The 461,373-nt window shown below is 63.8% G+C and carries 379 protein-coding genes, 6 tRNA genes, 1 other RNA gene, 5 pseudogenes and 2 riboswitches (2 of these 393 running past the window's edge); of the genes and pseudogenes, 153 read left to right on the top strand and 238 right to left on the bottom strand.

Annotated features, from left to right (window positions below; genetic code table 11):
• The 12 genes in view from BTO02_RS15905 to BTO02_RS15960 are tightly spaced (at most 3 nt apart) and all read right to left on the bottom strand, a layout consistent with a single transcriptional unit that may run on beyond the window.
• Positions 1–202: the beginning of a beta-ketoacyl-[acyl-carrier-protein] synthase family protein gene (locus BTO02_RS15905; RefSeq protein WP_232243375.1), read on the bottom strand. The gene continues 1,016 nt to the left of window position 1, outside the view; the window shows 202 of its 1,218 coding nt (coding positions 1–202); it begins with the start codon at positions 200–202; its stop codon lies off the left edge, out of view.
• A complete protein-coding gene (locus BTO02_RS15910; RefSeq protein WP_075157847.1) occupies positions 199–2,718 on the bottom strand; it encodes an MMPL family transporter in 2,520 nt (839 codons plus the stop codon). The genes BTO02_RS15905 and BTO02_RS15910 overlap by 4 nt, the downstream gene beginning before the upstream one ends.
• Positions 2,718–3,473 carry an outer membrane lipoprotein carrier protein LolA gene (locus BTO02_RS15915; RefSeq protein WP_075157848.1) on the bottom strand — a complete coding sequence of 252 codons (756 nt, stop codon included), beginning with the start codon at positions 3,471–3,473 and terminating at the stop codon, positions 2,718–2,720. Before BTO02_RS15915 ends, BTO02_RS15910 begins: the two co-directional genes overlap by 1 nt.
• Positions 3,461–3,907 (bottom strand): acyl-CoA thioesterase, encoded by a 447-nt coding sequence (locus BTO02_RS15920; protein WP_442953427.1) that lies wholly within the window; start codon positions 3,905–3,907, stop codon positions 3,461–3,463. The genes BTO02_RS15915 and BTO02_RS15920 overlap by 13 nt, the downstream gene beginning before the upstream one ends.
• A complete protein-coding gene (locus tag BTO02_RS15925; protein ID WP_075157849.1) occupies positions 3,885–5,531 on the bottom strand; it encodes an HAL/PAL/TAL family ammonia-lyase in 1,647 nt (548 codons plus the stop codon). Before BTO02_RS15925 ends, BTO02_RS15920 begins: the two co-directional genes overlap by 23 nt.
• Entirely contained in the window at positions 5,518–7,410 is a 1,893-nt protein-coding gene (locus tag BTO02_RS15930; protein WP_083615144.1) for a glycosyltransferase family 2 protein, read from the bottom strand. The genes BTO02_RS15925 and BTO02_RS15930 overlap by 14 nt, the downstream gene beginning before the upstream one ends.
• A complete protein-coding gene (locus tag BTO02_RS15935; protein ID WP_075157850.1) occupies positions 7,407–9,194 on the bottom strand; it encodes an AMP-binding protein in 1,788 nt (595 codons plus the stop codon). The genes BTO02_RS15930 and BTO02_RS15935 overlap by 4 nt, the downstream gene beginning before the upstream one ends.
• A complete protein-coding gene (locus BTO02_RS15940; RefSeq protein WP_075157851.1) occupies positions 9,191–9,847 on the bottom strand; it encodes a hypothetical protein in 657 nt (218 codons plus the stop codon). The genes BTO02_RS15935 and BTO02_RS15940 overlap by 4 nt, the downstream gene beginning before the upstream one ends.
• Positions 9,847–10,098, bottom strand: a complete 252-nt coding sequence (locus tag BTO02_RS15945; RefSeq protein WP_075157852.1) for an acyl carrier protein — start codon at positions 10,096–10,098, stop codon at positions 9,847–9,849. Before BTO02_RS15945 ends, BTO02_RS15940 begins: the two co-directional genes overlap by 1 nt.
• A gap of 3 nt (positions 10,099–10,101) precedes the next feature.
• A complete protein-coding gene (locus tag BTO02_RS15950; RefSeq protein WP_075157853.1) occupies positions 10,102–10,401 on the bottom strand; it encodes a phosphopantetheine-binding protein in 300 nt (99 codons plus the stop codon).
• The gene (locus BTO02_RS15955; protein ID WP_075157854.1) at positions 10,382–11,170 is read right to left on the bottom strand and encodes a lysophospholipid acyltransferase family protein; all 789 of its coding nucleotides are present in this window, start codon (positions 11,168–11,170) and stop codon (positions 10,382–10,384) included. The genes BTO02_RS15950 and BTO02_RS15955 overlap by 20 nt, the downstream gene beginning before the upstream one ends.
• Complete coding sequence (locus tag BTO02_RS15960; RefSeq protein WP_075158918.1) at positions 11,154–11,855, bottom strand: beta-ketoacyl synthase chain length factor; 702 nt, start codon at positions 11,853–11,855, stop codon at positions 11,154–11,156. The genes BTO02_RS15955 and BTO02_RS15960 overlap by 17 nt, the downstream gene beginning before the upstream one ends.
• A 577-nt stretch (positions 11,856–12,432) precedes the next feature.
• A riboswitch (yybP-ykoY riboswitch) is annotated at positions 12,433–12,663 on the top strand.
• A 12-nt stretch (positions 12,664–12,675) separates the two neighbouring features.
• On the opposite strand from BTO02_RS15960, the gene BTO02_RS15965 reads away from it, so the two are divergent.
• Positions 12,676–13,248 (top strand): TMEM165/GDT1 family protein, encoded by a 573-nt coding sequence (locus tag BTO02_RS15965; RefSeq protein ID WP_075157855.1) that lies wholly within the window; start codon positions 12,676–12,678, stop codon positions 13,246–13,248.
• A gap of 124 nt (positions 13,249–13,372) precedes the next feature.
• Here BTO02_RS15965 and BTO02_RS15970 read toward each other — a convergent pair whose 3' ends face one another.
• A complete protein-coding gene (locus BTO02_RS15970) occupies positions 13,373–14,104 on the bottom strand; it encodes a DUF4136 domain-containing protein (RefSeq protein WP_075157856.1) in 732 nt (243 codons plus the stop codon).
• Positions 14,105–14,417: 313 nt separating this feature from the next.
• Here BTO02_RS15970 and pepN point away from each other — a divergent pair, with 313 nt between their 5' ends.
• The 8 genes from pepN to BTO02_RS16000 all read left to right on the top strand — a co-directional run bounded on the left by pepN (position 14,418) and on the right by BTO02_RS16000 (position 21,819).
• Positions 14,418–17,135: an aminopeptidase N gene (gene pepN / locus BTO02_RS15975; protein WP_075157857.1), complete on the top strand. Its 2,718-nt coding sequence runs from the start codon at positions 14,418–14,420 to the stop codon at positions 17,133–17,135.
• Between the two features lie 170 nt (positions 17,136–17,305).
• Positions 17,306–17,587 carry a type II toxin-antitoxin system RelE/ParE family toxin gene (locus BTO02_RS15980; RefSeq protein WP_075158919.1) on the top strand — a complete coding sequence of 94 codons (282 nt, stop codon included), beginning with the start codon at positions 17,306–17,308 and terminating at the stop codon, positions 17,585–17,587.
• A 16-nt stretch (positions 17,588–17,603) separates the two neighbouring features.
• Complete coding sequence (locus BTO02_RS15985; protein WP_075157858.1) at positions 17,604–18,068, top strand: HigA family addiction module antitoxin; 465 nt, start codon at positions 17,604–17,606, stop codon at positions 18,066–18,068.
• A 189-nt stretch (positions 18,069–18,257) separates the two neighbouring features.
• Positions 18,258–19,274, top strand: coding sequence for a class 1 fructose-bisphosphatase (locus tag BTO02_RS15990; protein WP_075157859.1), 1,017 nt, complete (start codon positions 18,258–18,260; stop codon positions 19,272–19,274).
• 54 nt (positions 19,275–19,328) lie between these two features.
• Positions 19,329–19,404: transfer RNA gene (locus BTO02_RS15995), tRNA-Thr, on the top strand.
• A gap of 207 nt (positions 19,405–19,611) precedes the next feature.
• Positions 19,612–19,989 carry a hypothetical protein gene (locus tag BTO02_RS34330; RefSeq protein WP_156883838.1) on the top strand — a complete coding sequence of 126 codons (378 nt, stop codon included), beginning with the start codon at positions 19,612–19,614 and terminating at the stop codon, positions 19,987–19,989.
• Positions 19,990–20,929: 940 nt separating this feature from the next.
• Entirely contained in the window at positions 20,930–21,079 is a 150-nt protein-coding gene (locus BTO02_RS34810; RefSeq protein WP_198039152.1) for a hypothetical protein, read from the top strand.
• A 155-nt stretch (positions 21,080–21,234) separates the two neighbouring features.
• Entirely contained in the window at positions 21,235–21,819 is a 585-nt protein-coding gene (locus BTO02_RS16000; RefSeq protein WP_075158920.1) for a chorismate mutase, read from the top strand.
• Here the strand turns inward: BTO02_RS16000 and BTO02_RS16005 are convergent.
• Complete coding sequence (locus BTO02_RS16005; protein ID WP_083615145.1) at positions 21,816–23,126, bottom strand: exonuclease domain-containing protein; 1,311 nt, start codon at positions 23,124–23,126, stop codon at positions 21,816–21,818. The two genes, BTO02_RS16000 and BTO02_RS16005, sit on opposite strands and share 4 nt — an antisense overlap.
• Before the next feature lie 336 nt (positions 23,127–23,462).
• Positions 23,463–23,666, bottom strand: a complete 204-nt coding sequence (locus BTO02_RS16010; protein ID WP_075158921.1) for a cold-shock protein — start codon at positions 23,664–23,666, stop codon at positions 23,463–23,465.
• Positions 23,667–24,001: 335 nt separating this feature from the next.
• Here BTO02_RS16010 and BTO02_RS35140 point away from each other — a divergent pair, with 335 nt between their 5' ends.
• Together BTO02_RS35140 and BTO02_RS16020 are read left to right on the top strand one after the other, a co-directional pair.
• Positions 24,002–24,253 (top strand): hypothetical protein, encoded by a 252-nt coding sequence (locus BTO02_RS35140; protein WP_075158922.1) that lies wholly within the window; start codon positions 24,002–24,004, stop codon positions 24,251–24,253.
• Between the two features lie 545 nt (positions 24,254–24,798).
• On the top strand, positions 24,799–25,941 hold the full coding sequence (locus tag BTO02_RS16020) for a porin (protein WP_075157860.1): 1,143 nt from the start codon (positions 24,799–24,801) through the stop codon (positions 25,939–25,941).
• A gap of 123 nt (positions 25,942–26,064) precedes the next feature.
• Here BTO02_RS16020 and greB read toward each other — a convergent pair whose 3' ends face one another.
• Positions 26,065–26,637, bottom strand: coding sequence for a transcription elongation factor GreB (gene greB, locus BTO02_RS16025; protein ID WP_075157861.1), 573 nt, complete (start codon positions 26,635–26,637; stop codon positions 26,065–26,067).
• Positions 26,638–26,805: 168 nt separating this feature from the next.
• Between greB and BTO02_RS16030 the strand changes: the two genes are divergently transcribed.
• A tRNA-Arg gene (locus tag BTO02_RS16030) sits at positions 26,806–26,882 on the top strand.
• 102 nt (positions 26,883–26,984) lie between these two features.
• Positions 26,985–27,061: transfer RNA gene (locus BTO02_RS16035), tRNA-Arg, on the top strand.
• 94 nt (positions 27,062–27,155) lie between these two features.
• Here BTO02_RS16035 and BTO02_RS16040 read toward each other — a convergent pair.
• The 5 genes from BTO02_RS16040 to BTO02_RS16060 form a co-directional block, all read right to left on the bottom strand.
• Positions 27,156–27,671 carry a phage protein NinX family protein gene (locus BTO02_RS16040; RefSeq protein ID WP_075157862.1) on the bottom strand — a complete coding sequence of 172 codons (516 nt, stop codon included), beginning with the start codon at positions 27,669–27,671 and terminating at the stop codon, positions 27,156–27,158.
• A gap of 81 nt (positions 27,672–27,752) precedes the next feature.
• Positions 27,753–30,140: a RelA/SpoT family protein gene (locus tag BTO02_RS16045; RefSeq protein ID WP_075157863.1), complete on the bottom strand. Its 2,388-nt coding sequence runs from the start codon at positions 30,138–30,140 to the stop codon at positions 27,753–27,755.
• 117 nt (positions 30,141–30,257) lie between these two features.
• Positions 30,258–30,461, bottom strand: coding sequence for a DNA-directed RNA polymerase subunit omega (gene rpoZ / locus BTO02_RS16050; RefSeq protein WP_006025620.1), 204 nt, complete (start codon positions 30,459–30,461; stop codon positions 30,258–30,260).
• A gap of 61 nt (positions 30,462–30,522) precedes the next feature.
• Positions 30,523–31,206, bottom strand: coding sequence for a guanylate kinase (gene gmk, locus BTO02_RS16055; RefSeq protein ID WP_075157864.1), 684 nt, complete (start codon positions 31,204–31,206; stop codon positions 30,523–30,525).
• Positions 31,207–31,298: 92 nt separating this feature from the next.
• Positions 31,299–32,234 carry a YicC/YloC family endoribonuclease gene (locus BTO02_RS16060; protein ID WP_075157865.1) on the bottom strand — a complete coding sequence of 312 codons (936 nt, stop codon included), beginning with the start codon at positions 32,232–32,234 and terminating at the stop codon, positions 31,299–31,301.
• Positions 32,235–32,503: 269 nt separating this feature from the next.
• On the opposite strand from BTO02_RS16060, the gene rph reads away from it, so the two are divergent.
• The 4 genes from rph to BTO02_RS16080 all read left to right on the top strand — a co-directional run bounded on the left by rph (position 32,504) and on the right by BTO02_RS16080 (position 35,246).
• The gene (gene rph / locus BTO02_RS16065) at positions 32,504–33,244 is read left to right on the top strand and encodes a ribonuclease PH (RefSeq protein WP_075157866.1); all 741 of its coding nucleotides are present in this window, start codon (positions 32,504–32,506) and stop codon (positions 33,242–33,244) included.
• Positions 33,237–33,887: an RdgB/HAM1 family non-canonical purine NTP pyrophosphatase gene (gene rdgB, locus BTO02_RS16070; protein WP_075157867.1), complete on the top strand. Its 651-nt coding sequence runs from the start codon at positions 33,237–33,239 to the stop codon at positions 33,885–33,887. The genes rph and rdgB overlap by 8 nt, the downstream gene beginning before the upstream one ends.
• Positions 33,884–35,104, top strand: a complete 1,221-nt coding sequence (gene hemW / locus BTO02_RS16075; protein WP_075157868.1) for a radical SAM family heme chaperone HemW — start codon at positions 33,884–33,886, stop codon at positions 35,102–35,104. The genes rdgB and hemW overlap by 4 nt, the downstream gene beginning before the upstream one ends.
• Before the next feature lie 52 nt (positions 35,105–35,156).
• Positions 35,157–35,246 (top strand) — tRNA-Ser (locus tag BTO02_RS16080).
• 186 nt (positions 35,247–35,432) lie between these two features.
• On the opposite strand, the gene BTO02_RS16085 is transcribed toward BTO02_RS16080, so the two are convergent.
• The 3 genes from BTO02_RS16085 to BTO02_RS16095 form a co-directional block, all read right to left on the bottom strand.
• Positions 35,433–36,218 (bottom strand): DUF4365 domain-containing protein, encoded by a 786-nt coding sequence (locus tag BTO02_RS16085; protein ID WP_075157869.1) that lies wholly within the window; start codon positions 36,216–36,218, stop codon positions 35,433–35,435.
• A gap of 281 nt (positions 36,219–36,499) precedes the next feature.
• Positions 36,500–38,656: an SEC-C metal-binding domain-containing protein gene (locus tag BTO02_RS16090; RefSeq protein ID WP_075157870.1), complete on the bottom strand. Its 2,157-nt coding sequence runs from the start codon at positions 38,654–38,656 to the stop codon at positions 36,500–36,502.
• Between the two features lie 245 nt (positions 38,657–38,901).
• Positions 38,902–39,501, bottom strand: coding sequence for a recombinase family protein (locus BTO02_RS16095; RefSeq protein ID WP_075157871.1), 600 nt, complete (start codon positions 39,499–39,501; stop codon positions 38,902–38,904).
• A 368-nt stretch (positions 39,502–39,869) separates the two neighbouring features.
• Between BTO02_RS16095 and BTO02_RS16100 the strand changes: the two genes are divergently transcribed.
• From BTO02_RS16100 to BTO02_RS16135, 7 genes are all read left to right on the top strand, one after another.
• Positions 39,870–41,756 (top strand): endonuclease NucS domain-containing protein, encoded by a 1,887-nt coding sequence (locus tag BTO02_RS16100; RefSeq protein ID WP_075157872.1) that lies wholly within the window; start codon positions 39,870–39,872, stop codon positions 41,754–41,756.
• A 341-nt stretch (positions 41,757–42,097) separates the two neighbouring features.
• The gene (locus tag BTO02_RS16105; RefSeq protein ID WP_075157873.1) at positions 42,098–43,897 is read left to right on the top strand and encodes a DEAD/DEAH box helicase; all 1,800 of its coding nucleotides are present in this window, start codon (positions 42,098–42,100) and stop codon (positions 43,895–43,897) included.
• Positions 43,898–44,355: 458 nt separating this feature from the next.
• On the top strand, positions 44,356–46,041 hold the full coding sequence (locus BTO02_RS16115) for an FRG domain-containing protein (protein WP_198039153.1): 1,686 nt from the start codon (positions 44,356–44,358) through the stop codon (positions 46,039–46,041).
• A 231-nt stretch (positions 46,042–46,272) separates the two neighbouring features.
• Positions 46,273–46,896, top strand: coding sequence for a hypothetical protein (locus tag BTO02_RS16120; protein WP_156883839.1), 624 nt, complete (start codon positions 46,273–46,275; stop codon positions 46,894–46,896).
• Between the two features lie 3 nt (positions 46,897–46,899).
• Positions 46,900–47,619, top strand: a complete 720-nt coding sequence (locus tag BTO02_RS34335) for a hypothetical protein (RefSeq protein WP_156883840.1) — start codon at positions 46,900–46,902, stop codon at positions 47,617–47,619.
• A gap of 725 nt (positions 47,620–48,344) precedes the next feature.
• Positions 48,345–48,641, top strand: a complete 297-nt coding sequence (locus tag BTO02_RS16130) for a hypothetical protein (RefSeq protein ID WP_075157878.1) — start codon at positions 48,345–48,347, stop codon at positions 48,639–48,641.
• A 2-nt stretch (positions 48,642–48,643) separates the two neighbouring features.
• Positions 48,644–49,330, top strand: a complete 687-nt coding sequence (locus tag BTO02_RS16135; protein ID WP_075158923.1) for a hypothetical protein — start codon at positions 48,644–48,646, stop codon at positions 49,328–49,330.
• Here BTO02_RS16135 and BTO02_RS16140 read toward each other — a convergent pair.
• A complete protein-coding gene (locus BTO02_RS16140) occupies positions 49,308–49,628 on the bottom strand; it encodes a helix-turn-helix domain-containing protein (protein WP_075157879.1) in 321 nt (106 codons plus the stop codon). The two genes, BTO02_RS16135 and BTO02_RS16140, sit on opposite strands and share 23 nt — an antisense overlap.
• A 137-nt stretch (positions 49,629–49,765) precedes the next feature.
• Between BTO02_RS16140 and BTO02_RS16145 the strand changes: the two genes are divergently transcribed.
• The 4 genes from BTO02_RS16145 to BTO02_RS16160 all read left to right on the top strand — a co-directional run bounded on the left by BTO02_RS16145 (position 49,766) and on the right by BTO02_RS16160 (position 53,086).
• Positions 49,766–50,647 (top strand): hypothetical protein, encoded by an 882-nt coding sequence (locus tag BTO02_RS16145; protein WP_075157880.1) that lies wholly within the window; start codon positions 49,766–49,768, stop codon positions 50,645–50,647.
• Positions 50,648–50,721: 74 nt separating this feature from the next.
• On the top strand, positions 50,722–51,291 hold the full coding sequence (locus BTO02_RS16150) for a hypothetical protein (protein ID WP_075157881.1): 570 nt from the start codon (positions 50,722–50,724) through the stop codon (positions 51,289–51,291).
• Between the two features lie 39 nt (positions 51,292–51,330).
• Positions 51,331–52,116, top strand: a complete 786-nt coding sequence (locus tag BTO02_RS16155; protein ID WP_156883841.1) for an FkbM family methyltransferase — start codon at positions 51,331–51,333, stop codon at positions 52,114–52,116.
• Between the two features lie 70 nt (positions 52,117–52,186).
• A complete protein-coding gene (locus BTO02_RS16160; protein WP_075157883.1) occupies positions 52,187–53,086 on the top strand; it encodes a hypothetical protein in 900 nt (299 codons plus the stop codon).
• A gap of 289 nt (positions 53,087–53,375) precedes the next feature.
• Here the strand turns inward: BTO02_RS16160 and BTO02_RS16165 are convergent, their stop codons facing one another.
• The 4 genes from BTO02_RS16165 to BTO02_RS16180 all read right to left on the bottom strand — a co-directional run bounded on the left by BTO02_RS16165 (position 53,376) and on the right by BTO02_RS16180 (position 58,489).
• On the bottom strand, positions 53,376–54,473 hold the full coding sequence (locus tag BTO02_RS16165) for a phage/plasmid replication protein, II/X family (protein WP_075157884.1): 1,098 nt from the start codon (positions 54,471–54,473) through the stop codon (positions 53,376–53,378).
• Between the two features lie 257 nt (positions 54,474–54,730).
• Positions 54,731–56,638, bottom strand: a complete 1,908-nt coding sequence (locus BTO02_RS16170) for a DUF927 domain-containing protein (RefSeq protein WP_075157885.1) — start codon at positions 56,636–56,638, stop codon at positions 54,731–54,733.
• A complete protein-coding gene (locus BTO02_RS34815; protein ID WP_198039154.1) occupies positions 56,638–56,949 on the bottom strand; it encodes a helix-turn-helix transcriptional regulator in 312 nt (103 codons plus the stop codon). The genes BTO02_RS16170 and BTO02_RS34815 overlap by 1 nt, the downstream gene beginning before the upstream one ends.
• A gap of 373 nt (positions 56,950–57,322) precedes the next feature.
• On the bottom strand, positions 57,323–58,489 hold the full coding sequence (locus BTO02_RS16180; RefSeq protein WP_332262250.1) for a tyrosine-type recombinase/integrase: 1,167 nt from the start codon (positions 58,487–58,489) through the stop codon (positions 57,323–57,325).
• Between the two features lie 560 nt (positions 58,490–59,049).
• Here BTO02_RS16180 and BTO02_RS16185 point away from each other — a divergent pair.
• From BTO02_RS16185 to BTO02_RS16195, 3 genes are all read left to right on the top strand, one after another.
• Positions 59,050–59,442 (top strand): hypothetical protein, encoded by a 393-nt coding sequence (locus BTO02_RS16185; RefSeq protein ID WP_075157888.1) that lies wholly within the window; start codon positions 59,050–59,052, stop codon positions 59,440–59,442.
• A 149-nt stretch (positions 59,443–59,591) separates the two neighbouring features.
• Positions 59,592–60,122, top strand: coding sequence for an energy transducer TonB family protein (locus tag BTO02_RS16190; RefSeq protein WP_083615250.1), 531 nt, complete (start codon positions 59,592–59,594; stop codon positions 60,120–60,122).
• Positions 60,123–60,551: 429 nt separating this feature from the next.
• Entirely contained in the window at positions 60,552–61,859 is a 1,308-nt protein-coding gene (locus BTO02_RS16195) for an MFS transporter (protein WP_075157889.1), read from the top strand.
• A gap of 874 nt (positions 61,860–62,733) precedes the next feature.
• On the opposite strand, the gene waaC is transcribed toward BTO02_RS16195, so the two are convergent.
• Positions 62,734–63,753, bottom strand: a complete 1,020-nt coding sequence (gene waaC / locus BTO02_RS16200) for a lipopolysaccharide heptosyltransferase I (protein WP_075157890.1) — start codon at positions 63,751–63,753, stop codon at positions 62,734–62,736.
• A gap of 355 nt (positions 63,754–64,108) precedes the next feature.
• Here waaC and BTO02_RS16205 point away from each other — a divergent pair, with 355 nt between their 5' ends.
• On the top strand, positions 64,109–65,605 hold the full coding sequence (locus BTO02_RS16205; RefSeq protein ID WP_075157891.1) for a chloride channel protein: 1,497 nt from the start codon (positions 64,109–64,111) through the stop codon (positions 65,603–65,605).
• Positions 65,606–65,708: 103 nt separating this feature from the next.
• On the opposite strand, the gene BTO02_RS16210 is transcribed toward BTO02_RS16205, so the two are convergent.
• The 18 genes from BTO02_RS16210 to BTO02_RS16295 form a co-directional block, all read right to left on the bottom strand.
• Positions 65,709–66,005 carry a YXWGXW repeat-containing protein gene (locus BTO02_RS16210; protein WP_075158925.1) on the bottom strand — a complete coding sequence of 99 codons (297 nt, stop codon included), beginning with the start codon at positions 66,003–66,005 and terminating at the stop codon, positions 65,709–65,711.
• Positions 66,006–66,278: 273 nt separating this feature from the next.
• Positions 66,279–66,533 (bottom strand): cell division topological specificity factor MinE, encoded by a 255-nt coding sequence (minE, locus tag BTO02_RS16215; RefSeq protein WP_075157892.1) that lies wholly within the window; start codon positions 66,531–66,533, stop codon positions 66,279–66,281.
• 13 nt (positions 66,534–66,546) lie between these two features.
• Entirely contained in the window at positions 66,547–67,362 is an 816-nt protein-coding gene (minD, locus tag BTO02_RS16220; RefSeq protein ID WP_075157893.1) for a septum site-determining protein MinD, read from the bottom strand.
• A gap of 91 nt (positions 67,363–67,453) precedes the next feature.
• Entirely contained in the window at positions 67,454–68,275 is an 822-nt protein-coding gene (gene minC, locus BTO02_RS16225) for a septum site-determining protein MinC (RefSeq protein WP_075157894.1), read from the bottom strand.
• A gap of 297 nt (positions 68,276–68,572) precedes the next feature.
• Positions 68,573–69,118, bottom strand: coding sequence for a GNAT family N-acetyltransferase (locus BTO02_RS16230; protein WP_075157895.1), 546 nt, complete (start codon positions 69,116–69,118; stop codon positions 68,573–68,575).
• Between the two features lie 290 nt (positions 69,119–69,408).
• Positions 69,409–70,194, bottom strand: coding sequence for a type I methionyl aminopeptidase (map, locus tag BTO02_RS16235; RefSeq protein ID WP_075157896.1), 786 nt, complete (start codon positions 70,192–70,194; stop codon positions 69,409–69,411).
• A gap of 183 nt (positions 70,195–70,377) precedes the next feature.
• Positions 70,378–71,598 carry a monovalent cation:proton antiporter-2 (CPA2) family protein gene (locus BTO02_RS16240; RefSeq protein WP_075157897.1) on the bottom strand — a complete coding sequence of 407 codons (1,221 nt, stop codon included), beginning with the start codon at positions 71,596–71,598 and terminating at the stop codon, positions 70,378–70,380.
• Positions 71,599–71,762: 164 nt separating this feature from the next.
• Positions 71,763–72,389 (bottom strand): PqiC family protein, encoded by a 627-nt coding sequence (locus tag BTO02_RS16245; protein WP_083615251.1) that lies wholly within the window; start codon positions 72,387–72,389, stop codon positions 71,763–71,765.
• A 14-nt stretch (positions 72,390–72,403) separates the two neighbouring features.
• Entirely contained in the window at positions 72,404–74,023 is a 1,620-nt protein-coding gene (locus BTO02_RS16250) for a PqiB family protein (RefSeq protein WP_075157898.1), read from the bottom strand.
• Complete coding sequence (locus BTO02_RS16255; RefSeq protein ID WP_083615149.1) at positions 74,007–75,431, bottom strand: paraquat-inducible protein A; 1,425 nt, start codon at positions 75,429–75,431, stop codon at positions 74,007–74,009. Before BTO02_RS16255 ends, BTO02_RS16250 begins: the two co-directional genes overlap by 17 nt.
• Positions 75,428–76,909, bottom strand: a complete 1,482-nt coding sequence (locus BTO02_RS16260; protein WP_075157899.1) for an efflux transporter outer membrane subunit — start codon at positions 76,907–76,909, stop codon at positions 75,428–75,430. The genes BTO02_RS16255 and BTO02_RS16260 overlap by 4 nt, the downstream gene beginning before the upstream one ends.
• Before the next feature lies 1 nt (position 76,910).
• Positions 76,911–80,186: an efflux RND transporter permease subunit gene (locus tag BTO02_RS16265; protein ID WP_075157900.1), complete on the bottom strand. Its 3,276-nt coding sequence runs from the start codon at positions 80,184–80,186 to the stop codon at positions 76,911–76,913.
• A complete protein-coding gene (locus BTO02_RS16270; protein ID WP_083615150.1) occupies positions 80,186–81,493 on the bottom strand; it encodes an efflux RND transporter periplasmic adaptor subunit in 1,308 nt (435 codons plus the stop codon). Before BTO02_RS16270 ends, BTO02_RS16265 begins: the two co-directional genes overlap by 1 nt.
• Positions 81,494–81,542: 49 nt before the next feature.
• Positions 81,543–82,040, bottom strand: a complete 498-nt coding sequence (locus BTO02_RS16275; RefSeq protein ID WP_075157901.1) for a YMGG-like glycine zipper-containing protein — start codon at positions 82,038–82,040, stop codon at positions 81,543–81,545.
• 202 nt (positions 82,041–82,242) lie between these two features.
• On the bottom strand, positions 82,243–82,629 hold the full coding sequence (locus BTO02_RS16280) for a response regulator transcription factor (RefSeq protein WP_075157902.1): 387 nt from the start codon (positions 82,627–82,629) through the stop codon (positions 82,243–82,245).
• 192 nt (positions 82,630–82,821) lie between these two features.
• Positions 82,822–83,511 (bottom strand): response regulator transcription factor, encoded by a 690-nt coding sequence (locus tag BTO02_RS16285; protein ID WP_232243377.1) that lies wholly within the window; start codon positions 83,509–83,511, stop codon positions 82,822–82,824.
• Positions 83,508–84,908: a two-component system sensor histidine kinase NtrB gene (locus tag BTO02_RS16290; protein ID WP_083615151.1), complete on the bottom strand. Its 1,401-nt coding sequence runs from the start codon at positions 84,906–84,908 to the stop codon at positions 83,508–83,510. Before BTO02_RS16290 ends, BTO02_RS16285 begins: the two co-directional genes overlap by 4 nt.
• A gap of 489 nt (positions 84,909–85,397) precedes the next feature.
• A complete protein-coding gene (locus BTO02_RS16295; protein ID WP_232243378.1) occupies positions 85,398–87,674 on the bottom strand; it encodes a PAS domain-containing hybrid sensor histidine kinase/response regulator in 2,277 nt (758 codons plus the stop codon).
• A gap of 269 nt (positions 87,675–87,943) precedes the next feature.
• On the opposite strand from BTO02_RS16295, the gene BTO02_RS16305 reads away from it, so the two are divergent.
• Positions 87,944–88,792, top strand: coding sequence for an AraC family transcriptional regulator (locus tag BTO02_RS16305; protein WP_075157903.1), 849 nt, complete (start codon positions 87,944–87,946; stop codon positions 88,790–88,792).
• A gap of 19 nt (positions 88,793–88,811) precedes the next feature.
• Here BTO02_RS16305 and BTO02_RS16310 read toward each other — a convergent pair whose 3' ends face one another.
• The 6 genes from BTO02_RS16310 to BTO02_RS16335 are packed head-to-tail and all read right to left on the bottom strand — an operon-like array spanning position 88,812 to position 95,353.
• Positions 88,812–89,411, bottom strand: coding sequence for a LysE family translocator (locus BTO02_RS16310; protein ID WP_075157904.1), 600 nt, complete (start codon positions 89,409–89,411; stop codon positions 88,812–88,814).
• A 22-nt stretch (positions 89,412–89,433) separates the two neighbouring features.
• Positions 89,434–91,074: an ABC transporter substrate-binding protein gene (locus tag BTO02_RS16315; RefSeq protein WP_198039155.1), complete on the bottom strand. Its 1,641-nt coding sequence runs from the start codon at positions 91,072–91,074 to the stop codon at positions 89,434–89,436.
• Positions 91,071–91,853: a 2OG-Fe(II)-dependent halogenase WelO5 family protein gene (locus BTO02_RS16320; protein ID WP_075157905.1), complete on the bottom strand. Its 783-nt coding sequence runs from the start codon at positions 91,851–91,853 to the stop codon at positions 91,071–91,073. The genes BTO02_RS16315 and BTO02_RS16320 overlap by 4 nt, the downstream gene beginning before the upstream one ends.
• Positions 91,854–91,882: 29 nt before the next feature.
• Positions 91,883–93,121, bottom strand: coding sequence for an MFS transporter (locus BTO02_RS16325; protein ID WP_075157906.1), 1,239 nt, complete (start codon positions 93,119–93,121; stop codon positions 91,883–91,885).
• 11 nt (positions 93,122–93,132) lie between these two features.
• Positions 93,133–94,521 carry an ATP-grasp domain-containing protein gene (locus BTO02_RS16330; RefSeq protein WP_075157907.1) on the bottom strand — a complete coding sequence of 463 codons (1,389 nt, stop codon included), beginning with the start codon at positions 94,519–94,521 and terminating at the stop codon, positions 93,133–93,135.
• A 46-nt stretch (positions 94,522–94,567) separates the two neighbouring features.
• Positions 94,568–95,353, bottom strand: coding sequence for an iron-containing redox enzyme family protein (locus BTO02_RS16335; protein ID WP_075157908.1), 786 nt, complete (start codon positions 95,351–95,353; stop codon positions 94,568–94,570).
• A gap of 589 nt (positions 95,354–95,942) precedes the next feature.
• Between BTO02_RS16335 and BTO02_RS16340 the strand changes: the two genes are divergently transcribed.
• On the top strand, positions 95,943–96,626 hold the full coding sequence (locus BTO02_RS16340) for a DUF3800 domain-containing protein (protein WP_075157909.1): 684 nt from the start codon (positions 95,943–95,945) through the stop codon (positions 96,624–96,626).
• Between the two features lie 94 nt (positions 96,627–96,720).
• On the opposite strand, the gene BTO02_RS16345 is transcribed toward BTO02_RS16340, so the two are convergent.
• On the bottom strand, positions 96,721–97,092 hold the full coding sequence (locus tag BTO02_RS16345; protein WP_075157910.1) for a helix-turn-helix domain-containing protein: 372 nt from the start codon (positions 97,090–97,092) through the stop codon (positions 96,721–96,723).
• 428 nt (positions 97,093–97,520) lie between these two features.
• Here BTO02_RS16345 and BTO02_RS16350 point away from each other — a divergent pair, with 428 nt between their 5' ends.
• Genes BTO02_RS16350 through BTO02_RS34340 form a run of 4 tightly spaced genes read left to right on the top strand, consistent with a single transcriptional unit; the run spans position 97,521 to position 99,326 of the window.
• Complete coding sequence (locus BTO02_RS16350) at positions 97,521–98,441, top strand: replication initiation factor domain-containing protein (RefSeq protein WP_075157911.1); 921 nt, start codon at positions 97,521–97,523, stop codon at positions 98,439–98,441.
• Between the two features lie 5 nt (positions 98,442–98,446).
• Positions 98,447–98,758 (top strand): hypothetical protein, encoded by a 312-nt coding sequence (locus BTO02_RS16355; protein WP_075157912.1) that lies wholly within the window; start codon positions 98,447–98,449, stop codon positions 98,756–98,758.
• Between the two features lies 1 nt (position 98,759).
• Positions 98,760–98,996, top strand: a complete 237-nt coding sequence (locus tag BTO02_RS16360; RefSeq protein ID WP_075157913.1) for a hypothetical protein — start codon at positions 98,760–98,762, stop codon at positions 98,994–98,996.
• 33 nt (positions 98,997–99,029) lie between these two features.
• On the top strand, positions 99,030–99,326 hold the full coding sequence (locus BTO02_RS34340) for a hypothetical protein (protein WP_156883842.1): 297 nt from the start codon (positions 99,030–99,032) through the stop codon (positions 99,324–99,326).
• Between the two features lie 284 nt (positions 99,327–99,610).
• On the opposite strand, the gene BTO02_RS16370 is transcribed toward BTO02_RS34340, so the two are convergent.
• The 5 genes from BTO02_RS16370 to BTO02_RS16390 all read right to left on the bottom strand — a co-directional run bounded on the left by BTO02_RS16370 (position 99,611) and on the right by BTO02_RS16390 (position 104,763).
• Positions 99,611–100,852 carry a TIR domain-containing protein gene (locus BTO02_RS16370; RefSeq protein ID WP_075157915.1) on the bottom strand — a complete coding sequence of 414 codons (1,242 nt, stop codon included), beginning with the start codon at positions 100,850–100,852 and terminating at the stop codon, positions 99,611–99,613.
• A 207-nt stretch (positions 100,853–101,059) separates the two neighbouring features.
• Positions 101,060–101,644 carry a recombinase family protein gene (locus BTO02_RS16375; RefSeq protein WP_075157916.1) on the bottom strand — a complete coding sequence of 195 codons (585 nt, stop codon included), beginning with the start codon at positions 101,642–101,644 and terminating at the stop codon, positions 101,060–101,062.
• 94 nt (positions 101,645–101,738) lie between these two features.
• Positions 101,739–101,829 (bottom strand) — tRNA-Ser (locus BTO02_RS16380).
• Between the two features lie 199 nt (positions 101,830–102,028).
• On the bottom strand, positions 102,029–103,342 hold the full coding sequence (serS, locus tag BTO02_RS16385) for a serine--tRNA ligase (protein ID WP_075157917.1): 1,314 nt from the start codon (positions 103,340–103,342) through the stop codon (positions 102,029–102,031).
• Positions 103,343–103,449: 107 nt separating this feature from the next.
• Positions 103,450–104,763 carry a replication-associated recombination protein A gene (locus BTO02_RS16390; protein ID WP_075158933.1) on the bottom strand — a complete coding sequence of 438 codons (1,314 nt, stop codon included), beginning with the start codon at positions 104,761–104,763 and terminating at the stop codon, positions 103,450–103,452.
• Between the two features lie 254 nt (positions 104,764–105,017).
• On the opposite strand from BTO02_RS16390, the gene cytX reads away from it, so the two are divergent.
• On the top strand, positions 105,018–106,346 hold the full coding sequence (gene cytX, locus BTO02_RS16395; RefSeq protein WP_075157918.1) for a putative hydroxymethylpyrimidine transporter CytX: 1,329 nt from the start codon (positions 105,018–105,020) through the stop codon (positions 106,344–106,346).
• A gap of 101 nt (positions 106,347–106,447) precedes the next feature.
• Here the strand turns inward: cytX and BTO02_RS16400 are convergent, their stop codons facing one another.
• From BTO02_RS16400 to BTO02_RS16415, 4 genes are all read right to left on the bottom strand, one after another.
• Complete coding sequence (locus BTO02_RS16400; protein ID WP_083615152.1) at positions 106,448–107,635, bottom strand: acyltransferase family protein; 1,188 nt, start codon at positions 107,633–107,635, stop codon at positions 106,448–106,450.
• 352 nt (positions 107,636–107,987) lie between these two features.
• A complete protein-coding gene (speB, locus tag BTO02_RS16405; RefSeq protein WP_075157920.1) occupies positions 107,988–108,983 on the bottom strand; it encodes an agmatinase in 996 nt (331 codons plus the stop codon).
• 56 nt (positions 108,984–109,039) lie between these two features.
• Positions 109,040–109,804 (bottom strand): outer membrane lipoprotein chaperone LolA, encoded by a 765-nt coding sequence (lolA, locus tag BTO02_RS16410; RefSeq protein WP_075157921.1) that lies wholly within the window; start codon positions 109,802–109,804, stop codon positions 109,040–109,042.
• 129 nt (positions 109,805–109,933) lie between these two features.
• A complete protein-coding gene (locus BTO02_RS16415) occupies positions 109,934–112,249 on the bottom strand; it encodes a DNA translocase FtsK (protein ID WP_075157922.1) in 2,316 nt (771 codons plus the stop codon).
• A gap of 445 nt (positions 112,250–112,694) precedes the next feature.
• Between BTO02_RS16415 and trxB the strand changes: the two genes are divergently transcribed.
• Positions 112,695–113,696 (top strand): thioredoxin-disulfide reductase, encoded by a 1,002-nt coding sequence (trxB, locus tag BTO02_RS16420; protein ID WP_075158934.1) that lies wholly within the window; start codon positions 112,695–112,697, stop codon positions 113,694–113,696.
• Positions 113,697–113,764: 68 nt separating this feature from the next.
• On the opposite strand, the gene BTO02_RS16425 is transcribed toward trxB, so the two are convergent.
• On the bottom strand, positions 113,765–115,321 hold the full coding sequence (locus BTO02_RS16425) for a methyl-accepting chemotaxis protein (protein WP_075157923.1): 1,557 nt from the start codon (positions 115,319–115,321) through the stop codon (positions 113,765–113,767).
• Between the two features lie 400 nt (positions 115,322–115,721).
• Here BTO02_RS16425 and BTO02_RS16430 point away from each other — a divergent pair, with 400 nt between their 5' ends.
• Positions 115,722–115,988: a DUF4148 domain-containing protein gene (locus BTO02_RS16430; protein ID WP_075157924.1), complete on the top strand. Its 267-nt coding sequence runs from the start codon at positions 115,722–115,724 to the stop codon at positions 115,986–115,988.
• 117 nt (positions 115,989–116,105) lie between these two features.
• Here the strand turns inward: BTO02_RS16430 and BTO02_RS16435 are convergent, their stop codons facing one another.
• Entirely contained in the window at positions 116,106–116,666 is a 561-nt protein-coding gene (locus BTO02_RS16435; RefSeq protein WP_075157925.1) for a cytochrome b/b6 domain-containing protein, read from the bottom strand.
• Between the two features lie 45 nt (positions 116,667–116,711).
• Positions 116,712–116,975, bottom strand: coding sequence for a PepSY domain-containing protein (locus BTO02_RS16440; RefSeq protein WP_075157926.1), 264 nt, complete (start codon positions 116,973–116,975; stop codon positions 116,712–116,714).
• 259 nt (positions 116,976–117,234) lie between these two features.
• Between BTO02_RS16440 and mdtD the strand changes: the two genes are divergently transcribed.
• On the top strand, positions 117,235–118,635 hold the full coding sequence (gene mdtD, locus BTO02_RS16445; protein WP_075158935.1) for a multidrug transporter subunit MdtD: 1,401 nt from the start codon (positions 117,235–117,237) through the stop codon (positions 118,633–118,635).
• 15 nt (positions 118,636–118,650) lie between these two features.
• Here mdtD and BTO02_RS16450 read toward each other — a convergent pair whose 3' ends face one another.
• The 7 genes from BTO02_RS16450 to BTO02_RS34345 form a co-directional block, all read right to left on the bottom strand.
• A complete protein-coding gene (locus tag BTO02_RS16450; RefSeq protein WP_075158936.1) occupies positions 118,651–119,856 on the bottom strand; it encodes a hypothetical protein in 1,206 nt (401 codons plus the stop codon).
• A 12-nt stretch (positions 119,857–119,868) separates the two neighbouring features.
• Complete coding sequence (gene glmS, locus BTO02_RS16455; RefSeq protein WP_075157927.1) at positions 119,869–121,698, bottom strand: glutamine--fructose-6-phosphate transaminase (isomerizing); 1,830 nt, start codon at positions 121,696–121,698, stop codon at positions 119,869–119,871.
• 21 nt (positions 121,699–121,719) lie between these two features.
• Complete coding sequence (locus BTO02_RS16460) at positions 121,720–122,184, bottom strand: hypothetical protein (RefSeq protein WP_075157928.1); 465 nt, start codon at positions 122,182–122,184, stop codon at positions 121,720–121,722.
• Between the two features lie 21 nt (positions 122,185–122,205).
• Entirely contained in the window at positions 122,206–123,537 is a 1,332-nt protein-coding gene (pgaC, locus tag BTO02_RS16465) for a poly-beta-1,6-N-acetyl-D-glucosamine synthase (protein WP_075157929.1), read from the bottom strand.
• 69 nt (positions 123,538–123,606) lie between these two features.
• On the bottom strand, positions 123,607–125,673 hold the full coding sequence (gene pgaB / locus BTO02_RS16470) for a poly-beta-1,6-N-acetyl-D-glucosamine N-deacetylase PgaB (protein ID WP_075157930.1): 2,067 nt from the start codon (positions 125,671–125,673) through the stop codon (positions 123,607–123,609).
• 6 nt (positions 125,674–125,679) lie between these two features.
• Positions 125,680–127,710 (bottom strand): poly-beta-1,6 N-acetyl-D-glucosamine export porin PgaA, encoded by a 2,031-nt coding sequence (gene pgaA / locus BTO02_RS16475; RefSeq protein WP_075157931.1) that lies wholly within the window; start codon positions 127,708–127,710, stop codon positions 125,680–125,682.
• A 199-nt stretch (positions 127,711–127,909) separates the two neighbouring features.
• Positions 127,910–128,488 (bottom strand): hypothetical protein, encoded by a 579-nt coding sequence (locus BTO02_RS34345; RefSeq protein ID WP_156883843.1) that lies wholly within the window; start codon positions 128,486–128,488, stop codon positions 127,910–127,912.
• A 150-nt stretch (positions 128,489–128,638) separates the two neighbouring features.
• Between BTO02_RS34345 and BTO02_RS16485 the strand changes: the two genes are divergently transcribed.
• On the top strand, positions 128,639–129,136 hold the full coding sequence (locus BTO02_RS16485; protein ID WP_075157933.1) for a universal stress protein: 498 nt from the start codon (positions 128,639–128,641) through the stop codon (positions 129,134–129,136).
• Between the two features lie 57 nt (positions 129,137–129,193).
• Here the strand turns inward: BTO02_RS16485 and BTO02_RS16490 are convergent, their stop codons facing one another.
• From BTO02_RS16490 to BTO02_RS16520, 7 genes are all read right to left on the bottom strand, one after another.
• Positions 129,194–129,901, bottom strand: coding sequence for a DUF899 family protein (locus tag BTO02_RS16490; RefSeq protein WP_075157934.1), 708 nt, complete (start codon positions 129,899–129,901; stop codon positions 129,194–129,196).
• A 41-nt stretch (positions 129,902–129,942) separates the two neighbouring features.
• Positions 129,943–130,602 carry a glutathione S-transferase family protein gene (locus BTO02_RS16495; protein ID WP_075157935.1) on the bottom strand — a complete coding sequence of 220 codons (660 nt, stop codon included), beginning with the start codon at positions 130,600–130,602 and terminating at the stop codon, positions 129,943–129,945.
• 121 nt (positions 130,603–130,723) lie between these two features.
• A complete protein-coding gene (locus tag BTO02_RS16500; RefSeq protein WP_075158937.1) occupies positions 130,724–131,983 on the bottom strand; it encodes a Zn-dependent hydrolase in 1,260 nt (419 codons plus the stop codon).
• 72 nt (positions 131,984–132,055) lie between these two features.
• Positions 132,056–132,970, bottom strand: a complete 915-nt coding sequence (locus tag BTO02_RS16505; RefSeq protein ID WP_083615153.1) for an SDR family NAD(P)-dependent oxidoreductase — start codon at positions 132,968–132,970, stop codon at positions 132,056–132,058.
• Positions 132,971–133,109: 139 nt separating this feature from the next.
• Complete coding sequence (locus tag BTO02_RS16510; RefSeq protein WP_075157936.1) at positions 133,110–134,015, bottom strand: ketopantoate reductase family protein; 906 nt, start codon at positions 134,013–134,015, stop codon at positions 133,110–133,112.
• Between the two features lie 180 nt (positions 134,016–134,195).
• On the bottom strand, positions 134,196–135,158 hold the full coding sequence (locus BTO02_RS16515; RefSeq protein WP_075157937.1) for a YihY/virulence factor BrkB family protein: 963 nt from the start codon (positions 135,156–135,158) through the stop codon (positions 134,196–134,198).
• Between the two features lie 161 nt (positions 135,159–135,319).
• Entirely contained in the window at positions 135,320–135,577 is a 258-nt protein-coding gene (locus BTO02_RS16520) for a DUF2934 domain-containing protein (RefSeq protein ID WP_075157938.1), read from the bottom strand.
• A 342-nt stretch (positions 135,578–135,919) separates the two neighbouring features.
• Here BTO02_RS16520 and BTO02_RS16530 point away from each other — a divergent pair, with 342 nt between their 5' ends.
• A complete protein-coding gene (locus BTO02_RS16530; protein ID WP_075157940.1) occupies positions 135,920–136,432 on the top strand; it encodes a Dps family protein in 513 nt (170 codons plus the stop codon).
• 185 nt (positions 136,433–136,617) lie between these two features.
• Here BTO02_RS16530 and BTO02_RS16535 read toward each other — a convergent pair whose 3' ends face one another.
• From BTO02_RS16535 to BTO02_RS16545, 3 genes are read right to left on the bottom strand one after another with little or no spacing between them, the layout of a single operon-like run.
• Positions 136,618–138,108 carry an efflux transporter outer membrane subunit gene (locus tag BTO02_RS16535; RefSeq protein WP_083615154.1) on the bottom strand — a complete coding sequence of 497 codons (1,491 nt, stop codon included), beginning with the start codon at positions 138,106–138,108 and terminating at the stop codon, positions 136,618–136,620.
• A gap of 1 nt (position 138,109) precedes the next feature.
• Positions 138,110–139,309, bottom strand: coding sequence for an efflux RND transporter periplasmic adaptor subunit (locus BTO02_RS16540; protein ID WP_075157942.1), 1,200 nt, complete (start codon positions 139,307–139,309; stop codon positions 138,110–138,112).
• Positions 139,299–142,496, bottom strand: a complete 3,198-nt coding sequence (locus tag BTO02_RS16545; RefSeq protein WP_075157943.1) for an efflux RND transporter permease subunit — start codon at positions 142,494–142,496, stop codon at positions 139,299–139,301. The genes BTO02_RS16540 and BTO02_RS16545 overlap by 11 nt, the downstream gene beginning before the upstream one ends.
• A gap of 429 nt (positions 142,497–142,925) precedes the next feature.
• On the opposite strand from BTO02_RS16545, the gene BTO02_RS34350 reads away from it, so the two are divergent.
• The 3 genes from BTO02_RS34350 (at position 142,926) to BTO02_RS16555 (ending at position 146,855) form a co-directional block, all read left to right on the top strand.
• On the top strand, positions 142,926–143,312 hold the full coding sequence (locus BTO02_RS34350) for a hypothetical protein (protein ID WP_156883844.1): 387 nt from the start codon (positions 142,926–142,928) through the stop codon (positions 143,310–143,312).
• Positions 143,313–143,350: 38 nt separating this feature from the next.
• Positions 143,351–145,231: a phospholipase C gene (locus tag BTO02_RS16550; RefSeq protein ID WP_075157944.1), complete on the top strand. Its 1,881-nt coding sequence runs from the start codon at positions 143,351–143,353 to the stop codon at positions 145,229–145,231.
• A gap of 175 nt (positions 145,232–145,406) precedes the next feature.
• On the top strand, positions 145,407–146,855 hold the full coding sequence (locus tag BTO02_RS16555; protein WP_075157945.1) for a cytochrome-c peroxidase: 1,449 nt from the start codon (positions 145,407–145,409) through the stop codon (positions 146,853–146,855).
• 120 nt (positions 146,856–146,975) lie between these two features.
• Here the strand turns inward: BTO02_RS16555 and BTO02_RS16560 are convergent, their stop codons facing one another.
• From BTO02_RS16560 to BTO02_RS16570, 4 genes are all read right to left on the bottom strand, one after another.
• A complete protein-coding gene (locus BTO02_RS16560; protein WP_442953460.1) occupies positions 146,976–147,428 on the bottom strand; it encodes a DUF3331 domain-containing protein in 453 nt (150 codons plus the stop codon).
• Positions 147,429–147,496: 68 nt separating this feature from the next.
• Positions 147,497–147,700, bottom strand: coding sequence for a hypothetical protein (locus BTO02_RS34355; protein WP_156883845.1), 204 nt, complete (start codon positions 147,698–147,700; stop codon positions 147,497–147,499).
• 45 nt (positions 147,701–147,745) lie between these two features.
• Entirely contained in the window at positions 147,746–148,705 is a 960-nt protein-coding gene (locus tag BTO02_RS16565) for an AraC family transcriptional regulator (RefSeq protein WP_075158939.1), read from the bottom strand.
• Between the two features lie 269 nt (positions 148,706–148,974).
• Positions 148,975–149,238, bottom strand: coding sequence for an H-NS family nucleoid-associated regulatory protein (locus tag BTO02_RS16570; protein WP_075157947.1), 264 nt, complete (start codon positions 149,236–149,238; stop codon positions 148,975–148,977).
• A 948-nt stretch (positions 149,239–150,186) separates the two neighbouring features.
• On the opposite strand from BTO02_RS16570, the gene BTO02_RS16575 reads away from it, so the two are divergent.
• Both BTO02_RS16575 and BTO02_RS16580 read left to right on the top strand, forming a co-directional pair.
• Positions 150,187–152,397, top strand: coding sequence for a PAS domain-containing sensor histidine kinase (locus BTO02_RS16575; protein ID WP_232243379.1), 2,211 nt, complete (start codon positions 150,187–150,189; stop codon positions 152,395–152,397).
• Positions 152,387–153,082, top strand: coding sequence for a response regulator transcription factor (locus tag BTO02_RS16580; protein WP_075157949.1), 696 nt, complete (start codon positions 152,387–152,389; stop codon positions 153,080–153,082). Before BTO02_RS16575 ends, BTO02_RS16580 begins: the two co-directional genes overlap by 11 nt.
• Positions 153,083–153,118: 36 nt before the next feature.
• Here BTO02_RS16580 and ptsP read toward each other — a convergent pair whose 3' ends face one another.
• From ptsP to BTO02_RS16630, 10 genes are all read right to left on the bottom strand, one after another.
• Positions 153,119–155,149 carry a phosphoenolpyruvate--protein phosphotransferase gene (gene ptsP, locus BTO02_RS16585; RefSeq protein ID WP_198039156.1) on the bottom strand — a complete coding sequence of 677 codons (2,031 nt, stop codon included), beginning with the start codon at positions 155,147–155,149 and terminating at the stop codon, positions 153,119–153,121.
• 102 nt (positions 155,150–155,251) lie between these two features.
• Entirely contained in the window at positions 155,252–155,629 is a 378-nt protein-coding gene (locus BTO02_RS16590) for a PTS glucitol/sorbitol transporter subunit IIA (RefSeq protein WP_075157950.1), read from the bottom strand.
• 26 nt (positions 155,630–155,655) lie between these two features.
• Entirely contained in the window at positions 155,656–156,714 is a 1,059-nt protein-coding gene (gene srlE / locus BTO02_RS16595; protein WP_075157951.1) for a PTS glucitol/sorbitol transporter subunit IIB, read from the bottom strand.
• 39 nt (positions 156,715–156,753) lie between these two features.
• A complete protein-coding gene (srlA, locus tag BTO02_RS16600; protein WP_075157952.1) occupies positions 156,754–157,308 on the bottom strand; it encodes a PTS glucitol/sorbitol transporter subunit IIC in 555 nt (184 codons plus the stop codon).
• Positions 157,309–157,402: 94 nt separating this feature from the next.
• On the bottom strand, positions 157,403–157,816 hold the full coding sequence (locus tag BTO02_RS16605; RefSeq protein WP_083615157.1) for a transcriptional regulator GutM: 414 nt from the start codon (positions 157,814–157,816) through the stop codon (positions 157,403–157,405).
• A 357-nt stretch (positions 157,817–158,173) separates the two neighbouring features.
• Complete coding sequence (locus tag BTO02_RS16610) at positions 158,174–159,508, bottom strand: acetoin dehydrogenase dihydrolipoyllysine-residue acetyltransferase subunit (protein WP_075157954.1); 1,335 nt, start codon at positions 159,506–159,508, stop codon at positions 158,174–158,176.
• Position 159,509: 1 nt separating this feature from the next.
• Complete coding sequence (locus BTO02_RS16615; protein ID WP_075157955.1) at positions 159,510–160,556, bottom strand: alpha-ketoacid dehydrogenase subunit beta; 1,047 nt, start codon at positions 160,554–160,556, stop codon at positions 159,510–159,512.
• Complete coding sequence (locus BTO02_RS16620; protein WP_083615255.1) at positions 160,553–161,707, bottom strand: thiamine pyrophosphate-dependent dehydrogenase E1 component subunit alpha; 1,155 nt, start codon at positions 161,705–161,707, stop codon at positions 160,553–160,555. The genes BTO02_RS16615 and BTO02_RS16620 overlap by 4 nt, the downstream gene beginning before the upstream one ends.
• Positions 161,708–161,768: 61 nt before the next feature.
• A complete protein-coding gene (locus tag BTO02_RS16625; RefSeq protein ID WP_075158942.1) occupies positions 161,769–163,100 on the bottom strand; it encodes an NAD(P)H-dependent oxidoreductase in 1,332 nt (443 codons plus the stop codon).
• A gap of 238 nt (positions 163,101–163,338) precedes the next feature.
• A complete protein-coding gene (locus BTO02_RS16630; protein ID WP_075157956.1) occupies positions 163,339–164,328 on the bottom strand; it encodes a sugar-binding transcriptional regulator in 990 nt (329 codons plus the stop codon).
• Positions 164,329–164,500: 172 nt separating this feature from the next.
• On the opposite strand from BTO02_RS16630, the gene BTO02_RS16635 reads away from it, so the two are divergent.
• Together BTO02_RS16635 and BTO02_RS16640 are read left to right on the top strand one after the other, a co-directional pair.
• Positions 164,501–165,394, top strand: a complete 894-nt coding sequence (locus tag BTO02_RS16635) for a hypothetical protein (RefSeq protein WP_075157957.1) — start codon at positions 164,501–164,503, stop codon at positions 165,392–165,394.
• A 120-nt stretch (positions 165,395–165,514) separates the two neighbouring features.
• Entirely contained in the window at positions 165,515–166,159 is a 645-nt protein-coding gene (locus tag BTO02_RS16640; RefSeq protein WP_075157958.1) for a hypothetical protein, read from the top strand.
• A gap of 85 nt (positions 166,160–166,244) precedes the next feature.
• On the opposite strand, the gene BTO02_RS16645 is transcribed toward BTO02_RS16640, so the two are convergent.
• The 12 genes from BTO02_RS16645 to BTO02_RS16700 form a co-directional block, all read right to left on the bottom strand.
• A complete protein-coding gene (locus BTO02_RS16645) occupies positions 166,245–168,605 on the bottom strand; it encodes a xanthine dehydrogenase family protein molybdopterin-binding subunit (RefSeq protein ID WP_083615158.1) in 2,361 nt (786 codons plus the stop codon).
• Entirely contained in the window at positions 168,602–169,087 is a 486-nt protein-coding gene (locus BTO02_RS16650) for a (2Fe-2S)-binding protein (RefSeq protein WP_075157959.1), read from the bottom strand. The genes BTO02_RS16645 and BTO02_RS16650 overlap by 4 nt, the downstream gene beginning before the upstream one ends.
• The gene (locus BTO02_RS33885) at positions 169,084–170,616 is read right to left on the bottom strand and encodes a cytochrome c (RefSeq protein WP_075157960.1); all 1,533 of its coding nucleotides are present in this window, start codon (positions 170,614–170,616) and stop codon (positions 169,084–169,086) included. The genes BTO02_RS16650 and BTO02_RS33885 overlap by 4 nt, the downstream gene beginning before the upstream one ends.
• A gap of 257 nt (positions 170,617–170,873) precedes the next feature.
• Positions 170,874–172,091 carry an FUSC family protein gene (locus BTO02_RS16660; RefSeq protein WP_232243380.1) on the bottom strand — a complete coding sequence of 406 codons (1,218 nt, stop codon included), beginning with the start codon at positions 172,089–172,091 and terminating at the stop codon, positions 170,874–170,876.
• 133 nt (positions 172,092–172,224) lie between these two features.
• Positions 172,225–172,638: a hypothetical protein gene (locus BTO02_RS16665; protein ID WP_232243381.1), complete on the bottom strand. Its 414-nt coding sequence runs from the start codon at positions 172,636–172,638 to the stop codon at positions 172,225–172,227.
• Between the two features lie 5 nt (positions 172,639–172,643).
• Positions 172,644–173,297 carry a GNAT family N-acetyltransferase gene (locus BTO02_RS16670; protein ID WP_075157961.1) on the bottom strand — a complete coding sequence of 218 codons (654 nt, stop codon included), beginning with the start codon at positions 173,295–173,297 and terminating at the stop codon, positions 172,644–172,646.
• A 124-nt stretch (positions 173,298–173,421) separates the two neighbouring features.
• Positions 173,422–174,303 carry a 4-hydroxy-tetrahydrodipicolinate synthase family protein gene (locus tag BTO02_RS16675; protein WP_075157962.1) on the bottom strand — a complete coding sequence of 294 codons (882 nt, stop codon included), beginning with the start codon at positions 174,301–174,303 and terminating at the stop codon, positions 173,422–173,424.
• The gene (locus BTO02_RS16680) at positions 174,303–174,656 is read right to left on the bottom strand and encodes a hypothetical protein (RefSeq protein WP_075157963.1); all 354 of its coding nucleotides are present in this window, start codon (positions 174,654–174,656) and stop codon (positions 174,303–174,305) included. Before BTO02_RS16680 ends, BTO02_RS16675 begins: the two co-directional genes overlap by 1 nt.
• Positions 174,657–174,845: 189 nt before the next feature.
• A complete protein-coding gene (locus BTO02_RS16685; RefSeq protein ID WP_075157964.1) occupies positions 174,846–175,223 on the bottom strand; it encodes a DUF6697 family protein in 378 nt (125 codons plus the stop codon).
• A gap of 147 nt (positions 175,224–175,370) precedes the next feature.
• Positions 175,371–175,958, bottom strand: coding sequence for a chorismate mutase (locus BTO02_RS16690; protein ID WP_075157965.1), 588 nt, complete (start codon positions 175,956–175,958; stop codon positions 175,371–175,373).
• A gap of 210 nt (positions 175,959–176,168) precedes the next feature.
• Complete coding sequence (locus BTO02_RS16695; RefSeq protein WP_075157966.1) at positions 176,169–181,715, bottom strand: AIDA repeat-containing protein; 5,547 nt, start codon at positions 181,713–181,715, stop codon at positions 176,169–176,171.
• A 76-nt stretch (positions 181,716–181,791) separates the two neighbouring features.
• Complete coding sequence (locus BTO02_RS16700; RefSeq protein ID WP_232243382.1) at positions 181,792–183,156, bottom strand: autotransporter strand-loop-strand O-heptosyltransferase; 1,365 nt, start codon at positions 183,154–183,156, stop codon at positions 181,792–181,794.
• A 158-nt stretch (positions 183,157–183,314) separates the two neighbouring features.
• Between BTO02_RS16700 and BTO02_RS16705 the strand changes: the two genes are divergently transcribed.
• Positions 183,315–183,701, top strand: coding sequence for a DUF488 domain-containing protein (locus BTO02_RS16705; protein WP_075157967.1), 387 nt, complete (start codon positions 183,315–183,317; stop codon positions 183,699–183,701).
• 23 nt (positions 183,702–183,724) lie between these two features.
• On the opposite strand, the gene BTO02_RS16710 is transcribed toward BTO02_RS16705, so the two are convergent.
• The 6 genes from BTO02_RS16710 to xylA form a co-directional block, all read right to left on the bottom strand.
• On the bottom strand, positions 183,725–185,710 hold the full coding sequence (locus tag BTO02_RS16710) for a putative bifunctional diguanylate cyclase/phosphodiesterase (RefSeq protein ID WP_075157968.1): 1,986 nt from the start codon (positions 185,708–185,710) through the stop codon (positions 183,725–183,727).
• A gap of 252 nt (positions 185,711–185,962) precedes the next feature.
• On the bottom strand, positions 185,963–187,366 hold the full coding sequence (locus BTO02_RS16715) for an MFS transporter (RefSeq protein WP_075157969.1): 1,404 nt from the start codon (positions 187,364–187,366) through the stop codon (positions 185,963–185,965).
• 489 nt (positions 187,367–187,855) lie between these two features.
• Positions 187,856–189,052: a sugar ABC transporter permease gene (locus BTO02_RS16725; protein ID WP_075157971.1), complete on the bottom strand. Its 1,197-nt coding sequence runs from the start codon at positions 189,050–189,052 to the stop codon at positions 187,856–187,858.
• Positions 189,049–190,605 carry a D-xylose ABC transporter ATP-binding protein gene (gene xylG, locus BTO02_RS16730; protein ID WP_075158947.1) on the bottom strand — a complete coding sequence of 519 codons (1,557 nt, stop codon included), beginning with the start codon at positions 190,603–190,605 and terminating at the stop codon, positions 189,049–189,051. The genes BTO02_RS16725 and xylG overlap by 4 nt, the downstream gene beginning before the upstream one ends.
• Before the next feature lie 103 nt (positions 190,606–190,708).
• The gene (gene xylF / locus BTO02_RS16735; RefSeq protein ID WP_075157972.1) at positions 190,709–191,737 is read right to left on the bottom strand and encodes a D-xylose ABC transporter substrate-binding protein; all 1,029 of its coding nucleotides are present in this window, start codon (positions 191,735–191,737) and stop codon (positions 190,709–190,711) included.
• 227 nt (positions 191,738–191,964) lie between these two features.
• Positions 191,965–193,290 (bottom strand): xylose isomerase, encoded by a 1,326-nt coding sequence (xylA, locus tag BTO02_RS16740; protein WP_075158948.1) that lies wholly within the window; start codon positions 193,288–193,290, stop codon positions 191,965–191,967.
• 331 nt (positions 193,291–193,621) lie between these two features.
• Here xylA and BTO02_RS16745 point away from each other — a divergent pair, with 331 nt between their 5' ends.
• The 3 genes from BTO02_RS16745 to BTO02_RS16755 all read left to right on the top strand — a co-directional run bounded on the left by BTO02_RS16745 (position 193,622) and on the right by BTO02_RS16755 (position 197,122).
• On the top strand, positions 193,622–194,830 hold the full coding sequence (locus BTO02_RS16745) for a XylR family transcriptional regulator (RefSeq protein ID WP_075157973.1): 1,209 nt from the start codon (positions 193,622–193,624) through the stop codon (positions 194,828–194,830).
• A gap of 24 nt (positions 194,831–194,854) precedes the next feature.
• Complete coding sequence (locus tag BTO02_RS16750; protein WP_075157974.1) at positions 194,855–195,964, top strand: aldose epimerase family protein; 1,110 nt, start codon at positions 194,855–194,857, stop codon at positions 195,962–195,964.
• Positions 195,965–196,396: 432 nt separating this feature from the next.
• On the top strand, positions 196,397–197,122 hold the full coding sequence (locus BTO02_RS16755) for a PepSY-associated TM helix domain-containing protein (RefSeq protein WP_083615159.1): 726 nt from the start codon (positions 196,397–196,399) through the stop codon (positions 197,120–197,122).
• Positions 197,123–197,168: 46 nt separating this feature from the next.
• Here the strand turns inward: BTO02_RS16755 and BTO02_RS16760 are convergent, their stop codons facing one another.
• Positions 197,169–197,948 carry an SDR family NAD(P)-dependent oxidoreductase gene (locus BTO02_RS16760; RefSeq protein WP_075157975.1) on the bottom strand — a complete coding sequence of 260 codons (780 nt, stop codon included), beginning with the start codon at positions 197,946–197,948 and terminating at the stop codon, positions 197,169–197,171.
• A gap of 416 nt (positions 197,949–198,364) precedes the next feature.
• Here BTO02_RS16760 and BTO02_RS16765 point away from each other — a divergent pair, with 416 nt between their 5' ends.
• Positions 198,365–199,006: a TetR/AcrR family transcriptional regulator gene (locus BTO02_RS16765; RefSeq protein ID WP_075157976.1), complete on the top strand. Its 642-nt coding sequence runs from the start codon at positions 198,365–198,367 to the stop codon at positions 199,004–199,006.
• On the opposite strand, the gene BTO02_RS16770 is transcribed toward BTO02_RS16765, so the two are convergent.
• Positions 198,978–200,489 carry an HD domain-containing phosphohydrolase gene (locus tag BTO02_RS16770; protein WP_075157977.1) on the bottom strand — a complete coding sequence of 504 codons (1,512 nt, stop codon included), beginning with the start codon at positions 200,487–200,489 and terminating at the stop codon, positions 198,978–198,980. The two genes, BTO02_RS16765 and BTO02_RS16770, sit on opposite strands and share 29 nt — an antisense overlap.
• A 298-nt stretch (positions 200,490–200,787) precedes the next feature.
• Here BTO02_RS16770 and BTO02_RS16775 point away from each other — a divergent pair, with 298 nt between their 5' ends.
• Positions 200,788–201,126, top strand: a complete 339-nt coding sequence (locus BTO02_RS16775; protein ID WP_156883846.1) for a hypothetical protein — start codon at positions 200,788–200,790, stop codon at positions 201,124–201,126.
• Positions 201,127–201,301: 175 nt separating this feature from the next.
• On the opposite strand, the gene BTO02_RS16780 is transcribed toward BTO02_RS16775, so the two are convergent.
• From BTO02_RS16780 to BTO02_RS16790, 3 genes are read right to left on the bottom strand one after another with little or no spacing between them, the layout of a single operon-like run.
• Positions 201,302–202,576: an ABC transporter substrate-binding protein gene (locus tag BTO02_RS16780; protein WP_075157978.1), complete on the bottom strand. Its 1,275-nt coding sequence runs from the start codon at positions 202,574–202,576 to the stop codon at positions 201,302–201,304.
• Between the two features lie 56 nt (positions 202,577–202,632).
• Entirely contained in the window at positions 202,633–204,612 is a 1,980-nt protein-coding gene (locus BTO02_RS16785; RefSeq protein WP_075157979.1) for a beta-galactosidase, read from the bottom strand.
• An 11-nt stretch (positions 204,613–204,623) separates the two neighbouring features.
• Positions 204,624–205,805: an ABC transporter ATP-binding protein gene (locus tag BTO02_RS16790; RefSeq protein WP_075157980.1), complete on the bottom strand. Its 1,182-nt coding sequence runs from the start codon at positions 205,803–205,805 to the stop codon at positions 204,624–204,626.
• 211 nt (positions 205,806–206,016) lie between these two features.
• Here BTO02_RS16790 and BTO02_RS16795 point away from each other — a divergent pair, with 211 nt between their 5' ends.
• Positions 206,017–207,159, top strand: coding sequence for a LacI family DNA-binding transcriptional regulator (locus BTO02_RS16795; RefSeq protein ID WP_075157981.1), 1,143 nt, complete (start codon positions 206,017–206,019; stop codon positions 207,157–207,159).
• A 25-nt stretch (positions 207,160–207,184) separates the two neighbouring features.
• Here BTO02_RS16795 and BTO02_RS16800 read toward each other — a convergent pair whose 3' ends face one another.
• A complete protein-coding gene (locus BTO02_RS16800; RefSeq protein WP_075157982.1) occupies positions 207,185–208,783 on the bottom strand; it encodes a histidine kinase famiy protein in 1,599 nt (532 codons plus the stop codon).
• A 486-nt stretch (positions 208,784–209,269) separates the two neighbouring features.
• Here BTO02_RS16800 and BTO02_RS16805 point away from each other — a divergent pair, with 486 nt between their 5' ends.
• The 3 genes from BTO02_RS16805 to BTO02_RS16815 all read left to right on the top strand — a co-directional run bounded on the left by BTO02_RS16805 (position 209,270) and on the right by BTO02_RS16815 (position 211,491).
• A complete protein-coding gene (locus tag BTO02_RS16805) occupies positions 209,270–210,268 on the top strand; it encodes an aldo/keto reductase (protein WP_075157983.1) in 999 nt (332 codons plus the stop codon).
• Positions 210,269–210,553: 285 nt separating this feature from the next.
• Positions 210,554–210,820 (top strand): hypothetical protein, encoded by a 267-nt coding sequence (locus BTO02_RS16810; protein ID WP_075157984.1) that lies wholly within the window; start codon positions 210,554–210,556, stop codon positions 210,818–210,820.
• Entirely contained in the window at positions 210,817–211,491 is a 675-nt protein-coding gene (locus BTO02_RS16815) for a hypothetical protein (protein WP_075157985.1), read from the top strand. Before BTO02_RS16810 ends, BTO02_RS16815 begins: the two co-directional genes overlap by 4 nt.
• Before the next feature lie 140 nt (positions 211,492–211,631).
• Here BTO02_RS16815 and BTO02_RS16820 read toward each other — a convergent pair whose 3' ends face one another.
• The 7 genes from BTO02_RS16820 to BTO02_RS16850 form a co-directional block, all read right to left on the bottom strand.
• A complete protein-coding gene (locus tag BTO02_RS16820; RefSeq protein WP_075158951.1) occupies positions 211,632–212,387 on the bottom strand; it encodes an ROK family protein in 756 nt (251 codons plus the stop codon).
• A 331-nt stretch (positions 212,388–212,718) separates the two neighbouring features.
• Positions 212,719–214,338, bottom strand: coding sequence for a glucose-6-phosphate dehydrogenase (zwf, locus tag BTO02_RS16825; RefSeq protein WP_083615160.1), 1,620 nt, complete (start codon positions 214,336–214,338; stop codon positions 212,719–212,721).
• A 256-nt stretch (positions 214,339–214,594) separates the two neighbouring features.
• Positions 214,595–217,348: an MGH1-like glycoside hydrolase domain-containing protein gene (locus BTO02_RS16830; protein ID WP_075157986.1), complete on the bottom strand. Its 2,754-nt coding sequence runs from the start codon at positions 217,346–217,348 to the stop codon at positions 214,595–214,597.
• A gap of 82 nt (positions 217,349–217,430) precedes the next feature.
• The gene (locus BTO02_RS16835; RefSeq protein ID WP_075157987.1) at positions 217,431–219,461 is read right to left on the bottom strand and encodes an amylo-alpha-1,6-glucosidase; all 2,031 of its coding nucleotides are present in this window, start codon (positions 219,459–219,461) and stop codon (positions 217,431–217,433) included.
• 81 nt (positions 219,462–219,542) lie between these two features.
• Positions 219,543–220,901: an ATP-binding protein gene (locus tag BTO02_RS16840; RefSeq protein WP_075158953.1), complete on the bottom strand. Its 1,359-nt coding sequence runs from the start codon at positions 220,899–220,901 to the stop codon at positions 219,543–219,545.
• Between the two features lie 23 nt (positions 220,902–220,924).
• Positions 220,925–221,635, bottom strand: coding sequence for a response regulator (locus BTO02_RS16845; RefSeq protein ID WP_075157988.1), 711 nt, complete (start codon positions 221,633–221,635; stop codon positions 220,925–220,927).
• 22 nt (positions 221,636–221,657) lie between these two features.
• The gene (locus BTO02_RS16850; protein WP_075158954.1) at positions 221,658–221,975 is read right to left on the bottom strand and encodes a hypothetical protein; all 318 of its coding nucleotides are present in this window, start codon (positions 221,973–221,975) and stop codon (positions 221,658–221,660) included.
• Between the two features lie 551 nt (positions 221,976–222,526).
• On the opposite strand from BTO02_RS16850, the gene BTO02_RS16855 reads away from it, so the two are divergent.
• Positions 222,527–222,940: a hypothetical protein gene (locus tag BTO02_RS16855; protein WP_075157989.1), complete on the top strand. Its 414-nt coding sequence runs from the start codon at positions 222,527–222,529 to the stop codon at positions 222,938–222,940.
• Between the two features lie 37 nt (positions 222,941–222,977).
• On the opposite strand, the gene BTO02_RS16860 is transcribed toward BTO02_RS16855, so the two are convergent.
• The 4 genes and pseudogenes from BTO02_RS16860 to BTO02_RS16875 all read right to left on the bottom strand — a co-directional run bounded on the left by BTO02_RS16860 (position 222,978) and on the right by BTO02_RS16875 (position 234,430).
• Positions 222,978–224,705: a ShlB/FhaC/HecB family hemolysin secretion/activation protein gene (locus BTO02_RS16860; RefSeq protein WP_075157990.1), complete on the bottom strand. Its 1,728-nt coding sequence runs from the start codon at positions 224,703–224,705 to the stop codon at positions 222,978–222,980.
• Positions 224,706–225,320: 615 nt separating this feature from the next.
• On the bottom strand, positions 225,321–225,458 hold the full coding sequence (locus tag BTO02_RS34360; RefSeq protein ID WP_156883847.1) for a hypothetical protein: 138 nt from the start codon (positions 225,456–225,458) through the stop codon (positions 225,321–225,323).
• Positions 225,459–225,472: 14 nt separating this feature from the next.
• Positions 225,473–233,496: pseudogene (locus BTO02_RS16865) on the bottom strand (hemagglutinin repeat-containing protein).
• A 202-nt stretch (positions 233,497–233,698) separates the two neighbouring features.
• Positions 233,699–234,430 carry a DUF3313 family protein gene (locus BTO02_RS16875; RefSeq protein ID WP_075157993.1) on the bottom strand — a complete coding sequence of 244 codons (732 nt, stop codon included), beginning with the start codon at positions 234,428–234,430 and terminating at the stop codon, positions 233,699–233,701.
• A gap of 447 nt (positions 234,431–234,877) precedes the next feature.
• Between BTO02_RS16875 and BTO02_RS16880 the strand changes: the two genes are divergently transcribed.
• From BTO02_RS16880 to BTO02_RS16890, 3 genes are all read left to right on the top strand, one after another.
• A complete protein-coding gene (locus BTO02_RS16880; protein WP_232243546.1) occupies positions 234,878–236,299 on the top strand; it encodes an efflux transporter outer membrane subunit in 1,422 nt (473 codons plus the stop codon).
• Between the two features lie 155 nt (positions 236,300–236,454).
• Positions 236,455–237,600: an efflux RND transporter periplasmic adaptor subunit gene (locus tag BTO02_RS16885; protein ID WP_075158956.1), complete on the top strand. Its 1,146-nt coding sequence runs from the start codon at positions 236,455–236,457 to the stop codon at positions 237,598–237,600.
• Positions 237,601–237,610: 10 nt separating this feature from the next.
• Positions 237,611–240,676: an efflux RND transporter permease subunit gene (locus tag BTO02_RS16890; protein WP_075157994.1), complete on the top strand. Its 3,066-nt coding sequence runs from the start codon at positions 237,611–237,613 to the stop codon at positions 240,674–240,676.
• Positions 240,677–240,762: 86 nt separating this feature from the next.
• Here BTO02_RS16890 and BTO02_RS16895 read toward each other — a convergent pair whose 3' ends face one another.
• The 3 genes from BTO02_RS16895 to rarD form a co-directional block, all read right to left on the bottom strand.
• The gene (locus BTO02_RS16895) at positions 240,763–241,431 is read right to left on the bottom strand and encodes a class I SAM-dependent methyltransferase (protein WP_075157995.1); all 669 of its coding nucleotides are present in this window, start codon (positions 241,429–241,431) and stop codon (positions 240,763–240,765) included.
• A 233-nt stretch (positions 241,432–241,664) separates the two neighbouring features.
• Positions 241,665–243,263 (bottom strand): tetratricopeptide repeat protein, encoded by a 1,599-nt coding sequence (locus BTO02_RS16900; protein ID WP_075157996.1) that lies wholly within the window; start codon positions 243,261–243,263, stop codon positions 241,665–241,667.
• A gap of 133 nt (positions 243,264–243,396) precedes the next feature.
• On the bottom strand, positions 243,397–244,272 hold the full coding sequence (gene rarD, locus BTO02_RS16905) for an EamA family transporter RarD (RefSeq protein ID WP_075157997.1): 876 nt from the start codon (positions 244,270–244,272) through the stop codon (positions 243,397–243,399).
• A gap of 200 nt (positions 244,273–244,472) precedes the next feature.
• On the opposite strand from rarD, the gene BTO02_RS16910 reads away from it, so the two are divergent.
• Positions 244,473–245,261: a sulfite exporter TauE/SafE family protein gene (locus BTO02_RS16910; RefSeq protein ID WP_075157998.1), complete on the top strand. Its 789-nt coding sequence runs from the start codon at positions 244,473–244,475 to the stop codon at positions 245,259–245,261.
• 6 nt (positions 245,262–245,267) lie between these two features.
• On the opposite strand, the gene BTO02_RS16915 is transcribed toward BTO02_RS16910, so the two are convergent.
• The 3 genes from BTO02_RS16915 to BTO02_RS16925 all read right to left on the bottom strand — a co-directional run bounded on the left by BTO02_RS16915 (position 245,268) and on the right by BTO02_RS16925 (position 248,381).
• Complete coding sequence (locus BTO02_RS16915; RefSeq protein WP_075157999.1) at positions 245,268–245,522, bottom strand: hypothetical protein; 255 nt, start codon at positions 245,520–245,522, stop codon at positions 245,268–245,270.
• A 164-nt stretch (positions 245,523–245,686) separates the two neighbouring features.
• Positions 245,687–247,780, bottom strand: a complete 2,094-nt coding sequence (locus BTO02_RS16920) for a D-(-)-3-hydroxybutyrate oligomer hydrolase (protein WP_075158000.1) — start codon at positions 247,778–247,780, stop codon at positions 245,687–245,689.
• 256 nt (positions 247,781–248,036) lie between these two features.
• A complete protein-coding gene (locus BTO02_RS16925) occupies positions 248,037–248,381 on the bottom strand; it encodes a BON domain-containing protein (RefSeq protein ID WP_075158001.1) in 345 nt (114 codons plus the stop codon).
• Between the two features lie 640 nt (positions 248,382–249,021).
• Here BTO02_RS16925 and BTO02_RS16935 point away from each other — a divergent pair.
• From BTO02_RS16935 to BTO02_RS16945, 3 genes are all read left to right on the top strand, one after another.
• A complete protein-coding gene (locus tag BTO02_RS16935) occupies positions 249,022–250,635 on the top strand; it encodes a TAXI family TRAP transporter solute-binding subunit (RefSeq protein WP_083615163.1) in 1,614 nt (537 codons plus the stop codon).
• Between the two features lie 332 nt (positions 250,636–250,967).
• Positions 250,968–251,612 carry a 2-hydroxychromene-2-carboxylate isomerase gene (locus tag BTO02_RS16940; RefSeq protein ID WP_075158003.1) on the top strand — a complete coding sequence of 215 codons (645 nt, stop codon included), beginning with the start codon at positions 250,968–250,970 and terminating at the stop codon, positions 251,610–251,612.
• 134 nt (positions 251,613–251,746) lie between these two features.
• Positions 251,747–252,841: a LysR substrate-binding domain-containing protein gene (locus tag BTO02_RS16945; protein WP_083615164.1), complete on the top strand. Its 1,095-nt coding sequence runs from the start codon at positions 251,747–251,749 to the stop codon at positions 252,839–252,841.
• 34 nt (positions 252,842–252,875) lie between these two features.
• Here the strand turns inward: BTO02_RS16945 and xdhC are convergent, their stop codons facing one another.
• From xdhC to xdhA, 3 genes are all read right to left on the bottom strand, one after another.
• Positions 252,876–253,529: a xanthine dehydrogenase accessory protein XdhC gene (xdhC, locus tag BTO02_RS16950; protein ID WP_232243383.1), complete on the bottom strand. Its 654-nt coding sequence runs from the start codon at positions 253,527–253,529 to the stop codon at positions 252,876–252,878.
• Positions 253,526–255,910, bottom strand: coding sequence for a xanthine dehydrogenase molybdopterin binding subunit (xdhB, locus tag BTO02_RS16955; protein ID WP_075158004.1), 2,385 nt, complete (start codon positions 255,908–255,910; stop codon positions 253,526–253,528). Before xdhB ends, xdhC begins: the two co-directional genes overlap by 4 nt.
• A 104-nt stretch (positions 255,911–256,014) precedes the next feature.
• Positions 256,015–257,589: a xanthine dehydrogenase small subunit gene (gene xdhA / locus BTO02_RS16960; protein ID WP_075158005.1), complete on the bottom strand. Its 1,575-nt coding sequence runs from the start codon at positions 257,587–257,589 to the stop codon at positions 256,015–256,017.
• A gap of 390 nt (positions 257,590–257,979) precedes the next feature.
• Here xdhA and BTO02_RS16965 point away from each other — a divergent pair, with 390 nt between their 5' ends.
• Positions 257,980–259,194, top strand: coding sequence for an MFS transporter (locus BTO02_RS16965; protein WP_075158006.1), 1,215 nt, complete (start codon positions 257,980–257,982; stop codon positions 259,192–259,194).
• Positions 259,195–259,247: 53 nt separating this feature from the next.
• Here the strand turns inward: BTO02_RS16965 and BTO02_RS16970 are convergent, their stop codons facing one another.
• Together BTO02_RS16970 and BTO02_RS16975 are read right to left on the bottom strand one after the other, a co-directional pair.
• The gene (locus BTO02_RS16970; RefSeq protein WP_075158007.1) at positions 259,248–260,489 is read right to left on the bottom strand and encodes a pyridoxal-phosphate-dependent aminotransferase family protein; all 1,242 of its coding nucleotides are present in this window, start codon (positions 260,487–260,489) and stop codon (positions 259,248–259,250) included.
• A gap of 301 nt (positions 260,490–260,790) precedes the next feature.
• Positions 260,791–262,470, bottom strand: a complete 1,680-nt coding sequence (locus tag BTO02_RS16975; protein ID WP_075158008.1) for a bifunctional aspartate transaminase/aspartate 4-decarboxylase — start codon at positions 262,468–262,470, stop codon at positions 260,791–260,793.
• Positions 262,471–262,887: 417 nt separating this feature from the next.
• Here BTO02_RS16975 and BTO02_RS16985 point away from each other — a divergent pair, with 417 nt between their 5' ends.
• Complete coding sequence (locus BTO02_RS16985) at positions 262,888–263,895, top strand: 2-hydroxyacid dehydrogenase (RefSeq protein ID WP_075158010.1); 1,008 nt, start codon at positions 262,888–262,890, stop codon at positions 263,893–263,895.
• A 145-nt stretch (positions 263,896–264,040) separates the two neighbouring features.
• On the opposite strand, the pseudogene BTO02_RS16990 reads toward BTO02_RS16985, so the two are convergent.
• A pseudogene (locus tag BTO02_RS16990) lies at positions 264,041–264,550 on the bottom strand (plasmid fertility inhibition factor family protein); the annotation flags it as partial.
• 233 nt (positions 264,551–264,783) lie between these two features.
• Here BTO02_RS16990 and BTO02_RS16995 point away from each other — a divergent pair.
• The 3 genes from BTO02_RS16995 (at position 264,784) to BTO02_RS17005 (ending at position 268,209) form a co-directional block, all read left to right on the top strand.
• Complete coding sequence (locus tag BTO02_RS16995; RefSeq protein ID WP_075158959.1) at positions 264,784–265,641, top strand: crotonase/enoyl-CoA hydratase family protein; 858 nt, start codon at positions 264,784–264,786, stop codon at positions 265,639–265,641.
• A 191-nt stretch (positions 265,642–265,832) separates the two neighbouring features.
• Complete coding sequence (locus BTO02_RS17000; RefSeq protein WP_075158011.1) at positions 265,833–266,999, top strand: MFS transporter; 1,167 nt, start codon at positions 265,833–265,835, stop codon at positions 266,997–266,999.
• A gap of 52 nt (positions 267,000–267,051) precedes the next feature.
• On the top strand, positions 267,052–268,209 hold the full coding sequence (locus BTO02_RS17005) for an MFS transporter (RefSeq protein WP_075158012.1): 1,158 nt from the start codon (positions 267,052–267,054) through the stop codon (positions 268,207–268,209).
• A gap of 28 nt (positions 268,210–268,237) precedes the next feature.
• Here BTO02_RS17005 and fahA read toward each other — a convergent pair whose 3' ends face one another.
• On the bottom strand, positions 268,238–269,572 hold the full coding sequence (gene fahA / locus BTO02_RS17010) for a fumarylacetoacetase (protein WP_075158013.1): 1,335 nt from the start codon (positions 269,570–269,572) through the stop codon (positions 268,238–268,240).
• Positions 269,569–270,963, bottom strand: a complete 1,395-nt coding sequence (hmgA, locus tag BTO02_RS17015) for a homogentisate 1,2-dioxygenase (RefSeq protein WP_083615165.1) — start codon at positions 270,961–270,963, stop codon at positions 269,569–269,571. Before hmgA ends, fahA begins: the two co-directional genes overlap by 4 nt.
• 285 nt (positions 270,964–271,248) lie before the next feature.
• Between hmgA and BTO02_RS17020 the strand changes: the two genes are divergently transcribed.
• Entirely contained in the window at positions 271,249–272,079 is an 831-nt protein-coding gene (locus BTO02_RS17020) for an EAL domain-containing protein (RefSeq protein WP_075158014.1), read from the top strand.
• Between the two features lie 103 nt (positions 272,080–272,182).
• On the opposite strand, the gene BTO02_RS17025 is transcribed toward BTO02_RS17020, so the two are convergent.
• Positions 272,183–272,968, bottom strand: a complete 786-nt coding sequence (locus BTO02_RS17025) for an IclR family transcriptional regulator (protein WP_075158015.1) — start codon at positions 272,966–272,968, stop codon at positions 272,183–272,185.
• A 114-nt stretch (positions 272,969–273,082) separates the two neighbouring features.
• Between BTO02_RS17025 and BTO02_RS17030 the strand changes: the two genes are divergently transcribed.
• Both BTO02_RS17030 and BTO02_RS17035 read left to right on the top strand, forming a co-directional pair.
• Positions 273,083–274,270 carry an acyl-CoA dehydrogenase gene (locus tag BTO02_RS17030; RefSeq protein ID WP_075158016.1) on the top strand — a complete coding sequence of 396 codons (1,188 nt, stop codon included), beginning with the start codon at positions 273,083–273,085 and terminating at the stop codon, positions 274,268–274,270.
• Between the two features lie 165 nt (positions 274,271–274,435).
• The gene (locus BTO02_RS17035) at positions 274,436–275,671 is read left to right on the top strand and encodes an autotransporter strand-loop-strand O-heptosyltransferase (RefSeq protein WP_083615166.1); all 1,236 of its coding nucleotides are present in this window, start codon (positions 274,436–274,438) and stop codon (positions 275,669–275,671) included.
• Between the two features lie 130 nt (positions 275,672–275,801).
• Here BTO02_RS17035 and BTO02_RS17040 read toward each other — a convergent pair whose 3' ends face one another.
• Complete coding sequence (locus BTO02_RS17040) at positions 275,802–276,443, bottom strand: peroxiredoxin (protein ID WP_075158960.1); 642 nt, start codon at positions 276,441–276,443, stop codon at positions 275,802–275,804.
• A 465-nt stretch (positions 276,444–276,908) separates the two neighbouring features.
• Between BTO02_RS17040 and BTO02_RS17045 the strand changes: the two genes are divergently transcribed.
• From BTO02_RS17045 to BTO02_RS17055, 3 genes are all read left to right on the top strand, one after another.
• Positions 276,909–277,211, top strand: a complete 303-nt coding sequence (locus BTO02_RS17045) for a DUF883 family protein (RefSeq protein ID WP_075158017.1) — start codon at positions 276,909–276,911, stop codon at positions 277,209–277,211.
• Between the two features lie 320 nt (positions 277,212–277,531).
• The gene (locus tag BTO02_RS17050; RefSeq protein ID WP_075158018.1) at positions 277,532–277,924 is read left to right on the top strand and encodes a phage holin family protein; all 393 of its coding nucleotides are present in this window, start codon (positions 277,532–277,534) and stop codon (positions 277,922–277,924) included.
• A gap of 99 nt (positions 277,925–278,023) precedes the next feature.
• Positions 278,024–278,506 (top strand): DUF3318 domain-containing protein, encoded by a 483-nt coding sequence (locus BTO02_RS17055; RefSeq protein WP_075158019.1) that lies wholly within the window; start codon positions 278,024–278,026, stop codon positions 278,504–278,506.
• A gap of 97 nt (positions 278,507–278,603) precedes the next feature.
• Here BTO02_RS17055 and BTO02_RS17060 read toward each other — a convergent pair whose 3' ends face one another.
• The 7 genes from BTO02_RS17060 to glyA form a co-directional block, all read right to left on the bottom strand.
• Positions 278,604–279,074, bottom strand: a complete 471-nt coding sequence (locus BTO02_RS17060) for a type IV pilin protein (RefSeq protein WP_232243384.1) — start codon at positions 279,072–279,074, stop codon at positions 278,604–278,606.
• Positions 279,075–279,141: 67 nt separating this feature from the next.
• On the bottom strand, positions 279,142–279,723 hold the full coding sequence (locus BTO02_RS17065) for a pilus assembly PilX family protein (protein WP_232243385.1): 582 nt from the start codon (positions 279,721–279,723) through the stop codon (positions 279,142–279,144).
• Positions 279,720–280,532 carry a PilW family protein gene (locus BTO02_RS17070; protein WP_232243386.1) on the bottom strand — a complete coding sequence of 271 codons (813 nt, stop codon included), beginning with the start codon at positions 280,530–280,532 and terminating at the stop codon, positions 279,720–279,722. The genes BTO02_RS17065 and BTO02_RS17070 overlap by 4 nt, the downstream gene beginning before the upstream one ends.
• Positions 280,529–280,987 (bottom strand): type IV pilus modification PilV family protein, encoded by a 459-nt coding sequence (locus BTO02_RS17075; RefSeq protein ID WP_232243387.1) that lies wholly within the window; start codon positions 280,985–280,987, stop codon positions 280,529–280,531. The genes BTO02_RS17070 and BTO02_RS17075 overlap by 4 nt, the downstream gene beginning before the upstream one ends.
• Positions 280,984–281,544, bottom strand: coding sequence for a GspH/FimT family pseudopilin (locus BTO02_RS17080; protein ID WP_075158020.1), 561 nt, complete (start codon positions 281,542–281,544; stop codon positions 280,984–280,986). Before BTO02_RS17080 ends, BTO02_RS17075 begins: the two co-directional genes overlap by 4 nt.
• A gap of 313 nt (positions 281,545–281,857) precedes the next feature.
• Positions 281,858–282,349, bottom strand: a complete 492-nt coding sequence (nrdR, locus tag BTO02_RS17085; RefSeq protein ID WP_075158021.1) for a transcriptional regulator NrdR — start codon at positions 282,347–282,349, stop codon at positions 281,858–281,860.
• 6 nt (positions 282,350–282,355) lie between these two features.
• Positions 282,356–283,603, bottom strand: a complete 1,248-nt coding sequence (glyA, locus tag BTO02_RS17090; protein ID WP_075158965.1) for a serine hydroxymethyltransferase — start codon at positions 283,601–283,603, stop codon at positions 282,356–282,358.
• Positions 283,604–283,826: 223 nt separating this feature from the next.
• Positions 283,827–283,926, bottom strand: a riboswitch (ZMP/ZTP riboswitch).
• A gap of 214 nt (positions 283,927–284,140) precedes the next feature.
• Here glyA and ydfG point away from each other — a divergent pair.
• From ydfG to BTO02_RS17140, 10 genes are all read left to right on the top strand, one after another.
• Positions 284,141–284,887: a bifunctional NADP-dependent 3-hydroxy acid dehydrogenase/3-hydroxypropionate dehydrogenase YdfG gene (gene ydfG / locus BTO02_RS17095; protein WP_075158022.1), complete on the top strand. Its 747-nt coding sequence runs from the start codon at positions 284,141–284,143 to the stop codon at positions 284,885–284,887.
• Positions 284,888–284,958: 71 nt separating this feature from the next.
• Complete coding sequence (gene ybgC / locus BTO02_RS17100) at positions 284,959–285,465, top strand: tol-pal system-associated acyl-CoA thioesterase (RefSeq protein WP_075158023.1); 507 nt, start codon at positions 284,959–284,961, stop codon at positions 285,463–285,465.
• Positions 285,466–285,620: 155 nt separating this feature from the next.
• A complete protein-coding gene (tolQ, locus tag BTO02_RS17105; protein WP_075158024.1) occupies positions 285,621–286,298 on the top strand; it encodes a protein TolQ in 678 nt (225 codons plus the stop codon).
• Between the two features lie 10 nt (positions 286,299–286,308).
• A complete protein-coding gene (tolR, locus tag BTO02_RS17110) occupies positions 286,309–286,758 on the top strand; it encodes a protein TolR (RefSeq protein ID WP_075158025.1) in 450 nt (149 codons plus the stop codon).
• Positions 286,755–287,786 carry a cell envelope integrity protein TolA gene (gene tolA / locus BTO02_RS17115; RefSeq protein ID WP_075158026.1) on the top strand — a complete coding sequence of 344 codons (1,032 nt, stop codon included), beginning with the start codon at positions 286,755–286,757 and terminating at the stop codon, positions 287,784–287,786. The genes tolR and tolA overlap by 4 nt, the downstream gene beginning before the upstream one ends.
• A gap of 196 nt (positions 287,787–287,982) precedes the next feature.
• Positions 287,983–289,275 carry a Tol-Pal system beta propeller repeat protein TolB gene (gene tolB / locus BTO02_RS17120; RefSeq protein ID WP_075158027.1) on the top strand — a complete coding sequence of 431 codons (1,293 nt, stop codon included), beginning with the start codon at positions 287,983–287,985 and terminating at the stop codon, positions 289,273–289,275.
• 19 nt (positions 289,276–289,294) lie between these two features.
• Complete coding sequence (gene pal / locus BTO02_RS17125; protein ID WP_075158028.1) at positions 289,295–289,801, top strand: peptidoglycan-associated lipoprotein Pal; 507 nt, start codon at positions 289,295–289,297, stop codon at positions 289,799–289,801.
• Positions 289,802–289,816: 15 nt separating this feature from the next.
• The gene (gene ybgF / locus BTO02_RS17130) at positions 289,817–290,566 is read left to right on the top strand and encodes a tol-pal system protein YbgF (RefSeq protein WP_075158029.1); all 750 of its coding nucleotides are present in this window, start codon (positions 289,817–289,819) and stop codon (positions 290,564–290,566) included.
• A gap of 167 nt (positions 290,567–290,733) precedes the next feature.
• Positions 290,734–290,809 (top strand) — tRNA-Lys (locus BTO02_RS17135).
• A gap of 780 nt (positions 290,810–291,589) precedes the next feature.
• Complete coding sequence (locus BTO02_RS17140; RefSeq protein WP_232243388.1) at positions 291,590–292,138, top strand: lytic transglycosylase domain-containing protein; 549 nt, start codon at positions 291,590–291,592, stop codon at positions 292,136–292,138.
• A gap of 22 nt (positions 292,139–292,160) precedes the next feature.
• Here the strand turns inward: BTO02_RS17140 and BTO02_RS35405 are convergent, their stop codons facing one another.
• The 16 genes and pseudogenes from BTO02_RS35405 to BTO02_RS35525 all read right to left on the bottom strand — a co-directional run.
• On the bottom strand, positions 292,161–293,348 hold the full coding sequence (locus BTO02_RS35405) for a chitinase (RefSeq protein WP_269667969.1): 1,188 nt from the start codon (positions 293,346–293,348) through the stop codon (positions 292,161–292,163).
• 483 nt (positions 293,349–293,831) lie between these two features.
• Positions 293,832–294,359 (bottom strand): annotated as a pseudogene (locus tag BTO02_RS35520) (carbohydrate-binding protein); the annotation flags it as partial.
• A complete protein-coding gene (locus BTO02_RS17165) occupies positions 294,340–294,780 on the bottom strand; it encodes a hypothetical protein (protein ID WP_075158030.1) in 441 nt (146 codons plus the stop codon). The gene BTO02_RS17165 and the pseudogene BTO02_RS35520, both read right to left, overlap by 20 nt.
• 112 nt (positions 294,781–294,892) lie before the next feature.
• Positions 294,893–295,270 carry a type II secretion system protein gene (locus tag BTO02_RS17170; protein WP_075158967.1) on the bottom strand — a complete coding sequence of 126 codons (378 nt, stop codon included), beginning with the start codon at positions 295,268–295,270 and terminating at the stop codon, positions 294,893–294,895.
• A 5-nt stretch (positions 295,271–295,275) separates the two neighbouring features.
• The gene (locus tag BTO02_RS17175; protein WP_075158031.1) at positions 295,276–295,743 is read right to left on the bottom strand and encodes a type II secretion system protein; all 468 of its coding nucleotides are present in this window, start codon (positions 295,741–295,743) and stop codon (positions 295,276–295,278) included.
• 17 nt (positions 295,744–295,760) lie between these two features.
• Complete coding sequence (locus BTO02_RS17180; protein WP_083615168.1) at positions 295,761–297,608, bottom strand: secretin N-terminal domain-containing protein; 1,848 nt, start codon at positions 297,606–297,608, stop codon at positions 295,761–295,763.
• Complete coding sequence (locus tag BTO02_RS17185; protein ID WP_075158032.1) at positions 297,605–298,222, bottom strand: hypothetical protein; 618 nt, start codon at positions 298,220–298,222, stop codon at positions 297,605–297,607. Before BTO02_RS17185 ends, BTO02_RS17180 begins: the two co-directional genes overlap by 4 nt.
• Entirely contained in the window at positions 298,219–298,734 is a 516-nt protein-coding gene (locus BTO02_RS17190; protein ID WP_075158033.1) for a hypothetical protein, read from the bottom strand. Before BTO02_RS17190 ends, BTO02_RS17185 begins: the two co-directional genes overlap by 4 nt.
• On the bottom strand, positions 298,731–299,324 hold the full coding sequence (locus tag BTO02_RS17195; RefSeq protein WP_075158034.1) for a hypothetical protein: 594 nt from the start codon (positions 299,322–299,324) through the stop codon (positions 298,731–298,733). Before BTO02_RS17195 ends, BTO02_RS17190 begins: the two co-directional genes overlap by 4 nt.
• Complete coding sequence (locus tag BTO02_RS17200; protein ID WP_156883849.1) at positions 299,321–300,154, bottom strand: hypothetical protein; 834 nt, start codon at positions 300,152–300,154, stop codon at positions 299,321–299,323. Before BTO02_RS17200 ends, BTO02_RS17195 begins: the two co-directional genes overlap by 4 nt.
• 22 nt (positions 300,155–300,176) lie before the next feature.
• Entirely contained in the window at positions 300,177–301,850 is a 1,674-nt protein-coding gene (locus BTO02_RS17205) for a GspE/PulE family protein (protein WP_075158036.1), read from the bottom strand.
• Positions 301,851–301,854: 4 nt separating this feature from the next.
• The gene (locus BTO02_RS17210) at positions 301,855–303,039 is read right to left on the bottom strand and encodes a type II secretion system F family protein (RefSeq protein ID WP_075158037.1); all 1,185 of its coding nucleotides are present in this window, start codon (positions 303,037–303,039) and stop codon (positions 301,855–301,857) included.
• A 23-nt stretch (positions 303,040–303,062) separates the two neighbouring features.
• Positions 303,063–303,527, bottom strand: coding sequence for a type II secretion system major pseudopilin GspG (gspG, locus tag BTO02_RS17215; protein WP_075158968.1), 465 nt, complete (start codon positions 303,525–303,527; stop codon positions 303,063–303,065).
• Between the two features lie 25 nt (positions 303,528–303,552).
• On the bottom strand, positions 303,553–304,818 hold the full coding sequence (locus BTO02_RS34820) for a glycoside hydrolase family 18 protein (protein ID WP_232243389.1): 1,266 nt from the start codon (positions 304,816–304,818) through the stop codon (positions 303,553–303,555).
• A complete protein-coding gene (locus tag BTO02_RS35155) occupies positions 304,727–305,152 on the bottom strand; it encodes a hypothetical protein (protein WP_232243390.1) in 426 nt (141 codons plus the stop codon). The genes BTO02_RS34820 and BTO02_RS35155 overlap by 92 nt, the downstream gene beginning before the upstream one ends.
• A gap of 26 nt (positions 305,153–305,178) precedes the next feature.
• Positions 305,179–305,625 (bottom strand): annotated as a pseudogene (locus BTO02_RS35525) (carbohydrate-binding protein); the annotation flags it as partial.
• Between the two features lie 459 nt (positions 305,626–306,084).
• Between BTO02_RS35525 and BTO02_RS17225 the strand changes: the two are divergent.
• The gene (locus BTO02_RS17225; protein ID WP_075158039.1) at positions 306,085–306,945 is read left to right on the top strand and encodes a 2OG-Fe(II) oxygenase; all 861 of its coding nucleotides are present in this window, start codon (positions 306,085–306,087) and stop codon (positions 306,943–306,945) included.
• Positions 306,946–307,577: 632 nt separating this feature from the next.
• On the opposite strand, the gene BTO02_RS17230 is transcribed toward BTO02_RS17225, so the two are convergent.
• Entirely contained in the window at positions 307,578–311,795 is a 4,218-nt protein-coding gene (locus BTO02_RS17230; protein ID WP_156883850.1) for an autotransporter outer membrane beta-barrel domain-containing protein, read from the bottom strand.
• Positions 311,796–311,969: 174 nt separating this feature from the next.
• Positions 311,970–313,277: an EAL domain-containing protein gene (locus BTO02_RS33900; RefSeq protein ID WP_083615169.1), complete on the bottom strand. Its 1,308-nt coding sequence runs from the start codon at positions 313,275–313,277 to the stop codon at positions 311,970–311,972.
• Between the two features lie 306 nt (positions 313,278–313,583).
• Between BTO02_RS33900 and BTO02_RS17245 the strand changes: the two genes are divergently transcribed.
• Entirely contained in the window at positions 313,584–314,186 is a 603-nt protein-coding gene (locus BTO02_RS17245; protein WP_075158042.1) for a recombinase family protein, read from the top strand.
• 28 nt (positions 314,187–314,214) lie between these two features.
• Here BTO02_RS17245 and BTO02_RS17250 read toward each other — a convergent pair whose 3' ends face one another.
• Positions 314,215–314,778: a recombinase family protein gene (locus BTO02_RS17250; RefSeq protein WP_075158043.1), complete on the bottom strand. Its 564-nt coding sequence runs from the start codon at positions 314,776–314,778 to the stop codon at positions 314,215–314,217.
• A gap of 425 nt (positions 314,779–315,203) precedes the next feature.
• Here BTO02_RS17250 and BTO02_RS17255 point away from each other — a divergent pair, with 425 nt between their 5' ends.
• Positions 315,204–316,259 carry a helix-turn-helix domain-containing protein gene (locus BTO02_RS17255; RefSeq protein ID WP_075158044.1) on the top strand — a complete coding sequence of 352 codons (1,056 nt, stop codon included), beginning with the start codon at positions 315,204–315,206 and terminating at the stop codon, positions 316,257–316,259.
• Between the two features lie 13 nt (positions 316,260–316,272).
• Here BTO02_RS17255 and BTO02_RS17260 read toward each other — a convergent pair whose 3' ends face one another.
• The 3 genes from BTO02_RS17260 to BTO02_RS17270 form a co-directional block, all read right to left on the bottom strand.
• Positions 316,273–317,184: an NAD(P)-dependent oxidoreductase gene (locus BTO02_RS17260; protein WP_075158045.1), complete on the bottom strand. Its 912-nt coding sequence runs from the start codon at positions 317,182–317,184 to the stop codon at positions 316,273–316,275.
• A 39-nt stretch (positions 317,185–317,223) separates the two neighbouring features.
• Positions 317,224–318,003: an SDR family oxidoreductase gene (locus tag BTO02_RS17265; protein WP_075158046.1), complete on the bottom strand. Its 780-nt coding sequence runs from the start codon at positions 318,001–318,003 to the stop codon at positions 317,224–317,226.
• Positions 318,004–318,155: 152 nt separating this feature from the next.
• Positions 318,156–319,184, bottom strand: a complete 1,029-nt coding sequence (locus BTO02_RS17270) for a LacI family DNA-binding transcriptional regulator (RefSeq protein ID WP_232243391.1) — start codon at positions 319,182–319,184, stop codon at positions 318,156–318,158.
• Positions 319,185–319,380: 196 nt separating this feature from the next.
• Between BTO02_RS17270 and BTO02_RS17275 the strand changes: the two genes are divergently transcribed.
• Entirely contained in the window at positions 319,381–320,181 is an 801-nt protein-coding gene (locus tag BTO02_RS17275) for an N-acyl homoserine lactonase family protein (protein ID WP_075158048.1), read from the top strand.
• A 20-nt stretch (positions 320,182–320,201) separates the two neighbouring features.
• On the opposite strand, the gene BTO02_RS17280 is transcribed toward BTO02_RS17275, so the two are convergent.
• From BTO02_RS17280 to BTO02_RS17325, 10 genes are all read right to left on the bottom strand, one after another.
• A complete protein-coding gene (locus BTO02_RS17280) occupies positions 320,202–320,882 on the bottom strand; it encodes a GntR family transcriptional regulator (RefSeq protein ID WP_075158049.1) in 681 nt (226 codons plus the stop codon).
• Positions 320,883–321,034: 152 nt separating this feature from the next.
• Complete coding sequence (locus BTO02_RS17285; RefSeq protein ID WP_075158050.1) at positions 321,035–321,808, bottom strand: carboxymuconolactone decarboxylase family protein; 774 nt, start codon at positions 321,806–321,808, stop codon at positions 321,035–321,037.
• 17 nt (positions 321,809–321,825) lie between these two features.
• Positions 321,826–322,224 (bottom strand): cupin domain-containing protein, encoded by a 399-nt coding sequence (locus BTO02_RS17290; protein ID WP_075158051.1) that lies wholly within the window; start codon positions 322,222–322,224, stop codon positions 321,826–321,828.
• On the bottom strand, positions 322,221–323,138 hold the full coding sequence (locus BTO02_RS17295) for an NAD(P)-dependent oxidoreductase (protein WP_075158052.1): 918 nt from the start codon (positions 323,136–323,138) through the stop codon (positions 322,221–322,223). Before BTO02_RS17295 ends, BTO02_RS17290 begins: the two co-directional genes overlap by 4 nt.
• Before the next feature lie 24 nt (positions 323,139–323,162).
• Positions 323,163–324,512 carry an MFS transporter gene (locus tag BTO02_RS17300; RefSeq protein WP_075158053.1) on the bottom strand — a complete coding sequence of 450 codons (1,350 nt, stop codon included), beginning with the start codon at positions 324,510–324,512 and terminating at the stop codon, positions 323,163–323,165.
• 101 nt (positions 324,513–324,613) lie between these two features.
• Entirely contained in the window at positions 324,614–325,009 is a 396-nt protein-coding gene (locus BTO02_RS17305; RefSeq protein WP_075158970.1) for a carboxymuconolactone decarboxylase family protein, read from the bottom strand.
• Between the two features lie 232 nt (positions 325,010–325,241).
• Entirely contained in the window at positions 325,242–326,672 is a 1,431-nt protein-coding gene (locus BTO02_RS17310; RefSeq protein WP_075158054.1) for an aldehyde dehydrogenase family protein, read from the bottom strand.
• Between the two features lie 114 nt (positions 326,673–326,786).
• A complete protein-coding gene (locus BTO02_RS17315; RefSeq protein ID WP_075158055.1) occupies positions 326,787–327,113 on the bottom strand; it encodes an NIPSNAP family protein in 327 nt (108 codons plus the stop codon).
• A gap of 113 nt (positions 327,114–327,226) precedes the next feature.
• A complete protein-coding gene (locus tag BTO02_RS17320; protein WP_075158056.1) occupies positions 327,227–328,615 on the bottom strand; it encodes an MmgE/PrpD family protein in 1,389 nt (462 codons plus the stop codon).
• 35 nt (positions 328,616–328,650) lie between these two features.
• The gene (locus tag BTO02_RS17325) at positions 328,651–330,078 is read right to left on the bottom strand and encodes an MFS transporter (protein WP_075158057.1); all 1,428 of its coding nucleotides are present in this window, start codon (positions 330,076–330,078) and stop codon (positions 328,651–328,653) included.
• A gap of 251 nt (positions 330,079–330,329) precedes the next feature.
• Between BTO02_RS17325 and BTO02_RS17330 the strand changes: the two genes are divergently transcribed.
• The 8 genes from BTO02_RS17330 (at position 330,330) to BTO02_RS17365 (ending at position 339,724) form a co-directional block, all read left to right on the top strand.
• Positions 330,330–331,250: a LysR family transcriptional regulator gene (locus BTO02_RS17330; protein ID WP_075158971.1), complete on the top strand. Its 921-nt coding sequence runs from the start codon at positions 330,330–330,332 to the stop codon at positions 331,248–331,250.
• A gap of 177 nt (positions 331,251–331,427) precedes the next feature.
• Complete coding sequence (gene tcuA / locus BTO02_RS17335; RefSeq protein WP_075158058.1) at positions 331,428–332,879, top strand: FAD-dependent tricarballylate dehydrogenase TcuA; 1,452 nt, start codon at positions 331,428–331,430, stop codon at positions 332,877–332,879.
• Positions 332,866–334,104, top strand: a complete 1,239-nt coding sequence (gene tcuB / locus BTO02_RS17340; protein WP_075158059.1) for a tricarballylate utilization 4Fe-4S protein TcuB — start codon at positions 332,866–332,868, stop codon at positions 334,102–334,104. Before tcuA ends, tcuB begins: the two co-directional genes overlap by 14 nt.
• A 141-nt stretch (positions 334,105–334,245) precedes the next feature.
• A complete protein-coding gene (locus BTO02_RS17345; RefSeq protein ID WP_075158060.1) occupies positions 334,246–335,574 on the top strand; it encodes an MFS transporter in 1,329 nt (442 codons plus the stop codon).
• Between the two features lie 20 nt (positions 335,575–335,594).
• The gene (locus tag BTO02_RS17350; protein ID WP_075158061.1) at positions 335,595–336,386 is read left to right on the top strand and encodes a class I SAM-dependent methyltransferase; all 792 of its coding nucleotides are present in this window, start codon (positions 335,595–335,597) and stop codon (positions 336,384–336,386) included.
• Positions 336,387–336,521: 135 nt separating this feature from the next.
• Positions 336,522–338,030 (top strand): MFS transporter, encoded by a 1,509-nt coding sequence (locus BTO02_RS17355; RefSeq protein WP_075158062.1) that lies wholly within the window; start codon positions 336,522–336,524, stop codon positions 338,028–338,030.
• A gap of 252 nt (positions 338,031–338,282) precedes the next feature.
• A complete protein-coding gene (locus tag BTO02_RS17360) occupies positions 338,283–338,627 on the top strand; it encodes a hypothetical protein (RefSeq protein ID WP_075158063.1) in 345 nt (114 codons plus the stop codon).
• 281 nt (positions 338,628–338,908) lie between these two features.
• Positions 338,909–339,724: a mechanosensitive ion channel family protein gene (locus BTO02_RS17365; RefSeq protein ID WP_075158972.1), complete on the top strand. Its 816-nt coding sequence runs from the start codon at positions 338,909–338,911 to the stop codon at positions 339,722–339,724.
• A 206-nt stretch (positions 339,725–339,930) separates the two neighbouring features.
• On the opposite strand, the gene BTO02_RS17370 is transcribed toward BTO02_RS17365, so the two are convergent.
• Positions 339,931–340,617 carry a DedA family protein gene (locus tag BTO02_RS17370; protein ID WP_075158064.1) on the bottom strand — a complete coding sequence of 229 codons (687 nt, stop codon included), beginning with the start codon at positions 340,615–340,617 and terminating at the stop codon, positions 339,931–339,933.
• 328 nt (positions 340,618–340,945) lie between these two features.
• Here BTO02_RS17370 and mutL point away from each other — a divergent pair, with 328 nt between their 5' ends.
• Positions 340,946–343,078: a DNA mismatch repair endonuclease MutL gene (gene mutL / locus BTO02_RS17375; RefSeq protein ID WP_075158065.1), complete on the top strand. Its 2,133-nt coding sequence runs from the start codon at positions 340,946–340,948 to the stop codon at positions 343,076–343,078.
• A gap of 61 nt (positions 343,079–343,139) precedes the next feature.
• Positions 343,140–344,102: a tRNA (adenosine(37)-N6)-dimethylallyltransferase MiaA gene (gene miaA, locus BTO02_RS17380; protein WP_083615170.1), complete on the top strand. Its 963-nt coding sequence runs from the start codon at positions 343,140–343,142 to the stop codon at positions 344,100–344,102.
• Between the two features lie 25 nt (positions 344,103–344,127).
• On the opposite strand, the gene BTO02_RS17385 is transcribed toward miaA, so the two are convergent.
• From BTO02_RS17385 to BTO02_RS17400, 4 genes are read right to left on the bottom strand one after another with little or no spacing between them, the layout of a single operon-like run.
• Positions 344,128–345,759, bottom strand: coding sequence for an efflux transporter outer membrane subunit (locus tag BTO02_RS17385; RefSeq protein ID WP_075158067.1), 1,632 nt, complete (start codon positions 345,757–345,759; stop codon positions 344,128–344,130).
• The gene (locus tag BTO02_RS17390; protein WP_075158068.1) at positions 345,756–346,724 is read right to left on the bottom strand and encodes an efflux RND transporter periplasmic adaptor subunit; all 969 of its coding nucleotides are present in this window, start codon (positions 346,722–346,724) and stop codon (positions 345,756–345,758) included. The genes BTO02_RS17385 and BTO02_RS17390 overlap by 4 nt, the downstream gene beginning before the upstream one ends.
• On the bottom strand, positions 346,721–346,930 hold the full coding sequence (locus tag BTO02_RS17395; RefSeq protein WP_075158069.1) for a DUF1656 domain-containing protein: 210 nt from the start codon (positions 346,928–346,930) through the stop codon (positions 346,721–346,723). Before BTO02_RS17395 ends, BTO02_RS17390 begins: the two co-directional genes overlap by 4 nt.
• 41 nt (positions 346,931–346,971) lie before the next feature.
• Entirely contained in the window at positions 346,972–349,119 is a 2,148-nt protein-coding gene (locus BTO02_RS17400) for an FUSC family protein (RefSeq protein ID WP_075158070.1), read from the bottom strand.
• Positions 349,120–349,507: 388 nt separating this feature from the next.
• Between BTO02_RS17400 and BTO02_RS17405 the strand changes: the two genes are divergently transcribed.
• A complete protein-coding gene (locus BTO02_RS17405) occupies positions 349,508–349,894 on the top strand; it encodes a BON domain-containing protein (protein ID WP_075158973.1) in 387 nt (128 codons plus the stop codon).
• 195 nt (positions 349,895–350,089) lie between these two features.
• Here BTO02_RS17405 and purM read toward each other — a convergent pair whose 3' ends face one another.
• A complete protein-coding gene (purM, locus tag BTO02_RS17410; RefSeq protein WP_075158071.1) occupies positions 350,090–351,145 on the bottom strand; it encodes a phosphoribosylformylglycinamidine cyclo-ligase in 1,056 nt (351 codons plus the stop codon).
• A gap of 142 nt (positions 351,146–351,287) precedes the next feature.
• On the opposite strand from purM, the gene BTO02_RS17415 reads away from it, so the two are divergent.
• The 7 genes and pseudogenes from BTO02_RS17415 (at position 351,288) to panB (ending at position 358,072) form a co-directional block, all read left to right on the top strand.
• Positions 351,288–352,364, top strand: a complete 1,077-nt coding sequence (locus BTO02_RS17415) for an AI-2E family transporter (protein ID WP_075158072.1) — start codon at positions 351,288–351,290, stop codon at positions 352,362–352,364.
• 238 nt (positions 352,365–352,602) lie between these two features.
• Positions 352,603–353,289: pseudogene (hda, locus tag BTO02_RS17420) on the top strand (DnaA regulatory inactivator Hda); the annotation flags it as partial.
• A 202-nt stretch (positions 353,290–353,491) separates the two neighbouring features.
• Positions 353,492–354,178, top strand: coding sequence for an HAD family hydrolase (locus BTO02_RS17425; protein ID WP_075158073.1), 687 nt, complete (start codon positions 353,492–353,494; stop codon positions 354,176–354,178).
• A complete protein-coding gene (gene pcnB, locus BTO02_RS17430; protein WP_075158074.1) occupies positions 354,175–355,899 on the top strand; it encodes a polynucleotide adenylyltransferase PcnB in 1,725 nt (574 codons plus the stop codon). Before BTO02_RS17425 ends, pcnB begins: the two co-directional genes overlap by 4 nt.
• A gap of 48 nt (positions 355,900–355,947) precedes the next feature.
• Positions 355,948–356,514, top strand: coding sequence for a 2-amino-4-hydroxy-6-hydroxymethyldihydropteridine diphosphokinase (gene folK / locus BTO02_RS17435; protein WP_075158075.1), 567 nt, complete (start codon positions 355,948–355,950; stop codon positions 356,512–356,514).
• Complete coding sequence (locus tag BTO02_RS17440) at positions 356,511–357,206, top strand: deoxynucleoside kinase (RefSeq protein ID WP_075158076.1); 696 nt, start codon at positions 356,511–356,513, stop codon at positions 357,204–357,206. Before folK ends, BTO02_RS17440 begins: the two co-directional genes overlap by 4 nt.
• A gap of 50 nt (positions 357,207–357,256) precedes the next feature.
• Positions 357,257–358,072: a 3-methyl-2-oxobutanoate hydroxymethyltransferase gene (gene panB / locus BTO02_RS17445; protein WP_075158077.1), complete on the top strand. Its 816-nt coding sequence runs from the start codon at positions 357,257–357,259 to the stop codon at positions 358,070–358,072.
• A gap of 67 nt (positions 358,073–358,139) precedes the next feature.
• On the opposite strand, the gene pabB is transcribed toward panB, so the two are convergent.
• The 8 genes from pabB to hrcA form a co-directional block, all read right to left on the bottom strand.
• Positions 358,140–360,059: an aminodeoxychorismate synthase component I gene (pabB, locus tag BTO02_RS17450; RefSeq protein ID WP_075158974.1), complete on the bottom strand. Its 1,920-nt coding sequence runs from the start codon at positions 360,057–360,059 to the stop codon at positions 358,140–358,142.
• Between the two features lie 36 nt (positions 360,060–360,095).
• On the bottom strand, positions 360,096–361,232 hold the full coding sequence (gene dnaJ / locus BTO02_RS17455) for a molecular chaperone DnaJ (RefSeq protein WP_075158078.1): 1,137 nt from the start codon (positions 361,230–361,232) through the stop codon (positions 360,096–360,098).
• Between the two features lie 336 nt (positions 361,233–361,568).
• Positions 361,569–363,515, bottom strand: coding sequence for a molecular chaperone DnaK (gene dnaK, locus BTO02_RS17460; RefSeq protein WP_075158079.1), 1,947 nt, complete (start codon positions 363,513–363,515; stop codon positions 361,569–361,571).
• A gap of 132 nt (positions 363,516–363,647) precedes the next feature.
• Positions 363,648–364,094, bottom strand: coding sequence for a thioredoxin family protein (locus BTO02_RS17465; RefSeq protein WP_075158080.1), 447 nt, complete (start codon positions 364,092–364,094; stop codon positions 363,648–363,650).
• Between the two features lie 87 nt (positions 364,095–364,181).
• Positions 364,182–364,763: a nucleotide exchange factor GrpE gene (grpE, locus tag BTO02_RS17470; RefSeq protein WP_075158081.1), complete on the bottom strand. Its 582-nt coding sequence runs from the start codon at positions 364,761–364,763 to the stop codon at positions 364,182–364,184.
• A 531-nt stretch (positions 364,764–365,294) separates the two neighbouring features.
• Positions 365,295–365,702: an RNA-binding S4 domain-containing protein gene (locus BTO02_RS17475; RefSeq protein WP_075158082.1), complete on the bottom strand. Its 408-nt coding sequence runs from the start codon at positions 365,700–365,702 to the stop codon at positions 365,295–365,297.
• Positions 365,703–365,832: 130 nt separating this feature from the next.
• Positions 365,833–366,903 carry a ferrochelatase gene (gene hemH / locus BTO02_RS17480; RefSeq protein ID WP_075158083.1) on the bottom strand — a complete coding sequence of 357 codons (1,071 nt, stop codon included), beginning with the start codon at positions 366,901–366,903 and terminating at the stop codon, positions 365,833–365,835.
• A 192-nt stretch (positions 366,904–367,095) separates the two neighbouring features.
• Complete coding sequence (gene hrcA / locus BTO02_RS17485; protein ID WP_075158084.1) at positions 367,096–368,130, bottom strand: heat-inducible transcriptional repressor HrcA; 1,035 nt, start codon at positions 368,128–368,130, stop codon at positions 367,096–367,098.
• Between the two features lie 311 nt (positions 368,131–368,441).
• On the opposite strand from hrcA, the gene BTO02_RS17490 reads away from it, so the two are divergent.
• Complete coding sequence (locus BTO02_RS17490) at positions 368,442–369,344, top strand: NAD kinase (protein WP_075158085.1); 903 nt, start codon at positions 368,442–368,444, stop codon at positions 369,342–369,344.
• A gap of 117 nt (positions 369,345–369,461) precedes the next feature.
• The gene (recN, locus tag BTO02_RS17495) at positions 369,462–371,153 is read left to right on the top strand and encodes a DNA repair protein RecN (protein WP_075158086.1); all 1,692 of its coding nucleotides are present in this window, start codon (positions 369,462–369,464) and stop codon (positions 371,151–371,153) included.
• 30 nt (positions 371,154–371,183) lie between these two features.
• Here recN and glnE read toward each other — a convergent pair whose 3' ends face one another.
• Positions 371,184–373,985 carry a bifunctional [glutamate--ammonia ligase]-adenylyl-L-tyrosine phosphorylase/[glutamate--ammonia-ligase] adenylyltransferase gene (gene glnE / locus BTO02_RS17500; protein WP_075158087.1) on the bottom strand — a complete coding sequence of 934 codons (2,802 nt, stop codon included), beginning with the start codon at positions 373,983–373,985 and terminating at the stop codon, positions 371,184–371,186.
• Between the two features lie 234 nt (positions 373,986–374,219).
• Here glnE and BTO02_RS17505 point away from each other — a divergent pair, with 234 nt between their 5' ends.
• The 6 genes from BTO02_RS17505 to BTO02_RS17530 all read left to right on the top strand — a co-directional run bounded on the left by BTO02_RS17505 (position 374,220) and on the right by BTO02_RS17530 (position 383,479).
• A complete protein-coding gene (locus tag BTO02_RS17505; protein WP_075158088.1) occupies positions 374,220–378,524 on the top strand; it encodes a YhdP family phospholipid transporter in 4,305 nt (1,434 codons plus the stop codon).
• Positions 378,525–378,669: 145 nt separating this feature from the next.
• Positions 378,670–379,530 (top strand): carbon-nitrogen hydrolase family protein, encoded by an 861-nt coding sequence (locus BTO02_RS17510; RefSeq protein WP_075158089.1) that lies wholly within the window; start codon positions 378,670–378,672, stop codon positions 379,528–379,530.
• A 147-nt stretch (positions 379,531–379,677) separates the two neighbouring features.
• Complete coding sequence (gene tldD, locus BTO02_RS17515) at positions 379,678–381,144, top strand: metalloprotease TldD (RefSeq protein ID WP_075158090.1); 1,467 nt, start codon at positions 379,678–379,680, stop codon at positions 381,142–381,144.
• Positions 381,145–381,541: 397 nt separating this feature from the next.
• Positions 381,542–382,615: a 3-deoxy-7-phosphoheptulonate synthase AroG gene (gene aroG, locus BTO02_RS17520; RefSeq protein ID WP_075158091.1), complete on the top strand. Its 1,074-nt coding sequence runs from the start codon at positions 381,542–381,544 to the stop codon at positions 382,613–382,615.
• Between the two features lie 190 nt (positions 382,616–382,805).
• Positions 382,806–383,144 (top strand): type II toxin-antitoxin system RelE/ParE family toxin, encoded by a 339-nt coding sequence (locus tag BTO02_RS17525; protein ID WP_075158092.1) that lies wholly within the window; start codon positions 382,806–382,808, stop codon positions 383,142–383,144.
• A 2-nt stretch (positions 383,145–383,146) separates the two neighbouring features.
• Complete coding sequence (locus tag BTO02_RS17530; protein WP_075158093.1) at positions 383,147–383,479, top strand: helix-turn-helix domain-containing protein; 333 nt, start codon at positions 383,147–383,149, stop codon at positions 383,477–383,479.
• A 34-nt stretch (positions 383,480–383,513) separates the two neighbouring features.
• Here BTO02_RS17530 and BTO02_RS17535 read toward each other — a convergent pair whose 3' ends face one another.
• Positions 383,514–384,071, bottom strand: a complete 558-nt coding sequence (locus BTO02_RS17535) for a cob(I)yrinic acid a,c-diamide adenosyltransferase (RefSeq protein WP_075158094.1) — start codon at positions 384,069–384,071, stop codon at positions 383,514–383,516.
• A gap of 156 nt (positions 384,072–384,227) precedes the next feature.
• On the opposite strand from BTO02_RS17535, the gene BTO02_RS17540 reads away from it, so the two are divergent.
• The 6 genes from BTO02_RS17540 to proC all read left to right on the top strand — a co-directional run bounded on the left by BTO02_RS17540 (position 384,228) and on the right by proC (position 391,550).
• Positions 384,228–385,643, top strand: coding sequence for an FAD-binding oxidoreductase (locus tag BTO02_RS17540; RefSeq protein ID WP_075158095.1), 1,416 nt, complete (start codon positions 384,228–384,230; stop codon positions 385,641–385,643).
• 162 nt (positions 385,644–385,805) lie between these two features.
• Positions 385,806–387,299 carry an FAD-linked oxidase C-terminal domain-containing protein gene (locus BTO02_RS17545; RefSeq protein ID WP_075158975.1) on the top strand — a complete coding sequence of 498 codons (1,494 nt, stop codon included), beginning with the start codon at positions 385,806–385,808 and terminating at the stop codon, positions 387,297–387,299.
• 228 nt (positions 387,300–387,527) lie between these two features.
• Positions 387,528–388,616 (top strand): glycolate oxidase subunit GlcE, encoded by a 1,089-nt coding sequence (gene glcE, locus BTO02_RS17550; RefSeq protein ID WP_075158096.1) that lies wholly within the window; start codon positions 387,528–387,530, stop codon positions 388,614–388,616.
• Between the two features lie 7 nt (positions 388,617–388,623).
• Positions 388,624–389,850 (top strand): glycolate oxidase subunit GlcF, encoded by a 1,227-nt coding sequence (gene glcF, locus BTO02_RS17555; protein ID WP_075158097.1) that lies wholly within the window; start codon positions 388,624–388,626, stop codon positions 389,848–389,850.
• A gap of 164 nt (positions 389,851–390,014) precedes the next feature.
• Complete coding sequence (locus tag BTO02_RS17560) at positions 390,015–390,713, top strand: YggS family pyridoxal phosphate-dependent enzyme (protein ID WP_075158098.1); 699 nt, start codon at positions 390,015–390,017, stop codon at positions 390,711–390,713.
• Positions 390,714–390,734: 21 nt separating this feature from the next.
• Entirely contained in the window at positions 390,735–391,550 is an 816-nt protein-coding gene (proC, locus tag BTO02_RS17565; RefSeq protein WP_075158099.1) for a pyrroline-5-carboxylate reductase, read from the top strand.
• A 108-nt stretch (positions 391,551–391,658) separates the two neighbouring features.
• On the opposite strand, the gene ubiA is transcribed toward proC, so the two are convergent.
• From ubiA to recG, 7 genes are all read right to left on the bottom strand, one after another.
• Positions 391,659–392,522, bottom strand: coding sequence for a 4-hydroxybenzoate octaprenyltransferase (gene ubiA / locus BTO02_RS17570; RefSeq protein ID WP_075158100.1), 864 nt, complete (start codon positions 392,520–392,522; stop codon positions 391,659–391,661).
• A gap of 114 nt (positions 392,523–392,636) precedes the next feature.
• Positions 392,637–393,125, bottom strand: coding sequence for a Dps family protein (locus BTO02_RS17575; protein WP_075158101.1), 489 nt, complete (start codon positions 393,123–393,125; stop codon positions 392,637–392,639).
• A gap of 235 nt (positions 393,126–393,360) precedes the next feature.
• Positions 393,361–393,525, bottom strand: coding sequence for a hypothetical protein (locus BTO02_RS34365; protein ID WP_156883851.1), 165 nt, complete (start codon positions 393,523–393,525; stop codon positions 393,361–393,363).
• Positions 393,526–393,618: 93 nt separating this feature from the next.
• Complete coding sequence (locus tag BTO02_RS17580; RefSeq protein ID WP_075158102.1) at positions 393,619–395,079, bottom strand: catalase; 1,461 nt, start codon at positions 395,077–395,079, stop codon at positions 393,619–393,621.
• A gap of 64 nt (positions 395,080–395,143) precedes the next feature.
• Positions 395,144–395,305: a hypothetical protein gene (locus BTO02_RS34370; protein ID WP_156883852.1), complete on the bottom strand. Its 162-nt coding sequence runs from the start codon at positions 395,303–395,305 to the stop codon at positions 395,144–395,146.
• Positions 395,306–395,802: 497 nt separating this feature from the next.
• The gene (locus BTO02_RS17585) at positions 395,803–396,762 is read right to left on the bottom strand and encodes a LysR substrate-binding domain-containing protein (RefSeq protein ID WP_075158103.1); all 960 of its coding nucleotides are present in this window, start codon (positions 396,760–396,762) and stop codon (positions 395,803–395,805) included.
• 153 nt (positions 396,763–396,915) lie between these two features.
• Positions 396,916–399,264 carry an ATP-dependent DNA helicase RecG gene (gene recG, locus BTO02_RS17590; protein ID WP_075158976.1) on the bottom strand — a complete coding sequence of 783 codons (2,349 nt, stop codon included), beginning with the start codon at positions 399,262–399,264 and terminating at the stop codon, positions 396,916–396,918.
• 207 nt (positions 399,265–399,471) lie between these two features.
• Between recG and queA the strand changes: the two genes are divergently transcribed.
• The 5 genes from queA (at position 399,472) to secF (ending at position 405,678) form a co-directional block, all read left to right on the top strand.
• On the top strand, positions 399,472–400,521 hold the full coding sequence (gene queA / locus BTO02_RS17595; RefSeq protein ID WP_075158104.1) for a tRNA preQ1(34) S-adenosylmethionine ribosyltransferase-isomerase QueA: 1,050 nt from the start codon (positions 399,472–399,474) through the stop codon (positions 400,519–400,521).
• A gap of 153 nt (positions 400,522–400,674) precedes the next feature.
• On the top strand, positions 400,675–401,877 hold the full coding sequence (gene tgt / locus BTO02_RS17600; protein WP_075158105.1) for a tRNA guanosine(34) transglycosylase Tgt: 1,203 nt from the start codon (positions 400,675–400,677) through the stop codon (positions 401,875–401,877).
• A gap of 286 nt (positions 401,878–402,163) precedes the next feature.
• The gene (yajC, locus tag BTO02_RS17605; protein WP_232243547.1) at positions 402,164–402,430 is read left to right on the top strand and encodes a preprotein translocase subunit YajC; all 267 of its coding nucleotides are present in this window, start codon (positions 402,164–402,166) and stop codon (positions 402,428–402,430) included.
• 191 nt (positions 402,431–402,621) lie between these two features.
• On the top strand, positions 402,622–404,709 hold the full coding sequence (secD, locus tag BTO02_RS17610; protein WP_075158107.1) for a protein translocase subunit SecD: 2,088 nt from the start codon (positions 402,622–402,624) through the stop codon (positions 404,707–404,709).
• 18 nt (positions 404,710–404,727) lie between these two features.
• Entirely contained in the window at positions 404,728–405,678 is a 951-nt protein-coding gene (gene secF / locus BTO02_RS17615) for a protein translocase subunit SecF (RefSeq protein ID WP_075158108.1), read from the top strand.
• Positions 405,679–405,797: 119 nt separating this feature from the next.
• Here secF and BTO02_RS17620 read toward each other — a convergent pair whose 3' ends face one another.
• The 3 genes from BTO02_RS17620 to BTO02_RS17630 all read right to left on the bottom strand — a co-directional run bounded on the left by BTO02_RS17620 (position 405,798) and on the right by BTO02_RS17630 (position 407,657).
• The gene (locus BTO02_RS17620; protein ID WP_075158109.1) at positions 405,798–406,358 is read right to left on the bottom strand and encodes a YceI family protein; all 561 of its coding nucleotides are present in this window, start codon (positions 406,356–406,358) and stop codon (positions 405,798–405,800) included.
• Between the two features lie 120 nt (positions 406,359–406,478).
• Positions 406,479–407,078, bottom strand: coding sequence for a YceI family protein (locus BTO02_RS17625; protein WP_083615173.1), 600 nt, complete (start codon positions 407,076–407,078; stop codon positions 406,479–406,481).
• 9 nt (positions 407,079–407,087) lie between these two features.
• Positions 407,088–407,657: a cytochrome b gene (locus BTO02_RS17630; RefSeq protein ID WP_075158110.1), complete on the bottom strand. Its 570-nt coding sequence runs from the start codon at positions 407,655–407,657 to the stop codon at positions 407,088–407,090.
• Between the two features lie 469 nt (positions 407,658–408,126).
• Here BTO02_RS17630 and BTO02_RS17635 point away from each other — a divergent pair, with 469 nt between their 5' ends.
• The 5 genes from BTO02_RS17635 to BTO02_RS17655 all read left to right on the top strand — a co-directional run bounded on the left by BTO02_RS17635 (position 408,127) and on the right by BTO02_RS17655 (position 413,395).
• The gene (locus BTO02_RS17635) at positions 408,127–408,852 is read left to right on the top strand and encodes a paraquat-inducible protein A (RefSeq protein WP_075158111.1); all 726 of its coding nucleotides are present in this window, start codon (positions 408,127–408,129) and stop codon (positions 408,850–408,852) included.
• Between the two features lie 7 nt (positions 408,853–408,859).
• Complete coding sequence (locus BTO02_RS17640) at positions 408,860–409,585, top strand: paraquat-inducible protein A (RefSeq protein ID WP_075158112.1); 726 nt, start codon at positions 408,860–408,862, stop codon at positions 409,583–409,585.
• A complete protein-coding gene (locus BTO02_RS17645) occupies positions 409,578–411,218 on the top strand; it encodes a PqiB family protein (RefSeq protein ID WP_075158113.1) in 1,641 nt (546 codons plus the stop codon). The genes BTO02_RS17640 and BTO02_RS17645 overlap by 8 nt, the downstream gene beginning before the upstream one ends.
• Positions 411,215–411,970 (top strand): PqiC family protein, encoded by a 756-nt coding sequence (locus BTO02_RS17650; RefSeq protein ID WP_075158114.1) that lies wholly within the window; start codon positions 411,215–411,217, stop codon positions 411,968–411,970. The genes BTO02_RS17645 and BTO02_RS17650 overlap by 4 nt, the downstream gene beginning before the upstream one ends.
• Before the next feature lie 117 nt (positions 411,971–412,087).
• Positions 412,088–413,395, top strand: a complete 1,308-nt coding sequence (locus BTO02_RS17655; RefSeq protein ID WP_075158115.1) for a THUMP domain-containing class I SAM-dependent RNA methyltransferase — start codon at positions 412,088–412,090, stop codon at positions 413,393–413,395.
• Positions 413,396–413,453: 58 nt separating this feature from the next.
• Here BTO02_RS17655 and BTO02_RS17660 read toward each other — a convergent pair whose 3' ends face one another.
• The 3 genes from BTO02_RS17660 to BTO02_RS17670 all read right to left on the bottom strand — a co-directional run bounded on the left by BTO02_RS17660 (position 413,454) and on the right by BTO02_RS17670 (position 416,500).
• On the bottom strand, positions 413,454–414,908 hold the full coding sequence (locus tag BTO02_RS17660) for an NAD(P)(+) transhydrogenase (Re/Si-specific) subunit beta (RefSeq protein ID WP_075158116.1): 1,455 nt from the start codon (positions 414,906–414,908) through the stop codon (positions 413,454–413,456).
• Positions 414,909–415,232 carry a proton-translocating transhydrogenase family protein gene (locus BTO02_RS17665; protein WP_075158117.1) on the bottom strand — a complete coding sequence of 108 codons (324 nt, stop codon included), beginning with the start codon at positions 415,230–415,232 and terminating at the stop codon, positions 414,909–414,911. It abuts the gene before it with no gap.
• A 116-nt stretch (positions 415,233–415,348) separates the two neighbouring features.
• Complete coding sequence (locus tag BTO02_RS17670; protein WP_075158118.1) at positions 415,349–416,500, bottom strand: Re/Si-specific NAD(P)(+) transhydrogenase subunit alpha; 1,152 nt, start codon at positions 416,498–416,500, stop codon at positions 415,349–415,351.
• 264 nt (positions 416,501–416,764) lie between these two features.
• On the opposite strand from BTO02_RS17670, the gene BTO02_RS17675 reads away from it, so the two are divergent.
• From BTO02_RS17675 to BTO02_RS17685, 3 genes are all read left to right on the top strand, one after another.
• Positions 416,765–417,241 (top strand): NUDIX hydrolase, encoded by a 477-nt coding sequence (locus tag BTO02_RS17675; RefSeq protein WP_075158119.1) that lies wholly within the window; start codon positions 416,765–416,767, stop codon positions 417,239–417,241.
• A 21-nt stretch (positions 417,242–417,262) separates the two neighbouring features.
• Positions 417,263–418,474: a tRNA 2-thiouridine(34) synthase MnmA gene (mnmA, locus tag BTO02_RS17680; protein ID WP_075158120.1), complete on the top strand. Its 1,212-nt coding sequence runs from the start codon at positions 417,263–417,265 to the stop codon at positions 418,472–418,474.
• An 89-nt stretch (positions 418,475–418,563) separates the two neighbouring features.
• A complete protein-coding gene (locus tag BTO02_RS17685) occupies positions 418,564–420,174 on the top strand; it encodes an FMN-binding glutamate synthase family protein (protein WP_075158121.1) in 1,611 nt (536 codons plus the stop codon).
• A 69-nt stretch (positions 420,175–420,243) separates the two neighbouring features.
• Here the strand turns inward: BTO02_RS17685 and BTO02_RS17690 are convergent, their stop codons facing one another.
• Positions 420,244–420,855, bottom strand: a complete 612-nt coding sequence (locus BTO02_RS17690) for a glutathione S-transferase N-terminal domain-containing protein (protein ID WP_075158122.1) — start codon at positions 420,853–420,855, stop codon at positions 420,244–420,246.
• Positions 420,856–421,035: 180 nt separating this feature from the next.
• Here BTO02_RS17690 and BTO02_RS17695 point away from each other — a divergent pair, with 180 nt between their 5' ends.
• The 8 genes from BTO02_RS17695 to ruvB all read left to right on the top strand — a co-directional run bounded on the left by BTO02_RS17695 (position 421,036) and on the right by ruvB (position 429,617).
• A complete protein-coding gene (locus BTO02_RS17695; RefSeq protein ID WP_075158123.1) occupies positions 421,036–422,532 on the top strand; it encodes an aminopeptidase P N-terminal domain-containing protein in 1,497 nt (498 codons plus the stop codon).
• Positions 422,529–423,713, top strand: a complete 1,185-nt coding sequence (locus tag BTO02_RS17700) for a UbiH/UbiF/VisC/COQ6 family ubiquinone biosynthesis hydroxylase (RefSeq protein ID WP_075158124.1) — start codon at positions 422,529–422,531, stop codon at positions 423,711–423,713. The genes BTO02_RS17695 and BTO02_RS17700 overlap by 4 nt, the downstream gene beginning before the upstream one ends.
• Positions 423,714–424,066: 353 nt before the next feature.
• Positions 424,067–425,131, top strand: a complete 1,065-nt coding sequence (dusB, locus tag BTO02_RS17705) for a tRNA dihydrouridine synthase DusB (protein WP_075158125.1) — start codon at positions 424,067–424,069, stop codon at positions 425,129–425,131.
• Complete coding sequence (locus tag BTO02_RS17710; RefSeq protein ID WP_075158126.1) at positions 425,128–425,361, top strand: Fis family transcriptional regulator; 234 nt, start codon at positions 425,128–425,130, stop codon at positions 425,359–425,361. Before dusB ends, BTO02_RS17710 begins: the two co-directional genes overlap by 4 nt.
• A 45-nt stretch (positions 425,362–425,406) precedes the next feature.
• Positions 425,407–426,972 carry a bifunctional phosphoribosylaminoimidazolecarboxamide formyltransferase/IMP cyclohydrolase gene (gene purH / locus BTO02_RS17715; RefSeq protein WP_075158127.1) on the top strand — a complete coding sequence of 522 codons (1,566 nt, stop codon included), beginning with the start codon at positions 425,407–425,409 and terminating at the stop codon, positions 426,970–426,972.
• A gap of 141 nt (positions 426,973–427,113) precedes the next feature.
• The gene (gene ruvC / locus BTO02_RS17720) at positions 427,114–427,656 is read left to right on the top strand and encodes a crossover junction endodeoxyribonuclease RuvC (protein WP_075158128.1); all 543 of its coding nucleotides are present in this window, start codon (positions 427,114–427,116) and stop codon (positions 427,654–427,656) included.
• A gap of 184 nt (positions 427,657–427,840) precedes the next feature.
• Positions 427,841–428,422 (top strand): Holliday junction branch migration protein RuvA, encoded by a 582-nt coding sequence (ruvA, locus tag BTO02_RS17725; protein ID WP_075158129.1) that lies wholly within the window; start codon positions 427,841–427,843, stop codon positions 428,420–428,422.
• Between the two features lie 130 nt (positions 428,423–428,552).
• The gene (ruvB, locus tag BTO02_RS17730; RefSeq protein WP_075158978.1) at positions 428,553–429,617 is read left to right on the top strand and encodes a Holliday junction branch migration DNA helicase RuvB; all 1,065 of its coding nucleotides are present in this window, start codon (positions 428,553–428,555) and stop codon (positions 429,615–429,617) included.
• Positions 429,618–429,684: 67 nt separating this feature from the next.
• Here the strand turns inward: ruvB and BTO02_RS17735 are convergent, their stop codons facing one another.
• The 3 genes from BTO02_RS17735 to tyrS form a co-directional block, all read right to left on the bottom strand.
• Positions 429,685–430,356, bottom strand: coding sequence for a histidine phosphatase family protein (locus BTO02_RS17735; RefSeq protein ID WP_075158130.1), 672 nt, complete (start codon positions 430,354–430,356; stop codon positions 429,685–429,687).
• A 16-nt stretch (positions 430,357–430,372) separates the two neighbouring features.
• Complete coding sequence (gene dtd / locus BTO02_RS17740) at positions 430,373–430,831, bottom strand: D-aminoacyl-tRNA deacylase (RefSeq protein ID WP_075158979.1); 459 nt, start codon at positions 430,829–430,831, stop codon at positions 430,373–430,375.
• Positions 430,832–430,903: 72 nt separating this feature from the next.
• Positions 430,904–432,145: a tyrosine--tRNA ligase gene (gene tyrS, locus BTO02_RS17745; RefSeq protein ID WP_075158131.1), complete on the bottom strand. Its 1,242-nt coding sequence runs from the start codon at positions 432,143–432,145 to the stop codon at positions 430,904–430,906.
• A 249-nt stretch (positions 432,146–432,394) separates the two neighbouring features.
• On the opposite strand from tyrS, the gene BTO02_RS17750 reads away from it, so the two are divergent.
• Positions 432,395–433,531, top strand: coding sequence for an anhydro-N-acetylmuramic acid kinase (locus tag BTO02_RS17750; protein ID WP_075158132.1), 1,137 nt, complete (start codon positions 432,395–432,397; stop codon positions 433,529–433,531).
• Between the two features lie 148 nt (positions 433,532–433,679).
• Here the strand turns inward: BTO02_RS17750 and erpA are convergent, their stop codons facing one another.
• The 3 genes from erpA to rplM form a co-directional block, all read right to left on the bottom strand.
• Complete coding sequence (gene erpA / locus BTO02_RS17755; protein WP_075158133.1) at positions 433,680–434,045, bottom strand: iron-sulfur cluster insertion protein ErpA; 366 nt, start codon at positions 434,043–434,045, stop codon at positions 433,680–433,682.
• 241 nt (positions 434,046–434,286) lie between these two features.
• Positions 434,287–434,679, bottom strand: a complete 393-nt coding sequence (rpsI, locus tag BTO02_RS17760; RefSeq protein WP_075158134.1) for a 30S ribosomal protein S9 — start codon at positions 434,677–434,679, stop codon at positions 434,287–434,289.
• Positions 434,680–434,690: 11 nt separating this feature from the next.
• Positions 434,691–435,119 (bottom strand): 50S ribosomal protein L13, encoded by a 429-nt coding sequence (gene rplM / locus BTO02_RS17765; protein ID WP_075158980.1) that lies wholly within the window; start codon positions 435,117–435,119, stop codon positions 434,691–434,693.
• 653 nt (positions 435,120–435,772) lie between these two features.
• Here rplM and BTO02_RS17770 point away from each other — a divergent pair.
• Positions 435,773–436,195, top strand: coding sequence for an OsmC family protein (locus tag BTO02_RS17770; protein WP_075158135.1), 423 nt, complete (start codon positions 435,773–435,775; stop codon positions 436,193–436,195).
• Positions 436,196–436,305: 110 nt separating this feature from the next.
• On the opposite strand, the gene rnpB is transcribed toward BTO02_RS17770, so the two are convergent.
• From rnpB to pyrC, 3 genes are all read right to left on the bottom strand, one after another.
• An RNA gene (rnpB, locus tag BTO02_RS17775) (RNase P RNA component class A) lies at positions 436,306–436,718 on the bottom strand.
• Positions 436,719–436,771: 53 nt separating this feature from the next.
• A complete protein-coding gene (locus tag BTO02_RS17780; protein ID WP_232243392.1) occupies positions 436,772–437,611 on the bottom strand; it encodes a DUF3025 domain-containing protein in 840 nt (279 codons plus the stop codon).
• Positions 437,608–438,678, bottom strand: a complete 1,071-nt coding sequence (gene pyrC, locus BTO02_RS17785; RefSeq protein ID WP_075158136.1) for a dihydroorotase — start codon at positions 438,676–438,678, stop codon at positions 437,608–437,610. Before pyrC ends, BTO02_RS17780 begins: the two co-directional genes overlap by 4 nt.
• Here pyrC and BTO02_RS34375 point away from each other — a divergent pair.
• Entirely contained in the window at positions 438,677–438,871 is a 195-nt protein-coding gene (locus tag BTO02_RS34375) for a hypothetical protein (protein ID WP_156883853.1), read from the top strand. The genes pyrC and BTO02_RS34375 overlap by 2 nt on opposite strands.
• Before the next feature lie 146 nt (positions 438,872–439,017).
• A complete protein-coding gene (locus BTO02_RS17790) occupies positions 439,018–439,932 on the top strand; it encodes a class II glutamine amidotransferase (RefSeq protein WP_075158137.1) in 915 nt (304 codons plus the stop codon).
• 78 nt (positions 439,933–440,010) lie between these two features.
• Here BTO02_RS17790 and BTO02_RS17795 read toward each other — a convergent pair whose 3' ends face one another.
• The 6 genes from BTO02_RS17795 to BTO02_RS17820 all read right to left on the bottom strand — a co-directional run bounded on the left by BTO02_RS17795 (position 440,011) and on the right by BTO02_RS17820 (position 445,852).
• The gene (locus tag BTO02_RS17795; protein ID WP_075158138.1) at positions 440,011–440,736 is read right to left on the bottom strand and encodes an amino acid ABC transporter ATP-binding protein; all 726 of its coding nucleotides are present in this window, start codon (positions 440,734–440,736) and stop codon (positions 440,011–440,013) included.
• Entirely contained in the window at positions 440,733–441,410 is a 678-nt protein-coding gene (gene gltK, locus BTO02_RS17800) for a glutamate/aspartate ABC transporter permease GltK (RefSeq protein WP_075158139.1), read from the bottom strand. The genes BTO02_RS17795 and gltK overlap by 4 nt, the downstream gene beginning before the upstream one ends.
• A complete protein-coding gene (locus BTO02_RS17805; RefSeq protein WP_075158140.1) occupies positions 441,410–442,150 on the bottom strand; it encodes an amino acid ABC transporter permease in 741 nt (246 codons plus the stop codon). The genes gltK and BTO02_RS17805 overlap by 1 nt, the downstream gene beginning before the upstream one ends.
• Before the next feature lie 88 nt (positions 442,151–442,238).
• A complete protein-coding gene (locus BTO02_RS17810) occupies positions 442,239–443,144 on the bottom strand; it encodes a glutamate/aspartate ABC transporter substrate-binding protein (protein ID WP_075158141.1) in 906 nt (301 codons plus the stop codon).
• 272 nt (positions 443,145–443,416) lie between these two features.
• Positions 443,417–444,721: a Glu/Leu/Phe/Val family dehydrogenase gene (locus BTO02_RS17815; protein ID WP_075158142.1), complete on the bottom strand. Its 1,305-nt coding sequence runs from the start codon at positions 444,719–444,721 to the stop codon at positions 443,417–443,419.
• Between the two features lie 171 nt (positions 444,722–444,892).
• Entirely contained in the window at positions 444,893–445,852 is a 960-nt protein-coding gene (locus BTO02_RS17820) for a LysR family transcriptional regulator (protein WP_075158143.1), read from the bottom strand.
• A 160-nt stretch (positions 445,853–446,012) separates the two neighbouring features.
• Here BTO02_RS17820 and purB point away from each other — a divergent pair, with 160 nt between their 5' ends.
• On the top strand, positions 446,013–447,401 hold the full coding sequence (gene purB / locus BTO02_RS17825) for an adenylosuccinate lyase (RefSeq protein ID WP_075158982.1): 1,389 nt from the start codon (positions 446,013–446,015) through the stop codon (positions 447,399–447,401).
• 54 nt (positions 447,402–447,455) lie between these two features.
• Here purB and BTO02_RS17830 read toward each other — a convergent pair whose 3' ends face one another.
• The 4 genes from BTO02_RS17830 to edd all read right to left on the bottom strand — a co-directional run bounded on the left by BTO02_RS17830 (position 447,456) and on the right by edd (position 452,240).
• Positions 447,456–447,950, bottom strand: coding sequence for a gluconokinase (locus BTO02_RS17830; RefSeq protein WP_075158144.1), 495 nt, complete (start codon positions 447,948–447,950; stop codon positions 447,456–447,458).
• A gap of 10 nt (positions 447,951–447,960) precedes the next feature.
• The gene (locus tag BTO02_RS17835; RefSeq protein ID WP_075158145.1) at positions 447,961–449,334 is read right to left on the bottom strand and encodes a GntP family permease; all 1,374 of its coding nucleotides are present in this window, start codon (positions 449,332–449,334) and stop codon (positions 447,961–447,963) included.
• 294 nt (positions 449,335–449,628) lie between these two features.
• A complete protein-coding gene (gene eda, locus BTO02_RS17840; RefSeq protein ID WP_075158146.1) occupies positions 449,629–450,264 on the bottom strand; it encodes a bifunctional 4-hydroxy-2-oxoglutarate aldolase/2-dehydro-3-deoxy-phosphogluconate aldolase in 636 nt (211 codons plus the stop codon).
• A gap of 11 nt (positions 450,265–450,275) precedes the next feature.
• Positions 450,276–452,240, bottom strand: a complete 1,965-nt coding sequence (gene edd / locus BTO02_RS17845; protein ID WP_075158147.1) for a phosphogluconate dehydratase — start codon at positions 452,238–452,240, stop codon at positions 450,276–450,278.
• 315 nt (positions 452,241–452,555) lie between these two features.
• Between edd and BTO02_RS17850 the strand changes: the two genes are divergently transcribed.
• On the top strand, positions 452,556–453,401 hold the full coding sequence (locus tag BTO02_RS17850; protein ID WP_075158148.1) for a MurR/RpiR family transcriptional regulator: 846 nt from the start codon (positions 452,556–452,558) through the stop codon (positions 453,399–453,401).
• 139 nt (positions 453,402–453,540) lie between these two features.
• Here BTO02_RS17850 and BTO02_RS17855 read toward each other — a convergent pair whose 3' ends face one another.
• Positions 453,541–461,373: the 3' portion of a YadA-like family protein gene (locus tag BTO02_RS17855; RefSeq protein ID WP_232243393.1), read on the bottom strand. The gene runs 726 nt beyond the window's last position; 7,833 of the gene's 8,559 nt are visible here — the last part of the coding sequence; its start codon lies off the right edge, out of view; its stop codon occupies positions 453,541–453,543.

A 461,373-nucleotide genomic window follows, 5' to 3' on the forward strand; every position in this document is an offset into this window, starting at 1 on the left:
ACTCGAGCGCAGCGATCACGCGGCCGGCAAATGCGTTGCCGATCCCGGTCGCAAGCGTGGTCATGCCCGGCGCGTGCCCGGCGGCGAGTGCGGCCGCGATCGTGTCGGGATGATCGCCGAGCGCGTTGATCATGCCGAGCGCGTGCAGATAAACCGGTTGCTTCGATATGTGCATCTTTTGAGTGGACGGCAACGCGCTCATGCAGTCCTCCGCGAATCCGGCGGCATGCCGATCGGCGCGAGCACCACCGCGAGCGCGATACCGAGCGCGAGCGTCATGCCGAAGCTGTGCAGCGCCGGCATCGCGCTGGCGCCGAGCATGCCGAACGACAGCAGCGTGGTGGCAGCGGACAGCAGCACGCCGGTCCACACTGCGCCGAGATCGGCGCCTGCGCGCATGCACCCCTCGCGCAGAAACACCGCGTAGTTCGAGCCGACGCCGAGCACGAGCATCAACGCGAGGCAGTTGAACAGATTGAGCGGAACACGCGCGTAGCCGAAGGCGGCGAGCGTCAGCGCGATCGCGAGCAGCACCGGCATCGTCACGGCGATGCCGCCACGCGGACCGTACCGGAACATCGACAGCGCGAGCACGAGCACGAGCGCGCCGGCGAGCCACAACGCGCTATCGACGCGATACGCGCCGAACAGCTTCGATACGCTTGCCGCCTTGTCGACGAATACGACACCGGGCAGCGCATGCGCTACGGCGACGAGCGCAGGCAGATTGCCGGCGTTCACGCGTTGCGGGATCACAAGCGCCGCGTAGCCGCGCACACCGGTATCGGCCGCGTCGAGCCACAGATGACGGAAAGGCCGCGACCATGGCGCGCCAAGCCAGCGGTCGATCGTGAGCGGCACCGCGCTCGCCGGCTTTTGCCAGGCCGCCAGCCATGCGTCGGCGACATCGTCGCGAAAGCCGGCGCTCACGAGCGTCGTGCGCAACGCGGCGCGGTCGTCGAAGACGCGCTTCGCGAGCCGCGCATGATCGGCCGCCTGGCGCCTGGCGGACGGCACGAACGACGTCACCGACTGCCAGCCCTCCACCGACGATGCGCCGCTCAGCGCATCGAGCCGCGCGCCGAGCGCTTCCGCGCGCTGCAGCGCGACTTCGGGCGTTTCCCCTCGCACGACGAAGAACTGCGCGGTGTTGTCGATGCCGATCGCGGCGCGAATTGCATTTTCCTGTATCGCCAGCGACGGATCGCGATTGATCAGCAGATGGATGTCGTCGTCACTCGACAGCCGCAGCCAGCCCGGTACTGCGGCCAATAGGAGCAGCGCGGCGACGATCCACGCGCGGCGGCCATCGAGCAGCGCGTGCCAATGCGTCAGCAGCCGCCCCCCCGCGTCGAACAGTGCGCGCGAGTGCCGGTGCGGCTCATGCGACGCGTCGCCCGGGTGGCTTGCGTGGCTCGCGCGAATCGCGTGGCCCGATCGATCGGCGTACCGCTGCTGCATGCGCGGCATCAACTCGGGTAACAGCATCAGCACCGACGCGAACGCCGTGCAAATGCCGACGATCGCGAAACATGCGATCTGCCGCAGCGCCGGAAACGGCACGCACGCGAGAATCGCATAGCCGAGCAGACTCGTTGTCAGCGCAACGGTCAGCGCGGGACGTACCGCGCGCGCGGCGCGCTGCGCATCGGAGCGCGCGCGCTGCGTGGCCGCGCGACGGCCATCGCGATCGCGCGCGCCACCAAGCGCGACGACGAAGTACTGAATCGAATAGTCGACCGCCTCGCCGATCAGGCTCGCACCGAACACGAGCGTGACCAGATGCAGCTTGCCGAACACCAGCATCGTTGCAGCGAGCGCGCAGACGATGCCAAGCGCGGTCGACACGAAAGCGAGCACCAGAAAGCGCGGCGAACGGAACACCCATAGCATCAGCAACGCGATGCCGCACGCCGATGTCGCGCCGATCAGATGCACCTCGCGCTCGGCCGCGGCCCGCGCCGCCTGCGCATAGAACACGGCGCCGGTGCGGGCCAGCGTCACGTCGGGAAAGTGCGCCTTCAACAGCGTCTCGCCGCGCGAACTCGCGTGCAACACGGCCTGTTCGAGCGGCGCGTCGTAGGCCGAGCCCGGCAGTGTCGCGACGACGAGCACGCTCGTCGCGGCGCCGCGATGCGCAACCAGCAGCCCGTCTTCGATGCCGAGGTTCGACGTCGCGAGCGGCAAGGCGGCGAGCCAATGCTCGAGCCAGCCAAACGGGTCGTCTGCGAGCGGCGTCGCGAACGCGCCGTGCACCGGGTTGTACAGGCGCCGCAGCAACGCGTCGTGCAGCGACATCGAGGCATCGCCGAGTGCGGCGCGGTCCGCGGACGTCAGCAAGCCGAAGCGGTAAGGCAGATAGAGGCCGCTGATCTGCGAGAGGTCGAACGGCGGCAGTTGCGCGGTCACCGTGCGGAACGCGCCGCTCGCCGAGAGCGTCGCCGCGAGCGCTTTGGCCGCCGCTTTCGCGTGGTCGCCGTCGTTGCCGGTCACCACATATACGGTGCGGTCGCCGAGCGCGGCCGCGAGCGTATCGACCGCTTTCTCGGCGACCGGATCGGCTTCGGTCTGCGGCAGCAATTCGAGCAAATTCGTTTGCAAAGGCGACGGGCCCGTGAAACGCCACGCGCAATACAGCACCGCGATCAGCGCGAGCACGAGCCAGACGGCCCGGATGCTCCAGCGCTGCCGCGCAAGCCGTCGCTGCGTGAGTTCCATTACGACGACGCTCCAAAGAGCGCGCGCTCGGCCGGCGTCGGTGCATCGACGGCGCTGCTGCGCGTAAAGTCGAGTTGCGTCACGTCGCCGTTTGCGAGCGTGATGCGCACCTGCTGCAGGTATGCGCCGCCGCTCATCTGCAGGCTTCTGATCGCCTGCGCGAGCTGCGGCTGGTTCGGCTTGAGCAGCATGCGCCATTGCTGCGGCGTGCCGCGTGCGTCGACCTCGAACTGCGCATAAAGCGCCGAGAGATCGCCGCCGAACATCGCGCGCATCATCCGCGACACCTGGGCGACGCCCTGCGCGCCGCCACCCGTGCGCGGCATGCCCGCGGTCTTCACATGCTGACCATTCGCGTTCACTTCGCTGACGCCGGCATCGTCGATCACGTAGGTCGTTTTGTACGGTGTGTCGATATGCCAGATCACGCCGCGCGCGCGGAAAAACAGCAACGAGCCCGTGCTCACGAGCGGCTCGCGCATCGCGGCGAGCGTCTGCGTTTGCGTGAACTGCGCACGCACGCCGTTCATATGGCCGAGTCCGGAAGCAATCGACGCGACAAGCCCCGGATTGCCTGCGCTCGCGGCAGCCGCGCCTGATGCCCCATTTGCTGCCGGCGACGCCGCCACCGCATCCACGCAGCGCAGTAGAAGACCCGCAGCGCCTACCGACAAGGTCAGCGCCGCAACGACCGCCACAGTCCCGGTTGCCAGGGCGCACACGCGCCGAAATCGTTGTGCGTTCAAGCTTTCCATACGCGCTCCAGTTTCTCGAATACGACCGGCGGCGACTCGAACTGCAGTTCCTGCGATGCGGCGTCGACGGCGACCTGAATCGTGTAGCCCTTCGTCAGCCGCGTGCCGGACGCGCGATCGACGATCGTGTAGCCGATCTTCAGACGGTTCCGATACTCGAGCAGCTCGGCGCGCACTTCGAGCTGCTGCCCGTAGGTCGCCGGCCGCACATACTTCAGATGCGCCTCGACGATCGGCCACAGATAGCCGGATGCCTGCATCTCGCGGTAGTCGTAGTCGAACGCGCGCAACAGCGCCGCGCGGCCTATCTCGAAGTACTTCAGATAGTTGCCGTGCCAGCACACGTTCATGGCATCGACGTCGTGAAACGGCACTTCGACGAAACCGCTCGCCGCCAGTACCGGCACACTATTAGCGAGCTCGTGCATCTGCATCGCTGCTCTCCTCGCGAAACACGTCGGCGAACGCATCGACGAGTGCGCCCTGCGCGATCTGCGCGGTCAGCGCACGCAGATCCGATTCGAGCGCGCGGTCTTCGTCGACGAACGGCGATTGCGCGTTGACGCGCTGCGCGAAGCCGGCGAGCGGCGCGGGCACGAAGGTCCCGGCCGCCTCGCGTACGCGCAGCCGCAAGGCCTGCACGGCTGCGAGCGTATGCGCGGCCGCGACCTGCTCGGTCAGTTCGATCACGCGCAGGCAATCGCGCGCGGCAATCGTGCCCATGCTGACCTTGTCCTGATTGTGCGATTCGGTCGACCGCGAAAACACGCTTGCCGGCATCGTCAGCTTCAGCGCCTCGGCAGTCCACGCGGACGACGATATCTGCACGGCCTTGAAGCCGTGATTGATCGGCGCGCGCGCGGACGTCGCGCCGGACAGATTGCGCGGCAAACCATTGTTGAACTTCTCGTCGACGAGCAGCGCAAGCTGGCGGTCCATCAGGTCGGCGAGATTCGCGATCGCCGTCTTCAACGAATCCATCGCGAACGCGATATGGCCGCCGTAGAAGTTGCCGCCATGGAGCACACGCTCGCTGTCGGGATCGACGAGCGGATTGTCGTTTGCGCTGTTCAGTTCGTTCTCGACGTCGCGCCGCACCCAGGACAGCGCGTCGCGCGCCACGCCGATCACATGCGGCGCGCAGCGGATCGAGTAGCGGTCCTGCAGACGGTGGCCCGGCGTATCGTCGCGGCCCGCGAGGTCGGCACGAATCCACGCCGCCGCTTCGGCCTGCCCCGCATGCGGCTTCGCGTCGAAAATCAGCGCGTCGAAATGCGCGGCGCGGCCGTCGAGCGCGACCGTCGACAGCGCGGTCAGGCGCGTCGCAATACGCGTCAGATGATCGGCGCGCGCGAACGCGAGGCACGCGAGGCCTGTCATCACCGCCGTGCCGTTCATCAGCGCGAGCCCTTCCTTCGGCGCGAGGGCGAGCGGCGCGCGGTCGAGCTCGGCCCACACGCCGCGCGCCTCGCGCAGCGCGCCGTGGAACATGACCTCGCGTTCGCCGACGAGCGCGGCCGCGACATACGACAGCGGCGTCAGGTCGCCGCTCGCGCCGACCGAGCCCTCCGACGGAATGCGCGGCAGGATCCGGTGGTTGATCAGATCGGCGAGGCGCTCGAGCAGAACCGGCCGCACACCCGACAGGCCGTACGCGAGCGAATTGAGGCGCGCCGCGATCACCGCGAGCGTTTGCGCGTCGTCGAGATACGCGCCCATGCCGCAGCCGTGATAGCGCGTCAGTTGCAGCGGCAACGCGGCGACGAGATCCATCGGCACGTCGACGACACAGGCTTCGCCGTAACCGGTATTGACGCCGTAGACGGTCGCCCCTGCCGCCAGATGGCGGCGCAGGAATTCGGCGCCGCGTTCGATACGCGCGCGCCACGCCGGGTCCGCGCTCAACGCAACCGGCACGCGCCGCTGCGCGATCGCCACGACGTCTTCGATCGCGATGCGCCGGCCGCCGATCACAACCGGCTGTTGCGCGGCGCCCTCGTTGATGGTTGCGTGCGCATCGATTGTGCGCGCGTCGCCGCTCAGGTCATGCTCGGCCATTTGCTCCCCCATTGCTTCGCGTCGACGCGCGCACGAAGCGATCCTGTGCGGGCTGCGTCTTCACCGGACGCGCCCAGAAATCGTAGAAGTTGAACCACTGGTACGGCGCCTTGCGGCAGTAGTATTCGAGCCGCGCGGCATAGCGTTGCGCCCATGCGGCCAGATGCGCGAGCCGCTCGCCGCGCGGCAGTTCGATGCGTTCGGCGAACGGCTCGAAGTAGACGCGGTAACCCGCGCGTGCTTCTTTCAGGCAGAAGAACAGGTAGACCGGGCAGCCGAGCGCATGCGCGAGCACATACGGCCCTTGCGCGAACGGCGCGGTCGCGCCGAGGAACTGTGCGTCGATCGTGCGCCCCGATTCGCTCGCCGGCACGCGGTCGCCGACGATCACGAGCAGTTCGCCGGCATCGATGCGCTCCTGCATCATCATCGACGTCTGCGGCCCGAAGTCGCTGACTTCGACGAGACGCTGCGCGAACTGGCGGTTCGCGCCGGCCAGCACGTGGTTGAAGCGCCGCGCATGCTCGGTATAGACAATCGCGGTGATCTTCACGTAAGCGCCGCGTATCGCCAGCGCGCGCATCATTTCGAGGTTGCCGAGATGCGCGCCGATCACGAGCGCGCCGCGGCCGCTCGCGGCAAGCGCTTCAAATGCCGAAGGGTCGTCGAACGCAATTGCGTCGACGTTGACACGGCCAGACCATGCGGCAAGTTTATGCAGGCCCGCCAGCGCGAAAGCGTGCATTTGGCGGTAAGCGCTGAGCCAGCCGGGGCGCGGTATCCGCACTGTCCGAATGCGCTCGCGCTCACGCGTTGCCTCGCCGGCTTTGTCGGTATGCGTTGCATCGTCCGCGTCGCTTTGCGCCGCATTCGCAAGGCGCGCGAAGTAGACGCGCGATGCATTGCGCGCGGCGCGGCCGGTCAGCAGGAAGTACGCGACGATCGGGTGCAGCCACCAGCCCGTCACGCGCAACCCGAACAGCCGGCAACTGAGCGCGAGGGTCTGCATGCCGAGCCGGCTGCCGCGTTCCGCGATGCGCGACCAGTGATGCGGGTTCGCGGGCGGTGGCGAGGAGGCGGCGGCGTTCGCGGCCCCGTTTGGCGCTTCACCCTGCACGATCGGCGTGCCGGCTTCGCGCGGCATCAGCTTGTGCGCGAGCAGCATCGGCAGACGCCACAACATCCCGCATACGAGGCGCGTGTGGCTGCGCGAGATACGCACGTTGTCCCAGAACACGTCGAAATGCGACACACCGTCGTGCGCGTAGGTGACGCGCGTCGCAAGCGTGCGGAACGCGAGTCGCCGCCAATACAACCGCACGAGAATCTCGATGTCGAAGTCCATGCGTTCCGGCAACGCCACATCGTCGATGAGCGCGCACGCGGCCGCGAGCGGATAGAGCCGGAAGCCGCACATCGAATCCCCGATCGTCAGCGACAGCGTTTCGATCCACACCCACACATGCGTCAGATAGCGGCCATACAACCGCGCCTTCGGCACACTCGCATCGTAGACCGGCCGGCCGATCACGACGGCCGCCGGTGCAGCGCGCGCGGCTTCGATAAAGCGCGGCACGTCGGCTGCATCGTGCTGCCCGTCCGCGTCGATCTGCAACGCGTGCGTGTAGCCGGCGGCACGCGCGGCGCGCAAACCGTCCATCACGGCCGCGCCCTTGCCGCCGTTCTTCGGCCGGCGCAGCAGCGTCAGTTGCGGCGCATACCGATCATGCAGCGCGCCGAGCACCTCGCGCGTCGCGGCGTCGCTGCCGTCGTCGACGAGAAAAATCGGCAGCCCGTGCACCGCGAGCTTCGCGAGTGTCGCGCCGATCGCCTCCTTGTGGTTGTAGATCGGCACCACGATGCAGGCGGCGAAGGTCACGCGACCTCCCGATAGACGATCACGCCCGACGCGCAATCGCGATCGCCGAGCCGGTACGCGAACTGCACGCGGCGCCGCGGCGCGTCGTGCGAGAGCGTCAGCGCGAGCAGCGCGCCGGGCCGCACGGGCGCCATGAATTTGAGCCGGTCGACCGATGCAAGCCCCTGAATGCCGGGCACCTGTTCGGACGCGAGGCGGATTGCCCAGTCGATCTGCACGACGCCCGGCAAAATCGGCACGCCGGGAAAGTGGCCGTCGAAATGGATCAGCGACGGCGGGACACGCAGTTCGTAATGCAGATCATTACCGTCGCGTGCTTCCGCGAGCACTTCGACGCCTTCGGCGCGTGGCGCGAACGCCTGTGCGAGCGCCGCGGCCGGCAGTTTGCCGCGCGCGTCGTGGGGCAGCGCGATCCTGAAGCGCCAGCGGCGCGGCAACACGACCGCGTCGAAATACGTTGCGAGATGACGATGCAGCGTTCTGGCGAGCGCGATGCGCCCGCTCGCGCACAGCATCGCACTGCCCGCGTCGGTTAATGCCACCACGGCGCCGATGCGGTCGCGCGACGCGCCCGCGAGCGGCACCGCCGCGGCCTGCGCCACATACGGGTGCAGCGTGAGGCGCGCTTCGAGTTCTGGCAACGACACACGCTTGCCGTCGAGCTTCACGATGCGGTCGAGCCGGCCATGCAGCGTGAAACGCCCGTCCGTATCGAATGAGACCGCGTCGTCGGTACGGTGCCAGTCGTCGTGGCCAAGATGCGGCGAACGCAGTTCGAGCGCACCGTCGGCGCCGCGCCGCGTTTCGATGCCGATCAGCGGCTGCCACGCGGACGACGCGCTCTGGCAGCGCCACGCGATGCCGCCGGTCTCGGTACTGCCGTAGACTTCCACCGGCGATGCGCCGCCGGGTGCGCACGCGTAGTCGCGCGCAGCCTCCTGCGCGAGCGGGCCGCCCGACGAAAAGAACGCGCGCGGCACGGGGGCGAGCGCCGCGAAGCCCGGCAAGGCGGGCCAGCGCGACAACTGCGCGGGCGCGGAAACGACAACCGTCGCACCGTATGCATCGATGCGCGCCTGCAGTTGCTGCGGCTCGTTGACCGCGGTTCGATCGAACGCGCGGCCGGCCGCTAGCGGCCACAGCACGCGAAACAGCAAACCGTAGATATGCCGATGCGGTACGCTCGCGACGACCGTCGCATCGGCCGCGAGGTCGCCCCATTGGCTTTCGAGCGTGCGCACTTCGGCATCGAATTGCGCGAGCGTTTTACGGATCGGCTTTGGCGCGCCGCTACTGCCCGACGTGTAGAGCGTGAGCGGCGCGTGCGGGTCGATCGCGGTGAATCGGGTGGCGATTTCGGAAGAAGACGCAAGACCGGATGTCGGAGCCGGCGAAGCCTCGCGCGCGATCGCCCGTACATCGGCGTCGGTGAGCGTCGCCTCGTATGCATCGGCAAGCTCGGCCAGATAGGCCGGCGTCGCATTCGCGGGAATGATCGGCTCCTTGCCGCATGCAAGGATGGCAAAGAGCGCACAGGCAAAGTCGTAAGTATCGTCGATGCACAGCGCGCAGCGCGCGCCATGCTGTCTGTCGACGTGCGCTGCAATCGCGCCGACGCGCGCGCGAAAGGCGGCATCGTCGATCGTCGTGGCGCGTCGTGTTCCGTCTTGTGTGCCGTCTTGTGCGTCGCCTTGAACGGCACCCTGTCCGTCGCCTCGTACGTCGCGGCAAATGGGCGTGCGCGCCGCACGCAAGCCGCGCAGCAAGTCGTGCAGCGCGATCATGCGGCCTCCGAGCGTGCCGGCGACGCCGAACGCGCAACGCGCGGCAACACGACGAGGTAACGCCACACGATCTCGCCGACGAACAGCAAGCCGATCAATCCATACGCGATCGCGCCGTTATAGAGCGACCACGCATCGCGCGGCCAACAGAGCGCCGTATAGAGCGAAAACGCGCCATTGAGCACGAAGAATGCGCACCACACCTGAGTGACATGACGCGTATAGCGCACTGCCGGCTCGCTCAGATCGCGCTTGCGCAGCCGTGCGAATTTCTCGATCATCGACGGCCCGCGCACGAGCGTCATGCCGAATGCGATCAGCAAGCCGAGGTTCACGAGACTGGGATAGAGACGCAGCAGCAGTTCGCTGTTCGTCGCGACGATCACCGCGGAGCCGCAGCCCAGTAACGCAGCGACGCTCCATTCGACGGCCGAAATGCGCTTGAGCGTCGCCGTGAGCGCCCCGCGGCGTGCGATCTGCTGCACGCAAAGCAGGCCGAACAGCGCGCAGCCGACGTAACGCGGCGCACGCGAGTGCCACGCGAACAGAATTACGACCGGATAAGCGAGTTTCGCTGCGACGTTCACCACGCGCGCCGTCAAGCGGCGCGCGGCGCCCGTGGCAGCTGCGGCATGCGGCGGATCCTGCTGCATCAGCCCTGCGCCGCGAGCAGCGACTCGACGGCAACGATCACATCGCCCACTGTGCGCACCGACTTGAATTCTTCCGGCTTGATGCGGCGGCCAGTCATTTCCTGCAGCTTGATCGCGAGATCGACCGCGTCGATGCTGTCGAGATCGAGGTCCTCGAACAGATGCGCCTCGGGCGTCACGCGTTCGGGATCGATGGCGAAGTTCTCGTTGAAGATCGCGCGGATGCGCGCGAGGATTTCTGCGTCGGTCACGTCCTATTCCCCCTTCTTTATTGTGCTGTCGGCGGCATCCGCCGGTTCGCGCTGGCTTGCCACCAGCGCCGCGAGCGTGCTGATCGAACGGAAGTGCTCGCGTGTGCTTTCATCGTTGGCGGCAATCGTGAGCTGGTAATGCTTGCGCAGCACGATGCCGATCTCGAGTGCGTCGATCGAGTCGAGTCCGACGCCGTCGGTCGCGAACAGCGGTGCGTCGTCGTCGATGTCGGCCGGCGTCAGGTCTTCCAGATCGAGCGCCTCGATCAGAAGCTGTTTGATCTCAAGCTTTAAAGAATCCATAGTCGAACAGATGCTGGGTAATGTGGGCTTCGATTGCGCTCGTCATGCGGCGTGCAGCGAGCGCGGGCGGCATATCGGGCGCGGTGAAGACATCGATGCCGATCGGCGCGAGCACGTTCACGCGCATATGAAACGGACGCGGCGGCACGTTGTACCAGCGCATGCCTTTCGTGAATGCCGGCGGATCGCAATCCATCAGCACCGGCAGGATCGGTGCGCGCGTGCCCAGGGCCATGTGCGCGAAGCCGCGCGAGAACGCATGCAACCGGTTCGGCGCGGGGCTGCGCGTGCCCTCGGGAAAGATGATCATCGTGTAGCCATCGGCGAGCTGCCGCGCGCCCGCTTCGACGAGCTCGACCGGGTCCGCGTTGCTCACATACGAGGCCGCGCGCACGATGCCCCAGAAACACGGGTTGCCCCAATGCGTGCTCTTCACGACGCAGCATGCGCGCGGCGTGAGCGACAACAGCACCATCACGTCGAGCCAGGTCGGGTGATTCGCGACGACGATCGCCGGCCGGCGTGCGCGCAAGGCGTCGGCGCCGGCCACGTCGAGCCTCATGACGCCCACGATACGCAGCACGCGGACCAGCGCACGAAAGAACACGTGGATCAGCACGGCCACGGCGCGCTGGCGCGCCGCGCGATGCGGCCACAGCGACGCGAGCGGAAACAGGAGCAGCGAAAACGCGAGCCCGCAGATGCCGAACGCGACAAAGCTCATGCCAGTGGCAACGAGCCGCCAGTAGTAATCAAGCCTCGCCGTCATGCCAGTTCCATTCCCATCTCGCGGAGCCGCTTTGCCACCGCGATGCGGCGCGTCCCTCGAGACACTGCAAGAGGGCCTCGCTTTGTGTAGCGAACGCGACGGTGCCCGGGTCGCCTGCGCATCTGCTTTCGCCCGACGTCGAGCATTCGAGGCGTCCGATTGCCGTCGACGCATCGAGCAGCACAGCGAGCGCGCCGCCCTTCACTTCGTCCTCGACCTTGCCGTATACGGCATCCGCTGGCTCGTCCGCATAGACCATCAATACGGGCGCCGACGGATCCGCCGCGTATTGCGCGTGTGCTTCTAACAGTGCGTAGCCGAGCGTGGCGGCGCCCGCCGACACCGCGCCCGCCGCGCTCCGGTCGCCGCGCGCGATGCCGAACAGGCCCGTCATCGCATTCAGTACCGACAGGCTGAACGACGTCGGCGAAACGGGCTCGCCCGCTGTCATCGCGTGCAGAATGTCCGTAGTCCGTCGCAATTCGCCATGCCGCGACGCAAACAGCACGCGCACGGCTTCGCGATCCGCGGCGCAGTCGTGCGCAACTTTCAGCGCAACGCGCGACAGACCGCTCAGACGCCGCCGCACGATCGGCTCGATAAAGCCGAGGTCGGGTGCTTTGGCTGCATTGACAGGCCAGGAAGACCAGCGAGCGACCGGAACGGTCCACTGCAGATTGGGCATATCGGTGTACGCGCATACGGGGTGGCCGGTGGGTAGAAAGGAGGCTTCGCGCACTGCATGACGCGCAAGCGCACCCTTCTTCGAGGGCATTCGCTGATCAGGGGTCCAGTATTTTCCTGTTTAGCGAGTTATAACGGCACCGGCCGCTGTTTATTGAGTGCGGGGCGCAAAGCTCTTCGAACGTGCTCCCTGCCGCGGCGTCCGCGACCGCCGAATGATACGCAACATTTTTGGATAAATCAGCCCAAAACCGGGATCCACGCTTATCCGTCTCTCACACGCGACGCATGGAGCGCGCGGCACTTGCGCCGGCCGTGATTTTTTAGCAGTTTTTTGGCGCAATTTTTTGCGCGCAGTTTTTCGGTATGCCAGGTGGCGTTCGGGCAATTTTTTCAGCGGTAGAAAATTCAATACGCATCGAAGTCGCATGAACTTGCGCATTCAGGATTCCGATACGCTTGCCCGAACCCAAGACGCGTCAGAACCTTCCGTTTTGCAATGAAATAGGCGAATAGGCTCGATCGGCGAGAAATGTAACGACAAAACGAGCAGGACACGCAAGGACGCGTGATATAATCCGCCGCTCATTGGGGAGTAGCCGCCCTGCTCGATGTCATGCGCCATGCTTTCAATCAGGTTTCAGGAAAGCTCGCACCGCACATCGTTCGCGGGGGCGTCTGTCAACAAACTTGGCCTGTACGGCCATGGCAGACGCAGCCTTTGGCCTGGCGAGACCGATGATCCATAGCGTGCCGCGACAGGGCCCGGCGCGATATGGGTCGTCGCTCGCTCACATCCGGCCCGGGGAAATCAATAAAACGTGGATCAGGCTTTTCTCATCTCGACCGGTGCGGTCGCACTCGCCGAAATCGGCGACAAGACACAACTCCTCTCGCTCGTTCTCGCAGCGCGCTATCGCAAGCCGATGCCGATCATCCTCGGCGTGCTCGCTGCGACGCTGATCAATCACGCCGGCGCCGGCGCGCTCGGCGCATGGTTAGGCTCGCTTGTCACGCCAACCGTCATGCGCTGGGCGCTTGCGGCGTCGTTTATCGGCATGGGGTTGTGGATTCTCGTGCCGGACAAGCTCGACGAAGACGAAGCGAAAACGAACCGCACGCACCTTGGCGTATTCGGCGCGACAGTCGTCACGTTTTTTCTCGCGGAGATGGGCGACAAGACACAGCTCGCCACCGTTGCGCTCGCCGCGCGCTTTCATGATTTTTTCGGCGTCGTCGCGGGCACGACGCTCGGGATGATGATCGCGAACGTGCCGGCGATCCTGCTCGGCGACCGCTTCGCGCACAAACTGCCGACGAAACTCGTGCATGGCATTGCCGCGGTGATGTTCGTCGTACTCGGCGCGCTTGCGCTGTTCGGCGTGGGGATTTGAGCGGCAGCCGGTTTGCCCGGGGGTAGCCAACCCGCGCCGCGGCAGCCCTTGCCGCAGCCGATGCCCTGACTTCAAACTTCAACGAGCGTTGCTGCGAGCTTTCGCAGCAACGCCGCTTCGACATTTACTGCACCGCCTTTGCGCCCGAAGCCGGCACGGCGGGCGCCGCGGCGCCCGCCGCGACTTCGTTCGGCGCGCCGCCCTGCCCATTGACCGGCAGCTTCACGGTTCGCACCACGCCATTGCCGAGCGGGAAATCGGCCATCGCGCTGCGCGCGAGATACGGCATCGCATAGACGAGCGACGGTTCGTCGCCGGAACTGCGCGCGGTCACGTTATAGACTTCCTTGCCGCTCAGACGATCGGTGATACGAATGCCGAGCGTCTGCGTGAACACCGGATAGCTTTGCGTCACATAGCCGCCGCCATAAGGCCCCCACGGGCCCCACGGACCCCATGGCCCGCCGCCCCAGCCATACGGACGACCCCAGTAGTACGGACCCGGCCACGGATCGTAGTAATAAGCCGGCGCCGAAGACACCGCCATATCCGAACGTGTGCCGTACGCAATGGCAACGAGGTAATGTGCCTTGTCCAGATCGACCTGGCTGAACGCATGTGTCGCCAGTTCGTTCGCAACTACCTGTTCGTACGTCGAGTCTTCGATGCTGTTCGCTTGCGAAGCGGTGCGCTGGAATGCGTAGGTGCGCGTCGCGTCGCTGCCGCCGTCCCAGTTCGAAAACGCGGTGACCTGCGTCGTCACATAGGACGTGCAGCCCGCCAGCAGCATCGCCATTGCGGCGAACATCAGCCCGGCGTGGCGTACCCATGGATGGGTCCTTCGATCGAGCTTCATCGTATTTCCTTTGTTTCGCTGTCGTCGCCCGCGCACGCCGCGCAGGCGGCCCCGATAATACGCTGACCCTGCCATCGCACCAAAAGTTCGAGCGTCGCAGGCCACGCACATGGCCGGTTCGTGCGGTGCCGACCATCTTGCGCAAGCTTCCGCGCAAGCGAAACACGAGCCGCCCGCAACGGGTTGGAAAGCCCGCGCCGGACGGCGGGCGCCCCGGCTGTCCCCAGGGTCTTGCTTTGCTTTTAAAATGATCCGACCAGCCCGGCTCGCGCACAACGCGAGCCGGCTTCGAGACTCTCATTTTCTTCCGATCATGGCCGATACCGCTACGCCCCCCGTCATCCGCCGCGCCGACTACACGGCGCCTGCCTTCCTCATCGATACCGTCGCGCTCGAATTCGATCTCGTGCCCGAACGTACGACCGTCAGGAACACGATGCGTGTGCGCCGCAATCCGGACGCCACGCGTGACACGCACCTCGAACTGATGGGCGAACAGCTCGACTTCGTCAGTGCCGCCGTCGACGGCAAGCCGCACGCCGCGGTGCGCGTGCATGAACATGGCCTCACCGTCGAAAACGTGCCCGACGCATTCGAACTGACGCTCGTCGGCACCTGCAATCCGGCGGAAAACACGACGCTCTCGGGGCTCTATGTATCGAGCGGCAACTTCTTCACGCAGTGCGAGGCGGAAGGCTTTCGCCGCATCACGTGGTTTCTCGACCGCCCCGATGTCATGGCCACCTACACGGTCACGCTGCGAGCCGACAAGCAGGCGTACCCGGTGCTGCTGTCGAACGGCAATCTGCTCGAACAGGGCGATCTGCCGGACGGCCGGCACTTCGCGCGCTGGGAAGATCCGTTCAGGAAACCGAGTTATCTGTTCGCGCTCGTGGCCGGCAAGCTCGTCGCGCTCGAGGAGCGCGTCACGTCCGGTTCGGGCAAGGAAAAACTGCTGCAGGTCTGGGTCGAACCGCACGATCTCGACAAGACGCGGCACGCGATGGACTCGCTGATCCATTCGATTCGCTGGGACGAACGGCGCTTCGGGCTCGAACTCGATCTCGACCGCTTCATGATCGTCGCGGTCAGCGACTTCAACATGGGTGCGATGGAAAACAAAGGCCTCAACATCTTCAATACGAAGTATGTACTCGCGAACCCGGAAACGGCCACCGATACCGACTTCGCGAACATCGAAGCCGTGGTCGGCCATGAGTATTTCCACAACTGGACCGGCAACCGCGTAACCTGCCGCGACTGGTTCCAGCTCAGCCTCAAAGAAGGTCTGACCGTGTTTCGCGACCAGGAGTTTTCGGCCGATATGGCGGCCGGCGCTCACGGGCAAACGGCAGAAAACGGCGGCGACGAAGCTGCGCGCGCGACCAAGCGCATCGAAGACGTGCGCGTGCTGCGGCAGATGCAGTTCGCCGAAGACGCGGGCCCGATGGCGCATCCGGTGCGCCCCGAGAGCTACGTCGAAATCAACAATTTCTACACGATGACGGTCTATGAGAAAGGCTCGGAAGTCGTGCGGATGTATCAGACGCTATTCGGCCGCGACGGCTTCCGGCGCGGCATGGACCTGTACTTCGAGCGCCACGATGGTCATGCGGTTACGTGCGACGATTTCCGCATGGCGATGGCCGATGCGAATGGCCGCGACCTCGCGCAATTCGAGCGCTGGTACAGCCAGGCCGGCACGCCGCGCGTGACGGTCTCCACCGGCTACGATGCCGCGCAACGCCGTTATCGCGTCACCCTGAGACAGGGCTACGGCGAGAGTTCTCCGGCCGCGCGCGAAACGCAGAAAGGCCCGCTGCTGATTCCATTCGCGCTCGGTCTGATCGGCGCGGACGGCAAGGATCTGCCGCTGCGTCTCGAAGGCGACGCGCAGGCTCCCGCCGCAACCACGCGCGTGCTCGAATTCACCGAAAGCGAGCAGACCTTCACGTTCGTCGACGTCGCCGAAAAGCCGCTGCCGTCGTTGCTGCGCAATTTCTCGGCGCCGGTCATCGTCGAATACGACTACAGCGGCGACGAACTCGCCTTCCTGCTCGCGCACGACAGCGATCCGTTCAACCGCTGGGAAGCCGGACAACGGCTCGCGACGCGCGAGCTGCTGACGCTCGCCGAACAGGCGGCAAACGGCACGCCGCTGCGACTCGACGACGCGGTCGTCACGGCATTTGCGCGCGTGCTGAACGACGAAACGCTGTCGCCGGCGTTCCGCGAACTCGCGCTGATGCTGCCGTCCGAGGCGTACCTGGCCGAGCAGATGGGCGAATCGAACCCGGCGGCGGTGCACCGCGCGCGCCAGTTCGTCCGGCGGCGCCTCGCGAATACGCTCAGGGGCGACTGGCTCGCGATCTACGAACGGCATCGGACGCCGGGCGCCTATCAGGCCACGCCGGAAGATTCGGGCCACCGCGGCCTGAAAAATCTCGCGCTCGCGTATCTCGCCGAACTCGACGATCCGGACGACGCGGTGCGGCTTGCATCGGCGCAATATGCGTCGGCCAACAACATGACCGATCGCGCCGCCGCGCTCTCCGCACTGCTGACTACGGCGGCCACCTCGGGCAACGGCGAGGCGCAGCATGCGCTCGACGACTTCTATCGCCGCTTCGAAAAGGAGCCGCTCGTCATCGACAAGTGGTTCGCCCTGCAGGCGACGCAGCGCGGCACGCCGCAGCGGCCGGTCATCGATATCGTGCGCAAGCTCATGACGCATCCCGCGTTCAACCTGAAGAACCCGAATCGCGCGCGCTCGCTGATCTTCGGTTTCTGCGGCGCGAACCCCGCGCAATTCCATGCGGAAGACGGCTCCGGTTACGCGTTCTGGGCCGAGCAGGTGATCGCGCTCGACGCGCTCAATCCGCAAGTCGCGGCGCGCCTCGCGCGCACGCTCGAATTGTGGCGCCGTTTCACGCCCGCATTGCGCGAGCAGATGCGCGGCGCGCTCGAAAAGGTCGCCGCACAGGTCAAGTCGCGTGACGTGCGCGAGATTGTCGAGAAGGCGCTCGGCTAAGAGAGCCCGTTCCCGCTCTGTAGTACGAAGCCGGCACACGTTGCCGGCTTTTTTGTTTGCGCAGCGCGACCGTTGGCCGTTCGGACGACTGTTCAGCGTCGCGTGCGGCCGTCAAAGTAAACGCACTCGAACAATACTTTACATTTAACGCAGCGCGTTATACGATATCTATGATTTCATCAGTTGCCGACGAGGCAACGGCACTTGTTTTTTCGGGCGAGTTCACCAGTACGCTGCCCGTTCATATTCAGTCGATCGCGCATCGCAAACTGCAAATGCTCGACGCGGCAACCTCGCCTTCCGACCTGCTCGCACCGCCCGGCAACCGGCTCGAATTGTTGCACGGCGAACGCAGCGGTCAGTGGAGCATCCGCATCAACGAGCAATGGCGAATCTGCTTCTACTTCGCCGAAGGCGAAGCGCTGAACGTCGAAATCGTGGACTGCCACTGATTCAAAGGGAGGCTGTATGGTTATCAAACGTTCCGAGCTCGCAAACACGGATTTCTCGGATATCGCGACCGGCGAGCGGATCACCGCGGTCCATCCCGGTGAAGTCCTGCGCGCGGAGTTTCTCGACCCGCGCGGCATGTCGGTGAACGCACTCGCGCTCGCGCTGCGCGTACCGGCGCCGCGCATCAACGATGTCGTGCGCGGCAAGCGCGCGGTCTCACCGGAAACGGCCTTGCGTCTCGCGCGTTATTTCGGCACCAGCGCGCTCTTCTGGATGAACCTGCAGATCGCGTACGACCTGCGCGTCACCACCGCGCAGTCCGGCGCGCAAATCGAGCGCGAAATCGAGCCGCTGCCGCCACGCGAACGCCCGAAGCCGCCGAAAACGCAGTCCGCCAATGCGCGCGCCGCCACGCTCGCGGCGAGTGCGGCGCGACGCGTCGCCAATGGCGCCGCTGGCGCGGCTTCGCGTAAGGGCTGACTGCGCAAGCCCCCCCCTGCAAGCGCGCTCGCCATCGCATCGGCGACCGCATTTTTCGACCGCATCTGCAACCACACCTGCGACCGCATCTGCAACCTCAGCGCCACGGCTTTCACATTTTCTTTATGCGGAATCTGGCAGGCGAGCAGGTAAAATCGATGCATTCCTGAGCCTTCCCGGAGCACTGCAATGTCACTGCCACGCCGCACCACTCTCACGAAGTACCTGATCGAGCAACAGCGCGAATACAACAACCTTCCCGCGGATCTGCGTCTTTTGATCGAAGTCGTCGCACGCGCGTGCAAGGCCATCAGCTATCACGTCAGCAAAGGCGCGCTCGGCGAGGCGCTCGGCACCGCAGGCAGCGAAAACGTGCAAGGCGAAGTGCAGAAAAAGCTCGACATCCTGTCGAACGAAATTCTGCTCGAGGCAAACGAATGGGGCGGCAATCTCGCCGGCATGGCCTCCGAGGAAATGGAGCAGTTTTTCCCCATTCCGGCCAACTACCCGCGCGGGGAATACCTGCTCGTGTTCGATCCGCTCGACGGTTCGTCGAATATCGACGTGAACGTGTCGATCGGCACGATCTTCTCGGTGCTGCGCTGCCCCGACGGCCAGCAGCCCACCGAAGCGTCATTCCTGCAGCCGGGCACGCAGCAGGTCGCGGCCGGCTATGCCGTGTACGGTCCGCAAACGGTGCTCGTACTGACCACCGGCAATGGTGTGAACTGCTTTACGCTCGATCGCGAACTGGGGTCGTGGGTGCTCACGCAAAGCGACATGCGCATCCCCGTCGATACGCGCGAATATGCGATCAACGCATCGAATTCGCGTCACTGGCACGAGCCGGTACAGCAATATGTCAACGAATTGAACGCTGGCAAGGAAGGCCCGCGCCAGGCGGACTTCAATATGCGCTGGATCGCCTCGATGGTGGCAGACGTGCATCGCATTCTGAGCCGCGGGGGAATCTTCATGTATCCGGCCGACAAGCGCACGCCCGACCGGCCCGGCAAACTGCGGCTCATGTACGAGGCCAATCCGATGTCGTTCATCGTTGAACAGGCGGGCGGCGCGGCGACCAACGGCGAACAGCGCATCCTCGACATCACGCCGGGACATCTGCATGAGCGCGTCGCGGTGTTCCTTGGCTCGAAGAACGAAGTCGACCGCGTCACCCGTTACCACCTCGAAAGAAAAAAATAAGTGCGGGGCTTGCCAAGCCGATAAAGAAGTCCCTATAATCGCGGTTCTCCTGATGCCGGAATAGCTCAGACGGTAGAGCAGCGCATTCGTAATGCGAAGGTCGGGGGTTCGATTCCTCTTTCCGGCACCAACAAGAATCAAGTGCAGTTTCAAGCATTTAGCCCGGTCATTTGGCCGGGCTTTTTGCTTTCTAAGCGCACTTGCTTCTCGTGGTACTCCTGGTTTTGGCGGGTATTTGCGCCGCGAGGCGCCAGCAATCCGCCATGCGATTGTCGTGCGCCGCGCAAGTCGATCGGCACCGTGCGCTGCAACTCGGCACCCGAGCCTCGATTCCAGAGTGCAGCGCGACTTCTCCGGTATCGCCCGCGCATTCGCATATTGCGCGACCTGCGGCGGCAGCTGCGTCAGCCGCCAGCGCCTGCACGAGAGCGTCCGCATTGCCGGCCAAGTCAATCCATCGCAATCATCTTCACACGCACGTCACGATGCTTCTGTTGCCATCCATCATGATGCGCATCGTGTCGCGGCGAAATCTTTCCACGCGAGCCACAGTGCCCCGCTGTTTTCGAGCGGCGACGCGTACAACGCCTGCTCGTCTTTGCCTGTCACGCCGAACGCCGAACGCCGACGACGCGCCAAGCGTCTTGCCGTGTGCCGAAAGTCGGAAATAGCAGATGTCGGCGCGTCCATCGACGACGCTGAACCACGCCATTAAATCGGCTCTGGCATCGCGCTAGCAATCGTTGGTGCGCAAATCGTGTGACCGTGACCGTCCGAATGCGTGACGAACGCATGGTCGCCTTCGGCTCATGCGACCCGCAGCCGTCGCTTTGCATCGCCTGTAATTGCTGCCGTCCAACGTCACATAGCCGGTACAAACGGCGCGACCTGCGAATAACACGGTGAACGCGCATCGCGTGAACCGGGCAGATTCGACAGCAGCAGGGCTTCTGCGGAGACAGACCTGCGTGATTGCGGCACGTTGAAGCCTTGCGCCAAAAAAGCGGAATGGCGCTCTCCGGTGAAGCGTTTACGTATCAGGAGGCTCGGTGCGACCGCAGCGCCTTTTCAGTCGTGGCGACGTGATGTGCGCCGCTCCGACCGCAACCGGTCGCGCGACACCGCCGCGTACATTTGCATCAAGCGCGGGCGGAATCCGGTTGGCTCTCACTGTCTGTACCGCCGTCAACGAACTGTCCGAATTCGTCGTTATGGTGATAAGAGACGTTGCGCTGCGATGCGGGAAGCGACGGTCGCTTCAAACCAACGTTTGAAGCGGGGCGCGAGGCTGGCGTTGTGCGCGCATCACCGACGACCGGTGCTACAGCACATCGAGTACCACCGCGAGGCATACAACGCCGATCCGGCGAGTCGAATGTTTCATCGCTACCTGGCAGAAGTAAGCGCGCAGACAGCAAGAACATGAAATCGAGGATGTGAAGCGGACCTGACGTTGAACTGGACCTGAAGTGGTCTCGAAGTGGTCCCGAGGAAGTATTAAGGACAATCGACAAATTCTATTCACGCAACTTCAATCGCGGAGCCGGTGTGCCGTTAAAGCAACAACAAAGTACCGAAACCCTGGTTTTCCGATCACTCGCACTGGTAGCAAACGGGGACTGAGGCAGATAATCGATTTGTAAAGGAGAAAGTTCATGGACACGAAACCGCCGAAGATTCCGACCCCTGACAAGGTGTTGAGTCCGGATCCGGAACCCGCAGGCGTCGAATTTCTCGGGGCAGAATTGCCGGAGCACGTGCGGGCGTTTTTCGACGAACAACGCAAGTCGTGCGAACCGAAGTAACGACGAACGGGGACATCGCAACGGGTGATAGCGCGCCGAAGCTCCCGCGAGGAAAGCCGCGCGCCGTTGATATCGCTCGACTACTTGCACGCAGGCACTGGCAAGCGGCCGCGTGGCGCGTAGCCACGTCCGGCGCCGCGCGCGGCACAGTCCGCCTGCTATTCGTGATCGCATCCGCACTTGCGGTCGGATTCGCCCTTGCGCTCACGCCAGCCACGGCCCGCGCCGATTCCGACGACACTTCACTCACGAACCTGATCTCGCTCGTCTCGCAGCGGCTTGCACTGGCCGAACCCGTCGCCCACTGGAAGTGGATCAATCACCGGCCGATCGACGATGCGCGCCGCGAAGCCGCACTGCTCGCCGATGTCGCGAAGCGCGCACAGGCGGCAGGCGTCGACGCCGAATTCGCACACGAATTCTTCCAGGATCAGATCGATGCCAGCAAGGACATCCAGAACGCGCTCTTCGAGCAATGGCACAAGCTGCGGCCGCCCGAAGGTCCGGCGCCCGACCTGGCAACGCGCACGCGACCGCAACTGGACCGGCTCACGCAATCGATGATCGCCGCACTCGGACGTGTACAAGCGCTTCGCGCCGCGCCCGATTGCCCGACGCGGGTCGCGCAGGGTGTTGCCAACTGGAAGTCGCTTACGCGTTATGACGCAGCGCAGACGGAGGCGCTCAACCGGGCGCTCGGGCACGTCTGCGAGTCGGGCGGCGTCGGCGCGACGGGCTAGCTCGCGTTTGCGGCAGCGGACGCGGTCTCGCTGGCCGGCGTTTCGACCGACGGCTCGATTATCAGCGTCGCGCACCGATCGGGCGGCTGCACGGATGGCGGTGAAACGGGCGAATTCTGCGCCTCGGCCGAGGGCGACATCTGCAACGACGGCGGCAACTCGACCGGCATCACGCGCAAACCACGCGCAAGATGGGTCTGCAAGATCCGATACGTGGACAGTTCGAACCCGCGCGGCGCGCCTGCCTTGCGCTGCGCGAGCAGCGCATGCGCTTGCGTTGCCGATTGCACATGGCCCAGATAACACCAGCGGTCGACGACATGAAACGCGGGCTCCGCTTCCCCTGCGTGTTTGCCGCCCCCGCCGCGCTCTTCAAACACGATCGCGCCATCGAACGGCCACGGCGCATCGCCCGGATCGCTTCTCGACGTCCGCAGCGAACGATTGTGGCTCGGGCGCAGCGCGGCGATCCATTGCGCTTGCGCGAGCAGCGCCCCCAGCTCGCCGCCCGTCGCGCGCCAGTCGACGCGTCGCACGAGTTGCGCGAGCCGCATATCCTTCGACGAGCGCCGCTCACCCGTCAGATGCGCGCGGATCCGTTGACGGACCCGGACGCTTCGTCCCACGAACAGCGGGACGTCGTTTTCCCCATAGAACATATAGATGCCGCACCCCGCGGGCGCCGCATCGAGCGAATCCTCGGTGAGATCGCCGACGAGCCGGTAGCGCCGCATCGTGCGGTCGATCTGTGCACGCAGCGCGTCGAGCGGCACGAGGTCGTGCAGGCGCTGCCAGAACTGCCAGAGCAGATCCGCGTCGGCAAGCGCGCGGTGCCTGTCCGACGGCATGAGCGCGTGCCGCTCGACGAGCGCGTCGAGTCCGTGACGCTTTTCGGCCGGGAAGAGCGCGCGCGACAGACGTACCGTGCACAGCACATCGGGGTTGAATGCGAACCCGACGCGCTCGAATTCGCGATGCAGAAAACCGCGATCGAAGCTTGCGTTGTGCGCGACGAAGAGCTTGCCGTCGAGCCGCGCAAAGAGTTCGGATGCAATCGCATCGAAGGTCGGCGCGCCGCGCACCATTGCGTCGGTGATGCCGGTTAGCTGCTGGATGAACGGCGGAATGGGCTGCTGCGGATCGACCAGCGTGCTCCAGCGCGATGTGCCATGCGGCCCGACTTCGACGACGCCCACTTCGGTAATTCGATGCACGCCGGCCGAGCCGCCGGTCGTTTCGAGATCGACAAACGCGATCGGAACATCGAGCGCGGCCGGCGCCGGAGCCGCGAGGAACGCTTCAGACATGAATGGGAACAGGTTCGGGTGCGATAAATTCAGCCCAAGTATGCACCATCGGGTGCAAAGCCTGCTTGAAAGTTTCGTGTACGCAGACTCGCTAGCACGGCTGCTCAACACATGGCAATCGATCGCGCATACTTTGAGACAGATCGATTTATACGCGTTAATTCCAATCGCCGATTTATTGCTTTGAGATAAGTCTGATAATCATCGATGCATTTCGGGTCAATCGATCAAATGTTTTTCGTATTGGATATCATCAGATATTTTTCTGGCCACACAAACGAAAAGCCCTCGCCAGATGCGAGGGCTTGCGTCAGGCGTCGTGATTCTACGATGCCATTACAGCGGCTGGATGTTCGCAGCCTGCTTGCCCTTCGGGCCGGTCTTTACGTCGAAAGAGACACGCTGGTTCTCTTTGAGCGACTTGAACCCCTCCGCGCGGATTTCGGAGAAGTGAGCGAAGAGATCATCGCCACCCGCATCAGAAGTGATAAAGCCAAAGCCCTTAGCATCGTTGAACCATTTGACGACACCGGTTTCCATATCCATTTCCTCGAATTTGTTTTGAGACGACAGTCGACTTCACCGACTCGAACTGATTCGATATCGGCTTGGCATTTATACGTGCTAATGCAGTGAATCGTCAAGCAGTGGTTTACCAGCGTCCGATTATCGTTCGACGAATGCACGTTGCATTCGTGCTTTTCTATTAAATACAGAAATGCGTGGCAACCGACGTTTTTACCGCCATCAGATTAGGGCAGGGAATTTCTGCCGACATGTAACAAAACGTGAATATTCGTAAGTGTTTTTACGGGTTGTTAGGCCTTGGGGCGCATTACATGATGGTTCACAGCAGTGGATTCAGGGAGGTCGCCATGCTGCTATCCGTTATGCGCCGCTTCGCGGCCTGTTTCACCACACCGCTCACTGAGCCTTCCGGGAAATTCGCCACTGGTAGCCGACCTGCGGCGGCCCCCCCGGCGCTGCCATTCGATCCGGTCTGGCACGGCGACCACTGGCAGAACCTGCTGTCTTCCCCGATGGACGCGCGACATTACGTAATGGAAGATTGGAGCGTCGCATCCGGGCCCGAATGGGCGGCTTCCGCTATCACAAGACGTGCGTAGCCGAACAACTGGCTTCACGAAGGCGGGCGTGTAGAGGGCGAAAAAAAGCGCGACGGTAAAGTCGCGCCTGACAAAGTTTGGAGATCTTTTTCGTCAACGAAAAAGTCTGCTTTGGAAAGCAGCAAATTCAGTATAGCGCCCTCTTTTAATCGGGATTAGCGGCGCGGTCCGCAAACATTCATTTCCGATCAGGCAATAATCAGACCTTTGCTGGAATATTTGTTGTTTTTCCGCATCATCCGCCGTAGCAATTACACAACGCGATGTCGCGGGCACCCGCCCCAGGGTCATCCCGAATGCGTGTAAGCCCTTTGCCAGTAAGGCTGCGCAGGCCACCGCCGATCATTTCCCATCCCGTAATACATTATTGCAGAAACTGGAACGGTCACGCGGCGATGAGCGTCTCTACACTTTGGCTACCGGAAAACGAACGCGCCCTGGTCAGCGCGTTTTTGCGCGAACTCCGCCTCTCGCAGCGCCTCGCGTGAACCGTTTTCTCAAAAGCCTGGGTTTCCAAAGCCCATCCTGTTCTCGGAGTTACAAAGATGAAAAAGACACTCATGGTCGCCGCCCTGACGGGCGTGTTTGCTACTGCGGCTCACGCGCAGAGCAGCGTTACGCTGTACGGCTTGATCGACGCCGGCATCACCTACACCAACAACCAGCACGGTGCGAGCAACGTCCAGGAAACATCGGGCTCGATCAACGGCAGCCGCTGGGGCCTGCGCGGTGCTGAGGACCTCGGTGGCGGTCTGAAGGCAATCTTCACGTTGGAAAGCGGCTTCGGCATCAACGACGGCACCTCGAAGCAAGGTAACCGTCTGTTCGGTCGTCAAGCATTCGTCGGTCTCGCGAGCGACCAGTTCGGCGCTGTGACCCTCGGCCGTCAATATGACAGCATGGTCGACTTCGTCGCCCCGCTGGCTCTGACGGGCACGCAATACGGCGGCACGCAGTTCGCCCACCCGTACGATAACGACAACCTGAACAACTCGTTCCGCGTGAACAACTCGGTGAAGTACACGAGCGTGAACTATGCGGGCTTCAAGTTCGGCGCGTTGTATGGCTTCTCGAACCAGGCTGACGGCTTCGCGAACAACCGCGTGTACAGCGCGGGCGCATCGTATAGCTTCGCTGGCTTCAACGTCGGCGCCGGCTACTTGCAGGTCAACAATAACGCAGGCGCGATCAACACGGCGACGACCAACGCAAGCGGCGCAATCTCGGGCGACAACACGTTCTTCGCTAGCCGCCAGCAAACGTGGGGCGCAGGTGCCAACTACACGCTCGGACCGGCAACGTTCGGCCTCGTGTACACGCAAACGAACCTGCAAGACCTGGCCGGCTTCGGCTCGGGTGCCGGCGGCCAACCGTCGCTCGGCGCTCCGACCAGCGCTCACTTCCAGAACTTCGAAGCGAACGCACGTTACGCTCTGACGCCGGCTCTGAGCATCGCCGGTTCGTACACGTACACGAAGACGAGCCTCGCAGCGACGAACCCGCACTTCAACCAGGTCAACCTGCAAACGGACTACGCGCTGTCGAAGCGGACGGACGTGTACCTGCAGGCTGAATACGTGACCACGAACGACAACGCGATCGTTCACCCGGTCATCAACGGTATCGGCGCAGCTTCGGCGACGAACAACCAGGTTGCTGTGACCGGTGGTATCCGTCACCGCTTCTAAGACAAGCGATCAAGAAAAGAGCAGTATCCGCAGTATTGAAGGCGCCGCTTGCGGCGCCTTTTTTTATTGTCGCGTGCTCGATAGTTGCGTGCGAGCTTGTCCGCCTTTCCATTGGCGGGCGATTTACGCCGCCTCCTCTTCCGCAGATGGATAGCGCACGTCGAGCACATCGATCGACTCCGGGCCCGCCGGCGTATGCAACGTGACCTGGTCGCCGATTTTCGCCTTCAACAGAGCACGCGCAATCGGCGAAATCCAGCTGACGTGCCCGTGGTCCAGATCGACCTCGTCGATACCGACGATTTTCACCGTGTGCGACTCGCCGTCGCCAGTCGCATATTCGACGGTCGCTCCAAAGAACACCTGATCGGTATTCTCCTGCCTGCTGCTGTTGACCACCTCCGCAAGATCGAGGCGTTTGGTGAGGAAGCGGATGCGCCGGTCGATTTCCCGCAGGCGCCGCTTGCCGTAGATATAGTCGCCGTTTTCCGAGCGGTCCCCGTTCGACGCCGCCCACGACACGAGCTTTACGACTTCGGGCCGTTCTTCATCGATTAGATGCAGCAGCTCCGTGCGCAGCCTGCGATGGCCTGCCGGCGTGATGTAGTTCTTCGCTCCCGCGGGAACGTCCGGTTGTGCGACGTCGAGATCGTCGTCGTTGTCGTCGCTCGATTCTTTGACAAAAGCCTTGTTCATGATGATCTGCCAATACTGACTGGCTCTGCAGCCAAAACGAGAACATTGATTGATGCGAGGGCATCAGCGGATGCCCCGATACCAAGCCTACATGATGGCAGCAACCGGACAAATCGCGGAATGTCGCTTCCCTTTTCTGCCAGCTTTGCTATAATCCCGTTTCTGCGTGCGGCTGTAGCTCAGTTGGATAGAGTACTTGGCTACGAACCAAGGGGTCGTGGGTTCGAATCCTGCCAGCCGCGCCACCTATTCAAGGGCCTTCTTCCGGAAGGCCCTTTCATTTGATCCGGCAGCACGATAACCGGGTCAATGCATTGCTCAACAATGTAAGCAGTAACGTCTTGCGTGCGGCTGTAGCTCAGTTGGATAGAGTACTTGGCTACGAACCAAGGGGTCGTGGGTTCGAATCCTGCCAGCCGCGCCATTTTCGAAGGGCCTTCCGTTTGTTACGTCGGAAGGCCCTTTGCTTTGGCGGCATCGTTTCGCCGCGCGCGATACATGTGTCATCGTCACATGGTTCACATGCGCGGCACCGATCTGATATCGCCGATCCGCCCATCAGGCACCGGCGGATCCTCGACTGCACTCATCGCCGTCTGCTCGCCGACCGGCTCCGCTCGCGCGCCGACCAGCGCCTGCGACTGCCGCAGCACATCGTCGACGGTATCGCCGAAGCGGTTCGCGACAAACGCCCGCAGCAACGCAATGCGCAGCGACTCGCCGCGTCCCTCGGCAGCGCGCCCGCTGCTGCCGCCGACGCCATCGCGCGCTTCATCGAATTCGGCCACACAATGCACGGCGCCATTGCGCAGGCGTTCCCTCACATCTATGCGCCGTGAGCGCTCGAGCACCACTGAAGCAGCATCCCACGACGTCGATGGCGTGAAGCGGCCGTCCCACGGACGCCCGCGATCGTTACCTCGAATCGAAACGGTGCGGCCACTGTCGGTGAAGTGAATCTCGCGCACGAAGTCATGCAGACTGCGCGCAACCCAGTAGTCGAGCGCCACGCCGGTCAGGTCCGCTACCTTCATTGGTTCCCTCCCGATAACACACATGTCCATCGAGACGCAGCAAGGCGCGCGCCCGAGGCGCCGCATGCTTCTGTGTCCGGCTCAGTAATCGCCGCGCTCGCGATCGATCCGCATACCGCCATCGTGGCGATGGTGGCCGCCGTCTTCGCTCGGCCGCTCGCGTGCGATGCGCATCACGTCGAGGTTGGTCCGCACGCGTCGCATCACATTCGCGAGATGCACGCGGTCGCTCACCTGAATGACGAAGCGCAGCACCGTCGATTCCTGCGACTGATCTTCGTCCATCGCGATATGGACGATGTTCGCATCGGCCGACGTAATGTCCGCCGCGACGCGCGCGAACACGCCCTTGGTGTTCTTCACGAGCACCTTGATGGCGACGTCGAACAGGCGCCCCGGCTGCGGCGCCCACGCGACATCGATCCAGCGGCCCGGATCGCGCCGGTGGATGCGCTGGGCGACGCGGCAATCGGTCGTGTGAATCGCCATCCCGAGGCCGATGCCGATATAGCCCATGATGTTGTCGCCGGGAATCGGCCGGCAGCATGCGGAGAGCTGCACCGACATTCCTTCGGTACCCGTAATGACGACGGGCGGCGCATTCGGCGCCGTACCGTGCTCGCCACGCGAATGACCGTCTTCGTCGCCGTCGTGACCGCTCATCAGCACTTCGATGCGCTTGGCCATGACCGCGGCCACACGCCGGCCCAAGCCGATATCGGCGAAAATTTCCTGACGATTCTTGTTGCCGGTCCACTGCACGAGCTTTTCCCACGCATCGGGCGTAACGTCGGCAAGCGACAGCCCGTAGCCCTTCAGCGACTGATCGACGAGCCGCTCGCCCAGCTGCACGGACTCGTTCAGCCGCATCGTCTTCAGATAGTGACGAATCGCGGTGCGCGCCTTGCCGGTACGCACGAAACCGAGCCATGCGGGGTTCGGCTTCGAATACGGCGCAGTGATCACCTCGACGATGTCGCCGCTCTTCAACTCCGTACGCAGCGGCAGCAGTTCATTGTTGATCTTCACGGCGACGCACTGATTGCCGAGGTCGCTATGGATCGAATACGCGAAGTCGAGCGCGGTCGCACCGCGCGGAAGCGCCATGATCTTCGACTTCGGCGTGAACACATAGACCGCATCCGGGAACAGATCGATCTTCACATGCTCGAGGAATTCGCTCGAATCGCCGACTTCGCTCTGAATATCGAGCAGCGACTTCAACCACTGATGCGCGCGCTTCTGCACATCGTTGAGGTCCGCGCCGCCGTTCTTGTACAGCCAGTGCGCGGCGACGCCCGCTTCGGCGATCTCGTGCATCTTGCGCGTGCGCACCTGGAACTCGATCGGCGCACCGAACGGCCCGACGAGCGTGGTATGCAGCGACTGGTAGCCGTTGACCTTCGGAATCGCGATGTAGTCCTTGAACTTGCCCGGCACCGGCTTGTACAGCGCATGCAGCGCGCCGATGCACGTATAGCATTCGAGCGGGCTTTCGACGACCACGCGAAAACCGTACACGTCGAGCACTTGCGAAAACGACAGCTGCTTGTCGCGCATCTTCTTGTAGATGCTGAAGATGGTTTTCTCGCGGCCCGTCACTTCCGCGTCGAGCTTCGCATCGCAGAGCGCGCGCTGCACCGACTCGAGAATCTTGCCGACCACTTCGCGCCGGTTGCCGCGCGCGGCCTTCACCGCTTTTTCGAGCGTTGCGTAACGATGCGGATTGAAGTTCGCAAAGCTCAGGTCCTGCAGCTCGCGATACGTATTGTTCAAACCGAGCCGGTGTGCAATCGGCGCGTAGATATCGAGCGTTTCGCGTGCGACGCGCCGGCGTTTCTCGGGCGGCACCGCGCCGAGCGTGCGCATGTTGTGCAGCCGGTCCGCGAGCTTGACGAGGATCACGCGCACGTCGCGCGCCATCGCGAGCAGCATTTTGCGGAAGTTCTCCGCCTGCGCTTCCTCGCGATTGCGAAACTCCATCTTGTCCAGCTTCGACAACCCGTCGACGAGTTCCGCGACCTTCGCGCCGAACCGTTCGGCGAGTTCGGCCTTGGTCACGCCCTGGTCTTCCATCACGTCGTGCAGCAGCGCGGCCATGATGGACTGCGCGTCGAGCTTCCAGCCGGCGCAGATTTCCGCGACCGCGACCGGATGCGTGATATAGGGTTCGCCGCTCTGACGGTATTGCCCGAGGTGAGCTTCGTCGCTGAAGTGGAACGCGGCCTTGACCGCCTTGATGTCTTCCGGCGACAGATAAGCCGAAAGCGCGGCGGTCAGCTTCGCGATCGAGACGACGTCGTGCCGGCGCGGCTGCTCCGGCGTTGCGGTCGGCCCGAACAGATGGCGAAACGATTGTTCGAGGACCGCATCGATGTACTTGCGTGCGGACGAAGGCGCTTCGGTTTCGTGTCCATCATCCGCGTGGGATGCGACGTCCGACATGGAGGACGTGGGGTTCGAGCTCATGTCCGCCTCCTGACCGGGTTAATGGACGCCAATGGACGCCAGTCGAACTGGCGACGCGCCAATCCGCACGCGTGGGTTCAAGTTACATGACGTTCGACGGTGAATGAAGGTGCGCGCTTAAACCGGCACCTTCTTCAGCATTTCGACGCCGACCTGGCCGGCCGCGATTTCGCGCAGCGCGACGACGGTGGGCTTGTCGCGGCTTTCGATCTTCGGCGTGTGGCCTTGCGCGAGCTGACGCGCACGGTAGGTTGCGGCAAGCGCCAGCTCGAAACGATTCGGGATCTGTTTCAGACAGTCTTCGACGGTAATGCGGGCCATGGTGAAAATTCCTTCTCTGGTTGTTGCTTATTCTACCTTATGTGTTCGAACCGACGTCCGGTCAGCCCGCGTGCGGCAAGTGGATGCCGAGCTGCACGAACAGGTCCGTATGCCGTGCGTACTGCGATGCGAACCGCAGCCGCGTGGCGGCGACGAGGCACTGCAGTTCGGCCAGCGCGCGATCGAAATTCTCGTTGATCACGACATATTCCGCTTCGGCCGCATGCGCCATCTCGCCGCCTGCCGCGAGCAGCCGCCGCGTGATGACGTTCGGCTCGTCCTGACCGCGCTTCCTGAGACGCTCTTCGAGCGCTTCGAGCGACGGCGGCAGAATGAAAATCTCAACGGCGTTGTGAAACTGACGTTTCACCTGCTGCGCACCTTGCCAGTCGATTTCGAGCAGCACGTCGTGGCCGATCGTCATCTGCTCTTCGATCCAGAGCCGCGAGGTCGCGTAATAGTTGCCGTGCACTTCGGCGCTCTCGAGAAACTCGCCCGCGGCATGGCGCGCGAGGAAATCCTCGACGCTCGTGAAATGGTAGTGCTCGCCGTCCTGCTCTTTCGGACGCGGCGCGCGCGTCGTGTACGAAATCGACAGACGGATCGCCGGATCGCGCGCGAGCAGCGCATTGACGAGCGTCGATTTGCCCGCGCCGGACGGTGCGACAACCATGAACAGGTTGCCCGGATACGCTCGCGCATAGGGACTGCGCGGTGCGCTGCTTTCGCGTGTGTGGTCGGTCATGCCCGTAGCTCCTGCTGCGTTAAGCCCACTTCTTTACCCGCTCTTCAAGTGCTTGTTCGATGGGTTTTTCCGGTCGGTGCGAGACCGACTACCTATTCGAGATTCTGCACCTGCTCGCGCATCTGCTCGATCAGGAGCTTCAACGTCATCGACGAATCGGCGAGTTCCTTCGCCGCCGCCTTGGAACCGAGCGTATTCGCTTCGCGGTTCAGCTCCTGCATCATGAAGTCGAGCCGCTTGCCGACCTTGCCGCCTTTCTGGATCACATGCCGCGTCTCGTTCAGATGCGCGGTCAGGCGCGACAGCTCTTCGGCGATATCGATACGAATGCCGTACATCGTCACTTCCTGGCGAATCCGCTCGGCGATCTCCTCGCGCGACACGATCGTCGCCGCGGTATCGGGCGCCGCAACGCCGAGCGCTTCCTGCAGGCGCTCGACAATCTTCTGCTGATGCTTCGCGATCAGTTCCGGCACGAGCGGCGTGATCTTCGCCACGATCGCCTCCATTTCGGTGACGTTCGCGAGCAGCATCGTCGCAAGCTGCGCGCCTTCGCGTCCACGCACGTCGATGAGCTCGGTAATGGCCTGCTTGCCGCATGCGAGCACTGCGTCGCGCAGCACCTCGGGCGACACGCCGCTCTCGGCAAGCACGCCCGGCCAGCGCAGAATCTCACCGGTGCGCAGGCGGCCGGCTTGAGGAAATGCTTCGAGCACCGCGCGCTCCAGACCGGCCAGTTGATCGAGCGCATCGCGATTGAGTGCGCCCGCGTTCGCCGTCTGCTCGCTGCGCTGCAGATTGACGCGAATATCGACCTTGCCGCGCGAGAGCTTCGTCATCAGCATTTCGCGTAATGTCGGTTCGCAGACACGCACGTCTTCGGGCATCCGGAAGTTCAGATCGAGAAAGCGCGAGTTCACCGTGCGCAACTCGACGGACACGCTGAGGCCGCCGTTGCCGGCGCCGTTTCCGGAAACCGCGGCGAGTTCGCGCGTGGCGCTCGCATAGCCAGTCATGCTGTAGATCATCGTTCGTCTCGCGAAGGGGGCGTGCCGCCGTGTGCACTGCCCGGGATGCGGTCGCCCGGCGTGTACGAGACGCGGGGCAGGGAACGCGCATTATCCCATTTTTGGCGAAAGTGCCCGCTGGACGTGCCTCTGCGGCGAACCAGACGATCGGCGCTAAAATCGAAGCTTGCCGGGCGCCCTCCTTTCCCGGGCACGCTCAGGCGCGCCCGAACAGGCCCGCATACGCCCGATCGCCCCCAACCCTTCCCGACCACGACCACGCCACCACGATGAACGACACCACGACCCGCCCGAGCGGCCGCCGCGCCGATGAGCTACGCAAGGTGCGCATCACGCGCCACTACACGAAGCATGCCGAAGGCTCCGTCCTGATCGAATTCGGCGACACGAAGGTGATCTGCACCGCCAGCATCGCCGAACAGGTGCCGGCGTTTCTGCGCGACCGGGGTCAGGGATGGCTGACCGCGGAATACGGCATGCTGCCCCGTGCGACGCATACGCGCAGCGACCGCGAAGCGGCACGCGGCAAGCAAACGGGCCGCACGCAGGAAATCCAGCGCCTGATCGGCCGCGCGCTGCGCTCGGTATTCGATCTCGAACGGCTTGGCCCGCGCACGCTGCATATCGACTGCGACGTGATCCAGGCCGATGGCGGCACGCGCACGGCGAGCATCACGGGTGCGTTCGTCGCCGCCCACGATGCGGTGGCGAAGCTGCTCGCGACTGGCCGCATCGAGCAGTCGCCGATTACCGACTACGTCGCGGCGATCTCGGTCGGCGTGTTCGATGGCTTGCCCGTGCTCGATCTCGACTACGACGAAGACTCGCAGTGCGATACCGACATGAACGTCGTGATGACGGGCGACGGCGGCTTCGTCGAAATCCAGGGTACGGCGGAAGGCGAGCCGTTTTCGCGCGACGAGATGAACGCGCTGCTCGATCTCGCGCAAAGCGGTATCGAAGCGCTGATCGCGAAGCAAAAGGAAGTATTGGAGATTACCGGTGAATGATCGTCGGAAAGCCGAGGACGGTGACCATGCGGTGAAGCCGTCGCTCGGCAGGGTCGTGCTCGCATCGAACAATGCGGGCAAGCTGCGTGAATTCGCGGCGCTGCTCGATGCGGCCGGCATCGAACTGATCGCGCAGGGCACGCTCGATGTGCCCGAAGCGGAAGAACCGCATCAGACGTTCGTCGAAAACGCACTCGCGAAAGCGCGCCATGCGGCGAAGCTGACCGGCCTGCCGGCGCTCGCGGACGACTCGGGCTTGTGCGTGCGTGCATTGCGTGGCGCGCCCGGCGTTTATTCGGCGCGCTATGCGCAACTCGCCGGCGGCGAAAAGAGCGACGCGGCGAACAATGCGCGCCTCGTCGCGCAGCTCGCCCATGTGGCGGACCGCCGCGCGTATTACTTCTGCGTGCTCGTGCTCGTGCGCGATGCCGACGATCCCGAGCCGCTGATCGCCGAAGGTCGCTGGCAAGGGCAAATCATCGACGCACCGCGCGGCGCGCACGGCTTCGGCTACGATCCGCACTTCTTCATTCCGGCGCTGAATGCGACGGCTGCCGAACTTCAACCGTCGGTGAAAAACGCGACGAGCCATCGCGCGATTGCGTTGCAGCAGTTGCTTGCACGGCTCGAGGAGGACGCGTGAGCGCAAGTGCAATATCGGCCGGCGGCCGCGTGGTCCAGGCCTTCAACGCGCCGGGCAGCATCCGCCTGACGTCGCTGCCGCCGCTCGCGCTTTATGTGCACTTCCCGTGGTGCGTGCGCAAGTGTCCGTATTGCGACTTCAACTCGCACGAATGGAAAGGCGAGCGCTTTCCGGAGAGCGATTATCTCGACGCGCTGCGCGCCGACCTCGAACACGCGCTGCCGCTCGTCTGGGGCCGCCAGGTGCATACGGTGTTTATCGGCGGCGGCACGCCGAGCCTGCTGTCTGCGCCGGGGCTCGACCGGCTGCTGTCCGACGTGCGCGCGCTGCTGCCGCTCGACGCCGATGCGGAAATCACGCTCGAAGCAAACCCCGGCACGTTCGAAGCGGCGAAGTTCGCGCAGTTTCGCGCGAGCGGCGTGAATCGCCTGTCGGTCGGCATCCAGAGCTTCAACGAAACGCATCTGAAGGCGCTCGGCCGCATTCACGATGCGGCGCAGGCACGTCATGCCGTCGAGGTCGCCGCGCACACGTTCGAGAATTTCAATCTCGACCTGATGTTCGCGCTGCCGCAGCAAACGCTCGCCGAATGCGAGGCCGACATCGAAACGGCGCTGTCGTATGCGCCGCCGCATCTGTCGCTGTATCACCTGACGCTCGAACCGAACACGCTATTTGCGAAGTTTCCGCCACCGCTGCCCGACGACGATGCGTCCGCGGACATGCAGGACTGGATCCACGAACGCACGGCCGCCGCGGGCTACGAGCGCTACGAAGTATCGGCGTATGCGAAGCCGCACCGGCAGAGCAAGCACAACCTGAACTACTGGCGTTTTGGCGACTATCTCGGCATCGGCGCGGGCGCGCATACGAAGCTGTCGTTCCCGAACCGGATCCTGCGGCAGATGCGCTACAAGCACCCGGCGACGTTCATCGAAGAAGCGAAAGCCGGGCACGCGGTACAGGAAGAACACGAAGTCGGCGCGCGCGACCTGCCGTTCGAATTCATGCTCAACGCGCTGCGGCTCGTCGAAGGCTTTCCGGTGCATCGCTTTATCGAGCGCACCGGCTTGCCGATGACGTCGATCGAACCCGCGCTGCAGGAAGCCGAGCGTCGCAAGCTGATCACGCGCGACTATGAAAAGATCGCACCGACTCCGCTTGGTCAGGCGTTTCTGAATGATTTGCAAGCGTTGTTTCTCAAGGAATCGCAGTAGGCGGGCAATGTTCTGGGGCGGGCACGCCGTTTCAGGTTACAATTTCGGGTTCGGAGGGCTGGCAGAGCGGTTGAATGCACCGGTCTTGAAAACCGGCAAGGCTTTACGGCCTTCGTGGGTTCGAATCCCACGCCCTCCGCCAGAGGCCATCATAACCAGTTGAAAATAAACGTATTTTTTTGATTTCTGGCGGATTACTCACAAACCAACTATCAAAACGAAACGCGGGGTTGATTCCCGCGCAGTACATCAGGTATCGCGTCCTAAGCGCTGGGGCCAACGGTAATGCAGCCAGTGGCGGGCAAGATTCGCGGTACCGCGCGCCCCTCTAGTCCAGCGAAAGATGCGCGAAAGAGCGCTCACAGAACGTCCGCACCGCGTGCGTTTGCTCCTTCCAATCCATATCCCCGGACAGACATTCGCTTAAGTCATCGTACGCTTTCTTGAACTTGCCAACCGATGCCGAGTACCCGCAGTCATTGCCGGTTTTTTTGCGAAGCGAAGATGCAGAAAGACGCAGTTCAATCAATTTGCGTTCAAGCTCGTTAATCGTCTCGATCTCATCCAACGCAGCATCACTGTTCGGATTGTAGCCGGGACGGTCCTCGTCAAGCATATTGCGAATCCGTCTGCACTCCCAATCGATGGGCCGTAACCTTTGCCGAAGACGATTCGACGCATGGCGGTACGCAAGTTTCCGCAACTCGACCTTGCTGGCTGTGGACAACCGCTGAAAGTCTGACTCGGTCAAACTACCGGAAGCATGTCCATCGGAACTCAAATACTCGCGCAAGGGGTCAACATAATGAAAAAACAACTTTTTTGACGGAAAAAGCAAAACCACTATCAATACGGGGGTTCGGATGCTCTGCCAGTATTCGAAGTGCTTTCGAGACAGCGACATCGGTTGGATGCTCTCTTCTGTCTGCGCCTTTATTTGAACCGCGATGAAGTTCCCCGTTGTCTCTCCGTCGCTGTCGAGCGCCTCGACCTGTGCATCGATTCCGAGGTCAACGTCAAGCAGACGGCACGGCCACTGTAACTTGTGCGAGACCCAATACCCGAAGTAGTACTCCCCGGCATCCCCTGTCGCGTTTGAAGCATCGTATTTCATCGTAAATTAAGATTGAGAATCGAAGGTATTCGGTTCGCAAGCCGGCGTTTCATGTAGACAGCTGCGCTCGCAAGCTTAAAAGTAAGAAATTCCTTGTAGACAGATTGTTTTCATAGCATCCAAGCTACCTAGTTTGTTGACTAGGGCTGTCGCCGATGTCACGCACTTGCCTTGATAACCGCGTGACTAACGTTGACGACGCTCCAGACGTTGCCTTGGATCGCAAAGGTTGCACAATGGCATAAGGCGCACAGAGCAGCGCGCCGCCCCCGCACCCTCATCTAGTTCAAACAGCACTTCTTGTACTTGCGCCCACTGCCACAGTGGCACGGCTCGTTTCGCCCGAGTTTTATGCGCCTGGCCGCACCTTGTGTGTATTGAGGAAGCACATCGCGAACCCGAGCCGCCGGCTTCATATTCGCCGTTAACCGGTCCATTTCTTCCGAGGGCTCCCACGGAAAGTCCAACGTGACACCGAATTGGACATGCCCATCTGGGTTCACGGATACTCCAAACCACTGCGCCGCATGTTGCCGGTACTTGCGTTTGACGCAGTACGTCTCCAATACGTCAATCGCTTCGGGCGACAGCGTTGGATTGCAATGGAAACTAACCCCGCACGGTGGAGTGCTGCTCGACGCAAGCGTCACGTCGTGTCGCCCACCGTCGAGTTGCGTCTGCCGCGTGACGGCCTCAAGTACACGATGGACATTCATACACGAATCTTCGTCCATCGAAAGCAGGTGGAATCCGAGTTCTAGCGTTGCCGAGTCCGCCTTGGTTTCTATCTCCTTGATGAGTTGCTCGTAGCGCGTTCCGCGCATCTTCGTCAGGATGCCAACTGGTGTGTCGTCCCCCGGTTGGTTATCCCTGCGGACCAGCATCGCCATGTCCAAGTCTTGCGCGATAGAGTCCTCAAGTATGACGCTGTCGTAATTCTCGTCCAGCCAGAGATTCTGCTTCAGGTGGTAGCCGAGCACGGTCAGTTCATGCCCGCTCATCAGTTTGTCCGGGACGGCAGCACGCAGTTTCACATAGCTCAGGAGTCGCAGCGGCGTCGTTAGCATCTCCGTCAGCGTGTCGAGAAGGAACACGTCCATCACCAACGGAGGCCGGATGACATCGGTAGTCTGAAATTTCAGAAACTGGCTCGCCTGAAAGGCCAGTGCCGGATAGTGTTCTGACACGAGGCTGAACAGGAAGACCTCTTTGATGCTCGGCGGCAAATCGACTTCTTTTCCTTTGTCGTCCACTAAGCGACATCCACCAGCGAGAATTTCACTGGCGCAAGTCCAACCTTGGTCGTAGGAATCTTGTATGGCGGCAGCGAAGTCCGCCCTCAACTGATTGTCGTTTCCCTTTCGGGCTGCGATGGTCAGCTTCTTTGCCTTCGCTTGTACGATGATGAGTCGGTCTGCGTAAATGACGAGAACATCAGCCTCACCCACGATGTTCTTGCCACGATGCAGATTCACATTTGAATAGACGTGCTCCATGCCGAAGACCCCGGCCAGTCGGCGCACGGCGAACTGCTCGGTGAAGGCGCCGCGGTGCTTGGCCGCCGTCGGGCGGTAGGACTTGTCGTCCCACATCCAAAAGAACGGAGACTCGTATAGAGCCTCGTAGATGGAGTAATGCGAGAAAAGGAGCACCGTCCCGCGGTCGGTCGGAAGCAGCGGCCGTGCGGCGACCTCATTGAAGTCACCTATCCCCTTGAACGCCGCGTTGTCTCCCGTATAGAGGAAAGCACGGAAAAACGCTTCAACGACGTCCTGCGCAACTCCACTGCGAGACGCCACCTCATCGGACGAGAACTCGAACGCGGGCAGCCAGGTCTCGGGCTGGGTCTTGGCAATTCTGGCGTCCGCGAAGAGCCGAGTCCCCTTTTCGTCCATCAACGCGCACATCGTCTTGGCGATAGTCCTCGCTTGGCCGGAGGTGAAGCCTTTGGCTTTGAGCATCCAGTCGTCATCGGCCCCGTACTTCTCGGGCACAAAGTCCCTGTACTGAAAGGCGTAGGCCGACTCGGTCCCATAGAAAATGGGCTCTCGCATCCCCGCGCCGCGCCACGGGTCTGGCGGCTCGCGCCCTTCCTTCACCGCCTCGAACATGGCGGCAAACATCGGGTAGGACATTGCGTTGTGAAGCTCCCGCATGAGGACATCGGTGCGTTCAACGTAGCCTTCGACCACATCAAAGGGCTGCGGAGACAGGTCCAACGGCTTCTTCGCCATCAAGCCTATTAGCGTCGTCAACTCCGTCCGAATCAGCCGGTCCCTACTGAACAACCGGTCCATGTCGGCCGATTTCAGCTTGCCCTCAATGTAGATGACGTTATCGCGATGACAAATGTGTGCGACAGCGTGAACGTATCCAGGCGATGCAGCTAGCTCGCTCAAGTCCTCAAGAATCTGGGATTCTTCCCGCGGTTTCTCCATGGTCCCCTCCTGTCAAGTCCGAGGTCATTTTTTTACGAACCTCGTTCATGCCGAATATCCGCTTTGCCTCGAAACGGCCAAGTTCGACGGGTACGGGCACGACCAAATGAATCTATCTCCAGTACCCCAACACGGCCCTCCGAACGAACGGTTCTAAGCTTAAAGGAGTCAACCATCCCGCTGCATCGAAAGACGGCTCATGGCCGGACTCCGACGAATCGGAAACCACCTCCGCTGCGTTCCCGTCATGTTCGCTTGTCGTTTCCGCATGCTCTTTTCACCGTCGCGGTGCCGATCCCGAACTCTTCGGCGGTCTCCTTGATACTCGCGCCGTTTTCGGTACGCCATGCTTTGATAGCAGCGTAATCGTGGGATCGCGCGCGCCCTTTGTATTTTCCTTCGGCCTTCGCGATCGCCACGCCGCGACGCTGCATCTCTGCCCGATTGCGGTAGTCCGCTTCGCCTTGTGCCGCCATGAATGCCAGCACAGCATCCCGCGTTGCTTTCTCGATGGGGTCCTTGGCTTTTCCATCGAACGCCATCCCGTTGAGGGTGCATTCGACACGCACACCCAGTTCCATCAACCGGCGCATCGTGCGGTGTAGCTCGTCGTAGCGGCGGCTAATGCGGTCGAGCCAACGAACGATTAGAACACCGCCATGCCGCAAATCGTGCTCCGCTCTGCGCCACTGTTCCCGTTCGGAGGGAGCCACGTGATAGCCGCTCACGCCCTCGTCAATGAAAACGTCCTTGTCATGCACACCGTGTGATCTGGCGTCGTCGTACTGGCTCACGGACGACTGGCCGTCCGTCGTCGAAATCCGACCGTAATAGAGTTTGCGCATGGATTGGCTGGATCATTTGAGTCAATGGCTCAATAATAACATAGATCAAATATACGGTTGATTCTATTGATCCAATCTCCGGTCCGTGAGTGCATGGCTCTTTACGGTGTACCCCCATGAGCCATGCTCACGACGATACAGATTCGGTGCTAGTGAACTTTACGAAGACCGGTCATATTGCGTATCTATTATGCATTTCACTGGCTTCGGGCACATCACCGCGCCTAAACGGATTGCATGAAAGGGTACTGGCCGTAGGCCATCACGCGAATGGATCGATACAAATCGCCTCGATGGTTTGTCAAAACCGCGATACCATCGGTTGCATCAGACGTGACCTATATTAAAGTCAAAAAACACTCATCCCCATGACGACAAACCCGCCGAACGAAAATTCGATACGAGACTTTCTAGCCGAACGGCTCGATATGGTCGAACCGGGACTAACGCTCATCGACCGCGAACATTATCTAAAAAACTCTCAAGGTGCCGCGGGATTCTTAGATATTTTCGCGAAAGACACACATGATCGACTCGTCATAATCGAGATCAAACGCACCGACACAGCTGCTCGTGAGGCAATACACGAACTCTATAAATATTCAGCACTTTTACGTGAAAAATATCTCTTGCGAGACGTCGAATATCGCCTAATGCTGTTGTCAGTCGAGTGGCACGGGTTGCTCGTTCCCTACTCGGAGTTCGCAAAAACAGCGCCATTTGACCTCTTGGCGGGCCGGATCGCGCTCGATACCGACGGTTGGCCGACGCGAATCGACCCAGTTAGCACTGTTGCGACCGCAGCGCAGCGACGCTTCTCGCGACGGCACTTTCTGTGGCGCTTCGAGGCGGAGGCGAAGGCAACCGCTGCGATTCCATTGATCGCTGCGCATATGAAGGAAGCCGGTATCGACGATTTCGTTCTGATTCGGAGCCATTCAAACAATCCACTGATCAGTGAAAAGTGCTTTTTATATTTCGCACAGCAGGAGCTGACGCTCACCGAATATCGTCAGCGTATTCGCCTCCAACTCAGCGACGCCGAGTATGAAGAGTTTGAGGAAAACATGGCTGATCTGATCGAGGAGGAAGACCGGGTTAGCGAGGCAGCCGATGCAGTCTGGTATCCAGGCTACGACGATCTATTTGGCCGCATCCATTGCGACCACTCAGAAATCTCTCATCCGGAGAAGGCATCGCATTGGTTTGCTGAGGGCGCCCAACGCGACATTATGATCGAACGGTTCGGTCGATTTATCGATGCTCGGCTACTCGACAATACAATCTTGAGCGAACTCATCGGGCAGACCGGCGGATCAGATTATCACCTACGTCAGAGTGCCAGCACTATCTCACGGCCCCAGATGGAGGCGTTACGTACCAGCATTGCAAATGTTTTCTTTTTCAATTCTGAATGGCGGAATGCGGGCCTAGACTTGCTCAGCTATGCAGAACGAACCGGACCCGCAACCACCAGGATCACCGCCTTTAGCAACGAGGATGTGTTGCGTTCAGTTGCAGGCGCGGCGTTTGGCTACCCGGCCTATATTCCATCATTCCGGCTCGAAATTGAACGTGAAGGGCAGCCGGTCGAGACTTTCCTTGGGGTACCCGAATGGGACGGCACGTCATTCGATTTCGACGCCATAATGAAGGCGCATTTTGGTGCAGACCCGTTCGACTACTTCATCACGCATCATTTCGGAAGCACTCGAGGAATTAATGCCGACATCATGGCCGACCTCGGTCTGCGCTATATCATTTTCCGCATGGGCGAGGATGGCCCTGAGCGGGTACGAGTGGCGGGCTCTTCCATCGTAGGGTCTCCACGACCCACCAGAGGCTCGGTATTCAGTTTGATTGACGCTAACGTCGACGAGGTTCACAAGATCGTTGGCCTCTTTATGACGCACGATGAGGGTTTTCGCAAATCTATCGAGGTCTGGCTTAATAATGATTTCAATGTCGCGGAGCGCGTCGTCAGGGCGCGCATCGAGCAGCTGCATCCAGCCGATGGAGAATGCTACTGGATCGGAAAAATCGAACTGTGCGGCCTTTGTCACAGACATTTCAATACGGCACAATTCATGATTGACGCCCGGGTGGGCGGTGGCGGCGCCAATGTCTGTGCACAATGCTACCTAGAGGATGGGAATGGTGGCGGCGCGATATTCGCAGCGACGCGAAAGGGTTGGCTACTCCTAGGAACCGATCTACCATCGGCCGAGGTCCCGGGAACCGAGCAGCTAGTCTAATTAGAGCCAGCTGACACGTCTTAAATGAAAAGGCATCGATTTAGTCGGGCATTCGCGTCCTGTTCGATTGGTGATGCCGCCTATCTTGCTAACGCATAAACGACGGCTGCGCCGTTTATGCCCCAGAATATGTAATATTGGAATTCGACGACGCTAGCACGACGTTTATGTAGTGGCATGATGTGGCGGGACCAACTTAGCATTTCTCTCGGCCGGTCAAGTCCGCGAAACGACCAGTTGAATATGCTGATTGGATGAGATAACGATCAGACCAAACGAGACATACATAAGCGACGCAACCGTAGACTTCCAATATCGTTCAGCAAACCGCCATACACCATATGCCAAATCCTTTCCAAACTCGACAGCCCAATATTGGTGCCAACGGCAACGTTCGCGAACCGCAGCGCGGTGCGTACCAAGCCCTTGTGGATTTTGCGAGCGACCCGACCGATACCACACGCGAAGTTGGCGTAGTGCTCCCTGTGGGATGCGGCAAATCGGGGACGATTACCCTGGCCCCCTTCGCCTTTCGGTCGAACCGGACGTTAGTCATCGCGCCCGGCGTAAATATCGCAGGGCAACTTGCCGCTGATTTTGATCCCAGCAATCCACGCATGTTTTATCAAAAGTGCGGCGTGCTGGTCGGAGGGCCCTACCCCGAGCCGGTCGAGATTCGCGGCACCACTGCAAACCGGGGTGACCTAGACGAAGCGCATGTCGTTATTACGAATATTCAGCAACTCCAAGGGCAGGATAACCGTTGGCTTATGACGCTGCCGGCCGACTACTTCGATTTGATTCTGTTTGACGAAGGACACCACAGCGTCGCCCAGACGTGGGAAGCACTGAAGCAACATTTCCCAGCTGCGCGAATCGTAAACTTCAGTGCCACGCCCCAGCGTGCTGATGGCCAACTCATGGCTGGCCGCGTGCTGTACTCGTTCCCAATTTTCCGAGCGATCCAAGCGGGCTATGTGAAGCGCCTCAAAGCGGTCCAATTGAATCCTCGCACGCTGCGTTACGTGCGACGCGAGAACGGAGAGGAAATCGAGGTCGGACTGGCGGAAGTACGCCTGCTCGGCGAACAAGATGCCGACTTCAGACGTAGCATCGTCACATCCACTGAGACACTAAACACAATCGTCGACGCCTCAATTAGAGAGCTGAACCGTTTGCGTAACGAGACGAGCGAACGACGGCTGAAAATCATTGCTTCCGCGCTGAATTTTGAGCACTGCCGCCAAATCGTGGAGGCATACAACGCACGCGGACAGCGCGCTGGTTATGTCCACTCGCGAGAAAACAGCGCAGCCAACGCACGAGTGATGACGCAGCTAGATAACCACCAACTAGATGTCATTGTCCAGGTGCGCAAACTCGGTGAAGGCTTCGACCATCCGTTCCTCGCCGTAGCGGCCGTCTTCAGCATCTTTGCAAACCTATCGCCTTTTGTGCAATTTGTCGGCCGCATCATGCGCGTGATCGTTCAGAACGAACCCGGTAATCCCGTAAATCAAGGCGTGGTCGTGTTCCACGCCGGTGCCAATATCGCGCGGCAATGGGGAGACTTCCAGCAATACAGCGAAGCTGATCAGGCCTACTTCGACCAATTGCTACCGTTGGAAGGCATGGACCCCGCCGACCCTGGCGAGCGAGAAATCACGCCTGTACCCCGGCCTGGCGACGAAATGGAAGTGCGCGCCCAGTCGGAAGTGCAACTTGAAGAACTACCCTTGCTTGAGGAAGATGAGGCAGCTGCCATTAGACTCCTACAAGAGCGCGGCATCATTGACGCAAACTTCGATCCAGACCGGCAGACACTGCAAGCCGTGCCAGTAACGCGTGTGGCACAACGGCGCGCAATGCGCGGCGGACTGGATATGCGGGTGCGCACAGCCGCCGCCCGAATCCTTGCCCAACGGGGCATCAATCCAGAAGGGCGCGACCTTGATCGTCAGCGCCTTAATCGCAGCAATCTGATTGTGTTGAAGTCGGCCATCGACCGCCAAGTAAATGCCGTTGCGGGACGCGCAGCTGGTCAGCGAAGCGAGTTCGTACGCGAGGAACTTGATCGAGTTGATGCGGGCTTCGACGCTATCGTTGCCGCGGCAACGCACGAGGTGTTTGGTGGCAATTAAATCTCTCATTACTCAGGTCGGCGTTGACACGGCCGGCAAGTCTCACAACTGCCAGGCAAACAGCAAGCACCGTATCGCGATGGGCGATGTTCGCCTGAAGGTACGTAATGGGCGAAGTTGGGACCACTACTGTCGGGACTGCGCGCTTAATATCATCGCCCGCGATATTGCGAAGCTACAGGCTTTGCAAAGCCTGACGCCGACCGTAGAGAGGTAAACGGCGGCCGTTGTCACACAACAGTCGCCCTTCGTACGGCGAGTGAAGGACCGTATCAGTTGCCGCCGTAGTGCAGTTCCGCTCGCACATCCATCTACGCAATGCGCTTGAACATCGAGACGACTAGCACGCCTTGATACACTTCTGGCGAAGTTCTTCAAGGACAACCTGGCATCCTCTTGATCATATGCGCGCTCACATTCGTGATTCATGTGATCGCGAACCATCACAAAGAGATCAAATGAATCAAAATCCACCCAACGGTCCTTTTCTCCCTTCTATGACGTGGACTCAAAACCGCATCATGCTCCATGCTATGGATAAAGGCGGCCTTCCCACGTGGGAGAAACCTGAAACGTACGCCGAGCGGTCAGCAGAGTTGGACGAGTGTGTCGAACCAGCCTATCAGCAGCGCGCTAGGTACTTCAAGGCGTTCACGTCAGCGTTTGCACAAATTGGGACACTGCCCGACGAATTGCGCTTGTCGATCGAACCCCTGCATCCCTTGCCTACGCTGGACCTCAAGAAGCATGTTACCAAGCGCCTGGCGGCTTTCGGGGTCAAGGCGCCCGATGCGCACCAAGGGCTGGGACTTGTCTCTCGTGCATTACTTAACAGCTATTATCCGCAGGCGAGGCTATTTGACTTAGTTATACCGGCTCCGCCGACTTCGCATCCTGACCTCTTTCTCTTCGACCCCCTTATTGGCTTCGTTCTATGGGAGGAGGACGGCAAAATTCACAACGACTGGTTGGGAAATAAGCGCGACCTTGCCGACCTCATACGTCTTCCGACGGAAACTCGGCGTATGCTTTATCGGTCTCAAGGCGACCTTTTCCGGGTGGGGAGTTCGCTGATGAGACGCGTAATAATCCCCTTGCTCTCGACGCGGCGAGAATTCGCCAGCGATGACGCGGATATTCCGACCATCACGATTGACAGCCAGCGCGACCTCGACGCACTTGTGGATGATCTCCGTACTGCTTGCGCACGAGCGCCGTTCAATGTTTCGGCCGTGTTCCGTGGGCAAACGGAAGAACATCGCCTTCCCGACCGGAGCGAACTGGTAGCTACTCAGGTTACGCCGTACTCAGACGTGAAGGACCATAGCGTTATACCGTCTCTGTATCGACACTACGACCAATTTCTTGACGATCCATCGCAATTTCGTGGGTTCGTGTCGCATTTATCGGACTGGTGCTTCTATTCTGACTTAATCTTCGGAGATCCAGCTAGGTACCTGACACCGGACGGCCACGTGTATAAGCCGAAGGGCATAGGGTCCGATAGCACTCTCACGATTCAGTTTTTCCAAGATGCCCCAGTTCTCGGCCCACGATCACTTGACAACGGCAATCCGTACACACGCTGGACTGTGAGTAACGGAAACGGCGAGGTACAAGATGAGTACGTCAAACATTTTCGAATGGGGCACTACGACGTACGCCGGAACTTAGTTCTCCAACACTATGGCGCACCGACACCATATATCGACGTCACTCATGACATTCGAGTTGCAGAGTGGTTTGCTTTTAATAAGCTTAGCGTTACTGCTACTGGCCTTTCATCAAACACCGAACTCGCAGGGCCACTTACGAATTCTGCAATATTTGTATTCTTGGTTCCCGACGGCGCGGCACCCCTTGTCAACACCGAACAACTGACATCACCGGACGAGGCTCTACGCCCGCATCGACAAGCTTGTGCAGTGCTTGGAGGATCTGGCGCCCTGTATCGCAACGCCGCAAGCCGTTTTATCGGTCTGAAAATCAAGTTTGCAGATGGATTCCGTCCGTCGAACCTACCGAACGCACGACACCTGTTCCCTGGGCCAGATGAAGACCCGATGCTTAAGCGCCTACTCGCCATGTACGAAGTGCCGCATGGCCTGATGAAGACGTTCCCCGTGTACTGGTTTCCAAGCTAAAGCGATCTGGTGACGGGGATCGTAACTTTTATATCTGGAACGTCCGCTCCACTTTCCCCAGCGGACCGTTTCGAATGGAATATCAGTGTCGCTTTCGGGGTCGTCCGCGGAAGTTCGCCGTAAAGTCAAGGGTAGCGCAAATCGGTTGCTCTTTGTGACGCTCGAACATACGCAGTCTGTAAGTGCCAACCCGCTACAATTGCGAACACAACACAAAGCGTGAGGCGGCGGATGGACATTGATTGGCAGGTATACGCGAAGCTTTTTGCGGTGTCTGTGTTGTCCGCCTCGGTTGTTAGCACGTTGATAAACGTGTACTTCAATGCGCGAAAAGAAGCTCGCGATCACCGGCGCGAAGCTGCGGCTGCAGCGGCCAGTGCCGTGCAAGCGCTGGAAGCATACTATTGCGCAGCGGCGCGCATGATCGTGGACGCCGACATCGCCCAGGAGGAAGTCTTACGTGGCGAAGCCGGACGCAACGGGATCGGTCTACCGCAATTCGCATATCCCGAGGACATGGACTGGAAATGGTTAGCGCCAGGAACTGCATCTCGCCTTCGCTTTTTTCCGACAGCGAGAGAAGCTGCGCAGCGACATCTGGCCACGGAGTGGCAGTATTCCCTACCGCCCGATCATCTTTCGGATGTCGCCGTAGAGTGCGCAACGCTGGCGAACAAGGCTTGGGCGCTCGCGCAGTCTGTCCGCACTGAGCATCGATTGGGCGAAGCCGTGCTGGATGAGCACGACCGCTACATACCGGACCTCATAGCTCGGACGCTGCGCGAGCGTGAAGAGGCATTTGCACGGATGAAAGCCATGGCAGCGAGGACGCGTGAGCCGACGATAGGGGTCTAATGGATGTCATCCGATAGCGAACTTCACGCGTTGACTGCTGCCGCAAGGGAAGCAGCGATAAATCCACAGCAAATCGCTGCCAGATACGCTCTTGCGAAATTCACAGCTAAAACGTTCGAACAGGTAGGCGAAGAGTTGCAGTCCGTCGGGTATATCTTTGGCGGCGATCGAGTAAGTGGCAAATCGCCCTTCGGGCATGGCAGCGATGAAATCGTCGCCGTTTCGTTGCTGTTTCGTATCGCTGGGCAGCTCACGTCCTCCAGTGCTGATCTGTTTGCAGACGGAAGGCACTACGCTGCTGCTGCCCTGCTTCGCCAAATCGTGGAGATCGAATATCTCGCATGGGCCTTCGAGAGTCGCGATAACGACGCCGAACGTTGGCTCCGCAGTAGCGCCGATGAACGGCGAGATTTCTTCGCACCCGCCAAGCTTCGGCAAGCGGCTAATGGCAAGTTTCGCGGAAAGGATTATTGGTACCACTGCGAGCTTGGCGGACATCCCGTTCCAAATTCTTCCCTTTTACTCCGACGCAGCGAGGTAACTTGTCAGTTTCTTCTTTCTGACTTGTTAGGGCATACCGGCAGGATTTGGGATCACTTTCTTGATTGGTCTGCAGGCAACGAATGGGCGATTCCGGTTCATCGTCAGCGTCAAGGCATGTACGAGAAGTACGACGCATGGAAAAAGGTCGATGAACTTCTGCGATTACCACCGCCTCCGTAACACCTTTGACGGTCGTGTTGCCGGAGCCGCATGATCGCCTGCGGCATGGATTTGCTGACGCGGCGAAATCTAACGTCGGCCGTGTCCGGCGATTCGGTGGCACAGCTTCTTTCCTAAGCCGCCCCCAGACGCCGTTCTGACTCAAGCACGGAACGGGAACTCGACCAATTTATTACAATAATCCTTCACTTTGACGAACGTTCGTCACGCTCAGCCGGCTGTTTGCTCGCGCTTCCGGTTCTCCGGTATCTCCTATGCCCGCCAAGCCGTCCTAGGGCCATTTAAGGGCCGCCGGGACGGGATTTCTGCCGTCGAGCCGCTTTTTCCATAGACAATGGCATCTCGAATATTACATTTTTGCTACAGACCACCTTGATGCCCATTTTTTTGGGCAACTTCCCGGGGATAGTTTCGAAAAATTTATGCTACGATTGCTTAAAATTCGGCAATTTTTATTCATTTTTTAGCCGAATTGATAGTTTTTTGTCGAAAACAGGATCACCTGCATCGCGCCTTATTGTCGAAGCGAGGCGCCCGGAAAACAAACGGAAATCCCTCCGTGACCGGTCGGGGTTTGGCCCCGGACCTTGACGTTGTTCACTACCGCCAGCCGTTCGCTGGCAAGCCTGCAGAACCCGCTTTCCCCACTTCGTTTGTCCCGCGCCTAAAGCCGTTACGTCATCACGGCGGCCTTCGCACGTCCCAACTGATAAGGATACCTACATATGATATCTCGCGAGCATCGAACTCCTCTGTTCCGGCTAGGCGACATCGTTGCCACTCCGGGAGCCATCTCGCTTCTCGAGCGCACAGACACGCACCCGCTCGACCTGCTGCTGCGTCACATGCGCGGCGACTGGGGCACCGTGAGTGAAGCGGATGCGATCGCAAACCGGCTGGCCGTCGAACAAGGTTCTCGTCTCCTGTCGGTCTATCTGCTCGGTACCCCGTCCGAAGTGCTGTGGATCATCACTGAGGCCGGACGGCACGCAACGACATTGCTCCTTCCGACGGAATATTGATCGTGGAATTCATCGTGCAAAAACTTCACCCTGCACTGCGTCCCGATCAGCGACTTGAGGTCGCCAATACCCGCAAGGTCCTCCATTCGGCCCAAGGCCAATGGGATTCCGGCTGCACGCTACATTGCCTTGCGATGGCCGGTGCATTGCTCGGTCGTTTGCCCGATACGAGGCTTGTATCGTGGCGGCGGCGTGGGGCGGGTGCGGCCTTCTGGGATAGAGTCTGGCCGTTCTACCTGTCCGGTGCAACGATGGACGAGCTTGCGGAACTGGTGTTCGAGCTCGGATGGGGGCTTCGCCCAAAGGTCGTCGAGGGTACACACCGGAAAGTAGTGGCGTTCTGTGAAGAGCAATTGCAGGGCGGCCACCTTGTGATCCTGAGCTGGCGACCAGCGCGGAGTACACATTTGCATGCGGTGCTCGCCATCGGATTCGAAGGTCGTCAGTCTGGCCGCGCGTTTCGGCCTAGCACCTTACTGCTGCTTGATCCTGCCGAGTACGAACCGTGGCTGGCATCGAGCAATGCACGATTGACCTACCGCACAGAAACGTCAGGCAAGTACGCAATGCATGGCACTTACGTGACCGCCTACTCCAGACAATCTATTGTCGTTACCGGAGCACTGTCGATCCAGGTGCCTCGCGACAAGCGAGCGGCGCGCAAAGCTACCGCAGCCGCCGTTGTCTGACCGGGGCGGGTTCCCCAACGTTGGTGCGGCGCGTACCCGTGGGTTTCAGGTTGATATTCAACGGCTCGAACAGCTGCGCGAGCGTCAGGTTCATGCAGTACGCGAGATTCGCCAGCGTTTCGACGCTCGGATTCCCTTTGCCGCGCTCGATCGTTGAAATATAGGTGCGGTCGACCATCGCGTCATGCGCAAGTTCTTCCTGGGATTTCCCCGCCTCAATCCGGCATGCCTTAACCCGCTTCCCAACGGCGGTCGCGATCGGGCTGCGCTTATCTGAAGTTTTCGCTTTCGGGCTCATGCCTTAATGATCCAGACATGAATACAGAATCTCAACGGAATACACACATCATTTAACGACGTGTTAACACCTGCATTGTTTACGCTACAATTTTCGCTCCACACCGCTGCGGTTGATGGGGCACAACGGAAAAACCTATGGACAAACATGAAGAGGAGAAGCGCGTAATGCCCGATGGCATTGCGCTGACGACGCTTTTCGATCCTTTATCGGTCACGCCGACGTCAGACGGAGTTCCCACACCCGTGATCCGAATTGTTGGGGTGGGCGACACCGGCGCGCGCCTGCTTGGTCTGTTGCGTAATGCGGCGCTGCCGCGAGACGTTGAACAGATCGTGGTGAATACCCCTCAGGCTCCTGTCATAAACCGCATTCGCGATGCCGACCTCGTGCTGCTCCTGGTCAGCACCATCGAGCAGGACGCGCAGCGCGCGGTGAAAGTGATTGCGACGATGGCCCGCCTGTCCGGTGCACTGGTGGTTGGCATGTTGACCCCGGACGTAGGGGACCACGCCGACGCGGGGCCGCTTCTCGCCGCATACAGAGATAGCTTCGATTCGCTCATCGTGCTGCCTTCAGCGCCGCACGAGTCGGTGATCGCGAAGCTTCTCGGAGCATATGTCGTCGCCGCGACGGAGGGTCTAGCCTGCGGTTTCCAGATAACAGCGCCGGTGGGAGCCGATTACCTTGATGTCCGCGCGACGTTCACCGGTACGGAGAAGGCACATATCGGAATCGGCACGGCGCAAGGTGCGGACCGCCCCCGTCATGCAGTGGCCGGGGCTATCGAAGACCTCGGCTCGACATGCGTGCAGCAGGCGGATGGCGTTCTGGTCCTCGTCGCCGGATCACGCTCCCTGCGCCTGCGGGAGATTGGGGCCGTCGCAGACTGCATACAGGCATCGGTCGCGTCCACATGCCGGACATGTCTTGCCGTGCACTACGACGCACGACTGGGCGATGTTCTTCGCGTGACCCTGATCGTGGCAAGCGCGCTCGCCGACAGCACCGGTGCCTGACCGGACACGACGCATCCAATCACGAGCCTTCACCAGAAATCAATCATCTACCAGCCTAACCAAGGAATTTATAAATGAATGCACATAGCGGCTTGTGGAACCGTACGCCCTGGCATGCGCTCGCGCTGTCGCTTGCGCTTGTTATTCCACTCGGCGCATCCGCACATGAAGGCCCGCGTATAAAAGGACTCGCTCTCGGTGATCGGCCTGTCGCGGTGCGAAATGCGGTTACTGCACTGACGAAGAACGGGACCTCGTGCCATATCGACGAGAAGAAGGACACATCAAACCCGTATCTGAATCTGACGATTCAGACCTCCTACGGGATGGCGCTCAATTGCGGCGCGGTCGGGCAGCCTCAATACGTCGCCTTCTTCGAGTTTCGCGATAACCGGATGACGCGCTACACGGTCGGCGCGGAGTTCGCGACGGCGATCTTCAACGCGGGCAGCATGCCGCTGACCGATTTCGCGAAGGCAGTCGTGGACGCATACGACATCCCGCGGCTTGACCCTTCCAGCGATCAGCGCTTTCTGACCTACCACGATACCGAGGGTGGATGGGAGATCGATCTGTACCCGGATCACAGCTTCACCGTTCGAACGGTCGACACACCCCGGCAGCAGACGAAGAACTTCAACTGACATGGCCGCCAAGGCCCGGTGTCTGGCGGAAAGGTGCGCATGTCCGGCACACGTCCGCCGCGATCGCCGGGCCCGCCACCTACCAACATGACAAAAATACTCAGAAGGCTTGTCGGGCCAGCGGGGTACTACGTGTCGTTCTGTCGAACGATTCGTGCGGTCCCGTTCCCCATTCGACTTCCCGTTTTCGGCAGGATATCGACGATTGCCGAAGTCCTGAACATTCATGACAACTTTGCCAAAGGTGAGATCAGGCACGACGTCATCGAACATCAGCTGGAACACCCGGAACATCCTGTCGTCGTGGATTGCGGCGTGAACGTCGGCATCACGATCCGCTGGTGGCATTACCTGAATCACAACGCGACGGTTTTCGGCATTGACATGATGGACGAAGCCCACGCGTTCACCTGCGAACGCATTGGCGAGCCAAACGATTGGTACATCCCGATCACGTGCGCACTTTCAGCTTCTGACGGCAAGGTACTTAGCATCAGTTTCGATGACCCTCTGTCTGGTAAAAACAGTGTGGCACCAAGACAGCGCGCGCACACCAGGACAGTGGCGACAGCGACGCTGGACGCATCTCTTGCGGAGTACGGTCTCGAGCGCATCGACGTGTTGAAGATGGACATCGAAGGCAGCGGCGCGGAAGCCCTCAAAGGTGCGCCGCAAACGCTCCAGAAAACACGATTTGTCATCTTCGAAACTCACGGTCGCAAGGAGATGTCGGGTGCGTCTGACATCCTCCACACGGCCGGTTTCGAGCTTATCGGTCTGCGTAACCGCACGCTCATCTACGAAAAGCGAGCGCCCGTCGCGTGAAGCGCGTGCCCATCGATATCAACTACATTCACAGCGGCACACGTCGCCGCCTTCCATCCTGAACCTGGTCATGCTGACGAATTGCGTCTATCAGATTTTCTACGATGATGAGAGCCGGGGCGCGCTCGACCGCGGCTTCCTCCCGCTCGACAACACCGGGCAGCGTCCCGACTGGCGCGAATACTGGCCGATGAGGCAGTTCCTGCTCAGCAACACGCTCGACGAGAACGCGCGGTACGGCTTCCTGTCACCGAAATTCGCGACGAAAACGAAGCTAACGTCTGGTGACGTCTTTGCGTATCTCGCCGGGCAGCCTGACGACGTCGAAGTTGTGATCTTCTCGCCGTTCTTTGAGCAGAACGCGATCTTTCTAAACGTTTTCGAGCAGGCCGTGCATCATCACGCTGGAATTGCGCGGGCGCTCGAAATGGCGTGCAGGAGGATCGCGCCGACCTGCGATACGAGTCGCCTCGTGCAAAGCTCCGAGCAGGTGGTCTACTGCAACTACATCATCGCCACGCCGCGATTCTGGCGCGAATGGCTCGCCGCCTGCGAGATATTGTTCGACATTGCAGAGACGAACTCAGGCGCGCTCGGTCCCTTGCTGAACGCCGAGGTACCGTACGGCGACATCCGGCTTCCGGCGAAAATCTTCATCATCGAGCGGATTGCGTCTCTCCTTCTTTCGATCAGAGCATTCAGGTCGCGAACCATGGAGATCGAACGCACAACCCTGTCGACTCCGGACTGGGTGCCGCACACCAATCTTCTCATCATGCTCGACGCGTTGAAGTACGCCGCCCTCGGAACAGGCAGGGAGGAATACGTCAAGGTCTTTAACGTTGAACGAAATCTACTGGCCGGAACGGTTAAGCGCGAGCGCGAAGCTGGGAAAGGGCTTGTTCAAGCTCTGAATCATCCGAACCGCGCAGCGCGACGAAAAGCCGCGCTTGGAAAGCAGAGGAAATAGTTGTAGCGCAGATGCTAGCCTGTAGCTCGACATGTTCTAGCGTTGCTGCATGATAGAGCACGGTAGGCGAGCTTCGCGGTGCTTTTGGTATCCGCGTTGCAGTGCTGGCTGCAAGGCACGGACTGGATGTTGAGGAGGGGGAACTTGCGTCCATCATTCCTGTGGCCGTAGACGATGAATAGTGCCGCTCCCTATAGCCCATGTTCCGCTGGGCGGAAAAAGCCTCGCACCGATCGGTGCGAGGCTAAGGACAAAATGCGCTTGTGCGTTAACAACGCACGCATTCACACTAGGCCAAGCGACACCATGCGGCAAGGTTTGCGAACGCCGGAAGCGATCGGCCGTTCACAGCAGCGAGCCCGTGTCTACGCGACCAGCCGGGAAAGGTCGGCAACCGGTTTTCCCGAGAAAACACTTCCGACAGCGGAAGCGGTGTCACGTCGGGAACGTCGAGCACAATGTCGATGCCGGTCGCCTTGCGGATACTAGTTCGGTGCGTATGTAACGTCGACTCGGTGAACAATTCGCCTAAGTCGGCACCGCGAGCCCACAGCTCAAGCGTCCGTCGCAAATGGTCGCCTGTTATACCGGAGATGGAGCTTAGCAACTGATGCAGCGGCCTTACTGAGCCGAATCGGAGTCGCTGCATCTCGACATGATAGATTTCCTTCGCCCGCTCTATAGTCCACGCAGAACCACGGTCGAGGCCACGTGCAAGGAGATACTCTTTCGACAGCTTCAACTCTGCGCGGATGCTGCTTCTCGCCATCGAACGCAACCGTTCCCAGATTTCGTTAACGCGCTCATCTCCGACGACAGCATGAAGATGTGAGAACGCATGTCGGCGCTTGTCGTCCAGTTCACGCAGCTTGTCATAGAAAATCCATGCTGCGTTGCTGTGCGGAGCCTCCATACGCACGCCGTCGCCGACGCGTAACCATGCGGGCCTATACTTCGAGGCGGTGTTGCGTAGCATGTGCTCGAACAACTGCTTTGCAGCCACGTTTTCAGGCAGGCGAAAGCGATGCGTGACATCAATCGCGTTGACATTGAATTCCCCGGCTTCCCACGCTGCTTGTTGCTCCACCGTAAATGTGATCCGAAGCTTGTCGAGGACTGCACAAATCAGCATAGACCCGAGCAGGCATACGTCGTTCGTGCCAAACACGTTATGCCCCTGAAGAGGTTTGAGGGGACAGCAACGAATGCCGATTACCGAACCGTTCCTTAGTGAGGTGACGTTGACTGGCATGCCGTTCGTTAACAGGCGTACTTTCGAACTGAAGCGTTTCGAGGTTTGTCTTGATGCGTTTTCCAGCAGCTTGATACGTTCGTTGCCGAACGGCTCGTGCTGCAGTGGAATCTCAATATCGAGTAAATCAATCATGCAGGTTTCCTTCTCCGAATAGGTTGATTGAGAGGTGCGGTGTACCCCAGTGAGGTGCACCGCTCAGCCTTTACAGTTTCGGGAAAAACGCTGGATTCAAGGATAGGAAGAGGATATAGGAGGGTATAAGCTAGTATCGTCGCTGACGTAAACGCGGGGCATCCGGGAAAAAGAAAGGGGGGCGACCGATCCGTTCGCCCCCCTTTGTCTACTGTAGACCTGTAGACGCGTAGACCGGGATCACCGGCCGTTCGCGGTTAAAGCGAGTAGATAGCCGACTCGCGAATTGCGTACATCGCTACCTTCTTGTTTCCGTGCTTCGGGACCTTGTACTGCTTCGCCGGTCGTCCTCCCGAGCCCAGTATGAGCCAGCCAGCACTTTTCAGAGCGTCATCCATGGCCGTCTTGGTATACCTGTCGGCGATGGCTCGCAATGCACCCTGAAACACGAGAAGGACATTCTCTGCCCGGTCCGTGTGCGTAAAGCCGAACCGCGTGTCGCAACTAGCATCCGCGAACGCCGTGAACGGTGGCATGCGATTGCGCTTACTCAGCACGAGCTCGCGAATCTCCGCGAGAATCTCGCTCGTCGGCGCTTCACGATGGTCGAGGTAGCGTTGCAGCCATTTCCCGAAGCACTCACGAATCGCAGAGATGATGTCATTCGGTTCAAGGTCGATGACCTTGGCTCGGATCGCGACAATCCCGGCGAAACATGCGACGCTGAAGTGTCCGAGTGCACGGTTACACACGCCGTCTGAGGATGAAAAACGGTGTCCCTTGCTGACAAGAGCACGAAGTTGAGCCATATTTCTTCGAAATTCATCTTCCAGACCGCCACGATTTTCCGCTACGTGCCGTACGTACGCCGGCCATGCGACACCATAGGTTTCGCGCAGCATATTGCTAATGCGACGCGCAAACTGCTCGCCGTCCGGCGCGCCGTGCAACTCGCTGAAGATGCCGAACTCGCCATCGACAGGCAGAGTCAGGAAGCGTGCTAACTGTCCTCCCTTGGCTTGACGGCCGCCGCGCTTGAGCAGTTCGACCACGTCCACTTCGCCCGCAGACATGAAAGTCGACAGGACTCGCGAAGCGACAGCTTCTTCACCGTTCGAAGTTGCCCGAACCTTACCGCCTCCGTTCGCGAGACGATAGATAAGCTCGTCGAGCGCGGTGATGTCCGCTTGCCCCAGTTCGTCGCGCACGACCGGCCTGTCGGACAGTCGCGCCGCGGCGGCTTCATGTCCGTTCGCTGTGCCTTCCCAGGTTGGCAGAACTGCGGGTGAGCCCGTGAAAGCCTGCGCAATCCGCAGAGCGGTTGACTTGCCAGTGCCAGACTTGCCTACAAGGGACATAAAAAACGAGTCCCAGCCCAGCAGGCGCAGAAGCGGCGCAGCAAGCGCGACGCACATCATTAAGATGAGCAGCGGATTCCCACGGCACAGCGTCGTGATCGCGAGCCAGCCTTCGAGTCCGCCTTTGCGATCGAGTTGACGTGACTGCGGCCGCACTACCTGGATCGGCTCGCCGCCTTCCAGATACATCTGGTCGCCGAATACGTAGCCCTCGCCGTCAAGGTACTCCACCCAGCCATCGTTCACCGCACGGATTCGTCGCGGGGTCGCGGGACACATACGAAGCCATTCGACGATGCGCTTCGCCGCGCTCGTGTTCGGAAGCAATACACCGCTTTCGACAAGGTACTTCGCCAGTTCTCCGGATTGCAGAAGAAGAGTTTCAGGAATCTCAAGCGGACGCCACGTGTCGTTCAAAGCCCTGATCTCGACAAGATGACCGGGACGAGCGCCATTGATCTCCGAAACGCGTGCAAGCCAGCGGATATCCTCGCTGGGAACTTGACCATCACCAAATCGTTCGGCCGATGCGTCGTCGGTCGCAGTACGACGACGCGTCGGCTTCATCGGCGACTTGCCTACAGGCCGCGGGCTGCGACCAGGCGTAGCCTTGATCACAGCCCGCTTATCGCTAGAAGTGCGTTCGTCTGCGTCCCGTTCGAAGTTGCTCGCGTCCGCAGAGAAATCGTCGTCGATCGCCGACTTGTTCTTTCGGGCATTGGCACGTACCTCGTCCGCTTTGCGAAGGATTTGCTCCCTCGTAGTACCCGCAGGGAAACGAAGTTTCGGCATATTCATGGAGGCCATCAAGCTTCCTCCAAGGTAGCCAGGAACTGACAGACAGCGGACAATCTCCATCCGCGGATGCGGGGAGTAATGGCCAAAGGTGCAGGAAAACGACCTTCGCGCACCATAACCAAAAGAGTAGTCCGACCAATGCCGGTGATCTTTAGCACCTCGGGCAGGCGCACCATGCGCTCACCCGGAAGTGACGCGACGTCGGCAGCCGCGGGAAGCGGCCGGTGCGGGAGAAATGCGGTTTTGTCCGGCTGATTGCGACCGGCCGCATGTGCTTGCAAAACGACATCGGTCGCTTGCACTGAGAGAGGTTTTGCCATGTTTCCCGTCCATAGGCGAGCAGCCACCTCTCACGTGAGCGAGGTGGTCCGATCACCAAAAATGATTGGAACGCGGATAGCGGCAGGACGTCAGTAGGCCTGTTCTCGGTAATAAAAATGACTAGCTTGCGCGTGCGAGCTAATCTCCGAACAGTGTGACAGCCCTTCAGCTGGACGGCATGTTTTCGACCTTTTCGCGCGCAAGCTCTTTCATCGTCGTTGCGCGCGTCGCGCCCGCGTAGGACGCTATATCGACTATTCGAGTCGACTACGGCTATCGAGGTAGACCTAAGCCTTTCCCGAGCATCGGAACATACATTAGCATGGGCGCGGTTGTCAATAGAATCTCGCTGGCGGGATGTGTGTTCCGCGCTCAGGCTGTCGCGCCAATAAAATCGGCCCATTGCTGCATCAACGTGATGCGCTTCTCAAATAGATCACCGCGCGCATACGCGGCCTCGGCTTTATCTTTGAGACCATGTGCTAACGCAGCTTCGCAGACCTCACGTGGTGCATTCGTCGTTTCGCCTGCCCAGTCGCGAAATGTGGAGCGAAAGCCATGTACGGTGAAATGGTGGCTCCCCATCCGCTTGAGTAGCTCGAGCATCGCCATATTCGACAGGGATTTGCCATACTTCGCACCGGGGAAAAGGTAGTCGCCTTCTCTTAATGTTTCCTGCACCTTGATCAACTCGACGGCGCGAGCTGACAACGGCACGCGGTGCTCCTTGCGCATCTTCATCCGCTCTGCCGGAATGATCCAGACAGTGCGCTCCGCATCCAGTTCGTCCCACTTTGCGCCGATAACTTCATTGGTTCGCGTGGCGGTCAGAATAAGGAACTCAAGTGCGCGGGCGGCGACACCTTGCTCAGCACGCAGTATCTCCATAAATTCAGAAATATCTGCGTACGGCATTGCTGGATGATGCGTAACCTTCTGTACGCGCGACCGCTTCGGCAAAAGTTTGTCCAGATGGCCTTTCAGGCGAGCCGGGTTTTCTCCAGCCCGGTAGCGTTGAACAGTCGCCCAATCCAGTACCGACTCAATCCGGCCGCGGATTCGCGACGCCGTCTCCGTCTTCGCCGTCCAGATCGGCTCGAGCACCTTCATTACCAGCGGCGTATCAATCGCGGACACCGGCAGCGAGTCGAAGACAGGATAAGCGTACGTCTTTAAGGTGTTGGTCCACTGGTCTGCATGCTTCGCATTCTTCCATCCAGCACGATGTGCCTTGATGTATTTGCTGGCGCACTGCTCGAAAGTCATTTCGTCGGCTTGCGCAACTCTTTTGGACATACGCTCGGCGTTGCGCGCATCGATAGGGTCGACATCAGCTAGCAATTGTCGGCGGCAGTCGAGCGCGAACGCCCGCGCCTCGGCCAGCCCAATCGTGTGCAAAGGACCTAGCCCCATCCCACGAGCCTTTCCGTTTCGCATATATCGAAAAAGCCACGATTTCACTCCGGCCGCGGTGATCTGTAAGTAGAGCCCCCCGCCGTCGGCATACAAGCCCGGCTTGGTCGCGGTCTTAATCTTCAACTGGCTAAGCTTGTTGACAGCTCGCGGCATAATTGACCCACAAATCGACTATCAAATATATGTCGGATTATACCGCTTCCTAACGCATCGAGTTGAACACCGATTTGCGCCAATCACCGTACCAGCAAGGGTTTCGCGGACTCAAACGAATTCTAGCGAATTTGATTTAGACGGACACGCCCTCCGCCACTGCGCATGCAAGAGAAGAGCCCGTACAGTCATCGACTGACGGGCTTTGTCTTTTCCAGCACATCATCGGGCGCATCAAACGCAAGCAGGCGTCCCAGTCATTCGGATTACAGAATGAATCTCCAAGCCGGTTGCACCCACCGGAAATCCCTGCGCATTACTGCGTCTCGATACGACCTCTGGAGATAGCCGCGGTCACGCACGGCAAGACAGGCGATACTTGGCGCCCGCCGCGCGAATTCCTGACGCGGCGCTCGGCCCGCGCACGCGAGCGGCGCTGCGTGCGCCCAAGCAGCATCGGCGAAGCGCCGATACAATTGCGACAACCCTTCCTTGCATCGCCTTTCCCAATCTGAAGGAAGGAGGCTGCAATGCTCAAAACTGCTCTCGTTGCCGCAGCGGCGGCTGCGCTTCTCGCAGGCTGCGTCGCCGCTCCCGGCTATTACTACGGCTATCCGTACGGCCCGTACGACGCGTACGCCCCCGGTTACGCCTATGGTTACCCATATGCCTATCCCTACGCGTATGGCCCCGGTTACTACCCTTACGCGTACCCCTATTTCGGCAGCTTCAGTATCGGTTTCTGGGGCGGCGGGTGTTGCTACTACGGACACGGCTACTATCACCACGGCGGCTACTGGCACAGATATGGTGGAGGATGGCACGGTGGCGGCTGGCACGGCGGGGGCGGCGGATGGCATGGCGGGGGCGGCTGGCATGGTGGCGGGGGCAGTGGCTGGCACGGCGGGGGCGGACGTCACTAGCGCATCGCCTCGCAACAGCCTCGCAGCGCCCGCGCACGCGCGCAAGCAACCGTTCGTTGCCCCTCTCATCCGGACGAACGTCTATTGAATTGCGGTGCGCCTGAACTACGATCGCTGTGAGGGGCTTCACGCCGCAGCAGGAATCGAAGATGCCCGATCGCCATCTCCACCGTCGCGCCATTTTTACCGGTTACGGCTCTTGCGTTCCACGCGCGCTTTCGGCCGCGCGCGCGTCCGCCTTGCTGCTTTCGCTTTTCGCCTACGCGTGTACGTTCACACCGCCAGGACGGCCGGTCGCGACAGTACCGCTCGCGGCAATCAACAGCGCGACACTCGACCAGTATCGCAGTGCCGTCGCAAGACGCATCATGGAGCGCAATCCATCGTACGTGCTGCAAGGGGTACCGCAGGCCATGCTGCGCTCGCTCGTCGTCGTGACGTTCGTCGTCGACGGTCGCGGGCAGATCGTCGCGTCGTCCGTCTATCGCACGAACGGCGACGACGAAGCGGAAAGCACCGCGCTCGCGACGCTGCGCCGCTCCGCACCGCTGCCGCAGCCACCGGCAAAACTGCTCGATCGCGCAGGCCACCTCGAGTTGTTCGAAGACTGGCTTTTCAACGATAACGGCAAGTTCCAGTTGCGCACCTTTGCCGCGCCGCAAGCGCAAACCCTCGATTGACGCAGCAAAGGAACAACAGACGATTCGCAAACGAAGGAAAGCCAGACGAAACCCCGCTCTTTAATGTCGCAGCGCCTCGCTGTCGATATAATTTGGCCACTCCCTGCCGGAGCCCTCCGGTATCGCTTTCGCCGCACGGCCATCCGCCTGCGCCGGATAGCAAGGTCGCCGCGTGCCGCGTTATCCGCGCGTTCGCCCGCCCGCTTTTTTTGCATCGTCTGGCATGCTGCCTGAACCGGCAGTAGTCCGACCGGTGTGCCGCACAGGAATCGCGGCTACCTGTGGCAAGCCACACATCGCAATCCGCCTCAACCGGTATGCCAAATCAACAACGGTGCGCCGACACTACGGCCGGCAGCGCGCGTATCGTGCGATCCATACGTCGAACGCGCCTGCACGCGGTCGCACCATCGATACGGAGTTTTACGCATGTCCTCACCGCCGATTTCAAGCACCGGCCCGAACGTCGGGCAGCAACAAAGCACGGCGCGCATCATCTTCGCGAGCTTCATCGGCACCGCGATCGAGTTCTACGATTTCTACGTGTACGCGACTGCCGCGGCACTGGTGATCGGCCCGGTGTTCTTCCCGCATGGGTCGGCCACGGCGCAGGCGCTGTCGGCATTCGTCACGTTCGGCATCGCGTTCGTTGCGCGGCCGATCGGCTCGTTCCTGTTCGGTCACTTCGGCGACCGCATCGGCCGCAAGTCGACGCTCGTCGCGTCGCTGCTCGTCATGGGGCTGTCGACCACGCTGATCGGCTTCGTGCCCGGCTACGATACGATCGGCAGCCTCGCGCCGATCCTGCTGTGCGTGCTGCGCTTCGGCCAGGGCATCGGTCTCGGCGGCGAATGGGGCGGCGCGGCCCTGCTTGCGACGGAGAACGCGCCGGCCGGCAAGCGCGGCTGGTTCGGCATGTTCCCGCAACTGGGTCCGTCGGTTGGCTTTCTCGCATCCAACGGACTGTTCTTCGGCCTCGCACTGTCGCTTTCGGACGAGCAGTTCCGCAGCTGGGGCTGGCGCGTGCCGTTTATCGTGAGTGCAGTGCTCGTCGCGCTGGGTCTCTATGTCCGGCTGAAGATCGCGGAGACGCCCGCGTTTCGCGCGGCAATCGAACGGCACGAGCGCGTGCGCGTGCCGGTCGCGACGCTGATCTCGCGCTACTGGTGGCCGACGCTGCTGGGCTCGCTCGCGATGGTCGTCTGCTACACGCTGTTCTATATCTCGGCCGTGTTCTCGCTGTCGTATGGCGTGTCGGCACTGCACTTCACGCGTCAGGGCTTTCTCGGCATGCTGTGCGTCGCGGTCGTGTTCATGGCGCTCGCAACGCCGCTGTCCGCCTGGGCGAGCGATCGCCTTGGCCGCAAGCCCGTGCTGATCGCCGGTATTCTCGCTGCGGTCGCATCGGGTTTCGCGATGGAGCCGCTGCTCGGCAGCGGCTCGATGCCGCTCGTGCAGCTGTACCTCATCATCGAACTGTTCCTGATGGGCGTCACCTTCGCGCCGATGGGCGCGCTGCTGCCCGAACTGTTTCCCACCAACGTCCGCTACACGGGCGCAGGTGTGTCATATAACCTCGGCGGGATACTCGGTGCGTCGGTTGCACCGTATATCGCGCAACTGCTTGCCGCGCACGGCGGGCTCTCGTGGGTTGGCGGCTATGTGTCGGTGGCCGCGCTCGTCAGCCTGTTCGGCGTGATCTGCATGCGCGAGACGCGCGATGCGCGACTGATGTAAAGCGAAGAAAAAACCCGGGCGCACTGTCTTGCGCCCGGGACCAGCCATCGCGACAGCGGCCGGCATCATGCCGCCTCCCTGTCGATCATCACGCCGGCCACGCGATGGACTGCATCACCGGTAGTAATACCCGTGATGGTGATATCCGCCGCCGTCGTACGGCACGACGACGCACCCTCCCAATGCAGTGGCCAGCAATGCACCTGCAATCAACATCGCAGCCAGGCGTTTCACTTCTCGTTTCACAGCGCGTTCCACAGCGTTCTCCCATCGAGTCGATATCGTTATTCGAGTGCATCTCGAATGCTTCCGATTGAACACGAACGTCAGAATGGGGACCGTTGCAATTTGTAAGCAGCCTTGGAGTATCTGTTACACGGACGATGCCACGCGCAGCGCCTGATTCGGCAAGAATAGGCATCGAAGTCCGCCGTTGACGCACCAGCGCGCCTCGCGAGCGAACCATGCGACTCGGGAGCTTGCTGAAGCGTTGCTTCCGGAACAATCAAAAGCGACAGTTTTAACAAGCGTGTAATGCGCTTTGACACATCGATCGCGCATCGATCCCCGCGTCGATCGCGCATCGAGGGGCGTGCTCAAGTCAGATGGAACTCCGTGCACGCAGCACAGTCTCTATCAGTGCAGTGCCTGATTGTTTGTTCATTGCAGTGTTTCCTCTCCGCCCGCGTGAGCAGCGCGAGCGTTCTCGAGGCGTAGCGATTCAGGCGCCCATCGAATCGGGCGACTGCGCGCTACGCCTCTTTTTCTTTTCGTTGCCTGTTCTTCGTTGCCTGTTCTTCGTTGCCTGTTCTTCGTTGCGTGTCTTCGTTGCGTGCCGTTTCGGGCGTGCGCGATTCGCGAAGGCAGGAGAAGATCAGGGCTCGGCCACGGTGCGCGTCGCCATCCTGCTCGGCTCGCCTTGCGCAGGCGGACTGCCGTGCACGTAGTCGATCGCCTCGATCGCGCGTTCGATGGGCGGCACCGAATGGCCATCGCCGATCGACGTCGACCGATACGGCGCTTCGTTACCGAAGTGCGTCGGCGAAGTCGCAATGAAGATCATCACCGTGCGCTTGCCGAGCGCGTGCGCAAGATGCACGAAGCCGGTATCGACACCGATCACGAAAGCCGATGCATCGACGAGCTGCGCGATACCGGTCACGCTCAGTTGCGGCAGCACCCGCGCCTGCGGCACCTCGGCCACGATCTGCTCCGCTTCCTTGCGCTCGCTTTCGGAACCCCACGGCAACACGACACAAAAACCGCGCCGCACGAGATCGGCGGCCACGGCAACCCATGACGCGATCGGCCATTTCTTGTCGTCTTTCGATGTTGCGTGAAACAGCACCGCGATCGGCCTGCCGCCCGCGTCGACGACCGGCTGCGCGGCGGGCGGAATACGCAGGTTGTAGACAGCCGGGCCATCGGCCCGATAACCGAGCGCGTCCGCAACCGTATCGCGCATGCCCTGCCATGCATTCGCATCGCGCCGCGGCACGAAGCGGCGCGAGTAAGCGAACGCGGCGCCCTGCTCGCCGAGATTCTTCGAGTGATAGCCAAAACGCACTTTGGAGCGCGCGAGAAACGCGATGATCGCGCTCTTGTAGACGCCGTGGATATCGACCACCACGTCATAGCGATACGCGCGCAGTTCGGCAATCGATGCGGCAATCGCCTTGAAGTCGGCCCAGTGCCGCGCCTTCTTGAAGCGGCGCAGCGGCGCGCACAACACGCGGTCGACGCTCTGGTTCCAGCGCGCGACTTCCGCGTGCGCCTCGTCGCAGGCCCAGTCGACCGCTACGCCCGGAAACGCGCGTTTGAGGTCGGCCACGACCGCCTGCGCCTGGATGACGTCGCCCAGTGACGTGACTTTGACGACCAGAATTCGCTTCATTGATGACCCTCTTTCTCGCGGCGTTGCCGGCCTGCCGGCCATCGGATTGCAACGCGCATGCGCGGCGCGCGGCTTCCCGATCGAGAGCGTGTTCGCCCGCAACGCGTGCCCGATCAGGCTCGCGCCTAACCCGGGATTTTAGCCGACCCGTGCACGCGGGGCCGCCGCGTGCGAACAACCGGGCGCAAAAGCCACGGGCGCCGCGCTGATCAGCGCAAGCGTTGGTGCGTCGCACACAGGCGCAGGCAGCGCTGAACGCATTTCAACGCGCTTTCAGGAATACGCCGCGCATCATGCGCCGCTATAATTCACGCTTCGCCACCGCCCGCGTTGCTTGCGCATATTTGCCTACGCCATGCTGAGGACATCCATCCCGCTGTCGTCGAACATCGTCCGGCGTACGAAGCGACTCTGGCGCCAGTACGGCATCTTCTGGCTCGGCGCAATCGCCGTCGGCCTCGCAGCCGTTTACTACGCGCGGCTCATCGACTGGGGCTACAACACGTTTCTCGAGCAGCAGCATGAGCGCCCGTGGCTGCCGCTCTTCGTGACGCCCGCCGTTGCCGCGGCCGCCGCATGGCTGACGCGGCGCTTCTTCCGCGGCGCCGAAGGCAGCGGCATCCCGCAGGTAATCGCGACACTGCATACGCGGCCAGCCGAAACGGGCGCGCGGCTGCTCACGCTGCGTATCCTGTTTGGCAAGATACTCGTGTCGTTCCTCGGTATTCTCGGCGGCTTCACGATCGGCCGCGAGGGTCCGACCGTGCAGGTCGGCGCCGCGCTGATGTTCAACCTGCGGCGCTTTTACCCGCGCTCGACCGCGATGATCGAACGCCAGCTCGTGCTCGCAGGCGCGGCCGCGGGCCTGTCGGCCGCATTCAACACGCCGCTCGCCGGCATCGTGTTCGCGATCGAGGAACTCACGCGCAGTTTCGAGGCGCGCGCAAGCGGCGTGCTGATTACCGCGATCATCATCGCCGGCGTGATCGCGCTCGGGCTCAATGGCAACTACACGTACTTCGGCACGATCGATGTCGGCGCGCATTTTCCCGACACGCTCGCGCTCGCCGTGCTGCTCACCGCAGTGGTAACCGGTATCGCGGGCGGCATCTTCGGCTGGCTGCTGCTCAATACGTCGCGCTGGCTGCCCACGCCGCTCGTCAGGCTCAATGCCGAGCGTCCGGTGGTGTTCGCGGCGCTGTGCGGCCTCGTGATCGCCGTGGTGGGCCTCATCTCCGGCGGCACGACGTTCGGTAGCGGCTACGCGGAAGCGCGCGGCCTGCTCGACGGCCGCGAGCAATTGTCGATGTTCTATCCGCTGCTGAAGATGGTTTCGATGGTCGGCTCGTACCTGCCCGGCATTCCGGGCGGTATCTTCGCGCCGTCGCTGTCGATCGGCGCGGGCTTCGGCAACGTGCTGCATACGGTGTTTCACGGCATGCAGCTGCAGATGCTGATCGCGCTTGCGATGGTCGGCTATATGGCCGCCGTCACGCAGTCGCCGATCACGTCGTTCGTGATCGTCGTCGAAATGATCAACGGGCACGCGCTCGTCATCTCGCTGATGGCGACCGCGCTGGTCTCGAGCCGCGTGTCGGCGTTCTTCACACCGCCGCTCTACGAAACGCTCGCGCGGCGCTATATGACGCCGCCGTCGCCGTCCGCTGCCGCCGGGGGCGCGGCGGCCTCGCACGATGTGCCGGAGCCGCTCGCGCACGCGGCGCCTTCGGATCCGAACGATGACGAGACGACGGCGAACGGCAACGCAACGGCCGATGCGCGCGACGGCAGCAACGACGCGGGTCGCGCCGCGACGCAACAGGACGAGGACGCGGATACGCCGCGACGCTGAACAGCGACGGCCAAGGCCGGGAGCACGCTATGCCCCCAGGCCCGATCGCGCCGGGTCGCACCGTTCGCGCGTGTGCCCCGCCTTGTCGCTAGCCGCGAGTCGATCAACCCCAGTGCCCGGGCACCCATCGCCAGTTCGGACCGTGCGCGACCCAGTGTCCGGGAATCCATCGATAACCGGCTCGCGCGACCCGCCAGTGTCCAGGCACCCACACGTAGCTCCCGCGATACCAGCGCCAGTGTCCGTGGTCCCAGACATAGCCTGCACGCGGCGGCGGCACCCGTTCATAGCGCACGGGCGGCGGCGCGTTCGGCGCGACCACGACGACAGCCGCGGACGCGGCCGACGGCAATGCGAGGAAGACAGCCGACGCGCCCGCCACCGCGAGCGCCAACTGCATGAGCAATCGAGAAGACTTTTTCACTTTTTCACCTCTTCGATAAGCGCCGAATCGCGGCGTTATTGCTCTAATGCGCGAGGTGACAGGAACGCCGACAACGGGCGTGTTACCGCGTAGGCTGAAATGCAACCGATTATTTCGGCTGCCCGCGCATTTGCATGCGAACGAGGATACGAATGGCGGGCAATACGTAGGCAATACCGAGGCAATACGCAGGCAATAGCGACGCTTGCGGCGTGTCGAGCCGCAAGCGGGAGAAACAAAGGAGATGCGTCAGGCCTGCGGAATCTCGATCTTGACCTCGAGTACTTCGAGATCGTCGTGACGCTCGAGATTGACGCGGATATCGTCGTCGGAGATCTTGACGTACTTCGAAATCACGGCGACGAGTTCACGTTGCAACGCCGGCAGATAATCGGCGGGGGCACGGCCGCCGGCACGTTCGTGCGCGATGATCAACTGCAGGCGTTCCTTCGCTACCGACGCGGATTTTTTCTTCTCGCCCAGCAAAAACGAAAGAATCGACATACGTGCGCCTCCCTTACTTGGTGCCGAAGAGGCGCTGCAGCAGGCCTGGCTTCTGGTAATCGGTAAAGCGAAGCGACTTCTGTTCGCCGAGGAAGCGCGACACGACGTCCTTGTACGATTCGGCGACGTCCGTGCCGTCGAGGTGCACCGCGGGCAGGCCCTGGTTCGACGCGTGCAGGACCGCCTCGGACTCCGGAATCACGCCGATCAGATCGATACGCAGAATTTCCTGGATGTCCGACAGCGACAGCATCTCGCCTTCGCTGACGCGTTTGGGGTTGTAACGCGTGATCAGCAGATGCTCCTTGATCGGCTCCTTGCCTTCGATCGCGCGTTTGGTTTTCGACGACAGGATGCCGAGAATGCGGTCCGAGTCGCGCACCGACGACACTTCCGGATTCGTCACGATCAGCGCTTCGTCGGCGAAGTGCATCGCGAGCAGCGCGCCCGACTCGATGCCGGCCGGCGAGTCGCACACGATGTACTCGAAGTCCATCGCAACGAGGTCGTTGATCACCTTCTCCACGCCTTCCATGGTCAGCGCATCTTTGTCGCGCGTCTGCGAGGCCGGCAGGATGTAGAGGTTCTCGAGCTTCTTGTCCTTGATCAGCGCCTGGTTCAGGTTCGCTTCGCCCTGGATCACGTTGATCAGGTCGTACACCACGCGGCGCTCGCAGCCCATGATGAGGTCGAGATTGCGCAGGCCGACGTCGAAGTCGATCACGGCGGTCTTGTGGCCGCGCAACGCGAGGCCAGACGAGAAGCTCGCGCTCGTGGTCGTCTTGCCTACGCCACCCTTGCCCGAAGTCACCACAATGATTTTTGCCATTGGCCTTTACCTTGTATCCGTCGATTTCGTGAATTGATAGTCCGGTATCCGGTTGCGCATGCAATGCATGCGCGCTGCACACCGCGGCGCACTAGGTGAGCCGCAGCGGTTCGATCACCAGCTTTTCTTCGTCGAGCCAGATTTGCACCGCCTTGCCCTGCACGTCGGCAGGCAGCGGATTTTCGGTCGTACGGTAAATGCCCGCGATCGAGATCAGTTCCGGCTCGAGACAGGTGCAGAAAATGCGTGCATCGTGATTCCCGTGCACGCCGGCGAGCGCGCGGCCGCGCAGCGGTGCATAGATATGAATGTTGCCTTCCGCGATGATTTCCGCGCCGTGGCTCACGAGACCGAGCACGACGAGGTCGCCCTTCGCATAGATCCGTTGCCCCGAACGCAGCGGCTTGTCGACCACGAGGGTTTGCGACGACGCGCCGGCCGCGCCCGTCAATACCGGCTCGGCGGGCTGGCTTGCCGCGGCGGCCGCAGCCCGGCCTTCCGCCGCGGACGCCGCAGCGACGGCCGCGGACGCCGGCGCAGCCGTTTCATCGGCCGCCTGCGCTTCGACTTCGCCGGCCGCCTTCGTATTCGGCCGTCGGTCGCGCGCCTCGAGCAGCGGCAGATTGGCTTCGCTCACCCACGCGTGCTGCGCCGCATCGGCGACGACGCCGATTGGCCGCATGCGCACGCTATCGAGCAGCGCGGCGATCTCGGCGAGCGGCACGCGCTCGTCTTCGGCGAGACGGCGCACGTCGATCGCGACGACGTCATTGGCGAAGAATTCGGGGGTCGCCTCGAAGCGGCGCGTGAGTTCGGCGCGCATTTCGCCGAGGTCGGTGGTTTTGACCACGAACAGAAGCGTGTCCACCGCACCGCTGCGCAATTCGAAAAAAGGCGATTTCCTGGGCGACATAGCGTTCGGCAAAAAATTTTGCGTATTTTACAGGGGTCCTGGCGCGCGTCGAACTTTTTCGGCCGAACTTTTCGTCGACAGACGGCGCAAGCGGCGAAGCGATACAGGCAAAACGCGCAGACATACGCGACTCGCGCGACCGGCGCGAAGCACCGCAAGCGCCGGGAGCGCGCGCGATAACGAAAAAACGCTATGGATACGATGAATACGCGAAGCGCGCGGTCAACCGGCACCACCGCCCGTGCCGTCCGGGCGCCTGCGCCTCACGGCGCCGCGCGTCTTGCCCGCTGCGCCCGCTCACTGCGCCGGCGGCACAGGCACATGCACCGGCACAGGCGTCACATGGCGCACCAGTTGCGACTCCCACTGGTCTTGTGCGCGCGCGGTCGGCCGATGGTCGCCGGTGGGACCGAAGCCGAGGCGCTCATAGAAGCGCATCGCGTTGCGATTGCTATCGGCAATCCACGCATAGACTTCGGTCGCGCCGCCGCGCGCGAGCCATTCGCTCGCGGTATTGACGAGCAGTTCGCCGCCGCGCAGATGGCGCACGGCCGGCGCCACCCACAGCTCGCTCACGAACGCACGGCGCACGGGCGTATCGTCGAAGCACGCATCGATCACGCCGGCCGGATGGCCTTCGGTGTAAAGAATGAAAGTCGTGGACGTGATGGAGGCCGCATTGAGCGCGGCCTTGGCGTCGAACGTGGCGGCATCCGCGGACAACGCTTCCTCGAGCGTGTCGCCGAATGCGTAGGGCGCCTCCCGTAACGATGCAGTACGGAGCTCGCGGAACACATCGCCCTGATCGGCGGTAATGCGCGCAACGGTGAGTGACGGACTCATTGGAGAGGTAGACCCCGGATCTGATAGCGTAAAACCGGGCGTAGCACGCCTGAACCCGGCCTGAACCCCGGTCTGAATCGAGGCGCGCGAAACATACGCAGCCTTGAACCAGTATAAAACCCAAACTCCGCCGCATCCGCACACGGGAGCCGGCAACGCAGGCCGGCACGTGCGGATCGGCACGAAGCGATGAACCGGCTTCGACCTGACCCTTTCCGCTCGACGGTATAGCCTAACCGAACCGCCAGGCGAGTCAAATCCTTATTTTAATCATCGCAGACCCGCCGTCTTCACGGCGACTCGTAGCGTCCGGTGCCGTCGGGCCACGGCGTCAGCAGCTCGAAGCCGTCCTCGGTGACCGAGATCATGTGCTCCCATTGCGCGGACAACGATCTGTCCTTCGTGACCACCGTCCAGCCGTCGCGCATCACGACGGTGGCGGCGCGGCCCGCGTTGACCATCGGCTCGATCGTAAACACCATGCCCGGCTTCAGGCGCAGCCCCTGTCCCGGCTGGCCATAATGCAGCACTTGAGGGTCTTCGTGATAGACCTTGCCGATGCCGTGTCCGCAGTAGTCGCGCACGATCGAAAAGCCGTCGCGTTGCGCGACTTTCTGGATGGCGCTGCCGACATCGCCAAGCGTCGCGCCGGGCTTCACCTCGCGAATGCCCGCGAGCATGGCCTCATACGTGGTATCGATCAGCTGCTGCGCGGCGCCGCTCGGCTCGCCGACCGTGTACATGCGGCTCGTATCGCCGAAGTAGCCGTCCTTGATCACGGCAACGTCGATATTGATGATGTCGCCGTCCTTCAGAACCTCATTGCGGTTCGGAATGCCATGACAGACGACCGAGTTGACCGACGTGCAGATGGTTTTCGGAAAACCCATGTAGCCGATATTCGCGGCGATCGCGTGCTGCGTGTTGACGATGAATTCGCGGCACAGCGCGTCGAGCTCGTCGGTCGACACGCCAGGCTTCACGTGTTCGCCGATCATCGCGAGCACGTCGGCGGCCAGCCGGCCGGCGATACGCAGCGTCGCGATGTCATCAGGAGTCTTGTAGGTAATGGCCATGGGCGCAAAAACGATGCGGTGTGCGGCACGCGTCGCGCGGCGCATCACCTGGTTTAAGACCAGTCATTGTACCGAGTCTCCTGACGACGCATTTTTCAGCCCGGCGCGTCGTGGTTGCGGGCGGTCGATCCAGGCACCGTTCGATTGCCGTTTCGCTTGCTATTGCGCATGCCATTTCAGGCATCATTTCGCCTCCTGCGTCGCGTCCCGTCCGCGTGCCTGTTCGCCCTCTGCCGGAACAGCCGCAGACGCGCGCGCCGCCGCTCTCAGCCGTAACGGCAGCAACAGCAGCGGCGTCGTGATCATCGACAGCACGACCGCGAGCGTCACGATCGCCGATGCGCGCGGCTCGACAACGCGCACGGCCAGCGCCGACGACATCACGACGAACGCGAACTCGCCGCCCTGCGAGAGCAGCAACGCGAAGTACGCGCGCTGTTCGCGCGGCACGTTAAAGCGCGGCGCGAGCAGCCAGAGCGCCGCGGCCTTGATGCCGACCACGGCCGCGACGACGACGAGCACGCGCCGCGCGTCGTGCATGAGCACACCGAAGTCGATCGACATGCCGATCGCGATAAAGAACAGCCCGAGCAGCAGCCCCTTGAACGGCGCGATGTCGCGTTCGACCTGTTGCTGATAGCCCGAATCGGCGAGCAGCACGCCCGCGAGAAACGCGCCGAGCGAGGCCGACAGTTGCACGCTGCGAAACAGCAGCGCGACGCCGATGACCCACAGCAGCGCAAACGCGGTGAAGATTTCCGGCGCGCCGGTACGCGACACGATGTGCAAGCCGCGGCGCAACGCAATGCGGCCGACCAGCACGACCGCCACCAGCATCGCGAGCGCCTTGCCGACCGCGATCCAGTTCTCCGCCGCGCTCGCGCCCGTATCGATCGGACTCAGGAGCGGCAGCAATGCGACGAGCGGAATCGCGGCGAGGTCCTGAAACAGCAGAATGCCGAATGCGGCCTCGCCGGTAGGCGAATTCAACTGGCCGCGCTGCTCGAGCTCGGACACCGCCATGGCCGTCGACGACAGCGCGAGCGCGAGACCGGCCGTCAATGCGATCTGCCAGTGCGAGCCGAACACGAGAAAAATCGCGGTCAGCAGCCCCGCGCACAGCGCCATCTGCATGCCGCCATAGCCGAAGATCGTGCGGCGCAATGCCCAAAGCCGTCCGACATGCATCTCGAGGCCGATCACGAACATCATCAGCACGATGCCCAGTTCCGAAAAATGCAGGATCGCGTCCACGTTGGTCACGAGCTTCATCACGGACGGGCCGATCAGCACGCCGGCGAGCAGATAGCCGAGCACCGAGCCGAAGCCGAGCCGGATCGACATCGGCACGACGACGAGCGCCGCGCCGAGAAACACGACGACATGGAAAAGCAGGCTTTTCATGGGGACGATAATGGAACGACATGGAGATTGCGTCTGCAAGCGCGTTGCATCGCGCTCGAGGACTGCTCGCGAACAACGTAGGGACGGCGTGGAAACCGCTTCGTGAACCGCTGGCGACGACGGTGGGCGCGCGAACGCATGAGCCGCAGGCGCCCTCCCGCACATCAGGATGGCGATGCGCTGCGAATTGCCGCCGCGATGTCGCGGCTGACCGCCCCGAGCGCGCGGCTATAGGCGGCGACGGCCGCGTCGTTGCTGGCTGTCGGGACGGGCTCGCGCGCCACCGTGCGCCCTGTGATGGGCAGCGGTTTGCCCGGCACGCGCACGACCCATTGCGCGTCGACCGTGACCGCTTCGCCGGGCACCGAGTCGAAGCGTACGATGTCGACGCGCACACGCGACGCTTCGCGCACGAACGACGCCTGCGCGGCCACCGATACCTGGCCGGTGCCGAGCAACTGTTCGAGGTCGGCCGCGATCGTGCGCGCGATGCCGCTTTTCAACGGCTCGCCCCAGCGCGCGAATTCGTCGAGCGCGACTTCGTTGTCGGACACGCGCGTGACGATCTGCGGCCTGTCGATCAGCTCCGGAACCGTCACCGGCCCCACGACGACGGTGGTCTGCATGGGCGCGCCCGCTGTCTTGAGCGTGGCATCCGGACTCAACGTATAGAAAGACGAATTCGGCGATTTGCAGCCGGCGAGCGCGAACAGCACGACAGGCACGGCGAACGCCGCGCGCCAGAGCGGCGCCGCACGGGCGCGGGCCGCCGTTGCGGCATCACTACGCATGCGCATCGAGGGCATCACTTTTTGTCCTCCGTTTTGCCCCGGATCAATGCCTCCGGATGCCGTTCGAGATACTCGGCGAGCGAGCGCAGCGACGCAGCCGTGCGCGACAGCTCGCGAATCGCGTCAGCCGTGTCCTGCTGCAACGCGGAGTCGGGCTGCAGCGCGGAATTGGCCGAGTCGAGCGTCGTGCGCGCCGCCGTCAGCGTGTCGCGCGCCTGCGGCACCAGTTCGGTATCGAAGCTCTGCAGCAGCGCATCGGCACGCGCAAGCGTCTGCTTCGCGTTATTGCCGATCGCCTCGAACGGGATCTTGTTCATGCGCGCAATCAGGTTGGCGATCGATTCCTGCAGCGACTGCAGCCCGCTCGACACGGTCGGCAGCTCGGGCGGGGTCTGCTCCCAGTCGACCTGCGCCTTCGGTGCGTTCGGGAAGAAGTCGAGCGCGACATACAGCTGGCCGGTGATCAGGCTGCCCGTCTTCAGTTGACCGCGCAGGCCGCGCGACACGAGGAACTCGGCCATCTCCTGCGGGGAGCGCGATAACCTGCCGCCGCGCGGTTCATTCGCGAAACGCGACGTGAAGCGCTCCGGATAGAGCCGGATGGTCACCGGAATGCTGAACTGCTTCGTGACCGGATCGTAACGCGTGTTGATCGCGGCCACCTCGCCGATCGGAATGCCGCGGAATTCGACCGGCGCACCGACCACGAGCCCGCGCACCGACTCCTTGAAATTGAACACGTAGGTCTCGACGATGCGATCGTGCTGCTTCATCGCTTCGGCACGGTCGGTGAAGAGTTCGAAGGTCGTTCTGGCGGGCGCCTGCGGCTCGTCGTCAGGCGTGCCCGGTGGTGTCTGGAAGGCCAGGCCGCCAACCAGAATCGACACCAGCGACTGCGTGTTGACCTTCACGCCTTCGGTGCTCAGCGATACGTCTACGCCGCTTGCATGCCAGAAGCGCGTGTCCGCGACGACGAACCTGTCGTACGGCGCATTGATGAATACGCGCATCGTGATGCCTTTGCCGTTCGGATCCAGTTCATACGACGTCACCTGCCCGACCTGCAGCCGGCGGAAAAAGATCGGCGTGCCGGTGGCGACCGAGCCGAGGTCTTCGCTCTTCAGCACATACTCGCGGCCCGGCACGTCGCTGGCGATGACGGGCGGCGTTTCGAGACCGACATAGTCGTGCCGGACGCGCGCGGTGCTGCCGATATCCATCCCGATATACGCACCGGAGAGCAGCGTGCCGATACCCGATACCGTGCCGCCCGACACGCGCGGGCGCACGACCCAGAAGCGCGTGTCGTCGACCAGCATCTTCGATGCATCGCGCGCGAGCTCGGCCGTTGCGATCACGCGCGAATAGTCCTTCGAAAGCGCAACGCTCTTCACGACGCCGATGTCGACATCCTTGAACTTGATCTTGGTCTTGCCGGCCTCGAGCCCGTCGCCGGTCTTGAAGCTGATCGTGATGGTCGGCCCTTGCTGCAGGATCGCCTGCGCGGCGATCCAGACGCCGACCAGCACCGCGACCACGGGCACGAGCCAGATCCACTGGACGCGCCAGCGCGAACGCGTCACGGGGACCGCGTCGGGCAGATCGGGCGGCGCAGAATCAGGAGGACGTGCCATGAGTAATTTGCCTCGTATCCCAGGTGAGCCGCGGATCGAACGACATCGCGGCAAACATCGTCAATACGACGACCGCGCCGAACGCGATCGCCGCGGGACCCGCGGTGATCGTCGCGAGCGCATTGAACTGCACGAGTGCGGTGAGGATCGCGATCACGTAGATGTCGAGCATCGACCAGCGGCCGACCATTTCGACGGCCCGGTAGATTCGCGCACGCTGCACCGGCTGCCAGCGCGAACGCAGGTTCGCCGACGCGGCGAGAAATCCGATCGCGAGAATTTTCAGCATCGGCACCGCGATGCTCGCGATAAACACGAGCACCGCGAGCGGCCACGAACCGGACGTCCACAGGTAGACGACGCCGCTCATGATCGTGTCCTTCTGCGCGCCGAACAGCGAGCTGGTGTGCATGACGGGCAACAGGTTCGCCGGCAGATACAGCACGAGCGCGGCGAGCAGCAGCGCCCACGTGCGCGCGAGGCTGTTCGGTTTGCGCAGATGCAGGCGGCTGCCGCAGCGCGTGCAGCGCAAGGCGTGCCGATGGGCGCCGTCGTCCGCTTCGGTGAGCGGCGCGGACAACAGCCCGCAGTCGTGGCATACGCAGCGCAGGCAACCGGCGGCAGTCGGCGCCGAAAACGACGCGGACGCAGCCAGAGACGCGGGCCAAATCGCGGATGAATGCGCGGACGGCGCGGCCGCAGCTTCGGCGGCGGCATGCCGCGAGACATCGGGCGGCCCTTCGAGCCGCGCCCATAACTCGCGCGGATCGAAGGCGGCGGCCGCCGCGGCAAGCAATAGCATCAGCGCACCGAACGACCACAGCGCGATATCGGGAACCACGCTAGCGATATGCGCAAGCTTCACCAGCGCCACGAGCAAGCCGAGAATCAGCACCTCGGTCATGCCCCACGATTGCGCGACATGCAGCAGCCGGAACACCAGATCGGCACGATACGGACGGCGTCCGAGCCGCAACGGCAGCAGCAGCCAGACGATGCCCAACGCCTGCAGCAGCGGCATCAGCAGCGTCGTGACGAAGATCAGCGCGGCGAGCGGCCACATACCGTCGCGATACAGCACGCGAACCGAGCCGAACAGCGTGGTCTCGACGAGATCGCCGTTGACGGACAGCCCGACGATCGGAAATGCGTTCGCAAGGGCAAAGAGCGCAAGCGCCGCCAGCGCATAGGCAAGCGGGCGGTCGAGACCGCCCGTCTGGCGCCGGTAAAGCGCCGCGCGACAGCGGCAACAGCGCAGCACGCCATTGACCGGCACGGGCCGCTCGCGCTGCAGCAGATCGCACTCGTGGCAGGCGATCACGCGCTCGACGCCGCCTGCGTCGCCGCCTGCGTCGCCGGCATCGCGTGCGTAGTTCGCGTCATGAACGCCGCCGTACGCGGAACTCATTTGACGTTCTCCACGGGCGTATCGCCGGTGGCGGGCTGCGCATCGGTGCGCGACGACTGTTGCGTCGTCATCTGTTCCGCGTCGACGACCCAGCCGCCGCCCATCGCCTTGTACAGCGACACGTACGACGTCAGCACGGCCTGCTGCGTCTGCGTCTGGCTCAGTTCCGCGTTGAAGAGGCTGCGCTCCGCGTCGAGCACTTCGATGTAGCTCGTATAGCCGCCTTCGTATCGCAGCCGCGCCATGCGCGAGTACGTGCGCAGCGCGTCGACCTGGCGCCCTTGCGCGAGGTACTGCTCACGCAGCTTTTGCGACGCGATCAGCGCATCGTCGACTTCCTGGAACGCGGTCTGGATCGCCTTCTGATATGTGAATAGCGCTTGTTGCTGCTGCGCCTCGGCCTGCTTGACCTGGCCTTTGATGTTGCCGCCGGTGAAGATCGGCTGCGTGACGGTCCCGGCAAACGCCCATATTTTCGACGGCCCGGTGAACAGGTTCGAGAACTGGCTGCTCTCGGTGCCGAGCAGACCGGTCAGCGAGATCTGCGGGAAGTACAAGGCGCGCGCGGCGCCGATCAACGCGTTCGCGGCGACCAGATCCTGCTCGGCCTGGCGCAGATCCGGACGGCGCTGCAGCAGGTCGGACGGCAGGCCCGCCGGCACTGCCGGCGTGCCGAGCGCGGCGAGATTGCGGCCGCGCAGGATCGGCCCCGGGTTGTGGCCGAGCAGCACCGATAGCGCGTCCTCCTGCTGGGCGATCTGCGCTTCGAGCTGCGGAATGACCGCCGCCGACGCCTCGTATTCGGACTGGCTCTGCGCCAGCTCCATTTGCGACACCTCGCCGGCATCGAAGCGAAGCTGGAACACGTGCACCGATTCCGCGCGGCTTTCGGTGGTCGCCTTCGCGATCTCGAGCTGCCGGTCGAAGCTCAGCAGCGCGATGTACGACGACGCCACCGACGCCACCAGCGACAGGATCGTCGCGCGCCGCCCTTCCTCGGTCGACAGCAGACTGGCGCGCGCCGATTCCGTCAGGCGCCGGTTGCGCCCGAACAGATCGATTTCCCACGACGCGTTCAGTTGCGCCTGGAAGTCGTTGAAGATCGCGCCGTTCGAGAACACGGGCGTCGGGCCAACCTGCGTGACGCGCTCGCGCGCCGCGCTGAAGCCCGCGCCGACTTGCGGCAGCAGTGCCGAGCGCGTGCTCCAGAACTGCCCGAGAAACTGGTCGACACGTGCGGCGGCGACCTTCACGTCCTTGTTGTCGGCAAGGGCCGTAGCGATCAGGTCATCGAGCACCGGATCGTCGAACTGCTTCCACCATTCGGTGTTCGCGAGGTCCTGGGCTTCGCCTTCCTGGAAGCGGAACGTGGCCGGCGTGTCGATCGCCGGGCGTTGATAGTTCGGGCCGAGCAGACAGCCGGTCAGACCGAATGCGAGCATCGATGCCGTCGCGAGCGAGCGTAGCGAGCGTTGCATGTCATTCATCCTCGCGGCGGGCCGACGGCGTCACATGCGGGCCGCCCGATCCCGGCGCCGGTCCTGGGCGAGGTCCGGCATGAGGTCCGGCATCGGTCTCCGAACCGGGCTCCGGCGCGGGCGGCGGCGCATCGCCGGCCGAGCCCGGCTTCGTCTTTTTCCCTTTGCGCCTGTCGGACCACGTCTCCAGCACATAGAAGAACATCGGGATAAAGAACACCGCGATCGCCGTCGCGCCGAGCATCCCGCCGATCACGCCGGTGCCGATCGAATGCCGGCTGTTTGCCGATGCGCCGGTTGCGATCGCGAGCGGCACGCAGCCGAGAATGAACGCGAGCGAGGTCATCACGATCGGGCGCAGACGCTCCTCGGCCGCAAGCATCGTCGCATCGAACACCGACTTGCCGGACTGCCGGTTCAGCACGGCGAATTCGAAGATCAGAATGGCGTTCTTCGCGGCGAGCGCGACGAGCATCGTCAGGCCGATCTGGAAATAGACGTCGTTGTTCAGACCGCGCAGCAGGATCGCGAGCAGCGCGCCGAAAATCGCGAACGGCACCGCCATCAGCACGCCGAACGGCAGGTTCCACTTCTCGTACTGCGCGGCGAGAATCAGGAACACCATCACGAGACCGAATACGAACACGAGCCCCGACGTGCCGCCCGACTGCTTCGCTTCGTACGCCTCGCCGCTCCATGCAAGCGAATAGTCTTGCGGCATCTGCGCGCCGATTTCCTCGAGTGTCTGGATCACCTGCCCCGAGCTGTAGCCCGGCGCCGCATTCGTCGTGATCTTGACGGCCGGATAGTTGTTGAAACGGGTGACGAGGTCCGGACCGGTGACGTACTTGTACGTGACGACCGACTTCAACGGCACCATATCGCCGGAATTGCTGCGCACGAACACCTGCGTGAGGTCGTCCGGCTTCAGGCGATACTGCGGTTCGGCCTGCAGAATCACCTGCCACAGCCGGCTGTTGCGATTGAACTGCGAAACGTAGAGCGAGCCGAACATCGTCTGCATCGCGCTGTACACGGCTTCGACGGGCACGCCGAGCGTCGTGGCCTTGTCGCGGTCGACGTTGACGAGCAATTGCTGCGACGACGCGTTGAACGTCGATGTGACGCCGGACAGCTCGGGGCGCTTCTTCGCCTTTTCGACGAATTCCTCGACCACCGCCGCATACTGCGCGACGGATGCATCGCCCTTGCTCTGGATCCACACCTCCGTGCCGCCGGTCGTACCGAGACCCGGAATCGCAGGCGGATTGAGCGGCACGATGATGCCCTGCTTCACCTGCGACAGCGCCTTGTACGCATCGACGAGCACCGCGCGCGCGTTTTGCGTGCGAATGTTCGCCGACGTATACCGTTCGTCGAACGACTTGAAGCCGATGAAGAACGTCGACGCATTGTTCTTGTTCTGGCTATCGAGCAGGCTGAAGCCATCGACAGTGGTCACGCTGTCGACCGCCGGCTGCCTCATGAAGTATTCCGTCACATCGTCCGACACGAGCCCGGTGCGATCGAGGCTCGCTGCGTCGGGCATGATCACGGCGCCGAGCAGATAGCCCTGGTCTTCGGGCGGCAGAAACGCGCCCGGTATCGTGCGCATCATCCATACGGCAAGCGCGATCATGCCCGCGAAAATCAGCAGGCCGATCGCAAAGCGTTTGATCATCAGCCGCACGGCGCGCGTGTAGCCGGCCGTCATGCGCGCGAACTGCCTGTCGAACCAGCGGAAGAAGCCGCGCTTTTCGCCGTGGCCGGGCTTGAGCAGCAGCGCCGCGAGCGCCGGCGACAGCGTCAGCGCCACGAGGCCCGAGATCACCACCGAGATCGCGATCGTAATGGCGAACTGCTTGTACATCTGCCCGGTAATGCCGCCGATAAACGCAACCGGCACGAACACCGCGCACAGCACGAGCACGATCGCGACCACCGGACCCGCCACTTCGTCCATCGCGCGCTTCGCGGCGGTTTTCGGGTCGAGCTTGAGCACGCTCATATTTCGCTCGACGTTTTCGATCACGACGATCGCATCGTCGACCACGATACCGATCGCGAGCACCATGCCGAACAGCGTCAGCATGTTGATCGAGAAGCCCAGCGCGGCCATGCCCATGAACGTGCCGACGATCGACACCGGCACCGCGAGCACCGGAATCAGTGTCGCGCGCAGGCTCTGCAGGAACACGAACACGACGATCACGACCAGCACGACCGCCTCGAAGAACGTATGGACCACGTCGGTAATCGAGGCGCGCGTGAACTCGGTCGTGTCCATCGCGATCTTGTAGTCGATCCCTTCGGGGAACGACTTCTTCATGTCTTCGAGCGTCTTGCGCACCGCCTTCGATACGTCGAGCGCATTCGCGCCAGGCTGCTGGTAGACGGCAATCACGGTCGCGGGCTTGCCCTGGAAGCGGCTGCGGATCGAATAATCCTTCTGCCCGAGCTCGGCGCGGCCGATGTCCTTCAGCCGCACGATCGCGGCGCCGCCGCTTTGCGCGCGGATGATGATGTTCTCGAACTCGGACGGTTCGGTGAGCCGCCCGGTGGTCGTCACCGCGAACGACTGCTCGACCGCGTTGCCCGTCGGCGACTGGCCGAGGCGGCCAACCGCGTATTGCTGGTTCTGGTTCGCCACCGCGTGCTGCACATCGGCTGCCGTGATGCCCAGTTGCGCCATGCGGTCCGGCCTCAGCCAGATCCGCATCGCGTAGTCGGGCGTGCCGAAGATGCTCGACTGGTTCGCGCCCGGAATGCGCTTTAACGCATCGAGCACGTAGATGTTCGCGTAGTTGGCGATATAGGTCGAATCGTAGCGTTCGGTCGGCGAATAGATCGCGATCACCATCATGAACGCCTGCGACTTCTTCTGTACCGACACGCCCTGCGCCTGCACCGATTCCGGCAATTGCGGCAACGCGAGATTCACGCGGTTCTGCACGTCGACCTGCGCGAGTTCCGGGTTCGTGCCGATCTCGAAGTAGCAGTTGACCGTCAGATTGCCGGTCGACGAGCTCGACGAACTCATGTAGATCATGTTGTCCGCGCCGTTGACCTGCTGCTCGATCGGCGCCGCGACGTTATTCGCGACCACGTCCGCGCTCGCGCCCGGATAGGTCGCGGTAATGGTGATTTGCGGCGGCGTGATGTCCGGATATTGCGCGATCGGCAGCGAGAGCATCGTGAGCGCGCCGCCGAGCGTGATGATGATCGAAATGACCGACGCGAAGATCGGCCGGTCGATGCAGAAGTGGGAGATATTCATCAGCTCGCTCCAGCGCCCGACGCTGCCGACGCTGCCGATCCTGCCGATGCGGGCATGCCGGCCGCGGGTGCGCTGGCCGGCGGCTTGCCCGGCGTGACGCCTGCGGGCGTCGCCGGTGCCGGCAGATTGCTCGGCGGCGCGGTGCCGGTGACCTTGATCGTCGAGTCCGAGGTCACGCGAATCGCGCCGTCGACGACGACGCGCTCGCCGTTGCGCAGGCCATCGGTGATAAACCAGTCGTCGCCGTGCCAGTCGCCGACATCGACGATGCGCTGATGCGGCTTCGATTCGTTATCGAGCACCCAGACAAAGTGGCTCTTCGCACCCTGCAGCACCGCGCGCTGCGGCACGAGAATCGCATTCGGCCGCACCGCGCCGGACACCAGCGCGCGCACGAACTGGCCCGGACGCAACACGCCGTTCGGATTCGAAAATACCGCGCGCACGAGGAAGGTGCCGGTCTCCGAGCTGAACGCCGGGTTCGTGAAATCGATACGGCCGCGCTCGGGATACGTCGAACCGTCGGCCTGGATCACGGTCACGTCGAATCGGTTCTCCGGCGGAAAGCGCAGTTGCCCCTTCGCGATCTGCTCGCGATAGCGCAGCAGTTCGTTTTCGGAGATGCTGAAATTCACCCACATCGGATCGAGCTGATACACGTAGGTCAGCAGGCCGCCCTGGGTCGGCGTCACATAGCTGCCCTCCTGCTGGCGCGCGTAGCTCGACAGGCCGAGCAGCGGCGACTTGATGATCGTGTAGCTGAGGTTCAGCTCGGCGGTCTGCACCTGCCCTTTCGCGGCGATCACTGCCGCTTCCGCTTCCTTCTCGTTGCCGACCGCGTCGTCGAGATCCTTTTTGCTCAATGCGTTTTGCGCGGCGAGCGGCACGACGCGCGCGAGGTTGGCCTTCGTGACCGTGAGCCGCGCCTGCTGCTGCGCGAGCTCGCCTTTGGCGGTCTGCAACGCGGCCTCGAACGGCCTGCGGTCCATGATGAACATCGTCTGGCCCGCCTTCACGAGCGAACCTTCGGTGTACATGCGCTTGTCGAGGAAGCCATCGACACGCGCGCGGATCTCGACTTCGCGCGAACTTTCGGTCTGCGCGGTGAACTCGAAATCGACGGGCGTCGCCTTCTGTTCGACCGTGACGGTCGTCACGTCGACGGGCGGCCGTTGTGCCTCCGGGGGCGCCTTCCTGCAGGCGCCGAGCAACACGAGCGCCGCCGCGAACGGCAACCACCAGCAAGCGCGCCGGCCGCTCGACACGGCGCGCGACACCTGCTCATCGCGCTCAAACGATCGATTCATTATGTTTGCTCCGTCTGATCGTTACGCTCATTGATTGACACGCGAAACGTCACTGAATGGTGTAGCCGCGTCCCGACATGCATGCCGACAATGCCCGGTTGTAAGTGGCAAGCTGCTGCGATGCCTGTTGTTGCGTCGCCTGCTGTTGCTGCTGTTGAGACTGCGCCTGACGGCGCTGGCGGATGCCGCCGCCGACCGCGCCGCCCGCCGCGCCGATCGCGGCGCCCTTGCCCGCATCGCCTGCTATCGCACCGACCGCGGCGCCCACGGCGGCGCCGCCCGCCGCGCCGCGCACGCGCCCGCCACTCGGCTGCTGCGCCGGCGTCTGATTGGCCGCGTGTTGCGCCAAAGCGGCCGGGTCGACACCGGTGTTCTGTTTAGCCCACGCCTCGCACTGCCCCATGTCGCTTGCCTGCTGCTGCGCGCTTTGCCCCTTCGCGGGGTAGATGATCGGTTGCTGCGCCACTGCCGGGAATGCCGCCGCGATCGCGACGAACGCGAGCACGGAAGCGCTCAGCACAGGCGAGATCCGCACTGCTGGTTTCATGTCTGCCAATCCTCATTCGATGACCTGTTGGCGGCACCGCTGTGCGCGCTGCCAATACGCGGCGCGCGGGCACGCCTTGACGCTTGCCATTCCCAAAAGGGGCAAGTTCCGATGCTGTCAATATTGGAAGTCGCCCTCTTCGAAGACAATTGGACCTTGGTCCAATAGCTCGCGTGGCTTGTGCGGGAAGGCACGTGGCGCGTCAGCGCGGCACCTCGATATCGAGCGCCGAGCAGACGGTGCGGATGAACAGCGCGTCGTTGAACGGCTTGCGCAGATAGGCGACGGCGCCGGCTGCAAGCGCTTCGTCGCGCACGCCGGCGTCGTCGTGCGCGGTGATGAAAATAACGGGCACGGCAAGACCGGCCAGTCGCCGCTGGACCTCGAGTCCGTTCGAACCGGGCATCTGAACATCGAGAATCACGCAATCGGGACGATACGAGGGCATGGACGACAACGTGTCCAGAAATTCATCGCCGCTCGCGAACGTGTCGGCCACGATCCCGACAGAGCGCAACAATCGTTTGATCGCCCGGCCCACCGATGCATCGTCGTCAACCACCACAACGAATGGTTTGGCAGCGCCCATTTTGAATAGTCCGGTGACCGGCAACGCGCATGCGACGTCTGCAAATGCGTTCCCTGCAATAGACTATGAGACGGCGTGCGCGAGCGATATTGGACCTTGGTCCCGTACAGCGCCGCGGTTCTCCAATGAAGGCGCGACAGTTGGCTATGCGCGCGGTGCGGCGCGCGGGCAAGAATCGACAGGTGCAGGCGGTTAGCCCTGCGAAGACTGATCGAACGCCGCGCCGGCGCGCGCGACCTTGTCGGCCACGCGCACGAGTTCCGCGAGCGAGTTGACCTCCATTTTTTGCATCACGCGCGCGCGATGTGCCTTGACCGTCTTCTCGACGGTACCGAGCTCGCAGGCCACCTGCTTGTTGAGGCGCCCCAACACGACGAGCTCCATCACTTCGCGTTCGCGAGGCGTCAGGCGTTCGACGCGGCTCTGCAGTTCCCGCAACTCGCGCAGGCTTCGCAACGCATCGGTGGAGCGGACCAGCGCCTCGTCGATCGCACGCAGCAGGTCGACGTCGCTCACGGGCTTGGTCAGGAAATCCGCGGCGCCGGCCTTGAGCGCGCCGACCGTCATCGCGATGTCGCCGTGCCCGGTGAGAAAGACGATCGGCAGCGATGCGGGCAGTTGGCGCTGCAACTCGAGCCCGCTCAGGTCGGGCAGCTGTACGTCGAGCACCACACACGACGGAACGTCGGCGGCCGGACAGCGCTCTTCGCGCATGCACGACAGCGCCTGCCCGAGAAACTCGCGCGCCGACCCATAGGCGTCGACGCTGTAACCGGCCGAACCGATCAGCCGCGTGAGCGCGCGGCGCACACTCGCGTCGTCGTCGACGACGTAGACCATCGCGTCGTACGCGCCGATCTCGTTTCGCACGTTGAACATCATGATTGTCGCGCCGTCTCCGGCCCGCTCCATGGCGGCAGCACGACGTAGAACGTCATGCCCCTGTCGCTATTGTTTTCGGCCCACAAACGCCCGCGATGCATGTCGACGATCGAGCGGCTGATCGACAGGCCGAGACCGAGCCCCTGCGGTTTCGACGTGACGAACGGCTTGAAGATGCGTTCGAGCCGATCGGCGGCGATCCCTTCTCCGCGGTCGCGAATCGCGATGCGCACATTGCCGTCGCGATCGATCCCGGCGAAGGCGCTGACGGCACGCTCGAGCGCATCGCAACCGCGCATCGCGTCGAACGCGTTGATCATCAGGTTCAGCACGACCTGCTGCAGCTGGATCCGGTCGCCACGCACGGGCGGCAAGTCGTCGTCGATATCGACCGACAGACGCACGCCGCGCCCGATCGCGTCGCTGTGCACGAGTTGCGCGACATCGCGCAACACGTCGCCGGGATCGAGCCTCACGAATTGCAGCTCGTCCTTCTTCACGAATGCGCGGATGCGGCGAATCACTTCGCTCGCTCGGCAACTGTCGTCGACGATGTCCTTCAGGATCTCGCGCACTTCGATCAGCTCGGGCGGATCGAGATCGATGAAACGTTGCGCCGCCTGCACGTTGCTGAGGATCGCCGTCAGCGGCTGATTCAGTTCGTGCGCGAGCGAGCCGGCCAGCTCGCCGAGTGTCGACACGCGCGTCAGATGCGCGAGCTGCTGGCGATCGCGCCTCAGTTCGTAGCGTTCGGTGCGGTCGGTGACGAACGCAAGCATGGCGCTATGGCTGCCGTAACGCAGCGTGCCCGAAGCGACCTCCACTGGAAACTCGCTGCCGTCACGGCGTTTCGCGCGCATTTCGCGTGCGACTACGGCCGGTTGCGTGCACGCAGGCATTGCCGTATGCGGCGGGTCGGTTCGCGCGTGCGCGGCATCGAGCAGATGCGGAACAAGCAAATCGGCCGCGAGGCCCGCGAGATCGCTACGCCGGTACTGAAACAGCCGTTCGGCTTGCGCGTTCGCGCGCAGAATCCGGCCCTCGCCGTCGACGACGATCGCCGCAACCGGCGCTTGTTCGAGCGCGGCAAAGGAATCGCGCAGATCGGGCGCCGCGCTTCTCGAAGCGCGTTGGAAAACCGCACGCCACGCGCCCGCGAATCGCCGGGTCCGCTGCATGACGCGCCGTGCGCCGCTGCCGGCTCCCGCTCGCGGCTCCCTCTCCAGCCGCGTGATCGACGACAGATGAATGAACGATGCGGTCCTATCGAGCGCGATACCGGTGCGCGCAGGGGCCGACGGGTACAAGCTCCCGGCCCGCGTCGAGAACAGCAGCGAGCCGAGAAAACGGCTGAGGCGCGAGACCGCATTCGCGACGGCAAAGATAGCGATGTTCATGGCTTACGTACCTCGTCGACGCTCGCACAAGACAACCTGATTTGCCTGACTGATGACGCATAACGGCAGACGCATGTTGACGGCCGGAATCCGGACCCGCGCGATTGCCGCCGACAACCGCCCGATGCATCGATCGCTTGAAACACTGACGACTTGAACAACTTTTTCGGATTGCGCTTAACTGGGAACGGTGGAATTTCGACCGATGTGCGTGCAATGCAGCGCAATGTCGAGAATGTTCACTGTCGCACAGGCGACAGCGTAGGCATTTACTTCGCTATTCGAATTGTTCAGGGAAAAATTGCAACTTAATGCTAGGCACAAACCAGGCGTTAGTAAAGCGATTCTTATCCCTGATCGCTGACGATGACAAAGTTTCCCAAATAAATGCGCGGTAGCAGAAAGTGCTAACCGCACAGATTCGTATTTATTCTTAAATAGCCATGCAATTTAACGGAGGATTCTTAATTTGGTATCGAATATGTCCGATCATCGATTGGACGAGGGACGCGACACGCTCTCGAGCAATTCGTCGAGCACCGACATTTCGAGCGGTTTCACGAGATGCGCATCGAAGCCTGCCGCAAGTGACTGTTCGCGGTCGTTCGACTGGCCAAAACCGGACATCGCGACAATACGTGTTAACGACAGCATTGGATTTGAGCGCAACTCGCGCAGCAGGCCGAAACCGTCGACGTTCGGCATCGCCAGATCGGTCAGCACGAGCTGCGGCAGGAATATCTTCGCAGCGGCGAGCGCGCTTTCGCCGTCGTACGCGACGCGTGACACGTGCCCTTTCATTTCGACCAGCACCGCAAGACTGTCCGCGGAGTCGCGATTATCGTCGACGATCAGCACGCGCAGCGCGGCGCGCTGCGCACCCGCCGCCACGAGCGGCAACACGTCGTCCTCTTCGTGCCCGGCGCCGGCCGCGAGCGGCAGCCGCACGGTGAACGTGCTGCCTTGACCACGCCCCGCGCTGGCGGCCTGGATCGCACCGCCATGCAGTTCGACAAGCGAGCGGCATAGCGTAAGACCGATGCCGAGACCGGTGTCGGTCGGGTTCTGCGCATGGCCCTCCTGCATGAACAGATCGAAGATCGAACTGAGTGCGTTCTCGGGAATGCCGCGCCCCTGGTCTTTCACGCGCACGACGACCGCCCGCCGTTCGGTTCCGACATGAATCGAGATCTGTGTGCCATTCGGCGAAAACTTCGATGCGTTGTTCAACAGGTTCTGCAACACCTGCACGAGCCGCGTCAGATCGCCGCGGACCACGAGCGGCGTGGCCGGCATCACCACCCTGATGGTCTGCCCGCGCGCGTCGGTGAATGGCCGCGCGGCCTCGACACTGCGCGCGACGACCTCCTGCATCTCGACGGCCGCCGTGCGTAGCTCGATCTTGCCGGTCGTGATGCGCCCGATGTCGAGCAGATCGTCGACGAGCCGCGTCAGATGACCGATTTGCCGGTCGATCACGTCGCGGCATTGGCGCAGCAGCGGATCGGTGTTCGGCGCGAGCTGCATCGCGCTGACGGCGTTGCGCACCGGCGCGAGCGGATTGCGCAGTTCGTGCGCGAGCGTCGCCAGAAATTCGCTCATGCGGCGACTCGACACCTCGAGTTCCTCGAGGCGCTTGCGTTCGCTCATGTCGCGCGTCACCTTGGCGAAGCCAAGCAGCCGCCCGGCGCTGTCGCGCACCGCGGTAATCACGACATTGGCCCAGAACATCGAGCCGTCCTTGCGCACGCGCCAGCCTTCGTCTTCGATGCGGCCGAAGCGCGCCGCGATCTCGAGTTCGCGCTGCGGTTTCAGAGCGGCATTGTCGTCGGCGCTGTAGAACACCGAGATCGGGCGGCCGAGGATTTCCTCGCGCCGGTACCCCTTGATCTGCATCGCGCCCGCGTTCCACGTCGCGACGTTGCCGTCCGCGTCGAGCATGAAGATCGCATAATCCTTGACCGACTCGACCATCAGGCGAAAGCGCTCTTCGCTCTGGCGCAGCTTTTCTTCCTCTGCGCGCCGCGCGGTCAGGTCGCGCGTGACCTTCGCGAAGCCGCGCAGCCTTCCGTCCGCGCCGCGCAGCGCGGTAATCACGACATTGGCCCAGAACTTCGTGCCGTCCTTGCGGATGCGCCAGCCTTCGTCCTCGACGCGGCCGTACTGCTCGGCCAGCACGAGTTCGCGCTCGGGCTTGCCGGACGCCTTGTCTTCTGCTGGATAAAACGTCGAAAAGTGCCGTCCGACGATTTCATCGGGCCGGTAACCCTTGATATGCTGCGCGCCGGCATTCCAGCTCATCACGCGGCCGCCGCGGTCGAGCATGAAGATCGCATAGTCCTGGATGTCCTGGACGATCTGCGCGAAACGCTCGGAGCCTGCGTCGATCAGTTGCGCATCGTCGGAGGCGTCGGTCGTCGGGCGCGCGGTGAGCAGGCAGTTGAAGCCGACCAGCGCGCCGGCTTCGTCCGATACCGAACTGATCGACACGCCGGCATGAATCGGCGTCCCATCGTTGCAGCGCAACCGGCGCTCGCCTTCGATACGCCCCTGGTAGGCCGCGCCCTGCAGGTCGCGGCGCGCAAGCACGTCGGCGCAAAGGCCGTCGTCGGCCGCTGCGCCCGCGTACAGGTATGACAGATGACGCCCGGCCATGGCGGCGCGCGCATGGCCCGTCAACCGCCCGGCGGCGGCGTTCCAGCCGATCACGACGCCGTTGCGATCGAGCATCGCAAGCGCACAATGATCGTTCCCTTCGACAAGCATCCTGTACGTTCCGTCATCCGTTGGCTGCGGATCTGACGGCATCTGACGTTTGTCGCCGGCGACGACTAATGCGGGTTTCCTGTCGCGGGTTGCCATGGGAATATCTGGGGGATTGCCCCTGATCGGAAGAATGCAGTCGATCCCAATCTTATGCCTTATACAGCCATAGACGGCATAGCGAGATTCAACCATCATGCGACCGCGAGTAGCAGAATACATACCCGCCGGACTGCGACCGACGAACCGGCCGCCGAATTGATGGCATCGTCATGAAAGAGAATGTCGACACTTCAACGTTGCACGATGCGAAGATCCCACGCTTCTGGCGCGACGACGCGTTCCCGTTCATCGAAGCGCGCGCGGTGCACGACGGACGCAACGTCTGTTATGCGAAGCATACGCACGAGACATTTTCGATCGGGGTGATCACGCAAGGCACGTGCACCTACATCAACGAGCGGCTGCGCGAACGGATCGGTGTCGGCAGCGTGGTCGTCATCAATCCCGGCGACGTGCATGCGTGCAATCCGCTTGGCCGCGAGGCATGGTCATACCGGATGCTCTACGTGGACGTGCCGTGGCTCGCGGAACTGCAGCATGAACTCGGCGTCAGCAAGGCGGCCGACTTCCGCGTGTTCTCGACGGCCTTGTCCCTGTGCGGCGAGCTATATCGCGGACTGAACCAGCTTCATGCGCTGCTCACGAGCGAGGCCGCCGACCCGCTGCGCAAGCATTGCGCGCTACTCACCTATTTCGGCGAACTGCAGCGCCAGCTCGATCCGGCACCCGAATCCAGTTGCGAGCACAACTACAAGCTCGCACGCGCGGCCGAATACATTCGCGAAAATTGCACGCGCGCACTGAAGCTCGATGAAATCTGCGCGGCCGCGGAACTGTCGGCTTCCTATCTGATTCGCGCGTTCAAGCGCTGTTATGGAATGACGCCGCACGTGTATCTGATCAACCGCCGCGTCGACTACTGCCGCGCGCAATTACGGCGCGGAAGAACGATTGCCGAAGTGGCCATCGAAGCGGGATTCTCGGATCAGGCGCATTTGCAGCGTGTATTCCGGCAGTTCATGGCGGCGACGCCGGGACAGTATCGCCGGCGTACCTGAGACGCCGCGCGGATGCGGTTCACGTCATCTGCTGCGTGACCTGCGCGTACATCAGATAGCCCGCCGTTGCGATCAGCATTGCGCCCATCGTCAGGTTGAAGATGCGAATGCGCAAGCGGCTATGCAGCAACACCGCGACACGGTCCCCCAATACCGCCCAAGCCGCGAGCGACAGATAGCAGACGAGGAAATACACGCTTATGAACGCGAGCAGCGTGGCATGCGAGCTCGAGAACAGCGCGGCACCCGATGCGCAGGCGATCCACGCCTTCGGGTTCAGCCATTGCAGCAGAAAGCCCTCGACGAAGGTTGGCGTGCGTTGTCGCTCGATGCTGATTTCGGGCGGCGCCAACGCGATGCGGTAGCCGACGTACACGATAAACGCCGCGCCCACGAGTTCCAGGTACATCAGAAAGACCGGATACGCGCTCACGAACTTCATGAGCCAGAAGCCGACGACGATCAGCAGCAGCGTAAAGCCGATCGTTGCACCGGAGACGAACGGTATCGTGCGTCTGAAGCCGTGATTGGCGCCCGACGAAACGATCACCATGTTCACCGGCCCCGGAGAAATCGACATCGTCAGCGAAAACACGCACATGGCGATGAACAGCGTCATTCGGTTCTCTCCGTCATGTGGTTCAGAAGTCTTTTAGCGTCAGGCCGGCGAAGTAGTCGACATCGAACGGATTCATCACATAGCCCGCCACCCTCGTGCTCACCAGCCGGAACACCGTCGAGTGAACGAGCGGCACGACCGGTTCGTCGTCGGCAAGGATCGCCAGTGCTCGCGCATAGAGATCGCTGCGCGCCCTGACGTCGGACGTCGCGCGCGCGTCGGTGATCAGGCGGTTGAATTCGGCGTTGCAGTAGCGCGCATTGTTCGACCCGCGCGTTACCGCATCGCAACTGAAGAGCGCGTAGAGGAAGTTGTCGGGGTCGCCGTTGTCGCCGGACCAGCCCAGTTGCGCCATGTCGTGCTCGCCGCGTTTGACCCTGTTCAGATAGGTGGGCCAGTCGTAGGTGACCAGTTCGACCTTGATGCCGACGCGCGCGAGGTCCGCCTGCATCATCTCTCCCATCGTGCGGCCGTTCGGGTTGTACGGACGGCTGACCGGCAACGTCCACAACGTCGCGCTGAAACCGCCCTCGTAGCCCGCTTCGGCAAGCAGCGCGCGCGCCCTGGCCGGGTCGTAAGGATAGGTTCGCACGCGATCCGTGTGTGACCAGAGCGTCGGCGGATACGGGTTGATGGCCGGTTTCGCGTTGCCGAGAAAAATCGCGTCGATGTAGGCCTGCCGGTTCAGCGCATGCGCGACCGCGCGGCGCACGAGCACGTTGTTGAACGGCGGCTTCGCGGTGTTCATCGCGAGGTAGCCGACGTTCAGGCCCTCCTGCGCATGCAAGACCAGGCGGCTGTCCTTGCGAATGGCGGCCAGCGCCGCCGGCGGCGGCGCCACCGCGATCTGGCATTCGCCGCGCCGCACCTTCTGCACACGCACGCTGGCGTTGGGCGTGATCACGAACACCAGGTGCGCGATACCGGGCGCGCCTCGCCAGTACTGCGGATGCGCGTCGTAGCGGATCATGCTGTCTTTCACGTAACTGCGAAACGCGTACGGGCCCGTGCCGACAGGCTCGGTATCGATGTCTTCGGGACGACCCTGCTCGAGAAGCCTGGCGCCGTATTCGGCTGACAGGATCGACATGAAGGGCATCGCGAGGTCCGCAAGGAACGGCGCGTCGGGCCGCGACAGCACGATGCGCACCGTGTACGCATCGACGCGTTCGACCGACACGATGAGCTTATCCATGCCCATGCCCTGGAAGTACTGATAGTTGCCGCCGCCCATCCGGTGATACGGATGATCTGCCCGCCATTGCCGGTCGACGGAAAACAGGACGTCGTCCGCATTGAAGTCGCGCGTCGGCGTGAAGAACGCCGTTCGGTGAAACTTCACGCCACGCCGCAAGCGAAACAGATAGGTTTTCTGGTCCGCCGAGATCGACCAGCTTTCGGCCAGTGCGGGCACGATTTCCGTCGTGCCGGGCCGGAAGTCGACGAGCCGGTCGTAGATCGTCGTCGCCGTCGCGTTGCGGGCCGTGCCGGACAGCATCAGTTGCGGATTCAACGATTCGGGGCTGCCCTCCGAACAGTAAACGAGCGTATCGGCCGGTGTGGCATACGCGGCGCCGCAGGCACACGCCGCATAAAACACGCAGCCGGAAAACGCCGCGCGTCGCACGAGGTCGCGGCCGTGGGAGGCGACGAACGACATCATGACCATAGCCCCAGACTGCCATCCTTCCTGAGCCCGATAAACGACGTCTGCGAAATGCGCTCTCCATCGGGCGTGCCGAAAATCTCGTGGAAGTTCTGCGTGTTGAAAATGATCAGGTCGCCGACTGCCGGCATGACGCGCAAGCAGTCGTCGCGTTCGAGCACGTCATACGGAAAGTAATATTCGCCAGGCACTTTGAGGCGTTCGTTGTGCGGCGTATGAACCGTGTCGTAAATCACGAGTTCGCCGCCGTGGCCTTGCATGCAGTAGTAGATGTTCCAGGTCAGCTGACGCTGGATCTGCGTGACCGCCCACGGCTGACGGATATGGCTCGGCGCGTGATCGACATGCAGACGTCCGTGGCCGCGAAAGCGCCTGAACGCGCCGGCGAAATACGGGCCGAAGCCCGGCTCGTCGAATACATCGACTTGCCGGTTCGCGCGCGCCGCGATCGTGTCGGCCACCATGCGTACCGGGTCGATGCCGAGGCCGTCGTACACGCGTCCGATCGCTGACTGAGCATCCCGCGTCTTGCGAAAATACACGGACTTGTCGTCGTGCGCCCACTGGTTGTGACACACGCCGACGTGATGCACGGGAATATCGTTCAGATGCGCATAGTCGCCAAATTCCAGTTCGCGCAGGCGTGCGGCGACCCGCGAGCAGATGCCGGGCCGCACGAACCCCTCGACGATGATTCCCGGAATTCTGAAGTCGAGCAGCAAGTCGAGATTCGACTCGGTCAATTCGCATAGCTGACGGCGAATCCAGTTGCCCATATTGTTCTCCGTTGGTTACAGGATCGCGCTCAAACGGCGCGCGCCGTTTGCCGGTTGCCCGACGCGATAAAGATGATGACCGTCAGATAAAGCATCATTAGCAGACCGACTACTTCGACGAAGCGGCGATCGAAGCGATCGATCAGCGCGCCGACCAGCGCCGCCTGCACGCTCGCGACAAAACAGCCAAGCGCGAACGAGATACCGAATACCGAGCCGAGGCGGCCCTTCGGCGCGAGCGCGACCATGCCGCTGTAACCCATCATCCACAGGAACTCGAAAACGACCACCATCGCGAGAAAAAGCGCGCCGCTCGTGGCCGGACTCATGCCGCAGGCGGCGGCGACGTAGAGCAGCGCCGCGATCGCCGACAACACGACAGTCAGTCGACGCACCTTGACGAACGGCTGCTCGAAAAGCCGCGTTTTCCTGCAGAAGAACGAGAAGCTCGCCGAGCCCGCGACGATGCCGATGCTTGCGAGCACGTACGACATCGATACCGCGGCTGGACCGAGCCCGAAGCGCTGTATGGGAAAAATTGGCTGCAACACGCTATAGGTTCCCTGGAAGAAGGTGGCGGTCAGCGGCGGCAACAGCGCGCAAACGAGAAGACGCCGGTCGCCGGCAAGCACGTCACGGTATTCGGCAAGGCGAACCACGAGCGACGGACGCGCGTTGCGAGCCACTTCGGGGCTTGCCTCGATACAGCGCGTGAACCAGACGAGACCGGCTGCCGCCACGAAAGTCAGCGCATCGAGCAGCGCGACTGCGCGAACGTCGAGCCGATCGGCAACGACGACGCCGGCGACAGCGGCAAAACCGATCCCACAGTGATAGCCCGACTGGAGAAACGACGCGTAGTGTGTCGCTTTGGCATGCGGAAACAGCGAGCGCGCCGCGACGGTCTTGTTGATGCGGTTCACCTGGTCGACGAGTCCGCGCACGAGCAGCACCGCGATGACCGGCCAGTAACCGGCCGAATCGGGAATCAGCGCAACGGGCACGGTCAGCGCGGCCGAGACCAGTTCGAGCCGGAACCATCGCACGCGCGGGTTGACGCCGTCGTTCCAGTCGCTGCGAACGAGCACCACGAGCATCGCGGGCAGCCACTGCAACGAAACGAAGACCGACGTCATCAAGCCGGAACCGGTCTTCGCATAGATGGAGATGGCCAGTACGATATGCAGCAGCACGGACCCGGCCGATGACATGGTGAACGCCGCGGTGGCGAGCAACAGGTTGGCCCTGGCGCGATCGAGCTTGATCATCGGGGCCGCCTCTAGCCGATTGTCGCGTTTGGCGCGATTGGCGCGATCGTCGTACCTGCTGCAATGAAATCGACGGCTCGCGCGGCGTTAAGCTTTGCTTCATGCCGGTCGCGCCCGACACACATCACCTGCGCGATCCAGCTGAAGTTCGAATTCGCGTCGGCAACGGTGTCGCCAGGTTCGCGATGCAGCCAGACGTCGTGTACGCCCGGCTGCGACCGGATCGCATCGATCGACGGCATGGCGACGACCTTGCCGCGCGTCGGGCTGACAAAGCACTTCCATGCGGCCCCGCGGCGCGGTTGATACAGCGGTTGCTGCGGTTCGTCGGCGGTGCGGGTGCGGGTGGTCGCTTCAAGGCACGCATCACGGCCCGCTTCATGGCCCGCTTCATGGCCCGCTTCATGGCCCGCTGCGTCGACTACGCGAAAGTCCGAGGCAACGTCGAGCGTGCCGAGGCACAGTTCGATGCAGTCGCCGACAATCGAGCGCGACGTCGCGAGGTCCAGCATCACCGAATGGCCGCTGCCGCCGACGCGCGTGTTGACTTCGACCAGATGCGGTCCGTCACGCGTGACGATCATTTCGACGTGGCTCGCACCGAAGTCGAAGCCGATCGCGTCGAGCGCCGCGCACGCTTTTCGCTCGACGGCTTCACGGTGAGCATCGACGAGCGGAAACGATGCGCCGATTTCAACGGCGCCGTTCATGACATCGCGATCCGCAATACCGACGATCTGATGCCGTCCCGCACCCGTCGTCAGGATTTCGGCGCTGACGAGTGCGCCTTCCAGATAGTCTTCGACGACGAATGCGGGCGAGATCCAGTCCTCGTCGATCTGCCTCAGCGACTGCAGGACCGCGCTAATCGCGGCTCGATCGCGGCACACCATCGCGCCGATGCTCGAATGCCCCTGCACCGGCTTTACGAAGCAGGGAAAATCGGGCGCGCCCTCCGGCTCTGCCAGCAATACCGGTAGCAATTCGATGCTATCGATCTTCCTGCACCGAACGCTGTCCGCACCTTTCGCGAGCAGCGTGCGGCGAAAGCGGTACTTGTCCTGCGCGAGTGCGATCGCGTCGGGGTTCGCGCCTCGCAAGCCGAATTCGCGACACAGACGCGCGGCGATATGCGTACGGATTTCCGCGAATGTCAGCAATGCGTCGATCGAATCGAGTTCGCCCTCGAGCGCCTTCGAGACCTGTTCGAGATCGTTCGAATTCGGCACGCGTACAACCTTGTCGACGAGATCAAGCCTTGCGAGCGCTGACGCCGGAAACCACCTCCTGAAGCGCTCGAAATTATCGGTCACCAGCACGGACCGGTAGCCGCGCTGTCTGCAATATGCGATCGCATCGAGACCGCTGAAGTTCGTTTCGATAAATACAACTGTTTTCATGCACCTATCCTTTATGTTCTTGCTGATCAGGCGACGCGCGGATACGTCACACGCAGGTGCGGGAGTCCGACTCGAGATGGATCAGGTGCGCGCACTGATCCCAGAACCGACGCCAGTAGTCGATGCCCTGATCGAACGACTGTTTGAACGCTTCGCGCTCGGACTGCGTATTGCAGAACCGCAGGAAGTTGGCTACCGAATGCCGGATATGCTCGGTTTCGTCGGCGCGATGCACCCTGAAGAAAGCCGAGTCGGACAGCACTTCGCCGCAAGCTTCGCTGTAGCACAAGCCATCGAACAGCGTTTCGATGTTCTCTTCCGCGATGATTTCGAAGCTAAGGAGCAAGCCGATGATGCCGGCTTCGCTATCGGTGTGCGCAAGTGTCGCGTCGAGTATGCGAATGACGTCGCGGATCGAAGCGCCTGACTCACTGGCCTCGACTTTGAGGCCGATCGCGTCGATCGCCTTCAGGAACAGCCGCGAGTGGATGAACTCCTTGTTGCGGCCGCCCAGTTCGTCGTACGCGATCTGAATCAGATGATGCTGACGCTCGGGGTCACCGCTTTGGGCAACGGCGCGAGTGAGAAAGGTCGGGACATAGCGTGTGAACTCGTACCAGGCAGTCGCCAGCGTTTGCGCGGCGCCGTGCGACGGCCGATTCGACGAGGTGGCCTTGATTCTTGCAAAAACGTTGCGCTTTTCAGCTTCGCTCACAAAATGCCGGGTCCAGAAGATCACTTCGGGATGGTCGTATCCATATTCCGCTTCTGGGATCAGATAGCGCCGTCCTTCAACGGCATGCTGACTTGATCGAAATTCCTGTCGACTCATGCTGAGCTTCCCTTGTTTAGGTCCTGCACCGGCCAACCTGCATGCAAGGAGCCGGGACCTCGAACAGCCCGTGTTGCCTCACTGCCCGGTCCGTCAGGCTGCCGATGAAGACTGTTGTTGCCTTTGCGGCGGTCTCGTATGCGTCCGATCGGGACACGGGCGAGAGGTTATAGGGAGGCGGCAGGCGTGTATTGAAGAAAATTACCCTCGAGACAGTTGCGTCGCGGCGTTTAATAGCGGCTGTGAGCTTTCGGATTATTCAACGCAATCTAAGATATATCTAAGCAACTCTAATCAATTAATCGACCTATAGGATCAGAGGAGGTTTCGATACCGGTAGAGACGGATATTTCTGATTTACAAAGGATTGCGACGCTTCATCGATGACTTTTTTTGCACGGGACGATTGCAGTTCTTTGTGCCAGATGGCACACTGAATCTGTAGCGGCGTTGCGATTTAAATATGCCCGGGTAGCCTGCGAAAAATTGGCGCCTGCAACCGTGAGCGTACCTGTTCTGTACGTCAGGTCCGGGTATCGCACTATCCGATAGCCTCCCCTTGCGGGAGGCTATTTTTTCTTGGGACCCTATGGGCGTAACGATCTATCTCGATGAAAGTGGATGCCTGGGCTGGAAGCTGAATAAACCGTATCTACACGGCGGCTCGAGCCAATGCTTCACACTGGCTGCTGCCGTCATTCCGGACGGCAGGGAGCCTGTACTCAGTCGGGTTATTCGTGGCCTCTACAAGAAGCGCGGACGCGCAGCAAAAAACGAGTTGAAGTCCATCGCGCTTTCGAGCGGCGAACGTGAACGCTTCGCAATGGCGCTGTGCGATGCACGTAGAAAGCATCCTGACATTCACTTCCTTGCCATCACTGTCAGAAAGAAAAGCGTGAACGATGCGTTTCGTCGCAATCCTAATGGTTTATATAACTATCTGGTCAAGTGTCTGCTTCTCGACCTGATGTGCGAATACGAGTCCGTCAGTTTTATTCCGGATGCGCGATCGATGAAAGCTGAATACAGGAATGGGCTGCACGACTACCTCGCAACGGAACTCGCATCGATAGGCGACACCGTGCTGCAAACAACGCCGTGGGAAAGCAGGGACAGTCTGCCGCTGCAGTTCGTCGACATTCTGGCCAGCATCGTGTGGGCGCATCATGAGCATGGGACGGGTTCGGCGTATCAGATCGCGGCGCCCTGTCTGGCGGAGAGACGCCTGCTGTTCAACAACCCCACGCATGAACGCGCGGTTGAATTGTGCTGAGTGGATTCCCGTGATGGCCCAGATGAGGGGCTGGGAAAAGACAAAGCCCGCAAGTCACTGACTTACGGGCTTTTGCTTTGCTTTTGCTTTGCTTTTACTTCGATACCTGGCGGAAAGGGTGGCTATCGAACCCATCAGCGCGAGCGTCGCCGCTATAGCCCATCGTCAAAGAGGTCCCGAGTGCGAGGATCACGGTCGCGGCTACCCCAGCCGCGCGGAGCTTTCCCAAGGCGCGCTCCCACACCTTGCCGTGGTCACCGGCTAGAGACGCCTCGACCTGGGCGACGGTTTCGAATATCGGCAGCTCCGCCATCTCCGCAAGCTCAGCGATCTGCGTCGCATCAGGCTTGAAGCGGCCGCTGCGCCATTCCGACAGCCTCGTTTGGTTGAGTCCTAGCTCGGTAGCTACGGCACCGAGCGTGCGCTTTTTGCGCTTTGCGGCGTCCAGAAGTTCTCCGATGTCCATGGTTACCCTTGACTTAGATTTCGCGGAAATGTATAAATCCGAAAATTTCTACTTTTCCGCGAAATTTCGCGGTTAGTAGGCAAACGGAAGTCTAACAGCATCACGTCGGGGAGCGATAGCTGTATGCGCATGCCGGAGCTACTTTTCCTGCTGGTCACGTCTTGCCTGGCTGCACAGGCGGCGTTCTCTGCCTCACACCTCACCATCGACAGCTCGCTGCCTGTAGCGGGAAGTCCGACCTATCTGACGAGTACGCAATGAGCCGCCGTCGCCCTACTGCCACCCCGAAAGCAGATTGGAAGCTAGGCGGCTCAGAGCCCGCCGCACCGCGCGCAGCGGAAGCGCGCACGGAGCGCCGGGCGGCGGAGCCGCCTTCCCCCCGTCCGGTAATACGGGGGGAAAGTGGTCAAACGCAGGCGAAAGCCATCGTGGACTGGTTGCGGTTCACGTTCGAGCCGGTCGGGTCGGTGCCGGACGGCTTGGAACAGGTACGGCGCTATTTGAAGCTGTGGTCGGACATGCCGATGAACCTTGTTCCGGCGAACAAGGGGCTGCAGGGCTACGCCGACAGCATGGACGTGCTGACGTTTCTCGACGGCGAGTGGATTCGTGCCGGCATTGTGGCGTGGGGTGGGCGCAATGGCGGCGACCGTCGCGTGTGCGTGGACTTCTCGGGCCGGGGCTGCGCGATCGTGACGGATTGGAATGCCGTGTACGCGACCATGCAGGCCCTTGACGCTCGTGTCACGCGCTGCGACCTCGCAATGGATTTCCTGCAAGGCGAAGTGACTGTCGCGCAGCTCGACGCGATGTACGGGGCAGGCGAGTTTCAGTGCGGCGGACGAATACCGGAGTACAGGAAGATCGAGAGCGGGCACGCTTCGGCGCGCGGCTGTGGCGGCACCACACTTGAGATTGGGCTGCGTACGAGCGGCAAAATGGTGCGGGCCTACGAAAAGGGTCGTCAGCTCGGCAACGTCAACAGCGAGTGGGTACGCGTCGAGATCCAATTCGGTAACAAGGACCGTGTGATACCGCACGAGATCGTACTCAAGACCGATCACTACTTCGTCGGTGCGCACAAGGCACTGGAGCAGTTCATTGACGTGGCGGCGCTGCGATGCCGCACCGATCAGGTCGAGCGCGAAACAACGCTTGAAACTAGTAAGCGCGCGATCAGGACGCAATACGGAAAGGTGATCAACCAGGCGTTGATCGAAAACGGTGAAGACTTTGCCGCGTTGGTGGTGGACGTGCGCCAGATGGGCGTGCCGCCACGAATGCAAAAATCTGCACTGGCAATGCACGTGCACGGCGCGCACGAACCTGCGCCGAATCTACGGGAGTAATCGCGATGGAAATGCTGGCAAGAGTAACGATTCGTGGTGCGAAATATTTCGTCGGAAATATCGATGGAAAGGAACTGGATAGCGCGGCGATCTATGTCGACGTCGAGCTGCGCGGCGAAACGGCGAGCGGCGTGTGCACGAATGAAGTGAAGGTCGAGAAGTCGGATGTTGTGAAGAGCATCCTCCACAACCCGATGCCCTTCGTCGCTGAAGTAACGATGATCCAGACGACCAACGGGAAGGCAAACGGTGACCGGAACATCGTGACGGCGATCAGGCCGATAGCGCCGGAGTCAAAAGCCGCGAAGGGGGCGTGAGATGCTCAAGGTCGAGGTAGGCGGCTACTTTGTGGGCAAGGCGCGGAGTCTTGAGCAGGCCGAAGACCTTGTCGAGGCATACATGACGTGGCTGGATTCAACGGGCAAGCTCGACGTTCAGCTTGCGGTCGGCGGCGTCGTGCTCGTGCCGTTCGTGTTCAAGGAAGCCGGCAGGATCGTGTTCGAGGGCGAGGCGAAGGTTGAGACGCGTCGGCCGGTGCTACGGCTTGTCGGCTGATTTTTCGTTACGGGGTAAGTTATGGAAAGTATCATGTCTGCGCGTGAGAGTTTTGAGGAGGTATCAAGCCTGCTGTGCGGCTTGAAATCGATTGCTTCGGCAGCGGGTAATGGCGCATCGCATTCCGGTTCCAACGAGGGCCGGGCAGTCTCCGAGCTTAGCTTTGGTGTGGTGACGTGGTGCGAGGTCATCGAGGAGCGCATGGAGCGTCTGTGGCGGCTGCTGCCGGATGACTCGGTGTCCGAATCCGAAGTTTCGCATGCTGCGCTATCTGCGGTTTCGCATGCGAAAGGTGCCGAAGTTTCGCATGGGGAAGCGACTGCTGCATGATTTTTAGGTATGGCTGTTATCCTATGAAGCCGGTCCTAGTGACCGGCTTTTTCTTGGAGACCTCCAAAGTGACAACTACGTATTGCGTCGCCACTACCGAACGTGTCTTGCGCTTTTACGTATTTCCTCGCGTCTACGATGGCACGTTTCGCCTAGTAGAGCGACTAGACACGCATGAGGTGTCGATGTTCGGCAACAAAGAGTCTGCGCGCATGGCGGCTACTGCGGCTGGGCTTAAGACTTGGGCCTATGTGAGGTTATGATTGAATTTCGCGCGTTGACGATTAGGCTTCCTCTTGATCGTCGTTTGGCAATGAATGGTTCTTGATATCTTTGATTGCTTCAAGCAGTTTGATAGTTGCATTGGCATCAAGCGTATCGTTTGTGTATCGCACTTCATAGAGGCCTTGAAGGTTAGATGGGAGTTTGACTCCATCGCGAACCAACAGAATGAATCGACGCCCGTAGAAGGCCATTGCTGCGCCGATTTCAATAAGGACATTAGGGTTCAAGAGAACGTGTTCAACTCCCTCATGATCGGTGACTGTTCGATCTGCATCGACATGGATGATTGCCGCACCGCACGCGCGCATGTCGTCCATGACTTTTTCAGGAACGGGCTTTGATACCGTTTGACGCTCTACGGAGACAATCGGATGCAGTTCGCCGAATTCTAGTAGTCGCTTGATTGGATCTACTAACTCTCGGCTCTTACCGTGTGTGATGAAAACCTTCCGGCGACGTTCGTCGTCCGCTATTGCCGTTGCTAGCGCAGTAGACTTGGCTGGGGCGCTAGGAGCGGGAGGCAACGACGGGTTCGCAGGATGGGCCAACTCTGGCGCATCTGCTTCTGGCGCTTGCGTTGCGCGATCTTGAGTCGGCGTCGTGGGGTCGCGGTCTTCATGTTCATCCCGTGCGGAGTCACTACCTTTATTATCGGTAGATCCGCTTCCATTCAAGCTCACGTACAACTTACCCCGGATTTCCTCAAGTAGGCCGATTGAGCGCGCACTTGACTCGATGCGTTGCATCACCTCCGCTGTTTTCTCGCGTGGTACTCCTAATTCTTCCAGTACGTTCATAGCAATATCGTTTCGCGGAAACGTAGAGCCATCGTAGCGTCGGAGGAATTCGCCTATGACACGCGGTAGCAAGATGGATTCGCGTTTTGCCAAAAGGTCATCGCCTTCTTTCTTGGGTCGAAGAATGCGCCGCGCCAAGTCCGTTACTGTCATGCTCGCAGCTTGCGCACCTCCCTCGATTAGCCCGAACGCAATAGAAGCGCCCGACAGGACTTTGAGCTGCGATCCTCCAGGATCTACGTTGAGAGCCTTGGCGACATACAGCGGAGCCGTCGGACGTCCAGCGTAATGTTCAATGATCGCCTCGGGCACACGCAGAGCCTCCTCCAAGGAAGCGCTTGGCACGTCCGATTGTTTGAGGTACGTGCGCTTCTCTGTCAATGCAACTGGCATAGCCTTCTTGGGCGATGTTTTCTTGGCGGCGGTGGCTTTTGGTCTCGGCATTTGGGTGTCCCCGATTAGGATGTCAAATACTAAGCGACATCGTGCTGCACGAACAATATCGGGGTGGGGAACGTGACGGCTGAACTCCGTCAAGTCGCCGCGTAGCGGCCCCGAAGGGCTTGGACTTGACGGCCGCTAGGAAAGATACGCTCGGCACTGGGCAAGGGGCGAGCCTCACCCGGCCCTTGCCCATGCGAAACGCGTCGTTTAGTCGTTGAGCAGCCGCGGCTGCACCGCCTGGTCGGCGCGATAGACAGCTCGCTTGATACTCGAAAGGTGGACGCCGTACTGATGGGCGAGCGCGGTGAGCGTATAGCGGCCTGTACGCCACTGAGCGACCGCTTGACGCTCTTCCTCGGGCTGCAGGCTGCGAGGCCGTCCTAGGCGTATTCCGCGCCCCTTCGCGGCCTGCATGCCACTCCTCGTCCGCTCACGAATCATTTCACGCTCGAACTCTGCGAACGCGCCTAGCATCTGGAGCATTAGCCGCCCGGCCGGCGTATTGGTGTCAATGTGCTCGGTGAGGCTTTCGAAGTCGGCGCCGCGATCCTGCAGGCGCTCGATGATGCTGAGCAGGTGTTTAAGCGATCGCGCGATGCGATCGAGCTTGTAGACGACGAGCGTATCGCCGCGCTTTAGGTTTCTAAGGAGTTTGTCTAAGACTGGTCGTCGAAGCGTTGCGCCCGACCGTTTTTCTTCGTGGACCAACTCGACACCCGCTTTGGTGAGGGCGTCAAGCTGGGCACGTGTTTCTTGCTCTTGTGTTGATACGCGCGCGTAGCCGATTCTCATTTTTCGAAAAAACCGGAATGCTCTTACTCCCGGTTTACGAAAGAGCTATACAGCTACGAAGTTTTTGCGCGAATCGCGCAAGAAGCGTTTTCTCTGGCGGAAAGGGTGGGATTCGAACCCACGGTACGGTATAACCGTACACCGGATTTCGAGTCCGGCGCATTCGACCTCTCTGCCACCTTTCCTTGGATTCTGTGGAAGCCGGAAGCGGCCTTCGCAGCGCTTCAAGCCAATACCTGAGAGCTACCGGGACGCTTCACTAGCGCTTCGCCAAGCGGGTCGCTGCTTGGCGAAGCGAAGATTATAGAACAGGTAAATTCGGTTTCCAAGACCTTTTTACATCGCCTGCATGAGCGCGATGTCATGACGGAAAACGCTACGTAGTTAACCCGCCGCCGCCGCTGCTGACGGCGCCGCTTCCAGCCGTTCCACACCACCGAGATACGGCCGCAGTGCGGCCGGCACCGTCACCGAGCCATCGGCATTCTGGAAGTTCTCCAGCACGGCGACGAGCGTACGTCCAACCGCGAGGCCCGAGCCATTCAGGGTGTGCACGAGCTCGGGCTTGCCCTGCGCATTGCGGAAGCGCGCTTGCATCCGGCGCGCCTGGAATGCTTCGGTATTCGAGCAGCTCGAAATTTCGCGATAGGTATTCTGCGCAGGCAGCCACACTTCGAGGTCGTAGGTCTTCGTCGCCGAGAATCCCATGTCGCCCGTGCACAGCGTAATCACGCGATACGGCAGTTCGAGCTTCTGCAAAATCGTTTCGGCATGCACGACCATCTGCTCGAGCGCGTCATACGACGTCTGCGGCGCGACGATCTGCACCATTTCGACCTTGTCGAACTGATGCTGACGAATCATCCCCCGCGTGTCGCGGCCATACGAGCCCGCCTCCGAGCGGAAGCAGGGCGAATGCGCGGTCAGTCTGATCGGCAACGCGTTCGCGTCGACGATGCTCTCGCGCACCGTGTTGGTCAGCGAAATCTCGGACGTCGAAATCAGATATTGCGTGACCGTATTTTCGCCGCCGCCCTTTTCGACACGGAACATATCGTCTGCGAACTTCGGCAGTTGACCCGTGCCGAAGAGAATCTCCGGGTTCACGATGTAAGGCGTATAGATTTCCGTGTACCCGTGCTGCTGCGTGTGCGTGTCGATCATGAACTGAGCGAGCGCACGGTGCAGCCGCGCAATCTGGCCGCGCAGCATCGTGAAGCGTGCGCCCGCGAGCTTCGCACCGGTCTCGAAATCGAGGCCAAGCGGCGTGCCGACGTCGACATGATCCTTGACTTCGAAATCGAACTGGCGCGGCGCGCCCCAGCGGCGCACCTCGACATTGCCGGACTCGTCGTTGCCGACCGGCACGCTTTCGTGCGGCAGGTTCGGCACGCCGAGCAGCAGATCCGACAAGCGCGTCTGGATCACATCGAGCTGCACGGCGGACGCCTTCATCTCGTCGCCGAGCCCGCTCACTTCGGCCATCACCGCCGAGGTCTCCTCGCCGCGCCCTTTCATTGCGCCGATCTGCTTGGACAGACTGTTGCGGCGCGCCTGCAATTCTTCAGTGCGGGTCTGGATGGCGCGGCGTTCCGCTTCGAGCGCGGTGAACGCTGCGACGTCGAGGGTATAGCCGCGGTCGGCGAGACGTTTTGCAACGCCGTCGAGATCTTTGCGCAGCAACTGGATGTCGAGCATGACGAGGGGGGAAATTCGTTGTGTGAAGCTGCGATTCTAGCGCACCGGCGTCCGGATCCGGTGCGCGTCCGGTGCGCACGAGCAGCGCCAGCCGCCCCGTGCGGCGCTCAGCTCTTTTTCGGCTTGTGCTCGCTACGCCACGTGTCGTCGAGTTCCGCGAGGCGGGCGAGCTTCTCGCCGATCCGGCCTTCCAGGCCGCGCGGCGTCGGCCGGTACCAGCGCGGCTCGCGCATGCCGTCGGGAAGATACGTTTCGCCGGCCGCATACGCATCCGGCTCGTCGTGCGCATAGCGATACTCGTGACCGTAGCCGAGTTCCTTCATCAGCTTCGTCGGGGCATTGCGCAGGTGCACCGGCACCGCGCGCGACTGGTCCTTGCCGACGAACGCGCGCGCCTCGTTGTACGCCATATAGCCCGCATTCGACTTCGGCGCGACTGCCATGTAGATGATCGCCTGCGCGAGCGCGAGCTCGCCCTCGGGCGTGCCGAGGCGCTCGTAGGTCTCGGCCGCATCGAGCGCGATGCGCCCGGCGCGCGGGTCGGCGAGGCCGATGTCTTCCCACGCCATCCGCACGATGCGGCGCGCGAGATAACGCGGGTCGGCGCCGCCGTCGAGCATCCGGCAGAACCAGTACAGCGCGCCGTCCGGGTTGCTGCCGCGCACCGACTTGTGCAGCGCGCTGATCTGATCGTAGAACGCATCGCCGCCCTTATCGAAGCGGCGCAGGTTTTCTGCGAGCGCGCTGCCGAGCAATGCGCCGTCGATGTCCGCGGTCTTCTGCTGCGCCGCTGCGCGCGCGACGATCTCGAGGTTGTTCAGCAGCTTGCGCCCGTCGCCGTCCGCGGAACCGATCAACGCGTCGCGCGCTTCGTCCGTGAACGTGAGGCCGCCCAGTTCATGCTGTGCGCGCTCGAGCAGTTCGCGCAATTCGCCGGCATCGAGGCTCTTCAGCACGTACACCGCGGCGCGCGACAACAGCGCGCTGTTCACCTCGAACGACGGATTCTCGGTCGTCGCGCCGACGAACACGAAGAGGCCCGATTCGACATGCGGCAAGAACGCATCCTGCTGGCTCTTGTTGAAGCGATGCACTTCATCGACGAACACGAGCGTCTGCCGCCCGTGCGCGCGATGCACCTGCGCGGTCTCGACGGCCTCGCGAATATCCTTGACGCCCGACAGGACGGCGGACAGCGCAATGAATTCCGCGTCAAACGCGTCGGCCATCAGCCGCGCGAGCGTCGTCTTGCCGACGCCAGGCGGCCCCCAGAGAATCATCGAATGCGCTTCGCCGGACTCGAATGCGACGCGCAGCGGCTTGTTCGGTCCGAGCAGATGCTTCTGGCCGATCACTTCATCGATGGTGCGAGGCCGCAAGCGCTCGGCAAGCGGAACATTGGCACGGGTTTCTTCGAACATGATGTTTGGGATAATCTCGGCTGTTTCGGCGCAAACTGACGTGCAGGGCCGCAACGCACGCTTGCGGAACACCACGGGTTCGCCGACATGATCGAGCATTATGACAGCCGTCGCGTCACGGCGATGGCGCGACGGTTTGCATTGCGATTTCATCGCTGCAATATCGCGCGGCCGAATCTCAGCTGACTCGCGGCTGAATTCCAGCCAAGCGCAGAGCAAACTGATACAAACAAAGACAAGGAGGATCGACACCCATGGCTCAAGACCCGGCCCAGGACCCGCTCGCCGAGGACACCGGCTCCGCCTACGCCCCGCTTTCACCAGTGCCCGAGGCGCGCCGCGCGTTTCGCGCCGGCGACGCATTCGCACTGTGGTTCTCGCTCGGCATCGGCCTGCTCGTTGCGCAGGCGGGCGCCCTGCTCGTGCCCGGCCTTTCGTTGCCGCATGCGCTCGCGGTCATCGCGATCGGCACTGCGATCGGCGTCGTGCTGCTCGCGCTGGCCGGTGTCGTCGGTACCGATACGGGTCTCGCGGCGATGTCGTCGCTGCGGCCGACGCTCGGCGTGCGCGGCGCGTCGGTGCCCGCCGTGCTCAACGCGGTCCAGCTGGTCGGTTGGGGGTCGTTCGAAGTCATCGTGATGCGCGATTCCGCCGATGCGCTCGCAAAACAGGCGTTCGGCCTGTCGATGCCGCTCTTGTGGACCGTCATCTTCGGCGTGCTGGCCACGCTGCTCGCGATCAGCGGTCCGTTATCGTTCGTACGGCGTTTTCTGCGCAGCTGGGGCATCTGGCTGCTGCTCGCAGGCGCCGGCTGGCTCACATGGGCGGTGCTCGCGAAACACGATATCGGCGCGCTGCTGCATCGCGCCGGCACCGGCGACATGCCGGCGGGCGTCGCGCTCGATCTCGTCGTCGCGATGCCGCTGTCGTGGCTGCCGCTGATCGCCGACTACACGCGTTTCGGCCGGCGCGCCGGCGAGACGTTTCGCGGCACGCTGCTCGGCTACGGCATCGCGAACATCTGGTTCTATGCGTTGGGCGCCATCTACGGGCTCACGGCAGGCGGCGGCGATGCGCTGCTGACCACCGCGCTTGCGCAGGCTGGCGGCGGTCTCGCGTTGCTGCTCGTGCTCATCGACGAAATCGACAACGCATTCGCCGACATTCACTCGGCTGCGGTGTCGACCGGCACGTTCTGGACGCGCTCGAGCGTGCCGTGGCTGTCCGCGGCGTTCGGCGCGCTATGCACGCTGATCGCCCTGGCCGTGCCGATGGCGAAGTACCAGAATTTTCTGCTGCTGATCGGCTCGGTGTTCGCGCCGCTCTTCGGCGTCGTGCTCGTCGACCACTTCATCGTGCGCAAGCGCCGTGTCGACGCAGCCGCGCTCGCCGACCCGCAGGGCCGCTACGGTTACTCCGCAGGCTGGCACGTGAGCGCATTCGTCGCATGGGCGATCGGCATCGCCGCCTACCAGGCGATCAACCAGTGGCTGCCGAATCTCGGCGCGACGCTGCCTGCGCTTGCGATCGGTGCCTTGTGCTATCTCGCGTTCGTGTCGACGCGCCGGCAGGCCTTCGCATAGCTGGCAAGATGCGCCGGCAACCGGCTGCAATTTGCTGCTAACCGGCCGGCAGCCGCCCCTTTGTGGCCGCCTCGACAAGCCCGTTCCCCGGGGCGGGCCGATCAATAGGTCTGATTCGCGCTCGCCGCACCTGCACTTCTACGCGCGGTCAGGAACTGGCCGAGCATGATCGTGCGGCGCTCGATCAGCAGATACATGGCGGTGGCGACCGGAATCTCGAGCGCGGCCGCTATCAGGATGGAGCGCCACATCGTGCTCGCGGACGGCATCAGATGAATCACCGTCAGCAGCACGATCGTATGCGTGAGGTACAGGCTGTATGAAATCTGGCCCAGAAACGCGAACGGCCGCGCCTCGAGCAGCTTGGCAAAGCGCGCCGATACGAGCGACGTGCAGATCAGTCCAGCAGAACCCGCGGTAACGAGCCAGTCGTACAAATACTGTCCGGCCGGACCGAGCTTCATCGAGAGCGCCCCGCGCGACAGGAAATACAGCAACACCGAGATCACCAGCACCGGGCGCAAGCGGCCGTTCTTCATCAGCCACTGGCGCCACGCGGTGCGATGCACGGCCAGCACGGCGCCGACGACAAACATGCCCGCGTAGTGCAGCGTCATGGGCCAGTCGCCGCCGAAATTCGCGCCTTGCGGATCGTCGCCTTCGAGCAGGATCAGCATGAACGAGACGATCGAGACGCAGAGCGCGACCACGATCGACGTGCGCGCCGATACGCGGGCGACCCATGCGACCACGAATGGCATGACGATCGAAATCCGCAGTTCGTAGATCAGCGTCCAGATAACGGGAATCATCTGGCCAGCCCGATATTTCCCGATAAAGAGCAGATGGTCGGCGATCTCCGTGCCGGTAAACGGGCCGCTCCATACTTCGTTGCCCCATCCGCCGAGCCATTTGATTGGCTTCACGTCGAGCGCATTCACGATCGAGAAGGTCGCGACCAGCACGACCAGATACGGCAAATAAATCCGGCAAATCCGTTTGACCAGGAAATCTTTATACGAAATACTTCGACCCGAGCGCAATTGCAATGTCAAAACGAATCCGCTCAGTATAAAAAAGAGAATAACTGCCTGATGGCCCAGTGAGTTCACACGAAAAGGTGACTGGGAAGCCCACTCGAGCGGGCCGACCAGGGCAAAATGACTGATCACCACCGACAGCGCGGCGACGCCGCGTAGCGCATCGAGCTGATGGTAATGCTGTCGACTGGAAACACTCGGTTCTGTCATCCGTTGAATACCCGCGGCGAAGAACAGGCAAATAGGCATGCGAAAGGCGCGCTCGCGAGCGCGCCCATCGTCAAGGGGTTTTCAGTACCCGCCTGTTCAGGTGTTCATGATTGATATGTTTAATTCTGACAGCAGTCGGCGGGAAGGTTTGAATAACTTTCTAATACTTTTAGTTTTTTATATTTTTGTCGCGGATTATTACGTGCGAAAGGATCGGCCTTTGCGACGACTACCAGTCAGGCAGGATTTTATTATTTTTGCGTAATTTTTACCCTCCGGTTCAAAAGTTACCGGGAGGCCATCGTTAAACATTGCACGGCGTGATATTTGTATCGATTTCTGCGAGTTTCCGGCAATCAGCTTGCATTTCATGCCAATGTTGACTGGGCCGCTAACGCTCTCGCGTTGCTCGATACTCGACACCCGGCAGCACGCAAAGCAATTCGAAAGCGAGGTTTGCACCGAGCAGCGCGGTCGTGCCGAATGGATCGTAGGGCGGCGCGACTTCGACGAGATCCGCGCCGATCACATTGAGCCCGTGGGCGCCGCGAATGATCTCGAGCGCCTGAGGCACGGTGAGCCCCGCGATTTCCGGCGTGCCGGTACCGGGTGCAAAAGCCGGGTCGATCCCGTCGATATCGAACGTGATATACACGGGTGCAGTGCCGATCCGTTCGCGCACGCGCGCCATCAGCGGCGCAAGCGAACGATTCCAGCACGCTTGCGCCTGCACTACTTCGAAGCCCTGGTCGCAGCACCAGTCGAAGTCTTCGGCCGCGTAACCGGTGCCGCGCAGTCCGATCTGCACGACGCGCTCGCAGTCGAGCAGCCCCTCTTCGACCGCGCGCCTGAACGGCGTGCCGTGCGCGATCTTCTCGCCCATCATCGTGTCGTTGACGTCTGCATGCGCGTCGACGTGGATCAGCGCGACCTTGCCGTGCCGCCGGTGCATCGCGCGCAGGATCGGCAGCGCAATCGTATGGTCGCCGCCGAGCGTGATCGGCTTCGCGCCGTGCGCGAGGATCTCGTCATAGGCGGTTTCGATGCGTGCGATCGAATCGTGGAGGTTATACGGGTTGATCGCGACGTCGCCGATGTCGGCAACGCGCAGCGAATCGAACGGCGCGGCACGCGTGGCCATGTTGTACGGTCGCAGCAGCACCGATTCGCTGCGGATCTGGCGCGGCCCGAAACGCGCACCGGTGCGGTTCGACGTGCCGAGATCGAACGGCACGCCGACAAAGCATGCGTCGAGCCCTTCCGGAGAGCCCGCATTGGGCAAACGCATCATCGTCGCGATGCCGCCGCAACGCGGCATCACGTTGCCCGAGAGCGGCTGCGGGCGCTCGGACGACAGGTCCGGGCAGACAAAGGACGACTTGTTCATCGCGGTTCACCGGTCAGAGGTGGGGGCATGAAATCCGGTCGCCGCAGCCGGCAAGCCTAGCCGTTGATCACGTCCGCCCCTTTCGGCACCGTGAACTTGAACGCATCGGCAGGCAGCGATGGATTCTTCTGAATATTCGAGAACTTCAGCAGCGTCACATTTCCGAATACGTCATGCAGTTCCATCGCTTCGAGGTTGCCGTCGCGAAAACCGATGCCGATGCGCTGGAACTGCGTGTCTTTTGATTTTGGCACCAGTTCGAGCCAGTCGATACCCGCTTTCACCCCAGCATCCTTCAACGTGAAGTTCTGCTCGAGATCGTTGCTGCCGAACAGGATCGCCGCCGGACTTGCGCCGAGCGCGCCGCCGAGCGCGCGCACGGTGACCTGGTTCAGGTCCTTGTCGTAGACGTACAGCTTGTCGCCGTCGGCCTGCAGAAGCTGCTCGTACGGCTTCTGATACTGCCAGATGAACTTGCCGGGACGCGCGAACGAGAATGTGCCGCTCGACACCGTATTGCCCCTCATGCCCTGCGTCGACAGCGTGCCGCTAGCGCCCTTGGCGTTATTCGGCACGTGGATTTCGGTCTGCACGAAGTCGCCGCGCGCCGCATGGACCTGCGAGATGAATTGCTTCAACTGGTCCGTGCCGCTCGCGAACACGGGCGAGGCGACGAACAGCGTCGCGCAAGCCGCCATGCACGTCACGACGCGGGCGAGGTAGGCGATACGACCGACGCGCCGCGCAAGCGCACGTGCGACGCTGCCGCGAACGCGGGAATCACCGAAGCGGGCGTCAAGCCCGCCGACGTAATGCTGCATCGATTTCTCTCCGTGGAAAAAACAGGAAGCGCGACACGCGCTGCCGACGAGGCCGGCGAAACGACGACAACGACGACGACGACAACGGCCCGCCGCCGCGCAGACGAACGCGCGACGCTCAAGCCGCGTTCATTCGGCCTCGCGCGCCGGCACAAGAATTTCGCGGTTGCCGTTCGACGACATCGCCGATACGAGCCCCGATTGCTCCATCTGTTCGAGCAGCCGCGCCGCACGGTTATAGCCGATGCGCAGATGCCGCTGCACGAGCGAAATGGACGCGCGGCGATTCTTGATGACGATTTCGACCGCCTGGTCGTAAAGAGGATCCGCTTCACCGCCGCCCGCGCCGCCGCCGGCGCCTTCGACCGAGCCTTCATCGCCTTCGCCCGACACGCCGCCTTCGAGAATGCCCTCGATATAGTTCGGCTCGCCCTGCTCCTTGAGCTTGTCGACGACACGATGCACTTCGTCGTCGGACACGAATGCGCCGTGCACGCGAACCGGCAGGCCGGTGCCCGGCGGCAGATAAAGCATGTCGCCCATGCCGAGCAGCGATTCGGCGCCCTGCTGGTCGAGAATCGTGCGCGAGTCGATTTTCGACGACACCTGGAACGCCATCCGCGTCGGCACGTTGGCCTTGATCAGGCCCGTGATCACGTCGACCGACGGACGCTGCGTCGCGAGGATCAAATGGATGCCGGCGGCCCGCGCCTTCTGCGCGATACGCGCGATCAGCTCTTCGACCTTCTTGCCGACCACCATCATGAGGTCGGCGAGTTCGTCGATGACGACGACGATATTCGGCAGCCGCGACAGCGGTTCCGGCTCGTCGGGCGTCAGGCTGAACGGATTCGGAATCTTTTCCTCGCGCTTCGTCGCCTCGTCGATCTTGTTGTTGTAGCCCGCGAGGTTGCGCACGCCGAGCTTGCTCATCAGCTTGTAGCGGCGCTCCATTTCGGCGACGGTCCAGTTGAGCGCGTGCCCCGCCTGGCGCATGTCGGTGACGACCGGACACAGCAGATGCGGAATGCCTTCGTAGACGCTCATTTCGAGCATCTTCGGGTCGATCAGGATCATGCGGACCTGGTCGGCGCTCGCCTTGTACAGCAGCGAAAGAATCATCGCGTTGATACCGACCGACTTGCCCGAGCCGGTCGTGCCGGCGACGAGCAGGTGCGGCATCTTCGCGAGATCGGCGCAGACCGGGTTGCCGCCGATGTCTTTACCGAGGCCCATGGTGAGCGGCGAGGCCGCGTCCGCATAGACGGCCGAGCCGAGAATTTCGGACAGACGCACCGTTTGGCGGCGCTGGTTCGGCAACTCGAGCGCCATGAAGTTCTTGCCCGGGATCGTCTCGACCACGCGGATCGACACGAGCGAAAGCGAGCGCGCGAGGTCTTTCGCGAGATTGACGATCTGGCTGCCCTTCACGCCCGTGGCAGGCTCGATTTCATAGCGCGTGACGACCGGTCCCGGATACGCGGCGACCACGCTGACGTCGACGCCGAAATCCTTGAGCTTCTTCTCGATCAGGCGCGACGTGAACTCGAGCGTGTCGGCCGAAATGGTTTCCTGGGTGGCCGGCGCCGGGTCGAGCAGCGCGATCGGCGGCAGCGTCGAATCGCCGGGCAGGTCGGTGAAGAGCGGCACCTGCCGTTCCTTTTCGACACGCGCGGACTTCTCGGGCGTCACGACGGGCGGCACGATCGTGACCGGCTCGTGCTCCTCGATCTTCACGCGGCTCTGCTCGACCTTGCCCTCGCGCTTCACCGCCGCGGCCTCGCCGGCCTTGCGGTCGCGCACCGCCTCGCGGCGCAGCTTCGCGAGCGTGACCGCGGAAATGATCGATTCGCCGACGCGCTCGGCCACCGAAAGCCACGAAAAGCGGAAATACAGCGACAGCCCGATCGCAAGCACGAGCAGCAGCGCCAGCGTGCCGCCGGTGAAGCCGAGCGCATGCGACACCGCGCGCGCCACCGCTTCGCCGACCACGCCGCCCGGCGCACGCGGCAGTTGCACCTTCAGCGACCACATGCGCATTGCTTCGATGCCGTCGCACGCGAGCAGCACGAGCACGAATGCGCCCGCTTCGGCGAGCCACGTGTGATCGCGCGGCGCGTCTTCGTCGACCGATTCGTTGCGGGTGATGCGGCGGTAGTTCGCCGAAATGCGCCGTGCGAGCAGTACGACCCACCAGTACGCAGACAGGCCGAACAGCAGCAGCAGGATGTCGGAAGTCCAGGCGCCGACGCGGCCGGCCCAGTTCGCGATACGGTCGACCTGCGCCGCATGCGTCCAGCTCGGATCGTGCCGGCTGTAGCTGACGAGAGCCATCAGCAGGAAGACGCCGAGCGCGACCTGCAGAATCCAGCGGATTTCGGTGAAGAGGCGCGACATGCGGTGCGGCAATGCCTGCGCGTTCGCGGAATAGGTAGCTTTTGCCATTGATCCTTAGCGTGTGCGACCGGCGCCGGGTTGCCGCGCTCAGGGCGTGCGCTCAGGGGCATGCGCGCGAGTCCTCGCTCGTCGAGTTCCCGCTTTGCCCTGTCAGGCCGCGTACTCGTGCGGCTCGGGCCGCCGGTCGTTGATCGAGGGCTATTGTAAACGCACTGCCCGGCGCGAGGCTGTAAGTGACGGTAACGGACAACACCTTGTAGCCGGTTTGCGCTGTTTTTACCCGCTTTGTGCCCGCTTTGTGTCGTTGCGCATCGCATTGCCGCACAAAACAGCGCTTTCGCAGGCCCGCGGCGCTATCGTCGCGATTGCAAAGCGCGATGAGGCGGGCAGACCTGGCGACCTTTATAATGCCGGTTTGGTTCCTATCTACTGCGCAACAGTGCTGATACCGGCCTTGCACCCGCGGGCCGAACGCTTCTTACGGATTTCGATCATGCCAGCATCCACGACAAAACATGCAAAGGTCCTGATTCTCGGTTCCGGCCCGGCCGGCTACACGGCGGCGGTCTATGCGGCGCGGGCCAATCTGTCGCCGGTGCTCGTCACGGGGCTCGCGCAGGGTGGCCAGTTGATGACCACGACCGACGTCGAGAACTGGCCGGCCGATCCGAACGGCGTGCAGGGTCCGGAGCTCATGCAGCGCTTCCTCGAACACGCGGAGCGCTTCAACACCGAGATCATCTTCGATCACATCCACACCGCGAAGCTCAATGAAAAGCCGATCCGGCTGATCGGCGATTCGGGCGAATACACGTGCGATGCGCTGATCATCGCGACGGGCGCGTCGGCGCAGTATCTGGGTCTGCCGTCCGAGGAGCTGTTCATGGGCCGCGGCGTGTCCGCGTGCGCGACGTGCGACGGGTTCTTCTACAAGCAGCAGCACGTGGCCGTGGTCGGCGGCGGCAACACGGCGGTCGAGGAAGCGCTGTACCTCGCCGGCATCGCGAACAAGGTCACCGTCATTCACCGCCGCGACAAGTTCCGCGCCGAGCCGATCCTGATCGACCGCCTGCTCGAGAAAGAGAAGGAAGGCGTCGTCGAGATCAAATGGAACCATGTGCTCGACGAGGTGAAGGGCAACGAAGGCGGCGTCAACGCTGTCCGCATCAAGCACGCGCAAACGGGCGAAACGACCGATATCGAACTGCAGGGCCTCTTCGTGGCGATCGGCCACAAGCCGAACACCGACATCTTCGAAGGGCAGCTCGATATGAAGAACGGCTACATCATCACGAAGTGCGGGCTGCAGGGCAACGCCACCGCGACGAGTGTGCCGGGCGTGTTCGCTGCCGGCGACGTGCAGGACCACGTCTATCGTCAGGCGATCACGAGCGCGGGCACCGGCTGCATGGCCGCGCTCGATGCGCAACGCTACCTCGAGAGCATTCACGAGTCGATCGGCGAACGCGCCATGAGCGCGGAAGCGGAACGGTAAAACACCGCTAGCGCCGATAGCACCGATACGAAGGGCCGCTGCCTCACCATGGGCAGCGGCCCTTCTCGTTAAAACGCCTGCGCGCCGGTCCTGAACACACTGACGACGCCGTTCATGCGCTCCGCCTGCTCGCGCAACGACGCCGCCGCGGCCGCCGCCTGCTCGACGAGCGCCGCATTCTGTTGCGTGACCGAATCCATTTGCGTCACCGCCTGCGTGACCTGTTCGATGCCGTCGCTCTGTTCCTCCGATGCCGCGGAAATCTCGACGGTGATCTCGGTCACGCGCCGCACTGCCTCGTTGATCTCGTCCATCGTCCTGCCCGCGCGGCCCACCAGTTGCGTGCCGTTGCCGACGCGTTCGACCGATTTGTCGATCAACGCCTTGATCTCTTTCGCCGCGGCCCCGCTGCGCTGCGCGAGCGTGCGCACCTCGCCGGCCACGACCGCGAAGCCGCGCCCATCCTCGCCTGCGCGCGCCGCTTCGACTGCCGCGTTCAGCGCGAGAATATTCGTCTGGAACGCGATGCCTTCGATCACGCCGATGATGTCGGCGATCTGCTGCGAGCTGCCGTTGATCTCGCCCATCGTCGACACGACCTGTGAAATCACGTCGCTGCCCGTCTGGGCGACGCTCGTCGCCTCGCGCGCGAGGTTCGTCGCCTGGCGCGCGTTCTCGGTGTTCTGACGCACGGTCGACGTCAGTTCGGTCATGCTCGAAGCGGTTTCGCCGAGCGACGCGGCCTGCTCCTCGGTCCGCTGCGACAGATCGATATTGCCGGCCGAAATCTGTTTGGTCGCCGTGGCGATCGACTGCGCGCTGTCTCGCACCGCGGTAATCGTCTCGGTAAGCCGCGTCTGCATCGTCTGCAGCCCTTCCATCAGGCGGCCCATTTCATCGCGCGAACGCACTTCGATGCGATGGCTCAGGTCGCCGTCGGCGATACGGCGGAACTGCAGCAACGCTTCGCCGAGCGGCCCCGCGATCGATTTTTGCAGCGTGTACCAGGCGAACACCGCCAACGCGAGCCCGACGGCAAGGCCCGCCGCCGCGATCACGAGAATCGCGTCGAAACGCTTTTGCGCGGCCTCGTAGAGCGCGCGCGCCTGGTCAGCCTGCATCGACTCGAGTTGCATGGTGCGGTCGGTCACCTCGTTGAAAGGCGCGGTCATCTTGTGCGAGATCAGATCGCTCAATGCGGCCGTATCGTGCCGATCGATCGCCGCGTAGACCTGCGCGACCGGTCCGGACATCGCTTCGGCACGCTTCGCTTCGACCTCGTCGCTCAGGCGCATCTCGTCGGCGGCCGCGGGCCGCGCGCGGTAGGTTTGCCAAGCCTTGTCGGCAATGTCGAACTGCTCTTTCGCGCGCTGCCGCAGATTGGCGACGTCCGGGCTATCGGGCTGCGCGGCGATGCGATCGAGCACGAGGCGTCCGCGTGCAACGTAGAAATCGTATTTGCCGAGTGCGATCGCCGACGCGAGCTGATCCGTATACAGCTCCTTCTGATCGTTGTTGCTCATTGCGATGCCGACGACGCCGAGGATTGCGCCGACGATCATCAGCAAGCCGAGAAATCCCATCGCAAGCGCGAGACGGATACGGATCGTGATATTTCTGAACATGAAAACCCTCAGGAAGAGAAAGCGCAACGAAAGGTCGCGCGCTACGGAACGAATCCGTTCTCTTCGGGTTTACGGCAGCGCGTTCACGATGTGTAGAACGATGTGACGACGGGTCATCACAGAATCGGCGAGTTCTTTGCGCCAGATCAAATTTGCATGCACGAATGCGGGCACGCGACGTCGTGCCTTTCGCTTCGGTCAACGCGATTTCGCGCAATGCCGGCGCCCGATGCGTCCCATGAGGCGCGTGCGATTCGACGGGAAGCATTCGTTCCTTGAAGTGTTGTGAAAGAGGCCGCGCTATCGTCGACACGATGTCCGGTCGAGGGCATAGGCGACGACGACGGCTGGCCCCTCGTCGTCGTTGTACCTGCAACTGTTTTGAGGAAAGGAGAATCTGATGAAAAACATCCGTCTCGCTGCTGTCTGCGCATCGGCGCTCGTATTCGTTTCGTTCGGCGCGCATGCGCAATCGTCAAGAGTGACGCGCGCCCAGGTCAATGCGGAACTCGCGCAACTGTCGGCCGCCGGCTATAACGGCGAAAAGGTGACCTATCCGGACCGTCTGCAAGCCACTGAACGCCGCATCGAAGCATCGGGCGCGGCGCAAATGAACAACGCCGCCGGCGGTTATGGCGGCGTCGCACCGGGCACTTCGGCTCAGTAACCCGACAGTCACTCGAGCACGCATCAACGCAACGTATCAACTCAACGCGACCACGCCGAGCAGCACCCGGCCGCACATAACAAGGCAGCAAACGCAATGCGCGCCATGCTGCCTTCGTCAATCCCAGCGCTCCCTGTTTCGCCGCGCCTCGCTGCGCGGGTGCCTGCGCTTGTAGCCGGTCAGCATGGCGGCGAGCAGATTCTCGCGTGTCCAGACGCTCATCACGATCACCGCGGCAATATGGACACACACGCAGACTTCGAGTGCGACCGCGAGCAGCGTGTGAATTTCCTCGGGCCAGTCTTCGCCCCAGAACGCATCGAGGCGCATCAGCCAGCCCGTCAATGCGAGCGCGACGACCAGCGCCCACATCATCAGCGCCATCAATGCGCCAAGCGGATTGTGCGACAGATGATGCGCGGGCCGGCCTGATGCCAGCGAGCGCAGATACGCCAGCAGGCGCGAACGGGCGGGCCACCACGCGGAGAAGCGCGCGTAACGCGTGCCGACCACGCCCCACACGATACGCGCACCGACCAATGCAGCCGCCGCATAGCCAAGCTTGCGGTGCAGCGGATCGGTCGGGCCGAACAGATTCCAGATCACGATGCCCGCGACGACCCAGTGCGTGATGCGCACCCACCAGTCCCAGACGCGGATTCGAGCAGTGTCGGACATCGCGGGCAGTCAGGAAAAGTTATCGCACACTCGAATTCGCCGGCTTCAATCGATCTCCGACTTCACGACGTCGAGCGTTTTCGTATCGAAGTAAATTTCCACCTTCCTGCCCTCCTTGTCGGTGCCGTAGATCTCGTAGCAGTGGCCGTCCACCTTGAACTTGCGGATCTTGTAGCCCTGCCCTTCGAGTTGCGCGCGCGCGTCGGACTCTTTCATCCATTCGTCTTTCGGATGCGCGGTGCAGTCCGCCTTCGCGAACGCGGCCCCCGAAAAACCGAGCGCCACGATCATCGTCACCAGCTTAAGCATTTGAAACCTCATTGTTAGTTTACCGAAAGAAGACTGTGCCATAAATGAGAACGGCTCTCAATAAGACTATTCAATAGTGGGTGAGGGATCTTTCTGACCATTTGAATTGTGTTAAGCGGGTTTTCCATAAGCGCGATTCCCGCTAAAATGTCGACACTTCCGCCGAAGTTGCGTCGCCATCCGCCCCCTCCCGCCGGTCTCGAGCAATGCATCGTTCGGCTAGCCCACGGCGCGACGCATGCTCGCCCAATCGTTTCCCATGACCGAAGATTCCAGGCACACCGCGTTGCTATGGATCGTCGCTACCGGCTTCTTCATGCAAGCGCTGGACACGACGATCGTCAACACCGCTTTACCGTCCATTGCCCACAGCCTGGGCGTCCCCGCACTCGCGATGCAGCCGATCGTCGTCGCGTACACACTTACGATGGCGCTGCTGACCCCGGCATCGGGCTGGCTCGCCGACCGGTTCGGCACGCGGCGCGTTTATTTCGTCGCAATCCTGCTGTTCGTGATCGGTTCGTTGTGCTGCTCGAGCGCGCATACGCTCGGCCAACTGATTCTCGCGCGCGTGCTGCAAGGCGTCGGGGGATCGATGCTGCTGCCGATCGGGCGCCTCGCCGTGCTGCGCACGATCACCGGCGAGCAATACGTATCGGCGCTTGCGCTGATCTCGGTGGCGGGTCAGGTCGGTCCGATTCTCGGCCCGACGCTCGGCGGCTGGTTCGTCGAAGCGTTTTCGTGGCACTGGATCTTCCTGATCAACGTGCCGATCGGCGCGGTCGGCGTGATCGCCGTGAACCGATACCTGCCCGACGGCACATCGCGCGACGCGCCGCCGTTCGATCTGATCGGCGGCGCGCTGCTGTCGCTGTGCATGGTCGCGTGCTCGCTCGCCATCGACGTGCCGATGCAGACGCATCGCGCCGCATGGTCGGCAGGGCTTTTCGTGCTGGGTCTCGCAGCGGCGCTCGTCTATATTCCCTATGCGCGGCGCGCGAAGAATCCGCTGTTCCGCCTCGGGCTTTTTCGCGAGCCGAACTTCAGCGTCGGGCTGATCGGCAATCTCGTATGCCGGATCGGTTCGAGCGCCGTGCCGTTTCTCGTGCCGTTGCTGCTGCAGCTGCAACTCGGCTATACGCCGCTGCATTCCGGGCTCATGATGCTGCCGTCCGCGCTCGCGGGCACGATCGCGAAACGCTGGATCGCGCCGCTGATCCGGCGCTACGGCTACGAAGCGTTCCTGCTCGTGAACACGCTGATCGTCGGCAGTTCGATCGTTGCGTTCGCACTCTTTTCCCGCGGCACGCCGATCGCGATCGAGATTGCCGTGCTGGCGATCTTCGGCGCAGCGAACTCGATGCAGTTCGCCGCGATGAACAGCGTGACGTTGAAGGGGCTGACGATCGCCGACGCGGGCAGCGGCAATAGCCTCTTTTCGATGGTGCAGATGCTCGCGATCGGCCTGGGCGTGTCGATCGGCGGCGGCCTCGTCAACCTGTTTACCGATCAGTGGGGCTCGGCCGCGCTCGGCTTCAGGCTCAGCTTCGCGTGCGTCGGCGCGATCACACTCGTGTCGGCACTTGTGTTCCGGCGCATCGACAACGAAACGGGGCGTCCTGTGCCGATCGCCACGCGCGCCGCGCCTCGCCAGGGCTGACGCGATCGCGAACGCCTAGCGCCCGCAGCGGTCCGCCGCGGTCGCGGGCCGCATCGCCTTCAGATCGAACTCCGCTTCTTTCGGCCCCTGCTGCGTGAGCGTGACCCAATGCAGCGCGGTAGGCGAGCGGACCAGCCCGATGCTGCCTGTCTCGCCCCACCTGACCGGTGAACGTTGCGTGCCGGCCAGTTCGATCGACGAAGCGCCGAGCTTCAGATCGAGCAGACGCCCGTCCTGAGCCGGCACATACGCATGATCGCCGGCCACGTCGATGCTCGACTCGCGCACCGACGCGGGCATGCACGCGAGCGTCGCGGACGTTGCACCCGTTTCGTCGATCAACTGCGCGAAGCCCTTGCCGTCGAAGCCCGTCGCCACCACGAGAAATCGATCGAGCGCCGGCACGTACGTGGCCGCATACGTGTAATAGCGCAAGCTCGGCGCCAGCACGCGTGCTTCGGTGAGCGAGCCGTCTTCGGGATCGAACACGGCCGACTTCAACCGCGCGTACGTTGCGCCCGGCACGAACTGCTGCCAGATCAGCAGTGCGTGCGTGGGCGACCCGGCGATCATCGGCCACCATTCGCGCACGCGCGGCGCAACGTCGACCGACTTCAGCAGCGTGCCGTCCTCATCGTAGGTTTTCAGATAAACGCCGTTGCCGGTGCCGAGATTGTCGACCCCGCCGCCGTCGATCCAATCGTCGGAGTAAAACACGACGAAGCGCGACCCGACCGCCGCCACATGGCCCGAATGGCCGCCCACTTTGACATCGACCGGATAGGCCTTCACGGCCTCGAGCGCGGACGTATACACGCCGTAACGCTGGTTCACTTCATTCGCCGTATTCCATCCGTCTTCGAAGCTGACGATCACGCGGCCCGTATCGTTCTGCGCGATCGACACCGGCTCCTGCGCTTCAGGACGACTGATGAAAATGCGCGGCGTCTCCAGATTGCGCTGCAGCGGCGACCAGCGCGCGACGTATACGTCATGCGTCCAGTTGCGGTCGCGCCCCGGCCCACGCGGCGGCAAACCCGAACTGCTGAAAAAGACCCACATGTTGCCGTTCCCGTCGCTCGCCGTACCGATGCCATGCATATACGAACGCGGATCGACGGCCGCCGGCCGCCCGCGGCTCGCGCCTTTGTTGCCCGCCATTGCTAGGGGAACACACAGACAGACGCCGAGCAGCGCGGCGGCGATTAGCATCTTTCGCATGTTCAGGATCACTCACTCCACCGTGACGGACTTCGCGAGATTGCGGGGCTTGTCGACATCGGTACCGCGCACGCACGCCGTGTGATATGCAAGCAGTTGCAACGGCACGACATGCAATATAGGCGACAGCGGCCCGTAGTGCGCGGGCAGCCGGATCACGTTGACGCCTTCCTCGCGGTCGATCGGCGCGTCTTCGTCGGCGAACGCGTAGAGCAGGCCGCCGCGCGCGCGCACCTCCTGGATATTCGACTTCAGCTTCTCGACGAGCGCATCGTTCGGCACGATCGTCACGATCGGCATCTCGTTCGTGACGATCGCAAGCGGCCCGTGCTTCAGTTCGCCAGCCGGATAGGCCTCCGCATGCACGTACGAGATCTCCTTCAGCTTCAGCGCACCTTCGAGCGCGATCGGATAATGGAGCCCGCGCCCGAGGAACAGCGCATGATCGCGACGCGCAAACTCTTCGGCCCAGCGCTCGATCTGCGGTTCGAGCGCGAGCACGCTGTTGACCGCAGCCGGCAGATGATGCAGTTGCTCGAGCCAGCGCGTCTCGTGTTCGGCATCGGCGATACCGCGCTGTTTCGAAAACGTCGCGGCGAGCATGAACAACGCGACCAGTTGCGTCGTAAATGCCTTCGTCGACGCGACACCGATCTCGGGCCCGGCGCCGGTCAGATACTGCAGTTCGGTCAGGCGCATCATCGAGCTGTGCGCGACGTTGCAGATTGCCAGCGAATGCTTGTGGCCAAGCTGCTGTGCATGTTTGAGCGCGGCGAGCGTATCGGCGGTCTCGCCCGACTGCGACACGACGACCACGAGCGCGCGCGGATTCACGACGCTGTCGCGATAGCGGTATTCGCTTGCCACTTCGACCTGCGTCGGCAGGCCCGCCAGCGACTCGAACCAGTACTTCGCCGTCAGCGCCGAGTAGTAGCTCGTTCCGCACGCGAGAATCAGCAGCGAATCGACCTGCTCGAACACACGCTGCGCGTTGGCGCCGAATAGCGCCGGCGTCAATGCATTGACACGCTCGGTCGCATCGGCGAGCACCGACGGCTGCTCGAAAATCTCTTTCTGCATGTAGTGCCGGTATGGCCCGAGTTCGGTGGTGAAATGGCTCGCGCGCTGCGTCTGCACTTCGCGGCGCACCACTTCGCCGCCGCAGTCGACGATTTTCACCGCTTCGCACGTGAGCACCGCGACGTCGCCCTCCTCGAGATAGACGAAGCGGTCCGCGGTGCCGGCGAGCGCCATCGGGTCCGACGCGAGATAGTTGCCGCGGTCGGTCAGACCGACGACGAGCGGCGAGCCCACGCGCGCGCCGATCACGAGACCCGGGTCGCTCTTCGCGAACACGGCGATTGCATAGGCGCCGCGCAGCCTGCGCAGCGAGCGCCGCACGGCGACGAGCAGGTCGCGCGTCGGATCCTGCTTGCGCGTGTGATGAATCAGATGCGCGATCACCTCGGTATCGGTCTCCGAGTCGAACGCGTAGCCGAGCGTCTTCAGTTCCTTGCGCAGCGCGTCGTGGTTCTCGATGATGCCGTTATGCACGAGCACGATTTCGCCGCACGAGAAGATCGGATGCGCATTGTCGGTGACCGGCGCGCCATGCGTCGCCCAGCGCGTATGCGCCACGCCGATCGTGCCGGACAGGCCTGCGTAATCGATCTGCTCCGAAAGGTTCGCGACGCGCTCGACGCTGCGCACGCGGCGCGGCACGCCATGCTGCAACACGGCGACGCCGCACGAGTCGTAGCCCCGGTATTCGAGGCGCCGCAGCCCTTCGGTCAGCACCGGCACGACATCACGCCTCGCCACTGCTCCCACTATCCCGCACATAGTGTTTTCTCCCTCTTATGATCACGCGGTTTGCCGCGCGTATTCAGGCATCGAGACGACATGGGAAATCATCCCGTCGTCATCGTGATAGGCGACGAGGCAGCGGCCCGCCGCGAGCGTGACCGGCAACTCCGGTTGCAGCGGCGCCGCAGCCGCGTCCGCTGCGCGCGCGCCGTCGTGCATGCGGCGCAGACGCCCCGTATGAAACAGATCGATCTGGCGCGCGATGGTCCAGACGATCATCGTCGCGCTGACCGCCGCCACGCCGACGATGACCGGCACGAACGCTTCGAGCGACACTTCCTCGGGTGTCGCATGCTCGAGACACCAGCGGATATAGCGGACCGCGAGAAACCAGATGCCGAACACGAGCAGCGGACGCACCACGCGATACCACGCGACGAACTGCCACGCGCGGCTACGCGTGCACTGCGTTTCGAACTCTGCGACCGACTGCTTCGATACGTCGATAATCGGGAAAGTCATGATTGGCCTCCATGTGGGGGGTTAGCTGCTTTGATCGACTTCGAGCGCATTGCTGTACGACGTGTGTGCCGCGAGTTCCGGCGCGGCGCTGCCGGCGGCGAGCGCAGTGCCCGCACGAATTCCGCGATCGGGGCTGACCCAGCGCGCGCGCTTGCGCCGCTTCATCGCGACGCTCGGCAGGGCAATCACCGACGCGATCATGCTGATCGCCCAGAACGCGGCCGGATACCACACGGTGTCCGCGAAATAGCGCATGAGATTGCTGTCGTAGCGGCGATCGATGAGGCAGCCGATCAGAATCTGCAGACAGCAGGTGAGGAACAGCAAAATGCCGGTGCCGCGCGGCACGAAGCCGAAGCGCCACGCTTCAGGCATCGGCAGCAGCGCGTTGCAGGCCATGATCGCGAGCGTAAACAGCATGCAGTACGCCCACACGATACTGACCGCATACTCGGCGAAGATCGGCCACATCATCAGATTGCGGCGCGAAAGCACTTCACCTGCGTACTTGAACAGCACCTGAATGCCGCCCTTTGCCCAGCGCAGCCGCTGCCGGTATAGCCCGCGGAACGTCTCGGGCATCAGGATCCAGCTCAGCGCGCGCGACTCGAAGTGGATCAGCCAGCCGCTCACCTGCAGCTTCCAGCTGATATCGATGTCCTCGGTCAGCATGTCCGAGCTCCAGTAGCCGACTTCCTGCAGCGCGCGCTTGCGGAACATCGAGACGACGCCGGACACCGTCAGCAGGCGGCCGTACATGTGCTGCGTACGCTTGATGAGGCCGACGATCGACGAGAATTCGCCCACCTGCATGCGGCCGAGCAGCGACGAACGCGTGCGGATCCGCGGGTTGCCGGTCACGGCGCCCACCGATGCGTTATCGAGGAAATGGCGCAGCATCCAGCCGATCGCTTCCTCGTCGAGCAGCGAGTCGCCGTCGATACACATCAGATACTCTGCATCGCTGAGCATCGCCGCCGTGGTAAGACCGATCGCCTTGCCCTCGTTCTGATGCTGATGCACGACGACGAGCTTCGGATAGACGTTGACGAGCTCGTTCAGGATCGCACCGGTCTCGTCGCGGCTGCCGTCGTTGATCGCGATAATGTCGTAGTTCGGATAGTTGAGCCTGTCGAGGCTCGCGATCACCTCGCGCACGTTGTCGGCCTCGTTGTAGCAAGGCACGACCACCGACACCTTCGGATAGCTCGTGAGCGCCGGCGCGGCCAGCTTGCCGCCGTCCTTGCGTTCGACGAGCAGGTAATGCAGCAGGCCTCCGACCATCCACAGATACGCCATCAGCAGCGGATAGTAGAAGACGAAGTTCGAAATCAGGTCCATCGCGTTTTTCATTGTTTTCCCCTGTTTGCCGGGCCGGCCCGCGGGGCCGGTCGCGAAGACCGGCCCCGCGGACGCGTAGGGTCAGCCCAGCATCCCCTGGTTCGAGCGCAACGTGCTTTGCACCGACATCACATCGCGCAGCATCGTGGTATCCGGCTGGTTTGCGATGAAGTTGTCGGGCCCGTAACCGAGATGCACGACGCCCGCCGCATTGAGCCGTTTCATTTGCGCGCGCAGCAGGTTCGATGCAATCGGCTGCTGCGTCGCCGGGTCGACAGCCGGCAACTCGAACACCGTCTTGGTCCCGGCTTTCGGGTGCGCGAGCACCGTCTTCGTCAGCGAATCGAGCCAGCTGTTCGTCGCGCGCGCTTCGCGGCCGGCCACGGCGCCCGCTGCGCGGGTTGCAGCCTGATCGGGAAAGGCGGCCAGCGCGACGAAGTCGTAGTTCGTGACGAACACGTCGAGGTTCTGCGCGAAATGGCGTTCGGCATCGTCGTCGAATACGGCTTCGGCCGACAGCGCGCGCACGGTCAGCACGTTGCCGCCGCCCTGGTACGCGCGCACGCGCTGCGCAAGCTCCTGCGTGAAGGCGGTCAGATACATCGTCTTGGCGCTCGCCCAGTGACGCATGAGGCTGTCGGACGCATGAATGCGCGCGATATCGCGCGGCAGGCCCCACGTCGCATAGGTGTCGGTCGCAGCGAGGCTCACGTCTTCGTATTCGTTGAGCGTCGCGTCCTCGCCGAATACGACGCCGTTGAAGCTCGCATAGCGCGTGAGGTCGTCGTAGATGTCGACGATCGTCGCGCGCGCGGTTTCGTCGAACGGACTCAGGCGCTGCACGCGCGCATTGCCCATCGCGTTTTCAACGACGCGCCCGGCAGCCGGATGGCCCGCCGGCAACTGGAACGCGAGCAGCGGCATGCGTGCGTAGACCTGCACGCCCGCACGCGTGATCAGCTGCCACGCGACGCGATTGAACAGGTCCGCGCGCATCGGCATATGGCGGCTCGGGAAATACACGGCGCGTGCCACACCGGTGCCGTCCGGATCCGAATACGCTTTCAGATAGACCGATTTCGGTTCGAGATCCTTGATGCGGTCGAGCAGCCGGCCGAGCTTGTCCTCGCTCTTCGCCGGGTCCGGGTCGTACAGCTCGTCGAGCGACACGTTGACGACGCGCTCGACCGGATTCTTTTCGCCGCGATACGCGCGCGCCACGCGCATCTGGCCAATCAGCGTGCCGACGTCCCAATCGTACGAAACAAGCAGGCGGCGCACTTTCGTGAGCGGCACGTCCGGCGTATTCGGGCCGTCGTCGAGCGTGAAGTGCACGCCCATGCCGAGCGCCTGCGACGCTTCGATCAGCGTCTGGTTGTACATGCCGTACGGCCACACGGCGGAACGCACCTTGACGCCGGTCTTCGCCTGGATCAGCCCGACGCTGTGCTCGAGATCTCCGTGAATGCGCGCGCGATATTCGTCGTCGGTTTCGTAGCGCTGCAGTTCCGGGTAGTACAGGTGCGCGCTCGCCGCCGGCAGCTCATTGCCTTGCGGGTTCGCCAGCGCGCCGTGATGCATGTCGTGCGTGTGCGACGCCACTTCGACGAGACCCGAGTCGGCCATTTCGCGCAGGTTGTCCCAGCTCATGAAGTAGCCGGGCTCCATCACCGACTTGTGGCTGATGCGCACGGGTTCTCCCGCCGGCGTATCGGTCCAGCGCGTGACCACGCCGATCAGCGCCGGATAGTTGTACTGCTTGAGCAACGGGAACGCGCGCGTGTACTGGCTCCTGTACGCGTCGTCGAAGCTGAGCAATACGGCACGCGGCGGCAGACGCGGACCGCCGTTGCGCGACGCGAGAATCTGATCGACGCTCACGGGGTGGAAGTCATTGCCCTTGAGCCACGCGAACAGCATGTTCAGCGTGGCCGTGCTGATCGCGCAGGTATCGGCCACCGAGCCGATGTCGGCATGCAGGTCGTCGCGTATGTCATGAATCGCGAGCACGCGGAAGGTCAGACCGTCGTCGGCATCGGGCTGCGGCAACAGATCGAGGTTGAAGCGCGACTGCGCCGCCTGGGCGGCGGGCACGGCCGACAGCGCGGCGGCGAAAGCGAGAAAGCGTCTGCGATTGAGCTTGTCCATGATGGCTCACAAGGGAATGTTGAGGTTCAGGTAGATCAGCTTGCTGGTTTCGCGGGTACGGTCCATCCGCTGGCTTGCCACCCCGATTCCGTAGGCGAGCGTGGCTTGCGTGCCGAGCTGCCATGCCTGCTCGAGACGCACTTCCCATAACGCGCTGTCGCCGACGTTGCTCTGCCGGTATCCGCCGAAGGTCGCGTACACGCGTTGCGCAAACGACTTGTCCGCGTTGCGCCACGGCGTCCACTGGTACATCGCGGTGAGCTGAGCGGTGTAATCGCGCGGCGGACTGAAATAGACGGTGTTGGTCACCGTGTTGCTGCTCGTGTTGAACTCGACCCAGGTCGAAATCTGATGACTCGGCGTATTGAGGAACCGCTCGTACCAGATCGCCGCCCACTGCTGGTTCAGGTTCGTATCGCTGTAGCGGCCGACGCCATACGCGAGATCGAAGTAGCGGCGGTCGTCGACCGAATAGCGCGCGCTCGCGCCGAGCGTGCGGCCCGTGATGCCGGCCTGATACGCTTTCCACGGCAAACCGTTGCTGTTCGTATCGAAGCCCGCCTGGAAATGCCAGTGGTCGTCGAGCGCGTAACCGAACGTGCCCGCGGCGCCCGTGTACGAGTTGCCGCCCGTCGAGTGGTCGACCTCCGCTGCCGCATCGATGCCGTTCAGCCGAAAATCGGCGCCGATGCCGTTACGCACGCGGCTCACGCTGTCGCCGTCGCCGGTATCCGCGCGGCCGCTGAACTGATGCGCGAACACGCGCCAGTACTTCGCGATGGGCTGCGAATACAGTTGCGTGTCGACGCCCCAGTCGTTGTCGGCGATCACCGAGTTGCCCTTCTGCCCGTTCGCCGCGACGATCAGCTGAGGGCTCTTGTAGGCCTCGTAATCGCGCTGGAATTTCTTGACCGTGTTGTTGTCGGGGAACTGGTCGGCGAACGTCGCATTGACCTCGGCCGCGCGGTCGTACTGGTTCAGTTGCAACGCGGTCTCGCCGAGACCGGCGAGCGTCTCGATGTCGCCGGGGTGGTCGACGAGCGTGCCCGCATAAAGCCTTTCGGCTTCGCGCGGCCGCTGCTGAACGAGCGACGCGTCGGAACGCGCGCTGATCAGCGCGGGATCGAACGGCGCTTCGTGACGCAGCGTGTCGAGCGCCTCGACGCCTTCGCGCGTGCGGTCCGTATACAACAGGTACTGTGCCTGCAGCTTTTTCACGCGGCCATAGTCTTCGCTGATGTCTTCCGGGTGCTCGGAGAGATCGGCGCGAATCGGCGTGCTCGCGGAAATCTGCTTCAGCAGTTGCTGCGCGTTGTCGTAGCGGCCCGAATCGAGGTAGGCAAAGAAAAGCCCTTCCTGCACGTCGATGCGCTTCAACACATGCGGCTCGACCGATGGCGTGAGCGGGTCGACCGGCGTTTGCAGCGCGCGTTCGTAAGCGGGTGCCGCGCGCCGCGGTTTGTCGAGATACGTGTACGCGTCGCCGGCGGCCGCATAGGTGCGCGCGGGCAGCGGCTCCTTCGAGATCGTCAGCTGTTCGTAGAGCGCGGTGGCTTCCTTCATGCGGCCGCCCCCCTGCAATGCGCCAACGCGCTCGGCAAGCACTTCGCGGCGGACTTCGGCGTAGTCGTCGCCCTCGGGAATGCGCGCGAGCATGTCGTCGATATGAGCCAGGGCCGACTTCATCTGGGAAAGCCGGTCGGGGTCGTCGCTTGCGATTGCCTGCTGCCGGCCCCAATGCACTTCGGTCACCACGACAAGCGATTCGATCTGCAACAGGTCCTTCTGCGAAAACGCATCGGGACGCTTGCGCGCCTGTTCTAGCGCGACCTGCGGCGAGCCGCCGCCCGCCAGTTCGAATACCTGTCTGCGAATCTGGTCGCGTTCGGTCATGATCTGGCCTTCTGCGACATTCCCCGGTGAATCCGCTGCGGCACTGGGCTGCGCGGCGCAGTAGTCGCGCGCGAGCAGCGCCAGCAGCAAGGCAGTCGCCTTGACTGCGGCGCGCATGCGTCGGCTAGAGCGTCTGTTTTTCATGGTTCCTCGCTTGTCGGAGCCGCGCTCCAGACAAAAGAACCCCCCGTGCCATATTTGGCACGACTGAAAAACATCGGGGAATTCCTGGTCTCGCGTGCGGCGTTTATGTACAGCGCTACCCGGTGTCTCTTCGAACGCAATACCTCGGCTAGCGCGGCCACGCCATAAGCGAGGTCTGTGCCAGAGCAATGCAGACCTTTTACCGACAAGGGAAACGTTGCAGACCATCGACGTGCTTCGTGAGCATGCCGAAGAAATGTTTCATCGGTGAAAGTACGCCAGCGCACACAGCGCAATGACCGGCCCGGCCGCACGCGTTCCTGCAAGAGGATTTGCGCGGGGGAAACCGCGCACACATTGAACGTCGCTTGCGCGCACGACCGGCCGCAAAAAGCGTTTCATGAATGAACAGGCCGTTGAAAAGCGGGTCGGATTCGTCAGCGGATACGAAGCGGGTTGCACCGGCAAACCCGCACATTCGCGCATGAATGATTTGCTGAATTCGTTTCAGGTCAGGAAACAATGACCGGTGCCGCGCTAAAACGCAAATAAAACACTTTCGAGAACGGACTTTCGCGGTATGCAATACGCGTGGCCCCAATTTCCCCGCATGCAACGCCAAACGTTCGCTCGCGCACAGAACGGGCAGGCGTCGAAAGCTTAATGTCTCGCTCGCGAAGTCGAATTGTTGTGTTGCACCGCGCATGGCCAGCGCGATGCGACGCAGCCGGGTGCCTCTAATTTTTCGCTCATTCTCCGCGCCGATCATGCAGGTCATGGCTTCGGGTAACCGTTTCGGGTCACCCCGCGGTTAGCCCCGCGGTTAGCCCCGCGGTTAGCCCCTCGGTTAGCCCCTGGGTTAGTTCTTCGGGCAAGCCTGAGATATCGCCAGAAATCCTGCGGCACGACATGAAAGCGAGGCACCCAAATGTACAAGCACATTCTCGTAGCAGTCGGAACCCGTTCCGATTCGATCACGCTGGAAGCAGCAATCCGGCTCGCGCACGAAACCGGCGCGCGAGTCACCGCACTGCATGTCGTCGATCCGGTACCGCCGTATGCGGGCGCCGAGACCTGCGACTTCGGCGCGGTGTTCGAAGCATTGGACGCCTACGGGCATGCAGTCGAAGCGCGCTGCCTCGAGGCGATTCATCGGTCCGGCTGCGCAGGCGATGCGCGCTCGATCGTGCTGCCGATGAGCGGCGTCACGGTGGGCCGCGCGATTGCCGAACACGCGCGCGAGATCGGCGCGGATCTGCTTGTCGTCGGTAACCGGAGGGCGTCTTTGCTGAGCTTCTTGCGCGAGAACCTGTATAAGGAACTGCGGCGCCAGACGGATACGCCGGTGCTCGTCGCGACCGATGCGCTGCCGGCCGCAGCGGGCCGCGCGCTCGCGCTGCGGCCGCGTTATGCGCGCACGGTTTGATGTGTCCGAGGTTCGCCGCAGCGGCGCGCGGTAACGGCCGCGCCTGCCGGCTGGAGACTAGCGGTATTCGAGCTTGGGATACCAGTCGGTGCCGCGCCCCTCGGGCGTCAGGTCGAGAATGGTCCACAGCGGCATCGGGTCCGGCGCGCCGCGCGGGTCCTGACCCGGGTCGGCCGTCGCGAATCCCATCTCGCCGCCCCAGAAATGGCGGATCGTGCCGTCGCGACGTGTAAACACGTTGAGCGCGGGCTCGTCGCCGCCTTCCTGCGAGATCGCGTGATAGTCGCGGCTGAAGTTGCCGTTCAGGTCCGAGTACAACGGCAGGTCTCGCCAGCCGCGTGCCTTCGTGAACGCGAGTATTTTCTGAAGCGGCGAGCGCGCGACGACTGCCATCGCCACGCGCTGCTGCACATCGGCCGCTTCGCCTTCCCAGGCGCTTAACAACGACGTGCACATCGGGCACGGACGCTCGCGCTGCGGACCGAACATATAGCTGTAGACGACGAGCGTCTGCTTGTCGCCGAAGAGCCCCGCGAAATCGACCGCGCCCTGCTCGCCTTCGAAGCGATAGTCGCCGGTCACCGCGCCGCCGGGCGGCAAGGTGCGGCGTAATGCGGCCACGCGCTCGATGGACCGGCGCAGTTCGATCTCTTGCGCAAGCAGTGCGTTGCGGGCGCGCCGGTAATCGGCGCTTTCATTCGGGAACGTCACGGTGTTGCGTTGAGCGAGTTCGACGGCGGGAACGAGGGTGGGAGTGTTCGCCATATCAGTCTCCTGTGAAAGTGCTCGATGCGGGGCTGAACGATTCAATCGCGCTCTGGCGCGCCCAGCGGAAAAAGCGGCCGGTATGGCCGCGCTTCGTCGACCGCGCGGGCGAATGAAGGCCGCGCGAGCAGCCGCTGCCGGTATGCGATCACATTTGGAAATGCGGCGCCGATCCGATGCGTCCAATCCGCATAAAACAGGGAAGGCGCGGCCGCGCAGTCGGCAAGGCTGAAGTGCTCGCCCGCGGCCCACGTGCGATTCGCCATCGTGCGGTCGAGCCATCCGTAGGCCGTGTCGAGCATCGCGCGCGCATCGGCGACGCCGCGCATATCGCGCTCGGCTTCGGGCCGCAACGCATCGAAAACGATCTTCTGCTGCGGCGTCGAGACGTAATTGTCGAAAAAGCGGTCCATGCTCCGCACTTCGATCGCGGCATCGCGATCATCGGGCACGAGCTGTACCGGGCCCGGATAGTGCAAGCCCAGATATTCGATGATGACGGTCGATTCGATGACCGTGCGGCCCTCGTCGACGAGCAGCGGAAAGCGCCTGATCGGCCATAGCGCCGCGAATTCCTCGGTCAGCTGCCGATTGTCGGGAGAAAGCTCGCGCCATTCGAACGGCGTGCCGTTCTCATAGAGCGCGACCAGAACCTTCTGGCAGTACGAAGAGAAAGGGTGGGCGTAGAGCTTGAGCGTCATCGTGCGTCACCTCCGGCGAACGTGCGTGAGTCAGGGCCTTTCGACCAGACGACGAACGAAGCCGCAGGAAATCGACACGCCGGCGAAAAATTTCGCCCCTGCCCGACACCGCTACGCGTTTCTACCTGGCCGCGCGCCGGTCCACCGCCTCCTGCAAGATCGACGCCGCCGCAGCGGCCGCGACCTCGCAACCGAGCACGATATGCTCGTCGGCCGTGTTCTCGGTGAAATCGTGACTGATGCCGCCGATGCTCGGCACGAACATCATGCAGGCGGGCAGATGCGCCGCGAGTATCTGCGCATCGTGCGCGGCGCCGCTCGGCATGCGCACCGAACGGCCGAGCGCGAGCGCGTGCGCGGCATGGGCGATGTGCTCCTGTAACGCGGCGTCCATTGACACGGGCTCGATCGCTTTGTCGAGCGCGGCAAGCACGACGCCGACCGGCCCACGCGCGTCGAACTCGCGCACGAGGGCAGCAAGCGCCGCGTCCATTGCGGCGAGACGTTCGGCGCTGCCGTCGCGAAACTGCAAATAGAGGTCCGCCTGACCGGGCACGACGCTCAGCGATCCGGGTTCGAGATCGATGCGGCCGACGGTCCACACGGTATCGGCATCGGCGAGCGCGCGAAACGCGTCGTCCATGCGCGCGATAAACGCGACGAGCGCCGCGCCCGCATCGCGGCGAATCGACATCGGCGTCGTGCCTGCGTGATTGCGCTGGCCCGTGAAGCGCACGCGCAGCTCGCGCATGCCGACGATCGTCGTGACGACGCCGATCGCATGACCGCTCGCTTCGAGCCGCCCGCCCTGCTCGATATGCGGCTCGAAACAGGCGATATGGCGCGCGCGCTCGAGATGCGCGCGCGGCCGTCCGGCGAGTCCGGCCGCGTGCAGCGCGTCGTGCAGCAACTGCCCGTCACGGTTGCGCGCGCAACGGATTGCTTCGTCGACCGATGCGTCGTGCTCGTCACCCACGAAGCTGCGGCTGCCGAGAAACCCTGAAAACGTGCCCTCTTCGTCGATCCACGATGCGACGTCGAGCGCGAGATGCCGCGTCTCGTCGCTTTCGGCGAGCGCGCGCGCGATTTCCAGACCGTAGATCACGCCGAGCGCGCCATCGAGCCAGCCGCCGGTCGGCTGCGTATCGGTATGCGAACCGATCAGCAGCGCGGGGCCGGCCTGGCGAGAGCGGCCGAACACATTGCCGACGCCGTCGATCTGCGCGTCGAGCCCGGCCTCGCTCATGCGGCCGGCAAGCCAGCGGCGCGACTCGATATCGACGGGCGACAACGCGAGCCGCACGACGCCGGGTCCAGTCGCGCCGAAGCTGCGCAGCGTGCGCAGGTCGCCGAGCAGGCGCTCGGCATTGATGGTCGGCAAAAAACTTTTCTCCTTCAATGGATCGGTTTCGACCGGTCGGTGTGCCTCGCGATCGAGCAGCGACCCGGCCGCTCAGCGCTGCTTGATAAACGCTTCGAAAGCGGCCGCGTAATCGGGATGCCAGCGCGACAGCGGCGGCCGGTTTTCGACGATATCGCCGGCCGCCCACAGAATGCGCCGTTCGTCGAGCGAGCGCGGCACGTCGTTGTCGGGACACAGAATATAGAAATCGCCGGCCGCGAGGCGCGTCATCATGAAGTCGACGGTCTGCTCCGCGGTCCATGCGCCGGCCGGCTTCTCGGTGCGATCGCGCCGCGTGAGATCGGTGAACACGAAGCCGGGAATCAGCAGATGCGCGCTGATCCTGCCGTCCGCCGTATTGCGCAACTCATGCTGCAGCGCTTCGGTGAAAGCCTTCAGGCCGGCTTTCGCGACGTTGTATGCGGGGTCGCCCGGCGGCGTCGTGATGCCCTGCTTCGAGCCCGTGTTGATGACGAGGCCGGGACGGCCGCGTTCGATCATCGCGGGCACGAACGTCTGCGTGCCGTGAATCACGCCCCACAGATTGACGCCGAGAATGCGCTGCCAGTGGTCGCCGGGACCGAACATCGTGCTGCCGATCTGAATGCCCGCGTTGTTCATCAGCACGTCGGTGCCGCCGAAGCGCTCGCGCACCGCCGTCTGCAGCCGTTGCACGTCTTCGATGCGGCTCACGTCGGTCTGCTGCGCGAAGACGTCTTCCTTGCCGTGTGCGGCGACTGCGGCGATCTGATCGACTGCGTGGGCAAGACGCTCGGCGCCGAGATCGGCGATGCACACGCGCAGCCCCAGTTGCGCGAAACGCTTTGCGGCCGCGAGGCCGATACCGGCGGCGCCGCCGGTAACGACGGCAACAGCGCCCGGGTTGAGCGCAGGGTGAATTGCCGGATTGCCTGCGGGATGAGCGGCCGCGGAATGAGCGGCGGCTTGAGTGGTGGAATCAGTCATCGGGACCTCGTTGGCGCGGGGACCGCGACACCGGTGCCGCGGTCCCGGTTCAGAAAAAGCAATGTGGCCGACGATGCTAGCACGAAGCATCGCCATGCATCGCCGCGCATTGCAGCGAATGGCCGGGCATTACGGTCATTCATGCGGGCGCACCGCTCTGCCCGCTTTCAACGAGCTTCACAAGCGTATGCAGCACGCGATTGGCCGGCGTCGCGACGCCGAGCGCCGCGCCGCGCCGCACGACATAGCCGTTCAGGTGATCGATTTCGCTGCGCCGGCCGCGCGCGAGGTCCTGCGCCGTCGACGAATACTGGCCGGCCATCGTCTCGGCAATGCGGCGCACCGCGACGTCGATATCGCCGGGAATCACGACGCGATCGGCCTGCGCCACGGCAACGCATTCGTCGACGACGTCGCGCATCACGCCGGACACGCCCTCGCGCTGCACGAGCTGACCGTACGGCAATTGCGCGAGCGCCGACATCGCGTTATATGCGCAATTGAGAATCAGCTTCGCCCACAGCGCGCCGCGCACGTTATCGGAAATCTCGGTTGGCACGCCGGCATCGATCAGCGCGCGCGCCACGGCATCGCTCGCAGGCGACGGCTCGATCACGAGCTCGCCGCGGCCGTTGTGCCTGACGTGGCCGGGCCCGGCCATTCCGGCCGCGACATAGACGACGGCCGCCGCCACTTGCTGCGTGACGTGCTCGCGCACGCGCTGCGCATTGTCGACGCCGTTTTGCAGCGACAGGACCAGCGCGTCGGCCGCGAGATGCGCACGCAGCTGCTGCGCGGCAGCTTCGGTATCGGTGGACTTCACGCAGAACAGCACGAGTTGCGCGCCCTTCGCAGCGCTCGTTTCGGTGCTCGCTTCGGCACGCACGAATTCGTCGAAGCTTTGCGTGTCGAGCCGCAAACCGTGCGCGCGAATCGCATCGACATGCTGCGCGCGGCCGATCAGCACGACATCATGGCCCGCGCGCGCGAGCATGCCGCCGTAATAGCAGCCTACGGCGCCCGCGCCCATCACGGCGACTCTCATTCTGGTCTCCTTCCCGTCGAATCCCGAAGCCGGGGCGACACGCGCTTACGCTCGCACGCCGCCCGCGGCGAAAGCCGCAACGGTAGCATAGGATGTCGCGCCCGGAACAGCGCCGCCGGAACGCCGTGCAGATCGATCGGCGCCGAGCGCGGCGCCGTGCGTCGTGCGCCCTATGCCGCGTTACTGCGTATGCATCGGTGCGGGCGGTTCCGGCGGCTCCGGCGGTTCGGGCGAGCGCGGTGAAGAAATACGCGCAGGTGCGCCAAGCCGCTCGTATTCGGCAATCAGTTGCGCCCCGAACAGCAGCAACGTGGCGAGCGCTTCGAGGCTGAACAGCACGACGATCGCGGTCGCAAGCGACCCATAGACGACATTGACCTGCGACAGCGTCGCAAAGTACCAGACCAGCACGCGCCGCGTGATCTCCCATAGCAGCGCAGCGGTTACCGCGCCCATCAGCGCGTGACGCGGCGTCGGCCGCCCGACCGGAATCACGAGATAGATGGCGGTCAGCACGAACACCTCGCCGGCGACGCCTAGCAGATACAGCACCGCACGCACCGCGCCGGTCAGCGAGATCGCGTGTCCGAACAGCACGACACCATCGGTGGCCACGGCCTGCAGACTGCTCGTGACGAGCGTGACGATCAGCACGCCGATGCCGAGCGAAAGGCTGAAACAGTAAGGAACGATCGCCGAGACGAGAAAGTGCCGGCGCCGGATGGCCACACGATGCACGAAGATGATCGACAGCGCGTTCTCGAGCACCGTGAATGCAAGCGAACTGAAAAAGATCATCGTGACGAGCAGCAGCCAGCCGACTACATTGCGATGCGCAAGGAAATTCGCGAGTTCGCTCACGATCGCACGCGATTGCCCCGGTATCAGCCACTCGAGCAGGCGCGCAAGCGAATCGAGCAGCCTCGCTTCGCCGACGAAATGCGAGAACGCAATCGCGACGAGGATCAGCAGCGGCACGATCGACAGCAGCGCGTAATACGCCACCGCACCGGCGAGCAGCAAACCCTGATTCGCACGGAACGCCTTTAACGCAATCCACACGAAACGGGCCGGATGCATGGCGACGAAGCGCAGCGCATCGTTGCGCAGCGCGTTGTGGAACGTGTTCCTCAGCGTCGTCATGATGCGCTCCCACAGTGAAGAGCCCGCGCGGCCCGTGCGCCGCGCGGCGTTTGTAAGGCTTACGCATGCCGCGATGAATCATGTTGCACGCGTTAGCGCGCTTTTTTTGCCCGCGTTTTTTGCCCGCTGTTTACGCCCTTTTTGTCCGCCCCGTGCGTGGATTATCTGGCCCGCTTTGCGCGCGGCGACGCGGCCTGCCCCGCTGTGTCGTCCGGATCGTCCTGCGGCACCGCGTCTTCGAGCGTGCGCTTTTTCGATTGATCGGCGGAAACGGGCGCCGGCTCGTCGCCGCCTTCGGCGTCGATCTGCCTGCGCGCCTTCTCCCAGTATTCTTCGGCCCGGCCATCCGGCGCACCGTCCTGTTGCCACAAGTGATATGCGCGTTCGCGGATATGTTCGTCGCTGTGCTCGTTCGCCATGGTGCTGCTCTCCGATGAGTTTTCCGTGGCCGCGCCGTCGACGCGAGCGCAACAGTGCGATCGCGCGGCGCGGGCTTGTCCGACCGCTCAGCATCCGCTATACCCAAACATGCATGACGGCCGGCATCGGACGAATCGCGGTGGCACGCAATCTGCATCGTGCGCGCCGTCCAGATTCGTGCGAATCGGCAAAACGCCGTTCGTGCCGCAATACGCGGTCGCGCGCGTCGCGCGATGCTCGACAGTCGCACTGCCGCACCCTGGCTGTCGCACCCCGCTGTCGTACCCTGACATCGCGGCCGCGCTACCTTGTTCGAACCGACACTTCATCGAGGAAAAACCATGACTCAAAGCACAAGCAAGCAAGTCAAAGCCCCGCTGCATACGCCGTCCGGTCTCTCGCAGGAAGCCGTCGCCAATGTGTCCGGCGCGCTCAATCCGCTGCTCGCCGACACGTTCGCGCTCTATCTGAAGACGAAGAATTTTCACTGGCACATGTCCGGCCCGCATTTTCGCGACTATCACCTGCTGCTCGACGAGCAGGGCGAACAGATCTTCGCGATGACCGACGATATCGCCGAACGCGTGCGCAAGATCGGCGGCACCACGTTACGCTCGATCGGCCATATCGCGAAGCTGCAGCGCGTGCGCGACAACGATCAGACTTTCGTGCCGCCGCACGAAATGCTCGCGGAACTGCGCGACGACAATCTCGCGCTGGCCGCGCATATGCGCGAAGCGCACGAAGTGTGCGACGAAGCCGGCGACGTCGCGAGCGCGAGCGAGCTGGAAAACTGGATCGACGAAGCGGAGCGCCGCGCGTGGTTCCTGTTCGAGGCAACGCGTACCGAGTAGGCCGTCGGCAAGCGATGTGCGGGACGGTACACGTACAAAGGCCCGCGAAAAAACGGGTCGCGGGCCTTTGACGTTTGCGCAGCGATGCGATCGCTGCGATTACCTGATTGCGGCGCATTGAGGGCGGCACACCGAGCGTGCCGCATTGAGCGTGCACACTGAGCGTGCACACTGAGCGCGGCGCCTCACTTGCCGGCGTTTTGCGGCGCTTTCTGATCCGCCTCGGCGACGAGCGCGGGCGCCGTCGCCGCCTGTTCGAGCTGATCGGTCGACCAGCCGCCGCCGACCGCGCGAATCAGTTGCACGTTGGCGCTCAATTGCCGCGTCTGGATCTGGATCGCCGATATTTCGGCGTCGAGCGCGGCCGTCTGCGCGGTGACGACGTCGAGATAGCCGACCGCGCCCTGCTTGTACTGCGTCAGCGCAAGCGAAAGCGCGCGTTCGGCCGCCGCGGCCGCATCCTTCTGCTGCTGCAGCGCCGTGCCGAGATCCGACAGCAGCGACAGATTGTCTTCGACCTGCTGGAACGCCGTGAGCACGACGCCGCGATAACGCGCGCCCGCTTCGCTGGTGGCTGCCTTCGCCGCTTCGAGCTGGCCGCGCCGGAAACCGCCGTCGAAAATATACTGCGCGAGCTGCGGACCGACGGCCCAGAAAAAGTTCGGCGCACTGAAGAAGCTTGCGTACGCGGAACTCTGCAGGCCGCCCTGCGCAGTCAGTGTCAGCGACGGGAAATACGCCGCGCGCGCGACGCCGATCTTCGCGTTCGCTTCGGCCACGCGCCGTTCGGCGGCGGCGATGTCGGGCCGCCGCTGCAGCAGCACCGACGGCACCCCCACGGGAATGGCCGGCAGCGGCAGATTCGCCGTCGATTCGGGCAGCGTGAACTCGGAGGCCGATGCGCCGACCAGCACCGCAATCGCATGCTCGAACAGCGCGCGCTGCGCGAGCGTCTGCGACAGTTGCGATTGCGCGGACGACAGCTGCGTCTTCGCACGTTCGACGTCGAGCCCCGCGACGATGCCGCCGCCATGCAGCGCTTCGGTCAATTGCAGCGCCTTCGTGAACGCAACGACGGTCTGACGCAGCAACGCCGTCTGCTGATCGAGCCCGCGCAACTGCACGTAACTATCGGCCAGCTGCGCCTGCAAGCTCAGCTGCACCGACGCGAGATCGGCCTGCGTCGCCAGCGCTTCGTCCTTGCCGGCCTGCACGGTATCGCGCACCTGGCCCCACAGGTCGACGTCGTAGTTGACCGCGCCGCCCAGCGTAATCGCGTTGTAGTAGTCCGGACCGCCCGAGCGCAGCGGCCGCGTCGCCGATTGCCGCTCGCGAAACAGCGACGGGTTCAGCGTCACGCTCGGATACAGATCCGCGCTGACCTGCGTGACGAATGCCTGGGCCTGCTGATAGTGCGCGTACGCCGCTTCGAGATCGGTGTTGTGTTCGAGCAGGCGCTTCTCGAGATCGCCGAGCTGCGCGTCGTCGTACATGTTCCACCAGCCGTCGCGGTTGAGCCGGTCGCCGGGCTTCGCGCTGACCCACGGTCCGGTGGTCCGGTATTGCGCGGCGACCGGCGACGGCGGCACCTTGTAGTCGGGCGCGAGCGAGCAGCCGGCAACGAGCATCGCTGCCGCAGCCGCAAGCGGCGCGGTGCGCATCACGGCGTTGACCATGTTAGCCATGAGCCGCCTTCTTGCCGCTGGCTGCTATCGCCACCTTGTCGCCTTCGGCCAGACCGTCGGGCGGCGCATCGATCACGCGATCGGTCGGCAGCAGGCCAGAACCGATCTCGACCGCGTCGCCCAGGTCGCGCGCAATCGTCACGCGCTTGTACACGACGTGGTCGCCCTGTCCGACTGTCGCGATGCGCAAACCATGACTGTCGAACAGCAGCGCGCTGGCCGGCACGCGCAACGCGTCCGGCGCGACCGGCAACTTGAACTGCACGCTCGCGAAGCCGCCCGGCAACAGCTTGCCCGCGCTGTTGTCGACGAGCAGCTGCACGAGCGTCGAGCCCGACGCTGCATTGACCGAATCGGCCGACGCGACGACCCGCGCCGGGAACTGCTCGTTCGGATACGCGGGCACCGTGAGCATCGCGATCGTGCCTTCATGCACGATCGGCGCGTAGTTCTGCGGCACCTGCACGTACACGCGCAACTGCTTGACGTCGGACACCTGGAACAGCTCCTGGCCGACGCCGCCGCTGCCCGCGTTGATCAGCGCGCCGATATCGGTATCGCGCGCGGTCACGACGCCGTCGAACGGCGCGACGATGCGCGCGAACGACTTGGTCGCGACGAGCCGGTCGAGATTGGCCTGCGCGGCGTCGACGAGCGCCTTCTTCGCCGCATAGTCGCCGTTGCGCGTATCGACGTCCTGCTGCGCGACGGCGTCGGTGCCGAGCATCGCGCGCCAGCGCTTCGCGGTCGTCTCCGCGAGATCGGCATTGGCCTTCGCCGTTTGCAGGTCCGCTTTCGCCTGAATCAGTTGCTGGTCGATTTCAGGCGTTTCGATCACGGCAAGCAGTTGCCCCGCCTTCACGTGTCCGCCGATATCGACGGACCACGACTTCAGATAGCCGGACACGCGCGCGAAGATCGGCGCGCGCGAATACGCCTGCAATTGCGACGGCAGCGTCAGCGTCGGGCCATGCGCATCCTTGACGGGCGCGACGATGCTGACGGTTTGCACCGCCTGCGCGTCGGTCCAGCTCTTCAGCTTGCGCGAGTCCGACGCGCGCACCGTGAGGCCCGCCGCAACGACGGCGACGACCAGCACGACACCGACGATGCCGGCCGTGACGAGCCGGCGGCGCGGCGGCGCACCCGCATATCTGGATTCAAAACCGGGTTCAACGGATTCAGACGACATGAGCAGGACCTCCCGAGGCGGATGCCGGGCTTGCCGCGCGTTTGTCGCGCGCGTGAATAATGCTAAACAGGATAGGAACGAAGAACAGCGAAGCGGTGGTCGCGAACAGCAGGCCGCCGATCACCGCGCGGCCGAGCGGCGCATTCTGCTCGCCGCCTTCGCCGAGCGCGAGCGCCATCGGCAACATGCCGATGATCATCGCGAGCGCGGTCATCAGCACCGGGCGAAAACGCGTGAAGCCGGCTTCGATCGCGGCCTTGACCGGATCGCCGTGCTCCGCGAGCCGCTCGCGGCAAAAGCTCACCACCAGAATCGAGTTCGCGGTCGCGACGCCCATGCACATGATCGCGCCGGTCAGCGCCGGCACCGACAACGTGGTGTGCGTCGCGAACAGCATCCAGACAATGCCGGCCAATGCCGCCGGCAGCGCGGAGACGATCACGAACGGGTCGGACCACGACTGGAAGTTCACGACAATCAGCAGGTAGATCAGCACGACCGCACCGAGCAGGCCGAACAGCATGCCGCCGAACGCGGCGTTCATCGTTTGCACCTGGCCGAGCAGCGCGACGTTCGAGCCCTTCGGCAGCTCCTTCGCATGGCGCGCGACGATCTTCTGGATGTCGGAAGCGACCGCGCCGAGATCGCGATCCTGAGTCGCCGCGAAGATTTCGACCATCGGCACGATGTTGTACTGGCTCACGACCGAACTCGTCGCGGTGCGATCGAAGGTCGCGAGGCCGCCCAGCACCTGCGCGTTGAGCGGCGAACCGGCCGTGATCGGAATATTGCGCAGCGCGGACAGCGAATCGAGCGTGTACTGCGGCGTTTGCATCACGATCGGGTACGACACGCCGTTCGCGCTGTTGAGCCAGAACACCGGCGCGACCTGGCTCGAACCGGCGAGGTTCACCACGAGGCTGTTCGTCACGTCGCGCTCGGTGATGTTGAGCAGTTGCGCGCGCGTGCGGTCGACGTTCACGTTGAACGTCGGAATCTGCCGCGACTGCTGGATGCGCGCGTCGACGACGCCCGGCACCTCGCGGATATCGCGCAGCACCGCGTCCACATACGCAAAGTTGCCGTTCAGGTTATTGCCGCGCACCTGCAGATCGATCGGCGCCGGCGAGCCGAAGTTCAGGATCTGGCTGATGATGTCCGCCGGCGGGAACGAGAACGTCTCGCCCGGAAAGCGGCGCGGGAGCTCTTCGCGCATCCGGCGCACATAGTCGGCGGTCGGCGCGTGGCCTTCCTTCAGCTCGATCTGGATGTCGCCGTCCTGCGAACCGATCGTGCCCGTGTTGTTGTACGCCGTGTTGATACCGCTGACCGGCTGCCCGATATTGTCGACGACGGTGCCGAGCTCGTTCGGCGGCACGATCGTGCGTACCGCGTTCTCGATATTCGCGAAGATTTCCGAGGTCCGTTCGACACGCGTGCCGACCGGTGCGCGCACGTGCATCAGGATCTGCCCGGCATCGACAGCCGGGAAGAAGTTGCGGCCGAGAAACGGCACGAGCGCGAACGACACCAGCACGAAGCCGAGAAAGCCGGTCAGGAACACCTTGCGATGATCGAGGGCGAGCGTGAGCAGACCGCGATAGACCACCCGGGTGCGCTCGAAACGCGCTTCGAAGCCTTTCTGGAAGCGCACGAGCGGGTTGCGCGACGGCGGCTTGTGCGCGTCCCCTTCGTGGCCGGCGTCGTGCGGCTTCAGCAGGAAGTTCGCCATGGTCGGCACGAGCGTGCGCGACAGGATGAACGACGACACCATCGCGAAGATCACGGCCTCGGCCATCGGCACGAACAGGAAGCGCGCGACGCCGCTCAGGAAGAACATCGGCACGAACACGATGCAAATGCACAGCAGCGAGACGAACGCCGGCGTCACGATCTGCGCGGCGCCGTCGAGAATCGCGTCTTCGACGGGCTTGCCGTGCTCGAGGTGCCAGTTGATGTTCTCGATGGTCACGGTTGCGTCGTCGACCAGAATACCGACCGCGAGCGCAAGCCCGCCGAGCGTCATGATGTTGAGCGTCTCGCCGAGCGCCGACAGCGCGATGATCGAACCGAGAATGGCAAGCGGAATCGACGTCGCGATGATGACCGTCGAGCGCCAGCTGCCGAGGAACAGCAGAATCATCAGGCTCGTCAGCACGGCGGCGATCACCGCTTCGCGCGCCACGCCGCTCACGGCCGCGCGCACGAACAGCGACTGGTCGCCGATCGGGTCGATCTGCAGGTTGTCGGGCAGCGCCGCGCGCGCATCGGCGACGTGCTGCTTGATGCCGGAAATGATCGCGAGCGTCGACACCGAGCCGTTCTTCAGCACCGACATCAGCACCGAGCGGTGGCCGTTCACGTGCACGATGTTGGTTTGCGGGGGTGCGCCGTCGCGCACGTTCGCGACGTCGCGGATATACACGGTGGTGCCGTTTACCGCCTTGACCGGCAGGTCGCCGAGATCGTGAATCAGCGACGGCGCGTTGTTCAGCTGCAGCACGTATTCGTGGTCGCCCATCTTCGCGGTGCCGACCGGCGTGGTCAGGTTCTGCGTCGCGAGCGCGTTGGCGACGTCCTGCGCGGACAGTCCGCGCGCCTGCAGCTTCGCCGGATCGACGTCGATCTGCACCTGACGCGTCTTGCCGCCAAACGGATACGGAACCGCCGCGCCCGCCACCGTCACCAGTTGCGGCCGCAACTGGTTCAAACCGAGGTCGCCGAGATTCTGCTCGGACAGCCCCTTGCCCGATAGCGCAAGCTGGATGATCGGCACCGTCGACGCGTTGTAGTTCAGGATCAGCGGCGGCGTGGTCGCGGGCGGCAACTGCTTCAGCTGCGTCTGCGCGACGGCGGTGACCTGCGCGTTCGCCGTCGCGATGTTCACGCCGGGCTGGAAGAACACCTTGATCACCGCGAAGCCGTTGATCGACTGCGCCTCGATGTGCTCGACGTCGTTCACCGTCGTGGTAATCGTGCGTTCGAACGTCGACGTGATGCGGCCGGCCATCTGGTCCGGCGGCAGGCCCGTGTACTGCCACACGATACTGATCACCGGAATGCGGATGTCGGGAAAGATGTCGGTTGGCGTCTTCAGCGCGGACAGCGGCCCGATGATGAAGATGACGATCGCCAGCACGACGAAGGTGTATGGCCGTCGAAGGGCAATACGTACCAGGCCGAGCATGAGTATTCCTGGGTAGAACGGTTACAGGGAAAAGCACCTGATATTCGCCGCCGCGACACCGCAAAACATACAGCCGCGCCGCACGTTAACCGCTGCGGCGCGCATGAAATCGGTGTCGGCATGGCCATCGCCGCGTACGGCGGCGGCTGGTGGAGGCGCGGGGTGGTTCGCTTCACTTCTTCGAAAGGACCGCGAGCGAGGTCCGATCGCAGTCTCGCTACAGGTTAACAGACCGGCGATAAGTCCTTTCTGAATCCTTTCAAAAAACATAAACCAGGCATTACGAAGATCGTGCAACGCCAATATGCACTGCGTTCGCGACGCATATCGACCGACCAAGCGGGAATTTACACAAACGCTGAATAGTTTGCAGGCCCGCACGCGCCGCTTCTGCACTGCGAAAGATGCTACTGCAACCCTATTTCGCGCGTGCGCGATCTCGCCGCAATGCCGCTGCAACGGCCCGAATCGCCATTGAAACAGGCGTTTGCGGATGCTGCGCGCGCCTTGCATGGGCAGCCACTATGCGCATCCCGGGCAACACAGTTTTTTTTATTACCGTTTATTTTTTGCCCCCGTCAACGCCTGCCGCCACCCGCCAGGCGCCCGTCGCGCCTCGTCGTGAGTCTGTATGGCCTGATCCATATAAATGAAATAGAAAAATCAAGAAAGGATTTAGAAAAGTTTGCGCCTCACAACCTTAATAAGCCGGTGTTTCAATTCGCGCTGTTTCATCTGGAGCGGTCTGCAGGCCTGCGGCTGTACCAACCAGCAACCACAAAGAATCCCGGTTCACACCACGCGCGAGACGGGTGAACTGGAACAGCGACGTTGAAAATTGGAGCCCCCCTTCTATGTTTCGCAAAGCGATCCTACCCATGGCGTTAGCAGCAGCGCTGCTGACGCTTGCCGCGTGCGGCGACGACGACAACAACAATCCGTCGACGCCGGTCGCCTCGGTCAGCCCGCAGGACGCACTGCAGACGGCCACGCCGATCAAGCACCTCGTCGTGATCTACGGTGAGAACGTTTCGTTCGATCACTACTTCGCCACGTACCCGAACGATCTCGCAACCGGCAACAACGAGCCGACGTTCACGCCTGCCGCGAATACGCAGACCGATATCAACACGTTGCAGCACGCTGGCCTGCTCGCACCGAACAACCCGAACGGCGCTGCCACGTCGCCGAACGTCGCGAATGCGACGGTCAACGGGGTCGCGACCACGCCGCCGAACATCAACAGTGTCGCGCTGACCACCACGTCGTCGCAGCCGTTCCGCCTCGACCGCACGCAAGCGAACACGAAGAGCCAGAACCACAGCTACGGTCCGGAACAGCTCGCGGACGACGGCGACAAGATGGATGCATTCCCGCTCTTCACGTCGGCCAACAGCGTCGTCACGGGCAGCACGGGCGCATTCGGTTCGGCCGCGCAGGTGCTCGGCTACTTCGACGGCAACACGGTCACCGCTTACTGGAACTATGCGCAGAACTTCGCGATGAGCGATAACGCGTGGACCGACACGTTCGGTCCGTCGACGCCGGGCGCGGTCGAAGTCGTGTCCGGCCAGAACAACGGCGTGCAGATGTTCACGACCACGGCTCAGGCTACGTCGCCGACCTCGACGGTCCTCGGCACGGCGAACACCGCGGCCACCTCGCCGAGCGGCAACGCGATCCCCGATGGCCAGGGCGGCTTCACGCTGATCGGCGACCTCGACCCGGCGGGCGACGTCTGTACGAACCAGCTCGATAAGCCGGGCACGGTCGTGATGCAATACGCGCCGCAGGTCAAGAACATCGGCGACCTGCTGAACGCGAAGAACATCACGTGGGGCGGCTTCATGGGCGGCTTCGACCTGACGGCCACGAACCCGAACGGCACGACCGGCTGTAACCGCACGACGTTCTCGTCGGTGCTCAACTCCGCACCGAACGACTACGTGCAGCACCACGCATGGTTCCAGTACTTCCCGTCGACCGCGAACCTGACGCACCAGCGTCCGACGTCGACGGCGATGATCGGCCAGACCGAGCCGACGCTCGATAACACGGCAACGCCGGTTCACCATCAGTACGACGTCAACGACTTCTTCAACGCGGTCACGGCAGGCAACTTCCCGTCGGTCAGCTTCGTGAAGGCGCCGGCGATCGGCGACGGTCACCCGGGCAACTCCGATCCGCTCGACGAGCAGGCGTTCGTCACCAAGGTCGTGAACTTCCTCGAGCAGCAGCCGGACTGGAAGAGCACGGCGGTCGTCATCGCCTACGACGACTCGGACGGCTGGTATGACCACCAGGCGCCGACGATCGTGAACTCGTCGTTCGATACCACGCTGCAAATCACGGCAAGCAACAGCCCGTCGAAGCCGGTGTTCCAGGGCGCCGACCAGCTGACCGGTGCCGGCCGCTGCGACGGTCCGAACTCGAAGCAGCCGGCTGGCGTGAATGGCGGTGTCGTGAACGGCCGTTGCGGCCCGGGCACGCGCACGCCGTTCATCGTGATCTCGCCGTGGGCGAAGGCCAACTTCGTCGACCACACGCAGATCACGCAAGCGTCGGTCGTGAAGTTCATCGAAGACAACTGGCTCGGCGGCCAACGCCTTGGCGGCGGCTCGTTCGATGCGACCGCGGGCGACATCCGCAACATGCTGAACACGACGGGTACGACGCCGACGGTGTTCCTCGATCCGACCTTCGGCACGAAGCTCGCCGCGGCGCCGACGAACTGAGCGGCAGTGTGAATGACAGACGCATCATGTCCCGCGCGGTGCGCCGCGCCGCGAGCGGTCTCCCGCGAAGCGCGGCGTAGCGGGACACGCGTCAAGCCGTAACCGGTGTCGAGCCAGTGCGTAATCCGCGCTGGCTCGACATTTTTTTGCCTTATCCCTCGTTGCCCATATCGCCATGAGTCTTCCGAACACCCTGCCGCCCATCATGCCCGCCGGTAACGATTCGAACCGCGGCGCCGCGAAGCACCCGGTCAAGCGTATCGTCGGCTGGACGCTCGCCGTCGTCGTCGCGGGATGCGCCGCCTTCGCCGCATACGCCGCGATCTATCCCGAGCGGATGCCGCCTGCAATCGGCACGATCGTCGAAGACTTCACCGGCGCGAATCCGCAACCGGTCCATCTGATGCTGCCGCCGCAGCAACCGTTGAGCGCCGTCGCACAACTGGGCCGGCAGATTTTCTTCGACACGTCGTTGTCCGCATCGGGCAAGCAGTCGTGCGCGTCGTGCCATAGCCCCGAGCATGCTTACGGCCCGGCGAACGATCTCTCGGTGCAGCTCGGCGGCCCGCATATGACCGATGCCGGGTATCGTCCACCGCCTTCCCTGACCTACCTCTATCGCCAGGCGCCGTTCAGTATCGGCCCGGACCAGGGCGACATGGATGCGGCGCCGGTCAGCCTTCAGCAACTCGCGTCCGCGGCCTCCGGCGTGCAGCGCGCCGTCAAGACTGCGGGCGTCGCGCCCGCCGCGCCCGCGATGGTGCCGCAAGGCGGCCTCTTCTGGGACGGTCGCGCGAGCACGCTGCAGGATCAGGCGATCGGACCGATGCTGAACCCCGTCGAAATGGCCAATAGCAGCGTCGCCGACGTCGCTCGCAAGCTGACGGGCACGAAGTATCTCGACCAGTTCAGGAAGCTGTTCGGCGATTCGATCGCGAACCGCCCGGACCTGCTCGTCGAAGAAGCGATGTTCGCCGTGGGCCGCTATCAGTACGAAGACCCGTCGTTCCACGCGTTCACCAGCAAGTACGATTACTGGCTGCAGGGCAAGGCGCGCCTCACGCAAGCGGAACTGCACGGCATGCGTCTTTTCAACGATCCGGACAAGGCGAACTGCGCGGGCTGCCACCTGAGCAAGCCGACTCGCGACGGTCTGCCGCCGCTTTTCACCGATACGCAATACGAAGCGCTCGGCGTGCCGCGCAATCGCGATCTCGCGATCAACAAGGATCCGAAGTTCTACGACATGGGCGTGTGCGGCCCGTTCCGCGACGATGTGAAGGACCTCACGCAGTATTGCGGCATGTTCCTCACGCCGACGCTGCGCAATGTCGCGACGCGCCACGTGTTCTTCCACAATGGCGTCTATCACGACCTCCAGCACGTGATGGACTTCTATAACCTGCGCAACACGAGTCCGGACAGGATTTATCCGCACGACGCGTCGGGCAAGGTCGAGAAGTACGACGATCTGCCGGCGAAATATCAGGCGAATATCGACGTCGCCGACGCGCCGTTCGATCGCAAGCCCGGCGACAAGCCGCCGATGACCGACGGCGAGATCCGCGACATCATCGCGTTCCTGAATACGCTGACCGACGGTTACAAGCCTTCGGGCAACTGATCTGCCGATCGGTCGTCGCGCCGCAGACGCGTCGCGAGCACGCCGGCGCTCTCTTGCAGGGCGTCGGCGTCTGTTTTTTCCGCCGCGCGTTCGGGCGCTGTCAACGGCTCGCGCCGTGCCTCACGCCGCCGCCGGCGTAGCCGGAAAGCCCGCCTGCACGCCCACGGCAGCCGCTTCGTTGAGCACCGTGGCGAGAATCATGGCGCTCGCATTGAGCGGCGCGGGCCGGCCGCGGCGCGGCTTGAACACGGCGTCGCCGACGTGGATCGCCCGCCCGCTCATCGCGCACACGCCATTCACGCGCGCGCGCGCCGCATGCCATAGCTGATCGCCATACGAGCAGTGCGTCGCGTCGCGCCACGCGATCGTCGCGGTCGCCGAGGTCGGCCGCTCGATCAGCGCAACCTGCGCGTCGAAGCGCTCGCCCGCCATCGGCAACGGGCAGTTCCTGCGTTCGAATTGCACATGCAACGCCGCGAGCCTCGTGACCGCGGGGTCGGTACGACCCGACATCAAAGAGAGCAAACCGATGGTCTGTCGCCATGGGTCGCACGCATTCATCATCTTGGCCAGCATGAATCACCTCGTCGTCAAGGAAGTGCGGCTCGATCCGCCTGTTTCACCGGTTTCGCCCGATGCGCTCATTCGGGTTTGCGCCGTCCACTGACGACGCAGCAGTTCAGAATCCGCGTGTGGCGGCGCGCCGCGACGCCCGGCGGCAAGGTGTACGGCTGAGGAAGCTCGAGTGCAACCGGCTTGCTGTAAACGATTTGAGGGGCCGCCGCCATCTGCCGCGCCGCGGCGAGTAAAGCCTCGGCGCTGCGCGCGGGTACAGGTTTGCTCATTGTTTCGATCTCCGTGTTTCTTTTCGCGGCGGGACGCCCGCCGGTTCACTGATTGACGTTCGTCTTCACCTTCCAGCAATACGGCGTGTCGCCGACGAACCGTTTGAAAACCGCGGTGAAATGCGACTGCGAGCGAAACCCGCAGCTCAATGCAACATCAAGCATGCTGTGCTTCGAGCGCGTCAACAGTTGTTGCGCGTGCTCGATCCGGCGCCGCAACAGGTATTCGTGCGGACGCAAGCCCGTCGCGCGGCGGAATTGCGCGGCAAAGTGCATGCGCGTGAGTCCTGCGCTTTGCGCCATCTCGGCCAGACCGATCGAGTCGGACAAATGCGCCTCGATGAATTCGATCGTACGGCGCATGCGCCACTGCGGCAGCGCCGCCGCTTCGCGCGTCTGCCGCGCCGCCGCCGTGAAATAGCGCGACACGAGCCGCGACACGATCGCGAGGCACACGCTGTCGGTGAACAGCTTGCCCGAGGCGGCGTCGGTCGAATGCGAAACCGCCAGCGCCTGCGCGAGCCGCTCGAGCGTCGGGTCGCGCAGAATGCGCGGGTCGGCGAGCACGATGTCTCCGGCGTGCGCATGGCCGAACAGGTCCTCGAAGCATTCGGCGAGCGCCTGCTGCGATACGAACAGGTGCAGCACGTCGCCGGGCGAATCGAAGCGCACGCTGACGGGCACCGCCGGCGCGGTGACCTGCACGGCGCCGGCCGTCACACGGCCCGACACGATCGAGCGTCCCGCGTGCTCGAAGTTGAGCGTCGTGCACTTGAGGTTGAGCCCGATGCAGTGGTATCCAGCATGCCCCTGATGCGACGCCTCGAACGAACCGGCGTCGTTGCGCGTCCAGCGCGCGACCATCATTTCCCCATACGGAAGCGAATCGCGCGCCTCGTCGACGACGGGGTAGCGCCAGTGATGCTCGGAATGGATCGGGTTGCCGTTTTTTCTGCGCACGGCGTCCGTGGCGATTTCAGTTGAATGAGTCGACAAGGCAATCATGAGCGGCCTGCGCGAAGTGAGTGTCATGCGATGCGGGAATCACAGCTTCCCGCGCTCACTCAAAGGTATCCGAACAGACCCGGTCCAACTAGCCCTACAAAGGATTGGCATGAGCCACTGTTGGTTTGCTCAACTCATCTGCAGGTTTAATCGTCTAATCCGATTTGCGTACTGTGCGTACGCGCACTCATCGACAGCGGCAATCCCGTACGGGATTCGATGCCGGCCGCGCCGTCGGCGCGTTGCCGATACGACAGGGAGTCAAAACACTAAAGACGGCGTGTCTGGAAATGTTCGATGCTCTGCCCGGCGGCCACCGCGCGTCTGAGCCACGACGGCATATCGCCGGCTCCGGTCCATGTATTGCCATATGCATCGCGATAGCGGATCGCATCGCGCTCGCGCACTTCGTCGGCGAGCGCCTGCTCGAGCGCGTCGAACGCGATGCCGCATTCGTTCATGCGGCGCCGGATCCAGCGAATCAGGCGTTCGCGCGCCTCGCCTTCGAGAGGCAGGGGTGTTGCGCGGGTCATGCGGGCTCCTCGGAGATCCATTCTGAACCAATTCGGAAAGATTCAACCCCAAATATATCGAACGCGTCGTCATTGCCGCAGAGTACCGATGCTCGCGCGCCCCGCATTTGCCGAACAGCACGTGCCGATGCAAATATGCACGTCCTCTGCGGGCCGATGTGGTAACCGCGCACGCGCGGTTCGCGCGAAGCGGCTTCGCATGGACTGCCGACGGATCGCCCAAATGGTGGCATGCGTTTGCAGTCGCGAGCCGGTATCTCGAGCGAACGGGCACGACGTGTGCTCGAATCGTGCGATTTCGACAAATTGCGACTGCCGCTAAAAGACAGCCGATGCCTAGTGACTACACTCGATGCCGGTGGATATTCGTCGGAATGCACGTCGGCAGAGCGGCGAATCGCCGGCACTGTAGTGAACAAAAAAACGCGCATCGCTGAATCTCGCCCTTCAGCGTCAAGAGGAAACGGCAACTGGAAACAAGTCCGTCGGGCCGCGCATCGGATCGCCACCGCGCGCATCGCGCCGTGCGCGGCAAATGGCATGGCGGTTTGCCGCATCGGGGGCGCGATGGCGTGTCGCTATCGGTTCGCTTCGTGCCGCGGCTCGTGTCGAGCAGAGGTTGAGTGGCGGCCGATGCCGGTGCTCACATGCGGCCGCGCAGCGCGCGCGTGTCCGATACGATTGAAGTCGGGTTATCCGGCCACGCGGCATGCGCGCGTACTTTGCCGGCCAGACCGACGAACCGGAGCCCGCGCGCTTTGCGTACGGCGTGGCGATACGCGAGACACTGCGCGGCCTCCCGGCGCGTTCCCGGCCATGCTATATATCGCGCTTTTGGCGGAGCCCGCTGCCGGCCGTTGCGGCGGCGTGTCCGCTGCGAACAGACCGATCTTCTGTCACACCGTACCCGTGCTTCGCGCACAGGCGCGGTGCGCTCTCCCAGTTGCCGTGAAATTCCCCAGACGCACATTTGACCAGGTGCGCCGCCCCGACGCCCGCGCGCTGCGCATACTCGCTGCGGCGCTCGCGTCCGCTGTGTTTTACGCCGACACACTGACGACGCTTCACATCGCGGTTGCCGTTCTCTATGTCGTCGTGGTTCTGCTCGTCGCCATGAGCGGCTCGCGGCGCGCGACGATCGTCGCCGCATGGATCTGTTCCGCGCTGACGCTGATCGCGCTCGCCATCTCGCACACGGACTGCATCGCGGGCGACGCCGGCGGGCGCGGCGTGATGAGCCTGATCGCGATCGCCGTCACGTCGCTGATCGCCGTGCGTTATCAGACCGGCACCGCGCGTCTCGTCGAGCAGATCCATCTGCTGAACCTGACGCACGACGCGATCGTCGTCTACGACATGAAAGAGCGCATCGCGTTCTGGAATCAGGGCGCGGAAAAGCTTTACGGATGGCCCGCGCATCGCGCGCTGTCGCAGCCGATCCACGAACTCACGCAAACGCGCTTTCCCGATGCGGCCGACGTGCGCGCCGCGTTGCTGCGCGACGGCCGCTGGGACGGCGAGCTCGAACGCACGCGCCGCGACGGCCGCGTCGTGATCATCGCGAGCCGCCTCGCGCTGCTGCGCGACGAACGCGGCAAACCGCGCGCCGTGCTCGCGACCGATAACGACATCACGTGCCGCAAGCTTCTGCAGGCGGAACTGCAGCGCAAGCAGGACGAAATGAGCGCGATGCTCGAGGCGATTCCGGGGATGATCTGGGCGTCGACGCACGACGGCACGATCGAACCCGTCAATCGACGCTGGGATGCGTTCGACATCGCGCCCACGCATGCACCGCAGAACGATCAGAGTCTGTGGCGCAGGCTCGTTCATCCGAATGACCTGCCGGCGCTCGAAAATGACTGGCGCACCGCGGTCGCGACCGGCGCGTCGTTCGAAGGCACCGCCCGCTTGCGCCGCAAGGACGGGCTGTATCGCTGGATGCACATCTGCGCCGAGCCGCTCTTCGATACGGCCGGCCAGATCGTGCGCTGGTATGGCATCAATACCGATATCGAGGAGCGCAAACGCGCAGAGGAAGCGCTCGAGCGCAGCGAAGCGTTTCTCGCCGAGGGCCAGCGGCTCTCGCGAACGGGCAGCATCGCGATGAAACTTCCGGATGGTGAAATGCTCTGGTCGCATGAGGCGTATCGTATTTTCGGCTATGCTGCGAACGTCGTTCCAGGCATGGATCTGATCCTCGCGCGCACGCATCCCGAAGACGTCGCGCTCGTGCGCCAGAGCTACCGGCAAGTACTGGCCGAGGCGCCGTTCATCGATATCGAGTACCGGCTCGTCATGCCGGACAGGTCCGTCAAACACGTGCATTTTGTCGCTCATTTGAGCGCGCGCCAGTCCGGGCGGTTCGAGTACGTCGGAGCCTTGATGGATGTGACCGAAGCCAAACAGACCGAAGAGGCGCTCACGCGCTCGATGACCGAGCTCGCCCACGTGACGCGCGTCACGATGCTCGGCGAGCTGACCGCGTCGATCGCGCACGAGGTGAGCCAGCCGATCGCGGCGATCGTCACCTGCGGTCATGCGGCGCTGCGTTGGCTCGACCGGCCCGAGCCCGAACTGTCCGAGGCGCGCGACGCGATCGACAAGGCGATACGCAGCGCGAAGCGCGCGAGCGACATCGTCTGGCGGATCCGCTCGATGGCGCAAAAGCGCGGCCCCACGCATGCGGTGCTCGACCTGAACGCGCTCGTCGACGAATCGATCGAGCTCGTGCTGCACGAACTGCACGATCATCGCGTCGAACTCGAAATCGCCTACGTGACGCCATCGCCGCAGATCGACGGCGACCGGGTACAGTTGCAACAAGTTTTGATCAACCTCATCATGAACGGCGCGCAGGCGATGGCGTCGGTCACGGGCCGCGAAAAAAGGATGTGGGTCGCGACGCGCATGGCCGATGCGCAGCATGCGCATGTGATTGTCAGGGACTCGGGCACCGGCATCAGCGCCGAACACGCCGAGCAGCTCTTCGAAGCATTTTTCACGACCAAGTCCGAGGGCATGGGCATCGGACTGTCGATCTGCCGTTCTATCGTCGAAGCGCACGGCGGCCGCATCTGGGCCGAGTCGCCGCCCGAAGGCGGCGCCGTGCTGCAATTTACCTTGCCCGTAACGATGGGAGACAGCAATGAGCAGTGAAGCCGCCAACGAACCCGTCAACGTCGCGGACAACGCGATCGTCTACGTCGTCGACGACGACGAGTCGATGCGCGATGCCGTCAGCACGTTGCTGCGCTCGATCGGCCTCAAGGTGAAGACATTCTCGAGCGCGCAGGATTTCCTCGCCGCCGAGCGGCCCGACGCGCCCGCGTGCCTCATTCTCGACGTGCGCCTGAAGGGACAGAGTGGACTCGCAGTCCAGGAACAGATTGCCGCGCACCAGATCCGCATGCCGATCGTATTCATGACCGCGCACGGCGACATTGCGATGTCGGTGAAAGCGATGAAAGCCGGCGCCCACGATTTTCTCGCGAAGCCGTTTCGCGACCAGGACATGCTCGACGCGGTCTCCGAAGCGCTGGCCGCCGACCAGGAGCGGCGCCAGGCGGACCGTTCGTTCGCCGGCTTGCGGCGCTGCTACGACTCGCTGACGCCGCGCGAGCGCGAGGTGATGGCGCTCGTCGCAAGCGGCCTGCTGAACAAGCAGATCGCAGCTGAAATGAAGCTCAGCGAAATCACCGTGAAAATTTACCGCAGCCAGGCCATGAAGAAGATGGAAGCGCGCTCGCTCGCCGATTTCGTGCTGAAGGCGGAGGCGCTCGGCGTGAAGGCCGCGCTCGGCGCGCCGTCGTTTGTCAGCATAAGAACGGCGCCGCGGGTTTAGTTGCGCATTCAACCGCGGGGTAGCTTTCGGGCGGGCTCACAACTCGCTGACGATTTTCTTGGCACGCAGCACGCACGCGGGACTCATGCTCAGCTCGTCGACGCCGAGGCCGACCAGCAGCGGAATCATCGGCGGTTGCGCGGCCGCCTCGCCGCACACCGCGACCTCGATGCCGGCCTGCCGCGCCGCGTCGCAGACCATCGCGATCGCGCGCAGCACCGCCGGATGATCGCATCGATAGAGCGGCGCAAGCTTCGGATTCGCGCGGTCGGCGGCCATCACGTATTGCGTGAGGTCGTTCGTGCCGATCGAAAAAAAGTCGACTTCCGGCGCAAGCATATCGGCGGTCAGCGCGGCCGCCGGCGTTTCGATCATGATGCCAAGCTTCGGTGCGCCGAACGCAATGCCTTCGCCGGCGAGTTCGCGCGCGCACTCGGCCATCAGCGCCTTGACGCGCCGCACTTCGTCGACATCGGCGATCATCGGCAGCATCGCCTGCACGTTGCCCGCGCTCGCCGCGCGCAACAGCGCGCGCAACTGCGGCTTGAACACGTCGGGACGGTCGAGGCACATGCGCACGCCGCGCCAGCCGAGGAACGGGTTGTCTTCACGCGCGAACGCGATGCCGGGCACGGGCTTGTCGCCGCCGATGTCGAGCGTGCGGATCACGACCGGATGCGGTGCGAATGCTTCTGCAACGCGACGGTAAACGCTGTATTGCTCGTGCTCGCCGGGCAGCGAGCGGCGATTCATGAACAGCAGCTCGGTGCGAAAGAGGCCCACGCCCATTGCGCCCACCGCTTTGGCCGCGTCGATCTCGTCGGGCGAACCGAGGTTCGCCGCGATGCGAACCGGCCGGCCCGCGCGCGTGACGGGCCCGACGTCGCGATAGACGTCGAGCGCGGCGCGGTGCGCGCGCGCTTCGTCGATGCGCGCCGCGAACTGTTCCTGCAACGCACGCGTCGGTTCGAACCAGACATGACCGAGCGTGCCGTCGACGGCGACCTGCGCCACGCCGCGCAGATCGCTATCGGGAACGGCCAGACCGAACACCGCGGGAATACCGTGCGAGCGCGCGATGATGGCGAGATGCGACGTTGCGCTGCCGCGTGTGCAAACGAGCGCCGCGATGTTCGCGACATTCGCGCGCGCGAGATCGGGCGCCGTCAGATCCGAGGCGAGCACGACGCAAGGCTTCGCGATGCCGGCAAGGCTCACGTCCGGCTGACCGTTCAGACGCAGCGCGACCTGACGCGTGATGCCATGAATATCGTCGGCACGGCTGCGCAGATACTCGTCGTCGATCGACTCGAACGACGCGGCGAGCGTCGCGCCGACTTCGAGCGTGGCAGCGGTCGCGTCGCGGCCCGCTGCGATGCGCGTTCTGATTTCACCGGCGAATTCGTCGCTGCGCGCGACGCTCACGAGCGCTTCGGCAATACCGTCGTGATCGCCGATCCGGTCGAACTGGCTGTCGAGCGCGGCCAGTGCGTCGTCCAGTGCGCGCTCGAAGCGCATCGCTTCGGTTGCCGTTTCGTGCGGCGCGATGAACTGCCGCGCGGCTCGTAATGGCTCGGGAAGGTAGACGTAGGCGTCGCCGAATGCGACGCCTTCGCTTGCCGGTATGCCGATCAGCGGCGGCGTTTCGTCCGCGGGTGCGACAGACCGACCGCCGGCGTCTGCGCCATTGCCGTCGCCGGAACGCGACTGCGCAATGGGCGCGTCCGTCTCGCCCGCGCACGCCGCCGCATCGGCTGCTTGCGCGGCTCGCGCCGGCTGCACGCCCGCTTGCGGCGAAGACAGGAACTGCGCCATTCGCGCAACCGCATCGCTTTCGTCGGCGCCGTCCGCGCGCAGCACGATCTGGTCGTGTTCGCGGATGCCGAGCAGCATCAGTTTCACCGCGCTTTTCGCGTCGGCGCTCGTCGAACCGTGCAGGACCAGCAGCGAGCACGAGAACTCTTTCGCGAGTTTCGCGAACTGCGTTGCGGGCCGCGCATGCAGCCCTTCGGTCACTTTCACCACCACCGCTGTTTCGAGCATCGACTTCACCTTCCCGTCTGACATGCCGTGACCTCACGGCACGGACGATTGACGCAAGCGCGTGCGACGGGCGATAAGCGCCGGCCGCCCGTCTGCGAGGCTGCGCGCGCGGCATGCGCGTATCGCTCAGCGATCCGCGATCTCGATCACCGTGCCGCTTTTCATGCACGCGAGCAGTTCGCCCGCGTCGACCGGCTGTGCGCAGATCTCGCCGGGCCGCTGCGCTTCGTTCGCGCCATTGAAATTGATCACGACGTGACCGAGTTCGCTGACCTTGTTCCATGCGCTTGGGCCCACCGCGGTCACGAACGCGCAGATCGCGCCGATGCGCAGCGTCGAGCCCGCTTGCGGCGCCTGCTGCTGCGCAGCTTCGACACGATGCAGCACCGACACTTCGGCCAGCTCGGGTGGCGCGCCATCCGCGTACAGGATCAGCACGCCGCCTTCGAGCAGTTCCGGCACTTCCGGGCCCACTTCGGAGATCACCGTTTTGTAGTAGTGCATAGTCCGTTTCCCGAGAAGGTCATCGCTCACAGCGCGAAACTCGCTGCCCACGCAATCAGTACCGAAACCGGTCCCATGATCTGCCGGCTGATCAGCACTGCGGGCACGCCGACGCGGATCGTCTCCGGCTTCGCTTCGCCGAGCGCCATGCCGACCGGCACGAAATCGCAACCGACCTGCGTGTCGTAGGCGAACAGCGCCGGCAGCGCCATTTGCGGCGGAATCGTGCCGTTGCCGATCGCGGGCCCGATGATCGCCGCGCCGATCACCTGCGCGATCACCGCGCCCGGGCCTAGCACCGGCGACAGAAACGGCAGCCCGCAAATCGCCGACAGCACGACGAGGCCGACGATGTTGCCCGCGAGCGGCTCGAGCAGATGCGCGAGACCGTTGCCGATACCGGTTGCGTTGATGATGCCGATCAGCATCGTCACGAAGGCCATGAACGGCAGCACGTTGCGGATCACCGTGTCGATCGCCTTGCGGCCGCTGTTGAACAGCACATTGACGACACCGCCCATCACGCGCCCGATCGAGGTGATGAGCCCGACGATGCCGCGGTTTTCCGCACCGCCGGGCTGCCCTCCGATGCCCGGCGGCGCGACGACGGCCGCTCCCGCGCCGCCGGCCGCCGGCATCGCGAGCGCGACGCCTCGGCTGGCAGGGGCGCCCGCTTCGGCCGCCGGCTCAGGCTCGCCTGCTTCGCGTTCGACCACGGACAGGTTCTCGGGCAGCACGCCCGATACATACACGTCTTCGGTGATGAACTGCGCAAGCGGCCCCGACTGACCGACCGGCGTCAGGTTGATGGTGGGGATGCGTTTGCGCGGATAGACGCCGCAGCGCGCCGTGCCGCCGCAGTCGATCACGACGGCCGCCATTTCCGACTCGAGCGGCGGATTGCGAAACCCGTCGACGACGCTCGCGCCGGTCAGTTCGGCAAGACGCGTCGCGAGTTCGGGAATCTTGCCGCCCGTCACCGCGACGATCTTGTTGCGCTCCGGCGTCGGCTGAACGAAGATCGGGCCGCCCCAGCCGTTCGGCCCATGCACGACCTTGACGGTCCGATACGCTCTCGTGTCCATTGCGTTGTCCCCTTTCGTGTCCCGATGATCGGCGCGCAATCACAGCTTGATATTTTCGCGGCGCGCGATAAGCCGCGTGATGACCTCGGTGAGCATGCCCTTGAAGAGGTTCACGACAAGGCCCACGATCAGGTAGAACAGCGCAAGTTTGGGAATCGAAAACGGCAAGGGGTGCGTTTCGGCGAGCTTGGTCAGCCCTGCCGCCACGCCGAGCCAGACGAACAGTTCACCGGGATTGCAATGCGGAAAGAGCCCGGTAATCGGATGGCACAGCGAAACAGCCGAATCGTAGAACGCTGGCTTGTGCTTCTCTTCGAGAAACACGCCGAACGTGTAGGCCATCGGGTTCGTCAGAAAGAACATCGCAAGCAGCGGCAGCAGCGTATAGCGCGTGATCACGTTCTTCGAAAAGAAACGCGCAAGGCCCTGAACGCGGTGCTCGCCGATCAGCGCGATCAGCGTATAGACGGCGGTCAGCAGCACGATCAGTGTCGGCAGGATGCCGGTGACGAAGCCGATGAACACCTTGCCGCCTGCGTTGAACACGCCGATAAACGCTTCGGCGAAGTGCGTAAGCCAGTCGAGAACGATCACGGCGACTCTCCCAGTGGTCCAACTGATGCGCGAAAAGCTCCGTCGTCATGGTTGCGGACGGAACCGGACGATATGGCTGTGGACGGGCGAAACCTCAGGCGGGTTGCGCCGTGCGCTGCGCGCGCTCGAGCGCATCCGACGCAGCGATCACGATACTGCGGCGCAAACCGGAACCTGCGAGCCGCATACGGAATTCATCGATGGCGAGGCCGGAAAATCCGTCGTGCTGACGAAACCGGCTAAAGACGGTCATACCGGACATGCTCAGAAATTCGCGGACCGTGAGTGCGCTGTCGAGCACGACGATCGCGATCGCGCCACGCCCGAATCGGACCTTGCACGCGCCGACGCCGAGAAAACCGCTAGTCCAGCGGGCCGCCGTGCGACGCAATGCATCGCCGTAGCGGCGCATCTGAAACCACGACGCCACCACTTGCAATGCCCAGAACACGGCTAAAGCGAGCAACGCGCCACGCACATAGTCCATTGTCGTCTCCCGGCTCTTCATGCATGTGTTCCGCGCGACCGGTAATGACCGTAAGGCCGCGACGTATTCGCACGCCGCGCGACTCACACACAGACGCGGAGCATGAACATCATGCTCTCCTAATAATACAATTGTTCAGACCCAACTGAATTGGGGAAAACGCGAGTCGGTCTTTCAAGCGGCTTTATCCGCTTTACCAATCGCGCTTAGCCAGTAGCGCTTAGTAGCAGTTAGTAGCGGTTAGTAGCGATCAGCCAGTAGCGATTTCTATCGCGCTTTGCGTCAGTTAGCCTGTCTTTTATTGATCGGTTGCATTGTCACCCTAATCGCGCGTTGAGTACACGCGTTTCTTGATGCATTGTTTTGCGATTCGCTGCTTCAGCTTGCACTCGCGATGTTCTGCGCCACGATCGCGGCGACGTCGTCGCGCGCCTCGATGTGCGGCAGATGCCCGACGCGAGCGAATCGATGCACTGCAACGCGGCCCGGCAGACCCTGCGCGTGTCGCGCGGGCAGAATGCGATCCTGCAGGCCCCAGATCACGCGCACCGGTATCGACAGCGCGGCGAGCACGCCGCGCAGATCGAGGCTTTGCGCGCCGTCGGGAAAGAAAGTATCGGCCAGCGCGGCGAGGCGCGCGCGGACGTGCGCATCGCCCAACTGTTGTTCGGCAGTCGCGACAAACATCTCGTCCATCTGTGCGGGGTCCGCGAACAGTTCCTTCAACCATGCCGCAAAGCTCGCGCGCCGCGACGCCTGCGTGATGCCGCGCAAAAACGCGGCGTTGCTGTCGGGTCCGAGGCCCGCGGGCGCGATGAGCGTCAGCGAACGGATGCCTGTCTGCGCGAGCGGACCATAGGCCGCAGTCGCGAGCGAGATTGCACCGCCGAACGAATGACCGACCAGATGGCAACGCGTGATGTGCGCGGCGGCCAGCGTTGCGTCGACGGCGGCGACGATGTCGTCGAGTGTGCCGGCGCATTGCGCGGCCGACTTGCCGTGCGCGGGCAGATCGAGCGCGAGCACGCCCGGCCCCGCCGCAGCGGCACGCTCGAACGCATGGCAGAACGGGCGCCAGCTGTTGAGCTCGGCCGCAAAGCCATGCAATAGCACGAGCGGGTCGCCCGTGCCTTCGCGCAGCCAGACGCCGTGCAAAGGCGCAGCGCGCTCGCGTGGCACATCGCTTGCGCCGATGCGGCCGAGCGGCCCGGAGCCGGCGATGCCGTGCAGATCGAGGCCACGTTCGCGCGCAAGGCGCCGTGCCGCAGGCGTCGCGCGCAAGCGGCCCGCGACGGCGCGCATATCGACCGGCACCGCCGGCGCGGAAGACGGCGGCGACGCGGTATCCGCGCTCGCTGCATGCTCGACCGGCGCTGCGTCATGCGCCGCACCGCGCGCGTCGCCGGCACCATCCGCGTCTTGCGCAAGCGGCGCAGCGGGCGCCTGCGCCCCCGCGAGATCCGCCACCGCCTCGCCGTCCGCATAGATCCATGCGATCGGCGTGCCCACGGGCACCGTCTCGCCGACTGCCGTGCCGATATGGCGGATCGTGCCGCTTGCCGGTGCATCGACTTCCATCGTCGCCTTGCTCGTCTCGATCTCGAAGATCACCGCGCCCGCGCGCACCGCTTCGCCTTCGCGCACATGCCACGCGGCGATCATGCCTTCGGTCATGTCCATATCGACGCGCGGCAGGATCACTTCGGTCGGCATTTCAATGTCTCCCGCCGACGCTGCGGCGCGCGGCCGCGACGATATCGCCGACCTGCGGCACGGCGGCTTTTTCGAGTTCCGGGTTGTATGGCAGCGGGCAGTCGGCGCCGCCCAGGCGTATGACCGGCGCGTCGAGATAATCGAACGCCTCGCTCTCGCAGACGATCGACGCGATCTCCGCGCCGATGCCGAGCTGCTGCACGCCCTCGTACACGCAGATGAGGCGCGAGGTCTTCTTCACGCTGTCGACAATCGCATCGCGATCGATCGGCCGCACGCTGCGCAAATCGATCACTTCCGCGTCGATGCCCTCTTCTTCGAGCTGCGCGGCCGCTTCGAGCGAGCGGATCGCCATCACCGATGTCGCGACGATCGTCACGTCGCGCCCCGCGCGGCGCAGCGCCGCCTTGCCGATCGGCTCGGTGTAATAGCCCTCGGGCACCGGCCCTTTGCTTCTGTACAGCAGCTTGTGTTCGAAGATCATCACCGGGTCCGGGTCGTCGAGCGCGGCGAGCAGCAGCCCTTTCGCGTCGTGCGGCGTGCTCGGCTGAATCACCTTGAGGCCCGGCACATGCGCGAACCACGCTTCGAGGCTCTGGCTGTGCTGCGCGGCGGCGCCCGTACCGGAGCCGGCCGGAAAGCGCATCACGAGCGGCACCGATACCTCGCCGCCGAGCATGAAGCGCAGCTTCGCCGCCTGGTTGACGATCTGCTCCATCGCGAGCGTCGCGAAATCGGAGAACTGGAATTCGTAGATCGGCCGCGAGCCTGTCAGCGCGGCGCCGACCGCGATACCCGCGCCGCCCAGTTCGGAGATCGGCGTATCGATCACGCGCTCGGCGCCGAAACGCTGATAGAGGTCGCCGGTCACCTGAAACGCGCCGCCGTACACGCCGATGTCCTCGCCCATCACGAACACGCGCTCGTCGCGCGCGAGTGCGATCGCGATACCTTCCTGAATGGCTTGTGCATAGGTCAGCTCACGCACGTTCGGATCGGTGTTCAATCCGGCGTTCGCATCGGTGGTCGCATCGGTGTTCGCGTTCATCGCGCAGCTCCCGCGGTTTCCGGCGTGCGGGATTCGGCCTGCGTATAGACGTAGCGCGTGAGTTCGGCGCGCGACGGCGCCGGGCTCGCCTGCGCAAACGCGAGGCCTGCTTCGATCTGCGCTTCGACGTCCGCGCGCATCGCAGCGGCTTGTGCCGCATCGAGCAGGCCGTAGCGCATGAGCTCCTGCTCGAAGCGCGGAATCGGATCGCGCGCGCTCCACGCGTCGATTTCATCGCGTGTGCGGTAGCGGTTGCGGTCGCTCTTCGAATGGCCGCGCAGCCGATACGTCTCGCACTCGAGAAGACTCGGCCCTGCGCCGCCGCGCGCCCGCGCGACCGCCGCTTCGCTCGCGGCGAGCACGTCGGCAAACGCATTGCCGTCGACGGTCACGCCGGGCATATCGTACGCGGCCGCGCGCTGCGCGATATGCGCCACGGCCGTGGAGCGCTCGACCGGCATCGACATCCCGTACCGGTTGTTCTCGCAGACGAAAATCACCGGCAGCTTCCAGATCGACGCGAAATTCAGCGATTCATGAAACGCGCCTTCGTTGTTCGCGCCGTCGCCGAAAAAGCACATGACGACCGAGTCGCGACGCTGGCGGCGGATCGACAGCGCGGCACCGACGGCGATCGGCAGCCCGCCGCCGACAATGCCGTTCGCGCCGAGATTGCCGCGCTGCACGTCGGCGATATGCATCGAGCCGCCGCGCCCGCGGCAATAGCCGGTCTCCTTGCCGAAGAACTCGGCGAACATCCGCTTCGGATCGGCGCCCTTGCCGATGCAGTGGCCGTGGCCGCGATGCGTCGACGTGATGTAGTCGGCGTCGGTCAGCGGCAGCGTCGCCGCAATCGCGCTCGCTTCCTGCCCGATCGACAGATGCATCGTGCCGTGAATCAGGCCGCGCATATAAGCCTGCTCGGCGCTTTCCTCGAAACGGCGCACGAGAATCATCTTGCGCAACGCGTCGCGCAACGTTGCGGGATCGTGGCGGCAATAGATGGCCGGGGCCGCGCGCGCAAGCCCGGCGGCTCGCTCGTTTATTTGCGCGCCCCGCTGCTCGTCCTGTCGCTCTTCGTGTTGCCCGTGCTGGTGCTCGCCCTGTTGCACGTCGCGTTGTTCCACTGCTTGCCCGGCTACCTGCTGCATGAACGTCTCCTTCGCGTGCCGCGTGCCGCATGGCCCGCTCGTGCCTCGCGCTTCGCGTGCGTCAAGCGGCCACGGCCGAAGCGCCGTGCACCATTTCGTCCTGGCGGCGCCGCAGCGCGACGATCGCCGACGCGGCATCGACCGCGCAATTACGGTACGTCAGCAGTTCGCCGCGCCTGACCGGCTGCGTAACCGAGCCGTGTTCGATCAGACCGCACGGCACCGCCTGCTGTGCACGCGCATCGGCAGATGTCATCGCCCACGCGCGATACGTGTATTCGCCGATCGCATCGAGCGGTTCGCCCTGTCGCAAATCCTTCTTCGCCACCGCGCACACTTCGACGACAGGCACCGGCAGCGGCTCCATATCGGCGCGCCCGTACAGCACCGAGCGCGCGCACGTGAGCGGCACTTCGAGGCTCGTCAGGTGATACGGCCGATAGAACGTGTAGTACGGGCCCTTGCCGAGCTTCAGGTCTGCCATGCGCTCGCGCAGCCGCGGATGCGCGAGCTCCGCGACGACGAAGACGCCAGGCGCCACGCCCTTGCCGATCGTATAGTCGACCACGCCTTTGCCCGACAGAATCCCGCCGTCGGCCTTCGGACACAGCACGCGATGCAGTTCGTCGAGCGTCGCGCTCGGACCATGCATGCCTGGCACGTCGGGCACGAGGCCCGTTGCGTTGCCGATGGCGGCCATTTCCACGGCGGTTTTCGAGCCGTCGACAAACTCGACGAGCATGCGCGGGTTCATGTTGCGGCGCTGTGCTTCTTCGAAATACGCATCGGGTGTCGCGTCGATATTGAGCGGATTGTTCTTGCCCTTGCCCGCGGCGACGACCGGATAGCCGAGCGCGCTGACGAACTGGATCAGCTCGATCGTCGAGCTCGGCTCGTCTCCGGCGCCGAGCGAGTAGACGACGCCGAGGCGCTGCGCCTCGCGCCGCAAATACGCGCCGATCGTCACGTCGGCTTCGACGTTCATCATCACCAGATGCTTGCCGTGTTCCATCGCCAGGAGGCCGATCTGCGCGCCGACCGCGGGCTTGCCCGTCGCATCGATCACGACGTCGATCAGGCCGCTCGTGCAGACGAGCTGCGCATCCTGCGTGATTGCGATGTCGCCCGCTTCGATGGCCTGCGCGAGCGCACTCGCCGTTTCGACCACGCGATAGCCGCTGTCCGCGGCATTCGCGACGCGCACCGCCGCGCATGCGGCATCGATGCGCAGATCGGCGATCGCGCCGATCGCAAGGCCATGCATCTGCCGCACCTGCGTGACGATGTCCGTACCCATTTCGCCGCTGCCGATCAGGCCGATGCGAATCGGACGGCCGGTTGCCGCGCGCTGTTCGAGGTCGGCGGCAAGGCCGCTCGGCGTGATGTTGTGCATGAACATGTCTCCTTGCCACACGGTTTCGATTGCTCTTGCGATGGCACTTTTGTATTTTATGTTAGCAGTATGTTCACGAAAGGGACAAGGCCGCGCATTGCGAAAATCGCGGGCTAACGCTCGGGACTAACCCCTGGATGCGCGCAAAAGGCGCGCGCGAACCGTGCATGCGGCGAACGCGCGCGCATGCACGGTGCAGTGCAAAAAAGATCGGAAAGGACGACGAGGAAAACGCGCGTTACGCGCCGCCCGCGAGCTTGAGCACGTCTTTCGCGGTGTATTCGTCAGTGATCAGAACAGTTGGCTTGAGCAGCTTCAACGCACCGGCGAGCGCATGAACCTTGCCCGCGCCGCCCGCTGCGAGCACGCGCACCGGCACTTTCTTGATGATGTCGAGCGGCACCGACATCACGCGTTCGTTGATCGGATGATCGACGAGCCTGCCGTTCGCGTCGAAGAAATTGCACAGCACGTCGCCGATCGCGCCGGCCTTCACGACCGACGCACGATCCGCGTTCGTAATGAACTTCGATTGGTGCGAGGTCTGATCCGCGCCCGTGCCGGCCGCGCCGAGCACGACCGCGTCGAGCGATTTCGCGAGTTCGAAAATATCGGCGAGCCCGCAGCGCTCGATCAGCGTCTGACGCGTCGCCGCGCTATCGACGAACAGCGGCGCCGTCATCAGATAGCAGTCCGCCTGGAACAGCGTGGCAAGCCGCCACGCGAATTCGGCCGGATTGAACTTGCGCGCCTTCATGATGCCGCCGAGCAGCGAGACGATGGAGAGCCGGTCGACCGCGCGCTCCTCGATAAAGCCGAGCGAACTCACGAGCGTACGACCCCAGCCGACGCCGATGCGCATATCGGCACGCACGAGCGAGGACACATACGCGCCCGTCGCCGCGGCGATCGGCGCGGTCGCATCGGCGCCGCGCGCGGACAGCGGCACGACGATCGCCTCGCCAAGATTGAAGCGCGTTTCGAGTTGACGCTCGGCGTCGACGCATTCGGCAAGCCGGTCGCCGATCGTGATCTGTACCTCATTGCGTTCGCGCGCGGCAGCCAGCAGGCGCACGACCGTTACGCGTCCGACCCCGAGCTTCTGCGCGATTTCGCTCTGCGTCATTTCCTCGACGTAGTACATCCACGCAGCACGCAAACGCAGCCGCCGCGTCGGATTCTGCTCGTCGTTTTCCACGCTCGGCGCGGAACTATTCGCCTTCGGCAAGCTCGGCTCCTATCATTAAAAAACGGGCATCTGCACTGAACAGTTGTGCTATCTTAACTTCAAATGTTTCATCGCTGACGCTCAGTCATCGTGCTCGGCATCGAGCGTTTGCAGAGCGTTGCACCGCTGGGTCTCACACCGGGTTCGGCACGAGTTTTTCTTCGGGAAAGCCATGGAGACGAAATCGCTGTTGCCGCAGCAGCTCTCGCGAGACATCAATCAGCTCGGTATCGCGCTGAAGGATTGTGCGCGGCAGTTGCGCTATGCGGCCCGCAATGTGCCAGGCCCGCTGCGCGGCGACAACTCGAGCGAAGCGCAAACGGCGCAGACTACGGCCGGGCGCCCGCCGCTTACGTCACAGCGCTCGCCGCTCTCCTCGCTTCCCTCGCTGTCGCTTGAATCGGTGGCCCATCTCGCCGACGATCTGCTCGAAAGCGCCGAATCGTTCGCGGGCCATGCGGTGCCGCCGCTGCAGGACCACTGGAAGTCGCCGGTGCCGTTGGCATCGCTGACCACTTATCTCGGCGCATCGAGCAGCGACACGAAGGCGCAGCGCAAATTCTCGATGTCGTACTACGCGGCCGCGAAGCGCATGATCATGCAATGCGGCGCCACCGATGTGCTGATCTTCGAACACCGCGTGAGCCATGCGCTCGATCATGCGCGCGCGGCGCTGGCGAGTTCGCGCGAACGTTCGATCCAGTCGTCGTTTGCCGGCGGCACGGCGGCGCCGGGCGCGCTCGCGCGGCCCTGCGCGCAGCTCGCCGCATCGCTGATCGATCTGCAGCCGATCCGCAGCACGCGCTTCGATACACTGCCCGATGTCGGCGCGCCCTGGTGGCTCGTCACCGAGCCGAACGCGTACGTGTTTCTGATGCTGACGGTCGCGTCGCTGTGCAGGGAAACGTGCCCGAACGGCATCGTCACCGAGCCCGATGCGGTGCTGCGCTTTTTCGCCGATGTGATCGGCGCGCGCGAGACGGCGCTGCGCACTGCATTGAAAGAGCGCGACCGCGTCGGTGCGCTCGCCGATGAAATCGCCCATATCGTGACGCATCTGTGCTGATCGCCGCGCACGATCGTTTGCCTGGCCGTTTGCCTGGCCGTTTGCCTGGTCATTTACCTGACCGTTTGCCTCATTGCTGATCGCCGAACCCGGGCCAATCTGCCCGCAAAGGAGCCGCGCATGTTTCAGGCGCCGCGCAACAGCCACGTGCAGCCGCCCCGCACATGGGAGCACGTGCAGAAATTGACGCTATGCCGACAGCTGTTGCAGCAGTGCTGCGACGAATATGGCGCGCGTCACGGTATCCGCATCGAAATCGACAGCCGCCAGTTCACCGCGGCTTTCTTCGCATGGATCGATGCGCTCGCTCACAACGCCGATTATCGCCAGCGCAATCCGCGCGACTTTTTCCAGTTCGCATACGGCGTGCTGTTACGCGATCTGCTGCACGAAAAGGCCGTGCGGGTCGTAGAAAATCCGCTCGGGCACGTCGTCGATCAGGCCAGCGGCGACATGCGCTCCGCGCCGGCATCGTCGGACGATATCGCGCACTGGTGGCCGCCCGGCTACATGCTCACGTACTTCTGTATCGGCATGTTGAAGCGCACGCTGCGCGAGGAATGCGGCTTGCCGATCGAGCCGTCGGATGCACTGGCGCAGCCCGCGGTATGGCAGTCGTTCCGCGAGAATCTCGTCGAGGAACCGGCGCTTGCGATCGCGTACTTCGACAAGTTCATGGGCATCGAGCCGAACTGGCGCGAGCCGGGCTTCGTCGCGAACCGGCCGGCCGCCGCGCGGCCGCTGAAAAGCGTGCGGCCCGTCTGAGCCTTTCGCGCCCGGCGCCTACGCGCAACGGCGCCTTCCGCAACCGGCAACGGCGCTTTCCACCTACGGCAACGCCTCCTTCCGCCTACGCCAGCGCCGCCTTCAATCGCGCGCCGGCCAGCGGCAGGTCGCGAATACGTGCGCCAGTCGCATCGGCAATCGCATTTGCGAGCACGGCCGCTGCCGGACCCTGCGCCGCTTCGCCGACGCCGAGGAACGGCAATCCGGGCCGGTCGATCAGATGCACCTCGACGCGCTTCGGCACCGACGAAAAGCGCATGATCGGATACGTGCTCCAGTCGTAGCTCGTGATACCGCGCGTGTCGAAGGTCGTCTGTTCGTAAAGTGTCCAGCTCGTCGTTTGCAGGATGCCGCCCTCCACCTGATTGCGCACGCCGTCCGGATTCACGATCTGCCCGCAGTCGATCGCGGCGACCGCGCGTTCGATCGCGACGCCGCCCGTATCGCGGTCGACGGTAATCTCCATCGCGATCGCGCAATACGCCATCAGGTTCTTGTACTTGGCGAACGCGAAGCCGACGCCGCGACTTGCACCGCCTGCACCGTCGGCACCGGCGTGTGACGATCGCGCCGCTGCCGGCACGCGCCTCTGCCATCCGAAGCGTTGCGCGGCAAGTTGAATCACGTCGCGTGCGCGCGGATCGTCGAGATGCTTCAGACGGAATTCGACCGGATCCGCTTGCGCGACGAGCGCGAGTTCATCCATCAGGCTTTCGATCGCGAAGATGTTCATATGCGCGCCGAGCGAGCGCATCGCCGATACGCGTATCGGCATGTCCGGCAAGAAGTGATTCTGCACGTGCAGGTTCGGCACCCGATACAGCGGAATGCTGTTGCGGTCGCCGCCGCCTTCGGGCATCGGAATCGGCTTCGGCGGCGCCGGTGTGAACGGCTGCGCGAGCAGCTGCGCAGGCAGCAGGCGCCCCGCATTGTCGATCCGGTTGTTATGCGTGTTGCTCCACAGCTCGTAACGCCAGTCGACGATCGTGCCGTTCGCATCGAGCGATGCGCTCGCATGCGTCGTCATCGCGGGGCCGAACGGCTCCCACGTGTGCTCCTGCTCGCGCATCAGCTGCACGCGTACCGTGCGGCCCGGCATCGCGCGCGCGATCAGCGCGGCATCGGCGGCCACGTCGTCCGCGGCGTTGTGACCGTAGCATCCCGAACCTTCAACGTGGATGCAACGCACCTGCGCCTTCGGCAGCGACAGCATTTCCGCGAGCCCCGCGCGCAGCGGAAAAACGCCTTGCGTGTGCGACCACACGGTCAGCGATCCATCTTCGAAACGGGCGAGCGCGCATGACGGGCCGATCGAGCCGTGCGTCATATACGGCTTGCTGTAGCGTACATCGAGCGTATGCGCAGCCGGCGCCGCAGCGCCGTTCTGATCCGCAACCCTGATTTCCTGCGCGGGCAGCTTCATCAGCGTTTCGTGGATCGTCGACGGATCGGGCAGCGCCGGCCCTGCCTGCCACTGCGCGGCCGCCATCAACTCGCGCATCGCGACGATCGCCTGCCATTCGTCCACCGTGACGACGGCGAGATAGTTGCCGTCGCGCACCACCTTGAGCACGCCGGGCAAGCGCTCGACATGCGCCGCGTCGAGCGCGGCCAGCGTCGCGCCGTATGCGGGCGGGCGCACGACGCGCGCGTGCACCATCTGCGGCATGCGCATGTCCTGGATATAGCTCGGGCCGCCCGTCACCTTGCCCGGAATATCGACGCGCGGCAGCGTATGGCCGACCACATGGAACTGCGCGGGCGGCTTCAACGGCACGCCGGGCTGCGCATTCCGGTGCAGATTCGTGCCGCGCACCGCATCGCCATACGACAGCCGGCGGCCGTCTGCCGCGACGATCTGGCCGCCTTGCGTGGTCAGCATCGACGCCTCGACATGCAGCTGAGCGGCCGCCGTCTGCAGCAGCAGTGCCCGCACCTGCGCCGCCGCATTGAAGATGGCGGTGCCGCTGTCGGCGACCGAATGGCTGCCGGCCGTGTAACCTTCGTTCGGCGTTTCTCCGGTGTCGGCGGTAAGCAGCGCGATCGACTGCGGCTCGATGTCGAGCTGCTCGGCGGCAAGCTGCAAAAACGCAGTGCGAATGCCGGTGCCGAGTTCGGCCTTGCCCGTGCATACCGTGACCTTGCCCGCCGTGTCGATGCGAATCCATGCGTCGAGCTGCGGCGTCGTCTTCAGGCTGCCCGGCAGCTTCGGCGCGAGCGTGGTGAACGTGCCGGCTTCGGTCGTCGTGCTCTGCGCCCACGCATCGCGTGGCCGCGGCAGCAGCGTGAAGCCGACCAGCAATGCGCCGGCAGTCAGGAAGCGGCGGCGGCCGGCGTCGATGTCGGGCTCGCATGCCGTGTCTTGCGCGCCGTTCTGCGCAATATCGTGTTCCGTACCGATGCCGCCTGCTGCGTCATCGTTCATGACTGGCTCTCCACCCGATGCTGCCCGCTCATGTTCGATGCCGCTTGCCGGATCGCCGCGACGATCCGCATATGCGTGCCGCAGCGGCACAGATTCGGCTGCATATGCTCGCGAATCTGTTCGTCGGTTGGCGCATCGACGCGTTCGAGCAGCGCCTGCGCGCGCATCATCATCCCCGCGATGCAGTAGCCGCATTGCGCGGCCTGCTGATCGATAAACGCGCGCTGCAGCGGCCCCGGGTGCTCGATGCTGCCGAGCCCCTCGACCGTGCGCACGGCGCGCCCGTTGCATGCGGCGACCGGCAGCAGACACGAAAACACCGGCTCGTCGCCGACGATCACCGTGCACGCGCCGCATTGCCCGAGCCCGCACCCGTACTTCGCGCCATTCAGTTGCAACTGGTTGCGCAGCACGTAGAGCAGCGGTGTGGACGGGTCGACGTCGATGTCGTGACGGACGTTGTTGACGGTCAGCGTCATCATGGTTCAGCGGTCTCCTTTCTGATACGCGCGACCGCGGCGGCATCGAGGCCCGGCCACGGCGCGTGCGCGCTGAAACGCGCGCGCGTGTAGTTCGCGAGGTCGGCGATCTGCGCGTCGGTGAAGGTCTGCGCGAACGGCGGCATGAAATGCGCGGCGGCGCTGCCGTGCCAGCCGATGCCGTCGAGAATCATCCGCACCGCGTTGCGCGGGCTATCCGCATTGACCGCCGTGCCTTGCGCGAGCGATGGACGCTCGCCATGCGTCGTCATCGGCGCGACGGTGCTGTGGCACGACACGCACGCCGCATTGAACAGCGTCGCGCCGTTCGCGAGCGCCGCCGGCGGCGCGAGTGCCTCGAGGTCGACGGGTTGCCGATGCGCGGTCGTAGTTGCAGCGGTCGTAGCCGTGGCCGCAGCGGTCGTCGCGTTGCTCGCGCCCGCGCGCGTTTGCAGCGACATCACGTAGGTCGCGATCGCTTCGGCATCTTCGAGCGGCGCCTTCGCGAGCGACTGCGTGACAGGCAGCATCGGTCCGGCCGCCGCGCCGTGCTCGCTCGCAAATCCGGTGCGCAGATACGCGACGAGTTGCGTATGCGTCCACGGCGTCGGCGCTTGCCAAAGCTTCGTCAACGCGGGCGCGTCCCAGCCTTCGAGCGTGCCGCCCGCAAACGGCGCGTCGCGCTTTTCGGCGCCGAGCCGGTTGAGCGGCGTATGGCATGCGGCGCAATGCGCGACGCCGTCGACGAGATAACGGCCGAGTTGCCATTGCACCGCGTAGGCGCTATCGGTCTTGTCCGCGACGCCGGCATCGGCGGTGGCCGCGGCCGATGCGGCGGCGCCCGCCGCAGCCGGCACCGGCGCGGGTTCGGTGGCAGCTGCGGTGGCAGCTACGGTGGCAGCTGCGGCGGCAGCCCCCGAACCCGGCATCGACCGAGCCGCATCCGCACCGACCACTGCCGACGAAATAGCGGGCGCGACGGCCGGCGCCGCTTCGGCGCGCTCTGGCCCGCGCCGCAGATAAAGCATGTTCCAGCCCGCAACGAGCGGCCGGAAATTCAGCGGAAACACGAGCCGGTTCGGCGGTGCGGTCGCATGAACGGGCGCGCGCGACATCATGAACGCATAGAGGTCGGCGATATCCGCCGCGGTCATATGCGTGAAGTGCGGATACGGAAACGCCGGATACAGCAGATGCCCATCGCGCGATACGCCGTCGCGCATCGCGCGCGTGAACGCATCGAGCGTCCAGTCGCCGATGCCGGTTTGCGGGTCCGGCGTGATGTTGGTCGCGTAGATCGTGCCGAAAGGCGTCTGCAGCGGCCGTCCGCCCGCGTAAGGTTTGCCGTGCGCCGAGGTATGGCAGACGATGCAGTCGCCGAGCGCCGCGAGACGCGCGCCGCGCGCGATCTGCGCAATATCGGCCGCATGCGCAGGCGGCGCCGTGGCCGGATCGATCGCGGGCTCCCATGCGCGCGACAGCCCGGCGGCAACCGCAAGCACGACAGCGACGAAGACGATCTTTCCTCTCATTCGACCTCCAGACATGGCGCCATCGACGATACAGGCTCATCCTTTCAGCGAGCCTTATCGCAACGCCGTTGCGCGCTTGTCCCTCTGGTTGATTCCGGTTATGGGTATTGCGTTCCGGTCCACAGTCGAGTCGTATGATGCATCGGCCGGGCAAAAGCTGCCCGACGGACATCGCGCGCGGTCCACTGAAGCGATAGCGGCCTTGCGCGGAATCGACGCCGATATTCGCCGCGAATCTCGCACGAGCGCTCAATGTTCTACTTTGCCTCTTCGCGATTCGCTCGCAACGGAAAAATGAGCAGCGCGGCCAGCACACCGATCACGCCGCCGATCACGGTCTCCCACAAGCGCGCCAACAGATACGGCACCGAGTGAACCCCGTCCGCGGCCAGCGTGATCATGAGAATGAACGCGAAGGCGCCGCATGCGACGTCGTAGCGCTCGGGCAGGCTCATCGCGTAGACGATCATCGCGAGCGCCGCGAGCGCCCAGACCACGAGCGGCGCATGCTCGGCGAGCGGCAGGCACACGATGCCGAGCGGCACGCCGACCATCGTGCCGACAATGCGCTGTCGCGTACGCAGCACGGTGGCCGTCGCCGACGCGGCCACGACAAACGTGCAGCCGGTAATCGCCCACGCCGATTCCTCGAGCCCGATCAGCTGATTCAGCGCGACGACGATCAGCGCGCCTGTGGCTGCCTGCAGTCCCATCACGAATTCTGGCGGCCAGCGCCGTGCAAACCCGGGCGGCACCGGCGGCACGGCGGTAAACGCCGCGAGCAGCGCGGGATGCTCGGCCGGCCCGCTCAACAGACGCGGCACGATCGAGCCGAGCATCGCGATCAGCACTGCCACGGCGATCGCCGGCACATCGGGCGGTCCGAGCGTCATCGCCGATGCATAGAGCTGGCCGATATAGATCTGCGCACCAAGGCCCGCGCCGAGCACGCCGAAGCGCTTCATATAGCCGACGCAGAACGCGCCGCTGACGAGCACGATTTCGGGCCCGGCCCGGCCCGCGCCGGTCAAGGACGGAAGCAGCGCGGCATAGAGCGCGGCGCCGATGCCGGCCGCGATGCACAGCAGCGCGAGATCGCGGCTCGATTCGGCGCGCGTGGTCTTCGCTTCGAACACGCTTGCCCAGAGCGCGAAGCTCGCGGCGAGCGTCGTCAGCATCGCGCCCTGCTGTACTTCGCGCGTGACGTCGTGCAATGCGCCGAGCGCGGCGGCAATGCCGTACGCGGTAACGAGGCGCAGACCTTTTACGCGGCGATGCGTGCCCGGGTCGATGTGCTCGAACCAGGCCTCGAGCGCATGCAAGGGTTGCGCGAGGAACCGCCGCGTAGAGGCCCGGAGCGCGTCGCCCGCGGCGCCGGCGGCGCCGCGAGGCATGCGGCGGGCATGCGGCCGCCCGGCCTGCGCGCGGTCGTCGGGCCGCGGTTGCATTGCATCGACCTGCTCACGATCGTCCATGACCTCGACACTGCCCGTAATCGACACAGTGTCTTTATAGACGCTTTGCACACCGCACCGCAATGGCGGGAAGCACCGCACGCAATGCGCTGCCGCCAGCAGCGGCCGAAGCGGTGCCGGCCGCTCTCGACGATCATTCTTGCCGCGGCGGACGGCCGGAGTGCATGGCGAACGTGGCCGGATTCAGTTCGATATGCAGAATCACGAGCCAGCGCTTCGGGCAATCGGCGGCGATGCGCAGCGCACGCTCGTTGCCGTTGCGAATGGCCTCGTCGATCTTCACATAGCCCTGCTTGCGCGCGCATCCGAACGCGCGGCGTGCATCGGCCTGCAGCCACAGCGTCAGCAAACCGCAGGTCATGCAGCTGAAAAGCCACACGACCTCGTGCGGCAACGAACTGTCGAGCTGCTGCGCGACGTACGTAAAAGCGGTCGTCAGCACCTGATTGACCGCGAACGCGATCGCAATCACCTTGCACATGCCGCGCAGCATCATCGATGGCCGCGCGTACACGATCAGCGCACCGGCGCTACCGGTTCGATTCATGCGATTCATGCGGCACGCGGAAAAGTCGGGCACGGCAGTTCGAGGCGGCGCGACCAGTTCGCGAGCGTGCGCGCGGCGACCGGCGGCTTGCTCAGAATCGCGCTGTCGTAATCGCGATCGGCAAAGCGCATCACGTCGATAATGCGAAAGCCCTGACTGCGGTAGAACTCGAGCAGATGCGCGGCCGGATAAGGCGTATCGAGCGCCAGTTGCGCATAGCCGCGGATCGCGGCCCAGTGTTCGGCAAACGCGATCAGCGACTTGCCGATGCCGCGGCTTTGCCATGCCGGCTCGACGCCAAACTGGCGCAGCGTCGCGACCTGCTCGACGCGATAGTGCTCGCAGGTCGACTCCGCGTCGCGCGCACACAGCGTCATCGTGCCGACCACCTGGCCGCCGCAGACCGCGACGAAGCAGTCGCCGGCTCGCGCGCGCTGCTTCGTCGCCGACGGCGTCTGGGCGGCGCACAGGCAGTTCAGGCCCATCATGCCGAGCCGCGCGAACGCGCGATGCAGCATCGAGGTCAGTTGCCCGTACGAGTCGCGCGACGGGTCGAAGCGGCGCAGCACGACGCTTCCGGGGCCGCTGCCACGCTGAACGGTTGCGATGCGGGAAGCGTGTTCTGTCTGATTTTCAGCCGCTACGCGTTGCTTGTGCATGAATACCTCCAGACTTCGCTCGTTGCTCGAAGTCCTGACTTCATTGGAACATCGGTTGATCGACGGAAGGCGTAGCGGTCGGTGGGCGGTGCCGCCGCGTATCGCGCGCGCGCCCATCCCGGCATCAATGCGCGCCCGCCAGTTCGGCGCGCAGATCCTGCAGCGCGTTGCGGGCCTGCGCAAGCCGCTCGACCAGTTGCGCCGACGCCCGCGTGAGCGGCATACGCGTTTCGTCCGTGAGCGGATGGTCGAACGCGAGCATCGCCTTGATCGCGGCGGGGTTGGGCGCCGCAAAGAGCAGGCGCAGCAACGGCGCGAGATTGTCGAAAAGCCGCTTTGCGTGGTCGTCGCGGCCGTCGCGGTGCAGTTCGCCCACCTCGACGAGCAGGTCCGCGCAGACATGCGCGCTCGCGAGGATGCCGCCCGCGCCGCCCGCGTCGAGGCATTCGACAAACGCGTCGTCCGTGCCGCACAGCACGTTGAGCGGCAGACCGCGCAGCGCGGCGAACTGATCCTTCACGCATTCCTTGATCGCGACGACGTTGTCGAACTCGAGCAGCCGGTCGACGGTTTGCGTCGCGATCGCGACGCCCGTGCGATGCGGCACGTCGTACAGCACGATCGGGCGTTCGGTTGCGCACGCAACCTGTTCGAAGTGCCATTGCACGCCGGCCTGATCGGGACACACGTAGGCAGGCGCCGATACGAGATAACCGGCGCAATTCCAGCGCTCGTAGCGGCCGATCTCGCGCACCACGTCGCGCGTATCGAAGCCGCCCGCGCCGATCAGCACCGGCAGGCGGTCGCCGACCACGTCGAGCAGCGCCTGCAGCACGGTCACGCGTTCGCTTTCGGACAGCAGGGCCGCCTCGCCGGTCGTGCCGAGCGCGACAAAGCCGCTGATCTCCGTGCGCAGGTAATAGTCGGCAAGACGCTGCAAGCCTTCGGTATCGACGTCGCCGTTGCGAAACGGCGTGACGATCGGCAGCCAGATACCGGAGACCATCAGTGCGCCTCTTTCAGGGAGCCGATACGCTCGAGTGAGCCGATCAGCGCCTCGGGCACCGATGCGATCAGCGTATGCATCGTGAAAGCCAGGTCTTCGGGGGCGATCGAGAAGAGTACGCGCACGCCGTCACGGACGACTTGCGTGCCGACGACGTAGACGCCTAGCGGCGAGTGCAGCAGCGATCTGAGTTGCAGGCGCGCCTCGCTTTCGGATTGCCCGATCAGCGTAACGGGCAGCAGCACGCGCGACAGCGGAAAAGGGATGACATTGTTGCTGCGCTCGGCAGGCTTTACGGCGCGTGAAAGGGAGCGTACGGAATCGGGGACTTCGGACGGTTGAGAGAGAGCCATGATGAGCGGTCAATCCCGCAGTGGTGGGTCAAGACAGTGACGAGATTAGCCCTGCGGGTATAAATGCGGTGCAAAAAAGCGGCAGTCTCGCGAAAAAAACGCAGTGCACACACTGACAATTTCCGTACGGCCGCCGGCAATGCAAGCGCCCTTTGCCCATCCTGCCGGCGCCTGCCTGTCTGGCGCCTCTTAGCACCGTTTCAACTTGATGACACGCGAAATCTGCCCTGTCGTGAAGCTGCTGTTGCGCGCATATGGCGCGCATTCGAGCGGCGCCGTCAGCGACTGGTCGGTCGCATACTGGCCGACATAACGGAAACGATCGGTTTCCGAGCGGATAAACACGGGGATCGGGTTCGTCTGTTTGGCGAGCGTGCGGCCGGCGGCACGCGCGGCCGCCCCGCTGTTGCAAAGAACCACGTCAGGCGCCTGCGGATTGAGATCCATGCGCAGACATGCAGCCACCACTTTGCCGCGACGGGTCGGCAGAAACGCGTGCTTGCTGCCGCCGCACACGGTGTGAATGTATTCGCGAGAATAGTCTTTGCCGATTTCGAATTCGTCCATAAAGGCCTCCAGAGAAGCGCTCGAAGCGAAACCGCTTCAGCGCAGAGACCAGGACGATAGCGAAATCCGCCTAAAACACTTGTCAATTCGGCGCGAGACGCGATAAAGGACGCGTATTTTTTCGTCGCGTGTTCGCCTATCGCTGCGTCAGTCCTGTTCGCACACGCGCGCAAGCGCCCGATCCATCGCCACCGCATACAGCGGATCCAGTGCATGACCCGTAACGTAATCCTGCGTGGCGCGCGCCAGTTGCGTGCTGCAATCGGCCTGTGCACGCAAGGTCTTCGTATCGGCGAGCGCCTGGATAAAGCCTTGCTGCAAACGGTCCAGCTCCGGACGAATGTCCTTCTTCAGATCCACGCGTTTTTCGTCGGGCGCCTGTCCGGCGCGGTGCCATTGCGCGAGTAACCCGTATTGCACGAGTTTATTGGCTTCGATCTGGTCAGCGAAGAAATGCGTGGCGAGCTGCGTCGGCACACCGAGCGCGCGCGCCTCTTCGGCGGCGGCCTTGATCACGTCCGCCTCGCGCGGCAGGTCTTCGACGGGCTTATGCGAGTCCCACTTCGACAGTGCGACCTGCCGCGCGATATGGAGACGCGCAACGGTCATGTCGAGCAGCGGAAGAAACGGCTGGTTGTTCGTCGGCGCGCTTTCGGACGGCGGCGCGGCAAACAGCAGAACGGCGGCGAGCGGAGTAACCAGAAAACGCGATTTATGAAAACTGAACTTCAGCATCAGTCAGGTCCTTATGCAGAGGGATGCGGGCGCCGGCACAACGGCCCGCGAAGGCGCGGGCTGCGCCCGGAGCCCCAATAACGTCTGTCGCACAGGTCTTATTCCACAGCATCGAACTTTCATCGAGCCTGCGCGCAACGGCTCGAGCGCGGCGCATCTTCGACAAGTTTGTCCACCCTACGTTCAGACCGCGCGGCGCAAGATCAACTGTCAGAACCGGTAGTCAAGCTTCAGCGTTGCCGCCTGCGCCGATGCATGGCTGGTCGCGATCAATGCGTCGTAACCGATCGACACGGTCAACGCTTTGGTCGGCTGCAGGCCGACGCTGACGCCCGTGGTCAACTGGTCGCGCGGCAGGTTCGTGCCCGGCGCCGCGAACAGCGTGCCGTCCTGCGCACCGACCGTGACGACGCGCCCCGTGCTGAGCAGTTCGCGCGCGTAGCCGACCCGCAACTCCAGATTAACCGGCTTTAACTGGTTACCAAAACTTTTGTCAAAAGTGAGTTGCACATACGGCTGCAAACTGCGCACGTTGTCCGTGCCGACGTTCAGATCCTGGCCATTCGCGCCGCTCTCGCTAAAGCCGTTTGCATGCAGATACGAAAAGCGCATACCGATGCGCGGCGTGACTGTCACGCTGCCGATCGAAAGCGGCATCGCTGCCTGCGCAGCCGCTGTGGCTTCCTGCCCGATGTGATCGCCCTCGGCGGTGCCGAGCGGACCGAACGGCCGCTTCTGCGACAGAAAATCGACACCCGCGCCGACCACGCCGGACACATCGACGGGCCCGATCGTACGGCCGCCGTAGAACGCCGCGCGCACCGTATCGGTCGTACCGGAATCGCCGGTGCTGTCTTCGCTGATGTCGCTGTGGTTGTAGCTGCCCGAGAAGCCGACCGTATACGCGCCCACCTGATGATCGAGGCCCGCGATAAAGCCGTAATTGCGCGCCTCGAAGCCGGGCTGGCCACGCGTGCCGTGCACACTGGTTTGCGAACCGGTCGCGTCGATCCATACCGATGAACGCGACGAACGCGACGAGCGCGACATCGCCGCGCCGCCAAGCGGCAAGCGCTCGAGCAGCGCGGCGTTGGCCATCTGCGCCGACAACGCGAGGTTGGTGCCGAGCGCGGTGAAGATGCTCGTGTCGATCGGCGCGACGACTGTCGTGCCGCCGCCCGCCGAACCGCCGCCGGGCGCGCCGCCGTCGGCAGGCGGATCGCCGCCGGGTGGCTGCTGCGCATCGCCGGCCAGCACGAGATCGACTTCGTTCGCGCCGTATTGCACCGACTGCTGCAGCGCACCGAGTTGCGCGCCCGCCGCGACCGTGCTCGACACGCTGGAAAAGGTTCCGTTCACGCCTGCGCCTGCCGTGACGATTGCATAACGCTTCGGCTGATACGTGCCGGGGTCGTACAGAACCTGCAGCCCGCCGTTCAGCGCCGCGGTGCCGCCCACATGCAATTGCGAGCCGGACGTCGGGCTCACTTCGATCGCGAGCGACGCGCCGCTCGCCTGCGAATAGTTGCCGCCCACGGTCAATGTGCCGATCGAGCCGCCCGGCATCACGACGCCGTTATTGACCACGTTGCCGGTGATCGAGCCGTGACCGCGCAGCGTACCCGGCGCATCGACGATGACATCGCCGCCGAGTTGCGCGCCCAGATTATCGATATCGCCGACCGCGAGCGCGCCCGACATCACTTCCGTCACGCCGGAGAACAGATGACTGTCGCCGTTCAGCACGACGGAGCCCGTGCCTTGCTGCACGATTCGCCCCGCGCCCGTGACGTTTCCGGCATAGGTGATCGCATCGGGCCGGTTGAACACGAGCAGACCGTCGTTGACCGTGTTGCCGACCAGGTCGCCCGCGGCCGTGCCCTGTCCGATCGTCAGGATGCCGCCCGACGACACGACCGGATTCGTCAGCGATCCGAACAGATTTTGCGTGCCGCCGGAGAGCACCTGCGTGCCGCTCACGGACGCGCCGCTCGAGACGATCTGCAAGCCGCCGCTTGCGACGACCGAACCGTTGGCCGTGCCGCCCGATTGCACGTCCTGTGTGCCGCCCGACGAGACCATCGTGCCGGAAGTGACGCCGCCCGCGCCGACCGTTTGCGTGCCGCCGGAGGCGACCATCGTGCCCGACGCGACACCGCCCGAACCGACCGTTTGCGTGCCGCCCGACGAGACCATCGTGCCGGAGGCGGCGCCGCCCGAACCGACCGTTTGCGAGCCGCCCGCGGCAACCGTCGTTCCCGAGGCGGCGCCGCCTGCGCCGACGGTTTGCGACCCGCCCGACGCGATTGCCGTGCCGCTTGTCGTACCGCCGCTCGCAATCGTCTGCTGCGCACCGCTGCCGACCGATGTGCCGACGGTCTTCCCGCCCGACGACACGACTTCGCTGCCGCCGCTGCCGAGCACCGTGCCGCTCGCGGTGCCGCCGGCGACGATCGACGTGCCGCCGCTCGTGACGATGGTGCCGCTTGCCATGCCGCCCGAAGTGACGATGCTCGAGCCGCCGCTGCCGACCGAGGTGCTGCTTGCCGTGCCGCCGGCCGACACGAGCTGCGTGCCCCCGCTTAGCTGCGTGCCGCTCGTCTTGCCGCCCGACGAGACGGTCTGGGTGCCGCCGCTGTCCACCTGCGTGCCGTTCGCGACACCGCCCGACGCTACGGCCTGTGCGCCACCGCTGCTCACGTGCGCGCCGCTCGCGCTGCCGCCCGCCACGTTCTGCTGGCCGCCGGACGCCACTTGCGCGTTCTGCGACGAACCACCCGAAGCGACGATCTCGACACCGCCGCTGCCGACCTGCGTGCCGCTCGTCACGCCGCCGGACCCGACTGCGACGCTGCCGCCCTCCGACACCGTCGTGCCGCTTGCCGTGCCTGAAACGGTCTGCGAGCCGCCGCTCGCGACTTGCGTTCCGACCGTCGTGCCGCCACGCGATACGACTTCGGAACCGCCGTCGACCACCGAGCCGCTCGCCGTGCCGCCGCTCAGTACATTCTGCACGCCGCCTGAATGGACGGTCGTGCCGTTCGCCGTGCCGCTTGCGGAGATGAATACGGTGCCGCCGCTGCCGACCGACGTGCCGTTCGCGCGATCGCCCGCGAGCACGGTCAACTGGCCGCCGTTTTCGACGAGCACGTTTTCCGCGTCGCCAGCGGAGATCACGAACGCATTGCTCGAATTCGTCCCGGTGACCGTGGCCGACGTGTTGGTCATCAACGCAGCGCCGGCAAGCTGCAGCACATCCGTTGCGCTCGCACCGGCCGACACGGCGAGCGTGCCGCCTCCCGACACCGTGGTCGCGGATGCGCTGCCGCCCGTCAGCACGGTCTGTATGCCGCCGCTGTCGACAACCGCGCTCGACGTCGTGCCGCCCGCCGAGACGATCAGCCGGCCGCCACTGCCGGCCGTGGCGGAGATCGCCGAATCGCCATCGAGCACGGTGAGTTGACCGCCGTTCTCGACGATGACGTCCGACGCCACGCCATTGGAGATCGTGAACGAGCCGCTCGCGTTCGTGCCGTTCACGGTCGCCGACGTGTCGGTGATCAGTGCAGCGCCGGCGTTTTGCGCGACGTTCGTTGCGCTGCCGCCGCCGGACACGATCAGACGGCCGCCATTGTTCACCGTCGTGATGGTCGCGGCGGCGCCCGACGATACGAGCAATTGCCCGCCGTTGCTGACCGTCGTGCCGTTCGCGCTCGCCCCGTTCTCGATCGTCGCGCTGCCGCGCGTGCCGAGCTGGGTGCCGCTTGCGCTCGTTGCGCTCAGCACATCGAGCGAACCGCCGGCTTCGAGATACACGCCCTGCGCAACGCCGTTCGCGATCGAGAACGGGTTCGTCGTGCCGTTCGCGGCGTTGGTGCCGTCGATGGTCGCGGATGTATTCGTGATCAGCGCAGCGCCCGCCTGTTGCGTCACGTTCGTCGCGATGCCGCCCGCCGACACCGCAAGCGTGCCGCCGTTGCCGACCGTCGTCGAACTGGCCGAGCCGCCCGCCATCACGACCGCGGAACCTTGATTGACGATGTGCGTACTGGAGGCGCTCGTGCCGGACAGCACGGTCAACGTGCCGCCGTTTTCCAGCAGCACGTTGTTTGCCGTGCCGCCCGAAATCGCAAAGGTGCCACTGGCATTCGTGCCGCCGACGCTCGCCGAGGTGTCGGCGATCAGCGCTGCGCCGCTCGACTGTGTCACCCCCGTGGCGCTCGCGCCCGCGGACACCGCGATCGTGCCGCCGGAAAGCACCGTCGTACCGGTCGCCGAACCGCCCGCCGACACGGTCTGGCGGCCACCGGCGCTGACGGTCGCGCTCGTCGCCACGCCGCCGTTCGATACGTTCTGCGTGCCGCCGTTGCCGATGTGCGCGGAAGTGTCGGTGCCCTGCACGTTCGCGGTGCCGCCCGCCGACAGCGTGGCCGACAGCGACGCGCCGCCCGCGGATATCGCCAGGGTGCCGCCGCTGACAATCGCCCCGACCGCCGAGCCGGCGCTGCCGATGTTTTCCTGTCCGCCGTTGCCGACCGTCGTCGCGCTCGCGACGCCGCCCGACGAGACGTTCAGCGTGCCGCCCGCGCCGACGGTGGCCGACGTGTCGGTACCTGCGAGATTTTCGATGCTGCCGGCGTCGATCGTCGTGCGCGTTGCGCTGCCGCCTGCGGAAACGGTCAACGTGCCGGCGTTATTGAGCACCGCGCCGATTGCCGAACCGCCCGCGGCGACGTTCTCACTGCCGCCATTTATCGTGCTTGCGCTCGCCACACCGCCCGACGAGACGTTCAGCGTGCCGCCCGCGCCGACGGTGGCCGACAGATCCGTGCCGGCGACATTGTCGATGCCGCCCGCGCCAAGCGTCGTACGCGTCGCAGTGGCGCCGGCCGAAACCGTCAACGTGCCGCCGTCGACGTTCGCGCCGATCGCGGACCCGCCGCTATCGATCAAGCTCTGCGCGCCGCCGAGCAGCGTCGTCGCGCTCGCCGTACCGCCCGAGGACACGACCTGCGATGCGCCGCTCGACAACGTTGCCGAAATATCGGTTCCGGCGACCGAATCGACGCCGCCGGACAGCACCGTCGTGCGCGTCGCGCTGCCGCCGGCCGAGATATCGATGCGCCCGCCGCCGCTGACCGTGGTCCCGCTCGCGACGCCACCCGCCGAGACCGACACCGCGCCGGTGCTGTCGACCGTCGTACCGTTGGCGATGCCGCCGCCGGCGATCATTTGTGTCGACCCGTCGCTCACGACCGTGCCGCTTGCGATGCCGCCCGACACAATCTGCTCCGATGATCCGCCGAGCAAAGTGGTGCCGCTCGTCGTGCCACCCGCCGAAACGATGGCGGCGCCACCGCTGACCGTCGCACCCCGCGCCGCGCCGCCGGACGACACGACGAGCGAGCCGCCGATGCCGACGCTCGTGCTCTGCGCAACACCGCCCGCAAAAATGGCTTGCTCGCCGCCCGTGCCGACGCTCGTACTGTTCGCCACGCCACCCGACAGCACGTTCTGCACACCGCCCGCGGTGACGCTGTCGCCGATCGTCGTGCCGAGCACGCCTTCGGTGCCGCCGATCGTCGCGCCGGTCTCGGTGTCGCCCGCGGCCACCGTCGACTGCGCGAACGCACCGGGCGCAAACCAGGGCTGCACGGTCAGCGCCGCGAGCAGCATGCCGAGCAGGCGCGAGCACCGGCGATAGCGCCGGCCGAACGCACGACCGGCGTGCACGCGGCGCCAGGTGAATGGCTTCATGCTTTCTTCTTCCCCGAATTCCTTGCTGCTTTTCTTGTGCTTCTTCGTGTTCCTGCTTCGTCGTGTTCCTGCTGCTTCAATCCGCCGCCACGGCCGCCGGCTGCTCGCCGAACCCCGGAATCCGCCGGATCGTACCAATCACCTGCTCCGCCGTAATGAGCCGCGTGCATTCGAACTGGCGCGGCGTATTCGCATGGCGCGGACACCACAGGAAATCGTGGTGATCGAACTGCACGCGCACGTCGTTCCAGCAGCTATTGCACGTGTGGTAGTTGATCACGCGATATGGCGTGTCGAACTCGTTGGTCGGATGCGTGAAGCCGCTGATCATCACGACCGGTGTGTGCATCGTCCACGCGAGCCACGACAGACCGCTGCTCAAGCCGACGAAGAAGTCGGCATGCCTGAGCCAGCGCGCGCGCTCGGCGAGCGGCCGGTCGCCCGTGAAATCCTCGGAACCGTACGGTATGTGATTCCACACGACACCGCTGCCATGTGTCGCCTTCTGATCGATGCAGATTACGCGGTAACCGTGCTGTTTCAGAAACGCCACGATTTCGCGCCAGCCATTCGGGTTGTTCCAGTACTTGCACTGCGTCGTGCTTTGCGCGGCGATGCAGATGTATTTTTCGGCAATCGGCCGGCTGTCGTCGGGCAGGACGATGTGCGGGCGCTCTTCCTGCGGATCGACGCCGAGGATGTAGGCGGCCGTGCGGTGCAGGCCGACGAGGCGGAAGTCGCACGGCTGCCGCACGTTCGCGTCGTCGGTGAAGAACAGACCGATGTTGTAGGTCGCATAGAAATCGTTCGGGTCGATCGCTTCGGGCGTCGCGAACGTGATCGACGGGTACGCGCCCCTGAAAAGCGGGATCAGCGCGTCGGCCATCACGCAGGTCAGACGGCAGCGATGCTGCGCTTCGAATTTCGCAACATACGGAAACCAGCCGAGCGTGTCGCCAAGCGTGCCGACCGGCAGATGCACGAGCACGTTGCGGCCCGTCAGGTCGAGGCGATGGCGGAACACCTCTTTGCCTTGCGACGAGACTTCGATTTCGAACGGCACGAAATACTTCTTGCTGCTCGCGACCACGCCGGCCGACAACTGCGTTTCGAACAGCGGGTTCGCCGTGGCGGTGTCGCGCAACAGCACGCGCCACTCGGCGTCGCCAGGCGGCAGCGTGACGCGGCAGCCGTCGTTGAAGTCGAAGCGGATGCCGGCGGGGCCTTCCTGTGTCGGCACGGACGGCGGGTTTTGAATCGGCTGTCCGCCTTCGCCTTTTGCGGTGCCATTGGCCAATACAGCGCTATCGGCTCTATCGCCGCTGGTCGCGCTAGCGGCGCTACTAGCACCGACGGCGCTCGCGCCGACCGGCACTTCCCCCATGGCCACGCCGTCGGCGGACCCCACCGCCGCGCGCGACTGCGCGTCTGCTTGAGACATAATCGATCCGAATGGTGAACGACACGGAATGGCCTTCTACTTGTAATGGGCGTTTTTCCGGTCGCCGTTATGCGAAAAAAGCCGGCTATTTAACCATCGGCCGATATGACCCGCAACCGGAAAGCACGCGGGCCTTCGGCCGCGATCGAGGAGCGCCGATGAGTGTGAGCATCGTCCAACTGGGTAAGCCGCGTGCGGCCGGCGAAGGGCTTCGCATCGGCACGGTGCGGCGTCCGCCGCGCGGCGTGCCGAAAAGCGAGTTCGGCACGCGCGACTACTACGACGTATGGCTGCCGATCCTGTCGCCGACCCCGGAGCTCGTCAGCGAGGCACTCGCCGCGAAGACCGACCGCGAATGGTCCGCGTTCGCGCGCAAATTCCGCGCGCAGATGAATAACGGCGATGCGTCGAAGGTGCTCGACACACTCGCTGCATTATCGAAAACAGCCGAATTTTCAGTCGGCTGCTATTGCGACGACGAGAACCGCTGCCATCGCGGCATCCTGCGTCGGTTGCTCGAGGACCGCGGGGCCGCGGTGAAATAGGCCAGTGCGCCGAAGCGCGCGTCTCAGCGCGACGAGCTCGTGCGCGGCAACCGCGGCATCGGGTCCCTGACATAGGTGTCGAGCACCTGATTCGCCGGGACCGGCTTGCCGAACAGGTGCCCCTGCATCACGGTCGCGCCCAGTTCGCGCAGCGCGTCGGCCTGCGCCCGCGTCTCGACGCCTTCGATCACGCACGTCATGCCGAGGTTCTGGCAAAGGTCCACGATGCTCTTTACGATCGCGCGCGCCGTCGGCTCGCGATCGATACCGGCGACGAAGCTGCCGTCCACCTTCAGCTTGTCGATCGGCAGACGGTGCACGCTGTTGAGGCTCGAAAAGCCGGTGCCGAAGTCGTCGAGCGAAATGCGCGCGCCCAGTTGTTTCAGCGCATCGAGCGCCGTGCGCGCCTGGTCGAAATCCTGGATCAACGCGGTCTCGGTAATTTCGAAGTCGATTCGATGCGGTGCGACACCGCTTGCGAGCGTCGTGCGGATCACATGATCGAGCGCGCCCGGCGCGGTCAGATCGCGCGCCGACAGGTTGAACGAGATGCGCACGACCTCGGGCCAGTTGCGCGCGGCTTCGAGTGCCTTGCGCAGCAACACTTCGGTGAGCGCGTGAATCAGGTCGCAACGCTCGGCCACCGGGATGAACACCGACGGCGCAACCACGCCGAGTTCGGGACTCGTCCAGCGCGCGAGCGCTTCGAACGCCATGATTTCACGCAAAGCCGTATCGAAGATCGGCTGGAAATGCAGCGAGATTTCGCGTTCGTAGTCCGCGCGCCGCAGGCAGTCCTCGATCTTGCTCAGATGGCGGATCTGCGTTTCGTGCTCGGGCGAGAAAATCACCGTGCCGCCGCGCCGATGCGATTGTGCGAAATGCAACGCGTAGTACGCGCGTTCGACGAGCTGGGTCGTCGTTTCGCCGGCCTCGGGGAAGTTCGCGAAGCCGATCGAGGTCGATAACCGCGCCGAGCCCTCGGGCAGCACATACGGGCGCTCGATCTCGCCGCACAGCATGTCGCCGAGATCGAGCAGTTGCCGGTACGCGGTCGCACCGACCACGATCAGCCCGAACTCGTCGCCGCCGATGCGCGCGACGCTCAGTTGCGGCGTCACCTGCGCGGCAAAACGCCGGCCCGTTTCGACGAGCACGCGATCGCCGAATGTCTGGCCGTAGAGATCGTTGATGCGCCTGAAGCCGTCGAGATCGACCACGCCGATCGCAAGACTGCCCGGCGCACGCGCCTGGCCCAACAGCGGCGCGAGATGCCGGTCGAGATCCGCGAAGAAGCGCCGGCGGTTCGGCAGGCCCGTCAATGCATCGAGATTCGCAAGCCGGAAGTTTTCGTCGCTCAAACGTTGCGTTTCCGCGTGCTTCGCGCGCAGCTGGATCTGCGATTCGACGAGATTCGTGAAGTCGCGGTAATAGATGAGCAGGATCAGCACCATGACAACCGCGACCAGCAGCACGTTGACCGCGATCGCGACGAGCACCGGGTTGTGCGTCGATACGAAGAACAGCACGAACGGCACGATGACGATCGTGGTCAGCAGCAGCGCCGCGAAGCGCATATGCATGAGACAGAAGATGCAGCCGATCACCGTCATCGCCATGTAGAACGCGACATGGCTGCGCGCATACGCGTCGCCGTAACCGTACAGCGACAGCGCCCATGCGACGAATGCCACGCCCATCCCGGCAATCATCCACACCATCGTGCGTAGACGCCGCGCAAGCTCTTCATCCGAGAACTTGCCGTGCCTCGAACGCAACCACACCGCGACGCGCACGACGCAAAACAGACACAGCAGCGCAGGCGCGTACACCGATAGATAAATGGGCGCGACGCCGACGTGCGTGATCGCGACCGTCGCTGTATTGACGATCAGCACCGCGTAAAGCAAAGGCACTTGCTGCAGGAACGCACGATATTGCGAGCGCCGCAGTTCGAGGCGAACTGCCGGTGCGATGCGCGAACCCGTCAACCTTCTGAAATAAGACATGCGCGCCCCGCTGCTTTTCCGCTGAATGTTTTAGGCCTCGCTACTCCCAGCAAAATTCCCGCCACTCTGCGTTAAATGTTCTCCAATCCTTATGACGTGAAGCCGACCGTATTGATCATAGGCAGCGCATGTAACTGAAAACACGCGCGAAAAAAATCGCCGGCGCATAAACGCCGGCGATTTCATGCGGTGCCGCCCGTTGCGATCGCGAGCATACGGGCCGATACCAATCCTTAAGCACGACAGACCGTCTTACACGCCACTGTCCGCATGTACGCCTGCCGCGCGAATCGGCTCGGCGGCGGCCATGCGCGCTTCGGCCGGCAGCGCCCATTCGAGCCAGCGCGAGCGGTGCAGCACGACGAGCACGAACGCGAGGGCCGACAGGCCGCCGAACGTCGCGAACCCCATCTGGTAACTGCCCGTGCTTTCCTTCGTCATACCCATGATGACCGGCAGATAGAATCCGCCGATGCCGCCCGCCGCGCCGACGATGCCCGACATCAAACCGGTCTTGCCCTTCCAGCGTTGCGGCACGAGCTGGAACGTCGCGCCGTTGCCGAGCCCGAAGCACAGATACATCGCGACGAGCAGCGCGATGCCCGCGCCGAGCGGCGGCATCCATGCAGCGAACACGAAGTCGCAGACCGAGATCGCCGCAAGCAGCATCACGAGTGCGCGCACGCCGGAGATGCGGTCGGCCACGAGGCCGCCGACCGGCCGCACGAGCGCGCCGATAAACGCGAGCAGCGACATGAAGAGACCCGCCTCGAGCGCCGGCATCTGGTAGAGCGAGATCAGCAGCGTCGTGACGTACGAAGACATGCCGACGAAGCCGCCGAACGTGATGCTGTAGACGAGCATCACGACCCACGTATCGCCCTCGACCAGCACGCTGCGGTAATGGCGCGGCAGCACGAAGATCGCGAGCAGCGCGCCGAGCACCGGCAGCAGCAGTACGCCCGTCTTGCCGGGCCCGAACATACCTGCATGCACGGCCAGCACGAGCGCGACGAGACCCGCGAGCGTGATGAGGAAGCTGCCGAACGCCCGCGACGCGCTGCCCGATTTCGGTGCGAGATCGTGCGCCCAGAAAAACAGCGCGGTCGCGGCCAGCGCGAGCAGCGGCAATGCGGCGCCCGCGGCCGTGGTCCAGCCGAAATGCGCGGCAAGGCCGGGGAACATGAAGCCGTCGAGCACCGCGCCGATATTGCCGGCTGCCGCGAGACCGAGCACGAGCCCCTGCACCTTCGGCGGATAGTTGCTGCCCGCCATCGGCAACGCAACCGCGAAGCTCGCGCCGCCGACGCCGAGGAACACGCCGAGCACGAGCAGCAGCGTGTACGACGGCGCGCCCGGCATCAACAGCAGCACGACCGACGGAACTGCCGACAGCAGCACGCCCATCAAAGCGATGCGCCGGCCATTGCACGCCTGGTACAGATTGCCGAGCGTCACGCGCAGGATCGCCGCGGCGAGCACCGGCACCGCGACCAGAAAGCCCAGTTCGGCCGGCGACATCGCGATGTCTTTGTGAATGAACGGTGCGAGCGGCCCGAACATGACCCACACGGTGAAACCGGTATCGAAGTAGAAGAAGCACGCGAGCAGCGCGCGCCAGTTACCGCTCGCCAACGAACTGAACAGATTTTTCATCGGTCTCTCTGCGAGGGCGCGCACGAAAAAGTGTGCGCGCAAAAGAAAAGCGTCCCGAACCGCACGTGTGCGACGCGAATCGGTACGCCGATCGCGCTACGTGTGGTTCGGGACGCCGTTGCCCCAGGTGGTCCGCTCGACATCAGCGCACCGCTCTCGAACTGCAATCATCGAGGCCGCCATTGGCCTCGGCGGCGAATAACGCAATAGGTATGCCATCGCGTGTCGAAATGGCGCGCGACACCCGGCCGGCGGCGCCGGACGGATCCGGCCCGGCGCGCGCAATCGCTTGCCGCAAGGGGCTGTGCGCGCCATGCGACGCACGTCGGAAAAATGAAAGCGGCTGCAGGCAGGTTGCCAACAGCCGCTTTTTTGCCGCTCGGGAATCGGCTTGCGCCGCACCGGCCGATCGCCATCGCGCACGCTGGCGAAGCGAACTGGTGCCGCGCCGTGGTGCACCGCACCACGGCCGTGCGTCGCGCGGTCGCGTTACCGCTGGTTCGACCCCGAGATCACGTCGACCCACACCGCCAGCACGAGAATGCCGCCCTTCACGATCATCTGCCAGTAAGAGTCGACGTCGAGCATCGACATGCCGTTGTCGAGGCTCGCCATCACGAGCGCGCCAATCAGCGCGCCGTACACGGTGCCCGAGCCGCCGCGCATCGAGGTGCCGCCGATAAAACAGGCGGCGATCGCATCGAGTTCGCCGGTCGTGCCCGCCGACGGCGACCCCGCCGCGAGCCGCGCGGTTTCGACGAGTCCGCCGAACGCGCACATCAGACCCATGAGCGCGAAGATCGCGAGCTTCACGCGGTTCGTATTGACGCCCGACAGACGCGTCGCCTCGAGATTCGAGCCAACCGCATAGATGCGGCGGCCGAACACGGTCTGCGTCGCGATGTACGTGAAGATGCCGAGCAGCGCGAGCAGCACGAGCACCGGCACCGGAATGCCGCCGTAGCGGTTCAGCGTCGCAACGAACGCGAACACGACGAGCCCCGCGGCCACGATCTTCACGCCGTCCTGCCACAGCGGCACGACTGGCAGGTCGTAGTGCTGGCGGCTCTTGCGCTGCCGCACGGTCAGTACGGCGAGCAGCGCGAACAGCGCGATCGCGAGCACATTGCCGGCGACACGCGGCAGATAGCCTTGTCCGACGAATACGAGCGCGTCCGACGCGGGCGCGATGGTCGAGCCGCCCGTGATGCCGAGCAGCACGCCGCGATACGCGAGCATGCCGCCGAGACCGACGATAAACGACGGCACGCGCAAATAGGTGGACCACCAGCCATTGAAAATACCGACCGCGACGCCGGCGAGCATCACGACCGGCAGCGTCGCCGCGAGCGGCCAATGGAACCTGACGTCGAGAATCGCGGCAAGACCGCCGAGCAGGCCGAGCAGCGAGCCCACCGACAGATCGATCTCGCCGGCGATGATGACGAACACCATGCCGCAGGCGAGCATGCCCGTGATCGACATCTGCCGCAGCAGGTTCGACAGATTGCGCGGCGTGACGAACGCGCCGTCGGTCAGGAACGAAAAGAAAGTCCAGATCACCGCAACCGCGAGCAGCAGCGCGAGCAGTTTGTAGCGTGCAAACAGCTGCTTGACGCGCTGTCCCGATGCGACCGATGCGCGCTCGGGCGCGCGGTTTTCGACAGAACTGATTTCAGGTGTCATGCGACGCTCGCAAGTTGGGTAGGGTCATGGCGTTCGGCGCTGAGCGCAGCGGTCAGGATGTGCTCCTGCGTCAGGCCGTCGTTGACGAAGTCGCCACGCAGGCGCCCTTCGCCGATCACGAGCACGCGGTCGCTCACGCCGAGCACTTCGGGCAACTCCGACGACACGACGACGATCGACACGCCGCGCCGCGCGAGCGCGAACATGAGCTTGTAGATTTCGTATTTGGCGCCGACGTCGACGCCGCGCGTCGGCTCATCGAGAATCAGCACCTGCGGATCGGTGAGCAGCATGCGCGTGAGCACGGCCTTCTGCTGGTTGCCGCCCGAAAGACTCGCGATCGACAGCATCGGCGACGCGGCGCGCACCGACAGGCGCTTCATTTCGGTGTGGATCGCGTCGAGTTCCGATGCGCTGTCGATGCGTCCGCCTTTCGCAAAGCGCGACAGCACCGCAAGCGTGATGTTGTGGCCGACGCCGAGCTGCGGCACGATGCCGTGCCGCTTGCGGTCCTCGGGCACCATCGCGATGCCGGCGCGGATTGCATCGGCCGGTGCGCCGATCTTCAAACGCTTGCCGTGCAGCGAAACCTCGGCGTGGCTCGCGCCCGCATACGCGCCGAAAATCGCCTGCATCAGCTCGGTGCGGCCCGCGCCGACGAGACCCGCAACGCCGAGAATCTCGCCTTTGCGCAACGAAAACGACACATCGTCGACCCGTTTGCGGCTCGCGTTCGTCACGTCGAAACACGTCACGTTGCGCGCTTCGAAAATCACCTCGCCGATATCGTGCGGCTCGCGCGGAAACAGATTCGTGATCTCGCGCCCGACCATCATCGCAATGATGCGGTCGGTGTCGAGCTGCGCCATCGGCCGGGTCGCGACATGCTTGCCGTCGCGAATCACGGTGATCGTGTCGCATACGGCCTCGACCTCGTCGAGCTTGTGCGAGATATAGACGCACGCGACGCCGCGCTTCTTCAGGTCGCGCACGATATTGAGCAGGATCTTCGTTTCGGCTGCCGTCAGCGACGAAGACGGCTCATCGAGAATCAGCAGCTTCGCGCGCTTGTTCAGCGCCTTCGCGATTTCGATCAGCTGCTGGTGGCCGCCGCCGTAGTTCATCACGGGCTGCGCGACGTTGATGCCTTCGATGTTGAGCTCGCGCAGCAGCGCGTCGGCGCGCTGATACATCGCCGCATAATTCATGCGGCCGCCGGGCAGCGTGATTTCGTTGCCGAGGAAAATATTCTCGGCCACCGACAGCTGCGGCACGAGCATCAGTTCCTGGTGAATGATCACGATGCCGGCGCGCTCGGTGTCGCGAATGCTTTGCGCGTGCAGCGGCCTGCCTTCCCACAGCATCTCGCCGGACCAGTCGCCGTATGGATAGACGCCCGATACGATCTTCATCAGCGTCGATTTGCCCGCGCCGTTTTCGCCGCACAGGCCGACGCATTCGCCGGGTGCCACGGCCAGATCGATGCCGTCGAGCGCCCGTACGCCGGCAAACGATTTGGCGATGCCGCGCAGTTCGAGAAGCGCTGATGCCATGCGCGCTTGTTCCATGCGTTTCATCCTGGATGGATCGAGGGCGCGCGCGTGCCCCGGTCGTGCCGCAGGTCGTGCGGGGTGCCGGGCACGCGCGCGTGTTGCGTCAATTGCCGGCGAGCTGGGCCTGCGTATAGAAGCCGTCCTTGATCACGATGTCGGCATTGCTCTTCGTGAGCAGCGTCGGCTGCAACAGCACCGTGTCGACCTGCTCCTTGCCGTTGTCGTATTTCGCGTTGAACGCGGGTTTCGTGCCCTTCGCGAGGTCGACCGCCAGCTGCGCGGCCTGACTTGCGATCAGCTTGAGCGGCTTGTAGACGGTCATCGTCTGCGTGCCGGCGATCACGCGCTTCACGGCCGCGAGGTCCGCATCCTGACCCGACACCGGCACCTTGCCCGCGAGATGCTGCGCGGCAAGCGCCTGGATCGCACCGCCCGCGGTGCCGTCGTTCGAGGCGACGATCGCATCGATCTTGTTGTTGTTCGCGGTCAATGCGTCTTCGGTGATGCGCAGCGCCGTTGCGGCGCTCCACTCGGGCACCCACTGCTGGCCGACCACCTTGATGTCGCCGCGGTCGATGGCGGGCTTCAACACCTTCAACTGCCCTTCGCGCAGCATTTTCGCGTTGTTGTCGGTCGGTGCGCCGCCGAGCAGGAAGTAGTTGCCCTTCGGCTGCGCGTTGAAGACGCCTTGCGCCTGCAGTTCGCCGACTTTCTCGTTGTCGAACGAGATATAGCCGTCGACGTCGGCATCGAGAATCAGGCGGTCGTAGGACACGACCTTGATGCCGGCCTTGTGCGCTTCGGCGATCACATTGCCGAGCGTCTTCGAGTTGAACGGCACGATCACGATCACGTCGACGCCGCGCGAAATCAGGTTCTCGATTTGCGAAATCTGGCGCGATTCGCTCGCATCGGCCGACTGCACCGACACTTTCGCGCCCAGTTTCGTTGCGGCCTCAACGAAATAATCGCGATCGCGCGACCAGCGCTCGACGCGCAGATCGTCGATGCAGAAGCCGATTTCGGGTTTGTCCTTGCTTGCGTGCGCAAGCGGTGCAATCGATGTCAGGCCGGCAAACATCGCGGCGCAGACGAGCGAATTCAGGACGGTACGACGCATGGCAGATTTCATGTCTCACTCCTTTTTTCTGGTTGGCTACCGGCGCTTTCAAAGTGCGAGAGAGGTGAAGAGGCCGGCGAAATCGTACGGATGCGCCGCGAATTCGTGTTCGCGGTCGTCGATTGTGTTGATGCTGGATTTGTCCGCCCGACAGCGTGGGCTGCGCGGGCTCGCCGGGCAATTGCGAAATCGCCCGGCGCGCTTGACGTTTTTTAACGGCGCGCGACGCTTGCCTCGCGTTATTTCGCGGGGCTGTAAAGCGCTTGCGTCACGATGTTTTCGAGGTACTCCTGGCGGCCGCTCACATGGCGCGGCGCGATGCCGCGTGCGATCGCATCGTTGGCCAGCGCTTCGAGCGTGACCTCGCCCGACAGGATCTTGCGGCCCAATTCGCTGTCCCACGCTGCGTAGCGCTTTTCCTTGAACGCGGCGAGCTGGTCGTTTTCGACGAGGCGTGCCGCGCGTTCGAGCGCAATCGCAAGCGTATCGATCGCGCCGATATGACCGTAGAACAGGTCGTCGGGATCGATGCTTTGACGGCGCACCTTCGCATCGAAGTTCATGCCGCCCGTCGTGAAGCCGCCGTTGCGCAGAATCTCGTAGAAGGCGAGCGTCAGCTCTTCGACGCTGTTCGGGAACTGATCGGTATCCCAGCCGTTCTGCGGATCGCCGCGATTCGCGTCGATACTGCCGAACACGCCGAGCGCGAACGCATTTGCGATCTCGTGATGGAACGAGTGGCCCGCGAGCGTCGCGTGGTTCGCTTCGATATTCACGCGAATGTCATCCTGCAAACCGAATTGCGCGAGGAAGCCGTGCACGGTCGCGACATCGTAGTCGTACTGGTGCTTGGTCGGTTCCTGCGGCTTCGGTTCGATCAGCAACGTGCCCTTGAAGCCCTTCTTGTGCTTGTGCTCGACCACCATGCTCATAAAGCGGCCCAGTTGCTCGCGCTCGCGCTTGAGGTCGGTGTTGAGCAGCGTTTCGTAGCCTTCGCGGCCGCCCCACAGCACGTAGTTCGAACCGCCGAGGCGCTGCGTCGCTTCGAGCGCTTCGAACACCTGCGCCGCGGCGAATGCGAAGACCTCGGGGTTCGGGTTCGTTGCGGCGCCGGCCGCGTAACGCGGATGCGAGAACAGGTTCGCCGTGCCCCACAACAGCTTCACGCCCGTCTCTTCCTGCTTGCGCGCAAGGTAGTCGACGATCGACCGGAAGTTGCTCACGTACTGATGGATGCTGTCGCCTTCGGGCGCGACGTCGTTATCGTGAAACGTATAGAACGGCGCATTGAGCTTCGAGAACAGTTCGAATGCGCAATCGGCCTTCAGACGGGCGCGCGCCATCGGCTCGCCCGCGCCGTGCCACGGGCGCTCGAACGTGCCTGGGCCGAACATGTCGGTGCCGGCCCAGCCGAACGTATGCCAGTAGCAGACGGCGAGGCGCAGATGATCTTCCATGCGCTTGCCGAGCACGAGCCTGTCGCGATCGTAATAGCGGTACGCAAGCGGGTTGGTCGACTGCGGGCCTTCATAGCGCACGGCCGGCAGGTGTTCGAAATAGGACATGCGCGTCTCCTTGATTGATGTCGTGGGTGCGCGTTTCATCGCAAGGGCACAGACGACCCGCACCGCACGTTTGCATGAGTGACGCCATGCTGCCAGCTTGCGCTTCGAACCGGCAATTGCGAAATCCGCCAGCGCGGCTAGCGATTCTTGCCGCCCGTTAAAATCGTATGGCGGCAGCAAGCTTGCACCGCCTAGAATAAGCGGAACACTTAATACCGACAGCGTGCAAAACCGCTTGCCCACAGGGTGAATCGCGTTTGCCCTTAAGGGTTTTGCCGCATATGGAGACGACGGCATCGCATCCTTCGATGCGTGCTGCTTAACTGGAACGATGACACGCCAGCAACCCGCTCAACGTACGCATCGAATCGCGCTGCTCTTCAACGCGAACAAGGTCTATGACCGCGAGATCATCACCGGCATCGGCAAGTATCTGCTGTCGACGCGCGTGGCATGGGACCTGTTTCTCGAAGAAGACTTCCGCGCGCGTTTAAACGGCATCGAACACTTCGAGGGCGACGGCATCATTGCGGACTTCGACGATCCCGCCGTGTGCGAAGCGCTCTCCGATTGCCCGCTGCCCGTGGTCGCGGTCGGTTCATCGTACGAAGAGGCGTCGCGCTATCCGGAGAATCTGCCGTATATCGCCACCGATAACCGCAAGCTCGTCTCGCTTGCCTATACGCATCTGATCGGCGCGGGATTGCAGCGCTTCGCGCTATACAGCCTGCCCGAATCGCCGACGAACCGTTGGGCGCAGGAGCGCGAGCTCGCCTTCAACGCGCTGCTCGAAGCCGATGGCCTGAGCGGCGACGTGCACCGCGGTCTGCCGACGAGCGCGCCCGTATGGAATCAGGCAAGCGAACAATTGGCCGCATGGCTGCAAGCTTTGCCGAAGCCCGTGGGCATTATCGCGGTGACCGATGCGCGCGCGCGTCAGCTGTTGCAGGTGTGCCTGATCTCCGGCATCGCGGTGCCCGAGGAAGTCGCGATCATCGGCATCGACAACGACCCGTTGACGCGCTCGCTGACGCGCATTCCGTTGTCTTCGGTGATTCAGGGAACCGAGGAAATGGGCCGCACGGCCGCGCACCTGCTGCATCAGATGCTGGGCGGCGCGCGCTTCGCCGGGCGGCGCATTCTCGTGCCGCCGGTCGGCATCAACGTGCTCGAATCGACGCGGCATCAGCCGGTATCGAGCCCGTACGTGATGCGCGCGCGCCATTACATCCGGCAGTACGCCTGCCAGGGCATCAAGACCGAGCAGGTCGCCGATTATGTCGGGGTGTCGCGTTCGTCGCTCGAAGAACACTTTCGCCGCGAACTCGGCTGCACCGTGCATCAGGAGATTCTCAACCACAAGCTCGACGTCGCGAAGCGCTTGCTTGCGCAGTCCGACATTTCGAGTACCGAAGTCGCGATCCGTTGCGGCTTCACGTCGTTGCAGTACATGTACGCGGTGTTTCGCCGCGAACTCGGCTGTACCCCGCGCGAGTACCATGAGCGTCTGCACGCCACGCAGGCATCGCAACCCGGCTGAACACAGCACTTCGATTTTTCATCCATGAACCTTGCAGACTCGCGCAGCACCGATCGCGCTCCTCACACGCACGTCACCGTCGAACGCTGGGGCACGCTGCCCGGCGGCGATGCGGTCCGTCTCTTCACGCTGCGCAACGCGCACGGCATGCGCGTGGCGATCAGCGACCTCGGTGCGACGCTCGTGTCGTGGCATGCGGCCGACCGCGCGGGCCGCGTCGCCGACGTCGTGCTCGGCCACGACACGCCGGCCGAGTATCTCGCGAGCACGTCGTACTTCGGCGGCACGATCGGCCGCTGGGCGAACCGCATCGCGCAGGCGCGCTTCGCGCTCGATGGCGTCACGTATCAGCTCGACCGCAATCAGGGCGATAACCTGCTGCACGGCGGCGCAACCGGCTTCCATCGCGCGGTGTGGAACGCGCGCGAAGTGGACGGCACGCTCGTTTTCACGCACGAATCGCCGGAAGGTGACGCGGGCTTTCCGGGCACGCTCGAAGCAAGCGTGCGCTACGCACTCGACGACAACGGCGCGCTGACGATCGACTACGACGCCATTACCGATGCGCCGACGCCCGTCAATCTGACGAATCACGCCTATTTCAACCTGTCCGGCGGATCGGCCGACATCCGCGGCCATATGATCGAAATCGACGCGGACGAATTCTGGGAAGTCGACGACACGCTGATTCCGCTTGCGCGCGCAAGCGTTGCCGGCAATGCATTCGACTTCCGCACGAGCGCCCCGATCGGCGCGCGCCTCGACTGGCCGCATGCGCAACTCGTGCGCGGCAAAGGCTTCGACCATTGCTATCTGCTGCGCAGCGCGTCGGACGCCACGGGGGAAGCGAATGCGCCCGGCGCGGTGCGCCGCGTCGCGGTGCTGTACGACCCGGGCAGCGGCCGCGAACTCACCGTGGAAACCGACGCGAACGGCTTGCAGTTCTATTCCGGCAATTATCTGGAAGGCGTGGTCGGGCGCGGCAAGCAACCGTTGCGCAAGCACGCGGCGCTGTGCCTCGAAACCGGCGGCTACCCGAATCAGATCAATATGGACGAGGTCGCCGCGCAAACCGTATTGCGGCCCGGCGAACGGTATCGGCACACAACCGTCTACCAGCTCGGCGTTCGGTAAAGGTCCGGATTCGCCGATGTGCGGCGCGCGTACAGGCCGGCGCTTAAGCGCCGGCTCGCGTCGAAACCCGTCGGCTGCATGAAATCGTAACCACCGGAAACATTTCGGACAGGTACGGTTAGCTTGCGATTCTTGCAGCGTTCCCTTCGGCGTGAAATGATAGCGGTTCTCATCTGAACGCCAGCCAACCCTCCTGCTCCGCGGCCATCGTCGTACGACGTGCGGCCGCGTAGGCCGGACGGCCAGCCAGCCCGGAGCCCCCGGCCGCGCCGCTTTATCGTGGCCGCGACGGCGTCCCACCCCCTTTGCAGGTCGTGCAGCAAGCAAGCGTGCTCGTGGGCCCGCCGCCGGCGAAGGTCACGGCTGCGGCAGCGCGCCGACCCGGCATCACGACCCGTTACGACCCAACGCTATTCGATTTGTGGAGTGACCTTGAACACCACCGACACCCTCGACTCGGGCGCCGCCGATCTGACGTCGCTCGCGCCGAACGCGCCGGCCGCCGACGCCAGGGCTTCCGGCGTCTACGCCGAGCAACGGCGCCCGCGACGGATCACCTTCATCCGCTGGCTGCGCAAGATCCACGGCTGGATCGGCCTGTGGGGCGCGGCGCTCGGGCTGCTGTTCGGCACCACCGGTTTCTTTCTGAACCACCGCGCGGGTCCGCTGCGCATCTCGACAGGCGCGCCGCAGGTCGCCGAACTTCAGATGCCGCTGCCGCAGCCGGCGCCCGCGTCGCCACGCGAGCTGGGCGCGTGGCTCAAAGGCGAACTGAAGCTCGCGGGCAGGCTCGGCCGCGTGCAGAAGGAAGCCGCGCATGCGGTCGCCTGGGGCGATCGCAGCGCAGTCCAGCCCGAGCACTGGCAATTGACGTTCGCGTCGCCGCAACAGGTGACCTCCGCCGATTATTGGGTCGGCAGCGGCTACGTCACGGTCAAACGCACCGGCAACACGTTCCTCGCGACGCTGACCAATCTGCATAAAGGCGTCGGTTTGAGCGTCGGCTGGGTGCTGCTGATCGACACGCTCGCGGGCAGCATCATTCTGCTGTCGCTGACAGGCGTGCTGCTATGGACCCAGCTCAATACGCGGCGCACGCTCGGCGCGGTGCTCGTGATCGGGTCGATCGTGGCTGCGGTCTGTGTCGGGCTCGCGTAGCCCCGTTCAGCATCGATCAGCGTCTTTAGCGCCGTTCGCGGCAGTCTCAGTGCGGCGCGCGGAACACCGGCGCGCCGCTCGGTGCACCCGTGAGTCCGCCATCGACGACGATTTCCGTTGCCGTCATGCCCACTGCGTCGTCCGATGCGAGGAACAGCACCGCGCGCGCCGTTTCTTCGGGATCGGCGAGACGCCCGATCGGGATGCGCGGCGCGATGGCCTTTTCCGTATCGTCGAGCGTCTGGCCGGCGCGCGCGCCGCGCGTCCAGATCGGCGTACGCGTCGCGCCCGGAATGACCGTATTCACGCGAATCCCGCGCGGCGCCAGTTCCGAGGCGAAAACCTTCGCCATTCCCGTCACGCCCGCCTTCGATGCCGAGTAAGCGGCCGAGCCCGCGATGCCCTCGCTGCGCATCACCGAGCCGTTGAGCACGATCGCGCCGCCTTCGCGCATCAGCGGCAGCGCGGCCTGCACAGTAAGGAACACCGACGTCAGGTTGGTGCGCGTAATTGCCTCGAAAGCCTCGGCCGTGGTGCTGCCAAGCGGCGTCGCGCCGCCCACGCCGGCATTGGCGAACACGACATCGAGCGAGCCGAACTCGTCCTTCACGCGGTTGACGACGCGCTCGAGCGCACCCGCGTCGTTGAGGTCGGCGTCGATGCCGATCGCGTTCGGGCCAAGCTCCGTCAGCGCCTGATCGAGCTTCTTCGCGTCGCGCCCGGTGATCGCGACACGCGCGCCCTGCTCGATCAGCATCTTCGCCGTCGCGAAGCCGATACCGCTGTTGCCGCCTGTTACGAGGGCCGTTTTGTTCTGGAATCGCATGGTGTTCTCCTTGGAGACCGTTTGTCCGCGCCGAACCGGATGGCTCAGCTGCTATTCATTGCAACCGCAACTATAACTGCAATGATACTGATCGCAATGATTAAGATCAAACGACCCCGGAAGAACACTCTGTTCAGCGGGCAAGCACAAAAGGGAAATGAAAGGAAACGGAAGCGACGCGGCTACCTTCGTCCGGTTATACGTGGCCGTCATCGGTGTCGTCGCAAGCGAAACGATCGACAGTAAATTGACGATCACCCCGCGGCAGACGGTCGCGCGCGAAGGCAATGGAATTGTTGAGTGTTCGCAGGGATCGAAGCCCTTATAATTGCATGTGCAATTATAAAATTGCACGTCGTCTTGAGACCCGTCCCGGCCCCGCAGCGGTCGGGTCGAGGCAAGGTTGGGAGTTCGCCATGAAAGTCAGCAAGGAACAGGCGGCGCAGAATCGCGCCAAGCTTATCGAGACAGCCGCGCGGCTGATGCGCGAGCGCGGCATCGACGGCGTCGGCGTCGCCGAAATCGGCAAGGCCGCCGGTCTCACGCACGGCGCCTTGTACGCGCACTTTCCCTCGAAGGATGCACTCGCCGCCGAGGCGCTCGCGTTCGGGCTCGAGCGCGGGCATCGGCGCCTGACGGCGCCGCGCGACGGGCGCCTGCCCGAACTCGGCGAACTGCTCGATGGGTATCTGTCGGAGCAAAAGCGCGACGACATCGCGGACGGCTGCGCGATGGCCGCCTCGGTCAGTGAGATCGGACGACAGGACGTGTCGGTCAGCGAGCGGTTTGCCGAAGGCTTCGAGCAGATGGTTAGCGTGTTCGCATCGAAGCTTGGCGCGCAAGAGGCCGATGCGACCCGGCGCGAGCACGCGGTGACGATGACCGTCGCGATGATCGGGGCGATTTCGGCTTCGCGCGCGGTGATCAAGGCGCGGCCCGAACTCGCGGACGAAATTCTTCATGCGGTCCGCCATTCGATCGATACGATCGCAGCGCGCGACGCCACGCATCCGGACATGGCCGACGCGCCTACAACAGCCCCAGCGCCGACGCCTTGAGCGTAGCGGCCGCGCGCGTCGAACACTCGAGCTTGCGAAACACGCTTTCGACGTGCGTGCGCACGGTGCTCGGGCTCAGATCGAGTTCGCGCGCCACTTCCTTGTTGCTCGCGCCGCGGCTGATCGAGCGCAGCACATCGGTCTCGCGCGCGGACAGCCGCGCCGCCGCGGACGCTGCCCGGCGCTGTTGGGCGCTTGCCGCGGCGCGCGGCGCGTCCGGCCCGCACTCGCACGCAAGCAGCACTTCGACCACCTCCGGATCGAACCGGCCGCCTGCCGCATCTTCGCGCAGCAGCTTCGCCGCTTCGTCGACGCCATATGCCGCGCGCCACGGCCGCGCCGCGCGCAGCGCGACCCACGCGACCGACGCGGCGAGCACGCGCGCTTCGAGCGGCAGCGCATCGTGCGCGAGGCCGCGAAAATAACCGGAGCCGTCGCCGCGCTCGTATGCATACGAGGCGAGCTCCGCGGCGCCGGCCAGTGCGCCGGTCTGCCTGCCGGCGCGCGCGGTCCAGTACGGCACGAGACGCACGCGCTCCCATGCGGAGGCCGGCAACCTGCCCGGCGTATCCCACAGCGCATTCGGCACCGCCGCGCGGCCGATGCCGTGCAGCAGACCCGCGCGGTAGACGCGCTGCTGCGCAAGCGGATCCGCGATCAGTTGCGCGCAGCATTGGGCGGCGGTCTGCGCGACGGCGCGCGAGTAGCCGGTCATCCACGGCAACTTCAGATCGATGACGTCGGCGATCAGCTCGGCCGGCGTCATATCGGACATACGCGGCGTCGCGAGCGCGGCGTCGATTTGCGCGGGCTCGAGCGCGTCGAGCATGGCGAGCCATTGCCGGCCATGCGCGTCGCCAAGCGCCACAAGCGCGGCCGGATAGCGTGCATTTGCGCGCTGCGCGATCAGCTGCAGCGCCTGTTCGACGCCATAGACGCGCGCGAAGATTTCGAGGTCGCCGGCCAGCGCGATCAGATACACGGCCACCGGCACCGCGTCGCCCGCGAGCTTGTCGGGCAGGCCGCCGCCATCCCACGCTTCGAAGATGTGCCGCAACGCGGCCTGCGTGCCGGCCGCAAGGCCGAGCATGCGCGCGACTTCGCCCGAGACTTCGCAGTGAATCTGCGCGAGCGGCGTCAAGGCGGCGCTGACGCCGCCTTGCGCGGCGAGCGGCTGCGCCCAGTCGGGCCGGTTTTCGAGCATCGCTTCGCGGCCGCCGACGTCGTCGCCGAGCAGGTCGGCAAAACCCGACGCGTTCGCGGTGCAGCCCGACCAGCGCAACAGCGACGCTTCGATGACCGCGCCGTGCACGGCGTCGCCGGCGCCGGCCGCGCGCGCGAATTGGGCGGCGAGCCACGCGGTGCGCAGCGAGTGATCGGTGGGCTGGCCCATGCTGAGGTCGCCGATAAAGGCGAGCGCCTTGACCGCGTCGAAGACGCGCAGCGCGGCGCCCGGGTCCGGCGCCGTTGACGATGCATTCATAATCCGCCGGCGAATGGAAACAGAGGACGATTGACGATCTTGCGCACTATACCGTCATCGCGGCCGCGAACGAGGCCCGGTAAAAAGCGCGCCATTGCAATAAAAGACGGTGCGACGCGGTAATACGGACATCGCCAGGCAGCGCCCGGAACGCGAACGCCCCTGCAATTGCCCGACAAAGCTCATAACTGCAGCGCGCGCATTGCAGTCCTCGCCGCGATCGCCAATAGTAGAACGACGTGCGCGCCGCGCATTCGACGCGGCGCGCACCCGGTTTTCATCTGATGAGGAGCTGATCGTGCACAAGTCCACCGCTACGCTGCATCTTGCCGCCGCACTCGCCGCGCTCGCTTTGGCAGGCGCTGCCGGCTCTGCGAACGCACAAGGGCTGTCCGTCTACGACGACGTCCATGCGCCGCAAAACAGCACGAAGCTGATGCCGAACGCGCCGCTTGGCAGCGAGTATCCGACGCACGGCAACCGCCAGGCAGGCGAACTCGACCTGAACCCGACCGACCCGCGCGCCCAGCTCGCCAACGGCCTGCCGAACAATGCCGAAGCGGGCGGCTATGGCGCACCGCTTGCGGGCTGGCGCAACGATGTCGCGCCGCCGCCTGCCGGACAGAAGATGGAATGAGCGCGCCGCGAGCGGTCGAAATTACGGACGAAAAAAAGCCCGCGCAACGGCGCGGGCAACCTTCGCGGCCGAGAAACCGGGTAAAACCGCCGGCAACCGGCAAGCGGCAAGTGCGCGAGTCCGCAGCGATAAGCCGGTAACTACGCGCGCACGGCTCACCGAACGCCGAACCACCTCACTTCTTGTAGATGCGCTTACGCGCCTGTTCGAGCTGCGCCAGAATCGCATCGAGCTTGGTTGGATCGGACACGAACTGCTGCATGCCCTTCATTCCTTCATCGGCCATTTCCTTCGTCATATCGCGATCGTAGAACTGCGCGATACCGCCCTTCGTATTCGCGAGAATCTGAAAGCCGATCTTCGAGATCGGATCGTCGGGTTCCGGCGACTTGCTGTTCGCCGACAGCGACCCGAGTCCCTTCGCGAGCTGCGCGCCGATCTCCGGTGTTTCGACGAAGGCGAGGAACGCGTGCGCGTCGGCCTTGTTCTTCGCGCGCGACGGGATATGCAGCGATTCGACCGGCCCGTCCTCGGCAGTCGGCACGTTCGCATCGATGATCGGGAACTGGAAGAAGCCCATCGAGGGCTTCACATTCGCCGGGAAGCCGCCGGTGATGAACGTGCCCATCAGCATCATCGCGGCCTTGCCCTGGAACAGGAACGGCTGCGCGGCGTCGAGATCGTACGACAGCGAGTTGTCGATAAAGTCGTGATCGTCGAGCAGCTGCTTCCACGTCGTGTAGACCTTCTTCACGCGCGGGTCCGTGTACGGAACGTCGCCGGCCATCAGCTTCTGATGGAACGCATTGCCGTTGATGCGCAGGTCCAAATAATCGAACCAGCCGGCGAGCGTCCATGCATCGCGACCGCCGACCGCAAACGGCGTGATGCCGGCCGCCTTCAGCTTGCGGCATGCATCGAGCAACTGGTCCCACGTTTTCGGCTCGCTCGCGATGCCGGCCTTCTGGAACAGGTCCTTGCGATAGAACATGCCCCACGCGTAATAGACGGTCGGCGCCGCATACTGCTTGCCTTCGACAGTCGATGCTTCCTTCGTCGACGCGTACATGCCGTCCCAACCGTTCTTCTTCCAGTCGCCGCTCAGGTCTTCGAGCAGACCGCGCCGCGCGTAGTACGCCATGCGCTCGCCGTCGTGCCAGTTCACGACGTCCGGTGCGACCGTCGTCAGCCAGCCCGGCAGCTGCACCTTGTAGGCTTCCTCATCGATAAACGATGCCTTCACGTCGACGTTCGGATGCGCCTTTTTGAATTCGTCGAGAACCTGCTGCCAGACGGCTCGCTGGCTCGCGCCCTTGAACGCGATATTGATTGTCATCGTGTCGGCGTGCGCGGCGGCCGGGAAAGACAACACACCCGACGTCGCCGCGGCAGCAAGCGCGAGCGCAACGGCGATGCGCGTGCCGCGAGCCTTCAGTGCTTTTACGGTCATTCCTGTCTCCTTGGTTTTGCTTTATGTGGCACTGCAACTGGATCGATCGATGCGATTCAACGTGTGCGGTATGCGGCCACGCCTTGCGGTTCGACCTTGCGCGCGCCGATCACGAAGTCGGCCGCGGCGACGCCATCGATGTCGCCGATGTCGTGCGTACGCTCGCCGTAGTTGAATACATAGGTCAGCGCGCCGCGACGGCTCACGCGCACGCTGTCGTCGAGCGCGTGCGGCGCGAGACCCGCTTCGGCCGCAATGCGCGCAAATAGCTGTCCGGTAAGCCGCTCGTCGAAAATACCCGCGAAGTAGTGCGCGGCGCCGCGGCGCACGTACGCGGGATGGCCGTCCATAAAGCGCGCGCGAATCTCGAGCGTCGTGTCGTCGCCCGTGTCGATCAGATCGCGCCAATGGCGCGCCTCGCCCGCCGTCTGCGCGTCGACACTGACACGTTCGCCCGCATTCGGCCGCAGCGATTCGACGCGCCACACGCGCATCGGCAGCAACGACGCGAGCGGCCCCGGCGGCAAGTGCGCCGGAATCTGCAGGTCGCGCGTCTTCGACCCGCTGCGCGGACCGAACACGACATGCGCGCCGCTCGCTTCGATGCGCGCGGCGAAGTCGTCCGGCACGATGGGCAGCGGCGGCACGACGACCAGCGCATAGCCGTCGAGCGGCGCAGTAGCCGGAATCACGTCGACATCGAAACCGAGCGCGCGCAACGCCGAGTAATACTCGAACGCAAAACGCGGATAGGCGAAGTCGGCGCCCTGCGGATGAATCTCGAACAGCCACTTCGCTTCGTAGTCGTAGACGAGCGCAACCTTCGTGCGCACCGCGGCGTCGGCATCGGCCTGCGCCGCCGCGACCGCGCGAATTTCCCCGGCCACGCGCGCCGCTTCGTGGCCGCCGATATCGAGCCGGTTATCGGGCGTGTTGAGCCCCGCATGCATCTGTTCCTGCGCAAACGGCGCCTGCCGCCATCTGAAGTACGACACGCAGCCCGCGCCATGCGCGAATGCCTCCCAGCTCCACAGGCGCACCATGCCCGGCAGCGGCGCCGGATTCCACGGCGCCCAGTTGACCGGGCCCGGCTGCTGCTCCATGACCCAGAACGGCAGCTTCGACATGCCGCGATAGACGTCGTGATTGAACGACGCAAAATCCGGATGGCTCGTACGCAGCCATTTCGCCTTCAATTCCGGGGCGAACCATTGCTGCTCGAGCGCACCGAGCGGATAGCTGTCCCACGTCGCGACGTCGAGATCGGCCGCGACCTTGTAGTGATCGAACTCGGTGAACAGCTGCATGAAGTTGTGCGCGACGGGCCGGCCCGGCGAGTGCGCGCGGATGATGTCGACCTGCATGCGGTTGTAGCGCGCGACCTCATCCGATGCGAACCGCCGGTAATCGAGCCGGTGCGACGGATGCGCTTCGGTGACGGTGCCGACCGGCGCGTCGATTTCGTCGAAGCTGCGGTACTCCATGCTCCAGAACACCGTGCCCCATGCGCGGTTCAATGCATCGACGGTCTGGTAGCGTGCCTTGAGCCACTCACGAAAACGCATGATGGCTGCCGGCGAATAGCTGACCACGGTGTTGTGGCAGCCGTACTCGTTATCGGTCTGCCAGTACGCGACCGCCGGGTGCCGGCCGTAACGCTCGGCCACTGCCGTGCAGATCGTTCGCGAGGCTTCGAAAAACGACGGCGACGAAAAATCGTAGTGACGGCGCGAGCCGAACGCGCGCGGCCGCCCGTGCGCATCGACCGGCAGGATGTCCGGATGGCGGTCGATCAGCCACTTCGGCGGCGTCGCGGTCGGCGTGCACATCACAATCTTCAGGCCGGCCTTGCCGAGCACGTCGACCGCGCGGTCGAGCCACGCCCAGTCGTATTCGCCGGGCGCCGGTTCGATGCGACTCCACGCGAATTCGGCGATCCGCACCTGCTCGATGCCGAGCGCTTTCATCCGGCGCGCGTCGTCTTCCCACATCGACTCGGGCCAATGTTCTGGGTAGTAGCAAACTCCGAGGCGCATCGCTTCGTTCCTTATGCGTTGAGGGCGACGGCGGCGCCGCGCGCGGGCACCGCAAAGCCGTCTTCGGTAAACAGATGGCACGCGGCCGGGTTCGCGCGAAACGTCACGCGCTCGCCGAGCGAAACCTGCGCGCCGCCCGGTACTTTCGCGATCAGCGTGTCGCCGCCCGGTTGATCGAGATGGACGTAGCTGTGCTCGCCGAGATGCTCGACGAGCTGGACGCTGCGTGTCAGGGTGGTGTCGGTGTTGCTCGCGCGATGTGCGCCGCCGGCGTGGCGAGCATCCGCATCGATCAGCTCGAGATGCTCAGGACGCACGCCGAACGTAACCGGCTGCGCGTTCTGCAAGCTGCTGCCGTCGGCTTCGATGCGCATGCGTTCGCCCGTTTGCGCAAGCGTGACGCTCACGCCTTGCGCATCGGCGCAGACGACCGTCGCGGGCAGAAAATTCATGCGCGGCGAGCCGATAAAGCCGGCGACGAAACGGCTCGCCGGCCGGTGATACAGCTCGAGCGGCGCGCCGATCTGCGCAATGCTGCCGTGGCGTTCGGTATCCTTGCCTGCATGCAGCAGCACGATGCGGTCGGCCAGCGTCATCGCCTCGGTCTGATCGTGCGTCACGTACACGACGCTCGCCTTCGCGAATTGCCGATGCAGCTTCGCAATCTCGATACGCGTCTGGCCGCGCAAGGTCGCATCGAGATTCGACAGCGGCTCGTCGAACAGAAACACACCGGGCTCCCGCACGATCGCGCGGCCGATCGCCACGCGCTGCCGCTGGCCGCCCGACAAGGCGCGCGGACGCCGTTCGAGCAACGCTTCGAGCTGCAGAATCCGCGCGGCTTCGCGCACCTTGCGGTCGACCTCGCTCTTCGGCACTTTCGCAAGCTTGAGTCCGAACGCCATGTTCTCGTAGACGCTCATATGCGGAAATAGCGCGTAGCTCTGAAACACCATCGCCACGCCGCGCTCGGCCGAGGGAATATCGTTCACGATGCGCCCGCCGATCGACAGGTCGCCGTCGGTCACGTCTTCGAGGCCCGCGATCATGCGCAGCAGCGTCGACTTGCCGCAACCGGACGGACCGAGAAACACGCAGAACTCGTTTTCGCCGATCTCCAGATCGACGTTGCGAATCACCGGCGCGCTATCGCCGTACGCTTTCTGTACGCCGCGTAACGAAATGCTCGCCATTCGTCTCCACTCCATGTTTAAATCAGCGGGAGCCGGAGATTAAGCGCTTAATCAGCGGGGCTTCAAAAAACGATCGCAAGCGCGACCGTTCGCAGGAAGCTCGTCTCCGATCTCATTGTGTTTGTGCGGGAATGTTGCCGCGCGCCGGGCCGCAACGCAAATTCCGGGAAGACATCCCACATACTGGCGGCACCTTTCATTTATCCACTCCATGTCCACTTTGAGCGAAGTCGCGGCCCACGCCGGCGTTACCTCGGCAACTGTCTCGAACGTGCTGCGCAACCGCGGACGCGTCGGCGAAGTCACGCGCAAGCGCGTGCTCGAGGCGGTTGCCGCACTCGGCTATCGCCCGCATCTGGCCGCGCGCGCGCTCGCCGAAGGCCGCGCGCCGACCATCGCACTGATGGTGTCGAGCATCGCCAATCCGTTCTATCCGGAGTTCGCGCTTGCGGTCGAGCGTGCGGCGCGCGCAAGCGGGCATTTCGTGATCATCTGCAATACGAACCAGGACCCGCTTGTCGGCCGCAAATATCTCGAACAGATTGCCGGCACGCTGTCGGAGGGCGTGCTCGTGATGAACGCGAATCTCGATTTCGCCGACCTGCACAAAACCGAAGCGCGCGGCACGCCGGTCGTGCTGTGCATGTGGGAGCGGCCCCACGACCCGCCGGGGCTGCCGTGCGTCGCCGTCGATTTCCGCCGCGCGGGCGAACTCGCCGCGCAGCACCTGCTCGAACTCGGCCATCGGCATATCGTTGCGATTGTCGGCAGCAAGCGCGCCGGCATTCATGCGGCGCGCCATGAAGGCTTCGTCGACGCGTTGCGGGCGGCGGGCGTCAAGCTGCCGCGCACGTGCGTGCGGCATGCGCCCGACACGATCGAAGGCGGCTATGCGGCCGCGCGCGATCTGCTCGCGGCACATCCGCATGCCACGGCAATCTTCGCGACCAACGATCTGCCTGCGCTCGGTTCGATCAATGCCGCGTTCGATCTCGGGCGCGATGTGCCGACCGATCTGTCGGTGGTCGGTATCACCGATATTCAGCTCGCGCAGCAGTCGCGGCCGCCTTTGACAACGGTCGCAGTGCCTACTGTCGAAGCGGCGGAACTGGCGGTGTCGCTGCTGCGAGAGCTGGTCGAGCGGCCCGGCGACGCGCGTCACGCGGCGCGGCGCGACGCACGCAACGACGCACGCAACGATGCACGGCAACGCAACGACGCACCGCACGACGCACCGCACGACGCGAGTGCAGCGCGCGTCTGCGTCACGTCAGCGCCACGGCTGATGTTGCGTGGTTCGACTTGCGCGCCGCGTGGTGCGAGCGGCTTAAAGGGGAAACGGTCGCGCGCATGAAGGCCAGAGATGGACGGGCGCAATATCACACGCCCGTCGGCCCATTGAGCACGACGCGCACCTTGCGCGCAAGCTCCGCGCGCTGATACGGCTTGTGAATGATCGCGAATTCGGCGCCCGCCGCATCCTTGCGCTCGATCGATGCATCGGCATAGCCGGTCGTCAGCAGCACCTTGAGGTTCGGCCGCAGGCGCTGCGCCTCGCGCGCGAGCATCACGCCGTTCATATTGCCGGGCATGATCAGATCGGTGAACAGCAGGTCGAAATCCGCGCCATCCTGCAGCGCGACGAGCGCCTCTTTCGCATCGAGCACGACGCGCGTGCGGTAGCCGATCTGTTGCAGCATCGCCTGCGCGACCTCGGCCACTTCGACGCGATCGTCGACAATCAGAATCGTCTCGTTGCCCGCCTGTTCGATCGCCTTCGGCGCGACCGGTCGCGCCAGCTTCGCATCGTGCGCGGCGGGGAAATAAAGCCTCAGCGTCGTGCCTATGCCGACCTCCGAATACAGATTCACCGCGCCGCCCGACTGCTTCGCGAAGCCATAGACCATCGACAGTCCGAGTCCCGTGCCTTTGCCCTCTTCCTTCGTCGTGAAGAACGGGTCCATCACGCGATCGACGATTTCGGGGGGAATGCCGCTGCCGTTATCGGAGATGGAGATCGACACGTATCGGCCCGGGCGCAGGTCCGCGAAGCCGATCAACTGCGGCCGGTCGAGATCGAGGCTCTGCGTGCGCACGGTCACGACACCGTCGCGACGCTCGTGCAACGCATCGCGTGCATTGAGCAGCACATTGAGCAGCGCGACTTCGAGTTGCGACGAATCGACACGGCAATTCGCGAGATTTTCTTCGAACTCGGTGACGAGCGAGATTTCCTCGCCGAGCGTGCGCCGCGCCAGCTCGACCATGCCCTCGGCGAGCGTGTTCAGATTCACCGTGCGGCCGACCAGTCTTTGCTTGCGCGCAAACGCGAGCAGATGTTGAGTCAGCGTCGTGGCTTTGGAGACCGAGCCGCGCATCTTGTCGAGGCTGCGCAGCATGCCGTCGCGATCGGCATCGTGCTCGATGCCGAGCTGCAGCATATCGACGTAGCCGGACATCACCTGCAGCAGGTTGTTGAAGTCGTGCGCGATGCCGCCCGTCAACTGGCCGAGCGCTTCCATTTTCTGCGCCTGGTGCAGCGCGTCCTCGGCATCGCGCCGGCGGCTCACGTCGAGCTGCGAGCCGAAGAAATAAACGAGCTCGCCTGCCTCATCGAACACCGGCGACAGAAAGAGCGCATTCCAGAAGGTCGTGCCGTCCTTCCGGTAGTTCATGACTTCGATCGCAAGCTCGCGCCGTTCGGCCACCGCGCGGCGTACTTCGTCGATGGCCGCGCGATCGGTCTCGGGACCCTGCAGAAACCGGCAGTTCTGGCCGAGCACCTCGTGCGGTTCATAGCCCGTCATGCGCAGGAACGCATGGTTCGCGAAGATAATCGGGTTGTCGGGCTGATGCGGATCGGTGACGACCATCGGCATGCGCGTGGTCGATACGGCCGCGAAAAAGATATCGTCGCGGTGGTCCGAAATCTCGTGCGCACCGCTGCGAATCGTGGTTTGAATTCGAGTCGTGTCCATAGCTTCCGGCAGGCGCTGATGACGGGCCACACGACTCGCGGGTTTGCTCGCGGGTTCAATCACTCATGTGTGGGCGCGCCGCACTCCGCCAGGCAGTTGCAGTATGGGCCGAAGTGCGAAATTCATGCCCACGAGACGCGCCGCGCGGCCGATGCACGCGCCGCATACCAACGCGCGATGCGCGAAATCCCGGCCCGCCGGGCGTGACACGAGTGTGTTGCAATGTGTAAGTCCGCACGTCGGCCGTTTTTGCCGCAAGCCGGCAAGGCCATTGCAACGTGGAAACGCGGGACACGACGGGTCTGCAAAATTTTCAATGCGGCGGTCGTTGTGCACGCCGCCTCCGACGCGAAGTCGCGATACCCGCTATGCTTCGTGTTTTCGCATCGCGCTTCCGGCGCAAGGCCCGCGCGGGCCGCTCCCGCAGGCATTTCGCAGATGTCGTGCGCCTTTCTTTCCTTACGTCCTCATTGCGGAGACACGTCCATGCAATATTGCAAATTCGGCGGTACAGGCCTGACTGTTTCGCGTCTATGCCTCGGCACGATGACCTTCGGCCTTCAGACCGACGAATCCGTATCGCGCGCCATTCTCGACAAGGCGACCGATGCGGGCGTCACGTTTATCGACACCGCCGATGCCTATCCGCTCGGCGCGACCGTCGAGCAGACCGGCCGTACCGAGGAAATCATCGGGCAATGGCTCAAGGGCAAGCGCGAGCGCTTCATCGTCGCGACCAAGGCATTCAACAAGGTCGGCCCGTCTGAGTGGGATCAGGGTTCGTCGCGCAAGCATCTGCTCAATGCGATCGACAACTCGCTGCGGCGCCTGAACACCGACTACGTCGATCTCTATCAGTTGCATAACGACGATCACGACACGCCGCTCGAAGAAACGCTCGAGGCACTCGATACGATCGTGCGCTCGGGCAAGGCGCGCTATGTCGGCGTGTCGAACTTCCTCGCGTACCGGCTCGCACGCGCGCTGGGCCGCGCGGATGTGTTGCGCGTCGTGCGCTTCGTCTCGGTGCAGCCGCGCTACAACCTGCTGTTCCGTCAGATCGAACGCGAACTGCTGCCGCTCGCCGCCGAGGAGAAACTCGCGGTCATGCCTTATAACCCGCTCGCGGGCGGCCTGCTGACCGGCAAGCATCGGCACGATGCGAAGCCCGCCGAAGGGCGCTTCACATCGGCCACCGTCGGCAAGGCCGGCGCGATGTACCAGGAGCGCTACTGGCACGAGCGCGAGTTCCAGACGATCGACAAGCTGCGCGGCATCGTCGACAAAACCGGCGTGTCGCTGGCGAAAACGTCGCTGGCCTGGGTGCTCGCCAATCCGGTCGTGACATCGGCGATCATCGGTGCGAGCCGGCCCGAACAGCTCGACGAGACGCTCGCGGCAATCGATCTGAAACTCGATCCGGAAGTGAAGGCGCAGCTCGACGATGCGACCGTCGAATACCGTTGGGGTGACGCGGCTCGATAAAGTTCGGCTTGATCGGCCACGCGAAGACGGACCGGGGAGACGAACGGCGCGCTCCTCGGTCCACAGCGTCCTGCTTGTAGGACTGGTTCGGAATTTCCTTGTTTGTATATTGCAACGCGCGGGTCGTGTCTTATATCTGGCTATTAATAGAGAATAAGTTTAGATATATCGAGCGCCTTTAAGGCAGTGATGCATATTAAAATAAAAAGGATTACCAGGCAGATATCGAGGTGAGGTACGATTTGGTGGACGCTTATTCCACAGCAGGAAAGATCGAACCCAGCCATGGCTCTGTACTTCATCACAGCGCTGTCCAATCCGGACAGGGTCATCGCAGCAGCAAGACAGCTCGTTTCCGCACGTGATTTCCACGAAGTGGCCAGCGACAAGTTCTTTCTGTCCTTCAACGGCTCGACAGTCGAGCTCGGGGAAAAACTCGGCATCAACGAAGGCCGCACCGGAATGGGCATCTTATTGCGGGTAACGGCGTTTCACGGCCGTGCACCGAAGTCGATATGGGAATTCATAGGGCTGCAGCTGAGTAAAACATGATGCAAACTTCCTGGACACAAAGCGCCGTCGTCGACGCGCCCGACCTGCCGGTTCAGGCTCAGACAATGGGCAATGAGACCGGAAGCGACTTCGCTTTCGCGGTGTACGAACAACTCGCACGTATCCACCGCGAGCTTGGCGCTTTGACAACGTCTCAACTCCAGTTAGACGCGTACGTGAAGGACTCGGAGGTCCGCTTCACCGATCTCGCCCGCGAATCGGAATTGCGTTTGACCAAATTGAGCGAAGAGTCCGAGAAGCGTTTGACCAAGCTGGGTGAGGAGTCCGAGAAGCGCCTGACCAAGCTGGGCGAGGAAGCCGAAAAGCGTTGGGCCAAGTCGAGCGAAGAGGCCGAGAAGCGTTGGGCCAGGTCGAGCGAAGAGGCCGAAAAGCGTTGGGCTCAATCGGGCGCCGAGTCTGAGAAGCGATTGACTCAACTGAGCCGCGAATCCGAGGAGCGATTCGAGAGGCGCGTCGGAAAAGTCGAGCAGCGCGCCGACAAGCTGGAGACGAGCGCGCTCGAGCGGGTGAAGACAACCGAAGACAAACTCTCGTCGCTGAAGGACTTTGTCCACCGGTTGTTCTGGACGGGTACGGGAATTGTTGCAGTTCTCGGCGTCACGTTGGGATGGAAGCCCATCTGGCTTTGGGTCTCAACGCATAGCCTGTAACGCCCGGCATCGAAAAAGGAGCGCAGACCGCGCGCGCCCCGCCCCCGCTCCTTTCGCCAGCGCACGGTATGGCGCCGGCACTCTGCCTTAAGCTCCGCCCACTTCTACGCCTACCACTACGCCCACCTCTACGCGCACTACTAGCCAGACTGTCCGCCGTGCAAATCCGTATCCGGAAACTGCCGGGTTTCGCGTACCGAACGCGGATGCCAGAGCCGCGCACCGCCCTCGATGCCGGCCGCGTTCGACACGATCGCCACGTTCGCGGGAAGATCGAACTTCAGGTTCACCGCATTGCCGCCGCCGATCCACAACCGGTCATAGTTCACGAGCCGCTCGAGTATGCCGATGACCTTCTCGACGCGCTTGTTCCACCGTTTGTCGCCCGCCGACTCGCGCGCGTGTCCACCGATGTACTCATCGTACGTGCGATTCTTGCTGACGGGGTGATGCGCGAGTTCGAGATGCGGCATCAGTTCGCCATCGCGAAAGAGCGCCGTGCCCGCGCCGGTGCCAAGCGTCAGCACGAATTCGAGACCGTGCCCTTCGATCGCGGCGAGACCCTGCATCTCGGCGTCGTTGATCATCCGTACCGGCAAGCCGCCGACGCGCTTCGCGAGCATGTCGGCGAGCGGCACGCCATGCCAGCCCTCGTCGCCGATATTCGGCGCGGTCAGCACGCGGTTCTCGCGCACGACACCGGGAAAGCCCATCGACATCCGCGTCGGGTGATGTTGCTCGAGCAACGGCTCGACGAGCTTCGCAAGCGTGTCGGCCATCTGCTCGGGTGTACACGGATGCGGCGTGGCGATCCGCACGCGTTCGCTCAGCATCTTGCCGTTGCCGTCGATGACCGCGGCCTTGAGCCCGGTGCCGCCGATATCGATGGCAAGAATGCGCTCGCGCGCACCGAGCGCGCCGGCGGTGTGCTGTGACGACGGTGCGGACCGTGCCGACTTGCGCGACGCGGCGGCCTTCCTGCCCGCGGCTGCGGTCGGGCTCCCGGTTGCGGCAGCCTTCTTTGCAGCAGCCTTCTTCGCAGCACCCGTTCTCACCGCGCTTTTCTTCACTGCAACAGCCCCCTTCCGGGCCGCGGCCGACTTCACGGCCACACCTGCCGCAGCTTTCCTTGCAGTCTTCTTCGCACTCGTCTTCGTGCTTGCCACCGTCTTTTTTCGTGTTGGCATCGTCATCGTCCCTTTGAAGTTGTTCTATCCACTCGACCCATCAGCGCCGCTTCGGTTCATCGTCGAGCGGCCGCCAGGCGCGCCCGTCGCGCGCCAGCAGCGCATCGGCTTGCGCAGGCCCGCTGCCGCCCGCCGCGTAGCCATGCACGGGCATCGCCCCACCGGCGGTCGGATGCAGCACCGCGTCCACCGCCGCCCAGCTCCCTTCGATGCTGTCGGCCCGCTGGAACAGCGTCTCGTCGCCGAGCATGCAGTCGTACAGCAGCGTTTCGTAGCCGACGTTCGCCTGTTCCTTGAAGAAATCGTTGTAGTCGAATGTCGAGCGCACGCGGCCCATGCGCATCGTCGGGCCCGGCACCTTCACGTTGAAGTCGAAACGCGTGCCGTGCGTTGGATCGATACGCAGCGTCAGCACGTTCGGCATCAGCGAATCGACGGGCGTATCGCGAAACATCAGGAAGGGCACGCGCTTTAACTGCACTGCGATCTCGGTGCGGCGCACGGAGAGCCGCTTGCCCGTGCGCAGATAGAACGGCACGCCGCCCCAGCGCCAGTTGTCGATCTGAACCCGCGCGGCCGCGTAGGTTTCGGTCGTGCTGTCGGGCGCGACGTTCGGCTCCTTGCGATAGCCGACACCGGCGGGTCCGTCTTCGTACTGTCCGAATACGACGTCTTCGGCACGCAGCGGCTGGATCGCTTCGAACACTTCGGCCTTCTTGTCGCGCACCGTTTCGGCATCGAACGAGTTCGGCGGCTCCATCGCGATCATGGCCATCAGCTGGAACAGGTGATTGGGCACCATGTCGCGAAACGCGCCCGTATGTTCGTAGAATGCACCGCGCCCTTCGACGCCGAGCGTCTCGGACGCGGTGATCTGCACGCTGTCGATATACTCGCGCCGCCATACGGGCTCGAACAGCGCATTCGCAAAGCGCACCGCGAGAATGCTCTGCACCGTTTCCTTGCCGAGGAAGTGATCGATCCGGTAGATCTGCTCTTCTTTCGCGTAAGTGAGGATGTGCTCGTTCAGATCGCGCGCCGATGCGAGGTCGTTGCCGAACGGCTTTTCGATCACCACGCGCCTGAAGCCGCCCGCACTCTCTTCGTCGAGCAAGCCCGCTTTGCCGAGCTGTTCGACGACCGGCTTGAAGAAGCGCTCGCCGATCGCGAGATAAAAGATCGCATTGCCGCAGCCGGTCTTGCCGATGGCCTGCTTCACGTGCTCGAAGGTCTCGGGCGTCGAGAAGTCGCCGCCCATATAGTGCAGCCGCTGCGCGAGCCAGTTCCACGACGCTTCGTCGGCCTTGCCCGCGCTCGAGCGCTCCGCCGCGAACTGCTGCAGCGATGCATGCAGATCGTCGCGCCAATCGTCGGTGCCGCGCTCGCCGCGATTCACGCCGATCACCTGCAGGCCGTCATCGAGCAGCCCGTCGACGACGAGGTTGTACAACGCGGGCACGAGCAGCCGCTTGGTCAGATCGCCGCCCGCGCCGAAGATCACGAGCGTGCACGGCGGCGCCTTGCATTCGCCCGCGGGTCCGCAAGGACCCTCGCCTCGGGCGAGCGCGGCAGGCGGCGCAGCAGGCACTTTCGCCGTGGCAGTGGCCGAGGTTGCCCTGGACGCATTCACTTCGACGGTGGCATTCGTATCGGACGGCATGGCATTCCCTCGCAGATGGTGACCCACAGATGACTGGCATTACCAGGATGACCCGCCGCGCGGCCATACAGTTCCATCGGATCGCGCGGCGGCGCGCTTTCGCAAGACTTCCGTAAAGCCGCCGCGCCAGCATGGCATCGACGCGGCAAGAACTGCGCCCCGGTATGCGCAACGGCCAGCAAGTTGTGCCGCCCGATGCCAGTGCGAGTGCGTATCGGGCGGCCGTTGCTGCATGCGTGCGCGGTTTGCGTTTGTCTTATTTGACCGCCTCGGCCTGCTCGGCTTCGCTGGCCGCCGCGGGCACGAGGCCCGACGCCGCCGCTTCGCGCGGCTGCAGCAGCAGCGCAACGAGCCCGCTCCAGCCCGTCTGATGCGACGCGCCGACGCCGCGGCCCGTATCGCCATGGAAATACTCGTGAAACAGCACGAGGTCGTCCGAACGCGGGTCGGCCTGCAGTTGCGGATAGGCGGCCATCACCGGCCGCTTGCCGTTCGCGTCTTTCAGGAACAGCTTCGTGAGGCGGCGCGCGAGTTCGTCGCCGATCTCGCGCAGCGACAGCCGCTGGCCGGACCCGGTTGGATACTCGATAAGAAAATCGTCGCCGTAGTAGCGGTGAAATTCGTATAGCGATTCGATCAGCAGGAAATTGACCGGCATCCAGATCGGCCCGCGCCAGTTCGAGTTGCCGCCGAACACGCGCGAATCCGATTCGGCGGGCAGATACTTGACGGAAAATTCCTTGCCGTCGAACCGGAAGACGAAAGGCTCGTCGCAATGCACGCGCGACAGCGCCCGCACGCCGTAGTCGGATAGAAACTCGGTTTCGTCGAGCGCGCGGCGCAACAGCGCCTTCATCCGATGTCCGCGCAACAACGACAGTAGCAGCGTATTGCCCTTGCCCGGCTCGTTCCAGCGCGACACGAGCCGCGCGAGGTCGGGCCGATGCCGGAAGAACCACATGAGCCGCTCATGCAGGCCGGGCAGCGTGCCGTGCAGCCGGTGTTCGAGCGCGTGCACCGCGAACAGCGGAATCAGCCCGACGATCGAGCGCACGCGCATCGGCACGTTGCTGCCGTCGGGCAAGCGCAGCTTGTCGTAGAAGAAGCTGTCCTGCCCGTCCCACAAACCCGTTTCGCAACCGTCCTCGCAACTGACCGCTTCGGCGATATACAGGAAGTGCTCGAAGAACTTCACGCCGATATCGACGAACACATGGTTTTCGTATGCGAGCTCGAGTGCGATGCGCATGAGGTCGAGCGCGTAGGCGGCCATCCACGCGGTGCCGTCCGCCTGGTCGATATGGCCGCCCGTCGGCAGCGGCGACGAACGGTCGAAGATGCCGACGTTGTCGAGCCCGAGAAAGCCGCCCTGAAAAATATTGCGGCCGTCCGCGTCCTTGCGGTTGACCCACCACGAGAAATTCAGCAGCAGCTTGTGAAACACGAGCTCCAGAAAATCGCGGTCGCCCTTGCCGGTCAGCGCGCGATCGATCTCATAGACGCGCCACGCGGCCCATGCGTGCACGGGCGGATTCGCATCGCCGAAGGCCCACTCATAGGCGGGCAACTGGCCGTTCGGATGCTGATAGCGGTCTTTCACGAGCAGCAGCAACTGGCGCTTCGCGAACGCGGGATCGATGAGCGCGAAGGCCGCCGCATGAAACGCGAGATCCCACGACGCGTACCACGGGTACTCCCACTTGTCCGGCATCGACACGATGTCCGCATTGCACAGATGCCGCCAGTCCGCATTGCGGCCGCGCCGGCGGCCCGCGGGCGGCACCGGCTGTGCCGGGTCGCCGTCCATCCAGCGCTGCACGTCGAACTGGTAGAACTGCTTCGACCACAGCATGCCGGCCAGCGCCTGGCGCTGCACGAGACGTTCATCGGGGTTTTCGATTTCGCGTTGCAGCACGCCGTAGAATTCGTCCGCTTCGGCGATCCGGCGCGCGAACAGCGCCTCGCAATCGAGCGGCACTTCATCGGGCGACGACGCGACGCGCCAGCGCAAATAGACGACTGCCGTGCCGTGCGGCTCGAGTTCGAGCGGCACGTGCGCGCCCGCCTTCGAGCCGGAATCGCGGCGCACCGCGTCGCGCTCGCCGTGCACGAGGTAGTCGTTGAAGCCGTCCTTGAACGGGCCGATCGCATCTTCCATGCCGTACAGCCGCCGCGGATTGGTCTCGTTCTCGCAAAAGAGCCATTCGACGCCGGTTCCGTAACCGGTGTTCTCGCGCTCGACGTCCTTGCGCCATGCGGCGACGATAATCGATTCGTAGCCCGGATGGCGGCCGAACAGATAGGTGCGGTCGCGCATCCTCTCGAACATCAGCGAGGGCTTGTCTTCGAGCCCCTGCCACGACCATTTGTTGCGCGCCCAGATCTGCGGCAGCACGTCGAGCGACGCCGCTTCGTCGGCGCGGTTCTCGACGGTCACGCGCATCACGATGTCTTCGGGCGTGTGCTTCGCGTACTCGACGGTCACGTCGAAATAGCGCGAATGGTCGAATACGCCGGTGTCGAGCACTTCGTACTCGGGCATATCGGCGCCGCGGCGCGCGTTTTCTTCGACGAGGTCCGCGTAGGGATACGCCGCATGCGGATATTTGTACAGCATCCGCATGTACGAATGCGTCGGCGTGCCGTCGAGATAGAAATACAGTTCCTTGACGTCCTCGCCGTGATTGCCTTGCGAGTTCGTGAGACCGAACAGACGTTCCTTGATGATCGGGTCGCGCCGGTTCCACAGCGCAAGCGACACGCACCAGTTGAGCATGTCGTCGCCGAAGCCGGCAATGCCGTCTTCGCCCCAGCGGTACGCGCGGCTGCGCGCGTGATCGTGCGGGAAGTAATCCCATGCGGTGCCGTTCGGGCTATAGTCCTCGCGCACGGTGCCCCACTGGCGTTCGCTCAGATACGGACCCCAGCGTTGCCAGTGCGCACAGTCGGCGGAATGCAGACGGGCGCCCTCGACGGTGTCGAGCAGATTGCAGGCGCGAAGGCAGGGCATGACAGCGTCCTCCTTTTGACAAGGCAGCAGGAGTCACATCGTAGCGCGCTTTGCGCGGCGTTGCGCAATTAGCGGGGTATCGCTAGTCCCGCGCGGCCAGCAGCGCATCGATGCGCAGCCGCTCGCCGAGCGACCACGCCTGAAACGGCGCGCCCGCGGGCCGATGCGGCGCGTTTGCGTCGGCTATTTCACTGATGTGATCGAGGCCCGCGCAATCGAGATGGGCATCGAGCGGCGCGACAAAGCGCTCCCAGGCCGCCGCGCGCGCCGCCGCATCGGGCGCCTCGACGCGCAGCCACGCTTCGACGAACGGACCGAGCAGCCACGGCCACACCGTGCCTTGATGATAGGCGCCATCGCGCTCGCGCGGCCCTCCCGCATAGTAAGGGCGATACGCAGGGTCCGACGGCGCGAGCGTGCGCAGGCCCATCGGCGTGAGCAGATGGACACGAACCTGCTCGACGACGGCGCGCGCGATCGCGCCATCGACGATCTGGTACGGCAGCCCGCCGACCGCGAAAATCTGGTTCGGGCGAATCGCACGGTCGAACGTGCCGCTTACATGGTCGACGTCGATCACGTCGAACAATGCGCCGCTGGCCGGATCGACAAATCGTTCGACGAAAGCGCGCGCCGCGCGTCGGGCCGGTGCCTGCCACTGCGCATTCCAGTTTGACGCGATGCGCAATGCGTTGATCCACAGCGCCTGAATTTCAACGGGTTTGCCGATGCGCGGCGTCACGACCCAGTCGCCGATCTTCGCGTCCATCCACGTCAGTTGCACGCCGGGCACGCCCGCGCGCAGCAGGCCGTCCTGGTCGGCGCCGATGGCAAAGCGCGTGCCGCGCGAATAGCCCGCGAGTATTGCGTCGACGGCCTGCTGCAAGCACCGGCGCGTCGCATCCGACGCATGCTGCACAGCAAGATAGTCGTGCACGGCCACGACGAACCACAGCGATGCGTCGACCGAGTTGTACTCGGGCGTATCGCCGTAATCGGGAAAGCGGTTCGGCAGCATCCCTTCGGACAGCGTGGCCGACCATTGCAGCAGGATCGCTTGCGCTTCGTCGTAGCGTCCGCACGCGAGCAGCAGCCCGCGCATCGCGATAAACGTGTCGCGGCCCCAATCGGTGAACCACGGGAAGCCGGCGACGATCGTGCGGCCGCCTTCGCGCGCGACCACGTACGCATCGGCCGAGCGATGCAGGCGCGACGCGAATGCCGCGCGACGCGTGCGTTCCACATATTCGAGCCGCTGCGCATGCGCGAATGCATCGGACGTGTCGAACGCTTGCGCGCGCGATACGCCTTCGGCGCTCAGGATCATAACGGCATCGCACGCCGAAAGATCGAACGAAAAAATGCCCGGCGCCGCGAGATCTTCGGTGAATTCGAGCCCGCGTTCGCGTTCGACCGCGTAGCAGAAATTGCGGTACCAGTCGGGCGCATGCGCATAGCTGCCGTTCGATGCCGCGCGAATCGCCGGCAAGTCGCCGTACGGTCGCCAGCGCACGCAGGCACCGTCGAGGTCTGCGGTGAAATTGAAGGCACCGTTCTCATGGTGCAGTGCGTGATAGTCGCGGCCCGACAGCAGCGGACGCACGTGCAAGGTGACACCGCATGGAAGCTCCCGGTCGCTGCCGCCGTTCGTTCCGTTCGTTCCGTTCGTTGCGCTTGCCGCGCTCGCACTGCATTGCAGACGCCAGCGCAATACAGTTTCGCCGGTTGCTTTTGCGACGAACACTTCGGCGCTCACTTCGGCGTTCATGTCCGCGCTCATTCCCGCGAAAGCGCCGAGCGCGATGCGCCACGTCGGCCACGGCTCGGTCGTGAAGCCGAGCAGACGATCGGCGATATCGGGCACATTCAGGTCGGGCACATAGCATTGCGTCGTCAGCGCATAGCGCTTGCCATTCATGTCGACCCACGCCTCGATGCCGTTGACGAGCACGATGCGACCCGCAGGCGGCCGCGTCGCCGCGAGCAGCAGCGCGTGGTAGCGGCGCGTGCGCGGCATGCCGACCGTACCCGATGCAAAACCGCCGAAGCCGTCTGCTTCGAGCCATTCGTCCTGGAGATGCTCGCTGCCGATCGGCCCCGCGATGGTCGTCATCGATATGCCCTCTCGCTCCTTTACTGACTCGCGTCGTGCTCTGGATAGATGCGTGCGGCCCGCTTCGCGGCAAGCGCTGCGTCATTGCGGCAGCACGACCCACACTTCGAGCCCGCCGCCGTCGCGCGGATGGAACTGCAGCGTGCCGCCATGCAGGCGCGCGATCCGTTCGACGATCGCGAGGCCAAGGCCCGTGCCGCTCGTTCCGCTATGTGCGTTCTTGCCGCGCTGAAACGGCGCCTTCAGCGCTTCGAGTTCGCTGGCCGACAGGCCGGTGCCGCGATCGCCGACCGCGACATACACCGCGTGCGCATCGCGCCACGTGCGCACCGCAAACCCGCTGCGACCGTACTTGACCGCATTCTGCATCAGGTTCATGAGCAGCCGCATCATGCTGATCGGACGGAACGCGACCGGCGGCAGCTCCGCAAGCGACAGTTCGAAATCATGCCCGAGCCCCGCGAAATCCGCAGCGAGCTGCTCGACGAGCGCATTGAGATCGCCGGGCTGCGCGGCCTCGCGTTCGCCGCTGCCCGCATAGTCCATGAACTGCTGCAGGATCGTGTCGATCTGATCGAGGTATGACTCGGCGGCATCGGTGAACGGCGCGTCGCGCGGCGCGCCGGCCATCGCCATCGCGAGACGCAGCTTCGTGAGCGGCGTACGGATATCGTGCGAAATGCCGGCGAGCATCACCGCACGCGTGGCTTCGGCCTGCTGCAGCGCCTGCGTCATCTGGTTGAACGCCGTGCTGACCTGCGCGATTTCTGTCGGACCGTCGACGGGCAGCGGCGCGGGCGCGTCGCCGGCGCTGATGCGCCGCGCCGCATCGGCCAGATGCTGCAGCGGCCGGTTCAGATGCAACTGGAGCAGAAAGCCGGTCAGCGCGGCCAGCACGCCGAGCGACAGCGCCAGCAGCAGCGCGCTCAGGAGCCGGCCGCCTTGCGCCTCTTCGGGCAGCGTCAGCGCGATCCAGTAGGGCGTGTCGGCAATATGCACGCGCAGCCACATCGTCTGCGGCGCCCCGCGTATGGCTTCGGCCTCCCAGCGCACGTCGCTGCCCGCGGGCAGATAGCGGCGCAGCGTCTCGAGAAATATGCCGAGTTCGTGCGTGCGGTAAAACTCGAGCGGTCTCACCGGCGGCTGCGCGAGCGCATCGGGCGGCACATCGGCGCGCGCGCGGATACGCGCAGCCGTCACGTCGCGCGAGGCCGGCGGCGTCGCGGCAAGCACCGTGTCGAGCGTGGCGATGTATGCACCGAACACCGCGGCCGCGCGCTCGACGCGGGGTCGCTGCACATAGTGCAGCAGCACCGTCAGCGAGCACGCCTCGCTGACCACGACGAGCGCGAACAACAGAACGATATTGCGGGCAAGCAGCGAGCGCGGCAACAGACGTGGCAGCGAGCGTGGTATCGAGGTCGGCATCGGGCGTGGCATGAAGCTGCGCATCAGGCGCGCGATTATTCGACGTCCGCGATCAGCATATAGCCGACGCCCCAGACGGTCTTGATGAAGCGCGGCTTCGACGGATCGCTTTCGATGACCTGGCGCAGCCGCAGCACCTGCACGTCGATGCTGCGGTCGAGCGCGTCGTGGTCGCGGCCGCGGGCGCGCGCGATCAGATTGTCGCGGCTCACCGCGCGGTTCGGCGACGAGCCGAGCGCGGTCAGCAGCAGCATCTGGGCGGAATGGAGTTCGATCGGTTCGTCGCCGCGAAACAGCAGACTTTTACCGACGTCGAGCCGGAACTCGCCGAAGCGCAGCGTTTGCGTCGTGACGGTCGGATCGCCCGCCGCGATTTTCTGGCGGCGCAACAGCGCATTGATGCGCGCGGTCAATTCCTGCGGCAGGAACGGCTTGGCGAGATAGTCGTCGGCGCCGGTTTCGAGGCCGACCACGCGATCGAGCGGATCGCCCTTCGCGGTCAGCATCAGGATCGGCACGGTTTCGCCCTCGGCGCGCAGGCGCGCGCAGATATCGAGACCGTTTTCGTCGCCGATCATCAGATCGAGCACGAGCAGGTCGAACGGCTCGCGCTCGAGATAGCGCTTGAGGCGCATGCTGTTTTCCACCACCCGCACCGAGAAACCCTGCGACGTCAGAAAGCGCTGCAGCATATTGCGCAGCTCGGCTTCGTCGTCGAGCACGATGATGCGGGGCGACCGGTCCATGCAAGGCTCCTTCGGAAACACGCTATTCGCGCCGTTGTGTTGCGAGGAACTGCTCGATCTGCGGCAGTGTTACATATCCAACCTTCTGTGTGTCGATCTGGTCGAAATGCTGCGCGACGCGCGGCATGCCGAGTTCCGCCTGCTGCTTCGTGAGCTTGCCGTCGTGCGTCGTGTTGGCGGCGGTGAAGCGTTCTTCCAGCTTTTGCAGCATACGCTGCGTGCGGCCCGAGCCGCCCATTCCCATGCCCTGCATCGCCGGTGCGTTTTGCGTCGGCGCTTCCTGCGCAAACGCGCTCATCGATGCAAGGTACAGCGCCAGCATCGCAATCCACTTCTTCATCTCTTCCTCCGTCGAGGCGCTCACCTGCGTCGCTTGCGATGTGCCGCGAACCGTTCGGTGACGTGGAGCATTCTTGTCGTTCGCCGCACTCGACGCAACGGGAAAACTATGTCATTCAATGTCGCGAGCAACAACCGCGAAAACGTCGAATGAATCGTGTGACTCGTATGACATGCGCAAGATCTATCTATGTAAGCGCGGCTTTTCTGACATTCTTGAACATTAATTAGGAAAGGAAATTATCGTATCCTTGGCGAGCGCGAAAATAGCCTGTGTGGTTGGTCTTCGAGCGCATGCGGCGCTCTATACTTCGCATTCCATCAAAGTTTGATGGATCAGGCTTGGCAGCTTGAAACAAGTAATCCCACACGCCTGCTCCGGCAGGCCGTGTGCTGCCTCCGCACGTTTATAGTCAATGGGCGGGCCATGGCAGGGAGACCTTCGGGTCTGCCGGTTTATGGATTACTTGACCGGTCTGCCAACCCTGTCATGTGCCCGCTCACCTCTCTTCCGATCGGTCGCGGGCCTTCTCAGATAGCGGAGGAAGCAGAATGACCAATCACACCAAAACAGTTTCGAACGAACAACGGACGCTTCGCGACGAGACATTGCGAAACGCGGAACGGATCGCGCTCGGCACGGCCCAGGGTGACGCGTCGAACGACACGCGCCAATCCATTTCGCCCAAACAGCGCAAGAAGCGATACGCGCATCTGGAGCGCTTCAGCGTCGCGGCTGTCCATCAGGCGATCCGGGCGAGCCGGCAACTCGACCAGATCAGCGCCATGGCCGGCATGATCGCGCGCGATCAGGGATCGTCGCGAGAACGGAAGGCGCTTCTCGAGGGGCTCGAAAGCCTCGCGCGAAACTACGCGTCCGAGGCACGCATGGATATGGAGCATATGTCTATCGCGCAGTTGAAGCACACGCCTCGCTGGAAGCGGTTCAAGCAGCAGATCGGGTGAGTGCCGCCGGCACGGGCCGGTGACGTGGCTCGTGCGTTCAAAAGCTTGCGGCCAGCGAGACGCCAAGCGTCACGCGCGCAGTCGGGAATGCCGCTGGTTTGTACAGCGGGGTTCCCGCGAACAGATCGTAGGTGACGCCGGCATACTTCGCGGGTACGGCGCCGCGCAGGCCAACCGCCGCGCCTGCCAGTTGAGTCCCCGCCAGAAATGCCGTGTTCGGTCCGAATACGCGCCCGTAGTCGAGTCCCACGTATAGCGTTTGTCCGGTTGCGAGGACCGGCCATTGCAGTTCGTTGCGCCAGAAAAAACCTCGTTCTGCGGCAAGCATCGTTTCGCCGTCGAACCCGCGCACGGTGTAGCGGCTGCCGATGGTCAGGTCGTCGAGGTAGAACAGCGTGTCGCGCGTGTATTGACCATGTAGTGTCGTGACGTAGCGGAAATTCTGCGATGCAATCGCGAATGGCACGGACAGGTTCGCGTCGAGCGCGGCCATATGGAAGCGGTACGTCGGGCCGTCGATGTACGGGTCTGGCGTTGCGCCAAGGCCGCCAATGCCCTGGCGCCAGGCGAGCGTGCCGTCGAACTGGGCCGCGCCGAAGTAATGCCGGTCTGTTACGCCGAGTTCGAAAAACGTGTTGTTGCGGTCTTGTGTCGGTATCGTTGCGTCGTCGATGAAGCTGTCGCCGAAGCGCTTCGAGAGCTGCACATAACCGCCGAGCACGTCGTTCCGGCTGCGCGACAGCACGCGCGCGATGCGCACGGCGGCGGTCTGTGAATTGCCGCTCGAAACAAACGTGCGGTTCACACCGGCAATGTGCTGGTAGTAGGTGTTTGTGTTGCCTGACAGGGTCGCGGTCCAGTAGCCGAACGGAACGGCGTACGAACCACTGAAGCCGTGCGAACCGATCGACTTGTTGCCGAACGACAGGTCCTGATTCGCGCCTACATAAAATATGTCGTTGAGCCCGAGCGGGTTGTCGATGCCGAGGCTGACGTTGCCTTGCCATTTTCCGGTCGACGACGTACCCGAGTTGTCGACCGATGCAACGAACGTCCAGGGCTTCGCGCGTCTGACCGTCACGACGACATCGCTTTCGCCGGGCATGTCGGTCGGTTCGATCTTCATGTCCACGTCCTGACTCGCGACGCGCTTCATCTGCTCGAGACCCTGTTCAAGGTCGCGCATGTTCAGCAGACTGCCGCCCGTGACGGGGAACGCGGTCTTCCATGTGCCCCGCATGGAAGGGTCTGCGAGTCGAACCTGCCGCACGAGGCCGGGCACGAGCGCGAACGACAACGTGCCGGCCGTCAGGTCTTGCCGTACCACCAGTACGCGGGTGGTCACGTAGCCCCGACCGAGCACCGCCTGCTGCAGTGCTTTGGCGAGTATGTCGATGCCTTGCTTGCCGACGCATTGCCCCTTGTAGTGGTCGAGCCATTCGCGGGCGAATGCGAACGGGTCGAGCGGCAATGCCGAAGCGCCTTTTGCTTTCGCTGCGGCTGGCAGGCTGTCGGGTACGTCGAGCGCGAACCGGTCGATGCGGAAGCACGGCGTTTCGGAAGGCAAGGCAGGAAAGGCTTCGGGCTTCGTTAGCGTGGACCGCACGGTGGGTGCCGTTACTGCCGCTTCACGCTGCTGTGCGTCGCGCCGCTGCTGCTGGTTCTGTTCCGTTTCGAGGCCGCCGAGGCTTTGCCCCTGTACATTGGGCGCGAGCGCGACCAAAGCCGTGAGCGGCAAAGCCGCCAGGCTGTTTTTGATTTTCATGCGAGAAGTTTTTTAGAACTAGATTTCAGGTTGCCGCGATAAGGTTACTTGCCGGGCAGTCGCCTCGGGAGTTCGCTGGAATCTGAACTGACTTCATCGTTGCCATGAGTGACTTTGACGTGGCCGTCTTCGAGCAAAGCCGGAGACGAGGCAGGCAATGCCAGAAACGGAATCACCTCTGGCCACACTCACATCAACTATTCATACCCATCATTTTTTCTGCAGCCGGCAACGACTCTGGATGGGCAATCTGTAACTTATCAAGAACGTACGTCAGCAGCTCATAGGCCACGTCATAGTCGCCGAAGTCAATATATTCCGATACGTTATGGCGGTCACTTTCAGAGATTTCGCTCCAGGTCTGTTCAAGAGATTCGCGTATCAGTCACTCAATTTCGCCAAAGGCTCTTGCTGCATCGTCATTTAGGATTTCTCGGAACGTTTGTTGGGAATGCCGTGACGATTCCGCCACCCTTACTAGCCGCTTCGATTACGTCACGAATGTCAATGCCATCACGGGTACCGTTCTTAACGATTCTGCCGTTAGCTTGAACGGTTTCAGCAATGGTCGGGTGCTACAAACGACAAATCCGGTGCAAGGCCGGGTTTGTCGTTTTAATTAAAGAAGAATTTTTTAATCAGCAACCCACCTATCAAGGCGAACGCGGCTCCGACACAAACCCAATAAGCGAGTTTTTCTCCGCGCGTCATTTTCGCCCATTGCTCAGGGGTTGGACCTCCACCTGCAGCCATTTAAGCCTCCCTAGTTACTTTCCAGTGGTTTGAGTTGAATGCCCCCAAGGAAGCACGCCAAAGCTAAATGCGCCCGGTGTTCCAACGCCAACCTCCAATGCCGTCGAGCCGCCATAAGCATGTGTTACAGCACCAAAGACGTTGATACCTAAAGGTGTTGGTACAGAGATAAACGCTTGATTTCCGTCGCCCGCCAAGAAGTTTCGCGTATCTTCGGCGTTTTTCGCTCCAAAGATGTAACCGATTGAACTACTAAAACCAGCTTGATAGGAAACAGCCGATGGGTTTGTCATCGAAACCCCACCGGATACATAACTCGACCCATCATAAAGATTCAACGCTGCCGTACCGCTTCCAGATAGAACACTGACACTCGTTGTTGCATAGTCCGGCGCAAGTCCTCGGCCATGCTCCCCAAACCCCGCCGAATAATCCCCCGTATTGAATCCCGGCGAGAACGGCCCATTCGGATCAACCTTCGGTGTTGCGGCCTGAGTGCTTGGCGTGCCCCAACTATATGGCGAGTTTGTGCCGCCCGTGCTCTGCGTAATCAAGTCCTGCACGGCCTTCGATGGCGTGGTCAGCATTGACGGATCTTGCACCAGATAATTCCCGCTGCTGTCCGTCACCAGTTTCATGCCCGTCGTGTCATAGATCGCACTCTTCGGCGTATCTGCGTTCAACGGAACAGCCACGCTTGCCGACGCATACTCCCCGTACTGACTGTTATTCGCCGCACGCATCGCGTTTTCAACCTGTGCCGCTATGATCGGCGAGCCGTCGGCATTCTTCAGCCCCTGCGCCTTCGCTTGATCTGCAATCTGTTGTGCTTTCGATTTTTCCTGAGGATGCAACTGCCGATTGTAACGGTCGACGTTGTAGCCCGAGACCGCGCCTGCGTTACCGCCGGCAGCACCGCCCGCGCCAGTCGCGATTGCGTTCGCGACGATGTTCCCCAGCACGGTATTTACGTTACCGCTGCCGGTCGGATTCGCGCCGGCAATCGCGCCGCTCAGTTCGCTGAGTTTGCCCGCCGCGATGGACGCGATAGCTGCGCCCGCCGCACCGCCCACGGCGTTGCCGCCCGCGAGCCCGGTCACGATAGCTGCGCCCGCCGCCTGCATTTCCGCACGCGCAATGCCGCCTTCCTTCCATGCGACCATGCCGGCCTGGTCGCCGTTCGCCTTCGCCTCGTCATACTTCGATTGCGCGAAATCTCCGACGCGGCGCGAGACCGCTTCGCCGGCCGCGCTTGCCGCCGCCATCATGTCGGACTGCCTGTCGAGGAGATTGTTCACGTCCGGCAGTTTGGCGACCGTGCCGTTCGTGTTCGTCGTGTCGCGCGACAGGCTCGCAACGTCCTGCGTCTGGTGGGCCGCGTCCGTCACACTGATCGTGCCGGCGCTGATAGCGCTGCGCGTCGTCGCGCTATCACTGCCGCTGTCGTTCTGGCTCAACATCGGCGCGACGCCGCCCGTATTCGAACCTGACGTATTGCCGTGCGTTGCGTAGTTCGAGCCACCGTCACCCAATGTCACGCCGCCGCCAATTCCACCCGAATGCGCGTTGTAGCTGGAACTGTTCTGGATATCGCTGAACGTGAGCGTACCGGTCGAGAGGTTATTGTGCGCCGCGTCCGCCGCGCTCGCAATCGTCGCTCCCTTCAGGTCGGTATTGCCTTTCACGTTGACGTTGAATCCGCCGTCGCCCGCCTGAATGCCGGCCTGTTCGTTCACGCCTGCATAGTTACCGCTTGCGTCGCCATGCTGTGAACTGAAGCTGCCGCTTGCGCCGCCCTGGCTGACGGAGAAGCCACCGCCTGAACTTTCCTGATGCACAGCGCTGGTCATTGTGTCCTGCACGCTCGCGATGTTCAGATTGCCACCCACGTCTGCATTGACCTGACGCGCATTCACGTTCGCACCAATGATGTTCGTATCGCCGCCCGACAGAATCGTGGCCGAGTTACCCGCATTGATATGCGTGTTATTTGCGATGGCGGAATCGCTGTTCGCGTTGCCGTGCGCCTTCGACATCGAAGCGTCGACACCGAAGCCACTCGTACCATACGAAATTCCGACGCTTCCACTGCTGGACTCGTTTGTGCTTCGCGTCGAATCCGTGTCGGTCGTATTGACCAGATTGATCTTGTTGTTGGCGGCAAGAATCGCGTCAGTGGCATTCACGTTCGACCCGGCAATAGTCAGGTTGCCGCTTCCCGGCGTGCCATCGCCAGTGGCCACAAATGCTGCTGTGCCTCCCGCCGCGACGCGCGAACCGCGGTTCGCGGTGCTGTCTTCGGTGTGGGTGCTCTTGCTGTGGCTGCTGCCATAGCTAAGTTCAATCCTGGCTTCCGGCTTCCGTCCGTTTGCAAGATCGCCGAGCGGCGCGCCTGCCGCACCGAGCGAATCAATCGCGCCGCTTGCGGCTGCCATGCCGTGAAGCGCTGCCGCACGGTCGTCCTGGCTGCGGCTGGCTGCACGCGACTGGTCGACCGTGTTCGAAATCGAGTCGATGACAGGTGCCTTTATTGCGAGCGTGAAGCCGGACTGTTTGACTTCGTGGCTTTCGTCGTGATGCGCGGTATCGACGGCCGAATCTATCGTCACGTTCTGTCCGGTTCCCGTAACGTTCTGCGCTGCAATCAGGTTGCTTCCCGTAACGTGCAGGTCTTTGCCTGCCGAGATATTCACGCTGCCGTTGAGCGAGCCGACCGTGCTCGCATTATTCGTTACGGCTGTGTCGTTGGCCGTGTCTGATTGCGCCTTCGTGCCGTATGAAATGCCGATGCCGCCGCCCGCACCGAAGCCTGTGCTGCGCTCGCTATAAGACGACTGCGAGGTTTGAGTATCCTGCGATGTCGTGATCGTCACATTGCCTACAGCGGCAAGGTCCACATCGTTCGTGCCGACAATCGTGCTGCCCTTGACGTTGATGTCGTTGCCGCTTGCGATTGACACGGCGTTAGCCGACACGAGACTGCCTTGCGAGAGCGTAGTGGTCGTATTGCTCGAACTCGCCACTTCCTTGCCGCTTACGACGTTGCTGTGCTTGTGCTGCTCCTGCGAATTCTCGACGTTCGTTTCCGTAGCTGCGCCGATGTTCACGTTGCCCGACGCGGCGAGCGTCGCAGTACCCTTGTCGAGACTGATCGCGCTGCCCGTGACGTTGATATCCTTGCCCGATGCCACGGTCAACGAATTGCCCGCGTTGAGCGTGGTCGCCGTCAGCGTGTCGTCCGACCGGTGCAAAAACTCCGAATAGCTGCCGTGGCTGTCGCTGCCGGAACTGTTGCTATCCGTCGTTGAGGTTGCTTTCGCTGCCTGCAAGGTCACGTCGCCGTTTGCCGCAACGACGCCGCCGCCCCAAAGATTGATGTTCGCGCCGGTCGCCGTCAGGTCGCCGCCAACACCAATGATCGACACGCCGCCGATGTTTATGGAACTGCCCGTCGTCTGGTTAAAGTCGGTGTTCGACACGCCGTTAGCGCGCTCGACGATCTTGTGCTCGCCGGTTTGCGCCGCGCCGATATCGTAGTTGCCGCCCACGGCCATCCCGAGATTCCCGCCCACGTTCAGATTGGCTGCGTTCTGCTCGATGTTGCCGCCCGTCACGATGACCGCATTGCCGGCGACATTCAGGTTCGCAATAGGGCCGAGTGTGGTCGTGGTGCGTGTCGCGCCGGTCGCGCTCACCTGGTCAACGGTCTTGACCGCCGTGTTCAGCAGCAGGTCGCCGCCCGCATTGAGCGCGAGGCTGCCGGCGTTCACCGTGGCTGAAGTTAGGTCGATATTGCCCTTCGTGTTCAGCGACATCAGACCGCCGCTTTGCAGCGTGCCGAATGCGTTGTTGATCTGGTTGCCCTGGATCGACAGCGTATTGCCAGCCTGCACCGTGCCGCTATTCGTGAAGGTCTTCGCGTTCCGGATGTCGATGCCGGTTGCGGCAATCAGCGGGCCGCTCATGTTCTGCTGACTGGCCTTCGCAAGATAGACGACAGGCACGAGCACGGCCTGCCCGTCAATTACCTGGGTCTGCATGATGACGACGTTGCCCGTCAGCGCCGCCACCTGTTCCGGCGACAGGCTCATGCCGAGCGGCAGATCGAGTGACTTCGACAGCGACGCGCCCGCCTCGAGCAGCGACTCGTACATCGACTGGAGGTCGGTGTACGGGCCGGGCACCGCCTTGCCCGTGAGCGACGTCACCTGGTTGCGCACGAGCTGCTGCTCGTAGAACCCGTCGCCCAGGCGCTTCGCAGTCGTCTGCGGATCGAGGCCAAGCTGTTGCAGGTAGTAGTCGCTCGAAATGAACGTCTTCCGGTTCGTGAACGCCGGGTTCGTTTCGACGAGATACGTTGCGCCCGGCGCGGTTGCGGGACTGAAGAGGCCCCCTTGGGGTATCGACAGGTTCTGCAGCACGGTCTGCGCCGTCGCGCCGGCGATGACAGGATTGACCATGCCGCCGATATCGACGCCCGGCATCGCCTGACCCGGCGCGAGACCCGCCGGCGGAACGCCCGCATTGCCCGCCGTGTTGTCGATACGGATGCCGCTGCCCGAGAGCGTGCCGCCCGCTACGAAGCTCGACTCATACGACGGCAGCGCGTAATGGCGGACATCGGCCGGCGCGGCCTGCGCGTAACCGCCCGGCCGCGAGCCGATGAACGGCGCATCGCCGAACGGCAAGGTCCAGTCCGCAACGCTGTGGTCGTAGTTCGTGTAGTGGTAGTAGCCCGAATACGTAACCTGTACGCCCGGTGCTGTCTGAGCCTGCCAGCTGTCCTGGTCGAGCGCCATGGGCGCAGCGATGTCGCCGGCCGCCGCCACCGCGCTCCAGTGATTCCGGAACACGCCCACATTCGACGCATCGAGGTTGCCGCCCGCGATGACCTGCGCCTGCGGGCTGATGCCGGCAATCAGGTTCGCGACCGCCGCGCCCGTGTAGGTCGTGTACTGGTAGCCGCTGTTCCACTGGCCGCCGTGCGGCGGTTCGATGTATGCGCCGCCGATTGCGTTCGCGTCGCCCTGCGTGGTCCAGCCGACATACGGATGCTCCGCGGAACAGGCGTTCATGTGAATCGCCGTACAGCCCGACAGGCCGATGCCGAGCCCGGCAAGCAGGCCCGGGTCCACCGGCTGGTTCAGCCCGGTCGTCGTCATCGTCGTGCGGGTGTTCGTCACCTGACCGGCGCGCAGTTCCATATCGCCGGCCGATTCGATCAGCCCCGACTGGTTTCGGACCAGGCCCGCGTTCGTATAGTTGCCGTTCGCGTCCTTGCCGCCTGCGAGCACCACCTTGCCGGAACCGTAGATCGCCGTCGTCGCCTGGGTGTCGGTGGCCGTCGTGTCGTCGCGGTTTTCGATGTCGTTCGAGAGCAGTTCGAGCGTGCCGTCGCTGTCGGTCGCGCCGATCAGCGCGGTCGGCCCCACGTTCGACAGGCTGTGTGTCGCATTCAGCGAGACGCTGCCTCCGACCATCGCGCCTGTGTTTTCCAGCGTGTCCGAATGCGTCGCGAGTATGCCGCCCGCCATCATCGTGCCGCTGTTTCGCACGTCACCCGCGCGGATATTCAGGTTGTGCGCCGCCTCAACCAGCGCGCCATTGCTGAACGTACCCGGCAGCGTAAAGGACAGGTCATGCCCCGCGTTGAACCGGACATCGGGCGTCACCGCGAAATCGCTCTGAACGGTCACGGCAACGTCATGGGCTGCGCTATATGCGCCGCCGCCCGTGAGCGTCGCGGCATGGACGGCGAGGTCGTGCGTCGCGCCGATCCGGCCGTTCGCATTCGTGAGCGCGCCGCTTGTCGTGATTGCGACGTCGCCGTATGAGCCGGCGAGCGTGCCTATCTGACCGCCGCTGTTGTCGACGGTATCGCCGTGCGCCGTGACGCTTGCGCCGCTGATCTGGCCACCGCGTTGAGCGCTCTGCGTGTTCACGAGCGCCGACGTGTCGACGGCAACACGACCGTTGCCCGTTATCACGCCGCCGCGGTTGACGGTCTGGCTGCCGCCCTGCACCGCCGTGTTGCCCGTGCCGAGGTTGCTGACAAGACCGTCCGTGTTCTCGACAGTAGCGGCGTGAATCGCGAGCGTGCCCGCGTCGCCCGCTGTGCCCGTGCCGGACTGGATCTGGCCATCGGTGTTCGTCAGCGTGCCGCCGCTTGCGAGCGACAGCGACGAGAGCGAACGAACCGTGCCTTGCGCGTTGTTCAGGTCGCCTGCAATTGTGGCTGCGATGTTCCCTGTGCGGCAAGCACGCCGTGCACGTTGTTCAGACTTCCGGCCTGCATGTCGATCCGGCCCGCCGCGATGATCTGGCCGCCGGCGTTCGAGAACGTGCCGCTAACGTCGAATCCCATCGACGACAGGCCGTATTGCGTCATCGTGCCCGCGTGGTTCAGCAGGGTCGTCGCGTGCAGCGCGAGCGCGTTGGCGTCGATGTCGCCACCGCTGTTGTCGAGCGTGCCGCTCGCCGTCACCGTCAGATGCGGCGCGACCATCCGCCCGCCCCGGTTCGAAACCGCGTGCGCCGTGATCGTCTGCGCGCCGCCCGACGACATCGCACCGCTGTCGTTCGTGAGCGTGCCTGCCGCGCGCGCGTCGAGCGAACCGCCTGCGGTCGTGGTCGCGCCCGACAGGTTCAGGTCGCCGCCGATCGCCGCGAGCGCTATCGCGCGGTTGGCAGACGTGGTGCTGCCCGCGAGACTGACCGCCGCACCGCTTACGAGCGCATTGCCGCCCGCCGCATTGCGGCCCGTCGCCGTGACAGCGCCGGATGCGCTGACATTCAGGGCGCCAGACTGCGCGAGCGAGCCATCGGCGTTCAGGCCGGCCGCGAGCGTGCCGGTCGAACTCACCGAGCCGGCGCTGACGGTCGTGTTCTGCTGCGCGCCAGACAGACCGCTGTTCGTCAGCGCGCCGGCCGTGCTCAGCATCACGTTCTGCTTTGCGTACGTCGTGCCGATATTGTCGATGCCATCGCGCGCACTGACGATCAGATCGCCGCTCGCGTTCGTCTGGCCCGCCAGCACCAGCTTGCCCTCTGTCGTCAGCGTGAGGTCGCCGGCCTGCGCCGCGAGCACGCCTTTCGTCGACACGCCAACGCCGTGCTCCGTGCCGACCAGCCAGATACGGTTCGCGTACATGCCGCCGAGGCTCGCGACGTCGATCGACACAGCCGGCGCAGGACCGTCGCCGGCAATCGGCGTCGCGTTGAGCGTGTCATGCCCGACCGCGTTCGCGCCGGTCACGATGTTCAGGTTCTTCGCATGGATCGCTGCATTCGCCTGCACTGCTCGCGCAAGCAGATCGACCTGATCCACACTGGACGCATCGAGCCCCGCGCCCGCGATGCCGATGTTCCCGTGCGATACGTTGAAGCCGGACAACGAACCGTCGGCTGCAAGGTTCGGCGTTCCAGTGGTGAGCACCGCCCGCGACGTGTTGATGAATCCGCCGCCGTTGACCGAAATGCCGCTGCCGTTGGCAATGACCACTTCGGCGCGTCGGCCCGCTACCTCCAGATAGCCGTTGATCTGGCTAGCCGCACCGCTGTTGACCTGATTGACGATAACCCGCGCGGCCTCGCCGGCGCCGAGGTTTGGGTTGCCGTTAATCATGCCCGCCTGCTGCGTCTGCACGATCGCCGGCGAGTTGTTCAGAATCGCGCCGCGCGGCTGCACATCGAACTGGCCGTAGGTGTTCATCGACACGCCCGCGCCGGACGGCCGGTTGATATTCACCTGCGGCAGTCCGTTGTGCGTCTGAACGATTGCAGGCGCATTCGGACCCGACGGAACGATTCCACCCGGCGTCTGCACATCAGCCCATGAAGGCAAAGCGCCCGTTAGCACCGACGCGGCAATGGCGATCTGTTTCAGTTCGAACGGCAAGACAGCAGGAATTTTCCGCGCCTTGCTTTGGATCCTTCCAGTCCGCCCCGTTTCTTTTCCACTTGCCGCCGTCATTTCGCTGACTGCGACAGGCATTTCTCTGAGCCGGCTATCAACCAGCCGGTAGTTATTCCGGTTCATCCGCGTCGTTTGGATTGCTAACTTCTAACGGCGCGTAAACTAACGCGCGACCACGCCCCCCGTCTCGTCACACGCGACAGCAATGAGCCAGATACAACGCTTTTTACAAAATCGGAGTGTTCTGATCGAGCATGCGCCACGAAACCGCTAGCCCGCGTCGACGAATTCCCGATCCTCGATCATGGCGGCTACGATCCGCGAATCAATGCGCATCCCGTATCGCCTCGAACACCGCCCTCAGGTTCTGCGCTTTCGTCGCGAGCACTCTCGGTATCTCGTCGAGCCGCACCGATTCCTGCACGTCGCCGGGCCGCGGCGGATTGTCGATGGCGAACAGCAGCGTCTCGTTGTCGCCCGATGCGCCGATCGCCTGCACGGTCATCGTTTTGAATGAAATCTTGCTGACACCCGCGATGCGTTTTACGCCGTTGATCGCAATGCCGACCGGCGTCAGGTTGCGCAAGCGAAAGCCCTGCTTGTCGAGCCGCACGTCGGTCAGCGCGATCTGCAGGATCAGCGAATCGGGTTGCGGCGTATCGACGACGGTCATGTCCCTCATCACTTCCTGCGTCAGGATCTGCGCAAAAGTACGCGTGACCTGCGCCATTTCTTCGGGGTCGATGCCTTTGTATGGCGAATCCGGTGCGAGAAATACTTCGATCGGCACGAGATAGACGCTGTGAAGACGTGCGCGCTGCGCGCGGTAGTCGGGCGCCATATAGGCCTTCGTACCGGGAAATTGCACGACGGGCGTGAGTTGCACGCTATCCGGTATCAGGGAGTCGGCGCGCGCAGCGCCGCCGTGGAACATGAGCGACGCGACCAACAGAGCGGCGGCCATCCGCGATGCCTTGCGCATCATCGATCGCGCGCGCAGCGTTTGCATGATCGACATCGTCAGCACCTCGAACCGTGGATTCGTCGGCATTTTCATGATTCGTTTCCCGATGCGGCGGCCTGTATCGCCGCGTGGAACCAGCATAGGCGATTGGCGATGTGCGCCCGCCTGGTGGATTCCCGCTGCGATATATCCGAACAAAGCCCTGCGGCGCCCGTGCCCGATTGCCGGCACGCGCTCGACCCATGCTAGGCTATGCGCCAATTCGGCATGCCGCCGGGCATTCTGCATCCCGAAAAGACCAGATTAGTTGCATTGACTATCGGCATCCGTGCGCCTCACCTCAAATGGCGCGCGGCGAATTATGGTGGATTGATGACAAAGGACAATAACCTGCTCTACCTGTTACGAGACCGTTTATGCGCGGCGCTTCGCGGTTCCGCGTCGCCCGCGTCGACCGCACGGCTCGCCGCACCGCGGCTCGCGTCTGTTTTGCCCGCCGTAACGTCTGTCGCGCTGCTGCCAGTCCTCCTGACGGGCTGCATGGTCGGCCCCGATTACCGCACGCCGGCGCCGCCCGCAACCGACCGCTACACCACGGCGCCGCTGCCCGAGCAAACTGCGTCGGCACCCGGTGCATCGGGCGTGCCGCAGCGCTTTGCAGACGGCGAAGACATCCCCGCCGCGTGGTGGTCGCTCTACCATTGCGAGCCGCTCGACACGCTGATTCGCAAAGCGCTCGCGAACAGTCCGAACATCGCGTCGGCGCGCGCCGCGCTGCGTCAGTCGCGCGAGAACCTCAGCGCGCAGTTCGGCGGCACGCTGCTGCCGCGCGTCGACGCGCAACTGAACGCGACGCGCGAAAAATTCAACGGCATCACCTTCGGCCAGCCGCAGTTCGCCGAAGACCTGAACCTGTACAACGCGTCGGTCAGCGTGTCGTATGCGCTCGACCTGTGGGGCGGCGCGCGCCGCGGCGTCGAGGCGGCGCAATCGCAAGTCGACTATCAGCGTTACCAGTTGCAGGGCGCATGGCTCGCGCTGACTGCGAACATCGTCACCGCGGCAGTCAGGGAAGCATCGCTGCGCGCGCAGATCGCCGCGACCGAAGAAATCGCCACGGAAGAAGCGTCGCAACTCAAGGTGCTCAAACAGCAGTTCGAACTCGGCGGCATCGGCAAAACCGATGTGCTCACGCAGCAGACGCTGCTCGCGCAAACGCGCGCGACGCTGCCGCCGTTGCAGCAGCAACTCGACGAGACGCGCCATCAGCTCGCGGTGCTGTCGGGCAGCCCGCCGAACGATCCGACGCTGCCCGAGTTCCGGCTCGAGATGTTCTCGCTGCCGCAAACGCTGCCGGTCAGCGTGCCGTCTGCGCTCGTCAGACAGCGGCCCGACATTCTCGCGGCCGATGCGACGCTGCATCAGGCGAGCGCGCAGGTCGGCGTCGCGACCGCGAACCTGTACCCGCAGATCACGCTGTCGGCAAGCTACGGCACGCAGTCGCTGACGCCGGCCGAACTGTTCCGCGCGGAAAGCACGGTATGGGCCATCGGCGCCGGCGTGCTGCAGCCGCTGTTCCACGGCGGCCAGCTGCTCGCGCAAAAGCGCGCGGCCGTGGCCGCGTACGAACAGGCCGACGCGCAATACCGTCAAACGGTTTTGTTAGCGTTCCAGAACGTGGCCGATTCGCTGCGCGCGCTCGATCACGATGCAAACGGTCTGCGCGCGCAAACCGACGCGTGGCAATCGGCCAGCGACGCGCTCGAGATGGCGCGCGGCCAGTTCAAGCTCGGCGGCATCAGCTATCTGTCGCTGCTCGTCACGCAGCGCCAGTATCAGCAGACGGTGGTCGACCTCGCGCAGGCGCAGGCGGCGCGCTACGCCGATACGGCTGCGCTGTTCCAGGCGCTCGGCGGCGGCTGGTGGAACGATCCGCTGCCCGAGACCGCCGCGGCGCAATGACTACCCGATAAGGACGAAGCGCCGTTGGACCGGCCGAAGGCGAGCCCACGCCGGCGCTTCACGATGAGACGTGCAAGGACATAACGATGAGCACAAAAGGACCGACCGCCAATCAGATCGAAACGGTAGACACGCCTGCCCGTCACAGACGGCGCATGACGAAACGCATGATCATCATGTTGATCTGCGTCGCGCTGCTGCTCGGCGCGATTGTCGGCTTCAATCTGTTCAAGGCGCACATGATCGCGAAGTTCATGGCGAACAATGCGTTGCCGCCCGCCACGGTCACCGCGGCCGTGGCGAAGTACCAGACGTGGCAGCCGCAGCTCGCGGCAGTCGGCAGCCTGCGCGCGGTGCGCGGCGTCGACGTGACGACCGAAGTGCCGGGCCTCGTGCGCGAGATCGCCTTCTCGTCGGGGCAGGACGTGAAAGCGGGCCAGGTGCTCGTGCGTCTGAACGACGATTCCGACGTCGCACTGCTGCGTTCGCTGCAGGCCGCGGCCGAGCTCGCGCAAACGGTCTATAAGCGCGACAAGGCGCAATTCGATATCCAGGCGATCGCGAAAGCGCAGCTCGACGCGGACGCCGCCGATCTCAAGGCCAAGACCGCGCAGGTCGCGCAGCAGGCGGCGCTCGTCGAAAAGAAGACGATCCGCGCGCCGTTCGCGGGCCGCGTCGGCATCACGACGGTGAACCCGGGCCAGTATCTGAATCCGGGCGACGCGATCGTCACGCTGCAGGCCATCGATCCGATCTACGCCGACTTCTATCTGCCGCAGCAGCAGTTGGGCCAGCTTGCGGTCGGCCAGCAGATCGTGATCGATACGAATGCGTTCGGCGGGCGCACCTTCGCCGGCAAGATCCGCTCGATCAATCCGCGCGTCGACAACACGACGCGCAACGTGCAGGTCGAAGCGACCGTCGACAATCGCGAGCGCAAGCTGCTGCCCGGCATGTACGCGAACGTGAAGATCGACGCGGGCGGCGAACAGCGTTATCTGACGCTGCCGCAAACGGCGATCACGTACAACCCGTACGGCGCGACGGTATTCATCGTGAAGCCTGCCGCACAGGACAAGGCCGCATCGAACCCGCAGGGCAAGGCCATGCCGACCGCGCAGCAGGTGTTCGTCACGCCAGGGCCGACGCGCGGCGACCAGGTCGCGATCCTGAAGGGCATCGAGGCGGACATGCAGGTCGTGACGAGCGGCCAGCTGAAGCTGAAGAACGGCACGCCGCTCGTGATCGACAATCGCGTGCAGCCGGCCGACAGCCCGAATCCGCAGCCTCAGGAACAGTGAGAGGCCGCGCATGAACTTCACCGATATCTTTATCAAGCGGCCGGTACTCGCCGCCGTCGTGAGCATGCTGATCCTCGTGCTCGGCGTGCGCGCGCTGATCGCGCTCAAGGTGCGCGAATATCCGCAGACCGAAAACGCCGTGGTCACCGTCACCACCGCGTACTACGGCGCGAGCGCCGATACGATCGCCGGCTTCATCACGCAGCCGATGGAAGCGGCGATCGCGCAGGCGCAGGGCATCGACTATATGTCGTCGACGAGCACGACGGGCGTGTCGACGATCACCGTCACGCTGCGCCTGAATTACGACTCGAATCGCGCGCTCACCGAAATCAACACGCAGATCGCCTCGGTGCGCAACCAGTTGCCGCCGCAGGCGCAGCAGCCGGTGCTGACGGTGCAGACGGGCGAGACGACCGACGCGATGTATATGGGCTTCTACAGCAGCGTGCTGCCGAGCAATAACGTCACGGACTACCTGTTGCGTGTGGTCAAGCCGAAGCTCGATTCGATCGAAGGCGTGCAGACGGCCGAAGTGCTCGGCGGACGCCAGTTCGCGCTGCGCGCCTGGCTCGATTCGGCGCGCCTCGCCGCGCACAACGTGACGGCACAGGACGTCTATACCGCGCTCGGCAACAACAACTACCTGGCGACGCTCGGCACGACCAAAGGCCAGATGGTGTCGGTCGACCTCAACGCAGGCACCGATCTGCATACCGTCGACGACTTCAGGAAGCTCGTCGTCAAGCAGAAAGGCACCGCGATCGTGCGGCTCGAAGACGTCGCGAACGTCGTGCTCGGCGCCGACAACTACGACTTCAACGTCGCGTTCTCGGGCAAGCGCTCGGTGTTCATCGGCATCAAGGTGGCGCCCGACGCGAACATTCTCGATGTCGCGAAGCGCGTGCGCACCGCGTTCCCGGGCTTGCAGTCGCAGTTCCCGACCGGCATGACCGGCGACATCGTCTACGACGCAACCGACTTCGTGAACACGTCGATCGAGGAAGTGATCAAGACGCTCGTCGAGGCGCTGCTGATCGTGACGGTCGTGATCTTCCTGTTTATCGGCAGCCTGCGCGCGGTGATCATTCCGGTGGTCGCGATGCCGCTGTCGCTGGTCGGCACGTTCTTCGTCATGCAGGCGCTCGGCTACTCGGTCAACCTGCTGACGCTGCTTGCGCTCGTGCTCGCGATCGGCCTCGTGGTGGACGACGCGATCATCGTCGTCGAGAACGTCGACCGCCATATGAAGGAAGAAGGCCGGCCGCCGTTCGAGGCCGCGCTGATCGCGGCGCGCGAACTGGGCGGCCCGATTCTCGCGATGACGGTCGTGCTGATCGCCGTGTATGCACCGATCGGCTTCCAGGGCGGCCTCACGGGCGCGCTCTTTACCGAGTTCGCGTTCACGCTGGCAGGCGCCGTAACGGTATCGGGCATCATCGCCTTGAGCCTTTCGCCGATGATGTGCTCGCGCTTTTTCACGAGCGAACAGGAATCGAACCGCTTCGTACGGTTCGTCGACCGGCAGTTCGAGCGCGTGCACCGCGGTTATTCGCGCATCCTGCACGCGACGCTCGACACGTGGCCCGTGTTTATCGTAATGGGCGTGTTGCTGCTCGGCGGCACCGTGTACCTCTTCATGACGTCGCAATCGGAACTCGCGCCGCAGGAAGACCAGGGCATCGTGCTATCGCAGATCCAGGGGCCGCCGAACGCGACGATCCAGCAGATGCAGACGTACGCGGACCAGGTGTTCGAGATCTCGAAGCAGTTGCCCGAATACTCGCAGATGTTCCAGCTGACCGGCGCGCCGACGCTGAATCAGGGCATCGGCGGCGTGCTGTTCAAGACCTGGGACAAGCGCAAGAAAGGCGCGACGCAACTGCAGCAGGAACTGCAGCAGAAGTGGAACGGCATCGCGGGCGCGCGCGTGGCCGCCTTCCAGTTTCCGCCGCTGCCGGGTGCGCAAGGGCTGCCCGTGCAGTTCGTCATCACGACGACCGAGCCGTTCGAGAACCTCAACGAGGTCGCACAGTCGGTGCTCGCGAAGGCATACCGGAGCGGCATGTTCTTCTACGTCGACAGCGACCTGAAGCTCGACAAGCCCGAAAGCGTGCTGGTCGTCGATCGCGACAAGGTCGCCTCGCTCGGCATGACGCAGGCCGATGTCGGCGCGGCGCTCGGCGCGGCGCTGGGCGGCAACTACGTCAACTACTTCTCGATCGCGGGCCGCTCGTACAAGGTGATTCCGCAAGTGTTGCAGACCGACCGCCTGAATCCGTCGCAGGTGCTCGACTACTATCTGCGCACGCCCGACGGCAGCGTGATTCCGGCGTCGACCGTCACGCATCTGAAGCAGCAGGTCGTGCCGGAGTCGATCAACCACTTCCAGCAGCTGAATTCGGCGACGATCTCCGGCGTCGTCGTGCCCGGCGTCTCGCAAGGCGAAGTGCTCGATTTCCTGCGCAAGGCGACGGCCGAAGCGGCGCCGTCCGGCTATGCGGCCGACTATGCGGGGCTCTCGCGCCAGTTCGTGCAGGAGTCGGGCGGCTTCGTCGTCACGCTGCTGTTCGCGACGATCATCGTGTTTCTCGCGCTCGCCGCGCAGTTCGAGAGTTTCCGCGATCCGATCGTGATTCTCGTGTCGGTGCCGATGGCCCTGTTCGGCGCGCTGATCTTTATCAACGTCGGGCTGTCGACGCTCAACATCTACACGCAGGTCGGACTCGTCACGCTGATGGGGCTCGTGAGCAAGCACGGCATTCTGATCGTGCAGTTCGCGAACCAGTTGCAGCGCGCCGGCAAATCGAAGCGCGAGGCGCTCGAAGAGGCGGCTGCCGTGCGGCTGCGGCCGATTCTGATGACCACCGCCGCCATGGTGTTCGGCGTGCTGCCGCTCGTGATCGCCTCGGGCGCGGGCGCGGCAGGCCGCAATGCGATGGGCCTCGTGATTTTCACCGGACTGTCGATCGGCACGTTGTTTACGCTCTTCGTCGTGCCGGCGATGTATATGTTCATCGGCGCCGATCATCACAAGGACAACCGCGGCGACCGGCAGACGCCGGGCATCGCCTGACCGCCGGCCGGCGTCATGGTCGGCAGGCGGCGCGCTCAAGCAAAGCGCGCCGCCTGCCGTTTTTCATCGTCCTTTTGTTGCTGTGCTTACGCCGCCGATGAGTACGCGAGCCGCGACGCCGGAAAAGCGACCGGCGTTTGCGGCGCATTCCTGAAATGCAGCAGATGCCAGTAGCGGAACGCGTTGACGCGCTCCGAGCGGATCAACTGGAAGCCGGAAAAATTCAGCACCTCTTCGAGCGGAAAATCCGACTTGAAACCGATCACCGATTCGAGGCCCGCGAGCAGCCGCTCGAACGCACGGACCCAGCGGTTACTCGAGGCGAAGTGATTGACGACGATCACTTCGCCGCGCACCTTGCATACGCGCGAGATTTCGCTGAGGAAGGCGGCCGGATCGGGCACGACCGAAGCGACATACATCGCGACGACGAAGTCGAAACTGTTGTCTTCGAATTGCAGCGCGGTCGCATCCATGTTCACGATGCGAATCTCGTTGCCGAGACCTTTCGATTCGACGCGGCGCCGTGCGCGATCGAGCATTTTCTCGGAAATATCGACGCCCGTGATGCGCAGATCGGACCGGTAAAGCGGCAGCGAAAGGCCGGTGCCGAGCCCGACTTCGAGAATCTTCGCGCCCTCTTCGGCTCTCGCGTTGATGTGCCCGGTACTGCGCTCGCGGCCATGCTGGAACGCGCGCCCAAACAGGTAATCGTAAAAACCCGCCGCGAAATCGTAGATTTGTTCGACTCTCATCGCGCCCTCGCTTGAATGTACCGACTGTCGGGAAGATGCCTGGCCGCGGCGTGGTTCCCGGACTATCGCCATCGCGTTGTCATATCGGTCCGGTCGGCAATCGCGGTCCGCAAAGACCGCAATCGTCGCGGGCGTCGAATCGGGACAGTGTCCGATCGTCACGGCGCCAGATACAACAACCAGGGAATCGAACTATTCCGGAACGGGGTCACGACTGCGGGCGAAACGCGCTTTTAGCGCGCCGGCTTCGAGACCTGCGCATGCGGCGTACCCGCTTCGAGCCGTGCGCGAAGCGAAGCGATCACGCCGGTCCAGTCGCCCCGTGCCGGCTGCCGGAAGAGCCGCGCCGTTGCGTACCACGGGCTGTCGCTTCGCTCGAGTTGCCATCGCCAGTCCGGCATGAACGGCAGCGCAATCCACACGGGCTTGCCGAGCGCGCCCGCGAGATGCACGACCGCCGTGTCGACGCCGATCACGAGATCGAGCCGGGCGATCAGCGCCGCCGTATCGGCGAACGACGTGAGGCGCGGTGCGACGTCGCGCAGCACGCCGCGGGTTTCGATTTCGGCGAGAGACGCGCGGTCGCTGTCGCGCACGTCGTGCTGCAGCGAAACGAAGTCCGCCTGCGCATCGAATAGCGGTTGCAACTGCTCGAGCGGAATCGCGCGGTTGCGGTTGCGATCGTTGAGCAACATGCGGCTTCCGGACCACACGATGCCCACGCGCGGACGTCCGGAAGCCTGCGCGAACAGATCGTCCCATTGCGCGACGAGCGATTCGGGCGCGTGCAGATAAGGACCGGCCGTGTCGAAATCGGCTTCGCGCAGTTTCAGCGCGAGCGGCAAGCTCAGCATCGGAATGTGATAGTCGAACGCCGGCACCGGCGCGCGCTCGCCGATCACGTCGGCCGCGCCGCGATAGTGCTGCAACAGCGGCAGCAGCGCGTCCTGCACGCGCAGTACGACGCGTGCGCCCATCGCCGTGAGGCGCTCGACGAACCGCACGAACTGCAGCGTGTCGCCGAAGCCCTGCTCCTGATGCACGAAAACCGTCTTGCCGGCAATCGGCTGCGCACCGGTCCATTGCGTGCTTTCCGGCAAGCCGTGGCTCATCGTGCCGTCGCGCCAGCGCCATTCGTATTCGCGCCAGCCGTGCTCGAATTCGCCGCGCAGCAGATTCGTCTGCGCCCGGTTGGTCCGGGCGCCCGCGTCGTTTGGATCGATCGCCAGCGCCTTTTTGAACTGAAGCATCGCTTCGTCGAAGCGCCCCAGATCGCGCAACGCGACGCCGAGATTCGTATACGCGGGCACGAAGCGCGGCTTCAGTCTGATCGCTTGCTCGTAGGCAGTGCGTTCGTCGTCGAAGCGCTCCATCTGGCCGAGCAGCGTGCCGCGGTTGTAGTGCGCTTCGGCCGACTGCGGCTGGAGTTTGCACAGATGCTCGAGCTTTTCGAGCGCGCGCGGCAAGTCGCCGACCTGAACCAGCGACATCGCCGCGCCATGCAGCGACGCGATATGGTTCGGCAACTGCGCGAGACAACGCTCGAACAGCGCGATCGCGTCGTCGTGACGCTGCGCCGACTGACACACCTGTGCCGCGAAGTTCAGGTCGTCGACAGGCATCGGTATGCGCGTCGATGCCTCCAGGAGGTGGGCTGCCGCGCGCGCGTGGTCGCCCTGCCGCGCAGCGATGAAGCCGAGACCCGCATGCGCTTCGCCGTGATCGGGCGCACTCGCCAGCACGCTTTGCAGCAGGCGTGCGGCTTCGTCGAATCGACCGGCGGCGTAGTGCCGTTGCGCCTCGGCCAGCGTGGGTTCGAAATCGTGACTCATGCAAACCTGATGTAATGCGCTCGGATTCGCCGCTCGACGATCCGTATTGACCAGATAAGGCCTGGGTCGACCAGGCAAGGACCCGTAGTTTAACCACTTGATCACGCAACGCGCCGGCAGCTCGCGCAGCCCGCTATTGCCGCAACAGTCGTACGCGCGCGAGCCCTTCGAGCGAGTACACGGCAAGCGCGATCCAGATCGCGCCATAGCCGATCAGTTGCGTGCCGCTGAACGGCTCGCGATAGATCAGCACGCCGATCAGCAACTGCAATGTCGGCGTCACATATTGCAGCAGCCCGAGCATCGACAGCGGAATGCGCCGCGCACCCGACGCGAACAGCAGCAGCGGAATGGCCGTAATCGGCCCGGCGAGCGCGAGCAGCACCTTCAAACCGGCCGGCGCCGCGCCGAAGCTGCTATCGCCATGCAGCGACAAGGCCGCGAGATACAGCAACGCAACCGGCAGCAGCAGGATCGTTTCGAGCGTGAGCCCTTCGAGCGCGCCGAGCTTCGCCGTCTTGCGCAACAATCCATAGCCGCCGAACGTCAGCGCGAGCGCAATGCTGATCCAGGGCGGCCGGCCGTTTTCCCACGTGAGCCATAACACGCCCGACGTGGCGATCGCGACCGCGAGCCATTGCACGGGCCGCAACCGCTCGCCGAGAAACCCGAGGCCGAACAGCACGCTGACGAGCGGCGTAACGAAGTAACCGAGGCTCGCCTCGACGATATGACCGGAATTGACGGCCCAGATATAGGTGCCCCAGTTCGCCGACAGCAGCGCCGCGCTCGCCGCGAAGCGCGCAAGCAGGCGCTTGTCGCGCAGCACGGGGCCAAGCCAGCGCCACTGCAGCCGCGCGGTCAGCACGATAAACAGGAACACCATCGACCAGACCATGCGGTGCGCGAGAATCTCGAGCGGCGCGATCTGCTGCAGCGATTTGAAGTAAACGGGAAAGAGCCCCCAGATCGTGAAGGCGAGAAACGCGTAAGCAACGCCGTAGTTCATTGTGATTGACGAAGTGCAAGATCGGGCGAATTGTATTGTAAGCTTCGGTTCACACAATCCAATGCGCGCAAGATTGCCGGTTTTGCGACAATACGGGTCTTTCGGCATACGCGCTCGTCAATTTCCACAAAGAAATCGCCGATCCGGTGCAATCGGCCAATCTTAAGGACGGTCCGCCGTTCACCTGATGTCATTCCCCGATGTCTCTTCCGCACATAGATTTTTTATACTCCGCCTCCGGACTCTTCGTTGGTTTTCTTGTCGGCTTGACGGGCGTCGGCGGCGGCTCGCTGATGACGCCGATTCTCGTGCTGCTGTTCAACGTTCACCCGGCCACCGCGGTCGGCACCGATCTGCTCTATGCGTCGGTGACGAAAGCGACGGGCACGCTCGTGCATGGCGCCAAAGGTTCGGTCGACTGGGGCGTCACGCTGCGTCTTGCCGCGGGCAGCGTGCCGGCCGCGACGATCACGCTGATTCTGCTGCATCGTTACGGCATGGACACGCCGCGCGGCAGCTATCTGATCCAGGTCGTGCTCGGTGCGGCGCTGTTGATCACCGCGACTGCGCTCGTATTCCGGCCGCAGCTCGCGGCCTTCGCGTCGCGCCATCGGCCGGCACCCGCATACGGCAACACGCTTGCGCTGACGATGCTGACGGGCGCCGTGCTCGGCGCGCTCGTCACGCTGACGTCCGTCGGCGCGGGCGCAATCGGCGTGACGGTGCTGTTGCTGTTGTATCCGGCACTGCCGGTATCGCGCATCATCGGCTCCGACATTGCGCATGCGGTGCCGCTCACGTTGCTGGCGGGCGCGGGGCACTGGCTGCTCGGGTCGATCGACTGGTCGGTGCTGGTGTCGCTGCTCGTCGGGTCGTTGCCGGGCATCGTCGCGGGTAGCCTGCTGTCCGCCAAGGCGCCGGAGAAATTGCTGCGCCATATGCTCGCCGCCACGCTGACCGCGGTCGGCGTGAGGCTCGTGCTGGCTTGACCGAAACTACTTGAAGAACCGGCAGTTCAGATCCGTTTCGAACTCGCGAACCCAGATGCCGGCGCTGTCCTCGTGATACGACTGCGCCCAGCCGCCGCGCCGTACGGTCACGAGCCGCCGTTCCTGCGCGGTGTCGTGCGCATCGATCGTTGCGGTCACATCGAAATGCGCGGGCGCAAAACCGTGCCGCGCGCACACCAGTTCGAAAGCCGCCCGTTCGCCGATCGGCAAGTCGGTGTACCTCAAAAGTATCGTGTCCATTATGCGACTCCGATTCCCGATACCTCACAGTACGACACCGAGTCGGTAAATTATGTGTCGTCGCGCACAGGCAGCCCACGTATCCGAAGCGTTTATCGCGTCGATCGTGCGTAGCAGCGCACGGACATGTCCATCGATGCGCGATGAATCGGCTGACCGGCCGCCTAACGCGGCACATTGACGATACCGAAACTGACCCTGATCGCATTCGCCCCGGGGCTCGCGACGATCGGCGGCAGATTCGCCGTGTCGAGCGCGGGCGCGGAACCGGGCGTGCCGCCGCGCGGCACCGTGCGCACCACCTGCGACGGCGGCAGTGCCGCGCCGCTCTTCAGATGACTCCACATCAGGTTCAATGCCTGCAGGTTGTAGTAATGCAGCGGCACATAGCGCGTATCGAAACCCGCGACGCCGAGGAACGAATCGAAATGCTGGGCATTCGTGACTTCGTAAAACGACAACCGGCTGCTCGACCCTTCGGCAAGGCTGTTCATCGCGAGATACGGGCGCGAAGCGTGATTGACCGGCACGAGCGCGTCGCTTCTGCCCTGCACGATGATGGCCGGCTTGCCGCGCAGATTCGCGTTCACGCGAATCGCGTTGACGCTCGTTTGCATGCGCGGATCGCCGCCGGTCCATAGTCCGCGCAGGCACACCGCGCCGGAAAAGCTTGCATCGGCGGTCGCGAGCCGATGATCGAAACCGAACGGCGGAAGGTTGTACACGAGGTTGATGCCGTTGGTCGGCGGCACGCCGTTGCCGAGGCCGAAGATCGACGGCATCGGCAGGACGGGCGGCGGCACGCCGGCCGCGCCTTGCGCGTTCGTCGTGCCGAAACTGAAGCCGCAGAGGTTGTCGCCGACGCTCGACTTCGTATACGCGTTCATGTAAGTGACCGCGACTGCCGGCACCGCCTGCGAATCCCACATCGACGCCTGCAGCAGGTCGGAGTCGGTTTCGTAGCCGGCCGAATGGAGCCGGTTCAGCGCGTCGCTCGCTTGCGTCGCGAGATTGCCGCTGTTGACGAAACCGCTGCCCGCGAGCGATGCGCAGCGCGCGGCGCGGATGGCCTGTGTAGTGGCGAGCGGCAGCGTCGACAGATAGGGCGCGCCGAGCAGCGCGGGCGCCGCCGCGGCGCATGGCTGCAGCAGGTTCGCATAAGTGATGTAGTCGGCCAGCGGCGCGCCTGCCGACGCGATACGCAGGCCGCCTTCGAACACCTGGGCGTTCGGCGACATGTTGAGATTGATCTGCGGCTCGCCGACCACGACCGCGGTAATCCACCCTTGCGTGTCCTGCTCGGCGGCCGCGAGCGATGCGCCACCGCCGTTGCTGACCGACGCGGCGATCGTCGTGATGCTGCCCGTCCGATAGCGCACGCCGTGGTTCCTGTCGTCGACCATCGGGGCGAACTGCTGATTCAGCACCCAGTACGCAAACTGGATGGCCTCGAGCGTGTCCTTGCCCCAGTCCTGTTCCGGGTTCTGCTGCGAGTGCGCGTGCTTGTACGCGTAGCGGTTCGGGAATGTCTGATTGAAGATCGCGAGACTGGACAGCGGCAGGTTCGCGGTAAAGAGACTTTTCGTGCCGGCCGTGTTCGCGTTGGCAAGGCGGCCGTCGATCAGCGTAACGAGATTGGTCGTCAGTTCGTGGGCGCCGTTGCCGGTGCCCTTATCGGTGTACGCGACCGCGCAGCCACGCTTCAAACCCCACTCGCCCGCCGCCGAAATCGCGCCGTAGACGCCGCGCGAGCCCGACGACGTGGCCGTGACGATGCACGGATTCGCCGGATCGAAGCCGGCTGGCAGCTGGACGAGCAATGTGACGTTCTGCAGGCCGCTGCCGTCGTCCGCATAAGCGATGTATTCGGTGCCCGCGATCTTGCCTTCGCCTAGCGTGTCGTTTCCGTTCAGGTCGATATTCGGCCCCCAGAAGCGTCCGTATCCGCCGTTCGCGGTGATGTCGACGAGCGCGCGGTAGTTCGACCAGATCGCGAGCCGCCGCAGTTCGGCGCTGCTCGGCGCGGACGGGTTCGCAAAGCCGGGCGCGGCGCCGGCGAGGCCGGTCTTGCCGAGGCCTGCGGTCAGAAGATCGTCGCTGTTGCCGTCGTAGAAGGTCGTCGTCATGCTGCTCGAGACGACGAAGGCCGGCAGCACGTTGATCGACGAGCCGCTCGTGCCGCCGCCGTCACCGCAGCCGCAGACGAGCGCCGCGGCGCACGCAATGGTCGCGCAACGCAAGGACGTGGTTGCCGGCATGGTTGTTGTCTCCTGTGCGACGCAAGCAAGACAGACACACCGTGAGCGTAGTAGACGAAACGCCCGGCACAAAGGAATGTCGCAGCACATGAGCGCATGCGCGCAAACATGAAGCACGACGCATAAACGAGAAACGGGCCTCGGCGTTTTACCGAAGCCCGTTTCTCCGGTCGGTCCGGCTCGCGCGCAGGCGACCGGCGAGCAAGCCGCTGCCGGTCACGTACGGCGTGCGCGAAACGCCGATCGCGTGCAGCGCTTACTGTTGCTGCACGTTCAGCTTGTTCGAAACCGACGACACGCCGGCCACGCCCTTCGCCGTGGTGCCGGCGAGCTCGATCTGGCCCTGGTCGGGCACCGTGCCCGTCAGCGTCACCGCGCCGCCCTTCGCGCGCACGGCGATGCTCGACACGTCGAGGCCCTTGGCCTTCGCGAGTGCCGCACGGACCTTATGGCCAAGCTGGCGATTGGCCTTCTTTTCGGCCTTCACGCTCGTCTGCGCGGCCTGAGCGCCCGCTGCTGCGTCGCTTGCCTGCGCGTACACGTTGCATGCAACCATCACTGCCACCACACCACCCAACGCCTTCAGAACTGCCGATTTCATGATTTCTCCTTTTTCACTTCGGATTGGCGCGATCGGCCTGGGCCGCAGTAATGCACCCGGCCAGGCCAGACCGCATTGCGGCTTCGTTACGACTTCGTTTCAAACAGACCGACGCACGCGTCAAGCGCACCCCGCTCGCAGACAACGACACGCGAACACAGGCGCGCCCGACGCGAAGTCGGCCGGTTGACCGGCTGACGCGGCAGGCGAGAGACGAGAGGCGGGAGACTGAGTAAACGGAACGACAGCAAGGGAGCAGACCGGACCGGTGCCGCGCGGCTCCACGACGTGCCCGATTCTTGTGACCGGATTGCGCGTGCGAGCGCGGATGCGCGACAGCGACGCCAATTTAATCTAGCGCAGCAAAAATCGCAAAGCTTTTAACGACGAAATCGCCGCGGATCGGCTCAGATGTTGGGCCGCCGCCGACTCGCGCCCGCGCAATCCTGCGCGCGGCGCGCCGGCGCACGCGAGCCGCCCGGAGTCGTGCAGGCGCGCATGCGCACGCGCTTCGCACTCACGAATTGTTACGCGTTTGTGGCCGCGACGCGGCCGTTCGCGCGCCGCCGCGCCGGCAATCTCATGTACCATCGGCGCGAGCATCGTCGACAGCATGCCGCCCTAGCCGCCACGACCTCCAATGACAGCACCCAACGGCCCCGACATCGACCAGAGCGCCGACGCGAAGCGCGGCGCAAAGCCAGCCGGCAAGCGTCCGCGCCTCGTCGCGCGCTTCGTCGCCATCTCGTGGCGCGACCTCGCGGTCACGTTCTTGCCTATCCTGCTCGTGAGCGCTATCGCGATCTGGGCCGCCGTGCGCCTGATCCAGCCCGCGCCGCCCGATACGCTGACGATCAGCACCGGCCCGCGCGGCAGCACATTCTGGAATGCCGCCCAGCGCTACAAGGAAATCCTCGCGCGCAACCGCGTCAAGCTCATCGTGCTCGACTCCGAAGGTTCGGCCGAGAACCTGCGGCGGCTTCTCGACCCGAACGCAAAAGTCGACGTCGCGTTCGTGCAGGACGGCATCGCGAAGGGCAAAACCGACGGGCTCATGTCGCTCGGCAGCGTCGCGTACGTGCCGGTGGCGATCTTCTATCATGGGCCGAGCGTCGAATGGCTGTCCCAATTCAAGGGGCAGCGCATCGCGATCGGCGCCGAAGGCAGCGGCACGCGCGAACTCGCGCTCGCGCTGCTCGCGGCGAACGGCATCACGCCGGGCGGTCCGACGAAGCTTCTGCCGCTGTCGGGCGACGATGCGGCGAAGGCGCTCGTCGACGGCAAGATCGACGCGGCGTTCCTGACCGGCGACTCCGCGCAGCCGCCGGTCATGGTCAAGCTGTTCCGCACACCGAATATCCAGTTCTACGATTTCACGCAGGCGCACGCTTATGCGGGACGCTTTCCGTACCTGACGCGCATCGAGCTGCCGATGGGCTCGCTCGATCTCGGCAAGAACATCCCGTCGAAGACGCTGCAAATGGTCGCGCCGACCGCCGAGCTCGTCGCGCGCACGTCGCTGCATCCGGCACTATCTGACCTGCTGATCGAAGCCGCGCGCGAGGTGCACGGCAAGGCAACCGTGCTGCAGCGCGCGGGCGACTTCCCGGCGCCGCTCGCGCACGACTTCCCGATCAGCGACGATGCGGCGCGCTACTACAAGTCGGGCAAGAGCTTCCTGTACCGCACGCTGCCGTTCTGGATCGCGAGCCTCGCGGACCGGCTTCTGGTCGTGCTCGTGCCGATCATCGTCGTGCTGATTCCGGGCCTGCGGCTCGTGCCGTCGCTGTACGCATGGCGCGTGCGTTCGCGAATCTACCGCTGGTACGGCGCGCTGATCGCGATCGAGCGCGGCGCGCTGTCCGAGACGTCGCAAGCCGAACGCGACACGCTGATCGAGCGGCTCGATGCGATCGAGGAAGCGGTCAACGGGCTCAAGATGCCGCTTGCCTATGCGGACCAGTTCTATGTGCTGCGCGAACATATCGGCTTCGTGCGCGAGCGGCTCACGCGTCCGCGCGAAGCGCATGCGGAGGCGCAAGAGACGGCGCCGCCGGCCGCGGAGCCGCCCGCCGATGCGGGAGCGCCCGCGCAGGCGGCAGAGCAGGAAACGGCGCAGGCAGTCGAGGAAAAGGCGGAACACGAAGGGCAACACGAAGGGCAACCGCAGCAGGCCGCCGACGCCGACCGCGACGGGCAGATATCGAGCGACGCGCCGCGCGCGGGGCAGGCCGGCCCTACCCATATTGCGTGAGCGTCGCTCGCGGGTTGCCGCCCGAGCGGATCGACCGGGCTCATCGGATCGACCCGTCACCCCGGCGACGCGGAGGCCCGTCGACCCGGCAGCCCGGCAGCCCGGCCGTTTCCGGTCGGCCGGTTGCGCCGCCATCACGCAACCCGTCAGGCGAAACCCGCATTGCGCACACATTCGGCGCTTCGCCAGCCGCGCCGGTGCTGCGCGGCGGTTCGGCTTTGCGTAAGATCGAGGGCAACCGGCACGGCGCGCATCCCTCAGACGTTCTGAAGGTCAGACGTTCAGGCATTCGGCAGCGCCGCCGTGCCACACTGGAAATCCCGGGAGACATCATGACCGATGGCATCGACGCCACGCAGCCACTGTGGTTTTACGACTTTGTCTCGCCGTTTTCGTACCTGCTGCTCGAGCAGTACGATAAATGGCCGGGCCTTCCATTCGTGATGACGCCAACCTCGTTGAACGAGGTGTACGGCCACTGGCGGCAGCGCCTCGCGTACGACGTTCCCGCCAAGCGCGTCTTCACGTATCGCTATGCGCTGTTTCGCGCGGAACAGCTTGGCATTCCGTTCAGGATGCCGCCTGTGCATCCGTTCGATTCGACGAAGCCGATGCGTCTTGCAGCCGCGATTCGCGCGGACGCGAACACGGTACGCGAGATTTTCCGCTTCATCTGGCGCGAAGGCCGCGACCCGTCGACGCCCGACGGCTTCGCGCTGCTGTGCGAGCGTCTCGGCATCGCGGACGGCCCCGCACTCGTCGAAACCGAGGAGGCCAAGGCGCAACTGCAGCGCAATAACGCCGATGCGATCGCGCTCGGCGTATTCGGCGTGCCGACCTTCTGGATGAACAAGCAGCTGTTCTGGGGCGAAGACGCGTTGCCGATGGTGCTCTATTGCGCGCGCACGCCAAACTGGCTCGAGTCGAAAGAGGTCAAGCGGATTTCCTCGCTTCCCTCGGCATTCCCGAAGCCGTGATTGCCGGCGCCATGCTTTCGCGAGCATGACGGCGGGCGGCCGATGCTGATGCCCGCCATACCCCGCGCGCTATGCCTCATGCGTGCGTAAAGGCTTAAGGTTACGCAAGGAACGACCCGACCGACGCTCAAACCGTGGATGACACTACCGCTACCCTCGACATCTGGCTCGTGCGCGTGCTGCGCACGCTGCTCGTCGAGCGCAGCGTCACGCAGACCGCGCTGCGCCTGAACCAGACGCAGCCGGCCATCAGCACGGCGCTGCGCAAACTGCGCGAAACGCTGAACGATCCGATTCTCGTGCGCGGCAAGTCGGGGATGGTGCCGACCGAATACGGCGAGTCGCTGCTTGCGTCGGCGCAAAAGGTGCTGCGCGACGTCGACTTCGTCGCGACGCCGCATGGCGATTTCGACCCGGCGCGCTCGCGCCGCGCATTTCGCATCGCCGCGCCCGACTACCTGAACGACTTCTTCATGCCGACCGTGATCGCGCAATTCCGCGACGCGGCGCCGCATGCGCGGCTCGAGATCGAGTCGCTGGGTCCGCTGCTCGATCATGCGGCGGCGCTCGACAAGGGTGAACTCGATCTCGTGATCGGCAACTGGCCGAAGCCCGACGGGCGCTTCGAACGCAGCGACCTGTTTTCGGACAGCGTCGTCTGCATGATGCGCGCGGACCATCCGCTTGCGCAGGCGCCGCTCTCGCGCGAAGCGTATCTCGCGGCGCCGCATCTCGCGCCGACGCCGTATAGCGGCGCGCGCGCCGGCGCGATCGACGCGGGCTTCGAGCGCGCGGGCGCAACGCGCCGCATCGTCGCCATGCTGCCGTACTTCGGGCTCGTGCCGCACGTGCTGCTGCAGTCGGATCTGATCTTCACGACGACGCGCCGCTTCGCGATGCACTATGCGAACCTGCTGCCGCTCGCAGTCATCGATGCGCCGATTCCGTTCCCGCGCATCCGCTGCTATCAGATGTGGCATCCGCAAACGGACCGGCCAAGCGATCTTGGCTGGCTGCGCGGCCTGCTCGCGCAGGTATCGGCGAACCTCGTCGCGCACAAGACGCGGCGCACGCGCGACGGCAGCGACGAGGCCGCGCGGGCGCCTCGATCGGGCACGGCATCAGCCGCGCCGCCGGAACAGGCCGGTGCGAGCGACGATATCGACTTCGACGCCGGCCCGCACGCCGGATTCGATGCGAGCGAACCGCGCATCACGCGTTCGCGCTGAGGTCGCTTCAGTCGCTGCAGTCGCTTCAGTCGCCTCAATTCGCTCCGGCCGCTTCAATCGCTTGATCCACGACTGCCACGTCGGCCACTTCAACCGCTTCAGCCGCCGGACGCGCACCTCGCACTTGCAACAACTGCGCGCAGACAGCGAGCGCAATCGCGTGCGGCGCCTTGTCGGTGATGCCGCCGACACCGATCGGGCACGTCATCTCAGCCATCCGCGCGGGGTCGACGCCGCGCTCGAGCAGGCGCCGTTCGAATTTCACGCGCTTCGTCTTCGAACCGATCATCCCGAAGTACGCGAAGTCGCGCCGCCGCATGATCCGCGACGCGAGCGCGAAGTCGAGCGCGTGGTTGTGCGTCATCACGAGAAAATACGTACCGGCCGGTGCCTGATCGACGATCGCTTCTGGCGTGTCGGTCGCTTCGACCTGCACGTTCGCGGGCACGTCGTCGGGGAACAGTTCGTCGCGTTCGTCGACCCATTGCACGACGCACGGGAGGCTGCCGAGCAGCGTCACGAGCGCATGGCCGACATGGCCCGCGCCGAACAGCACGATATGCATCGGCGGCGGCAGGCTCGCGCGCCGGCCGCTGCAGCGGCAGCCCGCTTGCAGCGGTGGGACATCCGTCGGCGCTTGCGGCGAAGATCCGCGCGTCAATTCGGGCGCGAAGCACGAGTTCATCATCGCTGCCATCCTTGCGCCTGCGTATGCATGGCGCGCACGGCGCCGACCGCCTTGAGGATCGCTTCGCCCGTTGCCGGCGCGTTCAACGGCGGATTCACGCGATAATCGGCAACGCTGGCAACCGCGTCGCGAATCGCGAAGAACACCGAGAACGGCAACAACAGCGGCGGCTCGCCAACCGCCTTCGAGCGGTGAATGCTGTCTTCCGCGTTGCGATTTTTGAACAGGTTCACACGGAAATCGGGCGGCATGTCGTTGACGGTCGGAATCTTGTAGGTGGAAGGCGCATGCGTCATCAGCTTGCCGCCCTCGTTCCACCACAGCTCCTCGGTGGTGAGCCAGCCCATGCCCTGCACGAACGCGCCTTCCACCTGGCCGATATCGAGCGCCGGATTCAGCGACGCGCCCACATCGTGCAGCGCATCGGCGCGCAGCACGCGCATCTCGCCCGTCAGCGTATCGATCACCACTTCCGAAACGGCGGCACCGTACGAGTAGTAGAAGAACGGGCGGCCTTGCAGCTTCGCCTGATCCCAATAGAGCTTCGGCGTCGCATAGAAACCGTCGGACCACAACTGCACGCGCGCGAGATACGCTTTCGCGATCACTTCGTCGAACGGTACGACCGCTTCGCCCACGATCACGTTATCGTTCGCGAAGCGCACCGCGGCGGCGGTCGCCTGTCCCGCGCCGTAGCGTTCGGCCGCAAACGCGGCAAGCCGCTCGCGCAACTGGCGCGCGGCATCCTGCGCGGCCTTGCCGTTCAGATCCGTACCTGTCGATGCGGCCGTCGCCGACGTGTTCGCCACCTTGCTCGTATCGGTTGCCGTCACGCGTACGCGGCCAAAACCGATGCCGAGCTCGTGCGCGACGACCTGCGCGACCTTCGTGTTGAGCCCCTGCCCCATCTCCGTGCCGCCGTGATTCACGAGCACCGAGCCGTCCGTGTAGATATGGACGAGCGCGCCCGCCTGGTTGAAGTGCGTGACGTTGAACGCGATGCCGAATTTCACCGGCGTCAGCGCAATGCCCTTTTTCAGCACGGCGTTGTGTTCGTTGAAGTCGCGGATCGCCGCGCGCCGCGCGCGATAGTCGCTCGTGGTTTCGAGTTCGCCGATCAGTTCGTGCAGCACGTTGTCTTCGACGATCTGGCCGTACGGCGTCTGGTTGCGCTCTGTTTTGCCGTACAGATTGCGGCGCCGCACGTCGAGCGGATCGAGCCCGAGCGAGCGCGCGACATTGTCGATGATGTATTCGATCGCGAACGCGCCTTGCGGTCCGCCGAAGCCGCGAAACGCCGTGTTCGACTGCGTGTTGGTCTTGCCGCAGAAGCCCGCGATCGCGACATCGGGCAGCCAGTATGCGTTATCGAAGTGGCACACGGCGCGCGTCATCACCGGCCCCGACAGATCGGCGGAGAAGCCGCAGCGCGACGTCATGTCGACCGACACGCCTTCGAGCATGCCGTCGTCGTCGTAGCCGACTTCGAACGTGTAGTGGAAATCGTGGCGCTTGCCCGTGACCATCATGTCGTCGTCGCGGTCGGGGCGCAGCTTGACGGGGCACAGCAGTTTCCATGCGGCAAGCGCCGCGCAGCAGGCGAACAGGCCCGACTGCGATTCCTTGCCGCCGAAGCCGCCGCCCATGCGCCGGCATTCGACGAGCACGTTATGGGACGCGACGTTCAGCACATGCGCGACCAGATGCTGCATTTCGGCCGGATGCTGCGTCGAGCACCAGACGTGCATGCCGTCGTCGTCTTTAGGCACCGCGTACGCGATCTGCCCTTCGAGATAGAACTGCTCCTGGCCGCCCAGCAGCATCTCGCCGGCCTCGCGATGCGCGGCGCGCGCGATCTGCGCGCCGGCCTCGCCGCGCGCGAGCTTCATCGGCGCGACCACGCTCCGATTCGCCGCGCGCGCCTGTTGCGCAGTCAGCACGGCGGGCAGTTCCTCGTAAACCACTTGCGCGCGCCGCGCCGCGAGGCGCGCGGTGTCATGCGACGTCGCCACGACGATAAACATCGGCTGGCCGACGTACTGCACGACGCCGTCCGCGAGAACGGGATCGTCGCCTTTGACGATCGGCGCGCAGTCGTTGTGGCCGGGAATGTCGTCGGCGGTGAACACCGCGACCACGCCCGGCGTTGCGCGCACCTGGTCGAACGAAATCGAGACGATCTTCGCGTGCGCCTTCTGCGACAGGCCAAGCGCCGCGTGCAGCGTGCCGGCGACGAGCGCAATGTCGTCGGTGTAGGTCGCGCGGCCGGCCACGTGCAGATGCGCGGACTCGTGCGGGCGCGACACGTGCACCTGCGTGAACGTGTCGGGTTCGGCGAGTGCCTCGGCGCCTTTCAGGAACGGTTCGGCTTGCTGGTTCATGCGGATGATTCTCCGTGTCTCTTGTGTTGCGGCTTGTCTGGCGTGTTTCTGGCCTGTGTCTGTCTCGTGCCCGCCGGTCGCGCGTATCGCGCGTATGGTGCGTCTTACGCGGCCACGGCCGTCGCGGCCTGAACCGCACGCACATCGAGCGCCGACTTCGGCAGCGGATCGTGCGGACGCGTTTCGAGCCAGAACCGGTAAAGCGTATTTTTCGCGGTTTCAAGACGATAGTCGTCGGTGGCGCGCATGTCGGACAGCGGCGCGTAGTCGTTGGCCAGCGCCAGCATGGCGGCCTGCGCGGTCGCTTCATGCCACTGCGCGTCCCGCAGCACGCTTTCCGCGTGCGTGGCGCGCTTCGGCGTCGCTGCCATGCCGCCGAACGCGATGCGCGGCTCGCGAATCGCGTCGCCGTCCGCGATAAACGCGAAGGCCGCGCACACGGCCGAAATATCGGAATCGAAGCGCTTCGAGATCTTGTACGTGCGAAAACGCAGGTTCGCGCGCGCACCGGTACGCGTCGGCACCTTCACCGCGACCACGAACTCGTGCTCGGCCATGTCCTTCTTCTGGTACGCGAGATAGAGGTCTTCGAGCGGCATCTCGCGCTCGACATCGCCGCCGCGCAGCACGACATGCGCGCCGAGCGCGATAAGCCCCGGCATCGAATCGCCGATCGGCGAGCCGTTCGCGACATTGCCGCCGAGCGTGCCCGCGTTGCGGATCGGCAGGGACGCGAAGCGCTGCCACATCTCGGTGAGTTCCGGGTAAAGCTTCGCGAGCCCCGCGTACGCGGCTTCGACGGTCACGCCCGCGCCGATGCGCAGCCAGCCGCCGGCCGTTTCGATCTTCTGCAGTTCGGCAACCTGGCCCACGTAGACGATATCGCCGAGCGCGCGCATCTGCTTCGTGACCCACAGCCCGACGTCGGTGCTGCCGGCGAGGATGCGCGCCGCAGGTTGCGCTTCCTTGAGCCGCGCAAGCGCGTCGACGGTGCGCGGCGCGGCAAAACGCTGGCCCGCGTACTCGTATTCGAACGTCGCGTCGCGCTCGAGCGACTGCAGCGCGCGCGACAGCGCCGCGGTATCGACCGGCGCGGCCGGCGGCGGCAACCCGAACATCCGCATCGCCGCATCGACGATCGGCCGATAGCCCGTGCAGCGGCACAGATTGCCCGTCAGCGCGTTGGCGACCTCGTCGCGCGTCGGCACCGTGCCATTCGCGCCGCCGCAGGCGTGCGCGTGTTCGTGCGTCTCGCCATTCTCGTGGCCGGGCGGGCGGCCATATTCGTGGCCGTGCTTCTTGTACATCGCCCACATCGACATGACGAAGCCCGGCGTGCAGAACCCGCACTGCGAGCCGTGGCATTCGACGAGCGCCTGCTGCACCGGATGCAGCGAGCCATCGGGCTGGCGCAGGTCTTCGACGGTGAACAGCGCTTTGCCGTCGAGCGTCGGCAGAAACTGAATGCACGCGTTGACCGCCTTGAAGCTCACGCCGCCCAGTTCGTCGCGCTCGCCGACGACGACCGTGCACGCGCCGCAGTCGCCTTCCGCGCAGCCTTCCTTGGTGCCCGTGCAGCGCGCGTCTTCGCGCAGGTACTGCAGGACGGTGCGCGTGACCGGCGCGCCGCTGATTTCGCGGATCGCGTTGCGGTGATAGAAGCGGATCGGCTGGCTCATGTGTCGTGTCTCTCGTGTCTGATTCCGGCTTGCGGCGGATTTGGCGTTCGCGCGGGGGATGATGCAGCGGATGGTTCGAAAACTATCACCGCCGGTTCCGCCAACCCATAGCGTGAGGACCATGCAGCTCATATCGCCAGAAACATATTGAGATAGGCAAACGGACTGACGGTGCTTATACCGGCGCGTCCGTTGTGACGCGCTTCGGATTCGAATACGTCGTTTCGGCCAATTGCACCGAGTCGCGAGCTTCGGGATGTCGGAATGCGCCGAAAATCGGCCGCTATGGTCTGGCACCGTTTTGCCGACGATTTTTAAGCATCCGCTGCATGAAAGCCGGTTCCATGGGACAATCACGGACTTCCGCCGTTTTCAAGTCTCGTTTTCCCCATGTCCGCCGACTCCGCTTCGCCGCGCAGTGAATTTGCGACCACGTTGCAGATCATTCCGGTCGTCTTCTTTACGTTTGTTTGCTACCTGAATATCGGCATTCCGCTCGCGGTGCTGCCGGGCTATGTGCACGGCGGGCTCGGTTTCAGCACGGTGGTCGCCGGCCTCGCGATCAGCGTGCAATACCTCGCCACACTCGCGTCGCGCGCGCTCGCCGGCCGTTCGGCCGATACGCTCGGGCCGAAAAAGACCGTGTCGAACGGGTTGATTGCAAGCGGCGTCAGCGGCGTCGGGCTGCTGCTCGCCGCGCTGACGAGCCACTGGCCCGCGCTGAGCATCACGCTGCTCGTGGTCAGCCGCCTTGTGCTCGGCGTCGGCGAAAGCCTGTGCGGCACCGGCGCGATTCTCTGGGGCATCGGGCGCGTCGGTACCGCGAACAATGCGCGCGTGATCTCGTGGAACGGCATCGCCACTTACGGCGCGCTGGCGATCGGCGCGCCGTTCGGCGTCGTGATCGCGCGCGACATCGGCTTCGCTTCGCTCGGCATCGCGGTCATCGCGCTCGCCGCAGCCGGCTATGCACTCGCGCGGCTCGTGCCGTCGGTGCCGCTCGTGCACGGCGAACGGATGTCGTATCGCAGCGTCTTCGCGCGCGTGTTGCCGCACGGCCTCGGCCTCGCGCTCGGCTCGGTCGGCTTCGGCTCGATCGCAACGTTCATCACGCTGTTCTATGCGGCGCGGCACTGGCCGAATGCGGCGCTGTCGCTGACGCTGTTCGGCACGATGTTTATCGGCGCGCGCCTGCTGTTCGCGAACACGATCAAAACGTATGGCGGGTTTCGCGTCGCGATCGCGTCGTTTTCGCTCGAATGCGTCGGGCTGTTGATGTTGTGGCTCGCACCGGTGCCGCATGTCGCGCTGGCTGGCGCCGCGCTGACGGGCTTCGGCTTTGCGCTCGTGTTTCCGGCCCTCGGCGTCGAGGCGGTCGGTCTCGTGCCGCCCGCGAGCCGGGGCGCGGCGCTGTCCGCGTACTCGGTGTTTCTCGATCTGTCGCTGGGCGTGACCGGGCCGCTTGCCGGGTACATCGCGGGTCAGTTCGGTTATGCGTCCGTGTATCTGTTCGCGGCCGTTGCGGCCGCGGCGGCGATTGCGCTGACGATGGTGCTTTATCAGCGCTACGTGCGCGGTGTAACGGGGCCGACCGCGGCGGTTTGAACGGGTTCGTTGCGGGTTCGTTGCGGCGCCGCCAGGCGGCGCGCCGCTCCGGCTCAATGCGTGAGCAACTCGGCTTTCGCGCCCGCCTTCGTCCCATTCGACAACGACTTCTCGAGCGCCGCGACACCGGCCGGCAAATCGACGCCCACGCCAAGATCGACCATCGTCCGCCCGAACGCGTGCACGGTGCGAAACAGGTTGTGCTCGCGGCACTGTTCGCCCATCTGCCCGATCCGCACGATCGGCAAGCCGAACGACCCCGAGATCTCGACCTGGTGGTGACGCGAAATGTGCCCGCAGATATCGCCGGGACTCAACGTGCCCGGCACTTCGATGCCGATCACCGAATTGAGCCGGCATTCCCGCGGCGTATAAAGCTGCAGACCCATTGCCGTGATCGCCTCCTGCAACGCGAGCGAGCATTTCTGATGGCGGGCGAAGCGCTTCTCGAGTGTTTCCGCGCAAACGAGCCGCAATGCCTCGTGCAACGCGAGCACGCCCGACACCGGCGCCGTGTAGTGATATCCGGCGTTGTGCCAGAAATTTTCGGCAAGCGACGCATCGAGACACCAGTGCGGGCCCGGATCCTTGCGCGCCTTCACGCGCTCCCACGCGGCCTCGGAAAACGCGATCAGCGACACGCCGGGAATGGACGAGAGGCCCTTCTGCCCGCCTGTGATCACCGCATCGATGCCCCACGCGTCCATATCGAGCGGCATCGTACTCAGCGTGCACACCGCATCGACGACGACCAGCGCGCCGGCCGCCTTCGCCAGCGCGGCAATATCCTGCAGATGGTGATTCCACACGGTGTTCGAGGTCTCGCCCTGCACGATCGTGACGACTTCCGGACGCTCGCGGCCGATCGCCGCGGCAACCTCTTCGAGGCTCGCGACCGTGCGGTCCGGCACGTCGAGCAGCGACACCTTTGCGCCGACACGGCGGCCCATCTCGGCCATGCGCTCGCTGAAGAAGCCGTTCCTGATGCTGAGCATGCGCGTGCCCGGCCACGCGAGATTCGAGATCGCCATCTCCATCGCGGCCGAGCCGGGACCCGCGACGCCGAGCACCCACTTCGAATTCGTCTGGAACACGTAGCGCGCCATCGTCTTGACCTGCCCGACCACCTTCGACATCGTGCCGCCCAGGTGGTTGATGACGATCGCATTCGCCTTGGCCACCGCGGCGGGAATCGGCACCGGGCCGGCGCCCATCATCAGCAGCGGTTCTTCGGGGAGGATGGCGTCGAGCGATTCGACCTCGGGACAAGGAACGGTGGACGTTGTAGTGGACATAATCAGGTAAGCAGGCGAGCGAATGAAAATAGACAAAGCGCGTGGGCAACACGCGTAGACAAAGCGCGAGCAAAGCACGAGACAAACGCTTCAAAAACAAAACGCTTCAAAAACAGCCGTTCGAAACGGACCCGCCGGCAGGCTGCCGGCGGGCCGCTTTTTACCGCTGCGTCCGATCATTCACCGATCCGCACGAATGCGCAAGTTTTTTGACAGCGCGTACGATTCGTGTCCGCGCACTTCCGGTTCGATTCCGGCGCGCCCGTTCTGTCCTCGCGCCTCAAGGGCAGCCGCGACTGCGTCACTTCACCTTGTTCTTGTCGAGGCTTTTTCCGGTCGCGGCATTGAAACGCTCGACATATTCCTCGATGAGCTTGCGCACCGCGCGGCCGATCGCGCGATAGTCCGATTCGTTCAGATTCGCAAGCGACACGCGTCCCGACGGATGCGCGGTGCCGAAGCCGCGCCCCGGCAGCAGCACGACACGCGCTTCGCGCGCAAGGCGGAACAGCAGCTCGGACGGCTGCGTATTCTTCTTGATCCATTCGACGAACTCGCGGCCGTGAGCACGTTCGCCGAGGAATTCCATATCGAGGATCGTGTAGTAGTCGACCTGATTCGGATCGTCGTCTTCGAACGAGATGCCAACCTCTTCGTACAGCGCACGCTTGCGGTTGCGAATGAGCCGCTTCAATGCGCACTTGTACGCGTCGGGCGTGTCCATTAGAGAAAACAGCGAGAACAGCACCATCTGCACCTGCTGCGGCGTCGACAGGCCCGCGGTGTGATTGAGCGCGACCGTGCGGCTGTCCGCGACGAGCCGGTCGATAAACTTGAGCTTGTCGGGCTCGGTCGTGATCGACTCGTAGCGCGCATGCAGTTCCTTCTTCACGTCCTTCGGCAGTTGGGCGATCAGGCGATCGAGCACATTGTCGCGATGCGTTGCGATCGTGCCGAGGCGCCAGCCCGTCGCGCCGAAATACTTCGAATACGAATAGACCAGAATCGTATTCTTCGGCGCGAGTGCGAACAGCGACACGAAGTTGTCGGCAAACGTGCCGTACACGTCGTCGGTGAGCAGGATCAGGTCGGGCCGTTCCTTGACGATCTCGGCAATCTGCCGAAGACTTTCGTCGCTGATCTTCACCGACGGCGGGTTGCTCGGGTTCACGAGGAAGAACGCCTTCACCCTCGGGTCGCGCAGCTTGTCGAGTTCGGCCTCCGGGTATTGCCAGTTTTTTTCGACATCCGCGCTGAGGTTGATCACGTTCAGCTGGTAATCGTTCAGCCGGGGAATCTCGATGTACGGCGTGAAGATCGGCACGCCGAGCGCGATCGTGTCGCCGGCCTTGATCAGCCGGTTTTCGCGCATCGTGTTGAAGATATAGGTCATCGCCGCGGTGCCGCCTTCGACCGCGAAGATATCGAACTCGCCGACGAACGGATGCTTGCCGATCATCTCGCGCCGCAAATACTGGCCGACGATCAATTCCGACAGCTTCAGCATCCGGTCCGGCACGGGATAGTTCGACGCGAGAATGCCCTCGCACATCTCGTAGAGAAAGTCGCCATCCGGCAGCCCGAGCTGATCGCGCACATACGACACGGCGCCGCGCAGAAAGTCGATGCCTGGCACGCCTTTGTTTTCGCGCAGGAACAGCTCGAAGCGTTCGCTCAAGCCGTCGCGCTTCGGAAAGCCGCCGACACCCTCCGGCATATACGCAAACGAGCGCTCCGCTTCGCGCATCGCGAAGAGGCCCAGTTGCCAGAAGCCGTGGCGCGCAATGGTCGCGAGAAAGTTGGGATTGCCGCGGCCCGCATTGAGCATCGCGGTATTCGCGGGACGCTCGACCGCGCCGCCGCCGGCCGCCTTGATGAGCTCGTCCTTCAGCTCGAACGGGCTCAGCGCGGCGAGCTTCGCCTGCTCACCGCCGTCGCGCGTCGCACCGTCGGTCCCGTTAGCCGATTTGCCTTTTGCCATGGTCGTCTCCTCGTGGATGACATCCGTTTGACCGCGTCGCGAACACGAGCGGCAACGCGCACGACATTTCGGACAAGCCCGACAACGGGCAACGCGAGTTCCGTTCAAGACCCGAGCAATTCGGCGATCATTGATTTGCATCCCGAACCGACATGCGTTGCACACGTCGCGTGGAGCATCCCTGTCCAGCCAATCGATGCCGAATCGATTTGCATCAATGCGCAAGCACATCGCATTCGCGATGCGGATATCGCACATGCAGTTATCGCCGTGCCGCTTTAATAGATATGAAACCCAGGCTGGGCTGTCAATGTGATTTTGCAGCGGGCCGTCTCGTTACCGCGCTGCCGCAGACCGCCGCAGCGGCGCCGCATGGTGCGATACTGGACGACATGCACGCTCATTCCGGGAGCCGCAATGCGCATGATCCTGTTCAGCAGTCGTCAGTACGACCGCGACACGTTCAGCGAAGCCAACGCGTCGTTTCACTACGAACTGCACTTCCAGGAGTCGTATCTCGACAGCGAGACCGCGATCCTCGCCCACGGCTACGACGTCGTCTGTCCGTTCGTCAACGACACTGTCGATGCAGCCGTGCTCGAACAGCTGCACGCGGGCGGCACGCGGCTGATCGCGCTGCGCTCGGCGGGCTTCAATCACGTCGACCTCGCGGCAGCCGCGCGCCTCGATCTGCCGGTGCTGCATGTGCCCGCTTACTCGCCGCATGCGGTCGCGGAGCACGCGGTCGGGTTGATTCTCGCGCTGAACCGGCGTTTGCCGCGCGCGGTCGCACGCACGCGCGAAGGCGACTTTTCGCTGACGGGCCTGCTCGGTTTCGATTTGCACGGCAAGACCGTCGGCATCGTCGGAACCGGCGTCATCGGCCGCACGTTCGGCCGCATCATGGCCGGTTTCGGCATGCAGGTAATCGCATACGACCCGGGCCCGCCCGCCGCCGAGCTGCTCGCGCTCGGCGCGCAATACGTGCCGCTCGACACGCTGCTCGCCAGTGCGGATATCGTGAGCCTGCACTGCCCGCTCGTGCCGGCCACCTACCATATGATCGATGCGGCTGCGCTCGCGAAGATGAAGCGCGGCGCGATGCTGATCAACACGGGGCGCGGCGGGCTCGTCGAAAGCAATGCGCTCGTCGGCGCGCTGAAGAGCGGGCAGCTCGGCCATCTCGGACTCGACGTCTATGAAGAGGAAGGCGGCCTTTTCTTCGAGGATCACTCGGATACGCCGCTGCAGGACGATGTGCTCGCGCGGCTTCTGATGTTCCCGAATGTGATCGTCACCGCACACCAGGCGTTCTTTACGCGCGAAGCAATGAACGAGATCGCGCAAACCACGCTTGGCAACGTGAAAGCATGGTGCGACGGCGCGCCGGTCAATGTCGTGCGGCACGCGCCGGCGCGCGGCTGACGGCTGACGGCTGACGATGCGCGCCTCAGAGCCGCTTGCTCAGGCCGTTGTACCGCGCATGCCCGATGCGCCGGTCGAGCGGAAGGTCATGGTCGTCTGCGTGTTCGTCATGGTCCGCGAAGTCGTCGTTGGGGTCGCCGACGATGCCTGGCGCGATGCTCATCGTGGGCCGCAGCGCGGTGCGCGCATCGTCGGGCGCGCCGCAATACTGGCGCAACAGCGCGGCCTCGCGCTCATGCACTTCGACCGGAAACCAGCGCGCGCCGGCCGATGCGAGGTAACGCGCGCGGTGCTGTCCGTTGCGGAACGCGACCACGCCTTCGTGCTCGAGACCGAGCCATCCGATGAGACCCGGCGCGCGCCGTGCGGTCATCGTCACGTAAGGCATATCGGGAATGCGCGAATTGGCCGGATCGAGAAACTCGCGAATGCCGCGCAGCTTGCCGGGATGCCATTCGTGGACCGGGCGCAGCACATAGTCGGTGTCGTCGCGCTCGGCGCACAGCAGCAGCTTGCGCGCATCGACGAGCACGACTTCATGGCGGGTTCCGTCGATCGAGAACACGCGCTTGAGTCGCACATGGTCATACCATTCGTGGTCGTGCAGCTGGACGATCCAGACAGGTTCATTTGGCGGCATGGCGGAATTCGACATCGACGGCTTCAGATGAAAACGACCAGCGGGTCGCCTCCGACAGGCTGGCACGACCGGTGCGCAGTACGCGGGCAAGCCGATCGAACCGGCATATGAACGGTGCTTACGCTACGAGTCGATTGTGAAAAGGCCGTGTCACTTAGGCAAGCGATTTCGCTACGCACATGTGGTATTTCGAGCAAATCGAAGCACGTGTTGCGACGACTCCGATCGACTTGCATCGGGAGATGACGATGACCCTCGAAACATTCGGTGACCATGTCCGCATCGAAGCGATCGATGCGGTCGCAACGATCGTGCTCGATCGGCCCGCACGCCGCAATGCGGTCGATCGCCCGACGGCGAACGCCTTGTCCGCTGCGTTCGCGCGTGTCGAAAGCCATGCGGACTGGCGCGTTGCCGTGCTGTTCGGCGCGGGCGGCACGTTCTGCGCGGGCGCCGATCTCACCGCACTCGACGACGACACGCGCCGCAACGAGCTGCATGCCGACGGCAGCGGTCCGGGCCCGATGGGCCCGACGCGCACGCCGTTCGCAAAGCCCGTGATCGCCGCGATCTCGGGGTACGCGGTCGCGGGCGGGCTCGAGCTTGCGGCGATGTGCGATCTGCGCGTCGTCGAGCGTTCCGCCGTGCTCGGTGTGTTCTGCCGGCGCGTCGGTATTCCGCTCATCGACGGCGGCACGGTTCGCCTGCCGCGGCTCGTTGGTTTGTCGCGCGCGCTCGATCTGATTCTGACGGGCCGCGCGCTCGGCGCCGACGAGGCGTTTGCATTCGGGCTCGCGAATCGCATCGTCGAAGACGGCACGGCGCGCACTGCCGCGGAACAGCTCGCCGCGGAACTGGCCGCGCTGCCGCAGTCGGCATTGCTCGCGGACCGACGTTCGGCCTACGCAAACAGCATGCTCGACGATCTCGCCGACGCGTTGCGCCGCGAAGGCGCGGGCGGTTATGCGGCAGTGTTCGGCGAGGGCATGGCGCTCGCCGCACGCTTTGCCGACGGCGCCGGCAGGCATGGAAGCGCGCTCGATCCATCGAGTGGCTCATCGAGTGACCCATCGAGTGGCTCATCGGACCGCTCGACGCTCGACTGACACCCGCCTTCCTCGCCGCATCGACGTCGCATCGGCGTCGCGTTTTCGTCGCCTGCGGAAAAAACAACAGCGGCCGAGATTACGCTTTGCAAGGGTTTCGGCTTAGGTACAATCCCCTACCGACTTTCCCAATCCGCCCCGACGCGCTTCGTCCCGAACGCGCGCGAGCGCGGCGCGCCCACGCCCCGATCATGCCCCTGCCTCTTTTTGCCCTGGCCATTGCCGCATTCGGCATCGGCACGACTGAATTCGTCATCATGGGGCTGCTGCCCGACGTCGCGCGCGATCTCGCCGTGTCGATTCCGGCGGCCGGCATGCTCGTCTCGGCCTATGCGCTCGGCGTCACGATCGGCGCGCCGATCGTCGCGATCGCGGTCGCGAACATGCCGCGCAAGAAAGCGCTGATGAGCCTGATCGGCGTGTTTATCGTCGGCAACCTGCTATGCGCGATCGCGCCGAACTATGCGGTGCTGATGATTGCGCGCATCGTCACGGCGTTCTGCCACGGCGCATTCTTCGGCATCGGATCGGTGGTCGCCGCGGGCCTCGTCGCGCCGAATCGCCGCGCACAGGCGATCGCACTGATGTTCACGGGCCTCACGCTCGCGAATGTGCTCGGCGTGCCGCTCGGCACCGCGCTCGGCCAGGCAGTCGGCTGGCGCTCGACGTTCTGGGCGGTCACCGTGATCGGCGTGCTCGCCGCCGCGGCGCTCGCAGTCTGCCTGCCGTCGCGCATCGAGATGCAGAAGGCGAGCCTGCTGCATGAATTCAAGGTGCTGAAAAATCCGCAGGTACTGATGGTGCTCGGCACGAGCGTGCTCGCGTCGGCAAGCCTGTTCTCGACCTTCACCTACATCACGCCGATTCTCGAAGACGTGACCGGCTTTACGCCGCACGCGGTCACCCTCGTGCTGCTGCTGTTCGGCCTTGGGCTCACGGTCGGCAGCACGCTCGGCGGCAGGCTCGCCGACTGGCGGCCCGTGCAGTCGCTGCTCGCGTTCCTGCTCGCGATCGTCGCGATTCTCGTCGTGTTCGCGGCCGCGATGCATGCGCAGATTCCCGCGCTCCTCACCGTGTTCGCATGGGGCGTACTCGCCTTCGCGATCGTGCCGCCGTTGCAGATGCTGATTGTCGATCGCGCAAGCCATGCGCCGAATCTCGCATCGACGTTGAACCAGGGCGCGTTCAATCTCGGCAATGCCACGGGCGCATGGCTCGGCGGCATGGCGATCGGCGCGGGCGCGCCGCTCACGGCGCTGCCGTGGGTCGGCGTCGCGACGGCCGCCGGCGCCGTCGCGCTGACCTTGTGGTCGGTGTCGCTCGAACGGCGCGCGCAACGGATGGCGGTGCCGGGCTGAGGCGCGGCGTCGCTGGGCGCGGCAGCGCCCCTGCGTAGTAGCATCACGCCCGATGAAAGTCATCTTCTCGCGCGATTTTGTTGCGCTCATTCTGAGCGTCGCCGTGGTCGGGCTCGGCATGGGCGCCACGCTTCCGCTGACCGCGCTCGCCCTCACCGGCGCGGGCTACGGCACCGATATCGTCGGCCTGCTGACTGCGGCGCAAGCGGGCGGCGGGCTCGCCGCCGTGCCGCTGACCGGCTGGGTCGGCGCGCGCTTTTCGGGCCGTCAGGTGATCGTCGGCGCCGTGCTCGCGGTAGCGCTCGCCACTGCGTCGATGCAAGTCACGACGAATCTGTTGGTCTGGGCCGTGTTGCGCGTCGTCTGCGGCTTCGCGCTGATGCTGCTCTTCACGTTCGGCGAGGCCTGGGTCAACCAGCTCGCCGACGACGCGTCGCGCGCCCGCGTGATCGCGATCTACGCGACGAACTTCACGTTGTTCCAGATGGCCGGACCCGTGCTCGTCAGCCGCATCGCGCCGTTCGCCGCCTCGCGCTTTCTCGTATGCGGCGCGATTTTTCTGCTCGCGCTGCCGATGCTCGCGGCCATGCGCGCGACGCGGCGCGCCGCCGGCGAACCCGAACCGCACGGCAACTGGCGGCACGTGCTGCCGCAGATGCCCGCGCTCGTGATCGGCACCGGCTTTTTCGCCCTGTTCGATACGCTCGCGCTGTCGCTGATCCCGCTCTTTGCGATGACACACGGCTTCACCGCGAGCGTCGCCGTGCTGTTCGCATCGGCGATGCTGCTCGGCGACACGACGCTGCAATTGCCGATTGGCTGGCTCGCCGATCATCTGGGTCGCGAGCGCGTGCATATCGGCGCGGCCGTGGTCGTCGTGGTGTTGCTCGCGCTGTTGCGCTGGGCGGTCGCCGTGCCGTGGCTGTGCTGGCCGTTGCTTTACGTGCTGGGCGGCGCGGCCGGGGCGATCTATACGCTGTCGCTCGTCGCCTGCGGCGAGCGCTTTCGCGGCGCGGCGCTCGTGTCCGCGAGTTCGCTTGTCGGTGCGTCGTGGAGCGTCGCGAGCTTCGGCGGCCCGCTCATTGCCGGCGCGTTGATGCAACACGTCGGCAACGATGCGCTGATCGGCGTGCTGCTCGCAAGTGCGCTCGCGTTTCTCGGCGCCGCGGTATGGGAACGGCGCCGCGGCGCGGTGCGGGCGTTGCAGTAGCGCCAGCCCGTCGCGCGCTCGACGCTTTTCATACTCTTGCCGGCAAGACCTCGCCGACACACGTGCCGAAGCCCACGCGATACCCGTCGCCCTGACACCATCCGGCCAGCGTCAGCTCGTCGCCATCGTCGATAAACGTGCGCGTGCCGCCTTCTTCGAGCTCGAGCGGTTTTTTCCCGTTCCACGTCAACTCGAGCAGGCTGCCGTACGAATCGGCGGTCGGCCCGCTGATCGTCCCGGACCCCATCAGATCGCCGACCCGAGTATTGCAGCCCGACACCGTGTGATGCGCGAGCTGCTGCGCCATCGTCCAGTACATATGGCGGAAGTTCGTGCGGGCGATCGTCGTCGCACGACGCGCGTTGCGCGCGCGCATGCGCACCTCGAGTTCGATATCGAACCCATGCCTGCCGTCCGGACGATGCCGCAGATACTCGAGCGGCGCCGGCTCCTGCGTCGGCTGCGCGACACGAAACGGTTCGAGCGCGTCGAGCGTGACGATCCACGGCGAAATGGTCGTGGCAAACGTCTTCGAGTTGAACGGGCCGAGCGGCACGTATTCCCATTGCTGGATATCGCGTGCGCTCCAGTCGTTGAGCAGCACCATGCCGAAGATATGGTCTTGCGCCTCGGCGCACGCAATCGGCTCGCCGAGCGCATTGCCGCGCCCGACGATAAAGCCGGTTTCGAGCTCGATATCGAGCTTGCGGCACGCGCCGAATACCGGGCGCGGCGTATCGGGCAGTTTCAGCTGGCCATTGGGCCGCCGCACCGGCGTGCCGCTTACGACCACCGACGACGCGCGCCCGTTGTATCCGATCGGGATCTCGAGCCAGTTCGGCAGCAACGCGTTGGCCGGGTCGCGGAACATCGAGCCGACATTCGTCGCATGCTCCTTCGACGAATAGAAGTCCGTGTAGCCGGGAATCTCGACCGGAAGATGCAGCGTCGCCTCCGACATCGGGACGAATACGCGCGCTTTCAGCGCGTCGTCGTCGCGCAGGCGCGGGTTGCCGCGCTCGAGAAGCGCGCTCAGTTGCACGCGCACGCTGCGCCACGCGTCGCGGCCAAGCGCAATGAATGCGTTCAGCGAATCTCGCGCGAATACGCTTGCATCGTGGTGCGAGGCGCCATGCGCGCCCGGCGATGCGGCAGTCAGCAGACCTGCGCTTTCGAGCGCGGCGAGATCGACGATCAGGTTGCCGATCGCCACGCCCGCGCGCCGCGCATGACTGTTCCGGTCGCTGAACACGCCGAACGGCAGGTTCTGAATCGGGAAATCGCAGATCGGATCGTTGGCGGTCTCGACCCAGCTTCTGCGCGACGCATCGAGCGTAGCCTGAAGTTCGCCACCGATACTCATTGCTGCTCCGCGTTGAAATGTTTCCTGAGACCTTGCCAGCACGCGGCGTAACCGGTTTGCAGTTGCGTGCTTTCGAGCGCGAGGCGCGTCGGCCGGATCAGCGTGCGCGTTTCGAACATGAACGCCATCGTGTCGCTCACCTTGTGCGGTTTCGTCGTGTCGCTGTGCGACGCTTTTTCGAAGGTTTCGGCATCGGGTCCGTGCCCCGACATGCAGTTGTGCAGACTCGCGCCGCCGGGCACGAAGCCTTCGGCCTTCGCGTCATAAGCGCCGTGCACGAGACCCATGAATTCGCTGGCGACGTTGCGGTGGAACCACGGCGGGCGAAACGTATCTTCAGCCGCGAGCCAGCGCGGCGGAAAGATCACGAAGTCGATCGTATCGACGCCTGGCGTATCGCTCGGCGATTGCAGCACGAGGAAAATCGACGGATCGGGATGATCGAAACTGATCGAGCCGATCGTATTGAAATGCCGCAGGTCGTATTTGTACGGCGCGTAGTTGCCGTGCCACGCGACGACGTCGAGCGGCGAATGATCGATATCGGCACGCCAAAGCTGGCCATTGAGCCTGGCGACCAGCTCGAACGCGCCTTCTCGATCTTCATAGGCCGCATGCGGTGTCAGGAAGTCGCGCGGGTTGGCAAGACCGTTCGAGCCGATCGGCCCGAGGTCGGGCAGCCGCAACAGCGCCCCGAAGTTCTCGCAGATATAGCCGCGCGCTTCGCCGTCCGGCAACGCGACGCTAAAGCGCACGCCGCGCGGAATCACCGCGATTTCGAACGGCTCGACGTCGAGCTTGCCGAGTTCGGTGGCAATGGCGAGGCGCCCATGCTGCGGGACGATCAGCAGCTCGCCGTCGGCGCTGTAGAAAAAGCGCTCGTGCATCGAGCGGTTCGCCGCATACAGATGAATCGCGCAGCCGCTCATCGCTTCGGCAGCGCCGTTGCCGGCCCATGTCACCGTGCCGTCGACGAAGTCGGTCGGCTTCGACGGCATCGGCAGCGGATCCCAGCGCAACGGGTTCGGCGGCGTCGGCGGCACGCCCGTGAAGTTCGCGACGAGATGATCCGACGGCAACGGCGTGAACGGTCCATGCATCGCCGCCGGCCGGATGCGGTACAGCCACGAGCGCCGGTTCTGCCCGCGCGGTGCGGTGAACGCGGTGCCCGACAGCTGCTCGGCGTAGAGCCCGTACGGCGCGCGCTGCGGCGAGTTGCGGCCATGCGGCAGCGCGCCGGGCAGCGCTTCGGTTGCAAACTCGTTCGCGAAGCCGGATTGATAGTGCGCGTGAAGGTTCGGGTTGCCGCCCCGCTCGTCAGCCGGCTGCCGGGCGCCGCCGACGGCGCTTTGGCCCGCCGCGTCGCGCTCGGGCCGTGTCGATGTGGTCATGTGAGTCTCCGTCGATCCGATTCCGATCGTTCGATTCCGTTGATTTACGAATGGTAAAACGAATTACGATTAGTGAAAATCACGTAAACCCTGGGGATGCGTGCCCGCATCGATCGTTATGAGTAATTGGTCAGTCGCGATCCGGCGCCCGCTGCTACCATCGGAGAATGCGACGGCGCCGGTGCGGCAGCCGTCCTCTATTCGAATTCGAACGCGATTGATCGCTCCGCGAGGTCCCTGCGCGATCCCTGCGCGTCACATGCGTGCCACACCCTGCGCTCACCCATGATCCCGTTGAACATTCCCGAACTCGTTGACCGCGCATCGACTCTTCCGTTTCTGCGCGAGCATTTGCGCATGGGCACCGGCGCCCATCGCGACAGCGCGGTCGCGCATTACGCCGACTTCGAAATCGGCAGCGCCTACGAGCCGATCTTCGACATCAGCGTGCATGCGCTCGCGCAGTCGCTGTCGTCGGAGCCGCAAAGCGCCGACCGCTTCGGCGACGAACTCGGCTTCCAGGCAGTCACGCAGCACCTGAACGGAACGCACATCGACGCGTTCGACCCGTTCGATCACGTGTCCGACGATCAGGAACTGGTCGCGCTCGATCGCATGTCACGCGGCATGCATGCGATCAACTTCTTCGGCGCGCAGCGGCACGGGTTGCTGTTTCTGCGCGTGCACGAGCGTCTGCTGAAGAGCGTGCGCTACGACCACGGCCGGCACTTCTCGACGGTGCTGATCTCGTTCGGGATCAATCCGTCGCGCATCGTGATCGAGCTGCCGCCGGCCGCCGTCGCGCATCGCACGTTTCTCGGCTATCTGACGAAGAGCTATCAGCACTACGGGTTCAAGGTGGCGGGGAATCTGCCGAACGCCGGGCAGATTCTGTCGGTGTCCGATATGGCGCGGCTCGATTTCGTCAAGATGGATGCGGGCGCCGCGCTGCGCGATGCGATGGTGAAGCCGCTCGTCGGCTATGCGAACCGGCTGCGCATTCCGTTGATTTTCGATCGCGTCGCGACCGAAGCGCAGTTCGAGATGCTGCAGCAATACGATGTGCGGTTCGTGCAGGGGCCGTTGTTTGCGGGTAGCGAGAATCGGGTGGCATGAAGGGCGACGTGAAGCGTTCGCCTGAAGGGTTCGCCTGAAGGGTTCGCCTGAAGGGTTCACCTGAAGGCACGCTGAAAACGGCCTGCGCGCGGCCTCTCGCGCGCTATGCTCGTCGAACCGTGTCGCCGAGCCGCCGCGCGAGCGCTTCGAGGCGCGGCGCGACACGCTCGCGAAACACGTCCTCCCCCATCGACGAGGCCGGGCCGCTGCAACTGAGCACGAGCCATCGTCGATCGCGCGGATCGCGAAACGGCACGGCGACCGCGTTGACGTCTTCGTGCCACGCGCGAAACGAATAACAGCAGCCGGCTGCTTCGAATGCGTCGACTTCGACGCGCGCGTCTTCCACCTGCGCCGCGCCGGAATCGCCCGCCGCCCGCGCGAGCTCCGCGAACAGCGCCTCGCGCACATCGACCGGCTGTACCGCGAGATACGCGCGCCCCATCGAACTCGTCAGCATCGACAGCCTGGAACCCGAAGCGAGCCCGAGCGTGAGCGCGGTCTCGCTGCGGATCGTCTCCAGATAGACCATATCGAGCCCGTCGCGGCAGCCGAGCGAGACGGCCGCGCCGACCTCGCGCGCGAACGCGCGCAGATGCGGCCGCGCCAGTTCGAGCGTGTCGGTGCCCGACAACAATGCGAAGCCAAGCGACAGCACACCCGCATCGAGCGCATATTTGCCGAGCGCCTCGTCGAAACGCAGATAGCCGAGCACCGTCAGGGTATAAGCAAGACGGTTGACGGTCGCTTTGGGCAAACCCGTGCGTTCGACGAAGTCGCGATTGCCGAGCAGCGTCTCGCCGGGCCGGAAAGCGCGCAGCAGATCGAGCCCGCGCGCGAGTGCTACGACGAATTTACGCTCGTCGATCGAGGGTGCGGAGGCAGTCATCGGATGGTACACTCGAACGTCAATTGCAAAACATTGTTTCGCACAGCGGAACTCCAGTCAAGTCGTTCGTGTACCCGGCTTCAGGGCGACGATTCAGCATTCAGGAGATTCACCATGGCGCGCGCGCATTTCCACTGGGACGACCCGCTGCTTTTCAACCAGCAGCTCACCGACGAAGAACGCATGGTGCGCGATGCCGCCGCCGCGTACGCGCAGGACAAGCTGGCGCCGCGCGTGCTCGAAGCGTTTCGCCATGAAAAAACCGACGTCGCGATCTTTCGCGAGATGGGCGAACTGGGCCTGCTCGGCCCGACGATCCCCGAACAATACGGCGGCCCCGGGCTCAACTACGTGAGCTATGGGTTGATCGCGCGCGAAGTCGAGCGCATCGATTCCGGCTACCGGTCGATGATGTCCGTGCAATCGTCGCTCGTGATGGTGCCGATCTTCGAATTCGGCACGGACGCGCAGAAAGACAAATACCTGCCGAAGCTCGCAAGCGGCGAATGGATCGGCTGCTTCGGCCTGACCGAGCCGAACCATGGCTCGGACCCGGCCAATATGGTCACGCGCGCGAAGCAGGTCGACGGCGGCTATTCGCTGTCCGGCTCGAAGATGTGGATCACGAATTCGCCGATTGCCGATGTGTTCGTCGTATGGGCGCAACTCGAGGAAAACGGCGAGGACGAGATTCGCGGCTTTATCCTCGAGAAAGGCTGGAAGGGTCTCAGCGCGCCCGCCATTCACGGCAAGATCGGGCTGCGCGCGTCGATCACCGGCGAAGTGGTGCTCGACGACGTCTTCGTACCCGAAGAAAACCTGCTGCCGGGCGTCAAGGGCCTGCGCGGGCCATTCACGTGTCTGAACTCGGCGCGCTACGGCATCGCGTGGGGCGCGCTCGGCGCGGCCGAATCGTGCTGGCACACCGCGCGCCAGTACGTGCTCGACCGCAAGCAGTTCGGCCGGCCGCTCGCCGCGAACCAGTTGATCCAGAAAAAGCTCGCCGATATGCAGACCGAAATCACGCTCGGCCTGCAAAGCGTGCTGCGTCTTGGCCGCATGAAGGACGAAGGCACGGCGGCCGTCGAAATCACATCGATGATGAAGCGCAACTCATGCGGCAAGTCGCTCGAGATCGCGCGCACCGCGCGCGACATGCTCGGCGGCAACGGTATCTCGGACGAGTTCGGCGTCGCGCGGCATCTCGTGAATCTCGAAGTCGTGAACACATACGAAGGCACGCACGATATCCACGCGCTGATTCTCGGGCGCGCGCAGACCGGGATTCAGGCGTTCTTTTAAGTTTGTTAACGGATTCGGATCGCTGGCGCGGTTTTTTAAGATTTGTCCAATACGCGCGGATGAAGCATCCGCTTAAGGTGTCGGCAGCATTTTTGTGATGCGCCGATTCCGATCTTCGACGCGGGGTCGACAGACAGACTCGGCGCCGACTGACCCGGAGACACCATGAGCGAATCCGTCCGCCCCGCCGCGCAGCGTGGCCAGCGCGGCCTCACCGAATCGAGCTTTGCGCGGCCCGGTGCGCCCGCGCTGAGCGGGCCCGAGGGCATCCGCTTCGACTTCAACTACGGCTGCCGCGTGCGGGTGAGCGTCGACGGATGGCGCGTGCGGATGCTCGATCTCGACACGCACAACGTCGTGTTCGACGAAGCGGTTCGAGCCGGCGAGACGGTGACGAGCCGCCGCAAGTATTTCGTGCGCACGCTGCTGCAGGTGTTCGACGGCAACCGGCTCGTGTTCGAGCATGCCTTCGAGGCGCGCGCAAAGCCGGTGCTCGTGCGGCTCGCATCGGCCGCGCTCGGCGATTCGATCGCGTGGATGCCCGTGATCGACGCGTTTCGCGAGCAGCATCGTTGCGACTTGCATGTGGCGGTGCCGGCGCATCTGCAGCCGCTCTTTCGCGAAGGCTATCCGGCGCTGAAGCTCGTTGCCGATCGCGAGATTCAGTCGCTGGAAGCCGCCAGCGCGCCGTTCTACGCGACATACCATATCGGCCTGTTCTCCCCATACGACGAACGCGACCACCAGCCGACCGACCCGCGCGTGAGCAGCATGCAGGACGCCGCCGCGTATATGCTCGGCGTGCCGCCCGGCGAGCGGCGGCCGCGGATCGTCGTCGCCGATACCTCGCGCCGTATCGCCGAACCGTATGTCTGCATCGCGACGCAGGCGACCGCCCAATGCAAGTACTGGAACAACCCGCGCGGCTGGCCGACGCTGATCGCGCATCTGAAGCGGCTTGGCCTGCGCGTGCTGTGCATCGACCGCGATCGCGAGTACGGGCTGCCGGGCGCGCTGAACCGGATGCCCGAAGGCGCCGAGGACTTCACGGGCGAACGTCCGCTGCAGGAACGCGCGAACCTGCTGATGCATGCCGAGTTTTTCGTCGGGCTCGGCAGCGGTCTGTCGTGGCTGGCATGGGCGGCCGGCACGCCGGTCGTGATGATCAGCGGCTTTTCGCATCCGAAGACCGAGTTCCACACGCCATGGCGCGTGATCAACTTCCACGCGTGCAATAGCTGCTTCAACGACACCGCGCACGAATTCGATGCCGACAACTTCAACTGGTGCCCGCGCCGGGCAGACGGCCGCACACAGCGGTTCCAGTGCACGGCGGCGATCAGTCCGGAGTTCGTGATACGAACGGTGGACAGTCTGATCGATGCGCGTTGTGCCGCCTGACTTTCCAGACGGGCTTTGAAAGCTGAACAGGAAATGAAAAAGCCGGACTGCGGGAGCGGCTCACCCTCGGTCCGGCCTGGCTTGTGCGTCTGTTCCTGCTTGTGCGCCTGTTTCGGCCGAGGCTTGCGGCTTACTTCAGGTTCGGCTGCGGCGTCATGCGCAGGTACGGCCGCAGCGCCTTGTAGCCCTTCGGGAATTTCTGTTTGATCACGTCCTCGTCCTTCAACGACGGCACGATCACCACGTCGTCGCCATGATTCCAGTTGCCCGGCGTCGCGACCTGATAGTTGTCGGTTAGCTGTAGCGAGTCGATCACGCGCAGCACTTCGTCGAAATTGCGACCCGTGCTGGCCGGATACGTGATGATAAGGCGCACCTTCTTCTTCGGATCGATGATGAAGAGCGAACGCACCGTCAGCGTTTCGTTCGCGTTCGGGTGAATCATGTCGTAGAGTTCCGACACCTTGCGGTCGCCGTCGGCGAGGATCGGAAAACCGACGCTCGCGGCCTGCGTCTCGTTGATGTCCTTGATCCACTCGTTATGCGATTTCGCACTGTCGACCGACAACGCGATGGTCTTCACGTTGCGCTTCTCGAACTCGCTCGCGAGCTTCGCAGTCAGGCCGAGTTCGGTCGTGCAGACCGGCGTAAAGTCGGCCGGATGCGAGAAAAGCACGCCCCAGCTATCGCCGAGCCACTCGTGGAATTTGATCCGGCCGATGCTCGAATCCTGTTCGAAATCGGGCGCGGTGTCGCCAAGCCGTAGACTCATCATGCAACTCCTTTGAAGGTTCGCTCTGTCAATATCCGGATAAACCGAACCGGCCCGGCCGAGCGCAGCCGACGGTAACCGGAAAAAATTAAAGCATAACGGACGCCGGCTTGCGCGGCTAACGAACCGAGCGTCATACACATATGAGTTTTTTGTAATTTTCGTTGCGATGAGTGAAACTTAGCGGGACAGATCAGCTTCGCGGGCTAATAATGCAAGCGTGTCGATAAGGTGCGGCGCCATGCCGCTGCGGAAGGCCGGCGACGCGTGCTCGACGGGTTCGCGGTGTGCCCGCCGTGCGTTCTGGCAACGGCAATGTGTCGCTTGCTGTACGTTTATGGCGCGAACAGACGTCCGGGAACGGATTCTGCGTACCGCGGTGGTCCGCGTGTCGCCTGCCGCCCTCGCCAGCGGCGATTTCTTTGGTTACGATTTCACGCGTAGCGTGCACGAAGGGAGCAATCAATGTCGGAAGTTAACAAGGAGAGATTGATGTCGGATATCAAGACAGTCCTCGCAGACGCTGAAGATCTGCTGAAGCAGGCCGCGAGCGCAACCGGCGAACGCGCTTCCGAACTCCGCGAATCCGCGTTGTCGCGGCTCAAACAGGCGAAGGAAAAAGCGGCGGATGTGCAGGTGGTCGTGGTCGAGAAAGGCAAGAAGGCAGCACGCGCGACCGACGACTACGTCCACGAGCACCCCTGGACGTCGATTGGCATCGCGGTCGGCGCCGGCGTGCTGGTGGGCCTGCTGATCAATCGGAAGTAAAGCAGGCAGTGGTGCCGTGACTGACCGTGCGGTTTCTTTGCGCGAGCTTTTGCACGAGGTTGTGCGTGCCAGTGTACGAGGCGCTGCGGTAAGTCGTATTTCCATCGGGCAAGGCGGCCGGCTAGCGTCAGACTTCTGACGCCTCTGGCCGGACACGTTTCAGATACGGCTGGTGCCCGCCGGACTTCAGTCCGGCGCGCCCCGGCCGGCTTTGAGTTCCGCGTGTGGGTTGAATGTGGGTTCAATGCGCAGCCTGTGCCACTTCCGATGTCCTTCCAGTCTGTTTCCGGTGCACTTCTACGGGGTAACGCGCTCACGTCATGACCACCGATACCCAATCACAGCGCTCGGACCGAAGCCCGCTGCGCCGCATTTTCAGCTCCGTCTTTTCGATCCTGCAGACCCGGCTCGAACTGATCGGCATCGAGCTGGCAGAAGAAAAAGACCGTCTGCTCGCCGTGCTCTTTCTCGGCCTCGCGGCCATGATGCTCGCGATGATGTCGCTGATCGCACTAACCGCGCTCATTGCGATCGCGTTCTGGGACACGTACCGTTGGCAATCGCTCGCGGGTATTACGATTGTCTACGCAGTCGCCGCGCTGGTCTGCGGACTGCGCGCGCGCAGTAATTTGCATAACGCGCCGGCCGTGTTCGAAGCCACCATCCACGAGTTCGAAAAGGACCGCGAGATTTTCCGCAAACATTCGGAGTGAGCGGGCTGAGTGAGCGGGTGCTGCCGGCTGGATTGCCTCATTCCGTTGCCCGTTTCGAGCTGACGACTTCAACAATCTTTGACGCTTTATCGATACCTCATGAGCCACGTCCATTCAGATAGCGCATTTCGCCGTCAGCATAAGGCGACGAAGGATCTGAGCACGCCGCAGTTGCGGGCGCTGCGCAAGGAACTGCTGATCGTGCGTGCGGACGTCGAGCGCATGGAACTCGCGCAGTCGACGCTCGAACTGCGCCAGGCGGTCATCCATTTCAGCTGGCTCAAATTCGTGCTGCCCGGCTTTGCAAGCATGCGCTGGGGCGCGCGCGGCGCCACCACGAAGGGCATTGGCGCGCTGATGAAGCAATATCCGCTCGTCAGTTCGCTGATGTCGTTGCTGCTCGCGAAGCCGCTGCGCACGAGCGTGGTGGCGAGCGCCAAGCCGGTGCTGAAGTGGGGCAGCGTGGCGCTTGCCGCATGGGAGGCTTACCGGATCTGGCAGCAGGTGCGACGCGAGACCGGCGGTGGCGCCGGCGGTGCGGGGAAGGATGTCGGCGGCAGCGCGCGGGTGTCGGGGCAGTGAGTGGCGTAAGGGTTGCGGTTACAGTCGCTGTCGCTGTGGCTGCTGCAACGTTTTGCCCCTCTATGCCGGTTCGGCGGTGTGTGTCGATAAAATCCGGCTAACGCGTGTTCCAGCACTGCGCGATATCGACGCCTGATATGCTGCCCTTACCAGGCGCCGCTCGATTCGCGCGCAAACCGGTCGCATCGAGCGCGAAAGTACCGCATGGGTCATCTCGCATCGGCCCTGTATCGATGGGCGTCGCTTCCAGCGTATAGCCGCCGTTTGCGTCATCGGCTGACAACACCTGCAGCCGATAGACGGGCGTGCCGGACTGAGGCGCCTGATCGAAGCCTGGCGGCAATGCGACCGTGCTGCTGCCACGCAGCGCCGATTCAACATACTGCGCCGCGCGATAGAGTGCCGAGGTCGCATCCGTTCTGTGTCCGCGCGCGAGCTGCGCCCGGTACGACGGCAACGCGAATGCGGCGAGTACGGCGATGATCGCGAGCGCAATCACGAGTTCGAGTAGCGTGAAGGCGCCGGTGTGGTGCTTTGCGGCGTGGTGCTTCATGGAATAGCGCTTCATCCGGTCGATCCCGGCATCACAATGGTTCGAAAACAAATGGGGCGTCCGCTCAGTTTGCTCAGTCCGCTCAAAAGGGCCGAGCCACGATACGCCGCCAATGACGCTCGACGATGCCGTTGTCTACCACGAGCTGAAGCTGCAACCACGCCTGCGTATCGCGCGTGCGGCCGTAACCACGCGCGGTGAGCAGCCATGCGCTCGCGGCGGGACGCGTGGCGAGACGCCATGCCTCGACTGCGCATTGCGGAGGTTCGAACGAACCCGGCCACACGGCAATCGGAGCAAATGCGGCGGCGTTGAACGCGGCGGACACTTTCCACGCAGCGGGTTCGCCATTTACTGCAGCTTCGCGAGACAGCACTTCGCCCGCCGCAACACGTTGTGCGCACAACGTCAGCGCCGAATCCGCCGCATGAAACGCGACGAACTGGTCTTGCAAATTAGCCGCACCGCGGGCCGCCGCAACCGATGTCTCGAACCACGCGGCCGATGTAGCGAGCATCATCGACGACAGGATCAGGACGATCGGCAACGCCGCACCGCGATTGCGCGAGCGCCGGGGCGCATTGTCGCGTCGCGGAGCGCGCCCACCGCGCCGTACTGTGTAACGCTTCATCGCGAGCATCCGCTTCGGTCGGCCACGCATCATGTTGCACCTCCACTGTTATTCCGGATCGCGACGCGCCGCCAGAACGCCTCACGAGCGCGCTTGTCCGGGCCCAATAACGACACGCCGTCGCAATCGACATAGCGACTCGGCGCGGCGTCGCGGGCGCCACGCACGAGCACGCAAACGTCGACCGCAACCACACTGCGCCATTGGGCGAGCGTGAGCGCGGACGCATCGAGCGCCGCGGGCGCGCCGGCCAGCCAATAGCGAAACCGCAACCGTTCGACGCCTTCGACGAGCGGCTGCGACGAACCCGCGCTGCCACTGCCCTCGCAGTAAAGTTCGGGCTCCCCCGTCGAGCCGCTTGCTCTCGCGTAAAAGCGGTTGACGACCGGTGCACCCGGCGCGTCGGCAAGCGTGTGCGCGAGCCCCTGGCCGAGGCAATCGGTCGGCTGCGCGGCGGCTGACGGCCACGTCGATACGTTGTCGGCGACATATCGGATCGCGATGCCATCCGAGCGGCTCGCGAGCGCTTCGCACGTGAGGCGATCGTCCGTTCCGGCCGGACGCGCAGACGAGCAGCCGAAGAGAGCGCCGGAGGCGAACAGCAGGGTCGCCGACGGGGAATCAGCAGGCGTGAATCCGGCCATCTGCAATTGCAGCGCGATCATCGTGAGGGCCGTCACCCCGGCTTCGTGCATCTGCGCAGCATCGTTGGCGCGCACGAGAGCGAGCCGCTGCGACCGGTACAGCGATATCGCGCCCGCTGTCACGATCAGGCCGAGCGCCACCGCGATCGTCAGTTCGAGCAGCGTGTGCCCGCGGATGCGAAGAACCGATCGCATCATTCGGCAAACGCAAGAACGACGCAGGCCGTGCCAGCCGGCACCGCGACATCGCCGCATGGCGGCGGCATGTCGATCACTTCGCCCGAACGCGATGCACCGGCAAGCGTGTGCCACGTGACACGCGCCACCGATGTCCGATCGCCGCTGCCGCTCACCGACGCCTCGCCTTGCGGTAACAGATAGCCCGCTCGAGTACGCCATTGCACGAGCGCCGCGCTGCTGCGCGACGCACCGTGCATCGCTTCGACGAGCGCGTCTGCAACGAGCGCTGCGTGCTCACGCGCCGCCGCTGCTCGAGCATCGCGAATCATCCATAGTTGCGCGGCAATCAGACCGAGTGCGGTCACCGCGGTCAACACGACCGCAAGCATGACTTCGATCAGCGATTCGCCACGAGTAAAAGCGGTGTGTGAACCGGCCTTCGAGGTTCGCAAGCGCAAGCGTGAGATCTTCATGCCGACGCCCCGCAAGCGCCCTCGGCGATACGCGCCCGTCCGCCGGCCGCAATCCGGATGCAACGGCGCCACGCGTTGCCTTGTGTCGCCTTCGACGAAACGCGCGGCGCGAGATCGAAGCTGCGAAAGCTGCCGATCGTCTGTCCCGCGGGCGGCGTAAACGTGAGATTCGTCGACGCGCCGGCGATGCTGACCGCCGCGAATTCCGGCTGCGCTCGCAGCGCGAACATGGCGCCCGCCCGTTCGATCATCACGGCCCAACCGCATGACCAGTCCACCGCGCCGGAGCGGCAGGCCTGCCCCGCGGCGAGACAGTGTCTCGCCGCGTCGATGCGGCACACGGTAATGCGCACGCCCCGTCTGATCGCTTCGCTGCGTGCGTAAGCAAGGGTTGAGAGCAATGCATGGGCACGCGCCTCCACCTGATCGCGCATCTGCCATGCGACAAACGAAGGTGTCGCCATCGCTGCAAGCAGAGCCAGCAACGCGACCACCGCCAGCGTTTCGAGCAGCGTGAAGCCGCATCGTACGCATCTCGTCCAGCCATCGTTTCTCATCGTCAGCCTCCGTTGTCAGCAACGATGGCTGCGAATCTACCTTTGCTTCAGGGTGCTAACAATATGCCGAATGGCCAGGTAGCGCGCAAAGGCAAACGCACGCAACATTGCGTGTCTGTCGAACGCGGCACGACGGTAACGCATCGAAGAGACCCGACGCTCGGGAGGGGGAAGAATGCAGCAGATCGAACTGATAGCGGATGCGGTGGCGCACAGTGCCGGCGAGCATCCGGCCGCTTTCGCCTTGCCGCCGAAGCGGCCTGCCGGGCCGCGAACGGAAGGCCTGCGCGCTGCACCGTGGGTTGCAGCCCGATCAGCGCTTGCGCCGGGGTTTGGGCGGACCGGGCGGCGAAGCCATGCGGCGAAACTCCTCGATCACGTCCTCGAACTCGGACACATCTTCGAAACGCCGGTAAACGGATGCGAAGCGCACATAGGCGATCGTGTCGAGCGCGCGCAACTCGTTCATCACGAGTTCGCCGAGCCGTTCGCTGCGCACCTCGCGCTCCCCGCTGCCGAGCAACTGATATTCGATGCGTGCAACGGCGGCGTCGATTGCGTCGGCTGCAACGGGCCGCTTGCGCAGCGCGAGCTTCATGCTCGAGACGATCTTGCGGCGGTCGAACTCGACGCGGCTACCGTCCTTCTTCACGACCGACGGCAGTGCGAGCTCGACGCGCTCGTAAGTGGTAAAGCGCTTGTCGCAAGCCGGACAACGGCGCCGCCGCCGGATGGCGGCGCCGTCTTCGGATACGCGGGAGTCGACGACCTGCGTATCGTCGTGCCGGCAGAACGGGCAGCGCATGGTCGGCTAGCGATAGACCGGGAAGCGCTTCGTCAGCTCGGCGACTTGCGCACGCACGCGCTCGATGGTGGCGGCGTCTTCCGGATTGTCGAGCACGTCGGCAATCAGGTTACCCACCACTTCGGCTTCCTTGACGCCGAAGCCGCGCGTTGTCATGGCGGGCGAACCGAGGCGAATGCCGCTCGTCACGAATGGCTTTTCCGGGTCGTTCGGAATCGCGTTCTTGTTCACCGTGATATGCGCTGCGCCGAGCGCTGCTTCGGCCACCTTGCCGGTGATGTGCTTCGCACGCAGATCGACCAGCATCACGTGGCTCTCGGTGCGCCCCGAGACGATGCGCAGGCCGCGCTTCACAAGCGTTTCGGCAAGCACGCGGGCGTTCTCGACCACGCGCTGCTGATACTCCTTGAACTCCGGCGACAACGCTTCCTTGAACGCCACTGCCTTGGCGGCGATCACATGCATCAGCGGTCCGCCCTGGATGCCGGGGAAGATGGCCGAGTTGATCGGCTTCTCATATTCGGCCTTCATCAGGATCACGCCGCCGCGCGGGCCGCGCAGGCTCTTGTGCGTCGTGGTGGTGACGAAGTCGGCGTGCGGCACCGGGTTCGGATAGACGCCGGCGGCGACGAGACCTGCGTAATGCGCCATGTCGACCATCAGATACGCACCGACCGCCTTCGCGATTTTTGCGAGCCGCTCGAAGTCGATGCGCAGCGCGAACGCAGACGCGCCCGCGACGATAAGCTTCGGCTTGTGTTCGTGAGCAAGCTTCTCGGCCGCTTCGTAATCGATGTCTTCAGCCGCGTCGAGTCCGTAGCTCACGACGTTGAACCACTTGCCCGACATATTGACGGGCGAGCCGTGCGTCAGGTGGCCGCCATGCGCGAGGCTCATACCCATGATCGTGTCGCCGGGCTTGAGCATGGCGAAGAACACACCCTGATTCGCCTGCGAGCCCGAGTTCGGCTGCACGTTCGCCGCCTCGGCGCCGAACAGCTGTTTGACGCGGTCGATCGCGAGCTGCTCGACGATATCGACATACTCGCAACCGCCGTAATAGCGCTTGCCCGGATACCCTTCCGCGTACTTGTTCGTGAGCTGCGAGCCTTGCGCGGCCATCACGGCCGGGCTCGTATAGTTCTCCGACGCGATCAGCTCGATGTGTTCTTCCTGGCGATGGTTTTCCTGCTCGATCGCCTGCCAGACTTCCGGGTCGACGTTCGCAATGGTGCTTTGGGCTTTATCAAACATGTGCGTTCCGTTGAGAATGTTCGGTTGACCGTGATTCCGCACGTGCATATGCGTTCGATCTTGCGCATAACAGCATACAAAGCGGCACGCGAGAGGCGTGCGCAAAGCGCGCAAGCTCACGCGCGGTGCGGCAGGAAACTGGAAGCCTGGATATGCGGACTGCAGAGGCGCCGCACACGCGAGGCAGGCCAGCGACCGGCAGCACGAAGGATCGCGCGCGGATCACAGCTGCCCAGGCGAACGGCAAAACGGAGCCCCGCGCTTCACGGTGGGTTGTTCCACCTTGAACCCGTAGGGTTCTATCGCCAGTCACGCAGGGATGAGCGCGTTAGTTTATTGGAAGCGCATCGAATAGGCAACCAGCCCCACGGCGCCTGCAGTGATGCAAAAAAGCCTGACGAATTCGCTACTTGCGCCCACTTCGCGGCGCCCGGCACGAGATCCGGCGGCCCGCCCGATCCGGCCGCCGCGGCGCGGTTGATCGGGCGCCGCAATGGAAGTAGGCTTGTCGCCTTTCTCAACCCAACGGAAACTGGAATGATCGTCTTTGTCACCGGGGCGTCTGCCGGATTCGGCGCTGCCATCGCGCGTGCTTTTGTCAAAGGCGGCCATCGCGTCGTCGCGACCGCGCGCCGCAAGGACCGCCTCGACGCCCTCGCCCGCGAACTCGGCGAGAACCTGCTGCCGCTGCAGCTCGACGTGCGCGACCGCGCGGCTATTCAGGCGCTGTCGGCCGCGCTGCCCGACGGCTTCGCCGCGGTCGACGTGCTCGTCAACAACGCGGGACTCGCGCTCGGGCTCGCGCCGGCCCACAGGGCCGATCTGGACGACTGGGAAACGATGATCGATACGAACTGCAAAGGCCTCGTGCAAGTGACGCGCGCGCTGCTGCCGGGCATGGTCGCGCGCAACCGCGGCCACGTGATCAACCTGGGTTCGGTCGCAAGCAGCTGGCCGTATGCCGGCGGCAATGTGTACGGCGCGACCAAGGCGTTCGTTGCGCAATTCAGCCTGAATCTGCGCGCGGATCTGACCGGCACCGCGGTGCGCGTGACCGACATCCAGCCGGGCCTGTGCGGTGGCACCGAATTCTCGAACGTGCGCTTTCGCGGCGACGACGCGAAGGCCGCGGGCATCTACAAGGACATGCAGCCGCTCACGGCCGAAGACATCGCCGAATCGATCTTCTGGGTCGCCACGCGCCCGGCGCATGTGAACATCAATTCGATCGAATTGATGCCGGTTGCGCAGTCGTTCGCCGGCCTGTCGGTTCATCGCGGCTGAGCATGCCCGGAGCGGGAAAAGTGAATGAAACCAGTGCCAAAAAAGCAGGCAGCCCGTCAGGTTCCGGTAAAATGCGCGGCATGAAAACTCCTGGCAGTCAGCCCGGCGCCGAAATCGGCTTCACATGGCCGATTCGCGTGTACTACGAAGATACGGACGCCGGCGGCATCGTGTTCTACGTGAACTACCTGAAGTTTTTCGAACGCGCGCGCACCGAATGGCTGCGCGCCTGCGGAATCGAACAAGGCAGGCTCGCGAGCGAAACCGGCACGCTCTTCATCGTCCGCAGCACGGCACTCGACTACCGGTCGCCGGCGCGCCTCGACGACTCGCTCGCGATCGTCAGCCGGATCGAACGGCTCGGCCGCGCAACGGTCGATTTCGTGCAGGAAGCGTGGCGCCAGGATACGCTGCTCGCCACCGGCACGATCCGCATCGGCTGTGTCGACGCAGCGGCGCTGCGGCCCGCCGCGATTGCGCCGGCCGTCCTCGCCGCGTTGCGGCGCGGGCCGCCCGGTTCGGGCGCAAGCACCGGCTCGAGCAATACAACGACAGGCATGTCAACGGCTAACGAGTGAGCACCGTTGTTACCTGGCCAGTGAACTCGTAACGGTCAGAACAAGACCAAGCATGGTTCGGCGAAACGGTTCGCCGAAGCTTCCGGTTCTCCCACCGAACGCTTCGATCCGCCTTTCAGCCGGACGCCCCTAGCGGGACGTTACAGCGAACCTATATGAACACTACACAAGATCTGTCGATCATTTCCCTCGTTCTTAATGCGAGCCTGCTGGCCCAGGCGGTGATGGCGCTCCTGCTGCTGCTGTCTCTGATGTCCTGGACGTTCATCTTCCGCAAGTGGTTTGCAATTCGCCGCGCGCGCGGCCAGACCGAACGCTTCGAGCGCGATTTCTGGTCCGGCGGCGACCTGCAGGCGCTGTATCAGAGCGCCGCGAACAACCGTCATCGCATCGGTGCGCTCGAGCGTATTTTCGAAGCCGGCATGCGTGAATTCCTGAAGGCCAAGGAAAAGCGCCTGAACGATCCGGGTGCGATTCTCGACGGCGCGCGCCGCGCAATGCGGGCGGCTTTCCAGCGTGAAATGGACGTGCTCGAAGCGAATCTCGCGTTTCTCGCGTCGGTCGGCTCGGTGAGCCCTTACATTGGTCTTTTCGGCACCGTCTGGGGCATCATGAATGCGTTTCGCGGCCTCGCGAACGTGCAGCAGGCCACCCTCGCGAACGTCGCGCCGGGCATCGCCGAAGCGCTGACGGCCACCGCAATCGGCCTGTTCGCCGCGATTCCTGCCGTGGTCGCGTACAACCGCTACGCTCACGATATCGACCGCCTCGCGATCCGCTTCGAGACCTTCATCGAAGAGTTCTCGAATATCCTGCAGCGCCAGGCGCACTAAGGAGTCCACGATGGCCGGTTCATCGATCCGTTCCAGCATGCGCGGCGGCCGTTCGCGCCGCGCCATGTCCGACATCAACGTCGTGCCGTATATCGACGTGATGCTCGTCCTGCTCGTCATCTTCATGGTGACGGCGCCGCTCGTCGCGCCGTCGATCGTCAATCTGCCCACCGTCGGCGGCGCCGCGCCGCAGCAGCAGACGCCGCCCGTGGTCGTGAATATCCGCGCCGACGGCAACATGAGCGTGCGTTACAAGGACGACGCGGGCACCACGCAGCAGGAAACCATGACGCGGGCCGACCTGAACAGCTTCGTCACCGACCGCGAGCAATCGCATCCCGACCAGCCGGTCGTGATTGCCGCCGACAAGACCGTGAAGTACGAGGTCGTGATGAACGTGATGTCCGATCTGAAAGCGCGCGGCGTCAAGCGCGTTGGATTGCTCGTCAAATCGCAATGATTCGCCAGAAATCCGCTTATCCGTTGCAGCCGCCGCGTGAGCGCGGCACGTGGCGCGCGTTCGCGCTCGCGGCGTTGATGCATGTGCTGCTCGGTTTCTTCCTGTATCACGGCATCCAGTGGCAAAACAGCACGCCCGCAGGCGCGGAAGCCGAAATCTGGACGTCGGTGCCCGATCTGTCGACGCCTCGCGTCGCCCCGCCCCCGCCCGCCCCGGTCGCGCCCGCGCCGCCCGTGCAGGACGAGGAGGCGGACATCGCGCTCCAGGAGAAAAAACGCAAGCAGCAGGAGGCTGCGCGCGAAGCACAGCTGGCCGAGCAGCAACGGCAACAGCAGTTGCAGGCGCAACAGGAAGCCGACGCGAAGCGTCAGCAGCAGCTCGCCGCCGAACAGGCCGCGATGGCCGCGGCGTTGAAGAAGCAGCAGCAACAGCAGCAGGCGCAAAAGCTCAAGCAGCAACAGCTGGCCGAGCAACAGAAGCAGGATCAGCTGAAAAAACAACAGCAGGAAGAGCAGCAGAAAGCGCAGCAGCAGAAAGAGCAGCAGCAGAAGGAACAACAGGCGAAGGCCGACGAGCAGAAGAAGGCCGAAGCGGAAAAGGCAGCGAAGGCGAAGGCGGCGGCCCAGGCCGAAGCGGCGAAGAAGCTCGACGCGGAGCGCCGCCAGCGCCTCGCGGCACTGCAAGGCATGGCGGGCGGCGAGGGCTCCACCGGCAATGGCCTCGCGAAGAGCGGCACGGGCAGCGGCGCGGGCGGCAACGCCACGTCGCCCGGCTACGCGGAGAAGGTGCAACGGCGCGTGCGGCCGAATATCGTCTGGGCCGGCGACACGCAAGGGCTCGAGACCGTGGTCTCGGTGCGCTGTGCGCCGACGGGGACATTGCTGTCGGCAACCGTCACGCGCAGCAGCGGCAATTCGCAGTGGGATGACGCGGCGCTGCGCGCGGTCCAGCGTTCGGATCCGATGCCGCAAGATACAAATGGCAAGACACCGGCCAGTTTTACCATTACGCTGCGTCCGGCGGGTTGAGGTGGGGTAAGTGGCGCATGCACGTATCGTTGGACCGAACGCGGCGCGACTTGCGCGGACGCGCCCCGGCCCTTAAGGCATGCTGAAAGCTGTGAGCGAGGCCTGGCACGGCTGGCAAGCCTTCGGGAACGATTTCTGCGTGCTTGTGTCTGTTTGCAGTTGTGAAGGTTTTTGTACTTTGGGGAATCGATAAAGCATGAGTTTGATGACGAAGCTAGGCCTGCGAACACTGGTGGCGTCTTGCCTGATTACGGCAGGCGGTGCGGCACATGCACAGCTGAACGTCCTCGTGACGGGCGTCGGGTCCACGCAGTTTCCGATCGCGACCGCGAATTTTGCCAACGAAAGCAGTTCCCCACAGCAGATCAGCACGATCGTACGGCAGGATCTGCAACGCAGCGGCAAGTTCACGAATATCGACGCGGGGTCCACGCCGGTCTCGGAGAGCGATACAGTCGACCTCGGCAGCTGGAAGGCCAAGGGTGCCGACGCGTTCGTCGCCGGCAGTGTGACGAAACGCCCCGACGGCCAGTATGAAGTGCGCTTCAAGCTCTACGACACGGTCAAGGGCGAAAACCTCGGCGGTCTCGTACTCGTCAGCCCGGAGAGCGGTCTGCGCATGAGCGCGCACAAGGTAGCCGACTACATCTACGCGAAGCTGATGGGCACACGCGGCGTCTTCGCCACGCGCCTTTCATACGTGATCAAGGTCGGCAGCCGCTACCAGCTGCAAATCTCCGACTCGGACGGGCAGGACGCGCATATCGCGCTGTCGAGCCCCGAGCCGATCATCTCGCCGGCATGGTCGCCGGACGGCACGAAGGTCGCGTACGTGTCGTTCGAGAAGAAGAAGCCAATCGTTTATATCCACGACCTGCCGACCGGCCGGCGCATCATCGTGTCCGATCAGAAGGGTAACAACAGCGCGCCGGCGTGGTCGCCGGACGGCCGCACGCTCGCACTGGCCCTTTCGCGCACCGGCAACACGCAGATCTTCGCCGTCAATGCGGACGGCAGCGGTCTGCGCCGCCTGACGCAAGGCAGCTCGATCGATACTGAGCCCGATTTCTCTCCGGACGGCCAGACGATCTACTTCACGAGCGACCGCGGCGGCCAGCCGCAAATCTACAAAATGCCGGCCGCGGGCGAAAACGCGGGCGCTGCGCAGCGCGTGACCTTCACCGGCAGCTATAACACGAGCCCTCGCGTGAGCCCCGACGGCAAACAACTCGCGTATATTTCGCGCACCGGCGGCGGTTTCAAGCTGTACATCCAGGATCTGCAGTCGGGCGTCGCGACGGCGCTCACCGACACAACACATGACGAATCGCCGAGTTTTGCGGCGAATGGTCAGTACATCCTTTACGCCACTCAGGTGAACGGCCGTGGCGTGTTGGCCGCTGTATCGACCGATGGTCGGACGCGGCAGGTCCTGTCCGTTCAGGGTGGCAGCGTGCGCGAGCCGTCCTGGGGCCCGTTTATGCAATGACACACAAGGAGAGTAAAACATGAAGTCGAAATTGCGTCTTACACTGGCCGCGCTGACGGTTGTCGGCGTTCTCGCAGCTTGCTCGTCGACGCCGAAGCCCACGAGCACGACCGCGGGCAACATCAACGCCCAGCCGAATCCGAACGCGGTCGCTCCGGTCACCGTCGACGAACTGAACAACCCGAACAGCCCGCTCGCGAAGCGCAGCGTGTATTTCGATTTCGACAGCTACTCGGTGAAGGACGAATACCAGCCGCTGCTGCAGCAACACGCGCAGTATCTGAAGTCGCACCCGCAGCGTCACGTGCTGATCCAGGGCAACACCGACGAGCGCGGTACGAGCGAGTACAACCTCGCGCTGGGCCAGAAGCGTGCGGAAGCCGTGCGTCGCGCGATGTCGCTGATGGGCGTGCCCGATCAGCAAATGGAAGCCGTGAGCCTCGGCAAGGAAAAGCCGCTTGCAACCGGTCATGACGAAGCGTCGTGGGCGCAAAACCGCCGCGCCGATCTCGTCTACCAACAGTAACGGGTAACGCGCCGTATGACACACCGTTTCTCCCGGCTGCGGCTCGCCGCAGCAGCGTGCGCGGCAGGCGTGGCTTTCACGGCCATGCCGGCGCATGCAGGCCTGTTCGACGACGACCAGGCCCGCCAGGCGATTCTCGACCTGCGCACGAAGACCGACAGTCTGACGAACCAGTTGTCGGCCGCGCAACGTACGATCCTCGATCAGTCGAACCGTCTCGACCAGCTTAACCAGCAGGTCGCGACACTGCGCGGCCAGAACGAAGATCTGACGAACCAGCTGTCTATCTTGCAGAAGCAGCAGAAGGACTACTACTCCGACCTCGACGGCCGGCTGAAGAAGTTCGAGCCGCAGCAGCAAACGGTCGACGGCGTGCAGGGCATGGTGCAGCCGGGTGAAACGGACGCGTTCAACGCGGCGTCGCAGCAGTTTCGCAACGGCGACTTCAAGGGTGCCGCTGCATCGTTTCGCAGCTTCATCTCGAAGTATCCGCAAAGCCCGTATCAGCCGACCGCACAGTACTGGCTCGGCAACGCGATGTACGCACAGCGCGACTACAAAGGGTCGACCTCGATCTGGCAAGGGGTCGTGAAGAACTACCCGGACAGCCCGCGTGCGCCCGAAGCGCTGCTCGCCATTGCGAACAACCAGCTCGAGCAGGGGCAGAAGGCCGCCGCGAAGAAGACGCTCGAGCAGATCGTCGCGCAATACGGCAACTCCGATGTCGCGCAATCTGCGCAAAGCAAGCTTTCGCAGATCAAGTAGCATGATGGCCAAACCCGGCGTGCCGCCACGGCAAGTGGCGGCAGCGTCGATTTGCCGGGCTGCGCGCGGCCGCTCTCGCATTGCGCGATGGCATCGACAGGCGTGAAGGGGCTTCGATAGCCTTGACACTGCTGTAGGGCTATCGCTATAATCTCGCTTCTCTTTTGGGGTCGTTAGCTCAGCTGGTAGAGCAGCGGACTTTTAATCCGTTGGTCACTGGTTCGAATCCAGTACGGCCTACCAAAAACCGTATCAAGCAGAAAGCCCGGTCTTCTCGACCGGGCTTTTTGTTTTTGTACGCGTCTTTTGCAAGTACGAACTCATTGTGCGCGCCCTGCGCACCCCGGGCTCGCTCACTCGCTGCGCCTGGCGCGTGGAGCGAATTGATTAGCCACCCTTATTTTCTATAAAACTTCTCGCTTGTCGAAACGTATCGGCATCAATCGATACTGGCGATGCCTTTGAATCTGCACTAGATTCAATTCACCGCTCTTCGCACAAGCCGTCTTGCACGTTCGTTTGCCGCTAGCAAACCTGTTACGTGCACGCATGCACGAGACTTCGGATAGTCAACGCAAAGCACAAAGAGGCAGTATGTGCTGCTTACCCGCTGCCGAACAGAACAGGCTCGCCGGACACAAGCCGCTTCTGGCCTGGGCGATTTCGCTCGCACTACTCGGGACGCCGCCTTGCCATGCGATGCTGAAGTGCCATGGCAGCGACGATACCGTTAGTTACGCGACGGAACAGATAGCCGGGGCGACATGCGCTTCGATGAAAACCATCATCGATCGAACAAGCGCGGCCCGAGCGCCGCTCTACGGCAATGGCAAAACAGGCATCGCATTCAGCGGCAACGGTTTGCCACGCACCGTTAGCGCGACCACCGCTGCCGTGCCCCATTCAGCGCGTCGTTCGATACCGTCTTATGCAGTGCCGATGCATTTCCATATCGCGCCGTCCTCCAGCGCTCGCATCGCGTCTCCGGTAACCAGACCACTCCGCGCACCACCTCCGGCAACCATGTATTCCTACATCGAACAAGGCATCCGCTACTACTCGAGCAGCAAACCTTCCGCATTGCCGTCAAACGTGCCGCTGGTGCAACTGCATTTCTCGACGACATGCTTCCTCTGCGCGCCGGCGCGAGACATCGACATCGCATCGCTCGCGCTGAATACGCACGCTTATCAACGTGAAATCGAAGCCGCCGCGCTCGATTTCGGCGTTGATCAAGCGCTCGTGCGCGCGGTGATACACGCGGAATCCGGTTTCCAGCCTGAGGCGATTTCCGTGGCGGGCGCACGAGGTCTGATGCAATTGATGCCGGCCACCGCGGCCCGCTTCGGCGTGCACGACGCGTTCGATGCCTCGCAGAACATTCGAGGCGGCGTGCAGTATCTGGCGTGGCTGCTTGGACGCTTCAACGGCAATCTCGATGAAGCACTGGCCGGCTACAACGCAGGGGAAAACGCAGTGGGCCGATATCACGACGTGCCGCCGTATCCCGAGACGCGTGACTACGTCTCGCGCGTGAAGCTGCTCGCGAATCGCTACCGCAACACACGCTAGCGTCGGTATGCGCGCTTCGCGTTCATTTCGTGTTGTCGATCACCGTCTGCCCGTTGTATTCGACCTTGCCTCTGAAGAAGTAATCGGTGCATGCCTTATAGTCTCCCGGCGTGATCAGCGAAAAGGGCATCTGATAATCGACGAGCTTGCAGCCGGTCACCGGCTTGCCGTTCGCCCATGCGTAGTCCTTGTCCAGATACGCCTGGGTCGCGGCCGCCGATCCTTCGGTGAAGCCACGCATATTCGCGCAACCGAGCGGCTCGTCGGAGGGAATCGTCACATTGAGTTCGCGCGCCATCTCCTTATAGGCCGCTATGCGGTTCTGCACCTGCGATCGCTCGGCGCCTCCCCCACCACATTCGATACCGCCATTGATGATGTACACGGTCGCGCCGAAGCCCGGCTTCATGTTGTTGGCGAGGTCGACATTGTTGGGCTTCCACGTGCCGTCGATGACCCACGTCATCGGCGGCTTCGGCGTCTGCGGCGTGACGGCGAACCAGATCGCGGACGCGAAGTTGAGCCACGTGTCGGCGACACGCCCGGGATTATCGAGCAGCACGTTCGGATCTCCATACAGCGCCTGCGAAAAGGGACCGAAGTTATAGTTCCACGACAGTTGCTTCGCACCGCGCCCGAAGTAGTCGAGATATTGACCCTTGCTGTTCTTCGCGCACGCATAGAAGATCCAGTTCGTTGCATGCGACCCCGGCGCGCACTGCTGATACGCGCCCACCGCCGAGCCTTCCTCATATCCGGACTCGCGCAGATACCAGAGCGCCTGCCGCCATGTCGGGATCGCCGCATCCTGCGGCATCGTCGCGAGCACCGGATTGTTGTGATCGGGATAGCCGGATCTGGCCTGAGCCGGCGTTAGCGATGGCCAGTTCGCGCCGGTTTCCTGAACGAAGTGCGCAAACGATGTGGCGAGCAGCTTTCGACAGATTGCATTCGCATCGCGCCCGTCCTTGTAATCGCCGCAATACGCGGGGAACTTTGCGATGCCCCGCAGTAAGTTCACGTACGAGTAGGCGATGTTCCTTATCGGGAACAGCTCGTTGAACTTCTGCTCGCTGACGATCGACTCGACCCGCTTCACGTTCGACGGATTGGCGGCACGCCCGGGTACGACGGCGTCGACATCGCTATCGGGCAGCACGCGCAGCGCGTCGCGCAGGATCTCGATGCGCCCTTGCGATTGGGCGACCAACGCGCTTTCGGCTTTGCTGAAGTCCGCGGCGGTGGGATAGCTCGCAGTTTCCGCGATATAGGTGATCTTTGGCTTGTAGGCGGCGGGGGTTGGTGTTGGTGTCGGTGTCGGTGTCGGTGTCGGTGTCGGTGTCGGTGTCGGTGTCGGTGTCGGTGTCGGTGTCGGTGTCGGTGTCGGTGTCGGTGTCGGTGTCGGTGTCGGTGTCGGTGTCGGTGTCGGTGTCGGCGTCGGTGTCGGTGTCGGTGTCGGTGTCGGCGTTGGCGTTGGCGTTGGCGTTGGCGTTGGCGTTGGCGTTGGCGTTGGCGTTGGCGTTGGCGTCGGCGTCGGCGTCGGCGTCGGCGTCGGCGTCGGCGTCGGCGTCGGCGTCGGCGTTGGCGTTGGCGTGGGTGTCGAGCCGCCAGAGCACGCGCCCATATCCTCCCAAACGCCCCAAGCACCCGACTGTGCGGGATTGTCGCCTTGTGTCCACCACTTGTTTTTGTAGTTGTGTCCGTTGTAGGTCACTTTGGTCCCCGGCGTTGCGTATGCTTGCGTGGCTAACCAAGCTGGGTAGCACCCTCCGGGCGTCGGCGTCGGCGTCGGCGTCGGCGTCGGCGTCGGCGTCGGCGTCGGCGTCGGAGCAGGAGCCGGTGCCGGCGTCCCCCCAGCCGCTCCCAAATCTCTCCACAATGTCGGCGAACTCGACGGCGTCCACCCCGAGCCCGGATACGCCGTATGCGTTTGCAGCGCCTGATAGCTGCGCCCGTTATAAGTCACAGTCGTGCCGGCGGTGTAGGTCGCCCCTTCATGCCACGCCTGTTGCGCATACCCGGCGGCAGCATGGAGTACCGCCAACACCGGCAACAATGCGAACCCTTTATAAACACGCGACTTCATATCGCCTCCGCTCGATCGCAAACCATCCGCACGCCCCGACGTCGACACGCACGGACACAACGCCGGTCTAACGCCGATCCCGGCAGGCCAGGCCTTGCGCCTCGAACCACTCACCTCACCGCCTGACCATTCCATTGCTCGGGTAGATCACGAACTTCCATTCCTGATAACTCGTCTGCAGCGAAAAGCTCGCGTCCGCATCGGAAAAACCGTCACGCTTGAACGGCACACCATCGGCATTGCTGTAGACGCCATAAAGCTCGCCGTTAGGTCCCGTCACGAGCTTCCACTCGCCATGCGTGATCGGATCGCGATACATCGCGCGCAGATGCCGGCGCGGGTATGAAACGCGCGAGTCATGCAAAAGATCGTCGAAGCTCCGTGGAAAAGCGCCGTTGCTCTCCGCACGCACATAGCTGTCGATCGCGCCGCGAATCGCATCGCCCCTTCTCAGCAACTCATCTTCATTGGCCCGCTCGATGTTCGTTGCCCACATCTCGCCGACCTTCATCAGGTAGATCGATATCAGCGCGACGCACATCAGCGCCCACAACATGACGACCCCACGTTCATGCCGGCAACGAAGGACGCAACCGGGGACGCAACCGGGGACGCAACCGAAATCGCGCGGACGCGCACGCCCTCGCGACGACCGGCAAACAACCCGATCACCAGTTCGCGTAATCCGAGCCATCTTTCGCCTTGCCTTTCGCTCCGCTATGCACGTCATAGACGCCCGGCTTTCCATCAGGCGCCGGCGCCACCTGCCACGTGCTCCGGCTTTGGGTAATCGTGTCCATCGGCACTTCCCGCAGGTAGCGCCGCGTCACGAGTTCATCGAGCGTCTGCGGATACCGTCCCTGGTCGGCACGGAACCGGTCGATCGAATCGCGCATCATGCTGAGGTTTTCGCGCAGCACCGTCTCCCTCGCCTTGTCCGTTTGCCCGAAAAACTGCGGCACGACGATCGTCAGCAGCGTCGCGATGATGGCCAGCACGACCAACAGTTCTATCAGCGTAAAAGCGCGGAAAGCACGCCTGACCATATCGATCACCACTTCCGGTACGGAATCCCGTTGAACCCCTGCTCGTCCGACAACGAATACACGTCGTACACGTCCACGCCTTCGCTCGGCGAGTCGGGCGGGCTTGCGTAACTGCGCTTGCCCCACGTCTGCGCATCGGCCCTGCTCGGGCAATCGCACATCGGATCGCGAGGAATCCGGCGCAGAAAGTACAGCCGCGAGTGCGCCGGACTCGTCTTGTCCGGCACGCCGTCGACCAGCACGTTCAGCGTCGGCGGATATCCGCTATCGCCCACGGTCCGGTCGATCTTTCCCGCTTCCGCTGCCGCCTTGTATGCATCGATCGCATCGCGAATCCTCCACAAATCGCGTCTCAACTGCTCTTCCTTCTCGCGCTGCGCCGCAATCTGCGTGAGCGGCAGCGCAACCATTGCGAGCGCCGCCATGATCGCCAGCGTGACGAGCATCTCGATCAACGTGAAGCCGCGCTGCATGATCGCTTCCAGGCGGTCTACGGTTTTTTTCCGCCGGGCGCTTCGAGCGCCGGCGGCGGTGTGTTCATTCCCTTCGGCGGTACCTTGATCGCCGCACCGCCGGTCAGATCGTTGCCTTCGGTCGTGATCCGGGTCTCCGTTCCGGAATCGAACGCGACCGCATTGCCCGCGGGGATCGACTGATTGCGCACGATGCGCGGCGTCAGGAGCAGGATCAGCTCGGTTTGCTTGTCGTCGTCGACCTTCGTGCCGAAAATACGGTCGAGTATCGGAATCCGGCTCAGGCCCGGAATTCCCTGTCCGCCGCTTCGTTCGTTGCGCTGTAGCAGCCCGGCGAGAATCTGCGTTTCGTTGTTGTTGACGCTCATCACCGTCTCGGCCGTTCGCGTGCCGATCTGATATGCGACGAGGCCGCTGCTCGTCGTGATCGTATCGGTGACATTCGACACTTCGAGTTTCAGCTTGACCTGCACTTCGCGCGAATTGACGATCGACGGCTGCACGTCGAGCGTGAGACCGACGTCCTGATAGTTGATGCTCTCGGAGCTGAAATTGCTGGACAAGGTTGTCGTCACCACCGGCAAGCGGTCGCCGATCAGCACTTTCGCCTTCTCGCGGTTTCTCACGCGAATCCGCGGATTGGCCAATGTCTTCGTCTTGCCCATGCTTTGCAGCCAGTCGATGCCGACGGTTCCGAGTCGCACGATCACATCGCTGCTGTTCAGATGATGCAGTTCATCGAGCGTCACGAAGCCCGCGGGAAGCGTCGTCGTATCGGTCTGGTCCGGGGTCGGCCGGATGGCGAACTCGATCCGGTCCGGGTACCGTATGCCGAGTTGCAGGAGGTCGGTCGACGACACCTCGATGATCTGCGCCTCGATCACGACCTCGGCAGGCGTCACATCCATTGCCGCGATAAGGCGTTCGGCCACCGCGATCGTCTCCGGCGCATCGCGCATGATGATCGCGTTGGTGCGCTCGTCGACCACCGCATCGCGCGTCTTCACCATCTGTTTGAGCACCGCCAGCACCTGCGGCGCCTGCGCATTCTGCAAATAGAACGTACGCACCGCGAGATCGCGGTATTCGCTTTCCTTGTCCTGGCGCTTCGGATAGATCAGCAGCGACGTGCCGTTGACCACTTTGCTCGAAAGCTGATTGGCCTGAAGCACCATCGCCATCACCTGTTTGACAGGCGTGTTGGTTGCGAAGATCGTCGTCGGCGCCGTGGCTGCGACGTCGTGATCGAAGGTGAAGTTCAGGCCCGTGATATTCGAAACGAGCTCGAAAATGCTGATCAGCGGCTGGTCGCGAAACTGCACCGTGATCGGCTGACTGAGGTCGCGCGTCAGGGTGGGCGTCAACTCGCGGCCTCGCGGTGTGAGCAGATCGTCGCGCAGGCGCGCGGCGCGACCATTGCTCGGTTGCCGCCTGAGCACGTCATTGGCTATCGCAAGCGCTTCGTCCGGTCTTTCCGTACGGATCGATTCGGCGTACTGCACGGCCGAATCGATCGGCCCTTGCGTATCGATCCACTCGAGCATCTGCCCGGCACTGTCATCACCCGGTGCGGCCTGCTGCGCCTTCTGCACCCACGCGCGCGCTTGCGCGAGGTCGTTCGCATAGTAGGCAGTCGTCGCGCGCGTCAGGTAATCCTCCATCACGCGGCGGCGCATTTGCAGATACTCGCTGCGAATCTGCAAGTCATCGGGGTATTGGGCCGATTGCTGCGCCAACAACTCGAGCGCCTGATCCGGCGGCAATGCGCTCAGTTGAGTCTCGAGCTGCTGCCTGCGCATGTCTCCCGCACAGGCAGCGAGCATGATCAGCAACAGCGCCACGATCGACCGCACGAGCCGCATCATCGCCCTCCTCCAAACGTCAGCTTCTGCTTGCGCTTGAGAGGCAAATAGAGAAATCCGACCTCGCGGTCGCTGACGCTTTCTATCCGGTACTCGTTGAGCAACACATCGCCGGCGCGCAAAAATCCCTTCCTGTTGCATTGAGCGCACAACATGAAATCCTTGCCGGCCGCATTCAGCACGACATAGAGGGCGCCATGCTGATCGAGCCACAACGAGCGAACGACGAACGGCAGCGGCGGCGGTTCAGGCGGCGGTGGCGGCGCAGCGGATACGGGTGGTGCCGCAGGAGGCGGCGGCAACCAGTTCTGGCTCGGAAACACATCGACGGTCGGCGCCGCGGATGCGAGGGGCGCCGGCACTGCCGAGGCGGCAGCTCCTGAACTTCCAGCACTCGCAGCGTCCGAAGCAGCAGGCACGGCGGCCCCGCTTCGCGCAGCCGGCCGCGCGGGCCGCGTGGTTGAGGCCGTAATAGCGGGCGCGCTACGCTCGCGCGATGTCGAGATAGACGTTTCATGTCCCTTCCAGTATGCGAATGCGGCCAGTCCGGCGGCCACCACGAGCAGGCCTTGCACCGGTCTGGAGATATTCATCGACCTGACATCGACGCCCTTCATGACGCTCCTTCAACGAGAAACGCGCACTGAATGCGTACCTCGAGCTGTGTCGCGCCGATGTCCGGCCGCGTCACTGCAACGCGCTGGCACCGCGCGCCGGGCAGCCGTCGAAGGTCGCCAAAGAAGCCACGCAGTTGCAGATAGGTGCTCGTAAATGCCGCGGTTACCGCATAACGCCTGAGCGCTCCCTCTTCCCTCGCGGGCTCGTAGCTGACCTGCGGTATCGAAATGCCGTTCTTCAGCGCGATCGCATGGAAGCTATGGAGAAATACAAAGAAGCGCTGGTCCGCGCTCGCCGGACCGACTGCTTCATCCGGGGTCGGAGGCGGCGCATCGGTCAGCTTCGCCGCGCGCGCGTCGAGTTCAATTTCACGCGTGCCGATATCGCGCGCGGTCGGGACGATCTCGAACAACGCGATCGCGACGACCACGCCGATGAGAACGACCGCGAGCAAGCCCGGCGTTGCAAGACGCCACTGCATTCGCCTCGCTTCCCAAATCAGCCGGTTCATCGATGCGCCTCCACCGGTGCGCCGGCAGCGGCAGTGGAAGGGGCTTGGGTCGCGCTCGCCGACGACGCCTCGCCGGGATTCCCCCGCCAGGTGATCTGCAGCGTCGTTTCGACCGACTTGACCGGCGGCCCCGGTTTTTCCGTCTGCCGCACCACGTTCACACGTTCAGTCGCAGGCTGTGCCTCGACCCAGTCCGCGTACGACAGCGCTTCCTGCGCCGTACGCGTCTCGAAGGTCAGGTTGATCTGCCGCGAGGTCGTCACGACCTCGAGCGAGAGCAGCGCGATGTTCGGGCTCCATCCCCGTTCGATCAGGTCGCGCGCCGGCTCGGCCGCATAGCGCTGCTGCGCCATCAGTTGTTCGGCATGCGGATTGCCGGGATGCCGATGCGCCTTGCCGATCGCCTGATACTTCTGCTCCTGCCGCGCAATCGACGTCTCGCGTTCGTCGAGCGCCTCGCCATTGCTTTTCAGATGGTCCAGATACCTGATCGCGACGAGCAGCAGACCGACTGCAAGCAGCAGTGCGACGATGCCCTGCATTGCTTCAGGGCGATTCGATCGCGCCATGTCGAGCCGGATCGCCTTCATACCGGAACGCTCCATGGAACGGTCAGCCAATGCGTACGGGAAGCATCGGCTGCCTTGCGGTCCACGGTATCGGGCGCGATCACGTAGATCCGCTCGGGCAGCGGCGCATCGCACAAGCTCGCGGCATCGCGGAACACACGATCGAACGGCTCCAGTGCAGGCAACGTGACAAAGCCGCTCCAGTGCCCGTTGCTTCGAAATCCTATGTTTGCAACGTAGACCCCCTTCGATTCCATCTCTTCGAGTTCGACCACCGCAATTTCGCCGTCCGCGATATGCCGGCGGTGTTGCGACACCGCATACGTGTAGGCGGGTTCCACCGTATGCAGGCTGATCCTGCGCTGCTTGCACTGGCGCGCAAGATGCCCGCAAAGCAGTTCGGGCACTGCCGCGGCAAGCCGCGCGCGGCCCCATCCACGGTCCTGCACATTGAAGCGCCATGTTTCCGCGCCGCCGCCTGCGCCCTGTACGAATTGCATGCGCGCGAGCGGAAGCCAGTCGACGGGCCGCGGCAATGCGCGCCACGGCAATGCGTAGTAACAAACGAACGGTGCGCCGACGAGCAGGCGCAAACGATGCACGCCAAACGTCTGCGGTTCAGGAAGCAATGCATCGAGGGCGGGCAGCGCGGCTGACATTTCATACGGGCTCGCCAGCGAAAAGACCGCCTCGACCTGTCCCGACGCACCGAAGCGGCATGCGCGATAACCATCGAGCCATACCGTCGATTGACTCCACCATTTCACTTCGCGCCGTGGCCGCGCACACAACCATCGCGTCCAGTTCGCCGCCGATACGCGAGATGTGATGCGATTCCATGACAGGGCCATCGAGGTCTCCGTCGCTCATGTTCTATTCGATCATCGTCACGCGATTGACTTCCGCGAGCGTCGTACGCCCGTCCGCCACCGCACGCAGCGCGACCTGCCTGATCGGGATAAACCCGCTTTGCTGCGCAGCCTCTTTCAGCTCGACCATCGGCCGCCGTTCGACAAAGCATTGCTTGATCCGATCGTTGAGCCGCAGCACTTCCCCGATCGGCTGCCTGCCGAGATAGCCGGTGCGCCGGCAGGCGTCGCAACCCGCGCCCCTGCGGAAACGCCAATCGCGTATCTGTTCGCGCGTCAATGCGGATGCGTGCAGCAATGCGTCGTCCGGCGCCGCGTCGTCCTCGACGCAATGCGGGCAGTTCTTGCGCATGAGCCGCTGCGCCATCGCACCCAACAGCGCATCGACAAAGCTATGCATATCGACGCCCATATGCAGGAAGCGGTCGAGCACCGAAAAGACGTTATTGGCATGGACCGACGTGAGCACGAGGTGCCCCGTCAACGCGGCCTGCACGGCGATGCCCGCCGTTTCGCCGTCGCGTATTTCGCCCACGAGGATCTTGTCCGGGTCGTGCCGCAAGATCGAACGCAGCCCACGCGCGAACGTGAGGCCTTTCTTGTCGTTGATCGGAATCTGCAGCACGCCCGGCAACTCGTATTCGACCGGATCTTCGATCGTGATGATCTTCTCTTCGCCCGTGTTGATTTCAGTCAGCGTCGCGTACAGCGTCGTCGACTTTCCCGAACCCGTCGGCCCGGTCACGAGAATGAGGCCATAGGGTTCATGCGCGACCGCGCGAAGCGCTTCGACGATATCGGGCTCGTGGCCGATCGCGTCGAGCCGCAGCGACGTGCTGTTCGAGTCTCCGCGCTGCTTGTCGAGCACGCGCAACACTGCGTCTTCGCCGTGAATCGACGGCATGATCGACACGCGAAAATCGATCTCGCGCTGGCTGATGACGGCGCGAAAGCGCCCGTCCTGAGGAATTCGGCGCTCGCCGATATCGAGATCCGCCATCACCTTGAGGCGCGACAGCACCTGTTCGGCAACGTCGACGCCGGCCGTCGATGCCGTGGTCTGCAAGACGCCGTCGATGCGGTATTTGATGACGAGCCCGCTCGCCGTGCTCTCGATATGAATGTCGGACGCACGCGCTTTCAGCGCATCGTATAGCGACGAATTCACGAGGCGGATGACGGGATGCACGTCGGCTGCGAGCGTCGCGAGCGATATCTCCACGCCTGCGTCCGCTGTCGCACTCGCGGCGTCGCCGACGCTGATCTGCGTGAGCGCCTGATGCGCGGACTCATGCACAGCGAGATAGGCAAGCAGGTCTGCGGGCACGCAAAACGCGAATACGAAGCTTGCCTTCACGCGCTGCATCGCCCACGCGCGCAGATAGCGGTCGAACGGATCGGACAGCACGAAGAGCCGCTGTCCGTCGCGCTCGCGAGCCAGCAGGCAATTGCGCGAGATGGCTTCCGCAAACGGCAGCCGCTCGAAGCACGGCTCCATCGCTTCGAGGTCTCCTGCATCGAGGCCGCGTAGACCGGTCAGCCCCGCCACGCGCTGCAGATAAACCGTCGGATCGTGCTCGGCCTCATCCCATAAGCGGGCCTGCGTGGTGCGCGCATCCGGCGCTTCATCTCCAGCCTTGGGCGCGTTGGACGTTTGAGCATGGACTATCTGCGCCATGATTTCACCCCACGCTGCCCGCGAGCTGGAAGATCGGCATATACAGCAGAAAGATCACCGCCCCCACGATGCCGCCCACCACAAGCATCAGCACCGGCTCGACGACCCGCATCAACGTGTCGATCGCACGGTCGAGTTCTTCGTCGCAGAACTCCGCCGAGCGCGTGATCATGGCCGGCAACTCGCCGCTTTGCTCGCCGACGCGAATCAGCCGCTCCGCCACCGGCGTCGTCAGCTCCGCGGACGGCAACGCGGCCGACAGCGCCTGGCCCGCGCGAATCGCTTCTACGGCTTGCGCGAGCGCCGCCTGCATTTGACGCGGCAGCAACTGCGCCGCGAGTTCCATCGACGCCACGACCGACATGCCACCCGACAGCAGCAGCCCGAGCGTCCGGTAAAAGCGTGTCAGCGCAAAAAGCCGCTGATAGGCCGCAAGCCGCCGGAAGCGGAACAGCCCATTCATGATCTTCGCCCTGATCCTGCCGTTGCCAAGCGACCAGCCGAGCGCCGCGATGCCCAGCGCGAAGCAGACGAGCAATACGGCGCCGTGTGCGTGAACGAGGTCTCCCCACCACAGCATGACTTTCGCGGACAACGGAATGTCTTTCATCGACGCGAATACCTGGCTGAACTTCGGAATCACATAGAACGCCAGGAACACGATGATCAATGTCCCCGTTGCGATGACGATCGACGGATACACCATGGCGGACACAACCTTCTTGCGCACGACGTCGAGCCGCGCATCGTAGTGGTGATAGCGCTTGAGCGCCTCGGCAAGATGCCCGGTTCGCTCCGCGGATGCGACCGTCGCCACATACAAGGCGGGAAATTCGCCAGGCTGCCGTTCGAGCGCCTTCGAGAGCGGCAAGCCTTCGTACAGTGCACTGACGATGGTCTGCAGCACCGTGCGGTTAATGCCTTCCTTGCTCTTGTCGCGTAGGGTTTCGACCGTTTCCACGAGGCTCAGTCCCGCTTCCAGTAGTGCGATCAGTTCTTGCGTAAAAAGCGAGCGTTCGAACACCTGTTTGCGAAACGACCACGCGAACGCGCGCGTTTCCACCGGTGCGACGCCGACGATCGACATGCCCATCTGCGCAACGGTTCGGCGTATCTGGGCCTCGTCGTCGCCCGGCAATTCGAATTCCTGTTCGCCGCTCTCGCTCTTGACTATCACCCGGTAGCGCATGACGACCGCCGATCAGGACCGTTCTACTTCGCAAAGATGTCTGCGTCCTCGCCCGTGCCGCCCGGCTTGCCGTCCGCGCCGTAAGTAAAGAGGTCGTAGTCTTTTCCGTTTTCTCCGGGGACCCGGTAGTTGTACGGTTTTCCCCATGGATCGTTCGGAATCGCGCTGCTCATGTAGGGACCATCCCAGCCCGGCGTGTTGCCCTGGTTCGTCATCAATGCGGCCAGACCGGCATCGCCCGCCGGATAGTGGCCCGTATCGAGGCGGTAGCGATCGAGTGCGCTGCCGATTCCCTTCATTTGCGAGGCCGCGGTTTTGCTGCGCGCCTTGCCGACTTCCCCGAACAGCTTCGGGCCGACGTAGCCGGCGAGCAATGCAATGATGAGCAGCACCACGAGCAGTTCGAGCAACGTAAAGCCTTGCCGACGGCGCGCGCGTGGTTGCGCATGCAACGATTGCGCGCCGCGCGCCCGCGCAACGACGGCCATGCCTCTTTTCAAACGTTGGCGCATATCACTTGTTCACTTCACCGAGGATTTTCGTCAGCTCCGCATCGGACGTATCGCCGTCCAGCTCCCAGGAAAAGACGCCGCGCAGGTTCTGCTGCTTCGCGTAATTGACTTTCGTGCGGACCGTCGCCGGTGTGTCGTAAGACCAGAACGTCGTGCCGTCGAACTTCCACGATTGCCTGGCGACCGGATGCTCGTACACGGTGCCGGGCGCACTCTTCAATATGCGGTAATCCTGTATGCCTTCTTCGTACTTGCCGGGCGCCGGCTTGGTGGCCTTCTGGTAGAGCCCATCGCCTTTCGGCCCGCCGGTCACACCGGTCCAGCCGCGGCCGTAGAACGGAATGCCGACGACGATTTTCGACGGCGGCACGCCTTTTTCGAGCAGGCCTTTGACCGCGGCGTCGACGTTATAGGTCGCGCCGTTTTCGGTCTTCACATTCGGGCTCTCGGGGTCTATATAGAGATTCGATTGAAAATCCGTGGGGCCGGTCGACTCCCATCCGCCGTGGAAGTCGTAGGACATCACGTTGATCCAGTCGAGCGATTTGCTGTACTGGGCGGGATCTGTATTGGCGATCTTGTCTCCACCCGAGCCGATGGCAACGGTCAGCAGATATCGCTTGCCCTTTTGCGCGCCGATCGCATCGAGCTGCTTGCGGAACTCTGCTAGCAGCAGCGTGTAGTTTTGCTTATCGTTCTGGTCGACGATGTTATAGGGTTGGCCGCCCCCACCCGGAAACTCCCAGTCGATATCGATGCCGTCGAACACGCCGTCTGCCACACCGTCTCCGCCGGCATTGGAACCCGCATCGAACGGCAGATTGCCTTTGATATAAACGTCGATGCACGACGCTACCAGTTGCTTGCGACCCGCATCGGTCGATGCGGCACGACCAAACCACTTCGACCAGGTCCAGCCGCCGAGCGAAATCATGATCTTCAGGTTCGGGTACTTCGTTTTCAGCTGCTTCAACTGATTGAAGTTGCCTTTGAGCGGACCGGCCTTGCCGTTACGCGGATCGTCCCACGCGTATTGCCACGGGTCCGATGTTCCGCTTACCGCTTCGTTAGCCGAAAAGCCCTTCTGATAGTCGGCCCACGCATCGCCGCCGGTGCCCGCATCCGGCGCGTTCGGATTCGTCGCGCCGGGTTCCGCCTTGTTGACGATGCCGCATTCATAGCCGCCGTTCTTCGCATAGATGTTGCCGAACGCGTAGTTGATGAAGGTCAGCTGCTTCGCCTGACCGGACGTGTCGATGTCCTTCACCTTGAAGTTGCGGTCGTAGATGCCCCATTGCGCGAAGTAGCCGCCTATCTCGTGTGCGCTCGAGGATGGCGAGGGTGCCGGTGCTGGCGTCGGTGTCGGTGTCGGTGTCGGTGTCGGCGTCGGCGTCGGTGTCGGTGTCGGTGTCGGCGTCGGCGTCGGTGTCGGTGTCGGTGTCGGCGTCGGTGTCGGCGTTGGTGTCGGCGTTGGTGTCGGCGTTGGTGTCGGCGTTGGTGTCGGCGTTGGTGTCGGCGTTGGTGTCGGCGTTGGCGTTGGCGTTGGCGTTGGCGTCGGCGTCGGCGTCGGCGTTGGTGCCGGTGATGGGCCGCCGGCGCATGCGCCCAGATCCTGCCATACCCCCCAACTACCGGACTGCGCCGGATTGTCGCCTTGCGTCCACCACTTGTTCTTGTAGTTATGTCCGTTGTAAGTCACCCATGAGCCCGCATTTGCATACGCTTGAGTCGCAGACCATTCGGCATAACATCCCGCACCCGAGGGCGTTGGCGTTGGCGTTGGCGTTGGCGTTGGCGCAGGTGCAGGTGCCGGTGCCGGAGAAGGCGAAGGCGTACCGCCAGCCGTTCCGAGATCGCGCCACAGCGTCGGCGAACTGGGCGGCGTCCAGCCTGCGCCCGCGTACGCGGTGTGCGTTTGCAGCGCCTGATACGAGTGGCCGTTATACGTGACCGTGGTACCGGCGGTGTAGGTCGAGCCTTCTTTCCACTCGTCGGCCAGCGCGCCGATCGAATGAGCTGCGAGCAACCACGCAACGAGTGCTGACACACAAGCCCCATTCTTCTTGATCTTCATAAGATCTCCTGACGCATTTCGGCACTGCGACCGACAGCCACGATGCAAAACAAGACATGCGACGCAACTGCTGACCCAACCTGTTATTCACCACGACACGTCCTTGCTAATAGATAGGTCATTCAAATCGATCAATCAAGAGTTAACCAATAAATCTGAAAAGCCGCCTTCCATTTAATTCAAGTTTGGAAAGGTGAATAAAATTTCAAACATTCTCGACCAAGGTTGACTAGCCTCCGGCACCCCGCAAGGTCTTCTGCCGCATGACAAGGCGTCCTGTGAAGGCATTCGCCGGTTATCCAACCGACGGCACACGGATTTGCCAGAAATCACGCGCCGATCACGCGTTAATTAATGTTTAATAAAGTCGACTCGCATTTCCATGCTCTATTAAATCGAGTTGCGAATCGACTATCCTTTATTGCCAAAAGCCAGACTGACAACCAGACGGAGGCGCTAATGGAAGCGATCAATGGCCTATGGAACGAATGGCTGGCGACCAATCTGAACCGCGGATGCACGCACGAATCGATCGTCGAGGCGATGGCGCATGCAGGCATCGATGTTTCGATGGCTCGCGACCTCGTGCGAAGTGCCGCTACGGCGCGCAACGGTGAGCACACGGCGTTTGTCGACACTACTGTCAACGATGCCAGTCCGTACGAATACGATGCATGCCCCGTCGCAGAAGGCAATTGCATACGTGCGTACGACCGCGACGTATCGGTGCTGATGCGCATCGCGCGTCCGCAGATCATCGTGTTAGACGATGTGCTATCGGGCGACGAGTGCGAGGACCTGATCGTACGTTCAAGACACCGCCTCAAGCGCTCGACGACGGTCAATCCCGACAACGGTAGCGAAGACGTGATCGAGATGCGCACAAGCGAGGGCTGCTGGTTCCCGCGCTGCGAAGATGCGCTGATCGAGCGGCTCGACCGTCGTATCGCCGCGCTGATGAACTGGCCCATCGATCACGGCGAAGGTTTGCAGGTGCTGCATTACGCGCCGGGCGGCGAGTATCGGCCGCACTTCGACTACTTTCCACCCGATCAGGAAGGCAGCGCGGTCCACACGTCGCACGGAGGGCAACGCGTCGCGACGCTTATCGTGTACCTCAACGATGTCGAGGGCGGCGGCGCAACGATCTTTCCGCAAGCGTGCGCGGCTGTCACCGCGCGCCGCGGCGGCGCCGTGTACTTCCGGTATATGAATGGACGCGGGCAGCTCGATCCGATGACGCTGCACGGCGGCGCGCCCGTGACGAGCGGCGAGAAGTGGATCATGACGAAGTGGATGCGGGAGCGGGTGTGCGAGTAGGCTACCGCTACAGCGGTGCATCGCCGCGGCCACAATCAGGCTCGAGATGAATTCGCAGTCTCCGTCCGCATAGCGTGCCCGGCATCCATTCTGTAGATACCAACGGTCAGAACGAATGGATCGAACGAGTCGAGTCCAAGCCTCGTTATCGGGAAGTTAATACCCCACACAAACGTTAAGAGCAATGCCAGAGCGAGACGCTTTTTTTCCATATCGATTCGACGAAGGTCTTGTCCATTGATGTGTCTCCCGGGACCTATGGGACATGCTGATGCTACCGTGTGCCCTGGCGGATACGATTGCGAATTCAGGCGCTCTTGTGTCAGGATCAGGCCACATTCGCTGTTAAACGCTTGTACCGGGCTCACTTCATCTGGCTCAATTGCGCAGACGTCGCGCTCGATCTCGGATACAGCAGTACAAGTGCATTTTCCCTGGCGTTCCGGCAATTGCCTGGCGACTCTCCAGTGCGTTACTTGACGCGATACCTTGAAGCAACCATCGCATCATCCGGATAGAGACGCGTGCCGACGAGTCCTCTTTCGCCTTCCCAGCACCCCATAAAAAAAAGAGGCGCCCCGGCCTGACCCGTGCGCCCCTTCCCCTCCCTTCAACTACTCGCTACTGCCTGCTCAAAACCGATAATCGAGATTCGCGATAAACGAATGATCCCCGGTGCCCCCGCCCAACTGCCCCGAGTACGAAACGCCAAGGCTCAGCTTCGCCGTCAGCGCCGCGTTGATACCGACACCCACGAACGCCGCATCGCGCGCAATCGGCACACCGGCGACATCGAACGCCTGCCCGCCCGCGAACGCCACCGACGCCGTCGGCGTATGCGCACCGAACGCATGCTGCCAGCCGAGCGTGCCGTGCACGGTCATCGCGGCCGAACCGACCGCGAAGTCGGACGATGCGCGAATTCCCAGCGTCGAAAACGCGGTGTTCGTGGTATCGCCATCGCTGTGCAACGCCGCAGCGCCGCCGCTTTCGTTGAACGCATCGGTATGCAGGCTCACGTACGCGAGATTCGCAAACGGCTCGAGCGCCGCGCGGCCAACATCGAGCGTATAGGCGATTTCGCCAAACGCTTGCGCGGTGCCCGCGTCGTAGCTCGCATTCGTGTGATCGGTAAAATTCGCAAACGCGATCGAACGCGAACTGTCGATGTTTTGCCATGAATACGACGCACCGGCCCGCACGCCGACATGGCCGAACTGCGTACCGCCGTACAAACCAACGTGGTAGTTGTCGCTACCTGCCGACGACGAAAGGCCATCGACATCGAAATTCGAATGGCTGTATCCGAAGAGACCGCCCACGCGCCATTTATCGCCGACCAGTCCGTCCGCACCGACCAGCACGCCGCCCGTCGAATCCGACAGGCTAGACGAGCCTGCGCTGCCGCTCGTATGTCCCCACGCGCCAAAGCCCTTCGTCCAGACCGCAACGCGCTCGTTTGCCAGCGTCGATGCGACCGACTTGCCGTTCGCATCGAAGCTCAGCGCCTGCACGTCGGGCGCGGCAGCCGTCGAGAACGACGAACGCAATCGATCGATCGCTGCGTCGCGTACATAGCGGCTGTCCTCGATCAACGCTGTCTTCGTCGATGCATAGCTTTCGCCCGACACCTGGTCGAAGTTGCTGCCGTTCGTCGCGCTCGTGAACAACGCATCGACCATCGCGTTCGGCGTGGCAAGCGACAAGGCACCGAACAGCGCCGCGTTCTGGTTCTTCGTGAAGCCGCTCGCTGCCGCCGCGACCTTCTGCGGGTCGACTGCGAGACTGACCTTCACGTCGGTCGGATCGTATTGAACCGGGGCGAGCTCGACGAGCGTGTTGTCGAACGACGCATCGAGTGCCGCACTCGAAAAGCGGTTCTGCACGACGCCGCCATTCGTGGTTTGCAGCACGGTGTACGGCGTATTAAGTCTGAAGCCACCGTTGCCGTTCTCCTGCGACACGCGCAGCGCAAGACCCGACAGATCGGCATTGCTTTGCACGATGATGCGGTCAGACTGTCCTGCCGCGTTCACTTCGGAAACGTAGGTTCCCGAAAATCCGGCAAGACTGCCGTACGTCTGCGTGCCGACCGAATTGCCGGGCGCCAGCGTGCCGTTCGTGCCGCTCACGCTGCCCGCAATGACGAGGTTGCCGCCAAGCACGGAGCCGTTGTTCACGGCCGCATTGCCCGCGATCTGGACGGGATTGCCCATCGTGCCGCCGTGCGTGCTCGAACCGTCGTCGAGCGACAGGTTGCCGCCGATCTGCGTCGCCGCCGTCTTGCTGAACGTCACCGTCGCATTCGACGCACTCACATTGCTCGCAATCGTCGCGGCGCCGGCGAACGAAACCGACCCGCCCGCGTCGGCCTGAACGCTCTGGCCGATCGTCGCGTTGCCGGCAAACGTGAAGTGCGCGCCATTGCTGACGACGTCCTTGCCGATCGTCGCCGCGCTATTGAAGCTCACAGCCGAATTCGCGCCGGACTGCACGGAGCCGCCGACGGTCGCCGTATCGTTGAACGTGACCGTTGCGCTATTGCCCGCCGTGACGTCCCCCGCGATCGCACCGCCACCATTATGTGTAAACGTGCCGCCATCGCCGACGCTCGCGTTGTTGAGCCCCTCGGCCGTGCCCGACCACGCCGCGCCCTGCTCGACGATAAAGTTCGTGGTGCCGCCGCCCGTGCGCGTGCCGTCCGCATCGAGCCCGTCGCTATCGACGATCTGCCCGCTCGAAGTCGACCCCGCCTGCAGCGTCAGATTGACGACGCCGTCCATGCCGTCCGCAGTGCGGTTCACCTGCAGCAGCGTGCCGTTGTTCTGCGTGAGCACCGAGCCGTTGCCGACCGTGATGTTCTGCTGAACGGCCGCACTCTCGAGATTCGATACGAGCGAAGCACCGGCTGCATTGACCGTCGTCCCCGTCAGCGTAACGTTGCCGTTTCCGGTGACGACGATGCCATCCGAATGCGTGGAACTCAGCGTGCTCGCCTCGACATTCAAGGTGCCGCCGTCGATCACGGCCGCCGCGGGCGCGTTGGCACCAGTGGCCGTCACCGCCGTGTTGTGCAGGCTCACCGCGCCTGCATATTGCGCGGTGACGCCGGCCGATCCCGCCCCGCTCGTATTGATGCTGCCCGCGGTAAAGTCGATACTGCTTTGCTCGTGCCCGTCCTGCGCGCCCGCCGCGATACCCGATGAAGTCGCACCCGTCGTATTCACAAGCACGTTGTTCGCTACGATGCGAGGCAGCTGGCCGCTTTGGTCGGACGCGGACATCATGCCTTCGGCCGCGACTCCCGCCGTATTGATCGTGCCGCCGTTCACATTGACGATGCCGCCATCCCACGCATAGACGCCGCGGCCGACGTCGCCGGTCGTCGTCACCGCAACGTTATTGCCGTTGACAGTCGATCCGACATATTCGCCATAGAGCCCATACGAATTCGTGCCGCTCGTCGTCACACGGCCGCCGTTCACATCGATCGCGTTCGCCTGCGTCGGATCGTTCGACCAGGCGAGCACCGCGTGCGAATTGGAGCCGGTCGTCGAAATATCGGTGTTATTGGTTGTGATCGTCGAGCCCGGATTGCCGAGCAAGCCGATCGTGCGGTCGGTGCCCGCCATCGCGACCTGGCCGCCCGTCAATGCGATCGTACCGCCGCCTTTCGCTTCGACGCCGACCGTCGGCTCGCCGCCGCCGTTGCCGGTACCGACCACCGATACGTTCGTCCCGCTCGCGGTAATCGACGAACCCGCGCCCGATGCGAACAGACCGATGTTGTCGTGACCCGCATCGTTGACCGTCACGAACGTATCGGCCAGCGCGATCGTGCCGCCAAAGGTCGCCGACGCGCCATAGGCCTGCGCGCCGTTCGTCGTCACGCTGCCGCCCGCGAAGCTCAGCGTGCCCGATGCGCCGTCGGATGCGCCCGCCGCGACGCCTGCCGCACCGGCGCCGTTCGTGACGACGGTCGCACCGGTCGACACGATCTTCGACTGCTCGCCCGACGATGCATCGGTGCCGCTTGCCAGCATGCCTTGCGCGGCAGCGCCGTTCGTCGTCACCTGCGTCATGCCGTCCACGTTGACGGCGCCGCCGTTGACCGCATGCACGCCGCGCGAGCTGCTGCCCGCCGTGCTCACGGTTACGCCGTGCGCATCGACCTGCGCGCCCGCGTTTTGCGCGTACAGCGCGTACGAGTTTGAGCCAGCCGTGGTCACGGCGCCGCCCGTGATATCGATGTGCGCGAGTCCCGCCGACACATCGTCCGCAAAGGCCATGACCGCGTGCGAATTGGCGCCGGCCGTCGAGAGGGTTGTGCCGTCCACTATCGTCGTGCCGCCGGACATGCTGCGCACGGCGATGGTTCGATTCGTGCCGGTCATTTTCACGGAGCCGCCGTTCAGCGCGATCGTCGCGCCGCGTTCGGCGTCGGTGCCGAGCGGTGCATTGCCGCCGTTCGTGCCTGTGCCGTCCACCGTGATCGCGGCACCGGTCGCGGCAATCGACGAGTCCGCGCCCGTCGCATACAGGCCCCACGTCTTCTCGAACGGGGAGTTCACCTGCACCTGCGTGCCGTTCAGTTGAATCCGGCCGCCGTTGACCGCGCTCACCGCGCGCGCCGGTTGCCCTTCCGGTATCGAAGACGGCTCGTTGATCACGACGTCCGGACCGAACGTCTGCGGCTGGTCCGTCGACCCGTCGACGACGACGCCGGACAGCGGATCGGCATGCGACCAGACCGGCGCGAACGCCGCCGTCACGGCCAGCGACAACGCCGACAACTTGAGCTTACGGGACGCCTGTCTCCTCGTGATGGCGTAACGATGACTGATTTTCATCACATTCCTTTCTTGTGAGCGTGCGTTGGCGCGCCGTGGCGAGCGCGCACTACGGCACAGAGGCCTTACGTTGGAAATGAAGAGGTCTGTCGTTGCGCGGTCCCGGCATGCGGATCGCAACAACGGGCGTGGTGCCGGCAGCGCCGCGCGGCGCCAGGCGGTCGTCGAAGGCGCCTAGCCGGGAGGGCGCGGGCGCCGTTCGCAAGCGGGCGCCTCGAACAGCGACAGGCACGCGGCGGTGCCCGGATCCGGCCGGACAAACAGGTATCCCTGCAGACCGCTCGCGCCCGCGAGACGAGCGGCCGCCACGTCGGCGTCGCTCTCGATGCCTTCGATCACGACCGTCGCCGCGCAAGTCTTTGCAAATGCAACCAGTTGACGCAGGAAATCGGCGCCCTGCGCGTCGCGTGCCGCTCGAACCAGATTGCCGCGCGAGATCTTCGCGATGTCGGGCGCGAGTCCTGCGAGGCAACGCATACTGCTGTAGCCGTCGCCCACGTCATCGAGCGCGATCCGGCAGCCGAGCCGCTGCAGCCAGCCGACAAACTGCTGCGCCGCCTCGAGATCGAACAGCGGCGCCGTCTCGGTGATCTCGAGCACGAGCCTCGATGCGATGTCGGGCTCCTCGCTCAGCACATCGACCACGAACGACCACCACGGGTCGAGCCGCGCACTCTGCGCAGAGACGTTGCACGCGAGGCGAATACCGGGATTCATGCGTAACGCTTCGATCACCGATTCGACCACCCACTGATCGAGCCGCCGCGTCAGTCCAAGACGTTCGAGCGCTTGCACCGCAAAGCCCACATGCTCGAGTCCCGCGCCGGTGCGCTCGCACAACAGCGCTTCGTAATAGAGCACGGCACTGGTATCGCGCGCATCGCATATGGGCTGCCATTCGAAACACAACCGGCGCTCGGCAAGCGCGGAAAGAAGACGATCGGCGGTGCGCGTATCGGCATCGAACTGCTCGCGCCCGCGTCGTCCGCCGTCGCCCCATGGCAATGACAGCAGCGGCGCGGCGCCAAACGCTTCGATATCGAACGGCGCGTCGCTGAATTCGGGAACCGAAATCGACACGACCGGATACGCCTTCGTATCGAGACTCACGACCGGATCGTTCGCGAGTACCGCTTGAATGCGCTCGATCAGGAAACTCGCTTGCGGAGCAAAAAGACGCGTCGGCGGCCGATCGGCGACAACGGTGTCGAACACGAACAGAATGTGATTGCCGCTATGCCCGACAAAGCCTGGATATTCGCCGAACACGGTGCGCGCGCGTTCGTTGACGATATAGCGCACGAGGCGCGCGAATGCGGCGCCATGCGCATGCTCGATTTGCGCGAGATTCGCGATGGAGGCGACGATGCAAAGCGCGGGCGCTTCGTCGCTGCCGTTCGCAGTAGCCTTGGGATTCACGCCGAGTCGCCTGAAGAGCGCCTTCAGCTCGGGCGAAGGCGCAAACGAATTCGACGTGTTCATGCGCCGCACGCAGCGCGACACCGATCGAAACACGAACGGTCTGCACGGACAGGGTCCACGCGCGATTTCGTGCGCGGTGCAAAAAGGTTCGTTTGTGTCAGCATCGAGTCTAGTCGTCGGACCACTCAAAAACTACGGGGAAATCATGGCCTTCGTGCGCGCGCAAACAGAGAAAGACAATCGGACAAAAAGGAACCTATGTGTCAATCCGAAAAGCCACGTCGTCGGCAATTCGACACGCGACGCAAGTTAATCGCGTATCGGCCGGCGGCCAGGGTTACCCTATCCGGCCTAACGGTGACAGCAATGAGAAAGATCGGATATGCACGCGTTTCGACAGAAGACCAGAATCTCGATCTGCAGATTGCCGCTTTGCAGGCAGCACAATGCGAGGTTCTGTTTCAGGACCATGGCGTGTCGGGCGCAAGCATGACGCGGCCCGGGCTGGACCAGGCGTTCGGCTATCTCGAAGACGGCGATACGCTCGTCGTATGGCGCCTCGACCGCCTGGGGCGCTCGCTTAGCCATCTCGTGAATCTGATCGAAGAGCTCAAACGGCGCACGATTCATTTTCAGTCGCTTACTGAATCGATCGACACGACGACGTCGGGCGGCATGCTCGTGTTTCATATGATGGCCGCGCTCGCGCAATTCGAGCGATCGCTGATTGGCGAACGCACTAAAGCCGGAATGCAGGTTGCGCGGCTCAAGGGCAAGCGCATTGGACGCCGGCCCGCGCTCGCGCCCGAGCAGCGCGAAGAAGCGCTACGGCTGCTAAACGACTATTCGATCGAAGAAGTGGCCGCGCGCTTCGGCGTATCGCATCGGACGATCCGGCGAGCGCGCAAGGAGCGCGACGCGCTGTACGACACGCTCGACACGGTCGTGCATCCGATCCCGGTGATATGACGCGGTACGCGCGGTGGATACGCGCCGCTCAGCAGGCGGCGAGACCTTCCCGACGCAGACTTCGCCATAGCGTGCGCGGATGAATCCGGTAGCGTGCGGCGACGAGCGCGGCCGGCTGCTCGGCAAGCAATTGCAGCGCTTCGCGGCATTGCTCGCGATCGAGCGAGCGTTTGCGCCCAAGCGTCTGGCCGCGCGCACGCGCCGCGCTCATGCCGGCCCGTGTGCGCTCGGCAATCAGCTTGCGCTCGAATTCGGCGAGTGCGGCAAGCATATGGAACATCAACGCGCCACCCGAGGTCGTCGTATCGATGTGCTCGTTCAACGACGCGAAATGCATGCCCTTTCTGCCGAGCCGGTCGACGAGTTCGATCAGCTTCGGCAGCGAACGGCCCAGCCTGTCGAGGCGCCAGACCACGAGCGTATCGCCGGCTTTCATCGCGCGCATCGCACGCTCGAGCCCAGGCCGCTTGAACTGCGCGCCTGAAATGCCGTGATCGGAATAGATCCGGTCACATGCCGCTCTCTCCAGCGCGTTGATCTGCAAATCGAGGTTCTGGTCGTCGGTCGACACTCTTGCATATCCAATTTTCATTTTTAATTCCCGCATTTCCCTCGCTTGCTCTTTCGCTTTATGGCCAGTTCCCCGTTTGCGTGCTTCGCAGGTTCGAATCGCATTTCCTCCGTCCTTTGAAGGTTCAAATGGACGCAATGAGCCGATATCGCGTAAGCGCTTTAGCGCTGTAAGCGGCTTTCGTTATGAAAGCGCAGCGATGTTCGGACAAGCGCATCGGGCGAAGATAGACATCCGCTATGCCGCGCTGGACGCAGCCGCCGAATCGCTGCAATTCATTGCCGCGCGGTGAATGAGCGCCGCACGCGATGTACCGGTAGCGGGCCTTTCACAATTGACGTATTTGCCGTCGGGGATAGGTGGGACTATTCTAAGTCCACTTACATACCATTTGTTGTCTTGCCGTCGCAATTGGTATCTGCACGTCTCAGCGTCACAGCATTGACATGAAAGGGCTAAACGTGTCGACACACTCGCTTTCGCAATTGCCCTACGTGCGCTTCGATTCGCAGGACGTGACGCCGGCGGACCGCTACGACTACTGGCAAACGAGCCTGTCGAGCGTATGCCAGTTAAGTTTCCCGTACAACCATTCGGCGGAGTCGTTCGTCGCGCGCAACGAAATGTGGATTCTCGGCGACATGATGTTGAGCCGCCGCGAGTGCAGCGCGCATATCCTGCATCGATCGTCGCGTTCGATTCGCCTCGATCAGCTCGATCACTACAAGATTCATTTTCGCGTCGGCGGCTCGGCGGATGCCGATCTCGAGGCGGGCCGGCAAGCGGTGCATGTCGATGCCGGTGGTTGCGTGCTCACCGATATGGCGCGGCCCGAGCGCGTACAGGTCGACGGTGGAACCACAGTGACGGTGATCATTCCGCGCGACCGGCTCGATGCGCTGCTGCCGCATCCGGTCGATCTGCACGGCGTCGTGCTGCGCGGCGGCTGCACGGTCCTGCTCGCCGATCATTTGCGCTCGCTCACACGCTCGGTCGACCAACTGACGCTCGAACAGGCGCCCGATGTCGCGCTGGCGACGCTTCATCTGCTTGCCGCCAGCATCGCACCGTCGATGGACAAGCTCGCGCTCGCACGCCCCGCGATCGAAGCAACGCTATTGAGCCAGATTCGCCGTCATATCGAAGAACATATCGGAACGTCGGAACTGACCGTCGAACATATCTGCACGCGGTTCCGCATTTCGCGCGCAACGCTTTATCGCCTGTTCGAACCGATGGGCGGTGTCGCGAAATTTATCAAGGAGAGGCGGCTTTTCAGAATACATACGGCGCTCGCCACCGCGGAAGGCCGGCCGCACCTGAACCGCGTGGCGGAGCAATACGGATTCAAGACGTCCGCGCATTTCAGCCGCGCGTTTCGCGAGCAATTCGGCTATAGCCCGAGCGAGCTGACATCGGGCGCACGCCGTGAACTGCCGAGCGCGGCGTCAGCGACGGCGCGCTTTTCAATGGAACGCTGGTTGCATTCGTTGCGCGCGTGAAGCGCGCATCCGGTTATCTTGTTGTACCAGCGCCTGGATTCGAGTGACCGGACCAGTCTTCGATATACCGGACGAGTTCCGTCATGTCCCGCTTTGCGCCATCCTGCCGCGCCGCGAAATTCCATAGTTGCCGCACCGTGCTGCCCACCCACATCGGCACGCCAAGCGCCTCGCATTCATCGACCGCGAGACCGATGTCCTTGCACACGCTGCCGATCGGGAAACCGAAATCGAACGTGCGCGGCAGCACCTGCTTGGGAAACTTGTCCTGCGTCGCGCCGTTCTTTCCGCTGCCCGCATTGATAACGGCCATCATCGTTTCCGGATCGAGCCCGCCTTTGACACCGGCGACAAACGCTTCCGACGTGATCGCAAACGCAGTCGACGAAAGCATATTGTTGAGCAGCTTCATTAGCTGCCCTTGCCCCGGCTCGCTACCGACATTGAACGTTTTACCGAATACATCGAACAACTCGCGCACCTGAGAGACCACCTCGGGCTTGCCGGCAATCATCACCGCGAGCGTGCCCTTCTGCGCGCCGGCTGCGCCGCCGCTCACCGGTGCATCGATCGTCTCGATGCCTTTGTCATGCAGCGCGGCTGCGACTTCCTTTTCCGTGGTCGAGCCGACCGTCGACAGATCGATCAGTATTTTGACCGCCTTGCCATGCACGATGCCTTGCGCGCCAACCGCTACTTCGCGAAAGACTGCGGGCGTCGGCAAGCTCGTGAAGATCACGCCCGCGCTGTCCGCCACCTCGCCCACGCTGCCGGCCACTTGCGCGCCGAGCTTCTGCAGTTCGGCGAGGGCATTTGCATCCTTGTCGTAGATGACGAGCGAGTGCCCCTGCTCGATCAGACGTCGTGCCATCGGCCTGCCCATCACGCCGACACCGATAAAACCGATCAGCTTGTTCTCAAGCATCTGCTGCTCCTTCGATATGAATGGAAAGTGCGTCGCGGCTCATGTAGCAAGCCAACCGCCTTCGACAGGCAACATCGCACCCGTGATATCGCGTGCCGCATCGCTGCATAAAAAGACCACGAGTTGCGCGACGTGCGCCGCATCGACAAACTCGCCACCAGGCTGCTTGCCGCGCAGGAATTCGCGAACCGCAGGCTCGCGCGCGAGCCCGGTTTCGTTCATCAGCGCGACGATGCGCTTTTCGCTGGTGGGCGTATGGACCGCCCCCGGACAGATCGCATTGCACGTGATGCCGGCGCCGACCGTCTCGGCGGCCACCGCACGCGTGAAACCGAGCAGCGCCGATTTGGTCGTCACGTAATCGACCCGGTTTGCCGTGCCGCGCATGCCGTACACGGATGTCATGTTGAAAATGCGTCCCCAGCCGCGTTCGCGCATGCGCGGCAACGCAAGGCGCACTGCATGAAATGCCGCACTCAGATTCACCGCGAGTGCCTGATCCCACTTGTCGGCCGGGAATGCTTCGATCGGCGCGAAGTGCCGCACCACCGCATTATTGACAAGAATGTCGAGCGAACCGGTCCGCCCGATCGTTTCGTCGACAAGCCGTTCGACCGCTTCCGGTTGCGACAGATCCGCCTGAATGTAGTGCGGTGCAACGTGATGGCGCGCTTCGAAGGCGGCGCACGCGGGCTGCACGTCGGCCAGCGACTCGACCCCGTGCAGCAGCACGTTGCATCCCGCACCGGCCAGCGCATCCGCCATCGCGAGACCCAATCCATGCGACGAGCCCGTCACGAGCGCAGTTTTCCCTTTCATTCTGCAGTTCCTGTCGGCGATGCCCTCCGCAGCGTGGAAGGCGTATTTTTATGATAGCGCTAACTTAACGCGATGCCAAACATCGATGTGAAGCGATGGATGTGAAGCGGTGAACGAGAAGCCGGGAATGTGAGCGCCGGAACGCCGCCTTCTCAGGTGCTTTCGCGCTGAATGATTTCGAAGCCGAGATCGAGCCGCGTCGGTGCCGCGTCCGCGTCGCCGCGCAACCGCTGCAACAGACACTCGGCGCTGCGCCGGCCGATTTCGAGGCGCGGGAGATTCAGGCAGGTAAGCTTCGGCACCGTATGCCGCAGGATGTCGAGATCGTCGAAGCCCGCGATCGCGATCCGTTCGGGCACCTTCCAGCCGCGCCGCTGCGCTTCGAATAGCGCGCCGACGGCGAGCACGTCGCCGGCAAAGAATATCGCGTCGACTTCGGGCGCGCGCTGCATCATATCGATCATCGCATGCGCACCCGCGGTCAAACCGGGCTCCGCTTCCTGCACGAGCGCGGTATTGCGCTCGCGGCCAAGCGACGCAAGCGCCGCGTAATAACCTTTCAGACGCTCCTTCGAGCGCGGGTTATTGCGCATCGGCACGCTGACGAAGCCGATCGATTTATAGCCGCGCGCGGCGAGATACAACGTCATCTCTTTGGCCGCATTGAAATTCGAGTAGCTGATCACGACGTCGAGCGGATTGCGCACGAGGTCGCCCGTTTCGATGACCGGAATACCGGCCTGGCGCGCGAGCTGCGTCGCGCGCGGCGTATGCGCGGTGTTGTGCAGCAGCAGCCCGCATACGCGTTGCGCGACGAATGCACCGATCAACGCTTCTTCTTCGTCGAGCGAATAGCCGCTATCGGCAATCAGCAGATGCATGCCGGCCGCGCGCAGCACATCGGCGGCGCCTTTCATCGTGTGCGAATACAGCGAATTCTGGATGCTCGGTACGATCTGCCCGACTACGTTGGAACGGTTCGATGCGAGATTCGACGCAATCGAATTCGGCACATAGCCGATCTTGCGAATCGTATCGAGCACGTGCTTGCGCGTTTCTTCCGACAGTTTGGCCGGCTCGTTCAATGCGCGCGAAACGGTCATCAACGATACGTTCGCCGCCTTCGCGACGTCGGCCATGCGCACGGCGCCGCCGCCGCTGCGCGTTCTGTTCTCGCTCAACCGTGAGTTCCCGCCAGCAGCGGTGCCTGCGCGCTTTTTCACTATTCTGCATCCGGCCTTTCGAAACGATGGCGAATTGTATCCCACCGGTACGGCGTATCGGCGGGCAGCAGACTAGCCACGCGTTTGCTATGATAGCGCTATCAGTTCTCGTGAAATTTTCACGAGAAAGTTATTCGGGGAAAGGAGACGCTCGATGACTTCGCCGCTCGAAAACTACAAGATCTACGCGATCAAATACGCGCACCACGACCGCCCCGCAAGCGCCAACTTCATAGGCGGCGATCCGCATGACGTATCGATGCCGCTCGACTATTTCGTCTGGGCCGTGGTCGGCGAAGGCCGCACGTGGCTCGTCGATACCGGGTTCGACCCGGCAGTCGGCAATCGGCGCGGCCGCACGACCACGCATCGCGTCGAAGAGGGTTTGCAGGCGATCGGCATTCGCGCCGATTCCGTCGAGGATGTGATCGTCACGCATATGCATTACGACCACGCGGGAAACCGCGAACTGTTTCCGAAAGCGCGTTACCACATGCAGGACCGCGAAATGGCGTATTGCACGGGCCGCTGCATGTGCCATCGCGAGCTCAGGCATCCGTTCAATCCCGACGACGTGAAGACGATGGTCGGCCGCGTATTCGACGGCCGCGTGCAGTTTCACGACGGCACATCGCAGCTTGCGCCGGGACTGTCCGTGCATCTCGTGGGTGGCCATACGAACGGCCTGCAGGTCGCGCGCGTGCATACCGAACGCGGCTGGGTCGTGCTCGCGTCCGATGCGTCGCACCTGTACGCGAATATGGAGCAGGAGCGGCCGTTTCCGGCCGTGTACAACATCGGCGACATGCTCGAGGGATACCGGATCGTGCACGAACTGGCCGATTCGCCGCAGCATGTCGTGCCCGGGCACGATCCCGATGTACTGCGGCGTTATCCGTCGCCCGGCAAGGACACGCAGGACTGGATCGTGCGGCTCGATGCGGTGCCGCGATAGTCTGCGAGCGCGCCGTGCCGTTACGCCTCGTCGGGTTGCTGCTCGTCGAGCATCCGCATCGCGGCCTTCTCCGCGTTCTGCACGTGGATGCGCGCGGCCTGTTGCGCCGCTTCGCCGTCGCGCGCTTTCAATGCTTTATAAAGCTTGTCGATTTCACGCAGGCTCGCGGGCAGGCGCTCCGGATGCATGAGCGACGTCGCGCGCAGCAGATTGACGCGCGAATAAAGGCTCGTGAGAAATTCCTTGATCAGCGAATTGCCGCAATTGTCGAGCAGCACGTCGTACAGCGCCGTCTTCGCGCGCAGCACGCCGGCCTGGTTGCGCGCGGTTGCTTCGGCACGCAGTTCCCTGGCGACTTCGCCGAAGCGCGCGATCGCGCTATCGTCGGCAAGCCGTGCGAATTCGTGGGCGGCAAAGCCTTCGAGCAGCGCACGCAGCGCGTACAGTTCGCTCGCCTCCTGCTTCGTCATTACCGCGACCACCGGCCCCTTGTGCGGCACGCTGCGCACGAGCTTTTCGGCCTCGAGCTTGCGCAGCGCTTCGCGCACCGAGGTGCGGCTCACGCCGAGCGTTTCGCATAGTTCGCGTTCGACGAGACGCGCGCCCGGCGCGAAACGTCCCGTCATGATCGCCTGCCGCAGCACGTTTTCGACCTGATGGCGCAGCGTTTCCGGCCGTATCACCCCAATTTCTGCTGACATCGTTCATCCCGTCCGTTGTATGCCTGTCCGACAATAGATTTTGTGCACATCATACCGGATGCGAGACCGTGCACGGCCGCGGCGCACGATGCCTGCAGACTCCGTCGCGCGCCGCGCTGCGTGCCCGACGACGCTGCTGCGTCGTACCTCGCTCACATGGCCGCGTGAGCAGCAAGCGCCTCTTCGAGCATCGGCGCAGCGACCGCCGCGCCGTGGATGCCGATCACGCTGACAATCTCGAGCACCTCCATGATCTCGCCAGCGGTCGCACCGTAGCGAACCGCATTGCGCATATGCAGCTTGAGCCCCGGCTGATACAGATGCGTGGCCGACGCGTCGAACGCGCAATAGATCAGCTCCTTCACCTTCGGGCTCAGCACGCCGGTACGCCACGGCACCGACGAAAACTCGAGGTACGCTTCGAAGAGATCGGGATCGAGTTCGAGCAGTCCGTCCCACGACGGATGCCAGTACCCGCGATTCTTCTCGAAGCCGGCTTTAAGCGCCTGCTGCCGCGCGTCGAGCGGCGGCCGTCCTTCGCGCTGGCCCTCCTCCTCGAGCACTTCGAGCAACAGCGGCACACCGACGTTGCACGCATGAATGCCGATCGTGCTAATGAGCTCGAGCACCTCGACGAGCTCCTCGCGCGTCGCGCCGAACTTGAGCGCCATCTGTAGATGCTGCTGGATGCCGGGCGCATACAGATGCGTCGCCGCAGCATCGGCGGTGATGTAAATGAACTCCTTCACCTTGTCCTCGAGGTGATTCTTGCGCCACGGCACCGCGGAGAAATCGAGGTAAGCCTCGAGAAAACCGGCGTCGAGACGCAACAGGCTTTCCCACGACGGGCCCCATGTCTTTCGTACGCGTATGAATTCGTCCTTCACGCGCTGCTGCTTTTCGGTCAATGCTGCGGTCACTTGCATGGCAATCGATCCCGTTTTCAGCGCACGGCGGACGGCGGATAGTCGTGCTCGCTAACTGCTTCCTGCCAGTTCGACGTGCCGAGCGACGTCGCGATATGAACCATGAAGCTGTCCGCGCTGCCGCCGTGCCAATGCCGTTCGTTCGGTCCGATCCACACGACGTCGCCCTGACGGATTACTTCCGGCTTGCCGCCTTCGACGCAAATCCATCCCTGCCCCGCCGTGACCTGCAAGATCTGGCCGCGCTCGTGCGAATGCCAGTACGTGCGCGCGCCGGGCTCGAAACAGACGGTGTTGATCGTCACGCCGTCGGTGGACGGCATGACCGGATCAGCCCACACCACACCGGTAAACGTGTCGCCATTGCCGCGCCGCTCCGATGCAGCGCCTGTCTTTCTGCCGTGAAACACCTTCATCGCTTTGCTCCTTTGCGTTGTGCGTGGTCGTGAAGTCTGACGCCGCCCGATACGTCGCCGATCGCGTCGACCACCCGATTGCTGATCGCGTCGCCATAGCCGAGCGACGTCGCAAGGCCGAAGCTCGCGAGCGGTCCCGCTGCGTTGACCGACGCGACGCCGAGTTCGCGCGCGCGCTCGACGTACAGCACGATGTCTTTGGTCATCAGTTTCGACGTCAGGCCGCCTTCGAGATAATCGCCGTCGACGATCTTCGGAAAGCGGCTTTGCGTCGCGAAGTTGACGCCGGTGCTGCTGTTGAGCACGTCGAGCAGTTGATGCAGATCGAGCCCCGCCTTTTTGCCCGCGACCATGACTTCGGCGGTCGCGGCAAGGCTCACCGCATTGAGGAAATTGTTGAGCAGCTTCGTCGTGTGGCCGGCGCCGCTTTCGCCCATCACCTGCACCTTGCCGGCAACCGGTTTGAAGATCCATTGCGCGGCTTCGATCGCGGCGGCGTCGCCGCCGACCATCAACGTCAGCGTGCCTTTCTCGGCCGCGGCGGCGCCGCCCGAAATGCCCGCATCGATGTAATGCACGCCACGCGCTTTCAGCAGGCCGTTTAACCGCACCGTCGAACTCGCCGCAGCCGTGCTCAGATCGATCACGGTCTGGCCCGCGCGGCAGTGCGCGAGTATGCCGCCCTCGCCTTCGACGACCGCTTCGATCACCTTGCTATCGGGCAGCGATAACAGCACGAGGTCCGCGTATTCGACGACTTCGCGGATCGATGCGGCCGCTTGCGCGCCCGCGTCCTTCACGCGCTCGACCACAGTGTCGTAGCCAAGCACCGCGATACCGGCATCGACGATGCGGCGCGTCATGCGGCCGCCCATATTGCCGAGCCCGATAAATCCGATTCGTTCCTTGTTCATGATGTCCTGTGTCAGTGAAGCAGGCTAGAAATCGACGTCCTTCGTCTCCGGTCCCATCAGCGCGCCGGCCATGCCGATCAGGCCGCCGATACCGAGCAGCACGACCGGCGTCACCGAAAGCGGCATCCACGCGCCGAGCCAGTTCATATAGAACGCGTAGAACGACGGCACGATCACCGAGAGGCTGAAGCCGACGCCGAAGCCCGTTGCGCGCACCTCGGTCGCAAAGCGCTCGTTGATGTATGTGACGATCACGCCCCACGGCGACGTAACGAGCACCGCGAGCACGCAAACGGTCAGCATGATCGCGGGCAGCGACAGGCCGTGCACGTTGCCGAGCACATAGAGCAGCGCGGCGCCGACGGTCGCGATCAGCGGACCGACGATCGCGAAGAAACGCCGCCGGCCGATCTTCTGGCCCAGCATGCCCGCGCCGATATAGCTGAAAAACAGCACGAAATACGACAGCAGCAGCGTGGACGTAAGCTGGAAGCCGCTCAGATGCAGCGTGTGCACAAGCAGCCCGGTCGGCAGAAAAATCGTGATGATGTTTTGCGTGAGCCAGAAACCCGTCATGAGCAACAGCACTTGCACGAGGCTCTTCGCGCTTTTGCCGCTTATCAGTTCGGACAGCAGCGGCGTGTCGCTTCCGGCCTGCTTTTCGCCGGCCTCGCTTTTCCAGATTTCCGATTCCGCCACCTTATGCACGTAGTAGAGCGCGAGCACACCGGCAAGCACCGCACCGATCACGAACGGAATGCGCCAGCCCCACTGCGCATACGGCGAATTGGCGCCGTTCAGCGGAAAGACCGCGAACATCACCATCGCAACGAGATTGATCGTCACATAGGCTGCCGGAAAGCCCGCGATGATCAGTCCTCCGACGAAACCGCGCTGGTGCTTCCTCGAATACTCGATCGCAAGCGGCATCGCGCCCGTATAGCCGCCGCCGAGGAAAATACCGTCGACGAAGCGCAGCAGCACGAGCAGCCAGTACGATGCGATGCCGATGCTCTGGTAGCCGGGCAACAGCGCGATCAGCAACGTGACCACGCCGAAGCCCGAGACCGAATAGATCGACGCCTTGCGGCGTCCGACGCGGTCCGCCACCATGCCGAACAGCAACGCGCCGACCGGCCGGCCAAGCAGCGTCGTGATAAACACGAGCGATGCGAGGATCGTCTCCATACCGCTCGACAGATGCGGCGGCTGGAAGAAAAACAGCACCGGCGACAGCACGACCACCGGCAGATAAATATCGAACATGTCGATGAATTCGGAAAAGAATGCGCCTTTGATGGCGCTCCTTCTCCGCGCGTCGATCGACTGTTCGTCGGCAGTCGACGAGACGTGTTCAGCGGTCAGCGCTTTCATTCGTGTCTCCGGTCTGGTTGTCCGGCACCGTCCCAGTGCCGCTCGTCGCGGCGCAGTGCCGTCGTGCGGCTTACAGTGGCTCACGTCATCCGGCGGGCCGCCTACGACGCTTTCGCTTCAGCCTCGTAGGCCTTGATCGCTTCGGTCGCGACGCGAAACGCCGCGAGCGCGAGCGGCACGCCGCAATAGATTGCCGCCTGCATCAGCACCGAGCGGATTTCGTCTTTCGTCACGCCGTTCTTCAGCGCGCCTTTCACATGCACCGCAAGTTCATGGTGCTGGCTCATCGCGGTCAGCATGCCGATATTGAGCATGCTGCGCGTTTTGAACGGCAGCGTCGCGTCGCCCCAGATCTCGCCCCAGCAGTACTCGGTAACGAGCTTCTGCATCGGACGATTGAACTCGTCGGCGTTTTCCCACGATTTTTCGACATGCCCTGCGCCAAGCACTGTCTTGCGGTTCGCGAAACCCTTTTCAAACCAGTCGTTGCTTGCCATCTTCGTTTCCCTCGGTTGTTTGCGATGCCGCTGCGGCATCGGCGTCGGCATCATCATCGTCTGCTGCGTTTTCACTGATCGTCTTACCGACAGATTGTCATACAAACAGAACAGCGAAAAATTTTTTAGGTCGTTGGACTTGCGCTTGCGGGCGCGCGCTTCGCGTCGCAAGTGAGCAAGTCGTTGGCGCCGACACGTCCGATACGTCCGCCGATCGGCGCCCGACCAGGCCTCATGCTTCGCCGTAGCCCACCATTGCCTTCGTTTCCAGATACTCGCGCAGGCCGGCCTCGCCCCACTCGCGCCCGTTGCCCGAGCGTTTGTAGCCGCCGAACGGTGCGCTGAAATCGGGTGCCGGATAGTTCAGATGCACGCCGCCCGCACGCAATGCACGCGCGACCGTGCGCGCACGCTCGACGCTTGCCGACTGCACATACGCGGCAAGTCCGTAGACCGTGTTGTTCGCGATCTCGATCGCCTCTTCATCGTCGTCGTAAGGGATCATCGAAAGCACGGGGCCGAAGATCTCCTCACGCGCGATCGTCATATCGGGTTTGACGTCGGCGAACACCGTCGGCTTCACAAACCAGCCTTTCGACAAGCCCTCGGGCAAACCGGTGCCGCCGGCGACGAGCCGTGCGCCTTCGTCGATACCCGATTGAATCATCGACTGGATGCGCACGAACTGGCTGCGGTTCACGACCGGGCCCAGTTGCGTCGTCACCTTGTCGGTCGCGCCGACCCTGAACGCCTGCGCCGCGCGCGCCGCGATATGCGCGGCCTCATCCATCAGGCGCCGCGGCACGAGCATGCGCGTCGGGCTCGAGCACGACTGGCCCGAATTCGCGAAACACGTATTCACGCCGCGCGTCACGGCGTCGTTCAGATTCACGTCGTCGAGCAGGATATTGGCCGACTTGCCGCCGAGTTCCTGCGCGACGCGCTTCACGGTATCGGCCGCGAGCTTCGCGACCTGAATGCCCGCGCGCGTCGAGCCCGTGAACGACACCATGTCGATATCGGGATGCGCTGCGATCGCGGCACCGACACCCGGACCGTCGCCGTTGACGAGATTGAACACGCCCGCCGGCACACCGGCTTCGTCGAGCACTTCCGCAAACAGCAGCGCACTCAATGCCGAATATTCACTGGGCTTGAGCACCATCGTGCAGCCGGCCGCAAGCGCCGGTGCGATCTTCACGACGATCTGGTTGACCGGCCAGTTCCACGGCGTGATGAGGCCGCATACGCCGACCGCTTCATGCCGCAAGCGCGTCGTGCCGCGCTGCGTTTCAAAAGCGAAATGATCGAGCACGTCGATCAGCGCATTCAGATGCACGGGGCCGCGCACCGCCTGATTGTTGCGCGCGAAAGTAATCGGCACGCCCATTTCGGCGCGCATGGCTTCGGCGAATTCATCGATACGGCGCTCGTAAATTTGCACGATGCGCTTGAGCAGCGCGACGCGATCCGCGACGGTGCTCGTCGAATACGACGGAAAAGCGCGACGCGCGGCCGCAACCGCACGGTCCACATCGGCCGCGTTGCCGAGCGCAAGCTGATCGAAACGAACTTCGGTTGCCGGATCGATCAGATCGAACCAGACCGGCGCGAGCGGCGCGACCCATTTTCCATCGATATAAAACTGTCCAACACGAGACATTCCAGGCTCCAGAGTATGAAAAACGCCGGCTAAAGCTGCTCGTCAGCCTGCAAAGCCAGGGCCAGCCAGCCGGGCCGCGGCGCGACCGGCTAGCGGGCAGCGCTTCGTGCGGTTCTATCGAAGCGCCGAGAAAGCGGTCGGCGTCAGAAAGCAGTTCTCGATGCGCTCGACGATCGGCTTATCCGCTTCGGTCGCCGCGCGTTTCGCGATCCACTCCTGATCCGACTGAAACGCGTTCCATTTGGTTTCGCGCTCAGCCAGGCTTTCCCACTTGATCATGTACGTCAACGAGTGATTGCTCGAACCGACCAGCGTCGTAAAGAAGCCGATCTGCTCGATGCCGTATTTCTCGAAGAAACCGAGCGTGATGTTGACGAAGCGATCGAGCAGCGCCGGCAGGCGTGTCGGCGCACAGTGATAGACGCGCATCTCGACGATCATTAGAAATTCTCCGTATGGATGGTTAAGGGAAATGCGAAGCCGATGCTAACCCGGCGAAGCCGCCGGTTACGTAAAAGCGCAACAAAATCTGTCGGAACGGCTTCCTGTTTTTGCTAACCGGATTCGGTACGTGCGATATGCATCGGTAGCGTGGCGTCAGCCGCGGTATCGAGCGTCCACAAGGTGTCGAGCAAGCGTTGCGTGTCGACATGCGGCGCACCGTACGCGGCGAGTTCTTTCAGTTTGGTGTCGAGCTCGGCATCGGAAAGCGGCACGGCAAGGCTGCCGCGTGCGGCGCTCACCGTGCGCGATACGCTTTCGCCCGAGCGCAGCAGCACCGTCACGCGCGCGGCTTCGACGGGCAGGCGGCTATCGTCGACAAATGCGACACGGCCTGCGAACGCGCGCACGTCCGGATTCGCCGCGCTTTCATCGCTGAATTCCGCGAGACCCGCGCGGCCTGTCGAAAGCGTCACCGCCACACTATGCTGTGCGCTGACCTGCGCTTCGCGGCCGCTGCGAATGCCGGGCCGGTCGGTACGCTCGCGCAGCAGCGGATGGCCGAGCAGTTCGACACGCTCGATATCGGCCAGCGACCATTGCTTGCCGCGCGCAAGGTCGAGGCACGCTTCGATGACGGGGTTCAGCACGACGCCGCACGGATACGGCTTATACGTGTTGGCCTGCAAGGCCCAACGGCTGCCGAGCTGCGCGGTAAGCGCATCGAAATCGGGTTGATCGGAGCACACGCGCACGAAACCGCGTTCGCCTTCGATCGGCTGCGCCGGTCCGCTCAATCCCTCGCCCGCGAGCAACGCCGAGAGCACACCATTGCGCGCCGCATTGCCGACGCTCACGCTTTTCGCCATCGTGCCGAGCGTTTCGACCAGTCCGCCCGCCTGGGCGGACGCGTGGCCCAATGCATGGGCCGTCTGCCCGGCATCGAGGTTGAGTACCTTCGCTGCGGCTGCCGCCGCGCCGAATACGCCGCAAGTCGATGTAATGTGCCAGCCGCGCTGGTAATGCGACGGCGACACCGCATTGCCGATCCGGCATTCGATTTCGACGCCGAGCACGAAGGCAAGCAGCAGCGTCTCGCCGCTCATCGTCGTGCTCATCGACGTACTTTCGCCAAGCGCGAACAGCGGCGCGGCGACCGGCGCGCTCGGATGGATGATGGTCGGCAGATGCGTGTCGTCGAAATCGTGCACGTTCGCGGTCATCGCATTGAGCGTGGCCGCGTTCAGGCTGTCGGTGCGTTCGGCGCGGCCAATCAGGCTCGCGTCGCAACCGGCGCGATAACGGCGATAGACGCTCACGGCTTGTTCGATCGATGGATCGGCGCAGCCTGCGAACGCGACGGCGAAATAATTGACGAGCGAGCGCTTCGCCTCGTGCCGAACGGCGTCCGGAATATCGCTCCAGCGCGTGCGCTCGACGAATTGCGCGAGTTGCCGCGTCGGCGCAAGCGGTTCTTCAGCAGAAGTCGTGCGTGGCTGCATTGGCTATCGTTCCTTTACTGAACACGGGTTCTCGCTTACCGGCTGCTGATCGCGGCCGCCGCGCGCTCACCCGCGGCATGCGCGTCATCGCCGGTTTCAGCGGCGATCGCTTCGAGCGAACGGTTTTTCGTCTCCGCGCCAAGCACACCGACAATCAACGCCTGCAACAACAGCGTGCCGACGATCAATGCAATCACGCCGCTAATGCCGAAGCCCGCGAATGCGGCCGCGACACCATACGGCACGGCGATGCTGACCGCACGGCCGATCGTGTTGGCGAGACCCGAGCCGCGCAGGCGCAACTCGGTCGGAAACAGTTCGGGCACATAACTCGCGACGCTGAACGACGACAGCACATAGATGCATGCGGTGATGGCAAAGCCGAGCATCGTGATCGTCGTTGCGGTTTGCGCGAACGGATACGCGACGCCGAACCCCACGCAAACGAGCGAGAACACGACGATGCCCCATTTGCGCCCGACGCGCTCGGCCAGCGCAAATGCGATCAATGAGCCGACTGGACCGCCCGCGAACATGACGGCTGTCAGACCGAGCGAGTTCGACATGCTGTGCCCCTGTTTGACGAGGAAGGTCGGAATCCAGCTGACGAACGCGTAGTTCACGATAAACAGCGCGACGAGCACCGTGATGGCCGTGATCGTGCGCGTCAGTAGCCGCCGCGAGAACAGTCCGGACAGACGCGCTTCATTTCGCGTTGCGACGTTCGTTGCATCCTGCGCCGCTTGCCGCGCGGCCGCGCGCGCCGACTCACGCGACGCGGCGGGGTCCACGCCGCATGCGGTCTCGACGCGCGCGACGATCGCTTCGGCTTCGTCGGTTCTGCCACGCGCGGCGAGCCAGCGCGGCGACTCGAGCATCGACTTGCGCAGGAACCAGACGACGAGCGCACCGCAGCCGGCGATCGCGAACATCCAGCGCCAACCGTAATGCGGCACGATGAGCCAGCCGAGGAACGTCGACAGAAACAGCGACGTATTGATGATCAGATTCAGGATCGTGCCGAAGCGGCCGCGCCAGACGGCCGGAATGAATTCGGAAAGCGTCGCATAGCCGACGACGATTTCCGCACCCATTCCAAGGCCCATGACAAGCCGGAAGAAGATAAGCCAGTCAATCGACGGCGCGAGCGCGGCGGCAATCGACGCAAACCCGTAGATGCCGAGATTGATCTGATACGAGAAGCGACGCCCGTAGCGGTCGCCGAGCACGCCCGACAGCCACGCACCCGCCATCATCCCGATGAAGGTGACCGATACGAAGGTCGCGTTGAGCTTCAGCGTCGATTCGCCGCTGTGAATCAGCGCGGCGAGCACGGTGCCCGCAATATAGATATCGAAGGAGTCGAAGTACATGCCGGCCGCGATCAGGCCGAGCAGACGCCAATGAAAACCTGACAGCGGCAGGCCGTCGAGGCGCAAACCGATGGTCGATGAATCACGCATGCTGAGTGTCTCCGCTCTGCTCTGCTGTGGGAATTCCGCCGAAACCCGATGAACGACGTGTTCTTGTTTTGAGATGATTATATTCCTGTCATACAATCGGTCAAGAAGATTGACGCACGCGCTGCGTCCGCGTCATGGCTCTATCGTCGGCTTTGCGTGCGTTTGCCGCATTCGCCGCGCATTTGCAGCATTTGCCTTTTCCGACCCCACTCCGGACAATGCCGCTCAACGGCTACCCGAGCGGGGAACACATGGAATTGCGTCAGTTGCGGTATTTCGTCAGCGTCGTCGAGCATGGCAGCATGGGCAAGGCGGCACTCGAACTCGGCGTCGTCACGTCCGCGCTGAGCCAGCAGATCAGCCGCCTCGAAAGCGAGCTCGCAACGCGCCTCCTGCAGCGCACGTCCGGCGGCGTCGTGCCGACCGACGCGGGGCTCGCGTTCTGGCGCCAGGCGCAACTGGCACTGCGGCACGTGGACGACGCCGCACTCGCCGCGCGCCAGGCGCGGCTGTCGGGCCACGTGACGGTCGGCCTCGCAACGAGCACGAGCGGCGTGCTCGGTCTCGCGTTCATGCGTGCGATGCGCGAGCGCTACCCCGATGTGCGGCTGCGCATGGTCGAAACCCTGTCGGGCTATCTCGCCTCGATGCTCGGCGCGCGGCAGATCGACCTTGCAATTCTCTTTCACGAAGAACCGGCGCAACGCTGGAGCGTGATGCCGCTGCTCGACGAGCGGCTGTTCCTGATCGGCGCGCGCGATCTGCCCGGCATGCCGGCCGCGAGACGCGTCCGGCTCGCGAAGCTCGGCGCGCTGCCGCTGATCCTGCCGAGCGGCCCGCACGGCCTGCGCACGACGCTCGCCGAATCGTTCAAGCGTGCCAGATACGAGCCGCGCATCGTCGCCGAAGTGGACGGCCTCGCCATGCTCATGGATGCGGTGCGGGGCGGCCTCGGCGCAACGATCCAACCGGGCGCGGCCCTGGCACGGGCCGAATATGCGGGGCTCGCCAGCGTGGAAATTGCGGACGCCGATGCGGTACGGCCGAATCTGCTGGTCAGCGTCTCGGACGACGAACTGTCGCCGGCGGGGCTCGCCGCGCGCGTGGTGCTCGCGGATACGGCGCGCACGCTGGTGAGCGAAGGCCGCTGGCTGGGCGCGCGGCTGCGCTGACGGGAAACTACCGCCAATCGCCCGAAAGTCTTCACGAAACGTGAAGACCCGTTGCGCGCCGCCTTCTTGCGGCAATCGGCGGCGCCGACTACATTGCGGCCCTTGCAAGCATAGCCTGCATGGGACCGGAGCAAGCCGCCGAAGCGCCGGCTCCGATCGACACAGGAGACTCCCCACATGGTCGACGTATTAGTCATCGGGGGCGGCAATGCCGCGCTGTGCGCCGCGCTGATGGCGCGCGAAGCCGGCGCATCGGTGCTGCTCCTCGAATCCGCTCCGCGCGAATGGCGCGGCGGCAATTCCCGGCACACACGCAATCTGCGCTGCATGCACGACGCGCCGCAAGACGTGCTCGTCGAGGCATACCCGGAAGAAGAGTTCTGGCACGATCTGCTCAAGGTCACCGGCGGCATCACGGACGAACACCTGGCGCGCCTCGCGATTCGTGCGTCGTCGACGTGCCGGCCGTGGATGCGCAGGCACGGGGTGCGTTTTCAGCCGCCGCTGTCGGGCGCGCTGCACGTTGCGCGCACGAATGCGTTCTTTATGGGCGGCGGCAAGGCGCTCGTCAATGCGTACTATCGCAGCGCCGAAGCGCTCGGCGTGCAGATCCGCTATGAGACGCCGGTCGATTCGATCGAACTCGACAACGGCCGCTTCGTCGCCGCGAAAAGTGGCAAGCAGCGCTTCGAGGCACGCGCGTGCGTGCTTGCGGCCGGCGGCTTCGAATCGAACCGCAAGTGGTTGCGTGAAGCATGGGGGCAAAACGAGCGCGGCGAATGGCCAGCCGATAACTTCCTGATTCGCGGCACGCGCTTCAACATGGGCGTGCTGCTCAAGCACATGATCGAGGAAGCGCACGCTGACGCGATCGGCGATCCGTCGCAATCGCACTGCGTCGCGATCGACGCGCGCGCGCCGTTGTACGACGGCGGCATCTGTACGCGCATCGATTGCGTGTCGCTCGGCGTGGTCGTCAATCGCGACGCCGAGCGCTTCTATGACGAGGGCGAAGATTTCTGGCCGAAGCGCTACGCGATCTGGGGCCGGCTCGTCGCGCAACAGCCGGGGCAGATCGGCTATTCGATCATCGATTCGAAAGCGATCGGCCGTTTTATGCCGCCCGTGTTTCCGGGCGTCAAGGCCGATACGCTGCCTGAGCTCGCGAGCGCGCTCGGCCTGCCCGTCGACACGTTCATGAATACCGTCAACGCCTATAACGCGGCATGCCGGCCCGGCACGTTCGACCACACGAAACTCGACGATTGCCGCACCGAAGGCCTCACGCCGTCGAAGACGCACTGGGCGCTGCCACTCGATAAACCGCCGTTCTACGGTTACGCGCTGCGTCCGGGCATCACGTTCACGTACCTCGGCCTCAAGGTCAACGACCGCGCACAGGTGCATTTCGGCGGCAAGCCGAGCGGGAACCTGTTCGTCGCCGGCGAGATGATGGCCGGCAACGTGCTCGGCAAGGGCTATACGGCGGGCGTCGGCATGTCGATCGGCACCGCGTTCGGCCGCATTGCGGGCCGGCAAGCCGCCCACGCCGCAAAAGGACAGGCGCTGACCGACTGGACGGCCGATGCCGCAAGCGAATCAACCGGAGTAGAACGTGCAGAAGCTTGAAGCACTCGCGCACGATGCGCAGCAACTGGCCGCCGGCCGCGACAGCACCCGCCACGGCTGCGCGCCGGCGCAGCCGACACGCGATACGCGGCAGACCATCCGCGTGCTGCCGCTGACCGAACACGAAACCGAGGTCGCGCGGCAGCTGCAGATCTGCAATGCGTGCCGCTATTGCGAGGGTTTTTGCGCCGTGTTCCCCGCCATGACGCGCCGCCTCGAGTTCGGCAAGGCCGACGTCAATTACCTCGCGAATCTGTGCCATAACTGCGGCGCGTGCTATCACGCATGCCAGTACGCGCCGCCGCATGAATTCGCGGTCAATGTGCCGCAAGCGATGGCGAAGGTGCGTCTCGACACGTACAGCGAATACGCGGTGCCGTCGTTCATGGGCGCGCTGTATAAGCGCAATGGCCTCACGCTGTCGCTCGCGCTTGCAGTCGGCCTAGCGCTGTTTCTCGTGCTTGGCATCGCAATGAACGGGCCGCTGTTCGGCACGCCGCTCGCCGGCAACTTCTATGCGATCTTCCCGCACAACCTGCTTGCATTGCTGTTCGGCATCGTGTTCGTGCTCGCGATCGTGTCGCTCGGCATCGGTGTCACGCGTTTCTGGCGCGATGTGACGGCGGGAACCGCGTCGAGTCCGACGGCAGGAGGAGCCGTTGCGGAAGCAACGAAAAACGCGCTGACGCTCAGGTATCTCGACGGCGGCCACGGCGACGGCTGCAACGAAGCCGACGATCGCTTCACGCTCGCGCGGCGGCGCTTTCACCACTTCACGTTCTACGGCTTCATGCTGTGCTTCGCCGCGACGGTCGTCGCAACCTTCTATCACTATTTCCTCGATCTGCACGCGCCGTATCCGTTCGCCAGCGTCCCGGTGCTGCTCGGCACGCTCGGCGGCATCGGTCTGCTGGTCGGGCCGGCCGGCTTGCTGTGGCTCAATGCGAAGCGCGATCCGGCACGCGGCGACGCCGCGCAAAAACCGATGGATCGCGGCTTTATCGCGCTGCTGCTGCTGACGAGCGCAAGCGGCCTCGCGCTGCTCGCATGGCGCGATACCGCGGCGCTCGCATGGCTGCTCGCCGTGCACCTGGGCGTCGTGCTTGCGCTCTTCGCGACGCTGCCCTACGGCAAATTCGCGCACGGCATTTATCGCAGCGCCGCCCTGCTCAAGTCGTCGATCGAAAAAAGACAAGCGAATAGTTTGAAGCTCGGTTCGGAATGAGTTAGCGTACGGGGCGCGCTGATTCGAGGCCCTGAAAGGCTAGAAAAAAGCTACAAAAAGGCCTCATTCCGGCCACATTCCTTTCTAAATGAAAGGAATCTAGGGCAACCAAGGTTCAAACTACGCGTTACGGAATCACCCATGGAGACAAACATCGTGTCCTCTTCGACCACCACGCTCCTCGCGGCGCAGACAACCCGGTCGAAGGCGGCCGCCGTGCTGCGGGTCACGAGCGGCAATTTTCTCGAGCAGTTCGACTTCTTCCTGTTCGGCTTTTACGCCACCTATATCTCGAAGGTATTCTTCCCGACCGGCAGCGAGTTCGCATCGCTCATGCTGACTTTCGCCGTGTTCGGCGCCGGATTCCTGATGCGGCCGCTCGGCGCGATCGTGCTCGGCGCGTATATCGACGAAGTGGGCCGCCGCAAAGGTCTGATCGTCACGCTGTCGTTGATGGCGAGCGGCACGATCCTGATCGCGTGCGTGCCCGGCTATGAAACGATTGGCCTGCTCGCCCCGGCGCTCGTGCTGATCGGCCGCCTGCTGCAAGGCTTTTCGGCCGGCGCGGAACTGGGCGGCGTGTCGGTGTATCTGTCCGAGATGGCGACGCCGGGCCGCAAGGGCTTTTATACGAGCTGGCAGTCGGCCAGCCAGCAGGTCGCGATCATCGTCGCCGCGCTGCTCGGCTACGCGCTGAACGCATGGATGCCCACCGACACGCTGCATGCATGGGGCTGGCGCATTCCGTTCTTCATCGGCTGCCTCATCGTGCCGTTCCTGTTTCTGCTGCGCCGCTCGCTGCAGGAGACCGAAGCATTCGCCGCGCGCAAGCATCATCCGAGCGCGCGCGAAGTGTTCCGCTCGATGCTCGCGAACTGGACGACCGTGATCGCCGGCATGCTGCTGACCGCGATGACGACCACGACCTTCTACCTGATCACCGTCTATACGCCGACCTTCGGCAAGACCGTGCTGAAGCTGTCGACGGCCGATAGCCTGATCGTCACGCTGTGCGTCGGTATCGGCAACTTCGTCTGGCTGCCGATCGGCGGCGCGGTGTCGGACCGCATCGGCCGCAAGCCGCTGCTGCTGCTGATCACCGTGCTCGCCATCCTGACCGCGTATCCGGCGCTGTCGTGGCTCGCCGCTGCGCCGAGCTTCGGCCGCATGTTTATCGTGCTGATGTGGTTCTCGTTCTTCTTCGGTGCATACAACGGCGCGATGGTCGCCGCGCTGACCGAAGTGATGCCGGTCGAAGTACGCGTCGCGGGCTTCTCGCTCGCGTTCAGTCTTGCCACCGCGTTGTTCGGCGGCTTTACGCCGGCCGTGTCGACGTTCCTGATCCAGTCGCTGCACGACAAGGCCGCGCCGGGCTACTGGCTCAGCTTCGCGGCCGTGTGCGGACTGATCGCCACGCTGATCCTGTATCGCAAAGGCGGCGCCGCGCAGCGCCTGCAGGACGCCGCGTAATCGGCAGGCCGGGCACGCTCATGACCGATCCGATTCCGTTCGTCCCCGACCGTTTCAGGCATGCGGCCGCACACTATCTGACCGGCCGCGCGGCATACTCGCCGCGTTTGATCCGGCGCGTGGCGCTTGCCGCGGGACTCGACGGCACGCAGCGCCTGCTCGATCTCGGCTGCGGGCCCGGGCAGTTGTCGATTGCCTTCGCGTCGTGGGTCGCCTGGGGACTCGCGCTCGATCCTGAACCCGAGATGTTGCGCATCGCGTCGGAACTCGGCGCGGGCATCGCGCCGAATATCGCCTTTCGCAACGGCAGTTCATACGATCTCGGCGACGACATGGGGCAGTTCCGGCTCGCGGTGATCGGCCGCGCGTTTCACTGGATGGACCGCGCCGACACGCTGCGGCGCCTCGACACGCTGATCGTGCCAGGCGGCGCGGTCGCGCTATTCGGCACATCGCAGCCTGAAAGCGCGTCCGAGCCGTGGATGGCGGACTACCAGCGCCTGCTCGATCAGTATGCGCAGGCCGACCCTGCCCGCGCGCGCCGCAGATCCGACGACTGGGTCGGCCACGAAGCGATGCTCATGCAATCGGCGTTTGCGTCGATCGAACGTATATCGGTCGTCGAGCGGCGCCGCGTGCCGGTCGACGCGTTGATGATGCGGCCGCTTTCGATGTCGAGCTTATCGCGCAGTCATCTGGGCGAACGTCTCGATGAACTGATGAGCCGTCTAAAGCCAGTGCTCGACGCGCACGCGCGCGACGGCTGGCTCGACGAGTGGGTCGAGTCGACGGCGGTGATTGCGCGGCGCTGAGCGTCGCCATGAAGGCGGCTTCGCTGAGCGACGCCGCGCGGCAGCGCCGCATGAGCTAATAACGAAAATAACGTTGCCGGACATCGTAAGGCGCCCGTACCATCACGGCTTTGCGCGTTTTTGCGCGCCCGCCGCATGTCTACCTCCCTTGCCCCCGAACGCGCCGCGGCGCCGGCCCGACAGGCCGCTCCCGCCCGTGCGCTGATCCGCTGCGCCGCGGATGTCTCCACTCTCGTCAACCAGGGCGCCGCGGTCGGCAGCGACGCACGCATCGTCGTGGCGATCGCGCTCGGCGGCGTCTTTCTCGACGCCTACGATCTCGGCGCCCTCGCATTCGGCCTCAAGGACGTCGCGCGCGAATTCTCGCTGACGCCGGCCGGTACCGGTTTCGTGGCCTCGGCGATCACCTTCGGCGCCATCGTCGGCGCATGCCTCGGCGGCTTTCTGACCGACCGCATCGGCCGCTATCGCGTGTTTATGGCCGACATGTTCTTCTTCGTGGTTGCCGCGCTCGCGTGCGCGCTCGCACCGAATGCCTGGGTGCTCGGCGGCGCGCGTTTCGTCATGGGTCTCGGCGTCGGCATCGATCTGCCAGTCGCGATGGCGTTTCTCGCCGAGTTTTCGCGGCTGCGCGGACGCGGCAACAAGGCGGCGCGCGTCGCGATGTGGTGCCCCGTCTGGTATGCGGCGATCAGCGTCTCGTATCTGCTCGTGCTCGCCTTCTACGCGATGCTGCCGGCCAGCCACCAGCCGCTGCTCTGGCGACTGATACTCGGCTTCGGCGCCGTGCCCGCGCTGATCATCATCGCGATCCGCAGCCGCTATATCAGCGAGTCGCCGGTGTGGGCCGCGAACCAGGGCGACCTCGCGGGCGCCGCGAAAATCCTCAAGCGCTCGTACGGCATCGATGCAGCGGTCGCGCCCGATGCGCTGCAGGGAACGGCGGCTGCAAATAACTCGCCGCGGCGCGCCTCGTGGGCCAACTACGGCGCGCTGCTGCGCGGCGTCTACCTGAAGCGCACCGTGCTCGCGACGGTGATCGCCGTCGCGTCTTCGTTTGCCTATAACGCGGTGGCGTTCGGTCTGCCCGTGATTATCTCGAGCTTCCTCGCCCAATCGATGCTGACGACGATCCTCGCCTCGCTCGCGCTCAATCTCGCGTTTGCGTTCGTCGGCGGGTTGATCGCCGTGCGCACGGTGCCGAGAACAGGCGCGTGGAAGCCGACCGTGCTTGGCTATACATTCCAGCTCGCCGCGCTCGTCGGTCTCGCGATCGTCGGCAAACCGGCGGGCGGCGTACAGGTTGCGATCGCGGTCGCGCTGCTCGGCGCGTTCCTGCTCGGCCAGGGCTTTGGTCCCGGCTCGCACAGCATGACCTTCGCCTCGCTCAGCTATCCGACGTCGCTGCGCGGCGTGGGCGTCGGCTTCAACCAGACGCTGATGCGTGCAAGCTCGACCGTGTCGCTGTTCCTGTTCCCGGTGCTCGCTGCCGCACTCGGCACGCGCGTGTTCTGGATCATCGCGGCCGCGCCGCTCTGCGGTCTCATTGCGTTGCTCGCGATTCGCTGGGAACCGTCGGGTTATGACGTCGACGCCGAAGACTTCGCGACGGGATCGACGACGGCCGCAGCAAGAGCACGCTGACACGGCACGCTATCGGCAGATACAGGCTGCGACACAGAAGGCTCATCGGGTAACCGGTGAGCCTTTTTGCATTCCAAAGCTTTCGAGACCGAAGCGTGCAACCAGCTATTTATTGAGAGAGAAAGGCATGCAATGATCGCGCGCCGCCTCGCTGCGCGGTGTTGCAACAACTGTGCAACACACGCACCGCGAAGCGCCCGGCAACGCGCGGTCTTTTCGCGTTTTCCTTTGTGCTTTTCTGCTCCGATATCGATGCTCGAGCTTCTCCTGTTTCACCTGCTCTGGATGTTCGCGCTGCTTGTAGTCGTAGTGGCCGTTTGTTGCGTCGTCAACTGGCTATGGCCCGACGAGTCGCTCGACGGCTTGCGCATCTTCATGGCAGTCTCGCTCTTCGCGCTGGTCTTCGACGCGGCACTGACCTTTCTCGTGTTCGCCGATTCGCAACAACGTTACGGCAAGTTCAGCACTGCCGTTGCGTTTGCCGGGCGCGCATGCGCATATGGGCTCGCTGCAGCGGCCGGCTTCTGTTTCGCACGATTGCGCGACCAACGGCGGTCGCGCCGGTTTCAAGCATTGCGCATGAATGCGCTGCGATAAGCGAGCGTACCGCGGCGCCAACGATGCACGGCAATGCGGGAATACGGCTTGCTAACGCCCGCGCGCTCGACTATAACTCCCGAAAACCGCGGGAGGCACGAGCCCCGCCAGCCGTCACGCCAGGTGCGCCGTCTCACCTCTGCCCGGCACACGCATCCGCATTGGAACAACGCAGTGACAGAGCAACGGCGGCGCGGCGGCACGTCAGCGCCACGCAGCACCCTGCATCCGTCGCAGTCGATCGAACGAAGCGCACACCCACCGACTCGAGCGAGGACATCGTGGACCTTGAAACCGTACGCGTTTTCATGATGACCCGCGGCATCGACTTCGGAACCAAAGTACTTGCCGCCATTGTGCTGTGGATCATCGCGCGCTGGGTCATCGGACTCGTCACGCGCATGCTGCGCGCCGTTCTCGAACGCAATAGCCGTGTCGACCCGACACTCGCGCACTACCTCAGTTCGATTCTTGGCGCGCTGCTGAACCTGCTGCTGATTCTCGCGATTCTGCAGGTGTTCGGCGTGCAGACCACATCGTTCGCCGCGTTGCTCGCGGGTCTCGGTCTTGCCATCGGCACCGCATGGGGCGGCCTGCTCGCGCATTTCGCGGCCGGCGTGTTCATGCAGGTGCTGCGACCGTTCAAGGTCGGCGATTTCGTCACGGCCGGCGGCGTCACGGGCACGGTCCGCGAACTGGGGCTGTTCGGCACGACGCTCGTCACGCCGGACAACGTCACGACCATCGTCGGCAACAACAAGATCTTCTCCGACACGATCTCGAACTACAGCGCGCTGCCCGTACGCCGCGTCGAACTGACCGCGAAGATCGCCAACGGCGTCGATCCCGTCGACGCGGCGAACCGGCTGCGCGCGGCCGTGGTGCGCATTCCGAATGTCGCCGAGAACCCCGCGCCCGATATCGAAGTGCTGTCGTTCACGCCGGAAGGACCGATGCTGTGCGTGCGCCCTTACACGCATACCGACCACTACTGGCAGGTCTATTTCGACACGAATCGCGCGATTGTCGAGACGTTCAGGGAAGCCGGCTATCCGACGCCGGAAACGCCGTTCGTGCGCCGCACGGCGGCGGGTTGAGCTCGGCAGGCGGCATAAATACAAAGGGCATCGCAATCGAAGCGATGCCCTTGGTTCCTGCCAGATGCGGTCCTGCCGGATGATGCGGTCCTGCCGGATGATGCGGTCCTGCCGGATACGCGCTTCATTACACGCTTCACTCCCGCTTCACTGCGCGCTTCATTGCACGATGCCTGCCCGTCGGACCGACGAGGCGCTCACCGCCTTCACTGTCCGCCTGTCTTGCGCGCGGAAGTCGCCGGCGCCCGTCGTCGCGCCACTTTCCACAACGCCCCCAACGCAACCGGCACGATCGCCGCGCCGATTCCAACCAGCACGATCACGTTCAGATACTGACGGATAAACGGAATGTTGCCGAAGAAGTATCCGAGCAGCACGAGCAGCAACACCCAGAACAGCGCGCCGGTGATGTTGAACAGCTGGAAACGCCGCACCGACATCTGCGATGCGCCCGCGACAAACGGCGCGAAGGTCCGCACGACCGGGATGAAACGCGCCAGCACGATCGTCTTGCCGCCGTGTTTTTCGTAGAAGTTGTGCGTCTTGCGCAGCGCCTCGCGATCGAGAAACCGTTCGAGCACAGGAATATGCGAATCGAAAACCCGCGTGCCGATCGCGCGCCCGATCATGTAGTTGACCGTGTTGCCGGTGACGGCCGCGACGACGAGCAGCACGATCAGAAAACCGATATTCATCGCGCCGCTCGCCGCGAACGCGCCGCCGATAAAGAGCAGCGAATCGCCGGGCAGAAACGGCAGGACGACAAGACCCGTTTCGCAAAACACGATCAGGAAGAGGACCGCGTACACCCATGCGCCGTACTGGCGAATGAAGTCGCCGAGGAAGGCGTCGATATGCAGGACGAGGTTGACGAAATGCAGCAGCGTATCCAAAAAGACATCCTCTCAAGAACGTGGATGGTGAGGCGTGTCGGCGCGCGCCTGTGGCCCGACGAAAAGCACGCGCGAAGGGACGCACACATCGCGTACGCACCTTCTGGCGCAGCATCCGAAGTACCTGATGCAGCGAGGCGCCCAGCGGCGCATAACACAAAACGACACAACACGCCGGGTCCGGAAATGCGACCGCGCCATGATACCGAAAGTGCCCGCTTCAATATTAAGAAATTATGAGCAGCGCAGCGCCGCCACGGCGACGCTAGCGGCGCGCGCAACGTAAACGGCCGTCAGCCGTCACGCGGCGAATCGCTATAATTCCAGCATGTCCGAATTCCGCGAACCGTCAGACGGCACGGCCGCGGGCGCCTCCGCTGCGCCCGCACAAGCATCGATTGCCGCCGCCCCTTCCAGCGCATTGCGCGCGCCACGCTCGATCCAGCCCTTGCCCGATCAGCTGATCAGCCAGATCGCCGCCGGCGAAGTCGTCGAGCGGCCCGCGTCCGTCGTCAAGGAACTGCTCGAGAACGCGCTCGACGCCGGCGCGACCACGCTGCGCATTCTGCTCGACGAAGGCGGCGTCAAACGCATTTCGATCACCGACGACGGCTGCGGCATCCCCGAAGACGAACTTGCGCTCGCGCTGACGCGGCACGCGACGAGCAAGATCCGCTCGCTCGCGGAGCTCGAAGCGGTCGCCACGCTCGGGTTTCGCGGCGAAGCACTCGCGTCGATCGCATCGGTAGCGGAGATGGCCATTACGAGCCGCACCGGCAGCGCTGCGCACGCGACGCGCATCGACGCGAATACCGGCGCGCTGACTCCCGCGGCCGGCACGCAGGGCACGACGATCGAAGTGCGCGAGCTGTACTTCAATACGCCGGCGCGCCGCAAATTCCTGAAGAGCGAACAGACCGAACTCGGCCATTGCATCGAGATGGTCCGCCGCGTCGCACTCGCGCGGCCCGACGTCGCGATTTCGGTGTTGCATAACGGCCGCGCGGTCGAGCACTGGAACGCGAGCGATCCGGCGGCACGCGTCGCGAAGATACTCGGCGACGCGTTCGCCACCGCGCACCTGCCGCTCGACGAAGCGGCCGGCCCGCTTGCCGTGTACGGCTGCGCCGGCCTGCCGACCGCGAGCCGCGGCCGCGCCGACCAGCAGTACTTTTTCGTGAACGGCCGCTTCGTGCGCGACAAGCTGCTCACGCACGCGGTGCGCGCCGCTTATGAAGACGTGCTGCACGGCGACCGCTATCCGTCGTATGTGCTGTTTCTCGATCTGCCGCCCGAAGCGGTCGACGTGAACGTGCATCCGTCGAAGATCGAGGTGCGCTTTCGCGATTCGCGCTCGATCCACCAGTTCGTGTTCCATGCCGTGCAGCGCGCACTCGCGCGGCATGCGGGCGCCTCGCCGGAGACCACGGCGGGCGGCCATGCCGCGCATATCGAACCGCCTGGGCGGCCGGGGTCGTCTGGATCGACGCCGCCCGGCGGCGCGGCGGACATCGGCGGCAGTGGCCTCGGCCTCGGCGGCGGCGCATCGTCGTCGGGCGGCGGCAGCCGCTTCGGCAGCAACGCGCCACCGTCGGGCACGACATGGATGCGCGATGCGCGGATGCGCCAGGGCACGCTGCCGGTCGCGCAGCCGCTTGCACTCTACGACGCGTTGTTCGGCCGCAAGGATACGGGCGCCGCTTTTTCGTCCGCTTCTTCGTCCGGTTCGCCGCCCGGTTCGCCATACAACGCGACGGCATTCGACGCATCCACCGCGCCCGTCGCGCGCGATGCGAACGATGCGCCATCGCCGTTCGCAGCGCAGCCGTCCGGCGCTGCCGCCTTCGACACGTTCAACAGATTCGACGTCTCCGACGAGCAGCCGCTCGGCTTCGCGCTCGGCCAGATTCACGGCATCTACGTGCTCGCGCAGAATGCGCGCGGGCTCGTGATCGTCGATATGCACGCAGCGCACGAGCGCATCCTGTACGAGCAGTTCAAGCACGCGCTCGCCGACCGGACGATCGCCGTGCAGCCGCTGCTGATTCCACAGTCGATGCCGGCCGATCCGGTTGAAATCGGCATCGTCGAGGAAGAGCGCGAGACGCTCGACGCGCTCGGCTTCGACCTCGCCGTGCTGTCGCCGACCACGCTTGCGATTCGCGCGGTGCCCGCGCTGCTGAAAGACGCCGATCTGCCCGCACTCGCGCGCGCGGTGCTGTCCGATCTGCATGCGTTCGGCGGTTCGCGCGTGCTGACCGAGCGTCAGCATGAACTGCTCGGCACGCTGGCTTGCCATCACGCGGTACGTGCGAACCGGCGTCTGACACTCGACGAAATGAACGCGCTGCTGCGGCAGATGGAAGCGACCGAGCGCGCCGATCAATGCAATCACGGGCGTCCGACGTGGTACCAGCTGACGCTGTCCGACCTCGACCGGCTTTTCATGCGCGGACAATGAACGCATCGCGAATCGATGCGCGCGCAACGATTGCACGCACTGACGCCGTGAGCGCATCGTCATGACTCGCGTCGCCGCCCCGCTTCCCATCGCCTGCGTGCTCGGCCCCACCGCTTCGGGCAAAACCGCGGCGGCGCTCGCGTTCGCGGCACAGCGGCCCACCGAGATCGTCAGCGTCGATTCGGCGCTCGTCTATCGCGGCATGGATATCGGCACCGCGAAGCCGACTGCGCAGGAGCGCGCGCAGGTGCCGCATCATCTGATCGATATCGTCGATCCGGCCGACGCCTATTCGGCTTCCGACTTTCGCACCGACGCGTTGCGCGCCATCGATGCGATCGTCGAGCGCGGCCGCGTGCCGTTGCTGGTCGGCGGCACGATGCTGTACTACAAGGCGTTGACGCAAGGCCTTAACGACTTGCCCGCCGCCGACGCCGCGCTTCGCGCCGAACTCGAAGCCGATGCCGCGCGCGACGGCTGGCCCGCGCTGCATGCGCGCCTTGCCGCCGTCGATACGCAAACAGCCGCGCGGCTTGCGCCAAACGACGCGCAGCGCATCCAGCGCGCGCTCGAAGTCTTCATGCTGACGGGCCAGCCGATGTCGACGCTGCTCGCAGCGCCCCCGCGCGACGACCAAGCCACGGCGCGCTATCGCTTCGTGCCGGTCGCGCTCGAACCGTCGGACCGCGGCATGCTGCATGCGCGGATCGCGCAGCGCTTCGATGCGATGCTCGAGGCCGGCTTCGTCGATGAAGTGCAACGGTTGCGCGCGCGCGGCGACCTGCACGCCGGACTGCCGTCGATGCGCTGCGTCGGCTACCGGCAGGCGTGGGCGTATCTCGACGGCGAGATCGATTATGCGACGATGCGCGACAAGGGCGTGTTCGCGACGCGGCAGTTATGCAAGCGGCAGTTGACGTGGCTGCGCGCGATGCCGGAACGGATCGTGATCGACTGCTGCGCCTCCGATGCGACCGAACAGGCGCTGCACGCGCTGGAGCAGGTCGTCGACGCACGCGTGTAATGCTCGCGGCCCGTAAGCGGCTTTTCTATTCGCTCTTCTGCGAGCCCCGCTGAGCGCCGGCGCGTTCCTGCGCGGCCTGTTGCGTCGGGTCGCGGGACTCCGGCTGCGAGGCGCCGGGCTGCGCGGCCGGCTGCGAGGCGCCGGGCTGCGCGGCCGGCTGCTGCATAAGCTGCTGCGCGCCGCCTTGTGTCCCTTCCTTCGTCCCGCCCTGCGCCTCTTCTTCCCACCCGCCGCCGAGCGCAAGAAACAGATTGACCCGATCGACGGCGACCGTCGAGCGCGCCGCCGCGACCTGCGCATCGACCGAGGTCAGCGTGCGGGTCGCGTCGAGATCGGAGATGAACGACTCGCGGCCGCTCGTGTACAGCTGATGCGTCTGATCGGCCGATTTGCGCGCCGACTGCAACGCCGTTTCGAGAACCTGCGCGCGCTGCGTGTCGAGGCTGTACGTGGCAAGTGCGGACTCGGTCTCGCGCAGCGCGTTCAGCACGACGGAATCGAAACGCGCGAGCGACGCGGCTGTCGACGCCTCGGCCTCGTGCACCTTCGCGCGCTGCCCGTTCACCGGGAACACCCAGCTGATCATCGGCCCAACCGAGTAGTAGGCGGTCGGCGCGGTGCCGATGTCGGATGCGAGGCCGTTGAAGCCCGCACTCGCGCCGAGGCTGATGGTCGGATACAGCGCTGCCGTCGCGACGCCGATGCGCGCGGTCGATGCCGCAAGCTTGCGCTCCGCCTCGCGCACGTCCGGCCTGCGCTTGAGCAACGCGGCGCCGTCGCCGACCGGTAGCGGCTCGCCGATCTGCGGCAGCTTCGCGCAGTTTCTCGCGGCGGGCGGCAGGTCCTGCGGCGAGCGCGCGAGCAGCATCGCGAGCCGGAATTGCGCGACGCGCTGGCGCAACATGAAGCGCGGGATCTCAGCCGCAATCGTGTCGCGCTGCGTGATGCCGCGCGTGACATCGGGCTCGTTGCCGCGGCCCGCCTGCAGAAGCCGTTGCGATACATCGACGCGCTCGCGTTCGAGCGCGAGCGAATGCTGCGCGATCGCGAGTTCTTCCGCGGCCGCGCAGTTTTCCACGTACGAACGCACGACATCCGCGACCACCGTGATGCGCACGAGATCGCGCGCGGCTTCGACCGCATCGTCGTCGGCCTTCGCTGCTTCGATGCCGCGCCGCAGCTTGCCGAACAAATCGAGTTCGTACGACACGTTAAAGCCGATGCCTGCAAGCGTCTGCGGCGGAATCTTGTCGGTCAGAAACTGTTCGGGTGAAAGCTGCGAGTACTGCACCGCTCCCGATGCGTCGCCGCTGAAGCCGTACTGCTCGCGTGCGAACTGCACTTCGGCGCGCGACGCCGCGAGATTCGCGACCGCGACGCGCAAGTCGCGGTTTTCCGCCAGCGCTTCTTCGACAAGACTGTTCAACACCGGGTCGTCGTAGAGCCGCCACCAGTTCGGCGGGACCGGCTGCTGCGTGACGAGCGGATCGTTCGCGCCTGCGATCGGCGCGTTCGCGAAGTTCGAGTTGACGAGCGCGTCTTTCGGCAGCGAATAGTTCGGGCCGACCGTGCAGCCGGCGAGCAACGCGACGAAGGCGGACACGAGCACGCAATGGCGCACCGTCGCCCGCTCCGCCCAGCGCGCTTTGCCGTTCATCTGAGCGCTCCGAGCACCCGCTCGAACCACAGCGCGAAGCGCGATTGCGGCGCCGACGCGGCATCGGGCGACGACGCCGCGCCCTTGCCGATCGGCCGCAGTTCCGGACCGCGGACCAGCACGGTCGCGGTCCGCCCGGCGATCATCTGGAAGTCCTGCGGCACTTCGTCGAGCGCGACACGCACCGGAATACGCTGCGCCAGCCGCACCCAGCTGAACGCCGGGTCGACGTTCGGCAGCAGGTTCGGCGTGCTGTTCGTGCGGTCGCGGTCCTCGATCGCGGCGACGATGCTGACCACGTGGCCGCGCAACAGCTTCGGCTCGCCCATCACCGCGATATCGACTGCCTGCCCGATGCGGATATGCCGCATCTTCGTCTCTTCGAAGTAGCCGTCGACGCGAAACGAGTGCGCATCGACGATCGACAGCACGGGGTGGCCCGCGCTCGCGTACTCGTTCGGGCGCGGCGCGCGGTCGTTCACATAGCCGTCGACGGGGCTCACGATCGTCGTGCGCTGCAGGTTCAGGCGCGCGGTGTCGAGCGCGACCTGCGCGAGATCCATCTGCGCGCGCGCCTCGATCGCGCGCGCGTGGCTTTGCTGCAGCACCTCGGTCGCGACGAGGTTGCCCAGTTGCTGGTTGCGCACGTCCTCGCGGCGCGCCTCGTCGTAAGTGGCCTTGCGCTGCGCGAGCGTCGCGACCGCTTCGCGATACGCGAGCGCGTAGCGCGCCTCGTCGATCACGAACAGCACCTGGCCTTTCTTGACCGGCTGGTTATCGACGACGCGAATATCGGTGATCCAGCCGGAGATGTCGGGCGAGATCTGCACGATATCGGCGCGCACGCGGCCGTCGCGCGTCCACGGCGAGAACATGTAGTAGTCGATCACTTTCCATAGCACGAGCGCGGCCGCAACGGTCGCGATCAGCGTCAGAATGACGGAGAACACCGAGATCTGTTTCACGCGCCGAACCGCCTCGTTAGAGCCACGACCGCACCGAAAATGAATACGTAGATGCAAAAATCGAAAGCGGCCCGGTGCCAGACGAAGCGATAGAAGCCGGTCAGCGCGAGCAGCGCGACCACGCCGCGCTTGATCAGATACGCGACCAGCATCAGCACCAGCACGGTGGGCACGAACACGCCGACGATATTGATTTCCCCGATCATGGCTTTCTCTTTGGGTTCAGATTTGCGTTCGAGGGTGGCGCTTACGCGGTGGACGCCGGACCCGCCCCCGCAAGGCCGGGCGGCGCCGCCGGCGCACCCGCGGCGAGCGGCGCGAGCGACAGGCGCAGGCCGACGAGCGCGTGCACCGCATCGCGCAGCCGGATCTCGGTCGAGAACGAAGGCGGCGCGCCCGCAGTGGTCCCGGCGGTGGTGCCCGCCGTTGTTCCCGGGCCCCATTGCGAGATGCGCGACAGCGCGACATCGATCGCTTCGATGAGCCCGCGCGGCACGGGCTGGCGCTTGCGCTGCGCGATACACAGTTCGTAGTAGGTGCGCACGTTGACCAGCACGCGGTCGAGCTGTTCGCTCATGTCGGCGGCAACGCCTTCGCGGTAGTGGCGCAGATCGAGCGAATTCGACGCCACGCGCAAATCGCGAAACGTTTCGAGCGAAGGATGATGATGCGGGCCCGAAGTCGAGACGCGCGGCAGCACCTGCATCAGACGGTCGAGCATGCGCGAGAAGAACGTGCGCTCATCGGAGATCGGCTGCCCGGACGCCGAGCGCGCGACGTCGGCCCAGGTCGCGCGGATCAGCCGCTGCGCGAAGAACTCGACGCCGAACGGCCGCGTCACCTGGGTCCAGACGAACGCGAATACGATGCCCGCGAGCGACGCGGAGGTCGTATTGACGAACACGAGGAAGTCCGCGTCGTACGAGCCGGCGAGGCTGATGAACGTCGCGGTGAAGAGCGCGATCACCGCGGCGACCGCATTGAGTTTCGGATGCGCGATCAGCGTGCCGATCGCGAGGAACGGCACCGCGAACACGAGCACCAGTGTCTCGAAGTTATGGACCTCGGGCAGCACGACGAACAGATAGACGCCCGATAGAACCACCGACACGATGTTCGCAACGAAGAACCGGAAGATGGCCGGCGCGGGCTCGTCGAGGCCCGCGAAGAAACAGCACGCCACCGTCGCGATAAACACCGCGTTCGCGCCGTCGTGCCAGCCGGACGCAATCCACAGGCTGCAGGCGACGACCACGAAACCCGCGACGGTAACCGACGAAAACAGCATGAAGCCGTGATCGACCCAGATCTGCTCGCCGTTCACGCGCCAATGCCGGAAGCGCGGATGCCAGATGCCGTCGGAACGATCGAACAGCGCACGCAGTTCGCGGCAATCCTGCCAGATGTCGATGGCCATCTGCACGCGCCACAGCGCGTTCGACAGCAGCGCGCCGTCCCATGACCCAAGCATGCGGGGCACGCTCACGCGCAGCGCGGCAATGCGCGCGCGCAGGCTCGTCGCTTCGGCATCGCCGATTGGCGATACGCGCTGATCTCGACGCGAGGGCGCATTGATCCAATTGCCCACGTCGGCCAGCAACGGCTCGAATTCCGGCACGCGGGCCATCGCTGCCGAACGCCGGAACGCGGCGAGCGGATCGGCCACCGCCGCCAGCACGGGCAGAAACAGCTGCATGCGTTCGCGCAGCGCGTAGGCGCGCGACACGACCTCCGGGCTCGCGTGATCGTAAGTCAATTGCGAGAGCAGTACGTCGAGCGCCTTGACGGTCGAGGCCAGCTGTTGCTGCAACGGCAGTTGCACGACGTCGTGCGAGCGTGCCGATAGTGCGGCCCGTGCGAACTGCGCCGCATCGGCGAACCACGAGTCCGTGCGTGCGAGCAGCGTCGGCGCGAGCCGGCTCGGAAACAGGATCGAGCCGACGACGCTTGCGCAGATGATGCCGAGCAGAATCTCCTCGGTGCGCGCGATCGCGACATCGAAGATCGCCGTCGGGTTCGTCACCGTCGGAAACGCGACGAGCGGCAGCGTGAAGCCCGCGAGCACGAACACGTATGAACGCGCGCTGCGGTCCGACAGCGACAGGTAGAGCATCGTCGCGGTCCACAGCGCGACGAGCACGCTGAACAGATACGGCGACTCGACGAACGGCGGCACGAGCACCACCGACATCGCCGCGCCGATCATCGTGCCGATCGCGCGAAACATCGCCTTCGAGCGCGTTGCGCCGACAAACGGGTTCGACACGATATAGACCGACGCCAGCGCCCACGACGGCCGCGGCAGCGGCACGGCGAGCGCGATATATAACGCGAGCATCCCGGCCACGAAAGTCTTGACCGAAAACAGCCAGTCGCGAGCGGACGGGTTGGTCATGAGGATTGTGCGCGCGTGTCGTTCTTGATTTGTCGGAGTCGGGACGACGGGTGCGTGAGGCGCCGAGCCCGACGGGTGACGCAAGTCTGTCCTGTCGCGAAACAATGCGTTTCCCGCCACGCACTGCAATTTCAAATTCGCACGGTTTCTGGTGCCGGGCGGCGCAAGGGTTGCAGATGCCTTTCGGCCACAGCAATGCGCGTCTTTGACACTGCTGCCGCGGCGCGCGCGGCCGCGTTGGCGGCGCATCCGGTCTGCGTGCGAACTCGTCAATTTCCATTGCCCGGCACAAACCGCGATTTCGTTGCGGACGCACATTGTGTCATCGCCGTTTCTGCAATCGCATCCGAACTGCATTCATTACAGAAGGAGATTTGCCGTGAGTCAGATGAAGTCAAACCGAAAGCTCGTCCGCACCCGTGCAACGATCACATGTGCCGCCGCCATCGCGGCTGCATCGATATTCAGCCATGCCGCCTTCGCGCAAGATGCGCAGACATCGTCCGCCACGCAGACGACGCCCGCCTCGCACGCGACACGCGCGAGCCTGCGTCACGCCAATCACAAGCTCGAACGCGACGTCCGGGTCGCGCTGGCCCACGCGAAGATCGATACGACCGACATTCTGATCCGCGCGAAAGGCAGCAAGGTCGCGCTGATCGGCGCAGTGCCCGACCAGAACATGATTGCATCCGCGGCCGGGATCACAGGCAAGGTCGCCGGCGTCACTTCGGTGCAGAACCTTCTCATTGTGCGGCCTGAGTCCGACGATTGAAGTGGGAAGGTGAAATGGGAAGTGAAGCGGGAAAGTGAAGCGGGAAAGTGAAGCGGGGGTTGAAGCCAACGAATCGAAACGAAAAAGGGCACGCGCATCAATCCAGATTCGCGTGCCCTTTTTCGTTGAATGCGCTGCGTGAGCAGTTGCCCCGGTTGCCTTACTCAGTTGCCCCCGCTACCGCAGCGCTCGCCGTTAGATGACGACCGTCTGTGCCTCGCCTTCCCTGCTTTGCCGCACGGTGCCGATCTGCCATACCTGCTCGCCCGCGGCGGACAGCAGGCCGATCGCCTGCTTCGCGTCCTGCGCGGAAACGATGACGGCCATGCCGATGCCGCAGTTGAATACGCGATGCATCTCGGCGTCGGCGACGCCGCCGTGCTTCTGCAGCCACGCGAACAGCGGCGGCAGCGGCCATGCGCGATGATCGAGTTCGGCGGTGAGCCCTGCCTTGAGCACGCGCGGAATGTTTTCGACGAGCCCGCCGCCCGTGATGTGCGCCATGCCCTTCACCGGCATCTGTTCCATCAGCGCGAGCAACGGCTTCACGTAGATGCGCGTGGGCGCCATCAGCGCATCGGCGAGCGGGCGGCCGTCGAAGTCGGCGGTGAGATCGGGATTCGCGCGCTCGACGATCTTGCGCACGAGCGAGTAGCCGTTCGAGTGGATGCCGCTCGACGCGAGACCGAGCACGATATCGCCCGGGACGATCGTGCTGCCGTCGATAATCTTGCTCTTTTCGACCGCGCCGACCGCGAAGCCCGCGAGATCGTATTCGCCATCGGGATACATGCCCGGCATTTCGGCCGTTTCGCCGCCGATCAGCGCGCAGCCCGCGAGTTCGCAGCCGTACGCAATGCCTTTGACGACCGTCGCCGCGGTGCCCACTTCGAGCTTGCCGCACGCGAAATAGTCGAGGAAGAAGAGTGGCTCGGCGCCTTGCACGAGGATATCGTTGACGCTCATCGCGACGAGATCCTGGCCGACCGTGTCGTGTTTGTTCAGGTGGAAGGCGAGCTTCAGCTTCGTGCCGACGCCGTCGGTGCCCGACACGAGCACGGGCTCGCGATATTTCTTCGGCACCTCGAACAGTGCACCGAAACCGCCGATGCCGGCCAGCACGCCGTCGCGCAGCGTTTTCCTCGCAAAGGGCTTGATCGCATCGACGAGGGCATCGCCCGCTTCGATGTCCACGCCGGCGTCACGATACGACAACCCTTGAGCGTCAGGAGCGGATTTCGGTTGATTCATAAGGAAAGCGCGAGAAGGTCGGTAAAATGCGATTTTACCTGATGCCGGCCCGCGGGCTGGAATTCTTCCCCCGGTATTCGCGCCGTTTGCACCGCCGCACCGGCGGGGAAAGCCCACCCAGGAAGACGAGGAAAAGTTTATCTTGCAGCAGAACGCTCCGATTTTTACGCCGTATCAGCGGCGCGCGATGATCTGGTTCGCCATCGCGCTCGTCACCGGCATTCTTCTGTGGCTATTGAGCCCGGTGCTCACACCGTTTCTGCTCGGCGCGATCCTCGCTTACATCCTGCATCCGGGCGTCTCGTGGCTCAGACGCCGCCGCGTGCCGAAGGGCCTCGCCGCGTTGCTCATGATGCTGTTCTTCACGATGCTGGTGACGGGGCTCGGGCTGCTGATACTCGTCGTCGTGCAGAAGGAAGTGCCGCAGTTGCGCCAGCAGGTGCCCGTCATGATTTCGCACCTCCACCAGTGGCTGCAGCCGAAGCTCGAGTTCCTCGGCCTCGCCGATTCGCTCGACTTCGCGAGCATTCGCGATCTCGTCACGAACCAGCTCGAAGGCAGCGCGCAGACTGTCGTGATCTACGCATGGACGTCGATCCGCACGAGCAGCAACCTGATGCTCGACGTCGTCGGCAACCTCGTCATGGTGCCGCTCGTGCTGTTCTACCTGCTCTACGACTGGAACGCGATGACGCGCCGCATCACGCACTTCATTCCGCGCCGCTGGCTCGGCAAGACGCTGCAGCTGTCGCACGACATGGACCAGATGCTGTCGCAATACCTGCGCGGCCAGTTGCTCGTCATGGCCGTGCTCGCGGTTTATTATTCGGTCGCGCTATGGGCCGCCGGGTTCGAGATCGCGCTGCCGGTCGGCATATTTACCGGTCTCGCGGTATTTATTCCCTATATCGGTTTCGCGACGGGCCTGATCCTCGCGCTCGTCGCCGCGCTGCTGCAGTTCGGCAGCTGGTATGGAATCGGCGCGGTCGCCATCGTGTATGGCGTGGGCCAGATTCTCGAAAGTTTTATCCTGACACCGCGCCTCGTCGGCGAACGCATCGGCTTGCATCCGCTCGCCGTGATTTTCGCGTTGCTCGCGTTCGGTCAGTTGTTCGGCTTTTTCGGCGTGTTGCTCGCGCTGCCGGTCAGCGCGATCCTGTCCGTCGCGTGGCGCGAATTGCGGCAAAGCTATCTGTCGAGCACGCTTTACAAGAATTGATGCCGGCGATTAACGTGCGCCGCTGTATTGCCGTGGAGCCGTGCTTGTGGCGTGCCTGTAGCGTGCCTTTAGCGCGTTTTGCGTCGTGTTGCGCCGTGTTCGACCCGCGTGTTCGACGCACGCGTGACCCTCGCTTGACCCTCGCTTGACCCGCGTTTGCGTCGAGCTCGCGTACCGGTCGGGCATTGCGATGCGCGGGTTGCCGCGGGACTGACTGTCCTTCTTTCTATCGAATACTGTGCTGCGCCAACTTACGCTCGATCTCGGCACACCGCCGCCATCGACCTTCGACAACTTCTTCGCCGGCGCGAACGACGAGCTGGTCACGCGCCTGCGCGGACTCGACGCCGCGCTGGCGGCGGGCCCCGTCGCGGACCGCACGTTCTATGTGTGGGGTGAAACGGGCAGCGGCCGCACGCATCTGCTGCAGGCGCTCGCGCATGAAGCGGCGCCCGGCCACGTACGCTACGCGGGACCGCACAGCAGCCTCGACGCGTTCGCGTTCGATGCGCGCGTCACGCTCTATGCGGTCGACGATTGCGATGCGCTATCGGCCGCGCAGCAGATCGCGCTCTTCAATCTGTTCAACGAAGTGCGCGCGCACCCGGCCAGCGCGCTCGTCGCGACCGGCGCCGCGGCGCCGCTCGGCCTTGCGGTGCGCGAAGACCTGCGCACGCGCCTCGGCTGGGGTCTCGTGTTCCATCTCGCGCCGCTGTCCGACGAAGGCAAGGCCGCGGTGTTGAAGCACGCGGCGCACGAGCGCGGCATCGCGCTCGCCGACGACGTGCCCGCCTATCTGCTCACGCACTTTCGCCGCGATATGCCGAGCCTGATGGCGCTTCTCGATGCGCTCGACCGCTTCTCGCTCGAACAGAAGCGCGCGGTGACGCTGCCGCTGTTGCGCACCATGCTCGCCTCGCCCGACTCGAGGCTCGCGCCCGCTTCTGCTGCCGCCGGCGCCGTTGCCGTCGGCGGCAATCCGGCCGGCGGCAACGCGACGAGCGGCAGCCCGGCCGGCGAAAGCGGCGGCAAGGCCGGCGCCGCGAATACCGCCCCATCGGGCCCGCACGTTCCGGACGCGCCGTTTCAGCCATCCGATCAGGCCGCTTCAAGTAAAATAGGCCCCCATGGCTAATCTTGCACTTTTCGATCTCGATCACACGCTCATTCCCACCGATAGCGACCACGAGTGGGGACGCTTCATGGTGAAACTCGGCATCGTCGACGCCGAGAACTTCGCGCGCGAAAACGACCGCTTCTATGCCGACTACAAGGCCGGCAAGCTCGATATCCACGCGTATCTGGTCGCCATGCTCACGCCGCTTGCGAAATATTCGCGCGAACAGCTGAAGGCGTGGCACGACCAGTACATGCATGAGGTCATCAAGCCGGCCATCGTGCCGGCCGCGATCGAACTCGTGCGCGAGCATCGCGACGCGGGCGACCTGTGCTGCATGGTCACCGCCACGAACGAGTTCATCACCGCGCCGATCGCCGAAATGTTCGGCGTCCACAAGCTGATCGCGTGCGAAGTGGAAACTATCGACGGCCATCCGGCATCGGCCTATACGGGACGGCCGACCGGCACGCCGAGCTACCGCGAAGGCAAGATCGTGCGCACCGAGGCATGGCTCGCCTCGCTCGGCAAAACATGGTCGGATTTCGAGCGCAGCTACTTCTACAGCGATTCGCATAACGACATCCCGCTGCTCGAAAAGGTCACCGACCCGATCGCGACCAACCCGGACGACACGCTGCGCGAGTATGCGCAGACGCACGGCTGGCGCATCCTCGAACTATTCCAGACCACGTGATCAAAAAACTCATTCGCAAGCTGTTCGGACAAGACCGGGCAGACGCCGACAATCTCGCCGACGAAGACCCGTCCGCCCCTCTGCACGAAGAAGACACTGCGGCGGCGAAGCGCGTCGAAAATCCGCCGCCGCGCGGCGCGCCCGCTGCCGCTTCTGCCGCCGCTTCTGCCGCTTCGACCTCGTCTTCGACCCGTTCGCGCCGCAAACCCGCACGCGCGTCCAGCGCCGGCGCCGCCGTCAAGGACGACAGCGCGCGCGACCCGAACCTGCCCGTCATCATTGCGTCGGACGTCCACGGCATCGACCCCGCGCTGATTTCCCGAAATGCCATCCGCGTCACCGAAGGCCTGCAGCAGGCGGGCTTTCGCGCGTTTATCGTCGGGGGCGCGGTGCGCGACCTGCTGCTCGGCATCGCACCGAAAGACTTCGACGTCGCGACCGACGCGACGCCCGAACAGGTGCAGCGGCTGTTTCGCCGCGCCCGCATCATCGGGCGGCGTTTCCAGATCGTGCATGTGCAGTTCGGCCAGGAAATCATCGAGACATCGACGTTCCGTGCATTGGTCGATCCGCCGGCCGCCGCCGCGGCGCCTGAGTCTGCCGATGCGGCACAGTCCGCTGCAGGCGCGCCCGCCACGCCGCCGCGACGCCTGAGGCGCGACGAGCTCGATCGCCGCACGCATGCGGTCGATGCGAGCGGACGCGTGCTGCGCGACAATGTGTGGGGTGAGCAGCACGAAGACGCGACGCGCCGCGATTTCACGATCAACGCAATGTATTACGACCCCGCGACGCAGACGGTGCTCGATTACCACAACGGCATGGCCGACGTGCGCGCGCGCCTGCTGCGGATGATCGGCGACCCGGCGACGCGCTATCGCGAAGACCCGGTGCGAATGCTGCGCGTCGTGCGCTTCGCGGCCAAGCTCGGCTTCGAGATCGACGATGCGACGCGCGCGCCGATCACCTCGCTCGCGGATCTGGTCAACAATGTACCTGCGGCGCGTCTCTTCGACGAAATGCTGAAGCTGCTGCTGTCGGGACATGCGCTCGCATGCCTGCAGCGGCTGCGCAAGGAAGGGTTGCATCATGGTCTGCTGCCGCTGCTCGATGTCGTGCTCGAACAGCCGCACGGCGAGCGCTTCATCACGCTCGCGCTGAACAAGACCGATGCGCGCGTGATGGCGGGCAAGCCGGTGTCGCCGGGCTTCCTGTTCGCCACGCTGTTGTGGCACGACGTGCAGCAGCGCTGGCAGCAGTACGAAGCGAACGGCGAATTTCCCGTGCCGGCGCTGCATCGCGCGATGGACGACGTGCTCGACATGCAGACCGAAAAGCTTGCCATTCACAAGCGCTTCTCGGCCGATATGCGCGAGATCTGGGGCCTGCAGATGCGTCTCGAGCGGCGCTCCGGACGCAGTGCGCTGAAGCTGATCGAACACCAAAGATTTAGAGCGGGGTATGATTTCCTCCTGCTGCGCAGCGAATCCGGTGAACTGGACGAATCGGTTGCTGCGTGGTGGACTGAATTCATCAATGGAGACGCTGCCGCGCGCGAAGCATTGCTCACGCAAGGCGGGAAGGACCGGACGCCCAGAAAACGACGGCGGCGCGGAGGTGGCGCCAGAAACCGCAAGGCGGGCGACGGTATGGAGGGCGGCACGCCCGCAGGCAACGGCGAAGTCAAGGATGTGAGCCCGAACGGCACACACGAAGACTGACGCGGTTCCGGCGGAAGCCGTCGAACGAAAGTCGTAGGAAGTGATGCCATGACGGTTGCCTATCTCGGCCTTGGCGCAAACCTCGGGGATGCGCGCCAGACCCTGAAAGACGCGGTGGTGTGCCTCGCACAGCAGCACGCGATCACCGTGCTCGCGAAGTCCAGCCTGTATCGCACTGCCCCCATCGACGCGGGCGGCGATGACTATTTCAACCTCGCCGTGAAGCTCGAGACGGCGTTGCCGGTACGGCATCTGCTCGCGCTTTGTCACAAGATCGAAACCCACTTCGGCCGCGAACGGCCGTATCGCAACGCGCCGCGCACGCTCGATCTCGACATCCTGCTGTATGGCGAGCATTGCATCGACGAACCGGATCTGACCGTGCCGCATCCGCGGCTCACCGAGCGCGCGTTCGCGCTCGTGCCGCTCGTCGAAATCGAGCCGTCGCTGATCATTCCGCAACGCGGCCGCGCGCACGATTTCCTCGAAGCGGTCGCAGCGCAACGTATCGAGAAGGTGAAGGCCGCGTGTTTGTGCCCCTCGCTGGCCGCGCTGAGCGGTAACAAAGCGGCCGGCAAGGATGCGGGCGAACCGGGCAAGGGCGGCTGCTCATGACCGCATCGCCGCTCGCGCTCGCGCCGCTCACGGTGACCGCGCCGGCCATGCGGGCGCCCTATGCATACCTCGCGATCGAAGGGCCGATCGGTGTCGGCAAGACATCGCTCGCGACGCGCCTCGCCGAACGATGGTCGATGCAGACGCTGTTCGAACGGCCGCAGGACAACCCGTTTCTCGAACGCTTCTACCGCGATACGGCGCGCTATGCGCTGCCCGCGCAGTTGAGCTTTGCGCTGCAGCGCACGCAGCAGATCCAGGAAATTGCCGCGCTGCAGGCGGCCGGCACGCCGCTCATCACCGACTTCATCACGCAGAAGAACGGCATCTTTGCGCGCCTCACGCTGAAGGACGACGAATGGCAGCTGTATCGCGCGCTGGCCGCGCGGCTCGAAGCCGACGGGCCCGCACCCGATCTCGTCGTGTATTTGCAGGCGAGTCCCGAGGTGCTGTTTTCGCGCATCCAGAAACGCGCGGTGCCGATGGAACTGCAGATCTCGGACGCCTATCTGCGCGCACTGTGCGACGCGTACAACGAGTTCTTCTATCACTACGACCGCACGCCGGTGCTGACGGTCAACGCCGAACATCTGAACCCGATCGAATCGAATGCCGACCTTGCGCTGCTGGCCGAACGCATCGAGACGATGCGCGGCCGCAAGGAATTCTTCGTCAAGGGCACGTCGCTATAACGCGCCGGCCCCGGTTTGCCGCGTCCCCTCTTCAACGAACGGATTGCCCCATGAGCTATTTGCAGGAAACGAGCCGCAACGCGATCACGGTGCCGAAACTTCAGGCAATGCGCGAGGCCGGCGAAAAGATCGCGATGCTGACCTGCTATGACGCGAGCTTCGCATCGCTGCTCGATCATGCGGGTGTCGATTCGCTGCTGATCGGCGATTCGCTCGGCAACGTGCTGCAAGGCCAGACCACCACGCTACCCGTCGCGCTCGAAGACGTCGCTTACCACACGGCCTGCGTCGCGCGCGCGCGACCGTCCGCGCTGATCGTCGCGGACCTGCCGTTCGGCACTTACGGCACCGCCGCCGACGCGTTTGCGAACGCGGTCACGCTGATGCGCGCGGGCGCGCAGATGGTGAAGCTCGAAGGCGGCGAATGGGCGGCGGACATCGTGAGGTTTCTTGTCGATCGCGCGGTGCCCGTGTGTGCGCACATCGGGTTGACGCCGCAATCGGTGCACGCGTTCGGCGGCTTCAAGGTGCAAGGCAAAACCGAAGCAGCGGCAAGCCAGATGTTGCGCGATGCGCGCGCGCTGCAGGACGCCGGCGCGCAACTGATGGTGATCGAAGCGGTTCCCGCGCGGCTCGCCGCCGAAGTGACGAAGCAGCTGAAAATTCCGACGATCGGCATCGGCGCGGGCCTCGACTGTTCGGGTCAGGTGCTCGTGCTGCACGACATGCTCGGTATCTACCCCGGCAAGCGGCCGCGCTTCGTCAAGGATTTCATGCAAGGCAGTTCGAGCATTCTCGCTGCGATCGAAGCGTACGTGCGCGAAGTGAAGGATGGCTTGTTCCCGGCTGCGGAGCACACGTTCTGAACTAGCGCCCGCGGTTAGCGCGCGGGCTTTGTTGCGGGTCGATGTGCGGGTCGACGTGCATTCGCGGTCACGACCAGTCGTCTGCGCCGACGATCCGCGCCGGCAGTGCGCCCCGCAGCGCGTTGCAGATCAGAAGCGCCTCGGCGTTGATCACATCGTCGCGCGTCAGCACCCGCTCGGCGGCGGCGATGTCCGCGTCATCGAGCAACACCGCGCGCATCACGCCCGGCAGCACGCCGCAATCGAGCGGCGGCGTCCACCACTTCCCTTCGAGCTTCACGAATACGTTCGACCTTCCGCCTTCGGTCAATTCGCCGCGTTCGTTGAAGAAGAGCGTATCGAACGCGTCCCTCACTTCCGCCTCGCGCCAGCCGCGATCGTATTCGGCGCGGCGCGTGGTCTTGTGACGCAGCAGCGGATCGTCCGACTGCACATTCGCAAAACCATGCGCGGGGCCGAGCAGCACGCCAACGCTTTCGTCCGCGAGCGGCATCAGCGGCGCCACCGTCAGTTCGACCGCGCCGGCCTTCTCGAGCACGAGCCGCATCCGGTGCGGCTGGCCGGCCTGCAGCGCATCGCAGTGCGTGGCGATGCGCGCGCGGACAGCCGCTTCGTCGAACGCGAAGCCGAGCCACGCGGCGCTTGCGCCGATACGGGCGAGATGACGGTCGATATGGCGCACGCCCGCCTCGCGCGTTGCGTACATCGTTTCGAACAGCTGGAAGCCGGGATCGGCTTCAGTCAGGAAACGCGCTTTCAATCGACACTCCGCATATTCGTCGGCCGCGACGCTATCGAGCACGATACCCGCGCCGATGCCGAGCGTACCGTGGTAGGTGCTGACGCCGCGCGGCACCGGGTCGAGCGTCAGCGTGCGAATCGCGACCGACAGGCAAAAATCGCCGCAGCGCTGTGTGGCCGGCGCCATCGGCTGCGCGGGCGCATCGAGCCAGCCGATCGCGCCGGTGTACAGGCCGCGCGGCGTACTTTCGAGCACGTCGATCAGCTGCATGGTCTGGTGTTTCGGCGCACCGGTGATCGAGCCGCACGGAAAAAGTGCGCGCAGGATATCGGCGAACGACGTGCGAGGCCGCAGCAGCGCGGTCACCGTCGACGTCATCTGCCAGACCGATTCGTAGGGCTCGACCGAGAACAGCGCCGGCACCTTGACCGAGCCGGTCTCCGCGACGCGCGACAGATCGTTGCGCAGCAGGTCGACGATCATGACGTTCTCGGCGCGGTTCTTCGGATCGTGCGCGAGAAAATCGGCGGCCGCACGGTCCGCGTCCGGGTCGCGCGAGCGCGGCGCGGTGCCTTTCATCGGACGCGCACGTAACGCGCCGCTCTTCTTTTCGATGAAGAGCTCCGGCGAACATGAGAGCACCCAGCGGCGCTCCGGCAACGCGATGAGCGCGCCGTACTGCACCGTCTGCCGCGCGCGCAGTCGCCGGAACAGCGCGGCAGGCGGTCCGAACACGTCGAACGCGAGACGGTATGTGTAGTTGACCTGATAGGAATCGCCGGAGCGCAACGCGTCGTGAATTGCGCCGATCGCGCGCTCGAACTCGGGATAATCGACGCTCGCGCGCACGCCGCCCGTGCCCGCCACCGACGGCTCGACCGCGCCGCTGTCGCGCTGCACGAGCCACGCGTCGACTTCGTCGCGCGAGAGCTTCACGCACTGATCGAACAACAGGAAACGCAGCGCGCCGGTTGTCTTCGAATGCGGACCCGCGCGGGCCCCGACGCGCTGCGTCGTTTTGGTAAGGACGAGGTTGCGGCCGAATTCGTAGTCCGCGATCACGACCGCATGCAGACCGCGGCGGGCATCGTCGGCGGCCGCCTCGCAGACGGCGTCGAGTTGCGCGCTGTCGGTACATACGCGCTCATGGCGAAAGCCCGTGTACAGACGACTCGATCGGCGGACCGCAGTCGAGTTGCAATCATCGAGCAGCGCATATACGGCATGCGGGTCATCAACCGCCATGGGCACCGCCGACATCAAGTTGCACTAATTCGAAATTTAATCGAAAAAGCTCTTGACCCGATCAAACCAGCTCTTGCTTTGCGGACTATGTCGCGCTCCGCCTTCGACAAGCGACTTCTCGAACTGCTGCAACAGATCGCGCTGCGTGTCGGTAAGCTTGACCGGCGTCTCGACTTGTACGTGCACATACAGGTCGCCTGCGATGCTCGAGCGCAAGCCCTTGATACCCTTGCCGCGCAGACGGAAGGTTTTACCTGACTGCGTGCCCTCCGAAACCGTGAAGCTCGCACGGCCGGCCAGCGTCGGCACTTCGATCTCGCCGCCGAGCGCCGCCGTCGTGAACGGGATCGGCATCTGGCAATGCAGATCGTCGCCGTCGCGCTCGAAAACCGAGTGCGGCTTGATGTGGATCTCGACATACAGATCGCCCGACGGACCGCCATTGATGCCCGGCTCGCCATTGCCGGCCGAACGGATGCGCATGCCGTCGTCGATGCCGGCAGGGATCTTCACTTCGAGCGTCTTGGTTTCCTTCGTCTTGCCCGCGCCGTGGCAGTGCGTGCAAGGCTCGGGAATGTACGTGCCGGTGCCGTGGCACTTCGGACACGTCTGCTGGATGCTGAAGAAGCCTTGCGACATCCGCACGGTGCCCGAGCCGCTGCAGGTTGGGCACGTTTCCGGCTTCGTGCCGGGCTTCGCGCCCGATCCGTGGCAGACCTCGCACGATACCCAGCTCGGCACGCGAATTTGCGTGTCGTAGCCGTGCGCAGCCTGCTCGAGCGTGATTTCCATGCTGTAGCGCAGGTCCGCGCCGCGATACACCTGCGGACCGGCACGTCCGCCGCGGCCACCGCCGCCGGCCGCCTGGCCGAAGATGTCGCCGAAGATATCGCCGAACGCGTCGGCAAAACCGCCGAAGCCTTGTGCGCCCGCCGCACCCATGTTCGGATCGACGCCTGCGTGACCGTATTGGTCGTACGCACCGCGTTTCTGCGCGTCCGACAGCATTTCATAGGCCTCTTTGGCTTCCTTGAAATGCTCTTCCGCATCCTTGTTGCCCGGATTGCGGTCGGGGTGATACTTCATCGCGAGTTTGCGATAAGCCTTCTTGATTTCGTCGTCGCTTGCGTTCTTCGCGACGCCCAGAACCTCGTAGTAATCCCGTTTCGCCATATCGGTTCAACGCCCTCCGCGCACTGCAACGCGGCGGCTCCTCATGAATGCTGGAGTCTAGCGACTCGTCCGGCGCTGGCTTCGCGGCTGTCTACCGATGCGAAGCCATGCCTGCCATAAAACAAATGTGCCCGGAGAGCCAAAAAGGCTCGCCAGGCGCGTTTTCCGTGCGGCTTCCGTTCCAGGTTTTGACCCGAGGTTCTAATCCAGGGCCTGCGCCAAGGTTTAACCGGGCGTCTGACCCAAGGTTTCGATCCACAGGGTTGACCGCAGGTCTTCCAGCCGGGCCGCGCGTGGTCGAATCACGCGCGGTTCGGGTCGGACGGCACCCCCGGCTTAGTCCTTCTTCACTTCCTTGAAGTCCGCATCGACGACATCGTCGGCCTTCTCTGCGCCCGGCGCACTGTCGGAAGCCGCAGCTCCCGCTGCCGCGCCGGCCGCGCCCTGCGCCGCCTGCATGTCGGCATACATCTTTTCGCCGAGCTTCTGCGATGCGGTCGCAACGGTCTCGATCTTCGCGTCGATCTCCGCCTTGTCAGCCGAGCCGCTCTTCAGCGTGTCTTCGAGGTCCTTCAACGCCGCTTCGATCTTTTCCTTCTCACCGGCGTCGAGCTTGTCGCCGTACTCGGTGAGCGCCTTCTTCGTGCTGTGGACCAGCGCGTCGCCCTGGTTGCGGGCATCGGCCAGCTCACGCAGCTTGTGATCTTCCTCGGCGTTCGCTTCCGCGTCCTTCACCATCTTCTCGATCTCGGCTTCGGAGAGACCCGAGTTCGCCTTGATCGTGATGCGGTTTTCCTTGCCGGTCGCCTTGTCCTTCGCGCCGACGTGCAGAATGCCGTTCGCGTCGATATCGAAGCTCACCTCGATCTGCGGCACGCCGCGCGGTGCCGGCGGAATACCTTCCAGGTTGAACTCGCCGAGCAGCTTGTTGCCCGCCGCCATTTCGCGCTCGCCCTGGAACACCTTGATCGTCACCGCCGACTGGTTGTCGTCGGCCGTCGAATACACTTGCGCGTGCTTCGTCGGGATCGTGGTGTTCTTGTTGATCATCTTCGTCATCACGCCGCCGAGCGTTTCGATACCAAGCGACAGCGGGGTCACGTCGAGCAGCAGCACGTCCTTGCGGTCGCCCGACAGCACCTGGCCCTGAATCGCAGCGCCGACTGCCACTGCTTCGTCCGGGTTCACGTCGCGGCGCGGATCCTTGCCGAAGAACTCCTTCACCTTTTCCTGCACCTTCGGCATGCGCGTCATACCGCCGACGAGGATCACGTCGTCGATCTCGCCGACCTTCACGCCCGCATCCTTGATTGCCGTGCGGCACGGTTCGATCGTGCGATCGATCAGCTCTTCGACGAGCGCTTCGAGCTTTGCGCGCGTGAACTTGAGATTCAGGTGCTTCGGACCCGACGCGTCCGCCGTAATGTACGGCAGATTGATGTCGGTCTGCTGCGTCGACGACAGTTCGATCTTCGCTTTTTCAGCAGCTTCCTTCAGGCGCTGCAGCGCGAGCACGTCCTTCGACAGGTCGACGCCTTGCTCCTTCTTGAACTCGCCGATGATGTAATCGATGATGCGCTGGTCGAAGTCTTCACCGCCAAGGAACGTGTCGCCGTTCGTCGACAGCACTTCGAACTGCATTTCGCCGTCCACATCCGCAATTTCGATGATCGAAATATCGAACGTGCCGCCACCGAGGTCGAACACCGCGATCTTGCGGTCGCCCTTTTCGGCCTTGTCGAGACCAAACGCGAGCGCAGCAGCGGTCGGCTCGTTGATGATCCGCTTCACTTCGAGGCCGGCAATGCGGCCCGCGTCCTTGGTCGCCTGACGCTGGCTGTCGTTGAAGTAGGCCGGAACGGTGATCACCGCCTCGGTAACCGGTTCGCCGAGATAGTCTTCGGCGGTCTTCTTCATCTTGCGCAGCACTTCCGCCGAGATTTGCGGCGGCGCGAGCTTCTGGCCGTGCGCCTCGACCCATGCATCGCCGTTTTCAGCCTTGACGATCTTGTACGGCATCAGGCCGATGTCCTTCTGGACTTCCTTCTCTTCGAAGCGGCGACCGATCAGACGCTTGACCGCGAACAGCGTGTTCTTCGGGTTGGTAACCGACTGGCGTTTCGCAGGCGCGCCGACGAGCACTTCGTTGTCGTCCATGTACGCGATGATCGACGGCGTCGTACGAGCGCCTTCCGAGTTCTCGATCACCTTGACCTGATTGCCTTCCATCAGCGCCACGCACGAGTTCGTGGTGCCGAGGTCGATACCGATAATCTTGCCCATTTTTACTAATCTCCTGACTTTGATCGCTGCGGGAACGCCGTTCTCTACCGGTCGTCCCGCCCCTCAATTCATACCTGCACCCAACATAAGTGCGCTGGCGGCGTTTTCAAGACCCTGAATACGATGCGGTCTTTAATTTTTTCCAATCGCCGCGGCCGCGCCGTTGCCTCTGCTGTCGCCTTCGAGGTTGGCCTGTTCGGCGGCGCGGATTTTCTCACGAGCAGCCGCCACGGCGGCTTCGAACTGGGCGATGCCGTGCCAGCCGGTCGCCCGGCCCAGACGCTTGCCCCGATGGAAGAAAAACCACGTGGGCACCCCATGGAGCAGGAACCGGCGGCCCAACTCGCGATGCTCGTACACATTGCTGTGAAACCAGCGCAGCCCGAGCGCGCGGATCTCGTCAGGCTTCGCGAGCATCGCCTTCTTGGCGATCTCGCAGTTGAAGCAATCGAAGCCCCAGAAAAACACAACCGCCAGTTCGTCACCGGCCGACTGAAGGCCGGCGTCGAACGTATCGGCGGTCAGTTCCTGCATACCGAAAGCGGCGAAGGCGGATGGATCGACAGAGATACGGGCCATAAACCGAAATGCAAGAAACTTCGAATGCGTTACACACCAAACGCCGCGTCAAACCCCGCGCCGAATGCCGGACGGAATGCGCCGCGCTTATTTCGGCGCCGCGACCGTGACAAGCGCCGGGCGCAGCACCCGGTCGTTAATCACGTAGCCCTTCTGCAGCACGGCGACGACCGTATTCGCTTCCTGCTCGGCCGGCACCATCGAGATGGCCTGATGGCGATGCGGGTCGAACTTCTCGCCGATCGGATTGATTGCGACGACGCGTCCTTTTTCTAGCGCCCCGGTCAGCTGGCGCAACGTCAGTTCGACGCCTTCACGCACCTTCGCGAGGTCGTCCGACGAGTGTGCGACGGCAGCTTCGAGGCTATCGATGACCGGCAGCAGGTGCTCGGCGAAATTTTCGATCGCGAATTTGTGCGCCTTCGAGACGTCTTCCTGCGCACGGCGACGCACGTTTTCGGTCTCGGCCTTCGCGCGCAGGAAGCTTTCCTGCAACTCGGCAACCTTCGCCTGCGCTTCGGCGAGTGCGGCTTCCGCGCTCGAAGCCTGCGTATCGGCCGCACTGGCTGCGCCTGCGGGCTGCTGCCCCGCGGCATTGGCGGCCTGGCGCGCGACGTCGTCGGCGGGCGTGGGATTCTGGCTCGTCGGTTTCTCTTGCGTGTTTTCCATGTCGCTGAAAGTCGATAAAGAATTAAAACTATTAAAACGGCCTGCATGTCGCTCGCGCTTCGCGCGCGTGGTCCGCTTTGACCAGGCGGTTCCCATGCGCGCAAAGCGTTGCAAATTCACAACACACATAGCGGCTCGACAGCACCCAAGATGAGGTTGCACACGGCCGGTTTCAAGCGGCTCTGCAGCCCTTTTTGCACCGCAGCGGGGCAAAAAACGATCGCAGAAACTCGCCGTTACAACCGTGACTCGTCCGTCATCATATTGAGATTGAGCGCAATCCGCGAGTGACCTAAACTCGTTGAGAACGTCGGAAAAGGCATGTTTACCCTAATCTGACGTATCGCATACCACCGTGAACCGCCTGTTTCCCGTTTGGCATCTCCTGGGGGAGTACCGTGAAACTGACCTTCGCAATATCGGTGGTCGCCTTGGTGCTCATCGCGGGAACCACGACCATCTGCATGTCCGGCGCCGTCAACGACCACACCACAGAATACGGCGGTGTGCACGCAACGATGGAGTCGCTGTTCAATCCCCACCTGAAAATTTGTCGATAACGCGCCGGTCGCGCTTCGTCGGCCGGCCGTGCAACGCGGCCGTCGGCTCCCGAAAGTGCTTGCGCCGTTCGAGTTCCGCCTGCCGCTTCGTCCGGCCTTCGTCCGTTTCTGCGTAAAGCGACTGAGCGACCGGGGCCGGCCCGCGCACCTCGCACACGCCCAACACCTGCACCTGCCAGACGATCCGCTCGATTTCGATTTCAACGAGATCGCCCACGCGCACGTCCTTCGAGGGTTTGACGCTCGCACCGCCGATGCGCACCCGGCCCTTCTCGACCGCGTCCGCCGCGAGCGAACGCGTCTTGAAGAAGCGCGCCGCCCACAACCATTTATCGATGCGCAATCGCGCGCCGGGTTCAGTCGAAATCTTGTAGTTCATCTATCTGTCGTTCGAACGCCTCATGCGTTTTGACGTGTCGCGTGTGCCGGAGCAGAAGCACGTTACCCGATGACGGGCGCAGACAGCATGCCCGCTGCACGACGCCAGTGCCAGCGCCAGCAGACTTCGCTTACGACGCCACCGCTGCTTGCCGCGCACTCTCCTGCACCGGCCATCCCTGCAAATGCTGCGCGACAATTTCGCCAAGCGCGGCGATCCAGGCGGGCGAGGCATTCAGGCAGGCAATGCGGTGAAACTCCTTGCCGCCCGCATGCACGAATTCGTCGCGCACTTCCATGCCGATCTCCTCGATCGTCTCGAGGCAGTCGGCGGTAAATCCAGGGCAAAACACATCGATACGACGCACCCCGGCCGCACCGAGTTCTTTGGCCGTCGGAGCGGTATAAGGCTGAAGCCATTCAGCCTTGCCGAAGCGCGACTGAAACGTGACCCGGCACTCGACCGGCGTCAGTTCCAGCGCATGCATGAGCAGCGACGCCGTTTGCTGACATTGCTCGTGGTACGGGTCGCCAAGGTCCAGCGTACGTTTGGGCACGCCGTGAAAACTCAACACCAGCTTGTCCCCCGACGCGAAATCCGGACGTCCGTGCGCATGCCAGTAATGCTTCACTTGCGCGGCCAGCGCGGCGATATACGCGGGATGATCGGCGTAGTGGCGCACCGTGCGGATCTCGAGCTGATTGCGCATCCGTTTCAACGCGCCGAACGCGGCGTCGAACGCGGTGGCGGTAGTCGACGACGAGTACTGCGGATACATCGGCATCAGCAGCACCCGCTCGGCGCCAGCCAGCTTCAGCTGATTCAGCATGGCCGGGATGTCGGGCGTGCCGTAGCGCATCGCATAGTCGACGATCACCGCGTAGTCGTTCGCGTGCAGCAACTGGCGCAGGCCTTCCACCTGTTTCTCGGTGTAGACCCTGAGCGGCGACCCTTCGGGCATCCATACCGCTGCATACTTCTTCGCCGATGCCGGGCTGCGAAACGGCAGAATCACCGTGCGGAGAATGATTTGCCACAGCGCCGCCGGAATCTCGACCACGCGCGGATCGGACAGGAACTGAGCGAGATAGCGCCGCACCGCGCCCGTGGTCGGCGCATCGGGCGTGCCAAGGTTGATCAGCAGGACCGCGACGCGGTGTGCGACAGCAGACTGCAGAGGCCGCTCGAGATCGAAGTGCATAGATAACGGATTAAAGGCAAAGGGCTGCGGGGCGAACGGCAAGTGTTTCAGGTGAAGGCCATTATAGCGGCGCGTTTCATGACCGAAAGCTAGCCATTCGGCAGATTGGCAGGCACCGCACAACGCAGCATCATGAAGGCAGGCACATGCATGGAAATGTGCGGCACGCCGCACAGCCACGCGCCTGCTGCTCTACTGCTGGCTCAACGTCAACGAAAGCAGGCGCGCAGTGATATCGACAATCGGGATCACACGGTTATATGCCATGCGGGTCGGCCCGATTACGCCGAGCGTACCGACGATCGTGCCGTTCACTTCGTACGGCGCAGTCACGACGCTCATTTCCTCGATCGGCACGAGATTCGACTCTCCGCCGATGAAAATCTGCACGCCTTGCGCGTGGCTCGATACGTCGAGCAACTGAAGGAGGCTCGTTTTTTGGTCGAACACATCGAACAGCTTGCGCAGCCGCGCCATGTCCGACGAAAGGTCGGCCACTTCGAGCAGTTTGCGTTCACCCGAAATCAATACGGTTTCGCCCGTATCGGTTTCGTCGGTGCTCGCCGTGACGGCGGCATGCATCAGCGTCGTCATGTCGCCGCGCAGCTGGTCGATCTCTTCGCGCAGCCGGCGGCGCACTTCGTCGAACGACAGCCCGGCGAAATGCGCGTTGATGTAGTTCGAGGCTTCGATGAGTTCGGCCGGCGAATAGTCGCGCTGCGTCGCCATCATGCGGTTCTGCACGTCGCCTTCAGGCGTCACGATGATGAGCAGGATGCGCTTGTCGGACAAACGCATGAATTCGATCTGCTTGAATACATGGCTGCGCCGCGGCGTCAGCACGACGCCGGCGAACTGGGAAAGGTTGGACAGCACGCTCGCCGCGGCCGCGACGATTTTTTGCGGCTCGCCGGCCTGCAGCGTGTCGGGCTGCAGCGTCTTTTTGACAGCCCGTGTCACAGCCTCTTCGTCGGCAACCGACTCGACGGTCAGCATCGTGTCGACGAAAAGCCGGTAACCGCGCGGTGTCGGAATGCGTCCAGCCGACGTATGCGGGCTGATCACGAGACCGAGCTCCTCGAGGTCGGACATCACGTTGCGGATGGTGGCCGGGCTCAGCTCGAGCCCGGAGAACCGCGACAACGTGCGCGAGCCTACCGGCTGACCTTCGGCGATATACCGCTCGATCAGCGTTTTGAGGAGGGTTTGTGCGCGAGGATCTAACATGGCGAAAAATTTTAGCTCAATGACGACGCTGCCGCGAGCGTTAAGCGTACCTGCAACACGCACCCCGCAACGCATTGCGCCGCCGCGCCGTGCGTTGCGCACCGCGAAGGCCGCCGCTCGCGCGCCTGCGAGGACAAGCGCCGGCCGTTGTCATCAGCGCTTCACCATTCTAACGATAATCGGCTACACGCAAGACAGCGGCGCTGCCGCGCGCCGGCGCCAGCAACGACAACCCCCTCGGCCCGCCACGACGGCTCTTCCGGCGCGGGGCGACGGTTCTTTTCGGCCCGCAGCTATGGTGTAATGCCGGCATGCAAGTTACCAGCCAGTTCAAGACCGTTGCGCTCGTCGGGCGCCCCCAGACGCCCGGCATCGGCGAGCCGCTGATGCAACTCGCGTCCTGCATCGCCAGGCGCGGGTTCGACGTCGTATTCGAGGCGCAGACCGCAGAGGAGATCGGCATCACCGGCTATCCGGCGCTGCGGCCCGCGGAAATCGGCGCGCGTGCCGACGTCGCGGTCGTGCTGGGCGGCGACGGCACGATGCTCGGCATCGGCCGCCAGCTCGCACCGTACAAGACACCGTTGATCGGCATCAACCACGGCCGCCTCGGCTTCATTACCGACATCCCGATCTCGGACATGCAGAAGATCGTCGTGCAGATGCTCGGCGGCAGTTTCGAGCGCGAGGAGCGCACGCTGCTCGAGGCACGCATCATGCGCGCGGGAGAGCCGCTCTACCATGCGCTCGCGTTCAATGACGTGGTCGTGAACCGCAGCGGCGTATCGGGCATGGTGGAACTGCGCGTCTCGGTGGACGGCCGCTTCATGTACAACCAGCGCTCGGACGGCCTCATCGTCGCCACGCCGACCGGTTCGACCGCCTATGCGCTTTCGACGAACGGGCCGATCCTGCATCCGCAGCTCGACGGCATCGTACTCGTGCCGATCGCGCCGCATGCGCTGTCGAACCGCCCGATCGTGCTGCCGGACCATTCGAATGTCAGCATTCAGATCGTGTCGGGCCGCGACGTCAACGTGAATTTCGACATGCAGTCGTTCACATCGCTCGAACTGAGCGACACGATCGAGGTGCGGCGCTCGCGCCATATGGTGCCGTTTCTGCACCCGGTCGGATACAGCTATTACGCGACGCTGCGCAAGAAGCTGCACTGGAACGAATATCCGTCACATGAGAACGATGAAGAAGAGTAGCAATCCGGCCAGCATGCCGGACCACTGAAGCCGGCCACGCCGCACGAACCGAAGCCACCCGCCCGCATCCCCAAACCGAACCCGCACGCTGCCGGACACCACGAACAAGCCGACTCCATGCTTCGCCACCTCTCGATTCGCGATTTCGTCATCGTCGCCGCACTCGACCTCGAATTCGACAGCGGCTTTACGGTCTTCTCCGGTGAAACCGGCGCCGGCAAGTCGATTCTGATCGACGCGCTCGCGCTGGCGCTCGGCGCGCGCGCCGACGCGAGCGTCGTGCGCACCGGCGAGACACGCGCCGACATCACCGCGGAATTCGACACGCACGCGCTCGTCGACCAGTGGCTCGACGAGCAGGCATTCGCCGCTCAGGCCGAAGACGGCGGAACGCAGGACGGCACCGTCCTGCTGCGCCGCGTGATCGACGCGAACGGCCGCTCGCGCGCGTTCATCAACGGCACCGTGGCGACGCTCGCGCAGTTGCGCGAAGTCGGCGAAATGCTCGTCGACATCCACGGCCAGCATGCGCATCAATTGCTGATGCGCCCCGACGCGCAGCGCGAGCTGTTCGACACGCACGCGGGACTCGGCGACATGGCCGCTGCCGTATCGCGCAGCTGGCGCAGCTGGCGCGAAGCAGCGCAAGCGGTCGAGCACGCGCAGTCGCGCGACCGCGAACTGCAGCTCGAACGCGAACGGCTCGCCTGGCAGCTCGCCGAACTCGACAAGCTCGCACCGCAGCCCGGCGAATGGGAAGAAGTGAACAGCGAACACCGGCGCCTGTCGCATTCGGCCAACCTGATCGACGGCGTGCAGGGCGCACTCGGCGCATTGTCCGAATCGGACGACGCGATGATCACGCACCTCGGCGCGATCATCTCGAAGCTGCGCGATCTGGCCGACATCGACCCGGCGCTCAACGACGTTCTCGCCGCACTCGAACCGGCCGAGATCCAGTTGCAGGAAGCGTCGTACTCGCTGTCCCACTATGCGCAGCGGCTCGAACTCGACCCCGACCGGCTCGCGGAAGTCGAAAAGCGCCTCGACGCATTGCATTCGGCGGCGCGCAAATTCAGGCTGCAACCCGAATCGTTGCCCGAAGAACATCAGGCGCGCCGCGCGCAGCTCGACGCGCTCGACGCGGCCGCCGACCTCGACAGCCTGCGCGCCGCCGAGAGCAAGGCGAAAGACGCCTACCTCGCCGAAGCGAAGCAGTTGTCGAAAGCACGCGGAAAAGCGGCGAAAGCGCTCGGCTCGGCGGTGACCACCGGCATGCAGGAGCTATCGATGGCGGGCGGCAGCTTCGAAGTGGCGCTGGTCGCGTTGCCGGAAGGCGGCGCGCATGGCCTCGAGCAGATCGAGTTCCGCGTGGCCGGCCATGCGGGCGTGCCGCTGCGGCCGCTCGCGAAAGTCGCTTCCGGCGGCGAGCTTGCGCGTATCAGTCTCGCGCTCGCGGTGATCGCGAGCGCGGCGAGCCCGACGCCGACGCTGATCTTCGACGAAGTCGATACCGGCATCGGCGGCGGCGTCGCGGAAGTGGTCGGGCGGCTGCTGCATCAATTGGGCCGCGACCGACAGGTGTTGTGCGTGACGCACTTGCCGCAAGTCGCCGCGCGTGGCGACCATCACTTCCAGGTCGCGAAGAGCACAAACGGCAAAAACGGCAAGGGCAGCAGGAGTGCGACGCTCAGCACCGTCACGCCGCTCGACAAGGCAAGCCGGATCGAGGAGGTGGCGCGCATGCTCGGCGGCCTCGAGATCACCGCCACGACACGCAAGCATGCGAAGGAAATGCTGACCGCCTGAGCCCGATCGTCACAGGCGGGGGGAGCGGCGCTACCCGAATACGCGTTTCCAGAGCTGCAACACGGCATCGCGCTCCGCCCTCACCGTCTGCGGCTCGACGCGCGCCTTCTCCATCCCGTCGAGCCGCAACTGGTGCTGAAGCTTCCGATACCGGCGGTACGCCGCGCCGACCGTTTCCGCTTCGTCGCCGCTCATGAGCCCAAAGCGCGACACCTCGCGCAGCAGCGCGATATTGCCGGTATTGCGGATCAGCTCCGGATCGCGCGCCGCGTGCAGCAGCACCCAGTACTGAACCGTGAACTCGATATCGACCATCCCGCCGCGATCGTGCTTCAGGTCGAAAAGCGGCGTGCGATTCGGATGGCCGGCCTCGACGCGCTCGCGCATTTCGACGATTTCCTTCATCAGCGGCGCCGCTTCGCGCGGCATCGTCAGCACCTGTTCGCGGATCGCCTCGAAGCGCGCGCCGATCTGCGTGTCGCCCGCGCAATAACGCGCGCGCGTCAGCGCCTGATGCTCCCAGACCCATGCGGTATTCGCCGCATCGCCTTCGCGCAGCTGATAACGGCGAAACGCATCGAGATCGGTCACGAGCAGCCCCGACTCGCCGTTCGGCCGCAAGCGCAGATCGATGTCGAACAGCGTGCCGGCGCCGGTCGCGGTCGTAAGCCATGAGATCAACCGGCGCGCGAATGTCGCGTAGACGTCGGGCGCAACGTCGGCCGGATCGTCGTACAAAAAGATCAGGTCGAGATCCGACGCATAGCCAAGCTCTTTGCCGCCAAGCTTGCCGTACGCGATGATCGAAAAGCGCGGCACATCGCGATGGCGTTTCGCGAGCTGATTCCAGACCGCTTCGATGGTCACGTCGAGCACCGCGTCGGCGAGCTCGGACAGGCGGTCGCTCACATGCTCGACGCTGAGCTTGCCGGCCAGATCGATCAGCAGAATGCGGAACACCTCGGCCTGATGCGCGTGCCGCAGCAGATCCATCTGCTGCTCGACGCCGTCGGCCGCCGCAAGCCGCAAGCGCAGCGTGCGCTTGAATTCGGCCCAGTCGAATGGGCTCGCCATCGCTTCGTCGTCGAGCAGTTCATCGAGCAGCTGCGGATGGCGAATCAGATAGCCGGCCGCCCAGCGCGATGCACCGAGCACCGACAGCACACGATGCAAGGCCTGCGGATACTCGGTCAGGAGCGCGAGATACGCGCCGCGCCGGCTCACCGCTTCGAGCAGATCGAACACGCGCGCGACCGTGTCGCCGCGCCGCTGCGGCGGCTCGAGCTTGCGCGCCGCTTCGAGCGTGCGCTGCGCGACGCTGTCGAAGCGCTCGCGGCTTCGCTCGGGCAGTCCCGCATAACGCGACGACTGCCACACTGCACGCATTCGGGCCAGCAGTTCGGCGGGCTCCGCAATACCGAGTTCGACGAGCCCTGCGGTAAGCGTATCGCCAGCGCTTTCGTCGGCGAGCGCGCTGCTCCACACCCAGGCGGCCGCGCCGCCGTCGTCGGCGGTGCGGCCGCCTTCGCCGTTCGCCTTGTCGGCAAAGATCTGATCGAACTGCTGCTCGACGCGCTCGCGGTGCGAGTCGAGCGTCGCCATCAATGCGGCGTAGTCGGCGAAACCCATCGACTGCGCGAGACCCGCGCGTTCGTCGTCATCGACGGGCATCGCGTGCGTCTGCGCATCGTTGCGATACTGCAGGCGGTGTTCGAGCTTGCGCAGAAAGCGGTAAGCATCGCTCAGCGCTTCGCAGACCGGCGCCGCGATCAACCCGCGCGCCGTCGCGTGGCGCAGCACCGCGAGCGTCGGCCGGATCCGGAAGCCCGCGTCCTGGCCACCGCGGATCAGTTGAAACACCTGCGCGCTGAACTCGATCTCGCGTATGCCGCCGCGTCCGAGCTTGATGTCGTCGGCCTTGTCCGGCCGCATCGACGCGCGGCGCTGCGCCTCCTGACGGATCTGCAGATGCAACGCGCGAATCGCGCCGATCACGCCGAAATCCAGATAACGGCGATAGACAAACGGCATGACAATCGCCTCGAGCAGCTTCGACAGGCGCCGCGCCTCGGCGCTGCCCTGCTCGGACACGAGCCGCCCCTTGATCCATGCATAGCGTTCCCACTCGCGCCCCTGCACATAGAAATATTCCTCGAGCATGCCGAGGCTGCAGACGAGCGGCCCCGCATCGCCGTTCGGCCGCAACCGCATGTCGACGCGAAACACGTAGCCATCGCTCGTCACTTCGGCGAGCGCACCGATCAACCGCTTGCCGAGCCGTGTGAAATACTCCTGGGTCGTGATCGCGGCGCGCTGGCCGCCGGCGGTCTCGCCATCGTCTTCGCAGACGAAGATCAGATCGATGTCCGACGACACGTTCAGCTCGCGCCCGCCGAGCTTGCCCATGCCGACCACGCCGAGCGTGAGCCGCTCGCCGTCCGGACCGCGCGGCTCGCCGAACTGCGCTTCGAGTTCGGCCGACAAGACGGCGAGTGCGCGCTGGATCGTCGCTTCGGCGAGGTCGGTCATCGTGCCGGTGACTTCGGCGACGTCCGCGCGACCGGCCAGATCGCGCTCCATCGCCGCACAGAACACTTCGGTGCGCAATTGCCTCAGCACCTGTTTCAACGCTTCTTCGGCAAGCGTTGCATCATTGGCCGCGCGCCCTGCATCGCACGCTTCACACAGTTCATCGAGGCGTGCGTCGATCCGCTCGCGCGTGATGGGCGCCGCGGCCAGCGTCGCGACGCGCGCCGCCAGTTCAGGACGCGCGGCATACGCACGGCATGCGTAATTCGAATAGCTGGAACTCAACAACGTCGTATCGGTCATCGGTATCTGGCTCGCTCGTTGCTTCGGCTGACTTCCATGTGTTGCTCTGATTCCCGCTTGCCGCACCGCACCGTCTTCAGGCGGAAGCGGGTTTGCAAAGGCATTGAAAAAAGTTCGGCCGGCTGGCCGCGAGGCCCCACCGGCACAGGGTTTGCCGGAAGTACCTCGCGACGGTTCGTGTGATACATTTCATCGTTAGTCCGCAAAACTACCATACGCCCACCTGCCTTAAGCATGTCCGAGCGAAACCTACCCGCTGACCGGCCCGACGTAGGACGCGTCCGGCACGAAAGCGGAGGCGACCATCTGGTGCTGCGGCACACACTTCACTTCGTGCTGGGCGTCGCGCTCGTCGCGTACTTCCTCACGTTGCTGCTCGTGCTCGGGCTGCGCTATGTCGTGCTGCCGCAAGTGGAATCGTTTCGTCCACGCATTGAAGCGGCGATTTCGGAAAAGATCCATGCGCAGTTGTCGATCGGTAAGCTGACGCCGCACTGGATCAGCTTCCAGCCCGGTGTCGAAGTCTCCGATCTCACGATCCGCGATCGCAACGGCGATGTCGCCTTGTCAATTCCGCACGCTACCGCCACCGTGTCGTGGAGCACCTTGTGGAAGCTGAAGCCGATCCTCTCGAGCCTCGTCGTCGATCAACCGAATCTGCTCGTCGAGCGCAATGACGACGGCACGCTGTCGGTCGCCGGCGTACCGCTGCCGTCCGGCCATACGGGCAACGACACGTTTTCGACCTGGCTGCTGCGCCAGCAGGCCATGGTCCTGCGCGGCGGCACGCTGCGCTGGCGCGACGCGCAAAAGAAGAACGTGCCTGAAATCGCACTGCAGAACATCCGCCTCGCCATTCTTAACGATGGCGACGAACATCGCTTCGCGCTGCAGGCGCCCGCCGACGGCAAGGTGCTGTCCGGCCCGCTCGATTTCCGCGCGCATTTCAGAAATGCACGGGTCGGCGCGATGGGCAAGCCGATCAACTGGAGCGGCAGCGCCTACCTGTCGACCGGGCCCGTCGATCTGCCGACGCTCGCGCGTTACATCGACTTCCCGATCTCGACGTACGCGGGCCGCATCGATAACGCGATCTGGGTCGAGTTTGCCGAAGGGCGCATCCTGTCCGCGACCGGCGAACTGTCGGGCAGCGATATTGCGCTGCGTGTGCGTCCGACCCAGCCGAAGCTCGACGTGCCGGTCGCGCGCTTCTCGTGGACCTTCGCACACGAAGCCGACGAATACACGCTGCAGCTTCACAACCTGCGCGCGGAACTCGGCCAGCCGCCGCTGTCCGACGGTACGCCGGTGACGCGCGCGCTGGCCTTCAGCACGTTGAATGGGCGCTTTCGCAAGCAAAGCGTCCAGCATGGCCAGCTGATCAGCTTCTCGGGCGATCGCGTCGACCTCGGCATCCTCGCCGAATTCAGCCGTGCGCTGCCGCTGCCGCGGCGGCTTCTCAACAATCTCGTCCGCTTCAATCCGCGCGGCATCGTGTCGAACTATACGATCGAAGTCGAGCGCGACAAGCCCGATTCCGGCGAAGCGGCAAGCGAACGCGCCGAGACCGGCGCGGAACCGGTCATCCACTATACGTTCAAGGCCGATCTGCAAGGCATCAGCGTAGCCGCCCAGGAACCGCCGCCCGGACTGACCGCGCGCGGCCATCCGCGCGCCGGCATTCCGGGCTTCGAAAACCTGTGGGGATCGGTCGACGCGAATGAAAAGCAAGGCTCGCTCACACTCGATACGCAAAAGGCGGCCATCACCTTGCCGGGCGTCTTCGACGATCCGCGCCTGACCTTCGACCGCCTGCAAGGCAAAGGCACGTGGACGGTCGCGCAGAGCATCGCGCCCGGCGACAGGCACAAAGCGTTCAAGGTCGACGTGTCAGAGCTCACGGTCGCGAATGCGGACACCAGCGCGAAGGCAAGCGCGAGCTACTCGAACGTCGGGCACGGGCGCGGCTCGCTCGATCTCGATGCGACCTTCGAGCGTGCACAGGTGTCGCGCATCGTCCGCTATCTGCCGACCAGCATCAGCGAGCGGGTCAGGATGTATCTGAGCCACGGCTTGCAGGCGGGCATGTCGCGCGGCGCGACGATCCAGATTCACGGCAACCTCGAAAAATTCCCGTATTCGCGCGACCCGAGCGCCGGCGTGTTCCGGATCGTTGCGCCGTTTACGGGCGGCCGCTTCGATCCGACGCCGTATCCGCCGCGTACGCTGAAAAACGGCACACCGAGCGTATGGCCTGGCTTCGAGGGCATCGACGGCGTGTTCTCGCTGAAGGAAAACGTGCTGCGCTTCGACGTCGACCACGCGCATTACAAGGGCGTAAAGGTCAACAAGGTAACGGGCGAGATCAGCGATCTCGGCGACCGCTCGAAGGCCCTCGTCATCAACGGCACGGGGCGCGGGCCGCTATCGGACATGCTCGACTATGTCGACGACAGCTCGCTTGGCATCCTGACCAAGCACATCACGCGCAAAGTGAAGGCCGACGGTCCCGCCGCGCTCGCGCTGAAGCTGACCGTACCGCGCGCGCCGCTCGATCCGCGCGCGCCGCGGCCGCACGTCGGCGTCGCCGGCTCGATCACGTTCGAGAACAACCGGCTCGCGATGGAAAAAGTGCCGCCGCTGTCGCAGCTCAAGGGCAAGGTGCGCTTCACCGAACACACCGCTCAGGTCGATAACCTCTCGGGGCAATTTTTCGGCGGCGATATTCACGCGAACGGCGGCCTCCAGGAAAACGGCAGCTACGCGCTCGATCTGAACGGACACGTCGCGCTCGAGGCGGCGCGAGAGCTCGATCTGCACGGCCTTGCACCGCAGGTGCTGAGCCATATCCAGGGCGGCGCACCCTATGCGCTCAGCGTGCGCGGCGCCAAGGGACGGCTGCCCGAGATGTCCGGCCATTCGGACCTGACGGGCCTCGCACTCGACTTCCCGGCACCGTTCAACAAGCCCGCCGGTACGCCAATGCCGCTCAGCTTCTCGTTCAAGCCGCCGGCAAATGGGCAGAACGGCGTGGGGCAGAACGGCGTGGTCGGGACGAACGTCATCAGCCCGAACGGCGGCGGAGCTAGCGGCACAGATAGCGGCGCAAACAGCGACGCGGACAGCGGCCTCGAACGCGCCGATCTGAACTTCGGCCCGATCTCGGCGACCTACCTGTTGCGCGGCGAACCGCATCACATGCCGAAAGTCGTGCGCGGCGCGATCGGCGTGAACCGGCCCGCCGACCTGCCTTCCGAAGGCGTCGCCGCCACGATCGATCTCGACACGCTCGACGCCGACGCGTGGCGCGCACTCTTCATCCAGATGCGCAATGCGAACCAGGGCGTGGCGCCCGTGCCGCCGAGCGAAACGACCGCGCAGTTCATCCCGAACCGCTTCGCGCTGCACATCGGCACGCTGACGCTGCTCAAGCGCCATTGGGAAAGCGTCGTGGTCGGCGCGTCGCACTACGACCGCACGTGGCAGGCAAACATCGGATCGAATCAGGTGTCCGGCCACCTGTCGTGGGTGCCGGGCGCGACGCCCGGTTCGCCGGGCACGCTGCAGGCGCGGCTCGCGCGCCTCGTGATTCCGGCCGCAACCGACAACGATCTGCTCGGGCCGGCGATGCAGCAGCCCGCGCAGAACATGCCGAGCATCGACCTCGTCGTCAACGAACTGATCGTGCGCGGCCGCGATGTCGGCCGCCTCGAGGTCGACGCGCGCAATTTCGAGGAAGACGGCGTGCCGGTCTGGCAACTCGACAAGCTCGACATCAGCAACCCGGCGGCGACATTGACGGCCACCGCGAACTGGCGGACGCTGCGCGAGTACGGCGCGGTCACCGACCAGAGCACGCCGCGCCGCACGGCCGTCGATTTCAAGCTCGACGTGAAGAATGCCGGCGCACTGCTCGAACGCGCAGGCCTGCCGCGCACGCTGAAAGACGGTGAAGGCACGCTGGCAGGCAAGCTGGCATGGCTAGGCGGTCCGACGCGCATCGACTATACGACGCTGAACGGCAATCTTGCGGTCGATCTGCGCCACGGGCAGATTCTGAAGGTCGACCCCGGCGTCGCGAAGCTGCTGGGCGTCGTGAGCCTGCAAAGCCTCGCGCGCTTCGCGACGCTCGATTTCCGCGATGTGATCGGCGAAGGTTTGCCGTTCTCGAGCGCGACGGGCACCAGCGAAATCACCGATGGCATCGGCCGCACCAGCAACTTCAAGCTGATTACGGCGCCTGCGCGCGCCGAAATGAGCGGCAGCGTCGACCTTGCGCACGAAACGCAGGACCTGAACGTGCGCGTGTTTCCGACCGTCAGCGCCGGCGCGGGCGTCGTCGCCGCGACGATCATCAATCCGCTGATCGGGCTCGGCGCCCTCGTGGGCGACATCGTGCTGTCGCAATCGCTCGAGCATGCGTTCGTGCTCGACTACGCGATTACCGGATCGTGGGCGAAGCCTCACGTCGAGCGGGTGCACGGCGATCGCGGTAAGATGGGTGAGCTACCTGCGGCGCAGGCGGCAGTGGCCCGGTAGGCAGGCGAGTCGCAACAGCAACAGCAGCAGCACGCTCGCCGCACCGCACAACTTCCGTCGCGCAGTCTTGTGGCGCCGTTCCGTCCACGCCCGGCGTCGCCTTCAATGGCGCACGCGGCTCCGAAAGGAATCTTCCGATACGCTCATGAGCGATCAACACGCGCAATCCCCTGGCAGCCAGACCTCGTCCTCACAGCCGGCCGCCCCCTACCGCGTCGCGGCGCTGCAGATGGTCAGCACGCCCGATCGCGATCGCAACCTCGCCGACGCGGAAAAGCTCATCGCACAGGCCGCCGCCGCAGGCGCGCAACTCGTGCTGCTGCCCGAGTACTTCTGCTTCATGGGCTTCAAGGACACCGACAAGCTCGCCGTGCGCGAGCCGTACGGCGACGGTCCGATCCAGCGCTTTCTGTCCGATGCGGCACGCAGGCACGATGTGTGGATCATCGGCGGCACGCTGCCGCTGACTGCGCCGGAACCGTCGCGCGTGCTGAACACGACGCTCGTATTCGACCCCGCCGGCCGCGAAGTCGCGCGCTACGACAAGATCCACCTGTTCAACTTCGAAAAAGGTGACGAATCATTCGACGAAGCGCGCACGATCCGCCCCGGCGAAACCGTGCGCAGCTTCGACGCGCCGTTCGGGCGGGTCGGCCTGTCGGTCTGTTACGATTTGCGCTTTCCGGAGCTGTACCGGCGCCTCGGCGACTGCGCGATGATCGTCGTGCCGTCCGCGTTTACGTATACGACCGGCCGCGCCCACTGGGAAACGCTGCTGCGTGCGCGCGCCGTCGAGAACCAGTGCTACGTGCTCGCTGCGGCGCAAGGCGGCAAGCACGAAAATGGCCGCCGCACATGGGGACATAGCATGCTGATCGACCCTTGGGGCGAAATCCTCGACGTGCTCGACGAAGGCGCGGGCGTCGTCGCCGGCACAGTCGAACGGGCCCGCATCGACGAAGTGCGGCAAAGCCTGCCGGCATACCGGCATCGCGTGCTCGGCTAGCGCGGTGAGCGCCGCCCGGGGTCATCGCGCGCAATTGCATGTATCCAGAACGAGAACCGCCGCACATTGAAAGCGCATCGGCCGTCACCCATATGTCAAGCCGAGTGCACCGTCCGAATCCCTTGAATCGAGCTGAACCTACTGCGCATGAACATCATCGAACCCAGCATCCGTAATCTCGCGACGGCCAAGGACGTTCTTCTCACGCCCTACGGCCTCGACGAAGCCCTGCTGACCCGCACGCTCGCCGAGATCTTCACGCATCGCGTCGATTACGCGGACCTTTACTTCCAGGCTACGCGCAGCGAAGCGTGGAGTCTCGAGGAAGGCATCGTCAAATCCGGCAGCTTCAGCATCGACCAGGGTGTCGGCGTGCGCGCCGTGTCCGGCGACCGCACCGCATTTGCGTATTCGGACGATCTCTCGCCCGACGCGATCCGCCAGGCCGCGATCGCCACGCGCGCGATCGCGAAAAGCGGCGGCGGCAAGCAGAAGATCAAGGCAGCTTCGGCGCTGACGGGCGTGGCGGGCCGCGATCTGTATCTGCCATCCGATCCGCTGCATTCGCTCGACGCAACGGCCAAGGTCAAGCTGCTCGAGCGCATCGAACAGATGGCGCGCGGCCGCGACCCGCGCATCACGCAGGTGATGGCGGGCCTCGCCGGCGAATACGACGTCGTGCTCGTCGCACGCAGCGACGGCGCGCTCGCGGCGGACATCCGGCCGCTCGTGCGTGTGTCGGTAACGGTGATCGCGGAACAGAACGGCCGCCGCGAAATCGGCACGGGCGGCGGCGGCGGCCGCTTCGACTACGGCTACTTCACCGACGATGTCCTCTCGCGCTACGTCGACGACGCCGTGCATGCGGCGCTCGTGAACCTCGACGCGCGTCCGGCGCCGGCCGGCGCCATGACCGTCGTGCTCGGGCCGGGCTGGCCGGGCGTGCTGCTGCACGAGGCAATTGGCCACGGGCTCGAGGGCGACTTCAACCGCAAGGGTTCGTCGGCGTTCGCGGGCCGCATCGGCGAGCAGGTCGCAGCCAGGGGCGTGACGGTCGTGGACGACGGCACGCTGCCGAACCGCCGCGGCTCGCTCAATATCGACGACGAAGGCAATGCGACGCAGTGCACGACGCTGATCGAAGACGGCATTCTGAAGGGCTACATTCAGGACACGCTGAACGCGCGCCTGATGAAGATGCCGGTAACGGGCAATGCGCGCCGCGAATCGTACGCCGCGTTGCCGATGCCGCGCATGACCAACACTTACATGCTGAACGGCGACAAGGATCCGCAGGAAATCATCGCGTCAGTGAAGAACGGCCTCTATGCGGTGAACTTCGGCGGCGGCCAGGTCGACATCACGAACGGCAAGTTCGTGTTCTCGGCGTCCGAAGCGTACATGATCGAGAACGGCAAGATCAGCTATCCGGTGAAGGGCGCGACGCTGATCGGCAGCGGCCCCGAGTCGCTCAAATACGTGAGCATGATCGGCAACGACATGTCGCTCGATACCGGCGTCGGCGTGTGCGGCAAGGAAGGCCAGAGCGTGCCGGTCGGCGTCGGCCAGCCGACGCTGCGCATCGACCGGATGACGGTCGGCGGAACAGTCTGAACTCGGCGATTCGCACGCTTCCCGCAGAAATTGCTGAAGGCGTGCGGATTTTCCGCATTTTTTGACCGATCCGCTTGTCAAGCGCGCTTACGCACGGTATAAAGCCACTCAACCTTTTTTGCAGAACCCACTCTCTTTCATCATGTCCGCCCGGTTTTATTTTTATTTCTTTTGGCATCTCAGACCGCTGGCGGCTCGAGAGGGGTGTTAGTGCATAAACGGCAAGCCCGAAATTCCCGAAAAACCGCCAGCGAGTCTGGCGGTTTTTTTTTGCCGCGGGCTTTTCCACTTATCCGATGCGCGGAGCCGACGCTCCCGCTCACATGCAACGAATACGTAACAAACACGCAACAAACACACAACGTACCGACGCTACGAACTGCACCTGGAGAACGACATGCCCCCGCACAATACCGACGATGTCCGAATTCGCGAATTGAAGGAACTTACCCCGCCCGCGCACCTGATCCGCGAATTCCCGTGCAGCGAAAAGGAATCGGACCTGATCTTCAACACGCGGCAGGCATTGCATCGCATCCTGCACGGCATGGACGACCGGTTGATCGTCATCATCGGTCCGTGCTCGATTCATGACCCGAAAGCGGCACTCGAGTATGCCGGGCGTCTCATCGAACAGCGCAAACGCCTTGCGGGCGAACTCGAGATCGTGATGCGCGTGTATTTCGAGAAGCCGCGCACGACGGTCGGCTGGAAGGGTCTTATCAACGACCCGCATCTCGACAACAGTTTCAAGATCAACGACGGCCTGCGCGCCGCGCGCGAACTGCTGCTGCATATCAATGAGCTCGGTCTGCCGGCCGGCAGCGAGTTTCTCGACATGATCAGCCCGCAGTACATCGCCGACCTGGTCTCGTGGGGCGCGATCGGCGCGCGCACCACGGAATCGCAAGTGCATCGCGAACTCGCTTCGGGGCTCTCGTGTCCGGTGGGCTTCAAGAACGGCACGGACGGCAATGTGAAGATCGCCGTCGACGCGATCAAGGCGGCGTCGCAGCCGCACCACTTCCTTTCCGTGACGAAGGGCGGCCATTCGGCGATCGTGTCGACCGCGGGCAACGAAGATTGCCACATCATCCTGCGCGGCGGCAAAGCGCCGAACTACGATGCGCAAAGCGTCGATGTCGCGTGTGCGGACATCGGCAAGGCCGGTCTCGCCGCGCGACTGATGATCGACGCAAGCCATGCAAACAGCTCGAAGAAGCACGAGAACCAGATCCCGGTTTGCGCCGATATCGGTCGCCAGATCGCGGGCGGCGATGAGCGCATCGTCGGCGTGATGGTCGAGTCGCATCTGGTTGCCGGACGCCAGGATCTGCAGGAAGGCTGCGCGCTCACATACGGCCAGAGCATCACCGACGCGTGCATCGGCTGGGACGAAAGCATCGGCGTACTCGACGGACTCGCCGAGGCCGTCAGACAACGTCGTATTGCACGAGGCAGCGGCAACTGAATCATGCAATAGCGCGCTTCGCCGCATCCTGAAAAGCCCGGCCACCGTGCCGGGCTTTTTTATCGTTAGCCATCCGGACGAATGTTCATTCATGTACGACACCGGTACCGTAGGCGTTCTTCGCAGGCATGTTGAAAGGACTTGACCTGAAAGAAGAATTAGTACAAAATTTTGTACATGAAGGAAGTCTATGAATCGGGAAAAAGAGATTCGCTGGGTTGGCTCCAGCTATGACGACCTTCTGGCGTTTCCAGAGGAAGCACGGCGGCAAGCAGGTTTTCAGCTTTCCAAAGTACAAGCCGGACTTGACCCGGACAACTGGAAACCCTTTGATCGGGTCGGTGCAGGAACGCGCGAAATTCGCATTCACGAAGCAGAAGGCGTATTTCGCGTCATGTATGTCGCAAAGTTCGTCGAAGCCATCTATGTGCTGCATTGTTTCCAGAAGCAGACGCAGGCAACGAGCAAACAGGACAGAGAAATCGCCGAAGCGCGTTATCGTGCCTTGGCAAATGTTAGGAAGGCATAGCAATGACCATCGATACCAGAATCCGTCACGTTACGAAGCCCGGTGCGAACCTGTTCCTCGAACTCGGTTTCTCCGCGGCGGAAGCGAAGCGCCTGCACGCTGCTTCGCAGAAACAGATCAATGACACGCGCGTGCTGAAGGAACAACTCATGACCGAACTCTCGAGCTGGATCGAACAGCATCATCTGAAACAGGCGGAAGCGGCTGAAATCCTGATGGTGTCGCGGCCGCGTGTGTCCGACGTCGTGAACAAGAAGACGTCGAAGTTCACCATCGATACGCTGGTCGAAATGCTGAGCCGCATCGGCAAGCCGGTGACGCTGGCTGTCGGCTAGCGCCGCGTGTTCGCACATCCGCCGCCCTTAACCCCTAACGCTTCGCGGCGCGCTCATGCTGCCATAGCACATCGCTGCCACCATCCACTCCGTTGAGCACGCGCGCAAGCACAAATAACAGGTCCGACAAGCGGTTGACGTAACCGCGCAGCGCGGTACTCACGCCCTCCATCGTGCCGAGCGCAACGATCGCGCGCTCCGCGCGGCGGCACACGGTTCGACAAACGTGCGCCTGAGAAGCGGCCCGCGAACCTGCAGGCAGAATGAACTCCTTCAGCGGCGGCAGCGTCGCGTTGTAATCGGCAAGCCACATGTCCAGCCGGCGCAGATGCGCGTCGGCAATCATCGAGTGACCGGGCACGCTCAGTTCGCCGCCGAGATCGAACAGATCGTGCTGGATCGCTGTCAGCGCGGCGCTCACGTCGTCGGGCAAGCTTTCGCACAGCAGCACGCCAACATGGGAGTTCAGTTCGTCGACTTCACCGATGGCCACGATGCGCGCGTCGTCCTTGCGCACGCGGCGACCGTCGCCAAGGCCGGTCGTGCCGTCGTCGCCGGTGCGCGTTGCAATCTTGCTCAGGCGGTTACCCATGATGTTGTTCCTCCGTAGTGGTGCTGCGCATCGGTCGAAACCATTATAAGTTTTGTGGGCGAGTCGCCAGCCCACCGCAATCCTGTGTCTGCCGCCGAGGCATCGGCGTAGAATGGTTTGAATCGCTGCAACAAATATGCCTTACAGGAGACCAGCGTGAACCATCCCGCGCCGCCCGCCGCCATGCGCCGTCCCTTCCCCGCCGAGTTGCTCGGCGCGCTGCAATCCGCATTCGGCGAACGTGTCTCGACCGCCGAAGCGGTCCGCACCAATCACGGCCGCGACGAATCGCCGTTCGATCCGCAACTGCCGGATGCCGTCGTCTTCGCACGCAACGCCGAAGACGTGCAAACCATCGTCCGGCTCTGCGCTCGGTACGACGTACCGGTCATTCCTTACGGCAATGGCTCGTCGCTCGAAGGTCACCTGCTCGCGGTGCAAGGCGGCGTGTCGATCGACCTTGCCGAAATGAACCGCGTGCTGTCGATCAATGCGGAAGACCTGACGGTAACCGTCGAGCCCGGCATTTCGCGCAAGCAGCTCAATGAAGCGTTGCGCGGCACCGGCCTGTTCTTTCCGATCGATCCCGGCGCCGACGCAAGCATCGGCGGCATGACCGCGACGCGGGCATCGGGCACGAACGCGGTGCGCTACGGCACGATGCGCGAAAACGTGCTCGGCCTGTGCGCGGTGCTCGCCGACGGCCGCCTGATCCGCACGGGCACGCACGCGCGCAAGTCGTCGGCGGGCTACGATCTGACGCGTCTTTTCGTCGGCTCGGAAGGCACGCTCGGTGTCGTCACCGAAATCACATTGCGGCTCTATCCGCTACCGGAAGCCGTGTCCGCCGCGGTGTGCACGTTTGCGTCGATGGAAAGCGCCGTGCGCGCGGTCATCGAAACGATCCAGATGGGCGTGCCGATTGCGCGCGTCGAGTTTGTCGATGCGCTCGCGATCCGCGCCATCAACCGCCATTCGAATCTGACGCTGCGCGAAGCGTCGACGCTGTTCTTCGAGTTTCACGGCACGCAAGCGGGCGTGAAGGAACAGGCCGAACTCGTGCAGGAAATCGCCGCCCAGAATACAGGTGAAGGCTTCGAATGGGCGACGCGCCCCGAGGACCGCAGCCGCCTGTGGAACGCGAGGCATAACGCGTACTTCGCGATGTTGCAGTTGAAGCCTGGCTGCCGCGCGGTCACCACCGATGTATGCGTGCCGATTTCACGGCTCGCCGAATGCGTGGTCGAAACGGAGCAGGACCTGAAGGCGTCGACGCTGCCGTGCCCGATCGTCGGACACGTGGGCGACGGCAACTTCCACGTCGCGATGCTGATCGATCCGCAGCGGCCCGAGGAGTTCGCCGAAGCCGAGCGCCTGAACCATCGCATCGTCAAGCGCGCCTTGCGAATGAACGGCACCTGCACGGGCGAACATGGCGTGGGCCTGCACAAGATCGATTTTCTCGTCGAGGAAGCGGGCCCGGTTGCGATCGACACGATGCGTGCGATCAAGCACGCGCTCGACCCGCGCAATCTGATGAATCCGGGCAAGATATTTTCGTGGGCGGCATAGCATGAACTGACCGGCCGAGCCGAAGCGGACCCCGCACGCGCGCACAACAACGAAGACGAACCGTGCATGCCCGGCCGGCGCCGCCTTCACAGGCAAATGCGCAGGCAAATGCGCAGGCAAATGCGCACGCAAATGCGCACGCAAAATACGAGGAGACAGACCATGAACGCGCCCGCCGAACTGTCAGCCGAAGTGCTCGCGCAACGGCAACGCGAAGTCGTGCAGGCCTTGATGGCCGTGCTGCCGACTCACTGTCTGCTGTACCGCGAAGAAGATACGGTCGCTTACGAATGCGATGGCCTCGCCGCGTACCGGCGTCTGCCGCTCGCCGTCGTGCTGCCCGAGACCGAATCGCAAGTGCAGCGCATCGTGCAGATCTGCCATCGGCTCGATGTGCCGATCGTGCCGCGCGGCGCGGGTACGAGCCTGTCGGGCGGGGCGATGCCGATCCGGCACGGCGTGGTCGTATCGCTCGCGCGCTTTCGCAAGATCGTCGAAGTCGACCCGTATGCGCGCACCGCAACGGTACAACCGGGCGTGCGCAACCTGTCGATCTCCGAAGCCGCCGCACCTTACGGGCTCTACTACGCACCGGACCCATCGTCGCAGATCGCCTGCACGATCGGCGGTAATGTCGCTGAAAACTCGGGCGGCGTTCATTGCCTGAAATATGGCCTGACCGTGCACAACGTCATGCGCGTGCGCGCGATCGCGATGGAAGGAGAAGTCGTCGAGTTCGGCTCGCTAAGCCCCGATGCTCCGGGCCTCGATCTGCTCGCGGTAGTCGTCGGCAGCGAAGGCATGTTCGCGATTGTCACCGAGGTCACGGTCCGTCTGATTCCGAAGCCGCAGACCGCGCAGGTGATCATGGCGAGTTTCGATAACGTCGTGAAAGGCGGAGACGCGGTCGCCGGCATCATCGCCGCAGGCATCATTCCAGCGGGCCTCGAAATGATGGACAAGCCGGCCACGCGCGCGGTCGAAGAGTTCGTCCGCGCGGGCTACGACCTCGACGCAGCGGCGATTCTGCTTTGCGAATCCGACGGCACGCCCGAAGAAGTCAGCGAAGAAATCGTCAGGATGACCGCGGTGCTGCGCGAGCACGGCGCCACGCGCATCCAGATCTCGCGCTCGGAAAGCGAGCGCCTGCGCTTCTGGTCCGGCCGCAAGAACGCATTTCCGGCAGCGGGCCGCATCTCGCCCGACTACTACTGCATGGACGGCACGGTGCCGCGCCGCAGCATCGGTCCTCTGCTCGCCCGCATCGAAGCAATGGAACAGAAGTACAACCTGCGCTGCATCAACGTGTTCCATGCGGGCGACGGCAATATGCATCCGCTGATTCTTTTCAACGGCAACGACCTCGACGAGTGGCATCGCGCCGAAGCATTCGGTTCGGATATTCTCGAGAGTTGCGTCGAACTGGGCGGCACCGTCACGGGCGAGCACGGCGTGGGCATCGAGAAAATCAATTCGATGTGCGTGCAGTTTTCGGCCGAGGAACGCGATGCATTCCATGCGGTCAAGCGTGCGTTCGATCCACCCGGCCTGCTGAACCCCGACAAGGGCATCCCGACCCGCGCGCGCTGTGCCGAGTACGGCAAAATGCATATTCGCGCGGGCCTGCTGCCGCATCCGGAACTGCCGCGCTTCTAGCGGACGCTTTTGCGCGGTAACCGGAGTCTTTCGCCTGCGTGTGCGCAACGCGCAGACGCAGGTGTCCTTGCCTGCGACCCCGACGCACACCCCGGCCATTCGGGTTCTCACTGACTTCGCACAACGCCTCCGATAGCGGCCCTTGGAGCTTCCCGTACGGGTCCGTTCCGGGTTGCCAGCCAGGCGTCGCCCGGTACAATCGAATCAACTACAACGAAACACGACGCCATGGAAGAGGACGACATCGTCGCCGAATGGTCCGAACGAATCCGTTCAGCCACCGCCGAACGACGCCCAGTGCGAGTTCGCGGCGGCGGCACGAAAGACTGGTATGGCCAGTCGCTACAGGGAGAGGTCCTCGATACGCGTGCCCATCGCGGCATCATCGCGTACGATCCCGCGGAGCTGGTGATCACAGCGCGCGCAGGCACTCCGCTTGCGGAAATCGAAGCGACGCTCGCCGAGCACGACCAGATGCTCGCCTTCGAACCGCCGCATTTCGGCCCGCAAGCGACGCTCGGCGGCTGCATCGCCGCCGGTATCGCGGGCCCGCGCCGTCAATCGGCCGGGGCGCCGCGCGACTTCGTGCTCGGGGCGGTCGTGATGAATGGCCATGGCCAGGTGCTGCACTTCGGCGGACAGGTGGTCAAGAACGTCGCCGGCTACGATGTCTCGCGGCTCATGGCGGGCTCGCTCGGCACGCTCGCATTGATTCTGGAACTGTCGGTCAAGGTATTGCCGCGCCCGAAGGCGGAAATCACGCTGAAATTCGATATGAACGGTACCGACGCGGTCCGCAAGCTCAACGAATGGGGCGGCCGGCCACTGCCTGTCAGCGCGAGCGCGTGGCGCAACGGCACCCTCGTGCTGCGTCTGGGCGGCGCGGAAGCGGCGGTGAAGTCGGCGCGCTCGTCGCTTGGCGGCGAAGTCGTCGACGCGGTCGAAGCGGAACGCTTCTGGTCCGGCTTGCGTGAACAGACTGACCCGTTCTTTGCGGCGATCGCGCCAAAGGCTGCGCTGTGGCGGCTCGCACTGCCGACCATCACCGAGCCGCTTCAACTGCCCGGCGCGCAGATGATGGAATGGGGCGGCGCACAGCGCTGGTGGATCACCGACGCCGACGCGCAAACGGTGCGCATCAGCGCCAAGCAGGCCGGCGGTCACGCAACGATTTTCCGCACCGGCCACGGCTACGATCGCAGCGCGGGCGTGTTCACGCCGCTGCCCGCCCCGTTGATGAAGATTCACCGCGGTCTGAAGGCCGCTTTCGATCCGGCTCGCATCTTCAATCGCGGCCGGCTGTACCCCGACTTCTGAGCGCGCGATGCAAACGAACCTCGCGGACTTCATTCGCAATACGCCCGACGGAACGGAAGCCGACGCGATCCTGCGCAAATGCGTGCACTGCGGTTTCTGCACGGCGACGTGCCCGACCTACCAGTTGCTCGGCGACGAACTCGACGGCCCGCGCGGGCGCATCTATCTGATCAAGCAGATGGTCGAAGGCACGCCTGTCACGCGCAGCACGCAGACGCACCTCGATCGCTGTCTCACATGCCGCAACTGCGAATCGACTTGCCCGTCGGGCGTGCAATACGGCCGGCTCGTCGAGATCGGCCGCAAGCTGACCGAAGAGAAAGTGTCGCGGCCGCTCGGCCAGCGCGTGCTGCGCCGCATGCTGGCGAGCTTCGTGCCGAACGAAGCGCTGTTCACCCCCGCGATGCGCCTCGGCCAGCACGTACGTCCGCTACTGCCGAAGAAGCTGCGCGACAAGGTGCCGGCGCGCCAGCGCCAGCTCGAATGGCCCGCGTCGAAGCATGCGCGCAGGATGCTGATGCTCGCGGGCTGCGTGCAGCCTTCGATGATGCCGAACGTGAATACGGCCACCGCGCGTGTGCTCGACGCGCTCGGCATCGAGACGATCGTCGCGCCGGACGCCGGCTGCTGCGGCGCGATCCGCCTGCACCTCGGCTACAACGACGAAGCGCTCGACGACATGCGCGCAAACATCGATGCATGGTGGCCGTATGTCGAAGCAGGTGTCGAAGCGATCGTGATGAACGCGTCGGGGTGCGGTGCGACGATCAAGGAATACGCGCATCTGTTGCGCGACGACCCGGCGTATGCGGAGAAGGCGCGCCGCATCGTCGAACTGACCCGCGACATCGCGGAAATCCTGCCCGAGTTCGAGGAGCCGCTGGCGGCCCTCGCGCGTCCGCGCGCGGTGCACACGGTGGCGTTTCATCCGCCGTGCACGTTGCAGCATGGGCAGCAGATCCGCGGCAAGGTCGAGCACCTGCTCGGCGAGCTCGGCATCGACGTGCGGCTGCCCGCCGATAGTCACCTGTGCTGCGGCTCGGCCGGCACCTATTCGCTGACGCAGCCGGCGCTGTCGTACGCGCTGCGCAACCAGAAGCTCGAGCGCCTGCACGCGCAGGAGCCACAGATCATCGTATCGGCAAACGTCGGCTGCATTGCGCATCTGCAAAGCGGAACGTCGACGCCGGTGGTCCACTGGATCGAACTCGTCGAGCACATGCTGGCGGGGTGACAGGCCGTCGCGCGAACGCATTGGCGCACGTACGCAAGAGCGAATGGATCCGTCAAGCGAAGGCGCGGCGCCACGGCGGGCCGGCGCCGCGACGGCGGAGTCGCGCGGTAGCACGCCCTTCGCATCCGTATAATTGGACGCCACCGACCCTTGCAGACGTTGTCATGCCCGACCTGATCCACAATCTCGACGCGGTGCGCCAGCGCATCGCGGTCGCCGCGCAAGTCGCGGGCCGCGACCCGCGCTCGGTCGCGTTGCTCGCGGTATCGAAGACGTTTCCGGCCGAAGATGTCCGCGCCGCGCATGCCGCGGGGCAGCGCGCGTTCGGCGAAAACTACGTGCAGGAAGCGCTGACGAAGCTCGACGCACTCGCCGATCTGCGCGACACGATCGAGTGGCATTTCATCGGACCGCTGCAATCGAACAAGACGCGACCCGTCGCCGAGCGTTTCGACTGGGTTCATTCGATCGATCGTCTGAAGATCGCGCAACGGCTCGCTGAACAGCGGCCGGACGGCTTGCCGCCGCTCAACGTCTGCGTGCAGGTCAACGTGAGCGGCGAAGCGTCGAAATCCGGTGTGCCGCCCGGCGAAGCAGCCGACATCGCGCATGCGATCGCAGCGCTGCCGAAGCTGCGCCTGCGCGGCCTGATGGCCATTCCGGAACCCGTCGGCAGCATCGAACAGCAACGCGTGCCGCACCGCGCGCTGCGCGAACTGTTCGACAGGCTGCGCGCCGACGGGCTCGAACTCGATACCTTGTCGATGGGCATGTCGGGCGACCTCGAAGCAGCCGTACTCGAAGGCGCGACGATGGTGCGCATCGGCACGGCGATCTTCGGCGCGCGCGACTACTCCCACTAAACCTCCTTTTTCGGACACACCATGAAAATTGCGTTCATCGGCGGCGGCAACATGGCTGCCGCGCTGATCGGCGGTCTGATCAAGCGCGGCGTCGCGGCGTCCGATCTCTATGCGATCGACCCGAACGAAGACGCACGCAAGCGCAACGGGCAACAGTTCGGCATCGCCACCGGCGCGGCCGCCGATGCGGCGCTCGCCTCGTTCGACGCGGTCGTGCTGGCGGTCAAGCCGCAAGTGGCGAAGGACGTCGCCGGCGCGCTCGCGGCGCATCTGTCGGCGCGGCAGCTCGTGATCAGCATCGTCGCGGGCATTCGCGCCGCCGACCTGTCGCGCTGGCTGAACGGCCATGCGCGCATCGTGCGTACGATGCCGAATACGCCCGCGCTGATCGGCATGGGCGTGACTGGTCTCGTTGCGCTGGGCGGCGTCGACGAAGCAGGACGCGCGCTCGCATCGCAAGTGCTCGGCGCGGTCGGACAAACGGTCTGGTTCGACGACGAAGCGAAAATCGACGCGGTCACCGCCATCTCGGGCAGCGGCCCCGCGTACGTCTTCTATTTCATCGAGGCGCTGCAGGAAGCGGCCCGCCAGCTCGGCATGGATGAAGCGCAGGGCCGCGCGCTCGCGGTCGCCACGTTCACCGGCGCGGCGCAACTGGCGGCGCAATCGGATGAGCCGCCGTCGGTGTTGCGCGAGCGCGTGACCTCCAAAGGCGGAACGACCGCGGCGGCGCTCGCCGCATTCGACGCGCAGCATGTGAAGGATGCAATCGTGCGCGGCGCACTGGCAGCGGACGCGCGCGCGAAAGAGATGGGCGAGGAATTCGGCAAGCAGTAGCGCCCGCTGTTGGACCCGCTGGTTGTGCCTGCTGGTTGGGCTTGCTGCCCGCCCGCATCGGCCGATGCGCCAGCCGGGCCGCGCGACCTGGCGCGGCCCGTTTTTCGATCAAAGATTCTGCGCGGCGTAATGCGCCGCAATGCCGGCGAACAGCACGCCGCCCAGCCAGTTGTTATGGCGAAACGCGGCGAAGCACGGCATCCGTTCGCGGCCGCGGATCAGCGTGTAGTGATAGATCGCACAGCCCACCGCCGCCGCCAACCCGATCCAGTAAAGCACACCGTAATGCAGCACGACGCCGATGCCCGCGTATAGGCCAAGCGTCACCGCGTAGCAGAGCATGATCGCGAGAACGTCGTAGCGGCCAAACGTGAGCGCTGACGTGCGAATGCCGATCTTGATGTCGTCGTCGCGGTCGACCATTGCGTATTCGGTATCGTACGCGACGGACCAGAACACGTTCGCCGCAAGCATCACCCATGCAAGCACCGGCACGCGGTCCTGGACGGCGGCGAACGCCATTGGAATGCCAAAGCCGAACGCGATGCCGAGATAGGCTTGCGGAATCGCGAAAAAGCGCTTCGTGAACGGATACGTACCGGCGACGAACAGCGCGAACACCGACAGTTCCTTCGTCAGCGTATTGAGCGGCCAGATCAGCAGAAACGCGATCAGCGCGAGCGCCGCGGCGAGCGCAACGGCTTCCCACGCCTTGATCTTGCCCGACGTGATCGGCCGGTTTTCCGTGCGCTTCACGAAACGGTCGAAATCGCGGTCCGCGTAGTCGTTGATCGCACAGCCGGCCGAGCGCATGAGCAGCGTGCCGAGCACGAAAATCACGAGCAGCGACACCGAGGGCTGGCCGTCGGAGGCAATCCACAGCGCGTTGAGCGTGGGCCACAGCAGCAGCAGGCTGCCGATCGGCTTGTCCATGCGGACGAGCCGCAGATAGAGCGGGAGTCGGGCGAACATGGGAAGTGCGCGGAGAACGATTCCGCCATTTTAGTGCAGCATGAAAAAAGCCCGACAGGTTCTCGACCTGTCGGGCTTTCTCACGTTAGCCGCGACGTTTGCGCGTTCGCCTGCTCAGGCGAGCATCGAGCGCAGCATCCACGCGGTCTTTTCGTGCGTCTGCATGCGTTGCGTCAGCAGGTCGGCCGTCGGCTCGTCGTTAGCCGCTTCCGTGATCGGGAAAATTTCGCGCGCGGTGCGCACGACCGATTCCTGGCCTTCGACGAGCTGGCGAATCATGTCTTCGGCCGACGGCACGCCGTCCGCTTCAGCGATCGACGACAGCTTCGCGAAATCCTTGTAGCTGCCCGGTGCAAACACGCCCAGCGCGCGGATCCGCTCGGCGATCGAATCGACAGCGAGCGCGAGTTCGTTGTATTGGCCTTCGAACATCAGATGCAGCGTGTTGAACATCGGCCCCGTCACGTTCCAGTGGAAGTTGTGGGTCTTCAGATACAGCGTGTAGGTATCGGCGAGCAGGCGCGACAGACCTTCCGCGATCTTCTTGCGATCCTTGTCGCTGATACCGATATTGACGTGCGAAACGGCTTCTTTTTTGGCCATGATGACTCCTTTGAAGAGTGATTCGTACCGGTCGCTTTGCCCCGGATTGTCTGTTCGCAATCCTCGAACCTTCGAACGCCCGACAGTTTAGCGTAGAACGCCACGCCTCCGCGTGCGAGGCGGCGTGCTTTCCTGCCATCACTGCGGCCATCGCTGCATTGCGCACGCGGCGCCACATCGTTGCCTGTGTCGCCTCGCGCGTAACCGCCGGAATCGCTCGCGCTCCCCCGCCAAGTCACCCACCGAAAACGTGCGCGATACCGTGCGCGACGAGCACCGCGTAGCCGCTGCTGACGACCAGGAAGCCGAGCATCCTGCGCGCAAGCGCCGCATTGGCCATGCGCTGCGACTGCTGCGCGTGCGTCCGGCCGCCGATACTCATCAATACCATCTGGACCATGACCCTTCTCCTTTCACTTCAGGACGGCGGCGCGCGCTTCGCGCTGGGGTGCGGCTTCGTGTCGCGCCGCCGTCGAACTGCCTGACCGCCCGGTTACTTCACCGTTTCCGCGGTTCCGGCGAGCTTCGCGATCGCTGCGATCACGCCTTGTGCGTACGCCGGATCGATCCGGCGGAAATGCTCGATCTGGCGCGCGACGATGTCTTCCGGCACGCCATTGATGTGGCGCGCAATGTTGCCGAAGAAACGCTCGCGCTGCGCGGCGTCGAACAGGCGGAACAGCGCCGCGGGCTGGCTGTAGTAATCGTCGTCGTCGCGATGGTCGTAGCGATCGACCGCTCCGGCCGCGAGCGGCGGCTCCGCCGCGTTCGGATCCTGCGCGAAGTCGCCGAACCGGTTCGGCTCGTAGTTCGCCGTGCGGCCGAGATTGCCGTCGGCGCGCATCGCGCCGTCGCGATGGAACGAGCGCTGCGCGGGCGCGCGCGACGCGTTCACCGGAATCTGGTGATGATTGATCCCGAGGCGGTAGCGCTGCGTGTCGCCGTACGAGAACAGACGCCCTTGCAACAGACGGTCCGGCGAGACGCCGATGCCCGGCACCACGTTCGCCGGCGTGAACGCCGACTGCTCGACGTCCGCGAAATAGTTGTCCGCGTTGCGATTCAGTTCGATCACGCCGACGTCGATCAGCGGATAGTCCTTGTACGGCCACACCTTCGTAATGTCGAACGCGTTGTAGCGATAGTTCGCTGCATCGGCTTCAGGCATCACCTGGACGCAGAAGCGCCAGCGCGGGAAATTGCCCTTGTCGATGTTATCGACGAGGTCGCGCTGCGCGCTTTCGCGGTCTTGCGCGATCACTTGCGCCGCTTCGGCGTCGGTGTAGTTCGCGATACCCTGCATCGACTTGAAGTGGAACTTCACCCAGAAGCGCTCGTTGTTCGCGTTGATGAACGAGAACGTATGCGAGCCGAAGCCGTGCATCTGCCGATAGTTCTGCGGAATGCCGCGGTCGCTCATGAGAATCGTCACCTGATGCAGCGATTCCGGATGACGCGACCAGAAGTCCCACGCCGCAACGTTGCTGCGCAGATTCGTGTACGGATCGCGCTTTTGGGTGTGGATGAAATCGGGGAACTTGAGCGGGTCGCGGATAAAGAACACCGGCGTGTTATTGCCGACGACATCCCAGTTGCCCTCCTCGGTGTAGAACTTGATCGAGAAGCCCCGCACGTCGCGTTCGGCATCGGCCGCACCGCGCTCGCCCGCCACAGTCGAAAACCGCATGAAAAGCGGCGTTTCCTTGCCGACTTGCGCGAACACCTTCGCCTTCGTATAGCGCGAAATGTCGTGCGTGACTTTCAGCGTGCCGAACGCGCCCGAACCCTTCGCATGCACGCGGCGCTCGGGGATCACTTCGCGGTCGAAGTGCGCCAGCTTTTCGATGAGCCACATGTCCTGCAAGGCAACCGGGCCGCGCACGCCGGCTGTCATCGAGTTCTGGTTGTCGGCAACGGGCGCGCCGGCCGCGTTGGTGAGGGTACGTTCGGTCATTGCTCTGTTCCTTTGTTTGTCAGGGGCGATTCGTTCTTCGGGAGAGGCAGTCGATGCTCGGGCATCACGCGGACAGGGCGCGATCGACGAGCAGCGCAATGGCAACGGTGCGCAAAGTCAGCGCGGGCGCGGTGTTACCCGCCGCGAACGATGCGGCCGGTTGCTGGAACGACGCGGGAGCAGACTGGATGCGGGACTCGATGTCAAACGACGGCGCGCGCTGCATGGGTACCTCCGGGTTCTCGTTGTTGGGGATCAGCGATCCATGAGACGCACTATAACAAAGCTATCGATTTTTATAATTTAATTAAATTTATCTATTCAATAGACGCTCGCATCTGCCCGACGACGAAGTTGCAGCCGCCTACGACACGCTGAAGGCCGACCCGTCGCGCGCGATCAGCGCGAGCGACGTTCGCGCAGCGCTCGCCGCCAAACGAAAAACGGGAGAGTGATCTGCCTATGACGACATCCGCAGTCAGATTCGCTCCCGAAGCGCTGGAGCACCTGGCCAATCTCGGGCGATATCTCGCGGATGTCTCTACACCGCGCGTGGCTGCGCAGTATGTGGATGGGATCGTCCTATTGCGAAAGCTTGCGGACGTTCCCGCATCGCGGTCAAAAACGCGATGACATACGACCGGGCCCTTTGGCTGACATGACCCGGCCTTCGGCTGACGAACTACCGGGGCCGCACCGTCATCGCGCCGGGCTCGCCCCGCCTCAATTCACCGCCACCGGCAAATCGAGCTTCTTCACCCCTGGCAGATCACATGCGGCGACCGCGTCGCAGATCGCATCGATCGCCGGCATGCGCGTGAAGCTCTTGCGCCAGGCGAGCACGACGCGGCGATCGGGCACCGGCTCGTCGAAGGCCACGTAGCTGAGCAGCCCCGAATCGACGCCGCCCGCATGCGGCTTCACCTCATGCACCGACATGCGCGGCAGCACCGTAATGCCGACGCCGCTCGCCACCATATGACGGATCGTCTCGAGCGACGAACCTTCGAATGTCTTCTGAATGCCGTCCGCGTTCTGCGAGAAACGCATGAGCTCCGGACATACACCGAGCACGTGATCGCGGAAGCAGTGTCCGCTGCCGAGCAGCAGCATCGTTTCCTGCTTGAGGTCGCTCGCGTCGATCTTGTCGCGCGTCTCCCATGCATGGCCCGACGGCAGCGCGACGACGAACGGCTCGTCGTAGAGCGGCCGCAGCATCAGGCCCGTTTCGGGAAACGGCAGCGCCATGATCGCCACGTCGATTTCGCCCTGCTTGAGCAGTTCGATCAGCTTCAGCGTGTAGTTTTCCTGCAGCATCAGCGGCATCTGCGGGACGCGCTTGATCATCTGCTTGACGAGCGTCGGCAGCAGATACGGCCCGATCGTGTAAATCACGCCGAGACGCAGCGGCCCGACGAGCGGGTCTTTTCCCTGCTTTGCGATCTCCTTGATCGCGAGCGTCTGCTCGAGCACGCGCTGCGCCTGCGTGACGATCTGCTCGCCGATCGGCGTCACGCTGACTTCGCTCGTGCCGCGCTCGAAAATCTGCACGTTCAGTTCGTCTTCGAGCTTCTTGATCGCTACGGACAACGTCGGCTGGCTGACGAAACACGCCTCCGCCGCGCGGCCAAAATGCCGCTCGCGCGCCACCGCGACGATGTACTTCAGTTCTGTGAGCGTCATTGAGGGACCAATCAGTGCAATAAAATCAATAGGTTTCAGTTATACACCTATGGGGCCAATTCGCCAACCACCGCGCCAACCCCCCCCATGCCGCTGCAACACGACGCGTGCGCACCTCGAACGAAGTGCGCGAGTCAGCCTCCGCGCCATGACCTACGCCTTCAGATAGTGTTCGCGCGCGCCGAGCCAGCGCGCGAGGTGCTGCGTGACGACGTCCGGGTATTGCGCCAGCAACTGCGCCGCCGCTTCGCGCGCCGGCTCGATGAGCCAGCCGTCCTGCTGCAGATCGGCGAAGCGCAGCATTGCCGCGCCGGACTGGCGCGCGCCGAGAAATTCGCCGGGACCGCGAATTTCGAGGTCGCGCCGCGCGATTTCGAAGCCGTCGGTGGTTTCACGCATCGTCTGCAGGCGCGCACGGCCGGCGATCGACAACGGCCCCGAATACAGCAGCACGCACACCGACGCGACGCTGCCGCGCCCTACGCGGCCACGCAACTGATGCAACTGCGCGAGCCCGAAGCGCTCCGCGTGCTCGATCACCATGAGCGACGCGTTCGGCACGTCGACGCCGACTTCGATCACCGTCGTCGCCACGAGCAGCTGGACCTCGTTGCGCGTGAACGCGTCCATGACCGCCGCCTTCTCGGCAGGCGCGAGGCGGCCATGCACCAGCCCGACTTTCAGCTCCGGCAGCGCGGCCACCAGCGTTTCGTAGGTCTCGACGGCCGTCTGCAATTGCAGCGTCTCGCTCTCCTCGATCAGCGGGCACACCCAGTACACCTGGCGCCCCGTCAGCGCCGCTTCGCGCACGCGCCCGATCACCTCTTCGCGGCGCGCGTCCGAGATCAGTTTCGTCAGGATCGGCGTGCGGCCCGGCGGCAGTTCGTCGATCGTCGACACGTCGAGGTCCGCGTAGTACGTCATCGCGAGCGTGCGCGGAATCGGCGTCGCCGACATCATCAGTTGATGCGGCTGGAACGCGCGCGCGCCATCCGCGGCGTTTTTCGCCTTGGCGCGCAACGCAAGACGCTGTTCGACGCCGAACCGATGCTGCTCGTCGACGATCACGAGCCCGAGGCGCGCGAATTCGACGGTGTCCTGGATGATCGCGTGCGTGCCGACCACGAGCCGCGCGGTGCCGAGCGCGGCCGCTTCGAGCGCCGCGCGCTTTTCCTTCGCCTTGAGGCTGCCCGCGAGCCATGCGACCGTGACGCCGAGCGGTTCGAGCCAGCCGCGCAGCTTGCGTGCGTGCTGCTCGGCGAGGATTTCGGTCGGCGCCATCAGCGCGGCCTGATAACCGGCGTCGATCGCCTGCGCGGCGGCGAGCGCGGCGACGATCGTCTTGCCGCTGCCGACGTCGCCTTGCAAGAGACGCTGCATCGGGTGCGGCTGCGTCAGATCGTTCGCGATTTCGGCGCCGACGCGCTGTTGCGCGCCCGTCAGCGAAAACGGCAGCGCGGCGAGCAGACGCGCGACGAGCGCATCGGCGTCGCCGGACGCGCGGCGCGGCATCGCGGGCGCCGAGCGTGTGCGGCGCTCCTCGTGCGCGCGCTTGAGCGACATCTGCTGCGCGAGCAGCTCTTCGAACTTGATGCGCGACCACGCGGGATGCGTGCCGTCGATCAATGCCGTTTCGTCCGCGTCCGCATGCGGGTGATGCAGCGTGCGCACCGCCTGCATCAGCGGCGGCAGTTCGAGCGGCTGCAGATACGTGCGCGCGATCGGCTCCGGCAGCAGTTCCGGCAATGACGTGCGCGACAGCGCGTTGTCGATCGCCTTGCGCAGATACGCCTGCGTCACGCCCGCCGTGCTCGGATAGACCGGCGTGAGCGCCTGCGGCAGCGGCGTATCCTCGTCGACGACGCGCACCGCCGGATGCACCATTTCCATGCCGAAGAAACCGCCGCGCACGTCGCCACGCACGCGCAGCCGCACGCCGACCGACATCTGCTTGACCTGCGAGCCATAGAAATTGAGGAAGCGCAGAACGAGCTCGTCGCCCGCATCGTCGCGCAGCTTCACGAGCAACTGACGGCGCGGCCGGTACGCGATTTCGTTGTCGAACACGACGCCTTCGGTCTGCGCGATGCCGCCGGGCAGCAACTCGCCGATCGGCGTCAGCGACGTTTCGTCCTCGTAACGCATCGGCAGATGCAGCACGAGATCGATGTCGCGCGACAGGCCGAGCTTCGCGAGCTTGTCGCCGGTGCGCGATGGGGCGGCCTTTTGCGCGGGCCGGTCCGTCGACTCTTGCGGGACGGAACCGGCGGCTGGCTTTGCGGCGCGCTTTGCAGCCAGCTTCCCAGCCCGCTCCGCAGCCGGCTGCCTCAGCGATTTCGAGGTCGAACCTTCGGATGCAGGCACCGGATCGTGCGGCGCGTGCCCGGCTGCAGCAGCGTCGCTGATCCGCGCCTGCGCCGCCTTGCCGCGCGCGGCGCGGCGCCGCGGCGCGGTGTCGGCGTCATCGGGGTCTACAGGCGGACGGCGTTCGGACAAGGGCATGAGTCGCTTCGCAAGTACAATATCGGCTTTCCACGTTTTCGTGACTGTTCGGCGCGGCATCGGGACGGCCGGTGCCGGCTCGGCAATGTCCCGCAATCATAGCCGCTCGGCGCGCGGCGTCGATTCTGTCCGATTCAAAGTGCCCGCGCCATTGGCACGCCTTTATTGGCACGCCCCTTTTTAGCCGTTCCGTATCCACCCGTGCGCATGTTCACCCTTTCCGATTTCGATTTCGCGCTGCCGCCCGAACTGATTGCACAAGTCGCGTTGCCCGAGCGCAGCGCGAGCCGCCTGCTCGAAGTGGACAACCGGACCCGCCCGGCGACGCTCACCGACCGCCGCTTTGCCGAACTGCCCGATTGCGTCGCACCGGGCGACCTGCTCGTGTTCAACGACACGAAGGTGCTAAAGGCGCGCTTTCCCGGCTATAAGTCGAGCGGCGGCAAGATCGAAGTGCTGGTCGAGCGGCTCACCGGCGAACGGACCGCGCTGGCGCAGATCCGCGCAAGCAAGAGCCCTGCCGCGGGCACGCAGTTGCGCCTCGCCGATGCGTTCGACGTCACCGTCGGCGAGCGCGTCGAGCCGTTCTACACGCTGCATTTCCCGACCGATTGCCTCACGCTGATCGAGCAGTACGGGCGGCTGCCGTTGCCGCCGTACATCGAGCACGACCCCGATGCAACCGACGAGACGCGCTACCAGACCGTCTACGCGCAGAATCCGGGCGCGGTGGCCGCGCCGACCGCCGGCCTGCATTTCGACGAAGCGCTTTTTGCGCGGCTCGACGCGCGCGGCGTCGAGCGCGCGACGCTCACGCTGCATGTCGGCGCCGGCACGTTCCAGCCGGTGCGCGTCGAAAACATTGCGGAGCACAAGATGCACAGCGAGTGGTACCAGTTGCCGCAGTCGCTGGTCGATAAAATCGCCGCGACGCGGGCGCGCGGCGGCCGCGTGATCGCCGTCGGCACGACGTCGATGCGCGCGCTCGAAGCGGCCGCGCGCGATGCGGAGAACGCGGGCCGCGCGCTCGCGGCAACGAGCGCGGAAACGGATATTTTCATCACGCCGGGCTATCGTTTTCGCGTCGTCGACCGGCTCGTGACGAACTTCCATTTGCCGAAATCGACGCTTCTGATGCTCGTGTCGGCATTTGCAGGCATCGATACGATCCGTGCCGCGTATCGGCATGCAATCGACGAGCGCTATCGTTTCTTCAGCTACGGTGACGCAATGCTGCTGACGCGCAGCGACGCGTAACGCGCGTGCGCGTTCGACTGACAGCGGTTGAGTGACAGCAGGTGAGTGACATTCAGTGCCTTATCCAGTGACTTTATCGGCCGCCGGGCATCCTCCGGCAGGCTTCATTTTTTAAGCGCCGGACTGTGTTTCCGGTCGCTCAGGAGCTGCTCAATGACCGACGGTCATCATCACGACAATCACACCGAACATACCGATCGCACCAATCAGACGCCGCCCGCCGGCGGCCTCGAATTCGATCTGCTGAAAACCGACGGTCTCGCGCGCCGCGGCCGCCTCACGCTGAATCATGGCGTCGTCGAAACGCCGATCTTCATGCCGGTCGGCACCTACGGCACGGTCAAGGCGATCCAGCCGCGCGAACTCGAAGAAGTCCGCGCGCAGATCATCCTCGGCAACACGTTTCACCTGTGGCTGCGCCCGGGCCTCGAGACGGTCGCCGCGCACGGCGGTCTGCACGGCTTCATGGGCTGGAAGCGGCCGATCCTGACCGACTCGGGCGGCTTCCAGGTGTTCTCGCTCGGCGATCTGCGCAAGATCACCGAAGACGGGGTCACGTTCGCGTCGCCGATCAACGGCGACAAGCTGTTCCTGTCGCCGGAAGTGTCGATGCAGATCCAGAAGGTGCTGAATTCGGACATCGTCATGCAGTTCGACGAATGCACGCCTTACGCAACCAACGGCGTGCCGACGACGCGCGACGAAGCGGGCGCATCGATGCGCATGTCGATGCGCTGGGCGAAGCGTTCGATCGACGAATTCGGCCGCCTGTCGAATCCGAATGCGTTGTTCGGCATCGTCCAGGGCGGCATGTTCGAGGATCTGCGCGACGAATCGCTGGCCGGCCTCGCCGAAATGGACTTCCACGGCTTCGCGATCGGCGGCCTGTCGGTCGGCGAGCCGAAAGAGGACATGATGCGCGTGCTCGAGCACGTCGCGCCGCGTCTGCCCGCGAACAAGCCGCACTATCTGATGGGCGTCGGCACGCCCGAGGATCTCGTGGCCGGCGTCGCAGCCGGCGTCGACATGTTCGATTGCGTGATGCCCACGCGCAACGCGCGCAACGGCTGGCTCTTCACGCGCTTCGGCGACATCAAGATCCGCAACGCGACGCACAGGAACTCGCTGCGGCCGCTCGACGAGCAATGCGGCTGCTACACGTGCCGCCACTTCACGCGCGGCTATCTGCACCATCTGCATCGCGTCGGCGAGATACTCGGCGCACAGCTGAACACGATCCACAACCTGCACTACTACCTCGAGCTGATGCAGGAAATGCGCGACGCGATCGACGGCGGCAACTTCACCGCGTTTCGCAGGCTGTTCCACGAGAATCGCGCGCGCGGCATCGATTAGCGGCGCGTCCGCACATCGGCACATCGAACCGCGCGCGAAACATTACAATTCACTTTCGCAACGGCGTGCCGCTCGATCTGTCAAACCGCGGCGCCGGCACGGTGGTCGAAACCGTGCCGCAAGCGGGGTGCAGATGCCAATGCGGCGCGCCGACGCGCAAAGTGCCGGTGGTAGAATAATCGGCTGACTTTTTTTGACTGGTATAAACGGAGAGACCAACGTGCCGTCGTTCATTTCCAATGCATTCGCACAAGGCAGTGCCGCCGGGGGCGCCGAATCGAGCCTGATGAGCTTTCTGCCGCTCATCCTCATGTTCGCAGTGCTCTACTTCATCATGATTCGCCCGCAAATGAAGCGTCAGAAAGAGCATCGCAACATGCTCGCGGCGATGGCCAAAGGCGACGAAGTAGTGACGAACGGGGGTATTGTCGGCAAGATCACGAAAGTCGGCGAAGCGTATGTCGGCGTAGAAATCTCCGAGGGAACGGAAATCACCGTGCAAAAGGCTTCGGTCACGACGATTCTCCCGAAAGGCACGATCAAATCGCTGTAACGCGTTTTCCAGCGCGCTTTTAGCACGCTTTTAGCACGCTTCCTGCGCGTTTTTTTTGCGATCACGTGCGCAACTAGAGCAAGACCCGCAAGGCCCTGCCCCGAAGCCTCAGACGAAGCCGCTCCCGCTGAACGCGGCGCGGCCTTGCAAGCAACTGGCAACTTGCCGCCAACCGTCCGTTGGACCATCCCATGAATCGTTACCCCCTCTGGAAATATGCCGTGATGCTGGTGGCGCTTGCCATCGGCCTCCTGTACACGCTGCCCAACTTCTTCGGCGAAGCGCCGGCAGTGCAGGTGTCGAGCGGCAAGGCAACGGTCAAGCTCGATTCGGCCACGCTGTCGCAGGTCGAAGCGGCGCTGGCGGAGAGCCACATCAAAGCCGACGATGTCACGTTCGACAATTCGACGCTGAATGCGAACATCCGCGTGCGCGTGGCCGATACGGATACGCAATTGCGCGTCAAGGATCTGCTGCAGAAGTCGCTGAACAGCGACCCGTCGGATCCGACGTATGTCGTCGCGCTGAACCTGCAAAGCGCGTCGCCGCACTGGCTGACCGCGCTGCACGCGCTGCCGATGTACCTCGGTCTCGATCTGCGCGGCGGCGTGCACTTCCTGCTGCAGGTCGACATGGCAGGCGCGCTGAACAAGAAACTCGATTCCGATGCGTCCGATGCGCGCACGCTGCTGCGCGACAACCGCATTCGCGACGGCGGCGTGAACCGCGTCGGCCAGTCGGTCGTCGCGAGCTTCGCGGACCAGAGCGTCGCCGAGGCGGCGCGCAAGCAACTGACGACGGGCGTCAGCGAACTGCAGTGGGCCACGCAACCGGCGCCGACCGGCGGCTGGCAAGTGGTCGGCACGTTCACGCCGGCGGTGGAAAAGGCGGTGCAGGAAGCCGCGCTCAAGCAGAACATCACGACGCTGCATAACCGCGTCAACGAACTCGGCGTCGCGGAACCCGTCATCCAGCAGCAAGGCAACGACCGTATCGTCGTCGAACTGCCGGGCGTGCAGGACACGGCGAAGGCGAAGGACATCATCGGCCGCACGGCGACGCTCGAAGCGCGCCTCGCGGACCCGGTCAACACGCATCCGAATCCGAACGACCCGGTGCCGCCCGGCGACGAGCTCTTCACGCAGGGCAACCAGGTGCCGGTACTGCTGCGCAAGCAGGTGATCTTCACCGGCGATCGCATCATCGACGCGTCGGCGGGCTTCGACGAGCATCAGCGTCCTTCGGTCAATATCCGTCTGGACTCGGCCGGCGGCCGCGCGGTGCGCACCGTGTCGCGCGACAACATCGGCAAACCGATGGCGATGGTGCTGTTCGAAAAGGGCAAAGGCCAGGTGCTGACGGTCGCGACCATCCAGTCGGAACTCGGCGACCGCTTCCAGATTACCGGCCAGCCGACGCCGCAAGCCGCCGCCGACCTCGCCCTGCTGCTGCGCGCCGGCTCGCTCGCCGCGCCAATGGACATCATCGAGGAACGCACGATCGGCCCGAGCCTCGGCGCCGACAACATCAAGAAGGGCTTCGATTCGGTCGTCTACGGCTTTATCGCGATCGCCGCATTCATGATCGCGTACTACATGCTGTTCGGTCTGATCTCGATGATCGCGCTGTCGGTGAACCTGCTGCTGCTGGTCGCGATCCTGTCGATGCTGCAGGCCACGCTGACCCTGCCGGGCATCGCCGCTATCGCGCTCGCGCTCGGTATGGCGATCGACGCAAACGTGCTGATCAACGAGCGCGTGCGCGAAGAATTGCGCAACGGCGCGCCGCCGCAGCTTGCGATCCAGAACGGCTACGCGCATGCGTGGGCGACCATTCTCGATTCGAACGTCACGACGCTGATCGCCGGCCTCGCGCTGCTCGCATTCGGTTCCGGCCCGGTGCGCGGCTTCGCGGTCGTGCACTGTATCGGCATTCTGACGTCGATGTTCTCCGCGGTGTTCTTCTCGCGCGGCCTCGTGAACCTCTGGTACGGCGGCAAGAAGAAACTGAAATCGCTCGCGGTCGGCCAGGTGTGGCGACCCGCCACGGCCACGGCCGGCGGCGCGGCCGCTTACCTCGAAAACGATACGGCAAGCGACGACACAGTCACGACCCCTGCCCGCGCGAGCGCGCCCGCTCCCACGGCCAAACGTAAGGCGCCGGCGAATGCATCGGCCGGCGCGCGCGCCAACCCAGGCAAACCGACCGTGCGCCGGCGCAACGCGCCTGGCACGCCGAGCGGCGGCAACGCGCCGAAGAAACCGGGTTCAACCCGCTGATGCCCGGAGAACGAGACCATGGAATTTTTCCGCATCCGTAAAGACATTCCGTTCATGCAGCGCGCGTTGCTGTTCAACGCGATTTCGCTGATCACGTTTATTGCCGCCGTGTTTTTCCTCGTGCACCGCGGCCTGCACCTGTCGATCGAATTCACGGGCGGCACGGTGATCGAAGTGCAGTATCCGCAGGCCGCGCAGCTCGAACCGGTGCGCGACACGCTGACGAAGATCGGCTACGCCGACGCGCAGGTGCAGAATTTCGGCACGTCGCGCGACGTGCTGATCCGCCTGCCGCTGAAGCAGGGCCTCAGCTCGGCGCAGCAAAGCGACCAGGTGATGGGCGCGCTGAAGGCCGAAAACGCGCAAGTGCAGTTGCAGCGCGTCGAGTTCGTCGGGCCGCAGGTCGGCAAGGAGCTCGCCACCGACGGTCTGCTCGCGCTCGCGTGCGTGGTGGCCGGCATCGTGATCTATCTGTCGTTCCGCTTCGAGTGGAAGTACGCGATCGCCGGCGTAATCGCCAACCTGCACGACGTCGTGATCATTCTCGGCTTTTTCGCGTTCTTCCAGTGGGAGTTCTCGTTGTCGGTGCTCGCGGCCGTGCTTGCGGTGCTCGGCTACTCGGTCAACGAATCGGTCGTTATCTTCGACCGGATCCGCGAGACGTTCCGCCGCGAACGCAAGATGAGCGTGATCGAAGTGATCAACCACGCGATTACGAGCACGATGTCGCGAACCATCATCACGCACGGCTGTACGCAGATGATGGTGCTGTCGATGTTCCTGTTCGGCGGCCCGACGCTGCACTATTTCGCACTCGCGCTGACGGTCGGTATTCTGTTCGGTATCTACTCGTCGGTATTCGTCGCGGCGGCGCTCGCCATGTGGCTCGGCGTGAAGCGCGAAGACCTGCTGAAGGAAAAGAAGGAACGCCACGACCCGAACGACCCGAACGCGGGCGCCCAGGTCTGATTGCAGTCCTTTCGCGCTGCGTTTCGCTTCGGCAAGAAGGCCGGTTCATGTAGAACCGGCCTTTTTTCATGAAGCCCCGCTCGGGTCAGCCAGACCAGTGACCCTGCCGGCGCCGCTTTCTACTGCTTGATCCCCTCGGCCTGGATATGCAGCGTGGTGGCCATGCTGAATCCCTGCTTCTGCCCCAGATCGATGCCGTAGTCGGCGCGGTCGAACTTCGCGGTCGCATCGACGCCGCAAACCTCGCGCTTGAGCATCGGGTGCTGCATGCACTTGAACGTCACGACCTGCAGATTCAGCGGCTTCGTCACGCCGCGCAGCGTGAGGTTGCCGATCACTTCGACCGGTTTGTCGCCGTCGAAACGGATCCGCGTGCCCTTGTAGACCGCCGTCGGATACTTCGAGACGTCGAGCAGCTCGTCGGAGCGCGCATGCTCGTCCAGCTTCGGATTACCGGTCTGGATCGACGACGTATCGATCGTCACATCGACCGTCCCCGTTTTCGCTGCGCGATCGAGCGTCACGGTTCCGGTCGACTTCGTGAATTTGCCGCGCCATACCGATAAACCGCCCATATGGTCGGATTCGAAGCTCGGAAACGTGTGATTGGGATCGAGCTGATACGTATCGGCGGCCGCGGTTGCGTCGAGCGAAACAAAAGCCGCGACGAGCGACGCCATCGCACCGGCCAGGCGTGTCTTCCTCACAATGTGTTCTCCTTTTTAAGGCTCGATGCGCGAGCGAAAGCGCGCGCCGACGCCGATGGTCTCTGCTTACCCTTGCTGCCCTTCCTGCGTTTTCTACTTTCCAGCCCCCACAAAATGAAACTTGATGACGACATCGTCGGCCACCACCGACGTGTCCTTCCACTCGCCTAGCCCGACGTCGTATTGCGAGCGCCTGATCGTAAGCGCCCCGTCGAACACATGCGCCGCGCCCTGCGTCGTCACCGTTACCGGCACGACCACGGTCTGCGACTTGCCTTTGATCGTCAGCTTGCCCGTGACGTTGAACCGGTCCGCGCCGGCCGGCGCAATCGCGCTCGACACGAAGGTCGCACTCGGGAAAGTTTTCGCGTCGAACCAGTCCTTGCCGCGCACTTCGTCGTTATAGGTTTCGTCGCCGAGGTCGTAGCTCGTCATATCGACGTCGACCTGCGCGCTGCCTGCAGCCGGCTTCGCCGGATCGAAAGCGAGCTGCGCGGAAAACTTCGTGAACTTGCCTTCGACAGGCACATTCATCTGTTTCGACGTCGCCGTGATCGTGCTGTGCGCGGCATCGATCTGCGCATGCGCGTCGCGTGCCGTCAGCGCCAACGGCACGGCGAGCGCAATCGCGATCGCGGCGGCAGCGCGCCTGGCCGATACCGCGACCCTGACCGGGGTGAACGAGGTTTTCAATGGTTGTCCTTATTTGAGGAACGGGATCATCCGCGACAGCAACCCATCGCGATCGAGCCATTGATGCTTGAGCGCCGCCGCGACGTGCAGCACCACGAGCACGAGCAGCGTGTAATTGAGCGCGATATGCAAATTTTTGAGCACCGTCTTGAGCACCGGGTCGGGCGCGATCAGCCGCGGCAACGGCACGAGCCCAAGGTAGACGACCTGCACGTTGGCCGCCGAGCTGTACAGATATCCGGATACCGGAATCACCACCATCAACGCGTACAACGCGACATGCGTGGCCTGCGCGGCCTTGCGCTGCCAGGCGGGCATGCCCGCGGGCAGCGGCGGCGCCGCATGCGTCGCGCGCCATAGAATGCGCAGCACGACGAGCGCAAAGATCGTGACGCCGATCCACTTGTGCCACGAGAAGTAGCGCAGCTTCGTCGGCGTGAAGCCGGGTATATCGGTCATCACCCAGCCGAGCGAAAAGCCGCCGACAATCAGCACTGCGATCAGCCAGTGAAAGGCGATGGCCGTGCGCGTGTAACGCAGGCTCGGCGCACGCCCGGCAAACGACGAGAGATGTGCCACGACAAGCCTCCCGTACCGCGAATCGCGAGATTGAAATTAAACGATACGACAGCGCCCGTTATTCCCGCCGATGCATGTCGCATCGTGCGTAGTCATGCACCTTCTGTCATGCACCTTCTGTCACGCACCTTTTATCGTGGACGCGTATTCGCGCCATGCTACTCCACCCTACGCACTTCCATGCAAGCGTCCCGAGCGTATTGCCCGTGCGGTCCGGAACTTGCTACAACGGGTCGGGCTCGTCATGGATCGGCGCGCCTTCGTACCGTCGGGCCGGCACCGGTCGCAGCGGTAACCCGAGCCAGCGCTCGAACACGTAAGCTCCGGACCCGGCCACCCCTATGCGGTGACGGCGAAGCGCCTTTGATACTATGTCGCCAGGTTTTTGCTGCCCGCCCGCGCAGAGCGGTGCGCCTGCCAGGGCAAGCGCCGCCGACCGCCGAACACTTAACGCTCTGCTCTAGCACGCATGGAACAAGACCGCCTGATTGCATGCCACGACTGCGATGCGCTGTTTCAGAAGCCGCGGCTCGGCCGGCGGCGCCTCGCGCGCTGCCCGCGCTGCGGGGCCGTGCTGTACGGCAGTTCGACGGGACGTCTCGATCCGATCTGCGCGATGACGATGGCCGCGCTGATCACGTTCCTGATCGCGCAGACCTTCCCGATCATCGAGCTCGAGGCCAACGGCATCACGTCGCAGGCGAGCCTCTTCGGCGCAATCGAGGTGCTGTGGACCGAAAACATGCAGATCGTCGCCGTCATGGTGTTCTGTTCGACGATCCTCTTTCCTCTGACCGAACTGCTCGCGCTGCTGTACGTGCTGCTGTCGGTGCGTGCGGGCTTCGTGCCGCTCGCATTCCATCAGGTCATGCGCGCGATCCAGTTCGTGCGGCCGTGGGGCATGATCGAAGTGTTCATGCTCGGCACGCTCGTCACGATCGTCAAAATGACGAGTGTCGCGCGCGTAATACCCGAAGCGGCGCTGTTCGCTTTCGGCGCGCTGACGCTGATGTTCGCGGTAGTCGTGACGTTCGAGCCGCGCACGCTGTGGGACATCGCCGATACGCTGACGCGGCACAGAACACGGCAGACGCGGCGGCGCATGCGGCGCGCGAAGGAACTCGCCAGGCCCGCCGCGCAGCGGCCCGGCAGCAACCCGGCGGGCCCAGCGGGCACGTCGTCGCGCGGGGGATGAGCACCCGATGAAATACCTGACGGCCTCGCGCGCCGGTCTGATCTCGTGCCACGCATGCGGGCGCGTGCAGAAGCGCGTGCGCTTTGCGAGCCCGGACCACGCGCCGCAGTGCTGCGAGCGGTGCCGCGCGCCGATGCACAGGCGCAATCCGGACAGCCTGATGCGCACGTGGGCACTGCTGATCGCGGCCGCCGTGCTCTACATTCCCGCGAACCTGCTGCCCGTGCTGCACACCACCTCGCTGGTCGGCACCGAGAACGACACGATCATGAGCGGCGTCGTCTACTTCTGGACCTCGGGCGACTGGCCGCTTGCGATCATCGTGTTCGTCGCGAGCATTCTCGTGCCGATGATGAAGCTCACGGTGCTTGCGCTGCTCAGCATCACCACGCAGCGCCGTTCGAGCTGGCGGCCGCACGAGCGCACGACGCTGTATCGCGTCGTCGAGCGGATCGGGCGCTGGTCGATGCTCGATATCTTCGTCATCACGCTGACCGTCGCGCTCGTGCGCTTCAAGTCGCTTGCCGAGATTACCGCGGGGCCCGGCGCGATTGCGTTCGGCTCGGTCGTCATTCTGACGATGCTCGCGTCGATGCAATTCGATCCGCGCCTGATCTGGGACAACATCGAAACCGGACCGCCGCCGCGCCGCCGACCGGGCTCCATCGACAACGGCAGCACGCCCCCTTCCTCCAAAGATTCCCGGCAACCCCAGGACACGCCCCATGAATAGTCCACAAGACCCGACGCCCGACGCGCCGCGCCACGATCCGGCCGGACCCGACGTGCCCGAGCCCGATATCGACGCGCGCCGCCGCTGGCTGCCGTCGCTCGTGTGGGTGATTCCGCTGATCGCCGCGCTGATCGGCGTCGCGCTCGTGATCCAGTCGATCTATCAGAAAGGCCCGACCATCACGATCAGCTTCACCACCGCGGAAGGGCTCGAGCCGGGCAAGACCAAGGTCAAGTACAAGGACGTCGACATCGGCTACGTGAAGCAGATCAAGCTGTCGAACAATCATTCGCGCGTGCTCGTCTATGTGCAGCTGTCGAAGGAAGCCGACGACTTTGCGGTAAAAGACAGCCGCTTCTGGGTGGTCAGGCCGCGCATCGGCGCAAGCGGCGTGACGGGCCTGAGCACGTTGCTGTCGGGGTCGTATATCGGCGTCGACGGCGGCCGTTCGACCGAGACGCAGACCGAATTCGTCGGCCTCGAAGCGCCGCCGGCCGTTACCGTCGACCAGAAAGGGCGGCAGTTCACGCTGCGCGGCGAGTCGCTCGGCTCGATCGATATCGGCTCGCCCGTTTACTACCGGCGCGTACAGGTCGGCCAGGTCACGGGCTTCTCGCTCGACAAGGACGGCACCGGCGTGACGGTGCAGGTGTTCGTCAATGCGCCATTCGACCAGTACGTCGGCACGAACTCGCGCTGGTGGCATGCAAGCGGCGTCGACCTGCGGCTCGATTCGAGCGGCTTCAAGCTCAACACGCAGTCGCTTGCGACGGTGATCGTCGGCGGCCTTGCGTTCCAGTCGCCGCCGGGCCAGGCGGTCGGCGTGCAGGCGCCGAACAACATGACGTTCCGTCTCGGCGACGACGAAAGCGATGCGATGCGCGAACCCGACGGCGAACCGGTGCGCGTCGTGATGAACTTCAACCAGTCGCTGCGCGGGCTGTCGGTCGGCGCGCAGGTCGACTTCCGCGGCATCGTGCTCGGTCAGGTGACGAGCATCGGCGTCGAATACGATCCGAAGATCCGCAACTTCACGATGCCGGTCACGATGAACCTGTATCCGGACCGTTTGCGCCGGCGCACGCGCGAAGCGTTGCCGGCGCCGGGCTCGCCGTCGAGCAACGATCTGCTGCAGGCACTCGTCAGGCATGGGCTGCGTGGCCAGTTGCGCACCGGCAACCTGATCACCGGTCAGCTGTATATCGCGCTCGACATGTTCCCGAATGCGCCGAAGGCATCAGTCGACGCGTCGCACGATCCACTCGAGCTGCCGACCATGCCGAACTCGCTCGACGAACTGCAACTGCAGATCGCCGACATCGCGAAGAAGCTCGACAAGATCCCGTTCGACCAGATCGGCACGAACCTGAACACGGCGCTAGCGCATGCGGACAAGCTGTTCTCGCAAGTCGACTCGGAGCTGCTGCCGCAGGCGCGCGATACGCTCGCGGCCGCGAAGCAGACGTTCGGCTCGGCCGAGCAGACGCTGCAGCAGGATTCGCCGCTGCAATCCGACGTCCATCAGGCGCTGCAGGAATTGACGCGCACGCTGCAGTCGCTGAATGCGCTGTCTGATTATCTGGAGCGCCATCCCGAGTCGCTCGTCCGCGGAAAACCAGGAGATAACAAATGACGTTTGCGTGGCTCACCCGTTCGTTGCGAGCGCCGCGCGGCACGGCGGCGCGGTCCGGTTCCGGCGGCAAGGCCGCTGGTGCGCTCACGGCAGGCGTGCTGTGCGCGCTGGCGCTGGCGGCATGCTCGTCCCCGTCGAGCCGGTTCTACACGCTCTCCACCGGCGATTCTTCCGCACCGAGCGCCGCGACTTCCGCCGTCGCGAATCCGGCGTTTCTGATCGAAGTGACGCCCGTGGATGTGCCGCCGCAGGTCGCAAGAAACCAGTTCGTGGTGCAGACGAGCAACAACCAGGTCGACGTGCTCGAACAGGAGCGCTGGGCGTCGCTGCCGGGCGATGAAATCCGCCGCGCGTTGTCGAACGCGCTCACGCGTGAGCTCGGCACGATCGATGTGTTCGGCACGCCTTATCCGGACCGCGTGCCGGTCTATCGGGTCAAGGTGAACGTGCAGCGCTTCGAATCGTGGCCCGGTTCGCACGCGCTCATCGATGCCGTATGGAGCGTGCGCGCGGTGCGCACGCAGGCGCTGCTGACGTGCCGCACCGTGGCGAGCGTGCCGGTTGCGGGCGGCTACGATGCGCTCGCCGTCGGGCATCAGCGCGCGGTCCAGCAGATTTCGGGCGAGATCGCCGAGGCGGTACACGCCCTGTCCGCCAACCCCGCGCGCGGCGCGGCGCCGGCGTGTCCGAGCGCTTCGGTGCAGGCGACGCCAACGGCGGCCGCCATGCCCAAGGCCGGTGGCGGCAGCTAGGGAGATCGGTTCGCGCCGCCATCCCGGGGAAAAGCCGCCCGTGCGACCGCGTACAATGGCGGCTTACTCCACGCCCGACGCGTTCCGAACCGCGTCCAACGCCCTGCGGCCCGCTCCATGTCTTTCGATTTTTTCGTCCCCTGCCCGCGCGGCCTCGAAGCCGCGCTTGCCGCCGAACTCACCGCGATCGCCGCGACGCATCTGAACGGCGCGCCGTTTACCGCGGGCGCGCAGGTCCCCGGCGGTGTGCACTTTGGCGGCGGCTGGGCGGCCGGTATGGCCGCCAATCTGCATTCGCGCATCGCGAGCCGGGTGCTGCTGAAAATCGCGCAGCGCCCGTATCGCAACGAGCAGGACGTCTATGCGCTCGCGCTCGAGCAGCGCTGGGAACAATGGTTTTCGGCGAACGAAACGCTGCGCGTCGATGTGACCGCGATCAAGTCGCCGCTGCGCAGCCTCGAATTCGCGACGCTGCGTGTCAAAGATGCCATCTGCGATCGCCTGCGCGAGGTCAGCGGCGCGCGGCCGAGCATCGACACCGGCGCGCCCGACGTGCGCGTGTTCGCGTTTCTCACCGCGACCGAATGCATGCTGTATCTCGACACCTCGGGCGAGCCGCTTTTCAAGCGCGGCTGGCGCCTCGACAAAGGCGCGGCGCCGCTGCGCGAGAACCTCGCAGCCGGCATTCTGCGCCTGACGGGCTGGACGCCGGGCACGCCCCTTTACGATCCGATGTGCGGCAGCGGCACGTTCCTCGCCGAAGCGGCGCAGGTCGCGTTGAATATCGCGCCGGGTACCGACCGGCGCTTCGGCTTCGAGAAGCTCAAGCAATACGACGTCGGCGCGTGGCAGACGATGAAGGTTGCGGCGCAAGACGCGAAGCGCGCCGCACGCGCCAACGCAAACCGCGCTGACCTGCAGATTTTCGGCAGCGACATTTCCGGCGATATGCTCGACAAGGCGCGCGCGAACTTCGAACGCGCGGGCTTTCCGGGGCTGCCGCTCAAGCAGGTCGACGCACGCGGCATGACGCCGCCGACCGGCACAGCGGGCATTCTCGTCGCGAATCCGCCGTACGGCGAGCGTATCGAAGTGCGCGGCCGCGGGCCGCGCGGCGAAGTTCGCGCGCCGAGCCGCGAGCGCGAGCATCGCGACGAACGCGACGGTCGCGACGAACGGTTTCATCGCACGCATTCGGATACGCCCGACAGCGAATTTTTCCAGTCGCTCGGCGATGCGCTGAAGCAGCGCTTCACCGGCTGGCATGCGTTCGTTCTGACGTCCGATCGCAAGCTGCCCGGCCAGCTCCGGCTGCGCGAGTCGGCCAAGACGCCGCTTTACAACGGCGCGCTCGAATGCCGGCTGTTCCGTTTCGATCTCGTGGCCGGCAGCGTCAAACAGAAGCCCGCCGCGGCCTCGGAGTGATCGCGTAGGCCTGGGGTGCGCGGCAACCGCCCGGTTGCCGCGCACCGGCCCGTATCGCTCACTCGACCGACTTCACCATATCCTCGATCACCTTCTTCGCATCGCCGAAGACCATCATCGTCTTGTCCATGTAGAAGAGATCGTTGTCGAGGCCCGCGTAGCCGGCCGCCATCGACCGCTTGTTGACGATCACGGTGCGCGCCTTGTACGCCTCGATGATCGGCATGCCCGCGATCGGCGATTTCGGATCGTTCTTCGCCGCCGGATTCACGACATCGTTGGCGCCGAGCACGAGTACGACATCGGTCTGGCCGAACTCGTTGTTGATGTCGTCCATCTCGTAGACGAGGTCGTACGGCACTTCGGCTTCGGCGAGCAGCACGTTCATATGCCCCGGCATACGGCCCGCCACCGGATGGATCGCATAGCGCACGTCGATGCCTTTCTCCACGAGCTTGTCGGTCAGCTCCTTCAGCGCATGCTGCGCGCGCGCAACCGCAAGCCCATAACCGGGCACGATCACGACGGTTTCGGCATTGCCGAGCATGAACGAGGCGTCTTCCGCCGAACCCGATTTCACGGGCCGCTGCTCCTGCGCGCCGCCGGCGGCGGCCGCACCCGGCTCCGCGCCGAAGCCGCCCAGAATCACGTTGAAGAACGAGCGGTTCATCGCCTTGCACATGATGTACGACAGAATCGCACCGGACGAACCGACGAGCGAGCCCGCGATGATCAGCATCGCGTTGTTCAGCGAAAAGCCGATGCCCGCGGCCGCCCAGCCCGAGTACGAGTTCAGCATCGACACGACGACCGGCATATCGGCGCCGCCGATCGGAATGATGATCAGCACGCCGAGCACGAACGCGATCAGCGTCATGATGACGAACGGCAGCCACGACTGCGTCAGAAAGAAGATGATGCCGAAGCCGATCATCGCGAGCGCGAGCAGCAGGTTGATCGTGTGCTGGCCCGCGTAGACCACGGGCGCGCCCTGGAAGAGGCGGAACTTGTACTTGCCCGACAGCTTGCCGAAGGCGATGACCGAACCCGAGAACGTGATAGCGCCGACGAACGTGCCGATAAAGAGCTCGATGCGGTTACCGTACGGCAGGAAGTTCGGATACGGCGCACCTTCGGCCGCGAGACCGAACGCGGCCGGCTCCGACACCACCGCATAAGCGATGCACACCGCAGCCAGACCGATCAGCGAGTGCATTGCCGCGACGAGCTCGGGCATCTTCGTCATCTCGACGCGCGCGGCGATGAACGCGCCGATCGCGCCGCCCACCACGAGCCCGCCGAACAGCAGGCCGAGCCCAAGCGGCAGATCGGTGCCGAGCAGTGCCGCCTGCCTGACGATCAGCGCAATGGTCGTGACAATCGCGATCGCCATGCCGACCATGCCGAACACATTGCCCGCGCGTGCGCTCTTCGGATTCGACAGGCCCTTCAGCGCCTGGATGAAGCACACCGACGCAACGAGGTAGAGCAGCGTAACGACGTTCATGCTCATTTACGCGCCCTCCTTGCCCGGAGCGGCGAGCTTCTTCGGCTCCTTCTTCCTGAACATCTCGAGCATGCGCCTTGTCACGAGAAAGCCGCCGAACACGTTGACGGCCGCGAGCGCGACCGCGACCGTGCCGAAAAACTTGCCCGGCCCGACCGTGAGTCCCGCCGCGAGCATCGCGCCGACAATCACGATCGCCGAGATCGCATTGGTCACCGCCATCAGCGGCGTATGCAGCGCGGGCGTGACGTTCCAGACCACGTGATAGCCGACGTAGATCGCCAGCACGAAAATGATCAGGTTGATCACCGTGTGGTTGATGACTTCCATCGCCAATTCTCCTTGTGCGTCCTTGAGAGCGTACTGAAGCGTTGTTTTGCGGTGCTCGCGCAGTGCGCGTGCGGTGCTTGTGCGGTGCCTGCGCGCTTGCGACCGGCTCGTGACGATCAGGCTGCGCGCGCCACCGCGCCGTCGCGCACGAGCAGCGTGGCCGCGACGATATCGTCGGTCGGATCGATGTTGAGCGTGCCTTCCTTCGTGACGATCAGCTTCAGGAAGTCGAGCAGATTGCGCGCGTACAGCGACGACGCGTCGGCGGGCACCATCGCCGCGAGGTTCGTGTAACCGACGAGCGTCACGCCATGCCTGACGACAACCTTGTCCGCTTCGGTCAGCGGACAGTTGCCGCCGCGCCGTCCCGCCTCGCCTGCGATTTCCGCGCCGCGGCCGGCGGCCAGATCGACGAGTACGGAGCCGGGCTTCATCGACTGCACGGTGTCCGTCGAAATCAGCGTCGGCGCCGCGCGGCCCGGAATCAGCGCGGTGGTGATCACCACGTCGGCCTGCTTCGCGCGTTCGTGCACGAGCGCCGCCTGGCGCGCGAGCCACGACGGCGGCATGGGCCGCGCGTAGCCGCCGACACCTACGGCCGCTTCGCGTTCCTCGTCGGTTTCGTAGGGCACGTCGAGAAATTTCGCACCGAGCGATTCGATCTGTTCCTTGACCGCGGGCCGCACGTCGGACGCCTCGATCACGGCGCCTAGGCGCTTCGCGGTGGCTATGGCCTGCAGGCCCGCGACGCCCGCGCCGAGGATCAGCACGCGCGCGGCTTTCACGGTGCCGGCCGCGGTCATCAGCATCGGCATGAAGCGTGGATACAGATCCGCGGCGAGCAGCACTGCCTTGTAACCGGCAATATTGGCCTGCGAAGACAGCACGTCGAGACTTTGCGCACGCGTCGTGCGCGGCGCGGCTTCGAGCGCGAAGGCGGTGACGCCTGTTGCGGCGAGGCGCGCGGCGTTGTCTGCGTTGAACGGATCGAGCATGCCGACCAGCGTCGCGCCGCGCTTCATCGACGGCAATTCGGCTTCGGTGGGCGATTGGACCTTGAGAACGAGATCGGCGGCGAAGGCCGTTGCCGCATCGGTCATTTCCGCGCCGGCGGCGGAAAAGGCGTCGTCGGGAAAGCTGGCAGGCACCCCGGCGCCGCTTTGCACCGTCACGCGGTGGCCCTGCGACACGTACTTTTTAACCGTCTCGGGCGTCGCGGCGACGCGGGTTTCGTAGGCGCGCGTCTCGGCTGGCACTCCGATGTGCATCGTGAACTCCTCCTCGACCTTCTTGTTTGACGGACTTGCCGACGAGGGCTCGCCGGCTTGCTGACTGCAACGGCTACGGCGTCACTTTAACCGAAACCCCAGCGCGCGCATTAAATTTGTCGGCCGGCGCGTGGCACGGGAAAGCCTCAGGCGCGCGACGGCGCCTCGTTGCTTTTCGTTGACCCTTGCTGTCCCTCGTCGGCCCTTGCAGGCCCACACGCCCCGGCGGGCGGCGAAACCTCGGAGACGGTAAAATATCGGCCCATGAAACCGGAAACCTGGGCTCCGCATGTGACGGTCGCGGCCGTCGTCGAACGCGACGGGCGCTTTCTCGTCGTCGAGGAACACACGTCCGCCGGGCTGCGCCTCAATCAGCCGGCCGGGCACCTCGAAACAGGCGAAACTCTCGCCGAGGCGGTCGTTCGCGAGACACTCGAGGAAACCGCGCATCCGTTCACGCCCCACGCGCTGATCGGCGTCTATATGACGCATTACGCGCGCGACGGCAGCGACGGCACGACGTATCTGAGCTTCACGTTCTGCGGTGCCGCCGGCACGCCCGGCAACCGCGCGCTCGACCCGGATATCGTCCGCACCGTGTGGATGAGCGCCGACGAAATGCGCGCGTGCGCCGAACGGCATCGCTCGCCGCTCGTGATGCAGCGTATCGACGATTACCTCGCAGGCAAGCGTTTCCCGCTCGACTTCGTGCACACGCATTCGGTCGGGCCTCCCCGATAAAGAAGCAGCAGGCACAAAGAGATGAGCAAGCAGAAAGTCGTAGTGGGCATGTCGGGTGGCGTCGATTCGTCGGTCACCGCGTGGCTGCTGAAGGAACAGGGCTACGACGTGGTCGGCCTGTTCATGAAGAACTGGGAAGACGACGACGACGGCGAATACTGTTCGACGCGGCAGGACTGGATCGACGTCGTGTCGGTCGCGGACCTGATCGGCATCGACGTCGAAGCGGTCAACTTTGCCGCCGAATACAAGGATCGCGTGTTCGCCGAATTCCTGCGCGAATACTCGGCGGGCCGCACGCCGAATCCCGATGTGCTGTGCAACGCGGAAATCAAGTTCAAGGCGTTCCTCGATCACGCGATGTCGCTCGGCGCGGAAATCATCGCGACGGGCCACTACGCGCGCGTGCGAGAAGTGGACGGCGGCCGTTTCGAACTGCTGAAGGCGAAGGACCACACGAAGGACCAGTCGTACTTCCTGCATCGGCTGAACCAGGCGCAACTGTCCAGAACGCTGTTTCCGCTCGGCGACATGCCGAAAACGAAGGTACGCGAAATCGCTGAAAAGATCGGTCTGCCGAATGCGAAGAAGAAGGACTCGACCGGCATCTGCTTTATCGGCGAGCGGCCGTTCCGGGAATTCCTGAACCGCTACCTGCCGACGAAGCCGGGCCCGATGAAAACGGCCGACGGCACGCTGGTCGGCGAGCATATCGGCCTCGCGTTCTATACGTTCGGGCAACGCAAGGGCATCGGCCTCGGCGGCAGCAAGAACGGCAGCGGCGAACCGTGGTTCGTCGCGGGCAAGGATATGCGGACCAACACGCTCTATGTCGCGCAAGGGCACGACCATCCGTGGCTGCTCAGCGAAACGCTCGTCGCCGGCAATACGAGCTGGGTCGCGGGCGAACCGCCGGCCGAAGGCTTCGCGTGTGGTGCAAAAACGCGCTATCGGCAAGCCGATGCGGCGTGCACGTTCTCGCGCGTCGATATGCCGCAAGGCTCGCCGCGAAATGCGCATGAAAAACCGCAGCAAAACTCGCATCGAAATTCACATCAAGCGCACTTCTCGCTGCACTTCGACGATGCGCAATGGGCCGTCACACCGGGGCAGTCCGCCGTGCTCTACGATGGCGACATTTGTCTCGGCGGCGGCATCATCGAACACGCGGCAACCGCGCAGCCTCAGCCGGCCACGCAAGCACCGCACGACGCGGCGCTTGCCGCGCGCTGACCACGCTCCACGCCCTCACCCCGCGGCGGATTCCGTTCGCATGGCGACGAACGATCCCGCCGCGGCGCATTCATAGCAACGGAGTCCCCATGTTTTCTCGACGTTATCTGGCCATGTGGTGCGCGGTGCTCGCGAGCGCTGCCTGCGCGGCGCTCGCGAGCCGGTCGCTCATTTCGTGGTTCTGGCTGATCGTGCCCGCGCTCTTCGTCGCGCTCGGCGCGTGGGACCTCACGCAAAAGCGGCACGCCATCTTGCGCAACTATCCGCTGTGGGGGCACTTGCGCTTCCTGTTCGAGTTCATCCGGCCCGAGATCCGTCAGTATTTCGTCGAAGGCGATACCGATGAAAAGCCGTTTTCCCGTGTGCAACGCAGCATCGTCTATCAACGCGCGAAAAACGAAACCGACAGCCGTCCTTACGGCACCGAAGTCGATGTGAAAGCGGTCGGCCACGAATGGATCAGCCACTCGCTCGCGCCGACGCAGCTCGACGATCACGACTTCCGCATCACGGTCGGCGAGACGCGCGAGCAGCCGTATTCGATGTCGATCTTCAACGTCTCGGCGATGAGCTTCGGCTCGCTGTCGGCCAACGCGATCCGCGCGCTCAATCTCGGCGCGAAGAAAGGCGGCTTCGCGCACGACACCGGCGAAGGCTCGATGTCGAAATATCACCGCGAGCACGGCGGCGACATCATCTGGGAGATCGCCTCCGGCTACTTCGGCTGCCGCAACGACGACGGCACTTTCAACGCCGACAAGTTCGCGAAGCAGGCGCGCGACCCGCAGGTGAAGATGATCGAGATCAAGCTGTCGCAGGGCGCAAAGCCCGGCCACGGCGGCGTGCTGCCGGCCGCGAAGATCACGCCGGAAATCGCCGAGACGCGCGGTGTGCCGATGGGCCGCGATTGCGTGTCGCCGGCGTCGCACTCGGAGTTCTCGACGCCGCGCGAACTGCTCGAATTCGTCGAACGGCTCCGCAAGCTGTCGGGCGGCAAGCCGACCGGCTTCAAGCTGTGCATCGGGCATCCGTGGGAGTTCTTCGGCATTGCGAAGGCGATGCTGGAAACGGGCATCCTGCCGGACTTTATCGTCGTCGACGGCGCGGAAGGCGGCACCGGCGCGGCGCCGCTCGAGTTCACCGATCATATCGGCGTGCCGCTGCAGGAAGGGTTGCTGCTCGTGCGCAATACGCTCGTCGGCATCGGGCTGCGCCACAAGATCCGGATCGGCGCGAGCGGCAAGATGATCACCGCATTCGATATCGCGAAGACGCTCGCGATCGGCGCGGACTGGGTCAATGCCGCGCGCGGCTTCATGTTCGCGGTCGGCTGCATTCAGGCGCAAACGTGCCACACGGGCCGCTGCCCTACCGGCGTCGCGACGCAGGATCCGGTGCGCCAGCGCGCGCTGATCGTCTCCGACAAGTCCGATCGCGTGTTCAACTATCACCACAACACGCTGCACGCGCTAAAGGAAATCGTGCAGGCCGCCGGATTGCGGCACCCCGCGGATCTGCGGCCGCATCATATCGTGCGGCGCGTGTCGTCGTACGAGGTGCGGCTGATGTGCGATCTGCTCAAGTACCTCGAGCCGGACGACCTGCTCAACGGCACGTACCGCTATACGCTGTACGAGAAATGGTGGCCGGTCGCGACGAGCGATTCGTTCACGCCGGAAGTGACGAGTGTGGCGGCCTGAAGGCAAAAAGCCGCAAATAGCGGCGGACAGCGTCGGAAGGCGGCGTGCGTCGCCGACCCAGGGCGCCGCTTACTCGGTCAGCACCGTATCGATGAACGACTGCCGCTGCGACAGTTTCTGGTAATGCTTGTCCAGATTCGGATGCAGCTCGCGCCAGTTCAGCTCCGGCATTCTGAAATCGATGTAGCTGAGCGCGCAGCCGACTGAAATATCGGCCAGCGTGTAGTGGTTGCCGGTGCACCAGGTCTTGCTGCCGAGGCCTTGCGACATCGCGACGAGGCCTTCATCGACCTTGCGGCGCTGGCGCTCCACCCAGTTCTCGCTGCGCTGCTCCGGCGTGCGCAGCACGCCTTCGAGGCGCGCGAGCACGGCGGCATCCATGACGCCATCCGCGAGCGCCTCCCAGCAGCGCACCTCGATGCGCTCGCGCCCCGGTTGCGGAATCAGCTTGCCGACCGGCGACAGCGTGTCGACGTATTCGCAGATCACGCGCGAATCGAACACGGCCTCGCCGTCTTCCATGACGAGGCACGGCACCTTGCCGATCGGGTTGAACGTGTGAATGGTCGTCTCGTCGGACCACGGGTTCTCAAGCACCAGCTTGTAGTCGATCTTTTTTTCCGCGAGCACGATCCGCGCTTTGCGCACGAACGGGCTCGTCAGCGAACCGATGAGTTTCATCACTTCTTCTGCCTCTTCTCGTCTTCTTGATTGGCCGAAAGTATACGTGGAAAGGCGGCGTTTCAAGGGCTGCGGCCCGATCCTGCAAGCGGCGCCGCGGCTGCCTGTGGGCGGATTGCAACAATATGGCGCATAAGGCGCAGCACATTGCCATTTCTTATTGGGCGCTACAATCGCACGATGAACCTGCCGACCGAATCCTCCATCGATCCGAAAGCGGCCGTCGCCGTCTACCGCCAGCGGCGCGAGCGCGTGCTTGCCGCGCTGCGGGCGGCGGGCGGCGGCGTCGCGATCGTGCCGACCGCGCCCGAAGTGCTGCGCAACCGCGACGCCGACTACCCGTACCGGCACGACAGCTATTTCTACTATCTGACCGGCTTCACCGAACCCGAGGCGCTGCTCGTGCTCGACGCGAGCGCGGCGCCCGATGCGCCGGCGTCGATCCTGTTCTGCCGCGAGAAGAACGCCGAGCGCGAGACGTGGGAAGGCTTTCGCTACGGGCCGGAAGGCGCGCGCGATGCGTTCGGCTTCGACGCCGCGTTTGCGTTCGACGAACTCGGCACGCATGTGCCGCGCATCATCGCGGACAAGCCGGCGCTGCACTACGCCCTCGGCGTATCGCCCGAGCTCGACGCGCAGGTGCGTCAATGGCTCGATGCGGTGCGCGCGCAGTCGCGCAGCGGCGTCGTGGCGCCGACCGCGGTGCATGACCTGCTGCCGGTGCTCGACGAGATGCGTCTGTTCAAGGACAGTCACGAGCTTGCCGTGATGCGCCGCGCCGCGCAGATTTCGGCGCTCGCGCATCGCCGCACGATGGCCGCGTGCCGGCCGGGCATGCGCGAATACGAACTCGAAGCCGAATTGCTGTACACGTTTCGCAAGTACGGTGCACAAGCGCCAGCGTACGGGTCGATCGTCGCGGCGGGCGCAAACGCCTGCGTGCTGCACTATCCGGCCGGCAACGCGATCGCGCGCGACGGCGAGCTGATCCTGATCGATGCCGCATGCGAACTCGACGGCTACGCATCCGACATCACGCGCACCTTCCCGGCCAACGGCCGTTTCAGCGCAGCGCAGCGCGAGTTGTACGACATCGTGCTCGCCGCGCAGCAGGCGGCGATCGACGCGACGCGCGCCGGCGTCAGCTTCGATGCGCCGCATGAAGCCGCGGTGCGCGTGCTTGCGCAGGGTCTGCTCGATACCCGCATTCTCGGGCGCGATCGGTATGCGACGGTCGACGATGTGATCGAGCAGCGCGCGTATGCGCGGTTTTATATGCATCGGACCGGGCATTGGCTGGGCATGGATGTGCATGATTGCGGCGATTATCGGGAACGAAGCGGGGAAAAGAGCGGTGAAAGAAACGGGGAAAGAGATGCGAAAAAAAGCGGCGATGCGAGTGCAACGCCGGATGGCCGGAAGATGCCGCCGTGGCGCACGCTCGCGCCGTCGATGACGCTCACGATCGAACCCGGTCTCTATGTTCGCGCCGCCGAAGACGTGCCGGAAAAGTACTGGAACATCGGGATTCGCATCGAAGACGACGCCGTCGTCACCGCGACCGGCTGTGAGCTGCTCACGCGCGACGTGCCGGTCGACGCCGACGAAATCGAAGCGTTGATGCGCGACGCACAGGCGGCTCAGGACATTGCGCTTGCCGCGCCCGGTGCGGCATGAGCGCGGCGCCGTTCGACTTCGACGTGACGATTGTCGGCGCGGGCCCGGTCGGGCTTGCGCTCGCGGGCTGGCTCGCACGACGCAGCGCGACGCGCGCGCTGTCGATCGCGCTGATCGATGCGCGCGAGCCCGAGGATGCCGCATCCGACCCACGCTCGATCGCCGTATCGCAAGGCAGCCGGATGATCCTCGAGCCACTGCGCTGGCCCGCCGAGGCGACCGCGATTCATCGCATTCACGTCTCGCAGCGTGGACATTTCGGCCGGACACTGATCGACCATGCCGAGCACGGCCTGCCGGCGCTCGGTTACGTGCTGCGCTACGGCTCGATCGTGCACGCGCTCGCGCAGGTCGTGCAGACAACCTCCGTGCACTGGTTCAAATCGACGACCGCGCAGCCGCCCGTGCAGGAAGACGACGGCGTCACGCTGCACATCGAAAGCGCCGGCCCCGCCCACGTATCGCGCACGCTGCGCACGCGGCTGCTGGTCAATGCCGAAGGCGGACTGTTCCACGAACAGCAGGCGCCTCGCCGCGGCGGCACGCGCGACTACGGCCAGACGGCGCTTGTCGGCACGGTGACCGTATCGGCGCCGCAGCCGCACGTCGCGTGGGAGCGCTTCACATCGCAAGGGCCGATCGCGCTACTGCCGGTCGGCGGCGTGCGCGGTGCGGACTATGCGCTCGTCTGGTGCTGCGCGCCCGAAGAAGCGGCGCGCAGGGCGCAACTACCCGACGACGCGTTTCTGCGCGAGCTCGGCGCCGCATTCGGCGAGCGCATGGGCCGCTTTACGCAGATTCGCGGACGTGCAGCATTTCCACTCGGCCTCAATACCGTCGACGCGCTCGTGAACGGCCGAGTCGTCGCGATCGGCAACGCCGCACAAACGCTGCATCCGGTCGCCGGACAGGGGCTCAACCTCGGTCTGCGCGACGCGCACGCGCTTGCCGACGCACTGTCGCAACATGGCGCTTCGCCGCTCGCGCTGGCGGCGTTCGCGCGCAGCCGCGCCGTGGACCGGCGGCTCACGATCGGCGCCACCGATACGCTCGCGCGTCTCTTCACGTTCGACTTCCCGGCGCTTGGCGCGCTGCGCGGGCTTGCGCTGACCGCGCTCGAGTTCGTGCCTCCCGTGAAAACGGCGCTTGCGCGACAGATGATGTTCGGGCAGCGTCGCTAGCCTGTCATCCCGAGGCAGACGGGCATGGCGTTCGGCCGAGCATCGTTGCACGCCCGTGCCGATCGCACTGTCGTGCTTGTGCACGGATGTATTGATGTGCTGGCCCGCCGCGCCACGAACGACGCGTGTCGGTTCATCGCCGCGCGCATCCGCGTGTCCGTTCTATGACCGAACGCACTTTCATAGAAGATTTAACGGCTTATCACGCACTCAACTGTGACTGGTAGTGGGCCGTTAACGTTAAAATAGAAACTTTCCCCTCGCGATCTGCGGTACTCGCTCGTATGACGGCGCCGGCACTTGTGTGCAGCGCTGCCAGGCAAAGCGGCTCACCGCGGCTGGTTCTTTTGCTCATGCCCGTTCTCGGCACGCACAATTTACGCAACAACCTTTTCGTCGCTCCCATGGCGGGCGTGACGGACCGGCCTTTCCGCCAGCTTTGCAAGCGGCTCGGCGCGGGCTATGCCGTGTCGGAAATGGTTGCGTCGAACGCGCAGCTGTGGAAGAGCGAAAAGACCATGCGCCGCGCCAACCACGCGGGCGAAGTCGAACCGATTGCCGTGCAGATCGCCGGCGCCGACCCGCACATGATGGCCGAGGCCGCGCGCTACAACGTCGCAAACGGCGCGCAGATCATCGACATCAATATGGGCTGCCCCGCGAAAAAAGTTTGCAACGTTGCGGCCGGCTCCGCGCTGCTGCAGAACGAGCCGCTCGTGCAGCGCATCGTCGAGGCCGTCGTCAATGCGGTGGGCATCGGTCCCGACGCCGTGCCCGTCACGCTCAAGATTCGCACCGGCTGGAATCGCGAGAACAAAAACGCACTCACCGTCGCGCGTCTTGCCGAATCGGCAGGCATCTCGATGCTGACCGTGCATGGCCGCACGCGCGCGGATCTTTACCACGGCGAAGCGGAATACGAAACGATCGCCGCGGTAAAGGCGGCAGTGACCATTCCTGTCGTCGCGAACGGCGACATTTCATCGCCGCTCAAGGCGCGCGACGTGCTTGCCGCAACCGGCGCCGACGCCATCATGATCGGGCGCGCAGCGCAGGGTCGCCCGTGGCTGTTCCGCGAGATCGATCACTTCCTGCAGACGGGCAGCCTGCTGCCGGCGCCGCGTATCGACGAAATCCAGCAGGTCATGAACGAGCATCTCGAGGATCACTACGCTTTTTACGGGGAGTTCACTGGCGTCCGTACTGCGCGCAAGCATATCGGCTGGTACACTCGCGGCCTTTCCGGCGCCAACGTGTTCCGCCATCGGATGAATACGCTGGACACGACGCGCGAGCAACTGCTCGCCGTCAATGAATTCTTCGACGCGCAAAAGGCGATTTCCGATCGTCTCGTGTACGTCGAAGACGTCACGAATAACAACGGCGATCGGGACCAATCCGACTTATTAGCAGCATGAGCAAGCACAACATCGAACAATGCGTCCGCGACAGCCTGGATATGTACTTTCAGGATCTCGACGGCTCCAATCCGCACGACGTCTATGACATGGTCATCTCGTGCGTTGAAAAACCGCTGCTCGAGGTGGTACTCGAGCAGGCTGGCGGCAATCAGTCGCTGGCCGCCGAGTATCTCGGCATCAACCGCAATACGCTGCGCAAGAAGTTGCAACAGCACGGTCTGCTGTAGCGCACGCGCCCTGCCACGCCTTCATCGGTCTTTTCCGTTTTCATCATGATCAAGCAAGCGCTCATCTCCGTTTCCGACAAGTCAGGCATCGTCGATTTCGCGAAATCGCTGTCGGAACTCGGCGTCAAGATCCTGTCGACCGGCGGCACCGCGAAACTGCTCGCGGACGCGGGCCTCGCGGTTACCGAGGTGGCCGATTACACGGGCTTTCCGGAAATGCTCGACGGGCGCGTGAAGACGCTGCATCCGAAAGTGCACGGCGGCATTCTCGCCCGCCGCGATCTGCCCGAGCACGTGGCCGCACTCGAGCAGCACGGCATTCCGACCATCGATCTGCTCGTCGTGAATCTGTATCCGTTCGTGCAAACCGTGGCCAAGGAAGACTGCTCGCTCGAAGACGCGATCGAGAACATCGATATCGGCGGCCCGACCATGCTGCGCTCCGCGGCAAAAAACCATCGCGACGTCACCGTGATCGTCGATCCCGCCGATTACGTGGCAGTGCTCGATGAAATGCGCGAGAACCGCAACACGGTCAGCTACAAGACGAACTTCCGTCTCGCGACCAAGGTGTTCGCGCACACGGCACAGTACGACGGCGCGATCACGAATTACCTGACGAGCCTCACGGAAGAGCTGCAGCACCGCTCGCGCAACACGTACCCGGCTACGCTGAACCTCGCGTTCGACAAGGTTCAGGACCTGCGCTACGGCGAGAATCCGCATCAGAGCGCAGCGTTCTACCGCGATCTGTCGGTGCCGGCCGGCACGCTCGCGAATTACACGCAATTGCAGGGCAAGGAACTGTCGTATAACAACATCGCCGACTCGGACGCTGCCTGGGAATGCGTAAAAACATTCGATGTGCCAGCCTGCGTGATCATCAAGCACGCGAATCCGTGCGGCGTGGCAGTGGGTGAGGATACGGGCGAAGCATACGCGAAGGCATTTCAGACCGATCCGACGTCGGCGTTCGGCGGCATCATCGCGTTCAATCGCGAGGTGGATGAAGCGACTGCGCAAGCCGTTGCGAAGCAGTTCGTCGAAGTGTTGATCGCTCCGGCGTTCAGCACCGCGGCGCGCCAGGTGTTCGCTGCGAAGCAGAACGTCAGGCTGCTCGAAATCGCGCTCGGCAACGGCAATAACGCGTTCGACCTGAAGCGCGTCGGCGGCGGCGTGCTCGTGCAGTCGCTCGATGCCAGGAATGTGCAGTCGCGCGACCTGCGCGTCGTGACGAAGCGCTACCCGACGCCCAAGGAGATGGACGATCTGCTGTTCGCGTGGCGCGTGGCGAAGTTCGTGAAGTCGAATGCGATCGTGTTTTGCGGCAACGGCATGACGCTCGGCGTCGGCGCCGGACAGATGAGCCGCGTGGATTCGGCGCGCATTGCGAGCATCAAGGCGCAGAATGCGGGGCTGTCGTTGAACGGCTCGGCCGTTGCGTCGGACGCGTTCTTCCCGTTCCGCGACGGGCTCGACGTGGTAGTTGCGGCCGGCGCCACCTGCGTGATACAGCCGGGCGGTTCGGTGCGCGACGACGAGGTGATCGCCGCGGCGGACGAGCACAATATCGCGATGGTGGTGACCGGCGTGCGACATTTCCGGCATTGAGCTACGTCGCTGGGTTACGTCACTGAGTTACGTCACCAGGCACATTCCGGATTCATCGCGCGGCCCGGCAAAACATCACTGCCGGGCCGTTTTTCATCCGATTCGTTGTAGTATCGCAGGCACTGAGTCCGCCCTCCCGTTATGAGAATTCTCGGTATCGACCCCGGCCTGCGCGTGACCGGCTTCGGCGTGATCGACCAGTCCGGTCACCAGTTGAGCTACATCGCAAGCGGCGTCATCAAGACGCCCGACGGCGATCTGCCGTCCCGCCTCGGTACGATCTTCGACGGTATTTCCACGCTGATTCGCGAGCACGCGCCCGATCAGGCGGCCATCGAGAAGGTGTTCGTCAACGTCAACCCGCAATCGACGCTGCTGCTCGGCCAGGCCCGCGGCGCGGCGATCTGCGGTCTCGTGGCGGGGGGCGTGCCGGTCGCCGAATACACGGCGCTGCAGTTGAAACAGGCCGTGGTCGGCTACGGGCGCGCGACAAAGGAACAGATGCAGCAGATGGTGGTGCGCCTGCTGACGCTTTCCGGCATGCCTGGCACCGACGCCGCCGATGCGCTCGGTATGGCCATCTGCCATGCGCACGGCGGTAGCACGCTGAACACGCTCGGCGGCATCGCACCGGCACTTGCAAAGAAAGGCTTGCGCGTACGACGCGGAAGACTGGTCGGCTAGGGGACCGCGTCGCGCAAACCGGGACCGTTGCCCGTGGTGCGCGGCAGGGGGACGGCGGAACGATGGCGGGATATGGGCGGGATATGGGCGGGATAACGGCGTCAACCCGGCTCCCCCTTCCAGCCCGCGCCGCCGGCTAGCGCGCTGCGCTACACTCGCGCTTTCCCTCACGATTGGATCGATCATGATCGGTCGCATTGCCGGCGTCCTGCTGGAAAAGAACCCGCCGCACTTGCTCGTCGACTGCAACGGCGTCGGCTACGAAGTCGACGTACCGATGAGCACCTTCTACAACCTGCCTTCGACAGGTGAAAAAGTAGTGCTGCTCACGCAGCTGATCGTGCGTGAAGACGCCCATCTGCTGTATGGATTCGGCACCGCGCAGGAACGCGCGACGTTTCGCGAATTGTTAAAGATCAGTGGCATCGGCGCGCGCATGGCGCTCGCCGTGCTGTCCGGCATGAGCGTGCAGGAACTCGCCCAAACCGTGACACTGCAGGACGCCGCGCGCCTCACGCGCGTGCCCGGCATCGGCAAGAAAACCGCAGAGCGGCTGCTCCTCGAGCTCAAGGGCAAGCTTGGCGCCGACCTCGGTGCAGCCGCTGGCGCCGTCTCCGCTTCCGATCATGCGTCCGACATCCTGAATGCTCTGCTCGCATTGGGCTACTCCGAAAAAGAAGCGTTGGCGGCCATCAAGAACGTGCCCGCAGGCACCGGTGTTTCCGAAGGCATCAAGCTCGCGCTCAAGGCATTGTCGAAGTCCTGACCGGTGGCGATTGCCGCCCGCAGCTAGCGGCGCGTGACGACGAAGCAAAGCATCTCACACTGCCGCCGCCCGCACACCCTGGCCATTCGGCCAGGTTTGTGAACAGGCGGCGCGCGGTACAATGCCCGTCATGATCGAAACCGACAAACTCGCCGCCGAACGCATCATCGCCGCCACGCCCGTGTCGCCGAATGAGGAGGCGTTCGAGCGCGCGCTGCGCCCGCGTCAGCTCGACGAATACGTCGGCCAGGAAAAGGTGCGCGGCCAGCTCGAAATCTTTATTGAAGCTGCGAAACGCCGTTCGGAGTCGCTCGACCACGTTTTGCTGTTCGGGCCGCCCGGCCTCGGCAAGACCACGCTCGCGCACATCATCGCGCGCGAAATGGGTGTCAATCTGCGGCAGACATCGGGACCGGTGCTCGAGCGAGCCGGCGATCTCGCCGCGCTGCTGACCAACCTCGAAGCGAACGATGTGCTGTTTATCGACGAAATTCACCGCTTGTCGCCGGTCGTCGAAGAAATCCTGTACCCGGCGCTCGAGGACTACCAGATCGACATCATGATCGGCGAAGGGCCGGCCGCGCGCAGCGTCAAACTCGATCTGCAACCGTTCACGCTGGTCGGCGCGACCACGCGCGCAGGCATGCTGACCAATCCGCTGCGCGATCGCTTCGGTATCGTCGCGCGGCTCGAGTTTTATAACGCGACCGAACTCGCGCGCATCGTTTCGCGCTCCGCGTCGCTGTTGAATGCGCAGATCGATCCGGAGGGCGCGCTCGAAATCGCGAAGCGCTCGCGCGGAACGCCGCGCATCGCAAACCGTCTGCTGCGGCGCGTGCGCGATTTCGCAGAAGTGAAGGCAGACGGCAATATCACCGCAAAGGTGGCGGACGCCGCGCTCGCCATGCTCGACGTCGATCCGGTCGGCTTCGACCTCATGGATCGCAAGCTGCTCGAGGCGATCCTGCACAAGTTCGATGGCGGTCCGGTCGGTGTCGACAATCTCGCCGCGGCGATCGGCGAAGAGCGCGATACCATCGAAGACGTGCTCGAACCTTATCTGATCCAGCAAGGCTACCTGCAACGCACGCCGCGCGGCCGTGTGGCGACGCTGCTTACGTACCGGCATTTTGGGCTCGCAGCGCCCGATGCTTCGAGTTCCGTGCGCGGCTTGTGGGATTCGGATCCCGCATAGCCCACGCCGCGTGCAGCGATTTAGCGGCGACGGATGCAGCCGGTAGTTTGAAGTTCTGACGACGGTTTCAACACCGCGCCTGCGGCGACTTGTAAAAACTGTCATCCTCGCTGGGTCCGTCGAGATGCGCAACGTCTGCCCATGACACGACCTTCGCCTTGCCGCCGTCGAAATCGACAACGTTGACACTCGTGTTGAGCAGCGGGTAGTCGCGTGGCGCGTCGAGCGCAATGCCATTCGCAAACCGGTACACGCAGTCGAGCACGCCACCATGCGCGACACACGCAATGCGTCCGTTCGGATGTGCGGCGACGATCGGCTCGAGCGCATGCAACACGCGGTGATAGAACACTCGTTCCGACTCGCCTTCAGGGGGTGCAAAGCCAGGATCGCGCGTTTGCCATTGCGCGTATTCGTCGGGAAAGCGCTCGGCGATCTCGTCGCTGTCGTGGCCCTGAAACGCGCCGAACGAACGTTCGCGCAAGCCTTCGTTGAGAATCAGCGACATGCCAAGTACATTGGCGAACGGCTGCGCGGTTTGCTGCGCACGCTGCAGGTCGCTCGAATAAATCGCGTCGAGGCGTGCGCCTTCTTTCGCTTCGCGCGCGAAACGCGCGGCCAGCCGCTGCGCCTGTGCGATACCGGACGCCGCGAGCGGAATGTCGATATGCCCTTGTATGCGCTTGATGCGATTCCAGTCCGTTTCGCCGTGCCGGATAAACAGAATTTGAGTGGACATGAGATAAGCGGTGCGGTTATGCGCGAACTTGCAGCCAGAACGTGACCGGCCCGTCATTCACCAGCGAGACCTGCATCTGCGCGCCGAACTCGCCGGTCTCGACCAGCGGATGCTTCGCGCGCGCAGCCGTAACGAAGTAGTCGAACAGGCGCTTGCCTTCGTCGGGCGGTGCCGCCGGCGTGAAGCTCGGCCGCAGGCCACTATTCGTATCCGCCGCGAGCGTGAACTGCGACACCAGCAGCAAGCCGCCTGCGCGGCCAGCACCGTCGATGTTCTGCACGTTCAGGTTCATCTTGCCCGCGGCATCACTGAAGACACGGTAGCCGAGCACTTTTGCCAGCAGACGGTCGGAGACCGCGTCGGTATCGCCGCGCTCGGCACAGACAAGCGCAAGGAGGCCTGCGCCGATCGCGCCCGTCACGCGATCACCGACGCGTACCTCGGCGTTTCTCACGCGCTGGATCAGCGCAATCATGCGCCGCACCCTGCCGGCGCAAGCGCGACGACTTGAGAGATGATACCGACCATGTGTTCCATCGCGTTCACGTCACGCCGAAAGCGTCACGCGCGCGAAACGCCGCTTGCCGACCTGCACGACGTATTCACCCGCTTCGACCTTGAGCGCCTTATCCGAGATCGTCGCACCGTCGATCTTCACTCCGGCCTGCTCGATGTTGCGCAGCGCTTCGCTCGTCGACGGCACGAGGCCGGCCTGCTTCAGCAACTGACCGATCGCAAGCGGTGCACCGGCGAGCGTGACGGACGGAATGTCGTCGGGTACGCCCCCCTTCGCGCGATGATTGAAATCTTCGAGCGCCCGCTCGGCATCCGCCTGAGAGTGAAAGCGCGCGACGATCTCCTGCGCGAGCATTACCTTGAAGTCGCGCGGGTTGCGGCCAGCTTCGGTTTCGCGCCTGTATCCAATGATCTCGTCCATCGGCCGGAACGACAGCAGTTCGAAATACCGCCACATCAGATCGTCGGAGATGCTCATCAGCTTGCCGAACATATCAGTGGGCTTTTCGCTGATACCAACGTAATTGTGCTTCGACTTCGACATCTTCTCGACGCCGTCGAGCCCTTCGAGCAGAGGCATGGTGAGGATGCACTGCTGCTCCTGGCCGTACTGCTTTTGCAGTTCACGCCCGACGAGCAGATTGAACTTCTGGTCCGTGCCGCCGAGCTCGAGGTCCGAATTGAGCGCCACCGAGTCATAGCCCTGCATCAACGGATACAGGAATTCATGAATCGAAATCGGCACGCCCCCCTGAAAGCGCTTCGTGAAATCTTCACGCTCGAGAATGCGCGCGACCGTGTAACGCGAGGCAAGCTTGATCATGCCGTCCGCACCGAGCGGCATCGACCATTCGCTGTTGTAGCGGATCTCGGTCTTCGCGCGGTCGAGCACGAGCGACGCCTGGTCGAAGTACGTCTTTGCGTTCGTTTCGATCTGCTCGCGCGTGAGCGGCGGCCGCGTTGCGTTGCGACCGGACGGATCGCCGATCAGCGATGTGAAATCGCCGATCAGGAAGATCACGGTATGGCCGAGATCCTGCAGCTGGCGCATCTTGTTCAGCACGACCGTATGGCCGATGTGAATGTCGGGCGCGGTCGGATCGAGGCCGAGCTTGATGCGAAGCGGCGTGCCGGTTGCCGCGCTTTTCGCGAGCTTTTGCTCGAACTCCTCTTCGATCAGCAGCTCGTCGACACCGCGCTTCGTGACGGCAAGCGCATGACGGACTTCGTCGGTGACGGGAAAGGCGGGTTTGGAAGTGGACTCGGTGCTCATGCTGTAACGGAGGAAATCGCGAAAGTCAGATTGTCCCATAGTTGACCGGCAACGCGGCCGGAATGGGATCGCAATCGGCGCGCGCTGGCCGAATGGCCAGGGTTTCGGCTCTGCATGAATGAGGCATGATGCAGGGGTCGCGCGGAACAGGTGCAACCGCAGCGCGCATTGCATACCCTGTTACGCGTGGCGGCATTGCGCGACAATTGGCATCGGCGGTTCGGAACCTATGCTTGAAAGGAGCCCAACGTGGCAAAAGAGGCGGCAGGCGCAGACGGCGTGTACTTCGGGTTGATGTCGGGCACGAGCATGGACGGCGTCGATGGCATCGCGGTCGAATTTGCGGCGGGCAAAGCGCCGGTCGTGCGGTCGGAAGCGTTCGTGAGCTTTTCGGAAACGCTGCGCGAAGCGCTCTTCGGCCTGCAACAGCCAGGCGACAACGAAATCGAACGTGAAGCGCTCGCCGCGAATGCGCTCGCCGCGCGTTACACCGTTTGCGTGCATGAATTGCTCAGAAGCGGCAATCTGTCTGCCGAAGACGTCCGCGCGATCGGCGTGCACGGGCAGACCGTCCGCCACCGCCCGGAAAAGGGTTATACGCGGCAGATCAACAACCCGGCGCTGCTTGCGGAGATGACGCATATCGACGTCGTCGCGGACTTCCGCTCGCGCGACGTCGCGGCGGGCGGTCAGGGTGCGCCGCTCGTGCCGGCATTTCACGCCACGGTCTTTGGAGCCAAGGGCGAAACGCGTGTGGTGTGCAATCTTGGCGGCATCAGTAACATTACGATCCTGTCCGCGAACGGCGCCGTGCGTGGCTTCGATTGCGGTCCGGCAAACGCACTGCTCGACGAATGGGCGCAGCGCCACCTTGGCAAGCCTTTCGATGAAAACGGGCATTTCGCCGCGGGTGGTCAGGTGCACCGCCCGCTACTGCATGCGCTACTCGACGAGCCTTTCTTCGAGCTTCAGCCCCCTAAAAGCACAGGGCGCGACCTCTTCAATAACGAATGGCTCGATGCAAAGTTACAGGCATTCGCTTCACTTCAGGCGGCCGACGTGCAGGCCACGTTGACAGCGTTGACCGCAATTACAGTCGCGCGCGAGATCGAACGTCATGCGCCCGGTTGCCAGGCACTCTATGTGTGCGGCGGCGGGGCGCGTAATGCCGAGTTGCTCAGGGCGCTGCAACGCGCGATGGAGGAAAGCGGCGTAAGCGGCGTACCCGTGCAGACAACGGAAGCGCTCGGTGTGCCGCCGCATCAGGTCGAGCCGCTTGCGTTTGCGTGGCTTGCGATGCGGCGTGTTGCGCGGGAAGCGGGAAACCTGCCCTCTGTGACGGGCGCGGCTGGCGAACGTGTGTTGGGCGCGCTCTATCCGCGCTGAGCGCGTGAGGCGGCGCGTCCGGTGAAAGCCTGCGCCGCGCCGGGGTCATGCAGAACACGTCCAGGCAAAGCGCACTATGCGGACCTTCCCCAAATAAAAAACGGAGCCGAGGCCCCGTTTTCTGTCGAACAGACTGCGCGTCGAACCATCAAACCGAGAACGACGAACCGCAACCGCAGGTGGTCGTCGCGTTCGGATTCTTGATCACGAACTGAGCGCCATTGATGTCGTCCTTGTAGTCGATCTCTGCGCCGACCAGGTATTGATAGCTCATCGAGTCGATCAACAACTGGACGCCGCTCTTGTTCATCACGGTATCGTCTTCGTTGACTGCCTCGTCGAACGTGAAACCGTACTGAAAGCCCGAGCAGCCGCCGCCCTGCACGAATACACGCAGCTTCAGCTCCGGATTGCCTTCTTCGTCGATCAGTTCCTTGACCTTGTCAGCCGCTGCGTCCGTAAAAACGAACGGAGCCGGCATTTCGGCTACTGGGGTGTCGGTCACTGCGTTCATGCGAACTCTCCAAAAAAGCTACTAAACGCTATTGTAGGGCCGATCCTGATATCGTGCCGAAGTCCATGAAATCAATAGGTTCTTACGAATAGCGGCACGATACGCCGAAGCGACTTCACGCCTGAGCGCAGCGGGCCGAAAAGCAAAAAGCCGCCTACGCAAATTTGCGACAGCGGCCTTTTGCGGCTGATTCCATCGCCGCCAATAGCCATAGCCGGGCGGCGGGAATCCGCAGAAGCGATTAACGCTTCGAGAACTGCTTCCTGCGACGTGCCTTGTGGAAGCCGACCTTCTTACGCTCGACTTCACGTGCGTCACGCGTGACGAAACCAGCATTCGACAGCGCCGGCTTCAGCGTTGCGTCATAGTCGATCAGCGCGCGGGTAACCCCGTGGCGAACCGCACCTGCCTGGCCCGTTTCACCGCCGCCCGACACGTTCACCTTGATATCGAACGTGGTTGCGTGGTTCGTGAGTTCCAGCGGCTGACGCACGATCATCAGCGACGTTTCGCGCGAGAAGTAGTCAGCGATAGGCTTACCGTTGACGATGATGTCGCCCTTGCCAGCCTTGATAAAGACACGAGCGACAGCGCTCTTGCGGCGGCCCGTACCGTAATTCCAGTTACCGATCATGTGGGCTCCCCTTAGATCTCGAGCGCCTTCGGCTGTTGCGCCGAATGCGGATGCGTTGCTTCGGCGTAGACCTTCAGCTTCTTGATCATTGCGTAGCCGAGCGGGCCCTTCGGCAGCATGCCCTTGACCGCCTTTTCGAGCGCGCGGCCCGGGAAGCGTTCCTGCATCTTGCCAAACGTCGTTTCGTAAATACCGCCCGGGTAGCCCGAGTGACGGTAGTACTTCTTGTCCGTGGTCTTGTTGCCCGTGACCTTCAGCTTGCCGGCGTTGATGACGATGATGAAATCGCCAGTGTCGACGTGCGGAGTAAATTCAGGCTTGTGTTTGCCGCGAAGACGGCGTGCCACTTCGCTGGCGACACGGCCGAGAACCTTATCCGTCGCGTCAATCACGTACCATTCGCGCGTCACCTCGTGGGCTTTTGCGGAAAAAGTCTTCATGATCGATCCAAAAAAATTGCGCTGCCCTTTTTGTTCCTGCTGGACTCGAACCGCGCCCATTGACCACGTTTGCCGGGAAGTTCTAGATGCTTCCGTAACGCTGTGCAGGTGCTCCCTATTCTTCTTCCGCGGGCATGAATGCGGAAAAGCCCTGAATTATAAAGGAAATTGTGCGCCCGAGTCAAAGCACCTCTAACGGTGCGCCGCACGGCATGAAGTGCGCGGACGAAAAAAAGCCCGAACCATGAAGTTCGGGCTCAATCCACCTTAGGAGGAGGGTGGAGGAGACATGCGGAGGTTGCCCAGAGACAGCAACCAATGAACAGATTATATGAGCATGGCTTGTGCGACGCAAGAGGATTTGCAATGCGAAATCAAGTTTCACAATATGACATGGCAACCATACTTTGAGCATCGACGTAAGTTCTTTTGAAATCAACAGATTATGCAGATTTCACGCGCCATCGAGGTGCATAGTCTGCGCTGGAAAACCCTAGAAATCATAGGGGAATCCCGTATAAACCGGTTTGTGATGCAGCGCAACAATAGACGTCCAGTCAAGATCTATGCGAAATGATGTAGCTTCGGGCGAACCCGAATCCGACGAGCTACAATGCCTGCTCGACTCTGCACGGAATCAGCTGGGGACCGCAATGGAATGCAAAGTGAGCTGGATGGGAACGGACGGCATGGCCTTCGCCGCGGAAACCGGCAGTGGCCACCTGGTCGCGATGGATGGCGCGCCCGAAGGCGGCGGCCGCAATCTCGCGCCGCGCCCGATGGAAATGGTGTTGCTCGGCACGGGCGGCTGCACCGCGTACGACGTCGTCATGATCCTCAAGAAGAGCCGCCAGGAAATCGCCGGCTGTTCGGTCACGCTGAAGGCGGAACGCGCGAGTGAAGACCCAAAGGTGTTCACGAAGATCCACTTCCACTTCACCGTCACCGGCAAGAATCTGAACCCGACGACGGTGGAGCGCGCGATCAATCTGTCGCACGACAAATATTGCTCCGCGTCGATCATGATGGCGAAGACCGCCGAGCTGACCCACTCGTTCGACATCGTCGACGCCTGATCGGGCGATGTCCTCGCGCGTACGCGCAACAAAAAAACAAACGCCGGCGTCCTGATTGAAGTGACCGCGCGAATGGGACGCCGGCGGGGACGCCGGCGTTTTTCATTGAGCGGCAAAGCCTGCCGATAAGCCGGATTCTGTGCACGCCGCACGCCCGAAGACGTACCGCGCGTGGCAGCCATTCCTCTAGGCGCGCCATTGCTGACGCGCTCAAGCTTCCTACCCGCAGACGAAACGGGGGCCCCGTCCTGCATCGCGAAGATGCACGCCTGCCTACTTGGAATTGCTCCGGGTGGAGGTTGCCATGCCGGCTACGTTACCGCAGCCGCGGTGCGCTCTTACCGCACCGTTTCACCCTTACCTGATCCTGGCTTTCGCCAGGCCATCGGCGGTTTGCTTTCTGTTGCCCTGTTCCGCGTGTCGCCACGGATGGCCGTTAGCCATCACCCTGCCCTATGGAGTCCGGACTTTCCTCGCCTTCGCCGGCCGTGACCGACAAAGCCGCGACTGCCTGGCCTGCTTTGCTGAGCAGCGATTCTACCATTGCGCATCGCTCACCGCCCCGGCCTGTACGGGCTATCTGACCCGCCGGCCTGCACGGAATACCGATCGATCGTCGTAGAACGACGGCGCCTCGTTCGGCGGCCACCACCCCGGAATGCCGAGCACGGGCAGCGGAGCGAACACACGGCCCGTCATCGTGCCCGTCGCAAGCAAGGCGCGGCTCACCGCGTCGTCCAGCCACGTATCGCGTGCGACGACGTTCCACGAAAAATAAGCGGGCGGCACGTCGACGATCCACGCATGCGCAGTGCAAGCCTTGTATGGCGTCACGAGTTTTTCCAGCAGCGCATGACCGAAGCAGCGCACTTCGCAATGCGTTCCCCACGCGCTGCGGCCTGCGATAAAAAGCGCCGGCCAGTCGAATGTGCGCAACGCGGACGCAATTGCGCGATCGGAACAGGCAAACAGAACCGCGTTTTCGTCGAACACGGTCAGCGCGTCGCGCATGCTGCCGCGCGTCGGACCCACGCCGAGCGCATCGATCGCCGCGGTCCCGCGCGCACTGAGCGCCGCCTTGATGCGCGGAAACTGGAACCACGACAGCGCGTTGAAGAAATCGTGAAGATTGTGGCGAGTCGGAACGCAGCCGGTCGCTGCGATATGCGCCTCGTACGTCGTACCGGGCGGAAGTTCATGCTGCGCGATAAACGACAGACGCGCGCCCCGGCCGGTCGTATGAGCGCAGCGCCGCGCGTCGGCGTTCATCGCTGCGAGCAGCGCACTGGGGCTTTGCAACGCCGCTTGCTGCCAACGCGCGCCGCGCGGCGCGACCTGGGAGAACCATGGCGCCGACCAGTCGAGATCGGCGAAGCCGGCGGCGGCGCGCACCGCCTGCCCCGTCACACCATTCACACGAGCCGCCAGCCGATCGCCTCGCCCGCGCGCAACGGCACCACGGGCGTGTCGCCGGCCGTGACCTCGTCGGGCAGGGTCCACTGTTCGCGACGCAGCGTCACGCGCTCGACGCTGCGCGGCAGACCGTAGAAATCGGCCCCATAAAAGCTCGCGAAGCCTTCGAGACGATCGAGCGCGCCGGCCTTGTCGAAGGCTTCCGTGTAAAGCTCGAGCGCATGCAGCGCCGTATAGCAGCCCGCACAGCCGCACGCGTGCTCCTTGAGTCCTTTCGGATGCGGCGCGCTATCGGTACCGAGGAAAAAGCGCGGATTGCCGGAAGTAGCCGCTTCGACGAGCGCCACGCGATGCTTCTCGCGCTTGAGCACCGGCAGGCAGTAGTAATGCGGACGAATGCCGCCCTGGAATATCGCGTTGCGGTTGTAGAGCAGATGGTGCGCGGTAATCGTCGCGCCGAGCAGGCCGGGCGCCGCGGCCGCATCGCGCACGTACTCGGCGGCATCCTTCGTCGTGATGTGTTCGAACACGACCTTCAGCGCCGGGAAATCGCGGCGCAGCGGCGTCATCACGCGGTCGATGAATTCCTTCTCGCGGTCGAAGAGATCGATGGACGCATCGGTCACTTCGCCGTGCACGAGCAACGGCATGCCCGTTTCCTGCATCGCTTCGAGCGTCTTCGAACACTTCGCGAGATTCGTCACGCCCGCGTCGGAATTCGTCGTCGCACCGGCCGGGTAAAGTTTGACGCCATGCACGAAGCCGCTTGCACGTGCGCGACGAATCTCATCGGGAGCCGTATTGTCGGTGAGATACAGCGTCATCAGCGGTTCGAACTTCGCGCCGGCGGGAAGCGCGCAAAGGATTCGCTCGCGGTACGCGCGCGCCTGTTCGGTCGTGGTAACGGGCGGTTTCAGGTTCGGCATGATGATCGCACGGCCGAACTGGCGAGCCGTGTGCGGCAACACGGCCGCGAGCATCGCGCCGTCGCGCACATGCAGGTGCCAGTCATCGGGCCGTGCAAGCGATACGGAATCGACGGACGCGCCAGCAGGCGACGAAGAAGACATGGAAGCAGACGATGAAGAGATCATGGCAATCGAATTGAGAGCAACCCAGAGAGCAAAAACCGCGAGAGCAGAACCCGGCGCAGACCCGGCAAATCCGGGGGCGATCCAGGCAAGAGCCCGCAGAGAAATGCGGCGCAAATCACGCATGCGCGCCTTCACGATTTCTGTCGCGAATCGTCGGAAAGCGGCCTGAACATACGCCAATTTTAATGATTGCGGTCTGGGGCGAGGTGCTATGCTTGTAAAAATAGCATTGTAACGGCTGGCCAGGCCTCAAGCGGTAAGGCTTTCGCGTAGCGCCCGCCCTTACGCGTCTCAGACGCTTGACCCTAGCGCATCATGTGCCAACTTCTTGGAATGAACTGCGCCGCGCCGACGGATGTCGTGTTCTCATTCACCGGTTTTGCGGCACGCGGCGGAGTCACCGATCACCACGCCGACGGCTGGGGCATCGCGTTCTTCGAAGACAAGGCATGTCGCCTCTTCATCGATCATCAATCGTCGGCCACCTCGCCGATCGCCGAGATGGTCAAGCGCTATCCGATCAAATCGAAGAATACGATCGCGCATATCCGCAAAGCGACGCAAGGCCATATCGTGCTCGAAAACTGCCACCCGTTCCTGCGTGAACTGTGGGGCCGTCACTGGATCTTCGCGCACAACGGCGATCTGCAGAATTACCGGCCGGCGCTGTCGGGTGTCTATCAGCCGGTCGGCACAACCGATAGCGAACTCGCGTATTGCGCATTGCTGCAAGGGCTGCGCGAGGCGTTTCCGGGCCAGCAGCAGCCTCCGCTCGAAGAGCTGTTCGCCGCGCTCGAAACGCTCACGCGCGAAATCTCGCAATTCGGCGTGTTCAACTTTCTGATGTCCAACGGGCAGGCGCTGTTCGCGCATTGCTCGACGCACCTGTACTACCTCGTGCGCAGCTGGCCGTTTTCGACCGCGCATCTCGTCGATGCGGACGTCTCGATCGATTTCGCGAAGTACACGACGCCCGAGGATCGCGTCGCGGTCATCGCGACGCAGCCGCTTACAGACAACGAAGTATGGACGCGCTTTGCGCCCGGCGATTTGCTGATGTTTCAGCACGGCAAGATGGTCGCGCAGACGAACGTGCCGGTCCCGCCCGCCGTGCTCGAAAGAGCCGCTCAGGCGCCGTGCGACGGCGCGGTAACGTCGAGCGCATCGATGCTGCCCGATACGTCGACGCTCGATCTCGAATCCGACGACGCGGCGGCGTTCGAATCGTAGAGCCGGCTTCTCGCCACCCGTTTGTCGTGCGAGTGCGTGCGCTTTGCAGAGGGAGAACTGCAAAGCGCGTGCGCGTGGTCAGTGCAGGATCTTGGCGAGAAAATCCTTCGCACGATCGGACTTCGGATTCGCAAAGAAATCTTCCTTGCGGTCGTCTTCGACGATCAAGCCTTTGTCCATGAAGATCACGCGATGCGCGACCTTCTTCGCAAAGCCCATTTCGTGCGTGACGCACATCATCGTCATGCCTTCCTGCGCGAGCTCGACCATCACGTCGAGCACTTCGTTGATCATCTCCGGGTCGAGCGCGGAAGTCGGTTCGTCGAACAGCATCGCGATCGGGTCCATCGATAGTGCGCGCGCAATCGCTACGCGCTGCTGCTGACCACCCGACAATTGCCCCGGAAACTTGTCCGCATGCGCGCGCAGGCCGACGCGATCGAGCAGCTTGAGCCCCTTTGCCGCGGCTTCGTCCTTCGACCGGCCGAGCACCTTGACCTGAGCGAGCGTCAGGTTTTGAGTGATCGTCAGATGCGGGAACAGTTCGAAGTGCTGGAATACCATGCCGACCTTCGCGCGCAGCTTCGACAGATTCGTCTTCTTGTCACCGAGCGACTGTCCGTTGATCACGATGTCGCCCTTCTGAAACGGCTCGAGTCCGTTGACGGTCTTGATCAGCGTCGATTTGCCGGAACCCGACGGGCCGCACACGACGACCACTTCGCCCTTTTTCACTTCGGTCGTGCAGTCGGTCAGCACCTGGAACTGACCGTACCACTTCGAAACATTCTTGATAGAGATCATCTTGCGACCTTTTTCTGAAGACTTTTGACGAGGCTCGACGCGATCACGCAGATCACGAAATAGCAGGCGCCCGCAAACAGTACCATCTCGACGCTCGTGCCGTCACGGTCGCCAATATTGGCAGAGGTACGGAAGAAGTCGGCAAGGCCGATCACGTAGACGAGCGACGTATCCTGAAACAGCACGATTGCCTGCGTGAGCAGCAGCGGCACCATCGCGCGGAAGGCCTGCGGCAACACGATCAGCTTCATCGCCTGGCCGTAGGTCATGCCGAGCGCGAACGCTGCGTTGACCTGACCGCGCGGCACCGCCTGAATGCCGGCCCGGATGATCTCCGAGTAATACGCGGCTTCGAACAGCGAGAATGCGACCATGGCCGACGCCAGCCGGATGTCGATATCGGGCGACAGCCCGAGCAGGTTCTGCAGCACCTGCGGCACGATCAGGAAGAACCACAGCAGCACCATCACGAGCGGAATCGAGCGAAACAGCGTCACATACACGCGCGCGAACCACTCGAGCGGCTTGACGCCCGATAGCCGCAGCAGCGCGAGAACCGTGCCGATCAGAATGCCGCAGACGATCGCGACAACGGTGATCTGAAACGTGATGATCGCGCCGGTCCACAGCGTAGGCAGCGCGCCCGGAATACCACTCCAGTCGAAGTGATGCATCACTTGCCTCCGATGTAGCCCGGCAAACGGGTCTTGTGTTCGAGGATGCGCATCAGTTGCATCACGATCAGGTTGATCACCATATACGCGACCGTCACCGCGATAAACGACTCATACGCCTGCGACGTGTAATCGACGAGCTGTCGCGCCTGCGCCGACAGTTCGAGCAGACCGATCGTCGACGCGACGGCGGAGTTCTTGAAGATATTCAGAAACTCGGACGTGAGCGGCGGCACGATGATCCGGTAGGCGACCGGCAGCAGCACGTAGCGATACGTCTGCCATTGCGTGAAGCCGAGCGCGAGGCCGGCGGCACGCTGGCCTCGCGGCAGCGCGTTGATGCCCGAGCGCACCTGCTCGCAGACGCGCGCGGCGGTGAACAGGCCGAGGCAGAGAATCGACGACGAAAAGAACTGCGCATTGGGAGGCAACTGCTTGAACCAGGTGCCGATCGACACCGGCAGCAACTCCGGTATGACGAGATACCAGATGAAGAACTGGACGATCAGCGGGATGTTGCGGAAGATCGCGACATACAGGGTGCCGATCGCGGAAAGCGTTCTGTTCGGCACGGTGCGCAGCACGCCGAACAGCGAACCGACGATCAGCGCGATCACCCATGCCGAGAGCGAGACGACGATCGTCACCCAGAAGCCGGACAACAGCCAGCCCAGATAGGTAGTCGGCTCGCCCGTGGAAACCGGACTTAGCAGAATGCCCCAGTTCCAGTGATAGGACATGACAAGACTCCAACAAAAAGAAACGGAAGAAGCGTTCGGCCCCTTCCGTTTCGTTCAACACGTTGCGACGGTAACGGCTGATCGACCGTTAGTCGATTGCCTTGTCGTTCGGGCTCTTGTACAGCGCCTTGATGTCTTCGCTTTCCGGGAAGTTCAGGTTCAGGCCCTTCGGCGGGATCGGCGAATCGAACCACTTCTTGTAGATCGCATCGGCTTCGCCCGAGGTTTCGACCTTCGCGATCGCATCGTCGACGACCTTCTTGAATTCAGGATCGTTCTTGCGCAGCATGCAGCCATACGCTTCACGCGATTGCGGCGTGCCGACGATCACGAAATCGTTCGGGTTGTTCGACTTCGCGCGCTCGCCCGCGAGCAGCGCGTCGTCCATCATGAACGCAGCGGCACGGCCCGTCGACAGCGTGAGGAACGATTCGCCGTGGTCCTTCGCGCTGATGATGTTCATGCCCATGTTCTTTTCCTGATTCATCTTGCGAAGCAGGCGTTCGGACGTGGTGCCCGCGGTCGTCACGACCGTCTTGCCCTTCAGGTCCGGGAAATCCTTGATGCCCGAGTCTTTCTTCGTCATCAGGCGCGTGCCGATCACGAAGATCGTGTTCGAGAATGCGACCTGCTGCTGGCGCTCGGCGTTGTTGGTGGTCGAGCCGCACTCGAGGTCGATCGTGCCGTTCTGCACGAGCGGAATGCGGTTTTGCGACGTAACCGGCGTCAGCTTGACCTTCAGGTTCGGCATGTTCAGCTTCGCCTTGACGGCATCGACGATCTTCAGCGCGAATTCCTGCGAGTAGCCGACCACATTCTGCTTGTCGTCATAGTACGAAAAGGGAATCGACGATTCGCGGTGACCGAGCGAAATAACGCCCGTGTCCTTGATCTTCTTCAGCGTGCCGGCGTCCTGCGCGTGAGCGCCCGCCGTGAACAAACCCGAAAACAGTCCGACAGTCGCGAGAAGCAGCGCAGCTTTTTTAACCTTCATTTGTAAGTCTCCTTGGCCAATACCGGCGCAAGTGTATCAAAGTAACTATTTTGAAAGAATGGTCGTTAACCATGTCCGGACACAAATGTTGCGTAAATCCAGCACTGCGTCCAGCACCCCGCCCGGTATAGCGTTCCGCGCCACCCCTACGGAACACATACGCAAAAGCGGACGGCATCTTACAACGCCGTCCGCCTGCAATGTGCGCGATCATACAGAATCGCGCACAAACCGTTTTGCAAAAAAATCAAATACCCGCCAGAAGCCGCAAATCAGGGGTAAAGCCCGCGCATCTCGCGCGCCATCAGAATCCGTTTGCACGCGACGATAAAGGCCGCCGTGCGCACCGATACCTTCTGTTCGTCCGCGACCTGCCAGACCGCTGCAAATGCCTCGCGCATCACGCGTTCGAGCCGCTCGTTGATCTCGTCCTCGGTCCAGAAGAAGCTCGAGAAATCCTGCACCCATTCGAAGTACGACACCGTCACGCCGCCCGCATTCGCGACCACGTCGGGAATGACGAGCACACCCTTGTCGTGAAGAATGTCGTCGGCCGCGGTCGTGGTCGGGCCGTTCGCGCCTTCCACGATGACCTTTGTACGGATTTTCGGCGCGTTTTTTTCGGTGATCTGGTTTTCGAGCGCGGCCGGAATCAGGATGTCCGACTCGACTGACCAGAAGTCGTCGTTCGCAATGGTGTCCGCTTCACGGAAGCCGCCGACACCGCCGGTTTTCGCGACATGCTCGAGCAGCGCGCCTGCATCGATACCGGTTGACTTGTGCAGCGTGCCTGTATGGTCTTGCACGGCGACGATTTTCGCGCCCGCTTCCTGGAAGAGCCGCGCCGCGATGCCGCCGACGTTGCCGAAGCCCTGCACCGCAATCCGCGCGCCTTCGATCGACAATCCGGTGCGCCGCGCCGCTTCGCAGCCGACCACGAACACGCCGCGGCCCGTCGCTTCGCGGCGGCCGAGCGAACCGCCGAGCGCGATCGGCTTGCCGGTCACGACGCCGGTCGCCGTCTGGCCCTGGTTCATCGAGTACGTGTCCATCATCCACGCCATGATCTGCTCGTTCGTATTTACATCCGGCGCGGGGATATCGGTGTTCGGCCCGATGATGATGCCGATTTCACTCGTGTAGCGGCGCGTCATGCGCTCGAGTTCGCCGCGCGACAGCTTGCGCGGGTCGACACGGATACCGCCTTTTGCGCCGCCGTACGGCACGTTGACGGCCGCGTTCTTGACCGACATCCACGCGGACAGCGCCATGACTTCCGACAGCGTCACGTCCTGGTGATAACGCACGCCGCCCTTGCCGGGACCGCGCGATACGTTGTGCTGCACACGGTAGCCTTCGAAATGAGCGACCGTGCCGTTATCGAGTTCGATCGGCACATCGACGATCAGGATGCGCTTTGGACGCTTGAGCGTCTCGATCCAGCGCGACTGCGTGCCGAGGTAGGGGGCGACGCGGTCGACCTGGCGCAGATAGTTGCCCCATGGGCCGAGGTCGTCGTGATGCAGATAGGATGGCAGTGCTTCCGGCGATGTTTCGAACTTCGATTGGGATGACATGAAGGCTCCGACGCTCAACGAATGACGCCATTGTCGAAAATCGCCTGAACGAACGCCAATGCCGTTTGTTCATTCCGTTATGTTTTTTGTGCATAACCGTGGGAATGCACAAAATACCGTTGCCGACGACGGTGGTGACGGGCGGGCGCTTTTATAAACGCGTCGCGCCGGTCAGCTCGGGTCTTGCGCGAGCTCGGCCGATACTGCGTCCCACAGCGCGCGTATCAGCGTGTGCCGCGCGTCGTCGCCTTGCGCGGCGAGCTTGTCGCGATAGAGGCGGATCTCCATCGTCAGCGTGAACTGGCCTTGCGCGCCGCCGCCGCGCGTCGCGCGGTCCAGCCGGATCAGGCGGCCGTCGGCCACCGCGTCTTCGACGGCGCTATGCGGCAGGAACGCGATGCCGTGCCCGGCCAGCGCCATCGCTTTCAGTCCTTCCGCCATGTCGGTCTCGTACACGCGGTCGAGGTACAGGCGGTGCGGCGCATTCGAGACGATCACCTCGGTCATGCGGCCCAGATACGCGTTAGGTGTGTACGAGAGGTAGGGCGCCGGCACATCGGGTGTGCCCGGCAGCGTGTGCCGCGCACGCCCCGCGCGGCCCGGCGCCGAGAATGGGCTGATCGGCTCGACGCCGAGCGTCAGCATGTCGTAACGCGCGGGATCCAGTGCGACCGGATGGCTCGGATGGTGATAACCCATGACGAGGTCGCAGCCGCCTTCGACGAGCGACAACACGGCATCGTGCACGTTCAGCGCGCGCAGGCGTGTGTGGATCGGCCCCAGTTGCGCTTCGATGCGCTGCAGCCAGCGCGGAAAGTAAGTGAGCGACAGCGTATGCGGCACCGCGAATTCGATCGTCGCGGCCGGCGTCGCCGTATGGCCGCGCAACAGCGTGCGCGCTTCGTGGAACTGCGACAGCATCGCGAGCGCCTGTTCGTAGAACACCTGGCCGGCATTGGTCAGACGCGTCGGGTACACCGAGCGGTCAATCAGTTCCGTGCCGAGCCACGCTTCGAGCGCCTGGATGCGGCGCGAAAATGCCGGCTGCGTGACGTGCCGCAGCTCAGCCGAGCGGCTGAAGCTGCGGGTTTCCGCGAGCGACACGAAGTCTTCGAGCCATTTCAGTTCCATGCGAGAGCCTGTGGGCGCCGGGGAAAGGGAATCCGGCGAAGTCAGCATTCTAGCGGCGGCCCGGTCGGCAAACCGCGTCCGCGCCGAGGACGATGCGCCCGCGGTGGTAAAATTCGCGGTTCTCCCCGTTTCCGTCCTGACGCAGCGCGTCCGCCCCATCATGTCCGACACCCGTCCCGATACCCTGTTCGCGCTGACCGCGCTGTCCCCGCTCGACGGCCGCTACGCGCCGAAAACCGAAGCCCTGCGCGAGTGGCTTTCGGAAGCCGCCTTCATGCGCCACCGCGTAACCGTTGAAATTCACTGGCTGATCGCGCTGTCGCACGCGGGGTTTGCCGAAGTGCCGCGCTTTTCGCCGGCGTCGGAGCAGTTCCTGCTGCAACTGGTCGAGCGCTTCACCGCGCACGATGCGGCGCGGATCAAGGAAATCGAGCGTGTGACGAACCACGACGTGAAGGCCGTCGAGTACTGGCTGAAGGAGTCGGTGAAGGGACAGCCCGAACTCGAACGTGCAAGCGAGTTCATCCACTTCGCGTGCACGTCGGAGGACATCAACAATACGTCGCACGGTTTGATGCTCGCCGGTGCGCGCGAACACGTCATTCTGCCGGCGCTGCGCTCGGTGCATCAGCGCCTCGTCGCGTTGGCCCACGCGCAAGCCGAACAACCGATGCTGTCGCGCACGCACGGCCAGCCGGCCAGCCCGACGACGCTCGGCAAGGAAATCGCGAATGTGGCCGCGCGGCTCGCGCGCGCGATCGACCGTATCGCGAAGGTCGAACTGCTCGGCAAGATGAACGGCGCGGTCGGCAACTTCAACGCGCATCTGTCCGCTTATCCGGAGTTCGACTGGGAAGCGTTCTCGCGCAAGGTGGTCGAAGAGCGCCTGAAGCTGGCGTTCAATCCGTACACCATCCAGATCGAGCCGCACGACTATATGGCGGAACTGTTCGACGCGGTCGCACGCGCGAACACGATCCTGCTCGATCTCGACCGCGATGTATGGGGCTATATCTCGCTCGGCTATTTCAAGCAGAGGACGAAGGCCGGCGAGATCGGTTCGTCGACGATGCCGCATAAGGTCAATCCGATCGACTTCGAAAATTCGGAAGGCAATCTCGGGCTCGCGAACGCGACGCTGCGCCACCTCGCGGACAAGCTGCCTGTGTCGCGCTGGCAGCGGGATCTGACCGATTCGACGGTGCTGCGCAATATCGGCGTTGCGTTCGGTTACTCGCTGCTTGCGTACGATGCGCTGATCCGCGGTCTCGACAAGCTCGAGGTGAACCCGCAGCGGCTCAATGAAGATCTCGACAACTGCTGGGAAGTGCTGGCCGAGCCGGTGCAAACCGTGATGCGTCGGTATGGAATCGAAAACCCGTATGAGCAGCTGAAGGAGTTGACGCGCGGCAAGGGCATTACGCGCGACGGTTTGCAGACGTTCATCGGCGCGCTGAATATTCCGGCCGATGCGAAAGAGCGGTTGCTTGCGATGACGCCGGGTTCCTATGTGGGCAAGGCAGTGGAATTGGCGAAGCGGATTGCTTGAAAGAAGTGAGCCGCCACGGGCGGCCCGCTTCTCATCTGGAGATCGACACGCCCGCTAGCGCGTTTTCAGTCGATCGAGCACCTGATCGACAATCTGCTCCGGCTTCAGTTCGATACTCACCGTAATCGCTTCGTCGTCACCGGGCTCTTGGAGCGTCTCGAGCTGGCTTTGCAACAGCGACGGATCGAAGAAGTGCCCGGTGCGCGTCGTCAGCCGCTCCTGCAGCACTTCGCGCGTTCCCTTCAGGTAGACGAAGCACACGTCCTTGTCGCCCGCGCGCAAGATGTCGCGATACGAGCGTTTGAGCGACGAGCACGTGAATACCGCCGTCTCATGCGCGCGCTGCTTTTCTTCGATCGCCGCGCGTATTGTCTTCAGCCACGGCCAGCGGTCCTCGTCGGTGAGCGCAATACCTTGATGCATCTTCTCCTTGTTCGCCGCGCTGTGAAACGCGTCGCCATCGGTGAAGTCGCAATGCAGGCGCTCGGCAAGCAACTCGCCGATCCGCGTTTTTCCGGCGCCCGACACGCCCATTGCAATCAGAATCATCGAACACTCCTCACAGGACGGCCGCGAGTGCGAACGTCAGTCCCAAACCCAGCAACGAAATGATGGTCTCGCACAGCGACCACGTCTTGAACGTTTGACCGACCGTCATTCCGAAGTATTCCTTGATCAGCCAGAAGCCGCCATCGTTGACGTGCGAAAAAATCAGCGAGCCGGAGCCCGTTGCAAGCACGAGCAATTCCGGCTTCACGGCCACCGCACCTGCCGACGCGATCGGCGCGACGATGCCGCACGCGGTAGTCATCGCAACGGTCGCCGAACCGGTCGCGAGGCGAATCAGCGCGGCCACCGACCAGCCGAGCAAAAGCGGCGACAGATGCGCGGACGTCGCGGTATCGACGATCTGCTTTGAAATGCCGCTGTCCATCAGCACGCGTCCGAAGCCGCCGCCCGCGCCGACGATCAGCGTGATCCCGGCGATCGGCGCAAGGCATTCGCCGCAGAATTTCTGAATCTGCTCGCGGTTGAAGCCGCGCTGCGCCCCGAACGTCCAGAAGCTGACGAGCACCGCAATCAGCAGCGCGACGTCGGTGTTGCCGATAAAGTGCAGCAGGTCATTCGCGAGTGTCTTCGGTGCGAAGAGAAGATCGGCCCAGCTGCCGATCAGCATCAGGATGACGGGCAACAGAATCGTGAATAGCGTCACGCCGAAGCTGGGCAGTTCGCGCTTGTTTTTCTGTTCGCCTTGATCGTCGAACTGCGCGATGAATTGCGCAGCGAGCGGATTATTTTCCGGCAACGCGATCTGACGGTGAATCAGCAGCGCGAACAGCGGCCCCGCGACGATCGCCGTCGGCACGCCGACGATCAGCCCATACACGATCGTTCTGCCGATATCCGCGTGATAGGCCTGCACCGCGAGCAACGCGGCCGGGTGCGGCGGGATCAGCCCATGCACGACCGACAGGCCCGCGACCATCGGCAAGCCGATCAGCAACAGCGACTTGCCCGTGCGCTTCGCGACGTTGAACGCAATCGGAATCAGCAGCACGAAGCCCACTTCGAAAAACACCGGCAAACCGACGATGATCGCGACGAACATCATCGCCCAGTGAATGTTCTTTTCGCCGAACCAGCGTATCAACGTAGTCGCGATGCGCTCGGCGCCGCCCGACTCGGCCATCATCTTGCCGAGCATCGTACCGAGGCCCACCACGATCGCGATATGCCCAAGCGTATTGCCGTTGCCGGTCTCGAACGACTTGACGATCGACCCGGCCGGCATGCCGGCAGCCAGTCCCAACAGCAATGAAACGATGATCAGAACGAGGAACGGATAAACCTTGAAGCGCGTGATCATCAAGATCAGAAGCGCAATCGCGATCACGCCGTAGACCAGCAGCATGCTGCCGTGAACAGCTTCCATGAAGCTCCTCCTATGCGTTATTGATTTTGAATGCGGTGCCAGAGTGCAGAGTACGGCTGCATGTTACGTACCAGGGCGCGAATTTTACTGCGCGAGCACGCGAGGCATCGGAAGCGCGCGCAGCGTTTTGCTCGCCGTTTTGCTTGCGTTTGCGGTTCGCCCCAAATGTCTACGCGCGCAACAAAAAAGCCTCGCCCTTTGCAGCCATGCGGCTGGATCGGCGAGGCTTCATGCACAATGCAGAGCCTGCTGCTTGGTGAAACAGGTTAGCAGTGAAAGCGCATGACCATCCCATCAATGCGCGGCGAGCGCGGTCGCGGCGCGCGCAAGGCGCGTCACTTCATCCCAGTTTTGCGCGGCAAGCGCAGCCTTCGGCGTGAGCCACGATCCGCCGACGCAGACCACGTTCGGCAACGCGAGAAAGTTCGGCGCGGACTCGGCCGTGATGCCGCCGGTCGGACAGAATCTGAGCGTGGGGAACGGCCCCTGAAACGCTTGCAGCATCGGTACCCCGCCCGCTTGCTGCGCGGGGAAAAATTTCACGATCTCGTAGCCGAGTTCGAGCGCGACGATGATGTCGGTCGGCGTCATGACGCCGGGCAGCAGCGGCAGGCCGGCGTCCTGCGCAGCTTGATGCATGTCTTTCGTGAGCCCCGGCGACACGCCGAACTGCGCACCGGCCTTCTTCGCTAGCGCGCACTGCTCGGGCCTCGTAATCGTGCCGACGCCGACGACGATATCTTCCGCCAGCTGGCTCGCGCGCTCGATCGCTTTCAAACCCGATTCGGTGCGCAGCGTGATTTCGAGCACCTTCACGCCGCCCGCATGCAATGCACGCGACACGTGCTCGCCCTGCTCGACTGAGTCGAACGCGAGCACCGGAATGACCGGGCCGAGTCGAACGATGTCGCTTACTGTCTTTGACGTCATGGTCACACTCCTTACTTGTGCATTGCGTGGCTGGGTTGCGCGTGCGCGGCTTTGGCGGTGGCATGCTGCTTCGCTTCGTGATCTGCTGAAGCGTCGGCCTTCGCGCCGTGGCCTTGGCTATGTGCGCCGTCGTAATGCGCGGCTTCGCCCACGAGCGGACCGAACACCGATGCGCCAAGCTCTGCCGGCGCCGCTGCCGCGCGAAACACGCCGAATAGTTCGCGACCGAAGCCCACCTCGTTCCCGGCCTGGTGGTGACACACGGCAAGCGGACGCGCTTGCCATTCTGCTTCGTCGATCTCGATGTCGAGTACGCCGGCTTCCGCGTCGATCACGATCGTGTCGCCGGTTCTGACCTTGCCGAGCGGACCTTGCAGCAGCGCCTCGGGCGATACGTGGATCACCGCGGGCACCTTGCCCGATGCCCCGGACATACGGCCGTCGGTGACGAGCGCGACATGAAAACCTTGATCCTGCAGCACGCCGAGCAGCGGCGTCAAACGATGCAGCTCGGGCATACCGTTTGCACGCGCGCCCTGGAAGCGAACGACGGCAATGAAATCGCGCTTCAGTTCGCCGTTATCGAACGCTTCCTGCACGGCTTCCTGCGAATCGAACACGATCGCCGGTGCCTTCACCGCGCGATGCTCGTGCGCGACCGCGGAAATCTTGATCACGCCGCGGCCGAGCTTGCCTTGCATCAGACGCAGGCCGCCGTCGGGCTGAAACGGCTCCTTGATGCCGCGCAGCACCTTCGTGTCGTGGCTTTCGTGCGCGCCCGGCACCCATGTCAGCTTGCCGTCGATGAGCTTCGGCTCGTGCGTGTAATGCGAAAGACCCTTGCCCGCGACGGTGTTCACATCCTCGTGCAGCAGACCGCCTTCGAGCAGATTGCGCACGAGGAACGCCACACCGCCCGCTGCGTGGAAGTGGTTCACGTCGGCCTTGCCGTTCGGATAGACCTTCGCGAGCAGCGGCACCGCTTGCGACAGCGTATCGAAATCGTCCCAATCGATGATGATGCCGGCCGCGCGCGCAATCGCGACGAGGTGCAGGGTGTGATTCGTCGATCCGCCGGTTGCGAGCAACGCGACGATGCCGTTCACAACCGCTTTTTCGTCGACCACATGGCCGATCGGCATGTAATGACCACGATCCACCGTCAGATCGAGCACGCGGCGCGCGGCCTGCGCGGTCAGCGCATCGCGCAGCGGCGTGTGCGGATGCACGAACGCCGAGCCCGGCAGATGCATGCCCATCACTTCCATCAGCATCTGGTTGCTGTTCGCGGTGCCGTAGAAGGTGCAGGTGCCGTGGCTGTGATACGCGGCTGCCTCCGCTTCGAGCAGTGCGCCGCGATCGCAGCCGCCAGTCGCGAACTGCTGGCGGATCTTCGCCTTGTCGTCGTTCGAGAGGCCGCTCGTCATCGGGCCGGCCGGCACGAAGATGGTCGGCAGATGGCCGAATTGCAGCGCGCCGATCATCAGGCCCGGCACGATCTTGTCGCACACGCCGAGACACAGCGCTGCGTCGAACATGTTGTGCGTGAGCGCAACGGCCGTGCTCATCGCGATCACTTCGCGTGAAAACAGCGACAACTCCATGCCCGCGTTGCCTTGCGTGATGCCGTCGCACATCGCCGGTACGCCGCCCGCGAACTGCGCGACGCCGCCGTTTTCGCGCGCGGCCGCTTTGATGATGTCGGGGAATGTCTTGTACGGTGCATGCGCCGACAACATCTCGTTGTACGAGGACACGATGCCGATGTTCGGCTGGCCGATCGCCTTGATGGCGAACTTGTCGTTGCCTTCGAGTCCGGCAAAACCGTGCGCGAGGTTTGCGCACGACAGCGCGCCGCGCGCGGGGAAATGACCCTGCGCCTGTTCGATGCGCGCCAGATAGGCATCGCGCGTCGGTTTGCTGCGCTCGATCACGCGCCGCGTGACCTTCATCAATTGCGAATGCGGGGAAACCATCGATGATGCTCCTTCGTCGCTCTAGCTCGCGCATCCGCCCATGTGACGGCGCTCGTGCCGGATTCGGTATCGCGGGGACACGGCTTGCGTTTCCAGCCGTGAACACGATATTAGTAGAAAAACTACATTGAATCAATGTGGCCGATGCTGAATTTGATATTCAGTCGATCGGCTCATAAGCCGCATTCCCAAAGGCTTTTTACCGCACCCACGCGAAGCCAGGGAAATCACCTATGCGGCGAAATGTAGTTTTTGTACCTAATCTGCTGATCAGCTATAGTCCATTCGTTTCTTCAGCATAGTGCGAGTTCTCCGATGATGTTGTCCCAGGTGGAAGCGATGCGCGACCAGTTGCGCCCATCCGAACGCAAGCTCGCCGACTACGTGATCGAGGCGCCGCGCGAGGTCCTCGACCTGTCGATGACCGAGGTCGCGGCACGCGCGGGCGTGAGTCAGCCGACCATCGCGCGCTTTTGCCACGCACTCGGCTTTTCGGGCTTCCGCGAGTTCAAGATCCGGCTCGCACAAGGAATTGCAGCCGACGTGCCCGCTGTCTATCGCGACGTGCGGCCCGACGAACCGGCACCGGGGGTCGCCGCGAAAGTGCTCGACCGTACGATCGGCGCGCTGATCCAGGTGCGCAACAATCTGTCGACGGATAGCGTCGCGGCGGCAATCGACGTGCTCGCGAATGCGCGCCGGATCGAGTTCTACGGTGCCGGCGGCTCGGGCGTCGCCGCACTCGATATGCAGCACAAATTCTTCCGGCTCGGCATGCCGAGCGTTGCCTATTCGGATCCGCATACTTTTCTGATGTCGGCGGCGCTTCTCGGCAAAGGCGACGTCGTGGTCGCGATATCGAACACGGGCCGCACGCGCGACATCATCGACGCAGCGAAATCCGCGCTTGCCGCAGGCGCGAAAGTGATCGCAGTCACGCACGGCAATTCGCCGCTCGCGCGGATTGCGTCGATCGGACTCTTCGCAAACGTCGACGAAGACACGGATATTTTTTCGCCGATGACGTCGCGCACCTCGCATCTGGCGATCGGCGACATTCTGGCGGTCGGCGTGGCGCTGCAGCGCGGGCCGGATCTGGCGGAGAAACTGGCGGGCGCGAAGGATCTGATTACGCGCAGGCGGATCGGTCCGGAAGGATAAGTGCCGCATCGCGCGGCGACGACGCAATAAAAAAGGGCTCCTGAAGGAGCCCTTTTGACCATCTACTGCAAAAATAACTACGCTGATCGTGCGATCCGCGCTCGAGCGGCCATGACTGCACCGCTCTTGCGCCTACCACTTACCACTGGTACGAAGCACCTGCACCGATCGTCGTGCCGTTGCCCGGGGCCATACCTGCACCAATCTTCACCTTCAGGTTCTGCGTGATGCGAGCCGAAGCGCCGAGCGCGACAGCCTGATAGCCCTTGTAGTTGCCGGTGCCGACGCCGACCGCGATCGTCTTGCCCTGATCGACGTCCGGAATCATCGTCAGCGCGGTTGCCGCGGCGATACCGCCGTAGGCATTCTTCGCGACGGAGTTCACCTGCGACTGCATCGACTTCATGCTCTGGTCGGTGTAGTCCTTCGCCGTCATGCCGTCCGGCAGATCGCCGACGCGCGAGTCCGTGTAGTTATGCGCGTCTGCGACTGCGTCGTTCAACTGACCGACGTTGACCGCATCGGTCGTTTCGGTGCCGGCCGCGACGTTGGTGATTTTCTTGCCACCTGCGTCGTTGTTCCAGCTACCGCCGCCACCGCCCTGGTTGATCACCTGGCCTTCGACGACCGTCACGCGGTTGTCGAGGTTCGTGACCTGACCTTGCAGCGCGGACAACTGTCCGAAGTTCACCGCATCGTACTTGCTCGTGCCGTCCGCGACGTTGGTGAGAATCACCGGCGCCGTCATCGTGCCGCCAGCAAGGCCGCCCAGCGTCAGGCGATCATGCGTCGACGAGTCGTACATCACGGCATCGCCGATGTTGCCCATGTTGTAGTTGATATTGTCGATGCGCGTGTTCGTCGCGTTCAATTGCGACATGTTCACGGCGTCCGTATCCGCTACACCCGCGGCCACGTTATGCAGCGCGACCGGAGCCGTTGTACCCTTGCCGCCGAACGTCACCGAGTCCTTGTCCGCGTTGTCGTACACCACGGCGAGCGATTTGCCCGTCGAGCCGTCGATCACACCGCCGTCGATCAGCGTGTTCTTGATGTCGGTAATGTCACCGGTGTTCTGCGTGACACGGCCATCAAGGTTGCTGATCGCGTCGCCGACCGTATGAACCTTCGTCGAGCCTTCGTTCAGCGAGTACGTCGGAGCCGAGATCGAGCCGTCCGCATTGACCGTCGAGCCGCCGCCCAGCGCCGTCGCCGTGCTGTTGGCCACGTTGTACAGCTGCGAGCCGTTGACCGCGTCCTTGCTGGTCGCGTTCACCGCGCCGGCCTTCACGTTCGCGATCGTCGTGCCGGCCGTGCCGCCGCCGAGCGTGATCTTGCCCTTCGTTGCGTCGTCGTACGAGACGAACGAGTTCGTCACATTGCCGGAGGTGTCGATGTTCAGACCCGCTGCCTTCAGCTGCGCCACGTTGACCGCGTCCTTGTCGGCCGAGCCGGCGTTCACGTTCGACAGCGTCGTGCCGTTCGTGCCGCTGAACGTGACCTTGTCGTGCGCCGATGTGTCGTACTTGATGCCATCGACCGAACCGGTCGCCGCCTTCGCATCGACTGCCGCGAGGGCCGAACCGACGTCGCTATACGTGCTGCCTGCCACGTTGTAGCTCGGCTTCCTGATCGTGCCGTCCGCGTTCACCGACGAATTGCCGCCCAGTGCCGCTGCGGTGCTGCTCGCCGTCCCGTACAGCTGCGAACCGTTGACCGCGTCCGTGCTGGCTGCGCTGATGCCGCCTGCCTTCACGTTCGTGATCGTCGTGCCCGCGGTACCGCCACCGAGCGTGACCTTGTCGTGCGCCGACGAGTCGTACATCACCGCATCAGCCATCTTGCCGTTGATGTTCGTGATCTGCGTCGTGAGCGAGCTCACATTCTGGTTCGTCGCGTAGAGCTGCGCGCCATTCACGGCGTCCGTGCTGGAGGCGCTCAGGTCGCCTGCCTTCACGTTGGTGATCGTCGTGCCCGCCGTACCGCCGGCCATCGTGATCTTGGTCTTCGTCGCGTCGTCGTAGGCGACGAACGAGTTCGTCACCGTGCCCGACGTGTCGATATTCAGACCCGCTGCCTTCAGTTGCGCAACGTTCACGGCATCCGTGTCCGCCGAACCGGCGTTCACGTTCGACAGCGTCGTGCCGCTCGTGCCGCTGAACGTGACCTTGTCGTGCGCCGACGAGTCGTACTTCACGCCGTCGACCGAACCGGTCGCCGCCTTTGCATCGACTGCCGCGAGAGCGGAACCGACGTCGCTATAGGTGCTGCCTGCCACGGTATAGCTCGGCTTCTTGATCGAACCATCCGTGTTCACGCCTGCACCGCCGCCGAGCGTCGAGGTCACGCCCTTCAACTGCGATACGTTGACCGCGTCGTAGTCCTGCGTACCGGCCGCCACGTTGATGACCTGGCGACGCACGAGCGACGTGCCCATGCCCGGCACTGCCGACGAACCGACCGATACCGTGTTCGCACGGTTGTCGTCCGAGCTGTTCGCGCCCAGCACCACGCTGCCTTCCGTGCCGGCGACGATGTTGCTGCCGATACCGACCGTGTTCTTGCCGCCGATCGACACGTTGCTACCGATCGCGACCGAGTTGTCCGAACCCGTGTTCACTTCGGTGCCGTTGCTGCCGATCGCCACCGAGTTGATCGAAGCCGCCGACACCGTCGAACCGATTCCGACGGCGGAGTCCGCACCGACCGCGATGTTCTGGCCGACCGCGACGCCGTTCGAACCGAGCACGCTGACGTTCTGGCCCGCTGCCACTGCGTTGTCCGCATTGGCATGCGCGTTCAGGCCCATGGCGATTGCGTTCTTGCCGAGTGCATCGGTCGGCGTAGACAGCGTCGTCGGGCCGGACACGATCAGCTGATCCGGCGTCTTGCTGGACGTCGCACCGAGCAGCATCGTCGAGGCGCCGAGCATGCCGTTGTTCTTCACACCGGCGCTCGTGATCGCCGCGCCGATGGCCGTATTCATCTGGCCGACCGTCACTGCGTCGCTGATGCTGGTACCGTCCGCGACGTTCACGATACGGCGCTTGCTCGTCGTCGAACCGACTGCGAACGTGTTCGCTTGCGACGTCGACGAACCGTAGCCGATCGCGACCGAGTTCGTCGCCATTGCACGCGCGTTTGCGCCGATTGCGAGAGCACCGTCGCCCATTGCCTGGGCAAAACCGCCGATCGCCACTGCGTCTGCGCCTGCTGCCGTGGCGTCGAGCGCGTTGGTGTCGCCGAACTTGATGTACTTCAGCTTCGGCGTGATTTCCGTCATCGCCGACGACATGTCGGTGATGCGCGTGTCGAGCGCGGTCACCGCGCCGTCGACGCCATCGACCGTCTTGCCGCCGACCGTGTACTCAGGCATGGAGATCGTGCCGTCCGCGTTGACCGTCGAGCCGCCGCCGAATGCCGCCGCTTCGCTGGAAGCGAGCGAGTACAACTGCGAACCGTTGATCGCGTCCGTGCTGCTTGCGCCGACTGCGCCCGCTTTCAGATTCGTGATCGTCGTGCCCGCGGTGCCGCCTGCGAGCGTGATCGTGCCCTTCGTCGAGTCGTCGTAGGCGACGAACGAGTTCGTCACGTTGCCCGATGTATCGACGTTCAGGCCCGCTGCCTTGAGCTGCGCCATGTTGACTGCGTCGGTATCCGCCTTGCCTGCCGACACGCCCTTCAGCTGACGCGCGCCCGCGGTGCCGGTGAAGTCCACCGTCGTGCCGTCGGTTGCCTTCGCCACCGTGATCGTCTTGGTGGCCGCATCCTGCTGGACCAGCCCGATCTTGCCGTTGTTGATGTTGTTCGTCAGATTCGTGATCGACGTCGTGTTGCCGGTCGTCGCCGTGTCGATTGCGGCCAGCGCCGAACCCACGTCGCTCTTCGTCTGGCCCTGGACCGTGTACGTCGGCGCCTTGATCGTGCCGTCCGTGTTCACTGCCGCGCCGCCGCCGAGTGCCGTGGCGATGCTATTCGCTTCGCTGTACAGCTGCGAGCCGTTGATCGCATCCTTGCTCGTCGAGCTGACTGCGCCCGCCTTCACGTTGGTGATGGTCGTGCCGGCCGTGCCGCCGCCGAGCGTGACCTTGCCCATCGTCGTGTCGTCGTAGGCGACGAACGAGTTCGTCACGTTGCCCGACGTATCGACGTTCAGGCCTGCCGCCTTCAGTTGCGCGAGGTTGACCGCATCCGTGTCGGCCGTACCGGCCGTTACGTTCGACAGCTTCGTGCCGCTGGTGCCGCTGAACGTCACCGTATCGTGCGCCGACGAGTCGTACTTCACGCCGTCGACCGAGCCCGATGCCGCCTTCGCATCTACCGCTGCCAGCGCCGAGCCGACATCGCCGTATGTGCTGCCAGCCACGTTATAGGTCGGCTTGGTGATCTTGCCGTTCGCGTCCACCGATGAACCGCCGCCGAGCGCTGCCGCCGTGCTGCTTGCCGTGCCGTACAGCTGCGAGCCGTTGATCGCGTCCTTGCTCGTCGAAGTAACCGCACCCGCCTTCACGTTGGTGATGGTCGTGCCGGCCGTGCCGCCGCCGAGCGTGACCTTACCCATCGACGTGTCGTCGTAGGCGACAAACGAGTTCGTGACGTTGCCCGACGTATCGACGTTCAGGCCCGCCGCTTTCAGTTGCGCGAGGTTCACGGCGTCCGTGTCAGCCTTGCCCGCCTTCAGGTTGGCGATGGTCGTGCCGGCCGTGCCGCCGCCGAGCGTGACCTTGTCGTGCGACGACGAGTCGTACATCACCGCATCGGCCATCTTGCCGTTGATGTTCGTGATCTGCGTGTTGATCGAGCTCACGTTCTGGTTCGTCGCGTACAGCTGCGCGCCATTCACGGCGTCCGTGCTGGAGGCGCTCAGTGCACCGGCCTTCACGTTCGTGATGGTTGTGCCGGCGGAGCCGCCGCCGAGCGTGACCTTGCCCATCGACGTGTCGTCGTAGGCGACGAACGAATTCGTGACGTTGCCCGACGTATCGACGTTCAAGCCCGCCGCTTTCAGTTGCGCGAGGTTCACGGCGTCCGTGTCAGCCTTGCCCGCCTTCAGGTTGGCGATGGTCGTGCCGGCCGTGCCGCCGCCGAGCGTGACCTTGTCGTGCGACGACGAGTCGTACATCACCGCATCGGCCATCTTGCCGTTGATGTTCGTGATCTGCGTGTTGATCGAGCTCACGTTCTGGTTCGTCGCGTACAGCTGCGCGCCATTCACCGCGTCCGTGCTGGAGGCGCTCAGTGCGCCGGCCTTCACGTTCGTGATGGTCGTGCCGGCCGTGCCGCCGCCGAGCGTGACCTTGCCCATCGTCGTGTCGTCGTAGGCGACGAACGAGTTCGTGGCATTGCCCGACGTGTCGATGTTCAGACCCGCTGCCTTGAGCTGCGCCACGTTCACGGCATCCTTGTCCGCCGTGCCTGCGTTCACGTTCGTCAGCGTCGTACCGCTCGTGCCGCTGAACGTGACCTTGTTGTGCGCGGAGCTGTCGTACTTGACCGCGTCGACCGAGCCGGTACCGGCCTTGGTATCGACTGCCGCAAGTGCCGAACCGACATCCGTGTACGTACCGCCTGCGACCGTATAGCTCGGCTTCTTGATCGAGCCGTCCGTGTTCACGCCTGCGCCGCCGCCGAGCGTCGAGGTCACGCCCTTCAACTGCGACACGTTGACCGCATCGTAGTCTTGCGTACCGGCCGCCACGTTGATGACCTGGCGACGCACGAGCGACGTGCCCATGCCCGGCACTGCCGACGAACCGACCGATACCGTGTTCGCACGGTTGTCGTCCGAGCTGTTCGCGCCCAGCACCACGCTGTTCGCGGTACCGACGACGATGTTGCTGCCGATGCCGACCGAGTTCTGACCGCCGACCGACACGCCGCTACCGATTGCGACGGCGTTCGCCGCGCCGGTGTTGACTTCGGTGCCGTTGCTACCGATTGCGACGGCGTTCTCGGAAGCGACCGACGTGCCGACACCGATGCCGACGGCGGAGTCCGCGCCGACCGCGATGTTCTGGCCGACTGCGACGCCGTTCGAACCCAGCACGCTGACGTTCTGACCGGCTGCGACCGCGTTGTCGGCGTTGGCATGCGCGTTCAGGCCCATGGCGATGCCGTTCTTGCCGAGTGCGTCGGTCGGGGTCGACAGGGTTGTCGGGCCCGAGACGATCAGTTGATCCGGCGTCTTGCTGGACTGCGTCGCGCCGAGCAGCATCGTCGAGGCACCGAGCATGCCGTTGTTCTTCACACCCGAGCTCGTGATCGCCGCGCCGATGGCCGTGTTCATCTGGCCGAGCGTGACCGCGTCGCTGACGCCGGTTGCGTCTGCAACGTTCACGATGCGGCGCTTGGACGTGCTCGAGCCGACTGCGAAAGTGTTGGCTTGCGTGGTTGACGAGCCGTAGCCGATGGCCACGGAGTTCGTACCCATGGCGCGGGATTGCGAACCGATCGCCAGCGTGTTGTCGCCAATTGCCTGGGCGTAGCCGCCGATTGCGACTGCGTCCTGGCCGGACGCGGTTGCGTCCATCGCACTGGTTTGGCCGAACTTCACGTACTTGAGCTTATCGGAGATTTGCGCATTCGAAGACGTGGCGTCGGTGATGCGCGTGTCGAGTGCGCTAACCGCACCGTCAACGCCGTTGACTGACTTGCCATCGACCGTGTACGTCGGCTTGGAGATGCTGCCGTCCGCGTTGACGACCGAGCCGCCGCCGAGTGCGGCTGCTTCGCTCGACGCCAGTGAGTAGAGTTGCGAACCGTTGACTGCGTCCTTGCTGGTCGCGCTGATTGCGCCCGCCTTCAGGTTCGTGATCGTCGTGCCGGCTGTGCCCCCTGCGAGCGTGATCTTGCCCTTCGTGGCATCGTCGTACGATACGAACGCGCCTGTCACGTTGCCCGATGTATCGACGTTCAGGCCTGCGGCCTTCAGCTGCGCCAGGTTCACCGCATCGGTATCGGCCGTGCCTTTCGAGACGCCCTTCAGCTGACGTGTACCCGCCGTACCGGTGAAGTCCACCGTCGTGCCGGCGGTCGCCTTCGCCACCGTGATCGCTTTGCTCGTCGCATCCTGCTGGACGAGGCCAACTGCCCCGTTGTTGATGTTGTTCGTCAGGTTCGTGATCGACGTCGTATTGCCGGTCGTCGCCGTGTCGATTGCGGCCAGGGCCGAACCTACGTCGTTCTTCGTCTGGCCTTGCACCGTGTACGTCGGCGCCTTGATCGTGCCGTCCGCATTCACCGCCGCGCCGCCGCCGAGTGCCGTCGCCACGCCCTTGAGTTGCGAGACGTTCACCGCATCCGTATCGGCCGTGCCCTTGGCCATGTTCACGATCTGGCGCTGCGTTGACGTGGAACCTACCGACACCGAATTGTCGCGATCCGCCACCGAGCTCGCACCCAATGCCACAGCGTTGGCACCGGTCGCGCTTGCGCTCGTACCGACAGCCGTGCTGTTGCTCGCCTTCACCGAGGCGTTGGCACCCAACGCGGTCGAGGAAGAGCTCTTGGCGTAGGCGCTCGTACCCAGCGCTACGGCGTTCGTGTCAACGCCGCTTGCAAAACCTGCGTTGCTTCCATTGCCGATAGCGATTGCGCCGCTGCCTTCCGAAAACGAGCCTGCGCCCATGGCAATCGAGCTGGCGCCCGTATACAGCGCGCCGGTGTTGGTCGAAGCGCCGTTACCAATGGCGATGGAGTTGATACCTTGTCCGGCCGCATTCGTACCGATACCGATGGAGTTGCCCTGCGCGTTGTAACCGGCGCGGCTTGCCGAGGCGTTGGCCCCAATGGCAATGTCGCCGGCAGAACTGGCGCTGGAGTCGGCAGCCGTGGAGTTCACGTGGAAATACTTGATTCCGCCGCCGTTGGTGATGCTGTTCACCGTATTCGTCACGTTCGTGACGTTTGCGTTCGTTGCGAACAGCTGCGAGCCGTTGACGGCGTCTGTGCTCGATGCGCTCAATGCACCGGC

Source organism: Paraburkholderia sp. SOS3 (genome assembly GCF_001922345.1).
GTDB lineage: Bacteria > Pseudomonadota > Gammaproteobacteria > Burkholderiales > Burkholderiaceae > Paraburkholderia.

Bases quoted from the DNA above. Each gene is read 5' to 3' on its own strand.
- BTO02_RS15910 (WP_075157847.1), bottom strand. From the start codon at position 2,718: ATGGAACTCACGCAGCGACGGCTTGCGCGGCAGCGCTGGAGCATCCGG.
- BTO02_RS15915 (WP_075157848.1), bottom strand. From the start codon at position 3,473: ATGGAAAGCTTGAACGCACAACGATTTCGGCGCGTGTGCGCCCTGGCA.
- BTO02_RS15920 (WP_442953427.1), bottom strand. From the start codon at position 3,907: ATGCAGATGCACGAGCTCGCTAATAGTGTGCCGGTACTGGCGGCGAGC.
- BTO02_RS15925 (WP_075157849.1), bottom strand. From the start codon at position 5,531: ATGGCCGAGCATGACCTGAGCGGCGACGCGCGCACAATCGATGCGCAC.
- BTO02_RS15935 (WP_075157850.1), bottom strand. From the start codon at position 9,194: ATGATCGCGCTGCACGACTTGCTGCGCGGCTTGCGTGCGGCGCGCACG.
- BTO02_RS15940 (WP_075157851.1), bottom strand. From the start codon at position 9,847: ATGCAGCAGGATCCGCCGCATGCCGCAGCTGCCACGGGCGCCGCGCGC.
- BTO02_RS15950 (WP_075157853.1), bottom strand. From the start codon at position 10,401: ATGGATTCTTTAAAGCTTGAGATCAAACAGCTTCTGATCGAGGCGCTC.
- BTO02_RS15955 (WP_075157854.1), bottom strand. From the start codon at position 11,170: ATGACGGCGAGGCTTGATTACTACTGGCGGCTCGTTGCCACTGGCATG.
- BTO02_RS15960 (WP_075158918.1), bottom strand. From the start codon at position 11,855: ATGCCCAATCTGCAGTGGACCGTTCCGGTCGCTCGCTGGTCTTCCTGG.
- BTO02_RS15970 (WP_075157856.1), bottom strand. From the start codon at position 14,104: ATGAAGCTCGATCGAAGGACCCATCCATGGGTACGCCACGCCGGGCTG.
- pepN (WP_075157857.1), top strand. From the start codon at position 14,418: ATGGCCGATACCGCTACGCCCCCCGTCATCCGCCGCGCCGACTACACG.
- BTO02_RS15980 (WP_075158919.1), top strand. From the start codon at position 17,306: ATGATTTCATCAGTTGCCGACGAGGCAACGGCACTTGTTTTTTCGGGC.
- BTO02_RS15985 (WP_075157858.1), top strand. From the start codon at position 17,604: ATGGTTATCAAACGTTCCGAGCTCGCAAACACGGATTTCTCGGATATC.
- BTO02_RS15990 (WP_075157859.1), top strand. From the start codon at position 18,258: ATGTCACTGCCACGCCGCACCACTCTCACGAAGTACCTGATCGAGCAA.
- BTO02_RS34810 (WP_198039152.1), top strand. From the start codon at position 20,930: ATGGACACGAAACCGCCGAAGATTCCGACCCCTGACAAGGTGTTGAGT.
- BTO02_RS16005 (WP_083615145.1), bottom strand. From the start codon at position 23,126: ATGTCTGAAGCGTTCCTCGCGGCTCCGGCGCCGGCCGCGCTCGATGTT.
- BTO02_RS16010 (WP_075158921.1), bottom strand. From the start codon at position 23,666: ATGGAAACCGGTGTCGTCAAATGGTTCAACGATGCTAAGGGCTTTGGC.
- BTO02_RS35140 (WP_075158922.1), top strand. From the start codon at position 24,002: ATGCTGCTATCCGTTATGCGCCGCTTCGCGGCCTGTTTCACCACACCG.
- BTO02_RS16020 (WP_075157860.1), top strand. From the start codon at position 24,799: ATGAAAAAGACACTCATGGTCGCCGCCCTGACGGGCGTGTTTGCTACT.
- greB (WP_075157861.1), bottom strand. From the start codon at position 26,637: ATGAACAAGGCTTTTGTCAAAGAATCGAGCGACGACAACGACGACGAT.
- BTO02_RS16040 (WP_075157862.1), bottom strand. From the start codon at position 27,671: ATGAAGGTAGCGGACCTGACCGGCGTGGCGCTCGACTACTGGGTTGCG.
- BTO02_RS16045 (WP_075157863.1), bottom strand. From the start codon at position 30,140: ATGAGCTCGAACCCCACGTCCTCCATGTCGGACGTCGCATCCCACGCG.
- rpoZ (WP_006025620.1), bottom strand. From the start codon at position 30,461: ATGGCCCGCATTACCGTCGAAGACTGTCTGAAACAGATCCCGAATCGT.
- gmk (WP_075157864.1), bottom strand. From the start codon at position 31,206: ATGACCGACCACACACGCGAAAGCAGCGCACCGCGCAGTCCCTATGCG.
- BTO02_RS16060 (WP_075157865.1), bottom strand. From the start codon at position 32,234: ATGATCTACAGCATGACTGGCTATGCGAGCGCCACGCGCGAACTCGCC.
- rph (WP_075157866.1), top strand. From the start codon at position 32,504: ATGAACGACACCACGACCCGCCCGAGCGGCCGCCGCGCCGATGAGCTA.
- BTO02_RS16085 (WP_075157869.1), bottom strand. From the start codon at position 36,218: ATGAAATACGATGCTTCAAACGCGACAGGGGATGCCGGGGAGTACTAC.
- BTO02_RS16090 (WP_075157870.1), bottom strand. From the start codon at position 38,656: ATGGAGAAACCGCGGGAAGAATCCCAGATTCTTGAGGACTTGAGCGAG.
- BTO02_RS16095 (WP_075157871.1), bottom strand. From the start codon at position 39,501: ATGCGCAAACTCTATTACGGTCGGATTTCGACGACGGACGGCCAGTCG.
- BTO02_RS16100 (WP_075157872.1), top strand. From the start codon at position 39,870: ATGACGACAAACCCGCCGAACGAAAATTCGATACGAGACTTTCTAGCC.
- BTO02_RS16105 (WP_075157873.1), top strand. From the start codon at position 42,098: ATGCCAAATCCTTTCCAAACTCGACAGCCCAATATTGGTGCCAACGGC.
- BTO02_RS16115 (WP_198039153.1), top strand. From the start codon at position 44,356: ATGAATCAAAATCCACCCAACGGTCCTTTTCTCCCTTCTATGACGTGG.
- BTO02_RS16120 (WP_156883839.1), top strand. From the start codon at position 46,273: ATGGACATTGATTGGCAGGTATACGCGAAGCTTTTTGCGGTGTCTGTG.
- BTO02_RS34335 (WP_156883840.1), top strand. From the start codon at position 46,900: ATGTCATCCGATAGCGAACTTCACGCGTTGACTGCTGCCGCAAGGGAA.
- BTO02_RS16130 (WP_075157878.1), top strand. From the start codon at position 48,345: ATGATATCTCGCGAGCATCGAACTCCTCTGTTCCGGCTAGGCGACATC.
- BTO02_RS16140 (WP_075157879.1), bottom strand. From the start codon at position 49,628: ATGAGCCCGAAAGCGAAAACTTCAGATAAGCGCAGCCCGATCGCGACC.
- BTO02_RS16145 (WP_075157880.1), top strand. From the start codon at position 49,766: ATGGACAAACATGAAGAGGAGAAGCGCGTAATGCCCGATGGCATTGCG.
- BTO02_RS16150 (WP_075157881.1), top strand. From the start codon at position 50,722: ATGAATGCACATAGCGGCTTGTGGAACCGTACGCCCTGGCATGCGCTC.
- BTO02_RS16155 (WP_156883841.1), top strand. From the start codon at position 51,331: ATGTCCGGCACACGTCCGCCGCGATCGCCGGGCCCGCCACCTACCAAC.
- BTO02_RS16160 (WP_075157883.1), top strand. From the start codon at position 52,187: ATGCTGACGAATTGCGTCTATCAGATTTTCTACGATGATGAGAGCCGG.
- BTO02_RS16165 (WP_075157884.1), bottom strand. From the start codon at position 54,473: ATGATTGATTTACTCGATATTGAGATTCCACTGCAGCACGAGCCGTTC.
- BTO02_RS16170 (WP_075157885.1), bottom strand. From the start codon at position 56,638: ATGGCCTCCATGAATATGCCGAAACTTCGTTTCCCTGCGGGTACTACG.
- BTO02_RS34815 (WP_198039154.1), bottom strand. From the start codon at position 56,949: ATGGCAAAACCTCTCTCAGTGCAAGCGACCGATGTCGTTTTGCAAGCA.
- BTO02_RS16185 (WP_075157888.1), top strand. From the start codon at position 59,050: ATGCTCAAAACTGCTCTCGTTGCCGCAGCGGCGGCTGCGCTTCTCGCA.
- BTO02_RS16190 (WP_083615250.1), top strand. From the start codon at position 59,592: ATGCCCGATCGCCATCTCCACCGTCGCGCCATTTTTACCGGTTACGGC.
- BTO02_RS16195 (WP_075157889.1), top strand. From the start codon at position 60,552: ATGTCCTCACCGCCGATTTCAAGCACCGGCCCGAACGTCGGGCAGCAA.
- waaC (WP_075157890.1), bottom strand. From the start codon at position 63,753: ATGAAGCGAATTCTGGTCGTCAAAGTCACGTCACTGGGCGACGTCATC.
- BTO02_RS16205 (WP_075157891.1), top strand. From the start codon at position 64,109: ATGCTGAGGACATCCATCCCGCTGTCGTCGAACATCGTCCGGCGTACG.
- BTO02_RS16210 (WP_075158925.1), bottom strand. From the start codon at position 66,005: ATGCAGTTGGCGCTCGCGGTGGCGGGCGCGTCGGCTGTCTTCCTCGCA.
- minE (WP_075157892.1), bottom strand. From the start codon at position 66,533: ATGTCGATTCTTTCGTTTTTGCTGGGCGAGAAGAAAAAATCCGCGTCG.
- minD (WP_075157893.1), bottom strand. From the start codon at position 67,362: ATGGCAAAAATCATTGTGGTGACTTCGGGCAAGGGTGGCGTAGGCAAG.
- minC (WP_075157894.1), bottom strand. From the start codon at position 68,275: ATGTCGCCCAGGAAATCGCCTTTTTTCGAATTGCGCAGCGGTGCGGTG.
- BTO02_RS16230 (WP_075157895.1), bottom strand. From the start codon at position 69,118: ATGAGTCCGTCACTCACCGTTGCGCGCATTACCGCCGATCAGGGCGAT.
- map (WP_075157896.1), bottom strand. From the start codon at position 70,194: ATGGCCATTACCTACAAGACTCCTGATGACATCGCGACGCTGCGTATC.
- BTO02_RS16240 (WP_075157897.1), bottom strand. From the start codon at position 71,598: ATGAAAAGCCTGCTTTTCCATGTCGTCGTGTTTCTCGGCGCGGCGCTC.
- BTO02_RS16245 (WP_083615251.1), bottom strand. From the start codon at position 72,389: ATGCGTAGTGATGCCGCAACGGCGGCCCGCGCCCGTGCGGCGCCGCTC.
- BTO02_RS16250 (WP_075157898.1), bottom strand. From the start codon at position 74,023: ATGGCACGTCCTCCTGATTCTGCGCCGCCCGATCTGCCCGACGCGGTC.
- BTO02_RS16255 (WP_083615149.1), bottom strand. From the start codon at position 75,431: ATGAGTTCCGCGTACGGCGGCGTTCATGACGCGAACTACGCACGCGAT.
- BTO02_RS16260 (WP_075157899.1), bottom strand. From the start codon at position 76,909: ATGCAACGCTCGCTACGCTCGCTCGCGACGGCATCGATGCTCGCATTC.
- BTO02_RS16265 (WP_075157900.1), bottom strand. From the start codon at position 80,186: ATGAATATCTCCCACTTCTGCATCGACCGGCCGATCTTCGCGTCGGTC.
- BTO02_RS16270 (WP_083615150.1), bottom strand. From the start codon at position 81,493: ATGAATCGATCGTTTGAGCGCGATGAGCAGGTGTCGCGCGCCGTGTCG.
- BTO02_RS16275 (WP_075157901.1), bottom strand. From the start codon at position 82,040: ATGAAACCAGCAGTGCGGATCTCGCCTGTGCTGAGCGCTTCCGTGCTC.
- BTO02_RS16280 (WP_075157902.1), bottom strand. From the start codon at position 82,629: ATGGGCGCTGCCAAACCATTCGTTGTGGTGGTTGACGACGATGCATCG.
- BTO02_RS16285 (WP_232243377.1), bottom strand. From the start codon at position 83,511: ATGATGTTCAACGTGCGAAACGAGATCGGCGCGTACGACGCGATGGTC.
- BTO02_RS16290 (WP_083615151.1), bottom strand. From the start codon at position 84,908: ATGAACATCGCTATCTTTGCCGTCGCGAATGCGGTCTCGCGCCTCAGC.
- BTO02_RS16295 (WP_232243378.1), bottom strand. From the start codon at position 87,674: ATGCTTGTCGAAGGGAACGATCATTGTGCGCTTGCGATGCTCGATCGC.
- BTO02_RS16305 (WP_075157903.1), top strand. From the start codon at position 87,944: ATGAAAGAGAATGTCGACACTTCAACGTTGCACGATGCGAAGATCCCA.
- BTO02_RS16310 (WP_075157904.1), bottom strand. From the start codon at position 89,411: ATGACGCTGTTCATCGCCATGTGCGTGTTTTCGCTGACGATGTCGATT.
- BTO02_RS16315 (WP_198039155.1), bottom strand. From the start codon at position 91,074: ATGATGTCGTTCGTCGCCTCCCACGGCCGCGACCTCGTGCGACGCGCG.
- BTO02_RS16320 (WP_075157905.1), bottom strand. From the start codon at position 91,853: ATGGGCAACTGGATTCGCCGTCAGCTATGCGAATTGACCGAGTCGAAT.
- BTO02_RS16325 (WP_075157906.1), bottom strand. From the start codon at position 93,121: ATGATCAAGCTCGATCGCGCCAGGGCCAACCTGTTGCTCGCCACCGCG.
- BTO02_RS16330 (WP_075157907.1), bottom strand. From the start codon at position 94,521: ATGAAAACAGTTGTATTTATCGAAACGAACTTCAGCGGTCTCGATGCG.
- BTO02_RS16335 (WP_075157908.1), bottom strand. From the start codon at position 95,353: ATGAGTCGACAGGAATTTCGATCAAGTCAGCATGCCGTTGAAGGACGG.
- BTO02_RS16340 (WP_075157909.1), top strand. From the start codon at position 95,943: ATGGGCGTAACGATCTATCTCGATGAAAGTGGATGCCTGGGCTGGAAG.
- BTO02_RS16345 (WP_075157910.1), bottom strand. From the start codon at position 97,092: ATGGACATCGGAGAACTTCTGGACGCCGCAAAGCGCAAAAAGCGCACG.
- BTO02_RS16355 (WP_075157912.1), top strand. From the start codon at position 98,447: ATGGAAATGCTGGCAAGAGTAACGATTCGTGGTGCGAAATATTTCGTC.
- BTO02_RS16360 (WP_075157913.1), top strand. From the start codon at position 98,760: ATGCTCAAGGTCGAGGTAGGCGGCTACTTTGTGGGCAAGGCGCGGAGT.
- BTO02_RS34340 (WP_156883842.1), top strand. From the start codon at position 99,030: ATGTCTGCGCGTGAGAGTTTTGAGGAGGTATCAAGCCTGCTGTGCGGC.
- BTO02_RS16370 (WP_075157915.1), bottom strand. From the start codon at position 100,852: ATGCCGAGACCAAAAGCCACCGCCGCCAAGAAAACATCGCCCAAGAAG.
- BTO02_RS16375 (WP_075157916.1), bottom strand. From the start codon at position 101,644: ATGAGAATCGGCTACGCGCGCGTATCAACACAAGAGCAAGAAACACGT.
- serS (WP_075157917.1), bottom strand. From the start codon at position 103,342: ATGCTCGACATCCAGTTGCTGCGCAAAGATCTCGACGGCGTTGCAAAA.
- BTO02_RS16390 (WP_075158933.1), bottom strand. From the start codon at position 104,763: ATGTTCGAAGAAACCCGTGCCAATGTTCCGCTTGCCGAGCGCTTGCGG.
- cytX (WP_075157918.1), top strand. From the start codon at position 105,018: ATGGCTCAAGACCCGGCCCAGGACCCGCTCGCCGAGGACACCGGCTCC.
- BTO02_RS16400 (WP_083615152.1), bottom strand. From the start codon at position 107,635: ATGCCTATTTGCCTGTTCTTCGCCGCGGGTATTCAACGGATGACAGAA.
- speB (WP_075157920.1), bottom strand. From the start codon at position 108,983: ATGAACAAGTCGTCCTTTGTCTGCCCGGACCTGTCGTCCGAGCGCCCG.
- lolA (WP_075157921.1), bottom strand. From the start codon at position 109,804: ATGCAGCATTACGTCGGCGGGCTTGACGCCCGCTTCGGTGATTCCCGC.
- BTO02_RS16415 (WP_075157922.1), bottom strand. From the start codon at position 112,249: ATGGCAAAAGCTACCTATTCCGCGAACGCGCAGGCATTGCCGCACCGC.
- trxB (WP_075158934.1), top strand. From the start codon at position 112,695: ATGCCAGCATCCACGACAAAACATGCAAAGGTCCTGATTCTCGGTTCC.
- BTO02_RS16425 (WP_075157923.1), bottom strand. From the start codon at position 115,321: ATGTTCAGAAATATCACGATCCGTATCCGTCTCGCGCTTGCGATGGGA.
- BTO02_RS16430 (WP_075157924.1), top strand. From the start codon at position 115,722: ATGAAAAACATCCGTCTCGCTGCTGTCTGCGCATCGGCGCTCGTATTC.
- BTO02_RS16435 (WP_075157925.1), bottom strand. From the start codon at position 116,666: ATGTCCGACACTGCTCGAATCCGCGTCTGGGACTGGTGGGTGCGCATC.
- BTO02_RS16440 (WP_075157926.1), bottom strand. From the start codon at position 116,975: ATGCTTAAGCTGGTGACGATGATCGTGGCGCTCGGTTTTTCGGGGGCC.
- mdtD (WP_075158935.1), top strand. From the start codon at position 117,235: ATGACCGAAGATTCCAGGCACACCGCGTTGCTATGGATCGTCGCTACC.
- BTO02_RS16450 (WP_075158936.1), bottom strand. From the start codon at position 119,856: ATGCGAAAGATGCTAATCGCCGCCGCGCTGCTCGGCGTCTGTCTGTGT.
- glmS (WP_075157927.1), bottom strand. From the start codon at position 121,698: ATGTGCGGGATAGTGGGAGCAGTGGCGAGGCGTGATGTCGTGCCGGTG.
- BTO02_RS16460 (WP_075157928.1), bottom strand. From the start codon at position 122,184: ATGACTTTCCCGATTATCGACGTATCGAAGCAGTCGGTCGCAGAGTTC.
- pgaC (WP_075157929.1), bottom strand. From the start codon at position 123,537: ATGAAAAACGCGATGGACCTGATTTCGAACTTCGTCTTCTACTATCCG.
- pgaB (WP_075157930.1), bottom strand. From the start codon at position 125,673: ATGGACAAGCTCAATCGCAGACGCTTTCTCGCTTTCGCCGCCGCGCTG.
- pgaA (WP_075157931.1), bottom strand. From the start codon at position 127,710: ATGAAAAACAGACGCTCTAGCCGACGCATGCGCGCCGCAGTCAAGGCG.
- BTO02_RS34345 (WP_156883843.1), bottom strand. From the start codon at position 128,488: ATGACCTGCATGATCGGCGCGGAGAATGAGCGAAAAATTAGAGGCACC.
- BTO02_RS16485 (WP_075157933.1), top strand. From the start codon at position 128,639: ATGTACAAGCACATTCTCGTAGCAGTCGGAACCCGTTCCGATTCGATC.
- BTO02_RS16490 (WP_075157934.1), bottom strand. From the start codon at position 129,901: ATGGCGAACACTCCCACCCTCGTTCCCGCCGTCGAACTCGCTCAACGC.
- BTO02_RS16495 (WP_075157935.1), bottom strand. From the start codon at position 130,602: ATGACGCTCAAGCTCTACGCCCACCCTTTCTCTTCGTACTGCCAGAAG.
- BTO02_RS16505 (WP_083615153.1), bottom strand. From the start codon at position 132,970: ATGACTGATTCCACCACTCAAGCCGCCGCTCATTCCGCGGCCGCTCAT.
- BTO02_RS16510 (WP_075157936.1), bottom strand. From the start codon at position 134,015: ATGAGAGTCGCCGTGATGGGCGCGGGCGCCGTAGGCTGCTATTACGGC.
- BTO02_RS16515 (WP_075157937.1), bottom strand. From the start codon at position 135,158: ATGACGACGCTGAGGAACACGTTCCACAACGCGCTGCGCAACGATGCG.
- BTO02_RS16520 (WP_075157938.1), bottom strand. From the start codon at position 135,577: ATGGCGAACGAGCACAGCGACGAACATATCCGCGAACGCGCATATCAC.
- BTO02_RS16530 (WP_075157940.1), top strand. From the start codon at position 135,920: ATGACTCAAAGCACAAGCAAGCAAGTCAAAGCCCCGCTGCATACGCCG.
- BTO02_RS16535 (WP_083615154.1), bottom strand. From the start codon at position 138,108: ATGGTCAACGCCGTGATGCGCACCGCGCCGCTTGCGGCTGCGGCAGCG.
- BTO02_RS16540 (WP_075157942.1), bottom strand. From the start codon at position 139,309: ATGTCGTCTGAATCCGTTGAACCCGGTTTTGAATCCAGATATGCGGGT.
- BTO02_RS16545 (WP_075157943.1), bottom strand. From the start codon at position 142,496: ATGCTCGGCCTGGTACGTATTGCCCTTCGACGGCCATACACCTTCGTC.
- BTO02_RS16550 (WP_075157944.1), top strand. From the start codon at position 143,351: ATGTTTCGCAAAGCGATCCTACCCATGGCGTTAGCAGCAGCGCTGCTG.
- BTO02_RS16555 (WP_075157945.1), top strand. From the start codon at position 145,407: ATGAGTCTTCCGAACACCCTGCCGCCCATCATGCCCGCCGGTAACGAT.
- BTO02_RS34355 (WP_156883845.1), bottom strand. From the start codon at position 147,700: ATGAGCAAACCTGTACCCGCGCGCAGCGCCGAGGCTTTACTCGCCGCG.
- BTO02_RS16565 (WP_075158939.1), bottom strand. From the start codon at position 148,705: ATGATTGCCTTGTCGACTCATTCAACTGAAATCGCCACGGACGCCGTG.
- BTO02_RS16570 (WP_075157947.1), bottom strand. From the start codon at position 149,238: ATGACCCGCGCAACACCCCTGCCTCTCGAAGGCGAGGCGCGCGAACGC.
- BTO02_RS16580 (WP_075157949.1), top strand. From the start codon at position 152,387: ATGAGCAGTGAAGCCGCCAACGAACCCGTCAACGTCGCGGACAACGCG.
- ptsP (WP_198039156.1), bottom strand. From the start codon at position 155,149: ATGTCAGACGGGAAGGTGAAGTCGATGCTCGAAACAGCGGTGGTGGTG.
- BTO02_RS16590 (WP_075157950.1), bottom strand. From the start codon at position 155,629: ATGCACTACTACAAAACGGTGATCTCCGAAGTGGGCCCGGAAGTGCCG.
- srlE (WP_075157951.1), bottom strand. From the start codon at position 156,714: ATGGACACGAGAGCGTATCGGACCGTCAAGGTCGTGCATGGGCCGAAC.
- BTO02_RS16605 (WP_083615157.1), bottom strand. From the start codon at position 157,816: ATGAAGAGCCGGGAGACGACAATGGACTATGTGCGTGGCGCGTTGCTC.
- BTO02_RS16610 (WP_075157954.1), bottom strand. From the start codon at position 159,508: ATGCCGACCGAAGTGATCCTGCCGCGCGTCGATATGGACATGACCGAA.
- BTO02_RS16615 (WP_075157955.1), bottom strand. From the start codon at position 160,556: ATGAACGCGAACACCGATGCGACCACCGATGCGAACGCCGGATTGAAC.
- BTO02_RS16620 (WP_083615255.1), bottom strand. From the start codon at position 161,707: ATGCAGCAGGTAGCCGGGCAAGCAGTGGAACAACGCGACGTGCAACAG.
- BTO02_RS16625 (WP_075158942.1), bottom strand. From the start codon at position 163,100: ATGCACAACATCACGCCGAGCGGCCTTGCCGCCGACCTCGAACAGCGC.
- BTO02_RS16635 (WP_075157957.1), top strand. From the start codon at position 164,501: ATGGAGACGAAATCGCTGTTGCCGCAGCAGCTCTCGCGAGACATCAAT.
- BTO02_RS16640 (WP_075157958.1), top strand. From the start codon at position 165,515: ATGTTTCAGGCGCCGCGCAACAGCCACGTGCAGCCGCCCCGCACATGG.
- BTO02_RS16645 (WP_083615158.1), bottom strand. From the start codon at position 168,605: ATGAACGATGACGCAGCAGGCGGCATCGGTACGGAACACGATATTGCG.
- BTO02_RS16650 (WP_075157959.1), bottom strand. From the start codon at position 169,087: ATGATGACGCTGACCGTCAACAACGTCCGTCACGACATCGACGTCGAC.
- BTO02_RS33885 (WP_075157960.1), bottom strand. From the start codon at position 170,616: ATGAGAGGAAAGATCGTCTTCGTCGCTGTCGTGCTTGCGGTTGCCGCC.
- BTO02_RS16660 (WP_232243380.1), bottom strand. From the start codon at position 172,091: ATGGACGATCGTGAGCAGGTCGATGCAATGCAACCGCGGCCCGACGAC.
- BTO02_RS16665 (WP_232243381.1), bottom strand. From the start codon at position 172,638: ATGAATCGAACCGGTAGCGCCGGTGCGCTGATCGTGTACGCGCGGCCA.
- BTO02_RS16670 (WP_075157961.1), bottom strand. From the start codon at position 173,297: ATGCACAAGCAACGCGTAGCGGCTGAAAATCAGACAGAACACGCTTCC.
- BTO02_RS16675 (WP_075157962.1), bottom strand. From the start codon at position 174,303: ATGGTCTCCGGTATCTGGCTGCCGATCGTCACGCCGTTTCGCAACGGC.
- BTO02_RS16680 (WP_075157963.1), bottom strand. From the start codon at position 174,656: ATGGCTCTCTCTCAACCGTCCGAAGTCCCCGATTCCGTACGCTCCCTT.
- BTO02_RS16685 (WP_075157964.1), bottom strand. From the start codon at position 175,223: ATGGACGAATTCGAAATCGGCAAAGACTATTCTCGCGAATACATTCAC.
- BTO02_RS16690 (WP_075157965.1), bottom strand. From the start codon at position 175,958: ATGCTGAAGTTCAGTTTTCATAAATCGCGTTTTCTGGTTACTCCGCTC.
- BTO02_RS16695 (WP_075157966.1), bottom strand. From the start codon at position 181,715: ATGAAGCCATTCACCTGGCGCCGCGTGCACGCCGGTCGTGCGTTCGGC.
- BTO02_RS16700 (WP_232243382.1), bottom strand. From the start codon at position 183,156: ATGTCTCAAGCAGACGCGCAGTCGCGCGCGGCGGTGGGGTCCGCCGAC.
- BTO02_RS16705 (WP_075157967.1), top strand. From the start codon at position 183,315: ATGAGTGTGAGCATCGTCCAACTGGGTAAGCCGCGTGCGGCCGGCGAA.
- BTO02_RS16710 (WP_075157968.1), bottom strand. From the start codon at position 185,710: ATGTCTTATTTCAGAAGGTTGACGGGTTCGCGCATCGCACCGGCAGTT.
- BTO02_RS16715 (WP_075157969.1), bottom strand. From the start codon at position 187,366: ATGAAAAATCTGTTCAGTTCGTTGGCGAGCGGTAACTGGCGCGCGCTG.
- BTO02_RS16725 (WP_075157971.1), bottom strand. From the start codon at position 189,052: ATGACACCTGAAATCAGTTCTGTCGAAAACCGCGCGCCCGAGCGCGCA.
- xylG (WP_075158947.1), bottom strand. From the start codon at position 190,605: ATGGCATCAGCGCTTCTCGAACTGCGCGGCATCGCCAAATCGTTTGCC.
- xylF (WP_075157972.1), bottom strand. From the start codon at position 191,737: ATGAAATCTGCCATGCGTCGTACCGTCCTGAATTCGCTCGTCTGCGCC.
- xylA (WP_075158948.1), bottom strand. From the start codon at position 193,290: ATGTCCTATTTCGAACACCTGCCGGCCGTGCGCTATGAAGGCCCGCAG.
- BTO02_RS16745 (WP_075157973.1), top strand. From the start codon at position 193,622: ATGACACGCCAGCAACCCGCTCAACGTACGCATCGAATCGCGCTGCTC.
- BTO02_RS16750 (WP_075157974.1), top strand. From the start codon at position 194,855: ATGAACCTTGCAGACTCGCGCAGCACCGATCGCGCTCCTCACACGCAC.
- BTO02_RS16760 (WP_075157975.1), bottom strand. From the start codon at position 197,948: ATGCGATTCCAGAACAAAACGGCCCTCGTAACAGGCGGCAACAGCGGT.
- BTO02_RS16765 (WP_075157976.1), top strand. From the start codon at position 198,365: ATGAAAGTCAGCAAGGAACAGGCGGCGCAGAATCGCGCCAAGCTTATC.
- BTO02_RS16770 (WP_075157977.1), bottom strand. From the start codon at position 200,489: ATGAATGCATCGTCAACGGCGCCGGACCCGGGCGCCGCGCTGCGCGTC.
- BTO02_RS16780 (WP_075157978.1), bottom strand. From the start codon at position 202,576: ATGACCGTAAAAGCACTGAAGGCTCGCGGCACGCGCATCGCCGTTGCG.
- BTO02_RS16785 (WP_075157979.1), bottom strand. From the start codon at position 204,612: ATGCGCCTCGGAGTTTGCTACTACCCAGAACATTGGCCCGAGTCGATG.
- BTO02_RS16790 (WP_075157980.1), bottom strand. From the start codon at position 205,805: ATGGCGAGCATTTCGTTACGCGGCGTACAGAAAGCGTACGGCGATAGC.
- BTO02_RS16795 (WP_075157981.1), top strand. From the start codon at position 206,017: ATGTCCACTTTGAGCGAAGTCGCGGCCCACGCCGGCGTTACCTCGGCA.
- BTO02_RS16800 (WP_075157982.1), bottom strand. From the start codon at position 208,783: ATGGACACGACTCGAATTCAAACCACGATTCGCAGCGGTGCGCACGAG.
- BTO02_RS16805 (WP_075157983.1), top strand. From the start codon at position 209,270: ATGCAATATTGCAAATTCGGCGGTACAGGCCTGACTGTTTCGCGTCTA.
- BTO02_RS16810 (WP_075157984.1), top strand. From the start codon at position 210,554: ATGGCTCTGTACTTCATCACAGCGCTGTCCAATCCGGACAGGGTCATC.
- BTO02_RS16815 (WP_075157985.1), top strand. From the start codon at position 210,817: ATGATGCAAACTTCCTGGACACAAAGCGCCGTCGTCGACGCGCCCGAC.
- zwf (WP_083615160.1), bottom strand. From the start codon at position 214,338: ATGCCGTCCGATACGAATGCCACCGTCGAAGTGAATGCGTCCAGGGCA.
- BTO02_RS16830 (WP_075157986.1), bottom strand. From the start codon at position 217,348: ATGCCCTGCCTTCGCGCCTGCAATCTGCTCGACACCGTCGAGGGCGCC.
- BTO02_RS16835 (WP_075157987.1), bottom strand. From the start codon at position 219,461: ATGACGACCATCGCGGGGCCGATCGGCAGCGAGCATCTCCAGGACGAA.
- BTO02_RS16840 (WP_075158953.1), bottom strand. From the start codon at position 220,901: ATGCCACGCCCGATGCCGACCTCGATACCACGCTCGCTGCCACGTCTG.
- BTO02_RS16845 (WP_075157988.1), bottom strand. From the start codon at position 221,635: ATGGACCGGTCGCCCCGCATCATCGTGCTCGACGACGAAGCCGAGCTG.
- BTO02_RS16850 (WP_075158954.1), bottom strand. From the start codon at position 221,975: ATGAAGAAGTGGATTGCGATGCTGGCGCTGTACCTTGCATCGATGAGC.
- BTO02_RS16855 (WP_075157989.1), top strand. From the start codon at position 222,527: ATGACCAATCACACCAAAACAGTTTCGAACGAACAACGGACGCTTCGC.
- BTO02_RS16860 (WP_075157990.1), bottom strand. From the start codon at position 224,705: ATGAAAATCAAAAACAGCCTGGCGGCTTTGCCGCTCACGGCTTTGGTC.
- BTO02_RS34360 (WP_156883847.1), bottom strand. From the start codon at position 225,458: ATGGCTGCAGGTGGAGGTCCAACCCCTGAGCAATGGGCGAAAATGACG.
- BTO02_RS16875 (WP_075157993.1), bottom strand. From the start codon at position 234,430: ATGAAAATGCCGACGAATCCACGGTTCGAGGTGCTGACGATGTCGATC.
- BTO02_RS16880 (WP_232243546.1), top strand. From the start codon at position 234,878: ATGGTCGGCCCCGATTACCGCACGCCGGCGCCGCCCGCAACCGACCGC.
- BTO02_RS16885 (WP_075158956.1), top strand. From the start codon at position 236,455: ATGACGAAACGCATGATCATCATGTTGATCTGCGTCGCGCTGCTGCTC.
- BTO02_RS16890 (WP_075157994.1), top strand. From the start codon at position 237,611: ATGAACTTCACCGATATCTTTATCAAGCGGCCGGTACTCGCCGCCGTC.
- BTO02_RS16895 (WP_075157995.1), bottom strand. From the start codon at position 241,431: ATGAGAGTCGAACAAATCTACGATTTCGCGGCGGGTTTTTACGATTAC.
- BTO02_RS16900 (WP_075157996.1), bottom strand. From the start codon at position 243,263: ATGAGTCACGATTTCGAACCCACGCTGGCCGAGGCGCAACGGCACTAC.
- rarD (WP_075157997.1), bottom strand. From the start codon at position 244,272: ATGAACTACGGCGTTGCTTACGCGTTTCTCGCCTTCACGATCTGGGGG.
- BTO02_RS16910 (WP_075157998.1), top strand. From the start codon at position 244,473: ATGTCTCTTCCGCACATAGATTTTTTATACTCCGCCTCCGGACTCTTC.
- BTO02_RS16915 (WP_075157999.1), bottom strand. From the start codon at position 245,522: ATGGACACGATACTTTTGAGGTACACCGACTTGCCGATCGGCGAACGG.
- BTO02_RS16920 (WP_075158000.1), bottom strand. From the start codon at position 247,780: ATGCCGGCAACCACGTCCTTGCGTTGCGCGACCATTGCGTGCGCCGCG.
- BTO02_RS16925 (WP_075158001.1), bottom strand. From the start codon at position 248,381: ATGAAATCGGCAGTTCTGAAGGCGTTGGGTGGTGTGGTGGCAGTGATG.
- BTO02_RS16935 (WP_083615163.1), top strand. From the start codon at position 249,022: ATGACAGCACCCAACGGCCCCGACATCGACCAGAGCGCCGACGCGAAG.
- BTO02_RS16940 (WP_075158003.1), top strand. From the start codon at position 250,968: ATGACCGATGGCATCGACGCCACGCAGCCACTGTGGTTTTACGACTTT.
- xdhC (WP_232243383.1), bottom strand. From the start codon at position 253,529: ATGATGAACTCGTGCTTCGCGCCCGAATTGACGCGCGGATCTTCGCCG.
- xdhB (WP_075158004.1), bottom strand. From the start codon at position 255,910: ATGAACCAGCAAGCCGAACCGTTCCTGAAAGGCGCCGAGGCACTCGCC.
- xdhA (WP_075158005.1), bottom strand. From the start codon at position 257,589: ATGAGCCAGCCGATCCGCTTCTATCACCGCAACGCGATCCGCGAAATC.
- BTO02_RS16965 (WP_075158006.1), top strand. From the start codon at position 257,980: ATGTCCGCCGACTCCGCTTCGCCGCGCAGTGAATTTGCGACCACGTTG.
- BTO02_RS16970 (WP_075158007.1), bottom strand. From the start codon at position 260,489: ATGTCCACTACAACGTCCACCGTTCCTTGTCCCGAGGTCGAATCGCTC.
- BTO02_RS16975 (WP_075158008.1), bottom strand. From the start codon at position 262,470: ATGGCAAAAGGCAAATCGGCTAACGGGACCGACGGTGCGACGCGCGAC.
- BTO02_RS16985 (WP_075158010.1), top strand. From the start codon at position 262,888: ATGCGCATGATCCTGTTCAGCAGTCGTCAGTACGACCGCGACACGTTC.
- BTO02_RS16995 (WP_075158959.1), top strand. From the start codon at position 264,784: ATGACCCTCGAAACATTCGGTGACCATGTCCGCATCGAAGCGATCGAT.
- BTO02_RS17000 (WP_075158011.1), top strand. From the start codon at position 265,833: ATGCCCCTGCCTCTTTTTGCCCTGGCCATTGCCGCATTCGGCATCGGC.
- BTO02_RS17005 (WP_075158012.1), top strand. From the start codon at position 267,052: ATGAAAGTCATCTTCTCGCGCGATTTTGTTGCGCTCATTCTGAGCGTC.
- fahA (WP_075158013.1), bottom strand. From the start codon at position 269,572: ATGAGTATCGGTGGCGAACTTCAGGCTACGCTCGATGCGTCGCGCAGA.
- hmgA (WP_083615165.1), bottom strand. From the start codon at position 270,963: ATGACCACATCGACACGGCCCGAGCGCGACGCGGCGGGCCAAAGCGCC.
- BTO02_RS17020 (WP_075158014.1), top strand. From the start codon at position 271,249: ATGATCCCGTTGAACATTCCCGAACTCGTTGACCGCGCATCGACTCTT.
- BTO02_RS17025 (WP_075158015.1), bottom strand. From the start codon at position 272,968: ATGACTGCCTCCGCACCCTCGATCGACGAGCGTAAATTCGTCGTAGCA.
- BTO02_RS17030 (WP_075158016.1), top strand. From the start codon at position 273,083: ATGGCGCGCGCGCATTTCCACTGGGACGACCCGCTGCTTTTCAACCAG.
- BTO02_RS17035 (WP_083615166.1), top strand. From the start codon at position 274,436: ATGAGCGAATCCGTCCGCCCCGCCGCGCAGCGTGGCCAGCGCGGCCTC.
- BTO02_RS17040 (WP_075158960.1), bottom strand. From the start codon at position 276,443: ATGAGTCTACGGCTTGGCGACACCGCGCCCGATTTCGAACAGGATTCG.
- BTO02_RS17045 (WP_075158017.1), top strand. From the start codon at position 276,909: ATGTCGGAAGTTAACAAGGAGAGATTGATGTCGGATATCAAGACAGTC.
- BTO02_RS17050 (WP_075158018.1), top strand. From the start codon at position 277,532: ATGACCACCGATACCCAATCACAGCGCTCGGACCGAAGCCCGCTGCGC.
- BTO02_RS17055 (WP_075158019.1), top strand. From the start codon at position 278,024: ATGAGCCACGTCCATTCAGATAGCGCATTTCGCCGTCAGCATAAGGCG.
- BTO02_RS17060 (WP_232243384.1), bottom strand. From the start codon at position 279,074: ATGAAGCGCTATTCCATGAAGCACCACGCCGCAAAGCACCACACCGGC.
- BTO02_RS17065 (WP_232243385.1), bottom strand. From the start codon at position 279,723: ATGATGCGTGGCCGACCGAAGCGGATGCTCGCGATGAAGCGTTACACA.
- BTO02_RS17070 (WP_232243386.1), bottom strand. From the start codon at position 280,532: ATGATGCGATCGGTTCTTCGCATCCGCGGGCACACGCTGCTCGAACTG.
- BTO02_RS17075 (WP_232243387.1), bottom strand. From the start codon at position 280,987: ATGAAGATCTCACGCTTGCGCTTGCGAACCTCGAAGGCCGGTTCACAC.
- BTO02_RS17080 (WP_075158020.1), bottom strand. From the start codon at position 281,544: ATGAGAAACGATGGCTGGACGAGATGCGTACGATGCGGCTTCACGCTG.
- nrdR (WP_075158021.1), bottom strand. From the start codon at position 282,349: ATGCGCTGCCCGTTCTGCCGGCACGACGATACGCAGGTCGTCGACTCC.
- glyA (WP_075158965.1), bottom strand. From the start codon at position 283,603: ATGTTTGATAAAGCCCAAAGCACCATTGCGAACGTCGACCCGGAAGTC.
- ydfG (WP_075158022.1), top strand. From the start codon at position 284,141: ATGATCGTCTTTGTCACCGGGGCGTCTGCCGGATTCGGCGCTGCCATC.
- ybgC (WP_075158023.1), top strand. From the start codon at position 284,959: ATGCGCGGCATGAAAACTCCTGGCAGTCAGCCCGGCGCCGAAATCGGC.
- tolQ (WP_075158024.1), top strand. From the start codon at position 285,621: ATGAACACTACACAAGATCTGTCGATCATTTCCCTCGTTCTTAATGCG.
- tolR (WP_075158025.1), top strand. From the start codon at position 286,309: ATGGCCGGTTCATCGATCCGTTCCAGCATGCGCGGCGGCCGTTCGCGC.
- tolA (WP_075158026.1), top strand. From the start codon at position 286,755: ATGATTCGCCAGAAATCCGCTTATCCGTTGCAGCCGCCGCGTGAGCGC.
- tolB (WP_075158027.1), top strand. From the start codon at position 287,983: ATGAGTTTGATGACGAAGCTAGGCCTGCGAACACTGGTGGCGTCTTGC.
- pal (WP_075158028.1), top strand. From the start codon at position 289,295: ATGAAGTCGAAATTGCGTCTTACACTGGCCGCGCTGACGGTTGTCGGC.
- ybgF (WP_075158029.1), top strand. From the start codon at position 289,817: ATGACACACCGTTTCTCCCGGCTGCGGCTCGCCGCAGCAGCGTGCGCG.
- BTO02_RS17140 (WP_232243388.1), top strand. From the start codon at position 291,590: ATGTATTCCTACATCGAACAAGGCATCCGCTACTACTCGAGCAGCAAA.
- BTO02_RS17165 (WP_075158030.1), bottom strand. From the start codon at position 294,780: ATGTTGTGGGCGCTGATGTGCGTCGCGCTGATATCGATCTACCTGATG.
- BTO02_RS17170 (WP_075158967.1), bottom strand. From the start codon at position 295,270: ATGGTCAGGCGTGCTTTCCGCGCTTTTACGCTGATAGAACTGTTGGTC.
- BTO02_RS17175 (WP_075158031.1), bottom strand. From the start codon at position 295,743: ATGCAGCGCGGCTTCACGTTGATCGAGATGCTCGTCACGCTGGCGATC.
- BTO02_RS17180 (WP_083615168.1), bottom strand. From the start codon at position 297,608: ATGATGCGGCTCGTGCGGTCGATCGTGGCGCTGTTGCTGATCATGCTC.
- BTO02_RS17185 (WP_075158032.1), bottom strand. From the start codon at position 298,222: ATGAAGGGCGTCGATGTCAGGTCGATGAATATCTCCAGACCGGTGCAA.
- BTO02_RS17190 (WP_075158033.1), bottom strand. From the start codon at position 298,734: ATGAACCGGCTGATTTGGGAAGCGAGGCGAATGCAGTGGCGTCTTGCA.
- BTO02_RS17195 (WP_075158034.1), bottom strand. From the start codon at position 299,324: ATGAAGGCGATCCGGCTCGACATGGCGCGATCGAATCGCCCTGAAGCA.
- BTO02_RS17200 (WP_156883849.1), bottom strand. From the start codon at position 300,154: ATGGCCCTGTCATGGAATCGCATCACATCTCGCGTATCGGCGGCGAAC.
- BTO02_RS17205 (WP_075158036.1), bottom strand. From the start codon at position 301,850: ATGGCGCAGATAGTCCATGCTCAAACGTCCAACGCGCCCAAGGCTGGA.
- BTO02_RS17210 (WP_075158037.1), bottom strand. From the start codon at position 303,039: ATGCGCTACCGGGTGATAGTCAAGAGCGAGAGCGGCGAACAGGAATTC.
- gspG (WP_075158968.1), bottom strand. From the start codon at position 303,527: ATGGCCGTCGTTGCGCGGGCGCGCGGCGCGCAATCGTTGCATGCGCAA.
- BTO02_RS35155 (WP_232243390.1), bottom strand. From the start codon at position 305,152: ATGCGCCGGCGGCCCATCACCGGCACCAACGCCGACGCCGACGCCGAC.
- BTO02_RS17225 (WP_075158039.1), top strand. From the start codon at position 306,085: ATGGAAGCGATCAATGGCCTATGGAACGAATGGCTGGCGACCAATCTG.
- BTO02_RS17230 (WP_156883850.1), bottom strand. From the start codon at position 311,795: ATGAAAATCAGTCATCGTTACGCCATCACGAGGAGACAGGCGTCCCGT.
- BTO02_RS33900 (WP_083615169.1), bottom strand. From the start codon at position 313,277: ATGAACACGTCGAATTCGTTTGCGCCTTCGCCCGAGCTGAAGGCGCTC.
- BTO02_RS17245 (WP_075158042.1), top strand. From the start codon at position 313,584: ATGAGAAAGATCGGATATGCACGCGTTTCGACAGAAGACCAGAATCTC.
- BTO02_RS17250 (WP_075158043.1), bottom strand. From the start codon at position 314,778: ATGAAAATTGGATATGCAAGAGTGTCGACCGACGACCAGAACCTCGAT.
- BTO02_RS17255 (WP_075158044.1), top strand. From the start codon at position 315,204: ATGAAAGGGCTAAACGTGTCGACACACTCGCTTTCGCAATTGCCCTAC.
- BTO02_RS17260 (WP_075158045.1), bottom strand. From the start codon at position 317,184: ATGCTTGAGAACAAGCTGATCGGTTTTATCGGTGTCGGCGTGATGGGC.
- BTO02_RS17265 (WP_075158046.1), bottom strand. From the start codon at position 318,003: ATGAAAGGGAAAACTGCGCTCGTGACGGGCTCGTCGCATGGATTGGGT.
- BTO02_RS17275 (WP_075158048.1), top strand. From the start codon at position 319,381: ATGACTTCGCCGCTCGAAAACTACAAGATCTACGCGATCAAATACGCG.
- BTO02_RS17280 (WP_075158049.1), bottom strand. From the start codon at position 320,882: ATGTCAGCAGAAATTGGGGTGATACGGCCGGAAACGCTGCGCCATCAG.
- BTO02_RS17285 (WP_075158050.1), bottom strand. From the start codon at position 321,808: ATGCAAGTGACCGCAGCATTGACCGAAAAGCAGCAGCGCGTGAAGGAC.
- BTO02_RS17290 (WP_075158051.1), bottom strand. From the start codon at position 322,224: ATGAAGGTGTTTCACGGCAGAAAGACAGGCGCTGCATCGGAGCGGCGC.
- BTO02_RS17295 (WP_075158052.1), bottom strand. From the start codon at position 323,138: ATGAACAAGGAACGAATCGGATTTATCGGGCTCGGCAATATGGGCGGC.
- BTO02_RS17300 (WP_075158053.1), bottom strand. From the start codon at position 324,512: ATGAAAGCGCTGACCGCTGAACACGTCTCGTCGACTGCCGACGAACAG.
- BTO02_RS17305 (WP_075158970.1), bottom strand. From the start codon at position 325,009: ATGGCAAGCAACGACTGGTTTGAAAAGGGTTTCGCGAACCGCAAGACA.
- BTO02_RS17310 (WP_075158054.1), bottom strand. From the start codon at position 326,672: ATGTCTCGTGTTGGACAGTTTTATATCGATGGAAAATGGGTCGCGCCG.
- BTO02_RS17315 (WP_075158055.1), bottom strand. From the start codon at position 327,113: ATGATCGTCGAGATGCGCGTCTATCACTGTGCGCCGACACGCCTGCCG.
- BTO02_RS17320 (WP_075158056.1), bottom strand. From the start codon at position 328,615: ATGCAGCCACGCACGACTTCTGCTGAAGAACCGCTTGCGCCGACGCGG.
- BTO02_RS17325 (WP_075158057.1), bottom strand. From the start codon at position 330,078: ATGCGTGATTCATCGACCATCGGTTTGCGCCTCGACGGCCTGCCGCTG.
- BTO02_RS17330 (WP_075158971.1), top strand. From the start codon at position 330,330: ATGGAATTGCGTCAGTTGCGGTATTTCGTCAGCGTCGTCGAGCATGGC.
- tcuA (WP_075158058.1), top strand. From the start codon at position 331,428: ATGGTCGACGTATTAGTCATCGGGGGCGGCAATGCCGCGCTGTGCGCC.
- BTO02_RS17345 (WP_075158060.1), top strand. From the start codon at position 334,246: ATGGAGACAAACATCGTGTCCTCTTCGACCACCACGCTCCTCGCGGCG.
- BTO02_RS17350 (WP_075158061.1), top strand. From the start codon at position 335,595: ATGACCGATCCGATTCCGTTCGTCCCCGACCGTTTCAGGCATGCGGCC.
- BTO02_RS17355 (WP_075158062.1), top strand. From the start codon at position 336,522: ATGTCTACCTCCCTTGCCCCCGAACGCGCCGCGGCGCCGGCCCGACAG.
- BTO02_RS17360 (WP_075158063.1), top strand. From the start codon at position 338,283: ATGCTCGAGCTTCTCCTGTTTCACCTGCTCTGGATGTTCGCGCTGCTT.
- mutL (WP_075158065.1), top strand. From the start codon at position 340,946: ATGTCCGAATTCCGCGAACCGTCAGACGGCACGGCCGCGGGCGCCTCC.
- miaA (WP_083615170.1), top strand. From the start codon at position 343,140: ATGACTCGCGTCGCCGCCCCGCTTCCCATCGCCTGCGTGCTCGGCCCC.
- BTO02_RS17385 (WP_075158067.1), bottom strand. From the start codon at position 345,759: ATGAACGGCAAAGCGCGCTGGGCGGAGCGGGCGACGGTGCGCCATTGC.
- BTO02_RS17395 (WP_075158069.1), bottom strand. From the start codon at position 346,930: ATGATCGGGGAAATCAATATCGTCGGCGTGTTCGTGCCCACCGTGCTG.
- BTO02_RS17400 (WP_075158070.1), bottom strand. From the start codon at position 349,119: ATGACCAACCCGTCCGCTCGCGACTGGCTGTTTTCGGTCAAGACTTTC.
- BTO02_RS17405 (WP_075158973.1), top strand. From the start codon at position 349,508: ATGAAGTCAAACCGAAAGCTCGTCCGCACCCGTGCAACGATCACATGT.
- purM (WP_075158071.1), bottom strand. From the start codon at position 351,145: ATGAATCAACCGAAATCCGCTCCTGACGCTCAAGGGTTGTCGTATCGT.
- BTO02_RS17425 (WP_075158073.1), top strand. From the start codon at position 353,492: ATGGCTAATCTTGCACTTTTCGATCTCGATCACACGCTCATTCCCACC.
- folK (WP_075158075.1), top strand. From the start codon at position 355,948: ATGACGGTTGCCTATCTCGGCCTTGGCGCAAACCTCGGGGATGCGCGC.
- BTO02_RS17440 (WP_075158076.1), top strand. From the start codon at position 356,511: ATGACCGCATCGCCGCTCGCGCTCGCGCCGCTCACGGTGACCGCGCCG.
- panB (WP_075158077.1), top strand. From the start codon at position 357,257: ATGAGCTATTTGCAGGAAACGAGCCGCAACGCGATCACGGTGCCGAAA.
- pabB (WP_075158974.1), bottom strand. From the start codon at position 360,059: ATGGCGGTTGATGACCCGCATGCCGTATATGCGCTGCTCGATGATTGC.
- dnaJ (WP_075158078.1), bottom strand. From the start codon at position 361,232: ATGGCGAAACGGGATTACTACGAGGTTCTGGGCGTCGCGAAGAACGCA.
- dnaK (WP_075158079.1), bottom strand. From the start codon at position 363,515: ATGGGCAAGATTATCGGTATCGACCTCGGCACCACGAACTCGTGCGTG.
- BTO02_RS17465 (WP_075158080.1), bottom strand. From the start codon at position 364,094: ATGGCCCGTATCTCTGTCGATCCATCCGCCTTCGCCGCTTTCGGTATG.
- grpE (WP_075158081.1), bottom strand. From the start codon at position 364,763: ATGGAAAACACGCAAGAGAAACCGACGAGCCAGAATCCCACGCCCGCC.
- BTO02_RS17475 (WP_075158082.1), bottom strand. From the start codon at position 365,702: ATGAACTACAAGATTTCGACTGAACCCGGCGCGCGATTGCGCATCGAT.
- hemH (WP_075158083.1), bottom strand. From the start codon at position 366,903: ATGCACTTCGATCTCGAGCGGCCTCTGCAGTCTGCTGTCGCACACCGC.
- hrcA (WP_075158084.1), bottom strand. From the start codon at position 368,130: ATGTTAGATCCTCGCGCACAAACCCTCCTCAAAACGCTGATCGAGCGG.
- BTO02_RS17490 (WP_075158085.1), top strand. From the start codon at position 368,442: ATGCAAGTTACCAGCCAGTTCAAGACCGTTGCGCTCGTCGGGCGCCCC.
- recN (WP_075158086.1), top strand. From the start codon at position 369,462: ATGCTTCGCCACCTCTCGATTCGCGATTTCGTCATCGTCGCCGCACTC.
- glnE (WP_075158087.1), bottom strand. From the start codon at position 373,985: ATGACCGATACGACGTTGTTGAGTTCCAGCTATTCGAATTACGCATGC.
- BTO02_RS17505 (WP_075158088.1), top strand. From the start codon at position 374,220: ATGTCCGAGCGAAACCTACCCGCTGACCGGCCCGACGTAGGACGCGTC.
- BTO02_RS17510 (WP_075158089.1), top strand. From the start codon at position 378,670: ATGAGCGATCAACACGCGCAATCCCCTGGCAGCCAGACCTCGTCCTCA.
- tldD (WP_075158090.1), top strand. From the start codon at position 379,678: ATGAACATCATCGAACCCAGCATCCGTAATCTCGCGACGGCCAAGGAC.
- aroG (WP_075158091.1), top strand. From the start codon at position 381,542: ATGCCCCCGCACAATACCGACGATGTCCGAATTCGCGAATTGAAGGAA.
- BTO02_RS17525 (WP_075158092.1), top strand. From the start codon at position 382,806: ATGAATCGGGAAAAAGAGATTCGCTGGGTTGGCTCCAGCTATGACGAC.
- BTO02_RS17530 (WP_075158093.1), top strand. From the start codon at position 383,147: ATGACCATCGATACCAGAATCCGTCACGTTACGAAGCCCGGTGCGAAC.
- BTO02_RS17535 (WP_075158094.1), bottom strand. From the start codon at position 384,071: ATGGGTAACCGCCTGAGCAAGATTGCAACGCGCACCGGCGACGACGGC.
- BTO02_RS17545 (WP_075158975.1), top strand. From the start codon at position 385,806: ATGAACGCGCCCGCCGAACTGTCAGCCGAAGTGCTCGCGCAACGGCAA.
- glcE (WP_075158096.1), top strand. From the start codon at position 387,528: ATGGAAGAGGACGACATCGTCGCCGAATGGTCCGAACGAATCCGTTCA.
- glcF (WP_075158097.1), top strand. From the start codon at position 388,624: ATGCAAACGAACCTCGCGGACTTCATTCGCAATACGCCCGACGGAACG.
- BTO02_RS17560 (WP_075158098.1), top strand. From the start codon at position 390,015: ATGCCCGACCTGATCCACAATCTCGACGCGGTGCGCCAGCGCATCGCG.
- proC (WP_075158099.1), top strand. From the start codon at position 390,735: ATGAAAATTGCGTTCATCGGCGGCGGCAACATGGCTGCCGCGCTGATC.
- ubiA (WP_075158100.1), bottom strand. From the start codon at position 392,522: ATGTTCGCCCGACTCCCGCTCTATCTGCGGCTCGTCCGCATGGACAAG.
- BTO02_RS17575 (WP_075158101.1), bottom strand. From the start codon at position 393,125: ATGGCCAAAAAAGAAGCCGTTTCGCACGTCAATATCGGTATCAGCGAC.
- BTO02_RS34365 (WP_156883851.1), bottom strand. From the start codon at position 393,525: ATGGTCCAGATGGTATTGATGAGTATCGGCGGCCGGACGCACGCGCAG.
- BTO02_RS17580 (WP_075158102.1), bottom strand. From the start codon at position 395,079: ATGACCGAACGTACCCTCACCAACGCGGCCGGCGCGCCCGTTGCCGAC.
- BTO02_RS34370 (WP_156883852.1), bottom strand. From the start codon at position 395,305: ATGCAGCGCGCGCCGTCGTTTGACATCGAGTCCCGCATCCAGTCTGCT.
- BTO02_RS17585 (WP_075158103.1), bottom strand. From the start codon at position 396,762: ATGACGCTCACAGAACTGAAGTACATCGTCGCGGTGGCGCGCGAGCGG.
- recG (WP_075158976.1), bottom strand. From the start codon at position 399,264: ATGCCCTTGTCCGAACGCCGTCCGCCTGTAGACCCCGATGACGCCGAC.
- queA (WP_075158104.1), top strand. From the start codon at position 399,472: ATGTTCACCCTTTCCGATTTCGATTTCGCGCTGCCGCCCGAACTGATT.
- tgt (WP_075158105.1), top strand. From the start codon at position 400,675: ATGACCGACGGTCATCATCACGACAATCACACCGAACATACCGATCGC.
- yajC (WP_232243547.1), top strand. From the start codon at position 402,164: ATGAGCTTTCTGCCGCTCATCCTCATGTTCGCAGTGCTCTACTTCATC.
- secD (WP_075158107.1), top strand. From the start codon at position 402,622: ATGAATCGTTACCCCCTCTGGAAATATGCCGTGATGCTGGTGGCGCTT.
- secF (WP_075158108.1), top strand. From the start codon at position 404,728: ATGGAATTTTTCCGCATCCGTAAAGACATTCCGTTCATGCAGCGCGCG.
- BTO02_RS17620 (WP_075158109.1), bottom strand. From the start codon at position 406,358: ATGGCGTCGCTCGTCGCGGCTTTTGTTTCGCTCGACGCAACCGCGGCC.
- BTO02_RS17635 (WP_075158111.1), top strand. From the start codon at position 408,127: ATGGAACAAGACCGCCTGATTGCATGCCACGACTGCGATGCGCTGTTT.
- BTO02_RS17640 (WP_075158112.1), top strand. From the start codon at position 408,860: ATGAAATACCTGACGGCCTCGCGCGCCGGTCTGATCTCGTGCCACGCA.
- BTO02_RS17645 (WP_075158113.1), top strand. From the start codon at position 409,578: ATGAATAGTCCACAAGACCCGACGCCCGACGCGCCGCGCCACGATCCG.
- BTO02_RS17650 (WP_075158114.1), top strand. From the start codon at position 411,215: ATGACGTTTGCGTGGCTCACCCGTTCGTTGCGAGCGCCGCGCGGCACG.
- BTO02_RS17655 (WP_075158115.1), top strand. From the start codon at position 412,088: ATGTCTTTCGATTTTTTCGTCCCCTGCCCGCGCGGCCTCGAAGCCGCG.
- BTO02_RS17660 (WP_075158116.1), bottom strand. From the start codon at position 414,908: ATGAGCATGAACGTCGTTACGCTGCTCTACCTCGTTGCGTCGGTGTGC.
- BTO02_RS17665 (WP_075158117.1), bottom strand. From the start codon at position 415,232: ATGGAAGTCATCAACCACACGGTGATCAACCTGATCATTTTCGTGCTG.
- BTO02_RS17670 (WP_075158118.1), bottom strand. From the start codon at position 416,500: ATGCACATCGGAGTGCCAGCCGAGACGCGCGCCTACGAAACCCGCGTC.
- BTO02_RS17675 (WP_075158119.1), top strand. From the start codon at position 416,765: ATGAAACCGGAAACCTGGGCTCCGCATGTGACGGTCGCGGCCGTCGTC.
- mnmA (WP_075158120.1), top strand. From the start codon at position 417,263: ATGAGCAAGCAGAAAGTCGTAGTGGGCATGTCGGGTGGCGTCGATTCG.
- BTO02_RS17685 (WP_075158121.1), top strand. From the start codon at position 418,564: ATGTTTTCTCGACGTTATCTGGCCATGTGGTGCGCGGTGCTCGCGAGC.
- BTO02_RS17690 (WP_075158122.1), bottom strand. From the start codon at position 420,855: ATGAAACTCATCGGTTCGCTGACGAGCCCGTTCGTGCGCAAAGCGCGG.
- BTO02_RS17695 (WP_075158123.1), top strand. From the start codon at position 421,036: ATGAACCTGCCGACCGAATCCTCCATCGATCCGAAAGCGGCCGTCGCC.
- BTO02_RS17700 (WP_075158124.1), top strand. From the start codon at position 422,529: ATGAGCGCGGCGCCGTTCGACTTCGACGTGACGATTGTCGGCGCGGGC.
- dusB (WP_075158125.1), top strand. From the start codon at position 424,067: ATGCCCGTTCTCGGCACGCACAATTTACGCAACAACCTTTTCGTCGCT.
- BTO02_RS17710 (WP_075158126.1), top strand. From the start codon at position 425,128: ATGAGCAAGCACAACATCGAACAATGCGTCCGCGACAGCCTGGATATG.
- purH (WP_075158127.1), top strand. From the start codon at position 425,407: ATGATCAAGCAAGCGCTCATCTCCGTTTCCGACAAGTCAGGCATCGTC.
- ruvC (WP_075158128.1), top strand. From the start codon at position 427,114: ATGAGAATTCTCGGTATCGACCCCGGCCTGCGCGTGACCGGCTTCGGC.
- ruvA (WP_075158129.1), top strand. From the start codon at position 427,841: ATGATCGGTCGCATTGCCGGCGTCCTGCTGGAAAAGAACCCGCCGCAC.
- ruvB (WP_075158978.1), top strand. From the start codon at position 428,553: ATGATCGAAACCGACAAACTCGCCGCCGAACGCATCATCGCCGCCACG.
- BTO02_RS17735 (WP_075158130.1), bottom strand. From the start codon at position 430,356: ATGTCCACTCAAATTCTGTTTATCCGGCACGGCGAAACGGACTGGAAT.
- dtd (WP_075158979.1), bottom strand. From the start codon at position 430,831: ATGATTGCGCTGATCCAGCGCGTGAGAAACGCCGAGGTACGCGTCGGT.
- tyrS (WP_075158131.1), bottom strand. From the start codon at position 432,145: ATGAGCACCGAGTCCACTTCCAAACCCGCCTTTCCCGTCACCGACGAA.
- erpA (WP_075158133.1), bottom strand. From the start codon at position 434,045: ATGAACGCAGTGACCGACACCCCAGTAGCCGAAATGCCGGCTCCGTTC.
- rpsI (WP_075158134.1), bottom strand. From the start codon at position 434,679: ATGATCGGTAACTGGAATTACGGTACGGGCCGCCGCAAGAGCGCTGTC.
- rplM (WP_075158980.1), bottom strand. From the start codon at position 435,119: ATGAAGACTTTTTCCGCAAAAGCCCACGAGGTGACGCGCGAATGGTAC.
- BTO02_RS17770 (WP_075158135.1), top strand. From the start codon at position 435,773: ATGGAATGCAAAGTGAGCTGGATGGGAACGGACGGCATGGCCTTCGCC.
- BTO02_RS34375 (WP_156883853.1), top strand. From the start codon at position 438,677: ATGGAAGCAGACGATGAAGAGATCATGGCAATCGAATTGAGAGCAACC.
- pyrC (WP_075158136.1), bottom strand. From the start codon at position 438,678: ATGTCTTCTTCGTCGCCTGCTGGCGCGTCCGTCGATTCCGTATCGCTT.
- BTO02_RS17790 (WP_075158137.1), top strand. From the start codon at position 439,018: ATGTGCCAACTTCTTGGAATGAACTGCGCCGCGCCGACGGATGTCGTG.
- BTO02_RS17795 (WP_075158138.1), bottom strand. From the start codon at position 440,736: ATGATCTCTATCAAGAATGTTTCGAAGTGGTACGGTCAGTTCCAGGTG.
- gltK (WP_075158139.1), bottom strand. From the start codon at position 441,410: ATGCATCACTTCGACTGGAGTGGTATTCCGGGCGCGCTGCCTACGCTG.
- BTO02_RS17805 (WP_075158140.1), bottom strand. From the start codon at position 442,150: ATGTCCTATCACTGGAACTGGGGCATTCTGCTAAGTCCGGTTTCCACG.
- BTO02_RS17810 (WP_075158141.1), bottom strand. From the start codon at position 443,144: ATGAAGGTTAAAAAAGCTGCGCTGCTTCTCGCGACTGTCGGACTGTTT.
- BTO02_RS17815 (WP_075158142.1), bottom strand. From the start codon at position 444,721: ATGTCATCCCAATCGAAGTTCGAAACATCGCCGGAAGCACTGCCATCC.
- BTO02_RS17820 (WP_075158143.1), bottom strand. From the start codon at position 445,852: ATGGAACTGAAATGGCTCGAAGACTTCGTGTCGCTCGCGGAAACCCGC.
- purB (WP_075158982.1), top strand. From the start codon at position 446,013: ATGTCCGACACCCGTCCCGATACCCTGTTCGCGCTGACCGCGCTGTCC.
- BTO02_RS17830 (WP_075158144.1), bottom strand. From the start codon at position 447,950: ATGATTCTGATTGCAATGGGCGTGTCGGGCGCCGGAAAAACGCGGATC.
- BTO02_RS17835 (WP_075158145.1), bottom strand. From the start codon at position 449,334: ATGGAAGCTGTTCACGGCAGCATGCTGCTGGTCTACGGCGTGATCGCG.
- eda (WP_075158146.1), bottom strand. From the start codon at position 450,264: ATGACGTCAAAGACAGTAAGCGACATCGTTCGACTCGGCCCGGTCATT.
- edd (WP_075158147.1), bottom strand. From the start codon at position 452,240: ATGGTTTCCCCGCATTCGCAATTGATGAAGGTCACGCGGCGCGTGATC.
- BTO02_RS17850 (WP_075158148.1), top strand. From the start codon at position 452,556: ATGATGTTGTCCCAGGTGGAAGCGATGCGCGACCAGTTGCGCCCATCC.